This is a genomic window from Rhizobium sp. NPDC090279 (assembly GCF_044769665.1).
Classification (GTDB): Bacteria; Pseudomonadota; Alphaproteobacteria; order Rhizobiales; family Rhizobiaceae; genus Rhizobium.
Genome location: NZ_JBIVYI010000009.1, coordinates 54,919 through 381,688 on the forward strand (window position 1 = coordinate 54,919; position 326,770 = coordinate 381,688).

General features: G+C 59.9%; 313 protein-coding genes and 12 tRNA genes. 184 read left to right on the top strand and 141 right to left on the bottom strand.

Going from position 1 to position 326,770, the window contains the following annotated elements; all coding sequences use genetic code 11:
- Positions 1–153 precede the first annotated feature (153 nt).
- Positions 154–753 (top strand): NAD(P)H:quinone oxidoreductase type IV, encoded by a 600-nt coding sequence (wrbA, locus tag ACIQWP_RS22260; protein WP_402792277.1) that lies wholly within the window; start codon positions 154–156, stop codon positions 751–753.
- Positions 754–833: 80 nt separating this feature from the next.
- Here wrbA and ACIQWP_RS22265 read toward each other — a convergent pair.
- A tRNA-Leu gene (locus tag ACIQWP_RS22265) sits at positions 834–918 on the bottom strand.
- Positions 919–1,006: 88 nt separating this feature from the next.
- Positions 1,007–1,348, bottom strand: a complete 342-nt coding sequence (locus tag ACIQWP_RS22270; RefSeq protein ID WP_402792280.1) for a hypothetical protein — start codon at positions 1,346–1,348, stop codon at positions 1,007–1,009.
- Between the two features lie 358 nt (positions 1,349–1,706).
- On the opposite strand from ACIQWP_RS22270, the gene ilvA reads away from it, so the two are divergent.
- Both ilvA and ACIQWP_RS22280 read left to right on the top strand, forming a co-directional pair.
- Positions 1,707–2,957, top strand: coding sequence for a threonine ammonia-lyase (ilvA, locus tag ACIQWP_RS22275; protein WP_402792283.1), 1,251 nt, complete (start codon positions 1,707–1,709; stop codon positions 2,955–2,957).
- Positions 2,958–2,994: 37 nt separating this feature from the next.
- Entirely contained in the window at positions 2,995–3,333 is a 339-nt protein-coding gene (locus ACIQWP_RS22280; protein WP_402792286.1) for an HlyU family transcriptional regulator, read from the top strand.
- Between the two features lie 44 nt (positions 3,334–3,377).
- Here ACIQWP_RS22280 and ACIQWP_RS22285 read toward each other — a convergent pair whose 3' ends face one another.
- The 3 genes from ACIQWP_RS22285 to ACIQWP_RS22295 form a co-directional block, all read right to left on the bottom strand.
- Complete coding sequence (locus ACIQWP_RS22285; RefSeq protein ID WP_402792289.1) at positions 3,378–3,881, bottom strand: GNAT family N-acetyltransferase; 504 nt, start codon at positions 3,879–3,881, stop codon at positions 3,378–3,380.
- A 110-nt stretch (positions 3,882–3,991) separates the two neighbouring features.
- Positions 3,992–4,417 (bottom strand): hypothetical protein, encoded by a 426-nt coding sequence (locus ACIQWP_RS22290; RefSeq protein WP_402792292.1) that lies wholly within the window; start codon positions 4,415–4,417, stop codon positions 3,992–3,994.
- A gap of 265 nt (positions 4,418–4,682) precedes the next feature.
- Positions 4,683–5,459 (bottom strand): SDR family NAD(P)-dependent oxidoreductase, encoded by a 777-nt coding sequence (locus ACIQWP_RS22295; protein WP_402792295.1) that lies wholly within the window; start codon positions 5,457–5,459, stop codon positions 4,683–4,685.
- 105 nt (positions 5,460–5,564) lie between these two features.
- Here ACIQWP_RS22295 and ACIQWP_RS22300 point away from each other — a divergent pair, with 105 nt between their 5' ends.
- Positions 5,565–6,146, top strand: coding sequence for a TetR/AcrR family transcriptional regulator (locus ACIQWP_RS22300; protein ID WP_402792298.1), 582 nt, complete (start codon positions 5,565–5,567; stop codon positions 6,144–6,146).
- Between the two features lie 53 nt (positions 6,147–6,199).
- Here the strand turns inward: ACIQWP_RS22300 and ACIQWP_RS22305 are convergent, their stop codons facing one another.
- Positions 6,200–6,814 (bottom strand): FMN-dependent NADH-azoreductase, encoded by a 615-nt coding sequence (locus ACIQWP_RS22305; RefSeq protein ID WP_402792301.1) that lies wholly within the window; start codon positions 6,812–6,814, stop codon positions 6,200–6,202.
- Between the two features lie 136 nt (positions 6,815–6,950).
- Here ACIQWP_RS22305 and ACIQWP_RS22310 point away from each other — a divergent pair, with 136 nt between their 5' ends.
- A complete protein-coding gene (locus tag ACIQWP_RS22310; protein ID WP_402792303.1) occupies positions 6,951–7,919 on the top strand; it encodes a LysR family transcriptional regulator in 969 nt (322 codons plus the stop codon).
- 43 nt (positions 7,920–7,962) lie between these two features.
- On the opposite strand, the gene ACIQWP_RS22315 is transcribed toward ACIQWP_RS22310, so the two are convergent.
- A complete protein-coding gene (locus ACIQWP_RS22315; RefSeq protein ID WP_402792306.1) occupies positions 7,963–9,951 on the bottom strand; it encodes a bifunctional 2',3'-cyclic-nucleotide 2'-phosphodiesterase/3'-nucleotidase in 1,989 nt (662 codons plus the stop codon).
- 137 nt (positions 9,952–10,088) lie between these two features.
- Positions 10,089–10,448 carry a PilZ domain-containing protein gene (locus ACIQWP_RS22320; RefSeq protein ID WP_402792308.1) on the bottom strand — a complete coding sequence of 120 codons (360 nt, stop codon included), beginning with the start codon at positions 10,446–10,448 and terminating at the stop codon, positions 10,089–10,091.
- Positions 10,449–10,608: 160 nt separating this feature from the next.
- Here ACIQWP_RS22320 and ACIQWP_RS22325 point away from each other — a divergent pair, with 160 nt between their 5' ends.
- Positions 10,609–11,412 (top strand): endonuclease/exonuclease/phosphatase family protein, encoded by an 804-nt coding sequence (locus ACIQWP_RS22325; protein WP_402792311.1) that lies wholly within the window; start codon positions 10,609–10,611, stop codon positions 11,410–11,412.
- A 5-nt stretch (positions 11,413–11,417) separates the two neighbouring features.
- Here the strand turns inward: ACIQWP_RS22325 and ACIQWP_RS22330 are convergent, their stop codons facing one another.
- Positions 11,418–11,879: an Lrp/AsnC family transcriptional regulator gene (locus ACIQWP_RS22330; protein WP_402792314.1), complete on the bottom strand. Its 462-nt coding sequence runs from the start codon at positions 11,877–11,879 to the stop codon at positions 11,418–11,420.
- Between the two features lie 152 nt (positions 11,880–12,031).
- Here ACIQWP_RS22330 and ald point away from each other — a divergent pair, with 152 nt between their 5' ends.
- A complete protein-coding gene (ald, locus tag ACIQWP_RS22335) occupies positions 12,032–13,150 on the top strand; it encodes an alanine dehydrogenase (RefSeq protein WP_402792317.1) in 1,119 nt (372 codons plus the stop codon).
- 6 nt (positions 13,151–13,156) lie between these two features.
- Here ald and ACIQWP_RS22340 read toward each other — a convergent pair whose 3' ends face one another.
- The 6 genes from ACIQWP_RS22340 to ACIQWP_RS22365 form a co-directional block, all read right to left on the bottom strand.
- A complete protein-coding gene (locus ACIQWP_RS22340; protein ID WP_402792320.1) occupies positions 13,157–13,666 on the bottom strand; it encodes a DUF1203 domain-containing protein in 510 nt (169 codons plus the stop codon).
- A 148-nt stretch (positions 13,667–13,814) separates the two neighbouring features.
- Complete coding sequence (locus ACIQWP_RS22345) at positions 13,815–14,843, bottom strand: hypothetical protein (protein WP_402792322.1); 1,029 nt, start codon at positions 14,841–14,843, stop codon at positions 13,815–13,817.
- A 241-nt stretch (positions 14,844–15,084) separates the two neighbouring features.
- Positions 15,085–15,597 (bottom strand): GNAT family N-acetyltransferase, encoded by a 513-nt coding sequence (locus ACIQWP_RS22350; RefSeq protein WP_402792946.1) that lies wholly within the window; start codon positions 15,595–15,597, stop codon positions 15,085–15,087.
- A gap of 56 nt (positions 15,598–15,653) precedes the next feature.
- Complete coding sequence (gene sseA, locus ACIQWP_RS22355) at positions 15,654–16,511, bottom strand: 3-mercaptopyruvate sulfurtransferase (RefSeq protein WP_402792325.1); 858 nt, start codon at positions 16,509–16,511, stop codon at positions 15,654–15,656.
- A gap of 64 nt (positions 16,512–16,575) precedes the next feature.
- On the bottom strand, positions 16,576–17,313 hold the full coding sequence (locus tag ACIQWP_RS22360; RefSeq protein WP_402792328.1) for an alanyl-tRNA editing protein: 738 nt from the start codon (positions 17,311–17,313) through the stop codon (positions 16,576–16,578).
- A 4-nt stretch (positions 17,314–17,317) separates the two neighbouring features.
- Positions 17,318–18,358: a cysteine synthase A gene (locus ACIQWP_RS22365; protein ID WP_402792331.1), complete on the bottom strand. Its 1,041-nt coding sequence runs from the start codon at positions 18,356–18,358 to the stop codon at positions 17,318–17,320.
- A gap of 295 nt (positions 18,359–18,653) precedes the next feature.
- Between ACIQWP_RS22365 and ACIQWP_RS22370 the strand changes: the two genes are divergently transcribed.
- On the top strand, positions 18,654–19,484 hold the full coding sequence (locus ACIQWP_RS22370) for an SDR family NAD(P)-dependent oxidoreductase (protein WP_402792334.1): 831 nt from the start codon (positions 18,654–18,656) through the stop codon (positions 19,482–19,484).
- Between the two features lie 3 nt (positions 19,485–19,487).
- Here ACIQWP_RS22370 and ACIQWP_RS22375 read toward each other — a convergent pair whose 3' ends face one another.
- Positions 19,488–20,936, bottom strand: a complete 1,449-nt coding sequence (locus tag ACIQWP_RS22375; protein WP_402792336.1) for a cryptochrome/photolyase family protein — start codon at positions 20,934–20,936, stop codon at positions 19,488–19,490.
- A 240-nt stretch (positions 20,937–21,176) separates the two neighbouring features.
- Between ACIQWP_RS22375 and ACIQWP_RS22380 the strand changes: the two genes are divergently transcribed.
- Entirely contained in the window at positions 21,177–22,289 is a 1,113-nt protein-coding gene (locus ACIQWP_RS22380) for a sn-glycerol-3-phosphate import ATP-binding protein UgpC (RefSeq protein ID WP_402792339.1), read from the top strand.
- 106 nt (positions 22,290–22,395) lie between these two features.
- Here ACIQWP_RS22380 and ACIQWP_RS22385 read toward each other — a convergent pair whose 3' ends face one another.
- The 4 genes from ACIQWP_RS22385 to ACIQWP_RS22400 form a co-directional block, all read right to left on the bottom strand.
- On the bottom strand, positions 22,396–24,012 hold the full coding sequence (locus ACIQWP_RS22385; protein ID WP_402792341.1) for a tannase/feruloyl esterase family alpha/beta hydrolase: 1,617 nt from the start codon (positions 24,010–24,012) through the stop codon (positions 22,396–22,398).
- A 619-nt stretch (positions 24,013–24,631) separates the two neighbouring features.
- Positions 24,632–25,546: an ABC transporter permease subunit gene (locus ACIQWP_RS22390; RefSeq protein WP_402792344.1), complete on the bottom strand. Its 915-nt coding sequence runs from the start codon at positions 25,544–25,546 to the stop codon at positions 24,632–24,634.
- A gap of 7 nt (positions 25,547–25,553) precedes the next feature.
- Positions 25,554–26,438: a carbohydrate ABC transporter permease gene (locus tag ACIQWP_RS22395; protein ID WP_402792347.1), complete on the bottom strand. Its 885-nt coding sequence runs from the start codon at positions 26,436–26,438 to the stop codon at positions 25,554–25,556.
- 99 nt (positions 26,439–26,537) lie between these two features.
- Positions 26,538–27,890 (bottom strand): extracellular solute-binding protein, encoded by a 1,353-nt coding sequence (locus ACIQWP_RS22400; RefSeq protein WP_402792350.1) that lies wholly within the window; start codon positions 27,888–27,890, stop codon positions 26,538–26,540.
- A gap of 316 nt (positions 27,891–28,206) precedes the next feature.
- On the opposite strand from ACIQWP_RS22400, the gene ACIQWP_RS22405 reads away from it, so the two are divergent.
- The gene (locus tag ACIQWP_RS22405; RefSeq protein WP_402792353.1) at positions 28,207–28,764 is read left to right on the top strand and encodes a sugar O-acetyltransferase; all 558 of its coding nucleotides are present in this window, start codon (positions 28,207–28,209) and stop codon (positions 28,762–28,764) included.
- A gap of 8 nt (positions 28,765–28,772) precedes the next feature.
- Here the strand turns inward: ACIQWP_RS22405 and ACIQWP_RS22410 are convergent, their stop codons facing one another.
- Entirely contained in the window at positions 28,773–29,084 is a 312-nt protein-coding gene (locus ACIQWP_RS22410) for a hypothetical protein (RefSeq protein WP_402792356.1), read from the bottom strand.
- A gap of 116 nt (positions 29,085–29,200) precedes the next feature.
- On the opposite strand from ACIQWP_RS22410, the gene ACIQWP_RS22415 reads away from it, so the two are divergent.
- From ACIQWP_RS22415 to ACIQWP_RS22425, 3 genes are all read left to right on the top strand, one after another.
- Positions 29,201–29,275 (top strand) — tRNA-Asn (locus ACIQWP_RS22415).
- A gap of 299 nt (positions 29,276–29,574) precedes the next feature.
- Positions 29,575–29,979, top strand: a complete 405-nt coding sequence (locus ACIQWP_RS22420; RefSeq protein WP_402792359.1) for a DoxX family protein — start codon at positions 29,575–29,577, stop codon at positions 29,977–29,979.
- 310 nt (positions 29,980–30,289) lie between these two features.
- The gene (locus ACIQWP_RS22425) at positions 30,290–30,475 is read left to right on the top strand and encodes a hypothetical protein (protein ID WP_402792362.1); all 186 of its coding nucleotides are present in this window, start codon (positions 30,290–30,292) and stop codon (positions 30,473–30,475) included.
- A gap of 708 nt (positions 30,476–31,183) precedes the next feature.
- Here the strand turns inward: ACIQWP_RS22425 and ACIQWP_RS22430 are convergent.
- Both ACIQWP_RS22430 and ACIQWP_RS22435 read right to left on the bottom strand, forming a co-directional pair.
- The gene (locus ACIQWP_RS22430) at positions 31,184–32,290 is read right to left on the bottom strand and encodes a porin (RefSeq protein WP_402792365.1); all 1,107 of its coding nucleotides are present in this window, start codon (positions 32,288–32,290) and stop codon (positions 31,184–31,186) included.
- A gap of 780 nt (positions 32,291–33,070) precedes the next feature.
- A complete protein-coding gene (locus ACIQWP_RS22435; RefSeq protein WP_402792368.1) occupies positions 33,071–33,838 on the bottom strand; it encodes an acetyltransferase in 768 nt (255 codons plus the stop codon).
- 39 nt (positions 33,839–33,877) lie between these two features.
- Here ACIQWP_RS22435 and ACIQWP_RS22440 point away from each other — a divergent pair.
- Positions 33,878–33,951, top strand: a tRNA-Cys gene (locus ACIQWP_RS22440).
- A gap of 631 nt (positions 33,952–34,582) precedes the next feature.
- Here ACIQWP_RS22440 and ACIQWP_RS22445 read toward each other — a convergent pair.
- Complete coding sequence (locus ACIQWP_RS22445; protein WP_402792371.1) at positions 34,583–35,023, bottom strand: Rap1a/Tai family immunity protein; 441 nt, start codon at positions 35,021–35,023, stop codon at positions 34,583–34,585.
- A 450-nt stretch (positions 35,024–35,473) separates the two neighbouring features.
- On the opposite strand from ACIQWP_RS22445, the gene ACIQWP_RS22450 reads away from it, so the two are divergent.
- The 5 genes from ACIQWP_RS22450 to exoR all read left to right on the top strand — a co-directional run bounded on the left by ACIQWP_RS22450 (position 35,474) and on the right by exoR (position 43,496).
- The gene (locus ACIQWP_RS22450) at positions 35,474–36,142 is read left to right on the top strand and encodes a protein-L-isoaspartate O-methyltransferase (RefSeq protein WP_402792374.1); all 669 of its coding nucleotides are present in this window, start codon (positions 35,474–35,476) and stop codon (positions 36,140–36,142) included.
- 248 nt (positions 36,143–36,390) lie between these two features.
- Positions 36,391–37,272, top strand: a complete 882-nt coding sequence (locus tag ACIQWP_RS22455; protein ID WP_402792376.1) for a PopZ family protein — start codon at positions 36,391–36,393, stop codon at positions 37,270–37,272.
- Positions 37,273–37,395: 123 nt separating this feature from the next.
- Complete coding sequence (locus ACIQWP_RS22460) at positions 37,396–40,239, top strand: valine--tRNA ligase (RefSeq protein ID WP_402792379.1); 2,844 nt, start codon at positions 37,396–37,398, stop codon at positions 40,237–40,239.
- Positions 40,240–40,750: 511 nt separating this feature from the next.
- Positions 40,751–42,010, top strand: a complete 1,260-nt coding sequence (locus ACIQWP_RS22465) for an OmpP1/FadL family transporter (protein WP_402792382.1) — start codon at positions 40,751–40,753, stop codon at positions 42,008–42,010.
- Between the two features lie 682 nt (positions 42,011–42,692).
- Entirely contained in the window at positions 42,693–43,496 is an 804-nt protein-coding gene (gene exoR, locus ACIQWP_RS22470; RefSeq protein WP_402792385.1) for an exopolysaccharide production regulator ExoR, read from the top strand.
- Positions 43,497–43,559: 63 nt separating this feature from the next.
- Here the strand turns inward: exoR and xth are convergent, their stop codons facing one another.
- Together xth and erpA are read right to left on the bottom strand one after the other, a co-directional pair.
- Positions 43,560–44,351 (bottom strand): exodeoxyribonuclease III, encoded by a 792-nt coding sequence (gene xth, locus ACIQWP_RS22475; RefSeq protein ID WP_402792387.1) that lies wholly within the window; start codon positions 44,349–44,351, stop codon positions 43,560–43,562.
- Between the two features lie 128 nt (positions 44,352–44,479).
- Complete coding sequence (gene erpA, locus ACIQWP_RS22480; protein ID WP_402792390.1) at positions 44,480–44,812, bottom strand: iron-sulfur cluster insertion protein ErpA; 333 nt, start codon at positions 44,810–44,812, stop codon at positions 44,480–44,482.
- 307 nt (positions 44,813–45,119) lie between these two features.
- On the opposite strand from erpA, the gene ACIQWP_RS22485 reads away from it, so the two are divergent.
- From ACIQWP_RS22485 to ACIQWP_RS22545, 13 genes are all read left to right on the top strand, one after another.
- Complete coding sequence (locus ACIQWP_RS22485) at positions 45,120–46,337, top strand: deoxyguanosinetriphosphate triphosphohydrolase (RefSeq protein WP_402792393.1); 1,218 nt, start codon at positions 45,120–45,122, stop codon at positions 46,335–46,337.
- Positions 46,338–46,393: 56 nt separating this feature from the next.
- Entirely contained in the window at positions 46,394–48,154 is a 1,761-nt protein-coding gene (gene argS / locus ACIQWP_RS22490; protein ID WP_402792396.1) for an arginine--tRNA ligase, read from the top strand.
- Between the two features lie 61 nt (positions 48,155–48,215).
- Positions 48,216–50,972 carry an SPOR domain-containing protein gene (locus tag ACIQWP_RS22495; protein ID WP_402792399.1) on the top strand — a complete coding sequence of 919 codons (2,757 nt, stop codon included), beginning with the start codon at positions 48,216–48,218 and terminating at the stop codon, positions 50,970–50,972.
- Between the two features lie 124 nt (positions 50,973–51,096).
- On the top strand, positions 51,097–52,110 hold the full coding sequence (gene nagZ, locus ACIQWP_RS22500; protein WP_402792402.1) for a beta-N-acetylhexosaminidase: 1,014 nt from the start codon (positions 51,097–51,099) through the stop codon (positions 52,108–52,110).
- Positions 52,111–52,184: 74 nt separating this feature from the next.
- Positions 52,185–52,982, top strand: coding sequence for a segregation and condensation protein A (locus tag ACIQWP_RS22505; RefSeq protein WP_402792947.1), 798 nt, complete (start codon positions 52,185–52,187; stop codon positions 52,980–52,982).
- 43 nt (positions 52,983–53,025) lie between these two features.
- The gene (scpB, locus tag ACIQWP_RS22510) at positions 53,026–53,718 is read left to right on the top strand and encodes an SMC-Scp complex subunit ScpB (protein ID WP_402792948.1); all 693 of its coding nucleotides are present in this window, start codon (positions 53,026–53,028) and stop codon (positions 53,716–53,718) included.
- A gap of 246 nt (positions 53,719–53,964) precedes the next feature.
- Positions 53,965–54,180, top strand: coding sequence for a twin-arginine translocase TatA/TatE family subunit (locus ACIQWP_RS22515; RefSeq protein WP_402792405.1), 216 nt, complete (start codon positions 53,965–53,967; stop codon positions 54,178–54,180).
- A 54-nt stretch (positions 54,181–54,234) separates the two neighbouring features.
- Positions 54,235–54,939 carry a Sec-independent protein translocase protein TatB gene (tatB, locus tag ACIQWP_RS22520; RefSeq protein WP_402792407.1) on the top strand — a complete coding sequence of 235 codons (705 nt, stop codon included), beginning with the start codon at positions 54,235–54,237 and terminating at the stop codon, positions 54,937–54,939.
- Positions 54,936–55,763: a twin-arginine translocase subunit TatC gene (tatC, locus tag ACIQWP_RS22525; protein ID WP_402792410.1), complete on the top strand. Its 828-nt coding sequence runs from the start codon at positions 54,936–54,938 to the stop codon at positions 55,761–55,763. Before tatB ends, tatC begins: the two co-directional genes overlap by 4 nt.
- A 99-nt stretch (positions 55,764–55,862) precedes the next feature.
- A complete protein-coding gene (gene serS, locus ACIQWP_RS22530) occupies positions 55,863–57,146 on the top strand; it encodes a serine--tRNA ligase (protein ID WP_402792413.1) in 1,284 nt (427 codons plus the stop codon).
- A gap of 15 nt (positions 57,147–57,161) precedes the next feature.
- A complete protein-coding gene (gene surE, locus ACIQWP_RS22535) occupies positions 57,162–57,926 on the top strand; it encodes a 5'/3'-nucleotidase SurE (RefSeq protein ID WP_402792416.1) in 765 nt (254 codons plus the stop codon).
- Positions 57,927–57,930: 4 nt separating this feature from the next.
- Positions 57,931–58,584: a protein-L-isoaspartate(D-aspartate) O-methyltransferase gene (locus ACIQWP_RS22540; protein WP_402792419.1), complete on the top strand. Its 654-nt coding sequence runs from the start codon at positions 57,931–57,933 to the stop codon at positions 58,582–58,584.
- Between the two features lie 168 nt (positions 58,585–58,752).
- Positions 58,753–60,417, top strand: coding sequence for a peptidoglycan DD-metalloendopeptidase family protein (locus tag ACIQWP_RS22545; protein ID WP_402792422.1), 1,665 nt, complete (start codon positions 58,753–58,755; stop codon positions 60,415–60,417).
- A gap of 76 nt (positions 60,418–60,493) precedes the next feature.
- On the opposite strand, the gene ACIQWP_RS22550 is transcribed toward ACIQWP_RS22545, so the two are convergent.
- Positions 60,494–61,366: an ATP-binding protein gene (locus ACIQWP_RS22550; protein ID WP_402792425.1), complete on the bottom strand. Its 873-nt coding sequence runs from the start codon at positions 61,364–61,366 to the stop codon at positions 60,494–60,496.
- A 204-nt stretch (positions 61,367–61,570) separates the two neighbouring features.
- On the opposite strand from ACIQWP_RS22550, the gene yajC reads away from it, so the two are divergent.
- The 5 genes from yajC to ACIQWP_RS22575 all read left to right on the top strand — a co-directional run bounded on the left by yajC (position 61,571) and on the right by ACIQWP_RS22575 (position 66,428).
- Positions 61,571–61,918, top strand: coding sequence for a preprotein translocase subunit YajC (yajC, locus tag ACIQWP_RS22555; RefSeq protein ID WP_402792427.1), 348 nt, complete (start codon positions 61,571–61,573; stop codon positions 61,916–61,918).
- 159 nt (positions 61,919–62,077) lie between these two features.
- On the top strand, positions 62,078–64,621 hold the full coding sequence (gene secDF, locus ACIQWP_RS22560; protein WP_402792430.1) for a protein translocase subunit SecDF: 2,544 nt from the start codon (positions 62,078–62,080) through the stop codon (positions 64,619–64,621).
- A 4-nt stretch (positions 64,622–64,625) separates the two neighbouring features.
- Positions 64,626–65,012 carry an Mth938-like domain-containing protein gene (locus ACIQWP_RS22565; protein WP_402792433.1) on the top strand — a complete coding sequence of 129 codons (387 nt, stop codon included), beginning with the start codon at positions 64,626–64,628 and terminating at the stop codon, positions 65,010–65,012.
- Positions 65,013–65,028: 16 nt separating this feature from the next.
- Positions 65,029–65,889 carry a phytoene/squalene synthase family protein gene (locus tag ACIQWP_RS22570; protein ID WP_402792436.1) on the top strand — a complete coding sequence of 287 codons (861 nt, stop codon included), beginning with the start codon at positions 65,029–65,031 and terminating at the stop codon, positions 65,887–65,889.
- A gap of 77 nt (positions 65,890–65,966) precedes the next feature.
- Positions 65,967–66,428 carry a hypothetical protein gene (locus tag ACIQWP_RS22575; protein ID WP_402792439.1) on the top strand — a complete coding sequence of 154 codons (462 nt, stop codon included), beginning with the start codon at positions 65,967–65,969 and terminating at the stop codon, positions 66,426–66,428.
- Positions 66,429–66,448: 20 nt separating this feature from the next.
- Here the strand turns inward: ACIQWP_RS22575 and trmFO are convergent, their stop codons facing one another.
- The 3 genes from trmFO to ACIQWP_RS22590 all read right to left on the bottom strand — a co-directional run bounded on the left by trmFO (position 66,449) and on the right by ACIQWP_RS22590 (position 68,642).
- Entirely contained in the window at positions 66,449–67,885 is a 1,437-nt protein-coding gene (trmFO, locus tag ACIQWP_RS22580; RefSeq protein ID WP_402792442.1) for a methylenetetrahydrofolate--tRNA-(uracil(54)-C(5))-methyltransferase (FADH(2)-oxidizing) TrmFO, read from the bottom strand.
- Positions 67,886–68,046: 161 nt separating this feature from the next.
- Positions 68,047–68,190, bottom strand: coding sequence for a DUF1127 domain-containing protein (locus tag ACIQWP_RS22585; RefSeq protein ID WP_402792445.1), 144 nt, complete (start codon positions 68,188–68,190; stop codon positions 68,047–68,049).
- A gap of 305 nt (positions 68,191–68,495) precedes the next feature.
- A complete protein-coding gene (locus ACIQWP_RS22590) occupies positions 68,496–68,642 on the bottom strand; it encodes a DUF1127 domain-containing protein (RefSeq protein WP_015339702.1) in 147 nt (48 codons plus the stop codon).
- 875 nt (positions 68,643–69,517) lie between these two features.
- Between ACIQWP_RS22590 and ACIQWP_RS22595 the strand changes: the two genes are divergently transcribed.
- From ACIQWP_RS22595 to tig, 4 genes are all read left to right on the top strand, one after another.
- On the top strand, positions 69,518–70,657 hold the full coding sequence (locus ACIQWP_RS22595; protein WP_402792447.1) for a DUF2157 domain-containing protein: 1,140 nt from the start codon (positions 69,518–69,520) through the stop codon (positions 70,655–70,657).
- A complete protein-coding gene (locus ACIQWP_RS22600) occupies positions 70,654–71,274 on the top strand; it encodes a GDYXXLXY domain-containing protein (protein ID WP_402792450.1) in 621 nt (206 codons plus the stop codon). The genes ACIQWP_RS22595 and ACIQWP_RS22600 overlap by 4 nt, the downstream gene beginning before the upstream one ends.
- Positions 71,275–71,420: 146 nt before the next feature.
- Positions 71,421–71,505: transfer RNA gene (locus ACIQWP_RS22605), tRNA-Leu, on the top strand.
- Between the two features lie 277 nt (positions 71,506–71,782).
- Positions 71,783–73,276 carry a trigger factor gene (tig, locus tag ACIQWP_RS22610; protein WP_402792453.1) on the top strand — a complete coding sequence of 498 codons (1,494 nt, stop codon included), beginning with the start codon at positions 71,783–71,785 and terminating at the stop codon, positions 73,274–73,276.
- A 130-nt stretch (positions 73,277–73,406) separates the two neighbouring features.
- Here the strand turns inward: tig and ACIQWP_RS22615 are convergent, their stop codons facing one another.
- The 7 genes from ACIQWP_RS22615 to ACIQWP_RS22645 all read right to left on the bottom strand — a co-directional run bounded on the left by ACIQWP_RS22615 (position 73,407) and on the right by ACIQWP_RS22645 (position 81,117).
- Positions 73,407–74,216 carry a phytanoyl-CoA dioxygenase gene (locus ACIQWP_RS22615; protein ID WP_402792456.1) on the bottom strand — a complete coding sequence of 270 codons (810 nt, stop codon included), beginning with the start codon at positions 74,214–74,216 and terminating at the stop codon, positions 73,407–73,409.
- A 225-nt stretch (positions 74,217–74,441) separates the two neighbouring features.
- Complete coding sequence (gene sthA, locus ACIQWP_RS22620) at positions 74,442–75,845, bottom strand: Si-specific NAD(P)(+) transhydrogenase (protein ID WP_402792459.1); 1,404 nt, start codon at positions 75,843–75,845, stop codon at positions 74,442–74,444.
- Positions 75,846–75,952: 107 nt separating this feature from the next.
- Positions 75,953–76,549, bottom strand: coding sequence for a dual specificity protein phosphatase family protein (locus ACIQWP_RS22625; RefSeq protein WP_402792463.1), 597 nt, complete (start codon positions 76,547–76,549; stop codon positions 75,953–75,955).
- Between the two features lie 256 nt (positions 76,550–76,805).
- Positions 76,806–77,663 carry a DNA repair protein RadC gene (gene radC / locus ACIQWP_RS22630; protein WP_402792466.1) on the bottom strand — a complete coding sequence of 286 codons (858 nt, stop codon included), beginning with the start codon at positions 77,661–77,663 and terminating at the stop codon, positions 76,806–76,808.
- A 3-nt stretch (positions 77,664–77,666) separates the two neighbouring features.
- Positions 77,667–78,503: a type I methionyl aminopeptidase gene (map, locus tag ACIQWP_RS22635; RefSeq protein ID WP_402792469.1), complete on the bottom strand. Its 837-nt coding sequence runs from the start codon at positions 78,501–78,503 to the stop codon at positions 77,667–77,669.
- A gap of 2 nt (positions 78,504–78,505) precedes the next feature.
- Positions 78,506–79,255 (bottom strand): DNA/RNA nuclease SfsA, encoded by a 750-nt coding sequence (gene sfsA / locus ACIQWP_RS22640; protein WP_402792471.1) that lies wholly within the window; start codon positions 79,253–79,255, stop codon positions 78,506–78,508.
- A 14-nt stretch (positions 79,256–79,269) separates the two neighbouring features.
- Complete coding sequence (locus ACIQWP_RS22645) at positions 79,270–81,117, bottom strand: PHA/PHB synthase family protein (RefSeq protein ID WP_402792474.1); 1,848 nt, start codon at positions 81,115–81,117, stop codon at positions 79,270–79,272.
- A gap of 160 nt (positions 81,118–81,277) precedes the next feature.
- Here ACIQWP_RS22645 and ACIQWP_RS22650 point away from each other — a divergent pair, with 160 nt between their 5' ends.
- The 4 genes from ACIQWP_RS22650 (at position 81,278) to recJ (ending at position 86,403) form a co-directional block, all read left to right on the top strand.
- Positions 81,278–81,730: a hypothetical protein gene (locus ACIQWP_RS22650; protein ID WP_402792476.1), complete on the top strand. Its 453-nt coding sequence runs from the start codon at positions 81,278–81,280 to the stop codon at positions 81,728–81,730.
- 219 nt (positions 81,731–81,949) lie between these two features.
- Positions 81,950–83,167 carry an LL-diaminopimelate aminotransferase gene (locus ACIQWP_RS22655; protein WP_402792479.1) on the top strand — a complete coding sequence of 406 codons (1,218 nt, stop codon included), beginning with the start codon at positions 81,950–81,952 and terminating at the stop codon, positions 83,165–83,167.
- 57 nt (positions 83,168–83,224) lie between these two features.
- Positions 83,225–84,544, top strand: coding sequence for a homoserine dehydrogenase (locus ACIQWP_RS22660; RefSeq protein ID WP_402792482.1), 1,320 nt, complete (start codon positions 83,225–83,227; stop codon positions 84,542–84,544).
- Between the two features lie 56 nt (positions 84,545–84,600).
- Positions 84,601–86,403 carry a single-stranded-DNA-specific exonuclease RecJ gene (recJ, locus tag ACIQWP_RS22665; RefSeq protein WP_402792485.1) on the top strand — a complete coding sequence of 601 codons (1,803 nt, stop codon included), beginning with the start codon at positions 84,601–84,603 and terminating at the stop codon, positions 86,401–86,403.
- Between the two features lie 61 nt (positions 86,404–86,464).
- Here recJ and ACIQWP_RS22670 read toward each other — a convergent pair.
- The 5 genes from ACIQWP_RS22670 to ACIQWP_RS22690 form a co-directional block, all read right to left on the bottom strand.
- Positions 86,465–86,539 (bottom strand) — tRNA-Glu (locus ACIQWP_RS22670).
- Positions 86,540–86,669: 130 nt separating this feature from the next.
- Positions 86,670–86,744, bottom strand: a tRNA-Glu gene (locus ACIQWP_RS22675).
- 81 nt (positions 86,745–86,825) lie between these two features.
- Positions 86,826–86,900: transfer RNA gene (locus ACIQWP_RS22680), tRNA-Glu, on the bottom strand.
- Between the two features lie 173 nt (positions 86,901–87,073).
- The gene (locus tag ACIQWP_RS22685) at positions 87,074–87,799 is read right to left on the bottom strand and encodes a hypothetical protein (protein WP_402792488.1); all 726 of its coding nucleotides are present in this window, start codon (positions 87,797–87,799) and stop codon (positions 87,074–87,076) included.
- A gap of 276 nt (positions 87,800–88,075) precedes the next feature.
- The gene (locus tag ACIQWP_RS22690) at positions 88,076–88,516 is read right to left on the bottom strand and encodes a VOC family protein (RefSeq protein WP_402792491.1); all 441 of its coding nucleotides are present in this window, start codon (positions 88,514–88,516) and stop codon (positions 88,076–88,078) included.
- Between the two features lie 198 nt (positions 88,517–88,714).
- Between ACIQWP_RS22690 and ACIQWP_RS22695 the strand changes: the two genes are divergently transcribed.
- From ACIQWP_RS22695 to ACIQWP_RS22705, 3 genes are all read left to right on the top strand, one after another.
- Positions 88,715–89,293, top strand: coding sequence for a cold-shock protein (locus tag ACIQWP_RS22695; protein WP_402792494.1), 579 nt, complete (start codon positions 88,715–88,717; stop codon positions 89,291–89,293).
- A gap of 1 nt (position 89,294) precedes the next feature.
- Positions 89,295–89,807 (top strand): DUF192 domain-containing protein, encoded by a 513-nt coding sequence (locus ACIQWP_RS22700; protein WP_402792496.1) that lies wholly within the window; start codon positions 89,295–89,297, stop codon positions 89,805–89,807.
- 149 nt (positions 89,808–89,956) lie between these two features.
- Positions 89,957–90,033, top strand: a tRNA-Pro gene (locus tag ACIQWP_RS22705).
- A 112-nt stretch (positions 90,034–90,145) separates the two neighbouring features.
- Here the strand turns inward: ACIQWP_RS22705 and ACIQWP_RS22710 are convergent.
- Both ACIQWP_RS22710 and ACIQWP_RS22715 read right to left on the bottom strand, forming a co-directional pair.
- Entirely contained in the window at positions 90,146–90,751 is a 606-nt protein-coding gene (locus ACIQWP_RS22710) for a GNAT family N-acetyltransferase (protein WP_402792498.1), read from the bottom strand.
- Positions 90,752–91,077: 326 nt separating this feature from the next.
- Positions 91,078–91,239 carry a hypothetical protein gene (locus ACIQWP_RS22715; protein ID WP_402792501.1) on the bottom strand — a complete coding sequence of 54 codons (162 nt, stop codon included), beginning with the start codon at positions 91,237–91,239 and terminating at the stop codon, positions 91,078–91,080.
- 190 nt (positions 91,240–91,429) lie between these two features.
- On the opposite strand from ACIQWP_RS22715, the gene ACIQWP_RS22720 reads away from it, so the two are divergent.
- Positions 91,430–91,735, top strand: a complete 306-nt coding sequence (locus ACIQWP_RS22720) for an ETC complex I subunit (protein ID WP_402792504.1) — start codon at positions 91,430–91,432, stop codon at positions 91,733–91,735.
- Between the two features lie 91 nt (positions 91,736–91,826).
- A tRNA-Arg gene (locus tag ACIQWP_RS22725) sits at positions 91,827–91,903 on the top strand.
- 73 nt (positions 91,904–91,976) lie between these two features.
- Here ACIQWP_RS22725 and ACIQWP_RS22730 read toward each other — a convergent pair.
- Together ACIQWP_RS22730 and ACIQWP_RS22735 are read right to left on the bottom strand one after the other, a co-directional pair.
- Positions 91,977–92,138 (bottom strand): hypothetical protein, encoded by a 162-nt coding sequence (locus ACIQWP_RS22730; protein WP_402792507.1) that lies wholly within the window; start codon positions 92,136–92,138, stop codon positions 91,977–91,979.
- 90 nt (positions 92,139–92,228) lie between these two features.
- Positions 92,229–92,840 carry a LysE family translocator gene (locus tag ACIQWP_RS22735; protein WP_402792510.1) on the bottom strand — a complete coding sequence of 204 codons (612 nt, stop codon included), beginning with the start codon at positions 92,838–92,840 and terminating at the stop codon, positions 92,229–92,231.
- Between the two features lie 104 nt (positions 92,841–92,944).
- Here ACIQWP_RS22735 and ACIQWP_RS22740 point away from each other — a divergent pair, with 104 nt between their 5' ends.
- Positions 92,945–93,412 carry an Lrp/AsnC family transcriptional regulator gene (locus tag ACIQWP_RS22740; protein ID WP_402792513.1) on the top strand — a complete coding sequence of 156 codons (468 nt, stop codon included), beginning with the start codon at positions 92,945–92,947 and terminating at the stop codon, positions 93,410–93,412.
- 100 nt (positions 93,413–93,512) lie between these two features.
- Here ACIQWP_RS22740 and ACIQWP_RS22745 read toward each other — a convergent pair whose 3' ends face one another.
- The 4 genes from ACIQWP_RS22745 to ACIQWP_RS22760 form a co-directional block, all read right to left on the bottom strand.
- Entirely contained in the window at positions 93,513–94,286 is a 774-nt protein-coding gene (locus ACIQWP_RS22745) for an amino acid ABC transporter ATP-binding protein (protein WP_402792516.1), read from the bottom strand.
- A gap of 17 nt (positions 94,287–94,303) precedes the next feature.
- Complete coding sequence (locus tag ACIQWP_RS22750) at positions 94,304–95,458, bottom strand: amino acid ABC transporter permease (RefSeq protein WP_402792519.1); 1,155 nt, start codon at positions 95,456–95,458, stop codon at positions 94,304–94,306.
- A 1-nt stretch (position 95,459) separates the two neighbouring features.
- A complete protein-coding gene (locus tag ACIQWP_RS22755) occupies positions 95,460–96,653 on the bottom strand; it encodes an amino acid ABC transporter permease (RefSeq protein WP_402792522.1) in 1,194 nt (397 codons plus the stop codon).
- A 95-nt stretch (positions 96,654–96,748) separates the two neighbouring features.
- Positions 96,749–97,774, bottom strand: a complete 1,026-nt coding sequence (locus ACIQWP_RS22760; RefSeq protein WP_402792524.1) for an amino acid ABC transporter substrate-binding protein — start codon at positions 97,772–97,774, stop codon at positions 96,749–96,751.
- A 374-nt stretch (positions 97,775–98,148) separates the two neighbouring features.
- Between ACIQWP_RS22760 and ACIQWP_RS22765 the strand changes: the two genes are divergently transcribed.
- Positions 98,149–99,339: a cystathionine beta-lyase gene (locus ACIQWP_RS22765; protein WP_402792527.1), complete on the top strand. Its 1,191-nt coding sequence runs from the start codon at positions 98,149–98,151 to the stop codon at positions 99,337–99,339.
- Here the strand turns inward: ACIQWP_RS22765 and ACIQWP_RS22770 are convergent, their stop codons facing one another.
- Both ACIQWP_RS22770 and ACIQWP_RS22775 read right to left on the bottom strand, forming a co-directional pair.
- The gene (locus ACIQWP_RS22770; RefSeq protein ID WP_402792530.1) at positions 99,340–100,503 is read right to left on the bottom strand and encodes an FAD-dependent monooxygenase; all 1,164 of its coding nucleotides are present in this window, start codon (positions 100,501–100,503) and stop codon (positions 99,340–99,342) included.
- A 29-nt stretch (positions 100,504–100,532) separates the two neighbouring features.
- Positions 100,533–100,778 (bottom strand): zinc-finger domain-containing protein, encoded by a 246-nt coding sequence (locus ACIQWP_RS22775; protein ID WP_047454665.1) that lies wholly within the window; start codon positions 100,776–100,778, stop codon positions 100,533–100,535.
- A gap of 202 nt (positions 100,779–100,980) precedes the next feature.
- On the opposite strand from ACIQWP_RS22775, the gene ACIQWP_RS22780 reads away from it, so the two are divergent.
- Positions 100,981–101,766 carry an alpha/beta fold hydrolase gene (locus ACIQWP_RS22780; protein ID WP_402792535.1) on the top strand — a complete coding sequence of 262 codons (786 nt, stop codon included), beginning with the start codon at positions 100,981–100,983 and terminating at the stop codon, positions 101,764–101,766.
- An 8-nt stretch (positions 101,767–101,774) separates the two neighbouring features.
- Here the strand turns inward: ACIQWP_RS22780 and ACIQWP_RS22785 are convergent, their stop codons facing one another.
- Entirely contained in the window at positions 101,775–102,575 is an 801-nt protein-coding gene (locus tag ACIQWP_RS22785; protein WP_402792538.1) for an enoyl-CoA hydratase-related protein, read from the bottom strand.
- Positions 102,576–102,651: 76 nt separating this feature from the next.
- Here ACIQWP_RS22785 and cysE point away from each other — a divergent pair, with 76 nt between their 5' ends.
- The 5 genes from cysE to clpA all read left to right on the top strand — a co-directional run bounded on the left by cysE (position 102,652) and on the right by clpA (position 107,744).
- Positions 102,652–103,515, top strand: a complete 864-nt coding sequence (cysE, locus tag ACIQWP_RS22790) for a serine O-acetyltransferase (protein WP_402792541.1) — start codon at positions 102,652–102,654, stop codon at positions 103,513–103,515.
- Positions 103,516–103,639: 124 nt separating this feature from the next.
- Positions 103,640–103,843 (top strand): DUF3126 family protein, encoded by a 204-nt coding sequence (locus tag ACIQWP_RS22795; protein WP_047633271.1) that lies wholly within the window; start codon positions 103,640–103,642, stop codon positions 103,841–103,843.
- 350 nt (positions 103,844–104,193) lie between these two features.
- On the top strand, positions 104,194–104,559 hold the full coding sequence (locus ACIQWP_RS22800) for a phasin family protein (protein WP_402792545.1): 366 nt from the start codon (positions 104,194–104,196) through the stop codon (positions 104,557–104,559).
- 286 nt (positions 104,560–104,845) lie between these two features.
- Positions 104,846–105,199 carry an ATP-dependent Clp protease adapter ClpS gene (gene clpS / locus ACIQWP_RS22805; RefSeq protein ID WP_402792547.1) on the top strand — a complete coding sequence of 118 codons (354 nt, stop codon included), beginning with the start codon at positions 104,846–104,848 and terminating at the stop codon, positions 105,197–105,199.
- Positions 105,200–105,209: 10 nt separating this feature from the next.
- Complete coding sequence (clpA, locus tag ACIQWP_RS22810; protein WP_402792550.1) at positions 105,210–107,744, top strand: ATP-dependent Clp protease ATP-binding subunit ClpA; 2,535 nt, start codon at positions 105,210–105,212, stop codon at positions 107,742–107,744.
- A 109-nt stretch (positions 107,745–107,853) separates the two neighbouring features.
- Here the strand turns inward: clpA and ACIQWP_RS22815 are convergent, their stop codons facing one another.
- The 4 genes from ACIQWP_RS22815 to ACIQWP_RS22830 all read right to left on the bottom strand — a co-directional run bounded on the left by ACIQWP_RS22815 (position 107,854) and on the right by ACIQWP_RS22830 (position 110,923).
- Entirely contained in the window at positions 107,854–108,282 is a 429-nt protein-coding gene (locus tag ACIQWP_RS22815) for an HIT family protein (RefSeq protein ID WP_402792552.1), read from the bottom strand.
- A 143-nt stretch (positions 108,283–108,425) separates the two neighbouring features.
- Positions 108,426–109,613 (bottom strand): GNAT family N-acetyltransferase, encoded by a 1,188-nt coding sequence (locus ACIQWP_RS22820; RefSeq protein WP_402792555.1) that lies wholly within the window; start codon positions 109,611–109,613, stop codon positions 108,426–108,428.
- Between the two features lie 123 nt (positions 109,614–109,736).
- Entirely contained in the window at positions 109,737–110,456 is a 720-nt protein-coding gene (locus ACIQWP_RS22825; protein WP_402792558.1) for a glycerophosphodiester phosphodiesterase, read from the bottom strand.
- On the bottom strand, positions 110,456–110,923 hold the full coding sequence (locus tag ACIQWP_RS22830; protein ID WP_402792561.1) for a RidA family protein: 468 nt from the start codon (positions 110,921–110,923) through the stop codon (positions 110,456–110,458). Before ACIQWP_RS22830 ends, ACIQWP_RS22825 begins: the two co-directional genes overlap by 1 nt.
- A gap of 135 nt (positions 110,924–111,058) precedes the next feature.
- Between ACIQWP_RS22830 and ACIQWP_RS22835 the strand changes: the two genes are divergently transcribed.
- The 18 genes from ACIQWP_RS22835 (at position 111,059) to lpxB (ending at position 130,482) form a co-directional block, all read left to right on the top strand.
- A complete protein-coding gene (locus ACIQWP_RS22835) occupies positions 111,059–111,886 on the top strand; it encodes a cell envelope integrity EipB family protein (protein WP_402792564.1) in 828 nt (275 codons plus the stop codon).
- Positions 111,887–112,089: 203 nt separating this feature from the next.
- Positions 112,090–113,169, top strand: coding sequence for a toxic anion resistance protein (locus tag ACIQWP_RS22840; protein WP_402792566.1), 1,080 nt, complete (start codon positions 112,090–112,092; stop codon positions 113,167–113,169).
- A 5-nt stretch (positions 113,170–113,174) separates the two neighbouring features.
- Positions 113,175–114,749 (top strand): substrate-binding domain-containing protein, encoded by a 1,575-nt coding sequence (locus ACIQWP_RS22845; RefSeq protein ID WP_402792569.1) that lies wholly within the window; start codon positions 113,175–113,177, stop codon positions 114,747–114,749.
- A 7-nt stretch (positions 114,750–114,756) separates the two neighbouring features.
- Positions 114,757–115,374 (top strand): 5-bromo-4-chloroindolyl phosphate hydrolysis family protein, encoded by a 618-nt coding sequence (locus tag ACIQWP_RS22850; RefSeq protein ID WP_402792572.1) that lies wholly within the window; start codon positions 114,757–114,759, stop codon positions 115,372–115,374.
- Positions 115,374–116,480 (top strand): hypothetical protein, encoded by a 1,107-nt coding sequence (locus ACIQWP_RS22855; protein ID WP_402792575.1) that lies wholly within the window; start codon positions 115,374–115,376, stop codon positions 116,478–116,480. Before ACIQWP_RS22850 ends, ACIQWP_RS22855 begins: the two co-directional genes overlap by 1 nt.
- 187 nt (positions 116,481–116,667) lie before the next feature.
- Entirely contained in the window at positions 116,668–117,435 is a 768-nt protein-coding gene (rpsB, locus tag ACIQWP_RS22860; protein ID WP_402792577.1) for a 30S ribosomal protein S2, read from the top strand.
- Positions 117,436–117,709: 274 nt separating this feature from the next.
- Positions 117,710–118,636, top strand: coding sequence for a translation elongation factor Ts (gene tsf / locus ACIQWP_RS22865; RefSeq protein WP_402792580.1), 927 nt, complete (start codon positions 117,710–117,712; stop codon positions 118,634–118,636).
- A 134-nt stretch (positions 118,637–118,770) separates the two neighbouring features.
- Entirely contained in the window at positions 118,771–119,490 is a 720-nt protein-coding gene (gene pyrH, locus ACIQWP_RS22870; protein WP_402792583.1) for a UMP kinase, read from the top strand.
- 55 nt (positions 119,491–119,545) lie between these two features.
- Positions 119,546–120,106 carry a ribosome recycling factor gene (gene frr, locus ACIQWP_RS22875; protein ID WP_402792586.1) on the top strand — a complete coding sequence of 187 codons (561 nt, stop codon included), beginning with the start codon at positions 119,546–119,548 and terminating at the stop codon, positions 120,104–120,106.
- A 107-nt stretch (positions 120,107–120,213) separates the two neighbouring features.
- Positions 120,214–120,957 (top strand): isoprenyl transferase, encoded by a 744-nt coding sequence (locus ACIQWP_RS22880; protein ID WP_402792588.1) that lies wholly within the window; start codon positions 120,214–120,216, stop codon positions 120,955–120,957.
- The gene (locus tag ACIQWP_RS22885) at positions 120,957–121,796 is read left to right on the top strand and encodes a phosphatidate cytidylyltransferase (RefSeq protein ID WP_402792590.1); all 840 of its coding nucleotides are present in this window, start codon (positions 120,957–120,959) and stop codon (positions 121,794–121,796) included. The genes ACIQWP_RS22880 and ACIQWP_RS22885 overlap by 1 nt, the downstream gene beginning before the upstream one ends.
- 18 nt (positions 121,797–121,814) lie before the next feature.
- A complete protein-coding gene (gene rseP, locus ACIQWP_RS22890) occupies positions 121,815–123,488 on the top strand; it encodes an RIP metalloprotease RseP (RefSeq protein ID WP_402792592.1) in 1,674 nt (557 codons plus the stop codon).
- Between the two features lie 196 nt (positions 123,489–123,684).
- Positions 123,685–126,024 (top strand): outer membrane protein assembly factor BamA, encoded by a 2,340-nt coding sequence (gene bamA / locus ACIQWP_RS22895; RefSeq protein ID WP_402792594.1) that lies wholly within the window; start codon positions 123,685–123,687, stop codon positions 126,022–126,024.
- A gap of 51 nt (positions 126,025–126,075) precedes the next feature.
- Complete coding sequence (gene lpxD / locus ACIQWP_RS22900) at positions 126,076–127,143, top strand: UDP-3-O-(3-hydroxymyristoyl)glucosamine N-acyltransferase (protein WP_402792596.1); 1,068 nt, start codon at positions 126,076–126,078, stop codon at positions 127,141–127,143.
- On the top strand, positions 127,136–127,609 hold the full coding sequence (gene fabZ / locus ACIQWP_RS22905) for a 3-hydroxyacyl-ACP dehydratase FabZ (RefSeq protein ID WP_402792598.1): 474 nt from the start codon (positions 127,136–127,138) through the stop codon (positions 127,607–127,609). The genes lpxD and fabZ overlap by 8 nt, the downstream gene beginning before the upstream one ends.
- Entirely contained in the window at positions 127,606–128,421 is an 816-nt protein-coding gene (gene lpxA / locus ACIQWP_RS22910) for an acyl-ACP--UDP-N-acetylglucosamine O-acyltransferase (RefSeq protein ID WP_402792600.1), read from the top strand. The genes fabZ and lpxA overlap by 4 nt, the downstream gene beginning before the upstream one ends.
- A 1-nt stretch (position 128,422) precedes the next feature.
- Entirely contained in the window at positions 128,423–129,304 is an 882-nt protein-coding gene (locus ACIQWP_RS22915) for an LpxI family protein (RefSeq protein ID WP_402792602.1), read from the top strand.
- A complete protein-coding gene (gene lpxB / locus ACIQWP_RS22920; protein WP_402792604.1) occupies positions 129,301–130,482 on the top strand; it encodes a lipid-A-disaccharide synthase in 1,182 nt (393 codons plus the stop codon). Before ACIQWP_RS22915 ends, lpxB begins: the two co-directional genes overlap by 4 nt.
- Before the next feature lie 26 nt (positions 130,483–130,508).
- Here lpxB and gltA read toward each other — a convergent pair whose 3' ends face one another.
- A complete protein-coding gene (gene gltA / locus ACIQWP_RS22925; RefSeq protein WP_402792605.1) occupies positions 130,509–131,798 on the bottom strand; it encodes a citrate synthase in 1,290 nt (429 codons plus the stop codon).
- 290 nt (positions 131,799–132,088) lie between these two features.
- Between gltA and ACIQWP_RS22930 the strand changes: the two genes are divergently transcribed.
- Complete coding sequence (locus ACIQWP_RS22930) at positions 132,089–134,539, top strand: ComEC/Rec2 family competence protein (RefSeq protein ID WP_402792950.1); 2,451 nt, start codon at positions 132,089–132,091, stop codon at positions 134,537–134,539.
- Here ACIQWP_RS22930 and lexA read toward each other — a convergent pair.
- Positions 134,520–135,242: a transcriptional repressor LexA gene (gene lexA / locus ACIQWP_RS22935; RefSeq protein ID WP_047633298.1), complete on the bottom strand. Its 723-nt coding sequence runs from the start codon at positions 135,240–135,242 to the stop codon at positions 134,520–134,522. The two genes, ACIQWP_RS22930 and lexA, sit on opposite strands and share 20 nt — an antisense overlap.
- A gap of 418 nt (positions 135,243–135,660) precedes the next feature.
- Here lexA and ACIQWP_RS22940 point away from each other — a divergent pair, with 418 nt between their 5' ends.
- The 15 genes from ACIQWP_RS22940 to ACIQWP_RS23010 all read left to right on the top strand — a co-directional run bounded on the left by ACIQWP_RS22940 (position 135,661) and on the right by ACIQWP_RS23010 (position 148,985).
- The gene (locus ACIQWP_RS22940; RefSeq protein WP_402792608.1) at positions 135,661–136,548 is read left to right on the top strand and encodes a VOC family protein; all 888 of its coding nucleotides are present in this window, start codon (positions 135,661–135,663) and stop codon (positions 136,546–136,548) included.
- Positions 136,545–137,384 carry a 3-deoxy-8-phosphooctulonate synthase gene (gene kdsA / locus ACIQWP_RS22945; protein ID WP_402792610.1) on the top strand — a complete coding sequence of 280 codons (840 nt, stop codon included), beginning with the start codon at positions 136,545–136,547 and terminating at the stop codon, positions 137,382–137,384. The genes ACIQWP_RS22940 and kdsA overlap by 4 nt, the downstream gene beginning before the upstream one ends.
- A 148-nt stretch (positions 137,385–137,532) precedes the next feature.
- Positions 137,533–138,807, top strand: a complete 1,275-nt coding sequence (gene eno / locus ACIQWP_RS22950; protein WP_402792611.1) for a phosphopyruvate hydratase — start codon at positions 137,533–137,535, stop codon at positions 138,805–138,807.
- Positions 138,808–139,028: 221 nt separating this feature from the next.
- Positions 139,029–139,340 carry a septum formation initiator family protein gene (locus ACIQWP_RS22955; RefSeq protein ID WP_402792613.1) on the top strand — a complete coding sequence of 104 codons (312 nt, stop codon included), beginning with the start codon at positions 139,029–139,031 and terminating at the stop codon, positions 139,338–139,340.
- Positions 139,341–139,497: 157 nt separating this feature from the next.
- Positions 139,498–140,541, top strand: coding sequence for a pyruvate dehydrogenase (acetyl-transferring) E1 component subunit alpha (gene pdhA, locus ACIQWP_RS22960; RefSeq protein WP_402792615.1), 1,044 nt, complete (start codon positions 139,498–139,500; stop codon positions 140,539–140,541).
- 18 nt (positions 140,542–140,559) lie between these two features.
- A complete protein-coding gene (locus tag ACIQWP_RS22965) occupies positions 140,560–141,945 on the top strand; it encodes a pyruvate dehydrogenase complex E1 component subunit beta (protein WP_402792617.1) in 1,386 nt (461 codons plus the stop codon).
- Positions 141,946–141,960: 15 nt separating this feature from the next.
- The gene (locus tag ACIQWP_RS22970; RefSeq protein ID WP_402792619.1) at positions 141,961–143,304 is read left to right on the top strand and encodes a pyruvate dehydrogenase complex dihydrolipoamide acetyltransferase; all 1,344 of its coding nucleotides are present in this window, start codon (positions 141,961–141,963) and stop codon (positions 143,302–143,304) included.
- A gap of 25 nt (positions 143,305–143,329) precedes the next feature.
- Positions 143,330–143,971: an SGNH/GDSL hydrolase family protein gene (locus ACIQWP_RS22975; RefSeq protein WP_402792621.1), complete on the top strand. Its 642-nt coding sequence runs from the start codon at positions 143,330–143,332 to the stop codon at positions 143,969–143,971.
- 55 nt (positions 143,972–144,026) lie between these two features.
- Positions 144,027–145,490: a dihydrolipoyl dehydrogenase gene (lpdA, locus tag ACIQWP_RS22980; RefSeq protein ID WP_402792622.1), complete on the top strand. Its 1,464-nt coding sequence runs from the start codon at positions 144,027–144,029 to the stop codon at positions 145,488–145,490.
- A gap of 55 nt (positions 145,491–145,545) precedes the next feature.
- Complete coding sequence (locus ACIQWP_RS22985) at positions 145,546–145,803, top strand: GlsB/YeaQ/YmgE family stress response membrane protein (protein WP_402792623.1); 258 nt, start codon at positions 145,546–145,548, stop codon at positions 145,801–145,803.
- Positions 145,804–145,918: 115 nt separating this feature from the next.
- Complete coding sequence (locus tag ACIQWP_RS22990) at positions 145,919–146,167, top strand: GlsB/YeaQ/YmgE family stress response membrane protein (RefSeq protein WP_092715509.1); 249 nt, start codon at positions 145,919–145,921, stop codon at positions 146,165–146,167.
- A 36-nt stretch (positions 146,168–146,203) separates the two neighbouring features.
- Positions 146,204–147,175 (top strand): lipoyl synthase, encoded by a 972-nt coding sequence (gene lipA, locus ACIQWP_RS22995; protein WP_402792626.1) that lies wholly within the window; start codon positions 146,204–146,206, stop codon positions 147,173–147,175.
- A 157-nt stretch (positions 147,176–147,332) separates the two neighbouring features.
- Positions 147,333–147,926: an AAA family ATPase gene (locus ACIQWP_RS23000; RefSeq protein ID WP_402792628.1), complete on the top strand. Its 594-nt coding sequence runs from the start codon at positions 147,333–147,335 to the stop codon at positions 147,924–147,926.
- Between the two features lie 9 nt (positions 147,927–147,935).
- Positions 147,936–148,529: an AAA family ATPase gene (locus tag ACIQWP_RS23005; protein ID WP_402792630.1), complete on the top strand. Its 594-nt coding sequence runs from the start codon at positions 147,936–147,938 to the stop codon at positions 148,527–148,529.
- Positions 148,530–148,538: 9 nt separating this feature from the next.
- Complete coding sequence (locus ACIQWP_RS23010; RefSeq protein WP_402792632.1) at positions 148,539–148,985, top strand: type II toxin-antitoxin system RatA family toxin; 447 nt, start codon at positions 148,539–148,541, stop codon at positions 148,983–148,985.
- Between the two features lie 15 nt (positions 148,986–149,000).
- Here the strand turns inward: ACIQWP_RS23010 and ACIQWP_RS23015 are convergent, their stop codons facing one another.
- Both ACIQWP_RS23015 and ACIQWP_RS23020 read right to left on the bottom strand, forming a co-directional pair.
- Positions 149,001–149,498 (bottom strand): CinA family protein, encoded by a 498-nt coding sequence (locus ACIQWP_RS23015; protein WP_402792634.1) that lies wholly within the window; start codon positions 149,496–149,498, stop codon positions 149,001–149,003.
- Positions 149,495–150,715 (bottom strand): bifunctional 2-C-methyl-D-erythritol 4-phosphate cytidylyltransferase/2-C-methyl-D-erythritol 2,4-cyclodiphosphate synthase, encoded by a 1,221-nt coding sequence (locus tag ACIQWP_RS23020; RefSeq protein ID WP_402792636.1) that lies wholly within the window; start codon positions 150,713–150,715, stop codon positions 149,495–149,497. The genes ACIQWP_RS23015 and ACIQWP_RS23020 overlap by 4 nt, the downstream gene beginning before the upstream one ends.
- Positions 150,716–150,936: 221 nt before the next feature.
- Here ACIQWP_RS23020 and dusB point away from each other — a divergent pair, with 221 nt between their 5' ends.
- The 8 genes from dusB (at position 150,937) to hflX (ending at position 161,155) form a co-directional block, all read left to right on the top strand.
- Complete coding sequence (dusB, locus tag ACIQWP_RS23025; RefSeq protein ID WP_402792638.1) at positions 150,937–151,965, top strand: tRNA dihydrouridine synthase DusB; 1,029 nt, start codon at positions 150,937–150,939, stop codon at positions 151,963–151,965.
- Positions 151,962–153,119 carry a nitrogen regulation protein NR(II) gene (locus ACIQWP_RS23030; RefSeq protein WP_402792640.1) on the top strand — a complete coding sequence of 386 codons (1,158 nt, stop codon included), beginning with the start codon at positions 151,962–151,964 and terminating at the stop codon, positions 153,117–153,119. Before dusB ends, ACIQWP_RS23030 begins: the two co-directional genes overlap by 4 nt.
- The gene (gene ntrC / locus ACIQWP_RS23035; RefSeq protein WP_402792642.1) at positions 153,116–154,567 is read left to right on the top strand and encodes a nitrogen regulation protein NR(I); all 1,452 of its coding nucleotides are present in this window, start codon (positions 153,116–153,118) and stop codon (positions 154,565–154,567) included. The genes ACIQWP_RS23030 and ntrC overlap by 4 nt, the downstream gene beginning before the upstream one ends.
- A 285-nt stretch (positions 154,568–154,852) precedes the next feature.
- Positions 154,853–157,126: an ATP-binding protein gene (locus ACIQWP_RS23040; RefSeq protein ID WP_402792643.1), complete on the top strand. Its 2,274-nt coding sequence runs from the start codon at positions 154,853–154,855 to the stop codon at positions 157,124–157,126.
- Positions 157,116–158,480: a sigma-54-dependent transcriptional regulator gene (locus tag ACIQWP_RS23045; protein ID WP_402792645.1), complete on the top strand. Its 1,365-nt coding sequence runs from the start codon at positions 157,116–157,118 to the stop codon at positions 158,478–158,480. Before ACIQWP_RS23040 ends, ACIQWP_RS23045 begins: the two co-directional genes overlap by 11 nt.
- Before the next feature lie 48 nt (positions 158,481–158,528).
- Positions 158,529–159,392: a D-amino-acid transaminase gene (locus ACIQWP_RS23050; protein ID WP_402792646.1), complete on the top strand. Its 864-nt coding sequence runs from the start codon at positions 158,529–158,531 to the stop codon at positions 159,390–159,392.
- A gap of 107 nt (positions 159,393–159,499) precedes the next feature.
- On the top strand, positions 159,500–159,742 hold the full coding sequence (gene hfq, locus ACIQWP_RS23055) for an RNA chaperone Hfq (RefSeq protein ID WP_003539403.1): 243 nt from the start codon (positions 159,500–159,502) through the stop codon (positions 159,740–159,742).
- 78 nt (positions 159,743–159,820) lie between these two features.
- On the top strand, positions 159,821–161,155 hold the full coding sequence (hflX, locus tag ACIQWP_RS23060) for a GTPase HflX (RefSeq protein ID WP_402792649.1): 1,335 nt from the start codon (positions 159,821–159,823) through the stop codon (positions 161,153–161,155).
- Between the two features lie 6 nt (positions 161,156–161,161).
- Here hflX and mazG read toward each other — a convergent pair whose 3' ends face one another.
- The gene (gene mazG, locus ACIQWP_RS23065; RefSeq protein WP_402792651.1) at positions 161,162–162,010 is read right to left on the bottom strand and encodes a nucleoside triphosphate pyrophosphohydrolase; all 849 of its coding nucleotides are present in this window, start codon (positions 162,008–162,010) and stop codon (positions 161,162–161,164) included.
- Positions 162,011–162,032: 22 nt separating this feature from the next.
- Entirely contained in the window at positions 162,033–162,620 is a 588-nt protein-coding gene (locus ACIQWP_RS23070; protein ID WP_402792653.1) for a deaminase, read from the bottom strand.
- Positions 162,621–162,914: 294 nt separating this feature from the next.
- Here ACIQWP_RS23070 and cysG point away from each other — a divergent pair, with 294 nt between their 5' ends.
- The 5 genes from cysG to ACIQWP_RS23095 all read left to right on the top strand — a co-directional run bounded on the left by cysG (position 162,915) and on the right by ACIQWP_RS23095 (position 167,934).
- Positions 162,915–164,351, top strand: coding sequence for a siroheme synthase CysG (gene cysG / locus ACIQWP_RS23075; RefSeq protein ID WP_402792654.1), 1,437 nt, complete (start codon positions 162,915–162,917; stop codon positions 164,349–164,351).
- A gap of 3 nt (positions 164,352–164,354) precedes the next feature.
- Positions 164,355–164,669: a DUF2849 domain-containing protein gene (locus tag ACIQWP_RS23080; RefSeq protein ID WP_402792656.1), complete on the top strand. Its 315-nt coding sequence runs from the start codon at positions 164,355–164,357 to the stop codon at positions 164,667–164,669.
- Between the two features lie 17 nt (positions 164,670–164,686).
- Entirely contained in the window at positions 164,687–166,366 is a 1,680-nt protein-coding gene (locus ACIQWP_RS23085; protein WP_402792657.1) for a nitrite/sulfite reductase, read from the top strand.
- Positions 166,367–166,377: 11 nt separating this feature from the next.
- The gene (locus ACIQWP_RS23090) at positions 166,378–166,890 is read left to right on the top strand and encodes a DUF934 domain-containing protein (protein WP_402792659.1); all 513 of its coding nucleotides are present in this window, start codon (positions 166,378–166,380) and stop codon (positions 166,888–166,890) included.
- A 231-nt stretch (positions 166,891–167,121) separates the two neighbouring features.
- The gene (locus tag ACIQWP_RS23095; RefSeq protein WP_402792661.1) at positions 167,122–167,934 is read left to right on the top strand and encodes a ferredoxin--NADP reductase; all 813 of its coding nucleotides are present in this window, start codon (positions 167,122–167,124) and stop codon (positions 167,932–167,934) included.
- A gap of 53 nt (positions 167,935–167,987) precedes the next feature.
- On the opposite strand, the gene ACIQWP_RS23100 is transcribed toward ACIQWP_RS23095, so the two are convergent.
- From ACIQWP_RS23100 to ACIQWP_RS23110, 3 genes are all read right to left on the bottom strand, one after another.
- Positions 167,988–168,602, bottom strand: coding sequence for a GntR family transcriptional regulator (locus ACIQWP_RS23100; protein WP_402792662.1), 615 nt, complete (start codon positions 168,600–168,602; stop codon positions 167,988–167,990).
- 207 nt (positions 168,603–168,809) lie between these two features.
- Entirely contained in the window at positions 168,810–169,016 is a 207-nt protein-coding gene (locus ACIQWP_RS23105; protein WP_402792664.1) for a hypothetical protein, read from the bottom strand.
- Positions 169,017–169,220: 204 nt separating this feature from the next.
- Positions 169,221–169,478, bottom strand: a complete 258-nt coding sequence (locus ACIQWP_RS23110) for a GlsB/YeaQ/YmgE family stress response membrane protein (protein WP_402792666.1) — start codon at positions 169,476–169,478, stop codon at positions 169,221–169,223.
- A 377-nt stretch (positions 169,479–169,855) separates the two neighbouring features.
- Between ACIQWP_RS23110 and ACIQWP_RS23115 the strand changes: the two genes are divergently transcribed.
- Positions 169,856–169,931, top strand: a tRNA-Lys gene (locus ACIQWP_RS23115).
- A gap of 477 nt (positions 169,932–170,408) precedes the next feature.
- Here the strand turns inward: ACIQWP_RS23115 and ACIQWP_RS23120 are convergent.
- The gene (locus ACIQWP_RS23120; protein WP_402792668.1) at positions 170,409–171,017 is read right to left on the bottom strand and encodes a DUF2026 family protein; all 609 of its coding nucleotides are present in this window, start codon (positions 171,015–171,017) and stop codon (positions 170,409–170,411) included.
- A gap of 484 nt (positions 171,018–171,501) precedes the next feature.
- Here ACIQWP_RS23120 and ACIQWP_RS23125 point away from each other — a divergent pair, with 484 nt between their 5' ends.
- From ACIQWP_RS23125 to ACIQWP_RS23135, 3 genes are all read left to right on the top strand, one after another.
- Positions 171,502–171,870, top strand: a complete 369-nt coding sequence (locus ACIQWP_RS23125) for a hypothetical protein (RefSeq protein ID WP_402792670.1) — start codon at positions 171,502–171,504, stop codon at positions 171,868–171,870.
- 480 nt (positions 171,871–172,350) lie between these two features.
- Entirely contained in the window at positions 172,351–172,554 is a 204-nt protein-coding gene (locus ACIQWP_RS23130; RefSeq protein ID WP_402792672.1) for a hypothetical protein, read from the top strand.
- A 137-nt stretch (positions 172,555–172,691) separates the two neighbouring features.
- Entirely contained in the window at positions 172,692–173,060 is a 369-nt protein-coding gene (locus tag ACIQWP_RS23135) for a hypothetical protein (RefSeq protein WP_402792674.1), read from the top strand.
- Between the two features lie 671 nt (positions 173,061–173,731).
- On the opposite strand, the gene ACIQWP_RS23140 is transcribed toward ACIQWP_RS23135, so the two are convergent.
- Positions 173,732–174,010 carry a hypothetical protein gene (locus tag ACIQWP_RS23140; protein ID WP_402792676.1) on the bottom strand — a complete coding sequence of 93 codons (279 nt, stop codon included), beginning with the start codon at positions 174,008–174,010 and terminating at the stop codon, positions 173,732–173,734.
- A gap of 273 nt (positions 174,011–174,283) precedes the next feature.
- Between ACIQWP_RS23140 and ACIQWP_RS23145 the strand changes: the two genes are divergently transcribed.
- Together ACIQWP_RS23145 and ACIQWP_RS23150 are read left to right on the top strand one after the other, a co-directional pair.
- On the top strand, positions 174,284–175,036 hold the full coding sequence (locus ACIQWP_RS23145) for a cytochrome c biogenesis CcdA family protein (RefSeq protein WP_402792678.1): 753 nt from the start codon (positions 174,284–174,286) through the stop codon (positions 175,034–175,036).
- A 64-nt stretch (positions 175,037–175,100) separates the two neighbouring features.
- The gene (locus ACIQWP_RS23150) at positions 175,101–176,063 is read left to right on the top strand and encodes an AEC family transporter (RefSeq protein ID WP_402792680.1); all 963 of its coding nucleotides are present in this window, start codon (positions 175,101–175,103) and stop codon (positions 176,061–176,063) included.
- Here the strand turns inward: ACIQWP_RS23150 and ACIQWP_RS23155 are convergent.
- Complete coding sequence (locus ACIQWP_RS23155; protein WP_402792682.1) at positions 176,040–177,242, bottom strand: UbiH/UbiF family hydroxylase; 1,203 nt, start codon at positions 177,240–177,242, stop codon at positions 176,040–176,042. The two genes, ACIQWP_RS23150 and ACIQWP_RS23155, sit on opposite strands and share 24 nt — an antisense overlap.
- A 212-nt stretch (positions 177,243–177,454) precedes the next feature.
- On the opposite strand from ACIQWP_RS23155, the gene pcsA reads away from it, so the two are divergent.
- The 15 genes from pcsA to ACIQWP_RS23230 all read left to right on the top strand — a co-directional run bounded on the left by pcsA (position 177,455) and on the right by ACIQWP_RS23230 (position 195,427).
- Positions 177,455–178,180 (top strand): phosphatidylcholine synthase, encoded by a 726-nt coding sequence (gene pcsA, locus ACIQWP_RS23160; protein ID WP_402792684.1) that lies wholly within the window; start codon positions 177,455–177,457, stop codon positions 178,178–178,180.
- A gap of 12 nt (positions 178,181–178,192) precedes the next feature.
- Positions 178,193–179,176 carry a quinone oxidoreductase family protein gene (locus ACIQWP_RS23165; protein WP_402792686.1) on the top strand — a complete coding sequence of 328 codons (984 nt, stop codon included), beginning with the start codon at positions 178,193–178,195 and terminating at the stop codon, positions 179,174–179,176.
- A gap of 41 nt (positions 179,177–179,217) precedes the next feature.
- Entirely contained in the window at positions 179,218–180,792 is a 1,575-nt protein-coding gene (locus ACIQWP_RS23170; RefSeq protein ID WP_402792688.1) for an ABC transporter ATP-binding protein, read from the top strand.
- On the top strand, positions 180,782–181,867 hold the full coding sequence (locus ACIQWP_RS23175) for an ABC transporter permease (RefSeq protein ID WP_402792690.1): 1,086 nt from the start codon (positions 180,782–180,784) through the stop codon (positions 181,865–181,867). Before ACIQWP_RS23170 ends, ACIQWP_RS23175 begins: the two co-directional genes overlap by 11 nt.
- Positions 181,864–182,784: an ABC transporter permease gene (locus ACIQWP_RS23180; RefSeq protein ID WP_402792692.1), complete on the top strand. Its 921-nt coding sequence runs from the start codon at positions 181,864–181,866 to the stop codon at positions 182,782–182,784. The genes ACIQWP_RS23175 and ACIQWP_RS23180 overlap by 4 nt, the downstream gene beginning before the upstream one ends.
- Positions 182,785–182,836: 52 nt before the next feature.
- Positions 182,837–183,913, top strand: coding sequence for a BMP family ABC transporter substrate-binding protein (locus ACIQWP_RS23185; protein WP_402792694.1), 1,077 nt, complete (start codon positions 182,837–182,839; stop codon positions 183,911–183,913).
- 141 nt (positions 183,914–184,054) lie between these two features.
- On the top strand, positions 184,055–185,017 hold the full coding sequence (gene ytfQ, locus ACIQWP_RS23190) for a galactofuranose ABC transporter, galactofuranose-binding protein YtfQ (RefSeq protein ID WP_402792696.1): 963 nt from the start codon (positions 184,055–184,057) through the stop codon (positions 185,015–185,017).
- A 127-nt stretch (positions 185,018–185,144) separates the two neighbouring features.
- The gene (gene ytfR / locus ACIQWP_RS23195) at positions 185,145–186,668 is read left to right on the top strand and encodes a galactofuranose ABC transporter, ATP-binding protein YtfR (RefSeq protein ID WP_402792698.1); all 1,524 of its coding nucleotides are present in this window, start codon (positions 185,145–185,147) and stop codon (positions 186,666–186,668) included.
- On the top strand, positions 186,665–187,693 hold the full coding sequence (locus ACIQWP_RS23200; RefSeq protein ID WP_402792700.1) for an ABC transporter permease: 1,029 nt from the start codon (positions 186,665–186,667) through the stop codon (positions 187,691–187,693). Before ytfR ends, ACIQWP_RS23200 begins: the two co-directional genes overlap by 4 nt.
- Positions 187,690–188,658 (top strand): galactofuranose ABC transporter, permease protein YjfF, encoded by a 969-nt coding sequence (yjfF, locus tag ACIQWP_RS23205; protein WP_402792702.1) that lies wholly within the window; start codon positions 187,690–187,692, stop codon positions 188,656–188,658. Before ACIQWP_RS23200 ends, yjfF begins: the two co-directional genes overlap by 4 nt.
- Positions 188,659–188,674: 16 nt before the next feature.
- Positions 188,675–189,421: a FadR/GntR family transcriptional regulator gene (locus ACIQWP_RS23210; RefSeq protein WP_402792704.1), complete on the top strand. Its 747-nt coding sequence runs from the start codon at positions 188,675–188,677 to the stop codon at positions 189,419–189,421.
- Positions 189,422–189,522: 101 nt separating this feature from the next.
- Positions 189,523–190,884, top strand: coding sequence for a bifunctional UDP-N-acetylglucosamine diphosphorylase/glucosamine-1-phosphate N-acetyltransferase GlmU (gene glmU / locus ACIQWP_RS23215; protein WP_402792706.1), 1,362 nt, complete (start codon positions 189,523–189,525; stop codon positions 190,882–190,884).
- 115 nt (positions 190,885–190,999) lie between these two features.
- The gene (glmS, locus tag ACIQWP_RS23220) at positions 191,000–192,826 is read left to right on the top strand and encodes a glutamine--fructose-6-phosphate transaminase (isomerizing) (RefSeq protein ID WP_402792708.1); all 1,827 of its coding nucleotides are present in this window, start codon (positions 191,000–191,002) and stop codon (positions 192,824–192,826) included.
- A gap of 176 nt (positions 192,827–193,002) precedes the next feature.
- Positions 193,003–193,701 carry a DUF502 domain-containing protein gene (locus ACIQWP_RS23225; protein ID WP_402792710.1) on the top strand — a complete coding sequence of 233 codons (699 nt, stop codon included), beginning with the start codon at positions 193,003–193,005 and terminating at the stop codon, positions 193,699–193,701.
- Positions 193,702–193,939: 238 nt separating this feature from the next.
- A complete protein-coding gene (locus ACIQWP_RS23230; protein ID WP_402792951.1) occupies positions 193,940–195,427 on the top strand; it encodes an esterase-like activity of phytase family protein in 1,488 nt (495 codons plus the stop codon).
- A gap of 42 nt (positions 195,428–195,469) precedes the next feature.
- Here the strand turns inward: ACIQWP_RS23230 and recG are convergent, their stop codons facing one another.
- A complete protein-coding gene (gene recG / locus ACIQWP_RS23235; protein ID WP_402792712.1) occupies positions 195,470–197,572 on the bottom strand; it encodes an ATP-dependent DNA helicase RecG in 2,103 nt (700 codons plus the stop codon).
- Positions 197,573–197,745: 173 nt separating this feature from the next.
- On the opposite strand from recG, the gene ACIQWP_RS23240 reads away from it, so the two are divergent.
- Positions 197,746–198,060: a succinate dehydrogenase assembly factor 2 gene (locus tag ACIQWP_RS23240; RefSeq protein WP_402792714.1), complete on the top strand. Its 315-nt coding sequence runs from the start codon at positions 197,746–197,748 to the stop codon at positions 198,058–198,060.
- Entirely contained in the window at positions 198,057–201,557 is a 3,501-nt protein-coding gene (gene mfd / locus ACIQWP_RS23245) for a transcription-repair coupling factor (protein WP_402792716.1), read from the top strand. The genes ACIQWP_RS23240 and mfd overlap by 4 nt, the downstream gene beginning before the upstream one ends.
- A gap of 42 nt (positions 201,558–201,599) precedes the next feature.
- On the opposite strand, the gene ACIQWP_RS23250 is transcribed toward mfd, so the two are convergent.
- From ACIQWP_RS23250 to ACIQWP_RS23260, 3 genes are all read right to left on the bottom strand, one after another.
- Positions 201,600–203,183, bottom strand: a complete 1,584-nt coding sequence (locus tag ACIQWP_RS23250; protein WP_402792718.1) for a Na+/H+ antiporter — start codon at positions 203,181–203,183, stop codon at positions 201,600–201,602.
- 195 nt (positions 203,184–203,378) lie between these two features.
- Complete coding sequence (locus ACIQWP_RS23255; RefSeq protein ID WP_402792720.1) at positions 203,379–204,137, bottom strand: sulfite exporter TauE/SafE family protein; 759 nt, start codon at positions 204,135–204,137, stop codon at positions 203,379–203,381.
- Between the two features lie 57 nt (positions 204,138–204,194).
- Positions 204,195–205,484, bottom strand: coding sequence for an epoxide hydrolase family protein (locus tag ACIQWP_RS23260; RefSeq protein WP_402792722.1), 1,290 nt, complete (start codon positions 205,482–205,484; stop codon positions 204,195–204,197).
- Positions 205,485–205,669: 185 nt separating this feature from the next.
- On the opposite strand from ACIQWP_RS23260, the gene ACIQWP_RS23265 reads away from it, so the two are divergent.
- A complete protein-coding gene (locus ACIQWP_RS23265; RefSeq protein ID WP_402792723.1) occupies positions 205,670–207,013 on the top strand; it encodes a PLP-dependent aminotransferase family protein in 1,344 nt (447 codons plus the stop codon).
- 85 nt (positions 207,014–207,098) lie between these two features.
- Here the strand turns inward: ACIQWP_RS23265 and ACIQWP_RS23270 are convergent, their stop codons facing one another.
- Together ACIQWP_RS23270 and ACIQWP_RS23275 are read right to left on the bottom strand one after the other, a co-directional pair.
- On the bottom strand, positions 207,099–207,770 hold the full coding sequence (locus tag ACIQWP_RS23270; protein ID WP_402792724.1) for a DsbA family oxidoreductase: 672 nt from the start codon (positions 207,768–207,770) through the stop codon (positions 207,099–207,101).
- Between the two features lie 93 nt (positions 207,771–207,863).
- Positions 207,864–209,672: an extracellular solute-binding protein gene (locus tag ACIQWP_RS23275; protein ID WP_402792726.1), complete on the bottom strand. Its 1,809-nt coding sequence runs from the start codon at positions 209,670–209,672 to the stop codon at positions 207,864–207,866.
- Positions 209,673–209,935: 263 nt separating this feature from the next.
- On the opposite strand from ACIQWP_RS23275, the gene ACIQWP_RS23280 reads away from it, so the two are divergent.
- Positions 209,936–210,595 (top strand): invasion associated locus B family protein, encoded by a 660-nt coding sequence (locus ACIQWP_RS23280; RefSeq protein WP_402792728.1) that lies wholly within the window; start codon positions 209,936–209,938, stop codon positions 210,593–210,595.
- A 140-nt stretch (positions 210,596–210,735) separates the two neighbouring features.
- Here ACIQWP_RS23280 and hspQ read toward each other — a convergent pair whose 3' ends face one another.
- From hspQ to ACIQWP_RS23295, 3 genes are all read right to left on the bottom strand, one after another.
- On the bottom strand, positions 210,736–211,065 hold the full coding sequence (hspQ, locus tag ACIQWP_RS23285; protein WP_402792730.1) for a heat shock protein HspQ: 330 nt from the start codon (positions 211,063–211,065) through the stop codon (positions 210,736–210,738).
- Between the two features lie 202 nt (positions 211,066–211,267).
- Positions 211,268–212,677, bottom strand: a complete 1,410-nt coding sequence (gene glnA / locus ACIQWP_RS23290; RefSeq protein WP_402792732.1) for a type I glutamate--ammonia ligase — start codon at positions 212,675–212,677, stop codon at positions 211,268–211,270.
- Between the two features lie 62 nt (positions 212,678–212,739).
- Positions 212,740–213,078, bottom strand: a complete 339-nt coding sequence (locus tag ACIQWP_RS23295) for a P-II family nitrogen regulator (protein ID WP_015339877.1) — start codon at positions 213,076–213,078, stop codon at positions 212,740–212,742.
- Between the two features lie 348 nt (positions 213,079–213,426).
- Here ACIQWP_RS23295 and ACIQWP_RS23300 point away from each other — a divergent pair, with 348 nt between their 5' ends.
- Entirely contained in the window at positions 213,427–214,902 is a 1,476-nt protein-coding gene (locus ACIQWP_RS23300) for an NAD(P)H-hydrate dehydratase (RefSeq protein WP_402792744.1), read from the top strand.
- Between the two features lie 2 nt (positions 214,903–214,904).
- On the opposite strand, the gene ACIQWP_RS23305 is transcribed toward ACIQWP_RS23300, so the two are convergent.
- Both ACIQWP_RS23305 and uvrA read right to left on the bottom strand, forming a co-directional pair.
- Entirely contained in the window at positions 214,905–215,711 is an 807-nt protein-coding gene (locus tag ACIQWP_RS23305; RefSeq protein ID WP_402792746.1) for a DUF72 domain-containing protein, read from the bottom strand.
- Positions 215,712–215,744: 33 nt separating this feature from the next.
- On the bottom strand, positions 215,745–218,666 hold the full coding sequence (uvrA, locus tag ACIQWP_RS23310) for an excinuclease ABC subunit UvrA (protein WP_402792748.1): 2,922 nt from the start codon (positions 218,664–218,666) through the stop codon (positions 215,745–215,747).
- 271 nt (positions 218,667–218,937) lie between these two features.
- On the opposite strand from uvrA, the gene ACIQWP_RS23315 reads away from it, so the two are divergent.
- A complete protein-coding gene (locus ACIQWP_RS23315; protein WP_402792750.1) occupies positions 218,938–219,504 on the top strand; it encodes a single-stranded DNA-binding protein in 567 nt (188 codons plus the stop codon).
- A 52-nt stretch (positions 219,505–219,556) separates the two neighbouring features.
- On the opposite strand, the gene ACIQWP_RS23320 is transcribed toward ACIQWP_RS23315, so the two are convergent.
- Positions 219,557–220,189 (bottom strand): MarC family protein, encoded by a 633-nt coding sequence (locus tag ACIQWP_RS23320; RefSeq protein ID WP_402792953.1) that lies wholly within the window; start codon positions 220,187–220,189, stop codon positions 219,557–219,559.
- A gap of 225 nt (positions 220,190–220,414) precedes the next feature.
- Between ACIQWP_RS23320 and gyrA the strand changes: the two genes are divergently transcribed.
- Positions 220,415–223,207, top strand: a complete 2,793-nt coding sequence (gyrA, locus tag ACIQWP_RS23325) for a DNA gyrase subunit A (protein WP_402792752.1) — start codon at positions 220,415–220,417, stop codon at positions 223,205–223,207.
- A gap of 155 nt (positions 223,208–223,362) precedes the next feature.
- Here the strand turns inward: gyrA and ACIQWP_RS23330 are convergent, their stop codons facing one another.
- The 4 genes from ACIQWP_RS23330 to ACIQWP_RS23345 all read right to left on the bottom strand — a co-directional run bounded on the left by ACIQWP_RS23330 (position 223,363) and on the right by ACIQWP_RS23345 (position 225,083).
- Entirely contained in the window at positions 223,363–224,253 is an 891-nt protein-coding gene (locus ACIQWP_RS23330; RefSeq protein WP_402792754.1) for an NAD-dependent epimerase/dehydratase family protein, read from the bottom strand.
- A gap of 181 nt (positions 224,254–224,434) precedes the next feature.
- Complete coding sequence (locus tag ACIQWP_RS23335; protein WP_281023965.1) at positions 224,435–224,569, bottom strand: hypothetical protein; 135 nt, start codon at positions 224,567–224,569, stop codon at positions 224,435–224,437.
- 39 nt (positions 224,570–224,608) lie between these two features.
- A complete protein-coding gene (locus ACIQWP_RS23340) occupies positions 224,609–224,767 on the bottom strand; it encodes a hypothetical protein (protein ID WP_015339886.1) in 159 nt (52 codons plus the stop codon).
- Between the two features lie 91 nt (positions 224,768–224,858).
- A complete protein-coding gene (locus ACIQWP_RS23345; RefSeq protein WP_402792757.1) occupies positions 224,859–225,083 on the bottom strand; it encodes a hypothetical protein in 225 nt (74 codons plus the stop codon).
- A 201-nt stretch (positions 225,084–225,284) separates the two neighbouring features.
- On the opposite strand from ACIQWP_RS23345, the gene coaD reads away from it, so the two are divergent.
- From coaD to ACIQWP_RS23380, 7 genes are all read left to right on the top strand, one after another.
- A complete protein-coding gene (gene coaD, locus ACIQWP_RS23350) occupies positions 225,285–225,797 on the top strand; it encodes a pantetheine-phosphate adenylyltransferase (protein WP_402792759.1) in 513 nt (170 codons plus the stop codon).
- 29 nt (positions 225,798–225,826) lie between these two features.
- Entirely contained in the window at positions 225,827–226,399 is a 573-nt protein-coding gene (locus tag ACIQWP_RS23355) for a peptidylprolyl isomerase (protein WP_402792760.1), read from the top strand.
- 135 nt (positions 226,400–226,534) lie between these two features.
- On the top strand, positions 226,535–227,044 hold the full coding sequence (locus ACIQWP_RS23360; protein ID WP_402792762.1) for a peptidylprolyl isomerase: 510 nt from the start codon (positions 226,535–226,537) through the stop codon (positions 227,042–227,044).
- A gap of 88 nt (positions 227,045–227,132) precedes the next feature.
- Entirely contained in the window at positions 227,133–228,218 is a 1,086-nt protein-coding gene (gene queA / locus ACIQWP_RS23365) for a tRNA preQ1(34) S-adenosylmethionine ribosyltransferase-isomerase QueA (RefSeq protein WP_402792764.1), read from the top strand.
- 6 nt (positions 228,219–228,224) lie between these two features.
- On the top strand, positions 228,225–229,355 hold the full coding sequence (gene tgt / locus ACIQWP_RS23370; protein WP_402792766.1) for a tRNA guanosine(34) transglycosylase Tgt: 1,131 nt from the start codon (positions 228,225–228,227) through the stop codon (positions 229,353–229,355).
- A 258-nt stretch (positions 229,356–229,613) separates the two neighbouring features.
- Entirely contained in the window at positions 229,614–229,997 is a 384-nt protein-coding gene (locus ACIQWP_RS23375; protein ID WP_402792768.1) for a VOC family protein, read from the top strand.
- 297 nt (positions 229,998–230,294) lie between these two features.
- On the top strand, positions 230,295–231,185 hold the full coding sequence (locus ACIQWP_RS23380; protein ID WP_402792770.1) for a cell wall hydrolase: 891 nt from the start codon (positions 230,295–230,297) through the stop codon (positions 231,183–231,185).
- A 73-nt stretch (positions 231,186–231,258) separates the two neighbouring features.
- On the opposite strand, the gene ACIQWP_RS23385 is transcribed toward ACIQWP_RS23380, so the two are convergent.
- The 3 genes from ACIQWP_RS23385 to ACIQWP_RS23395 are packed head-to-tail and all read right to left on the bottom strand — an operon-like array spanning position 231,259 to position 233,515.
- Positions 231,259–231,681, bottom strand: coding sequence for a DUF4864 domain-containing protein (locus tag ACIQWP_RS23385; protein WP_402792772.1), 423 nt, complete (start codon positions 231,679–231,681; stop codon positions 231,259–231,261).
- Between the two features lie 44 nt (positions 231,682–231,725).
- Entirely contained in the window at positions 231,726–232,991 is a 1,266-nt protein-coding gene (gene fabF, locus ACIQWP_RS23390; protein WP_402792774.1) for a beta-ketoacyl-ACP synthase II, read from the bottom strand.
- A 17-nt stretch (positions 232,992–233,008) separates the two neighbouring features.
- Entirely contained in the window at positions 233,009–233,515 is a 507-nt protein-coding gene (locus ACIQWP_RS23395; protein WP_402792955.1) for a winged helix-turn-helix transcriptional regulator, read from the bottom strand.
- 147 nt (positions 233,516–233,662) lie between these two features.
- On the opposite strand from ACIQWP_RS23395, the gene ACIQWP_RS23400 reads away from it, so the two are divergent.
- Positions 233,663–234,154 (top strand): GNAT family N-acetyltransferase, encoded by a 492-nt coding sequence (locus ACIQWP_RS23400; protein WP_402792776.1) that lies wholly within the window; start codon positions 233,663–233,665, stop codon positions 234,152–234,154.
- Positions 234,155–234,242: 88 nt separating this feature from the next.
- Here ACIQWP_RS23400 and ACIQWP_RS23405 read toward each other — a convergent pair whose 3' ends face one another.
- The gene (locus ACIQWP_RS23405) at positions 234,243–234,833 is read right to left on the bottom strand and encodes an NADPH-dependent FMN reductase (protein ID WP_402792778.1); all 591 of its coding nucleotides are present in this window, start codon (positions 234,831–234,833) and stop codon (positions 234,243–234,245) included.
- Positions 234,834–235,050: 217 nt separating this feature from the next.
- On the opposite strand from ACIQWP_RS23405, the gene ACIQWP_RS23410 reads away from it, so the two are divergent.
- Positions 235,051–235,422, top strand: coding sequence for a nuclear transport factor 2 family protein (locus ACIQWP_RS23410; protein ID WP_402792780.1), 372 nt, complete (start codon positions 235,051–235,053; stop codon positions 235,420–235,422).
- Between the two features lie 103 nt (positions 235,423–235,525).
- Here ACIQWP_RS23410 and ACIQWP_RS23415 read toward each other — a convergent pair whose 3' ends face one another.
- The gene (locus tag ACIQWP_RS23415; RefSeq protein WP_402792782.1) at positions 235,526–237,427 is read right to left on the bottom strand and encodes an ABC transporter ATP-binding protein; all 1,902 of its coding nucleotides are present in this window, start codon (positions 237,425–237,427) and stop codon (positions 235,526–235,528) included.
- Positions 237,428–237,429: 2 nt separating this feature from the next.
- Positions 237,430–239,283 (bottom strand): ABC transporter ATP-binding protein, encoded by a 1,854-nt coding sequence (locus ACIQWP_RS23420; RefSeq protein ID WP_402792957.1) that lies wholly within the window; start codon positions 239,281–239,283, stop codon positions 237,430–237,432.
- A gap of 264 nt (positions 239,284–239,547) precedes the next feature.
- Here ACIQWP_RS23420 and ACIQWP_RS23425 point away from each other — a divergent pair, with 264 nt between their 5' ends.
- Positions 239,548–240,204: a dihydrofolate reductase family protein gene (locus tag ACIQWP_RS23425; RefSeq protein WP_402792784.1), complete on the top strand. Its 657-nt coding sequence runs from the start codon at positions 239,548–239,550 to the stop codon at positions 240,202–240,204.
- Positions 240,205–240,248: 44 nt separating this feature from the next.
- Here ACIQWP_RS23425 and ACIQWP_RS23430 read toward each other — a convergent pair whose 3' ends face one another.
- Positions 240,249–241,139: a LysR family transcriptional regulator gene (locus ACIQWP_RS23430; protein WP_402792786.1), complete on the bottom strand. Its 891-nt coding sequence runs from the start codon at positions 241,137–241,139 to the stop codon at positions 240,249–240,251.
- A gap of 103 nt (positions 241,140–241,242) precedes the next feature.
- On the opposite strand from ACIQWP_RS23430, the gene ACIQWP_RS23435 reads away from it, so the two are divergent.
- Positions 241,243–241,467, top strand: a complete 225-nt coding sequence (locus ACIQWP_RS23435; protein ID WP_402792788.1) for a DUF1127 domain-containing protein — start codon at positions 241,243–241,245, stop codon at positions 241,465–241,467.
- A gap of 77 nt (positions 241,468–241,544) precedes the next feature.
- On the opposite strand, the gene ACIQWP_RS23440 is transcribed toward ACIQWP_RS23435, so the two are convergent.
- Entirely contained in the window at positions 241,545–243,722 is a 2,178-nt protein-coding gene (locus ACIQWP_RS23440; protein WP_402792790.1) for a TonB-dependent siderophore receptor, read from the bottom strand.
- A 320-nt stretch (positions 243,723–244,042) separates the two neighbouring features.
- Here ACIQWP_RS23440 and ACIQWP_RS23445 point away from each other — a divergent pair, with 320 nt between their 5' ends.
- Positions 244,043–244,894 (top strand): D-alanyl-D-alanine carboxypeptidase family protein, encoded by an 852-nt coding sequence (locus ACIQWP_RS23445; protein ID WP_402792791.1) that lies wholly within the window; start codon positions 244,043–244,045, stop codon positions 244,892–244,894.
- 171 nt (positions 244,895–245,065) lie between these two features.
- Positions 245,066–246,169 carry an agmatine/peptidylarginine deiminase gene (locus tag ACIQWP_RS23450; RefSeq protein WP_402792792.1) on the top strand — a complete coding sequence of 368 codons (1,104 nt, stop codon included), beginning with the start codon at positions 245,066–245,068 and terminating at the stop codon, positions 246,167–246,169.
- A gap of 289 nt (positions 246,170–246,458) precedes the next feature.
- Here ACIQWP_RS23450 and ACIQWP_RS23455 read toward each other — a convergent pair whose 3' ends face one another.
- From ACIQWP_RS23455 to metG, 4 genes are read right to left on the bottom strand one after another with little or no spacing between them, the layout of a single operon-like run.
- Positions 246,459–246,950: a YbaK/EbsC family protein gene (locus ACIQWP_RS23455; protein ID WP_402792794.1), complete on the bottom strand. Its 492-nt coding sequence runs from the start codon at positions 246,948–246,950 to the stop codon at positions 246,459–246,461.
- Complete coding sequence (locus ACIQWP_RS23460; protein ID WP_402792798.1) at positions 246,947–247,774, bottom strand: MBL fold metallo-hydrolase; 828 nt, start codon at positions 247,772–247,774, stop codon at positions 246,947–246,949. Before ACIQWP_RS23460 ends, ACIQWP_RS23455 begins: the two co-directional genes overlap by 4 nt.
- 4 nt (positions 247,775–247,778) lie before the next feature.
- Entirely contained in the window at positions 247,779–248,561 is a 783-nt protein-coding gene (locus tag ACIQWP_RS23465; RefSeq protein WP_402792800.1) for a TatD family hydrolase, read from the bottom strand.
- Positions 248,562–248,569: 8 nt separating this feature from the next.
- Complete coding sequence (metG, locus tag ACIQWP_RS23470) at positions 248,570–250,123, bottom strand: methionine--tRNA ligase (protein WP_402792802.1); 1,554 nt, start codon at positions 250,121–250,123, stop codon at positions 248,570–248,572.
- A 211-nt stretch (positions 250,124–250,334) separates the two neighbouring features.
- Between metG and ACIQWP_RS23475 the strand changes: the two genes are divergently transcribed.
- A complete protein-coding gene (locus ACIQWP_RS23475) occupies positions 250,335–251,174 on the top strand; it encodes a sulfite exporter TauE/SafE family protein (RefSeq protein WP_402792804.1) in 840 nt (279 codons plus the stop codon).
- A 90-nt stretch (positions 251,175–251,264) separates the two neighbouring features.
- On the opposite strand, the gene ACIQWP_RS23480 is transcribed toward ACIQWP_RS23475, so the two are convergent.
- The gene (locus tag ACIQWP_RS23480; protein ID WP_402792806.1) at positions 251,265–251,783 is read right to left on the bottom strand and encodes a winged helix-turn-helix transcriptional regulator; all 519 of its coding nucleotides are present in this window, start codon (positions 251,781–251,783) and stop codon (positions 251,265–251,267) included.
- Between the two features lie 89 nt (positions 251,784–251,872).
- Here ACIQWP_RS23480 and ACIQWP_RS23485 point away from each other — a divergent pair, with 89 nt between their 5' ends.
- Entirely contained in the window at positions 251,873–252,514 is a 642-nt protein-coding gene (locus ACIQWP_RS23485) for a dihydrofolate reductase family protein (protein WP_402792808.1), read from the top strand.
- Positions 252,515–252,612: 98 nt separating this feature from the next.
- Here the strand turns inward: ACIQWP_RS23485 and ACIQWP_RS23490 are convergent, their stop codons facing one another.
- The 8 genes from ACIQWP_RS23490 to ACIQWP_RS23525 form a co-directional block, all read right to left on the bottom strand.
- A complete protein-coding gene (locus ACIQWP_RS23490) occupies positions 252,613–253,644 on the bottom strand; it encodes a DNA polymerase III subunit delta' (RefSeq protein WP_402792810.1) in 1,032 nt (343 codons plus the stop codon).
- A complete protein-coding gene (tmk, locus tag ACIQWP_RS23495) occupies positions 253,641–254,318 on the bottom strand; it encodes a dTMP kinase (protein WP_402792812.1) in 678 nt (225 codons plus the stop codon). Before tmk ends, ACIQWP_RS23490 begins: the two co-directional genes overlap by 4 nt.
- 153 nt (positions 254,319–254,471) lie before the next feature.
- Positions 254,472–255,683 carry a D-alanyl-D-alanine carboxypeptidase family protein gene (locus tag ACIQWP_RS23500; protein ID WP_402792813.1) on the bottom strand — a complete coding sequence of 404 codons (1,212 nt, stop codon included), beginning with the start codon at positions 255,681–255,683 and terminating at the stop codon, positions 254,472–254,474.
- A 70-nt stretch (positions 255,684–255,753) separates the two neighbouring features.
- On the bottom strand, positions 255,754–256,923 hold the full coding sequence (locus ACIQWP_RS23505) for a septal ring lytic transglycosylase RlpA family protein (RefSeq protein ID WP_402792815.1): 1,170 nt from the start codon (positions 256,921–256,923) through the stop codon (positions 255,754–255,756).
- Positions 256,924–257,255: 332 nt separating this feature from the next.
- Positions 257,256–257,759 (bottom strand): GNAT family N-acetyltransferase, encoded by a 504-nt coding sequence (locus ACIQWP_RS23510; protein WP_402792817.1) that lies wholly within the window; start codon positions 257,757–257,759, stop codon positions 257,256–257,258.
- Between the two features lie 79 nt (positions 257,760–257,838).
- A complete protein-coding gene (locus ACIQWP_RS23515; protein ID WP_402792819.1) occupies positions 257,839–258,711 on the bottom strand; it encodes a sigma-70 family RNA polymerase sigma factor in 873 nt (290 codons plus the stop codon).
- Positions 258,704–259,327 carry a flavodoxin family protein gene (locus tag ACIQWP_RS23520; RefSeq protein ID WP_402792821.1) on the bottom strand — a complete coding sequence of 208 codons (624 nt, stop codon included), beginning with the start codon at positions 259,325–259,327 and terminating at the stop codon, positions 258,704–258,706. Before ACIQWP_RS23520 ends, ACIQWP_RS23515 begins: the two co-directional genes overlap by 8 nt.
- 186 nt (positions 259,328–259,513) lie before the next feature.
- Positions 259,514–260,491 carry a GlxA family transcriptional regulator gene (locus tag ACIQWP_RS23525; protein ID WP_402792823.1) on the bottom strand — a complete coding sequence of 326 codons (978 nt, stop codon included), beginning with the start codon at positions 260,489–260,491 and terminating at the stop codon, positions 259,514–259,516.
- 107 nt (positions 260,492–260,598) lie between these two features.
- Here ACIQWP_RS23525 and ACIQWP_RS23530 point away from each other — a divergent pair, with 107 nt between their 5' ends.
- Positions 260,599–261,240, top strand: coding sequence for an HD domain-containing protein (locus ACIQWP_RS23530; protein ID WP_402792825.1), 642 nt, complete (start codon positions 260,599–260,601; stop codon positions 261,238–261,240).
- Between the two features lie 391 nt (positions 261,241–261,631).
- Here ACIQWP_RS23530 and ACIQWP_RS23535 read toward each other — a convergent pair.
- Positions 261,632–261,721: transfer RNA gene (locus ACIQWP_RS23535), tRNA-Ser, on the bottom strand.
- Between the two features lie 790 nt (positions 261,722–262,511).
- Here ACIQWP_RS23535 and ACIQWP_RS23540 point away from each other — a divergent pair.
- Positions 262,512–263,108, top strand: a complete 597-nt coding sequence (locus ACIQWP_RS23540; protein ID WP_402792827.1) for a DNA-3-methyladenine glycosylase — start codon at positions 262,512–262,514, stop codon at positions 263,106–263,108.
- A 72-nt stretch (positions 263,109–263,180) separates the two neighbouring features.
- Here ACIQWP_RS23540 and ACIQWP_RS23545 read toward each other — a convergent pair whose 3' ends face one another.
- From ACIQWP_RS23545 to ACIQWP_RS23560, 4 genes are all read right to left on the bottom strand, one after another.
- Entirely contained in the window at positions 263,181–264,725 is a 1,545-nt protein-coding gene (locus ACIQWP_RS23545; RefSeq protein WP_402792829.1) for a DHA2 family efflux MFS transporter permease subunit, read from the bottom strand.
- The gene (locus tag ACIQWP_RS23550; RefSeq protein WP_402792831.1) at positions 264,718–265,944 is read right to left on the bottom strand and encodes an HlyD family secretion protein; all 1,227 of its coding nucleotides are present in this window, start codon (positions 265,942–265,944) and stop codon (positions 264,718–264,720) included. The genes ACIQWP_RS23545 and ACIQWP_RS23550 overlap by 8 nt, the downstream gene beginning before the upstream one ends.
- Entirely contained in the window at positions 265,937–266,401 is a 465-nt protein-coding gene (locus ACIQWP_RS23555) for a MarR family winged helix-turn-helix transcriptional regulator (protein ID WP_402792833.1), read from the bottom strand. The genes ACIQWP_RS23550 and ACIQWP_RS23555 overlap by 8 nt, the downstream gene beginning before the upstream one ends.
- 308 nt (positions 266,402–266,709) lie before the next feature.
- Positions 266,710–266,991 carry a hypothetical protein gene (locus ACIQWP_RS23560; protein WP_402792835.1) on the bottom strand — a complete coding sequence of 94 codons (282 nt, stop codon included), beginning with the start codon at positions 266,989–266,991 and terminating at the stop codon, positions 266,710–266,712.
- A gap of 180 nt (positions 266,992–267,171) precedes the next feature.
- On the opposite strand from ACIQWP_RS23560, the gene ACIQWP_RS23565 reads away from it, so the two are divergent.
- The 5 genes from ACIQWP_RS23565 to glp are packed head-to-tail and all read left to right on the top strand — an operon-like array spanning position 267,172 to position 272,660.
- Entirely contained in the window at positions 267,172–269,064 is a 1,893-nt protein-coding gene (locus tag ACIQWP_RS23565; protein WP_402792837.1) for a SurA N-terminal domain-containing protein, read from the top strand.
- 25 nt (positions 269,065–269,089) lie between these two features.
- Positions 269,090–270,112, top strand: coding sequence for an anthranilate phosphoribosyltransferase (gene trpD, locus ACIQWP_RS23570; RefSeq protein ID WP_402792839.1), 1,023 nt, complete (start codon positions 269,090–269,092; stop codon positions 270,110–270,112).
- 6 nt (positions 270,113–270,118) lie between these two features.
- Positions 270,119–270,934 carry an indole-3-glycerol phosphate synthase TrpC gene (trpC, locus tag ACIQWP_RS23575; RefSeq protein WP_402792841.1) on the top strand — a complete coding sequence of 272 codons (816 nt, stop codon included), beginning with the start codon at positions 270,119–270,121 and terminating at the stop codon, positions 270,932–270,934.
- A 1-nt stretch (position 270,935) separates the two neighbouring features.
- A complete protein-coding gene (gene moaC, locus ACIQWP_RS23580; protein ID WP_402792842.1) occupies positions 270,936–271,430 on the top strand; it encodes a cyclic pyranopterin monophosphate synthase MoaC in 495 nt (164 codons plus the stop codon).
- Positions 271,431–271,433: 3 nt separating this feature from the next.
- Positions 271,434–272,660, top strand: a complete 1,227-nt coding sequence (glp, locus tag ACIQWP_RS23585; protein WP_402792844.1) for a gephyrin-like molybdotransferase Glp — start codon at positions 271,434–271,436, stop codon at positions 272,658–272,660.
- A gap of 118 nt (positions 272,661–272,778) precedes the next feature.
- Here the strand turns inward: glp and gnd are convergent, their stop codons facing one another.
- The gene (gene gnd, locus ACIQWP_RS23590) at positions 272,779–273,804 is read right to left on the bottom strand and encodes a phosphogluconate dehydrogenase (NAD(+)-dependent, decarboxylating) (protein WP_402792846.1); all 1,026 of its coding nucleotides are present in this window, start codon (positions 273,802–273,804) and stop codon (positions 272,779–272,781) included.
- A 308-nt stretch (positions 273,805–274,112) separates the two neighbouring features.
- On the opposite strand from gnd, the gene tehA reads away from it, so the two are divergent.
- Positions 274,113–275,114: a dicarboxylate transporter/tellurite-resistance protein TehA gene (gene tehA, locus ACIQWP_RS23595; protein WP_402792848.1), complete on the top strand. Its 1,002-nt coding sequence runs from the start codon at positions 274,113–274,115 to the stop codon at positions 275,112–275,114.
- A 31-nt stretch (positions 275,115–275,145) separates the two neighbouring features.
- Positions 275,146–275,517 (top strand): VOC family protein, encoded by a 372-nt coding sequence (locus tag ACIQWP_RS23600; RefSeq protein ID WP_402792850.1) that lies wholly within the window; start codon positions 275,146–275,148, stop codon positions 275,515–275,517.
- A 2-nt stretch (positions 275,518–275,519) separates the two neighbouring features.
- Here the strand turns inward: ACIQWP_RS23600 and ACIQWP_RS23605 are convergent, their stop codons facing one another.
- On the bottom strand, positions 275,520–276,653 hold the full coding sequence (locus ACIQWP_RS23605) for a citrate synthase (RefSeq protein WP_402792851.1): 1,134 nt from the start codon (positions 276,651–276,653) through the stop codon (positions 275,520–275,522).
- An 84-nt stretch (positions 276,654–276,737) separates the two neighbouring features.
- On the opposite strand from ACIQWP_RS23605, the gene ACIQWP_RS23610 reads away from it, so the two are divergent.
- Complete coding sequence (locus ACIQWP_RS23610) at positions 276,738–277,826, top strand: citrate synthase/methylcitrate synthase (RefSeq protein WP_402792853.1); 1,089 nt, start codon at positions 276,738–276,740, stop codon at positions 277,824–277,826.
- Positions 277,827–277,849: 23 nt separating this feature from the next.
- Here ACIQWP_RS23610 and ACIQWP_RS23615 read toward each other — a convergent pair whose 3' ends face one another.
- Positions 277,850–278,725 carry a LysR family transcriptional regulator gene (locus ACIQWP_RS23615; protein WP_402792855.1) on the bottom strand — a complete coding sequence of 292 codons (876 nt, stop codon included), beginning with the start codon at positions 278,723–278,725 and terminating at the stop codon, positions 277,850–277,852.
- 99 nt (positions 278,726–278,824) lie between these two features.
- Between ACIQWP_RS23615 and ACIQWP_RS23620 the strand changes: the two genes are divergently transcribed.
- On the top strand, positions 278,825–279,424 hold the full coding sequence (locus ACIQWP_RS23620; RefSeq protein ID WP_402792857.1) for a LysE family translocator: 600 nt from the start codon (positions 278,825–278,827) through the stop codon (positions 279,422–279,424).
- Positions 279,425–279,451: 27 nt separating this feature from the next.
- On the opposite strand, the gene ACIQWP_RS23625 is transcribed toward ACIQWP_RS23620, so the two are convergent.
- The 4 genes from ACIQWP_RS23625 to ACIQWP_RS23640 all read right to left on the bottom strand — a co-directional run bounded on the left by ACIQWP_RS23625 (position 279,452) and on the right by ACIQWP_RS23640 (position 283,525).
- The gene (locus ACIQWP_RS23625; protein WP_402792859.1) at positions 279,452–281,311 is read right to left on the bottom strand and encodes a CHASE2 domain-containing protein; all 1,860 of its coding nucleotides are present in this window, start codon (positions 281,309–281,311) and stop codon (positions 279,452–279,454) included.
- A 12-nt stretch (positions 281,312–281,323) separates the two neighbouring features.
- The gene (locus tag ACIQWP_RS23630; RefSeq protein WP_402792861.1) at positions 281,324–281,857 is read right to left on the bottom strand and encodes a FecR domain-containing protein; all 534 of its coding nucleotides are present in this window, start codon (positions 281,855–281,857) and stop codon (positions 281,324–281,326) included.
- An 86-nt stretch (positions 281,858–281,943) separates the two neighbouring features.
- On the bottom strand, positions 281,944–282,993 hold the full coding sequence (locus tag ACIQWP_RS23635; RefSeq protein WP_402792863.1) for a HoxN/HupN/NixA family nickel/cobalt transporter: 1,050 nt from the start codon (positions 282,991–282,993) through the stop codon (positions 281,944–281,946).
- A gap of 139 nt (positions 282,994–283,132) precedes the next feature.
- Positions 283,133–283,525 (bottom strand): rhodanese-like domain-containing protein, encoded by a 393-nt coding sequence (locus ACIQWP_RS23640; protein ID WP_402792865.1) that lies wholly within the window; start codon positions 283,523–283,525, stop codon positions 283,133–283,135.
- 85 nt (positions 283,526–283,610) lie between these two features.
- On the opposite strand from ACIQWP_RS23640, the gene ftrA reads away from it, so the two are divergent.
- Positions 283,611–284,627, top strand: coding sequence for a transcriptional regulator FtrA (gene ftrA, locus ACIQWP_RS23645; protein ID WP_402792867.1), 1,017 nt, complete (start codon positions 283,611–283,613; stop codon positions 284,625–284,627).
- Here ftrA and ACIQWP_RS23650 read toward each other — a convergent pair.
- The 4 genes from ACIQWP_RS23650 to ACIQWP_RS23665 form a co-directional block, all read right to left on the bottom strand.
- A complete protein-coding gene (locus ACIQWP_RS23650; protein WP_402792868.1) occupies positions 284,590–286,218 on the bottom strand; it encodes a CTP synthase in 1,629 nt (542 codons plus the stop codon). The two genes, ftrA and ACIQWP_RS23650, sit on opposite strands and share 38 nt — an antisense overlap.
- A gap of 143 nt (positions 286,219–286,361) precedes the next feature.
- The gene (gene secG / locus ACIQWP_RS23655; RefSeq protein ID WP_402792869.1) at positions 286,362–286,913 is read right to left on the bottom strand and encodes a preprotein translocase subunit SecG; all 552 of its coding nucleotides are present in this window, start codon (positions 286,911–286,913) and stop codon (positions 286,362–286,364) included.
- 113 nt (positions 286,914–287,026) lie between these two features.
- Positions 287,027–287,797 carry a triose-phosphate isomerase gene (gene tpiA, locus ACIQWP_RS23660; RefSeq protein ID WP_402792871.1) on the bottom strand — a complete coding sequence of 257 codons (771 nt, stop codon included), beginning with the start codon at positions 287,795–287,797 and terminating at the stop codon, positions 287,027–287,029.
- A 138-nt stretch (positions 287,798–287,935) separates the two neighbouring features.
- Complete coding sequence (locus ACIQWP_RS23665) at positions 287,936–288,832, bottom strand: alpha/beta hydrolase (RefSeq protein ID WP_402792873.1); 897 nt, start codon at positions 288,830–288,832, stop codon at positions 287,936–287,938.
- 207 nt (positions 288,833–289,039) lie between these two features.
- On the opposite strand from ACIQWP_RS23665, the gene parE reads away from it, so the two are divergent.
- The 3 genes from parE (at position 289,040) to ACIQWP_RS23680 (ending at position 293,699) form a co-directional block, all read left to right on the top strand.
- Entirely contained in the window at positions 289,040–291,097 is a 2,058-nt protein-coding gene (parE, locus tag ACIQWP_RS23670; protein ID WP_402792875.1) for a DNA topoisomerase IV subunit B, read from the top strand.
- A gap of 153 nt (positions 291,098–291,250) precedes the next feature.
- Positions 291,251–292,381 carry an esterase-like activity of phytase family protein gene (locus ACIQWP_RS23675; RefSeq protein WP_402792877.1) on the top strand — a complete coding sequence of 377 codons (1,131 nt, stop codon included), beginning with the start codon at positions 291,251–291,253 and terminating at the stop codon, positions 292,379–292,381.
- 139 nt (positions 292,382–292,520) lie between these two features.
- Positions 292,521–293,699: an AI-2E family transporter gene (locus ACIQWP_RS23680; protein ID WP_402792879.1), complete on the top strand. Its 1,179-nt coding sequence runs from the start codon at positions 292,521–292,523 to the stop codon at positions 293,697–293,699.
- Between the two features lie 4 nt (positions 293,700–293,703).
- Here ACIQWP_RS23680 and ACIQWP_RS23685 read toward each other — a convergent pair whose 3' ends face one another.
- The 4 genes from ACIQWP_RS23685 to ACIQWP_RS23700 form a co-directional block, all read right to left on the bottom strand.
- On the bottom strand, positions 293,704–294,171 hold the full coding sequence (locus ACIQWP_RS23685; RefSeq protein WP_402792881.1) for a GNAT family N-acetyltransferase: 468 nt from the start codon (positions 294,169–294,171) through the stop codon (positions 293,704–293,706).
- 34 nt (positions 294,172–294,205) lie between these two features.
- On the bottom strand, positions 294,206–295,357 hold the full coding sequence (locus ACIQWP_RS23690) for a DUF2336 domain-containing protein (RefSeq protein ID WP_402792959.1): 1,152 nt from the start codon (positions 295,355–295,357) through the stop codon (positions 294,206–294,208).
- Positions 295,358–295,470: 113 nt separating this feature from the next.
- Positions 295,471–296,076 carry a flavin reductase family protein gene (locus ACIQWP_RS23695; protein ID WP_402792883.1) on the bottom strand — a complete coding sequence of 202 codons (606 nt, stop codon included), beginning with the start codon at positions 296,074–296,076 and terminating at the stop codon, positions 295,471–295,473.
- Entirely contained in the window at positions 296,076–296,660 is a 585-nt protein-coding gene (locus ACIQWP_RS23700) for a nitroreductase (protein WP_402792885.1), read from the bottom strand. The genes ACIQWP_RS23695 and ACIQWP_RS23700 overlap by 1 nt, the downstream gene beginning before the upstream one ends.
- Positions 296,661–296,770: 110 nt before the next feature.
- On the opposite strand from ACIQWP_RS23700, the gene ACIQWP_RS23705 reads away from it, so the two are divergent.
- Positions 296,771–297,886 carry a hypothetical protein gene (locus ACIQWP_RS23705; protein ID WP_402792887.1) on the top strand — a complete coding sequence of 372 codons (1,116 nt, stop codon included), beginning with the start codon at positions 296,771–296,773 and terminating at the stop codon, positions 297,884–297,886.
- Between the two features lie 88 nt (positions 297,887–297,974).
- Here the strand turns inward: ACIQWP_RS23705 and ACIQWP_RS23710 are convergent, their stop codons facing one another.
- Positions 297,975–298,553 carry a TetR/AcrR family transcriptional regulator gene (locus tag ACIQWP_RS23710; RefSeq protein ID WP_402792889.1) on the bottom strand — a complete coding sequence of 193 codons (579 nt, stop codon included), beginning with the start codon at positions 298,551–298,553 and terminating at the stop codon, positions 297,975–297,977.
- 176 nt (positions 298,554–298,729) lie between these two features.
- On the opposite strand from ACIQWP_RS23710, the gene ACIQWP_RS23715 reads away from it, so the two are divergent.
- Positions 298,730–299,479 carry an SDR family oxidoreductase gene (locus tag ACIQWP_RS23715; RefSeq protein ID WP_402792961.1) on the top strand — a complete coding sequence of 250 codons (750 nt, stop codon included), beginning with the start codon at positions 298,730–298,732 and terminating at the stop codon, positions 299,477–299,479.
- A gap of 105 nt (positions 299,480–299,584) precedes the next feature.
- On the opposite strand, the gene ACIQWP_RS23720 is transcribed toward ACIQWP_RS23715, so the two are convergent.
- The 5 genes from ACIQWP_RS23720 to ACIQWP_RS23740 form a co-directional block, all read right to left on the bottom strand.
- Positions 299,585–300,424: a lysophospholipid acyltransferase family protein gene (locus tag ACIQWP_RS23720; protein ID WP_402792891.1), complete on the bottom strand. Its 840-nt coding sequence runs from the start codon at positions 300,422–300,424 to the stop codon at positions 299,585–299,587.
- 143 nt (positions 300,425–300,567) lie between these two features.
- Entirely contained in the window at positions 300,568–302,556 is a 1,989-nt protein-coding gene (gene thrS, locus ACIQWP_RS23725) for a threonine--tRNA ligase (protein WP_402792893.1), read from the bottom strand.
- 116 nt (positions 302,557–302,672) lie between these two features.
- Positions 302,673–303,200 (bottom strand): DUF1697 domain-containing protein, encoded by a 528-nt coding sequence (locus tag ACIQWP_RS23730; protein ID WP_402792963.1) that lies wholly within the window; start codon positions 303,198–303,200, stop codon positions 302,673–302,675.
- Between the two features lie 5 nt (positions 303,201–303,205).
- Positions 303,206–303,628: a membrane protein insertion efficiency factor YidD gene (gene yidD, locus ACIQWP_RS23735; RefSeq protein WP_402792895.1), complete on the bottom strand. Its 423-nt coding sequence runs from the start codon at positions 303,626–303,628 to the stop codon at positions 303,206–303,208.
- 14 nt (positions 303,629–303,642) lie between these two features.
- On the bottom strand, positions 303,643–304,107 hold the full coding sequence (locus tag ACIQWP_RS23740; RefSeq protein ID WP_402792897.1) for an iron-sulfur cluster assembly scaffold protein: 465 nt from the start codon (positions 304,105–304,107) through the stop codon (positions 303,643–303,645).
- Positions 304,108–304,397: 290 nt separating this feature from the next.
- Between ACIQWP_RS23740 and folE the strand changes: the two genes are divergently transcribed.
- The 3 genes from folE (at position 304,398) to ACIQWP_RS23755 (ending at position 306,554) form a co-directional block, all read left to right on the top strand.
- The gene (folE, locus tag ACIQWP_RS23745; protein ID WP_402792899.1) at positions 304,398–305,009 is read left to right on the top strand and encodes a GTP cyclohydrolase I FolE; all 612 of its coding nucleotides are present in this window, start codon (positions 304,398–304,400) and stop codon (positions 305,007–305,009) included.
- 25 nt (positions 305,010–305,034) lie between these two features.
- On the top strand, positions 305,035–305,484 hold the full coding sequence (hisI, locus tag ACIQWP_RS23750; RefSeq protein WP_402792901.1) for a phosphoribosyl-AMP cyclohydrolase: 450 nt from the start codon (positions 305,035–305,037) through the stop codon (positions 305,482–305,484).
- Between the two features lie 107 nt (positions 305,485–305,591).
- Complete coding sequence (locus ACIQWP_RS23755) at positions 305,592–306,554, top strand: patatin-like phospholipase family protein (RefSeq protein ID WP_402792903.1); 963 nt, start codon at positions 305,592–305,594, stop codon at positions 306,552–306,554.
- Positions 306,555–306,721: 167 nt separating this feature from the next.
- Here ACIQWP_RS23755 and ACIQWP_RS23760 read toward each other — a convergent pair whose 3' ends face one another.
- Together ACIQWP_RS23760 and ACIQWP_RS23765 are read right to left on the bottom strand one after the other, a co-directional pair.
- Positions 306,722–307,156, bottom strand: a complete 435-nt coding sequence (locus tag ACIQWP_RS23760; protein ID WP_402792905.1) for a CBS domain-containing protein — start codon at positions 307,154–307,156, stop codon at positions 306,722–306,724.
- 165 nt (positions 307,157–307,321) lie between these two features.
- Positions 307,322–308,092 carry a rhomboid family intramembrane serine protease gene (locus ACIQWP_RS23765; RefSeq protein ID WP_402792907.1) on the bottom strand — a complete coding sequence of 257 codons (771 nt, stop codon included), beginning with the start codon at positions 308,090–308,092 and terminating at the stop codon, positions 307,322–307,324.
- 315 nt (positions 308,093–308,407) lie between these two features.
- Here ACIQWP_RS23765 and ACIQWP_RS23770 point away from each other — a divergent pair, with 315 nt between their 5' ends.
- The 7 genes from ACIQWP_RS23770 to ACIQWP_RS23800 all read left to right on the top strand — a co-directional run bounded on the left by ACIQWP_RS23770 (position 308,408) and on the right by ACIQWP_RS23800 (position 314,934).
- Complete coding sequence (locus tag ACIQWP_RS23770) at positions 308,408–309,070, top strand: PAS domain-containing protein (RefSeq protein ID WP_402792909.1); 663 nt, start codon at positions 308,408–308,410, stop codon at positions 309,068–309,070.
- Between the two features lie 83 nt (positions 309,071–309,153).
- Positions 309,154–309,783 (top strand): PilZ domain-containing protein, encoded by a 630-nt coding sequence (locus ACIQWP_RS23775; protein WP_402792911.1) that lies wholly within the window; start codon positions 309,154–309,156, stop codon positions 309,781–309,783.
- Between the two features lie 73 nt (positions 309,784–309,856).
- Positions 309,857–310,819: a prolyl aminopeptidase gene (pip, locus tag ACIQWP_RS23780; RefSeq protein ID WP_402792913.1), complete on the top strand. Its 963-nt coding sequence runs from the start codon at positions 309,857–309,859 to the stop codon at positions 310,817–310,819.
- A gap of 388 nt (positions 310,820–311,207) precedes the next feature.
- The gene (locus ACIQWP_RS23785) at positions 311,208–311,813 is read left to right on the top strand and encodes a transglutaminase-like cysteine peptidase (protein ID WP_402792915.1); all 606 of its coding nucleotides are present in this window, start codon (positions 311,208–311,210) and stop codon (positions 311,811–311,813) included.
- A gap of 334 nt (positions 311,814–312,147) precedes the next feature.
- On the top strand, positions 312,148–312,918 hold the full coding sequence (locus tag ACIQWP_RS23790) for a hypothetical protein (RefSeq protein ID WP_402792917.1): 771 nt from the start codon (positions 312,148–312,150) through the stop codon (positions 312,916–312,918).
- 117 nt (positions 312,919–313,035) lie between these two features.
- Complete coding sequence (locus tag ACIQWP_RS23795) at positions 313,036–314,529, top strand: D-alanyl-D-alanine carboxypeptidase (RefSeq protein ID WP_402792919.1); 1,494 nt, start codon at positions 313,036–313,038, stop codon at positions 314,527–314,529.
- 129 nt (positions 314,530–314,658) lie between these two features.
- Entirely contained in the window at positions 314,659–314,934 is a 276-nt protein-coding gene (locus ACIQWP_RS23800) for a hypothetical protein (RefSeq protein ID WP_069612243.1), read from the top strand.
- Positions 314,935–315,041: 107 nt separating this feature from the next.
- Here ACIQWP_RS23800 and ACIQWP_RS23805 read toward each other — a convergent pair whose 3' ends face one another.
- Positions 315,042–315,476 (bottom strand): DUF1489 family protein, encoded by a 435-nt coding sequence (locus ACIQWP_RS23805; RefSeq protein WP_402792965.1) that lies wholly within the window; start codon positions 315,474–315,476, stop codon positions 315,042–315,044.
- Between the two features lie 110 nt (positions 315,477–315,586).
- Between ACIQWP_RS23805 and ACIQWP_RS23810 the strand changes: the two genes are divergently transcribed.
- Positions 315,587–316,606 carry a serine hydrolase domain-containing protein gene (locus ACIQWP_RS23810; RefSeq protein ID WP_402792921.1) on the top strand — a complete coding sequence of 340 codons (1,020 nt, stop codon included), beginning with the start codon at positions 315,587–315,589 and terminating at the stop codon, positions 316,604–316,606.
- A gap of 36 nt (positions 316,607–316,642) precedes the next feature.
- On the opposite strand, the gene ACIQWP_RS23815 is transcribed toward ACIQWP_RS23810, so the two are convergent.
- Positions 316,643–318,052, bottom strand: a complete 1,410-nt coding sequence (locus tag ACIQWP_RS23815; protein WP_402792923.1) for an L-serine ammonia-lyase — start codon at positions 318,050–318,052, stop codon at positions 316,643–316,645.
- A 199-nt stretch (positions 318,053–318,251) separates the two neighbouring features.
- On the opposite strand from ACIQWP_RS23815, the gene ACIQWP_RS23820 reads away from it, so the two are divergent.
- The 3 genes from ACIQWP_RS23820 to ACIQWP_RS23830 all read left to right on the top strand — a co-directional run bounded on the left by ACIQWP_RS23820 (position 318,252) and on the right by ACIQWP_RS23830 (position 320,481).
- Complete coding sequence (locus ACIQWP_RS23820; RefSeq protein ID WP_402792924.1) at positions 318,252–318,944, top strand: DUF599 domain-containing protein; 693 nt, start codon at positions 318,252–318,254, stop codon at positions 318,942–318,944.
- Between the two features lie 61 nt (positions 318,945–319,005).
- Complete coding sequence (locus tag ACIQWP_RS23825; RefSeq protein WP_402792926.1) at positions 319,006–319,995, top strand: DUF1624 domain-containing protein; 990 nt, start codon at positions 319,006–319,008, stop codon at positions 319,993–319,995.
- A 12-nt stretch (positions 319,996–320,007) separates the two neighbouring features.
- Positions 320,008–320,481, top strand: a complete 474-nt coding sequence (locus tag ACIQWP_RS23830; protein WP_402792928.1) for a methyltransferase family protein — start codon at positions 320,008–320,010, stop codon at positions 320,479–320,481.
- 21 nt (positions 320,482–320,502) lie between these two features.
- Here the strand turns inward: ACIQWP_RS23830 and ACIQWP_RS23835 are convergent, their stop codons facing one another.
- A complete protein-coding gene (locus ACIQWP_RS23835) occupies positions 320,503–320,892 on the bottom strand; it encodes a MerR family DNA-binding transcriptional regulator (protein WP_402792930.1) in 390 nt (129 codons plus the stop codon).
- A 438-nt stretch (positions 320,893–321,330) separates the two neighbouring features.
- Between ACIQWP_RS23835 and ACIQWP_RS23840 the strand changes: the two genes are divergently transcribed.
- A complete protein-coding gene (locus tag ACIQWP_RS23840; RefSeq protein ID WP_402792932.1) occupies positions 321,331–321,825 on the top strand; it encodes a peptide deformylase in 495 nt (164 codons plus the stop codon).
- 59 nt (positions 321,826–321,884) lie between these two features.
- On the opposite strand, the gene ACIQWP_RS23845 is transcribed toward ACIQWP_RS23840, so the two are convergent.
- The 4 genes from ACIQWP_RS23845 to lipB form a co-directional block, all read right to left on the bottom strand.
- The gene (locus ACIQWP_RS23845; RefSeq protein ID WP_402792934.1) at positions 321,885–322,421 is read right to left on the bottom strand and encodes a hypothetical protein; all 537 of its coding nucleotides are present in this window, start codon (positions 322,419–322,421) and stop codon (positions 321,885–321,887) included.
- 261 nt (positions 322,422–322,682) lie between these two features.
- Complete coding sequence (locus tag ACIQWP_RS23850; RefSeq protein WP_402792936.1) at positions 322,683–322,988, bottom strand: hypothetical protein; 306 nt, start codon at positions 322,986–322,988, stop codon at positions 322,683–322,685.
- An 18-nt stretch (positions 322,989–323,006) separates the two neighbouring features.
- The gene (locus tag ACIQWP_RS23855) at positions 323,007–323,324 is read right to left on the bottom strand and encodes a hypothetical protein (protein ID WP_402792938.1); all 318 of its coding nucleotides are present in this window, start codon (positions 323,322–323,324) and stop codon (positions 323,007–323,009) included.
- 867 nt (positions 323,325–324,191) lie between these two features.
- The gene (gene lipB / locus ACIQWP_RS23860; RefSeq protein WP_402792940.1) at positions 324,192–324,908 is read right to left on the bottom strand and encodes a lipoyl(octanoyl) transferase LipB; all 717 of its coding nucleotides are present in this window, start codon (positions 324,906–324,908) and stop codon (positions 324,192–324,194) included.
- A 237-nt stretch (positions 324,909–325,145) separates the two neighbouring features.
- Here lipB and ACIQWP_RS23865 point away from each other — a divergent pair.
- The 4 genes from ACIQWP_RS23865 (at position 325,146) to ACIQWP_RS23880 (ending at position 326,443) form a co-directional block, all read left to right on the top strand.
- Positions 325,146–325,230: transfer RNA gene (locus ACIQWP_RS23865), tRNA-Leu, on the top strand.
- 139 nt (positions 325,231–325,369) lie between these two features.
- Positions 325,370–325,708, top strand: coding sequence for a hypothetical protein (locus tag ACIQWP_RS23870; RefSeq protein ID WP_402792941.1), 339 nt, complete (start codon positions 325,370–325,372; stop codon positions 325,706–325,708).
- A gap of 246 nt (positions 325,709–325,954) precedes the next feature.
- The gene (locus ACIQWP_RS23875) at positions 325,955–326,170 is read left to right on the top strand and encodes a hypothetical protein (protein WP_402792942.1); all 216 of its coding nucleotides are present in this window, start codon (positions 325,955–325,957) and stop codon (positions 326,168–326,170) included.
- 96 nt (positions 326,171–326,266) lie between these two features.
- A complete protein-coding gene (locus tag ACIQWP_RS23880; RefSeq protein ID WP_402792944.1) occupies positions 326,267–326,443 on the top strand; it encodes a hypothetical protein in 177 nt (58 codons plus the stop codon).
- The last annotated feature ends 327 nt before the right edge of the window (positions 326,444–326,770 follow it).

Genomic DNA, 326,770 nt, shown 5'->3' on the forward strand with positions numbered 1-326,770 from the left:
GGCGCGGCAGCCGATCCCAGCAAGATATTGCAAGTGAATTTCCGTCTACGCAGGATGAACAGTGCGTTCTGAGCGTGGGGGCTGTGCCGCTGTCGCATCGCTGATACAACATCCCTCGACACTCAATGCGTCCAACAAACAGGAGAGGTTTTCATGGCTAAGGTTCTGGTTCTCTATTACTCCGCCTACGGTCATATCGAGAAGATGGCCTATGCCGTCGCAGAAGGTGCGAAGTCCGCCGGCGCAGACGTCACCGTCAAGCGCGTGCCCGAACTCGTGCCGGAAGAAGTCGCCAAGGCCTCCTACTTCAAGCTCGACCAGGAAGCCCCGATCGCCACGCCGGATGAACTGGCCGAATACGACGCCATCATCGTCGGCGCCGGCACCCGCTTCGGCACGGTCGCCTCGCAGATGCGCAATTTCTGGGATCAGACCGGCGGCCTCTGGTTCGGCGGCAAGCTCGTCGGCAAGGTCGGCTCGGTCTTCACCTCGTCCGCAACCCAGCACGGCGGCCAGGAATCCACCATCCTCGGCTTCATCCCGACGCTCCTGCACCACGGCTTGGTCGTCGTCGGCCTTCCCTACGCCTTCCAGGGCCAGATGGGCACCGAGGAAGTCAAGGGCGGCTCGCCCTACGGCGCCTCCACCATCACCAACGGCGACGGCTCGCGCCAGCCGTCCGAAATCGAGCTGGAAGCCGCAAAGTATCAGGGCGCCCACGTCGCCAAGATCGCGGCCAAGCTCACGGCCTAATTCGATTTTTGCATGTGAATTAAGAGAGGCGCGGCGAAAGCTGCGCCTTTTTCATTTGGGCATTGGTGGAATTTAATCTTTGGTGCGGACGACGGGGGTCGAACCCGTACGGATCACTCCGAGGGATTTTAAGTCCCTTGCGTCTACCAGTTTCGCCACGTCCGCGTGCCTTCCCCCATCAAGCACTTGAGCGATTCAGTCAAGGAAATGTTTTGCAGGAAAGGGACAGACAGGTCCCGGCCCGATGCGGGGCTCAGTGACCCTTGAGAACGTTGACAAGCGCTGGCGTCACTTTCTTCTGCTGGAACATGGCCTTGAAATCGGCGTAGCTGATTTTTCCAGCGACCAGGCCATTCATCAGCCGTTGACAGAAAAGCCGCTTTGCTTCGCTTCTCTGAGATTTGACGTAGAACGCGATTTCATCGAGCGTTTCCGGCGGCAGGTGCTGTGACATGCACTTGTCGATGACCTGTGCTCGCGCCGTCGGGCTTTCCTTCAAGATGGGGATGTTCTTCTCAAAACCCTTTTCCTGCGAAGTGCAGGACGCAAGCGCCATGAGACCGAACGCAATGATAACCGAGCGTATAAGGCGCATGATGATGTTCTCCCCTCGAATAAAATTGGGATAAGCATCCTTCACGCGATTCTCAATCCTGGACGCAAGTAGAAGTTATTGCCGCCATGGATAGGCGAAGCCCGCCGGAGCCGACGGATCGGTATTGGGGCGGGCCTCTAACCATCGTCATGATGGCTGGCTGCTATTGGAGGCACGTACACCGGCGCTGTCAATTCGCAGATTTCGCGGGTGCGGCAGCACAAGGCATCTATCCGCGGTCGGGGCCATTCATCGTGAACAATATCGCCATGCAGGTCGGAAAGTGGGGTAAACAGGCTTTCTATAGTCATCTTTCCTGTGCCATAGCGGGAATGGATTGAAGAAGGACGGACAAGCCGTGGACAAACAGACTGTTCTCGAAGCCGCAGAGGCCATGCGCGGCCTCTTTCCCGCAACACCGCTGCAATTGAACGAGCATCTTTCCGCCCGCTATGGCGCCGATATCTGGCTGAAGCGCGAGGATCTGACGCCGGTTCGCTCCTACAAGATCCGCGGCGCCTTCAATTTCCTCCGCAAGGTGATTGCCGAGGACGGCACGGGCAAGACCTTCGTCTGCGCATCCGCCGGCAATCATGCCCAGGGCTTTGCCTTCGTCTGCCGGCATTTCGGCGTGCCTGGCGTGGTCTATATGCCCGTCACGACGCCGCAGCAGAAGATCGACAAGACCCGCATCTTCGGCGGCGAGTTCATCACCATCAAGCTCTTCGGCGATTTCTTCGACCAGTGCTACCAGGCGGCGCGCGAACACGTACAGCATATTGACGGCGTCATGGTGCCGCCTTTCGATCATCTCGATATCATCGAAGGGCAGGCGACGGTGGCGGCCGAGATTGCGGAGCAACTGCCTGAGGGTGTCATCCCCGACCACGTTCTTCTTCCGGTCGGCGGCGGCGGTCTTGCAGCCGGGATCACTGGCTATCTTGCCGACACTATTTCCCGCGACGCCTTCACCTTCGCAGAGCCGGCGGGAGCGCCGAGCCTTCGCCGCAGCATCGAGGCGGGGCAGGTGGTGACGCTCGCCAAGGTCGACAATTTCGTCGATGGCGCTGCCGTCGGCCGCATCGGCGAGCTGAATTTCGCTGCGCTCAAGGGCTTTGCCGCCGAACAGGTCAAGCTCATCGAGGAAAACGCCATCTGCGTCACTATCACCGATATGCTCAATGTCGAAGGCGTCGTGCTGGAGCCGGCCGGCGCACTGGCGATCACGGCACTGGAAAAGCTCGATCGCGACAGCATTCGCGGCAAGACCATCGTCGCCGTCGTCTCCGGCGGCAATTTCGACTTCGAGCGCCTGCCCGATGTCAAGGAGCGCGCCATGCGCTATGCCGGGCTGAAGAAATACTTCATCCTGCGTCTGGCGCAGCGCCCTGGCGCGCTACGCGATTTCCTCAATATGCTCGGCCCGGAAGACGATATCGCGCGCTTCGAATATCTGAAGAAGAGCGCCCGCAATTTCGGCTCCATCCTGATCGGTATCGAGACGAAGAATCCGGATAATTTCAAAGAGCTTATCGCCAATTTCGAAAGTTCCGGCATGGGCTATGAGGACATCACCGAAAACGAGATCCTGGCAAACCTGATCATTTGACTTTGCGGCCCCGCAACCTTCATGCTAAAGGCGATCCATGGCTTCGTTCTTTTCAAATATCATCTCGATCTTCACCGGTGGCGCATCGCAGGCGGGCACTGAAAAGTCTGGCGGTTCCACGGTCAGCGTCGAGCCCCAGGTGCATGCCGGTTGCACGATCCATGCGACCCCGCAGCGCGAAGGCAATCAGTTCCGCCTCATGGGCCGGATCGAGAAGGATGTGAACGGCGAGATCCTGGTGCGCAATTTCATTCGCGCCGATGTTTTCACCTCGTCGGACGACGCCGTGGAATCGACCTTCCGCAAGGCGCAGCAGATCATCGACCAGAACGGCGCCGGCCTCTTCGGCGATGGCGAAAAGGTCCGTCAGGTCTGATTGTCAGCGGGTGGGTCCGGTCGCAGCCTCGAAAGAACCAGCGGCTAACAGGCTTTCAAGCTTTCAGTACAGACGGACATCACCAGCGCGGCTGCTTCCACGCTGCCCAGGATCTCGATCATCTCTCGGCCTGTTTCCACAAAACCGTGTTTTCTGTAGAAATCGATGGCGGCCGGGCTTGAAACGAGAACCCTGACTTCAATCCTTTCGGCAGTTTCTATTTCTTCCGCCACCCCCGCCAGCAACAGTGTGCCGAAGCCCTTCCGTTGCTGGCTCGGATGAACGTACATGCCCCAGAGGTAGGCAACCGTTCCACGTTCCGCGACGATTGCGCTGCCGTGTAGTCGACCGCTTGAGGCAATGCAGTAGCCGCGTTCACCGGAGCCAGGCAACATTGATGCAGCCCCATTGCGCTCCAAGTCCTTCAGCATGGACGAAAGAGCATTTTGGCCTAGGCTCGAGCTGTAGGTCGCGCTCCAGGCATCCCTCCACAAATTTAGCAGATCTGCGGTGTCGTCTGCGATTATTGCTCGGAAGCTTGAGGTCATATCTTCGTCCAACGGGTTTCAAGGCGTTGAGAGCGGTTTTTGCAAAATGAAAGGTAGCAAACGCGGCATGTTGTCATAGAGGCGTTTGTCTTGCGTCGCGATGCGCCGCATCAGTGGAGACCATCCGGCAGCCAGCTCTCAAGATAGTCCTCCATCGGCTTTCCCGACATGACCGTTGAAACCCAGGCGCGTCGTTCGAAATCAATGGCAACCAATTCATAAGCACACGCCATGAGGTCGCTCTTGGCGAGCGAAAATCTCGGTTGTCCTGAATACTCCGACTGAGCAGCGTACTGCATGCAAACACATTCATTTACCCACCACTGTATCAACAACGTCTTGGCGCTGCTCCCGTGGTGAAGAATAGCGAAGCCGACGGAGTAATGTGGCGTCTCGTCCATGCGAACAAGATTGGCTTCGACGAACGAGCGTGCCTCGGCGATCAAGCCCGGGTCCAGAAGTTGGTCGTGTTCCAGCGTGTGCGCCGAAATCCCGTAGGCCTTGATCCTCCAACCGGAGATGTGCCAGGTGTCCAAGCGCCCAAAGTGCCGCGGCGCGTACATTGGAATTAGCATTTTTTCTACCCATATCGTCGCTGCGCTGTTGGTCGGATTTCTGTACGAAGAATGGTGCTAAACATGAGACCCTTCTCTTCGGATTCGGAGCATTGCAAAAGCCGTCTGCTGCAGCAATCGGAATTCGGGCAGATTCCGTCTCTGTCGCACAAAGGCCGCCCTTCGCATCAGCGTCAGGCGGCCCGATACGACCGTCGCTATCGACGGTCATTCAATCTTTGCAGGCTCAAGCCGTGCGAAACATCTTGGCGCCGGACGGGGCATTGACGGCGCCGCCGTCGACGGTGATTTCAATGGCCGTTACGTTGGCGGAATCGTCTGAGGCGAAATAGAGCGCGGCCTTGGCGATTTCGTCGGCTTCGCTCATGCGACCCAGCGGGCTGAAACTGCCAAAGCGTGCCCTTAGTCCCTCCCTGGCCTCCGGCGTGGCGGCGCGCGCATCCCAGATCGGCGTGCTGGTGGCGCCGGGCGTCACCTGGTTGACGCGGATGCCGCGGGGTGCAAGTTCGGAGGCGAGATTGCGGGTCATGGCGCGAACGGCGCCCTTCGTGCCTGCATAGGCCGAAGCGCCGGGAATGCCGAGGACGGCATGCACTGAGCCGTTGAGGATCACCGAACCGCCGTCATTCAGATGCGGCAGTGCTGCCTGCACGGTAAAGAAGACGCCAGTGAAATTGATGCGCACGATGGTTTCGAACTGTTCGAGCGTGGTCCCGCCGAGCGGGGTGTCGCCGGCAATGCCGGCATTGGCGAAGACGATATCGAATTTTCTGAGTTTCTCCGCAGCCTCGGCAAAGGCCTTCTCCATGGCCGGAATGTCTGTCGTGTCGGCCTGCAGTGCCAACACACCATCGCCGAGCTCTTCGGCTGCGGCGGCCAGCGTTTTCGCGTTGCGGCCGGTTATGACGACCTTGGCGCCTTCGGCGAGGAAGAGGCGGGCTGTGGCGAAGCCGATGCCGCTGTTTCCACCGGTGATGACGGCAACCTTGTTCTTGAGACGCATGTTCGTAGCTCCTGTTGGCTTTTATCACGATCTGGATTATGATCGTTATCTATAAGGATTATGATCGTAATCCAATTTGTCAAGCCGGGCACGAAAGGATTTTCGATGGGCCGCTCGCAACTGGAAAAGCAGAAGACGCACGAACGCATCGTGACGCTCGCCGCCAAGCGTCTGCGCGAGGAGGGTTTGGAAGGGATCGGCGTCGCCGATCTGATGAAGGAGGCCGGCCTGACCGTGGGGGGCTTCTACAAGCACTTCGCCTCGCGTGACGAGCTCGTTGCGGAAGCCATGGAATCGGCGATCGGCTCATCGCGACGGCAGCTGGAAGAAAAGGGGATTGATCCGGAGAGCATTCCGCTCAGCGACTATGTCGATGGCTATCTGAGCGAACGTCATCGCGACCATTGCGGTGAGGGCTGTGCCTATGCCGCGCTCACGGCGGATATGGCGCGCAGCAGCGATGCGGTCCGCACGGTGGCGACCGAGGGCTTGCAACGGAATTTCGAGACCATGACGGCGCGTATGCCGGAGCCGGAAACCGCCGAAGCCAGGCGCAAGGCGATTATCGCCTCCTGTCTCATGACGGGCGCGCTCGGCCTTGCGCGGGTGGCGAATGACGAGGCTCTTTCGAGCGAGATTCTGGAAACCGTGAAGCAGTTCGTGAAAGCGCTGCCGGAGGCGAAATAGCAAAGCGGCCGGTTGGAGCCGGCCGCCTGTCATCATATGAATAATGCTGTCGATTAAGCGGCGAGAGCCAGCTCGGAGGCGCGGGCCTGAGCGGCGCCGACTGCCTTCTCGGCAGCTTCCGGGCCGAAAGCGACGCCTTCGACGTAGACGGTCTCAACTTCGGTGATGCCGATGAAGGCCAGAACCGACTTCAGGTAAGGAACGGCGTGGTTCAGCGGAGCAGCCGGGCCTTCGGAGTAGACGCCGCCGGAGGCAAGCACGATGTAGGCCTTTTTGCCGGTAGCCAGGCCCTTCGGGCCGGTTTCGGTGTAGGTGAAGGTGCGGCCGGCGCGAGCGATGTTGTCGATCCAGGTCTTCAGCGACGAATAGATGTTGAAGTTGATGAGACCGGTGCCGATGACCACCGTGTCGGCAGCGAGCAGCTCGTCGACGAGCGCATCTGAAACCTTGACCAGTTCCTGCTGTTCCGGCGTGCGGGCATCGACCGGGGTGCGGATGGCAGCCGTGAACGGGCCATCGATGTGCGGCAGATTATCGGCGGCGAGGTCGCGATGAACCAGCGTCTTGCCGGGGTTATTTGCCTTGATCTTGTCGGCGAGCTCGGTTGCGATCTTGGTGGAGAGCGAGTCCGGACGCGGGCTGGAGGTGAGAAGCAGAATGGAGGACATATCCGTTTTCCTTTTCAATGAGTTGCTAAAATCGGCCGGGAGAGTCCGATCGCGTTCGAGAAATAGATAAGTCCTCAGTGCTATCGAGAAAAACTGTGATAATATGGATTGTAATTATCGATAGAATGGATGGCAGATGCTCCCCAATCCCACGCTCGACCAGCTGCAGGTCTTTTTGACAGTTGCGGAGTCAGGCAGTTTTTCCGCCGCTTCGCGTGCGCTCAATCGTGCCCAGTCGGTCATCAGCTACACGATCGCCAACCTGGAGGCGCAGCTTGAAATGCCGCTGTTCGAGCGCTCGGGCTCGCGCCAGCCGAAGCTGACGGATGAGGGCAGGGTGATGCTGGAGGATGCACGCCGCATTCTCTCCGATCTCCAGGTCATGCGTGCCAGGGTGAAGGGTTTGAAGACCGGGCTCGAGGCAGAAGTGGCCGTCGCCATCAGTGTCATGGTGCCGGTGCACGCAACCGTCGACGTGCTGCGTGAGTTCCGCGATCGTTTCCCCTATGTGTCGCTGCGGCTCGACACAGGCGAGCTCGGCTCGATGATGGAACTCGTCTCCAGCGGCAGGTCGACAATCGGCATTGGCGGTTCCGTGGTGAAGCAGGACGATGCCTTGGTCATCGAGCGCATCGGTCATTCCTTCATGATGCCGGTGGCCGCACCCACCCATCCGCTTGTGAAGATGGGGCGGCCGTTGACGCTGGCCGATGTGCGCGATGAGGTCCAGCTCGTCGTCACCGACGCCTCCAGCCTGACGAATGGCAGGGATTTCAATGTCCTGTCCTACAAGATCTGGCATGTGAGCGATATCGCCACCAAGCATCAGCTGATCCGAGGCGGTCTCGGCTGGGGCGGCCTGCCGGCCTCGTTCATCATGGAGGATCTGCAGAAGGAGCGGCTGGTGCCGCTGGCGCTCGATGCCTATGACCAGAGCGAATATCCGATCTATGCGGTCCGCAAGGTCGACAATCCGCCGGGTCCGGCCGCTGCCTGGATGATCGAGGCGTTTCGTTCACGCCTGTCGCAATGCCCGAACCACACGGACTTCAAGGCAGCAATCGAAATGTTCCACCCAGAAGAAAAGCGCCTGGCAGCTGAATGAAAACCCTCTCCCCGCAAGGAGGAGAGGGCCATGTCTTTGAGGACTACAGCATCAGCCGGTAGTTGCGGAAGCCGTCCGCGCCTTCGCCGGCGTCCTCGATCTTCACGCTCTTGACCTGATCGAGGAAATCCTTGGCCTTCGGCGAGCTCTGGAACCGCGCCGTCGTGCCCGGCAGCGGCTTGAACGTCCAGTTGCCGTCGGCGGTCGGGTTGATCGTGCCCTGATCGTGCACGTGGCGCACGATGACGTCACGGTTGGTGTCGGGCGCCTGATAGACGACCTTATCGGCGCCGATTTCCGGGAAGTTGCCGCCGCCGCCGGCGCGATAGTTGTTGGTGACGACCAGGAATTTCTGCGCGGGGTCGATCGGCTTGCCGTTGAATTGCAGGTTCTGAATGCGGTTTGCATCGGCATTCAGAACCTTGCCGTCGTCGCCGAAGCGGCGCGGTTGCGACACGTCGATCTGGTAAGTGACGCCGTCGATGACGTCGAAGTTATAGGAGGGGAAGCTGTTGTTGATCAGATCCGCATCCTTGGCGCCCGGCTGCACCTGGTTGAACATCGCGGCGGACATTTCCAGCCAGCCCTTGACCTGCGCGCCGTTGATGACGACGGCCTGTACGGTGTTGGGATAGAGGTAGAGGTCGGCGACGTTCTTGATGGCGATGTTGCCGGCCGGAACGTCCGTATAATAGTCGGCGCCGTTGCGGCCGCCGCACTTGAAGGGGGCGGCAGCGGAGAGAACCGGCAGATCCTTGTACTGCGTCTCCTTCAGCATCTCCTTGATATACCAGACCTGCGCCTGGCTGACGATCTGCACCGACGGATCGTCGGCGACGAGCGCGAAATAGGAGTAGAGCGGCGCGGACGTCTTGCCGACGGGGGTGCGGACATAGGTCAGTGTCGCCTCATGCTCGGCTTTTGCAGCTTCGACGACTTCCTTCTTGTCGGCGACATCGGCGACGACTTTCTTCTTGTCGTCGCGATGGTAGATCGGCCTTGCTTCGGAGGTGAAATCGACGATTTTCCAGCTCTTGCCGTCCTTCTCGAGCAGCAGGTCGATCAGGCCGAGATGCGAACCCCAGAAGCCGGCCATGACGGCGGGCTTGCCATGCAGCGTGCCCTTGACCGGATCGGCGTCCTTGATGCCGTCCCAGGTCTTCGGGCCGGGGAAGACGAGATGCTGGTGGCCGGTGAAGACGGCATCGATGCCATCGACCGCGGCGACGTAGAGCGAGGCATTTTCCATCTTGTCGGAGGGGCCGCTGCCGTCGATGCCGGAATGCGAGAGGGCGATGATGATATCGGCGCCTTCGGCCTTCATGACCGGAACCCAGGCCTTGGCGGCTTCGACGATATCTCGGGTCTGTGCCTTACCTTCGAGGTTCTTGATATCCCACAGCATGATCTGCGGCGGTACGAAACCGATGAAGCCGATCTTGATCGGGCTTTCATTGCCGGCGCCGTCCTTGATCTTCTTTTCCTGGATCAGATAGGGCTTGAAGAACAGGTCGTCCTTGGTGGGATCGGAAGCAAGCTGGCCCTTGGTGAGGTTGGCGCAGACGAACGGGAAGTTCGCACCGGCCAGCACCTTGAACATGAAGTCGAGGCCATAGTTGAATTCGTGGTTGCCGAGCGTCCCCACCGAATAGCCAAGCGTGTTCATCGCCTTGATCACGGGATGGACGTCGCCGTCCTTCATGCCGTGCTGATAGGCCATGTAATCGCCCATCGGGTTGCCCTGCAGCACGTCGCCATTGTCGATCAGCAGCGAATTGGTGGCTTCGGCGCGAATATTGTCGATGATCGTCGCGGTACGCGTCAGGCCCATCGTGTCGTTCGGCTTGTCGGCATAGTAGTCGTAGGGGAAGACGTTGACGTGGATATCGGTCGTTTCCATCAGGCGCAGATGCGCCTGGTTGCCGGCGGCACGGGCAGCGAAAGGATGCAGCACGATCAGCGCCGCCGTGGCGCTGAGGCCTTGCAGCAGGGAACGGCGCGACATGCTGGGCAAATCCAGAATGGAAGACATGGAACACTCCTTCAACGATGGGGCTATAGTCCGTCGATCATCTCTCGGGCCCGCGAGACTAGGACGATTTTTGAAGGTGTGCACCAGTTATGTGACAGGCTTATTGTGGATCGTAGCCGGCCTTTGCCGACATCCCATCAACGCTTGAGAACCGGCTTTATGTCCTTGTGGAAAAAGCGGAAATAGGACGCGACTTTTGCGGATGCGTTGGAGGAGCGGTCGAACTCGATGCCGATGCGGCCATTGTGGGCCCAGCGCACGAAACCGTCCAGCAAGCCGATATCGTCGCATTCGACGCGCACCTTGCTGCCGGCGGCCGCATAGAGCGGAGCCTGCAGATCGAGAGCGATGCCGCTGGTGGAAATATTGACGACGCGACCGGCGACGAGCTTGGTGAAATATCGGACCTGGCCCGTCAGCCGGGCATAGTGGCGCGGCGAAACTCGCGTCTTTATTTTGAGGTTGCCTTGAACGAGAGATTTCGAAGAGGACTGCATGATGTTATCCCGGTTCGCGCATCGTTTTCCTCTTCTGGATAGCAGGCGAGCATTGAAGGATGCTTAGCATAATCGCTAAAATTGTAGTCGGACGTCCCGAATCGATACCGGAGTCGGGTGTCTGATCGCGACCGGCAATATGAATATTGGGGTACGGGACATGCGTATTGTTTCCTTGAATGTATGGGGCGGCCTGCTGCATGAACCGCTGATGCGGTACTTGGTCGATGTTGATGCTGATGTTCTATGCCTGCAAGAGGTGGGACGCGCGCCTGGTTCGCAAGCCGATTGGCTGACTTACCGCGATCATGGTGTCGAACTTCAGCAGCGGGTCAATCTATTTGATGAACTGCAAGCTGCTTTGCCGGCTCATGATGGTTTCTTTCTCCCGGTTGCACGAGGGGATCTCTTCGATGGCGATCGACGGTTCCATTCCGAATTCGGCTTGGCAACCTTCGTCCGCAGGACTTATCCGGTCATTGGCCAGGCGGCAGGCTTCGTCCACGGCGAGTTTTCCGCCGACGGTTGGGGACCGCATCCACGCTCGCGCAATGCCCATTGCATTCGTCTTTTCGACTATGAGCGCGGCTGCCCGATCACCATCGCTCAGATGCATGGCCTTCGCGATATCGCCGGCAAGGGCGATACGCCGGCGCGCCGCCATCAGGCAAATGCGCTTCTCGAACTCATCCGACAGGTAAAGCAGGACAGCGACCGGCTGGTCGTCTGCGGCGATTTCAACCTGCTCCCTGATAGCGAAACCTTCGAGATCCTCGGCAGCCTGGGGCTTGTCGATCTCGTCACGTCACGGGGGCATGACGACACGCGCACGTCTCTTTACAAAAAGCAGCCGCGCTTTGCCGACTACATGCTGGTGACGCCGAATGTCGAGGTTTTGAGCTTCGATCCGGTTGCCGAGCCCGAAGTCTCGGATCACCGCGCATTGTTGCTGGATCTGCGTTAAAATGACTAGAGGCCGACATTCGGCCGGTCGATGATCTCGCGCAGCGCGAAGCTGGAATTGATCTTTACCACATGAGGAAAGGCCGAAAGCCAGTCGCGATGGATACGCTCATAATCCTCGAGATCGCGCGCAGCGACGCGCAAGATATAGTCGTATTCCCCGGACATGAGATAGCAGGAGAGCACGTTCGGACAGCGTTTCACCGCCGTTTCGAATTCGGAGAGCGTCTTGGCGAACTGGCCTGACAGAGAGATGTGCACGATGGCGATCATCTTGTAGTCCAGCGCCTTTTGCGAGAGATGCGCGTGATAGCCGTCGATGACACCGCTCTTTTCGAGAATATCGAGCCTGCGCGAGCACGCCGAGGGCGACAGGCCAACCTTCTCGGCGAGTTCTGAATTCGTGATGCGCGCGTTTTGCTGCAGCATCCGCAGAATCGAATGATCAATGGTGTCGAGGTCTGACATTCGAAGAACTTTCGAAAAAACTTCTGTCCACGCAATAAATCACGAAAAATGACCGCAGCGCAAATCGTCTTTGCAAGGACATTGCGGGGCTGTGGTGGTCTGATTTCAGCCGGAGAAAAATACAGACGCAAAAGCATTCGAGGAGGAATGAAATGCGCGTTGGCTGCCCCAAGGAAATCAAGAACCACGAATATCGCGTCGGCCTGACGCCTGCGTCCGTTCGTGAATATGTCGCCCATGGCCACGAAGTCTGGGTCGAGACGAAGGCCGGTGCCGGCATCGGCGCCGACGATCATGCCTATATCGCCGCCGGCGCCAAGATCGCCGCAAGCGCCAAGGATATTTTCGAGAAGTGCGACATGATCGTGAAGGTCAAGGAGCCGCAGCCCTCGGAATGGGCGCAGCTTCGCGAAGGACAGCTTCTCTACACCTACCTGCATCTCGCACCCGATCCAGAACAGACCAAGGGCTTGCTCGCCTCCGGCGTGACCGCCATCGCCTATGAGACCGTGACCGACGAGCGCGGCGGCCTGCCGCTGCTGGCGCCGATGTCGGAGGTTGCCGGTCGTCTGTCGATCCAGGCGGGGGCGACAGCGCTGCAGAAGGCCAATGGTGGCCTCGGCATCCTGCTCGGCGGCGTGCCGGGCGTGCTGCCGGCCAAGGTCGCGATCATCGGCGGCGGCGTCGTCGGTCTGCATGCGGCCAAAATGGCGGCCGGCCTCGGCGCCGACGTCAGCATCCTTGATCGCTCGCTGCCGCGCCTGCGTCAGCTGGACGATATCTTCAACGGCCGCGTCCACACCCGCTATTCCAGCATTCAGGCGTTGGAAGAAGAAGTCTTCTCCGCCGATCTCGTCATCGGTGCCGTCCTGATCCCCGGTGCCGCCGCGCCGAAGCTGGTCACACGCGAGATGCTATCCGGCATGAAGAAGGGTTCCGTCATCGTCGATGTCGCCATCGACCAGGGCGGCTGCTTCGAAACCTCGCATGCGACAACGCACTCCGATCCGACCTATGTGGTTGACGGTGTGGTGCATTACTGTGTTGCCAACATGCCGGGCGCTGTTCCTGTCACCTCGGCACATGCCCTGAACAACGCCACCATTTATCATGGTCTCGCCTTGGCCGATCGCGGCCTTCGTGCCATTGCGGAAGACAAGCACCTCCGCAACGGCCTCAACGTGCACAGGGGCCGCATCACCAACAAGCCGGTGGCAGAAGCCCTCGGCTACGAGGCTGTTGCGCCCGAAAGCGTTCTGAACGTGGCATAGCCTCAGTCAGATGGAGGCGCCGGCATCGGCATAGGCCGGCGCTCCCACCTTATCGATCCGGCATTGATAGCAATTGTTGCGCGCCGAGCGGACATGGACATAGGCGATGTCGGGGCGTTCGAGCAGCGAAGCCGCATAGGCTGAAATATCGCCGGTCGGCGTCACCGCGCCGGTTCCGTAGACGATGCGGTCGTTCTTTCCATAGCCGCGCACGATGAAATCCCGGCTGCTCGCCAGCACCGGCGGCAGGATTTCTTCTGCCCCGTAGCGTTGGCACGGCGTCTTGTGCAGGAAGATCGGACCGGTCTCCGCATAGGGCTGCAATTCCGGGAAGGGGCGATAGGCAAAGACGAACAATTCTTCGCCAGCATCGATATTGCGCAGGCAATGGCGGCAAGGATGGCCAGGCCCATCGGACAGCATGGTCTCCGGCTGGTAACCGTAAGCGTCTGCGCCACCGTTCCACAGAACTTCGGCATCGGCGGTGGGCATGGCTGCAAAAGCGATGGAAGGCATGGCAAATCTCCTTTGAGGTTCACCATGTGATGCGCCGAAGCGAGGCGCGAAGCCACCCGATTCCCGCCAGCTTGCGTCTTCGCGTCTGCCGGCCCTCAGGCCACCCTGCCGTCGGTGGCCGAGCGTCGATCATTCAGGATCGGGCCGTCTACTTCTCCCCACGGAACCGCAGATATCCCTTCACGAGATAATCTTCACCGGGTCCGGATTGATCGGTAATGGCGTGGCCCGGAAATCTGTCCCACGATGTAAACATCGCCCAATCGGGTTCTACGCCAAGCGTCTTCTCTATGTGAATGAAATTGCGCTGCGCGTCGTCAAGCCACTGCTGATTGGTGTCGGCCGCATGCGGCGGAGCGGCGTTGTAAATAATGCCGAAGGGTTGCTGGAAAGTGTGGGAGAATTTTTCAAACGCCTGCAAGCTGGCTGGCCAGCGTTGAATACCCCAATTGATATCGACGAACGTAAAGGCCAAAGGCTGACCTGTCTTCACATGGATCGCATGTTGCCATTCCCGGTAGTCATCCTGCCAGTGGGGCTGGTCGGTGATGGACGGGAATGGCTCCATTTCGCCCAGGGCGACGTGGGGGAAAACCTTTTGATACTCACGGATGTTGAGAGCGACCCGTTCGGCAACATCTTCAATCGACGAGCGGCAGGCATTCTTGCCGCTGTAGTAATGGCCGAACCAGAGAGGTTCGTCCATGGCGAGATATTGCAGGTCGGCTCCGGCGCGTTTGAGCTTGGCGGCAAGAGCGGCGGTTTGCTCCGGCGGCAAATAGCCTTCGATACCGCCTCCGCAGTGCAAATTGGAGGCCGCGCCGGGCAGCGTATAAGCCTGGGCAAGCATTTCGATCCCGAGCGCCACATGCTCCTGTTTGAGACGCGCAGCCATCTTGGCGAGATCGGCATCGGGAATTTTCACCAACGCCTGCGTGATCATTCCCACGACTTTCACGCGGCCCATGAAGCTGGGCCATTCAGGATTGGGCTGATAATAGAGCAGGTCCCAGCTGTGATGCCCGACCGGGGTGCTGATCGCTCCCATGTTGAACCAGATTTGCGGGATGGGGTGATTTCCCGCATTCGTTTGCTGTGCGGCCTGAGCCTCGCCCTCGATGCTCGGGTTTGCCGCCAGGAGACATGTCGCAACGACTAGGAACCACGGCGTTTCCATCGACTGCTCTCGCTTTCCAGGTCGGAGCCGGAGTCGAACGGCTGAACCGATCCGACGCCAGATGCAGAGTTGACGGCTATGCGGAAAATGCGTGCATGGAGTGGCTGCTCGGATAGTGCTTCGAGTTTTCGCCGGGGCGACATTCGCAGCACCGAATGCGGGGGCTTGATATGCTGTCGCCTTCGCAAGGCCTAGGCTACGCAATCTCGCCCAAATTGTCGCTTCAACTTTTCGGCAGGTGCTAGGGTTTCTTGGCGAGTTCCAGCAGTTCCTTGTCGCTGAGCGGCCTGACAATGCCCTGACCCGTCGAAATCGGCGAGAAGCCGAACATCTGGTAGAGCTGCAATGCCCGCGGATGATCGAGATTGTTCGTTGTCGTCAAGATCCGCTGCGGGTTCAGCGTCCAGATCGCGTAGAGCGCCTGCAGCAGGAACCACTTGCCGATGCCGAGGCCAAGGGCGTGCTCGATGAGGCCAAAATGGCTGAGCTCGATCGTTTCTTCATCCTGACGGAAATACTCGAAGAAGCCGCCCGGCGCGCCGTTGACGTAGAGCACGCTGATATTGTTGCGCTGGTCGTGGAGAGTGGTTGTCAGGTTCTCGTCGGAGAGACGAAGGCGATCCACCCAATGCCAGCGCGCGCCCACCTGCCGATAGAGGTGGCGATAGAAAGGCAGCGGAATGCCAGGCGCGCGCATGATGGCAGTCTGGATATTGACCGGCACCGGCAGGCTTGCCTTGGGCGGCGCGGTCATTTCCAGGCGGGTGATATGGACCTTGATCGACGAGGGCGTCTTCACGGCTGGGACGCTCAATCTTGACCGGTGACGATTGGCGTATCAGCCCGGCTGCCCCATTCCGACCAGGAGCCGTCATAGAGCTTGTTGTCGCCATGGCCGAGAGATTCAAGCGCCAGCGTGATGATGGCGGCGGTGATGCCGGACCCGCAGGTCGTCACCACAGGTTTGTCGAGATCGATACCGGCTTTCTCGATGGCCTCACGCAGTTCCGGAAGTGACTTGAACTTGCCGTTCGTGGCGAAGACGCCCGACGGCAGGCTCTTAGCGCCCGGCATATGGCCGGAGCGCATGCCTTCGCGGGGCTCCGGCTCGATAGCCGCAAAGCGACCATTGCTGCGCGCATCGGCAATCTGCAGGGAGTGGCTGTCGACGATCCCGCGCATTTCGTCGAGCGAAACGACGCGGCCGCCGTTGAAGCTGGGCTTGAAGGTCACGGGCTCGAAGGACGGTGTCACCGTCTCCAGCGGCCGCCCTTCGGCCTTCCAGCCGTCCAGGCCGCCATCGAGCACGAAGACGTTCGGCGCACCCATGACGATGTGGAACAGCCACCAGACGCGCGGGGAGGCAAACAGGCCCGGACCGTCATAGATGACGATGCGGTCGGTCTCGCTGATGCCGCGTTTGCCGACCTCGGCCGCGAAGAATTCCGGCGAGGGCACCATGTGCGGCAGGTTGGTCGAATGATCTGATATCTTGTCCTGATCGAAGCGGATCGCGCCGGGAATATGGCCGCCGGCATATTCGGCGTCGGCGTCGCGCTTCTGCGCCGGTAGATAGAAGGATGCGTCGAGGATGCGCAGATCCTTGGCACCCAACTCGCTCTGCAGCCAATCGGCGGATACGACGAAACGGCTCTTGTCCGCTGCCATGATGATCTCTCCTGTTTGGTTTATTGCTCTTGATATCCGGATATGGATATGGGCGCTTGCCTGGTCAATTCTCGTCGGTAGACGTACCGAAACGAATGCGGAAGCGGCGGTTTTCCTTGCCCTTCTTCTCGATCTTGGCAATGTGGATCGCCCCGACCTCCTGCGTCTCCGACACATGCGTGCCGCCGCACGGCTGGCTGTCTACGGCGGAATCTTCGCCGATGCAGACGAGGCTGACCCGGCCGAGGCCCATAGGCGGGCGCACATTCTTGGATTTGACGATGCCGGGATTGGCGATCAGTTCCTCGTCCGTGATCCAGCGGAGGAAAACCGGATGGTTTTCGTTGACGAGCGCCATCATCCTCGCCGTCACCTCGTCCTTGTCGATCGTCTCGCTCATGTCGAAATCGACGCGGCTTTCATCCTCGCCGACGGCAGCCCCCGTAATGGGGTAGGGGCAGACCACCGAAAGCAGATGGCAGGCCGTATGCATCCGCATCAGCTTGTAGCGGCGGGCCCAGTCGATGTGCAGCACCAGCTTCTCGCCGACGATGGGCAACGGCTGACCTTCCAGCGGCACATGGATGATGATGTCCTTGATCGGGCCGTGCTTGGTCTGGCCGAGCATGATTCTGGAACCATCGCCGCGCTCCAGGAATCCGGCATCGCCTGGCTGTCCGCCCGAGGTGGCGTAGAAACAGGTCTGATCGAGCTCTATGCCCCCGTCTTCATGGATCGCGGTGACGACTGCTTCGGCTGTCGAGAGATAGAAGTCGTCACGGTAGAGGGCATTGACGGTCATATGATCACGCTGTTGTTTCGTATGGGACGGCGATATCCGTGCGCTTTTCCAAATAAGACGGCAGCGGCAGGCCCTTCGACTTCAGGAAATCCGGATTGAAGAGCTTGGACTGATAGCGATTGCCGTAATCGCACAGGATGGTCACGATCGTATGTCCGGGACCGAGATCCCTGGCGAGACGAACCGCGCCTGCGATGTTGATGGCTGTGGAGCCGCCAAGGCACAGGCCCTCGTGCTCGACCAGATCGAAGACGTAGGGAAGCGCTTCGGCATCGGTGATGTGATAGGCGAAGTCAGGCGTAAAACCCTCCAGGTTCGCCGTCACGCGACCTTGGCCGATGCCTTCCGTGATCGAGGAGCCGGAGGATTTCAGCTCGCCGTTCTTGTAGAACTCGTAGAGTGCCGCGCCTTCCGGGTCGGCAATGCCGATCTTGATGTCCTTGTTGAAGGCATGCAGGCCCATGGCGACGCCCGCAAGCGTGCCGCCGGAGCCGACCGAGCAGATGAAGCCGTCGATCTTGCCATCGGTATCGTCCCAGATCTCCTTGGCGGTCGTCTCGATATGAGCCTGCCGGTTGGCGACGTTGTCGAACTGGTTCGCCCAGATCGCGCCGTTCGGCTCCGTCTTGGCCAGCTGTTCGGCGAGCCGGCCCGAGACCCTCACATAGTTGTTCGGGTTCTTGTACGGGACGGCGGGAACCTCGATCAGCTCGGCGCCGAGCAGCTTCAGCGCGTCCTTCTTTTCCTGGCTCTGCGTTTCCGGAATGACGATGACCGTACGGTAGCCAAGTGCCTTGGCAACCAGCGTCAGGCCGATGCCGGTATTGCCGGCCGTTCCTTCGACGATGACGCCGCCGGGCCGCAGCAACCCCTTCTTCTCGGCATCGCGGATGATGTAGAGCGCGGCGCGATCCTTGACCGACTGACCCGGATTCAGGAACTCGGCCTTGCCGAGAATGGTCGAGCCCGTCGCCTCGGAGGCGCCCTTGAGCTTGATCAGCGGCGTATTGCCAATTGCTTCGAGGACGGACGGATGGACGCTCATGGAATCTGCCTTCTGTTCGCAACTACTGTAAGAACGGTCTTTTCCCTTCACAAGGCGGCATAGGCAAGAAATTCTGTTCCCCGCTCCTTGTTGGCGCCGCAAAATTCGACTTGGCGGCAATCACAGGCCGAAGTTTTCAAAGTGGCGTACAGGTCTCCGACTGGTGACATTGATTTCCGCACAGGACCGACAAACTGGCCGAAAGCGGCCACAATGATACGCTATTTCTAAAATGCCACGGACGGCCGCGGTTTGAGCGTTTGATGCAGGCGGCCGCCAGCCAAGGAGAAGAGCCATGAGCCCGTTCATCGCACGTCCCGAACACGGAGTCGTCTGGATTACCGGCGCCAGTTCCGGTATCGGCCGCGCGCTTGCGCTGAAGCTGGCCGAAGAAGGATATAAGGTTGCGGTTACCGCTCGCAGCCACGAAAAGCTTCTGGCGTTGCAGGCCGAGGCAGGCGGCCTTTCCGGCAGCATCGTCGTGCTCGACGGTGACGTGACCGATGTCGAGGATATGGAGCACACCGTCGCCGCAATCGAATATCAGCACGGCCCCGTCGCCCTGGCGGTATTGAACGCCGGCATCTACTTGCCGGCGCGGGGAGAGGATCTCAATCATGAGGTGTTCGCGCGCAGTTTTGCCGTCAATCTCCACGGTGTCGTCAATTGTCTTATTCCGGCTGTGCGGCATATGCGTGCCAGAGGATATGGCCAGGTCGCTCTCGTGTCGTCTGTCGCCGGTTATGGCGGGTTCCCCGGCGGTGCAGCTTACGGAGCCAGCAAGGCCGCACTGATCAACATGGCCGAAAGCCTGAATTTCGAGCTAGACCGCATGGGCATTCACATCCAGCTCGTCACCCCGGGCTACGTCGATACGCCGTTGACGGCGCAGAACAAGTTCGAGATGCCTGACATCGTGTCGGCCCAGCAGGCGGCTGATGCGATCGCTGCCGGGCTGAAATCTCCCACTTTCGACATAACCTTCCCGAAGAGCCTGGTCTATCGGGCAAAGCTGTTGAAGTTCTTGCCCTATGGCCTCTATTTCAGGGTGCTCAGATATTTTCTCGGGGGCAGCCATAAGCGCCGGTCGGTTGGGCCGCGCGTAACCGCGCATCCGGCCGAATAGCACCTACCCATCATTTTTAAGCGATGCGTGCGCAGCGAGTGCGCGTTGCCGTGCCATGGCGTGATCGACGACCGGGCGCGGATAGTGCTTGCCGAGTTCTATGCCCGCGCGCCTGAGCACATCATCAGGCGCCTCGAACGGCCGATGGATATATTTGCGGTCGAGATCGGCCAGTTCCGGCACGAACGTCCGGATGTAGCCGCCATCCGGATCGAATTTCTCGCCTTGCAGCACCGGATTGAAGATGCGGAAGAAAGGCGAGGCGTCGGCACCCGAGCCCGCCACCCACTGCCAGTTTGCCGCGTTCGCCGCCGGATCGGCATCGACGAGCGTATCGCGAAACCAGGCCTCGCCTTCCCGCCAATCGATGAGCAGGTCCTTGATCAGGAAGGAGGCGGCGATCATGCGGACGCGATTGTGCATCCAGCCGTGGCGCCACAGCTGGCGCATGCCGGCATCGACGATCGGATATCCTGTCTGCCCTTGCCGCCAGCTATCGAGGAGCTTGGCATCCGAGTGCCAGGGGAAATCGTCGTAGTGATCGTTCCAGTTGGCTGTTCTCAGTTTCGGGAAGTGGAAGAGCTGGTGATAGCAGAACTCCCGCCAGACAAGCTCCTTGCGAAAGCGCACGATATCGTCCGTGGCGATATAGTCAGGCAGCCCCCGCGTCGCGTGCCATATGCGGGCGGGCGAGATTTCTCCTAGCGCAAGATGTGGCGAGAGCAGGGAGGTCGCAGGCCTGTCTGGAAAGTCCCGACCGACCGCATAGTCATCAAGCGCGCCATCGATGAAGTCCTCCAGCTTCTCTCGAGCAGAGGTTTCGCCTGGCGTCCACATGTCCGGAAATTCTGATGCCCAGTTCGGTTTGGTCGGCAGTAGCGACCAGGAGCCGAGAGCGTCGGATTGCGGCCAGTGATCGGGAACCGAGAGCCTTTCAGGCGCGTCGATCGGAAACGGCGGCTCGCCGGATTGCTCGAACGCGCGCCAGAACGGCGTGTAAGTCTTGTAATGGCCACCAGTGCCGGTGCGCAGGCGCGTCGGCTCGTGCAGCAGCTGGCCGGCAAAGCTGTTGGCCTCGATGCCGTTGTCCCGCAACGCCATCTTGATCTGTGTGTCCACCGCTATCCCAGCGGGATCGTAACGCCGGTTCCAGACGACGGCCTCGGCACCTGTCTCTTCAAGAAGTTTTTCGAGCGCAGTCAGTGCATCGCCTTGGCGAAGGATGAGCTTGCTATCAAGCGCATCGAGGGTACTTTTGAGAGCAGCAAGCGAATGATGCAGCCACCATTCTTGCGCGCCGCCCAGCGGCCCACAAGCCTTGACTTCCGGCTCGCGAATATAGACGGGAATGATGGGGCGGCCCGATCTTGCCGCGGCCTGCAGGGCGTGGTTGTCATCGAGGCGGAGATCCTTGCGGAACCACAAGAGGATGGGATTGGGCTCGGTCTTCAATAGATCGCTATCCTTCGCTTCTTGTCGCCTGCTCTGCTATCGTCGAACCCCCTATACGATGCCCGTCGCCAAATGGTTCCACTACCGCGCGTTTCATAAGGAAATCCTACACGCAACTCTCGTAGCGAAAACTCGATGCCGCCTGTGATATAAGGGGTGCTTGTCACTGTTCTGTAATGCAAATTCGCTAGCAGTCCACCCGATTGAGATGCCCAGTGTTCACAGGCGGGGAAGATTAAAATGGCGGAAATCCGCATCGAACAAGTTCGCAAGGCCTATGGCCGCAATCCGGTCGTTCATGGCGTCGACCTGAATTTCCGATCGGGCGAATTTGTCGTCATCCTCGGACCTTCCGGCTGCGGCAAGTCCACGCTGCTGCGCATGATCGCCGGCCTTGAGGACATCACCTCGGGCGAGATCATCATCGACGGCAAGGTGGTCAACCAGCTCGAGCCGCGCGAGCGCGGCTGCGCCATGGTCTTCCAGAACTACGCGCTCTATCCGCATATGGATGTCGCCGCCAACATGGGCTACGCGCTGAAGGTCGCCGGCGTGCCGCGCGAGGAGCGTGACCGCCGCATCAAGGAAACCGCCAAGATCGTCGGCCTTGAGGATTTCCTCGCCCGCAAGCCGGCCGAGCTTTCCGGTGGTCAGCGCCAGCGCGTCGCCATGGGCCGCGCCATCATCCGCGAACCGAAGGTCTTCCTCTTCGACGAGCCGCTCTCCAACCTTGACGCCAAGCTGCGCGTGCAGATGCGCGTCGAGATCCGCCGCCTGCACAAGCGTCTGTCGGCAACGTCGGTTTTCGTGACACACGATCAGGTCGAGGCCATGACGCTCGCCGACAAGCTTGTCGTCATGTACAAGGGCAATGTCGAGCAGGTCGGCACGCCGCTTGAGGTCTACAACACGCCGCGTACCCGCTTCGTCGGCTCGTTCATCGGTTCTCCGGCGATGAATTTCCTCGAGGGCACCTTCTCGGCTAATGGCGAGCAGTTCATCTTCGACGGCATTCCAATCGCCATCGACGCCAATATCGGCAAGCGCCACGCCGGCCAACCGGTCGCCCTCGGCCTTCGTCCGGAACATGCACGTCTCGTTCCTGCCGGCACACCCGGCGCCATCCCGGCAACGGTTGATTTCGTCGAAGAGCTTGGCGCCGGCCGCGTCATCCATTGCGATATCAACGGTTCGAGCTTCGCCGTTGCGGTCGCCGATCACACGACGGGACATACCGGCCAGTCTGTCGCGCTGGAACTGCCCCAGCAGCATACGCATCTCTTCGCCCAGGATACCGGGCTGCGGCTCGATGCCGTTGCCTCCGTCACGCCGCTCAAGGTGCTGGCGAGCTGATTTCAAACATAACTTTTCAGTAGGTGTGCCCGGAAGTCTTCCCGACTTCCGGGCTTTTTTGTGGAGAAGTCTCTGTCTTCGGCTGAGATATCCTACGCTTGGAATTTCATTTCGCGCATTCGAAATTTTCTGCCTTGTTCGGATCGGCAGCGCCCTGCTTGTATCTCGGATAGGACGGATACTCGCACATTGGTCGCGTGCGTCCCCCGCCATCCTTGCCGGCGTCGCCGACGACGAGATTTTCCGGAGCTTTTCCCTCTTCGACCCAATTCTCCAGCGCGGTCAAGGGGTCCCAGGCCGCTATGAACTTGCCGCTGCCGTGGCCGAACCCAGGCACCAGATAGAAGCGCAGGAACGAGTGGACGTTCTCCTTTCCCATCGTCTTCACGACACGCTCATAATACGCCACCGTATTGTAGGGCGAGATCGCGAAGTCGATGGTGCCGTGCATCAGCAGCATTTTTCCACCGCGCTTTTCGAATGCCGACAGGTCCGGACTATTCGCATCCATGAGCTTTGAAACCTCTTCGATGCGCTTTGCATATTTTGCCGGATCAAAATTCATCGTGTTGAATTTCGGATCACGCACGATGGCGTAACGGATCAGCGGATCGGCCAGGACGGCAAGCCCGAAATTGGCGATCGGGGTCGGCGGGTCGGTCAGCTCGGGCGAGAGGCCGAAGCCCCAGAGACCATAGAGATCGCCCCCTTGAAAAATCGGCCAACGGGCAAAGCCGTCGACGCCGTTTGCCAATGTAACCGGGGATTTATAGGGTGTATTGATCGTCTTCAGCACGTCGATCTGCGTGTCCGAGAGGCAAGTGTCCCCTTCGTCCTTGCCGCTTGCGCAGCGAAGCGCATCGATCTTGAAGCTGGCATCGCATGCCGCCGTATCGGATATCAGGCCGTCCTCGACGCCATCAAGCTTGTCGCAGGCCTTGGTGACCGCGTCATTGAGCAATTTGACTTTCGCCGGGTTCAGATAGCCGCCCTTGCGGTAGAAGGCCTTGGCGAGATGATTGCCGGCAAGCTGCAGCGCCGAAAACGGATTGGCCGGATGGGTGACGATGGCGCCGTCATAGTCGGCGGGCCAGCGCTGAATGGCGATCAGGGATTCATGCCCGCCTTGCGAATTGCCTTGAATGTAGGTCTTTTGCGGCTTCCTGCCGTAATAGCTTTCGACCACGACCATTGTGACGTCATGGGTTTTCTTGATCTGCAGGCCGCCGAAATTGGCCAGCGCCTCGTCGTTGAGAAGGAATCTGCCGTCAAGGACCGAAGGAGATTGGTGTCCGCTGTCGCTGCCGAAGGTGACATATCCGCGCTGCAACGGCGTTTTGACGGAGGCTGCCCCGAACGAAACATTGTCGACAGCTTCGATCAGCTCGCCGTCATAACCTCCGCCTCCGTACTGAATGATCTTGCTGTTCCAGGTCAGGGGCAGATTGATTTCAAAGTTGATATTCGGCGCCTTGGCATCCACAGGCTCGACGCCGCCGAGCACCTTGCAGAAGCCGCCGCCGGCTGCCTGATCGCCCTTGATGAGATCGGCGGAATAAACGACGGCGCGGCGTGCCGGCTCGCCGATCTTGTCGGGTGAAATCAACAGGCCGCGCAAAGCCATGCAATGCGCTTCCTCCGGTGTCGGCATCCGTTGGGCAATACCGGCGCCCGCACTTGAAAGCAGAACCGCACTCACCAGGAATAATTTCGACAGTCTCATTGCATCCTCCCATTTGCAATCTTGCAGGTTTGCGCGCGATCCGGCCCGTCGTCCGTCCTAGAAGTTCGGCCGTAGCTAGGCGTCGTTTTGTGCATTTCCCCTGCTTTTCCTCACGAATGTCTGCAGCCTGTCCACGGCGTCAGACGTCTTCGCTTCAAAAGGCACATATCGCGCAAGGCTTTGGCCATGTTCGCTGCAATCTGCGCTCCTCTCGCCCGATTGCGCAGCGTCAAAAATGCGGGCCGAGGAGAGGGCTGACAATGCATTTTTCAGGCAACTAATTGCACTAATCGAACATCTGGTGGGCTGATTGTCCTCTCCGGCCGTGTTCCGTCGAAATGCGGGCGCGCTCAAGGCGTCCGTCTTGGCTTCGCAGCGCGGATATCCCGATCGCGGTCAGACGGGCGCAATCGGAAACGGCATCGACGATCAGTTTCGAAGGAGCGCGGTGCTTTGAAGTGGACCGCAGGCATCTGGGCAGACGAAAGACCCAGGTGCGATGGGGCAGCATTTTGCGGAGGTCGGAGAGCCTCTCGCATATCCCGCAAGAAGAGGCGGGCGGCAATGCAACCTGTCGTGGCTTGCCGCGCCCCAAAAGAGACGCGGCAAGCCGATGAAATCACTTCTCGGTGGCGATCAGGCCGCGAACGAACCAGCGCTGCATCAGCACGACGACCAGCAGCGGCGGCAGCATGACGATGAGCGTGCCAGCCATGGCGATGTGCCACTCAGGAAGGCCGCCGATGTTCGGGATGAGCGACTTGAGTTCGGTCACCGCCGTCATATGCGCCGGATCTGTGGTGACCAGCAGCGGCCACAGATATTGGTTCCAGGCCCAGAGGAACATGATTGTGCCTAGCGCGGCCATGTTGGTACGCGACAGCGGCAGCAGGATGTCGATGAAGAAGCGCAGCGCTCCGGCGCCGTCCATGCGCGCGGCCTCGGTCAGCTCGTCCGGTATCGTCAGGAAGAACTGACGGTAGAGGAACGTCCCGGTCGCGGTCGCCACCAGTGGCAGGATCAGGCCGATCGAAGAGTTAAGCAGCCCGAGGTTCAGCGCGACCTCGATGCCCGTAAGCTTTTGGATGAGCCAGCTGATGCCGGTGACGTCGAGGATGCCCTGATACGGCGACAGGACGTTCGCTGCAACGGCATAGGTCGGCACGATGCGCACTTCCAGAGGCAGCATCAGCGTGATGAAAATCAGCCAGAAGATAAAGTGGCGGCCGGGATAGCGGAAATAGACCAGCGAAAACGCGGTGATCGCCGAAATGAGCACCTTACCTATCGCCACGCCGCTGGCGAAGATCAGGCTGTTCAGCAGCTTGGGGCCGAGATTGGCGGTCGTCCAGGCCGTCTCAATGTTGACCCAGAAATCCGAGCCGGGGATCAGCGACATCGGTACTTTGTTGACGTCGGCGATGTTGTGAGATGCGGCGATGGCCACGATGACGATCGGTCCCACGGCCACCAAGAAGCCGAGCAACAGGATTAGATGGGTGAAGAAGTTAAGGATGGGTGTGCGCTCGACCATGTCAGCCTCAACGGTAATGCACGCGCTTCTCGATGAAGCGGAACTGGAAGATGGTCAGCACGATGATCAGCAGCATCAGAATGATGCTCTGCGCCGCCGCGCCGGAAAAATCGAGGCCCTTGAAGCCGTCGGAATAGATCTTGTAGACCATGAGGTTGGTCGAGTTGTGCGGGCCGCCTGATGTCATGATGTCGACGATACCGAAAGAATCCTGGAAGCTCTCGGTGATGTTGATGACGAGCAGGAAAAAGATGGTTGGCGTGATCAACGGGAACTGGACGTCCCAGAAGCGACGGAGCACGCTGGAGCCATCCATGGCAGCCGCCTCGATCAGCGACCGCGGAATGGCCTGGAAGGCAGCCAGGAAGAAGATGAAGCTGTAGGCGATATATTTCCAGGAGAAGGCGGCGATGATGCAGGCCATCGCGGCGTTGCCGTCAAGGCCCGGGTCCCATATTCCCGGCCACCACTGATTGACGACGGCGATAAGACCGGCTTCCGGCGCGAGGATGAAGCGGAAAGCCATTGCCGCTGCGGGCGCGGCGATGCCGTAGGGCCAGATCAGGACCACGCGGTAGATTTTAGAACCGCGCAGCTGACGGTCAGTCAGCGCAGCGAGGATCAGCCCGCCCACCATGGAAATGCCCGTGCTGATCGCCGCGAAGGTGATGCTGATCGTGACCGAGTTCCAGTAGTCCGCATTGGCAAGGATGGACTTGAAATTGTCGAGGCCGACCCAGATGTTGCCGCCGCCCCAGGGCTGCTGCAGCGTCAGCGACCAGAAGACCGCCTGACCGGCTGGCCAATAGAAAAAGGTGAAGATCAGGAGCAACTGCGGCACTGCGAACAGAATGCCAACGCTCCATTTGTTGAAAGTTATACGCTTTTCCATTGTCTCTTCCGGCTTGGGGTCCAGATGCCACGCTTGCTCTCATAACGAACGTCCGCCGGGAAAATCTCGGCGGACGCTGTTTGCTAAGAGTTCTGCCGATTACGGCAGCTGCTTGCCCTTGTAGGTGGCTTCGAAACGCTCGAGGACAGAGTCGCCATTCTTGACGAGGTTGTCGATGCCTTCCTGCACGCTGACCTTGTTGGCGAAGATGGCCTGCATCTGGTTGCCGAATTCAGCGCGGATCTGCGTGAAGCTGCCGAGGCGGACGCCGCGGGTGATCGGGGTCGGCTCGGAGGCGGTCAAGCTGGCGATGGCGACTTCACGGCCCTTGAAGGGAGCCTTGTCGTAGAAGCCGGAGGACTTCATGAATTCGAAGCCGGACTTCGTAACCGGGATGTAGCCGGTGTTGGTCGACCAGAAGAGAGCGGTTTCCGGCTTGGCGATGAAGTTCAGGAACGCAGCAGCGCCCTTGTACTCGTCGGAAGACTTGCCGGAGAGAACCCAGAGCGAAGCGCCGCCGACGAGCGAATTCTTGCGCTCGGTGCCAGCGTAGACCGGGAGTTCAGCAACATCCCAGTTCATGCCGGCCTTCTGGGTCTTGGTGACCGAACCATGGTCGCCGACCGAGGTCATGATCATCTGGCAATCGCCCGAAGCGAAGGCCTGAACCATGTCCTGACCGAGATCCTTGGACTTGATCTTGACGAGGCCCTGGTCGTACCAGCTCTTGAGGTCGGTGACGTACTTGACGAACTTGGTCTTGTTGACGGTCAGACGGGCGTCGAGGCCGTCATAGCCGTTGTTCTTGGTGGCGACCGGCTGGTCGTGGATGGCAGAAAACTGCTCCATCAGCTGCCAGCTTTCGTTGCCGGAGATGTTGATGGCCATCGGGCACTCATAGCCCGCGCCCTTCAGGGCCTTCATGTCTTCGGCAGCTTCTTCCCAGGTCTTCGGCGCGGCAGTCTTGCCGATCTTCGCGAAGGCGTCCTTGTTCCAGTAGAGCAGGGCGGTCGAAGAGTTGAACGGGAAGGAGAGCAGCTCGCCCTTGGAGGTGGCGTAGTAGCGAGCGATACCCGGGAAGTAATTGTTCCAGTCGACCTTGTAGCCGTTCTCGGCCATCAGCTTGTTGACCGGGTAGTAGGCGCCCGAAAGCATCATCGTCGCGGTGCCGACGTCATAGACCTGAACGATTGCAGGCTGCTTGCCGGCGCGGAAGGCGGCAATCGTGTTCTGCAGAGCGGCGTCATAGCTGCCCTGGCTGACGCAGGAGACTTCATAATCCTTCTGGGAATCGTTGAAGTTCTTGCACATCGTCTCAACGACGCGCTGCAGGTCGCCCGACAGGCCGAACCAGAAATCGAACTTGACCGGAGCGGCAGCAGCAGGCAAGGCCAGCGCTAAGCTCATGACGCCGGCAGCAGCTGCCGAAATGCAGTTTTTAAGTTTCGACATAATCCCTATTTCCTTTTTGAAAGATCGGAACCGGTGGTCTTGCGCAAGTCCGCGGTAGCGGCGTTATAGACAAGCTGTGTGACAGTTTGTTGAGGGCAAGAATCCCGTATTGACGGGCTTTTTCACAAGGGTTGTGAGTCTGCGGACGATCGTTCTTCGCAGGATCGTGCATTTGAGATTTTGCTAATCAAGAGATGCGGCTCGCGCGCATTCTCGCATAGATTGTCTGGTGATGGGAAAGATAAGGTCGTCATCCTTGCCGGCGGCGTGAATGGTGTTGCAAGATCACCGCCAGCGAGTCCGGGAGGAATGGGAAATGGGTCTGAGCGAGCGGCAGAAAATGGCGGCGGGAGAGTGGTACTGCTGCTTCGATCCGGAACTCGATGCGCTGCGCTGGCAGGCGCGCGAGGCTGTGCATGCCCATAATACAATGCCGCCCTCGCAACGCGGCAATCTCGCTCCCGCCTTGTCTGCGCTGTTTGCCGATATCGGCGAGAGCGTCTTCATCGAGGCGCCTTTTCATTGTTCCTACGGCATCAACATCTCGCTGGGGCGCCGGGTCTACATGAATGCCGGCTGCACGATTCTCGACAGCGCCAGCGTCCGCATCGGCGACGGCAGCATGCTCGGTCCGGGCGTGCATATATATTGTGCCGAGCACCACAGGGATGCCGAACTGCGTGGAGCGGGTCTGGAAGTCGCGCGGCCGGTGACGATCGGCAGAAGCGTCTGGATCGGCGGTGGCGCCATCCTGGTCGGTGGCGTGACGGTCGGTGATGGCGCGATCATCGGCGCCGGCGCGGTGGTAACCAGAGATGTGGCCGCCGGCGCGACAGTCGTCGGCAATCCGGCTCGTCCTGTTCGCGCGGGATAGGAAGAGGGCTAGTTTGCCGGACGGCGCTTCCTCGTCCACCAAACGGCGAAGCGGCGGCGCCAGCGGCGGATGACAGGCATGTCGTGCGAGAGCACGATGAAGCCCAATGGCAGCATCCAGAAGCCGAGCACGGGCAGAAAGCCGAGCAGACCGCCGAATATCAGGCCTATCCCCACGCCGACGCGAGCAAGGCGCGATCGGGGCAGGGGAATTCTCACGGAGCCGAAAACCAGCTCGCGGGTTGAGGGATCAATGCCAAAACGGCGGGTTTTCCGGCCGTTTCGATCGGCATTTGCTGTCGTTCCGCTTTGATCGGTCATCCACAGGAAATGGTGAGGCGAGGAAATAATGCAAGAGAATTCGCTTTTTTTGAAAAAACCGCTTGGCAAATCGGGAAAGCGTTTGTATTACCCCGCTCACACCGCGCCAAGCGCATTCCCTGGTAGCTCAGCGGTAGAGCATTCGACTGTTAATCGACAGGTCGCCGGTTCGAATCCGGCCCGGGGAGCCACTTTTCTTCTACAGAACCTAGCAGATGCCGGCGCTAACGCGCCCGGTTTATTTGTTCCCGTCTCGCAGCGCTTCTCAAGCTCGATGAGCGCCGGCGGGCTTATATCAGCGCATTTTTGCAGTTTTATTGCACATGCCTCGCGGCATTGATCCCGGCCGGAGTTCATTCGGTTCGCTGGCCCTATCTTCGTTGACCTGTCTTTCTCATTCGTGCCAGATTGCCGCCGCTCACCAGCCAGGCGCTCATACCGGCTGGGCGATTGGGGGATAGGGGCCAGATTCGGCGCATTGGGGGATAAAATGGCTGAGAACACGAGCTTTCGTAATGGAGTGACGCTGGGATGGGTTCTTAGCGCAATCGTCATTCTTGCATTGGCGGCCGACGCGGCGGTTGATCTGTTTGCACCGTCATTGATCAGCGCACAGATGGAGGAGACGGGTTTCCCAGCCAGCCTGGCAACAGCGGTAGGCCTAATCATCCTCGTCTGCGTCGTTCTTTACGCAATTCCGCGCACCGCAGTCCTTGGAGCGATCCTCACGACCGGCTTCTTCGGTGGCGCCATTTGCGCCCATTTCCGGCTCGGAGAAATCGGATCGCCACCACAACTTATAAGTTTGTTGCTTGGCGTCGTCGCGTGGGGTGGTCTCTATCTTCGCGACGAACGTGTTCGACGTTTGCTGCCCTTCCGTTCGGTCAGCGGCTGAAAATCGACGCTTACCTCATTCAGACTTTTTGCGATGCAATAACAATATCTTGCGCTGCATCTGCCGCGATTGTCACGGCGAATGGTAGCGGGCTAATGAGAGTGTGCCAACACGATACAGCGCTGATTTCCGAGGGCTCGCAGCGGCGGCTCGCGGGCGGATACATGTGGTATTCCAGACAAAATTGGTTCAAGGTATGGTTGCTCTCGCGAATGTGAGAACATGTTCATGTGTCGTTAATACGATGCGGCGCATGAACATAGATGCGCGATCCGCGCAGCATAGTCCCCCAATGCTTTAGAGGTTCGACATGAAAAATCTGATTCTTGCTTCTGCAGTAGCTCTTGCATCGGTCTTTGCCGTCAGCGCGCCGTCAGAGGCCGCCCCGATGCATCACCATCACCGCCATCACCATCATCACCGTTGCTATATGAAGAAGGTGAAGCACCGGGTTCACGGCCGCTGGGTCGTCCGCAGGGTACGCGTCTGCCGTTGATCGGCAGACATCCGGAACTGGCGCAGGTTCCGTTCTAAGATCAGTTGGCCGCTGCCGGTATTTCCGGCGGCGGCCATATCGTTTCAGGGATGATTGGGACGTCCAGGCTGATGCCTGCGTGTGTCAGCGTGTATGGGGAGGCAGCGGCACTACCGCTGCCACAATGCGGGTGCTACGGCCGAATCTCGAACATTACGCCGCCGTGGTGGCGATGGTGGTAACGCCGATCGTCCGACCAGCCGCGATCGCGATTCCAATGGCGACGATCCGAGCCGCGATCATCGCGCCAATGGCGGCGATCGCGATCACGCCAATAGGCTCGGCGGTTATCACGTGAATCCGGGTGCCAGCGCGTTCCGCTGTCCTGAACCAGAATGATATTTGGAGCGGTCGCTTGTGAAGCGCCAGGCGGGGCTGCCATGGTCGGCAAAGCGGGTGCCAGCAGCGAGCCTACGGTAAGCGCGGCGGTCAAGGCGATGGAAGCAAGATGTTTCAAGGCGGTAACTCCCTTATTCAGTCGCGTCCCCTTCATCGATAAACGCCGCGGTTGCGACAAGGTTCCCTCCTCTGGTTGATGAGGGTTGTCGCCATACGGCACCAATGGCGCGGAAGGCTTTTGATATCAGGAGTTGTCAGGCAATAAAAAAGGGGGCCGGCAGGGAAAGCCGGCCCCCTTCCTTCTCTGATCGGAGGTCAAGTCTGATCAGGTTAGAAGTTGCGTTCGAAACGCAGGATGCCCGAAACCGTATCGTCGTGGGCATAGTCATAGTGAACGTAGGTCAGTTCCGGCTCGACCAGGAGGTTCTTGACCGGATTGAACTTGAGGTTCGTCGTAGCTTCGAACATCTTCGAGTCGCTATAGGCGAGCTGGAGGTTCCACTTCAGCTTGTCGTTGACCGGAACGCCAACGCCACCCCAAACAGCCCAGTCACCCCAGCCGCACTTTGCTTCGTTGACAGTGCCGTTCGGCGCCGTGCAAGCAGAGATGGCCTGGTTCGAGCCGGCATACTTGTTGAGCTTGTCGCCGTCGGTGTTCCAGCCGCCCATCAAGAAGGCCGTGAATGCGCCGAAGTCGGCATCGATACGAGCCTTGACAGCACCCTGTTCAACGATCGAGTCGTAACCGCCGACGACCTTGAAGCCCCATGCGCCGGACTTGAAGCCAGCACCGGCAACGACGTCAGGAGCGTAGTGGTTGGTCTTGTCGTCCGTCCACCAGCTTGCACCGTAAGATGCCGAGCCGGTCGTGGCGGAGTTGGAATCTTCGAGCGAGATCACAGCCGAGAAACCGTTGCCGCCGTCATATTCGTAGGTCAACTGGTTGAGTTCGTACGGACCGTCATAGATCACGTCGTCGTTGATGACATCGCCGGCGTAACCGATATAGAGGTTGTACTGCGAGTCCTTCTTACCAACCGTGAAGCCGCCGAGGCTGATGTAGGACCACAGCAGGTTGGTAGAGGTGGAGCCGCCGTCGTTCCAGTCCCAACGAACGATGGTTTCGGTCTTCAGCGGACCGTATTCGGTGTCGGTCGCGGTGTTGACGTTCAACTCAGCACGGGTGTGCCACAGGGTACCCTGCGAGCTGGTCCGGTTATAAGCGTTGTACCACTCACCTTCAGTACGAACCTTGCCGCCGATCTTGAGGCAAGTTTCGGTGCCCGGGATGAAGAAGTAGCCAGCGCCGTATGCGTCGCAGATGCGGACGTATTCCAGCGGCTCCGGCTCAGCTGCCACGATAGCGTCAGCCGCGTGAGCACCGGATACTGCTGCGAGCGCAGCAGCGGAGCCGAGAAGAAGGCTCTTGATGTTCATAATAACTCCAATCTTTCTTGATTGGGCATGAGATATCGCGCCGAGAAACGACGTGCCCAACCCCATCCCGTTCATGTTCCCTATCAGTAGGTGCGAAGTAGTAAGCTCCGCGAACTATTTCCTGAACCTGCTTCACTGATTTGGCAAGATACTAAGGGTGTGGAACTATATGCGCACTACTTGAAAACCGGCGTTGTTGCAAAAATGACGCAATTCATGAGGGGTAGCCGATTGCAGCTCCTCTTGATCTTGCTTGGGCAACTTTCATGCCGCGGGTCCGAAAAGCGTTTCAGTCTCGGTATGTTAAGGGCGACAGCCGCGTGCGACGCGAGGCGAATGCGGATGGGAGCGCGCGGCGGCATGATGGCCGCATGATGGCGGCACGATGATCGTTACCCAGCGCAAGAGTTTGGCGGATCGATGCTGCGACAGGGATGGCAGCACTCGCAACTGTGATTCTGAGTCGCGTGTATCGCAACGGGTCGCCAGCGGAGAAAGCGGCACAGATGAGCATCACTCTATGGATAGAAGGAGAAGATGGGAGGTCGTCTGACAATCGCGCTTCGCTGCGATGCTGTCGCCGGGGTATCTTGATGTGGTGCGTCCGACGACATTACTGGGGGCGTAGTCTCGTCGGACGCGGCACTGTCCGGTCCGTGGGTGGCGTACAAACCGGTAGTACTAATTCTAGCATCTACCGTAGGTTTCTATAACCTACCTGAATGGGCTGGCAGCCGCTTCACTCGACAAAGCGTCAGGGTTCCGTGTGGATATTGCACCTCATGGCATGGCCGGCTGTTGCCATTGCAAATGAAGGATCGGGTAGTGGCGGCCTTGATCGTCGACCTCGGCGCGTCCCGTCACCGCGAACCCCAGCCGTCGATAAAAGCCGACGGCGCCCGCGTTCTGCTCGTTCACGTCGACGGTGACGACATCCTTTCCCGTGCGAAAGCTTTCGAGAAGCAGGCGCCCCAAGCCTTTGCCTCTGCTCTCGGCATGTATGAAGAGCGAATCGATATGGTTCCCGGTCACTCCCATGAAACCGTGCGGCAGGTCATCGTCATCCACCGCCACCGTGAATTCGGCATTCGGCAGATAATCTTCCTCAACCATCCTCGCGATCGCTTCCCGATCCGATGCAGCGAGAAAGTCATGGGTGGCTTCCACGGATGTCCGCCATATCTCATAATTGCGCGCGACGTCGTCGGGCCTTGCTTGCCGCAGCAGGAACATGTCTCGATAACTCAATCTCTTGTTCGAAAATTCGGTATGGCTGTTTAATGTTTCCACGCAGCCGCGTAAAGGCTGTGGCAGGCGAGGGGTTTGCAACCATACCCTGCGCTGGCACGGTTCGGCCAAAGTACCCGATGTATGAAACATCGACCGCGAAATCATGCGGATCGTCGCTCCATCGGGCCGCAATGATCGCGCGCTAGGTGGGCGATCATCCACACTGGCGGTCCTCATCGGATCAGTGGGTAAATATCTCTTCAGAATGAAAAAAGGACAGAATTCAGAATAAGCCTCTTGCGGTTTTCTTTGGATCATTCTAAATCCGCGCCACCACAACGCAAATTGCTTTCGGATGGCCTCGTGGCGGAGTGGTTACGCAGAGGACTGCAAATCCTTGCACCCCGGTTCGATTCCGGGCGAGGCCTCCATCTTTTCTCATTCCATCTATAACATATTGATCGCGCACCTGAAATTTTCAGATGTGGCAATTGGGCGTGAAACATTCACGCCACACCGAAGACAGCTCTGCAATCCACGCCCTTTTCAGCCTTCCGTCCCATCGGCCGCTGACAACAATTTCGGCGGGGTCCCATTTATCGATCAAAGCCGCGAGCCACAGGATTGTTGGTGCCGTGGCAGGTAAGGCGGCGGACGGGCTTCAATTCGTTGTCTGTGATGATTTTGGAGCCGGGCTCGTGAAAAAGCCATGAACTGAGGCAGTTCCGGCGAGTTTGGCACTTCAATAAAAGCAAAAGCGGTCCAGTCTAGGGAAAAAAACTGGGCCGCCTTTTGCTGGACTAGAGGTCAATCAAATTCAGCATCCTAATTATAAGATGTGCTTAGTAGTTGTCAACGGAAATGCGAGATGGCGCTTTCGCGCATCAAGCGTCATTCCTCCCGGGTTTGGCTGCGATCTTCACTTGAGCTGCCTGTTTCCGTTGCGCATTTGGTCCGCGACATCGATGGACAGGCTTCTCATCGCCTTGGATGATTCTCGATCTTCCGCGAAAGCTTTGGCTGTCTCGCGTCGGTTCTGAGCCGCCATTGCTGAGGAGATACCTATTCCTCGAGGCAGGGAAAGGCGAATTTGTAGGCGCGTGCGATCAGCGAGCTGGCAGGCCGTTCGAGCTGCCAGGAATGCTCCGCCATCCATTTGCAGGCGATCGCCGTCGCCTTCGTATTGTTGAGATCGGGCGGCAGACAGAACGCGCCGACGAACTGCTGAAGATAGCGCTCATAGCGGGACGAGTTTTTTGGAGTCTGCTTGGTAGCCCGGATGGTCAGGTTCTTCGTTCGCTGAGCTTCGTCGAGAATGCCCTGGATATAGACCGAGGCGAGCGTTCGATCCTCTTCGCACCATTCGTCGAGCTGTTTGCCGGTAACGACGTGTCCGATGATCGGGGCTGTCTCCTTCGGCTCGTCTTCGCTTAACGTTTCCTCGCTCAACGCGACCTGGGGTAAGAGAAGGAGAAGCGCTGCGACGGAGAGCAAAAGCCTCATTCGGAAACCTACATCATCGAGGAAAGGCTGGCGGCCAGAAAAACCACCAGCGGCAGCGACGTTACGACGAAAAGAACGAGAGAAACAGGCATCCCAGCCACCTTCTATTCAAATTTAATGTTAGCCCGAATGGCGTCGGGCCGGAAGGTTGATTGGTCACCACACCCGGGCGGGTCCAATGCCTTGAAGCGTGGTCTTGCGAGGTTAACATTTTACTAACGGTGATCCCGTTCTGGGGCGGGGCGGATTTGCAAGACGTTGCAGATGACGGATACCGGAAGGCTCTGGTCCGCCTTTGAGGGCGCCCATTGTTGTTCGTCGGCGACGCCTGGCCATGAATTTCGGTGCCTGTTGCGGCAATGCCTTGAAAGCGTGACGTGAGGCGATTAAGACACCCGTAACAGAAAGTAGAGCCGGCCCGTTCGGGCACGAAGGGCGCAAGAGGATAAGATGGATTTCGAAGCAGCGCGCGTGAAGATGGTCGAGAACCAGATCCGGACGACGGATGTCACCTCCCACTCCGTGTTGAATGCGTTTTTCGCCGTGCCGCGCGAAAATTTCGTGCCGGAGAAATCGAAGCTTCTGGCCTATGTCGATTGCGATATCGAGCTTGCCGCGGCAGCGGCAAGCAAGCCGGCACGCTTCCTGATGGAAGCATCGCCACTGGCAAAACTCCTGCAGCTCGGCGCCATCACCAAGGAAGACAAGGTTCTCGATGTCGGCTGTGGCACCGGATATGTGTCCGCCCTGTTGTCACTTCTTGCCGCAAGGGTCGTCGCTCTTGAGAATGATGAGGAGCTGGCAGCCCAGGCCCAGGCCAACATCGCGGCACTTGGCTACGACAATGTCACCGTCGTCACCGGTGATCTCGAAAAGGGCAATGCCGGTAATGGACCCTATGATGTGATTTTCATCAATGGCTCGATCGAGCAGTTGCCACAGAGCCTGCTCGACCAGCTCGGCGAAGACGGTCGACTGATCACCGTCATCGGCTATGGCCATGCCGCCCGTGCGACCGTTTTCATGCGCGAACGCGGCGCCTTTTCGGAAAACGTCTTTTTCAACGCGTCGATCAAGCCGCTTCCGGGCTTTGCGAAGGCCAAGGAATTCGTATTCTGATTTCCTGAATGGGATCGATGATTGAGCTTGCGACAGGCGCCCTGGGGCGCCTGTTTTTTATTGTCGCCGCCTGTGGCAGAATCAGGCTCAGCAGAGCGATTCGTCGTGATCGTAACAAAACTGTGCATCACCGGGTTTAGTGCTTTCCAGGTGATTTTTTTCCCGAAGACAGTCATCTAGGGTGGCCCTGATTCGGGTGCTGGCCTGGCGAGTTTCCGGTCGTTGAATATGGGAAAACGGGGATGAATATGGCTCAGCCAAATGTAGTGCGTGAACCGTCCATGGAAGAGATCCTGGCGTCGATCCGCAGGATTATCGAAAGCAACGAACCCGTAGGCGCCAAGCCGATTCCTTCGACGCATTTTGCCGGCTCCGGCATGCGTGACGACGATATTCAATTGACTGTCGATGAAGAGTTCGCCGCCGCTGATCGTGCCCGTTCCGCCGAACACGAGCCGCGTTTCGTCGCCGCAAACTCGCAGATGCCCGTTGTCGAACCCGACGCTGCCGGTCGTGGCCTGTCGCTGGCCGATGTTGCCGCGCGTGTACGTGCCGCTTCCGAGCGCAATACCGCCGCCTTGCTGAATGCCGGACGCGAGCCGCCACAACCGCGCGAACTGCCGCCGGCCATGGTCGCGCGCCTTGCCGAGGCGCATGTCGAACCGATCACTGATGTTCCGCTGCGACATGCCGTTGCCGATGTTGCCGCACCGGTCGCCCCACCGGCCATGCAGGCGATGGCCGAAGTCAGGATCGAACCTGATATGGAAGAGGTGAGGCCGATGGCGACTGCTCCGGCTCCTCAGATCGCCGCCCCCGTCGAGGCACCGGTCTTTCATGCGCCGGAATCGCTTGCAGCCGTTGCTGCGGAAGTGGAAACTTCCTTGCCGCCGGCTCAGGCCATGTCCGCGTCGCCGCTGATGTCCGAAGCCGCGGGTGCGCAGGTCTCCCGCTCGTTTGAAGAGCTCGCAGCCATCGTCGATGGCGGCCCGCGCCGCTCTCTCGATGAACTGGCCCAGGAAATGCTACGGCCCATGCTGCAGGAGTGGCTGGACGACAATCTGCCGACCCTGGTCGAACGTCTCGTGCGTGAAGAAATCGAGCGAGTGGCCCGCGGCCCGCGTCGCTGACAAGCCTGAGCTTCGGGTAGCCGATCCGCCGCTCCGGGCTCCGGGGCGGCTTTTTTATTGACTTGCCCACAGCCATCCTTATTTACAACTCGCATCACCCTATCCTCTAGTTCCGGTCAAAAAATGCTCGACAAAACATATGATTCCGCCACAGTCGAACCGAAGATCGCCCAAAAATGGGATGAGGCCGACGCTTTTCGCGCCGGCGCGAACGCCAAGCCGGGCGCGGAAACTTTTACCATCGTCATCCCGCCGCCGAACGTGACCGGTTCGCTGCACATGGGCCATGCGCTGAACAACACGCTCCAGGACGTTTTGGTGCGGTTCGAGCGTATGCGCGGCAAGGATGTGCTCTGGCAGCCAGGCATGGATCATGCCGGCATCGCCACACAGATGGTCGTCGAGCGTCGCCTCGCTGAACGGCAGCAGCCGGATCGCCACAAGATCGGCCGAGAAGCGTTCATCGAGAAGATTTGGGAATGGAAGGAAGAGTCCGGCGGCCTCATTTTCAATCAGTTGAAGCGCCTCGGCGCTTCCTGTGATTGGTCGCGTGAACGCTTCACCATGGACGAAGGCCTGTCGAAGGCTGTTCTCGAGGTCTTCGTCACGCTCTACAAGGAAGGCCTGATCTACAAGGACAAGCGTCTGGTCAATTGGGACCCGAAGATGCTGACCGCGATTTCAGATATCGAGGTCGAGCAGCACGAGGTCAACGGCAATCTCTGGTATCTGCGCTATCCGTTGGAGCCGGGCGTCACCTATCAGCATCCGGTCGCCTTCGACGAGGAAGGCAAGCCGACGGAATGGGAAACGCGCGACTATCTCGTCGTCGCCACCACCCGGCCCGAAACCATGCTCGGCGATACCGGCGTTGCCGTCAATCCGGAGGACGAACGCTACAAGCCGCTCATCGGCAAGCATGTCATCCTGCCGATCGTCGGCCGTCGCATTCCGATCGTCGCCGATGAATATCCGGACCCGACGGCTGGAACGGGTGCGGTCAAGATGACGCCGGCACACGACTTCAACGACTTCGATGTCGGCAAGCGCCGTGGTCTGCGCGTTGTCAATATTCTCACGCCGGAAGCCACCATCACCATAAAGGACAACGAGGATTTCCTCGAGGGCCTCGACAATCCGGCAGCGCTGCATGGGGCATGGGACGAGCTGGAAGGCAAAGACCGCTTTGAGGCTCGCAAGATCATCGTCCGGATCTTTGAAGAAGCCGGCCTGCTCGACAAGATCGAGCCGCACAAGCACATGGTTCCGCATGGCGACCGTGGCGGCGTGCCGATCGAGCCGCGCCTGACCGAGCAATGGTATGTCGACGCCAAGACGCTCGCCGAACCGGCGATCGCCTCCGTTCGCGACGGCCGCACGAAGCTCGTTCCGAAGAGCTGGGACAAGACCTATTACGACTGGATGGAGAACATCCAGCCGTGGTGCGTCTCCCGTCAGCTCTGGTGGGGTCACCAGATACCCGCCTGGTACGGGCCGGATGGCCAGGTTTTTGTCGAGAAGACCGAGGAAGAGGCGCTGCAGGCCGCAATCCAGCATTATCTCTCGCATGAGGGCCCGATGAAGGCCTATGTCGAGGACCTGCTGGAGAACTTCAAGCCAGGCGAAATCCTCACGCGCGATGAAGACGTGCTCGACACCTGGTTCTCGTCGGCGCTCTGGCCGTTCTCGACGCTCGGCTGGCCGGACGAGACGCCGGAACTGGCGCGCTACTACCCGACGAACGTCCTCGTCACCGGCTTCGACATCATCTTCTTCTGGGTTGCCCGCATGATGATGATGAGCCTTCATTTCATGAAGGACGAGAACGGCGAGTCGGTCGAGCCGTTCAACACCGTCTATGTCCACGCTCTGGTGCGCGACAAGAACGGGCAGAAGATGTCGAAGTCCAAGGGCAACGTCATAGATCCGCTCGAGCTGATCGACCAGTACGGCGCCGATTCGCTGCGTTTCACGCTGGCGATCATGGCGGCGCAGGGTCGCGACGTGAAGCTCGACCCGGCCCGCATCGCCGGCTACCGCAACTTCGGCACCAAGCTCTGGAACGCGACGCGTTTTGCCGAGATGAACGGTGCCAAGAGCGATCCGCATTTCGTGCCGGAAGCAGCCGAACTCACTGTCAATCGCTGGATACTGACGGAGCTGGCGCGTGCGGAGCGCGACGTCACGGAGGCGCTGGAAAGCTTCCGCTTCAACGATGCGGCAAGCGCGCTCTATCGCTTCATCTGGAATCAGTTCTGTGACTGGTATCTCGAATTGCTGAAGCCGATCTTCAGTGGCGAAGATGAGAATGCCAAGGCGGAGGCTCAATCTTGCGCCGCCTATGTTCTCGAAGAGACCTACAAGCTGCTGCATCCGTTCATGCCGTTCATGACCGAGGAACTCTGGGCGCATACGGCAGGTGAGGGCCAGGAGCGTGAAAGCCTGATCTGCCATGCGGACTGGCCGGCACCGTCCTATGCCGACAATGTGGCGGCCGATGAAATCAACTGGCTGATCGATCTGGTCTCCGGCATTCGCTCCGTTCGTTCGGAAATGAACGTGCCGCCGGCAGCCACCGCACCGTTGGTCGTCGTCGATGCCAACAGCCTGACGCGCGAGCGCCTGTTCCGTCATGACGCCGCCATCAAGCGGCTGGCGCGTGTAGAAACGGTCTCGCTTGCCGATACCGCGCCGAAGGGAGCCGCGCAGATCGTCATCGGCGAGGCGACCGTCTGCCTGCCGCTCGGTAGCCTCATCGACCTCTCGGCCGAGAAAGCACGCCTCGAAAAGGCGATTGCCAAGAACGATCAGGAGATCGCTCGCATCAACGGCAAGCTTTCGAACGAGAAGTTCGTTGCCAACGCCAATCCGGATGTCGTTGCCGCCGAGCGCGAGCGCCTCGGCGAACTCGAGGGGCAGCAGTCGAGCCTCAAGGTGGCGCTGGCCCGGGTGAGCGAAGCTGGCTGAAGCATGCCACGCAAAACGGAGTAGCCGTTTTTCGCCTATAACAGGCATGAGATGAAAGACCAAAGTGCAAGAAGCGGCTCTTGGAGATCGCGATGCGCTTTCATGAAAATTGCAATCAGACAGCACAAAAGGCACGCGGCATTCGTCGGGTGCCTTTTTGCTTTTTCCCTCGATTCGACAGGAATTGACTGGATCTGATGCCCCAGATCCGTAGCCAGTTTCGCACAGGCGAAACAGATTACCCCTAAACGTGTCAGATACACTCGAAAAGCGAAACTGTTGTCATATTGTAACAGAATTGTTGCTATGAAGAATGAAAAACTATGCTGGGGCAAAAATGGTATTCCGAAAGAAAAAATTACCTACTCTGATGGATCTTCGGAGGCGGAGTTCACTTTCTTACGTAAATCAAATGCTCTCTTGCAGCGCTGGCGCTCCCGTACGCCACATTGCTAATTCACGCGATCATCGCAACAATCAAATAAATGAATGCACCTGTGGGGGAGATCCAATGGCATTTTCTATTGCGCTGAGGGGCGCAGTCACGCTCGTCATCAGTTCGTCTTTCGCGAGCGCCGCCTTTGCGGGCGGCCTTGATCGCGGCGGCTACGACATCGACCTGCTTTTCGACAAGGGCCGTTACGTTTTCGAGTCGGGCGTTACCTACGTCATGCCGGATCGCAAGCTGAAGAACGCCAAGGACACCAATCCGCTCAACGGCAATCTAAATGGCCGCAGCCGTTCGACCGATGCGTCGGAAAATTACGCCATTCCCTATGCCGCCTTCAAGGTTGGCATCACCGATGACCTCGACTGCATGGCCGACTATTCGCAGCCCTTCGGCGCGCGTCTGAACGAAGGCGTGAATTGGGCCGGTGCAAACGACGAGACCAGAGTCAAGTTGACGACGAATAACTATTCGGCCACCTGCTCGTACAAGTTTGACGTGGGTCCGGGCCAGTTTCGCCTGATCGGCGGCGGCTTCTACCAGGAAGTCAGTGGTTACAAGTCACGCCTCGTTTACGCCACGCCGGCCCCGATTTCCGCCATTTACAATGGCATGGGTTCGCTTGACATCGACGGTCATGGCTGGGGCTGGCGCGCAGGCATTGCCTATGAAATTCCGGAATATGCCTTCCGCACAAGCCTCGTCTACAACAGCCAGGTCAAATACGATAACCTGAAGGGTACCGTCGATCTGACCGAGGTGCCGCCGGTTGTTCGTCCCGGTTTTGCAGGCAGGGTCACGTCTGTTTTCGGTTCGGCCACTGCTCCCGACTCGCTTGAATGGAAGGTGCAGACCGGCATCGCGCCGGACTGGCTCGCTTTCGGTTCGGTCAAGTGGACGAACTGGAGCCTTCTGCAGAGCATCGCTTTCTGCCCGACATCGACGCGCAGCATCTCCTGCAAGGCGAGTGGCCCGACAGAGTTGACCTCGCTTGACTTGCTCTACAAGGACGGATGGACGATCACCGGCGGTATCGGACACAAATTCAATGACAAGTGGAGCGGCGCCGTCAGCCTCACCTGGGATCGCGGCACCAGCGATGGCTATGGCATGAATTCCGACACATGGACCCTTGGCGCGGGCGTGGCCTACAAGGCGACCGAGCATGTTCAGTTCAATTTCGGCGGCGCTCTTGGCCTGATGACGTCAGGCAAATCCGGATCGATCACACGCGGCGGTGCCGTTTACGGTGATGATGTGACCTACAGCTACGGAAATGACTTGGTCGCCGCTCTTCAAACATCGGTGAAAGTCAGCTTCTGACGATAAGCCGTTGATTTGAAGGAACTTATCGACTGATCCTTTACTTTGCCACCGACGTCGCGAGCTCTCTCAAGCTTCGCGACGTTTCTTTGTCCGATCGGGAAAAGTGGAGCGCAAACTGCACCTTTTGCCTGATTTATGGTTAAAGAAATCTCAAGTCCGATAAAATTTTTGTGACGAATTAGCAACACTCTATTTCAAGACATTGCAGCCACGTGATCAGATTACAATTTGTCCATTTCCCGCCACAAATGGGGAGCAGCGATTACGTGGGCACAGGGGCAAGCCTTGTAGAAAGTGCGTAAGCGGTCGATGGGTGAACTTCCACTTTGGCATAAGCAACAATCAGGGATCGGAGCAGTGATGCTTCCGATGCAGCGGAAAAGTCTTTGTCTGCCAAGGGAAGCCATCGGCCGGAGGATCTTCGATCTTGTTGATCGGAGAGCGAGGAGAAACGCTTCTTCGGCGGTGGGATGCGATAGCGGTCGCGCAAATGCGGGTTTGGACATAATTGCAAGCTATGCTCACAATTGTGGCAAACAGCCTCGGTTGAGTGCCATGGAAATCTTCCTTCCGGGGAATGATCCAGTCTCGTGCGCCGTCAGGGAAAACATTCGTGAAGCTGAGGGCGTACATGCGAACGCCGTGGCAGATGCGAGTGGAGCGAAAGAAATCGACTGTTATGTTTAAGTCCGAGTTCATATCAGCGAGAGTCATGATGCTCAGCCTGTCCCTTGCCACGGCTGTGGTGCTGGCGGGTCAAGCCAAGGCATTCGATATCAACGCCGGCGTCACCAAGGAATCGGGCCCGTTCGATCTCTTTAAGTTCGGCTTCAAGGCCTACAAGAACGGACAGAAGGAAGAGGCGGTCGAGGCCTATCGCTACGCCGCTGAAAAAGGCCACACCGGTTCGCGCTGGGCTCTGGCCAACATGTATGCCGATGGTGACGGCGTCACGCAGAACGATTTCGAAGCCTTCAAGATCTACAGCGAGATCGCCCAGCAGGGCGTGGAGCCGGGTTCGGAAGACACGGGTTTCTTCATCAATGCGTTGCTGGCGCTCGCCAGCTATTACAAGACCGGCATCCCCAACAGCCCGGTCAAGATCGACCTCAACCAGGCCCGCCAGCTCTATTTCCAGGTCGCGTCGACCTTCGGCGTGCCGGAGGCGCAGTTCCAGCTGGCGCAGATGATGCTGTCCGGCGAGGGTGGCGCCACCAATGTCCAGCAGGCGAAGAAGTGGCTGAACCAGGCGCGCAAGAGCGGCCATCCGGGTGCCATGGCCGTTTTCGGCAATATCCTGTTCCAGGAAGGTCAATCGATCCGCGGTCTGGCCTTCATGACGGCAGCGCTCGACAAGTGCAAGCCGAAGGACTGTAGCTGGATGGAAGACATGCAGGAGCAGGCCTTCTCGATCGCCAACGAGAACGACCGCCGCGTGGCAGTCTCCATGGCTCATCAGCTTGACGTCGCCGGCTCCGACTGATCCGCTCGCTTTAACAGCGCCGTTGTTGCTCAGGGCGCGCGATATGCCTGCAGCGAAACCGGCTCAGCTTGCGAAATCGAGATGCGCGATCACAGGCACGTGGTCGGACGGCTTTTCCCAGGCGCGCACATGTTTCTCGATTGCCGTCGCGGTAAGGCGATCGGCAGCTTCCGGCGACAGCATCAGATGGTCGATGCGGATGCCGTTGTTTTTCGGCCAGGCGCCGGCCTGATAATCCCAGAATGAATAGAGCTTGATCGCATCCGTGGTGGCCCGCACCGCATCGGTAAAGCCAAGATGTTCGAGCTGACGGAAGGACTGGCGCGTCTGCGGCAGGAAGAGGGCGTCGTTCTCCCAGACCTTCGGGTCGAAGCAGTCGTGCGGCTCCGGTATGACGTTGTAGTCGCCGGCGAGCACCAGAGGTTCCTCAAGAGCTAGCCGATCCCTGGCGAATTTGCGCAGGCGTTCCATCCAGGCAAGCTTGTAGGGGTATTTTTCGGTATCGACCGGATTGCCGTTCGGGAGATAAAGGCAGCAGACGCGCAGGACGCCGTGCCCTTCGATGGAAAACACCGCCTCGATGAAGCGCGCCTGTTCATCGCTATCGTCGCCGGGCAAGCCGCGCGTCACCTCATCCGGCTTGGTCTTCGAGAGAATCGCAACACCGTTGAAGCCCTTCTGCCCATGCGTTTCGACATGATAGCCGAGCGCTTCGATCTCCAGTCTGGGAAAGCCTTCGTCGACCGTCTTGATCTCCTGCAGGCACACGATGTCCGGGTTCGAATCCTTCAGCCACTGGCAGAGGTTCTCAATACGCGCTTTGACGCCGTTGATGTTCCAGGTGGCGATTTTCATGGGCAGCTCATTCCTTTGCTTCGCCCTGTTGTAGCCGCAGCGGGCGGGCTTGACTACAGCCCATATGAGAACCGGCCCGGAGCGAGGGCTCCCGGCCGGTCATCAAACTGTGGAAAAGCGGTTGGGGCTCAGATGGCGAAACTCGTGCCGCAGCCGCAACTTGCGACCGCATTCGGATTCTTGATCTGAAAGGACTGACCGAGAAGATTGTCGACGAAGTCGATTTCGGAGCCCGCCATGTAGACCAGCGAAAGCTGATCGATCAGGACGGTCGCATTGTTCTTTTCGACGACGATATCGTCATCCTCGGGGCCTTCGACGAGATCGAATTTATAGGAAAAACCCGAACAGCCGCCGCCTTCGACAGCAACGCGCAATGCGTGCTTTCCAGCCTCCGCGCCGACGATAGCAGCGATTCGCCTGGCCGCGGCGTCCGATAGGGTAACACTTGTTTCAGTCATGCTTTCCTCCTGCCGGGGTCAAGATCCGGAGAGAACCAATAGGCCGTCGAACTTTCAAACGGCTGATATCCGTAGCCTTTATCATGAAAGTCAGGCTGGTGACAGCTATGGTTTCGTGGTTGAGCCACACACCATTTTGCTGTTTTCTTGTCTATAGGTATGAAGGCCGCAAAGCGGCGTCAATGGGCTGGGATGTACGAAGAGCGGGCATTTGTCCGGATCTTCCGGCAAGGCCAGGAACCGATTGCAGGGAAACGACTGTCGCGCTGATGGCGGTGCGGGAGCCAAATGCCGGAATGGATTGATAATGACGATTGATACGCATGCATTGGGTTTCGGGTATGGGGAAAAGGCGGTCTATGCGACAAATCCTTCGGAATCGCGCGGAAGGCTCTATGAGGAGGGGTCTAGCCCGACGCGCTCCGAATTCCAGCGCGACCGCGACCGGATCGTCCATACGACTGCTTTCCGCAGGCTGAAGCACAAGACGCAGGTCTTCATCGCCCAGGACGGCGATCATTATCGCACCCGGTTGACGCATACGATCGAAGTCGCGCAGATCGCCCGCGCCCTGGCGCGCGCCTTGAAGCTGGATGAGGATCTGGCGGAAGGCGTGGCGCTGGTTCACGATTTCGGCCACACGCCCTTCGGTCACACCGGCGAGGATGCGCTGCACGAGATGCTGTTGCCCTATGGCGGCTTCGATCACAACGCCCAATCGCTGCGCATCGTCACGAAGCTCGAGCGTCGCTACGCCGATTTTGACGGGCTCAATCTGACCTGGGAGACGCTTGAGGGCCTGGTCAAGCACAATGGCCCGCTGATGACGCCGGATGGCAAGGGCATTCGTGGGCCGGTGCCGCAGCCGATCCTCGATTATTGCGAGATCCACGACCTCGAAATCGCTTCCTACGCCAGCCTTGAGGCCCAGGTCGCCGCGATCGCCGACGATATCGCTTACAACACCCACGACATCGACGACGGCCTGCGCTCGGGCTATCTGACATTCGACATGCTGGAAGAGGTGCCGTTTCTCGCCGGGCTGATGGCCGAGGTGAGGGAGCGCTATCCGCATCTGGAGCCAAGCCGCTTCACGCATGAAATCATGCGCCGGCAGATCACCCGCATGGTCGAGGACGTCATCGCGGTTTCGCAGCAGGCGCTTGCCGAAATCAAGTCGGGCAATGTGGCCGACATCCGCGCAGCCGGACGGATCGTCGCAACCTTCTCGTCCGAGATGGCGAAGACCGACAAGCTGATCAAGCAGATGCTGTTCAAACGCATCTATCGTCATCCCGACATCATGCGCATCCGCGCCGGCGCGGCGCAGATCGTCACCGACCTCTTCCAAGCCTATATGGACAACCCGAGAGAGATGCAGAGCCACTATTGGGTCGATCACATCGCTGGGCTCGCGATCGCTCCCAAGGCAAGGCATGTGGGCGATTATCTGGCCGGCATGACGGACACCTACGCCATCAGCGCTCACAAGCGCCTGTTTGACCAGACTCCCGATTTGCGGTAGGCAGCGGCGGCGTCGGGCTGATAGCGGCCCGCCGAAGCTATTGCGTGGACGATATCATGAACCTTTTCACCGACTTCGAAGTAAGAATTAAGAACGCTCTCGAACAAATTGATATTGTGCGGGAAAAGCGATCAGAAGTCGACTTCGGACGTGTCGGCGTCGAGCCGCCGCGAGACGCCAGTCATGGCGATGTCGCCACGAATGCGGCCATGGTGCTGTCCAAGCCGCTGGGCACGAACCCGCGCGCGCTTGCCGAAATTATCGTTGCCAAGCTGAAGGAAGATCCTGACGTCGCCGAGGTTTCGGTCGCCGGTCCGGGCTTCATCAATATCCGCCTTTCGGTCGGCTACTGGCAGCGGCTGCTGGCGACGATGGTTTCAGAGGGCCAGAAATACGGCCGTTCGAAGCTCGGCGAGGGGCAGAAGGTCAATGTCGAATACGTCTCGGCCAACCCGACCGGGCCGATGCATGTCGGTCATTGCCGCGGCGCCGTCGTCGGCGACGCGCTGGCAAACCTGCTGGCCTTTTCCGGCTATGAAGTCACCAAGGAATACTACATCAACGACGCCGGCTCGCAGATCGACGTGCTAGCGCGCTCCGTCTTCATTCGCTACCGCGAGGCGCTCGGCGAGCAGGTCGGCGAGATACCGGCCGGCCTCTATCCCGGCGACTACCTGGTTCCGGTCGGCGAGGCACTTGCCAAAGAGTTCGGCACCAAGCTGCGCGGTATGCCGGAAGATCAGTGGCTGCCGATCGTCAAGGAGCGGGCCATCGATGCGATGATGGCGATGATCCGCCAGGATCTGGAGGCGCTCAACGTTCATCACGACGTCTTCTTCTCCGAGCGCACCCTGCACGCCAACGGCGCGGCCCTCATTCGCACCGCGATCAACGACCTGACCTTCAAGGGCTATGTCTACAAGGGCGCGTTGCCGCCGCCGAAGGGACAGTTGCCTGAGGACTGGGAAGATCGCGAGCAGACGCTCTTCCGCTCGACTGAGGTCGGCGATGATATCGACCGTCCGCTGATCAAGTCCGACGGTTCCTATACTTACTTCGCCGCCGACGTTGCTTACTTCAAGAACAAGTTCGACCGCGGCTTCAACGAAATGATCTACATCCTTGGCGCCGACCATGGCGGCTACGTCAAGCGGCTGGAGGCGGTCGCGCGCGGCGTTTCCGATGGTGCTGCAAAGCTGACGGTTCTGCTGTGCCAGTTGGTCAAGCTCTATCGCAATGGCGAACCGGTGAAGATGTCCAAGCGTTCGGGTGATTTCGTCACGCTGCGCGAGGTCGTCGATGAAGTCGGCCGCGATTCGGTGCGCTTCATGATGCTTTACCGGAAGAATTCCGAGCCTCTGGATTTCGATTTCGCCAAGGTCACCGAACAGTCGAAGGACAATCCGGTCTTCTACGTGCAGTATGCGCATGCGCGTTGCATGTCGGTCTTCCGCCAGGCCAGGGAAGCCTTCCCGGACCTCGATATTGCCTCGCTTGATCTGTCGAAGGCCGTCGTTGGCGCGATCTCCGATCCGGCCGAATTGCAGCTGGTTGCAAAGATTGCGGAATTCCCGCGAATCATCGAAGCTGCAGCACAGTCGCAAGAGCCGCATCGCATCGCTTTTTATCTTTACGATTTGGCCAGTTCCTTCCATGGACACTGGAATAAAGGTAAAGATTTACCGGAATTACGTTTTGTTAACGATAAGAACCGAGAATTGAGCATTGCCAGACTTGGGCTGGTGTACGCTGTCGCGTCGGTTTTGAAGTCGGGTCTTGGTATAACCGGGACCGCAGCACCGGACGAAATGCGATAAACGTCACCATTTACCCACATTGCGCTGGCATTATTTGAAGCGTTTTCGAGTGGGACGGGTGATGGCGGAAAAACAGTTGGCGTATCGCGCAAGCGGAAACGACGAGTTCTTTGCGGATGATGATCCGTTAGCGGAACTCGCCCGTATCGTAGGTTTTGAGCCGCGCCCCGCTGCTCAGGCAAATCCTGCGGCTCAACGGCAGGAGCCTGCCTTCAATCTCGAAGACGAACTTCTTCGCGAGTTTGAGCGCTACGATACGCCGCGTATGAGTCCGGCAAATGACATCGCGGTTCCAACTGAGCAGGTATCGCTGCCAAGCCAGGAGCATGCGACTGAGCCGGTGCGGGTCGAGCAAGCTGCCGAGCCAGTGCAGGCCGAGCCCAAGTTTGAAGAGCCCCGGTTCGAAGCGCCCAAGTTTGAAGAGCCTGTGCCGCAGCCGATGGCTCCGGTCAAGCCGACAATCGGCGCTCGCGATCTGATCGACGAGTTGGAAATGTCGATTGCACCGGTTTTGCAGCCGGCATCGAGGGTCGCGCCAGTCGCACCGCAACAGGTTGCACCGGTGGTGAAGCCGACGCCGCAATCCGCTGCTGCCACCATACGGCTGCCGCTCGCCAATTTTACGCTGGCAACGCCCGTCGCGCCGCGTGAGCAATTCGCTCCGGCTGCAGCGCCTGTCGTTGCTCCGCCGGCACCGAAAGCCGCTTCCGAGGAAGCGATGTTTGACGGTGCTCTCGATTTCGAGGCGTTTGACGCCGTGGAGCCTGCGCGCGCTCCGGAGCCCGTGGCACCCCCTCAGCCGGCTCCGGCCGTCTTCGAGGCGCTTGAGCTGCCAAAGATCGCCAAGGCCGATCCGGCTGCGCTTTCCGCCGAGATCGACGCCCTGCTGGCCGATGTGAATCGCTACCCGGTTCCACCCAGAGCCAACGCGCCTGTCGCGAAGGAAGAGCCGGATTTCGGAAATTTCGGCGTTTCTTTCTCCGAGCCGGCAGAATCGCCAGCCGCTCCGGCGGCCGTGGCGCAGCGTGAAGAGCCGAAGCCGATTACCTTCGGCGCCGACGACCCGTTCGCCGGCCAGGACTTCGAGTTCGATCTGGCAGATATCGAAATGGAACTTGCCGCTCTCGATTTCGCCGAGGCCGACAAGTCCCCCGCTGCGCGGCAGCCGGTTGCGGCCGCTCCCGTTGCAGAGCCGATCGTTTCCCGCGCAACGCCTGTTGCACCTGCACCTGTCGCTCCGGTGGTTGCTGCTGCAGCGCCACAGCCCATGCGGGCTGCGCCGGTTGCGGCCGCTGCAACCGTTGCGCCGGTCTTCGAAGCCGATCAGCCGCTGCCTTTCGATCCCACGGAAATCTCCGAGACGGAGGATCGTGTCGAAACCTTCGAGGGCTCGCACGTTCCGCATCTGCCGTCGATCGAGCCGGAAGAGCCGGCCGTCGTTCCGCCGGAATATGATTTCGATCTCGACTCCGAAATGGCAAGCCTCTTGGGTACGCCGGCCAAGGAAGCACCTTCCGAGCCGTTCAAGCCGGCGGCCGCGGCCGCATTTGGTGGTGCAGCCGTTGCGGCTTCCTGGTCGAAGAATGCGGCTGCCCAGCCTGCCGCACCCGTTGCAAAGCAGCCCATCGAGGAATTCGACGAGTTCGAGCGTGCGCTGGAAGAGGATTTCCGCCGCAGCTATCGCGAAGCCGCCAATCCGGTTGAGAATGTCGCCAGGATGACACTGAACCCGGCTGCGGGTAGCCGTCGAACGGTCCGCTCCGTGCGCGGCATGGTGACGACTGCTGCCGTCATCGTGGTTCTGGGTGTCGGTGCATACGGCGCCTACAGCTGGGTCCGCCACGGCGCGCCGATCTCCAGCTTCTCCGGAGAGCCGCGCGTGATCGCAGCCGACAGCGATCCGGTGAAGGTCGCTCCGGAAAATCCGGGCGGCACCGTCGTCCCGAATCAGGACAAGGCCGTCTACGACCGTGTTGCCGGCGATAGCACCGCTGCGCCGAAGCAGAAGGAGCTTGTCTCCTCCAACGAGCAACCCGTCGATGTCGTTCAGAAGACGCTGATTCCCGAATCGATATCGCCCGATGACGGCGGTGGCGATCAGGCCACGTCGACGCCGGTCGGTGAGACCGAAGATCCGCGCCTGCTGCCGAACCAGAATGGCGGAAACACCAATGTCGCCACCAATAGCGACGATCAGGTGCCGTCCGTCTCTCCGCGCAAGGTGCGCACGATGATCGTCAAGCCGGATGGCTCCCTGGTGCCGCGCGATGAGCCGGTCGCCGATACGACGACCGCAGTCGCCAAGCCGGCGAACAATCAGGTCGCATCGACCAATCCGCGCCCGTCTCCGGCAAATAGCCAGACAGCAGCCCAGCCGGATAACGGTGATGCGGCCAGTGCCGAAAGCACGCCGATCCGTGTCGTCAAGACGAACCCGATTCCGACGGCACGTCCCGAGCCAGCCGCCAAGGCAAACACGGCCGCTCCGGCCCAGGAAGCTCAGCCCAAGGCTCAGCCGAAGCAGGTCGCTTCGGCAAGCCCGGCGCCAGCTCCTGCCGCGACCTCCGCTGCAAGCGGCGCTTACGGCGTCCAGATCGCATCCTTGCCCACAGAAGCTGACGCGCAGAAGTCGCAGGCGAACCTCAAGGTCAAGTTCGCCGGCATCATCGGCAACCATCCGCTGGAGATCCGCAAGGCCGATATCGCCGGCAAGGGCACCTACTATCGCGTCCGCGTCGTCGCCGGTTCGAAAGACGAGGCCGCGGCCATCTGCACGCGCTACCGCGCCGCTGGCGGCACCTGCCTGATTTCGAAGTAAAATCGGGTACAAGACTTAGAAAACGGCGGGCATTTGCTCGCCGTTTTCGTTTGTACGGCGCCGTTCCTGTGTATCCCCGCTTGACGTCACTCGCATTTCCCAGCGCAAGCCTTATGATTCGGATATGACCGAATCGAAATCCATGATCCTGGGCTGTAGCGGCCACACCATCACGCCCGAAGAGCGATCCTTCTATCAGGGGGAGCAACCCTGGGGCTTTATCCTGTTCGGACGCAATATCTCCGAAGCGGCGCAGATCATCGATCTCGTTGCGTCCCTGCGTGACAGCGTTGGCCGCGACGCTCCGGTCTTTATCGATCAGGAAGGTGGCAGGGTGCAGCGCATTCGCCCGCCGATCCTGCAGCATTATCCCTCGGGGCAGGCGCTCGGCGACATCTATCGCCAGGATCGCCAGCGCGGCCTGCGAGCCGCATGGCTGATGTCGCGGCTTCATGCCTTCGATTTGCTGAAGTTTGGCATCAATGTCGATTGCCTGCCGGTGCTGGACGTGCCGGTCGAGGGATCGAGCAATGTCATCGGTAACCGTGCCTATGGATCAGATCCGGTGACGGTGACGGAGATGGGACGCGCTGCGGCGGAAGGTCTCAAGGCTGGCGGCATGCTACCCGTGATGAAGCACATGCCCGGTCATGGACGGGGATTTGCCGATTCGCATCACGAACTGCCCGTCGTCTCGGTGCCGCGTGCGGAGCTGGAGGTACATGATTTCGCCCCGTTCGTGGCGCTCAAGGACGAGTTGATGGCAATGACATGTCATGTCGTCTTCACCGATATCGATCCGGAGAACCCGGCCACGACGTCGCGCAAGGTGATCGAGGAAATCATCCGGGGGCACATCGGCTTCAAGGGGCTGCTTCTGTCCGACGATACGTCGATGAACGCACTGAAGGGCACGATCGGCGAACGGGCAGCAAATATCATTGCGGGCGGATGCGATATCGTGCTGCATTGCAACGGCGTCATGGATGAGATGCAGCAGGTGGTCCGCAACGTCCCGGCGCTGGCGGGAGCGTCGCTGGCAAGGGCCAAGGCGGTCGAAGCGGCATTCGGCAGGAATGACGGCGCCGACGAGGCCTCTATTCGGGCAGAATTCGACGCGATGTTCGCAGTAGCGTAAAACCGGACTTCGAGGAACGGACGGATGACAAGGTGAGCGGCAGCACGGACAAGCTTCAGCAGGCGGCAACGCCGATGGACAAGCTCTGGCAGGAAGGCGAGACGCAGCGCGGCTCGCATGAGCCGGCGCTTGTCGTCGACCTTGCCGGCTTCGAAGGGCCGCTGGATCTTTTGCTGCATCTTGCACGCACCCAGAAGGTTGATCTCTCCCGCATCTCCGTTCTGGCGCTTGCCGAGCAATATCTCCTGTTTATCGACAGCGCCCGGCGTATTCGCATCGAGCTTGCGGCCGATTATCTCGTCATGGCCGCATGGCTCGCCTATCTGAAATCCAAGCTCTTGATCCCGCAGCAGAGCAAGGAAGACGGGCCGACGGGCGAGGAGATGGCGGCGACGCTCGCCTTTCGCCTCAAGCGCCTCGAGGCCATGCGCGACGCGGCAACCGACCTCATCAACCGCAACCGCCTCGGACGCGATATCTTTGCTCGCGGTGCGCCGGAACACATTCCGGATCGGCGTCAATCTGCCTACGACGCCAGCCTCTACGACCTTCTGACGGCCTATGCGAGCCTGCGTCAGCGTCAGGCCGTGACCCAGGTGACGATCGAGAAGCGTCGTGTCTGGTCGCTCGCCGATGCCCGCGTTATTCTGGATCGCATGATCGGCGAGATCACCGATTGGACGGCCTTGGAACATTATCTGTTGAGCTATATGACGACCGCCAGCGATCGCGTAACGGCGATCGCCAGCGCGTTTGCCGCTTCGCTCGAACTGGTGCGAGAGGGGCAGCTGGAAATTCGTCAGGAAGGCGCGTTTCAACCCCTTTACATGCGGCGCGGGCCGAAGCATTCGTCGCTGGAAGCAGCGGAATAGGGCAGGAAATAGCGTGAACGAGCCGGACGACGAACAGCAGCGTATGGAGCACGAGGTGGAAGCGCCCGATGTCGACGATCGCCGGTCGAGCGAGGCCGAGCGCATCGCCGAAGCGCTGGTCTTCGCCTCGGCCCAGCCGGTCTCCGAGGCCTTCATCGCCGAGCGCGTGGCCCGTGGCGTCGATATTCCCGCCATCATGCGGAAGCTCAAGGCCGATTACGCCCTGCGCGGCGTCAATCTGGTTCAAGTGGATGGCGCCTGGGCCTTCCGCACGGCAGCCGATCTTTCCTTCATGATCCGCCGCGACGAAAGTGAGGTGCGCAAGCTGTCCCGCGCGGCGCTGGAGGTGCTCGCCATCATCGCCTACCATCAGCCGGTCACGCGCGCCGAGATCGAGGATATCAGGGGCGTGCAGACCTCCAAGGGTACGCTCGACGTGCTGATGGAGGCCGGCTGGGTCCGTTTCCGTGGCCGCCGTCGCACACCGGGGCGGCCGGTGACGCTCGGCACGACACGTGATTTCCTCGATCACTTCGGCCTGGAAGAACTGCGCGATCTGCCCGGTCTCGAAGAATTGAAGGGGGCAGGGTTGTTGTCAGGTCGAATTCCGGCCAATTTCAACATTCCCTCGCCGTTGATGAGCGACGAGCTGACCGAAGACGAAGATCCAATCACGCAGATGGATCTGGAAGAGCTTGGCATCCTGCCGCCCAGCGGTGAAAGCTCCGGCGATTAGCTGCTTGGCGGGTTCACGGAACGGGTCGTAACCCGATCCGCAGATTTTCGCGAAAGACGCCCGCAAAGTCTCTCTTTCGCCATCAGCGGGTGCGAATATAACAATCATCCTCTCGGCTTGGAGACGTTTGATCGCCTGCATGGGCGCTCGTCATCATGATATGCGTGGATGCACTACATTTTGGTGTTTGAAAAACATCCGCAAACGTCTTACATCGAAAAGACACTGTAATTGGGAGTTAAAGCAATGGGTTCTCTAAGCATATGGCACTGGCTCATCGTCCTGGCCATCGCGCTGTTGTTGTTCGGCCGTGGAAAGATCCCGGAGCTGATGGGTGACGTCGCGAAGGGCATCAAGAGCTTCAAGAAGGGAATGAGCGAGGACGAGGACACTTCGGCGCAGCCGACGTCTGCGACGACGACGTCCCGTACGGTCGAGCACAAGGCTGACGAAACGAAGTAATCATGTCGGGCAGGCGGGTGCCGTCAGGCGTGCCGTTGGCCCAGGAGCCTTTGCATGTTCGATATAGGCTGGTCCGAGCTGGTGATTATAGCCGTCGTGGCCCTTGTGGTCATTGGCCCCAAGGAACTGCCGGCGACCTTGCGGACCATCGGCAAGATGACGACGCGCGCCAGGAAAGTCGCTGGCGAATTTCGCGCCCAGTTCGACGAGGCGATGCGTGAGGCGGAGCTGGACGATGTGCGCCAGACAATTGCCGATGCGCAGAAGCTCAATCCCGTCAACTCGCTGCGGGAAGCCATGAACCCGCTGCGGGATATGGGCAATGAGATAAAAGCTGATCTGCAGCGCGCCGCAACACCGGACAAAGCAGCCGTTGCCGCGACGCCGCTGCCCTCGGAGCCGGTGCCTGGCGTTTCGTCTGGCCTGCCGGAGGCGCTTGCCGCCGCGTCCACAACAACTGCATCGAGCAATCCGCCGCTGGTGGCCGCTCCCGCGCCACTGCCGGTGGTCGCTACGAGTGAAGCCGTCGAGAAGCCCAAGGCCGTTCGCAAGCCTCGCGCCAAGGCGCCGGCCAAGACCGAAGATGTCGCGGCCGCCGTCGTTCGGACGCCCGTCGTGGCGGAAAAACCAAAACGAGCCCCGCGCAAAGTCGCGACCGCTGTTGCCGTAGAGAAGGCGCCTCCAGCTCCCAGGAAGCGCTCGACTGCTGCGGCGAGCCAGGCGACGCCTAAAACGCCCAGGAAGAAGGATCAGGCATGACGGGTGACATCGACGATAAGCCGCAACCGCTTATCGAACACCTCATGGAATTGCGCACGCGGCTCATCTGGTCGCTCGTGTCGTTTTTCGTTGCCTTCATCGCATGTTTCGCCGTGGCGAAGCATCTCTTCAACTATCTGGTCTATCCCTATAAATGGGCGGTCGAATGGGCTCATCTCGATCTCGCAAAGGCCGAGTTGATCTATACGGCGCCGCAGGAATTCTTCTTCACGCAGGTGAAGGTCGCCATGTTTGGCGCGCTGGTGATCTCCTTTCCGATCATCGCCGCGCAGATCTATAAATTCGTGGCGCCTGGCCTCTATAAGAACGAACGCTCTGCCTTTCTGCCGTTCCTGATCGCGTCGCCCATTCTGTTTCTGATGGGCGCCGCGCTCGTCTACTTCTTCTTCACCCCGATGGTGATGTGGTTCTTCCTGAAGATGCAGCAGGCACCGGCCGATGGGCAGGTCGGTATCCAGCTATTGCCGAAGGTCTCGGAATATCTGAGCCTCATCATGACACTGGTCTTCTCCTTTGGTCTCGTCTTCCAGCTGCCCGTCATCACCACGCTTTTGGCGCGCGTCGGCTTGCTGACATCGACGTGGCTGGCGGAGAAGCGCAAATTCGCGATCGTTTTTGCCTTCATCGTCGCCGCCGTCCTGACGCCGCCGGACCCGATGTCCCAGATCGGCCTTGCACTGCCGACGATCCTTCTCTACGAGATTTCCATCTACGCGGCGCGACTCGTGGAACGCCAGCGTACCCGGCAAGCGCTTGAAGAGAGTGGCGGGACTTCCGAGATCACCAAGACGGACGACGTCTAGGCGAGGGAGCTCCGGCCTCGTTTCCCAGCTATTGCCGTTTCGACCTCCGACCGAGACCTCGGTCGGAGTTATACTCATGTCAAACGACCTGGAACGAAGATGCTTGATATCAGATGGATTCGTGAGAATGCCGAGGCTTTCGATGCGGCGCTTGCCAAGCGCGGTGCGGAGCCTCAGTCGCAAAGCCTCATCGCGCTCGACGAGAAGCGCCGCTCCGTCATTCAGTCCGTCCAGGATATGCAGTCCCGCCGCAATGCCGCCTCGAAGGAGATCGGCGCGGCTATGGCGCAGAAGAACACCGAGCTTGCCGAGAGGCTGAAGGCCGAGGTTGCCGACATCAAGACCTTGCTTCCGGCTGCCGAAGAGCAGGAGCGCACGCTGACAGCCGAGCTCCACGATGCGCTGTCGCGCATTCCCAATATCCCGTTCGAGGATGTGCCTGTTGGCAAGGACGAACATGACAATGTCGTCAAGCATGTCTGGGGCGCCAAGCCGACCTGGAACCATGAGCCGATGGAGCACTTCGATATCGGTGAGGCGCTCGGCTACATGGATTTCGAGCGCGCTGCGAAGCTTTCCGGTTCGCGCTTCACGGTGCTGACCGCACAGCTTGCGCGCCTAGAGCGGGCGCTCGGCCAGTTCATGCTCGATCTCCATACCGGCGAGCATGGCTACACCGAAGTCAGTGCGCCGCTATTGGTGCGTGATGAGGCTCTGTTCGGCACCAACCAGCTGCCAAAATTCGCCGAGGATCTGTTCAAGACGACGGATGGCCGCTGGCTGATCCCGACGGCCGAGGTCACGCTGACCAATCTCGTCTCCGGCGAAATCCTCGATGAAGAGAAGCTGCCGCTGCGTTTTACCGCGCTGACCCCGTCCTTCCGTTCGGAAGCCGGCTCCGCCGGCCGCGACACGCGCGGCATGCTGCGCCAGCATCAGTTCTGGAAGTGCGAGCTGGTCTCGATCACCGATGCCGAGAGCTCCATTGCCGAGCACGAGCGGATGACCGCCTGTGCGGAGGAGGTGCTGAAGCGCCTCGGCCTGCATTATCGCGTCATGACGCTGTCGACCGGCGATATGGGCTTCGGCGCGCGCAAGACCTATGACCTCGAAGTCTGGCTGCCGGGGCAGGATACCTATCGCGAGATCTCGTCCTGCTCGGTCTGCGGTGATTTCCAGGCGCGTCGCATGAACGCCCGCTATCGCGGCAAGGACGACAAAGGCACGAAGTTCGTTCACACGCTGAACGGCTCCGGTACGGCCGTCGGCCGTTGCCTGATCGCCGTGCTTGAGAATTATCTCAATGCCGATGGCTCGGTCACGGTCCCCGACGTACTCCTGCCATATATGGGTGGTCTGAAAAGGATCGAAAAAGCAGCATAATCGGGTGGTGGGGCGATGCGTATTCTTCTGACCAATGATGACGGCATTCATGCCGAAGGACTGGCCGCATTGGAGCGCATCGCCCGCACCCTTTCGGATGATGTCTGGGTTGTCGCACCGGAAACGGATCAGAGCGGCCTTGCCCATTCGCTGAGCCTTTCCGAGCCGTTGCGCATGCGCAAGATCTCCGACAAGCATTATGCGCTCAGGGGTACGCCGACCGATTGCGTCATCATGGCCATCCGCAAGATCCTGGACATCAAGCCCGATCTCGTGCTTTCGGGCGTCAATTCCGGCTCGAACGTCGCCGACGACGTGACCTATTCCGGAACCATCGCCGGCGCGATCGAGGGTACGCTGCAGGGTGTGCGCTCCTTCGCGCTGAGCCAGGCCTACATTTATGAAAACGGCGCGCGTGTCGTGCCATGGGAAGTGGCCGAGACGCATGCGCCCGCCTTGCTTGGCAAGCTCATGGATGTCGATCTGCCTGACGGCACCTTCCTCAATCTGAATTTTCCGAATTGCCGCCCCGACGAAGTGGACGGAGCGGAAGTGACCGCGCAGGGCAATCTTGCCTTCAATGTGCAGGTCGAGGAGCGGGCGGATGGCCGAGGCTTCCCTTATTATTGGCTTCGCTTCGGCGAGCGGAGTGGTATCTTCCGTCCGGGCACCGATATTCAGGCGTTGAAACAAAATCGTATTTCGGTAACGCCTTTGAAACTCGATTTGACGGATTATTCGGCGCAAGACCGCGTGGCGCGGGCGCTCGGTATGGAGTAGCGGATTGACACCTCGTTTGGTGGAAAAGGAAGGCTTTGCCGCCGTGGTTCTGCGGTTGCGGGCGGAAGGCATATTGGACATCGATCTGATGACGGCGGTCGAGCAGACGCCGCGCCTGCCTTTCGTGCCGGCGCAATTTGCCGATGACGCCTATTCCAGCCGGACGATCCCGATCGATTGCGGTGCCTTCATGGAAGGTATCGATCTGGTCGTGCGCATGCTTCACAGCCTGAAGATCAAGCCCGGTCATCGTGTGCTCGAAATCGGGACGGGCAGCGGCTTTACAGCCGCCGTCATGGGGCGAATCGTCGAGCGGGTGCTGACTGTCGATCGTTACAAGACGCTGACGACATCGGCGCAGCAGCGCATGGATGCGCTCAGCCTGCGCAATGTCATCATCCGTCAGGCGGACGGCAGCGCCGGTCTGCAGGGCGAGGGCACTTTCGACCGCATCCTGGTGACAGCCGCATTTCCCACCATGCCACGCTTCTACGCCGAGCAGCTTGTCTCCGGCGGGTCGATGATCGCGCCGCTATTGGTATCGGATGATGTCTGCCGACTCGTGCGGCTGACCAAGACGGGAAGTCGCTTCGAGCGTGAGGAATTGTTCGACGTTCCTTATCAGCCCATCGTGCCCATGCTCGCCTCCTATCTTTGAGGCTCAAATCGGCTTGATGCCGGTGAAACAGGCGCATTGGCGCCGCTTCATCTCCTATGGTTAGCAATTCCTCAAAAAAACACATGCCGCACCAGTGCTTTAACCGCATGGTAAGATTAACGCGCTTTAATCGACCCATAATCGGTTGCGTCTTAAGTGGGTCGAGTCATGGGTTTCAGTCTTTCTTCAAACGTCAGCAAATCGGCAGGGAAAGTCCTGGTGGCCATTCTTCTGGCGAGCACTGCCACAGCTTGTAGTTCGGACACGACCCGCTTCAGCGGGCTCTTCAACAAAACGGACAATGTGACGACCGGCTCGATCAATCGTCGCAGCCTCAATGGTCCGAACGGCGATCCGGTGCCACGCGCCGATGTCGCCCAGGCGGGCGGTTACGGTCAGCAGGATTATTCGCAGCAGAGCGCACCGGTCACGCAACCCTACCCGAATTCGCCGGCCCGTTATAATCCGTCCTATTCCAGCGCACGGGCATCCACTGCGCCTGTCGCAATTCAACGCACCGAACTTGCTCCTCCCAACGCATCCGCCAATGCCGGTCGTCCTCGCGGCGTGCCACAGGGTGAATCTGAGGCGCTTGCGCAGCCATTCCCCGCATCAGGCAACAACGGCTCCCGCGCCGCACCGGGCCTTGCCCCCGATACGATGTCGACGGGCACGATCAAGACCGCCGCTGCGCAGCAGATGTCTCCCGGCTGGACTACGGTCAATGCTCCTAGCGTGACCCTGCATCAGGGCGAAAATATCGCGCTCCTGTCGCGCCGCTACGGCGTTCCGGAAAAGGAAATCCTGCGTGCGAACGGCCTGCGCAATGGCGCCGGCGCCCAGCCGGGCCAGCAGATCATCATCCCGACGATGAATGGTGCCAGCGCGTCCAGCCCGGCCAAGATGTCATCCGAAGCGACCGATCTTTCGAGGGACGGCAAGATGCCGGGCCCGGGCAAGGCTCCGCAGCAGGAAGCATTGGCGCTGCCCTCCGGCGGTCAGATGCGCAGCAAATCCCAGGCGGGGCTTGCTGACCCCAACAAGCTCGCTGCCGGCAATGGCAAAGGCCCCGCGCCGAAAGGCACCTATGTCGTCAAGCCGGGTGACTCGCTGGCGAGAATTGCCAAGGAAAGCGGCGTGACCGTCGCCGAACTGAAGCGTGCGAACAACATGCAGGCCGGCGACAGCATTCGCATCGGTCAGGCGCTCGCATTGCCGCACGGCGCAGTCGCTTCCGCAGACCCCGTCAAGACCGCTTCCATCGAGCCCCAGAAGGTTTCCGCCAAGCCCGGCGCGCTGCCGGTCGAGGCCAAGCAGGCGCCCAAGGTTGTCGCCCATGCCGATGCGGCGGGCGATGCCGCTGCCAAACCGAAGGAAGTTGCTTCTGCTTCTCCGAGCCAGTCGATCAATGATGCCGCCAAGTCGGACACGCAGGCCGATGCGCCGGAAGCAACCGGCATCGGTAAGTATCGCTGGCCGGTTCGCGGCGCTGTCATCGCCAGCTACGGCGCCAACGTCAATGGCAGCCGCAATGACGGCATCGACATCTCGGTCCCCGAGGGCACGCCGATCAAGGCTGCCGAAAACGGCGTCGTCATCTATGCCGGCAACGGCCTGAAGGAACTTGGCAACACGGTCCTCGTCCGCCACGACGACGGTACCGTTACGGTCTACGGCCATGCCGATGCGCTGAGCGTCGCTCGCGGCCAGAAAGTCCAGCGCGGTCAGACGCTGGCGACATCAGGCATGAGCGGCAATGTCAGCCAGCCGCAGCTACACTTCGAAGTCCGGAAGAATTCGGCTCCGGTCAACCCAATGACGTTCCTTGAATAGGTAGTGCGTCTCAAGGACTCTGCAAAAAGCCCGGCCAGTGCCGGGCTTTTTGTCGTTTGCGGGCTTGCTTTGAAGATCAGTCGCGGTCGAGTGCTATGCGCAGCCGGCCGGCGAGATCCTGGATATATTGCCAGGCGACGCGGCCGGAGCGGGCTCCGCGCGTGGTCGCCCATTCCAGCGCCTCGTGATGCAGCCGGGCACGGTCGAGGTCCAGCTTGAAGTGATCGGCATAGGCGTCGATCATCTGCAGATAGTCTTCCTGGCTGCATTTATGGAAGCCGAGCCAGAGGCCGAAGCGATCGGAGAGCGATACCTTCTCCTCGACGGCTTCGGAAGGATTGATGGCGGTCGATTGCTCGTTTTCCATCATATGTCGCGGCAACAGGTGGCGACGGTTGGACGTTGCATAGAACAGCACATTGTCCGGCCGGCCCTCGACGCCGCCATCCAGCGCCGCCTTGAGCGACTTGTAGGCGGTATCGTCGTGGTCGAATGAGAGATCGTCGCAGAAGATGATGATGCGATGCGGCGCCACCTTCAGGATGTCGAGCAGCACCGGCAGCGAGGAAATATCCTCGCGATGCACCTCGATCAGTTTCAGCGACACGCCGGTCGAGCGGCGCACATCTTCATGCACTGCCTTGACGAGCGAGGATTTGCCCATGCCGCGCGCGCCCCAGAGCAGCACGTTGTTGGCGGCGAAGCCCTCCGTGAAACGCAGCGTGTTCTCGTGCAGGATGTCGCGCACATGGTCGACACCGCGAATGAGGGTCAGCGCAACACGGTTCGGCCGCGCAACCGGCTGCAGATAAAGCCTTGCAGGCACCCAAACGAAGCAATCGGCGGCATTCCAGTCATTGATGGCCGGTGCCGGCCCGGCCAGACGTTCGACAGCGTCGGCAAGGCGACGGACTTCGGCAAGGATCAGGGCGTTTTGGTCTTCAGTCACCGTTTCCTCCTGAATATTGAACAAGAAAGTCGTAAAATGCGCGCTGTCTTGCCGGGTATCATGCTCCTTGGGGGGCTGAAAGGCTAACAGACCGGGAAAACGGTACGGTTGGCGGCTGTTTTTGTTGCATTCGCCATGCGCGTAACTATATTCCGGCCACCTGACGCGGGGCCTGTTCCCGCTCGGAGTTCAAGGGAGTTCTCGATGTTTATCACCAACGCATATGCGCAGAGCGCGACAGATTCGGCCGCGAGCGTCTTCGGCGGTTCCGGCTTTGAAATGATCATCCTGTTTGTGCCGCTGATGGTCGTTTGGTATTTCCTCCTCATCCGTCCGCAGCGCGCCCAGGCGAAGAAGCGTGACGAGATCCTGAAGAACATTCGTCGCGGCGATCAGATCGTCACCAGCGGCATTGTCGGCAAGGTCACCAAGGTCATCGACGACAAGGAACTGGAAGTCGAGATTGCCGAAGGCGTGCGCATCCGCGTCGTCCGCAGCGCCATTTCCGAGGTTCGCGTCAAGGGTGAACCCGTCAAGGCGGACGCTGCGTAACGCACTCTGCAGGAAGCGGCGCTCGGCGCCGCTGCGCATCTTCGAAATTCGGCATCGACTTTCTTGAAGGACTGTGCACAAATTCAAGGTGTTACTGCGCCCTTCGCATTTTCTGTCGAAGCTGAGGGCGCAGCAGGGGAGCCCTAATTCGAGAGAGCGATGCTGCACGTCTCCTGGTGGAAGACCGCCCTGATCTGGTTCGTCGTTCTGCTGAGCGTGCTTCTGGCCGCTCCCAACCTGCTTGGCGAGCGCGCACTTTCATCCCTTCCTGCATGGTGGGCACATCGGAAGATCGAGCTTGGCCTCGATCTTCGCGGCGGATCGCGTCTGCTGTTGAAGATCGAACGGGGCGACGTCGAAAAGGATCGCCTGGAAAGTATCGTCGGCGATATCGGGACGCGGTTGCGCACCGTCAATGTCGCCTATTCAGGCCTCACCGGCACCGGCCGCAAGATCCAGCTCCGCATCAACGATCCCTCACAGGTCCAGGCTGCGCTGACGGCCTTGCGACCGCTGACCGCCGGGCCGGACAAGCAGTCCGTCGTTCTGTCCCAGGGGGACAACGGCGCACTGACGCTCGATATCACCGATGCAGATATCAACAGCCATGTGTCGTTGGCGATAGCGCGTGCAATCAAGGTCATTCACGCCCGTATCGCGCAGCTCGGCGTAGGAGAGCCTCTGATCCGCAGGCAGGGGTCCGACCGTATCGTCGTGCAGGTGCCCGATCTCGCGGACGCGCAGCGGCTGAAAAACCTTCTCGGCCAACCTGCCAGGCTCAGCTTCCGCCTTATCGATCAATCGATGTCGGTACAGGATGCCATGGACGGACATCCTCCGGCCGGGTCCGACGTGCTGTTTTCCGAGGATGATCCGCCTGTCGGCTATCTCGTGCAACGACAGCCGCTGCTTTCGAATGTGGATTTTTCTGATGCGATGGCAGTCGTCGACAATCAGAAGAGCGAGGGGACGGTCTCCGTCAGGCTGACGTCGGAGGCGACCCATCGCTTCGCGCAATCGACGGCAAGCAATCTCGGCAGGATCATCGTCGTCGTGCTTGACGATCAGGTCATCTCCGCAGCGTCCCTGAAGACGGTCATCGCGACGGGCGAAATCGACGTTCCCGGAGATTTCACCGCCCAGGGCGCGCAGGATCTCACCGTCATGATCAAGAGCGGGCCGCTGCCCGCGACACTGACGACGGTCGAAGAGCGCACCATCCAGCCGGGCCTTGGCGGCGAAACGGCGCGTTACGGCTTGGTTGCCTGCATCGCCGCCGCGGTCTTCGTTGCCGTCTTGATGATCGGTTTCTATCGCCTGCTCGGCATTATCGCGTCCATATCGCTCGTCATCAACATGGTCATGGTGGCAGCGCTCATGGGCCTGCTCGGCATCACACTGACCCTGCCGGGGGTCGCGGCGATCGTCCTCATCATCGGCATCGGCCTCGATGCGCTGGTGCTGATCTACGAACGCGTCCGCGAGGAGGAAAAGAAGACCCATCTTCTTGTCGACGCGTTGCGCCATGGTTTCAACCGGGCGGCGGCGACGGTCGCCGACGCCAATCTGACGGTTCTCATCGTTGCGGCCATTCTCTTTTATGCGAGTACCGGCGCCGTGCGCGGCTTTGCCGCCACGCTGATGGTCGGTGTTATCTCGACTTTCTTCACCTCCTGCTTCGTTACGCGGTCGCTGGTGAATATGTGGATTTCACGCCGCAAGCCGCGCACTTTGCTTGTTGGTGTGCGGAGCGGAATCTTCGACAACGCCAATATCCGTTTCATGGGCATTCGCCGCTACACATTCACGGTCTCGGCCGCCCTGTCCGTCATCACGCTCATTGCCTTTGCGGCTGTCGGCATGCATCTCGGCATCGATTTTGCCGGCGGGTCGATCATCGAGGTTCGCGCCAAGCAGGGTGTCGCCGATCCCGTCGACATTCAGACGCGCCTTGATGCCGTCATTCCGGGAGACGTGCGCGTCGAGCGGCTGGCCGATCGTCTCGGCGCGGTGATTCGCGTGCATGCGCAGGAAGGCGGCGAGAACGCCGAACAATCCGCCGTTTCCCTCGTGCAGGACGAATTGGGCAAGGACTATAATTTCGCCCGCGTCGAGGTGGTCGGCCCGGCCGTATCGGGCGAAATCACCACCACGGCTTCCATTGCCGTTCTGGCGGCGCTGGCAGCCATTCTGGTCTACATATGGCTGCGTTTCGAGTGGCAGTTCGCGGTCGGCGCGATCATCGCGACGCTGCACGACGTCATTCTGACGCTCGGCGTCTTCGTGCTGAGCGGCATGGAATTCAACATGACCGGCATCGCCGCGATCCTGACCATCGTCGGCTATTCGTTGAACGACACTGTGGTCGTCTATGACCGCATGCGCGAAAACCTGAAGCGTTATTCGCAAATGCCGCTGCCGATTTTGATCGATGCCTCCATCAATCAGACACTATCGCGGACCATTCTGACGTCCGCGACCACGCTTCTGGCGCTGCTCGCACTCTACATCTTTGGCGGCGAGGTGATCCGTGCCTTCACCTTCGTTCTGCTTTTCGGCGTCGCTGTCGGCACTTTTTCGTCGATTTATATTGCGGCGCCCGTGCTGATCCTGTTCAAGCTGCGTCCGGACAAGTTCCAGACCGGCGGCGAAAGCAATGGACCAGCGGCCGGCAATATCCAGTCAAGCAAACCAGCGGTGTGATACATTGGCTAAAGGAATAGAAATCCGTAGCGCGCATTTCCCCGGGCGCGCACCGATCGACGCTTATGGCAATGGCGGCTTCCGCTTTGCCGACATGTCGCATCGCGGCTCGCTGCTCTGCCTGCCGTCGGGCATTTACGGCTGGGACATGCTGCAAGGCGATGCGCTGACGCCGGATCGATTCCAGAAGGTTCTCGACGAAGCTGCCGAGATCGAAGTGCTGCTTGTCGGCACAGGCATGGAGTTGCGTCCGCTGCCCGCCGATCTGAAGGCAGCCTTGCGCGCCAAACAGATTTCGTCCGACCCGATGAGCACCGGCGCTGCCGTACGCACTTTCAACATCATGCTTTCCGAATCGCGTGCCGTGGCTGCGGCGCTGATCGCCGTCTGACCCTCGGATCGTGAGTATGACGACAACAGCTGCGCCCCGTAGCAACCGGGATATCTGCCTTGCCACGCTTCGCGAAACCGATCGCGATCGCTATCTCGCCTGCCTGCTGGCGCCGGAAGACAGGCGTCCTGCGCTTGCCGCTCTCTATGCCTTCAATGCCGAGCTGGCGCGCGTGCGCGATCTCGTGCATGAGCCGCTGCCGGGTGAAGTGCGCATGCAGTACTGGCGCGATCTCCTCGAGGGACAGTCTCACGGATCGAGCGAGGCCAACCCGCTGGCGTCCGAACTTCTCGCCGCGATCGAACAATACCGTCTGCCACGCCAGACGCTGATCAACATGATCGATGCCCGCATCTTCGATCTCTACGACGATCCCATGGAAAGCCGTAGCAGCCTGGAAGGTTATGCCGGCGAAACCGCTTCGGCTCTCATTCAGCTCGCGAGCCTGGTTCTTTCCGCCGATGAGGCGAAGCGCTCCGCCGATGCCGCCGGCCATGCCGGCGTCGCGCAGGCGATCGGCGGCTTGCTGCTCCTGATGCCGCTCAATCGCCATCGCGGCCAGCTCTATCTTCCGCTCGAAATATTGTCGGCGACGGGGCTCGATCGCGACAGCTTCCTGGCCGGTGAGGACAAGCCGCGCATTTCGGCGGCGATCGAGGCTTTTGCCGGCCTCGGCCGCGAGCATCTCGCCAGGGCAAGGGCGGCAGGTCCCATACCGCAGGGCGTATTCCCGGCCTTTCTGTCTGCCACTTTGGCCGAGCCCGTCCTGAAGAGAGCACAGAAGCTTGGCGCCGGCATCTTCGATCGGTCGCTGGCATTGCCGCAATGGCGTCGGCAGCTGCGCATGGCGATAGCGTCGATCACAAAGAAACTCTAAAATACACCAAGCTCGCACAAGTCTCGGCGTCTATGGAGATAGACGGGCACTTGATTTGCATTTCAGGGGGATCTGCCGTGGGTATTGTCGTCTGGTGCATACTGTTTGCAATCGTCGTCTTCTTTGCCTATTTCGCGACGCGCATGGCATCGCAGAACAAGGAAGACGGCCTGCACGATACCGGCCTTGCCATTCTGGAATTCGGCCGCGCCTTTCCGACCGAGGCGATTCGCCAGTTGCAGACGACGGCCGACGGGCAGGCGGTCTTCGTGCGCCTGCATGACGACAAAGCCGGATTCATGCGCAATGTGCGCAATCACTTCAGCGTCCATCTGATCGAGCCAGGCCGAGCGCATGCCAAGATCTCGGGAAGCGGTCGCGGCCTGACGGTCGATTTCCTGGATGTACCGCATCATAACGATACGTTCGAGTTCAAGACATCAACCGAGGCTGCGGAGGTCTCGCTCTGGCTGCTCGGCAATTATGTTGCCGCTGACGACGTCATGCTGGAGCACCACGCGCCGCCGGCAACGACCTGAGAAGTCCATCAGCCCGATAGTCAGGCGCTTTCGGCGAGCGCAGGCGCACGCACGCCGAGCCATTCGGCGCAATCTGCAAGCGCGCGCCTGGCGACCAGCTGGCGCTTCATGATGGTCTTGTCCTTGCCGCGAAAACGCTTGACGCCTTCCGGCTTGACGATCGAGCCCGGCTCCAGCTCCGGGAAAAGCCCGAAATTGATGTTCATCGGCTGGAAAGAGCGTTTGCCCGGTTCTTCATCGGAGACGATGTGGCCGCCGGTGATGTGGTTCAGCAGCGAACCGAGCGCCGTCGTGGCTGGCGGTAGCGAGGGTGCTTCCCCCTTGCGTTCCGCAGCGGCGAAACGGCCGGCAAGCAGCCCGATGCTGGCGCTTTCGACGTAGCCTTCGCAGCCGGTGATCTGCCCGGCAAACCGCAGTCCGGGTCGGGACTTCAGGACCAGCGAGTGGTCTAGCAGGGTCGGCGAATTGATGTAGGTATTGCGGTGCAGGCCGCCGAGGCGTGCGAATTCCGCATTTTCCAGGCCGGGAATGAGCCGGAAGATCTCCGCCTGCGCCCCATATTTCAGCTTCGTCTGGAAGCCCACCATGTTGTAGAGCGTGCCGAGTGCGTTATCCTGGCGCAGCTGCACGACGGCGTAGGCCTTGACCGTGGGATTGTGGGCATTGGTGAGCCCCATCGGCTTCATCGGCCCATGACGCAGGGTCTCGCGGCCGCGTTCGGCCATGACCTCGATCGGCAGGCAGCCGTCAAAATAGGGAGTGCCTTCCCATTCCTTGAAGCCGACTGCGTCGCCGGCAATCAGCGCATCGAGGAAGGCGTTGTATTGGGCCTGGTCCATCGGGCAGTTGATGTAGTCCTTGCCCGTGCCGCCGGGACCGACCTTGTCGTAGCGCGACTGGTACCAGCAGATATCCATGTTGATGCTGTCGCGATAGACGATCGGCGCGATGGCGTCAAAGAAGGCTAGCGCATCGGCGCCCGTTTCGGCCTGGATGGCGCTTGCAAGACCGGGCGCCGTCAGCGGACCGGTGGCGATGATCGCCTGGTCCCATTCCCTGGGCGGCAAGCCCTGAATTTCTTCGCGGACGACTGTGATCAACGGATGGCTCTCCACCGCCTGCGTCACGGCCGCCGAAAAACCATCGCGGTCGACGGCTAGCGCCCCGCCGGCGGGTACTTGGTGCTTGTCCGCACATGCCATGATGAGCGAGCCGGCCATGCGCATTTCCGCATGGATGACGCCGACGGCGTTGCTTGTGGCATCGTCGGAGCGGAACGAGTTGGAGCACACCAGCTCGGCAAGATCGTCCGTCTTGTGCGCCTCGGTGCCGCGCACGCCGCGCATTTCATGCAGGATGACGGGCACGCCGGCATTGGCGATCTGCCACGCGGCTTCCGAGCCGGCGAGGCCACCACCGATGACGTGGATAGGAGAATGGGAAGTGATCTGTGTCATGCGCGCGTCATTATCACGGGCAGGCCGGCGATCCAATGCTTTGCTAGGGCATGTCGCGCAAAAGTGGGCTGCGCTTGCGGCCCCGGCGGTGTTTCTATCGCGGGAATCAAAAACGGCGCCAAAAGGCGCCGTCTTGAAGCAGTCTGTTCAATTCGTTCCTATTAACGGAAAGAACGAGCAGCGATGTTGCGGATTTCGTAGCGGTTGACGCCGATGTCCGAAAGGGTCTGGCTGGAGAGGTTGCCAAGTTCGTTCAGGGTGCGGCGGTAGCTGATCCAGTTCTTTGCAATGCGAAGCGGGTTCATAATCTTATCCTCGGTAGCTTGTGTGCGGGCGGTGTGATTACCGCCTCAGCGATTGCATTCTATATAGGCTCGAGGACGTCGATTGTGCAGTGCAAAGAAAAGGCGTCTGCTATGCGTTTGTGCAATATGACGCCCAAAAAGCCGCCAATGCCTAAAATTTATGTGCTTTGCATACAGGGAATGGCTCGATGCAAGTTCGATTATGCTGCGCTTGCTCAGTCGATAGACAAAAAAGAACGCCCGTCGCGGCGGTCCGCAACGGGCGTTGAGAAGGCTTTCGCTAGAAGGCGAAGCCTATCCGGCGATTAGCGGCCGGTGGCTTCGCGAGCAACGCGATGGATGTCGGCGCGGTCGATACCGAGGTCGTGCAGTTCACGCGAGCTCATGCGGCCGAGTTCGTTAACGGTCTGACGATACTTGCGCCAGTTGTTGAAAGAGCGGGTCAGGTTCATTTTAGTCCCTTTCGAGGATCTGAGGATCGAGCAGTTCCAGGATTGGTTCCGTCGTCGATCTAATGGATTTAAATATATGCTGCGCCGCGAAAACTAAAAGAGCGAAAGCTTCATGTCACCTATGCGTTATGTGCAAGCCTTGTGAGCAGTTTGCCTAAGATGATGGCTGCTTTATGTGCATATCGCGGCCAAAGGGCGTTCGCCGCATGACGTCGATTCCAGGCCGATGCCCGGCTTTCCGCTGTGTTTGCCGAGGGCTGCCGGCTTTTGGCCATCTTTTCGCCAGCCTTGCTGTTTTGGAGGAGGTCGAATGCTGCCGCGGGTCGGGTTCGGCCGGCGAGAAGTGAGCTTGCGGCTTATCCAGAGCTGCAATCGCCATTCCCAGGCGGTGCGCGCATCCGCATGGCGTAAACCGATTTAGATGGACAAAAAATAACGCCCACCGCGGGAGGAGGATGCGGTGGGCGTCATTTATGGTGATTGACGACTTGGGAGGAGGAGTGTCGTCAATCGATCGGAGCGCATTGGGAGGAGGATAATGCGGCTCCGAATATAGTGTCGGGATATGTATCCCCAGGCTCGCTCCGATCTGCATCGGCCCGGCGCGCCACCGCCGTGTTTGTTGTTCAATAAATAGTATGACTTTTCGAATTTGTGCAGCGCAATAATTTCATGGGAGGCATGAATTGCGTGCATACCTTGAATCGGTATGTCTTTACCTGTCCCAACAATACCAGCTGATCCCTTAATTCCGTATTAATATGACACATGTTCCTGTCGGAGGAAGCTTCTGCTCGAAGCGTACGGCTCGCATCGATTGTGCGCCGATTTGTGCTAACTCTGTCGTCAGCAGAATCGCAAGGGGGGAGCCGGGCATGTACAGAGGCAGGCTGGAGCGGGATCTGAAGATCTGGACCGCAAAGGGTCTGGTCGACGCGGGAGCGGCGAAAGCCATCCTGAGTGAGTATGACGGCCGCCAGTCGAGTTTCAGCGCCGGCCGCGTGTTGACGATTATCGCCGCCGTGCTCCTCGGTCTCGCCATATTGTTTTTCATCTCCGCAAACTGGGAGGCTCTTCCGAGGATTGCCCGCCTGACGGGACTGGTGGCGATGATATGGGCCTTCTATCTCGGAGCTGCATATCTGTTAGCCCAGGGCCGCTCCATCATCGCAGCCGGGTTGTTGATCCTCGGCACCTTGAGTTTCGGCGGCGCCATGGCGCTGGTCGGCCAGATGTACAATCTGTCCGGGGACGAGCTCAGAATGATGATCGTCTGGTTCGCTGCGGCCTGCGTCGTCGCGGCGTTGTTTCGCTCCTCGGCGCAGGTCGGGCTTGCCGGTTTTTTGGCCTGGGCATTTTGCGGCGTCTATCTCTGGGGCCATTTCGACGAATGGCATGGGTTGATGCCCTGGATGCCGCCTCTGATGGCCGTGGTCCTGATTGTGCTCGTTCGCTATGCCGATGCCCCCGCGGCTCGGCATTTGGCCTACCTCATGCTCGTCGGCTGGCTGACATGGCTCTTTGGCCGGCATGAAGGGTTGAATACCGCGATCCTGTTTGCCGCTCTCGGGATGGCAGCGTTTCTCGTCGTCAGCATTCCCGCTTCGCCGCTGATGCCTTTCGCGCGGACGGCCGGTGCGGCGCCGGCCTTTTATGCCTTTCTGATCGCGTCGATCGGCTTCTTTCTGGTCCATGCCGAGATCAGCAACGGCTCCCTTGAAAACAACGTTTGGGTCGAAGACAAGCTGCCGCTTATCATCGTGGCGGCGGCGACGCTGGCTAGCTCAGTGATTGCCATCGCGCTCAGTGGCCGCGACAACGGCGCGGTGCGTTATCTTGCCTATTTCGTCTTTGCTTGTGAGATTCTCTATCTCGCCAGCGAGACGATCGGCTCGATCATCGGCACGGCGGGGTTCTTCCTCGTCGCCGGCGTGCTTGTGGCGATTGCCGCCTGGCTGGTCATCCAGCTGGAACGGCGCTTTTCCGATAATAGCGGGCAGGGGACGCGGGCATGACTGATCTGGCTGACAGGAGCGTCGTTGCAAACGGGAGTGCCCGTCGGGTCTGGATCGCAGCCATCATCGTTGCCGTACTGCAGACCTTGGTTCTGGGCTATATGGTCGGCGAGCGGGCCTGGGGCTTGCGAAGCGGCACTGAAATTCTCTTGAAGACGGCGCCGGTCGATCCGCGCGATCTTCTGCGCGGCGACTACGTCACCTTGAACTACGATATCTCACGGGTTCCGACCTCGACGCTGCGCGACGGCCCGCCGAAGACAAGCCTGAATGCTCAGATCCTGTCCGTTCGCCTGAAGAAACAGGACGACGGCTACTGGGGCATTGTCGAATCATCGTTTGGAGCGCTCGATCCGAAGCCTGACACGGTCGTGCTCAAAAGCCTGCCTTACGACTATGTTTTCTATGGCGAACCGACAGATCTGTCGCAAGCGATGATCGGGGTCACCTATGGTATCGAGCGATACTACGTGCCCGAGGGGCAGGGGCACGATATCGAGAGTGCCCGCAACGACAATCGCGTCGCTATCGCGGCCCGTGTGTCTTCCGACGGCGTTGCCCATATCAGAAGCCTGCTTCTCGACGGCAAATCCGTCTATGAGGAACCGCTTTACTGACCATATCTGCGCGAAGTTCTCCGATAAGCTTTCGGCGTCGTCGCGCAACCGTCATTTTTCCTTTGCGTGGTTTGAAACGGGTGATATAGAGACGCCGCGCTCCGGAAGGCCCCATGGGCAGGCATTCGCCATGCGGTTTTGGGAACGCGGGTATGGTGAAATTGGTAGACACGCCAGATTTAGGTTCTGGTGCCGCAAGGCGTGGGAGTTCAAGTCTCTCTACCCGCACCAAGACGTCTTATGGACGGGGGAGGCTGAACAAGCTTGTCTTCCTACGTGCCGCAGGACGCGCATCTTGCCCAAAGCATCCCGCTTTCGAACCGGAAGTGGACAAGGTGTTTTGGCTCGTGACGGGATAGAGCTGCCTTTTGCGCGTTCATTCGAAGGCGCGGCGCTCTTGGCAAGGTGAAAGAGAATTGCATCCAAGCCACGCTCGGGATTTTCCGGCGTCGTGCTCATCGAAACGAACGGCTGTCTGGGCACGGCCGCCATGAATGAAGGTAGGACAATGCAGGTTATCGAAACGCTCGCTGAAGGGCTGAAGCGCGAAATCAAGGTGGTTATCCCCGCCAAGGACATGGAAGTTCGCATGAACGAGCGCCTGGCCGAGGTCAAGGACAAGGTTCGCATCAACGGCTTCCGTCCGGGCAAGGTTCCGGTCTCGCACCTCAAGAAGGTCTACGGCAAGTCGATCATGGCTGATCTGGTCAACGAGATCGTTCGCGACCAGCCGCCGGCAATCCTGACCGAGCGCGGCGAAAAGTCGGCTACCCAGCCTGAAATCGCCATGACCGAAGACCAGGACGAGGCCGAAAAGATCCTCTCCGCTGAGGCCGATTTCGAATTCACGCTCTCCTACGAAGTCATCCCGGCGATCGAGCTGAAGTCCGTCAAGGGCATCAAGGTCACCCGCGAAGTCGCTGAGATCGCTGACGAAGAAGTCACCGAGCAGATCCTCAAGATCGCCGAAAGCGCCCGCAGCTACGAAGCCAAGAAGGGCAAGGCCGCCGACGGCGACCGCGTCACCATCGACTACCTCGGCAAGGTCGACGGCGTTGCCTTCGACGGCGGCAAGGACGAAGATTCGCAGCTCGTTCTCGGTTCCAACCGCTTCATTCCGGGCTTCGAAGAACAGCTCGTCGGCGTCAAGGCTGGCGATGAGAAGACCATCAACGTAACCTTCCCGGCCGATTATCCGGCCAAGAACCTCGCTGGCAAGGAAGCCACCTTCGACATCAACGTCAAGGAAGTTGCAGCTCCCGGCGAAGTCGAAATCAACGACGAACTCGCCACCAAGCTCGGCCTCGAATCGGCCGACCGCCTGAAGGAAATCGTTCGCGGCCAGATCGAAAGCCAGTACGGCTCGGTTACCCGCCAGAAGGTCAAGCGCCAGATCCTCGATCAGCTGGACGAAATGTACCAGTTCGACACCCCGCAGAAGCTGGTCGAAGCTGAATTTGCCAGCATCTGGCGTCAGATCGAGGCCGATCTTGGCGAATCCGGCAAGACCTTCGAAGACGAAGACACCACCGAGGAGAAGGCTCGCGAAGAATATCGCAAGCTTGCCGAGCGCCGCGTTCGCCTCGGCCTCGTTCTCTCCGAAATCGGCGAAAAGGCCGGCGTCGAAGTCACCGAAGACGAGCTGCAGCGTGCGCTTTATGCCCAGCTTCAGCAGTTCCCGGGCCAGGAAAAGGAAATTCTCGAATTCTTCCGCAACACGCCCGGCGCTTCCGCTAACCTGCGCGCGCCGATCTTCGAAGAGAAGGTCATCGATCATCTGCTGACCGAAGTCGACGTCACGGACAAGACCGTTTCCAAGGAAGCGCTGCTGGCCGACGACGAGGAAGACGAAGGCAAGCCGGCTGCCAAGAAGGCCGCTCCGAAGAAGAAGGCTGCCGCCAAGGCTGAAGCGACCGAAGCTGCCGCCGAAGGCGAAGAGGCCGCCGCTCCGAAGAAGAAGGCTGCTCCGAAGAAGAAGGCTACTGAAGACAGCGCCGAGTAATCGGTTCTTCCTTCCGGATCGAAATGAAGCCCTGCCGTTCGCGGCGGGGCTTTTTTTGTGATGAATCGGCGAGCTCCCTCTCCTCGCTTGCGGGGAGAGGGTTGGGGTGAGGGACTTCGGTCCTATGCGACTATTCCCCGCCCAAGGCGCGGCGGATGGCTATTTCCACCGGACTGTAGGCATCGTCAGGTCGCTCTAGCCTATAAGGCTCGGCAAGCCCAATCGAAGGCTGGGCCATGAAGCGCGGCCTAGTGCCTCGATGCTTCTGGGCGGCGTGAACGAGGAAGGGGTGGCAGATGTAGACTGTGCCCGCTTTTCCGGTTGCCAATGCCTGTGGGCGGCAAGCTCCCATCTGCTCAAGCATCATGTGAGAGCGCCCTCGATCTCCGGCAGGCTCGAGATAGCGCGCTATATCCATATGGGAGCCGACGCGGATACGGGTCGGCGCATCGTCTTCACCGACATCGGAAAACAGGAACAGAGTAAGCAGCGCACGTCCTCGCGAGGCGATATTCACGCACCAGGTGGAGAAGTCGTTTCGCTCATTCGGATCGCCGTCATCACCCGGAAAGCTTAGGTCGACATGCCAGCCGGCGTCGCCCGGATCATCAGGGTGCGGGAAACGCACGGGGAAGGTGCCAAGTCCATCTCTTGGAAGCCATCGTCCGCGCCCGACCAGCTGATCGAAAGTCGCGTGCAAAACGGGCCTATTGGCGATGGTGCGGAATGGCTCGCCTCCATAGCCGGGCAACCGGACGACCGGAAATCTCCAACTCGCCGGATCGTGTTCGCTGCAGGGAAGATCGCGCCACATGATGGCACGAGCCTCGGCGGCCTGTTCCTCTGAAAACGCATCATCGATGCGAATAAAACCTTGCTCGATGAAATCGTTCAGCTGTGCGCCGGAAAGCGCAGCCGGGTACTGTTTCTTGGATGGCATGAAATCTCTCTCGATCATCGCGCCGTATCTGGCCCTTTCGTGTGAGGGGCTACGGCTGTTTCGGCAAAGACCAACTTGCGGCGACATAGCCGCTAAGGCGGTCTCGTCTTCATTTGGCTGAAAGCCTAGGGATCAGCGGCTTATGAAGAAAACCGAAGCGATGTTGAGAATGCTCATCATGTTGACAGAGTAGTGAGCTCCGCCGGCATGGTCAATGTTGACCTATTAGAGTTCCGACTTGATGTCGCCCATGCGGTTCCAGGCATCGAGGCCGGCGATCTTGTAGGCTTCGGCGAGCGTCGGATAGTTGAAGGTGTTTTCGACGAAGTATTCGACGGTGCCCTTGAGGTTCAGCACGGCCTGGCCGATGTGGACAAGTTCGGTCGCGCCTTCGCCGACGATATGGACGCCGAGCAGACGGCGCGTTTTCAGCGAGAAGATCATCTTCAGGAGGCCGGTGTCGAGGCCCATGATGTGGCCGCGCGAGGTTTCGCGGAACCGCGCGATGCCGCATTCGTACGGGATGTGCCGATCCTTGACCTCTTCCTCGGACAGGCCGCAGGTGGAAATCTCAGGCACGGCGTAGATGCCGTACGGGAAGTATTTCGGCGGCTCCTTGGCGATCGCGCCGACGGCGACGCGGGCGGCGATGCGGCCCTGTTCCATCGAGGTGGAGGCAAGGCTCGGGAAGCCGACGACGTCGCCGGCGGCAAAGATATGAGGGACCTTCGTGGCAAAAGTCTCCGGATTGACGCTCAGACGGCCGCGATTGTCGGCTTCGAGGCCCGCGGCGGGGAGATTGAGGGTATCAGTCGCGCCCATGCGTCCGGCGGCAAACAGCACCATGTCCGTGGTAAGGCGGCGGCCATTGTCGAGCGTCAGCTCGACCTTGCCGTTCTGTCGCTCCACCTTCTCGGCCTTCTGGCCAAGCAGCAGCTTCATGTTGCGGTCGCGCAGCTGGTAGATGAAATCCTCGACGATCTCCTTGTCGATGAAGTCGAGCATGGTCGACTTCGGATCGATCAGTGTCACCTGCGTATCGAGCGCGCTGAAGATTGTGGCGTATTCGATGCCGATGACGCCGGCGCCGATGACGACCATCGAGCGCGGCAGGCTCTCGATATCGAGCAGTTCATCGCTATCGAGAACCGTCTTGCCGTCGAAGGGCATGTAGTCGGGGCGGAAGGGCTTGGTGCCGACCGCCAGCAGGATGCTGGCGGCTGATACCGTAACGACCTCGCCATCATCCTTGACGATCTGCATGGTCTGCGGATCGACGAAGCTTGCCTTGCCGCGTATATGCTGAACGCGATTGCGGGCGAACTGATGCTCGAGCACTTCGACTTCGTGGTCGAGCGTAATCAGCAGGCGACGGCGCAGGTCTTCCGCGCTGATTTCCTGCTTGACGCGATAGGCGCGGCCATAAAAGCCCCGTTCCCGCCAGCCGGACAGGTTGAGCGCGGTTTCGCGCAGCGTCTTGGAGGGAATGGTACCGGTGTGGACCGAGACGCCGCCGACGCGCTTGCCTTGCTCGACGACGAGCACCTTCTTGCCGAGTTTGGCGGCCTGAATGGCGCCTCTGCGGCCAGCAGGGCCGCTACCCACGACTAGGAGATCGAATTGGTCCATCGGGAAGCCTCGAATGACTGGATAGGGAATCAATGTCGCAATGCAACATGCTCCGTCAACCGGTAGCTGCTCAATGTTACAGATTATCTAACGGGAAAATTTGGTGCTCAGGACGCCGGGAGGCCGAGCCAGGGTTCCAGCTTCTGAAAAGTCCGGTCCATGGCGTAGGCACGCGTGAAGGACAGCGGCAGGTGACCGTAGATGATCGACATCTGACCTGCTGCGGTTGCCTCATTCGTCTTGGCGATGGCGGCAAGGTAAAGCGCGGAGGCGAGGCCGGTTCTGTCGGCGCCGGCCTGGCAATGAATGAGAATCGGCTTTGGCGCATCGCGCATGATCTCGACGAGCTGCGCTGCCTGCGCCTGCGTCAGCTCGCGGCCGGAAGACATGTGGAAATCGATATGGCCGATATTGAGCTCTTTCGCCTCGGCGACTTCGTTATCATACCAATGCCGCCCGCTATTGTAGCCGCGCAGGTTGATAATGGTCTTGATGCCATATTGCTTCTGGAGTTCGGCAATGGTGGCGGGCGACGGCTGCGAGGAGCGGTAAAGCTCGCCGGCAATGACCGGATGGAAATTCGTCGTCCAGAGCATGTGCGCATAGAAGCCGCCGGCGGCCACCAGAAAAGCGCCAGCCGCAACAAGCACGCCGCGACCGAGCCGGGAGAGGCGATGAGCAAGCACTGGCGACATCTTCGGCATTCGATCTCCGCGTGGCCCGCGCGCGGCTGGGCCAAATCAAAACAATTGTTTCCGCCGACGAACTCGCCGGCTGGAATGCGGCGATCCTTCTGCCAGATCATCCTGACGCTAAGCTGAAAAACAAAAGCCGGGGGTCGTGATGGCGATTTCAGGATATTTGGCAACGATTGTGTGGAGATACGATCTAAGATAATTATATAAATCAATATTCTATAATAGAAATCTATATATTTGGATTATCGTAAGTGCGACAATGTCAAATCAGCCGCAATGCGCGGAAGCTGACATGGCCGTTCTTGCCGATGATAACATGATCGTGAACGGTGACGCCCAGGGGCTTGGCGGTGTCGATGATCGTCTTGGTCATGTCGATATCGGCGCGCGACGGGGTTGGGTCTCCCGACGGATGGTTGTGGACGAGAATTACCGCCGAGGCGGACAGCTCGAGCGCGCGTTTGACGACCTCGCGCGGATAGACCGGTGTATGATCGACCGTGCCGAAGCCCTGTACCTCGTCGGCGATCAGGGCGTTGCGTTTATCGAGAAACAGCAGGCGGAATTGCTCGCGCGCCTCATGCGCCATGGCGGCATGGCAATAGTCAATGAGCGATTTCCAGGAGGAAAGCACGGGCTTGCCGGTGAGATCACTCTTCAGCATGCGCTGCGCGACGCTCGCGACCAGCTTCAGGTCGAGGGCGACGGCATCGCCGACGCCACCGACCTCCGTCAGCAGGTTGACAGGAGCGCCAAATACGCCGCCAAGTGTGCCGAAGCGGGCAAGCAACGCCTTGGCGACCGGCTTCGTGTCGCGGCGGGGGATCAGCCGGAAAAGCAGCAGTTCGAGGATTTCGTAATCGGCGAGCGCCGCATCGCCGCCGTCACGGTAGCGATTGCGCAGCCGTTCGCGGTGACCATGATAATGGGCCTCCACGTTCGTTGGCGCGGACTTGGTGGCCGGCGCGGATTTGTTGGTCTGTGAAACGGGTTTGGCAACCTGTTGGGCGAAGAATAGCCGCTCGTCCAGCAGCGGCGCATCTTCCAACGCCTCCGTCTTCCCGCCTCTATCGAGGGGCATGTCGCCATGTCCGTTGGAAGAAGCGGGGCGTTTCGCCATGGATTATCCCTGCAGCGGCGGCAGGCCGGGGCGATCCAGGCCGCCGGGCGACAGGGTGAAGATTTCGCAGCCCGTCGCGGTGACACCGACCGTATGCTCGTACTGCGCCGACAGCGAACGGTCACGGGTGACGGCCGTCCAGCCGTCGCCGAGCACCTTCACATGCGGCTTGCCGAGATTGATCATCGGCTCGATGGTGAAGATCATGCCTTCGCGCAGCTCCGGCCCGTCATTGACCCGGCCGTAATGCAGGATATTCGGCGAGTCATGGAAAAGGCTGCCGACGCCGTGGCCGCAGAAGTCGCGCACGACCGAGCAGCGCTCGCCTTCGGCATAGGTCTGGATCGCTTCGCCGATGGCCCCGGTGCGAGTGCCTGGCCGCACGGCGGCAATGCCGCGCATCAGGGATTCGTAGGTGACTTCGAGCAGCCGCTCGGCCGATCGCTTGATTTCGCCGACCGGATACATGCGGCTGGAATCGCCGTGCCAGCCGTCGAGCACATAGGTCACGTCGATATTGACGATATCGCCTTCGCGCAGCGGCTTGTCGTTGGGAATGCCATGACAAACGACATGGTTGATCGACGTGCAGGAGGATTTCATGTAGCCGCGATAGTTCAGCGTCGCCGGATAGGCGCCGTGATCCATGCCGAATTCGAAAACGAAGCGGTCGATGACATCGGTCGCCACGCCCGGCTCGACGATCGCGGCGAGTTCATCGAGGCAGCGTGCGGTCAGCTGGCACGCCTTGCGCATCCCGGCAAAGGCATCCTGCCCGTAGAGGCGGATAGCGCCCGTATTCTTCGCCGGCGCCGTTGCCGCTTCGATGTAATTCACCATGGTTAGCCTTCAGCAGAAATCTTTATACTGGTATTTAATGCAGCTATGCCGGGTTCGTCTATCGGGATCAACCCGGCAGGCGCGATTTCCGTTGGCGAGACCCTGCATTTCAGCGCATAGACTTCGACGCCACGCCCCAAAGCGCGATCGAAGGCCCGGGCGTAGACCGGATCGAGATCGCCGCAAATGCGGAAGCGATCGCAATCATCGCGCTGGATCACGAACAGCATGACGGCGCGGTACCCGGCCTCGGCCATATCGCCCAGTTCTTCCAGATGCTTGGCGCCGCGCGCCGTCGCCGTGTCGGGAAATTCGGCAAGGCCCGGTTGCCGCATGAAATGGACGTTTTTGACCTCGACGTAGGTTGATGTCCGCAATGGGTCGGTCAAGAGCAGGTCGATGCGGGAACTGCGGCCGTAATTCTGCTCGCGTTTGACCGTCGTGTAATCGCCGAGATCCGAAACCTGCCCGAGAGCGATCGCCTCTGCCGCAATGCGGTTCGGCATGGCGGTGTTGACGCCGACCGTCGTTCCGTCGGCCTCGATCAGCTCGAAGACATGGCGGTATTTTCGCTTCGCCCCCTCATGCTCGGAGAGCCAGATGCGCGAGCCCGGCGCCGTCAGGCCGAGCATCGATCCGGTATTCGGGCAGGAACCGGTGATCAACGTTCCGTCCTCCAGCTCGGCATCGAAGAGGAAGCGCTTGTAGCGCGAAATCAGGCGGGCAGGGACGAGAGGTGAATGGAAGAGCATGGTCTTGCTATCGTCTATGCCCGTTCCATGACGAAGCTGCCAGGTGCCTGTTCCAGCGCGTTGAGAGCCTTGCCGCCGGGTTGGCGTGCTGCCGTCATGCGATGATCCTGCGCGAGAATCCATGAGTGCCAATGCGGCCACCAGGAGCCCGGCGTTTCATTCGCCTCAGTCAGCCAGTTTTCATAGTTGCCGCTCATCGAGCCGCCCGACCAAAACTGGTATTTGTGTTTGTCTGGCGGATTGACGACGCCGGCGATATGGCCGGAGCCCGTCACGACGAATTCCACCGGGCCGCCGAAATATTGGCTGCCGACGAAGACGGACTTGGCCGGCGCAATGTGATCCTCGCGCGTTGCCAGATTGTAGACGGGAATGCGCACGTCCTTCAGCGACAGCGTCTTGCCGTCGAGCACCATCTTGCCCTGGCTGAGCGCATTGTTGAGGTAGCAGTTGCGCAGATAGAAGGAATGGTTGGCCGCCGCCATGCGGGTGGAATCGGCGTTCCAGAACAGGAGGTCGAAGGGCAGAGGGTCCTGGCCCTTCAGATAGTTGTTGACGAAATAGGGCCAGATCAGTTCGGAGGCGCGCAGCATGTTGAAGGCCGTCGCCATCTTCGAGCCTTCGAGATAGCCAAGCACATTCATCTGCTCCTCGAGCGCCGCGATTTGCTCCTCGTCGACGAAAACCTTCAGGTCGCCCGCGAAGGTGAAATCGACCTGCGTCGTCAGGAAGGTCACCGTGCGGATGCGCTTGTTCTTTTCCTTGGCGTGAAGCGCCAGAGTGGCGGCGAGCAGCGTGCCGCCGACGCAATAGCCGACAGCATTGACCTCCCGCTCTCCGGTTGCCTTCTCGACCGTCTCCAGCGCGAAGTCGATGCCTTCGCGCGCATAGGACGTCCAGTCCTTTGCCGCATGCCGCTGATCGGGGTTCACCCAGGAGATGACGAAGACGGTGTGACCCTGCTCCACGCACCATTTAATGAAGGATTTCTGCGGGTTGAGATCGAGAATGTAGAATTTGTTGATCCAGGGCGGGCAGATCAGCAGCGGTCGCTTCAGCACCTTGTCCGTCGCCGGCTCATACTGGATCACCTGGCATACATCGCTTTGCGCGATCACTTTGCCGGGGGTCAGGGCCATATCGCGGCCGACAGCGAATTTCGTCATATCGGTCTGCCGCAGCCGCAGTTCACCGTGACCGAAGCTGATATCTTCGGCGAGCATCTTCATGCCGCGCACCAGGTTCTCGGCATTGGAAGCAATGGTTTCGCGATAGACCTGCGGGTTCGTTGCGACAAAGTTGGTCGGCGAAAAGGCGGCCGTGATCTGCTTCGTATAGAAAGCCGCCTTGTGACGGGTATGCTCGTCCAGCCCTTCGGCTTCGCCGACCAGTTTTTCCGCCCAATTCGACGTCAGAAGATAGGTCTGTTTCAGGAAGTCGAAGAAAGGGTTCTTCTGCCAGTCTTCGTCGGCGAAGCGCCTATCCTTGACCGGCTCAGCCTCTGCCTCGGCCGACGAATCGCCGCTGAGGCGCTGCATGGTTTTCGTCCAGAGACCGAAATAGCCGGAGAGGAGGTGGGTCTGCGCCTCCAGCGTCCGGCGGGGATCGGAGAGCCAGTATTCGCCGACCTTGGAGAGCGTCTTGACCATGTCGGTGAAGGGATCGGCGACCGTATCAACTTTTTCGCCGCGCTCGCGAGGCGCAAGCCATGCGGAGGCGGCCTTGCCGAGATTCTCCAGCGCACGGGCAAAGTTGACGGCCATCGCCTCGGGGTCCCTGACGATGTAAGGCTCGACTGACTTTGAATCAAAGCCTGGAAAGCCGCCATTACCTTCGTTGTTGTCCCGCTTGCTGTCGGTCACGCATCATCCTCCCGGCGGCAGCTCATGTCTTGTTTTCCATTTGTACATCTTGCGGGAAAAGGAATACAAGTCGAATGAAACGCAACCCTGCTCTTGCTTTGCTGCTGCGACAAATTTAACAGTCGCAACCCACAGCAAGGAATTGAGCAGGAAGACAATTATGGGCAGCGGCATGGTGGCAAGACTGAACCGGTATTCCGTACTCTGCGGTGCAATGTGCGGGATTCTCGCATTGACGCTTGCGGGTTGCTCGACGCCTGAGGAAAAGGCGGCCTTCGCCAAGCGCAAGCAGCCGCCTCAAGCCGTGATCGTAAAGCCCGCCAAGGGCAGCCAGGTCGAAGAAACCAGCACGCAGCAGCACTACAAGGACGGCTATCCTTCCTTCAACGCACCGCCGACGGCTGCAAACGTCCAGATCAACGATCAGCAGGCCGGAGACCTCGTCAAGCAGCTGACGGCGCTCGGATCGCAGCGCAAGGCCGGCACGATCTCGGAGGCCGAGTACCAGAAGCGCGTCGCCGAGATGCGCAAGCTCGCCGCCGAGCATGGCCCGGACACGCTGCAGGAAATTCAGAAAGAGAGCAGCGCTCAGCCGAGCCAGACGCAGAATTAACCTTGCGTTTCAGGCAATTTCGACGCAAAGCGTTCGGATAGGCCGAATTTGGATGTGTCTTATCGGTTAAGCGCACTTTGTCCGCGCAACCGCCCAAGATTCACCTTATCTTTCGAGTCAGCTAATTGCGGCGCCGCGATTCCAAGTTCGTATCGCGGCTCACCGGAAGATCGACGAACTTCATCGCGGTTGTGAGGGCCGCTGTCCCTGGGGAAAGAAATGGAAGAGTTTCATAAAGTCCGGCGTTTGCCGCCCTACGTTTTCGAACAGGTCAACCGTTTGAAAGCAAGCGCGCGAGCGGGCGGGGCGGACATTATCGATCTCGGCATGGGCAACCCCGACCTTCCGACCCCGAAGGCAATCGTCGACAAGCTGTGCGAAGTGGTTCAGGACCCGCGCACGCATCGCTATTCGTCGTCCAAGGGTATTCCCGGCCTTCGCCGGGCACAGGCCGCTTATTACGCTCGCCGTTTCGGCGTCAAGCTCAACCCGGATACGCAGGTGGTCGCCACCCTCGGCTCCAAGGAAGGCTTCGCCAATATGGCGCAGGCGATCACTGCGCCGGGCGATGTCATTCTCTGCCCGAACCCAACCTATCCGATCCATGCCTTCGGCTTCCTGATGGCCGGCGGCGTGATCCGCTCGATACCGGTCGAGCCCGATGACAGCTTCTTCCCGCCGCTGGAGCGGGCCGTGCGCCATTCGATCCCGAAGCCGCTGGCGCTCATCCTGAACTATCCGTCGAACCCGACGGCCTATGTGGCGACGCTCGATTTCTACAAGGAAGTCGTCGCGTTTGCGAAGAAGCACGACATCATCGTGTTGTCGGATCTGGCCTATTCGGAAATCTACTTCGATGACGCGCCGCCGCCATCCGTTCTGGAAGTTCCGGGTGCTATCGACGTCACGGTCGAGTTCACCTCGATGTCGAAGACCTTCTCGATGCCCGGCTGGCGCATGGGCTTCGCCGTCGGCAACGAGCGGCTGATCGCGGCGCTGACGCGCGTCAAGTCCTATCTCGATTACGGCGCCTTCACGCCGATCCAGGTAGCGGCGACCCATGCGCTCAACGGTGACGGTTCCGACATCGCCGAAGTGCGCAGCATCTACAAGCGGCGCCGCGACGTTCTGGTCGACAGCTTCGGCAAGGCAGGCTTCGACGTGCCGCCGCCGGCGGCAACGATGTTTGCCTGGGCGAAGATCCCGGAGAAGTTCCGTCATCTCGGCTCGCTGGAATTCTCCAAGCTGCTGGTCGAGAAGGCCGACATTGCGGTTGCTCCGGGCATCGGCTTCGGCGAGCAGGGCGACGATTATGTCCGCATCGCACTCGTTGAGAACGAGCATCGCATCCGGCAGGCGGCGCGCAATCTGAAGCGCTTCCTCTCGACTGCCGACGAGACGATGCACAATGTCATTTCGTTGAACGCTCATCGTTAATATCGCGCGGCAGCCGTTCTCGCGGCTGCCGTTCCCAATACTGATCAGGAATTTTCTATGGCAGATGCCCTCAAAATCGGCATTGCGGGCTTGGGCACCGTTGGTGCCTCGCTCGTCCGCATCATCCAGAGCCGCGCTAACGAGCTTGCCGTTACCTGCGGTCGTCCCGTCAAGATCGTCGCCGTCACCGCGCGCGATCGCACACGGGATCGTGGCATCGATTTGACAGGCATCGAATGGTTCGGCGGCCCGGTTGATCTCGCGCAGAAGGCCGATATCGATGTGTTCGTCGAGCTGATCGGCGGTTCCGAGGGTGCTGCCAATGCCGCCGTGCGCGCCGCTCTGGCGCGTGGCCTGCATGTCGTCACCGCCAACAAGGCGCTGCTTGCCTATCACGGTGTCGAGCTTGCGCAGATCGCCGAAGAGAAGGGCGCCTTGCTCAACTTCGAAGCGGCTGTTGCCGGCGGCATTCCGGTCATCAAGGCCCTGCGCGAATCCCTGACGGGCAATACGATTTCGCGTATCTACGGCATCATGAACGGCACCTGCAACTACATCCTGACCCGGATGGAGAAGGAAGGCCTGTCATTCGCCGATTGCTTGAAGGAAGCGCAGCGCCTCGGCTACGCCGAAGCCGATCCGGCTTTCGACATCGAAGGCAATGATACGGCCCACAAGCTCGCCATCCTGACGACACTTGCCTTTGGCAATCGCATCGCGGCCGACGACATCTATCTCGAGGGCATCACCAACGTCTCCATCGAGGATATCCGCGCCGCCGCCGATCTCGGCTATCGTATCAAGCTGCTCGGCGTCGCCCAGCGCACCGAGAGCGGCATCGAACAGCGCGTGCATCCGACCATGGTGCCGCTCGATTCGGTCATCGCCCAGGTCGATGGCGTCACTAATGCGGTCGCTATCGAATCCGATATCCTCGGCGAACTGCTGATGGTCGGCCCCGGTGCCGGCGGCAATGCGACGGCCTCCTCCGTGCTCGGCGACATCGCCGATATCGCCAAGAGCCGTCCGGGCGAACAGCGCGTGCCTGTGCTCGGTCATCCGGCCAAGGCGCTCGAGCCTTACCGCAAGGCGCAGATGCAGAGCCATGAAGGCGGCTATTTCATCCGCCTGACCGTTTTCGACCGCACGGGCGTTTTTGCAAGCGTCGCGACCCGCATGGCTGAAAACCACATCTCGCTTGAATCGATCGTCCAGCGCTCGAAGCAGCATCTTTCGCCCTCCGATCACCAGACGATCATCCTCGTCACTCATGCGACGACGGAGGATTCGGTGCGCAAGGCGGTTGCTTCCATCAAGAACGAGGGTTACCTCGTCGGCGAACCGCAGGTCATCCGTATCGAGCGGCCGAAAGAATAGGCTGATAGCGGCGGCGTATCTTACAGATAGGCCGCCCTCAAATTCCGGGAGAGATGGTGGAAGAACCGGTCGATCCAGTTCAGCGGGCATTTTTGGGTGTCGAGCGCTCGGTGTCCGGCAATCGCTGGGTTTCCCGGCTCGATCAGGCCGGTCAGAACAGGGCGCTCGCCATTGCGCAGACGCATGGCTTGCCGGAGCTGATCGCCCGCGTGCTTGCCGGCCGCGGCGTCGGACAGGACGAAGCCATGGCCTTCCTCGATCCGACCATCCGCGGCCTGATGCCGGACCCGCATCTGCTGACCGATTGCGAAAAGGCGGCAAAGCGTCTCCTCCAGGCGATCAAGAAGGGTGAGACAGTCGCGATCTTCGGCGATTACGATGTCGACGGCGCCGCCTCATCGGCGCTGCTCTATCGCTTCCTGACGCATTTCGGCGTTGCCGCCAGCATCTATATTCCCGACAGAATCTTCGAAGGCTACGGCCCCAATCCCACCGCCATCGGCCAGCTTATCGACAATGGCGCGACGCTGATCGTGACGGTCGATTGCGGCTCCACCAGCTTCGAATCGCTTGAGGTGGCGAAGACGCGGGGTATCGATGTCGTCGTCATCGATCACCATCAGGTGGCGCACGAGCTGCCGCCATGCCATGCCCTGGTGAATCCGAACCGCGAGGATGATCTGTCGGGGCAGGGGCATCTCTGTGCCGCCGGCGTCGTCTTCATGGTATTGGTCGCGGCCTTGCGGCTGCTGCGCGAGGCGGGCGATTCCCGCGTGCGTTCGATCGATCTGCTTGCCCTGCTCGACATCGTCGCGCTGGCGACCGTTTGCGATGTCGTGCCGCTGAAGGGCCTCAACCGCGCCTATGTCGTCAAGGGGCTGATTGCCGCCCGCCATCAGGGCAATCCCGGCCTTGCCGCTCTGTTCCGCAAGGCGGGGCTCGCCGGCCCCGTTACGCCCTACCATTTCGGCTTCCTCATTGGTCCGCGCATCAATGCCGGCGGCCGTATCGGCGATGCCGCGCTCGGCGCGCGCTTGCTGACGCTGGAGGATACCGGCGAGGCCGAGACCATCGCCGCCAAGCTCGACGAGCTCAACCGCGAACGCCAAGCCATGGAGGCCGCCATGCTACAGGAGGCCGAAGGCGAGGCGCTGGCGGAATATGGCAATGGCGACGGCGCCTCCGTCATCATCACGGCGCGGGAGAACTGGCATCCCGGCATCGTCGGTCTGATCGCCTCGCGCCTCAAGGACAAGTTTCGCCGGCCGGCCTTCGCCATTGCCTTCGATCCGACGGGTAAGGGCACCGGCTCCGGCCGCTCCATCAATGGTTTCGACATGGGCCGCATGGTGCGTGCGGCCGTCGATGCCGGTCTACTGGTCAAGGGCGGCGGCCATGCCATGGCAGCCGGGCTGACGGTGGAGCGAGGTAATCTCGGCAAGCTGCGCGCCTTCTTCACGGAAAAGGCGGAGAAGCAGGTTGCCGGCCTGGTGGCGAGTGAAACTCTGAAGATCGACGGCGCGCTCGGCGCAAGCGGCGCGACCGTGGAGCTCATCGACAGGCTTGAGACGGCCGGTCCCTATGGTTCGGGCCATCCGCAGCCCGTCTTTGCGCTTCCGAGCCACAGGCTGCGCGATTCCCGCCTCGTCGGCCAGTCGCATATCAAGATCACGCTGGAGGCGATGGACGGCGGCCGCGTGGATGGCATCGCCTTCCGCGCGGCGGAAACGCCGCTGGGCGAGCTGCTGATGTCGTCTCGTGGCGCGCAGATCCATGTCGCCGGGACGCTCGGTGCCGACCATTGGCAGGGAAGCCGCCGCGTGCAGCTGCGCGTCACGGACGCGGCCAAGGCTCCGTAAGAGAAATCACTCACGTCGCCGCTTTAGGAAGCAAAATCAACGATTTCGAGGAGAAGAACAGTGGCACGCCCTAGGGGAGTCGAACCCCTCTTTACAGAATGAAAATCTGTCGTCCTAACCGATAGACGAAGGGCGCGTGCTGTGGCGCCCTTATAGTCAGCACCTTTTGTTCCCGCAAGCGGAAAATCGAGAAAAATCCCAGAAAAATCCATGACTAGAGGCAGATTTTTCGAGGCGCCTGTGGAAAACGTCGGGACATCGCGAGATGGTACGCCCTAGGGGAGTCGAACCCCTCTTTACAGAATGAGAATCTGTCGTCCTAACCGATAGACGAAGGGCGCAGGCGAGACCTAGATAGGAATAGCCTATTGCGTCCGCAAGCGGTAGTCCAATTGAATTGACTGTGGGGGGAACAACAACAGTGGCACGCCCTAGGGGAGTCGAACCCCTCTTTACAGAATGAAAATCTGTCGTCCTAACCGATAGACGAAGGGCGCGTGCAGCTGTTGTGTGGCGCGCTTATAGCGGGGTGATTTCATTCCTGCAAGCGGCAATTTTGCTTTTTCGTGGAAAAAATGACAGATGGGTGAAACCGCCGTCGGCCCTGAATAAGTGAGATTTAACAGGCTCTTGCCGGCGACATTGAAGAATCCCTGGAAACGCGGGCTCTTTACTGGCCGTTCGCGCCTTGTACAGGCTGCACCAGCAGCTTGCCGTTCTGGGGCTGGTTCTTCGCGGCTATGAACTGTGCCAGGGCGGCCGCTTGTCTGCCATTCAGTTCATGGACATTCGGGTTCGGTGTTGCCGCAACGCCTGAGGATGTCACCTGCGCAACGGGCTGCGGCGAAGCGGCAGCCGGCGAGGTAGCATGGCGGATGACGGGCGGCGGCAGCATATCGGCCGACGTGCGGCCGTTCGGCACGGCGGCGGCGCCCATCGTCTGCGGTGCTGCGGTCTGCATGGCAGCCGGCGGTGTGCTGTAGACGCTGCGCATCATTGGCGTGATGGCCTGGCCGCCGTCAGGCTGGGTGTTGGCGAGCGTCCCGTCCGGATTGACGGCGATCGGCGGCGGTGCGGAATAGATACTGCTTCTATTCGCATTGACGCCGGTCGGCTGCGTGACCAGGCCGGCAATGCCGGTTTGCCCGTCTGCAGGCGCAGCGGCCGCAGGGGCCTGATAGAACGCTTGATTCTGCTGGGCGACGATCTGCTGGCGCGTGCCGTTGACGCTATGCACCAGCGGGTCGCGATAGGCGATATCGCCCTTGCGTCGCCGGGCATCGGCCTTGTTGTTCATGTCGTCCGCGAGCTGCTCGGCCGCCGTCGGCTGGGCCGCGGGCGTGACTTCCGATGTCTCCGTCGGCTTTTTGGCGGTGGTTGCGCAACCCGCAATCATCACAAATGAAGCAATGACGGCAATTGTGCTTGCTAGCTTCTTCCGGCCGTATAAAATCCGTTGATCGCACATAGGACGTCCCCTGCAAAAAGGTTTGCATCGGAACGGCCTCCTGCGAGGGACGACGATATCGCACGCGCCGACTGGGAACGGTGACCGCGCGACATCCGATGCATGATGCTTCGAGTCGTCCAAGCATGCCGGAGGATGGGCATGGGCGGCAAGCGCGAAACGGATGGCTCCGCGCGTGCCGTAAGCCTCGCGAAAGCTAGCGTCTTACCAGGAGCCGGTATTGGGCATGGAGGCCCAGGGCTCGGCGGAGGGAAGATTGGCGCCCTTCTGCAGGATCTCGATGGAAATGCCGTCCGGAGAACGCACGAAAGCCATGTGGCCGTCGCGCGGCGGGCGGTTGATCGTGATACCGTTGTCCATCAGCTTCTGGCAGGTCGCGTAGATGTCGTCGACCTCATAGGCAAGGTGGCCGAAATTGCGTCCGCCGCTATAGTCTTCCGGGTCCCAGTTGTAGGTCAGTTCCAGGCTGGGGGCACCGTTGCTGCGGGACGATTCGGCATCCTCGCTGGCTGCAAGGAAAACGAGCGTATAACGACCTTTCTCGTTTTCGTAGCGGCGGGTTTCGAGAAGCCCGAACAAGGTGCTATAAAAATGCAACGAGGCGTCGAGATCGGTGACGCGAACCATCGTATGGAGATAACGCATTCTATTTCCTCTCTTAATGTTGGGCCGGGCGGATCTTCGATCGAAGCACCAGCTTCGCGCAAGTCATTGGAGCAATAATCTTAGGGTGGGAATAAACGAAAACTAGGACTTGCGCTTTTCCGTTACCAAGATGTTAATCTTGATATCAGGGAATCAGTTAACCGTAACAGTGTGACGCGTAATCGAGGGCTGGCTAAGATGGGTGACAGAATTTCATCGAAGGGAGTTGACGACTTCGAGGAGATGTCGGGCGATACCGTCGAGCTCATCGAAATCTCAGGCGTCGTCAAGTGGTTCGATGTCGCCAAGGGGTTCGGTTTTATCGTGCCTGATAACGGCATGCAGGATGTCTTGCTGCATGTGACGTGCCTGCGCCGCGACGGATATCAGACGATTCTCGAAGGAACCCGCATCGTTGCGCTGATCCAGCGCCGGGAGCGGGGCTTCCAGGCTTTCAAGATCCTCTCCATGGATCAATCGACCGCAGTGCATCCCTCGCAGATGCCGCCAGTGCGCACGCATGTGCAGGTGACGGCGACGAGCGGTCTGGAACGCGCTCTGGTGAAGTGGTTCAACCGCACCAAGGGCTTCGGCTTCCTGACGCGCGGCGAAGGCACGGAGGATATCTTCGTACACATGGAAACGCTGCGTCGCTTCGGCCTTGCCGAGTTGCGGCCGGGGCAGGTGGTGCTTGTCCGCTTCGGGCCGGGCGAAAAGGGCCTGATGGCGGCGGAAATCCATCCGGATGCGCCAAGCCCGGTTACGCGGCCGCACTGACATGAAGAGAGACATGTTTCTCGGAGTTTTGAAAAGCGCCATCTTGGCGCTTTTTCTCGTTGGGGCTATCGCGCCAGCGTCTTTCGCGGCGCAGACCGCAGGACAGCAGTCGATGGCCTTCGATTCGGAACCGCTCTCGATCGCATCGCCCAAGGGCCAGGTTCATAAGTTCACCGTGGAATTGGCGCTGACGGCGCCGCAGCTTGAATTCGGCCTGATGTATCGCGACAAGATGCCGGCCGATCACGGCATGCTGTTCGATTTCGGCACACCGCGGCCTGTCATGATGTGGATGAAGAATACCAAGCTGTCGCTCGACATGCTGTTTCTGGATCAAAAGGGCGTCGTCACCCATATCCAGGAAAATGCCGTGCCCTTTTCGGAGGCGATCATCGGCTCTGGCGGCCCGGTTGCCTATGTCATCGAGCTGAACGGCGGAGTGGTCAGGAAACTCGGCCTTGCCGTCGGCGACAAGGTGACGAGCGCGACCATTTCGGCAAAGCTCGACAAGTAGATTTTCATCGGGGAAGATTTGCCCGGCAAGATTTTACCTGTTGCAGCGGGCAGGTGAACCGTGTATCTCCCCACTCGTTCCGCAGGGCCACACGCCCGGCGGTTCGGAAATCAGGACATGATCCTTTATGTGATCATCCTGAGACGGTACGGAGTGTAGCGCAGTCTGGTAGCGCATCTGGTTTGGGACCAGAGGGTCGGGAGTTCGAATCTCTCCACTCCGACCATTAACTGAATTCATCCCGAAGTTTGAGACCTGCGAACGGCGGCAATTGCAATTCTGCGCTGCCAATCGTTTCCTGGTGTCTGATAGCTTTGGCGGCTTTGGTTTGACGGCCGTCAATCGTTGTTAGGCACCGAAGGTGGCTGCCGCGTGAGTATCCAATAGTCTCGACCCGTCACCCTTTCGAAGCAACGAATTTCGTCGCCGAAGCCGAGACGTCGATAGAAGGGTAGGCTCAGGGGATTGAAGGTCTCCAGGAAGCAAGTCGCGCCGTGGCGATCGGCCCGGTTCACCGTCAGTTCGATCAGGCGTTGCGCCAGTCTCTGCCCTTGCGCCGCCGGCCGCACGCCCAGTATCGATAGATACCAGGCATCGGCAAGGTGAGGGGGCACTTTTGTCGCCATGGATTCGGAGATCCGCAGATAGGCGTCGAAGCCCGCACGTCCCAGCAGCGCCGCCAACGCTTGTTTGCGAGCGGCAATATATCGTGCCGCATCCTCGTCGGTCGCTTCATTGGTATGCCATATGGCCGCACCGTCAGTGCCCGCATACTGGACTTCGCCAATTCCCCGCGCTTCGGCAATGGCGAGATCAAAATACTGGGCCAGAACTGTTTGCCTCTTCCTTTCATCCCCATCCGATTCGACCGTCATGGCGCGATAGAACGGATCATCAACAAGTGCTTCCGCAAGGGAGGTGCTTACGGGTGAAATCTGGGTCACAAACAACTCCGGCAACGGAGGGAGGGCACGGCGTGACGTGGCATTGCCGGTTTGGGCGTCGCCTGTGATGCGCCTGCGGGAGCGCCCCGATTTATCTTGGGACGTAGGCGCTGCCAGGCCCTGTGCAAAATGAAGTCGAGGCGAAAGCGCGATGAGCCTCGTGCAGATCACTTGCTAAAGGGAGGTGCCCTTTCGAGAATCAGTGGATGAACTGCAGGGCCATGAGACCCAGTGTCGCCAAAGCGGAGGACACCGTCAAAACAATCAGTACCGAAGTCGACATCATATCGCTCCCCCAAAGTCTCACTGCAAACGAGGGGTGTTGCTTACAGGAATGGAAGCGGGCTGTCGCGTGACACCAGGCGTGACACGGTAATCATGCGCTGCTTGCCCGCCTTGAACGGCTGCGTTGCAAGCGGAATGTCCAGGAATGGTTCGAGTTTGCCGTCTCCCTGCCGCTTGGCGCGGCGTATGGCAGGCGTGAGCATGTCGTGTCACCGTTCTTTCATGGCTTGCTCCGCTCGGAGAAGTCATGCGGATTTCGGCTGCTTTTTGCTTGAAAACAAAGGGATTCACAGCTAAGCAAAAATCGAGATGCCATCGGTCTGAAAAGGCCGCAGCAAGACAAATGAAGCACAAAGGCGGGTCGCTCCCGCTTTATTCGGAGGCGCTGCAGCAATGCCTGCCAAGATTTATCGTCCCGCAAAGACCGCCATGCAGTCCGGCAAGGCCAAGACCCATCTCTGGGTTTTGGAGTTCGATCAGGAAACGCCGCGCAAGATCGATCCGATCATGGGCTATACGTCGTCGGGCGATACGCGCCAGCAGCTGAAGTTGACGTTCGACACGCAGGAGCAGGCGGAAGACTACGCCAAGCGCGAAGGCATCGACTATCGCGTCATTCCGCCAAAGGACCCCATCCGGCAGGTCGTATCCTATACCGACAACTTCCGCTTCAACCGCATCCAGCCCTGGACTCACTGAAGCCAAGCACTTATTGAACGCCGCCCATTGAGTTTGCTGGCGGTTTCAGGCATGTGTTGCCCGCCGCGCGCAAGATGCGGCAAGGCTTCACGGCCCCTTAGCTCAGCTGGATAGAGCACTTGCCTTCTAAGCATGTGGTCACAGGTTCGAATCCTGTAGGGGTCGCCATTTCTCCGATAAGATTTTGCGTGCGGCGGCTTGGCTTGCCGCTATCCAAGTGCCATCGGCGCTATGCCGCCGTTCAGTTCGCCACCCCCGGCCAGCCGCCGGGCGCTTTTGGCCTCGTGGCATCGACCGCCATCTGGATGAGGTCGTAACCGTACATCACCCCGGCCAGCTTGATGACGATGATGGCGACGCTCAAGAGCGCAAGCCCACCGATGATTCTGTCGCTTTTTTTCACGGCGCGCTTCCCCTGACGTCTCGTGAATCCCGCGTCATTCGCGGCGTTGACCAGTATATCGCGTTTTGCGGGAAGTGCTACGGGGCTTGTTCACGTCGCCAGCCGTCCGGCCGCGACGAGCAGGAGGCAGCCCGCAGTGCCTTCGATCCATCTGCGCCGGCGATCGCTGAAGGGGCCGCGGGAGCCGACGGCCGCGATGACGAGGCTCAGCAAGGCATAGACGGCGGCGCACAGGCCGATGAAGACCGCCGACAGCAGGCAGGCCTGCTGGGCGATGCTGCCATCATGGCTTATGAACTGCGGCAGGATGGCAAAATAGATCATCATGCCTTTGGGATTGAGGGCGGCCGTCAGAAAGCCGCGGCGAAACCTGTTGGTCGCAGCCTTTGAAGATAACGGCGTCACCCCGTCGCTTTTCATGGAGGATGCAATGAGCCGGAAGGCGAGGTAGCTCAGATAGGCGATGCCGAGCCATCTCAGCGCTGCAAACAGCAGCGGCGAGGCGGCTATGATGGCGGCCACGCCAAGCGCTGCCAGCGCCGAATGCACGATGTAGCCGACGCAGATGCCTGCGGTCGAACGCAACCCGGCAGTAACGCCCCCAGACATCGCCTGCGATGCCACGAATAGCATGTCCGGCCCCGGCGTACAGATGAGCGGCAGCACGGTGGCTGCAAAGAAAAGGAGATTGGCGTTTTCCATGAATGGAAGCCTAATGGCTCATCAGCGCAATCGGCTTGCGAAGATGCCAATTTCTGTCAGCTTATTGGCATCGGATTTCAAGAATTTGAACATATGGACGGGAGATGCCAATGCGGCTGGATGAGATCGACAGACGCATCCTGCGCGCGCTGCAACGCGACGGGCGGATTCAGAATGTGGAGCTGGCAAGAGAGGTCGGGCTTTCGCCATCGCCCTGCTTGCGGCGCGTCAAGCTTCTTGAGGACGCGGGCATTATCGATCGCTACGTGGCTGTGGTAGATCCGGTCAAGGCGGGCCTGCCGCTTTCGATGTTTGCCCGCGTCTGGCTGACGGCGCAGGATGCGGAGACGATCGACCGCTTCATCGCTGCCATGAAGAAGCTGCCGCAGGTGATGGAATGCTACATCATGCTCGGCGAGAGCGACGCATTGCTGCGCGTCGCCGTCTCCGATCTCGATGATTACAGGCGGTTCCAGTCGACGCATCTGACGAAGGTCAACGGCATCCAGAACGTCAAGACCGACGTGCCGAGCGAGATCGTCAAGCAGACATATGCGCTGCCTTTGCGGTAAACGGCCGCGTTTCGTCGAGCGCCGTCCATGAAGGACAATCATCTAAAAACCCGCCGGCTGCGCTGCAGCGGCGGGTTCGTTTCATTCGATCTCTGCCGGATCAGTGCAGGATCTGGCTGAGGAAGAGCTTGGTGCGCTCATGCTGCGGATTGTCGAAGAATTCCTTCGGCGAATTCTGTTCGACGATCTGGCCCTGGTCCATGAAGATGACGCGGTTGGCAACCTGACGGGCGAAGCCCATTTCGTGGGTCACGCACAGCATCGTCATGCCCTCTTCGGCAAGACCGACCATGGTGTCGAGCACTTCCTTGATCATTTCCGGATCGAGCGCCGAGGTCGGCTCGTCGAACAGCATGATCTTCGGGTTCATGCAGAGCGAGCGGGCGATCGCCACGCGCTGCTGCTGACCGCCGGAAAGCTGGCCGGGATATTTCTTCGCCTGTTCCGGGATCTTGACGCGGGTGAGGAAGTGCATGGCGATTTCTTCCGCCTGCTTCTTCGGCATCTTGCGCACCCAGATCGGCGCCAGGGTGCAGTTTTCCAGAATGGTCAGGTGCGGGAAGAGATTGAAGTGCTGGAACACCATGCCGACTTCGCGGCGCACTTCATCGATCTTCTTCAGATCGTTGGTGAGCTCGACGCCATCGACGATGATCTGGCCCTTCTGGTGCTCTTCCAGGCGGTTGACGCAGCGGATCATCGTCGACTTGCCCGAGCCGGAAGGGCCCGCAATGACGATGCGCTCGCCGCGCATGACCTTCAGATTGATATCGCGCAGCACGTGGAAATCGCCGTACCACTTGTTCATGTTGATCATGTCTACCGCGACCTCGGTCTCGGAGATGGTCATTTTTTTCGATTGGGCTTCAGCCATTTATATTTCCCTCAATTTTATCGCTTGTGGCCGGTGTCGAGATGGCGTTCCACAAAGCCTGAATAGCGCGACATGCCGAAGCAGAACAGCCAAAAAACGAATCCTGCAAATACCAAACCCGTGATTGGGGTTACAGCGCTCGCCCAATTGGCATCAGAGAAGTTCTGGCGGACGATGCCGAGCAGATCGAACATGCCGATGATCGCCACGAGCGACGTGTCCTTGAACATGCCGATATAGGTGTTGACGATGCCGGGGATGACCAGCTTGATCGCCTGCGGCAGAATGATCAGTCGCATCTTCTGCCAGTAGCCGAGGCCGAGCGAGTCGGCGCCCTCGAACTGACCCTTCGGTATGGCCTGCAGGCCGCCGCGAATGACTTCGGCCATATAGGCCGAAGTGAAGATCGCAACGCCGACGACGGCGCGCAACAGCTTATCCACCGTCCAGCCCTGCGGCATGAACAACGGCAGCATGTAGCTTGCCATGAACAGCACCGTGATCAGCGGAACGCCGCGGATGATCTCGATGAACGCCACGCAGAGCATGCGGACCACTGGCATCTTGGAGCGGCGGCCGAGTGCAAGCACGATGCCGAACGGGAAGGAGACTGCGATCGCAACGAAAGCGATCACCAGTGTCACGAGCAGGCCGCCCCATCTTTCCGTTTCGACGGTCTCAAGGCCAAAGCCCCCGTGGAGTAGGAAGAACGAAACAACCGGCAGCACGAAGAACGCCAGGATAGCGTTCAATCCCTTCCTGGGAACGGATGGTATCAGCAGCGGCGCGAAGCTGACGATCATCAGGATGCAGACGAGTATGGGGCGCCAGCGCTCGTCCGGCGGATAGAGGCCAAACATGAAGATGGCGAATTTCGCGCGGATGAAGGCCCAGCAGGCAGCGTTCCAGCCGTCCGGCTGCGTTCCGCCCTGAACCGTGGTGGCGCAGAAGGTGCGGTCGGTTCCGCTCCAGACTGCATTTATGAACAGCCAGTCGACCAAGTGCGGGATCGCCCAGGCAAGGAGGGTGATCGCAAGCACGGTCAGGACGATGTCCTTCGGCGTGGCAAACAGGTTCTTTTTCAACCAGTGCCATGCGCCTTTTTCGCTGGCGGGAGCCGGCTGTGCCACAAGAAGCGTCTTGCTGACGAAGTTTTGATCTACGCCCGACATCTTATCTCTCCACCAGAGCCATCTTGGCGTTGAACCAGTTCATGAACAGCGACGTTACGATGCTCAAAACGAGATAGATGATCATCCAGATGATGACGACTTCAACGGCTCTTCCGGACTGGTTGAGAATGACGCCGCCGACGGCGACGACATCGGCGTAACCGATGGCGATCGCGAGCGAGGAGTTCTTGATGAGATTAAGGTATTGGCTCGTCAGCGGTGGAATGATGATGCGCATGGCCTGTGGGATGACCACCAGCCTGTTGATGGCTGAAGCGCGAAGGCCGAGTGCACCGGCGGCTTCCGACTGACCTTTTGCCACGCCGCGAATGCCGGCGCGCACGATCTCGGCGATATAGGTCGCCGTGTAAAGTGACAAGGCCAGAAGGAGAGCGAGGAACTCCGGTCCGATGACTGTCCCGCCCGTCAGGTTGAATTTGCCCGCAACCGGATAGTCGAAGGAGAGCGGCATGCCCATGACCAGGAAGACCAGTAGCGGCAGCCCGACCAATATGCCGATCGACACCCAGATCGTATGAAATTGCTGGCCGGTTGCCGCCTGTCGCTTGTGCGCCCAGCGCGCCACAAGGAACACGACGGCGATGGCGATGAGGAAAGCAATGCCGACGGCCCACATGCCCTGGCCGAAGATCGGGCTGGGGAAGGCGAGGCCGCGATTGCTGAGATAGCTGGAGAAGGGCAGATGCACGGCATCGCGCGCCTGCGGCAACAGCACGAGAACGCCGCTGTACCAGAAGAAGATCACGAGCAGAGGCGGGATATTGCGGAACAGTTCGACATAGGCCTGAGAAAGCTTCGCGATCAGCCAGTTGTTTGAAAGCCTGCCTATGCCGACGACGAAGCCGACGATCGTCGCAGCAACGATGCCCACAGCCGATATGAGCAGCGTGTTGAGCAGGCCGACGAGGAGCGCGGTGGCATTGGTGGAATCGCTGGAATAGGGGATGAGTGCCTGTCCCAGGTTGAAGCCGGCGCGGCCTTCGAGGAAGGTGAAGCCGAATGAGCGGTTCAACGCGCGCAGATTGTCCATCGTATTGGTGACGATGAACCAGCAGATAGCAGCCAGAATGATAATCGTAATGGCCTGGTAGAACGCACCCCTCACTTTGGGGTCGTACAGCGCCGCCGATATGGGTGAGCGCTCGCCTTCAGGCGAATTTACAGTAATTGCCATATAGAGTTTTTCCCCAATGTGCCTGTTTCAGGCTTGTTTTCTTGAGGTGAGAAAGGCGGGTTGCCGCCTTTCTCCATAAGTTAGCCGCTAACCGCTTAGCGGACCGGAGGCGCGTACTGGATACCGCCCTTGCTCCACAGCGCGTTGAGGCCGCGGGCGATCTTCAGCGGGCTGCCGGCACCGATGTTGCGGTCGAAGACTTCGCCGTAATTGCCGACACCCTTGATGACGTTGTAGGCCCAGTCATTGGTGAGACCCAGGTCGGTGCCGATCGTGGAGCCCTGCTCGGCGCCAAGGAAGCGTTTGATATCCGGGTTTGCCGAGCCCTTCATCTCGTCGACGTTCTTCTGCGTGATGCCGAACTCTTCGGCATTGACCATCGCATACGCCGTCCAGCTGACGATGTTGAACCACTGGTCGTCACCCTGGCGAACGGCCGGGCCGAGCGGCTCCTTGGAGATGATTTCAGGCAGAACGACGTTGTCGTCTGGGTTCTTCAAGGTCAGGCGCAGAGCGTAGAGACCGGACTGGTCGGTGGTGTAGACGTCGCAACGGCCGGAATCATAGGCCGTGTTGACTTCCTCGAGCTTGTCGAAGACCACCGGATTGTACTGCAGGTTGTTGGTCTTGAAATAGTCGGCGAGGTTCAGTTCCGTCGTCGTGCCGGACTGCACGCAGATGGCGGCACCCGAAAGCTCAAGCGCGGACTTCACGTTCAGCTCCTTGCGGACCATGAAGCCCTGGCCGTCATAATAGGTGACGGGGCGAAACTTGAGGCCGAGCGCCGTGTCGCGGTTGATGGTCCAGGTGGTATTACGGGAAAGCACGTCGATTTCGCCGGACTGCAGCGCGGTGAAGCGATCCTTGGCGCTGAGAGGCGTATACTTTACCTTGGTCGCATCGCCGAATACGGCGGAAGCGACGGCCTTGCAGAAATCGATGTCGAAACCGGCCCAGTTACCGGAGGCGTCTGGCTGTGCGAAGCCGAGAAGGCCCGTATTCACGCCGCATTGAACGAAGCCCTTCGCCTTTACGTCGCTCAGCGTCGAAGCGGATGCGCCGGACGCGGTGTAAGCCAAGGCTGCGGCTCCGAAGAATACGGAGAGAGCAAACTTTTTCATTTTCCCTACCTTTGTCTATTTGTTTTATAGTTAAAGTGTATCGCCTCCGAAGCAGGTTCTTGGAGAACCATGTTCCTTCCCTTTCCCGGTGCGAGTGGCGCTATCACAGTCGTAAATGGTGTAGCGGTCAAGAGATCGCCCCGATTATTGCGGATTTATTCGGCATTTTCGCCTTACGCTGCCGAAAAATGGGCATTTGGCGTCAAAATGAGCGGCATTTTGCCAAAAATCTGCGCGAAAATGCGGTTTGCGCTGCGATTTTCGCTATTTTAGCCTTCGAATAATGTGGTCCTAATGAACGGATCGGGGGTTGACCGGGGAGGGCTTGGTCGCCACAAATCCAGTTTCCCGCAGCGCCAAGGGCATATCCGGACATGAAAGACAAAGACACATTCCTGCAAAACGCCGGCATCAACACGCGTTTGTCCCATATCGGCAATTCGCCATTCGACTACCACGGCTTCGTCAATCCGCCCGTGGTGCATGCCTCGACGGTGCTTTTCCCGAATGCGCGCGTGATGGAGACGCATGACCAGAAATATACCTACGGCACGCGCGGCACGCCGACGACGGATGCGCTTTGCGATGCGATCGATGCGCTGGAAGGATCGGCCGGAACGGTGCTCGTCCCCTCCGGGCTTGCGGCGGTCACCGTGCCATTCCTGGCCTACCTGTCCGCGGGCGATCATGCCTTGATCGTTGATTCGGTTTATGGTCCCACGCGCTTCTTCTGCGATACCATGCTGACCCGTCTCGGCATCGAGGTCGAATATTACGATCCTTTGGTCGGTGCCGGCATCGAACAACTGATCAAGCCGAACACAAAGCTGGTCCATACCGAGGCGCCGGGTTCCAATACCTTTGAAATGCAGGATATCCCGGCGATCTCGGCTGCAGCGCACCAGCACGGCGCGGTTGTGACCATGGACAATACCTGGGCGACGCCGCTCTATTTCAAGCCACTCGACTACGGTGTCGACGTCTCGATCCATGCGGTGACGAAATATCCGGCCGGCCACTCCGACATTTTGATGGGAACCGTTTCGGCCAATGAAGCGCATTGGAAGCAATTGCTTGATGCCCACGGCCAGCTTGGCATCTGCGGCGCGCCTGACGACGCCTATCAGGTGCTGCGCGGCCTGCGCACCATGGGCGTGCGCCTTGAGCGCCACCAGGAAAGCGCGCTTGCGGTTGCGCAGTGGCTCGAGGGCAGGGAGGAAGTCGCCCGCGTGCTGCATCCGGCATTGCCGAGCTTCCCCGGCCACGCGCTGTGGAAGCGCGACTTCAAGGGCGCCAGCGGGATCTTCTCTTTCGTTCTTGCCGTCGATGATCCCCGGAAGTTCAAGGTGAAGGCACATGCCTTCCTTGATGCCCTGCGTATTTTCGGTCTCGGCTATTCCTGGGGCGGCTTCGAAAGCCTTGCCCTGCAGGTCAATCTGAATGACCGGCGCGTGACCAAGGCGCCGACGGAGGGGCCGGTCATCCGCCTGCAGATCGGCCTGGAAGACGTCGCCGATATCAAGGCGGACATCGAGAAGGGCTTTGCCGCTGCAAAAGAGGCCTGATCAGCCGATCGCGCGATAGCCGTAGATCCAGTCCATGTCCGCCGCGAGGCTTTGCGGCGGGCGAAGCGAGAGAACGAGATCGCGCGCCAGGCGGATCGGGCCGCCGGCGTGATAGGCAAATTGATTGAAGGCGGCGCGCTGGCGCAGGCGTGCGATCCGCGGCGCCCGGTGCTTTTCGTAGAGTTCGAAAGCTTCGGCCGGCGTGCGGGCGGAAAGCAGCCCGGCAAGCTCGAAGGCATCCTCGATCGCCATGGCTGCGCCTTGCGCGGCAAACGGCATCATCGCATGCGCGGCGTCGCCGATCAGGATCGTGTCGCGGCCATTGTGCCACCGTCCCGCCTTCATCTCATAGAGCGGCCAGAAGCTTGCCTGCTCCTGGTTTTCCAGCAGGCGCAGGATCGCACTGTTCCATCCGGAAAAGCCGCGTAGCATCTGCTCGCGCTGAGCTTTGCTGCCGGCAGCGCCCCAATCACGGCTAGTGCTGCTGCCGGAGACGATGGCGACGATATTGAAGGCGGCATTTTCCCGGATGGGGTAGCAGACGAGATGGCTGGAAGAGCCGAGGAAAGCCGTGACACTTGTCTCGTTAAGAATCGCGGGTGCGGCCGCCTCGGCAATGGAGAAGCGCCAGGCAATATTGCCCGAGAAGAGAGGCGAGGGCGCGCCGGGCACCATCGCATGTGCCTTCGACCAGACACCATCGGCCCCGATAACGAGATCGAATTCTCGGCCGGCGGCTTGCTCCAGTGCCTGCTTGTCCCTGATGTCGATGTGCCGCCCGAGATGCAGTCTGCAAAGCGCATTGGAGGTTACGGCATCGAGGAGCGCATTTTGCAGGGTGGCGCGATGCGCGGCTCCATAGGGTGCGCCCCAACGCTCCCTCGCAAAATTGCCGCAGGGAATGGATGCGACGGGCCGCAGCGACGAGCCGGAGACCAGATGGACCGCTTCCGGCTCGAGCCAGACATGCCGAAGCGCCTCGAGCACGCCGAGCGTGTCGAGGATGCGGGAGGCATTAGGGGAAATCTGCAGGCCCGCGCCGACTTCGGTCAGCGCCTCTGCCTGTTCGAACACATCGGAGGCTATCCCATGTCTTGCCAGCGCCAGCGCCGCCGTCAATCCGGCTATTCCGGCGCCGATGATTGCGGCTGCTTTGATCGGCATTTCTCTATGTCCGATCGAAGGCTACGGGGTCACGCTGCCTTGAAGTGGAAGACGCAGCCGGCCGGGTTGGTCTGGTCCGCCTTCAGCGACGGATTGTAGCGGTAGAGCGTGGAGCAGTAGGAGCAGACCTTCTCGCTTTCGTCGCCGAGATCGATGAAGATGTGCGGATGATCGTAGGGAACCGAGGCGCCGGTGCACATGAATTCCTTCACGCCGATTTCGATGACGCGATGTCCGCCGTCGTTCTGGAAATGGGGAATATTATGGCCGGCCATGATGATCTCCGAATGCGTTCTGCCGTAAGCGGCATGAATGTTGCGCCAGACTTGGTAGCCCCTCTTTATAATCCTTCTTCCCGATTGTGTAGTGCGAAAGTCCGGCTTGATGCAGAGATTTTCGCAGGCGTAGGGTTCATTTGATATCGCCGATAAAATATGGTCCGGCGCCAACACGACCCAGTATGTAAAGACGAAGCCAATGAATTTGAATGCTCCTCCGATGTCCCATTTTGTCAGAGACGGCTTGAAGCTTGCCTTTTTCGATGAAGGCGATCCGAGCGGACTGCCGGTGCTGCTGATCCACGGTTTCGCCTCGACCGCGATTGCGAACTGGGTCAATCCCGGCTGGCTGAAGACGCTCGGCGAGGCGGGTTATCGCGTCATCGCCATCGACAATCGCGGCCACGGCTTGAGCGACAAGCTCTATGATGCCGATGTCTATCATCCCTGGATCATGGCCGAAGATGCCGTTGCTCTTCTCGACCATCTGGGCATATCAGAGGCGTATGTGATGGGTTATTCCATGGGCGCGCGCGTTGCTACTTTCATGGCCATCGCCCATCCCGATCGCGTCCGTTCGCTGGTGCTCGGCGGTCTCGGCATCGGCATGGTCGAGGGCGTCGGCGATTGGGACCCGATCGCCGACGCGCTGGTTGCGCCGTCGCTCGATGACGTCACGCATGCACGCGGGCGCATGTTCCGCGCCTTTGCCGAGCAGACGAAGAGCGACCGGCAGGCGCTTGCCGCCTGTATCCAGGGCTCGCGCGATCTGGCTTCGAGAGAAGACGTGGCGAAGATCGAGGCGCCGACGCTGATCGCCGTCGGCACCAAGGACGATATTGCCGGCTCCGGGCACGAACTGGCGGCACTGATGCCGAATGCCGAGGCGATCGACATCCCGAATCGCGACCACATGCTCGCCGTCGGCGACAAGATCTTCAAGACGGCCGTTCTGGAGTTCTATCAGCGCCTCGACAAGCGCTGAAATTCAGGTCACTTGCCGGTGAAATGCGGCTTTCGCCGCTCGGCGAAGGCGGCGCGGCCCTCGGCATAATCGGCGCTGTCGAAGGTTTCCGCTCCGATCACTTCCGCTTCTCGCAACAGGTCGCCATCCTGCTCGATGACGGCGCGGATCGCGAGTTTCGAGGCGTGTAGCGCGATCGGCGCATTGACGGCGATCGCATGGGCGAGGGCGGAGACTTCGCCATCGAATACATCTGCCTCGATTTCCTCCAGAAGGAAGCCGGCGGCAACCATCTTCTCGCCAGACATGGGCGCGCCGGTAAACAGCGTGACCTTCGCCATCTGCGCACCGAGCGCATTGACGATGTCCTGCACGGCATCGGCCGGATAGGCGATGCCGAGGCGAACGGCTGGCACGGCAAACCGCGCACCTCGTTCAGCGATCCGCAGATCGCAGGCCGCCGCCAACCCGAAGCCACCGCCGTAGCAAATGCCGCGGATCGCCGCGATCGTCGGCACGCGGCAGTGACGGAGAGCCTCGAAAGCCTGGCTGTTCAGCGCTTCGTAGGCGATTGCGGTCTCGGAATTCCTGCGCACTCTGTCGAATTCGCTGATATCGGCACCGGCCGAAAAATCCGCGCCAATGCCGCGCAGAACGATGACATGCGCGTGCGCTTCATCGGTCAGAATGCGTACGGCCTGCGGGATAGCGCGCCACATGGCGGCCGTCACTGCATTCTTTCTGTCGGGGTTGCCGATCGTGATCGTGCCTATCGCGTCACTGCCTGTCGCGCGAATGAGACCGCCGGCAAAATCATGCTCGAAATTCATGCGCGACCAACCCATTTGTCTTGTGTGGCATTTATTCTATATAATGCACCCCTGACAGAAAATCGGGAGACCGCCAATGGTCGCAGTAACGGATATTCGCCAGGTAGAAGGCTTGGGCGCAGTGAAGGTCATGGACCCGATCTGGGACAGCATGCGCGAGGAAGCACGCGCCGCTGCCGAGCACGACCCACTTCTTGCCGCCTTCCTCTATTCGACGATCATCAACCATCGTTCGCTGGAGGAATGCGTCATCTACCGCATCTGCGAACGCCTCGACCATCCGGACCTGCAGGCCATTCTGCTGCGGCAGACATTTGAAGAAATGCTGGCCGACTGGCCGGAATGGGGATCGATTCTGCGTGTCGATATCCAGGCCGTCTACGATCGCGATCCCGCCTGTCTGCGTTTTCTGGAGCCTGTCCTTTATTTCAAGGGCTTCCATGCACTGCAGACGCACCGTCTCGCGCATTGGCTCTATAATCGCGGCCGGCGTGATTTCGCGCTCTATCTGCAGAGCCGTTCCTCCAGTGTCTTCCAGACCGACATCAATCCGGCGGCACGCATCGGCAAGGGCATTTTCCTCGATCACGCGACCGGTCTCGTGGTGGGCGAAACGGCCGTGATCGGCGATAACGTCTCCATCCTGCATGGTGTGACGCTTGGCGGCACCGGCAAGGAGGGCAGCGACCGTCACCCGAAGATCGCCCATGGCGTCTTGATCGGCGCCGGAGCCAAGATTCTCGGCAATATCCAGATCGGCCATTGCTCGCGCATCGCCGCCGGTTCGGTCGTGCTGAAGGAAGTGCCCGCCAAGACGACGGTTGCCGGCGTTCCGGCCAAGGTGGTTGGAGAAGCAGGGTGTTCGGAACCCTCACGCTCGATGGACCAGCTGTTGGCCGAGCAATTGGTCGTGGATCAGATCATGGGCGCGGGAATCTAGGAAAATCCAGACTGACTTTCGGAGGCTTGCGCTGTCGCTGGGGACGTATGCGCGGTTCCGGTCTTTACACCGCCGCTTTTCCTATGCAAGAAGCGGCCAACCGAGATCCTCACGGAGAAGCATTGTGAAGCCTGAAGAAATCAAGAAACTCGACGCCTATTTCAAGCGCACGTTCAACCCGCAGATCGTGGTGAAGGCCCGTCCGCGCAAGAACGATTCCGCGGAAGTTTATCTCGGCGAAGAGTTTTTGGGCGTCGTCTATATCGACGACGAAGATGGCGACCGCTCCTATAATTTCTCGATGGCCATTCTGGACGTCGATCTCTAATTGCAACGATCCTGTATAGCGATCGAATATTCGGGCCGTATTTCATTGAGATACGGCCTTTTTCTTTGGCAATTGCCAATTTGATCATTCCGCTGCCGTTCTGATTTCTTGCAGCTTCTTCTCCCTCAATGCCAATATTTTAATCAAAGCCTATGGTTGCAGGGGTAAGGATATATATTAGGAAAAACAGAATGATGCAGCGCACTCATTGTTGTCGACACCCTGTTGTCACTCGAAATACAACCAAAAGGTGATATTGCGACGCACAAGACTACTTGACTAATTGTGCGTCGCATTTAACCTTTGACCTGTAAACCGGCCGCCGGCCGGCCAACAAGGGACGGAGAAGCATGTTCAATTTCGATGACGCGAACAAGAAGGGCAAGGAAGCCATGGACACGGCGCTGAAGAGCTATTCCGATGTCACCAAGAGCTTTCAGGCGATTGCTGCCGAAGCCGCTGAATATTCCAAGAAGTCTTTCCAAGATGGCGTTGCACACTTCGAAACACTCGCCGGCACCAAGAGCTTCGAAGCTGCCTTCGAACTGCAGAGCAGCTATGTGAAATCTTCCTATGAAAACTTCGTCGCCGAGGCCACCAAGCTTGGCGAAATGTATGCCGATCTCGCCAAGGTTGCCTACAAGCCTTACGAAGCGCCCGTCGCGGCTGCAACGAAGGCTGCCAGCAAGGCAGCGGCAACGGCGACTGCCGCTTAAACTTTCGCCGAAAGGCAAAAATTCCGGAAAGACCGGCTGCGCGACGCGTGGCCGGTCTTTTGCGTTTAGGCGCACCGAACCAGAGCAGAGGATATGCAGCGACTTTTTTCACCGCAGCCCGTTTTGTCAGCGAATTGTGATTGCAGTGTCCGGCAAGGGGCTTAAAATCACACCAATATGAACTAAGTTAGAGGTTCGGATATCCGGCCCGAGCAAGTGAAGACGCCAACCCAGTGCCAAGTCGGAATGCGATAGCTTCTGCCGGATGATTTGAGGAAAGAATGAAATGATCGCTGAGCCGATCCGGATGCAAAACAATGGCGAAAGGAACGGGGACAACGGAAATCGTGGGACCTCGGTCATTACACGTACCAAGCCCAAGACCAAAAAACCGAACCTGTACCGCGTGCTGCTTCTGAATGACGACTATACGCCCATGGACTTCGTGATCCACATCCTGGAGCGTTTCTTCCAAAAGGATCTAGAAGGTGCCACCCGTATCATGCTTCATGTCCACAACCACGGCGTGGGCGAGTGCGGGATATATACATATGAAGTAGCTGAAACGAAGGTGAGCCAGGTGATGGATTTTGCCCGGCAGCACCAGCATCCGCTGCAATGTGTTATGGAAAAGAAGTGAGGATCTGAACGTGCCAACATTTTCGCCTAGTCTTGAGAAGGCGCTGCACCAGGCACTGACTTACGCGAACGAGCGGCATCACGAGTATGCCACGCTGGAACATCTGCTTTTGGCGCTGGTAGACGACGCCGACGCCGCAGCTGTCATGGGCGCGTGCAATGTTGATCTCGACGCGCTCCGTAAGACTCTGACTGAATACGTCGACAATGAACTTTCAAACCTGATTACGGGCTATGACGAGGACTCCAAGCCGACCTCCGGCTTCCAGCGCGTCATCCAGCGCGCGGTGATCCATGTGCAGTCCTCCGGACGCGAGGAAGTGACGGGCGCCAACGTGCTCGTCGCGATTTTCGCGGAACGGGAAAGCCATGCCGCCTTCTTCCTGCAAGAGCAGGAAATGACCCGCTATGATGCGGTCAACTATATCTCTCACGGCATCGGCAAGCGCCCGGGTTCCTCCCAAACCCGCACGCCGCGCGGCGCCGAGGAAAGCGAATCCGAAAGCAAGCCGACCGCCCGTGGCGAGCAGGAGGAAGGCAATAGCAAGAAGCAGCAGGACGCGCTGAAGGCCTATTGCGTCAACCTCAACGAGAAGGCCAAGAACGGCAAGATCGATCCGTTGATCGGCCGCCATTCCGAGGTCAATCGTACCATCCAGGTGCTTTGCCGCCGCTCCAAGAACAACCCGCTCTACGTGGGTGATCCCGGCGTCGGCAAGACGGCGATCGCCGAAGGCCTTGCCAAGCGCATCGTCGAGGGCAAGGTTCCGGAAGCTCTGGCCGATGCCACGATCTTTTCGCTCGATATGGGCACGCTGCTGGCCGGCACCCGCTATCGCGGCGATTTCGAGGAACGCTTGAAGCAGGTCGTCAAGGAACTCGAGGAGTATCCGGGCGCCGTGCTGTTCATCGACGAGATCCACACCGTCATCGGTGCGGGCGCCACCTCGGGCGGCGCCATGGATGCGTCGAACCTTCTGAAGCCCGCTCTGTCCTCGGGTGCGATCCGCTGCATCGGTTCGACCACCTACAAGGAGTATCGCCAGTTCTTCGAAAAGGACCGGGCACTTGTGCGCCGCTTCCAGAAGATCGACGTCAACGAGCCGAGCATCGAGGATGCCATCGAAATCATGAAGGGCCTCAAGCCCTATTTCGAAGAGTATCACCACCTGCGCTACTCGAACGACGCCATCAAGTCGGCCGTCGAACTGTCGGCTCGGTACATTTCCGACCGCAAGCTGCCGGACAAGGCGATCGACGTCATCGACGAAACCGGTGCCGCGCAAATGCTGCTGCCGCCGTCAAAGCGCCGCAAGCTGATCACCGAACGCGAGATCGAGGTCACGATCGCGACGATGGCCCGTATTCCGCCGAAGACGGTCTCCAAGGACGACGAGATGGTTCTTGCCAATCTCGAACAGGAGCTGCGTTCGGTCGTCTACGGCCAGGACACGGCGATCGAGGCTCTGTCGACGGCAATCAAGCTGGCTCGTGCCGGCCTGCGCGAACCGAACAAGCCGATCGGCTGCTACATCTTCTCCGGCCCCACGGGCGTCGGCAAGACGGAAGTCGCCAAGCAGCTTGCGTCGTCGCTCGGCGTCGAACTGCTGCGCTTCGACATGTCGGAATATATGGAGCGTCACACGGTTTCCCGTCTGCTCGGCGCACCTCCCGGCTATGTCGGCTTCGATCAGGGCGGCCTGCTGACCGACGGTGTCGACCAGCATCCGCACAGCGTTGTCCTGCTCGACGAAATCGAGAAGGCGCATCCGGATATCTTCAATATCCTGCTGCAGGTCATGGACCATGGCGCATTGACCGACCACAATGGCAAGAAGATCGACTTCCGCAACGTCATCCTGATCATGACGACCAATGCGGGCGCATCGGAAATGGCCAAGGCTGCGATCGGCTTCGGCTCGGCCAAGCGTACTGGCGAGGATGAAGAGGCTCTGAACCGCCTGTTCACCCCGGAATTCCGCAACCGTCTGGATGCGACCATTCCGTTCGCGCCGCTGCCGACCGTCGTCATCCACAAGGTCGTTCAGAAGTTCATCATGCAGCTGGAGGCGCAGCTTTCCGAAAGGAACGTGACCTTCGACCTGCACGAGGACGCGATCGCATGGCTGTCCGAAAAGGGCTACGACGAAAAGATGGGCGCCCGTCCGCTGGCGCGCGTCATCCAGGAAAACATCAAGAAGCCGCTGGCGAACGAAATCCTCTTCGGCAAGCTGAAGAAGGGCGGCGTCGTCACCGTCACGGTCGGCACGAAGGAAGACGGCACCACGGGCATCGTGCTCGAATCCGTCTCCGAGACCGCTCCGATACGGCCGAAGCCGGAAGCTGAGGTCGGTGATGTGCCGGTCGAAGTGGAACAGGATGATGGCGACACCACCGTCAAGGCCAGAAGCCGCGTCGGCAAGGCCGGAGCGGCAGCTGATGCGCGCCGTTCGGCCAAGGTCGCTGCGGGCGGTGACAGCGATGAGCCGGAAGGCAAGTCGCCGCGCAAGGGCGGCGGCACGGTTCCGAAGGTTCCGCGCAAATAATCGCCGACTGGCTGCTTGAGAAAAATGAAACGGCTGCATTGGAAACAATGCAGCCGTTTTTATATGTTTATGACGGAAACTTCATAAACGACTCGAGGGATTGAGCGCATCAGCGCATCGCGTCGATGATCTTCTTGGCATTGTCAGCCAGCACCGCACCATCTTCCATCTTGCCCGAGTGTGGCTTCAGCGCGACGCCTTCGTGACGCGGAATGACGTGGAAATGCAGGTGAAACACGGTCTGGCCGGCAGCCGGTTCGTTGAACTGGGCGATGTAGACGCCATCGGCATCGAAGGCTTCCTGAACCGCGACGGCGACTTTCTGGACGACGGCAATCGCGTGCTGAAGTGCAGCCGGATCGGCGTCGAGGATATTGCGGGACGAGGACTTCGGCAGAACCAGCGTATGGCCCGGTGATTGCGGCATGACGTCCATGAAGGCGACCGTGTGCTCATCCTCATAGACGCGATGGGACGGGATCTCGCCCTTGAGGATCTTTGCGAAGATGTTGTTGCTGTCATAGGCCGGGCTGGTCATCCAGGGTCTCCTCGTCTTCCGTTTGTGATTGTTCTGAACGGCTGGAGCAATTCCGGGAAAAATCTATAGCGGTTTTCCGTCCGGAATTGCGTAAAAACAAAAAGATAGAGCGTTTTCTCGATTCGAGGAAAAGCGGAAAGGCTTTAGATATCCTGCCGTTCGCCTTTACGGAAGGGGCTGTGTTCGGTGAGGATTTCGCTCATCTCCTCCACCTGTTCCCGTTCGTGCTTCAGATAATCGGCAACCGCGCGTCGCAAGCCCTGATGGCCGATATAATGCGCAGAATGCGTGATGACGGGAAGATAGCCACGCGCCAGCTTATGCTCACCTTGGGCGCCGGCCTCCACCCGCTTCAATCCCTTGCTCAGCGCAAAATCGATCGCCTGATGATAGCACACCTCGAAATGCAGGAAGGGATGATCCTCGATGCAGCCCCAATGACGGCCGTAGAGCGTCTCGCCGCCGATGAAGTTGATGGCGCCCGCGATGTAGCGGCCCTCGCGCCTGGCCATGACGAGCAGGACGTCGTCGGACATGCGCTCGCCGATCAGCGAATAAAATTTTCGGGTGAGATAGGGGCGGCCCCATTTGCGGCTACCGGTATCCATGTAGAAGGCGAAGAACTGATCCCAGATGTTTTCGGTGAGATCGCTGCCGGTCAGCCAGTCGATGCTGATGCCGTGCTCCAGCGCCGCGCGCCGCTCTTTCTTCAATGCCTTGCGCTTGCGCGAGGCCAGCGTCTCCAGAAAGGCGTCGTGATCGGCATAGCCTTCATTGATGAAGTGAAACTGCTGGTCGGTGCGGTGCAGATAGCCGTCGCCTTCGAAGACCGAAGCTTCGTCTTCCGGCAGAAAGGTGATGTGCGCCGAGGAAACCCCGAGCTGGCGGGTGACTTCCTTCAGGCTTTCGGCAAGCGCCGGCTGCAGCGCGCTGCGGTCCTGTCCCTCGGTGACGAGCAGCCGCGGCCCAGTGGCGGGGGTGAAGGGAATGGAGCATTGCAGCTTCGGATAATAGCGGCCGCCGGCGCGCTCGAAAGCATCGGCCCAGCCATGGTCGAAGACATATTCGCCCTGGCTATGGCTCTTCAGATAGCCCGCGACGGCGCCGAGCAATTCGCCCCCATCGGTTTCCAGCAGCAGATGGTTGCCGAGCCAGCCCGTCTTGTCGCTCGCGGAACCGGACTCCTCAAGCGACGACAGGAAGGCGTGCGAGACAAAGGGGTTGTATGGCAGGACGCTGCCGGCCCTGGACGCCCCGGCCAGCTTGGACCAGCTCTCCGGGGCGATGTTCTTGAAGGATCGTTCGACTCGAATGGATAATTCGTCTGTCATCAAGGTCTTGCGCTAGGAAGGAAGGGAGGGCTCTCACCGCTGCGCCATGCATCCGATCGGACGCGCCGTAGGCGCAGCGATAATTTGGGTTTGCGTAAAGCCTCTCCTTCAGTCGATCCTGATTTACGAGACTATACGCGGGTCAAAACCTTCGAAGGTCATCTGGTCTGCATTGGCAAATGTATGTTTGCGGGCTGCTTCGTCGCGCACGGTCCAGGTGATGACCGGAATGCCGCGCTGGCGCTGCGCCGTGACAAATGGGTTCGGCAGGTGGCCGTAGAAGTACGAAATGAAGTCTAGCCCAAGATGCATGGCTTCGTCATGCTGAAAAAACGTCTCAGGCTTGTTTCCTTCGGCCGTAAGCCCGACCGGATAGGGTGCTTCCAGGCCTTTGAGGTCCTTGAGCAACCAATGATCGAAGCTCATCAGGGCCACATGCCCCTTGTAGCCTTCCAGCACTTCGAGCACGGATTCGGCAAATCCTTCGTCATCGCCCTCGCGTCCCTTGAGTTCCAGCACCAGCGGCACCTTGCCGTCACAGAGCCGCAGGAGCTGCTTCAACGTCGGGATCTTGTCCTTGGTGCCGCCGATCGACAGCAGTCCCAGCTCGGCCGAGGTGCGATCGCGCAACTGGCCGGGCAGATTGCAGACGCGCTGCAGATCGTCGTCATGGAAGACGACCGGAACGCCGTCCGAGGCGTAATGCAGGTCGCACTCTATGGCGAAACCCGCCTCGATGGCGCGGCTGAAGGCTGAGAGCGTATTCTCCCAAACCTCCTTGTTCATGTCATGATAGCCGCGGTGAGCGACGGGACGCTCGGTCAACCAGGCAAGCTTGCTCATCAGGCGATTTCCAGAATGGCATCGATTTCGACGGCGGCATTGAGCGGCAGGGCTGCCATGCCGACGGCGGCGCGGGCATGTTTGCCGGCTTCACCCAAGACGTTTGCCAGAAGATTGGAGGCACCGTTGATCACAAGGTGTTGTTCGACGAAATCCGGTGTCGAGGCAACGAAGCCGTTCAGCTTGATCAGGCGCTTGATGCGGCTGAGATCGCCGCCAAGGGCAGCCTTTGCCTGTGCGAGGATGTTGATAGCGCAGAGTTCAGCTGCGCGCTGGCCGCCGGCAACGTCGACATCCTTGCCGAGATGGCCCGTCACGCCGACCTTGCCATTTTCCATCGGCAATTGACCCGACAGATAGAGAAGATTGCCGCTGATGACATAGGGAACATAGTTGGCGGCAGGTGCCGCGGCCTGCGGCAGAACGATGCCGAGTTCCTTCAGGCGGCCCTCGATAGCGTCGGACATTTTCATCTCCCGTTTTGTTGTAAAAACTTCAAAAATCCGGCATCAAGACTAAATTCCGTCACTTAGGATCGGCAGCCTCGTTTCAGCCGAAAGCGTTCTTATAACATCGCATGCGAGTCCAACAGGAGATAATGAATGTTCCGCTCGAGTCTTGCTGCCGCCGTCGTTTCGGGGCTGGGCATTCTGTCACTTGGGACTTCGGCGGCCTATGCGGCCGGTCCGAGCGGGCTTATCGCACATCGCGCCGTCTACGATCTCGAGCTGAAGGATGCTTCCGATCGCTCGGGCATTTCCGGCATGGTCGGCCGCATGGTCTATGAGTTCGACGGTTCCGACTGCACCGGATTTACCACCAATTTCCGCTTCGTGACGAAGATCGACACCGGCGATTCCACCCGCGTCAGCGATCAGCAGACGACGACCTTCGAGGATCTCGGCAAGCGCCTGTTCCGCTTCGAGACCAAGTCCTACACCGACAACCAGCTCGACAAGGATGTGCGCGGTGCCGCGAGCGACGACCAGAAAGGCATCAAGGTCGATCTCACCCAGCCGCACAGCAAGCAGGTTCAGATCATCGAGAGCCGCTTCCCGACGGAGCATATGCTCGACATCATCCACAATGCGAAGCTCGGCAAGAACTTCTTCGAGGCGCAGGTCTTCGATGGTTCCGATGACGGCGACAAGCCGCTGATCGCGACCACCGTCGTCGGCAAGGAGCAGACGCCGGCCACGGATGATCCCGATGCCGACAAGGCCGGCGCTTTTGCCAAGACGCCTTTCTGGCCGGTGACTGTCGCCTATTTCAACGAGAAATCCACGGGCGATGCCACGCCGGTCTACCGCATGTCCTTCAAGCTCTATGAGAACGGCATAACGCGCGACCTCACCATGGATTATGGCGACTTCGTGCTGACCGGCAAGCTTACCAAACTCGAAGTTCTCGGTACCAAGGCGTGCCAATAGCTCTCGCGCGGCGTGCAAAATCCTTGTCATAAAACTGTGATTCAAGTTTCACTATTGTGTGGAATGATCGACACGCACAGGTAAGTGTAGCTTATCTATGCTTCGATCTGGAATTGTAGTGGGGCGCGCGGGGGCATCGTCTTGGGGGCGATTGGCATTTTTTGCGGTCGGCTCCCGAGTCTATGGACGAGAAAGCACGACCTATGAGCAATACCGATATCTCCACCGGTTCCAATAATACCTTGCCGGCTGTTGCAGCCGATCCTGCGGAAATCGCCCGCATCGGTGACAGCATCGATCTAACCGACCGTGCTGGCATTTCCGTCTATGGCGACCGCGCCCAGCAGGCCGTCTCCGACTATTCCGACCGTATCCTGCGCGAGGTGCGCAACCGCGATCTCGGCGAGGTCGGCAAGCTGTTGACCGATATCATCGTCAAATCGAAGAAACTCGATCCGGCCTCCCTGAAGGACGAGGGTTTCCTGTCCCGGATGTTCTCCTCGTTCAGGGCCAAGCTGGAGCGCTTCAAGGAACAGTTCGAGGATGTGGCCGGTCAGATCGACCGAATCGGGCTCGAGCTCGATCGGCACAAGGACGTTCTGCGCAGGGACATCGCCCTCCTGGACGATCTGCACGAAGAGACCAAGCTATCCATCGTGCACCTCGACGCTTATGTGCAGGCCGGCAAGGATTTCGCCGAGCGCTTTCGCGCGACCGAACTTCCACGCCTGAAGAGCACGGCCGACGCAGCCTCCACCGGTCCCGGCGGCGGCATGCTGGAGGCGCAGGTCTATCAGGACAGCCTGCAGGCTCTGGATCGACTCGAAAAGCGGGTTTTCTACCTGCAGCAAGCCCGTCAGCTCGGCATTCAGCAACTGCCGCAGATCCGCATCGTCCAGGCGGGAGACGAGACGCTGATCGAAAATCTTCAGGCGACATCTGCGCTGACGGTGCCGGCATGGAAGCAGAAGATGGTGATTCTGCTCGGCCTGACCCAGCAGAAGTCCGCGCTCGAACTGCAGAAGACCGTCACCGACGCCACCAACGACATGATCCGCCAGGCGTCGAAAATGATGAAGGATCAGGCGATTGCCATAGAGCAGCAATCGCAGCGCGGTATCGTCGATATCGACACGCTCGCCGCAGCCAATCGCGATCTCATCGACACCATCGGCGGCGTTCTGAAGGTGCAGGAGGATGGCCGCGCCAAGCGGGCCGAGGCTGAGCAGCGGATGCAGAAAATGACCATCGAGCTCAAGAAAGCAATGATCGAGGCGCGGTAATTCGCATGACAATCCGCACATTCGTTACCGGCCTGACGCTCGCGGCAGCTCTTGCGCTGAGCGGCTGCGACGTCGGCGGCCAGGGCCCGAAGTTCTCGATCGTTTCCGGCTCCGAAAACACTGTTCTTCAACCGATCGTCGAGGAATTCTGCAGGGAGAAGAAGGCGACCTGCAGCTTCACCTATGAGGGGACGCTGGATATCGGCCTGGCGCTCCAGAGCGAGCAGGGCGTCGAACAGGATGCCGTCTGGCCGGCGTCGGGCGTCTGGGTCGACATGTTCGATGCCAAGCGCCGCGTGAAGTCGCTGACGTCAGTTGCGCAGATGCCGGTCATTCTCGGCGTGCGCAAGTCCAAGGCCGAGGCGCTCGGCTGGGTCGGCAAGCCGGTCTATATGAAAGACATTCTGGCGGCGGTTAAGAACGGCTCGCTGAAGTTCCTCATGACGTCGGCGACGCAATCCAATTCCGGCGCCAGTGCCTATCTCGCCATGCTGTCGAGCGCGCTCGGCAACAAGCCGGTCATCGAGCCGGGCGATCTCGACAAGCCCGATGTCCAGGGTACGGTTCGATCCCTGCTTGCCGGCGTCGAGCGCTCGTCGGGCTCGTCGGGCTGGCTTGCGGATCTCTATACGGATTCCGCCGGCAAGGGCGTGCTCTACGACGCCATGTGGAATTACGAAGCGATCCTGAAGGAAACCAACGACAAGCTCGCCGGTATGGGCAAGGAACCGCTCTATGCGATCTATCCGGCCGATGGCGTGGTGGTTGCCGATTCGCCGATCGGCTTCGTCGACCACGGGCGAGGGCAGGAGGTCGAGACCTTCTTCAACCAGCTCGCCGACTATTTGCGGTCGGCCCCGGTGCAGACCCGTATCGCCGATACGGGCCGACGCATTCCCTTGTCCGATATCGCCGCCAAACCGGACCCGACATGGAATTTCGATCCGACCCGGATCGTGACCGCAATCCGCATGCCCGAGCCCGCCATGATCCGCCAGGCGCTGGATCTCTATCAGGTGGCGCTGCGCAAGCCTTCACTGACAGCGCTCTGCCTTGATTTTTCAGGCTCGATGGGAGGCAAGGGCGAAGAGCAGCTGCAAGCGGCCATGCAATTCCTGTTCAATCCGGATGAAACGGGCAAGGTGCTGGCGCAATGGACGCCGGCCGATCGCATCATGGTGATTCCCTTCGACGCCAATGTCCGCATGACCTTCGAGGGCACGGGAAATCCGGCTCAGCAGAAAATGCTGGTCGACAAGGTCTCTCGCCAGCGTGCCGGCGGCGGCACGGATATGTATGCCTGCGCGAGCCGGGCGCTTGACTGGATGAAGGGGACGCGGGATCTGTCATCCTACCTGCCGGCGATCGTCATCATGACCGACGGAAAATCCGATGACGCCAATGGCGATTTCATGAGCCGATGGGCGTCGGTCAGCCCGCATGTGCCGGTATTCGGCATCACCTTCGGCGATGCGGACAAGCGGCAGCTCGATGCCCTCGCGCAGGAAACTTCGGCGCGTGTCTTCGACGGCCGTGGCGATCTCGTCAGCGCATTCCGGGCGGTGCGCGGCTATAATTAGGACGATAATGCGCAACTGGTTCGGCAATGACTGGAATTGGATCGTGGCGGGGCTCGCCGCCGCGATCGTCGTTCCCGTGCTTAGCTTCCTTGCCGGCATGCCGATATGGATCGCGGCGATCATCGGTCTGTTGGTCTTCGTCGGCCTGATCTTCGTGCTCGCGCCCAAGCGCTTGTTCGAGGGGGTGGATGCGAAAACGATCGGCAGGGGGCGCCTGGATTTTGCCCGCGACCTGTTGAGCGCGGCTACTCCCGCAGCCCAGAGGCTCGAAGCGTCGGCGAACCAGATCGGCAGCAAGGAAACGGCAAAGCGGGTGCGGCATCTGGCGGAAATTGCCGCCGACGTTTTCACCAAGGTGGAGGCCAACCCGGAAAGTGCCGGCACGGTGAGGCGGTTTCTCAGCTATTACCTGCCGCGTGCCGCCGAGGTGGCGGAGGGATTTGCCACAATCGAGGCGAAACGCCAGCCGGATGTTGCGCGTCTGCAGGAGGTCGGTCTCGTTCTGACCAAACTGGAAGACGCTTTCGTACACTATTCCGATAGCCTGGTCGAAGACAGGCTCGATACGCTTGATACGGAGCTGCGCCTGATACAGGCCTCGCTCAAAGAGGATATAGGACGCTGATGGCCATTTCCCGCCGCGCTTTTGGAGTAGGGCTTCTTGCCGTCGGTGTCGCGGGAACGGGCGGCTATTTCGCCGTCAAGGACCGGCCGGAGCTGCAGGGATTGCTCGGCAACCGCACAAAGCTCTTCGGCTTCATCGGTGGCGAGAAGGAAGCATTCCTGGCCGACAGCAATGTGATTTCGGCGTTGCACAGCCACGGGCTCGAAATCAACAGCCGCGTCGCCGGCTCGGTGGAGATGGTGCGCGAACAGGCGCTCCTGTCGCAGAATCCGGCCTTCCTCTGGCCCTCCTCGTCGATCATGGTCGATATCGCCCGGCAGGGCGGCATCAAGATCCGCAACGACCGCGTCATCCTCAATACGCCCGTTGTCGTCTATTCCTGGCAGCCAGTCGTCGATGGATTGACCAAGGCGGGGCTCGTCACCACGACAACGGAAGGGCAGCACCAGCTCGATCTCAAGGCGCTGCTGGATGCCGTGCTTGCCGGGACGAATTGGTCGAAGCTCGGCGTCAATTCGCTCTACGGCCAAGCCAGAATCGTCTCGACGGACCCCAACCGTTCCAACTCCGGTTTCATGTTTTCCGGCCTCGTGCTCAGCCTCCTGAACGGCAACGTGGCCAGCGCTGACGCTCTCAGCCAGTTCGGAGACAAGGCACAGACCATCTTCCGCAACATGGGTTTCAAGTCGTCATCGTCGGGCAAGCTCTTTGAGCAATATCTCGCCGGCGGCATCGGCGGCGAACCGATGATCGTCGGTTACGAAAACCAGCTCGTGGAATGGATACTTGCCGATCCGAAGCGCTGGCAGCGGATACAGGCCGGAAACGGCGCCAAACCCGTCGTCCTCTATCCGCATCCGACTATCTATTCGGCGCATCCGCTGATTGCCATCGACGAGCAGGTCGATCGCATGATCGAGGCTCTCATCAGTCCGCGATTGCAGGAGCTCGCCTGGACCAAGCACGGCTTCCGTGGACCTCTGGGCACAGCGACAGGTGATGCCGACAGCGCGATTGCTGGTCTGCTGCCGGCTGAAATCGATGCCGTATTGCCGATGCCGGACGCCAATGTCATGCTGGCGCTGCTCGATAAACTCGCCAGCTGAGGGCAGGGCGCGTTATTTTTCGATCCAAAAGCCTTGCATTCCAAGCGAATCGAATGTATGGGCACCCCCATTCCACACGTAAGGCATGGGATTGTCCGGGAGAAATCCGGATCGTTCCGCCCGGTGGCATTCTCGAAGAGGGTGCTGTTCGCCTTGCGGAGGTTCAACCGGAAAAGGATACAAAGGCATGGCATTGCCCGATTTTTCTATGCGCCAGCTTCTCGAAGCAGGTGTTCACTTCGGCCACCAGACGCATCGCTGGAACCCGAAGATGAAGCCGTACATTTTCGGCGATCGTAACAACATTCACATCATCGACCTCGCGCAGACGGTTCCGTTGCTGAGCCGCGCCCTGCAGGTTGTCAGCGACACCGTTGCCCGTGGCGGCCGCGTTCTGTTCGTCGGCACCAAGCGTCAGGCGTCTGAACTGATCGCCGACAGCGCAAAGCGCTCGGCTCAGTACTACGTCAACGCCCGCTGGCTCGGCGGCATGATGACCAACTGGAAGACGATCTCCAACTCGATCCAGCGTCTGCGCAAGCTCGACGAGATCCTCTCCGGCGAAGCCCAGGGCTTCACTAAGAAGGAGCGTCTGAACCTTGAGCGCGAGCGCGAAAAGCTCGACAAGGCCCTCGGTGGTATCAAGGACATGGGCGGCACGCCGGACCTGATGTTCATCATCGACACCAACAAGGAAAAGATCGCGATCGACGAAGCCAAGCGCCTCGGCATCCCGGTCGTCGCCATCATCGACTCGAACTGCGATCCGGACCTGATCGACTATCCGATCCCGGGCAACGACGACGCTTCGCGCGCCATCGCTCTTTACTGCGACCTGATCGCGCGCGCTGCCATCGACGGCATTGCTCGCCAGCAGGGTGCATCCGGTCGTGACCTCGGCGCTGCCGAGGAAGCTCCGATCGAGCCGACCCTGGCGGACGGCACCGAAGCCTGATCGCGCCAAGAGGCGGACGGACTGTCGTCCGCCCAGGCGCAATGACATCCGGGATAAGGCCGTTTGCGACTTCAACAAGTTCGAGCGGCCTTATCGCGTTTTGCATAACGCCTTGCCTGGGCGGTAAATCCAGGCATGTTCCAATCAAGAATTCCAGAGTGTGACGCGGCTTCATAACGCTGTCATACTTACGGGTACATTTCGTCCCTCAAATCGGTGCCGCCTCGGCTCAAAACCGCTTGCCGCACCGTATGAACCGACAAAGAGGAAGCTTATGACCGAGATTACGGCTGCACTGGTGAAGGAACTGCGCGAAAAGTCTGGCGCAGGCATGATGGACTGCAAGAAGGCGCTGATCGAAACCAACGGCGATATCGAAGCCGCGATCGACTGGCTGCGCGCCAAGGGCATCTCCAAGGCCGACAAGAAGTCCGGCCGCACCGCCGCTGAAGGCTTGGTCGCCATTGCCGGCGCCGGTCACAAGGCCGTTGTTGTCGAGCTTAATTCCGAAACCGACTTCGTTGCCCGTAACGATGCCTTCCAGGACCTCGCTCGCGGCATCGCCGAAGTTGCGCTGTCCACCGACGGTACGGTCGAAGCCATTTCGGCTGCGACCTATCCCGCATCCGGCAAGCCGGTCGCCGACACCATCAAGGACGCGATCGCAACCATCGGCGAGAACATGACGCTTCGTCGTGCGGCCAAGCTGGAAGTCGAGCACGGCGTCGTGGCGACCTACATCCACAACGCTGCCGGCGACGGTATCGGCAAGCTCGGCGTTCTGGTCGCCCTGAAGTCGGTCGGTGACAAGGCCGTTCTGACGTCGATCGGCCGTCAGGTTGCCATGCACATTGCTGCTACCAACCCGCTGGCTATCCGCGCCGAAGTAGTCTATGCCGCAGTCGCCGAGCGCGATCGCAACGTCTTCATCGAGCAGTCCCGCGAATCCGGCAAGCCGGAAGCCATCATCGAAAAAATGGTGGAAGGCCGCATGCGCAAGTTCTTCGAGGAAGTCGCTCTTCTCTCGCAGGCCTTCGTCATCAATCCGGACCTGACGGTCGGTGCTGCCATCAAGGAAGCTGAAAAGACCGCCGGCGCCGCGATCGAAGTCGTCGGCATGGCCCGTCTGCTGCTCGGCGAAGGCGTCGAGAAGGAAGAATCCGACTTCGCTGCCGAAGTTGCCGCTGTCGCCAAGGGCTGATTAGCAAAAAGAAATCATATCCCGGATTGGTGAAACCATATCAGGGAAAACGTATGGGCATCGCGTGACAACGCGGTGCCCTTCGTGTATCCGGCTTTCACAATCATCCCCCGCGATCACTTCAAGGAGCCACGATGTCTCAGCCGATCTACAAGCGCGTACTGCTCAAGGCCTCCGGCGAAGCCCTTATGGGCAGTCAGGGATTCGGTATCGACGTGACCGTTTCCGACCGGATTGCCTCCGATATCGCGGAAGCGCGTGCAATGGGCGTTGAAGTCGGCGTGGTCGTCGGCGGCGGCAACATCTTCCGCGGCGTCGCCGTGGCCTCCAAGGGTGGTGATCGCGTAACCGGCGACCATATGGGCATGCTCGGAACCGTCATCAACGCGCTGGCGCTCGCGACCTCGCTGCGCAAGCTCGATATCGACACCGTCGTACTGTCGGCCATTTCCATGCCGGAAATCTGCGAGAGCTTCTCGCAGCGCGCCACGCTTTATCATCTTTCGCTCGGCCGCGTGGTGATCTTCGCCGGCGGCACGGGCAATCCGTTCTTTACCACCGATTCGGCAGCCGCATTGCGCGCAGCGGAGATGGGTGCGCAGGCGATCTTCAAGGGTACGCAGGTCGACGGCATCTATTCCGCCGATCCGAAGAAGTTTCCCGATGCCGAGCGTTTCGAACATCTGACCCATAGCCAGGTGCTTGAGAAGGGATTGGCCGTGATGGACGTGGCCGCCGTAGCCCTTGCTCGGGAAAACTCGATTCCGATCATTGTTTTTTCCATTCACGAGAAGGGCGGTTTCGCGGAAATCTTGACCGGCGGCGGCCGCAAGACCATCGTATCAGACAATTGACATTCCTGTGGCGCCGGGCCGCCTCGGCGTCGCCTTTTTACAGGGGAGTATAGACATGAGTGACGGCACAGACCTCAAGGAACTGAAGCGCCGCATGGATGGCGCCATCGCTGCATTCAAGAGCGACATCGCCTCGCTGCGCACCGGGCGCGCATCCGCCAACATCCTCGATCCGGTCACGATCGAGGCCTATGGCTCGCGCATGCCGCTGAACCAGGTTTCGAACATCACCGTCCCGGAACCGCGCATGTTGTCCGTATCGGTTTGGGACAAGTCGATGGTGGGTGCCGTCGAGCGTGCGATCCGCGAATCCAATCTTGGCCTCAATCCCATCATCGATGGCCAGAACCTGCGCATTCCGCTGCCGGAACTCAATGAAGAGCGCCGCCGTTCGCTCGTCAAGGTCGCTCACGAATATGCCGAGAAAGCCAAGGTGGCGATTCGCCACGTTCGTCGCGACGGCATGGACGGTCTCAAAAAGGCCGAAAAGGATGGCGTAATCGGCCAGGATGAGAGCCGATCCCTCTCCGAGCGTGTGCAGAAGATGACAGATGAGACGATTTCGGAAGTCGACCGCTTGCTAGCCGATAAAGAAAAGGAAATCATGCAGGTCTGATCGTATGCTGGGGACATCACGCTTTCGATTTGGAAACATTGAAAGCGGTGATTGCGCCCTAGATTACGAGGCCAGAGCATCTTTTCGCCGAACGAAACCGGACCCATATGTCAGCTCCTACGTTCTCTGTCGTACCCGAACACGTTGCCATCATTATGGACGGCAACGGTCGCTGGGCCAATGCGCGCGGCCTGCCGCGCACCATGGGTCATCGCAAGGGAGTGGAGGCGGTTCGTGAGACAGTGCGGGCGGCTGGCGATATCGGCATAAAATACCTCACGCTTTTCGCCTTCTCTTCGGAGAACTGGCGCCGTCCCGAGGCGGAGGTGAGTGATCTCCTCGGCCTTCTCAAGGCCTTCATCCGGCGGGACTTGGCCGAACTTCATCGCCAAAATGTGCGCATCCGAGTCATCGGCGACCGTACCGGCCTGCGCGGCGATATCCTGCCCTTGCTGATCGAGGCGGAAGAGACCACCAGGAACAATACGGCCCTGACACTGGTCATTGCCTTCAACTACGGTTCGCGCGACGAGATCACGCGAGCCTTCGTAAGCCTCGCCAAGGATGTCGAGGCCGGGCGGTTGCGCCCGCAGGACATCACTCCGGAACTGGTCGATGCCCGTCTGGACACCGCCGGCATTCCCGATCCGGATCTCATTATCCGGACGAGCGGCGAGGAGCGGCTCTCGAACTTCCTGCTCTGGCAGGCCGCCTATTCGGAATTCATGTTCGTGCCGGACTACTGGCCCGATTTCAGCCGCGATCTCTTCTTCTCCGCACTGGAGAAATATGCTGCGCGCGACCGGCGCTTTGGCGGCCTTTCCGCCAAGCAGGCGGCCGTGGGGTCTTGATGAGCCGCGAACTCAGGCTGCGCATCATCTCCGGCATCATTCTCGCAGTCATCGTTCTTGCGGCGACATGGTATGGCGGTTCGGCCTTTCGCCTCCTGGCTGCCGTGATCGGCCTGCTCGTCTATTATGAATGGTCGACGATATCGGATCTGCACGGTCGCGATCCTCAAGGGAACGCGCTTGGCTGGCTTGGGCTGGTACTGATCGCCGGTGCGACGGCCTTAAGCGAGTCCGTCTATTCCATCGAGGTTCTGCTCGCCTTCGTCGCAGTTACGGCGATCATGGTCGCCGCTCGTGGCAAGAGCTGGTGGCTGCCGGGAGGCATATTCTATTCCGGACTGACGGCGATTGCCCTTGCGGAGATCCGCGACGATGATTTTCGCGGTTTCGTGCTGATGCTGTTCGTTCTTGCCACGGTGTGGGCAACGGACATCTTTGCCTATTTCGTCGGTCGCGCCATTGGTGGGCCGAAACTGGCGCCGCGGATATCGCCGGGCAAGACATGGTCGGGTGCGATCGGCGGCGCGATTGCGGCCGTCATCGCGGGAACGGCGGTGGTCTGGAGCTTCTTTTCCGCCGATAATCTGCGGATTCCCGTTCTTGCCCTGGTGCTTTCCGTTTGCAGCCAGATCGGCGACCTGTTCGAGTCGTTCATCAAGCGCAAGTTCGGCGTGAAAGACTCAAGCCATCTGATTCCCGGCCATGGCGGCGTCATGGATCGGGTCGATGGACTAATTTTTGCTTGTTTTGCAGCGTTTTTGTTGGCTATCGTAATATCGCTGACAATGAGCGGCGAGACCTTTTCATTGGGCGGCGTTCTGCTCGGGGTCGGATACTAACACGAACAGGATCGTTGCATGGGTAGCGCGGCTGGCTTCATCGGTTTCTTGACGAACAACGTCATCACGTTTGTCTTCGTGCTGTCGTTGCTCGTTTTTGTGCACGAAATGGGCCATTATCTGGTCGGCCGCTGGTCAGGCATCCGCATCATGGCATTCTCGATCGGTTTCGGGCCGGAGATTGCCGGATTTACTGACAGGCACGGCACGCGCTGGAAGCTTTCCCTCATTCCGCTCGGCGGCTACGTGCGATTCTTCGGTGACGAGGACGCCTCCAGCAAGACTGACGTGGATCAGCTCTCGGCGATGACGGAGGAGGAGCGCGCCCAATCCTTTGCCGGGGCCAAGCTCTGGAAGCGGGCCGCAACCGTTGCAGCGGGTCCGATCGCCAATTTCCTTCTCGCCATTGCGATCTTCGCAGTTCTTTTCAGCATTTACGGCCGCACGGTCGCCGATCCTGTCGTCGCCATGGTGACGCGCGACGGCGCTGCTGCCGAGGCCGGCATCGAGCCGGGAGACCGCCTGATTGCCGTCGATGGCAACAAAGTGACGACTTTCGATGAAGTGCAGCGCTATGTCGGGCTGCGCCCGGGCCGTACCATTGTGCTGACCGTCGACCGGGATGGCCAGAATCGGGATTTCCGGATCGTCCCGAAATTGGTCGAGGACACCGATCAGTTCGGCAACAAGATGGAGATGGGCCGCATCGGCATTGCGCTCGTCGATCCCGTCGTGACCGCTGTGGAGCCGGCTGGGCCGGCGGCAAAGGCCGGCGTGCAGGCGGGAGATCGGCTGATTGCGGTCGATGGCAACAATGCCGCCACCTATTATGATATCGGTCGTTATATCGCCGATCGCCCTGGCAAAGGCATCGTGCTGACCATACAGCGCAATGACGTGATCCGCGATTTCCCGATAGTGACCGAGACGTTGGTGGGTACGGATGCATCCGGCAACAAGAAGGATGTTGGCAGCATCGGCATTGCGCCGATCGATCCGCTGGTCGCATCAATCGGTTCCGACAGTCCGGCGCAGACGGCGGGTCTTGAGCTCGGTGACCGTATTCTTTCTGTGGACGGGCGAGAGATCGGCACCATCGGCGAAGTGCAGCGTTATGCGGCGACCCATGCCGACAAGCCCATGACGTTGTCGGTCGAACACAACGGCCAGACGCGCGACGTGACGGTGACGCCGAGAAAGTCGGAAGAGACCGATGTCTTCGGCGCCCGGACGGAAATAGCCACGATCGGCATCGGTGATGGCCAGAAGCCGATCAGGCTGCGTTACGAGGCCTACGGGCCGCTGCAGGCGCTTGCCGAGGGTGTGAAGCAGACTGGCAGCATCGTTTCCGGCACTTTCGAATATATCGGCAATGTCATCGGCGGCTATATGAAGGCCGATCAGCTCGGTGGCCCGATTCGGGTTGCGCAACTTTCCGGGCAGATGGCAACTCTGGGCTTTTCTGCGGTGCTCCAATTCGCCGCCATACTTTCTGTTTCAATAGGGTTATTAAATTTGATGCCGGTTCCGGTACTTGATGGCGGCCATCTGATGTTCTATGCGATTGAAGCCGTAAGGGGAAAACCTCTGGGTGCACGGGCGCAGGATATCGCTTTCCGGATCGGATTTGCGATGGTGCTCTCGCTCATGGTGTTTGCGACCTGGAACGATATTAGTTCCAGATTAGGCTAGTCGGCGACGAGAGGAAATTACGATTTATTTACGATGTTTCAAAGCCGTAGTGGCGAATGGGCCACGCTTTGAAATGAAGTAAACAGAAATTAACGTGCTCCCTTGCTTGTATGTCAAAAGCGGGTAAAACGACACACGTGGCCGGAATCGGGTTCGCTCGGGGCTGGGGACGATTGAAAAAAAGGTAAGAAGTGAAATGAAGGCTGGTTCAAAATTTTTGAACGCAGTGTCGGCGGTAGCGCTGTCTGCAGGTGTTGTTGCGTCGGGCGCTGGTGTGATCACCCTTGCCTCTGTTTCAGTCGCGGAAGCAGCTGTCATTCAGCGGGTCGACGTTCGCGGAGCTGAACGTGTCGGCGCAACGGCTGTTCGGGATAACATCTCGATTAAGCCCGGTAAGAACTTCTCCCCCAGTGACATCGACGCTTCAGTGAAGCAGCTTTATGCCACTGGATATTTCTCCGATGTCCACATTACCGTTTCGGGCAGCACGCTGGTCGTGTCGGTCAGCGAAAACAAGCTGGTCAACGCCGTGGTCTTCAACGGTAACCGCAAGATCAAGGACGACAAGCTTCAGGGCATCGTCCAGACCCATGCGGCAGGCCCGTACAATGAAGCGACCGTCCAGGCCGACATCAAGACCATCCGGGATGCCTATGCATCCATCGGACGTAACGATGTGCAGGTGACGACGCAGACCGCCGAGGTCTCGCCGGGCCGTCTGAACGTGGCCTTCGTCATCAACGAAGGCGATCGCACCAAGATCGACAAGATCAATTTTTCGGGCAACCAGGCCTATGGCAGCGGTCGCCTTGCTTCGGTCATCAGCACGAAGAAGAGCAACTTCCTGTCGTTCCTGACGCGCAAGGACGTCTACAGCGCCGACCGGCTGCAGGGCGACCAGGATCAGCTGCGCCAGTTCTACTACAACCATGGCTATGCTGATTTCCGCATCGTCAGCGCCGATGCGACGCTGAACGAGCAGAACAACGAATACACGCTGAACTTCAACGTCGATGAAGGTCCGCGCTACACCTACGGCGACGTCAATGTCATCTCGACCGTCGAAGGCATCAATGCCGACGAGCTGAAGGGCCTTGTCATCACCCACAAGGGCGATGTCTACAGCGCCAAGGATATCCAGACCTCGATCGAGAACATTTCCAAGCGCGTCGCGGCGGCCGGTTATCCGTTTGCCCGCATTACGCCGCGCGGCAATCGTGATCTCACGGGTCACACCATCGGCATCGAATATCTGGTCGACCAGGGCGAGCGCGCCTATGTCGAGCGTATCGAAATCCGCGGCAACACCCGCACGCGCGATTACGTCATTCGCCGCGAGTTCGACCTCAACGAAGGCGATGCCTTCAACCAGGAAATGATCACGCGCGCCAAGCGTCGCCTTGATGCGCTCGGCTACTTCACCAAGGTCGACATCACCACGGCACAGGGTAGCGCTCCGGACCGCGTGATTGTTATCGTCAACGTCGAAGATCAGCCGACGGGCTCGTTCGGCATCGGCGCCGGTTACGCTGTCGGCAACAACGGTGGTCTGCTTCTGGAAGCCTCGGTCGAAGAAAAGAACTTCCTCGGTCGCGGTCAGTACATCCGTCTCGCCGCAGGCGCCGGCACGGAAGGCAACCGTACCTACAACATCTCGTTCACCGAGCCCTATTTCCTCGGTTATCGTCTGGCTGCCGGTTTCGACATCTTCAAGAACCAGACGTCGAGCGCGGACTACTATGATTATTCGGAAGAAGGCTTCTCGCTGCGCGTGACCGCGCCGATCACCGAGAACCTGGCGACCACCCTGCGCTATAACTACAAGCGCCTGACCTACGACGGCACGAACGATTGGCAGGACAATCTTTCGCGTGCGTATGTCAATCTTATTGAGAACGGTCCCTGGACCCAGTCAACGGTTTCGCAAACCTTCACCTACAACACGCTGGACGACCAGAATCTGCCGCGTGAAGGTATCATCGCCAAGTTCACGCATGAATTTGCGGGGCTGGGCGGCGACTCCAACTTCTACAAGCTGAGTGGCAAGGCTCGTTACTACAAGATGATCAGCGACGAAGCCGATATCATCGGCTCGATAACGGTCGGTGCTGGTTATGTGATGCCGACGGACGGCAAGCTGAACGTCTTCGACCAGTTCACGCTGGGTGGCCGTGAAATCCGCGGCTTCCAGAATGCTGGTATCGGTCCGCGTGTGGGCAATAACGACAACAATCCGCTCGGTGGCACGACTTACTTTACTGCTTCGGCTGAAGCGAGCATGCCGATGCCGGGCATACCGCAGGATATCGGTCTGCGTGTCGCAGCTTTCGCGGACGCGGGTACGCTCTACGGTAACAAGGCGAATTCCTTCGGCGATTCGGTTTTCAACGACAGCTCCATCCGCGCCTCGCTCGGTGCCGGTCTGATCTGGTCGTCGCCGTTCGGTGTCATCCGTGTCGACTATGCTGTGCCGGTTCTCAAGCAGGATTACGACCAGGTTGAGAATTTCCGGTTTGGCATCGCCAACCAGTTCTGATATCGGCAGTCCAGAACTGCGGGCTTGAACACCGTTCTGGAGCTGGTGCTTATGGAACATACTGGTTTTTTCCCGCCCCATGGTGGCATCAGCTTGAAAAAGCTGGCTGAACATCTTGGGGCGGAACTTGCTGATACGGCCTCTTCGGAGGTCGTTATCAGATCTATCGCTCCCGTCTATCGCGCGGGCGAGGGTGACATTTGCTATATCCTTTCCCGAAAGAATCGGGCCGAGCTGGAGACCTGCAAGGCTTCGGCTATCATTTGCCTTCCGGCACTGAAATCTTTCGTCCCTGATCATATTCCGGTGCTTCTGTCGAAGAAGCCGCATACGGATTTCGCGATTGTCGGTGGCTTGCTGCATCCACAAGCCATGCGGCCGATTGCGTTCACGTCGAATTCGGGAACGATTTCGCCTGCTGCCACGATCGATGCGACTGCGAAGCTGGAGGCCAATATCGGCGTCGAGCCGGGTGCGATCATCGGTCCTGGTGCGGAAATCGGCGAGGGGACGTATATCGGCCCCAATGCTCTTATCGGACCGGGCGTCAAAATCGGGCGCAATTGCAGCATCGGCGGGGGGGCGAGCGTGCTCTGCGCCTATCTCGGTAATGGCGTCATCGTCCATAATGGTGCGCGCATCGGCCAGGATGGTTTCGGCTATGCGCCAGGGCCGCGCGGCATGGTCAAGATCGTGCAGATCGGGCGTGTCATCATCCAGGACAATGTCGAGATCGGCGCCAATACGACGATCGATCGCGGCACCATGGACGATACCGTGATCGGCGAAGGCACCAAGATCGACAATCAGGTTCAGATCGGACATAACGTCCGCATCGGTCGTCACTGTGCTATCGTCAGCCAGGTCGGTATCGCCGGCAGCACGGTGATCGGTGATGGCGTGCAGATCGGCGGTCAGGCGGGTCTAAACGGGCATATCCACATTGGCGACGGCGCGCAGATCGGTGCCAAGAGCGGCGTGATGAACAGCATCCCGGCGGGCGAGCGCTATGCAGGTCTCCCGGCGCGGCCGCTTTGGGATTTTCTAAGGGAATCGGCGGAGATCGCAAAGCGGTCAGGAGCTAGAGAAAAGAAAGACGGGAGTGCGGAGCATGACTGAAGGAGCCAAGACCTCGTTGTCATCGGCTGACGTTCTGGAAATTATGAAGCTTTTGCCGCATCGCTACCCCTTCCTGATGGTCGACAAGATCATCGAGATCGATGGCGACAATTCCGCGATCGGCATCAAGAACGTGACGGCCAACGAGCCGCAATTCACCGGGCACTTCCCGGAATCGCCTATCATGCCGGGTGTGCTGCTCATCGAGGGCATGGCGCAGACTGCCGGCGCCATCTGCGCCCGCAAGGATGGCATCGGCGGCAATCTCGTCTACTTCATGACGATCGATAATGCCCGCTTCCGCAGGCCGGTTGTGCCGGGCGACCGCGTCGAATTCCACGTCGTCAAGCAGAAGCAGCGCGGGACCATCTGGAAATTCCATTGTGATGCCAAGGTCGATGGTTCTCTGGTCGCCGAGGCCGATATCGGTGCGATGATCGTACGGAAGGATCAGGAGCAGGCATGAGCAGCATTGCAAGAAGCGCCCGCATCCACAAGCAGGCGGTCGTCGAGGATGGTGCAGTCATCGGCGAAGACGTGACGATCGGACCGTTCTGCTATGTCGGTCCCAAGGTGGTGCTGCATGACAATGTTCAGCTGCTCAATAATGCCGTTGTGACCGGACGGACCACGATCGGCAAGGGAACGAAGATCTTTCCGATGGCCGTTGTCGGCGGCGATCCGCAGAGCGTGCATCACGGCGGCGAAGAGACGACGCTGGATGTCGGTGAGAATTGCACGATCCGCGAAGGCGTGACCATCAATACCGGTACCGCGGATTACGGCGGCAAGACGATTGTCGGCAATAGCAACCTGTTCCTCGCCAATTCGCATGTGGCTCACGATTGCCGCATCGGCAACAATGTCATCATGTCGAACAATGTCATGTTGGCAGGGCATGTGGTCGTCGAAGACCGGGCCATTCTTGGCGGCGGCTGCGCTGTGCATCAGTTCACACGCATCGGCCGACAGGCCTTCATCGGCGGCCTTTCGGCTGCAAGCTATGATGTCATTCCCTACGGCATGTTGAACGGCAACCCTGGCGTACTCTCGGGCCTCAATATTGTCGGCATGTCGCGCGCCGGCATAGACCGCGCTGTCATTCACAGGGTTCGACGCGCCTACAAGAGCATCTTCGAGGGCGAAGGTTCGATCCGTGACAACGCCGCGGCGATCCGCGACGAATATGCCGATTGCAAGGAAGTGGTCGAGATCCTCGATTTCATTGCAGCCGATAGCGACCGTGCGCTGTCGTCGCCCAATCGCGGCAAGAGCTGACGTGGTTTCGGCCGGCCAAAACGGCGACGGCAGGCTGGCGATCATCGCAGGCAGTGGGCTTTTGCCTGTTTATGTCGCCGACGCCGCCCGGCAGGCCGGCGAAGACCCCGTCATCATCGCATTGACCGATGAGGCGGACCGTGATTGGTCCGCTTTTGATCATGCCAATCTCGGCGTCGGTAATTTTTCAGGCCTTGAAGCCACGTTTCGGCGCTATGGCGTTGACCGGGTCGTCATGTCCGGCGGCGTCGCCCGTCGCCCGCCTTGGCGCGAGATTCATCCGACCTGGCGCGTGATCAGGGAATTGCCCTTGACCATTCGAACACTTCTTTCCGGTGGTGACAATGCTGTGCTGCAGATGGTCATTCGCCTGATCGAGGCCGGCGGTGTCCGCGTCGTGGGTGCGCATGAAATCGCCCCCGATCTCTTGGCGACGACCGGCCCTCTTGGGAAAATCTCGCCAGCGGACGAGGATCTGCGCGATATTGCGCAGGGCGCCAAGGCTGCAGACGCGCTCGGGCTTCTGGATGTCGGGCAGGGCGCCGTCAGCGTCGGCGGCCGTGTTGTCGCATTGGAAGGCGCAGAAGGCACCGACAAGATGATCGAACGGGTTGCCGAGCTGCGCGCCGCCGGGCGCATCTCGACCCGACGTCGCGGTGTTCTCGTCAAGCTCTGCAAGCCGCAACAGGATGTCCGGGCCGATTTGCCATCGATTGGCGTCTCTACAGTGTTGAACGCCAAGAAGGCTGGGCTGGCAGGTGTTGCCGTCGAAGCAGGAAGAGCGTTGATCCTCGACCGGCAGGCGGTGATCGCCGCTGCCGACGAGGCCGGCATTTTCATCTGCGGAATTGATCGGGGCCTGAGTGCGGAGGGCTTTATGTGAGCGCTGCGCCCTTGAAACTTGCCGTCGTCGCCGGAGAGGTCTCCGGCGATCTGCTGGGAGGCGATCTCGCCGCCGCCCTGAAGCGGCGTTACGGCGGCCCGGTCGAGCTGGTGGGCGTCGGCGGTGAAGCTCTGGAGGCGCAGGGTCTGCGCTCGCTCTTCGATTATTCCGAACTTTCGATCATGGGCTTCATTCAAGTCATCAAACGGCTGCCGAAATTGCTTGCGCGCATCAGGCAGACGGCGGATGCGATCATCGCCGCAAAGCCGGACGTGCTCCTGATCATCGACAGCCCTGATTTCACCCATCGCGTGGCGAAGCGGGTGCGCAAGGCTCTGCCCGATCTGCCGATCGTCAATTACGTCTGTCCCAGCGTCTGGGCGTGGAAGGAATATCGTGCGCAGAAGATGCTTGCCTATGTCGACCATGTGCTGGCTGTCCTCCCCTTCGAACCTGCCGCCATGGAGCGCCTGGATGGTCCGGCTACCACTTATGTCGGCCATCGCCTGACGGTCGATGCCGATCTGCTGGAGACGCGTCGCCAGCGTACCCTGCGCGGCCTGGCTGGCCCTGATGCGCAGAAAACGATCCTGCTTCTGCCCGGATCACGCGCATCGGAGATCCGGCAACTCCTACCGGTTTTTGAGCGGGCTACCGAAGAACTGAGCCGGCGAAATGATAATGTTCGCTACCTGCTGCCGACCGTGCCAAAGCAGGAGGCGCTCGTGCGCTCGCTGATCGAGAGCTGGAGTGCCAAGCCGGAGATTCTCATTGGTCAGGACGCAAAATGGCAAGCCTTCGCGCGGGCGGATGCCGCCATGGCCGCGTCAGGTACGGTAATCCTGGAATTGGGTCTTGCCGGCGTTCCTGTGGTTTCGACCTACAAGACGGAGTGGCTGGCGAGATTCGTGATGTCGCGTATCAAGGTCTGGACGGCGGCCCTGCCGAACCTGATTGCCGACTACGCCGTGCTGCCCGAGCTCATCAACGATGTTTTACGGCCGGGACTGCTCGCCCGTTATATGGAGCGCCTGTCAAGCGACAGTCCCGAACGCCGAGCAATGCTTGCGGGCTACGATCTGGTCTGGCAGCGCATGCAGACCGAGGAGCCGCCAGGCGACAAGGCGGCGGCGATCATTCTGGCGGTCGTATCCAATAAAAAAACCGGTCATCTCTGACCGGTTTTTTGTTTCAACTCCAAAGCTTAGCGCTTGGAAACAGGCACGTATTCGCGCAGCGGCGCTCCGGTGTAGAGCTGGCGCGGACGACCGATGCGCTGATGCGGGTCTTCGATCATTTCGTTCCACTGTGCGATCCAGCCGACGGTGCGGGCAAGAGCGAACAGCACGGTGAACATGGTCGTGGGGAAGCCGAGAGCCTTCAGCGTGATGCCGGAATAGAAGTCGACGTTCGGGTAGAGCTTCTTTTCGATGAAATATTCATCGGTGAGTGCGATGCGCTCCAGCTCGATCGCGATATCGAGCAGCGGATCGTCCTTGATGCCGAGTTCACCGAGAACTTCGTGCGCCGTCTTCTGCATGATTTTGGCACGCGGGTCGTAGTTCTTGTAGACGCGGTGGCCAAAGCCCATCAGGCGGAACGGGTCGTTCTTGTCCTTCGCACGGGCGATATATTCCGGAATGCGGTCGACGGAGCCGATTTCGCTGAGCATGTTCAGCGCGGCTTCGTTGGCGCCGCCATGAGCCGGGCCCCAGAGGCAGGCAATGCCTGCGGCGATACAGGCAAACGGATTGGCGCCCGAAGAGCCTGCAAGGCGGACTGTCGAGGTCGAGGCATTCTGCTCGTGGTCGGCATGCAGGATGAAGATGCGGTCCATGGCGCGCGCAAGCACCGGATTGACCACATACTCTTCGCAGGGAACAGCAAAGCACATGCGCAGGAAGTTCGACGCATAGTCGAGGTCGTTCTTCGGATAAACGAAGGGCTGGCCGATATGGTACTTGTAGGCCATGGCGGCGAGCGTCGGCATCTTGGCGATCATGCGCAGGCTTGCAACCATGCGCTGGTGCGGATCGGTGATGTCGGTCGAGTCGTGATAGAAGGCCGAGAGAGCACCGACGCAGCCGCACATGACGGCCATCGGATGCGCGTCGCGGCGGAAGCCGGTGAAAAAGCGCGACATCTGCTCGTGCACCATCGTGTGATGGGTCACACGATGATCGAAGTCCTTCTTCTGCGCTGCCGTCGGCAGTTCGCCGTAGAGAAGGAGGTAGCATACCTCGAGGAAATCGCCGTGTTCGGCCAGCTGATCGATCGGATAGCCGCGATGCAGCAGAACGCCTTCGTCGCCATCAATATAGGTGATGCTGGACTCGCACGACGCGGTGGAGGTGAAGCCAGGATCGTAAGTGAAAGTGGAGGTGTTCTTATAAAGGGCACCAATATCAATGACACTTGGGCCGATGGTTCCGGTCTTGACCGGCAAGTCCACCGTCTTTTCACCCCAAGTTAGTTTCGCGCTTTGTTCCGTCATGCTGATCCTCCAAGATTTGGCGGGATTGACGCCATAAAAAGCGCCAAAAGGTTAAGCGACTACCGACTAGCTATATGATCCAGAGCCTAATGCCAAGTTATCCTAACGCTGAATTGTGCAATGCAGTATCAACTTTAGGGCACTGCAGAAGCGTCATCGATTGTGCTACGCGGCGAAACCGGCCCAATTTAGCTCCGCTCATGCCGATTTCGATTGAATTCATTGTGTGGTGACGGCAAAAATCGCGCGAAAGCTGTAGTTTTGCGTGGGGGCGGCAGCGCGTGCCTAATTTGGAGGCATCTGAGCAACAGGAGAGTGGCCGGGGCGTTGCTGCGCCCCTGCAGCCTCGCCCTGTTGTTGCCACGATTGTTCTCCGTGCCGAAGCAGGACAACGGGAACGGACGCAGGAGCAGGCCCGTCTGACATCGCGGCTGTTGCGGATACTGAGCCGCATTCGTGCCGGTACTCTCACACTGATCGAAGAGGAGGCGGCCCATGGCCGCGCCATCCTGCTCGCGCCGATCTACATGGGCCTCGGCGCGATCTTCTGGTTCAAGGCTGGCAGCGATCCGCCGCCGCAGGCCATTCTTGCAGGCCTGCTGGTCCTTACTGGTGCTTATCTGCTCAGGCGGGAAGCGGGCAGGCTGCTTCGCCATTCGCTTTTCGCCGGCATGCTTCTTTGTCTGGGCATGGCGCTGGCACAATGCGAAAGCTGGAGGGCCTCCACTATCATGCTCGATTCCGCCGTGACGACGACCGTGACTGGTCAGGTCGAGCGACGGGAATCCTATGACAATGGACGCTGGCGCTATGTCGTCCGCGTCGAGGCAACGGAAAAGCCGACCATCCGCCGCTCGCCGGAGCGGGTGACGATCTTCGTGCGCAAGCAGGCGGAGCCGTTTGAACTCGGCGATCGTGTCCAGGGCAGGGCGCGTCTGACGCCTCCGGCGGGACCAGCCTTGCCCGGCCTCAACGATTTCGCCTTCAGTTCCTATTTCAACGGCATCGGCGCGAATGGCTTTGCCTATGGAACGCCGAAACTATTGTCGCCGGCCGGTGATAATGCTGCGGACTCGCCGATCGACAGGGCCGATATCTGGCTTGCCGGCCTGCGCAACAGCATCGGCGACAGGATCAGGCAAACCCTGCCGGGCGATACCGGCGCCTTTGCCGCCGCGCTTGTCACCGATGAGAGACGGGCGATCTCCAAGGATACGACCGAGGCCCTGAGAATTGCCGGCCTGACCCATATCATTGCGATTTCGGGCCTGAACATGGCGCTGTCGGCCGGCATCTTCTATGTCGGCCTGCGCTATCTGTTCAGCCTGTTTCCTGGCGTCGTGCAGGCTTGGCCGACAAAGAAATTCGCGGCCTTCGGCGCACTTGTCACGGTGACGGCGTACTATCTCATCTCCGGCTTCGGCGTCTCCGCTGAGCGGGCTTTCATCATGATGGCGATCATGCTGGTCGCCGTGCTTTTCGATCGGCCATCGCTCAGCCTGCGCAATGTTGCGTTATCCGCTATCGTCATTCTCGTTCTATCGCCGTCGCAGGTGCTCGGCCCGAGTTTTCAGATGTCCTATGCCGCAACGTTGGCGCTGGTGTCTGGCTATTCGCTATGGAAGCGGCGGCGGCATCGCGAAAATATCCTGTCGCGCGCCCGTCTGGTAAGTCCGCTGCTTTTTGTCTCCCGTTTCTTCGGTGGCGTGTTGTCGACTTCTTTCATCGGCGGCGCGTCGACCGCTATCTTCTCCATCGAGCATTTTCACCGATTGGCGACATATGGCCTTGCCGCCAATCTTGCGGCCATGCCGGTGGTCTCCTTCGTCGTCATGCCCTTCGGCATGGCGGCGATGCTGCTTATGCCTCTCGGTCTCGATGCACCCTTTTGGAAGGTCACAGGAGAGGGACTGGAACTCGTCATAGTGATTGCAAGAACAGTAGCCGGCTGGGGAGGTGACATCACCTTCGGTCGTCAGCCCGCCTGGCTGATGCCGACATTCATCGTCGGCTTCCTGGTCATGAGCATATTGCGAACGCGGCTTCGCCATCTCGGCCTGCTATTGCTGCTCGCGTCCGTTGGCGTGGCGGCATTCGGGACCGGTGTGCCGAAGCCCGATCTGATGATTTCCGAGGATGGCGTCCTGGTGGCGCTGCGGCAGGACGATATACTTGTTACCAATCGCGAGAGGCCGCAGGCCTTCATTTTCGAACAATGGCAAAAGGCCCTGGCTGCAGCGGAACATCAGCCGCCGACCATGCTTGCCAACGATAGCCGGCTCCCGCAGATCAGCAAGGCTGATCGCCGTAGGCGATTAAGCGGCGAAGAGCAAAATGCGGTCCGCAAGGCCATGGAAGAGGCGCTCGACCGGACAATGCAGGGAAGTTTCGTCTGCCAGAAAGGCGCATGGTGCATGGCGATGCTCGACAATGGCGCCATATTGGCGACCGTAGAGAATGCGGCCTATCTGCCGTCCGCCTGCGATACCGCAAATATTGTCGTGACGCCGATCCGACTACGATTGGATCGGTGCCGCTCCGGCGCGACACTTATTACCGGCGCCACATTGCGGCGAACGGGATCGATCGAAATGGCGCTCAGTGCCGAAGAGCCCGTCGTTTCCGCGGCATTCCAAGATCCGCAGCGACCATGGACCAGACATCGAACTTATGACTGGCGCACCGACAAATTCGACGCGCTAATCGTGCCGGCGTCACCGGTCAGTGATAGCGCCGAATAAGGCCGACGAGTTTACCCTGGACCTTGACGCGATCCGGTCCAAAGATGCGGGTCTCATAGGCCGGGTTGGCTGCTTCCAGCGCGATCGAGGCGCCCTTGCGACGGAAGCGCTTCAACGTTGCCTCTTCGTCGTCGACGAGCGCTACGACGATATCGCCGGGATTGGCCGTCGTCGAATTGCGGATGATGACCGTATCACCATCGAAAATGCCTGCGTCGATCATCGAGTCTCCGCGAACCTCAAGCGCATAGTGTTCACCGGAGCCGAGCATGTCGGCGGGGACGGTAATATCGTGCGTATTGTTCTGGATGGCGGAAATCGGAACGCCGGCGGCGATGCGGCCCATGACGGGCACGGAGGCTGAGCCGTTATGATCGTCATTCGCGACTTTCGGCGGAGCGGGTGGAGCGACAGGCTGCGGCTTGCCGAGACTGCCCTCGATGACGCTCGGCGAAAAGCCGCGGCGTGGCTGCAAGCTGGGATTATAGGCATCCGGCAGCTTGATGACTTCGAGCGCTCTGGCCCGGTTCGGCAGTCGGCGAATGAAGCCTCGCTCCTCCAGCGCCGTGATCAAACGGTGAATGCCGGATTTGGATGCCAGATCCAGTGCGTCCTTCATCTCGTCGAAAGATGGCGGAACACCGGACTCCTTCATGCGTTCGTGAATGAAGAGAAGCAGTTCCTGCTGCTTGCGCGTCAACATCGTCTTGGAACCCCAGAATCAAGAAAAACGGTGAAACAAATCCAGAACGGACACTATATGTTCCATATGTGTTCCGCAAGTACTTAAATTTCGGTAAAGCCTTGTTGGGCCAGTTAAATAATTACCGCCTGCGAATGGACGGGCTGAGAGCAACAAGGCGCTATATCTGCACTAACATAAGGAAAAATATGCGAAATGCTGCCCGATCCGTTTTCAACGTTCTGTAGGCCAGCCGGTGTTGCGAAGACGTGGATCGATGCGATGTGACATGGCATAAGCCGACCGCGCTGGAGAATCAGTCATCACGTTTGCGAGATTGTACTCCGTCCAGTTCGCCAGCCTTGGAGTATGGTACTTCCATCTTGAATTGCGCGAGGGATGGGCGCAAATCTGCTTTTGAAGGCAAACAGGAGGAACCATGGCTTCATCCCCGCATCCGCTGGATCATCTCGTACTGCCGACCGTCAACATCGCTTTGGCGCGCGAGCGCCTCGGCAAGCTCGGCTTTACGGTGGCTCCGGATGCGCGCCATCCCTTCGGCACGGAAAACGCCTGCGTCTTCCTTGCCGACAAAACCTATCTGGAACCTTTGGGCGTGGCGTCTCTGGAGCGATGCGAGGAAAGCATCGTGGATGGCAATGTCTTCGTCGCTCGCGATCAGGCTTACCGCTTTCGGGTCGGGCAGGATGGCTTTTCGGCCGTGGTGTTCGGCACAGACGATGCCGTTGCGGATGACGAGCGTTTCAGAGCGGCGGCGATTTCGGCGGGGCAAATGCTGGATTTCTCCCGCCCGATGAAGATGCCGGACGGAACTGAAACCATGGCCGGTTTTCGTCTCGCCTTTGCGGTCGATCTGCGTGCGCCGGATTTTCTCGCCTTCTGCTGCCAGCGCATCAATGCCCTGCCGGCCGACCGCAGCGTGCTCGAGCGTCACGAAAACGGCGTAACCGGCATCGCGCAGGTGGCGCTTGGTGCGCCGAAGCCGGCGGCATATCGCAGCTTCTTCGAAGAGGTTGTCGGCGGCCCTCGGATCATGGAGCATTCCTTCGGCCTGACGATCAGGGCCGCCAATGTCGATCTGGAGATTTTGACGCCGGAAGGAATGGAGGCATTCTATGATTTGCCGGTTCGCGGCGACGATCCGGGGCTCAGGGCGCGCGCAATCCTTTTCAAAACGCGCGATCTTTCCGTGACATCGTCGCATTTCGCTGCTAACGGCGTCACCTACACGCGTAAGAACAATCGTCTATTGGCAAGGCTGGCGCCCGGAGCGGGCGCGATGTTCGCCTTCGAGGAGATAGCATGAGCACGAATTCCGAAGTGACCGTCGGCGAAGGAGCCTCCAAGGTTCTGTTTTCCAACACCGCCAAGCTGTCGTTGATTGCCGGCCCCTGCGCAATGGAAAGCCGCGACCATGCCTTCATGGTTGCCGGTGTCCTGAAGGAGCTTTGCGGCAAGCTCGGCATCGGTCTTGTCTATAAGTCCTCCTATGATAAGGCGAACCGCACCTCGCTAACCGCCGGCCGCGGTCTTGGAATAGAAAAGGGCTTGGAGATTTTTGCCGACCTGAAGAAGGAATACGGCTTTCCGGTCCTGACCGATATCCACACGGAAGAGCAGTGCGCCATCGTCGCCAAGACGGTCGATATCCTGCAGATCCCGGCCTTCCTGTCGCGCCAGACCGATCTTCTGGTCGCCGCCGCCAAGACAGGCCGTGTCATCAACGTCAAGAAGGGGCAGTTCCTGGCGCCCTGGGACATGAAGAACGTGCTTGCCAAGCTGAACGACAGCGGCAACCCGAACATTCTTCTCTGCGAGCGCGGCGCTTCCTTCGGCTACAACACGCTGGTTTCCGACATGCGTTCGCTGCCGATCATGGCGGCGATGGGCGCTCCGGTGATTTTCGATGCCACTCATTCGGTGCAGCAGCCCGGCGGGCAGGGCGGTTCGACCGGCGGCGATCGTCGATTCGTCGAAACGTTGGCGCGTGCCGCCGTTGCTGTCGGCGTTGCCGGCGTCTTTCTCGAAACGCATGAGGACCCGGACAATGCACCGTCCGACGGTCCGAACATGGTCTATCTGAAGGACATGCCGCGGCTTCTGGAGAAGCTTTTGGCCTTCGACGCCATCGCCAAGGCCTGAAAAGTAGCCGGCATTCAACAGGCTGACATGAATTTGCGTTACGGGCCTGAGGGAGCGCCAGATCGAGGTGCGGATCGCCATTGTAATTTCCGCACCGTCGATTAAGACGATTTAAATCGATTTATAAACCAGCGAGCAGGAAGCTATCATGACCGCAATCACCGACATTATCGCCCGCGAGATTCTCGACAGCCGTGGCAATCCGACTGTCGAAGTCGATGTCTACCTCGAAGATGGCAGCATGGGCCGCGCGGCGGTTCCGTCGGGCGCATCGACCGGCGCGCATGAGGCCGTCGAGCTTCGCGATGGCGGCAAGCGCTACCATGGCAAGGGTGTCGAGAAGGCCGTCGAAGCCGTCAACTCGGAAATCTTCGATGCCATTGGCGGCATGGATGCTGAAAACCAGATCCAGCTCGACAACATCATGATCGAGCTCGACGGCACGCCGAACAAGTCGCGTCTCGGCGCGAACGCCATCCTCGGCGTTTCGCTTGCCGTTGCCAAGGCTGCCGCTCAGAGCGCCAACCTGCCGCTCTACCGTTATGTCGGCGGCGCTCACGCTCGCTTGCTGCCGGTTCCGATGATGAACATCATCAACGGCGGCGCCCATGCCGACAACCCGATCGACTTCCAGGAATTCATGATCCTGCCGATCGGCGCCGACTCGATCCGAGAAGCCGTCCGTATGGGTTCGGAAGTCTTCCACGTCCTGAAGAAGGAACTGGCATCGCAGGGCCACAACACCAACGTCGGCGACGAGGGTGGTTTCGCGCCGGGCTTGTCCAGTGCCCCGGCAGCCCTCGACTTCATCATGAAGTCCATCGAAAAGGCTGGCTACAAGCCGGGTGATGAAATTGCTCTCGGCCTCGATTGCGCCTCGACCGAATTCTTCAAGGACGGCAAGTACGTTCTCGAAGGCGAAGGCCGCACGCTGGAATCGGGCGCCATGGCCGAATACCTGGCAGAACTTGCCGCCAACTACCCGATCGTTTCGATCGAAGACGGCATGGCTGAAGACGACTGGGAAGGCTGGAAGACGCTGACCGACCTGATCGGCAAGAAGACGCAGCTCGTCGGCGACGATCTGTTCGTCACCAATTCCGCCCGCCTGCGCGACGGTATCCGCATGGGCGTTGCCAACTCGATCCTCGTCAAGGTCAACCAGATCGGTTCGCTGACCGAGACCCTCGATGCCGTCGAAACCGCGCACAAGGCCAACTACACGGCCGTCATGTCGCACCGCTCGGGCGAAACGGAAGACTCCACGATCGCCGACCTCGCCGTTGCCACCAACTGCGGCCAGATCAAGACCGGCTCGCTGTCGCGCTCCGACCGTCTTGCCAAGTACAACCAGCTCATCCGCATCGAGGAAGCGCTCGGCCCGCAGGCCAAATATGCCGGCCGCTCCATTCTGCGCGGCTGATATTGTTCCGCAGGCTCTCTTTTGACCCGCGGCCATGGTAATCGTTGAAATCGAACCGCGCCCCCCCGGGCGCGGTTTTTTGTTGGGCCGTGTCGTTAGAGTCAACGGACGGTTAATCTCTGCCGCTTACATTAGCTCTAGGTGTTTGATTTGATGTGATCTTGTTCGTGGCTGCATTGGCTTTGGGGAGATCGCGTAAAGCCAGGGCGTGACGAGCGAGTATGTGGACAAAGTATCATAAGAAGAGAAGGTTCGGCCGTCTCATCCTTCCCGCCATTACCATCGCTTTTGTGAGCTATTTCGGTTATCATTGCATTCATGGCGATTACGGCCTGAAGGCGACCGAGGTTTTCGAGCAGCGTCGCATTGACCGCGCCAAGGAGTTGGCTGATCTCGTCGCCAAGCGCGAGCACTTTGAAAAGGAGGTCGCGTTGTTGAGTGACGGCTCTTTGGACAAGGACATGCTCGATCAGTATGCGCGTTATCAGCTGACCTATTCCAAGGCGAACGAAATCGTCATATTCAACAAATAGCCACAATTAACCGAATTCTGGTTAATCGCCTTTTCGCAAGTTATATCAATAAGTTGCGAAGAATACGAGCCATGCAATTATAGCATTGCTGTGGCGAACAATCTTGCCTATGTTACGCCTCACCACAAAACGAGGCTACTCACACAGGGAGGGTTGAATGGCGCCGCGAAAAAACGCGACCGTTTCCAGCCGTAAGACAGCATCAAGACCTGCCAAGGAAACCAATGGCGGTCCGATCGCAGATTTCGATCGTGATGCGGAGCTCAAGGCTTATCGTGAGATGCTCCTGATCCGCCGCTTCGAGGAGAAGGCCGGCCAGCTTTACGGCATGGGCTTCATTGGCGGTTTCTGTCACCTTTACATCGGCCAGGAAGCTGTCGTCGTCGGCATGCAGCTGGCGCTGAAGGATGGCGATCAGGTCATCACCGGCTATCGCGACCACGGGCACATGCTGGCAACCGGCATGGAAGCACGCGGCGTCATGGCTGAGCTCACCGGACGTCAGGGCGGCTATTCCCGAGGGAAGGGCGGCTCGATGCACATGTTCTCCAAGGAGAAGAATTTCTACGGCGGCCACGGCATCGTCGGCGCCCAGGTCTCGCTTGGCACCGGTCTCGGCTTTGCCAACTGGTATCGCGGCAACGACAATGTCAGCGTCGCCTATTTCGGTGATGGCGCCGCCAACCAAGGCCAGGTCTACGAAAGCTTCAACATGGCGCAGCTCTGGAAGCTGCCTGTCATTTTCGTGATCGAGAACAACCGTTACGCCATGGGTACCTCGACCGCTCGCGCCACCGCGCAGGCCGACTTCTCCAAGCGCGGCGCTTCCTTCGGCATCCCCGGCATCCAGGTCGACGGCATGGACGTTCGCGCCGTCAAGGCTGCAGCTGACGAAGCCGTTGCGCATTGCCGTTCCGGCAAGGGCCCGATCATCCTGGAAATGTTGACCTACCGTTATCGCGGTCACTCCATGTCCGACCCGGCCAAGTACCGTTCCAAGGACGAAGTGCAGAAGATGCGCTCCGAGCATGACCCGATCGAGCAGGTCCGTGTTCGCCTTCTCGAAAAGGGCTGGGCGACCGAAGATGATCTGAAGGATATCGACAAGGATGTTCGCGACATCGTCGCCGACAGCGCCGATTTTGCCCAGAACAATCCGGAGCCGGATGCATCCGAGCTCTACACCGACATTCTGCTCTAAATCGGGGAGGGACGATCAATGCCCATCGATATTCTTATGCCCGCCCTTTCTCCGACGATGGAAGAAGGCACTCTTTCGAAATGGCTCAAGAAGGAAGGCGACAAGGTCGTTTCCGGTGACGTCATTGCCGAAATCGAAACCGACAAGGCCACCATGGAAGTGGAAGCCGTCGACGAAGGCGTCATCGGCAAGCTGCTGGTCGACGCCGGCACCGAAGGCGTCAAGGTGAACGCCAAGATCGCTATCCTGCTACAGGACGGTGAATCGGCCGATGCCATTTCGTCCGCAAGGGCAGCACCCGCTGCCGAGCCGGCTAAGGCCGAGGCTCCCGCCACCGCTCCGGCGCCTGCAGCCGCTGCACCGGTTCCGGCCCAGCCGAAGGCTGCGGCTCCCGCTGATCCGGAAATCCCGGCCGGCACGGAAATGGTGTCGATGACGGTGCGTGAAGCGCTGCGCGATGCCATGGCCGAAGAAATGCGCTCCAACCCGGACGTCTTCGTCATGGGTGAAGAGGTTGCTGAATACCAGGGTGCCTACAAGGTGACCCAGGGGTTGCTGCAGGAATTCGGTGCCCGGCGCGTCATCGACACCCCGATCACCGAGCATGGCTTTGCCGGTATCGGCGTCGGCGCTGCCATGGCCGGCCTTCGTCCGATCGTCGAGTTCATGACCTTCAACTTCGCCATGCAGGCGATCGACCAGATCATCAACTCCGCTGCCAAGACGCTCTATATGTCCGGCGGCCAGATGGGCGCTCCGATCGTCTTCCGCGGTCCGAACGGTGCGGCGGCTCGCGTCGGCGCGCAGCACAGCCAGGACTACGCCTCCTGGTATAGCCACATTCCGGGCCTCAAGGTTGTCATGCCCTACACGGCAGCTGACGCCAAGGGCCTGCTGAAGGCTGCGATCCGTGATCCGAACCCCGTCATATTCCTCGAAAACGAAATCCTCTACGGTCAGCACTTCGACGTGCCGAAGCTGGATAACTTTGTTCTGCCGATCGGCAAGGCCCGCATCCATCGTCCGGGCAAGGACGTCACGGTCGTTTCCTTCGGTATCGGCATGACCTATGCCACGAAGGCGGTCGCCGAGCTGGAAGCCCAGGGCATCGATGTCGAACTCATCGACCTGCGCACCATCCGCCCGATGGATCTTCCGGCGATCATCGAATCGGTCAAGAAGACCGGCCGTCTGGTAACCGTCGAGGAAGGCTATCCGCAGTCGTCGGTCGGCACGGAAATCGCCACCCGCGTCATGCAGCAGGCCTTCGATTATCTCGATGCGCCGATCCTGACGATCGCCGGCAAGGACGTACCCATGCCATACGCCGCCAACCTCGAAAAGCTGGCGCTTCCAAGCGTCGCCGAAGTGGTCGATGCGGTGAAGGCCGTTTGCTACAAGTAAGGGGAGGGCTCATCGATGCCTATCAACATCACTATGCCTGCCCTCTCGCCGACCATGGAAGAGGGCAACCTCGCCAAGTGGCTGGTCAAGGAAGGCGACAAGATCAAGTCCGGCGATGTCATCGCCGAGATCGAGACTGACAAGGCAACGATGGAAGTCGAAGCCGTCGATGAAGGCACCGTCGCCAAGATCGTCGTTCCCGCTGGCACCGAAGGCGTGAAGGTCAATGCGCTGATCGCAGTGATTGCCGCCGATGGCGAGGATGTCGCTGCGGCAGCCTCTGGCGCTGGCGGCGCAGCTGCGGCTCCGAAGGCGGAAGCAGCCCCTGCGGCCGCGCCTGCCCCGGCAAGCGTTTCGGCTCCCGCTGCATCCGCTCCGGCTGTGTCGGCTCCTACTGCAAGCGACGGTCATCGTACCTTCGCGTCGCCGCTCGCGCGTCGACTGGCCAAGGAAGCCGGCATCGATGTGACGGCGGTTTCCGGCACCGGTCCGCACGGCCGCGTCATCAAGAAGGACGTCGAGGCTGCGGTTTCCGGCGGCACGGCCAAGGCTGCACCTGCAGCCGCACCCGCTGCACAGCCGGCCGCCGCTGCTGCTCCTGCCGCCGCGCCCAAGGGCATGTCGGAAGAATCCGTCCTCAAGCTGTTCGAGCAAGGTTCCTACGAGCTTGTGCCACATGACGGCATGCGCAAGACCATTGCCAAGCGCCTGCAGGAATCCAAGCAGACGATCCCGCACTTCTACGTCTCGGTCGATTGCGAACTCGACGCGCTGCTGGCGCTTCGCACGCAGCTCAACGATTCCGCTCCGAAGTCGAAAGATGGCGTGCCGGCCTACAAGCTCTCGGTCAACGACATGGTCATCAAGGCACTGGCTCTCGCGCTGCATGACGTGCCTGATGCCAACGTCTCCTGGACGGACAGCAACATGGTCAAGCACAAGCATGCCGATGTCGGCGTTGCCGTCTCCATCCCGGGCGGCCTGATCACACCGATCATCCGCAGCGCCGAGCAGAAGACACTCTCGACCATCTCCAACGAGATGAAGGACTACGGCAAGCGCGCCAAGGAGCGCAAGCTGAAGCCCGAGGAGTATCAGGGCGGTACGACTGCCGTGTCGAACATGGGCATGATGGGCGTCAAGAACTTCGCCGCCGTCGTCAACCCGCCGCATGCGACCATCCTGGCCGTCGGCGCCGGCGAGCAGCGTGTCATCGTCAAGAAGGGCGAAATGGTGATAGCCAATGTGATGACCGTCACGCTGTCGACCGACCATCGCGCCGTCGACGGTGCGCTCGGTGCCGAGCTCCTGGCCGCCTTCAAGGGCTACATCGAAAATCCGATGGGGATGCTCGTCTGAGCCTTGTCGTAAACTGGAGGCATGAATGACCAAGACCGTTCTGTGTTATGGCGACTCGTTGACGTGGGGCTATAGCGCCGAGACGATCGGTCGTCATGCCTATGAGGATCGGTGGCCGAGCGTGCTGCAAAGGGCGCTCGGTGATCAGGTTCGTGTCATTCCGGAAGGGTTGAATGGCCGCACCACCGCTTTCGACGATCATCTCGCCGATTGCGACCGCAACGGCGCGAGGATCTTGCCGACGATCCTGCAGACCCATAACCCGCTCGATCTCGTGATCATCCTGCTTGGCACCAACGATATGAAGCCGGTCGTGGCCGGCTCGGCCTTCGCTGCTCTGCAGGGCATCAGCCGGTTAGTGCAACTGGTGCGCAATCACGCCTGGGGGTTCGACTACGAGGTGCCCGACATCCTCATCGTCGCACCGCCGGCGATCTCCGAGACTGCGAATCCCGCTTTCGCGGCCAGCTATCTCGGCGCGATCAAGGAATCGAGCAAGCTGTCGACGCTTTACCGCGATCTGGCCGATGAACTGGGCTGCGGTTTCTTCGATGCCAATTCGGTTGCCTCCACCACACCGCTCGACGGCGTGCATCTCGATGCGGAAAACACCCGGGCGCTCGGGCGTGGCCTTGAGTCGATCGTGCGGATGATGCTTGGAATTTAACAAATCAGGGCAGGCTGCAGCTTCGACCGGCCGCCACCAATAAGGCAGGAAACACATGGCTGAGAATTACGACGTCATCATCATCGGCTCCGGTCCGGGCGGTTATGTCGCCGCAGTGCGCGCCGGCCAGCTTGGCCTGAAGACCGCGATCGTCGAGCGTGAGCATCTGGGCGGCATCTGCCTCAACTGGGGCTGCATACCCACCAAGGCGCTGCTTCGTTCGGCCGAAATTCTCGATCATTCCAATCATCTGAAGGATTACGGCCTCGTTCTCGAAGGCAAGGTGAGCGCGGATGTCAAGGCAGTCGTCGCCCGCTCGCGCGGCGTCTCCGCCCGGCTCAACCAGGGCGTTGGCTTCCTGATGAAGAAGAACAAGGTCGACGTCATCTGGGGTGAAGCCAAGATCACCAAGGCTTCGACCGGCGCTCAGCCAGGCGAAATCGTCGTCGGCAAGTCGACGAAGCCTGTTGTCGAGCCGCAGCATCCGCTGCCAAAGAACGTCAAGGGCGAGGGCACCTATACCGCCAAGCATATCATCGTCGCCACTGGCGCCCGTCCGCGCGCTCTGCCCGGCATCGAGCCGGACGGCAAACTGATCTGGACCTATTTCGAGGCATTGAAGCCGGACTTCCTGCCGAAGTCGCTGCTCGTCATGGGCTCGGGCGCGATCGGTATCGAATTCGCCAGCTTCTATCGCTCGATGGGCGTCGATGTCACGGTCGTCGAAGTCATGCCAACCATCATGCCGGTCGAGGATGCGGAAGTTTCCGGCATCGCCCGCAAGCAGCTCGAGAAGCGCGGCCTGAAGATCTTCACCAAGGCGAAGGTCACGAAGGTCGACAAGGCTGCCAACTCGATCACGGCCCATGTCGAAACGGAAGACGGCAAGGTTCAGCAGATCGTTGCCGACCGCATGATCTCCGCCGTCGGCGTGCAGGGCAACATCGAGAATCTAGGGCTTGAGGCGCTCGGTGTGAAGACCGACCGCGGCTGCGTCGTCATCGACGGTTACGGCAAGACCAATGTTCCCGGCATCTACGCGATCGGCGACGTCGCCGGCCCTCCGATGCTGGCGCACAAGGCCGAGCATGAGGGCGTCGTCTGCATCGAGAAGATCGCCGGCCTGCCGAATGTCCATCCGACCGACAAGGCCAAGGTTCCGGGCTGCACCTATTGCCAGCCGCAGGTCGCCTCGGTCGGAATGACCGAAGCCAAGGCCAAGGAGCTCGGTCGCGATATCCGCGTCGGCCGCTTCTCCTTCGTCGCCAACGGCAAGGCGATTGCGCTGGGCGAAGACCAGGGTCTCTGCAAGGTCATCTTCGACAAGAAGACCGGCGAGCTCTTGGGCGCGCACATGGTCGGCGCAGAGGTGACCGAACTCATCCAGGGCTTCGTCGTTGCCATGAACTTGGAAACGACGGAAGAGGAGCTGATGCACACGATCTTCCCGCATCCGACCGTTTCGGAGACGATGAAGGAAGCCGTGCTCGACGCTTACGGCCGGGTGCTGAACGCTTGATAATTTCCTGCCATGCCCTTTATCGAAGGGGTGGAAATCAGGAAAGGAAATCAACATGTCTATCACGACGGAAGCTTGGATCGTCTTTCTTTTCATCGGCCTGGCGGCGGGGTTTCTCGCCAGCCTGATCGTTGGCGGTGGCGGCGGCTTGATCGGTTGCTTGGTGAGTGGCGTGATTGGGGCTTTCGTCGGCGGCTTCCTGTTCCATTATTTCGGGATTTCGCTGGGCATTGAAAACGCGCTTGTCGTGGAGGTCATCCATGCCACCGTCGGCGCGATCATCGTGGTGCTGTTGGCGAGATTGATCGCCTAGAGCAGTTCCAGCAAAAGTGCGAAGCGGTTTTGCGTCCGGAACTGCATAAAAATAAAAGGATAGAGCATTTCCGTGACACCACTTGAAACGGAAATGCTCTGAGATCGGGGTTGTGATGGAAAGTGTCGGTTGGCTGGGTCTGATCATCATCGGCGGTCTTGCGGGCTGGCTCGCAGGCAAGCTGATGGACGCGCGCTACGGCATCATCCTGAACATCATCCTCGGCATTGCCGGCTCGGTGGTTGCGGCGGGGCTTCTGGTGGCCTTGCATGTCGGCGTGCCCGGCGGCCGGCTCGGCTTTTTCATCACCGGTTTCATCGGTGCGTGCATTCTGATATTCCTCGCCAAATTCGCTCGGCGATGAAGGGCCGCATTTCAAGCGGCGGAAAGTAGACGTTTCATGGTCACCATTCTCGACACGATCAACCCGGACGCCAAGCGCGTGCGTCATCCCGAAAAGGCACATCGGCCGGATACGGAAGTGCTGCGCAAGCCGGACTGGATTCGTGTGAAGGCACCGACGTCGAAAGGCTATGCCGAAACCCGCTCGATCGTGAAGGAGCACAAGCTCGTCACCGTCTGCGAGGAAGCCGGCTGCCCGAATATCGGCGAATGCTGGGACAAGAAGCACGCGACGTTCATGATCATGGGCGAGATCTGTACCCGTGCCTGCGCCTTCTGCAACGTCGCAACTGGCAAGCCGAATGCGCTCGACATGGCAGAGCCGGAAAATGTCGCCAAGGCCGTCAAGGAGATGGGCCTCAGCCACGTCGTCATCACCTCGGTCGATCGTGACGACCTGGCGGACGGCGGTGCCGAGCACTTCGAGAAGGTGATCTGGGCGATCCGCGCCGCTTCGCCGGCAACGACGATCGAGATCCTGACGCCGGACTTCCTGAAGAAGCCGGGTGCTCTGGAGCGCGTTGTCGCCGCCAAGCCGGACGTCTTCAATCACAATCTGGAGACCGTGCCCGGCAACTATCTGACGGTCCGCCCCGGCGCGCGGTACTTCCACTCGGTTCGGCTGCTGCAGCGGGTCAAGGAACTCGACCCCACAATGTTCACCAAGTCGGGCATCATGGTCGGCCTCGGCGAAGAGCGCAACGAAGTCCTCCAGCTGATGGACGACCTGCGCACCGCCGATGTCGACTTTTTGACGATCGGCCAGTATCTGCAGCCGACGCGAAAGCATCATCAGGTGATGAGCTTTGTCACGCCGGAAGAGTTCAAGTCTTACGAGACCGTGGCTTACACCAAGGGCTTCCTGATGGTCGCCTCCAGCCCGCTCACCCGTTCGTCGCACCATGCCGGCGACGATTTCGAGCGGCTGCGGGCCGCTCGTGCCAAGAAGCTGTTGCTCGCTGCCGAGTAAGCGGAACAAGATCCAGTCTTGCCTTTCGAAGGAGCCGCGGCGATTGTGCCGCGGTTTTTGTTCGCGCCGTCATCTCTTTGTCATCAAGGCGGCCTAGGGAACACGCCGCCGTTTGTTACCGGTTTCGGCGCTTTAGAATCGACTATGGAGCTGGACCGTGGAGCAGATCGTCGCGCCGCAGGCGCTTTCCCGTGCGATCGATATCGACGAGGCGGCGGCCCTCATCAAAAAGGCGGATCGTATCCTTGTCATGGGTTGCTCCGGCACCGGCAAGAGCACGCTCGCGCAAGCGATTGCGTCTCTGCGCGACCTCACCTGTGTCTCGATGGATCGCGATATCTTCTGGTTGCCCGGCTGGAAATCGCGGCCGCGCCCGGAAGTCATCGCGCTGATCGAGCAGGCGGTCGCCGAGCCGCGCTGGATCATGGACGGCAATAGCCCGGGGACCTTGCCCTTGCGGCTGCCGCGCACCGATATCGTCATATGGAGAAGGCCGCCGCGCCACGTGGCGTTGAGGGGCGTTGCTTCCCGTTGGCTGCGCTACAGGGGTCGGTCACGGCCCGAAATGGCGCGCGGATGTCCGGAACGGCTGGACTGGAAATTCCTGCACTACATCTGGACGTTCGAGCGTAATGAAGCGCCGCAGTTTCAGGACATGCTGATGCGGCACGGCAGCAATGTGCCTGTCGTGACGTTGAAATCCTATCGCGATGGCGAAGAACTGCTTTCGCGCCTTCAACGGAAGATCTGAGAGGCTGAGATGGATCTCGTGGCGATACCTTCACTGTACAACGAGGTACACGATCTCGCCGAAGCGGCCGATCATATCCGCGGAGCGAATCGCATCATGGTCATGGGCTGTTCCGGTGGCGGCAAATCGACCCTGTCGCAGAAAATCGCCGCCCGCTTCGGCCTTGCCTATATCTCGATCGATCGTGACATTCTGTGGCTGCCGGGCTGGGTGGAGCGCGCAAAGGAGGAGCAGCGTGCCATCGTCGTCTCCAAGGTCCAGGGCGAGCGGTGGATACTGGACGGCACGAATCCCTCGACATTCGATATCCGCCTGCCGCGCACGGATTTCGTCATCTGGGTGCGGATGCCCCGCCTTGTGTGCATCTGGGGAGCGGTTTCCCGCTGGATCAGATGGATGGGCCGCACGCGCCCGGAAATGGCGCCGGGCTGCATCGAGAAGATCGACTGGGAGTTTCTGCGCTTCATCTGGACGTTCGAGGAGAAATTCGCGCCAAGAGTGCTCGCAGGCCTCGCGCAGCATGGCCCCGACGTGCCTGTTTTTCAGCTGAAATCCCGTGGCGAAATGCGTCAGCTTCTTGATCTTCTTGGCCGTCCTGCTTAATTGCGGCTCATGCCTCAATTCGAAACCCATCGCCCCGTTCCGCATTCTCCCGATCAGATGTTCGACCTCGTTGCCGACGTGGAACGTTATCCGGAATTCCTGCCGCTTTGCGATGCGCTCACGGTCCGCAGCCGCAAGGAGCGCGACGGCAGGGTGCTGCTGGTAGCCGACATGACCGTCGGCTACAAGGCGATCCGCGAGACCTTCACGACGCAGGTGCTGTTGAACAAATCCGAGCGCGCCATTGACGTGAAATACATCGACGGACCGTTCAAATATCTCGATAATCGCTGGCGCTTCGCGCCATTGGAAAACGGCGGCTGCAGCATCGATTTCTTCATCGATTATGAGTTCAAGAGCCGCATTCTCGGCGCTCTGATGGGGTCGATGTTCGATCGTGCCTTCCGCATGTTCACGGATGCCTTCGAGACGCGGGCAAACAAGATCTACGCCTGAAACGGGAGCCCGGCGCTATTCGCCGAGCGCGATCAGCATTTCCAAAGCTGTTTTCAAGGTCGCCAGCCGAATCTTGTCACGGCCGATATCGCCGTAGCGCATTTCACGATGGGTGAGCCCGCCGCTGCGCGCCTTGGCGGCGAGGTGGACGAGCCCCACGGGTTTTTCCGCGGAGCCGCCGCCGGGACCGGCAACACCGGTTACCGCCACGGCAAAATCGGCCCGGGAGCGGAACAGGGCGCCATGCACCATCTGCAGCGCGGTTTCCTTCGACACAGCACCGAACCGTGCAAGCGTCTGTTCCTGAACGCCGAGCATCTCCATCTTGGCAACATTGGTATAGGTGACGAAGCCGCGATCGACGACGGCGGACGAGCCGGGAATTTCCGTGAGCGCGCCGGCGATCAGCCCGCCCGTGCAGGATTCGGCCGTGGCGACCATGCAGCCCCTGGCCGTGAAGTCCGTGACGATCTTTTGCGCGAGCGCGATAATCTCATCTGGAAAATGCATCATGCCTTGCCTCCGCGATAGACGACCGTTGCGGTCGCGATAGCGGCGATGCCTTCGCGACGGCCGACGAAGCCGATCTGCTCGTTTGTGGTTGCCTTGACCGAGCAACGATCAAGGCTGATGCCCAGAAATTCGGAAAGCCTGGCGCGCATAACGTCGCGATGCGGCCCGACTTTCGGCGCTTCGGCAATCAGCGACACATCCGCGTTCATGATCGTGCCGCCGCGCTCGCGCACGATCTTGGCCGCATGCTCGATGAAGATGCGCGACGGCGCACCCTTCCATTGCGGATCGGACGGCGGGAAGTGGTCGCCGATATCCCCGGCGCCGCAGGTGGCGAGCAGGGCATCCGTCAGGGCATGCAGGGCGACATCGGCGTCCGAGTGCCCTTTCAGCTTCTGGTCGTGCGGAATGAAGACGCCGCAGAGCGTCACGCCGTCGCCGGGCTCCAGCTGATGCACGTCATAACCGTTACCGGTGCGCACGTCAGGCAGCAGCCCGGCGCTGAGCTTTTCGTCGGCCATGGCAATTTCCCTCTTGATCGTCAGTTTCACATTGTCGGCGCTGCCGGTCACGAGCGTCACCGGCAGGCCGCACCACTCCGCGATCGCCGCATCGTCGGTGAAATCGGCCTTGCCGTCGGCTGCTGCCTTCTCATGGGCGGCGAGAATATCGGCGAAGCGGAAGGATTGCGGCGTCTGCGCCGCGTGAAGTCCTGTGCGGGGGACAGTTTCAACGACGAGGCCATTGGCATCGCCGCGCTTCAGCGTGTCGGTGACGGGCATGGCGGGCAGTACGGCCGGCGCGCCTGCTGCAAGGGCTGCGGCGACTCGGTCAAGCAGATCATGGTCGAAGAAGGGGCGCACGGCATCATGGATCATCACATGCGTCACGCCGCTTTCCTCCAGCTGCCGCAGCCCGGCAAGCACGGATTGCTGACGTGTCGCGCCACCAAAGGCGATTTCGACCTTGGGCAAACCGGCGACCTGCTCCAGCGCCGCCCCGAGTAGTTTCTCATCGTCGCGGTGGATCACGACGACGATCTTCGTCGCCAGCGGCCATGTCATGAATCTTTCAAGCGTATGCGCAATAACCGCTCTGCCGCCGATCGGGCGATATTGCTTGGGGCCTTCTTCCGGAGAACCCGCCCGTTCGCCGCGCCCGGCGGCAACGATCACGATTCCAACCGACAGCGGTTGCGTTGAATGCATTTGCGTCATAAACCCTCGAAAGATGAAAGGCTCGGTCTCCGGCATGGCTTTGAAAAGCGTAAAGCTTTTCTTTGAACAAGCACATGCTAAATAGATCGCCAAAAGCGATCCTGCCTGAGCAGGGTCTATCGCCTCAACCGAGTATTTTCCAGCATTTGCCCAAAAAATATCGGTATTCTCCGAAACCCCTTGGCAAACTTTTAAAGCGTGTCTAAAAATAGTGCAGATGTATGGTGTGCCCGAAAGATAATCATTTGCTTTCTTCCAAGCTTGCAGCCCCGTTTTCCATCGGTTCCGTATCCATCCGAAATCGCGTGATCCTGGCACCGATGTCGGGTGTGACCGATCTTCCCTTCCGGCGGCTCGCCTTGCGTTATGGCGCCGGTCTCGTCGTGACCGAAATGGTCGCCAGTCGCGAGCTCGTGCAGGACACGGCTGAATCGTGGGCGCGTCTGAAGAGCGCGGGATTGAAGCCGCATATGGTGCAGCTTGCCGGCCGTGAGGCGCATTGGATGGCCGAGGCGGCAAAAATCGCCGCCGACAACGGCGCCGACATTATCGATATCAACATGGGGTGCCCGGCCAAGAAGGTGATCGGCGGCTATTCCGGTTCGGCGCTGATGCGCGACCCGGACCACGCGCTGACATTGATCGAGGCGACCGTCCGCGCCGTCAACATCCCCGTGACGCTCAAGATGCGGCTCGGCTGGGATGAGAACTCCATCAATGCGCCAGATATTGCGCGCCGTGCCGAGGAGGCGGGTATCCAGCTCGTCACCATCCATGGCCGCACGCGCATGCAATTCTATGAGGGCAGGGCGGATTGGGATGCGATCCGCGCGGTGCGCGATGTCGTCTCCATCCCGCTTGTGGCCAATGGCGACGTCGAAACGGCGGAAGATGCGCAGGACATCCTGCGGCGCTCCGGCGCCGACGCCGTCATGATCGGTCGCGGCTGTCAGGGCCGTCCGTGGCATGCAGGCGTGCTGGCCGGTCATCGCGAGCCGGATCGCCAGGAGATTGTCGAAATCGCCCTTGAACATTACCGGATGATGCTGGAGTTCTATGGAGAGGCCGTCGGCATTCGCCATGCCCGCAAACATCTTGCCTGGTATCTCGATCGCTATGCGCCGGCGACGACAGCTGCCGACAAGGCAAAAATCATGACGTCGAGAGAAAGCGTCGAAGTCGCGGCATCCTTCCATGCCGCGCTGCAGGCAGGCGCCGATCTCGCCCACTGCGTCCAGGAGGCTGCATGACTTCGAAATCCAGCTCCGGGGCCGGGGAGAACACGGCCAATTCCGTGGCTATGGCCGTTCTGAACGCGATCCAGAACCCCGTCGTCATGGTGGACGAAGCGGGCTTGATCGCATTCGCCAACTGGGAGGCCGAGGCTTTTTTCGGCGCCAGCGCCTCGCATCTGGCACGCTACAGGATCTCGACCTTCATTCCGTTCGGCAGTCCCCTGCTTGCCTTGATCGATCAGGTGCGCGAGCGCCGCGCGCCCGTCAACGAGTATCGCGTCGATCTCAGCTCGCCGCGTCTCGGGCAGGACAAGCTGGTGGATCTCTACGTCGCGCCGATTTCCAGCGAACCCGGCTCGGTGGTGGTAGTGTTTCAGGAACGCTCCATGGCGGACAAGATCGACCGGCAGCTGACGCATCGCGCCGCCGCCCGCTCGGTCACGGGGCTTGCCTCGATGCTGGCTCACGAAATCAAGAATCCGTTGTCGGGCATTCGCGGTGCCGCGCAGCTGCTTGAGCAGTCTGTCGAGGATGACGATCGCGCGCTGACGCGCCTTATCTGCGATGAGACCGACCGTATCGTGTCGCTGGTCGACCGTATGGAGGTTTTCTCCGACGAGCGGCCGGTCGACCGTGTGCCCGTCAACATCCATTCCGTGCTCGACCATGTGAAGGCAATCGCCAAGGCCGGCTTTGCCCGCAATATCAAGATTTCGGAAAACTATGACCCCTCGCTCCCGGCTGTTTTTGCAAACCGGGACCAGCTCGTGCAGGTCTTCCTCAATCTGGTGAAGAATGCCGCCGAAGCCGTCGGCGACCGGCAGGATGGCGAGATCATGCTGACGACGGCCTATCGTCCTGGCATTCGGCTTTCGGTTGCCGGCACACGCGAGAAGATCTCCCTGCCGCTGGAATTCTGCGTCATCGACAATGGTCCCGGCGTACCGGCCGATCTCGTGCCGCATCTCTTCGATCCGTTCATCACCACGAAGACGAACGGAACCGGTCTCGGCCTCGCGCTGGTCGCCAAGATCATCGGCGATCACGGCGGCATCGTCGAATGCGACAGCCAGAACCACCGCACCACATTCCGTGTTCTGATGCCCGCTTCCAAGGGCATTACCTCAGAAGATGCCCCCCTTCCGAACTCTACAGGGACTACTCGATGACAGCCACGATCCTTGTCGCCGATGATGATGCGGCCATCCGCACCGTACTCAATCAGGCTTTGAGCCGCGCGGGTTACGATGTACGCATCACGTCGAACGCCGCCACGCTCTGGCGCTGGGTCTCCGCCGGCGAAGGCGACCTCGTCGTAACCGACGTCGTCATGCCCGACGAAAACGCATTCGATCTGCTGCCGCGCATCAAGAAGGCGAGGCCGGATCTGCCGGTGCTGGTCATGAGCGCGCAGAACACCTTCATGACGGCCATCAAGGCATCCGAGAAGGGTGCTTACGACTATCTGCCGAAGCCTTTCGACCTGACCGAACTGATCGCCATTGTCGGCCGCGCGCTATCCGAACCGAAGCGCAAGCCGGCAAAGATCGAAGACGACATGCAGGATGGCATGCCGCTCGTCGGCCGTTCTGCCGCGATGCAGGAAATCTACCGCGTGCTTGCGCGCCTGATGCAGACCGATCTCACACTGATGATCACCGGTGAATCCGGTACCGGCAAGGAGCTGGTGGCGCGCGCGCTGCATGACTATGGCAAGCGCCGCAACGGCCCGTTCGTCGCGATCAACATGGCTGCGATCCCGCGCGACCTGATCGAATCCGAGCTGTTCGGCCATGAGAAGGGCGCCTTTACCGGCGCGCAGACCCGCTCGACGGGCCGCTTCGAACAGGCCGAGGGCGGCACGTTGTTCCTCGACGAAATCGGCGACATGCCGATGGATGCGCAGACGCGCCTGCTGCGCGTGCTGCAGCAGGGCGAATATACGACCGTCGGTGGCCGCACGCCGATCCGTACCGATGTCCGCATCGTTGCTGCCACCAACAAGGATCTGAAGCAGGCGATCAATCAGGGCCTGTTCCGCGAGGACCTGTACTACCGCCTCAACGTCGTGCCGCTGCGCCTGCCGCCGCTGCGCGATCGCGCCGAGGATATTCCCGATCTCGTGCGTCATTTCATCCAGCAGGCCGAAAAGGAAGGCTTGGGTTCCAAGCGTTTCGATCAGGAGGCGCTCGAGCTGATGAAGGCCTATCCCTGGCCCGGCAACGTCCGCGAGCTGGAAAACCTGATCCGCCGACTGATGGCGCTATATCCGCAGGATGTCATCACCAAGGAGATCATCGACGCGGAATTGCGCGCCGACGTCCCCGACAGCCCGATCGAAAAAGGTCCGGTCCGCACTGGCACGATGACCATTGCCCAGGCGGTGGAAGAGAACATGCGGACCTATTTCGCCGGCTTCGGCGAAAATCTGCCGCCTCCAGGCCTCTATGACCGCGTCTTGACGGAAATGGAGTACCCGCTGATCCTCGCCGCCTTGACCGCCACGCGCGGCAATCAGATCAAGGCGGCTGATCTTTTGGGCTTGAATCGCAATACGTTGCGCAAAAAGATCAGAGAACTGGGTGTTTCGGTTTACAGAAGCTCCCGTACGGCTTGACAAGGCAATCCGATGCGTTGCATTTTCGCCACAATGCGTTGCTTAAAGGTCACGCAGCAGATTCGTCGTTTTTGCGGTGGCGATTCATCTGGCCCACTCTCGTCGGAACGAGAGTTTGTCTGATTTTTCAACTTGTTGCAAAAGTGACATGAAGTAAAGGTTTCGCTTCCGTGCGAAACCGGACGACAGTTCCCGCCTCTGCTTGTCGCTCGCATCGATGCCCAATGTTGGCCGTGCGACTCGACCAAGGCGCCAACCGTCGCTCGGGCGTGGAGATTGATGGGAATGATGCAGGACGCGGTGTCGCCGGCGGCGAGCGACGAGGCGGTTGTCAAGGTGACGGACCGCCGTGCTTCCTTTGCCTTACCTGGTCTGATCCTGGCCGGCGGCGCGCTTCTGTGCGCCATAGCAACCCTGCTGATGCTTCTCGGGCTGACACCGATCGCCCCGACATCCTCCGTCGTTTTCACCTCGGTCGTGATCAACGGCCTGTTCGTGCTGGGGCTGATGGCGCTGATCGCCCGCGAGGTGGCGCGATTGGTCAAGGCGCGCAGCCGCGGCCGTGCCGCTGCCCGCCTGCATATCCGTATCGTCGTTCTTTTCTCGATCGTCGCGATCACGCCGGCCATTCTCGTCGCCATCGTTGCCAGCCTGACGCTCAATGTCGGCCTCGACCGCTGGTTTGGCGTGCGCACGCAGCAGATCATCAGTTCCTCGCAGAACGTCGCTCAAGCCTATCTGATGGAGAATGCGAGCTATCTGCAGGGTCAGACCGTTTCGATGGCGAATGATCTGGAGCGCAACCGCTCGCTCTTCAACCTCGATCGCACCGGCTTTGCCGATTTGATGACCCGTCAGGCACGCGGCCGCGGGTTGCTGGGCGCCTTCCTCGTGCGCAGAGACGGCACCGCCATCGTTCAGGCCGAGATCAAGACCGAGCGGCCGCTGCCGGCCATTCCGAAGGATGCGCTGGACTCCTCGGCCAACGGTCAGCCGACGCTCATTCCACCTGGGGTGACCAACCTCGTCGGTGCGGTCATAAAGTTGGACGAGCTTCCCGGTTCGTTTCTCTATACCGTGCGTGCGGTCGATCCGCGCGTCATGACTGCGATGCGCATGGTCGAAGACAACACGGCTGAATACAAGGCGATGGAAGCAGGGCGCATGTCCTTGCAGATCGCCTTCGCCGTTCTCTACATCGGCTTTGCTCTGATTGTGCTGCTGGCGGCGATCTGGACCGCGATTGCGATTGCCGACCGCATCGTGCGGCCGATCCGCCTTCTCATCAGCGCGGCCGATAACGTTGCTTCGGGCAATATGAACGTGCTGGTGCCGGTGCGCTCGGCTGATGGTGACGTCGGCAGCCTGTCGCGCACCTTCAACAAGATGATCTCGGAAATTCGTACCCAGCGCGATGAAATCCTCGAGGCGAAGGACGAAGTCGATGACCGCCGCCGCTTCATCGAGGCCGTGCTGTCGGGTGTCACCGCGGCGGTCATCGGCGTCGAGCACGACCGGCGCATCACCATCGTCAACACCTCGGCCGAAGATCTGCTGTCGCTCAAGAGCGACGAACTCATCGGCAAGAACCTGGCGGAAATCGCCCCGGAGGTCGATCAGGTCGTTACCGAGGCGACGACGCGCCATCGCAGCGATTTCCGCAAGCAGATCAGCCTCGTCCGTGGCGGAACGGTGCGCACGCTGAGCCTTCAGGTGACACGCGAGGAATCGCGCGACGCCGACGAGTCCTATGTAATCACGCTCGACGACATCACCGATCTGGTGATCGCGCAGCGTTCGACGGCATGGGCCGACGTCGCGCGCCGCATCGCGCATGAGATCAAGAACCCGCTGACGCCGATTCAGCTATCGGCCGAGCGCATCCGCCGCCGCTTCGGCAAGAACATCGCCGATGCCGACCGCCCGGTCTTCGACCAGTGCACGGATACGATCATCCGGCAGGTCGGCGATATCGGCCGCATGGTCGACGAGTTCTCCTCCTTTGCCCGTATGCCCAAGCCGACGATGGAGCCGAGCGACCTGCGCGATATTCTGCGCGACGCCGTGTTCCTGCGCGAGATGGGCAACAACCACGTCAAATTCGAGCGTGAGCTGGGCGACGAACGGCTCGAGGGCATGTTCGATGCCCGTATGCTCGGGCAGGCCTTCGGCAACCTCATCAAGAATGCCGTCGAGGCGATCGACGGCGTGCCGAGCGATCAGGCGCGCGAGCAGCCGAAGATCCTGGTGCGTTCGTCCCTCGACCCGGACCGTGACCGTTTTACCGTCGATGTCATCGACAATGGCCGCGGCCTGCCGGTCGAGAACCGGCACAGCATTCTGGAACCTTACATGACGATGCGCGAGAAGGGCACGGGCCTGGGTCTCGCCATCGTCAAGAAGATCATTGAAGACCATGGCGGGCAGATCGAACTTCACGACGCACCCGCCGATTTCGACCAGGGCAAGGGGGCCATGATCCGCGTGCATCTGCCGCGCCGTGAGCAGGCCGCCATCGTCCAGACAGCAAGTGACAAGGAAAGCGTCTATGGCATCTGATATTCTCGTAGTGGACGACGAGGAAGACATCCGCGAAATCGTTTCGGGAATTCTTTCGGATGAGGGGCACGAAACCCGTACGGCGCATGACAGCGACAGTGCGCTTGCCGCCATTTCCGACCGAGCGCCACGGCTGATCTTCCTCGATATCTGGATGCAGGGCAGCAAGCTCGACGGTCTTGCGCTGCTCGACGAGATCAAGGCACGCCATCCGGAGCTGCCGATCGTCATGATTTCGGGTCACGGCAACATCGAGACGGCCGTCTCCGCCATCAAGCGCGGCGCCTTCGATTTCATCGAAAAGCCGTTCAAGGCCGATCGCCTGATCCTGATCGCCGAGCGCGCGCTCGAAAATTCCAAGCTGAAGCGCGAGGTCTCCGAACTGAAGCGCCGCACGGGCGACGCGGTGGAGCTGATCGGCACCTCGGTCGCGGTTTCGCAGCTGCGCCAGACCATCGACAAGGTGTCGCCGACCAACAGCCGCGTGATGATCTTCGGCCCCTCCGGCTCCGGCAAGGAGCTTGTGGCCCGCATGATCCACAAGAAGTCGACGCGCGCCAACGGTCCTTTCGTTGCGCTCAACGCCGCAACCATCACGCCGGAACGCATGGAAATCGCCCTGTTCGGCACCGAGGGCTCGCCGGGGCAGGCGCGCAAGATCGGCGCTCTGGAAGAGGCCCATCGCGGCATCCTCTATCTCGACGAAGTCGGTGAAATGCCGCGCGAGACGCAAAACAAGATCCTGCGCGTGCTGGTCGACCAGCAGTTCGAGCGCGTCGGTGGCTCGAAGCGGGTCAAGGTGGATGTCCGCATCATCTCCTCCACGGCCTATAACCTCGAAAGCCGCATTGCCGAGAGCCTGTTCCGCGAAGACCTCTATCACCGTCTGGCCGTCGTGCCTGTCCGCGTGCCGGCCCTTGCCGAACGCCGGGAGGATATCCCCTTCCTCGTCGATCAGCTGATGCGGCAGATTTCCGAGCAAGCCGGCATCCGCCCGCGCCGCATCGGCGATGACGCCATGGCCGTGCTGCAGGCGCACGATTGGCCGGGCAACATCCGCCAGCTGCGCAACAATATCGAGCGGCTGATGATCCTGGCGCGCTCGGATGGAGCCGATACGCCGATCACGGCGGAAATGCTGCCGACCGACCTCGGCGACATGCTGCCGAAGGTCTCCGCCAAGAACGACTATCACATCATGACGCTGCCGCTGCGCGAAGCACGTGAGATGTTCGAGCGCGATTATCTCATCGCCCAGATCAACCGTTTCGGCGGCAACATCTCGCGCACGGCGGAGTTTGTCGGCATGGAGCGTTCCGCGCTGCATCGCAAACTGAAATCGTTGGGCGTCTGAGAGCCGTCCGACATTTCAAACATCACAGAATTCGGATCAGGGGCTTCCATGCCGAGAATAGCTTATGTCAACGGTCGCTACGTCAAGCACAGCGATGCCATGGTGCATATCGAGGATCGCGGCTATCAGTTCGCCGACGGCGTCTATGAGGTGTGCGAGGTTCGTCATGGCGTGATCGTCGACATGACGCGCCATCTCGATCGTCTCAACCGTTCGCTGGGCGAGCTTCGCATCGCGTGGCCGATGACGCGCCAAGCATTGGTTCTGGTGATTCGCGAGACGCTGCGCCGTAATCACGTCAGCAACGGCCTGTTCTATCTGCAGGTGACGCGCGGCGTCGCCCGCCGTGATCATGTCTTCCCGCCGGCCGGCACGCCGTCCTCGATCGTCGTCACCGCGAAAAGCACCGACCAGTCCGCGATTGCCAGGAAGAATGCGAACGGCATCAAGGCGATCACCGTCCGCGACAACCGCTGGGATCGGGTGGATATCAAGTCGGTGGGCCTGCTTCCCAACGCCATGGCCCGCCAGCAGGCGAAGGAGGCCGGCGCGCAGGAGGCGATCTATATCGACCACAACAACATGGTGAAGGAAGGGGCCGCCACCAACGTCTGGATCGTCGATCATGACGGAAATCTCGTCACGCGCCCCGCCGAGCACGGCATTCTGCGCGGCATCACGCGCACGACCTTGATGGACGTCGCGGCGAAGCTCGATGTGACGATCGTCGAGCGATTCTTCTCGGTCGAAGAGATGATGAAGGCCCGCGAAGTCTTCATCACAGCTGCGACAAGTATCTGTTTTCCGGTCGTTTCTATCGATGGCGAGACCATTGCGAACGGTCACCCGGGCAGCATGTCACAGAAAATTCGCGAAGCCTTTTTCGACGTTGCGGAAAAGACTGCGATTTGATACCAAGATTCGCTGGGGGGAGAGAATGAGGGTATCTCCTATCCGGGACCTCTGTATATCATGACATCTAACCGACCTGTGTCGGCAAAAAAGAAAGAAGCGGCGCGATGGCGGAACGTTCTCAAAACTTGCAGGACTTGTTTCTCAATACTGTTCGCAAGCAAAAGATTTCACTGACAATTTTCTTGATTAATGGCGTGAAGCTCACGGGAGTCGTAACCTCGTTCGACAATTTCTGTGTCTTGCTCCGCCGCGACGGCCATTCGCAGCTTGTCTACAAGCACGCGATCTCGACGATCATGCCGGGTCAGCCGATGCAGATGTTCGAGAGCGAAGAAGCCGCATCCTAACTGGGATTTGCCACTATCACGACACGCGATACGAAAAATGATTCCCTCATCCCGGAGACCGTAAAGCACCGGGATGATATGCGCGCTGTCGTCGTCGTGCCTGTGCTGAAACAGGCGCGCGCGGCGCGTTCCGCTCAGGCCGATAGTGCCATCTCCATCTCGCGCCCGCCCGAAAGCCGGCTGGAAGAGGCCAAGGGCCTCGCGCTCGCGATTGATCTTGATGTTGTCAACGGCTCGATTGTCCCGATCAACGATCCGCGGCCGGCAACGCTGCTGGGAACCGGCAAGATCGAGGAAATCCTCGCGTTGCTCGATGAGTTCAACGCCGGGCTTGTCATCGTCGATCATCCGCTGACGCCGGTACAGCAACGCAATCTCGAGAAGGCATGGAACGCCAAGGTCATCGACCGCACCGGCCTCATTCTCGAAATCTTCGGTCGCCGCGCCTCCACCAAGGAAGGCACGCTGCAGGTCGAGCTTGCGCACCTGAACTATCAGAAGGGCCGGCTGGTTCGAAGCTGGACGCACCTTGAACGCCAGCGCGGTGGTGCCGGATTCATGGGCGGCCCGGGTGAAACCCAGATCGAAGCTGACCGGCGCATGCTGCAGGAGCGGATCATCCGGCTGGAGCGCGAGCTGGAACAGGTGGTTCGCACCCGCCAGCTTCATCGTGCCAAGCGCCGGAAAGTACCGCATCCCATCGTGGCTCTGGTCGGTTATACCAATGCCGGCAAGTCGACGCTGTTCAACCGCATCACCGGCGCCGGCGTCCTGGCGGAAGACATGCTGTTTGCTACGCTCGATCCGACGCTGCGCCGCATGAAGCTGCCGCATGGCCGCACGGTCATTCTCTCCGACACTGTCGGTTTCATCTCCGACCTGCCGACCCACCTTGTGGCCGCTTTCCGGGCGACGCTGGAAGAGGTGCTGGAAGCCGATCTCATCTTGCATGTGCGCGATCTCTCGGATGACGACAACCAGGTGCAAAGCGCCGACGTCATGCGCATCCTTGGCGATCTCGGCATCGGCGAGGCCGAAGGCGCGGAGCGCATTCTCGAGGTCTGGAACAAGATCGATCGCCTTGAGCCGGAGGCACATGACGCCATCGTGCAGAAGGCATCGACGACGGAGAACGTCATTGCCGTCTCGGCGATAACGGGCGAGGGCGTCGATCACCTGATGGATGAAATCAGCCGGCGTCTCTCCGGCGTTCTGACGGAAACGACGATCACGCTGCCTGTCGAAAAGCTGGCGCTGCTGCCCTGGCTCTATAATCACGCCATCGTCGATAACCGCGAGGACAACGAGGACGGCACGGTGACGCTCGATGTGCGTCTGACCGAGACCGAGGCGGCGGAACTGGAGCGCCGCATGGGCAACGGTCCGAAGCCGCAGCGCGAAGACTGGGAATAGGCTCTCTTAAGCCGTTTTGACGCCAGCAAGCTGCCGTTCGATGGCCTTTGCCGCCTGCCAGATATCTTCCATCCGCTCCAGCGAGGCGCCTTCGAGCGTCTCGCCTTCAGCCTCGAGCGTCGTCTCAATATGATGGAAGCGGCGGCGGAACTTCGTATTCGTGCCTCGTAGAGCCTGCTCCGGATCGGTTTTGACATGCCGACCGATATTGACGACGGCAAAGATCAGATCGCCGAGTTCGTCGCTGACCTTGGCCCGGTCGCCGCTTGCCAAAGCTGCCCGCAATTCGCCGATCTCTTCCTCGATCTTGTCGAGGATCGGCTCCGGTGCCGACCAGTCGAAGCCGACCTTGGCGGCCCGCTCCTGCAATTTCAGAGCTTCCGTCAGGGCAGGGAACGTCCGCTGCACCGAGCCCAGGAAACCGGCCTTGAAGTCCTCCGTAATGCCGCTCCTGGCGCGGCGCTCGGCGCGTTCGCGCTTCTCCTCGGCCTTGATCCGGTCCCATTGCAGCGTCACCGCATCCTCGGTCTTGGCATCCGAGACTGCAAAGACATGCGGATGGCGACGGATCATCTTGCGCGAGATGGCGTGGACGACGTCGCCGAAGGAGAACGCGCCGGCTTCCTCGGCGATCCGCGCATGAAATACGACCTGCAGCAAGAGATCGCCCAGCTCGTCGCAAAGATCGTCCGTATCCTTGCGCTCGATCGCGTCGGCAACCTCGTAAGCTTCCTCGATCGTGTAGGGCTTGATGGTTTCGAAGGTCTGGACGATGTCCCAGGGGCAACCGCTCTCGGGATTCCGCAGCGCCGCCATGATGTCGATCAGGCCGTTTATGTCTCGCGATGCTTCCATCGTTGCCTCGGGTCCTGCTCTATCAGTTCAAGGGAATGTCGTTGCTGCTCTTCGACGACTGGTAGTTGTCGGACAGTCCGGCATAGGCTTGCTTGATGCGCGCCGTCTGGTCCTTCAGCTCGCCTCTGCGCGGATCTTCTTCCGTCTCCACCAGATCGGCTATGGCAAAGCTGTTCCAGAACGCATTCTGTCGCCGATAGCCACCTGGCTCCAGGCCGAAGACTTCCTTCAGGATTTTGAGATCGTGCGGGATCGCGAAGGCGTCGCGGGAATCCTCGTGGCTGAAGAAATAATAGTAATTGTCGAAGCCGGCCCAAGTGATCGCCGACATGCACATGGTGCAGGGCTCATGGGTGGACAGGAAGATCAGATCCTTGGTGACGGGCTTTTCGCCGAGCTCGTAGAAGCGCTTGAGGGCATGAACCTCGCCATGCCAAAGCGGGTTCTCGAGTTCATTGTTGGTTTCGGCTATGACGAGCGAAAGGTCGGATTTGCGTAGGATGGCAGCACCGAAGACCTTATTGCCGGCGGCAACGCCCTCGCGCGTCAATGGCAGGATATCGTGCTCCACGACGTCGAGAAGGCGGGCTGCAATGCTGTTGTCGGACAAGGGCTTCCTCCAAAGAGTTTCGCTGCAGTCTAGCGGCATTGCCCGCACGACGGTATGTGTAAAAAACTTAAAGACTATGTTTGTCACAGGCAATAAAATCGCCGCAGGCGCCAGTCAATGATAAAAGTCTATAGATTTCCTATATTTATGTCGATCTGCTCGTCTGGTGAGTTTTGCTCAAATCCTTGGCATGTCGAGCAAAAGAATACGCGCACGCATGGGCATTAGAATTTCTGTTTCTTCAATCTCTTGGTCGCAAGGGCGATATTCGGCAAATCTCGAAGTGGAACCATGATGCCTCCCAGGACTGATCAGCTCTCGGTGTTTCCCGCTTTCTTCCGCGTGGAAGGAAGGGTCGCTGCTGTCTTTGGCAATGGTGATGAAGCCTTTGCCAAGGTGCGGTTGCTGATGAACACGCAGGCGAAGATTGTTGCCTATGTGCAGGCGCCAGAGGCTGATTATCACGCCTTCCTCATCGCCAATCGCGTCGAAACCGTACGCGGCGATTTCTCATCCGATCAGGTCAGGGGCGCGACCCTCGTCTTTGCCGCGACTGGCGACGCCGAGGCGGATCGCGCCATTGTCGATGCCGCCCGCACCGAGCGAATTCCGGCAAACGCCGTCGATCAGCCTGACTACTGTGATTTCTATACGCCGGCGCTGGTCAATCGTGCTCCGGTCGCCGTCGCCGTCGGCACGGAAGGTGCCGGTCCGGTGCTGGCGCAGATGATCCGTGCGCAGATCGACCAGATGCTATCGCCGTCGCTCGGCAAGCTGGCGGATTTGGCGACGCGCTATCGCAAGCCGGTCGAGCGCCTTGTGCCTCGTGGCGTTGCGCGCCGCGTCTTCTGGCGGCGGTTCTTTTCCGGACCCGTTGCCGATGCCGTCAATATTGGCCATCTCGCGCGGGCAGAGCAGGCAGCCGATGAGCTGCTGCAGTCGTCGCGTGAAGTTGAAGGGCGTGTCTGGCTGGTCGGCGCCGGCCCGGGCGCGGAAGATCTCCTGACGCTGCGGGCGCAGCGCGTGATGATGGAAGCCGATGTTATCGTCTATGACGCCCTGGTGCCGCAGGCGATCGTCGATATGGGTCGCCGCGATGCCGAGCGCCTGTCCGTCGGCAAGCGCAAGGGCTGCCACACCAAGTCGCAGGAAGAGATCAATGATCTTCTGGTCGAACTCGGTCGGGAAGGCAAACGTGTCGTTCGATTGAAGTCTGGCGATCCGCTGGTTTACGGCCGTGCGGGCGAGGAAATGGCAGCCTTGCGTGCCGCCGGCATCGGCTATGAGATCGTTCCGGGTATCACCTCTGCCTTTGCCGCCGCCGCCGATTTCGAGCTGCCGCTGACGCTGCGTGGCGTTGCCTCGTCGTTGGTCTTTACGACCGGGCATGATCTCACCGGCGATGTGCTGCCCGATTGGGCGAGCTTGGCCGTATCGGGCGCCACGATCGCCGTTTATATGGGACGCACGGTCGCTGCTTCCGTCGCGGGTCGCCTGATGCAGGCCGGCCTGCCGCCCGAGACGACCGTTGCCATCATCGAGAATGCGAGCCGCCGCGATCGCCGCCTGATGCACGGCATCCTGCGGGATCTGCCCGATCTCGAGCATCGCGACGAGTTGAGCGGGCCGGTCATGGTTATTATCGGTGATGCCGTCGCCGGTGCGAATTTCGAACAATCCGAGCCGCTGGTCCGTCGCGAGACCGCTGCTCAAGACTATGCAAGGAACTGATTGATGGTCGACAAGGTTCTGACCGCAAACCGGCTTGCCGATGGCGTCGCCGTCTGGCTGAATGCAAATGGTGAGTGGGTGACATCGCTGCAGGAAGCGCTTGTCGCTCGCCATGCCGAAGCGGAAGCCGCTCTGGAAGCGATCGGCAAGCAGGCCTATGCAGACAACAAGGTCGTCGACGTCAATCTGATCGATGTTCAGGAAACCGGCGGCAAGCTCTGGCCGCTGCGCCTGCGCGAGCGTATCCGCGCCGAAGGCCCCACCATGGAATACGCGCCGGGCTATGCCGCGGCCGATCCCGATTTCATTGCTGTCTGAGAAGTCCCGAGGAAGTCATGTATCGTTACGATGAATTCGACCACGCCTTTGTTGCGGAACGGGTTGCCCAGTTTCGCGATCAGGTGGAGCGGCGCCTCTCGGGTGAGCTTTCGGAAGATGCCTTCAAGCCGCTGCGCCTGATGAATGGCGTCTATCTGCAGCTGCATGCCTACATGCTGCGCATCGCCATTCCCTATGGTACGCTGAGCTCGCGCCAGATGCGCATGCTGGCACACGTCGCGCGCACCTATGACCGCGGCTATGGTCACTTCACCACGCGCCAGAACCTGCAGTTCAACTGGCCGAAGCTGTCCGAGATGCCCGATGCGCTCGCTGATCTCGCCTCTGTCGAGATGCACGCGATCCAGACCTCGGGCAATTGCATTCGCAATGTGACGGCCGACCATTTCGCCGGTGCTGCGGCCGACGAAGTCGCCGATCCCAGGCCCTATGCCGAAATTCTGCGGCAATGGTCCTCCGTGCATCCGGAATTCTCCTTCCTGCCGCGCAAGTTCAAGATCGCCGTCACCGGGGCGGAGCGTGACCGCGCCGCGATCCAAGTGCATGACATCGGCCTGCATCTGAAGAAGAACGACAAGGGCGAGATCGGCTTTGCCGTTTACGTCGGAGGCGGGCAGGGCCGTACGCCGCTCATCGCCAAGCTGATCCGCGACTTCCTGCCGGAAGAGGATCTCCTGTCCTACACGACGGCGATCATGCGCGTTTACAACCTGCATGGCCGCCGCGACAACAAGTACAAGGCGCGTATCAAGATCCTCGTGCATGAAACCGGCGCAGAAGAATTGGCGCGTCAGGTCGAAGTCGAGTTCGACAAGCTCAGGGATACCGAACTGAAGCTGCCGGAAGCCGACGTCCAGGCGATCTCGACCTATTTCGCGCTGCCGGCACTGCCGGAGCGTGCCGAAGGCTGGGAAAGCCTTGCACGCTGGAAGAAGGCCGACCCGGACTTTGCGCGCTGGGTGCAGCAGAACGTCCAGCCGCACAAAAACCCCGATTACGGCATGGTGACGATCTCGCTGAAGCCGATCGGCGGCATTCCGGGCGACGCTTCGGATGCGCAGATGGAAGCCGTGGCCGATATCGCCGAGGAATATGCCTTCGACGAAATCCGCGTCAGCCATGAGCAGAACCTCATCCTGCCGCATGTGGCGCTGGCCGATCTCGAAGCCGTCTATCGTGGCCTCGTCGCCATCGGTCTGGAAACCGCGAATGCCGGCTTGATCACGGACATCATTGCCTGTCCCGGTCTCGACTATTGTGCGCTGGCCAATGCGCGATCCATCCCGGTCGCGCAGGAAATCTCCACGCGTTTCGGTTCGCCCGAGCGCCAGGCGGAGATCGGCGAGCTGAAGATCAAGATTTCTGGTTGCATTAACGCCTGCGGTCATCACCATGTCGGCCATATCGGCCTGCTTGGCGTCGAAAAGAAGGGCGCGGAACTCTACCAGATCACGCTTGGCGGCTCCGGCGACGAGAATACCTCGATCGGTGAAATCATCGGCCGCGGCTTTGAGCCCGACAAGGTGACCGACGCTATCGAGACCATTGTGGACACCTATCTCGGCCTTCGTCTGGACCCTTCCGAAACCTTCCTCGTCGCTTACCGTCGCGTCGGGCCGCAGCCGTTCAAGACCGCGCTTTACGGTGCGTCTTCCTCGGCAGCCGAAGCGGCGTAAGGAGATTGATCATGACCAAGATCTGGCGGGAAACCGGCTTCATTGAAAACGATCCGTGGGTGATCGAGACCGACGAGGTCAAGGCGGCCGAGACGCAGAAGCCCCTGTTGAGCCTCGATGCGCTGATTGCAAGGGCGGAAGAAAGCAACGATGTCGGCCTCGGCGTCTTGATCAAGCCGGCTGACGACGTGACCCGGCTGCAACCTTATCTCGATCGTCTCGATATCGTCGCCGTTGCCTTTCCGGCATTCAGTGACGGTCGGTCCTTCAGCCATGCCTCGCTGCTGCGCCAGCGCCTGGGCTATGCTAGGGAGTTGCGTGCGGTCGGCGACGTGTTGATCGACCAGGTACCGTTGATGCTGCGCGTCGGCATCGATAGTTTCGCCGTGACGAATGAAACCGCGCTGAAGAGATTGTCGGAAAATCGCTTGCCGGGCATTCCGCACTACTACCAACCGACCGCGCGCCGCGCGCAGGATGGTCAGGCCTATAGCTGGCGGCGGTTGCCGGCAAAGTCGGCCTGACATCGAAAGATTTGCTATTGCGGCAATTTGACAGTGTCGGATTGCCGTATTCAAGCCTTTCAAACTATGTAAGGTCGGCGATCTGGAATCTTGACTGAAATATGCATATTTCAGTTCTGTGCTGCCGGATGAAATGGAATGCCTTTCAAAACCGGCTATATTATAATATCAGCGTCGCAAAATGAGCCTGCCAGGAAAGACGTGTAAGACAAGAACGGGATTCGAGACAGAATGAACGCCCCCGCAAAGACAGATGAATTTGCTTCAGCAGTGCCCGCAGGCGTTTTCGCCGAGAAGGTGCTGAGCGTCACGCATTATACCGACCGGCTCTTCCGCTTCACCATGACCCGGCCGCAGGGCTTCCGCTTCCGCTCCGGCGAGTTTGCCATGATCGGCCTGATGGTCGATGGCAAGCCGCTTTATCGCGCCTATTCGATCGCCAGCCCCGCCTGGGCCGATGAGCTCGAATTCTTTTCGATCAAGGTGCCGGACGGTCCGCTGACCTCGCATCTGCAGAACATCAAGCCCGGCGACGAAGTGCTGATGCGCAAGAAGCCGACCGGCACGCTGGTTCTCGACGCGCTGACGCCCGGCCGCCGGCTTTATATGTTCTCGACCGGCACCGGCATTGCACCGTTTGCGAGCCTGATCCGCGACCCTGAGACCTATGAGAAGTACGAGGAGGTCATCCTCACCCACACGACGCGCGATGTCGCCGAGCTGAAATACGGCTTCGATCTCGTCGAGGAAATCCGCAACGACGAAATCCTGAGCGAAGTCGTCGGCGACAAGCTGCGCCACTATGCGACTGTTACCCGCGAGGAATTCCCCTTCACGGGCCGCATCACCGATCTCATCGAAAACGGCAAGATTTTCAGCGATCTCGGCGTGCCGCCGCTCGATCCGGCGATCGATCGCGGCATGATCTGCGGCTCTTCCGCCATGCTGAAGGATACCAAGGGGTTGCTGGAAAAGGCTGGCCTGAACGAAGGCGCCAACAACAAGCCGGCCGAGTTCGTCATCGAGCGTGCTTTCGTCGGTTAAGCGGGTCCCCCCACACAGAATGAAAGGCGGTTTCGGCGACGAAGCCGCCTTTTTCATGCGCCGCTGAGATAATCGATGAGCGCCGCCATGGCTGTCTCGGCAATATTCGCATCGCCATTTTGGATGGCTTCAATGGCCTGAACATGCATCGCGATCGCCTGGCCCATGCGATCATGCGTTCCGGTGGAGTACCAGAGCCGGCGCGCATGGGTTTGCACGGGTGCGAGCGCTGCCGTGATGAATTTATTGGGGCAGGCGGCTTCGAGAAGTTCGTCGAACGCCTTGTCGGCGGCAAAAAAGCCGGGCAGATCGCCGGTGACCCCGTATTCCGCCATCAGGCGCGCGCATTGCCGCAACTGATCGCGCTGCTGTGGATCGGCATGGGTGGCCGCAAGCGCGGCCGCAATCGGTTCCAGTTCGCGCCTCACCTGCATGACATATTGATGATCCTCCGGGCGGATCTCCGCGATCTGCAGTCCGACGCGCGGCCGCACATGAATGAGCCCCTGCCAGGCAAGCTTCTGGATGGCCTCGCGCACCGGTGTTCGCCCGTGTCCTGCCATCTCGATCAGCTGCTTTTCGGTGACGAGGGCGCCTGGTTTCAGCTCAAGCGTCACGATCGCGTATTCCAGCGCAAGATAGGCGAGGTGACTGAGCGAATTTTGCATTCGAGGCTATGTCCGACTTATGCGTGGATGGCACACAGTGTCATCTCGCACCACCGAAGGCAACCAATTGTGATATATCAATGTGCCGGATGGCACGATCCGTGGCGCAGTCGTCCATCGTTGCTGCGCAAGAAATCTCCCGGATCGCCGCTTTGAAGGGCGACGATCGCGGTGGCGTTTCACAAGCCTGGCCGAAAGAGCTGCGTATTATTGGCCGATTGTCGTCGCAAGGGTCGGCGGCCTTCGTTTGGCGGCCATGAGAAGATCCAGCTCCGTCGACGACGGACCGAATTTGTAGAACAGGCGCTTTGCCTCCGCATCGTCGAGGCGATATTTCCGCGCAAACTCGGCAATGCTGTAGGGGCGGCCGCGGATGACTTTGCGGGCGGTTGTCCGATTGGCGCTTTCCGTCATGTTTCCAACCTCCTTTCGGTTCCCATTTTGATAGATAGCGCCGAGGTCGAGCTTGGAAAGACCTTAAAAGCCGCTGCAGATTTTTGCGCGCCATGCTGCCGGCTTAGGTCCCGCTCGAATCCGCGCAACAAAAAAGGGAAGGCGGTTTAGTCCGCCTTCCCTTTTTCCTCTTCCCGATTCGGGCATCTCGTGCCCGATACGCCGCTAACGTCTGATCAGTCGACCGACGAAAATCAGGATGCAGGCGCCGATGAAACCTGTGATCAGGTAGTTCAGCCATACATGGAACGGCAGCGCGATACCAAGCGTCCGGAACAGCCAGCTGGCGACGAGCGCGCCGACGATGCCGAGGATGATGTTCATGACTATGCCCGTATTGCTCTTCATGATCATCTCGGCGAACCAGCCAGCTAGGCCGCCGATGATAATTGCTGCAATCCAACCGACGTTTGCGTCTTCCATAAAAGAACCTCCTGAGGGCCCGACAGGTTGTTAACAATAACTGATATACACCAAAAACGATTCGCACCCCAACTGTTGTGGACGGCGAGCCGATCAATCCATGCATTGCAACCCTGATTATTGAGGGAAATTGTTACGGTTGTTTGGGTCTTTGAGAATCGAATGCCTTGTCGAAGCCAGGGGATCTATGGGCCGGAATTCCGATTTTCGCTGACGAAGGCACAACTTCTCACGCTCGACGCCGCCATTTCTCCGCATCGAGGTGAGGAAAAGCATCTTCCGCCCCCGACAACCTCGATTTTATGGGTTGACCGCAATAGGGCGTCTGCATATGTTCCGCGCACTTCCAGCCGAGGCAGCATCTGCCTGCGGAAAGGGAGAGCGTAGCTCAGTCGGTAGAGCAACTGACTTTTAATCAGTAGGTCATGGGTTCGAATCCCATCGCTCTCACCATCGCCCTGGATGCCGCGTGCAAGCATTGAGAGCCGCTTTTTGCTAAATAATTCGGACCCGAGAATCATCTGCTATTCGCCTCTTGCAAGGGAGACACGCGAATTGAGATGTTCATTAGGCACCCCTGATCAACTAAATAAGCGTCCTTGAAAGCCAAAGGATCAAGATGTCTGAACATTCGCGCTCGCTTGAGTCGACAAGGCACTGCATATCGGACCGAAAGCCCAAAGGGACCATTATCTACGTCGTGGTTGCAGTCGTTGCAGTCATAACGGGGGTCACGTCAGGGCGACACGAGAGCGCAGCGCCGCAGCCGCCGCATATCGCGAAACTGCTTCAGTAGATCGACTGATTGGTCGAGCCGGGCGCTAGCCTTTCTGGTACTACCTCTAACGGCCCGTGTATGGCGGGCCTTTCGCAGACAGACTTGAAGTCCTGCCCGCGACGGTCACTTCGGTGCGATTGAGCTTCCGAAGACTACCACGCGCCACAGAGAGAGTTGCCGATGAGCGGCACTACGTTGGATTTCCCATCCTGATCCCGAACGGTGATCGATGCCTGCATCTTTTTGGGCGACTTCCGGAACCAGTTCGTGGCAACGGTGGCGAGGTCTCCGATCATCGGGTGCCTGCGCCAATCCGCAAAGCGTCGGCTCATTGCGTCAGGCTCGGAATGATAGAAGAAATCCCCCGATTGCACGAGGTCGTTGATGGATTGGGCCATTGATGAAAGCGGACGCTGAAACATCTTTGAATGGGCTATCAAGCCTGGCGCACTCTGTGAAAACGCCGGAGCCATGAAGTCGATTGCCCATCCGTCCGCCTCGACCCAGCAATGGAAATTTTCGCCAGCGCCGGAGACATAGCCGTCGTCGCGCTGATCGGCGAAAAGGATGAGTTTTCCTTCAAGATTGTAAGCGGCAAGACCACCCTTTGGCTTTGCCTTCGCCCTGAAATGATGTTCGAGGATGAAGGCTCCGAATGTGCTGAAATACATGGAAGCCGTGGCCGGATTGGCGTTCTCGTTGATGAGCAGGCTGTTGATAACCCGGTAGATCCGATTGTAGTCGCTTTGCGTGATCAACATGATCCTTCACCCCCAACAAATGGCTCGCGCCATCCCGTAAGTGACGGCGTCGGCCATGTAAATAGGATATGCGACCGCCTGTGGCCGCTTGGGTGGAGAGGTACGGTGAGCAAATCGCCTGGCAAGTTGCTCTTTATCGTTTTGACAGGAAACATGCGAAATCCCCGATATCACCACGATAGACACCTGCAGATTGCCTCATGACATACATTCGAGCCGGAATAGAGGTTTCGGCGCCATTGATCCGGAAGTGGCGATATCGTCATAACGCACAGGTTGTTGATGGCATTCTCTGCAAATTGACTGGTGAAAAATGCCCGTTCGGTAGTAGCATAGCCTCATCAATAAGATGGTTGGTGAAGACGACGGGCGAATGATGGAATTCGTGGCAGATCTGTCTCTATGGGAAATTTATGCAATCGTTTGCGGGTTGTTGGGTTCCCTGGGGTTTTTGTTCGGGCTGATCGCGGCCAAGAGGTTTTCGATGGCCTTGAGCGTGCTGCCCTTGATCGGTATCGCGATCACGACACCGGTAACCGAACGACTGGTGATTCCCTACCTCACGGAGCGCTATCCGGTGATCTTTGCCAACAAGGATCTGCCGAGGAAGATCGATCAGAAGACCACGCTGATGAAAATAGATCTCACCGATCACATTTACAGCTATTTCTACGATCTTGACGACGATGATGACGATTTCGATCCGCCTCTGGTCAAATCCGCGCAGCTCACGGACTTGTGCGACTTCCTGCTGCCGAAGTTCAGTTCCGGCGAAGCGTCGCTGGCAAACTACATCTATCAGCTGAAGGGCAGGGACTATTCATTTTCGGTCGATAGTGCCGATTGCTCCTGACGTCCGGAGAGGCAACACACCAAAGGCGCTCTGATTCGAGATCAGCGATCACTCTATGGTCGGGCTCGTCGACGCGGATTCTACGGCCAGTACCTATGCGATTGCGGCGAGCGCGACAACCGCGACCGCCGTCAGGCCACCGAAGATCGGCAGTAGTTTGAGCATGACAAGCCGCGCGAGTTTCTTTCTTTCGATCGACGTCATGAACAGTCTTCCTCACATGGCAGTGAAGCTTAAACGCATGGGATTCATGATTCGTTTCACGTCTATCGTCGCATTATAATATTATATGTCGCTAAAAGTACAGTGTGATAGCGCATCGGCCCGCTTCGGGCCGCTGTCACATCTGAATGACACCAGGCGGTCGGACGAGAGAGGCTCTGCCAAAGCTTGATGATGGCGGATCATGATGGTGTCATTACTTTCACCGGAACTAATCCGGTGAGGAGAGTTCCCTTTCCAGCAGAGAGGAGGTGCATCTTGGCACAGGATCAACAACGCGAGCCGCATGGCGGACGGGAAAGCAAGCAAGCGCTAGCGAAGATACAACACAGCAAGGCACATGAGAGCAAACGATTGGCAGAGGAGAAGGACGAGGCTCCGCTCGTTGCCGATCCCCGCAACAGGCTTGTGGGCGGCAAAGTCGATCCGGTGACAAGGGAGCGCAAACCGAAGGGGGCGTGAGCGATCCGTCAAGTCGCGTCCACATACGCCATGCGGTGTTTCCTTGTCGTCAAAAGATACCCTTCCGGCGTAGCAAAGCAGGATTGACCGCTCGCCTTTGACGTGCATAACCTCGTGCGTCAGTGGGGGATAGCTTCATGAAAATCAGTGGGTTCGCCATCGTCGCCGTTTCGGCGGCGTTACTCGCATCTTGCGCCATTACCGTGCCGGTGGCGGTGATCTCGGGCAAAGGCGACGTCATGCGGGGAACATCGACCGCAACGATGTCCGGTGGCAGCTTCCAGGTGGCCGGAAGGCTGAAGGGCAAGACGGTCAAGTGTGCCGGCACCTATGATGCGCTCGACACATCCGTGACGATTTCCATGGCGGTTCATTGCTCGGACGGTCGAAAGGGCATTGTCATCGCGACGCGTCAGGCCAATGGTCTCGATGGTTCCGGCCGGGTTCGGCTGACCGACGGCACCGAGGCCGATTTCGTCTTTGGCCGGGCCGCTGCAGCGCTCTGAAGGTTGCGCGCAGCGATAGCCGCTTGTGAAGTCGCGGTCTTGGTCTGCGCGCCAGCTTGATCTTCCAGGATTCATGAATGCAAGGGCTGTAACGGCGATCCGTTTGTGCTGTTGTTCAGCGCAATAGCCATGATTGCCAGAAGAACATATTCGCGCTTCCAGCCTGATTTCATGGCAGCGGCAACCAGGCTCTCGACGGAAGGTTCGAGAGCGAAAAGACAGGCTGTCAGATAGTTTGTGTGTGATGATGCTTCCGAAGGGGGAGGGTTTATGGCTGGTCTCAACTTCCTGCTCCGTCCATTGATTCGACTGGACAGGAACGGACTGTAATTTCAGCTGGTTTCCCGGGTTTGTCTCGTTTGTTGCGCAACGTTGCTATTGCCGCACGCCAGTTTTGAGGAGGCGGACAGGTCGTCACCGAGGTCGATAATTGGCATATCGCGGTCAGGGCGAGGCGCGCTTGCACTGTGCCAACATTGATGGGGCCGGCTGTATCCGAAAGGATCGGATGTCGGATGAAAGACGATCACGCCAAACGAATGGCATCGCGATGCCGCAGCTTGGCATTTCCATCCGGATTGTCGTGTGGGAGCGACGAGCTCGTCGTGGCGATCAACTCTACCGCCAGCTGGACGGTAAAGTTGACCACGATTCGAGAATGAAACGAGTTTCTAGGCCTTGCCGCCGTTCTTCTTGCAGTCGCTTCGGAACTTGGCACGTGCCTTTCCATGCAGACCCTTGGCATCAGCCTGAGTCGAACATGCTTTGGAGACGGCAGTCTGGGCCGGCTTCATTGCCTTCGGCTTTGTCATGGTGGTGGTCGATGGAGTCGTTGTCGTCGCACTGGGGGTTGTCGTGGTGGTGCTGGGGGTAGTTGCCGTTTGTGCCATGGCACTTACGCTGAAGAGGGCGACAAAGGCTGCAGTCGTGAACATAGTAGCAATACGCATGGGGGCTTTTCCTCCGCTAAATAGCTTGGGTGGAATGTACGTTGTTCGACGAACATCAACAGCTTGAACCAATATTTTTACAAAAGCAATTCGTTCATCGGGCAGCTCTGCGACCGTTGGTCGCGCCTGGAAAACCTGGGTTTTTGGCGTGGCCGGGGGTGTCTCGATTCCGACAACTTTAAGGCAAGATGCCAGGCCCGCGCGAAAAGGTGATTGGCCTTCCGATACTCCCGCCGTTAGGAAGGGACTGAAATGACATAGCCGGAGTCCATCGTGTCGCTTGCCGATATCTCGCTTCTGAGTGCCTTGCTCGCCGGAGCGCTTTCTTTTCTTTCGCCCTGCGTGCTGCCGCTCGTACCGCCCTATCTCTGCTACATGGCGGGAATCTCGGTCGAGCAGTTTCGCGGCGGCGGCGCAGCCGTAGCGGCGAGCCCAAGTGTTCGCGGCAATGTGCTGGTGTCGGCATTGTTCTTCACATTGGGATTTGCCACCGTATTCGTCGCGCTCGGTGCGGGGGCCTCCTCCATCGGCATGCTTCTGCGCCAGCACCTCGATATTCTCGCCAAGATCGGCGGCCTCATCATCGTCATCATGGGCCTGAATTTCCTCGGCGTTTTCCGCATCGGCCTTCTGGCGCGGGAGGCGCGCTTCCAGAGCGGCGGCAAGCCGGCGACGCTGACGGGCGCCTATGTCATGGGTCTTGCCTTCGCCTTCGGCTGGACACCCTGCATCGGCCCGGTGCTCGGCGCCATTCTCGGCGTTGCCGCCTCGCGCGAAACGGTCGGCGCCGGCGCCGGCCTGCTCGCCGTCTATTCGCTCGGGCTTGCCATTCCCTTCTGGATCGCCGCCGGCTTTTCCGGCGCTTTCATGAGCTTTCTCTCCCGCTTCCGCCGCCATCTCGGCACCGTCGAGAAGATCATGGGCGGGCTTCTGGTGCTGACGGGCCTCGCCTTCATCTTCGGCTATATCAGCGATATGGCGATCTGGTTTCAGCAGACCTTTCCAATCCTGATGAAAATCGGCTAAGTCGGGCAACATCTTTCGCCCTGATTTTCCTTGGAAAATGGAACGTGCCCGATGGCTGACCCCCATGGCTGATATCGTCGGTCTGCTGCTGCCATTCTTCGGCCTGATCCTTATCGGCTATGTCGCCGCACGGATAACGAAACAGCCAGTGGAGGCGCTCGGCTGGCTGAATACGTTCATCATCTATGCGGCATTGCCGGCGCTGCTCTTCAAGCTCGTTTCTCAAACGCCGATCGAACAGCTGACGCGGATCGATTTCATCGCCACCGATATCGCCGCGACCTATTCGGTTTTTTTGCTGCTGTTTCTGATCGGCCGTTTCCTGCGCCGCAATTCGCTCGCCGACAGCACGATCCAGGCCTTCTCGGGCGCTTACGGCAATATCGGCTATATGGGGCCGGGTTTGGCGCTCTTGGCACTGGGCGAGAGGGCCGCCGTTCCTGTCGCTCTGATCGTCTGTTTCGAAAACGCGCTGCATTTCATCGTCGCGCCCGCGCTGATGGCGCTTGAAGGCGGCGACAAGCGCTCCCCGTGGCGGCTTGCTGGGGATATCGCCCGGAAGGTGCTGCTGCATCCTTTCATCCTGTCGACGGCGCTGGGTTTCGTCGTGGCCGCGTTTTCGCTGCATCAACCCGCCGCCTTCCAGCAATTTGTCAATTATCTCGCGCAAGCATCTGCGCCTTGTGCGCTATTTGCCATGGGTGTCACGCTTGCCCTGCGTCCGCTAAAGCGAATTCCGGTCGAGATCGGCTATATCGTGCCGGCGAAACTCATCCTGCACCCGCTCGTCGTTTATATCGTTCTGCAGGCCGTCGGCGGCTTTGATCCGATCTGGATCGAGGCGGCCGTGCTGCTGGCGGCGCTGCCGACGGCAACGAGCGTCTTCGTCATCGCGCAGCAATATGATGTATGGCAGGAGCGGTCATCCGCCACGATCATCATCACCACGGCCTGCTCCGTGGCGACGGTTTCGCTTGTTCTCTATCTGATAAAATCGGGTGCCTTACCGGCGCAGCTTTTCCCGTAGCATCGCGGGAAAATTGCGCAGGCCGCCGCCGGGTTCGATGCCCTCGCGCATGACGATGTTGCGGAGCGGAGCGATGGCGGAAAGTACATGCAGTCCCGCCGCGCGCAACATCTGCACCGGCAGGAAATCCGAGAGAAGCGACCGGTTGAGGAGATCGACGCTTGCCGTGCGGCTGATGATATCGGCTCGCCTCTTGCGATCGAAACTGTCACCCGACGTCGCCGGGATCGGCAGGTCCGGGTGAGTATTCAGGATCTCCGACAAGACCAATATATCGCGAAGACTCAAGTTTAACCCTTGAGCGCCGATCGGCGGGAAGACATGCGCTGCTTCGCCGATCAGAGCGGCGCGGCCCTTGCCGAAGCGACGGGCCGTCATGCCGGAAAGCGGCCAGACCTGCACGCTGTCTTCGACGGTGACCTGGCCGAGCATCGATTGCATGCGCTCCTCGACCAATCTGCCAAGCTCCTCAAGCGACTTTTCGGCATTGGCGGCCGCTTCGGCCGGCTTCTGCACCCAGACGAGGCTGGAGCGCCTGCCGGGCAAGGGCACCTGTGTAAACGGGCCGCTTTCGGTATGAAATTCAGTGGAGGCGTTCTGATGCGGCAGGCTATGAGCAAAATTCAGGACCATGGCCGACTGCGGGTAGGACCATCCCTTTGTCTTTATTCCCAACGTCTCGCGCACCGTCGAATTGCGGCCGTCGGCGCCGACGACGAATGCGGCATCGATCGAATCACCATTGTCGAGGGCGATCGATACGCCATCGTCGCGGAAGGTGATTTCGGAAGCCGTGGCTTCGATGCGGCTGACATTGCCTTCCGCTTCGATGGCCTCACTGAGATTGTCGAGCAAGACGGCATTGGGAATATTGTAGCCGAAGGCATCCAGCCCTATTTCGGATGAGCGGAACGAGACGGTAGGCGCGCGCAGCAGCCGCGACGTGCCGTCGATGATGCGCATCGTGGTCAGCGGCGCTGCCGAAGGTGCGATCCTCTCCCACAGCGTCAGGCGCTCCAGAAAGCGGATCGACTGATCCATCAGCGCCGTGGTCCGCTTGTCGGCTTTATTGTGTGGTGCTGCGACAAGGGCGACGGACCTGCCGCCGCGCGCCAGCGCGAACGCCGTGATCATGCCGGCCAGGCCACCGCCGATAACGGCCACTTCAATCTGCTTCATATCGATGCCTCAATTGCCTCTGGTTCTGAAAATAAGCGCTTAGCCTGTTGAAATCCATGGGATGAAACATCGCAACGGGTGAAAATGACAGTAAGTCGCGCTAGCGTGCCGCAGTGAACGCTTTTGCGCTGGCGATGCCGACCAAAGGATGCATATTAGCAAGAAAAACCGCCTGCCGGGGCAGGTGAATAAACTGACGAGTCGTGGGGCGGATGAAAATCTTCAATTACAAGCGGGTGCCTTATGCGGAGATGCGTGCCTTCTCCGTTCATATACTGACGGCTTCCGGATCGTTTCTCGCCTTTCTCGGCGTCGTCGCGGCATCCGAGCATCGCTTTGTCGACATGTTCTGGTGGCTTGGCCTGGCGCTGCTCGTCGATGGCATCGACGGGCCGATCGCGCGCAAGGTTCGCGTCAAGGAAGTGCTGCCGAACTGGTCCGGCGACACGCTCGACAATATCATCGACTACGTGACCTATGTGCTGCTGCCGGCCTTTGCGCTCTATGAGAGCGGCATGATCGGCGAGCCCTGGTCGTTCGTCGCGGCCGGCATGATCGTGGTCTCGAGCGCCATCTATTACGCCGATACCGGCATGAAGACGGATGAATATTTCTTCTCCGGTTTCCCGGTGGTCTGGAACATGGTGATCTTCACGCTGTTCGTCATCGACGCCAGCGCGACGACGGCCATGATCCTCGTCGGCTTTTCCGTCGTCCTGACCTTCCTGCCGATCAACTTCCTGCATCCCGTGCGCGTCAAGCGGTTGCGGCCGCTGAACCTCGGCATATTTCTCTTCTGGTCGGCGCTCGGCATCTATTCGCTGCTGATGCATTTCGTCATGCCGCAATGGGCCGTTGTCCTCTTCATCATCAGTGGTATTTATCTGTATTGTATCGGCGCCGTGCTGCAGTTTTTCCCGTCCCTCGGACGTCAATAAGGACGACGTGCCATGAAGAAGACCAAGGTCATCCGCATCCATGAGAACGGCGGTCCGGAAGTCATGAAGCTGGAGGAGGTGGATCTTCCGCCTCCAGGCGCCAGCGAGGTACAAGTCCGCCATGCCGCGATTGGCCTCAATTTTATCGACGTCTATTTTCGCTCCGGTCTCTACAAGGCGCCTCAATTTCCGCTGCCGCTCGGCAAGGAGGCCGCGGGCACGATCACCGAAATCGGCCACGGCGTGACCGATTTCGCTGTCGGCGATCGTGTCGCCTATGCCAGCAGCGACGGTGCATACAGCGTCGAGCGCAACATAGAAACCCGGCATCTGGTCAAGGTGCCAGACGATATCCCGCTTGAAACCGCGGCATCGATGATGCTGAAGGGCATGACGGCCGAATATCTGCTGAACCGCACTTTCAAGGTCGGCCCGGGAACGACGCTGCTATTTCACGCCGCCGCAGGCGGCGTCGGCCTGATTGCTGGTCAGTGGGCAAAAGCCCTCGGAGCCGGCATCGTTATCGGCACTGCTGGTTCCGTCGAAAAGGTCGAGCTGGCACTGGCGCATGGTTACGACCGCGTCATCGACTACAGCAAGGAGAACTTCGCCGAGCGTGTTCGCGAAATTACCGGGGGCAAAGGCGTCGATGTCGTCTACGACTCGGTCGGCAGAGATACTTTCCCGCATTCGCTCGATTGCCTGAAGCCGCGTGGCATGTGGGTCACCTTCGGCCAGTCCTCGGGTCCGATAGAAAACTTCAATCTCGCCATCCTCAATCAAAAGGGTTCGCTTTTCGCGACGCGTCCCAGCCTTTTTGCCTATGTCGGGACGCCTGAGGAGTTGCGAGCCAGCGCAAATGCGTTATTTGCTGTTGTGCAAAGCAGCAAAGTGCGTATCAATATTCATCAGACTTATCCGTTGGGCGATGCTGGGCGCGCGCACGCGGATCTGGAAGCCAGAAAAACGAGTGGAACTACACTACTGATCCCATAGATCCGTAAAGGACAGGTCGGTGGGAAGGAAATGAGGGGAACGTGTCGTCATCCAATATGCCGGCGGCCGAAGCGTTGTTGTCGGTTCGCAAACTGACGAAGCTGTTCGGCAGTTTTACTGCTTGCAACGAAATCGATCTTGAAATCCAGCCGGGGGAAATTCACGCTCTCCTCGGCGAAAACGGCGCAGGCAAATCCACGCTCGTCAAGATGTTGTTCGGCGTGCTCGAGCCGTCGCATGGGCAGATCGTCTGGCATGGGCAACCCGTGTCGATCGATGCGCCGGGCACGGCCCGCAAGCTCGGCATCGGCATGGTCTTCCAGCATTTCTCTTTGTTCGAGGCGCTGACCGTCGCGGAAAATATCGCGCTGTCGCTCGACAGCAATATCCCGCTTGCGAAAATTTCAGACGAAGCGGCCAAGCTCTCGCGCGCCTATGGCCTGCCACTCGATCCGAATGCGCATGTCGCCGATCTCTCCGTAGGTGAACGCCAGCGCATCGAGATCGTCCGCGCGCTTCTGCAGAATCCGAAACTGATCATTCTCGACGAGCCGACCTCCGTTTTGACGCCGCAGGAGGCCGATCGCATGTTCGAGACGCTGTTCCAGCTGCGGGACGAGGGGCGCTCGGTGCTCTACATCAGCCATCGGCTGGAGGAAGTGCAGCGCATCTGTTCGCGCGCCACCGTGCTGCGTCACGGCAAGGTAACGGGCGCCTGCGATCCCCGGCATGAAACGACCGGATCGCTTGCCCGCATGATGGTCGGCAGCGATGTCGCGAGCGTGCAGCATGAGGGCTCCGGCAACAAGGGAGACATTCTCGTGGAAGTTGCCGGCCTTTCGGCACCGGCGCGAACGCCTTTCGCCATGTCGCTGAAGGATGTTTCGCTGCGCGTGCGCGCCGGCGAGGTGCTGGCGATCGCCGGTGTTGCCGGCAACGGGCAGGGCGAATTGTTCGATGTCATTTCCGGCGAATACACGGTGGTAGCGGACGATCTCGTCCAGTTGCGCGGCAAGCCTGTGGGCACCAAGGGCATCAACGCGCGCCGGCTGCTCGGCGCCGGTTTCGTGCCGGAAGAGCGTCACGGCCATGCCGCGGTATCGGCATTGAAGCTCTCGGACAATCTCGTGCTTGCCCGCAATCAGTCGGATCGCAAGGCGTTTCTGGGTGGTGGCTTCCTGAGCGTCATCAGGCACGGTGCGGTCAGGCAGGCGACGAAACGGATCTGCGAGGCGATGGATGTGCGCAAGAGCGGCGAAGATCCCGCTGCCGGCGCGCTTTCCGGCGGCAATCTGCAGAAGTTCATCGTTGGCCGCGAACTGGACCGTCAGCCGAGCGTGCTCGTCGTCAATCAGCCGACTTGGGGCGTGGATGCCGGTGCCGCGAGCCGCATCCGCCAGGCCCTGGTCGATCTTGCCCGCGACGGTTCGGCCGTACTCGTCATCAGCCAGGATCTCGACGAGATATTCGAAGTCGCGACCGATATTGCCGTGATTTCGGAAGGGCGCTTGTCGCCGTCCTATCCCGCCGGCGAACTCACCCGCGAAAAGATCGGCCTGTTGATGGGCGGTCTGCATGAATCGAAGACGCATCCGGAGCCTGCACATGCGCATTGAACTCGAAAAGCGCCCGCAGGTCTCGAAGCTGTTCGGTCTCGTGTCGCCGTTGCTCGCCCTCGCATTGGCGCTGATCGCCGGCACCATCATGTTCGCCGTCATGGGCAAGGACCCCGTCGAGGCGCTCGACGCCTTCTTCGTCGAGCCCTTGCTGGAAGTCTGGTCGCTGCACGAACTGGCGATCAAGGCGGGGCCGCTGATCCTGATCGCCGTCGGTCTTTGTCTCTGCTACCGCTCCAACAACTGGAATATCGGCGCCGAGGGCCAGTTCACCATGGGCGCGGTCGCCGGCTCCTTCATCCCGATCATCTTCACCGACTGGCATTCGCCGATGGTCCTGCCGCTGATGCTGATCGCCGGCGCGATCGGCGGTGCCCTCTACGCCGCCATTCCGGCGCTTTTGAAGGCGCATTTCAATACCAATGAGATCCTGACGAGCCTGATGTTGGTCTATATCGCCCAGCTCTTTCTGGACTGGCTGTCGCGCGGGCCGTGGCGCGATCCGCAGGGTCACAATTTCCCGCAGAGCATCGATTTTCCGCCGGAAGCTGTGTTGCCGGCGATTTGGGAGGATTCCGGGCGCGCGCATTGGGGCATCGTCTTTGCCGTCGTCGCAGCGATCCTTGCCTGGTTCCTGATGAAATACACGTTGAAGGGCTTCGAGATCACCGTGCTCGGGCAATCGGCGCGGGCGGGGCGCTTTGCCGGTTTCTCCTCGCGCAAGATGGTCTGGTTTGCCTTCCTGTTCTCGGGAGCGCTGGCGGGGCTTGCCGGCATATCGGAAGTCTCAGGCTCCATCGGCCATCTGCAGCCGGCGATCTCGCCGGGCTACGGCTTCACCGCCATCATCGTCGCCTTCCTCGCGCGCCTCAATCCGCTTGGCGCGATCCTCTCCGGTCTCGTCCTGGCGCTGACCTATCTTGGCGGCGAGGCGGCGCAATTGTCGCCCGGCATATCCGCCAAGGCGGCAAGTGTCTTTCAGGGCCTGCTGCTGTTTTTCGTGCTCTCCTGCGACACGCTGATCTACTACAAGATCCGCGTGGTCTGGTCGCGGGTTCGGGGAGGTGCGGCATGAGTGTCTTCGAAGCAATCCTCCTGACCATCATCACGGCATCGACTCCGCTGGTCATCGCCGGCCTCGGCGAGCTGGTGGTGGAGCGCTCCGGCGTGCTCAATCTCGGCGTCGAAGGCATGATGATCATCGGTGCCGTTGCCGCCTTCGTCGGTGCGCAGATGAGCGGGTCGCCCTATGTCGGCCTCGTTACCGGCATCGTCGCGGGCGCATTGTTTTCGCTGCTGTTCGGGTTCCTGACCCTCACGCTGGTGACGAACCAGGTGGCGACCGGCCTGGCGCTGACCATCCTTGGTCTCGGCCTCTCCGGTATGATCGGCGAGGGTTATGTCAGCGTGCCGGGTGTGCAGCTACAGGAAATCGTCTTCCCGTTGCTGTCGGATATTCCGTTCCTCGGGCCTGTGCTGTTCAAGCAGGACTTGACCTTCTATCTCTCGATCGCGCTGCTCATAGGCGTCAACTGGTTCCTCTTCCGCAGCCGCGCCGGCCTGAAGCTGCGTGCCGTCGGCGACAGCCACGGCTCGGCCCACGCTCTCGGCATCGATGTCATCCGCACGCGCTACCTTGCCGTCATGTTCGGCGGCGCCTGTGCCGGGCTCGCCGGCGCGCAACTCTCGCTCGTCTACACGCCGCAATGGGTCGAGAACATGTCTGCCGGCCGCGGCTGGGTGACGCTCGCCCTCGTCGTCTTCGCGTCCTGGCGGCCGATGCGCGTCATGGCCGGCGGCTATCTCTTCGGCGCGGTAACGATCCTGCAGTTTCACGCGCAGGGCTTCGGCGTCGGCATACCCTCGCAATTCCTGTCGATGCTGCCCTATGCATCGACTATTGTGGTTCTCGTCATCATCTCTCAAAATCGTCGCGCGACCTTGATCAACACGCCAGCGTCGCTCGGCAAGCCCTTCGTTCCGGAGCGCTGATGTCAGCAACCGGACGATTTCTGCAAAGCATGTCAAACCAACAGGGGTAACCATGAAAAAACTAGCACTCGCCCTCACCACGACAGCCGCCGCCATTGTTGGTTTCGCTGCTGCGGCCGAAGCCGCACCGACCAAGGTGTGTTTCGTCTATGTCGGCTCGCATACGGATGGCGGCTATTCGCAGGCACACGATCTCGGCCGCCAGCAGATCCAGAAGGAATTCGGCGACAAGATCGAGACGCCATATCTCGAAAACGTGCCGGAAGGCCCGGATGCCGAGCGCGCCATCGAGCGTCTCGCCCGTTCCGGCTGCTCGCTGATCTTCTCCACCTCGTTCGGCTTCATGGATGCGACCGTCAAGGTTGCCGCCAAGTTCCCGAAGGTGAAGTTTGAGCACGCGACCGGCTTCAAGAGCGGCCCCAATCTCGCGACCTACAACTCGCGCTTCTACGAAGGCCGCTACATCCTCGGCCAGATCGCCGCCAAGACGTCGAAGAACCACGGTGCCGCCTACATCGCCTCTTTCCCGATTCCGGAAGTTGTGATGGGGATCAACTCCTTCGAGCAGGGCGCTCGCTCTATCGACCCGAGCTTCAAGCTCAAGGTCGTCTGGGTCAACACCTGGTTCGATCCCGGCAAGGAAGCAGACGCCGCCAAGGCCATGGTCGACCAGGGCGTCGATATCCTGACACAGCACACCGATACGACGGCGCCGATGCAGGTTGCGGAAGAACGCGGTATCCATGCGTTCGGCCAGGCTTCCGACATGATCAAGGCCGGCCCGAAGGCACAGTTGACGGCGATCGTCGACACTTGGGGCAACTATTACTCCAAGCGCGTTCACGCCCTGCTCGACGGCAAGTGGAAGTCCGAGCAGAGCTGGGACGGCCTGAAGGACGGCATCCTGAAGATGGCGGACTATACCAACATGCCTGACGACGTGAAGAAGATGGCTCAGGAAACCGAAGCCAAGATCAAGTCCGGCGAGCTCGCCCCCTTCACTGGCCCGATCAACAAGCAGGACGGCACGCCCTGGCTGAAGGCCGGCGAAAAGGCCGATGACGGCACGCTGCTCGGCATGAACTTCTACATCGAAGGCGTCGACGACAAGTTGCCTACTTCGAAGTAAGCAATCGAAATAGCCTGAGTTGAAAAGGGGCGCCCACGGCGCCCTTTTTTGTTGCGTTGCATCATCGAATACTGATTTACAAAAGTATTACTATATGATTTTTTGACTGCGGCCTCAGGAGATGGCCTTTGGGAGGATATCATGAAGTTGAAGACTGCACTGATCAGTGCCACGATTCTTGCTGCCTGCATGTTCACGTCCGCATCGGCAAAGCAGCTGGTCGTCGGCTTCTCGCAAATCGGTTCGGAGTCCGGTTGGCGTGCCGCTGAAACGACGTTGACCAAGCAGGAAGCCACAAAGCGCGGCATCGATCTCAAGTTTGCCGATGCGCAGCAGAAGCAGGAAAATCAGATCAAGGCGATCCGTTCGTTCATCGCTCAAGGCGTCGACGCGATCCTCCTCGCGCCTGTCGTCGAGACGGGTTGGGATGCCGTTCTGAAGGAAGCCAAGGAAGCGAAGATCCCCGTCATCCTGCTCGACCGCACGATCAATGCGCCGAAGGATCTCTATCTGACGGCAGTTACCTCCGACCAGATCCATGAAGGCAAAGTTGCTGGCGACTGGCTGGTGAAGACGGTGGGCGACAAGAAGTGCAATATCGTTGAGCTGCAGGGCACCACGGGCTCCTCGCCGGCCATTGCCCGCAAGAAGGGCTTCGAAGAGGCCATCAAGGGCCATGACAACTTCAAGATCGTTCGCAGCCAGACGGGCGATTTCACCCGCTCCAAGGGCAAGGAAGTCATGGAAAGCTTCCTGAAGGCTGAGAACGGTGGCAAGGACATCTGCGCGCTCTATGCCCACAACGACGACATGGCCGTCGGCGCCATCCAGGCGATCAAGGAAGCGGGTCTAAAGCCCGGCAAGGATATCCTGACGGTCTCCGTCGACTCGGTTCCGGACCTGTTCAAGGCGATGGCGGCCGGCGAGGCGAACGCGACCGTCGAACTGACGCCAAACATGGCCGGCCCGGCCTTCGATGCGCTCGATGCCTATCTGAAGGACAAAAAGGAGCCGCCAAAGTGGATACAGACCGAGTCCAAACTCTACACGCAGGCTGACGATCCGCAGAAGGTCTACGAGCAGAAGAAAGACCTCGGCTACTGAGGCGAAAGCTGACAGCATCAGGTTAGGATATAGCCGTTGCGGTCTCTTACATCGAATGCCGGCGCATCATCCGTATGCGCCGGCTACCGCTTTCGCTATTGGCTCAAATCCAAGGACTTCACGCCTCATGGCTCACGACGTCGAGCGACTTCTGACAGCAACAGGCTTCTGCAAATATTTCCCCGGCTCGACCGCCCTCGATCATGTCGATTTCACGCTGATGCGCGGCGAAGTCCATGCGCTGCTCGGTGAAAACGGAGCGGGAAAGTCGACGCTGATCAAATGCATGACCGGCGCCTATCGCCGCGATGCAGGCACTTTGATTCTCGATGGCACTGAGATTGATCCGCATGATACGCTCGCGGCCCAGAAACTCGGCATTGGAACGGTCTACCAGGAGGTGAATCTGCTCCCGAACCTGAGTGTGGCGGAGAACCTGTTCCTCGGTCGCCAGCCGCGGCGCTTCGGCATGGTCAGCAACCGCGTCATGAACGGCATGGCCAGGGATCTGCTGGCGCAATATGGCATAGATATCGATGTCGGCCGTCAGCTCGACCGGTATTCGGTTGCCATCCAGCAGGTCATTGCTATCGCCCGCGCCGTCGATCTCTCCGGCAAGGTTCTGATCCTGGACGAGCCGACGGCGAGCCTCGATACGCAAGAGGTTGCCATGTTGTTCGGTATCGTCACGAGGCTGAAGCAGCGCGGCCTTGGAATTGTTTTTATTACACATTTTCTCGAGCAGGTTTACGAAATCTGCGATCGGATCACCGTTCTCCGCAACGGTCGTCTGGTAGGCACGCGGGATGCGGAAGGACTTTCACGGCAAACCCTGATCGCCATGATGCTGGGTCGTGAGCTTGCGCAGACGGAGAGTGCCGCAAAGCAGGTCACCAACGCAAGCGGGCCGGTAAAGTATCGCTTCGCGAATTTCGGCAAGCGCGGCAAAATCAAACCCTTCGACATGGAGGTTCGTGGCGGCGAAGTGGTTGGCGTCGCCGGTCTGCTCGGGTCTGGCCGCACTGAGACCGCCGAGGTGCTCTTCGGCGTCGAGCGGGCCGATAGCGGCGAGGCGACGGTCGAAGGCAACACCGTTACCCTTTCCAGCCCGCGCGCCGCCATCAAGAACGGTTTCGGCTTTTGCCCGGAGGACCGCAAGACGGACGGCATCATCGGCGATCTTTCCATCCGCGAAAACATCGTCATGGCCCTGCAAGCGCGTCGTGGCTGGGCGAGGCCCTTGCCGCGCGGCGAACAGAACGCCATCGCCGATCGCTACATCAAGGCATTGGATATCCGCACGACCGACCGTGAGAAGCCGATCAGGCTTCTGTCGGGTGGCAACCAGCAGAAGGCGATCCTTGCGCGGTGGTTGGCGACCAATCCCAATTTCCTCATTCTGGATGAGCCGACGCGCGGCATCGACGTCGGCGCACATGCGGAAATTATCCGCCTGATTGAAGATCTTTGCCGACAAGGTATGTCGCTGGTGGTCATTTCATCCGAACTGGAGGAACTTGTCGCCTATAGCTCGCGCGTCATCGTCCTGCGTGACCGGGAACATATCGCCGAGCTGACCGGTGGAGAGATAACCGCCGGCAATATCGTCGAAGCGATTGCGACAACACAGAAGAATCGGGAGGATGCATGAGTTCGCAAATCAAGGCATCCTTGCTTCGGCTGCTGCCGCAGCTCATTGCGCTGGCGGCAATTCTTCTATTGAACTTCATTATGTTCCCGCATTTTTTTCATCTGGAAATTCAGAATGGAAGACTTTATGGGAGCCTCATCGACGTCCTTAATCGCGGCGCCCCGGTGGCGTTGCTGTCGATCGGCATGACGCTGGTCATCGCCACCAAGGGAATCGACCTTTCGGTTGGCGCGGTGATTGCGATCTGCGGCGCGGTAGCAGCATCATCGATAGTTTCCGGATATTCGCTTGCCTATACGCTGATGCTGACGATCGGCATCGGGCTTGCATGCGGCTTCTGGAACGGTTTCCTTGTGGCAGTGCTCGATATCCAGCCGATCATCGCGACCCTGGTGCTGATGGTGGCCGGCCGCGGGATTGCGCAATTGATCACTGAGGGCACGATCCTCACCTTCAACAATGACGGGCTGATCTTTCTCGGCAGCGGTGCCTTCGCCGCGTTGCCCATGCCCGTGGTGATCTGGCTGCTGGCGGCGCTTGTCGTCATCCTGCTGGTCAGGCGTACGGCGCTTGGCATGCTGGTCGAAGCGATCGGCATCAATCGCCGGGCAAGCACGCTCTCCGGCATCCAGACGCCGGTCTTGTTGATTGCGGTCTATGCGCTGAGCGGCCTTTGTGCTTCCATCGCCGGCATCATCGTTTCGGCCGATATCAAGGGTGCCGATGCCAACAATGCTGGCTTGTGGCTCGAACTCGATGCGATCCTCGCCGTGGTCGTGGGCGGCAACTCGCTGCTTGGCGGCCGCTTCAGCATCGTCGGTTCGCTGATTGGGGCGATGATCATCCAATCAGTCAATACCGGCATCCTGCTGTCCGGCTTTCCGCCGGAATTCAATCTGGTGATCAAGGCGATCATCGTCATCGTCATTCTGGTCATCCAGTCTCCCGCCCTGCAGTCCGCCACGGCGTTCTTCTTGCGGCGTCGAGGCGATGAGCAGATGGTCCACAGGGAGCAGACGAAGTGAATTCGAAGTATCTTCCACTGCTCGCGACGATCGTTATCTTCATCCTGGCCTATGCGGGCTGCGTGGCGGAATATCCGAACATGCTGTCGACGCGGGTGGCCGGCAACCTGTTGACTGACAACGCCTTTCTGGGGATTGCCGCAGTCGGCATGACATTCGTGATCATCTCCGGCGGCATCGATCTGTCGATCGGCTCGGTCATCGCCTTTACCGGCGTTTTCCTGGCGATCGTCCTGCGGGATACCTCGATCCATCCACTGTTGGCTTTCGCTCTCGTGTTGGTGATCACCACGATCTTCGGCGCCGGCATGGGCGCCGTCATCTACTATCTGGGTATGCCGCCGTTCATCGTAACGCTTGCCGGCATGTTTCTGGCAAGGGGAATAGCCTTCGTGCTCTCCATCGACAGCATCCCGATCGAGCATGATTTCTACTCGCAGCTCAACGATCTCTATTGGCTGATGCCGGGCGGCGGTCGGCTGACGCTGATCGGCGGCGTCATGCTGCTCGTCTTCGCCGGCGGCATTATCCTTGCGCATCGCACACGCTTCGGCGCCAATGTTTATGCGCTGGGCGGTGGCGTGCAGACGGCCGAACTCATGGGCGTTCCCGTCGGGCGCACGACGATCCAGATCTATGCCCTGTCCGGCTTCCTCGCTGGTCTATCCGGAATCGTTTTTTCCATTTATACATCAGCGGGATATTCGCTTGCCACGGTCGGCGTCGAGCTGGATGCTATCGCTGCCGTGGTCATAGGCGGAACACTGCTAACGGGAGGAGCGGGGTTCGTCGGAGGAACACTCATCGGAATTCTCATACAGGGCTTGATTCAGACCTACATCACCTTCGATGGAACGCTTTCCAGCTGGTGGACGAAGATACTGATCGGTTTGTTGCTGTTTGCATTTATTCTGATGCAGAAGGGTCTTCTGCTGCTTTCCCGTTTCAATCGACGTTACGTTTGAGGGAAGGACAGCATGTTTGCGTAGCCGATTGCTTGATACGAGAAAACCCGAGGGAAAATCGCGCACAAGCCATGCGCAGGTGGTCGACGATCTCGGCAAGGCAATCGTATCGGGTGATTTTCCGATCGGCAGCATCCTTCCGGGCGACAGCGAGCTTCTGTTGAGATTCAAAGTATCTCGCACCGTTCTGCGCGAGAGCATGAAGACCCTGGCGGCAAAGGGGATGGTCGTACCGCGCGCGCGCGTCGGCACGCGCGTCACCGAGAAGATCTATTGGAACATGTTCGACAACGATGTGCTCAACTGGCATTTCGAAAGCGGCATCAACAAGGAGTTCCTTCTCCACCTCTACGATATACGCATGGCGTTTGAGCCTTTTGCAGCCGGCCTCGTGGCGGAACGCGCCAGCCGTGAGGACATTGATCTGCTGCGTCGGCTTGCGGCTGATATGGCTGCCCCGCATCACACGTCGGATAGTCTCGCCGTTGCCGATCTGCATTTCCATCTGGCAATCACCGAAGCCTCGCAGAACCCCTTCATGCGGTCGCTCGGCGGGCTCATCGAGGCAGCGCTCGTCGGCATGTTTCGGATGAGCGCGCCCCCTGAGAGCAACGGTTTCGGCAATATTGCCGACACGCACATGGCCATTGTCGATGCCATTGCCGCGCGTGATGGCCTGGCGGCACACAAGGCGATGGAATTCGTGATCATCGATGGGCGTCAGCACGTGCTGGAAGCTTTCGAGGCTCTTGCCGAAGCCTGAGCTTCGTCTTGAATTTCGCCGTAGTTCATCGCTCGACTTGTTGCTATGAGGGGACTCGCCCGGTCGCGGGCAGTGCCTGACCGTATAATTCGGAGCTTGAAATGGAACGCAGCTGTCTGGCCATCATCCTCGCCGCCGGCGACAGTACCCGCATGAAGTCGTCGATGTCGAAGGTTCTGCACCCGATCGCCGGCCGTCCGATGATTGCCCATGTGATGGAGGCGATCGCCAAGACCGATATTTCGGCGGCAGCTCTGGTCGTCGGCCGCAATGCGGATGAGGTGGGCGCGGCAGCATCAATCGGCGGCATTACCGTCGAATCCTATCTGCAGAAGGAACGTCTCGGAACCGGTCACGCCGTGCTGGCTGCTAGCGAGGCAATTGCCAGAGGTTATGACGATATCATCGTCGCCTATGGGGACGTGCCTCTGCTGACCGACACGCCGCTCCGTGCGGCGCGCCAGGGGCTGGCCGACGGCAACGACGTCGTCGTCATCGGCTTCCATACGGATCATCCCAACGCTTACGGCCGATTGCTGGTCAAGGACGGCGAACTGATTGCCATCCGCGAGGCGAAGGACGCGACCGATGCCGAGCTGGCGATAAAGTGGTGCAATAGCGGTCTGATGGCGATCAACGGCCGCAAGGCGCTGGAGCTTCTCGATCGCATCGGCAACAACAACGCCAAGGGCGAGTACTATCTCACCGATCTGGTGGAAATCGCCCGTGCGCAGGGCGGCCGCACCGTTGCCGTCGATGCGCCTGAGGTCGAGATGACCGGCTGCAACAACCGCGCCGAACTTGCCTTCATCGAGCGCCTCTGGCAGGAGCGCCGCCGGCATGAGCTGATGCTGTCGGGCGTGACCATGATTGCGCCGGAAACCGTATTTCTCGCCTATGACACCGTGATCGGCCAGGATGCGTTGATCGAGCCAAACGTCGTCTTTGGTCCCGGCGCGGTCATCGAGGGCGGCGCGGTTATCCATGCCTTCTCGCATATCGAGGGCGCTCATGTCAGCGTCGGCGCGACGGTTGGACCGTTTGCACGGCTGCGTCCGGGCGCCGATCTCGCTGGTGGCGCCAAGGTCGGCAATTTCTGCGAAGTCAAGAACGGCAAGATCGGCGAGGGTGCCAAGGTCAACCATCTGGCCTATATCGGCGACGCGACGATCGGGGCGGGCAGCAATATCGGCGCCGGCACGATCACCTGCAACTATGATGGCGTCAACAAATACGAGACGCATATCGGCAGCAATGCCTTCATTGGTTCCAACTCATCGCTGGTGGCGCCTATTCGCATCGGTGACGGCGCATACATCGCCTCCGGCAGCGTCATCACCGACGATGTTCCGGCTGATGCTTTGGCCTTCGGCCGGGCGCGTCAGGAAGTGAAGCCGGAGCGTGCCAAGGTGATCCGCGAACGAGCGCTCGCCGTCAAGGCGGCGAAGAAGGGCGGCCATTAAACCCTTGCGCGTTTCACGTAACGGTCCGAAATTGAAAGTGACCGTTGTGGCAATTGAGAAAATTGCAGGATTGATTAGGACTTGCCCTCATATCTGAGGCCAGACGGAGAGTTGTATGTGCGGTATTGTTGGGATCGTCGGAACAGCACCTGTGGCGGATCGCCTGGTGGATGCGCTACGGCGCCTCGAATATCGCGGTTACGATTCGGCTGGCGTCGCGACAATCCATGACGGCGTGATGGATCGCCGCCGCGCTGAAGGAAAACTCTTCAATCTGGAGAAGCGGCTCGAGTCGAACCCTTTGCCCGGCACGACGGGCATTGCGCACACGCGCTGGGCAACGCACGGCGTTCCGAATGAGACCAACGCCCATCCGCATTTCGTCGAGGGCGTTGCCGTCGTCCACAACGGCATCATTGAAAACTTCTCCGAGTTGCGGGAGGAGCTGAAAGCCGAAGGCAAGGTCTTTGCTTCGCAGACGGACACCGAAGTCGTGGCGCATCTGCTCGCGCGCTATGTCGCCGAAGGTCTCGATCCGCGCACAGCGATGCTGAATATGCTGAACCGTGTGACCGGCGCTTACGCACTGGCCGTAATGTTCGAGAACGATCCCGGCACGCTGATGGCGGCGCGCTCCGGCCCGCCGCTTGCCGTGGGTTACGGCAAGGGCGAGATGTTTCTCGGTTCGGATGCCATCGCGCTTGCACCGTTCACCAACGAGATCACCTATCTCGTCGATGGCGATTGCGCCATCGTCACCCATGCCGGCGCGACCATTCTCGACTTCAACGGCAAGGAAGTGAAAAGGCCGAGGCAGATTTCCCAGGCGACGGCCTATGTGGTCGACAAGGGCAACCATCGCCACTTCATGGAAAAGGAAATCTACGAGCAACCGGAGGTCATCTCCCATGCGCTCAGCCATTACGTCGATTTCGCCAGTCATCGCGTACGTCCGGAGATATCGGCGATCGACTTCGGCGGCGTTTCAGGTCTCGCAATTTCTGCCTGCGGCACGGCCTATCTCGCCGGCCTGGTCGGCAAATACTGGTTCGAGCGCTATGCGCGCCTCCCGGTCGAGATCGACGTTGCCTCCGAGTTCCGTTATCGCGAAATGCCTTTGTCGCCGTCTCAGGCGGCGCTGTTCATCTCGCAGTCCGGCGAGACGGCTGATACGCTCGCCTCGCTGCGCTATTGCCGGGATAACGGCCTGAAGATCGGTGCCGTCGTCAACGTCAAGGAATCGACCATCGCGCGCGAATCCGATGCGGTGTTTCCGATCATGGCAGGTCCGGAAATCGGTGTCGCCTCGACCAAGGCTTTCACCTGCCAGCTCGCCGTACTCGCTTCGCTGGCGATCGGAGCCGGTGTCGCGCGTGGTACCGTCAGCGCTGCGGATGAACAGGAAATGGTGCGCCATCTTGTCGAGATGCCGCGCATCATGGCGAACGTCCTGAACCTCATCCAGCCGCAAATGGAAAGCCTGTCGCGCGAGATCTCGAAGTTCAAGGATGTGCTCTATCTCGGCCGCGGCACCAGCTTCCCGCTCGCCATGGAAGGCGCGCTGAAGCTCAAGGAAATCTCCTATATCCACGCCGAAGGCTACGCGGCCGGCGAATTGAAGCATGGGCCGATCGCGTTGATCGATGAGAACATGCCCGTGATCGTCATCGCGCCGCATGACCGCTTCTTCGACAAGACCGTTTCCAACATGCAGGAAGTGGCGGCGCGCGGCGGTCGAATCATCTTCATCACGGATGAACTCGGCGCGGCCGCGTCGACATTGCCGACCATGGCGACGATCACCTTGCCCGTCGTCGACGAGATCATCGCGCCGATCATCTTTTCGCTGCCTATTCAATTGCTTGCCTATCATACCGCTGTCTTCATGGGCACGGACGTCGATCAGCCGCGCAATCTCGCGAAATCAGTCACTGTGGAATAGGACTCCTTCCGTCGCGCATTTGCTGTCACGTCGTCGTGAGCCGGACGTTTGTTCGGCGCGGCGACGCGGTTGGCGGGTTGTCTGCCGCGCCGATTTCTGGCACGATTCGTCCACGGAGATGGTGGGGAGGATTGGCCTGATAGAGGTAGGCGGCGGAACGGAGTTTCGAGCGGCGAATGACTGAAAAGCTCATCAAAATGTCCGTGACCACGCGGATCAGAAACAATTTCCTGGCCGGCCTGATCATCTGCGCTCCGATCGCCATTACTCTCTGGCTGACATGGTCGGTCGTCCATTGGGCCGATAGCTGGGTTCGCCCCTATATCCCCGCGCGCTACGACCCGGAGAGCTATCTGAATTTCGCCGTTCCCGGCACCGGCCTACTGATCGCCATGATCTTCATCACGCTGGTCGGTTTTCTCGCCAAGAACCTGATCGGCCAGAGCATCGTCCGCGTCGGCGAGTCGATCGTCAATCGCGTTCCGCTGGTGCGGACCATCTACAAGAGCGTCAAGCAGATCTTCGAAACCGTGCTCAAGGAGCAGGGCACGTCCTTCAAAAAGGTCGGGCTGATCGAGTATCCGAGCCCCGGCCTCTGGTCCATGGTGTTCATATCGACCGATGCCAAGGGCGAGATCGCCTCGAAATTCAACGCCATGGGGCAGGACATGGTGGCGGTCTTTTTGCCGCCGACGCCGGTGCCGACGGCAGGATTTCTGGTCTTCGTTCCGCGTGAAAAGATCACGGTGCTCGACATGAGCCCCGAGGACGGTGCCAAGCTCCTGATTTCAGGCGGCCTCGTTGCGCCCGAATACAAGGAACTGATCGCCGCCAAGGAGCTGCGGCAACCCGTTCCCATCAAGTCCCTATCCTAGAATTACTCCCTTTCCTATAGTTGGATGGATATCCTCGCGTATAGCGCGAACTGTCATGTCCCTATCATGTTGACGCCTTAGATCGTCGTTGGGGACCGATAATCGGATGTATCTCATCATCGAATGTTCGGAGCGTCGGCACCGGCTCTCGTCTTTCGACGCGGTTTGAAAGCAGGCCGGAGATCGATGCCGTTATCTCCGCAAGGGTTTTCATCAGGAGGATATTGTCTTGGGATATATGCGTTCGAAGAGCTTGCCGCTGCTGTCGGCTGCACTCGCCACATTTGTTTTTACCGCGCCGCTGACGGCACTCGCAGATAATTCCGTAAGCGTCCAGGGCGTAACGCTCGTCAACAAGGGACGCGTCGCCATCGGTCGTATTCCGGCCAACCAGCGCGACAAGTTCGGCGAGACTTTTGGCTCGGGCTCGGGCATGTCGATCGACACCAAGAGCTGGACCCGCAATGCAGACGGCACCTACAAGGGATCGTTGTGGCTACTGCCGGACCGTGGTTACAATGTTGCGGGCACCACGGATTACCGTGCACGCCTCAACACCATCGATGTCAAGCTGACGCCCGTCGCTCCCGGCGCAACGCCGGCAGCAGGCAAGGAACAGTCGGGCGTCGACGCCAAGCTCGCGGATAGCCTGCTGCTGAAGGACAGCAAGGGCGCCGACACGACCGGCCTCGACCCGGCAAACGGTGTCCGCAATCCGGAAGGCGCCATGCCGTTGTTGCCGCAAGCGCCGAACGGCAAGATCTCGCTCGACAACGAAGCCATCGCCCGTCTGCCCGACGGCTCGATGTTCATCAGTGATGAATACGGCCCCTATATCTATCGCTTCTCGGCGGCTGGCCAAATGATGTCGGTCACAACACCGCCGGCCGCCTTCCTGCCGATGCGCCATGGTGCCGTGAACTTCTCCTCGAACAATCCGGGACCTGGCGAAACCGCGCCCGATCCGAAGGACCCGACCAGAGGCCGCCAGAACAACCAGGGCTTCGAGGGCATGTCGCTCACCCCGGACGGCAAGTTCCTGATCGCCGTGCTCCAGTCGGCGACCCGCCAGGATGGCGGCGATTCCGGCTCGACGCGGCAGAATACGCGTGCTCTGGTCTACGATGTAGCCGATCTCGATCATCTGAAACTGGCGCATGAATATGTCGTACCGCTGCCGGTCTTCACCAATGACAAGGGCAAGACGGCCGTTGCTGCCCAGAGCGAAATCGTGGCGCTCTCGCCGACGAGCTTCCTGATGCTCGCGCGCGACAGCAACAACGGTTACGGCCAGAAGGGCGACAAGTCGATCTATCGCAGCATCGTCGCTGTCGATGCGTCCGCTGCAACCGACATTGGCGGCGGCAAGTTCGACGGCGACACGGCTGTCGCTCCAAAGGGCGTCCTCGATCCGTCGGTGAAGCCGGCGACGGTCAGCCAGTTCATCGACATCAACGACAATGCCGATCTGGCCCGCTTCGGCCTTCACAACGGCGCTCCGAACGACCGCAACAATCTCTCGGAAAAATGGGAGGCCATGTCGCTCGCCAGCGTTCAGGACCCGAAGCTGCCGGACGACTATTTCCTGTTCGTCGCCAACGACAATGATTTCATCACCCAGGACGGCTTCCAGGTTGGGGCTGCCTATAAGGATGACAGCGGCGCGGATGTCGACACCATGTTCCAGGTGTTTCAGGTCACGATTCCGGGTCTTGCTGCGAAGTAATCAGGTGAAATAGGGATGGACGCGGCAGACGCGTCCATCCATTCAACCTGCCCGCAGGAAGCGGATCGCTTCGTCGCGGCGGAAGAGATAGAGCAGGGTGCGCACTGCCGAGCCGCGTTCGCTTGTCAGCTCCGGATCGCGCTCGATCAGATAGGCGGCATCCTTGCGAGCGATTTCCAGAAGGTCGGCATGAGCCTCGAGGCTGGCGATGCGAAAACCCGGCGTGCCGGACTGGCGCGTGCCCAAGAGCTCGCCCTCGCCACGCAGCTTCAGATCCTCTTCGGCAATGCGAAAGCCGTCTTCGGTGTCGCGCATGATCGACAGCCGCGCATGGCCGGTCTCGCCAAGCGGTCCCTTGTAGAGCAGGATGCAGGTGGAGGCCTCATCGCCGCGTCCGACACGGCCACGCAGCTGATGCAACTGCGCCAGGCCGAAACGCTCCGCATGTTCGATGACCATGATCGACGCATCCGGCACGTCGACACCCACTTCGACGACCGTCGTTGCCACAAGCAGGCGGATTTCGCCATTCTTGAAGGCCATCATGACGGCATCTTTTTCCGGGCCGCTCATCCGGCCATGGATGAGGCCGATGCCGGGGCCGAGGGCGCTGGTCAATGTCGCATGACGCTCTTCGACAGACATTAAATCCGATTCTTCGGATTCCTCCACAAGTGGGCAAATCCAATAGGCTTTCTTGCCTTCCGATAGCGCACTTTTAAGCCTTCCGACGATCTCGCCGGTTCGTTCGTTCGGGATGGTGATCGTCTGTATCGGCTTGCGGCCGGCTGGCTTTTCCGTGAGCTTGGAGACATCCATATCGCCGAACGCGGCCAACACCAGCGTTCGTGGGATGGGCGTCGCGGTCATGACGAGCATGTGCGGCGAGACGCCCTTCGCGGTCAGGCGCAGGCGCTGATGGACGCCGAAGCGATGCTGTTCGTCGACGACGGCCAGCATGAGGTTGGCGTAGGCGACGCTATCCTGGAACAGAGCATGCGTACCTATGATGATCTGCGCTTCCCCGGAGGCGATACGTTCGAGAATGGCATCTCGTTCCCGACCCTTCGTGCGGCCTGTGAGAACTTCGACGGAAAGATTTATATTTGCTGCAAATTTTGAGATCGTCGCGTGATGTTGTCGTGCCAGGATTTCGGTTGGCGCCATCAACACCGCCTGGCCGCCGCTTTCGATTGCGGCAGCGATCGCCATCAACGCCACAAGCGTCTTACCGGCGCCGACATCGCCCTGCAGCAGACGCAGCATGCGTTCCGTACCAGCCATATCCTTGAGAATGTCGGCAACGGCCTCCCGTTGGCTGTTTGTCATTGAGAACGGCAGAGATTCCAATATCTTGCCGCTGATTTCTCCTGTCGCATGCACAGGCTTGCCCGCGACCTTGCGCAGCCTCTGGCGCACGAGTGAGAGCGACAATTGTCCCGCCAGAAATTCATCATAGGCAAGGCGGCGGCGGGCCGGCGCCTGCGGATCGATATCGGCGGCATCTCGCGGAGCATGCAGCATGTGGAAGCTGTCGGAGATCGACGGGAAGCCCTGTTTCTGGGTAAGGGCGATATCATCCCATTCGGGTAGCTCGGGGATGCGCGGCAGCGCCGCCTCGATGGTTTTGCGCAGGAACTTTGGTGTGAGTCCGGCGGTCAGCGGATAGACCGGCTCAACCAGCGGCAGATTTTCCGCCTCGCTCTCGCGCATGATGTAGTCGGGATGCACCATCGATGGCCGGCCGTTGAACCAGTCGACCTTGCCGCTGACGGTTACGGTCTCGTCGAGCGGCAGCTGCTTTTCGAGCCATTGGGCCTTGCCGCGGAAGAAGACCAACGCCAGCTCCCCGGTTTCGTCATGCAGGTAGACGCGATAGGGCACGTTGCTGCGCGCCGGCGGCGCCTGGTGACGGTCGACACGGCCGGTAATGGTGACGATCGCGCCCTGCGGCGCCCTGGCAATGCCCGGCTGCTCACGCCGGTCGATGATCGAATGCGGCGCATGAAACAAAAGGTCGATGACGCGGCAATCGTCGATTGTCTCGCGGTCGAGCAGTTTCACGAGCAGCTCGGAGACCTTCGGCCCGACACCGGGCAGCGAAGATATGGAGGCAAATAGCGGATCGAGGATGGCGGGACGCATGGCGGGCAAAATGCGACGGGCAGGGTGGATTTGGCAAGGGGCGGCGTGGAACTCGACCCGATTGAGCCGAACACTCCCCGGAAAATTGCGCCCCGGATGCTTTTTTCTGAAAAATCGGTTCCCACCTTTCCCTGCTGGTTTTATAGAGACGCATCAACATAAAGGTGTTTTTGATGACTGGGCTCACCCTCAGCAGTGCCGATCTCGATCCCCGCCGTCGGCGCATCCTTTTTCGCTGTTGGCATCGCGGCATCCGCGAGATGGATCTGGTCTTCGGCCAGTTCGCCGACAACGAGTTGCCAGGCCTTGCGGAGGCCGATCTCGATGAACTCGAGCGTATCATGGCCGAGGAGGACAACGACCTCGTCAAGTGGATACTCGGGACCGAGCCGACGCCGCAGCATCTGCAAACACCGCTCTTTGAGCGCCTGGCCTCCTACAAGCCTGATTTCGATGAAATCGCCGAGAGGTTTGGATTAACCAAATGATCCCTGATTTCGACGCGAAGAAGCTGCTCGCCGGAAGCGAGCCGATGACGATCGGTCATGTTCCGGCGGGGCTGGAGCCGTTCCTGATTGCCGAGATGGCAAAGGCCGGCCAGCCGGTCGCCTATGTCATGTCCGACGGCCAGCACATGGCCGATGTCGAGCAGATGCTTGGCTTCATCGCGCCTGAAATTCCGGTGCTCACCCTGCCGGCCTGGGATTGCCTTCCCTACGACCGCGTATCTCCGAGCTCCGACACATCGGCCCGGCGCCTGGCGGCATTGTCCGGCCTCATCGCGCACCATCGCAAGCCGCATGCGGCGGTCGTGCTGGTGACCGTCAACGCCATGCTGCAGAAGGTCGCGCCGCAGGACATTATCGAGAGCCTGGCCTTCTCGGCGCGGCCGGGGAATCAGGTCCGGATGGACGATATCGCGGCCCGCCTGGAGCGCAACGGCTTCGACCGCGTGGCGACCGTGCGCGAGGTCGGCGAATTTGCCGTGCGCGGCGGCATTCTCGACGTCTTCGTTCCGGGTGAGGAAGAGCCGGTGCGCCTGGATTTCTTCGGCGATACCCTTGAAAGTATCCGCAGCTTCGATCCGGCCAGCCAGCGCACGACCGGGCAGGTCCGCTCCCTCGACCTCAACCCGATGAGCGAGGTAACGCTGACGCCGGATACGATCAGCCGCTTCCGCAAGAATTATCTTTCCGCCTTCGGCGCTGCCACCCGCGACGACGCGCTCTATCTCGCCGTGTCCGAGGGACGCCGCTACGCCGGCATGGAACACTGGCTGCCGCTCTTCTACGAGAAGCTGGAGACGGTCTTCGACTATCTCAAGGGCTTCCGGCTGGTGACGGACCATACGGTGCGCGAGGCTGCTGAAGAACGTTCCAAGCTCGTCTTCGACTATTACGACGCCCGCCTGAATTCCGGCCAGCAGAGCAAGGGCCAGATGGGGCAGGGCACGCCCTATAAGCCCGTGACCCCCGGGCAGCTCTACCTCGATGGCAAGGCTTTCGGGAACGCACTCGACGCGTTCAGTGCCATCCGCATTTCGCCCTTCAACGAGCATGAGGGTGAGGCGCGCCGCGTCGTCAGCCTCGATGCTCGGCAGGGGCCGCGCTGGGCACGCTCCGCGACCGATAGCGCCGACAGCGAGCGCATCAACGTCTTCGATGCCGTCGTCAAGCATATTGCCGACAAGCGCGCCTCCGGAGCCAAGGTGCTGATCTCAGCCTGGACCGAAGGCTCGCTCGATCGCCTGCTGCAGGTGCTGGCCGAGCATGGCTTGGCACGCGTCAAGACGATCGAAGCCTTCAAGGATCTCGGCAGCCTGGCGAAAGGCGAAGCGGCGGCTGCCGTGCTCAGCCTGGAAGCCGGTTTCGAGGCCGGCGATCTCGTCATCATCGGCGAGCAGGATATCCTTGGCGACCGTATGGTGCGCCGCTCCAAACGCCGCAAGCGCGCCGCCGATTTCATCTCGGAAGTGGCAGGCCTCGACGAAGGTTCGATCGTCGTCCATGCCGAGCATGGCATCGGCCGTTTCGTCGGGCTCCGGACCATTGAGGCCGCCGGCGCACCGCACGCCTGTCTCGAGCTGCGCTATGCCGACGATGCCAAGCTGTTCCTGCCGGTCGAAAACATCGATCTTCTGTCGCGCTATGGCGGCGAGGGCACAGAGGCGCAGCTCGACAGGCTCGGTGGCGGCGCCTGGCAGATGCGCAAGGCCAAGCTCAAGAAGCGCCTGCTCGACATGGCCGGCGCCTTGATCCGCATCGCGGCCGAGCGCCTGACCCGGCATGCGCCGGTACTGGCGACGCCTGACGGACTCTATGACGAGTTCGCCGCCCGCTTCCCCTATGATGAGACCGAAGACCAGATGAACGCCATCGAGGCGGTGCGCGAGGATCTCGGCGCCGGCCGGCCGATGGACCGCCTCGTCTGCGGCGACGTCGGCTTCGGCAAGACGGAAGTGGCGCTCCGCGCCGCCTTCGTCGCCGCTATGAATGGCGCACAGGTTGCCGTCGTGGTCCCGACGACGCTGCTCGCCCGCCAGCATTTCAAGACTTTCTCCGAGCGCTTTCGTGGCCTGCCGATCCGCATCCAGCAGGCGTCCCGCCTCGTCGGCACCAAGGAACTGGCGCTGACCAAGAAGGAAGTTTCCGAGGGTAAGACGGATATCGTCGTCGGCACGCATGCGCTGCTCGGCGCAGGCATCCAGTTTGCCAATCTCGGCCTGCTCGTCATCGACGAGGAGCAGCATTTCGGCGTCAAGCACAAGGAGCGCCTGAAGGAGCTGAAGAGCGACGTGCATGTGCTGACGCTGTCTGCGACGCCGATCCCGCGTACGCTGCAGCTTGCCATGACGGGCGTGCGCGAGCTGTCGCTCATCACCACGCCGCCGGTCGACCGCATGGCGGTGCGCACCTTCATTTCGCCATTCGATTCGCTCGTCATCCGCGAAACACTGATGCGCGAGCATTATCGCGGTGGCCAGAGCTTCTATGTCTGCCCGCGCCTGGCCGATCTCGCTGACATCCACGCCTTCCTGCAATCGGATGTTCCCGAGCTGAAAGTGGCGGTCGCGCATGGCCAGATGCCGGCTGGTGAACTCGAAGACATCATGAACGCCTTCTACGAAGGCCGGTACGATGTGCTGCTCTCCACCACCATCGTCGAATCCGGCCTCGACGTGCCGACGGCCAACACGCTGATCGTCCATCGCGCCGACATGTTCGGCCTGGCCCAGCTTTATCAGCTGCGCGGCCGTGTCGGCCGTTCCAAGGTACGCGCCTTTGCGCTCTTCACCCTGCCCGTCAACAAGGTACTGACGACGACGGCCGAGCGACGCCTGAAGGTGCTGCAATCGCTCGATACGCTCGGCGCCGGCTTCCAGCTCGCCAGCCACGATCTCGACATCCGCGGCGCCGGCAATCTGCTCGGCGAGGAACAGTCGGGCCATATCAAGGAAGTCGGCTTCGAACTCTACCAGCAGATGCTCGAGGAGGCCGTCGCCGAGGTCAAGGGCGTCGACGAGATCCAGGATACCGGTTGGTCGCCGCAGATTTCCGTCGGCACGACGGTTATGATTCCCGAGACTTATGTGCCGGATCTGCATCTGCGCATGGCGCTCTATCGCCGCCTGGGCGAAATCACCGAAATCAAGGAGATCGACGGTTTCGGTGCCGAAATGATTGACCGGTTCGGGCCGATGCCGATCGAGGTGCAGCATCTCCTGAAGATCGTCTACATCAAGTCGCTTTGCCGCATCGCCAATGTCGAGAAGCTGGATGCCGGCCCGAAGGGCGTCGTCGTTCAGTTCCGCAACAAGGAATTCCCGAACCCGGCCAACCTCGTCGGCTACATCGCCAAGCAGGGCACCATGGCAAAGATCCGCCCCGACCACAGCGTTTTCCTGACGCGCGACCTGCCGACGCCGGAAAAGCGGCTTCAGGGGGCCGCTGTTATCATGACGCAGCTGGCAGAGCTGGCGAAGTAGGAAGGTTGAGCACGCCGCTTGGCTTTCCGCGCGTGAAGGCCCTCAGGACTTAGCGGCAATCGCGCTCAGTTCTTCCAGATCGAGGTCGCGTTCCAGTTCGTGGAGCGTTTCGTCATCGATGTCGCCGGCACGATGAAGCCGTATGAGTTCGCGGCGACCCGTCGCGACCGCTTCCAGAACAACATCAAAATGCGCCTGGAGCATGGGGGCATAGTCGTTCGTGCGCTCGGCATAGTCGACGATCTTTTCGGCTCTCGTCTGATAGCGATTGAACAGCTGTGGATGAATGAGATTACCTTCGCTGTCGTAAGCCAGCGTCTGGACGGTCGCCCATTGCGCCTGGGCCATGGCGGCTTCCGCCTGGCTCATGGTGAAGCGGGCCTTGGTCGATTCCGGCTCCACCAATCGCGACCACCTGATCACGTGCCCGAGTGTGGTGCCCTGCAGAAGCACGGTCCCGAGAATGACGGCAAAGGACGTGACCAGGATGAAGTCGCGGCCGGGGAAGTTTTCGGGCACGCTCAGCGCCAGGGCCAGCGTGACCACGCCCCGGATGCCCGCCCAACTGAGCACGGTCGCGGCGCGCAAACCGAGCGGCGTATATCGCTTTACCCCCAGGAAGTTACACAGTTTGATGACGAAGTCGGACCCGAAGGCCCACGCAAAACGCGCGAGGGTGAGCGCGAGCAGGATGACGAGTATCGGCAATCCCATGGTTGCGACCACGACGTCCAACCCACCGCCGCGCTCGACAACGCCGCGCAGGGAGAGGCCGATCAATACGAAGACTGCGGCTTCCATCAGAAAAACCATGACGGTCCAGAACGAGGTGCCGCGCATGCGTGTCGAAGCCGAAAACACGGTATGCTGATGCCAGCCCAGGATCAACCCGGTCGTCACCGTCGCGATCACGCCTGACACATGGAAGAGTTCGCCGAGCAGATAGGAGACCCACGCCAGAAGCGCGGTGGCGGCGATGATCAGATATTCGTCGCCGAGCCGACGCACGAACAGCACCCATGCCGTCCCGACGATTGCACCGACGACAGCACCGCCAATTGCCAGCAGGAAGAAGCTTCCCACTGCTTCCGTTGCGCTGAAGGCACCAGTTACCCCGGCGGCTACGGCGAAGCGGAAAAGCACCAGACCGCTCGCATCGTTAAGCAGGCTTTCACCCTCCAGCAGGATCTGAAGACGCCGAGGCAGCTTCACGCGTTCGAGGATCGCACGAGCGGAAACCGCGTCGGGCGGCGAAACGATGGCGCCAAGTGCTGCGCAGGCCGCCCAGGGAAGCGATGGGAACAGGAGGTGCGTTACCACGGCAACCACGGCACAAGTGAAGAAGACTGCACCGATGGCAAGCGAGGCGATACCGAACATGTGCCGGCGCAGGCGACCGATGGAGATGAACCAAGCGCCGTCCTGAAGGAGAGGCGGCAGGAAGATGATCAGCACCAGGGCCGGATCGATCTGCACGGTCGGCAGGCCGGGCAGGAAGGCAAGCAGGCCGCCGCCTGCAAGCAGTGCCACGGATGGCGGCATTCCGAGCCGGTGAGCTAAGTAGTGAAGCGCGATGATTGCTACAAACATTGCAATCACCAACTCGAATAAATGTGTTGGTTCCATGCCCGCCCCGAGTCCCCGATCTCTTGATCGGGCCTATTTAAGAGTTTGTCTTTAGCGAATGCAATCGGGCGGGTGGCCATGCTCCAATTGGCGAAGATATCATGCTCAAATCACATGAAGACAGCAGCGTCGTCCTCGCCTGCGATTTTCCGGCGCTCAAGAGGCGGCTGCTCGCGGCGCAGTGTGAGCATTCGGTCACGTCATCAAACCGGATACGCCGTCCCATAGTAATTTCGCTGCCGTCAGGACCAGTAGGCCGTAGCAGGCGCGATAGATCTGCCGTTGGTCCAGCACTGCGTGAAGCCGCCAACCGAGCGATACGCCGCTCGGAATGGCAAACAGGCAAATCGCCATAAGTATCCAGAGATCGGTGGTCGGCTTCACCAATAGCAGCCACGGCACGGCCTTGGTCGCGTTGCCGACAGTAAAGAAAAGGCTGGTCGTTCCTGCATAGATTTCCTTGCTGAGGCCGAGAGGCAGCAAATACATGGCAAGCGGCGGTCCACCCGAATGCGCCACCATGGTCGTGACGCCGGAGGCGAGGCCAGCCGCGATCGCTTTCGGCGCTGAACGGGGACGTTTCGGTATCTCCGCGCCCCTGACAAGCCATAGGCCGACAAAGATCAGGGTGGTCGCCCCCATCACGATCGCGATGGCGTGGTGGTCGAGGAGCCGGAACAGCAGATAGCCAAAGCCGATGCCGAATATCAGTCCCGGCAAGAGCAGCACAAGATCCGGCTTCGACCATGTAGAAGGCTTCCAATAGCGCAGTGCGAACAGATCCATCGCGACGAACAGGGGTGCAAGCAGGCCGCCGGCGGTGACCGGGTCCATCACGATCGACAACAGAGGTATGCCGATAATGGAGAACCCGCCGCCGAATGCGCCTTTCATTACGCAGATCAGGAAGACGCCAGCAAAGGCGACGAGGATCGTGGCGACCGTCAGTTCCATGTGGTCGCCCCCGGCGTTAACGCGTAAAGTATGGCAATTGACCTCACGTGAATCTCCTCAACGCAACGTGTGGAAAGTCGCGCGCAACTCTTCGGCAAGGAGCTGGGGTTGTTCCCAGGCGGCGAAATGACCGCCCCTGGGCAGGCGGTTGTAGCGGATGAGATTGGGATAGGCCTTGCGCGTCCAGCTTTCCGGCGCGGTATAAATCTCGTCGGGAAACGCGCTCACTCCCATCGGCAGTTCCACGCCCTTGGGAGCGAAGAAGGCAAGCTTGCTTTCCCAGTAAAGGCGCGCCGACGAGACTGCTGTGTTGGTCAACCAGTAGAGGGTGATATTGTCAAGAATATCCTCGCGCGTCAGCCCTTCCTGGGCACCGTCGAAGACACGCGTGATCAATGCGCGGCTGCGATCGTCATGATCCAGCATCCAGGCCGCCAGGCCGATCGGGGAATCCGCGAGCGCATAAAGCGTCTGCGGCCGGTTAGCCATTTCCTGGGCGTAGCCAAGTCCGTGCTTGTAGAAGAACGAGAGCTGGTTCCAGGCATAGCGCTCGTCGGCCGAAAGATTGGCCGGCGCCGGACCGTCGGGAAGCGTTTTGGCGATTTCGTCAGGAATCGTCGCCGGCATATTCGTATGGACACCGATCAATCCCTTGGGCTTGAGAAGCGCCATCTGCTCGGTGACTGCATTGCCCCAGTCGCCACCCTGGGCGGCATACCTACTATAGCCGAGGCGCTGCATCAGCTCGACCCATGCTCGCGAGATGCGCTGAGGGTCCCATCCGGTTGCAGTCGGCTTACTGGAGAAACCGTAGCCCGGAAGCGACGGGATGACGACGTCGAACGCATCGGTTTCGGTGCCGCCATGCGCTGTGGGATTGGTGAGCGGATCGATGATCTTCAATTGCTCGATGACCGAGCCCGGCCAGCCATGGGTGATCATCACCGGAAGGGCGTTCGGGTGCTTCGACTTCACGTGGATGAAATGGATGTCGAGCCCATCGATCTCCGTGATGAAATTGGGCCAGGCGTTGAGGGACTTCTCCGCTCTGCGCCAGTCGTGATGATGCGCCCAATAGTCGGCGAGCTTCCGCATCGTTGCGAGGTTGACGCCCTGCGAGGCATCCGGCACCGTTTCGCGTTCCGGCCATCTCGTTGCGAGAATGCGTGCCCGCAGATCGGCGAGTGCCGCGTTCGATGCGCGGAAGGTGAATGGGCGGATCTCGGCGGGTCCGGTCTGGGTGCCGGATTGCGCATAAGCGGCGAGCGGGGTGGTCAATGCGACTGCGCCAAGCAACGACGAGGCCAGGAAGTCGCGGCGACCGATCTTGCTCTCAATGTCAGACATACTGTTTCTCCTGTTGGATGAGAGAACGGCGACATCGTTCCTGCTCATGCGAAGGCACTCGTCGAGTGAGCCTCCTGCACTGAAGCGTGGCGAATGTTGCCGTTTCCGGTACAATGTATTTGATGAGGATAGAATGTTCCGATATATTACTCAGTGCAATCGAAACATTGCACTCGGAGCAATAAATGTCGAAATCCGAATATCTGAAGCTGGCAGACGCGATCGCCGCCGAGATAGCCGACGGCAGGCTCAGGCCAGGTGACCGCCTGCCTCCGCAGCGCAGCTTCGCCTATCAACGCAACATCGCGGTCTCGACGGCAAGCCGCGTCTACACCGAGCTATTGCACCGCGGCCTCGTCGTCGGCGAAGTCGGCAGAGGCACCTTCATTTCCGGTGACGCCAGGCGCGGCGCGGCCGCGACAAGCGAACCACGTGGCATCCGGATCGATCTCGAGTTCAATTACCCGATGCTTCCCGATCAGACCGCGCTCATCGCGAAAAGTCTGGATGGTCTCGAGAGGGCAGCCGCGCTCGACACGGCATTGAGACAGGCGGTCAGCATCGGATCGCCGGCGATCCGAAGCATTGCGGCCGCTTACATGTCGCAAGGCGGATGGTCTCCCGCACCCGATCAGTTCGTATTCACCGGGAACGGACGACAGAGTATCGCCGCGGCACTCGCCGCAATCGTTCCGACCGGCGGTCGCTGCGGTGTGGAGGCTTTGACCTATCCCTTCATCAAAGGCATTGCGGCCCGGTTGGGTGTCGTGCTGGTTCCGCTGGCGATGGACGAAGGTGGTGTGCGACCGGACGCAGTGGAAAAGGCCCATCGAGAGGCGTATCTTTCGGCCATCTACATTCAGCCTGCGATCCAGAATCCGTTGGGCATGACGATGACTTTGGAACGTCGCGCGGATCTTTTGCGCGTCGTCGAAAAGCTCGACATTCCGATCATCGAAGACCATGTCTATGGTTTCCTCGATGAAGGCCCGCCTCTTGCCGCACTGGCGCCCGACAGCTGCATTATCATCGACAGCCTGTCCAAGAAAGTCGCTCCGGGTCTGACGCTCGGCTTCATTATAGTGCCGCAGCGGTTGCGTGAAAGTGTGATTGCCTCTGTGCGTTCGGGCGGATGGACGGCATCGGGATTTGCCTTTGCGGCCGCGCAGCGTTTGATTGGCGATGGTACGGTCGACGAGTTGACCAGACTGAAGCGTATCGACGCGCGGGCACGTCAGAAACTGGCGGCGGATCGTCTTTCCGAGTTTGAAATCCAGACCAATGGAAAATGCTACCATCTGTGGCTGACGTTGCCAGCGCATTGGCGCTCGCAGAGTTTCGTTGCCGCGGCCGCCAGGCGCGATATTGCCTTGACTCCATCCAGCACCTTCGCCGTGACGCCTGGCCATGCCCCGAATGCCGTCAGGCTCGCGCTGGCGGCGCCGGCAATGGATCAGCTCGACAGCGGCCTGCGCACGTTGGCGGCGATGCTGAATGCCAGCGAGGACGATTTCGATTCGACAGAATGAGGGGAGTAGAGGCGGTGGGGCGGAAGATATCTTCCGTGTCCAAAGCCACTAGTAGAATTGGCTGACTGACCTAAATTTTTGTCGCTCAATTCATCCCGGCGCGCGCCTCGGCCTTCATCTTGGCGATATCGCGCAATGCGCCGGCGATCACATCCGGCGTCTGGGCGCCGCTGACGGCGTATTGCTGGTCGAAGATGAAGAAGGGCACGCCGGTAACGCCGATCTTCTGGGCGGCCTCGATTTCGCCGGCGATGAGATCGCGGTCCGCGTCGGAGGCAAGCAGGGTGGCTATGATGGAGCGGTCGAGCCCGGCCTCTTCGGCAATCTCAAGCAGAACGGCGTGGTCGCCGACATTACGACCCTCCTCGAAATTGGCCTTGAAAAGCGCGTCCACAACCTTGTCCTGCTTCTCGCGGCTTTCGGTAACGGCCCAATGGATGAGACGGTGCGCGTCGAGCGTGTTGGGGCCGATCTTGATGGCGTCGAAATCGAACTTGATGCCCACTTCGCGGCCGAGATCGGTCAGCATCTTGTGGCCCTGCGCGACACGCTCTGCGCCGCCGAGCTTCTGCTCGAGCGCCTTCTTCTGGTCGACGCCTTCCGGCGGATAATCGGGATTGAGGCGATAGGGACGCCAGTTGAGGTCGACGCCCACTTCGTCCTGCACCTCGGCAATCGCCAGCTCGAGCCGGGCCTTGCCGAGATAGCACCATGGGCAGACGACGTCCGAGACGATGTCGATCGTGATGCGTTCCATGGTTCTGATCCTTTCGGTTTTCGGGCTGCTCCACTCCATCTAGGCCTTTGTGGCGATGGCTTCAACCGGTTACCGAAAGGGAACCATGCAACGCTACTGTGCCGATGCGTCCCACCAGACTGGCAGCTGGTAACCATAAAGCGGCAACACGTCGGGATGGGCGATATGGCTTCGCCGCGCCACCCACTGCTGCGCGATGTGATAGAGCGGTACGACGTAATAGCCTGATATCAGGATGCGATCGAACGAGCGCACCGCATCGCGAAAGTCCTCGGCGGAATGCGCCGTCAGGAAATGGTTCATCAGCGTATCGACATCGGGGTCCGCGACACCGGCATAATTGAAGCTGCCCGCCGCCTTGGCGGCCGCCGATCCCCATCGCCCAAGCTGCTCCGTGCCGGGAGATAGCGAGGAGGGGTAGGCTTTCAGGATCATGTCGTAATCGTAGTTCCCCGTCCGTAGCTGATATTGCGAATCGTCGACTGTGCGGATCGTGACAGCTATGCCAAGCAGCTCTAGGGAACGGCGATAGGCGATGGCGATACGCTCCTGATCCGCATTCTGCGTCATGATCTCGAAGCTGAGCTGCCGCCCGGCACTATCGACCATGCGCTCGCCCTTGATCGCATAGCCGCCTTGCTTGAGGAAGTTGACGGCCTTGCGCAAGATCTTGCGGTCACGACCGGAGCCATCGCTGACCGGCAGCTTGTAGGTGCCGTCAAGTACATCGGCGTCGATGCGGTCCTTGATCGGGCCGAGCATGGCGAGCTCATTGGCATCGGCGGGTACGCCGAACGAGGAGAGATCGGAATTCTGCCAATAGCTTTCCGTGCGCGTATAGGCGCTGGAGGCAAGGTTGCGGTTGAACCATTCGAAATCGAAGGCGAGCGCCAGGCCCTTGCGCACATTCTTGTCGGCGAAGATCGGCCGGCGTGCGTTGAAGACGAAACCCAGCATGCCGCTGGGCGTTTTCGGCGTGAACGTCTCCTTGACGACGGCGCCTGAACTTACGGCCGGGAAATTATAGGCCTGCTGCCAGTGACTAGGGCTGCCATCGGGGTAGACGTCGATATCGCCCTTCTTGAACGATTCGAACAGCGTGGTCTCCTGCAGGAAATAGGTGACGGATATCTCATCGTAATTGTCGATGCCGACTTTCGTGGGAATGTCCTTGCCCCAGTAGTCGGGATCGCGCTGGTAGATGATGCGCTGGCCTGGATCGATGCTCTTGATCTTGTAAGGCCCGGAGCCGACGGGAAGGGCGAGCGTTGTTCGCTCGAAACTGTCCACATCGATGACGTGTTTCGGTAGGATTGGCAGCATGGCGATGATCAGCGGCGTTTCGCGATTCGCCGCCTCGTTGAAATGGATCAGCACGCTGCGCTCGCCGACCTTCTCCATCTTAGCGACTGCTTTCAGCGGAGATGAAAGGTTGGGACGGCCCTTGTCGCGCAGAAGCTGGAAGGTGAAGATCACATCTTCCGGCGTCACGGGCTGCCCGTCCGACCATCTAGCCTTCGGATTGAGGTTGAACTGGATGAAGCTGCGATTGTCGTCCCATTCGACCGTCTGCGCCAGCAGTCCGTAGAGCGTGAAGGGCTCGTCGCTGGAGCGCTGCATCAGCGACTCGTACACGAGATTGCCGTATTCGGGGTCCCACATGCCGCGCGCCGTCGTGCGCATGCTCTTCAGAATGAAGGGATTGAGGTTGTCGAAAGTGCCGACGACGCCATAGCTGATGCGGCCGCCCTTTTTGACATCCGGATTGACGTAAGGGAAATGCTTGAAGTCCGCCGGCAGCGCCGGATCTCCGTGCATGGCAATGCCGTTGAGCGGTTGCGCCGCAGCGGCGTTGCACAAGATTGCGAAGAACAGGAAGACAGCGATCCGGAGCGCTTGCATGGCATCCTTTCCGGTAAGGGTACGATTCGGCCGAACATTATCATGAGCGTGCCGAATTCAACACGCGACTGCGGAATTCTTAGGTCGGAACAGAAAAGGCCAAAGAAAAGCTGGATATCCGTGCCAGTGCGATGTAACAGGGGTGCCGGGTTTCCCGGGTCATGTATTTGCCTTATTCATTCGACAGGTGAACGACGGATTGACCCGATTGCATGGGACGGCGCGCTGTCGTTCCGAAGCGGATTTCAGGAGGCGGTTTCGCTATGATGTTCAAGACTGAAAACAAAATGCGGGCAGGTCTCTCTGCTCTGGCTCTCATGATCGGCGCGGCCATGCCGGCAGCTGCTTTTGCTCAGGATGCGTCCAACGCAGCTCCTGCCGATGGCGGCACCGATCCCAACCAGCCGCGTCTGGGCTGGTACAAGACCTGCACCAAGCAGGACGATGCCGATATCTGCATCGTCCAGAACCTGATCATGGCCAACAACGGCCAGCTCGTCACGGCTGTCGGCCTCATCTCCGTTGACGGCAAGGTCAACCGCAAGATCCTGCAGATCTCGGTCCCGACAGCTCGCCTCATCCCGCCCGGCATCACCATGCAGGTCGATGGCGGTAAGGGACAGAAGCTCGATTACGCTGTTTGCCTTCCGGACAAGTGCACCGCCGAAGTTCCTGTGACCGACGCGATGATCGCTTCGCTGAAGAAGGGCACCGACGTGACCTTCACTTCGGTCAACTTCCGCCGCGCCCCGAACCCGATCAAGATTTCCCTGACCGGTTTCGGCGCCGCCTTCGACGGCCCGGCGATCTCCGACAGCAAGCTTGCCGAAAGCCAGAAGAGCCTGCAGGACAGCATGCAGAAGAAGGCCGAGGAAGCACGCAAGAAGCTGGAAGACGCCCAGAAGGCTGCCAAAGCGCAGTAAGCTGGCAGAATTCATTTCACCAAAGAAAAAGCCCGGAGCGATCCGGGCTTTTTCTTTGTGGGATCGATTATGATGCGCAAATGAAAAGGGAAGGCGTTGGGAGCGCCTTCCCTTTGAGATAATGGCGGTTTGACCGGCGCTTAGTGGGCGAAGCTCATCTTGGGCTTGAGCTGCCCGGTCGGGGCCTTGTCGAAGATCTGAGCGACCTGCGGATTGCGCAAGGGAACGCCGCTCTCGTCGTTGACGAGATTCTGCTCCGATACGTATGCGACATACTCGGTCTCGTCATTTTCGGCGAGAAGGTGATAGAAGGGCTGGTCCTTCTCGGGCCGCACTTCAGCCGGAATGGAATTCCACCATTCCTCCGTATTTGCGAATTCCGGATCGACATCGAAGATGACACCACGGAAGGGGAACATCCGGTGTCGAACCACGTCGCCAATATTGAATTTTGCGTTGCGTTGTTTCATGGCACGACTTCCTTTCACGTAATCATGTGGTAACTTTCACCACTGATATCAAGGATTTTGCCCCCATTCCTTCATCGAACTGTCACACTCGGCCCGGTTCTCGCTCCGCAAGCCAGGAGTTTGTGATAGCGGGTGCCTTCCTTCGGCGGAACGGTCGTCCCAAGGAAAAAGCCCCGGCTTGCCGGGGCTTTCTCAAGCAATATCAGACCGAATAATACATGTCGTATTCGACCGGATGCGGGGTCATTTCGTAGCGCATGACTTCCTGCATCTTCAGTTCGATGAAAGCATCGATCTGGTCGTCGTCGAAGACGCCGCCGGCGGTCAGGAACTTGCGGTCCTTGTCGAGGCTTTCGAGCGCTTCGCGCAGCGAGCCGCAAACGGTCGGGATCTTCTTCAGCTCCTTCGGCGGCAGGTCGTAGAGATCCTTGTCCATGGCCTTGCCGGGATGGATCTTGTTCTTGATGCCGTCGAGGCCGGCCATCAGCATGGCGGCGAAGCCGAGATAGGGGTTGGCGGTCGGGTCAGGGAAGCGGACTTCGACGCGCTTTGCCTTCGGGTTCGTGCCGAACGGAATGCGGCAGGAAGCGGAACGGTTGCGCGCCGAATAGGCGAGCAGAACCGGCGCTTCGTAGCCCGGGACGAGACGCTTGTAGGAGTTCGTCGACGGGTTGGTGAAGGCGTTGATCGCCTTGGCGTGCTTGATGATGCCGCCGATGTAGTAGAGGCAGCTTTCCGAAAGGCCCGCATATTCGTCGCCGGCGAAAGTCGGCTTGCCGGCTTTCCAGATCGACTGGTGAACGTGCATGCCCGAGCCGTTGTCGCCGAAGATCGGCTTCGGCATGAAGGTGGCCGTCTTGCCGTAGGCATTGGCAACCTGGTGAACGACGTACTTGTAGATCTGCATCTTGTCGGCGTTGCGGACCAGCGTGTCGAACTTGATGCCGAGTTCGTGCTGCGCAGCGGCGACTTCATGGTGATGCTTTTCGACGACGACGCCCATCTCGGTCAGAACCGTCAGCATCTCGGAGCGCATGTCCTGGCAGCTGTCGATCGGCGGCACAGGGAAGTAGCCGCCCTTGACGCGCGGACGGTGGCCGAGATTGCCGGTCTCATAGTCGGTATCGTCGTTGGACGGCAGTTCGCTCGAGTCGAGCTTGAAGCCGGTATTGTAGGGGTCGGCCTTGTACTTGACGTCGTCGAAAACGAAGAATTCGGCTTCCGGGCCAAAGAAGGCGGTGTCGCCGATGCCGGAGGCCTTGAGATAGGCTTCGGCCTTCTTGGCGGTGCCGCGCGGATCGCGGTTATAGGCTTCGCCGGAGACCGGGTCGAGGATGTCGCAGAGGATGACCATGGTGGACTGCGCAAAGAACGGGTCCATGTGGACCGTATCCGGATCGGGCATCAGCACCATGTCGGATTCATTGATGGCCTTCCAACCCCCAATCGAGGAGCCGTCGAACATGACGCCATCGGCGAACATGTCTTCGTCGACACAGACCACGTCCATGGTGAGGTGCTGCAGCTTGCCCTTGGGGTCGGTGAAGCGAAGGTCTACGAACTTGACGTCGTTATCCTTGATTTGTTTCAAAATTTCGCTTGCGGTCGTCATGAAATTACTTCCCTTGACATAGATGACGATTAAACGAGCCGCGGCCGGAAGGGCCGGGCGGATTAGATGGCGTCGATGCCCGTTTCGCCGGTGCGGATTCGAATGACTTCTTCCACGTTGGAAACGAAAATCTTTCCGTCGCCGATACGGCCTGTTTGCGCAGCCTTGCGGATGGCCTCGATCACTGCCTCCGCATTTTCGTCCGCCAATACAACCTCGACCTTCACCTTCGGCAGGAAGTCGACGACGTATTCGGCGCCACGGTAAAGCTCCGTGTGCCCCTTCTGACGACCGAAGCCCTTCGCTTCCGTGACGGTGATGCCCTGCAGGCCGACTTCCTGAAGGGCTTCCTTCACTTCGTCGAGCTTGAAGGGCTTAATGATCGCTTCGATCTTTTTCATGAGAAAATGTCTCTCCGCTTCTCCTGATACAGCAGGACTACTCCCCGCTCGGCCAACGTAATGCACGTATCATGCCAATTGAGAATGAGCTGCCGTAAAAAATCCCGGCGAATTCGCACCGAGACGATGAATTGATGAGGATTTTTCGGAAAAATGGAAGCGATTTCGCGCCGAAATGCCTGGATTAAGCAAAATTTCGCAAAAAGTAGCCATGCACGATAGGTTTGTGCTTCGGCAAGGCCTTGAATGTTATTGTTTAATTATTGTGCAAATGCATATTTATCGATCAAATTGGCGGCCGCAACAGCGGTTGTTTTTGAGGCAGATTTCGCATCTATAATGTTGGCCATGATGTTACCGCTCGCCGACCTGCTTCTAACCCCCGACGATATGGCCGCCGTCGACAGCGCCGCTGCCGTATCAGGCATTGATTCCTATGGGCTTATGGAAAAGGCGGGGCAGGCTGTTGCCGCCGCTGCGCTTCGGGATTTTCCCGAGGCGCGCCGATATGTCGTTCTTTGCGGACCCGGCAACAACGGCGGCGATGGCTACGTGGCGGCGCGCGCGCTGCGACAGGCCGGGGCCAGTGTACGACTCTTCCATTTGGGCGATCCGCAGCGGCTCAGGGGAGATGCCGCCCGCGCTTTTGTCGATTGCCCTGTGAGTGGAGTAGCGATCGGCAACTATATGCCGCATCGCGGCGATGTTGTGATTGACGCCCTCTTCGGCGCGGGTCTCTCGCGTTCCGTGCCGGACGACGTTGCCGCTATTATCGCTCGGGTCGGGGAGGCCGGCGTTCCCGTGATTGCCGTCGATCTGCCGTCCGGCGTCGACGGGCGCAGCGGCCAGATCCTCGGCGCCGCCTTCCATGCCGCGCGCACGGTGACCTTCATGACGCGCAAGCCGGGTCATCTTCTCCTTCCCGGACGCGACCTGTGCGGCGCGCTCGAAATTTTCGATATCGGTATTCCCGCTCGTATCGTCCGCGCCCATGCCGGCGGCCTGATCGCCGAAAACACGCCGGCGCAGTGGCAGGCGAAAATACCGTCGGCCGGCGCCGATGCGCATAAATACAAGCGCGGCCATCTAGTCGTCTTTTCAGGCGGGCCGAATGCGACAGGCGCGGCGCGCATGTCCGCCATGGCGGGCTTGAGGGCCGGGGCAGGGCTCGTCACCATCGCCTCGCCACCCGAAGCGCTCGATGTCAATGCCGGCCTCCTCACGGCAATCATGCTGCATCCGGTGGGGGATGAAGCCGCATTACAGAAATGGCTTGCCGATCGGCGCCTCTCGACCTTTATTCTCGGGCCGGGCTTTGGCGCCGGCGAGAAAGCGCGGCAATTCTGCCTTGCGCTTGCAGATCGCCATCTGGTGCTGGATGCGGACGGCATCACGTCGTTCCGCGACGACCCGCAACGGCTGTTCGATGCCTTCGCCGAAGGGCCGACGCGATTGGTGCTGACGCCGCATGAGGGAGAATTTGGGCGGCTCTTTCCAGACATTGCCGCCGATGAGGCTTTGAGCAAGATCGACAAGGCGAGGGCGGCTGCGGCGCGAGCCCATGCGGCCATCATCTACAAGGGCGCCGATAGCGTGATCGCCGCTCCGGACGGCAGGGCGCTGGTCAATGCCAATGCGCCGCCCTGGCTCGCCACTGCCGGCTCCGGCGATGTGCTCGCCGGCATCGTCGGCGGCCTCATGGCGCAGGGTGCGCCCGCCTTCGAGGCAGCGGCCGCCGGCGTCTGGCTGCATGGCCTTGCAGGTCAGCATGCCGGCAAGGGGCTGACGGCCGAAGATCTCGTGGCGGCCGTCAAGCCGCTGTAGCGCTATTTGGCGACTTCTTGCTGTAGGGCGATCGCGCCCGGAGGCGCATTCACCTTGCCCTCATGGATCATGAAGGCAAAGACATTGCGCGGCTCCGCCTTGACCTTGCGGCTCGCGTCGATCAGCGGCAGATCATCAGGCACCTTGCCTTCTGCCCATGTTTTCAGGCGGTCCGCCCAGGCTTTGAGATCCTTCGGCGGATAGCAGGTCTTGATATCGTCCGACCCTTTTTGCAGGCGGGCATAGACGAAATCCGCCGTGACGTCGGCTATCATCGGATAGTCGAAATGCTCGGCGCAAACGGGCGCCACATTGTATTTTTCGAGCAGCGCGACGAACTCCGGCACCTTGAAGGAATCGTGCCGAACTTCGACGACATGTTGCAGCGCGAGGCCGTCCTGCTTAGCCGGCAGCAGCTTCAGGAAAGCCTCGAAATCATCCGGATCGAATTTCTTCGTCGGCGCGAACTGCCAGAGCAAGGGTCCGAGATGATCGCCGAGCTCGCTGATGCCGGATTCCAGGAAACGCTGCATCGACTCGCCCGCCTCGGCAAGGACCCGGCGGTTGGTGACGAAGCGGGTCGCCTTCAGGGAGAAGATGAAGCCGTCGGGAACGTCAGCAGCCCATCTGGCAAAGACTTCGGGCTTCTGCGTGCTGTAGTAGGTGCCGTTGACCTCGATCACCTTCAGCTGGCGGCTGGCGTAATTGAGTTCGTCCTTCTGCTTCAGCGTGTCGGGATAAAAGGTCCCGCGCCACGGCTCGAAAGTCCAGCCGCCTATGCCTGTGCGGATTTCGCCCGCTTTGGTCATTCCTGCCTCCCTAGACGTTCAGTCGGGTGAAATTCACTCCGCCGCAGCAATTTTCTTCATCGGCCGCCGCTCCAGCAGTTCCTTCAGGAAATGCCCCGTGTAAGAGCGCTTCTCCTTGACGATGGTCTCCGGCGTGCCGACAGCCACGATCTCGCCGCCGCCATCGCCACCTTCGGGACCGAAATCGAGAATCCAGTCGGCAGTCTTGATGACTTCAAGATTGTGCTCGATGACCACGACCGAATTTCCCTGGTTGACCAATTCGTGCAGCATTTCCAGAAGTTTGGCGACATCGTGGAAGTGCAGCCCGGTGGTGGGTTCGTCGAGAATGTAGAGCGTGCGGCCCGTCGATCGCTTCGACAGTTCCTTGGCTAGCTTGACGCGCTGCGCCTCGCCACCCGAAAGCGTATTGGCCTGCTGTCCCACCTTGATATAGCCGAGGCCGACATCCTTCAGGCTCTGCAGTTTGTCGCGCACGGCGGGAACGGCGGCGAAGAAATCGACGCCTTCCTCGACCGTCATGTCGAGCACGTCGGCGATCGACTTGGTCTTGAAGGTGACGTTCAGCGTCTCTCTGTTGTAGCGCTTGCCGTGGCAGACGTCGCAGGTCACGTAGACATCTGGCAGGAAGTGCATCTCGATCTTGATGACGCCGTCGCCCTGACAGGCTTCGCAGCGGCCGCCCTTGACGTTGAAAGAGAAGCGACCCGGCTGATAGCCGCGCGCCTTGGCTTCCGGCAGTCCGGCGAACCAGTCGCGGATCGGCGTGAAGGCACCTGTATAGGTCGCCGGGTTCGAACGCGGCGTGCGGCCGATCGGCGACTGGTCGATATCGATCACCTTGTCGATATGCTCGAAGCCGTCGATGCGATCATGATCGGCGGGGATTTCACGTGCGCCCATGACGCGCCGCGCCGCCGACTTGTAAAGCGTCTCGATCAGGAAGGTTGACTTGCCGCCGCCTGAAACGCCGGTCACCGCCGTGAAGACGCCGAGAGGAATGGAGGCGGTGACGTTCTTGAGGTTGTTGCCTCTTGCGCCGACGACCTTGATTTCCTTACCCTTCTTCAGCTTGCGGCGCTCTTCCGGGACAGGCACGCCGAGTTCGCCGGAAAGATATTTCCCCGTCAGCGACTTCGGGTTCGCCATGATGTCCTGCGGCGTGCCATGCGCGATCACCTGCCCGCCATGTACGCCGGCGGCCGGACCGATATCGACAACGTCATCAGCCGTCAGGATCGCATCCTCGTCATGTTCGACGACGATGACGGTGTTGCCGATATCGCGCAGATGCTTCAGCGTTTCCAGAAGGCGGGCGTTGTCGCGCTGATGCAGGCCGATTGACGGCTCATCGAGTACATAAAGCACGCCCGTCAGCCCCGAGCCGATTTGTGACGCCAGTCGGATGCGCTGGCTTTCGCCGCCTGAAAGTGTTCCCGAATTGCGCGACAGGCTCAGATATTCGAGGCCGACATCGTTGAGGAAGCGCAGGCGATCGCGGATTTCCTTGAGGATGCGGACGGCGATTTCATTCTGCTTGTCGGTGAAGGTCTCCGGCAGCACGTTGAACCAGTCGCGAGCGACACGGATCGACATTTCCGCCACCTGGCTGATGTGCAGCTTGTTGATCTTGACCGCCAAGGCCTCCGGCTTCAGGCGATAGCCGTTGCAGGCGGGGCAGGGTGCTGCCGACATGTAGCGCTCGATCTCTTCGCGCGCCCAGGCGGAATCGGTTTCCTTCCAGCGGCGCTCAAGGTTCGGCACGATGCCTTCGAAGTTTTTGTGCGTGGTGTAGGAACGCGCGCCATCGGCATAATGGAATTCGATCTTGTCTTCCGTGCCGTTCAGAATGACGTCCTGTGCCTTTTCCGAAAGCTCGTTCCAGCGGCTGCCAAGCTTGAAGCCGTAATGCTTGCCGAGCGCTTCGAGCGTCTGGTTGTAATAGGGCGAGCTGGACTTGGCCCAGGGTGCAATGGCACCGTCCCGCAAGGTGCGCTCCGGCTCCGGCACGATCAGATCCGGATCGATCTTCTGCTGCGATCCCAGCCCGTCGCAGGACGGACAGGCGCCGAAGGGGTTGTTGAACGAGAACAGGCGCGGCTCGATTTCCGGAATGGTGAAGCCGGAAACCGGGCAGGCGAATTTCTCCGAGAACAGCACGCGTTCATGCGTCTCGTTCAGCGATTTGTTGGCAGAGCCGCCGGCAGCGGTTTCCTCGGGCGGCAGCGGCTTGTCGGCAAACTCGGCAACGGCAAGGCCGTCCGCCAGACGCAGCGACGTCTCGAAGCTGTCGGCCAGGCGAGACGCCATATCGGGTCGGACGACGATACGGTCGACCACCACGTCGATGTCGTGCTTGTATTTCTTGTCGAGCGCCGGCACATCGGCGATCTCGTAGAACTGCCCGTCGACCTTGACGCGCTGGAAGCCCTTTTTCATGAGCTCCGCGAGTTCCTTCTTGTATTCGCCCTTACGCCCACGCACCAGCGGCGCCAGAATATAGAGCCTGGTGCCTTCCTCGTAGGCGAGCACGCGGTCCACCATCTGGCTGACCGTCTGGCTCTCGATCGGCAGACCCGTAACGGGCGAATAGGGCACGCCGACACGGGCAAACAGCAGGCGCATATAGTCGTAGATTTCGGTGACCGTGCCGACCGTCGAGCGCGGATTGCGCGACGTCGTCTTCTGCTCGATCGAAATCGCCGGCGACAAACCGTCGATCTGGTCGACGTCTGGCTTCTGCATCATTTCGAGGAATTGGCGCGCATAGGCCGAAAGGCTCTCGACATAACGGCGCTGTCCTTCGGCATAGATGGTGTCGAAGGCAAGCGACGACTTGCCGGAGCCCGAAAGCCCGGTCATGACGATCAGCTTGTTGCGCGGCAGGTCGAGATCGATGCCCTTGAGATTATGCTCGCGCGCACCACGTATGGAAATAGTCTTCAGTTCGCTCATCGTCGTATGCAGGTCCCTTGGAGTCTGCCTTTATTTAGTGATGCCAGCTCGTGAGTCGAGGCTGAAATGATCGGCAGGCGCGGGTTTTCGATTCAGTTGACACGATCATAAAGACAAATTAGAACAAATAAAGAACAAAATTGCCCTTGGATAATTCTTTGTGGATGAAGAGGTCTTGGGCAGTGCTGAGATAACACCTGATGGCGGCAATGGTCTAAGGTGTGCTGGTGAAATTTAAGGGCCGTCGATGGGCGGCAAGCAGGGTGGTATCATGGCCGGTAGTGTGAACAAGGTAATTCTGGTTGGAAATCTCGGGGCGGACCCGGAAATCCGCCGCACGCAGGACGGTCGCCCGATTGCCAACCTCAATATCGCAACGTCCGAAACCTGGCGCGACCGCAATTCCGGCGAGCGTAAGGAAAAGACCGAATGGCACCGCGTTGTCATCTTCAATGAAGGCCTCTGCAAGGTCGCCGAGCAATATTTGAAGAAGGGCGCCAAGGTCTATATCGAAGGCGCGCTTCAGACCCGCAAGTGGCAGGATCAGAACGGCCAGGATAAGTATTCGACCGAAATCGTGCTGCAGGGCTTCAATTCGACGCTGACCATGCTGGATGGCCGCGGTGAAGGCGGTGGCGGCGGCTCCTTCGAGGGCGGCGGCGGTCGCGGTGCGCGCGGTGGCGGTGACTTCGGTGGTGGTGATTACGGCGGCGGTGACGATTATGGACAGTCGTCTTCGCAGGGCTCCTCCCGCGGCGGCGGTGGCAACCGTGGCGGTGGCAACCAGGGCGGCGGCGGCAACTTCTCGCGTGACCTGGATGATGACATCCCGTTCTGAGATGGGTGTACTTACTCGATTTTTGAAAAGCCCGCCGCATTGGCGGGCTTTTTCATGAAAGGGCGAGCGCTGCCCTTGCACCGTCGACGACGAACTGTGCGGCAAGCGCCGCCAGGATGACCCCGAGCAGGCGGGTCAGGATCGCACGGCCGGTCGCGCCGAGCATGCGGTCAAGCCTGTCGGAAATGGCAAGGGCTGCAAAGACGAGGGCGAGGTTGACGGCGATGACGCCGATCAACTGCGCGCGGTCGAGCGTCGTCTGCAGCGATCCGGCCAAAAGGATCGTCGCCGAGATCGCGCCAGGACCGGCGATCAGGGGCAGGGCAAGCGGGAAGACCGCGATATTGCGGATGTGATCCTGGGTGATGGCGACTTCCGTCGTCTTCTCTTTCCTGTCCTGCCGCCGCTCGAACACCATCTCGAAGGCGATCCAGAAAAGCAGCAGCCCGCCGGCGATGCGGAAAGCGCCGATCGAGATGCCGAGCACGCCCAGCACGCTTGCGCCGAACAAGGCGAAGGCTGCCAGGATGAAGAAGGCGATGATCGAGCCGCGCAGCGCCACCTGCTTGCGCTCGGAGCGGTTCATGCCCGCCGTGAGGCCGATGAAAAGCGGCGCGAGCCCCGGCGGATCGACAGTCACAAGCAGAGTCGTGAAGGCATTGATCAGCGTATCCGCGCTCGCCATATAGTCCCCGAAGCTTGTTCTGTCGTTGTTATCCATCATTGTTATGCGAGGAATGGGCTTTCGCAAAGGCCCGCGCGCCGCTATTGCCGGGTTACGCCATGGAAATGTTCGATTTCATGGCTTAAAGAGGCAAAAGTCTGTTCAAAAACATCGGCCAAAATTGGCGCTCGCTAGGCCTTTCCGCTATAAATTTCGCAGTGATTCTAAAAGAGATCGTGATCTGTTTTGACTGAGCAAACACCACCCGGCGGCGGGAAGCTCCCGCCAGGCATCGAGCCGATTTCCATCATGGAGGAGATGCAGCGGTCGTATCTCGATTACGCCATGAGCGTGATCGTCAGCCGCGCGCTTCCCGACGTTCGCGATGGTCTGAAGCCCGTCCATCGGCGCATCCTCTATGCGGCGCATCAGAGCGGCTATCACTGGAACCGCAAATATGTGAAGTCGGCCCGTCCGGTCGCCGATGTCATGGGTAGCTATCATCCGCATGGCGACGCCTCGATCTACGACGCCTTGGTCCGCATGGCGCAGGATTGGTCGATGCGCGTGCCGCTCATCGACGGGCAGGGCAATTTCGGTTCGATCGATGGCGACCCGCCGGCGGCGATGCGTTATACGGAATCGCGCCTGACGAAGGTCGCCCACGAGCTTCTCGAGGATATCGACAAGGAAACGGTCGATTTCCAGGAAAACTACGATGCGACGACCGAGGAGCCGAAGGTTCTGCCGGCGCGCTTCCCGAACCTCCTCGTCAACGGCTCCGGCGGTATCGCCGTCGGCATGGCGACGAACATTCCGCCGCATAATCTGTCAGAAGTGATCGACGGCTGTATCGCGCTGATCGACAATCCGGCGATCGAGCTGCCTGAAATGATGCAGATCATCCCCGGTCCGGATTTCCCGACCGGTGCGAAGATTCTCGGCCGTGCCGGCATCCGTTCCGCTTATGAGACCGGGCGCGGCTCCGTCGTCATGCGCGGTGTCGCGACCATCGAGCCTATGCGCGGCGATCGCGAGCAGATCATAATCACCGAGGTTCCCTATCAGGTGAACAAGGCGTCGATGATCGAGAAGATGGCCGAACTCGTGCGCGAGAAGCGCATCGAGGGCATCTCGGACCTTCGCGACGAATCCGACCGCCAGGGCTATCGCGTCGTCGTCGAGCTGAAGCGCGACGCCAATGCCGATGTCATCCTGAACCAGCTTTATCGCTACACGCCGCTGCAGACCTCCTTCGGCTGCAACATGGTGGCGCTGAACGGCGGCAAGCCGGAGCTGATGAACCTGATGGACATGCTGCGCGCTTTCGTGGCCTTCCGCGAGGAAGTCATCAGCCGCCGCACCAAATATCTGCTGCGCAAGGCGCGCGATCGCGCCCACGTCTTGGTCGGTCTCGCAATTGCGGTCGCCAATATCGACGAAGTCATCCGTGTCATCCGCCAGGCGCCCGATCCGCAATCGGCCCGTGAAGAGCTGATGACGCGCCGCTGGAATGCGGCAGACGTCGAATCGCTTATCCGGCTAATCGACGACCCTCGCCATCGCATCAACGATGACGGGACCTACAATCTTTCGGAAGAACAAGCTCGCGCCATCCTCGAACTGCGTCTGGCACGCCTGACTGCTCTCGGCCGCGATGAAATCGACGAAGAACTCAACCAGATCGGCGCAGAGATCAAGGACTACCTTGATATCCTGTCTTCGCGCGCCCGCATACAAGCCATTGTAAAGCAAGAGCTTTCTGCCGTTCGCGACGAGTTCGGAACGCCGCGCCGCACCGAGATCGTCGATGGCGGCCTCGAGATGGACGACGAGGATCTGATCGCCCGTGAGGACATGGTCGTCACCGTTTCGCATCTCGGCTACATCAAGCGCGTACCGCTGACGACCTATCGTGCGCAGCGCCGAGGCGGCAAGGGTCGTTCCGGCATGACGACTCGCGACGAGGATTTTGTTACCCGGCTATTTGTTCTCAATACGCATACGCCGGTCCTGTTCTTCTCCTCGCGTGGCATCGTCTATAAGGAAAAGGTCTGGCGACTGCCGATCGGTACGCCGACGTCGCGCGGCAAGGCACTGATCAACATGCTGCCGCTGGAGCCCGGCGAGCGCATCACCACGATCATGCCGCTGCCCGAGGATGAGGATAGCTGGAACAATCTCGATGTCATGTTCACGACGACGCGCGGAACCGTGCGCCGCAACAAGCTGTCTGATTTCGTGCAGGTCAACCGCAACGGCAAGATCGCCATGAAGCTCGAGGAGGAGGGCGATGAGATCCTCTCCGTCGAGACCTGTACCGAACATGACGACGTGTTGATGACGACGGCGCTTGGCCAGTGCATCCGCTTCTCGGTTTCGGATGTTCGTGTCTTTGCCGGCCGCAATTCCATCGGTGTGCGCGGTATCAGCCTGGCGACGGGCGACAGCATCATCTCGATGACGATCGTCCGCCACGTGGATGCCGAACCTTGGGAACGTGCCGCCTACCTCAAGCGCTCTGTCAGCGAGCGTCGCTCTGCGACGGGCGACGACGAGGAAATCGCGTTGGTTGGCGAGGAAGTTACCGAAGAGGGACAGCTCGGCGACGAGCGTTACGAGGAGCTCAAGGCGCTCGAGCAGTTCATCCTGACAGTTTCGGAGAAGGGCTTCGGCAAGCGTTCGTCCTCCTACGATTTCCGTATCTCCGGCCGCGGCGGCAAGGGCATCCGTGCCACCGATACGTCGAAGACGGGCGAGATCGGCGAACTCGTTGCTGCCTTCCCGGTCGAGGATGGCGATCAGATCATGCTCGTCTCGGATGGCGGCCAGTTGATCCGCGTCCCGGTCGGCGGCATCCGCGTCGCCAGCCGCGCCACCAAGGGCGTCACCATTTTCTCGACTGCGAAGGACGAGAAGGTCGTATCCGTCGAGCGTATCAGCGAGCCGGAAAGCGATGAGGATGATGCGGCAGCCGAGGATGACGCTGTTGCCGGTGAGGTAGAAGACGCCGGCGGCGAGGGTGGCGGCGAAGCGTAGGGTTCGCTGCACGCGGTCGGACAAGCCAGTGGCCAACCGGCCGGCCCACCTGGAAATGAAACAGTTTGAATCGCATGAGCTTGGCAACAGGCTCATGCGATTGCATTTTGGGAGGGCGTTGCGCGCCGGGTTGGCCGACTGACCTTCAAATCTTTCTATTCGGGCTGCTTGTTGTCCTGGGAAAAGGGCGGCAGAACCTCCAGGCTTCTCCGTTCCAGTTGCGCGAGAACCTCTTCATAGCCGAAGCGGAAATGCCAACCGAGGACGCAGCCTGCGGATTTCGATGCGTAGATGCGATCGATCCTTTGCGGCGGGGGCCAGTTTCGTTGGGCGAACTTCGCGGCAAGACCCGGCGCCCGCAATGAGATGACAGAAGCAGCGTCGACCGCCAAAGCCTCGCAATCTTCCGGTTTGAACACCGTTCCCGCGGAGATGATATGGCGTTGAAAGTGGTCGCCACCATTCGTCAGGGCCGCAGCATGGGCGTCCGCGACGTCCCGTATGTCGACGCCGCGATGTAATCGATAGGTGGCCATGAGATTGGCGGGCTCCGGAAAACTGCGAGACATGCGCAGAACGCGCACCTGCAGATCGGGCCCGGACATATCTTCAAGCATCCGCTCGGCTTCCAGTTTCGTGCGGTGATAGATGCTTTTGGGCTGCGGAACGGTGTCTTCGTCGATCCATGAGCAGCGGCCGGGAATGACTGCGTGGCCGTAAAGTGCCGTGGTGCTGGTGAATATCAGCCGGTTAACGCCGGCAGCGAGCGCCATCTCGGCCAAAAGGCGCGTTCCTTCCACATTGATGCGGCGGAATTCGTCGTCGCTGACCGTTCCAACATGAGGGGCGTGCAAGGCCGCACAATGGACGATCGCATCCGCGCCTTTGATCGCCGCGCGCAAAACCATCGTGTCAGTAAAGTCGCCGACAAGATGTGTGGTTGAAAACGGCGAGCGATCGATCCCTACGACCGAGTGATGGACTGCCAATATATTGAAGATGGCGCGGCCGAGCCGGCCCGAGCTGCCAGTCAGAACAATGCGCATGTCGATCTCCCAACAAAGCCGCATGGCAGTATAGCAACAGCTGGTTCTTGATGTCGCAAAATCAGGCTATCGGTGCAGCACTTTGAAATCACGGCAATAAAAAACCGGACGCTGGCGGGGCGAGCGTCCGGTTCAGGGTCCATCCGAGCATATGGCGGGGGAGATGCTCGGTACGCGAAGATCAGAGCGTCTTGTGACGTTTATGCAGTCTCTTGCTCTCTTCGCTTTCGCGATGGAGCGCCGAAATGGTGGATGCGACTGACACGATAAACATGATGCTGATGAAAAGCGTAAGCAGCGTCAAAATTGTGAACATGATCGCTCCCTCCTTTGGTGGGACTAGCGTTCAGATCCCTTAATACTGGCTCGAGGCAACGAAGGGACGAGCCGAAGCAAAGGGACCGTAGATCTTCGACTGGTCTGGTTTCTGATCGTAAAGCGCAACGGTTGCTGCAAGCATTCCCGAAATCATGGCCATCCAAACAACGTTAATAAGGGTGATCTTGTCGGGCATGTTCTTCTTCCTTCTTGCCGCAATGTGCAATCTGAGTTTCGGACTGTTAACGCAGCGTTTCCCAAATGGTTCCGCCGATATTGAGAGCTATCTAGCAATGCGCGCCTGAAGCGACCTTGAATGCCTTGTTCATCTGGCGTTCAGATTCGCGATGCGTTTTGCGCATGGCGGTGGCGATTTCTTGGGCAAAATCGACGTCATTGCCGTTTTCCGAGGCAGAGTCCCATTCTATCTCATAGTTGTCGGCGAAAAGATGAACGAGGTATTCGACGAAAAATGAGCCGACGATGGCGCCTGAAACGATGAAGACGAGCATGGCATGATTTCCCTGAAGCCGAGACCGGCGAGCCGTTGAACCGGGGCCGTTTCGATGTTGATGCAAATAAAGCATTGTCGAGCTGAAACAGGCTTGAACGGCGTGTTCATCTACGGTTCAGAGGCGGTCCCTGGGTTGCAAATCACTTGCGATGCGGCGACATCCATGACAAAAGGCGTCGAAACAACGAGCCGGCTTGCTATGACGACAGCCTTTTATCCCGGGTCCTTCGACCCCATGACCAACGGACATCTGGATGTTCTTGTGCAGGCGTTGAATGTCGCCGCCAAGGTGATCGTCGCGATCGGCATTCATCCTGGCAAGAAGCCGCTTTTCTCATTCGAGGAGCGGGCGGAACTGATCCGCCGATCGCTCGGCGAGGCTCTGCCGCAGAAGGCGGGTGCTATTTCCGTCGTCGCCTTCGACAATCTGGTGGTCGATGCTGCTCGCGCCCATGGTGCGACCTTGCTCGTTCGCGGCCTGCGTGACGGCACCGATCTCGATTACGAAATGCAGATGGCTGGCATGAACAGGCAGATGGCGCCGGATATCCAGACGCTGTTTCTGCCCGCCGGAACGGCCTCGCGGCCCATAACCGCCACATTGGTGCGGCAGATCGCATCCATGGGCGGCGATGTCAGCGCCTTCGTGCCGTCAGCGGTTCTTGAAGCCCTGACCGGCAAACTCAAAAATATGGCCAGCGGCAATAGCTGAGCCGAAATCCAATCCCGAACGGAGCATCCATGAAACTCTTTCATATTGCATTGGCAGGATTCCTGAGCCTTGCAGCCTTAGCAGGCAGCGCATTCACGGCCGCCGCCGCCGATCTTCTGACCATCCAGCTCAAGGATGGCCCCGTGGTCATCCAGTTGATGCCTGAGGTCGCTCCGAAGCACGTCGCGCAGATCGAGGCGCTGGCGAAGAAGGGTGCCTACGACAATGTCGTTTTCCATCGCGTCATCGATGGCTTCATGGCGCAGACCGGCGACGTCCAGTACGGCAATACGACGAAGGGCTATGATGCGAACAAGGCCGGCACCGGCGGTTCCGATCTGCCGAACCTTCCGGCCGAATTCTCCAAGGTTCCGTTCACGCGTGGCACCGTCGGCATGGCGCGTGCCCAGGACCCGAATTCCGCCAACTCGCAGTTCTTCATCATGTTCGCCAACGGCGATTTCCTGAACGGCCAGTACACGGTCGTCGGTAAGGTCATCTCAGGTATGGAGCTGGTCGACAAGATCAAGCGCGGTGAAGGCCAGAACGGCGAAGTCAGCAACCCTGACAAGATGATCAAGGTCACCGTCACCAAGAAGTGATTTCACCGGCATGACCCCAAAAGGCGCGGCGCGGCTTTTGGATAAGATCGTGCCGAGGCAAGTTGCATGACCGCGAAAGGCGTGAAGCCGATCTGGGGGCATGCGCAACCAAACAGAGAGAACAAGGAAACGAACATGGCTGAGATCAAGGACCCAGAAAACACGCTCATCCTGGAAACCACCAAGGGCCAGGTTGTCATTCAGCTCCTGCCGCAGGTCGCTCCGGAGCATGTCGCCCGCGTCAAGGAACTGGCGCGCGAGAAGGCCTATGACGGCGTCGTCTTCCATCGCGTCATCGACGGCTTCATGGCGCAGACCGGCGACGTGCAGTTCGGCAAGCAGGGCAGCGAGACCTTCAACCCGGGCCGCGCCGGCATGGGCGGCTCCTCCAAGCCGGATCTGAAGGCCGAATTCTCCGCAACCTCGCATATTCGCGGCACCTGCTCGATGGCCCGTTCGCAGAACCCGAACTCGGCCAACTCGCAGTTCTTCATCTGCTTTGCCGATGCACCCTGGCTGAACAAGCAGTACTCCGTTTGGGGTCAGGTGATCTCCGGCATGGACTTCGTCGACCAGATCAAGCGCGGCGAGCCGGTGAAGGACCCGGATTCGATCGTATCCGCACGGGTTGCCGCCGACGTCTGATCGTGATTATTCCTGAAACCCGCCTCTTGCGCCTTTGGCGTGAGGGGCGGGTTTCGCTTTGCCTGAATGAACTGCCTGGACGACCTGAATGCGTGTTGACCTTTTCGATTTCGATTTGCCGGACGAGCTGATAGCGCTGAGGCCCGCCGAACCGCGTGACAGCGCGCGCCTGCTCGTTGTCGACCCGAACGATGGTGCAAACACGCTGAGCGATCATCAGGTACGCAACCTGCCATCCTTCCTGCGTCCCGGCGACGCCATGGTCTTCAACGATACCAAGGTGATACCGGCGCAGCTTGAAGGCATCCGTCATCGCGAGGGTGCGCCCGGCCAGCAGGTCTCTGCGACCTTGCACATGCGCACGGCGCCCGACCGCTGGAAGGCGTTCGCCAAACCGGGAAAACGGATCAAGATCGGCGATCGTATCCAGTTCGGTCACGGCGAAAGTGTCTGCGCGCTCGGTTCGCTTGATGCGACCGTCGAGGAAAAGGGCGAGGGCGGCGAGATCACGCTGCGGTTCGATTGGTCCGGTCCTGCCCTGGACGAGGCGATTGCCAGCGTCGGGCATATCCCGCTGCCGCCTTATATCGCGGCGAAGCGCCCGGAAGACGAGCGCGATCGCGCCGACTACCAGACGATCTATGCGCGTGAAGAAGGTGCGGTGGCCGCACCGACCGCCGGCCTGCATTTCACGCCGTCGCTGTTTGCAACGCTCGATGCCATGGGTGTCGAGCGGCATTTCGTGACGCTGCATGTCGGCGCCGGCACCTTCCTGCCGGTCAAGGCCGACGATACCAACGACCACAAGATGCATTTCGAGATCGGCTATGTCGATGCCGCGACGGCCGCAAGGCTGAATGCCGTCAAGGCGAGGGGCGGGCGCATCGTCTGCGTTGGAACGACGTCGCTGAGATTGATCGAAAGCGCCGCCGCTGACGATGGCACGATCCGGCCATGGCAAGGCGCCACCGGCATTTTCATCACGCCCGGCTACCGCTTCAAGGCCGTCGACATGCTGATGACCAATTTCCACCTGCCGCGCTCGACCCTGTTCATGCTCGTATCGGCCTTTGCCGGCCTCGATACGATGCGCGTGGCCTATACCCATGCTATCGAGACGGGCTATCGCTTTTATTCCTATGGCGACGGCAGCCTGCTCCACCGGAAAGACTAGGACGACATGAGCGAGAGCTTTCAGTTTCAATTGAAGAAGACCGATGGCGGCGCGCGCCTCGGCGAAGTCTCCATGCCGCGCGGCACGATCCGCACGCCGGCATTCATGCCTGTCGGCACGGTCGGCACCGTCAAGGCCATGTATCTCGACCAGGTGCGCGAAACGGGCGCCGATATCATTTTGGGCAATACCTATCACCTGATGCTGCGCCCGACCGCCGAGCGTGTCGCCCGTCTGGGTGGCTTGCATGAGCTGATCCGTTGGAAACATCCGATCCTCACGGATTCCGGCGGCTTCCAGGTGATGTCGCTCTCAGGTCTGCGCAAGCTGGACGAGCAGGGCGTCACCTTCAAGTCGCATGTCGATGGCAGCCTGCATCACATGTCGCCGGAGCGGTCGATCGAGATCCAGGGCCTGCTCGGCTCCGATATCCAGATGCAGCTCGATGAGTGTGTGGCTTTGCCGGCGAAGCCGAAGGAAATCGAGCGCGCCATGGAAATGTCGTTGCGCTGGGCGGAGCGCTGCAAGGTGGCTTTCGGCAATCAGCCCGGCAAAGCGATGTTCGGCATCGTGCAGGGCGGCGACGTTCCGGAGCTTCGCGTTCGTTCGGCCCAGGCGCTGAGCGGCATGGACCTGAAGGGCTATGCGGTCGGCGGCCTTGCCGTCGGCGAGCCGCAGGAAGTCATGTTGCGCATGCTTGAGATCACCTTGCCGGAAATGCCGACAGCGAAGCCGCGCTATCTGATGGGTGTTGGCACGCCGGACGATATCCTGAAATCCGTTGCCCGCGGCATCGACATGTTCGACTGCGTGATGCCGACCCGCTCGGGCCGTCACGGCTTGGCCTTCACGCGGCGCGGCAAGGTGAATATCCGCAATGCCCGCCATGCCGAAGACATGCGCCCTTTGGATGAGCAATCGAGCTGCCCGGCTTCGCGGGATTATTCGCGCGCGTATCTGCATCATCTCGTCCGCGCCAACGAAGCGCTCGGCGGCATGCTGCTCTCCTGGCACAATCTCGCCTATTATCAGGAGCTGATGCAGGGTATCCGCCAGGCGATCGCTGAAGGCCGCTTTGCAGATTTCATGGCCGAAACGCAGGAAAACTGGGCGCGGGGCGATCTCGAGCCGGTGTGATCGCGGGCATCATCGAGCCGTTGGTTTGTGTCAGCCAGTTTTATGCTCGCTTGCACGCAAGGCAATTTCACGCTATCGCGAACCGTCGAAAAAGGCAGGGTCGGTTTCGGTAAGCCCGACCCCTTCCAATCGGAAGCTCTGCTCCACGCCTTTGGCGTGAGAACCCACGGCGCGGAACTTGGTCATACTGACCGAGTGTCCCGCGTTGACGTGGGCGTCTGGCCGACATGTCTCCGCGGGAAAACCCCTGGAGCTGTCATGAGATTGAACCACCTGGATTTGCATGTACCCGATGTCGCCGCGACCCGGGATTTTCTTGTCGCCGCGTTCGGTCTGACCGAGGTCGAAACGCGCGGCGCAAATGGCCTTGCGATTCTGCGCGATGATGCCGGGCTCGAACTGGTCATCAGCCGTCCCGTCGAGAAATTTGGCGGTTCCGATACGGTTGCGGTCGGCCGCAATACCTATCATATCGGCTTCATCCTGCCGTCCCGTGAGGCGGTGGATGCGCAATACGAGAAGGTTAGGGCGACGGGCTGCGAGGTCTGGAAGCCGCCTGCCGCCGTTCGCGGCGGATGGCTGTTTTATTGCTTCGCGCCGGGGCGAATCCTCATCGAAGTCGGGTGGCGTCAAAGCTGTTAAGGCGTTTGGTAAATCCTTTATTATCGATTGATCGTTATGTTTAACGCACATTGTTTTGAGCCGGTTGGGACAGGCTTGCCTTGGGCAATTTCTGTCTTCGGCCATGTCTCGAAATGGCATTGGCTGCAATAAAGCATTGGGAAAAATAGCGAATCGGAATAGACGGTCCATCCGCCTTTGAAAAATGTCATTGGCAGATTTGATTGCGTTGGTGCTTGGAATTTCGAAAAAATCCGGCTAAAACGCTTTTTCTTGATCGATAAGGGCTGCACTACCGAAAATAGGAGGCACTTGCCGTTGAGGGCGCAACGTAAATTCGGGGCATGTCTTTCAGGGCTATTGGTTGTCGGTCTGGCCGCGACCAGCTGCACGACGACGCAGAAGACAACATCTACCTCGAGCAATACCACCAAGCCCATTCGTGGTGCGAAGGTGACGTATAATTACACGACCAAGGACAAGGACTGTCTCGAACGCGCGATGTACTTCGAGTCGGAACGTTCCGATCCCAGCGGTTACATGGCCGTTGGCACGGTTGTGATGAACCGACTGACTTCCGGTGCCTATCCGCCGACGATCTGCGGCGTCGTTTCCCAGGAGAAGCAGTTTGCTCCGGGCGTTATGACCAGGGAAGTCAAGGATCAGGCAAAGCAGGATCTTGATGTCGCTGCCGCGGCGATCCTGCGTGGCGAGCGGCATCCCCAGGTGAAGGACGCGATGTTCTTTCATACCGAGGGCCTGAGATTCCCGTACGACAATATGCACTATGTCGCTTATGCCGGCGGCAACGCATTCTATGAGAAGCGTGGTCGGGATGGCGAATTGCAGACGCCTGCGCCGCTTCCGGCCTATGAGGTCGCGATGAATTACGTGTCCGCACAGGGTGCGTCGCAATCTCCGTTCGTGCTGCCAGAGACACAGCCGGTGCAACCGGTTTTGTCCGTAGCCGCCTTTACGCCGGTCTCGAACCCGATGGTAACGATGCCGCAGAGTGCCGTTCTCATCCCGGCTGCAGTTCCGATACCGACGCCGGCACCCACGGACATGGCGATTTCGGGACCGCTTTCAAACGGCGAGCCCATCTATACGAATACGCCGATGCCGGCATCGACGGTTGTTATTCCGCAGCCGCGCCCGGAATTCGACGGCAACACCTCGGCAGGAAATTCGCTTAGAATTCGCGGCTAACAAGACCAGTTCAAGCCATCGAACAGCGCGTCTCTCGAGGAGGCGCGCTGTTTTCATTTGGGCTGACCCTTGCTCAGATACCCTCGCTCGTCGCTTTCGAAAGAATCTGCACGCCGTTGATCTTGTAGCTGCCGTCGGGTTGCCGGGTTATCTGGTAGATCGCCGTCCAGTCCTTGTCATCGGTGCCTGTGATCAGCACCTCCTGATAGACGACCGCGCCATTGTCGATCGCGCGGCTCTTGCCGAAGGCATAGTTGCCGGGATGATAGACGGGCTGGTAGCTCTTCTTCACCATGGCGAAGAAGCTGTCCTTGTCCGGAAAGAGCGCCTTGATGCCGGGTGCAGCGAAGGAATATGCCGTCGCCGCATCATCGTGCAGAAAAGCTTCGATCTGTTGCTCGATGAGATTCTGTGCCGTCTGCACCGGATCTTCCGCTCGGACGGCCGATGCGAACGCGATGCAGCAGAGAAAGGCGGCTATGGAAAAAGCGCGCATGTCCATCCCCAGTGATATGGGGTGAGCTTAGCGCGCTTTGAGCATTACTGCCAGCGGCGGAAAAGGGCGCTGGCGTTGACGCCGCCAAAACCGAAGCCGTTGGAGATCGCATAGTCCATGGCCATCGGCCGAGCGCTCGTGCCGACGATATCGATACCCTCGGCGGCGGGGTCGGCATCCTGCAGATTGCGGGTCGGCGGGGCGATCTGGTCGCGCAGCGCCATGATGGTGAAGATCGCTTCCATGCCGCCGGCAGCACCCAGAAGATGGCCCGTCGCTGCCTTCGTGCCGCTGACCGCGATTGCGCCTTCGCGCCCGAAGACGGTCTTGATGGCTTCCATCTCGCCACGGTCGCCAACCTGGGTCGATGTCGCGTGCGCATTCAGGTGCTTGACCTCGGCCGGTGAAATTCGCGCCTGGGAAAGGGCGGCAAGCATCGCCCGGCGGGCGCCATCGCCATCCTCAGGCCCCGCCGTCATGTGATAGGCATCGGCGGCTGTGCCATAGCCGACAAGTTCGGCAAGCGGCGTCGCGCCGCGCGCGAGAGCATGCTCCAAGGTCTCGATGACAAGCATGCCTGCGCCTTCGCCCATGACGAAACCGTCGCGGCCATTGTCGAAGGGGCGGGAGGCTTCTTCCGGCCGGTTGCTGAAGCCGGTCGAGAGCGCGCGCGCTGCGGCAAAGCCGCCGAGGCTCACCTTGTCGATGCAGGCTTCCGCGCCGCCGCAGATGGCGACATCGGCCTCGCCGGCGCGGATCAACCGTGCGGCGTCGCCGATCGCCTGGACGCTGGCGGCACAAGCCGTAACAGGCGCGCCGAGCGGTCCCTTGTATCCGTAGCGGATGCTCACCTGGCCGGCGGCGAGATTGACGAGGAAGGAGGGGACGGTAAAGGGCGACAGCCTTCTGACGCCGCGCGCTTCGGTGGTGCGCACCGCATCGGCGATGGCCGGAAACCCGCCAACGCCTGACGCAATGATGGTGGCGGTACGCTCCAGGTCGCCAGGTTCGGTCGGCTGCCAGCCAGCCTGAAGGATTGCTTCCTCGGTAGCCGCCATGGCGAAGAGGATGAAGCGATCCATCTTCTTCTGGTCTTTGACCGGCACGTAGCGGTCGACATCGAAGCCGGCTTCCGCATCCCCAGCGATATCGGGGACAACCCCGCCGACCTTGGCCGAGAGATCGCCCACCATATCCTCGGACAGCAGCCGAAGGCCGGAGCGCCCCTCGATCAGCCGTTTCCAGCTTGTATTGACACCCACGCCCAGAGGCGAAACCAGCCCCATGCCGGTGACGACGATACGATCCATGTCTTGCTCCTGTTCGGTTAGGCGTCGAAGCCCAGAAACCATGCTTTCATCTGATCGATGCGCTCATGAACCGTGTCGTCGGCCGCCGGGCCCGGCACGAGGATCGTGTCTTCGGGCTGAAAGGCGCGGCCGGTGACGCGGTCGATGAGAAGCGGGTCGCGGTCCTCGCCGGTATTGGCGTCGGCGAGCCGCATGGCGACCTCTTCGGCAGGCAGATGCCTGTTGCCCCAGGTAAACAGTGCCATCAGCACGGGGAAGAAATCCCGACCCTTGTCGGTCAGCACATATTCGTAGCGTGGCGGCCGCTCATTGTAGAGACGCCGCTCGAACAGGCCTTCATCGGTCAGGTGCTTGAGCCGGCGCGTCAGGATATTAGGCGCAACGCCGAGATTTTTCTGAAACTCATCGAACCGGCTCAATCCCTGGAGCGCATCGCGCAGGATCAGAATACTCCACCAGTCACCGACGCTTTCGAGCGCACGGGCGGCGGGGCATTTGAAGGCGCTGAAACTTGTTCGTTGCATGGCGATGCGAATAGCATGAGTAACTAGCATTATGCAAGTTACTAGTGAGTACTCGGAAATCTGCTCGCAGGAGAACCCCACGTTATGGTCATTCCAGGCATACGTTCGACGACTGACATTCAGTCTCGCTCTCGATAGATTGACGACATGATGGAAAACCGAAGTCTGGACACTGAGCGGTTACACCTGCGCGCGCTTCTTTCTACCGACAGGGCCTTTGTCGGGGAGTTGATCGCCCGCGAGGAGGTGCGCCGCTTTCTCGGCGGCCCCGTTTCGATTGCTCAACGCGAAGCGGCGATTTCTGGCTATTTCACGTTTGAGGAAGGGGAAGTGGTGTGGTTGGTGGAAACCAAGGATTCGCGGCAACCTCTTGGCTTGATTTCCATTTCACGTCACAGAGACGGTCATGATCGCGAGTTGTCGTATCAATTTCATCCCGACGCGTGGGGCCTCGGTTATGCAACGGAAGCGGCCAGGCGCGTCCTAGATTACGCTTTGAGAGATCTGCAGCTCAAGCGGTTGATAGCGGAAACACAGTCAACCAACTTTGCATCCCGCCGTCTGCTTGAACGAGTGGGAATGAGGGAAGCGAGACGACTGTATCGATTCGGTGCCGAGCAGATCATCTATGTAAATTAGTCGTTCATCGCAAAAGCGCCTATGCAACAAAGCATCGGCGACGAAGGCGAGATATGCGGCGGGCTACTAGAGACAGGACGCCGAGCTCTCAGTAGGGAGGCGCCTTGCGAGCGCGCTGCTGTTTTGCTGCCTCGGTCCACCAGGCGAGATCCTCGGCAAAACGGGGAAAAGCTCTCGCAAGCGCATCGCCTCCGCTGCCCGTAGGTTTGCTGTCAATGTCCAATGCAGCTGAGATATTGGCGACGGCAAGCGTGCTGGAGATGACGACCATTCCCATCTCGGAAAGGGTGCCATGCCAGGCGGGCGCCGCGTGTGCGCCGGAAAGACGACCGCCGGAATAGCTCGCAATTGCCGCCGGCCGCCAAAACCATTCCTCAAGATAATGATCGGTCAGGTTTTTCAGGCCAGGTTGGATGCCCCAGTTGTATTCGCCTGTGACGAAAACAAAGGCATCGGCTCCCCGAATTTTTGCGGCAAGCTTCTCCATTGCCGGTGGAGCAGAACCTTTGGGGTATTCCTTATACATCCGATCGAGCATCGGCAGCCCAACGTCCTTCGCGTCGATCAGCTCTACATCGTTTTCGCCCTGACGGAGGCTGGTAACGATATAGTTCGCGAGACGTATGCCGACGCGATCCGACCGGTAGGAGCCGTAGAGAACAAGAATATTGTCGGCCATTGTTGATGATCTTCTCCGCTGCAGACTTCGAAATGAAGCAGACTCAAGTGGTGCGCACCTTCATGGCGGAAAGGCAACGCGCAACGTCCGATGAAAAGTGATATAGGATCAACTATGGGACTTTGATAGCCGCCCCAATAAAGCGGCATGATCCTTCAATTCGAATTGGCGTCCCGAAGCCTATCGATCTGCTGAGCAGCAATCTGGGGCAGCAAAGATGGATGACAATGAAATTCGAAAAGCGCTCGATCGGCACTGGACCGCTTCGGACGCAAATGACTTCGATGTCGAGCACGACATATACGAGGAAGATGCAGTGCTCGAGTACCCGCAATCGGGTGAACGCATCAGGGGGCGGAACAACATTCAAGCCTCCCGCGTCGCGCAACCCAACTCCAAGCGCTTCACTGTGCGGCGTATCGTTGGAGCAGGGGACCTCTGGATCACGGAGTTTATCCTTACCTATGACGATAGACCGTCCTATTCCGTGAGCATTATGGAATTCCGGGATGGTAAGGTGGTCCGCGAGACCCAGTACTTCGGCGACCCGTTTGCGCCGGGACCGTCGCGAGCGCAATGGGTAGAGTGAAGGAGATGAAATCGCCGGCGCAAAGCGCCACTGCACGCGCAGCGCGATGCTCCAATTGAAGGGCGAGCGCTGCTGTCGGTGAAATTGTTGTTGTCCGTGTGGCTTAGGTCTGCGACTCCATCGGCACGGAAGCTGACACCTCGTCCTCCGGAATATCGTCAAAGGATGCGTAGTTGAGGTTGTAGAGCTTCGAATAGAGCTTGCCGTTCGCCATCAGCTGATTGTGGTTGCCGCTTTCGAGAAGATGGCCGTTCTGTAGCACGAGGATGCGGTCGGCTTCTCGAATGGTCGCCAGACGATGGGCGATGACAAGGCCCGTACGACCTTCGAGCAGCTTCACCAATGCCTTCTGGATCAGCATCTCGGTGTAGCTGTCGATATTCGCCGTGGCTTCGTCGAGCACAAGGATTTTTGCATCGGCGACAAGAGCGCGGGCGAAGCTGACGAGCTGACGTTGACCGAGCGAGAGACCGCCGCCGCGCTGGCCGAGAACGCTGTCGTAGCCATCGGGCAGCTGCATGATGAATTCATGCGCGCCGACGGCCTTGGCGGCTTCGATGACCTCCTCGCGCGTTGCTTCCGTCTTGTTGTAGCGGATGTTATGGAGCACAGTGCCGGTGAAGAGGAACGGTTCCTGCAGTACCATCGCGATCTGACGTCCGAGCGAATCCTGGGTGAGGGACCGCACGTCATGACCGCCGACCAGCACCTGGCCCTGCTGGACATCGTAGAAGCGGTGGATGAGCGCCATCGAGCTCGACTTGCCTGAACCTGTCGGGCCGATCAGCGCCACCGTTTCTCCCGGATTGACCCTGAAGCTGACATTCTTCAGCACGGGATGCTTGTGGTCATAGCCGAAGACGACATCTCGAAATTCGACCGAGCCGTCCATGTCGGGTGACAGCTCCACTGCGTCGGGTGCGTCCTTGATATCGACCGGGACGTCGAGCACTTCGGTCAGGCGCTGGCCGGAAGCCATGGCGCGCTGCATGACCGAATATTGCATGGTCAGCGAACGGATCGGGTCGAAAAAGCGCTGAATGTAGAATAGGAAGGCGACCATGATGCCGACATCGAGCTTGTGGTTCAACACCATCGAACCGCCGACGATGATGACGATCGCCATCGCCATGCCGGTCAGGGTATCGACGATCGGTACCATCACCTGGGCATAGCGTGCCGCCGTCAGATGCGATTGCAGATTGGTGTGGGCCTTGTCGTCGAAGAGACCAAAATTCACGGCTTGCCGATGCATGCCCTGGACCGCGCGAACGCCGTGGATCGCTTCCGCCAGCGCGCCATTGGTAACGGAGTTGGTTTCATGCGCATTCATGAAGGCGACGCGCGCCTTCGGCAGCCAGAACAGCCGCACGATGAACAGGATCGGCATGACGGACAGCGTCAGCAGGCCAAGCCGGAAATCGAGCGACAGCATGACGACCACGATGCCGAAGAGCAGGGCGATGTCGCCGACGGAAAGCACGGAAGTTTCAAGGAATTCCTGCATGGAATTGACGTCGCCTTGCAGGCGCGACATGAGCCGGCCGACCTCGGTCTTATCCATGAAGGACAGCGAGACGCGCTGCAGATGCGCAAACATCGCCCGGCGGATGTCGAACAGGACCTCTTCCGCGACCTGGCCGACATAGGTTTCCTGCACGTAGCTCGCCCCGTAATTGACGAGGATTGCCGCCGTGAAAATCCCCAGGGACAGCCAGAGCGCCGAATAGTCTATGGCGCCGGGCGCCATCGCATTGTCGATCGCATGGCGGATGACAAGCGGTATGACGATCTGGGAGCCGGTGAAGAGCAGAACCGCCGCGACGGATATATAGATCTGCCGGCGATAGGGGCTGACGAAGGCCCAGATCCGGCTGATAATCTTGGTGTCGAAGACCTTGCCGAAGATTTCCTCTTCGACGCGATGCGAGCCGACCACGGCACGGGGAGGGCGACGCCCATCTTCGCGAACGTCGTTGCGCTCCGTTTCGATAGTTTCCGACATTGTCAGACCTCCCTCTTCGCTCTTTCGAGCTTGCTGCCGGACACCTTGACCACATCGTCCTCAGGGCGAACCTGCAAGTCGTAAAGCGCCTTGTACCGCCCTCCCGCGGCCAGAAGCTGCTCATGGGTGCCGCGCTCCACGATCTCTCCATCCTCGATGAAGAGGATCTGGTCGGCATGCATCAGCGAACTCAGCCGGTGAGCGACGATCAGCGTCACCCGGTCGCGCGCAAAGCGCTTCATGGCGCTGCGGATGCGCTGCTCGGTGGCGGCGTCGATGGCGGCGGTGGAATCGTCGAACACCATGACAGCCGGCTTCAGCATTAGCGTGCGGGCGATCGTCAGGCGCTGGCGCTGGCCGCCGGACAGCGACACGCCGCGCTCGCCGACGACGGTGGTATAGCCGGCCGGCAAGCCCAGAATGTAATTGTGCAGTTGTGCCGATTCGGCGGCGCGCTCGATGCGGGTTTCTTTCGCCCAGGGGTCGCCATAGGCGATATTGTTCTCGATGCTCGTCGTGAACAGGAAGGAATCCTGCTGCACGACGGCAACGTTCTGCCGCAGCGATTGCAGCGTCGCCTTGCGGATATCCTGGCCGTCAAGGGTAATCCGCCCGCCCGTGACATCGTAGAAGCGCGGAATGAGATGGGCGATGGTGGATTTGCCGCTGCCGGGCGGTCCGACGATGCCGATCGTTTCACCGCGCTTTGCCTCGAAACAGATATTCCTCAGCACCGGCCGCCTTTCCGAGCCGGGATAGCTGAAGTCGACATTTTCGAAACGCAGCGTACCGTCGGTCACGACAAGCGGCTTGGCGTCCGGGGCATCCTTGATGGGGATGTCGAGATCCAGCAACTCAAAAAGGCGCGATCCGCAGGTGGAGGCGCGGGCGAAGGCGTTCACCATCAAGCCGAGCTGACGCACGGGCATCTGCAGGATGGTCATGAAAGTCAGGAACGAGGCCAGCGTGCCGACGCTGATCTCGCCATTGATGACCTTGAGGCCACCCAGCCAGAGTACGAGGCCCATCGACACGAAGAAGGAGAGGTTCATGGCGCTGGTATTGACCACACGGATGCCGACGCGCCTGTGGGCAAGTGACAGCGCGCTGTGCGAGGCGCGATCGAACTTCAGGAGTTCGTGCGCCTGCGCGGCGAAGGCCCGCACGACGCGGATGCCGCCAAGATTTTCCTCCATCACGCGCGTCAGCACCGAGAGACGTTCCTGCAGGTCGAGCCATGTCGAACGCAACCGCAACTGCGTGACGGAGGAGCGCCATGCGACGAAAGGCACGAAGCTCAGAGCCAGCAGGCCGAGCGCGACATCGGTCGACAGCAGCATGTAGGCGCCGACGCCGATCAGCATGGTGAGCAGCACCATGCGCACCAGTGCCGTGGAGAAATACATGCGCACGCCTTCGAGATCGAGCAGCCCGACCGTGATGAGATCGCCGGAATGGGCCTTGTCGTGGAAGCTGAAGGAGAGCTGCTGGATCTTCTCGTAGCAGGCGAGCCGGAGCTCATAGCCCATATGGTGGCCGACTGCTTCGCTGTAATAGTTCTGCACCATCGTGAACAGGCCGCGCAGAATACTGATGACGAGCAGCAGCAGGGCTGTCGTCATCAAGGCATTTTCCGCGATCTGCCCGGCGGCACCGCCGGCAACCGCCGTCTGCGTCTGGTCGACGGCACGACCCAGCAGGCGCGGGATCATAAGCTGCAACGTTGCAGCTACAAAAGTTGCCCCAATGGCGAAGCTTGTCTGCCAGGGGTGGCGCAGCGTCATATGGGTGATACGAACGATCGTCGACAGGCCTTGGCCCCAACCAACCGCATTGACATGCGCCAGCGAAGCCATTGGCTCCGCCGCGCTTCTTGATGAATCGCTGCTCACGCTTTTATCCAGGCATAATTAAACGAGGCGGGCCCGCAGAGGGGTTCGTATCTCAGGAAAATATATTGATAGGATGAATTTTGCCGATTCCGTGGCGACGTTCAAGAGTCAATTGGTCACAAGTCCCACGCGAACGTTAGATTGCGTGTTCAAAAAATAATCAACGGCATGTCGGCATAGAATGCAGCGAGACGTCCTTCGGGCACTATGTCGGAAAAGGAGGACATTATGCGCAAGGTTATCGCAGCAACATTCGTCAGTCTCGACGGCGTCATGCAGGCACCGGGTGGCCCGGAGGAGGACCCGAGCGGCGGTTTCGAGCATGGCGGTTGGGTGTTCCCTCACTCGGACGAAGAGACCGGCAAACTACTCTTCCAACTGTTCGAAGAGCCGTTCGATCTGCTACTCGGACGCAAGACCTATGAGATTTTCGCCGCCTTTTGGCCCTATGTCGAGGGCGACAATCCGATTGCCAATAAATTCAACGGCGTCACCAAATATGTTGCGACGCGCGGCGATGACGCGTTGAAATGGAACAAGAGCCAATCTCTCGGCGAGGATGTTGTTGCGGCGATCAAGCAGTTGAAGGTGGGTGAGGGGCCTAATCTCCTCATTCAGGGCAGCGGCGACCTCATTCAGACCCTGCTTCGCCACGGACTGATCGACGAATTCAACCTGGTGATCTTTCCCGTTGTGCTGGGCGGCGGCAAGAAGCTGTTTGCAGGCGGCGCGGTGCCTGCGGCGATGAAACTGCTGCGCACCCAGTCGTCTCAGACCGGGGTCATCTTTGCGACCTATCAGCCGGACGGTGCGGTAAAGACGGGCTCCTTCGCTGCTCAGGACCCGTCCGAAGACGAGATCGAGCGCCGCAAGCAGCTCAGATAATCGGTCGGACCGGCGGCGAGGCGTCAATAGGTGCCCCGCCGCGGCTATGCCGCATGTTCCGGTGCTTCAAATTCACGCAGCGCTTTCATGATCTCACGAAGGCCCTTTGTGAGATGCTTGTCTCGGCGCAACACCATGCCGAGTTGCCGAATGAGCCTCGGTTTGAGCGGCGAGGTAACCAGCAGGTCCGACCTGTCGCGACGGAGCGCCATATCCGGGAGGATGGACCAGCCAAGGCCGGCGGCGACCAGCTCCTTGATGGCCTCGACGCTGCCGAATTCCATGGCCGGCTCGGGGCGAACTCCACCAGTCTCGAACCATTCGTCTGCGGCGCGTCGCGTGTTGCCGCCTTCGTAGAGCAGCAGCGTCTTGCCCCTCATGAATTCGACATCCGGTCCGCCGTCCGGCATCACGCTGCCCTTTGGTGCTACAGCCAGAAGTTCGTCCTGGTGGAATGGCTCGACCTCGAGGGAACGGCCGGTGGCGGGCAGGGCGACCACCGCAAGATCGAGCGCATTCGCCTCGAGATCGCGCAGGACCTCGGTGATATTGCCAACGCGGACGATGATCTCGAGATCGGGCATGCGCTTCTTCGCCATGGCGATGGCGCGGGGTAACAGATGGATGGAAGCCGTGCCGCCGCTGCCGATCCGCACCCGGCCGACCGATCCCTCGCGGAAAGGCGTCATCGCCTCCTCCGCCAAGGAGCACGCTTCGACGATGCGGCGCGCGTGCGCAAGCAGATCAAGCCCGGCCGGCGAGGGCTGTGCCCTCCGACCGACGCGCTCGATCAGCTTTACGCCGAGGCGCTGTTCCAGAAGCTTCACCTGCAGGCTGACCGCCGGTTGCGTCAGTCCGGCCTTGTCGGCCGCGGTCGTGAAACTGCCGAGATCGACGACGCTGAGGAAGGCGGCCAGTTGATCCAGATTGAGCAATAGAAGAATTCCTTATGGATTGCATAAAGATCATAAGCTTCATTCATTGCTAGCGCCAGTGCATCCTAAGGCCATGTTGATGCAAGCCTTGAGGAGCAGGAAGATGACCACCGATATAGACAGGCCGATGTTGGCGGCGCGAGGTTCTGGCGGAGCCGGACGAAGGCCGCGACTTCTGTGGACGGCACTGGTAAAATTTCACGCCTATCTCGAAAAGCGCGCAACAAGATGGAGCCTGCGCGAGCTGACCGACGAGCAGCTTCGCGATATCGGCATGACGCGCAGGGAAGCGCGAGCGGAAGTCAGCAAGTCATGGTTCTGGGACTAGGATGCTCAAAGGCGCCCGAGCCATTGGCCGGACGCCTTATGAAAGACGATGTTCCTGAAGATTTCAGGGAGCTAAGGCTACCAACGATATTTGAGCGAGGCGGTGACGTTGCGGCCTTGCCCCAAATAGCAGAAGCCGCTTTCGCACATCGCGTCGCGACGGTTTGCGATGTTCCGCACGTTTACAGCCGCAATCAGGCCGGCATAGTCCTTGTTCGCCGCACCGAAATCGTAGCTCATTCCGGCATCGACATAGAAGGTCGAGGCGTTCTCGGCGGTGTTGGCATTGTCGGTATAGCTTCTGCCGTTGTAGCGCAGACCGGCGCCGATGCTCAGTCCCGGCACAGCAGAGTCCTCGGCGAAGGCGTAGTTTGCCCATAGGGAAGCCACATGGCGCGGCCGCGCGGCGACTTCCTTGCCGGCATTGTCGCCTTCGGTGATTTCCGAGCGGCTCAGCGTATAGGTGGCGATCAGGTCAAGCCCGGAATCGAATGCCGTGCGCGCTTCCAGCTCCAGCCCCTTCGTCGTCACCTCGCCGAGCGACTGGTAGGTGAGCAACAGGGGATTGACCAGCTGTGGCCTGTTCTTCTCGACGAGATGATAGGCCGTCGCCGAGAGAAGAATGTTCGTGCCCGGCGGCTGGTATTTGACACCCGCTTCGAACTGTTCGCCTTTGGTCGGTTCCAGCACGCTTCCGGAGGCCGAGCGCTGCGTTACCGGGTCGAAGGACGTGGCGTAATTGGCAAAGGGCGCGATGCCGTTGTCGAACAGATAGAGCGCGCCGGCCTGGACCGAGGTTGCGCTGTTGGTCTCCGATTGATGGTCGCGAGTGCCGGCCGTCGGGTAGGTCGTGTCGAGAGTCTGCTTGACCCAGGTCTGGCGGGCGCCGAGCGTGAAGCGCCATTTGTCGAGCTCGATCTGATCGAGAGCGTAAATACCGGTCTGGTTGATATCCTTGTCCAAGAGCGAGAAATTATAGTCCGGCGTCGGTCCCGAGACGCCGTATCGCGGATTGGTGATGTCGAGATCATAGGCGGGATTGGGCACCCAATCGAGGCCGTAACCGAAGGACGACGTCAGGTAGGCATAGTCGAGCCCGAACAGCATGGTATGAGCAAGCGGACCGGTATCGAATTTCGCTTCAAGCTGATTGTCGATCTGGAAGATATGGGCATCGTCGCGCAGGGCCGTCGCGCCGCGATGGGCGATCGTGCCGGTCCAGCTTGCGACGCTGAGGTAGCGCGTACGCAGATCCATATGGGAGTATCGGATATGCTGCCGGAAGGTCAGGCCGTTGTCGAATTCGTGCTCAAAACGATAACCGATCTGCTGCTGGCGCACCTTCTGGTGATCGTAATCCGGATCGCTGGCACGAATGTCGAGGACGCGGCCATCCGGCGCGATGACGGCTCCTGGGCTGCCGTCGCTTTCGTCGGCCTGCAGCAACCCGTAAACGGTGAGGGAGGTCGCCGCATCCGGGCTCCAGCGCAATGAGGGCTGCAGCATGTAGCGATCGTCGGCGATGTCGAAATTGGTATCGCCATAACGCGCGAGGCCCGTCAGGCGGTAGAAGAGATGGTCGTCGCCCTGCTTGACCGGACCGCTGAAATCGAAGGTCGCCTGCACGCGATCCTTCGTTCCCCAGAGAATGCCGACTTCATGAAACGGCTGCTCGAGCGGCTCCTTCGAGACCTTGTTGATGATCCCGCCTGGGGAGCCGGAACCGTAGAGCACGGAGACAGGTCCCTTGACGACTTCGACGCGTTCCAGCGAATAGGGTTCTGTCGGGAAGTTGCCGTAGTTGACGTAATACTGGCGCAGGCCGTCGCGATAATCGCCGTTCAGCGACAGCACTTGGCCGCGTAGCATGATGACGTCGTAGCGCGGGTCGAAACCGGTCGAGGCGGTGGTGACCCCAGCCGTATAGCGCACGGCTTCCACGACGTTGCTGGCCGCTCGCTCCTCCAACTCCTTCTTGGTGATGACGGAGACGGAGCGGGGCGTCTCGATCAGCGGCGTGCTGACCTTGGTCGCGCCGCGACTGCGCTTCGCCGTCACCGTCTTGTCGTCGTCCTGCTCGGATTCCGCGCCCTCGACGATGATCGGCTCCAACCGCGTGGCGCTCTCTCCACCAGCCCCGCCATCCTGAGCGAAGGCGCTTCCCGACAGCGACAGGGCGAGAGCGAAAGCCGATGTGGCTGTGGCCAGACCCGAGGTTGGACGTCTTATGTCATTGATATCAAAGCCTGGCTTCATGCGAGATCCGCCTCTCTTTCTCAAGATCGCAACCGACGCGTGAGTGTTTAAAGGCGAAGCTCGTAATCGTCAACAATACATGAGTAAAATAATCATATTTTATGAGTTAGATGTTAAACCGGGATCGTAAGATCAGTATTTGGGCGAGGGCGGATAACAGCAGGCTGGGGACTATTTTCGGATAGTCCTTTTTTCATGGCATCGTTCTTCTTTCCGCCATAGATTTGCCCGATCCATTCCGCTCGAAAGCTGGTCGCTGGTTCATCTCGGTCGCGCCTGCTTGCTCCATCAAGAACACCAATAAAAGAGACTGCAAACCCATGCTCAAGACAACGTCCTTGCTGTTCGCCGCAGCGATCTCGACCTTATCGCTTCTCGGCGCAGCTTCGGTGGCGGAGGCCGGGCAGGCGAGCTATCTCGTGGATGCACATAGCGGTCAGGTGCTTGAAGCATCGAATGAAAACGAGCTGAATTATCCGGCCTCCCTCACCAAGATGATGACGCTTTATCTCGCTTTCGAGGCACTGCATGACGGTCGGCTGAAATGGGATCAGAAGCTGACCATGTCGGAAAATGCCGAGGGGAAGGAACCCTTCAAGCTGGCCGTCGGCGTTGGCCGAAAGGTGACCGTGCGCGAGGCCGTCGAGGGTATTGTCGTCTTGTCGGCCAATGACGCTGCCGTTGCCATCGGCGAGCAGCTTGGCGGCTCCGAGGACAGTTTCGGCAAGACGATGACCGCAAAGGCGCATCAGCTCGGCATGAGCAATACCGTCTTCAAGAATGCCTCCGGCCTGCCAGATCCGGAGCAGGTCACGACGGCGCATGACATGGCAATGCTCGGCGTCGCGCTGATGCGGGACTTTCCGGAGGAGTTCAAGCTCTTCTCGATGCGCGGCATCAAATTCCGCGGCATGAAGCTGCGCGGCCATAACAATCTGATGTATCGCTATGCCGGCGCCGACGGCATCAAGACCGGTTACACCGATGCCTCTGGTTATAATCTCGTCACCTCTGCGACCAAGAACGGACGCCGTGTCGTCGGCGTGGTCATGGGCGAGAAGACCGCCGAAATCCGCGACAACAAGATGGCGAGCCTTATGGATACCTACGTGCCCGCTGCGGCTGTAGCCACGGGGTCGGCCGCAACGGTCAAGCAGAGCACCACCAACTGATCGTCGTATTGAAGGTGAAGAAAATCGATTGCGGCATCGGGTCGAGAGCCTGCGGCCCGCGACGATTGTAAAGGCATGGGCGAGGGCGGTGCTCAACAGGCGTGCCTTGCATTGCCTGGAGATGCAAGAAGCGAGATACTCGAGATCATCATGGTCGGACAGGGTGTTAGGATGCCGATGACACGCCGCGCTTTGCTTCAATTGGCTGCTTTGGCTGGCGGACTCCCTGCTTTTTCTCGGGTTGCCGGTGCGAAGACGGCAGCACGCGGCGCCGGCTTCCGATATCCGGAAGAGACCGAGCCGCATGAGCGCACCTTCATGCAGTGGCCGAACAACCGGAAGGTTTATGACGACCCCGATTTCCTCTTCGATCTTCAAGGCACCATCGCGAGAATCGCCAACGCAATCGTCGATTTCGAACCTGTTGTGATGATGGCGTCGGCCGAGCATCACAAGGCGATCCGCAAGCGCATCTCCTCCAAGGTCGAGCTTTGGGATATCCCGACAGACGACCTCTGGTGCCGGGATTCAGGCCCTTCCTTTGTCGTCGATGGCAGAGGCGGCATTGCGGTGACGCAGTTCAACTTCAATGGCTGGGGCAACAAGCAGGTTCATGGCAATGACGGACAGATCGCTGCCCGCGTGGCCGAGCGGTTGGGCCTTCAGATTTTCGACTCGGGATTGGTCGGCGAGGCTGGCGGCGTGGAAACCGACGGCCACGGCACACTGATCGCGCACGAAAGCACCTTTGTTAATCCGAACCGCAACAAGGGGTCCAAGGCTGAGATCGAAGCGATGCTGCTGGAAACCATGGGGGCGAGGAAGATGATCTGGGCACCGGGGATCAAGGGTGCCGACATCACGGATTATCACATCGACGCTCTGGCGCGGTTCGTGAAGCCGGGCGTCGTCCTGATCCAGATGGGCGAGGAGGTTGCCCCCAATGATCCTTGGTCGGTTTCCGCCTTTCAGACACGCGATATCTTGGCCGAAGCGACCGATGCCGATGGCCAAAAGCTGGATCTCGTCGTCCTGCCGGAGCCTTCCGACATCCGTGTCGACACGGACGACTTCGTTTCGTCCTACGTCAACTACTATGTTTGCAATGGCGCCGTGATATCTGCCCAATTTGGCGACCATCAGGCCGATGAGAAGGCCAAGGCGATGCTGGCCAATCTATATCCGGGCCGTAAAATCGTGATGCTCGACATCGACAATGTGGGTCAGGTTGGCGGCGGCATTCATTGCGCGACGCATGAACAACCGAAAGTCTGACCTTGTGCATATAGGCCGAATGTCCGCAGGAGAGTTCTCAGGTGGTCGCTGTCGCACTTGGAAATAGAATGTACCCCCGGCAATACAAATATCAGATAAGATAGATTATGGAACTAAATCGGCTATAACTGTATCTGCGATAGCGATGTTTCTACTTTTATTTCAGATGGTTGGCGAGATTTCCGAGAGTTGATTTCAATCCCTCTTTGTGGTGTTCCTTGCTGATCCCCCCCAAAGGCACCTTCTCGCAAATGATGGTGACCAGCCGTGCCAGCTGCTTTCTCTGTTCTCAACTCGTCTTGATGCGGATCACCTTGGCGGCAATCTTCTCTGCCAGCGTCGTCGGATGGCAGGCGAAAATACTGTCCGGGCGTCCAGCCGCGCACCAGACACGATCATAGGCCAAAAGGCTCTCGTCCATGAAAACAGGCAGATCGACGAGATGGCCGATCGGCGCGACGCCGCCGATGGCAAAGCCGGTCTCATCACGAACGCGATCGATATCGGCGCGCTTCAATCGAACCCCATAAGCCGTTGCAATATATGCCGTATCGGCATTGTGGGCGCCAGAAACAAGAAGCAGCGTCAGTTCATGCGTATCGGCGTTGACGAAGACCAGCGATTTCACGATTTGGCCAACAGCGCATCCAACGGCCTTGGCGGCTTCTTCGGCCGTCCGCGTCGATTGCTCCATGCGCTTGATCGAGATGTCGAGTCCCAGCGTGCGCGCTGCAAGCTCGACGCGCTCCAGGCTGGAAAGCTTCCTGATATCTTCGCTCATAGATCGTCATCCTCCACGTCGAGTTCGATCTGCATCTGATCGTAGGCCGGCTCGACATGATCGGGCGTTTCAGCCTGCACGGTTTCATAATCGAGCGGCGTATGCATGTGGGTCAAGATGGCATGTTTCGGCGCCAAGCGTTCGATCCATTCGAGCGATTGCTCCAGCGACAGATGGCTTGGATGCGGCCGATATTGCAGGGCATCGATAATCAGGATGTCGAGATTTTGAACTTTACTGATAGATTCCGGCGGGAAATCACTGATATCGCTGCAATAAGCAAGCTTGCCGATGCGGAAGCCAAGCGAGTGGATATCGCCGTGCAGCTGCTTGTGCGGCCAGAAGCGGATCGGGCCGCCTGCCCCTTCGATCGTGAAACTTTTCTCGAGATTTTCTATGAGCACCGGCCGCACGATCGGCGGATAGCTGCTGCCGGGCGGCGTTTCCAGACAGTAACGGAAGCCCTCGCGAATGCGGTCCATGGTCGGCGGATCGGCGTAGATCGGGATGCGCTCGTTCGAGATATGGTAATAGCCACGCAGATCGTCGATGCCGTGAATATGATCGGCATGGGCATGGGTATAGAGCACCGCGTCGATGAAACTGACGCCGGCATGGATCATCTGCTCGCGGAAGTCAGGGCCGGTATCGATGACGACGGTGGTGATGCCGCCATCCGGCGCGATCTGCTCGATCAGGAAGGCTGCACGCGTACGTCGGTTCTTTGCGTTCTTGGGATCGCAGGCGCCCCAGTCGCCGGTGATGCGTGGAACGCCCGGCGACGATGAACAACCCAAAATGGTGAAGCGCCGCCGGTATGTCACGACGTCAGACCCTCGTCATCTTGGAAAAGCAGCGGAAGGCGTTCGCCGTGGTGATCTCGGCAGCCTCATCCATGCTGACGCCGATCGTATCGGCGAGCACCTCGGCCGTGTTGACGACATAGGACGGTTCGTTGCGCTTGCCGCGCCAACGCTTCGGCGCAAGATACGGTGCATCGGTCTCGACCAGCAGCCGGTCGCGCGGGATCGTCCTGGCGATCTCGCGCAGCTCTTCCGACTTCGGGAAGGTCAGGATGCCGGAGAACGAGATGTAGCCTCCAAGCTCGACGCCGGTCTGGGCAAGGGCAGGGCCTGCGGAAAAGCAATGCAGGATGAAGGGGAAAGCCCCCTTCCCCATCTCTTCCGTTAGGATCGCGGCCATGTCTTCGTCGGCGCTGCGGCTGTGGATGACCAGCGGCAGTTTCGTTTCGCGGGCAGCCGCGATATGGCGGAGGAAGCCGGTCTTCTGATCTTCCGGCTTGACGGTATCGTAGAAGTAATCAAGCCCCGCCTCGCCGATCGCGACGATCTTGTCGTGCCGGTTTGCCAACCGCACGAGATCTTCCGTCTGGATATCAAGCTCCTGGTCGGCACTGTTCGGATGCGTGCCGACCGAGCAGAAAACCGAAGGATAGCGCTCGGTGAGCGCTAGCAGCCCGTCAAGTTTTCGGACCCTGGTCGAGATGGTCACCATCTGCTTGACGCCCATCTCGTGAGCGCGCGCGACGATCGCGTCGCGCTCCTCCTCGAAATCGGCAAAATCCAGGTGGCAATGCGTATCGATCAGCATGGAAAACCTTATTCGGCGGTCGGCGCGACATAGCGCGGGAAGACCGGTTTCGGCGCTTCCAGCGGCGTTCCGGCAACGAGGCGACCTGCCTCGCCGAGGGCCGCGAAATCGCGCTTGTCGGCAGGGATTGCAATGAGATCCAGGAGCTTAGCCGAGGATTCCGGCATGAAAGGCTGCAGCAGAATACCGATCTGGCGCACGACATCGGCCGTGACGTAGAGCACGGTCGCCATGCGGGCCGGGTCGGTCTTCTTCAGCGCCCAGGGCTCCTGGCTCGCGAAATAGCGGTCCGTTTCGGAAACCACGGCGATAATGGACGCCAGAGCGCGGTGAATGAGCTGCTTGCCCATGTCGTCGCGGGTGGAAGCCAGCAACGCGTCGGCCTGCGCGAGAAGCGCCTTGTCCTCGTCGGTCAATGCTCCGCACTCGGGGATCTGTCCGTTGCAGTTCTTGACGATCATCGACAGCGAGCGGCTGGCGAGATTGCCGATGCCGTTGGCGAGATCGGAATTGATGCGGGTGCCGATCGCCTCTTCGCTGTAGCTGCCGTCCTGGCCGAAGGAGACTTCGCGCAGGAAGAAATAGCGCACCTGGTCGAGGCCGAAATGGTTCACCAGGTTGACCGGGTCGACGACGTTGCCGAGCGACTTCGACATCTTCTCGCCCTTGTTGAGCAGGAAGCCGTGGGCATAGACGCGCTTCGGCAGCGGCAGTTTCGCCGACATCAGGAAGGCCGGCCAGTAGACGGCGTGGAAACGGATGATGTCCTTGCCGATGACATGCAGATCGGCCGGCCAGTATTTTGCCCGCGGATTGTTCCGGTCTTCGATGTAGCCGGTCGCGGTGATGTAGTTCGTCAGCGCGTCGACCCAGACATACATGACGTGCGCCGGGTCATTCGGCACCTTGATGCCCCAGTCGAAGGTCGTGCGCGAAACCGAAAGATCCTTCAGGCCGGATTTGACGAAGGAGATGACTTCGTTGCGGCGTTCGGCCGGGCCGATGAAATCGGGATTTTCCTCGTAATGCTTGAGCAGCTTGTCCTGGTATTCGGACAGCTTGAAGAAATAGCTTTCCTCCTGCACCCATTCGACCGGCGTGCCCTGCGGTCCGTAGCGCACGCCATCGGCGCGCAGTTCGGTTTCGTTTTCCTGATAGTAGGCCTCGTCGCGCACCGAATACCAGCCGGCATAGGAATCCTTGTAGATGTCGCCGGCATCGGCCATCAGGTTCCAGATGTTCTGAGATGTCTCGTGGTGACGCGGCTGGGTGGTGCGGATGAAATCGTCGTTGGACGCATTCAGCAGCTTGCCCATCGCCTGGAATTCGTCCGAGTTGCGGTCGGCGAGCTGCTGCGGTTCCATGCCTTCGGCCCGAGCCGTCTGCTGCATCTTCTGGCCATGCTCGTCCGTACCTGTCAGAAAGAAGACGTCGCGGCCATCGAGGCGCTGGAATCGCGCCAGCGCGTCGGTCGCGATCAGCTCGTAGGCATGGCCGATATGCGGCTTGCCGTTGGGATAGGCGATCGCGGTGGTGATGTAGAACGGAGTTTTTTCGGTCATGTGAGGCAGTGGCCCGTTTTTTACTGTTACGTCGCTGTTATTCTTGCTCCGCTCGCTTTAGCGCATGTTTGCAGGGAGCGAAACACCAAGTTTCGCGCCCGCAGCATTCGGAACTTCGGGATGGCGCTTTGCTTGACTCGACTCCGCCTCGCCTTTACCCCTTCGGGAGAGTGGAGCGCAGGACGGGCATGGCTGTGAAATTCATCGTTTTATGTATTGGTCTGCCCAACGGCTTCAAGAGGCCGTGAATTTGAGTTTGATCAATTCCTTTCAGCCGCTTTATTCCTTTTCCGGCTTCTTCGTCGGCATGCTGGTGGGCATTACCGGGGTCGGCGGCGGCTCGCTGATGACGCCCCTGCTCGTGCTTCTCTTCGGCGTCCATCCGGCAACGGCTGTCGGCACCGACCTGCTCTATGCGGCGATCACCAAGACGGCGGGAACAGCCGTCCACGGCATGCACGGGCGGGTTAATTGGAAGGTCGTCAGCCTTCTGGCTTCGGGCAGCGTTCCGGCGGCGCTTGCCATGCTCTGGATCATGGCCGGCGTCAATCGCGAGAGCCCCGCCGTTGCCCATGCCATCACTCTGTCACTGGGCTGTCTGCTGCTTCTGACCTCGCTCATGCTGATTTTCCGTGGTCAAATTCTGGATGCGATCCGTAAATGGCGTGGCGAGCGAGGGACGCTGGCGCCGCGCACCATCGCGCTGCTGACGGTCGCTCTCGGCCTCATACTCGGCATTCTCGTCACGATGACATCCGTTGGTGCCGGCGCGCTCGGTGTCACCGTGCTGCTCGTTCTCTACCCGCAGACGGATGTGCGCGAAATCGTCGGCTCGGACATCGTCCACGCTGTACCGCTGACCCTGATCGGCGGCATGGGCTATTGGTTCATCGGCGAGATCAACTGGACGATGCTGTTCGCTTTGCTGGTAGGATCGATCCCGGGGATCGTCGCCGGCAGTCTGCTGGCGCCTCGCCTGCACGAACGCTCCGTGCGCATCATCCTCGCCGTCACCTTGGCCGTCGTGGCCTGGAAGCTGATTTTCCCATAGAGCGACAGGTGCCACCAACTGGTTTGATGAACGGATGGGCGTCATTGCACCAAACCGAAGCATCCCCGTTGTCGCCGGCACAAGGCAATCTCACTCTTTGCGTTCCATTCTTGCGCGGACCTCGAGAAAGGCGCTGGTAAGGCGTATTAAGACAGGTGATGTGACACTCCCATTTGCGCCGCCGATCGGGTCCGCAATGTGAATGTTTCTAAGATCGTTCATGAAGTCGTGCCAAAGGGCCGGTCCACCATCCTCGAGAAGTTCAGCGCGGATGCTCAAGTCTTCGCTGACCGGCAGATGCCGTCGGCCCCAGGCGCCGATCACAGCGATCATCGGCACAAGCTGAATCGCCGGTTCTGTCAGGCTGTAAATCGCCTTCTGGCTGTGCGTGGGATCGTCCAATTTGGTGACCAGGCCGAGCGAGACGAGACGTTTCAGGCGCGCGGCAAGTATGTTGGAGGCGATCCCTTCCTCGGACCGATTGAGCAACTCGCGAAAATGCCTACGATTGCCGAACATGATGTCCCGGATGATAATCAGACTCCAGCGGTCCCCCAGCACCTCCATAGTCAGGTTGATCGGACACCCCGACCGCCTCTCGATATCCATATTCGCTTTCCTTGGTGAACCAATTGCAATGTAGGATCAGCCATGTTAACACACAACCAGTTGCAAATTGCAATTGGATGGAGGAAATCATGTCGAAAGTGCGCGTGGCGGGATTCTCGCTTTCGGTCGATGGCTTTGGAGCTGGCCCGGAGCAAAGCCTGAACGACCCCCTGGGCAAGCGTGGACCGGAATTGTTTGAGTGGTTTTTCCCGACCCAGACATTCCAGGCGATGTTCGGTAGAGATGGCGAAACCGAGGGCGCCGACGCGACATATGCGTCATCCGCAATGTCCGGCTTTGGCGCTTACATCCTCGGGCGCAACATGTTCGGCCCCATTCGCGGCGAATGGCCCGATGAAAACTGGAAGGGCTGGTGGGGCGACAATCCGCCCTATCATCAGCCAACCTTCATCCTTACCAATTACGCCCGCGAGCCCATTGTCATGGAGGGCGGCACGACCTTCTATTTCGTCACTGGAGGTATCGAGGAGGCGCTTGCGCGGGCCAAGGCCGCCGCCGGTGACAAGGATGTGAAGATTGGCGGCGGCGTAAGCACTGTGCGCCAATATGTTCAGGCGGGCCTGGTCGACGAGATACATTTTGCCATTTCGCCAGTCATGCTCGGGAGAGGCGAAGCGATGTTCGCCGGTATCGACCTGCCCTCGCTCGGGTTTCAGCTCGCTGAGCGGGATGCGACCGGGAAAGCTACTCACATCGTTTTGAAGAAATGAGGTCAGCGGCGTCTCTCGCGGGGGCGCCGTTGAACGGCAGTTCCACGCCCGCCGGTGCGGGTTTAAAATCGCGAACACCCGGATGAGGTGTCGTGACTCTACGCAGAAAGCTGCTGCTTGAGTTCGCCGAGAATAGCGATGAGCGTCTGCTTGCGATCGAGATTATAAGCCTGCGACACGTTCAGCCGCTCTGTGGTCTCGGAGTGCAGCCGGGCCAGTCTTTCAGCTGTGCCCATGGAACCGCCAAGCGCGGCAGTCCTTGCGCGCTCGATAATATCGTCGCCGATATGCGACAGGAAGAAGCCGAAGATCGTGTCGCTGTCCTTACCGGAAAGCGCGTCGGCGAGGCGGTGCATCGCCTTTCGGGCCGCAGGCCCATCGGCCGAAAGCACCTGCCGATAAGCTTCGATGATTTCGCCACCGCCATAATTCAGAAGCTTGAGCGCCTCGCTGACGCTGCCCTTGGCTGTAGAAAGTAGTTCGCTCCCCTTCCCGGCTGGCACACCCAGATTTTCAAGCGCCATGCGCAAGGCGTCATCTCCGAGTGGAGCGAGCTTCAAAGGCAGGCAGCGCGAGCGAATTGTTGGCAGAAGCCGGCCCGGCGCGTGCGACAGGACGAGGAACAGTGCGCGCTTCGGCGGTTCCTCGAGTATCTTCAAAATGGCGTTGGCCGCGCTGCGGTTGAGATCGTCGGCAGGATCGATGACGACGATCCGCCAATTGCCCGTGCCCGATGTCTGCGAGAAGAATTTTCCGGCGCGTCGCACTTCATCCACGGTGATTGCGGATTTCACCTTGCCTGTCTTGTCATCGACCGGTCGGCTCAAGTGCAGCAGATTGTGCGATGCCCCGCCGGAAATCTGCCGGCTGACGACCGATGCCGGGTCAGGATCGCCGATCGACTCCGGCGCGGAGGCAGGATCAGGATGGGAGAGGACATGATTGGCGAAGCGAAAGGCGAGCGTCGCCTTGCCGATACCTTCAGGCCCTTCGATCAGCATGGCATGGTGGCCCTTGCCGGAGCGATAGGATTGCGCAAGGAAGGCTTCCGCCTCCTCATGGCCGAAGAGCTTCACATTGTCCTGCGGAGGGATCGCGCCATCGAGAACGCCCGGCCGTTCGTCGCTCATTGCGCGGCTTCCGTTCCAGCGGTGATATTGACAGCGCCGAGTCGCTTGTCGATGATCCCGGCAATTTCCGCGGCGATCTCGTCTTCCGATCGCTGCGCGTCGACGACGTGACAACGCTCGGGTTCTCGGGCGGCGATATCGAGGAACGCCTCGCGGCGCTTCTCGTGGGTCTGCATCTCTTCCTTCTCGAAGCGATCGGGCGCGGCGACGGCCGAGGCGCGTTTGCGGGCGCGCTCCAGACCGACTGTGGCCGGAATGTCGAGAATGAGCGTGCAGTGCGGGACGACGCCGTTGACCGCAACTCGTTGCAGAGCCTCGATATAATCAGGCTCGAGATTACCCGTCACGCCTTGATAGACGCGCGAGGAATCCATGAAACGATCGCAAAGGACGATGGTGCCGCGAGCCAGTGCCGGGCGAATGACATCCTCGACGTGATCGTTGCGGGCCGCGGCAAAGAGAATGGCCTCCATGCGCGTGCCGAACATTTCCGCGGCGCCGGAAAGCAGGACGTGACGCACCGCCTCGGCGCCCGGCGAGCCGCCGGGTTCGCGCGTCACCAGAACCTCATGACCTCGCTCGCGCAATCGCTCGGCCAGGCGACGGATCTGGGTGGATTTGCCAGCCCCCTCGCCGCCTTCGAAGCTTACGAATAATCCGTTTGCGTCAGCCAATGATCATGTCCTGCACTTTTCGCGTGCCATCCGTTTGGTATGCGATCCGCATTCTGTTTAACCCAAGACATGCCCGGGTGAAACCGTGCATGTCCCGGTGTCCGCCATTCTATATGGGGTGTGAACAGAGATTTCGCGAGCTTTCTGGCCCATTCAGGTCGGCAGGGGCCTGTCCCACAGCCAGGAAAACAGCAGCGATTCGGTCAATTCCATGAAGGCATCGAAAGCGCGGCGCCCCAACGTGCCCTGCCCGACCGATTCTCTTGTATAGAGCGGCAGCTCGCGCACCATGCGCGCGCCCAGGAACACGCGAAGGGTTCCCGCTTCGTAGCCCGCCGCCACCGGCGCTGTCAGCGGCCAACGATAGACGATGCGCGCGGACAGCCGATCCGGCGTCTCGATCGGAACGTAGACATCGACGGGTATCTTCGCCTGCAGGCCGACGGTGGAGGCGGCGCCGCCATAGATGCTGGCATCACCGATCACCTCGCCATCGGCGAAGATGCGCTGGCTCTTGAAATTGCCGAGGCCCCATTCGAGGACACGCCTCGTCTCCTCGATGCGGTCCTTGTCGCTCTTCAGGCCGCCAAGCGCCAGGAACAGCCGGCGGCCGTCCCGCTGAATGGAGGCTACGATCGAAAAGCCCTCGCCTTCGGCAAAACCGAGCCCCAGACCATCGACGCCGATATTGAGCAGGAGCATTGGGTTCTTGTTGCGCTGATAGATCTTGTTCCAGGTGAAGTCGGCCTGCCCGAAATATTTGTAGAGATCGGGGTGCTTCTCCTGCAGATCCTGCGCCAGCATCACCATCTCCCGAGCAGAGACTTTGCCGCCGGCATTGGGATCGTTCGCATCGGGCAGACCGGTAGAATTGGTGAAGGTAGACCGAGACATGCCGATCTCCTTCGCACGTGCCGTCATGCGCCGCGCGAATTCGCGCTCACTAACGGACATGCCTTCCGCCAGAACGATGCAAGCGTCATTCGCCTGCTGGACGGCAATGCCCTGGAGCAGATCGCCGACGCGTATGCGCGATTTCAATGCAGCGAACATGGTCGATGCCCGCGAAGGCGCTCCGCCTGTCCGCCAGGCGTTTTCCGAGACGGGATACTCGGTATCGAGATTGATCTCCCCTCGCCCGATCGCATCGAACACGACATCGAGCGTCATCAGTTTCGCAAGCGACGCCGGCGAAATCAGCTGATCTTCGTTCTTGGCAAGCAGAATAGTGCCGGTCGATGCCTCGATCATGAACGCCTGCGCGGCTTTCGTGTCGAAAGCGCCTGGGGTCGCCGGCTGCGCAAGCGCCGCGACATTGCCGATCCCGAGAAGGAAAAGGAACAAAAGAATCAAGCGCTTTGGCATATCGTCCCCTTAATCCGACCACCGACACGATTATTTTAGTGACGGGTTAAGATTCAGGCAATGACGCGGATCAATCGACCTGCGTCGTACCTTGATGCTGGCGGCGATAGGACGAAAGGATCGATTCCTGTGTGAGTCCGTCATTGCGAACCATGACGGCATCGAAAGCAAGATCGACGTAAACGGTCTTGACGGGAGCCTCCTGATAGGCAGCCACGGTCGAGCTCTGGAATTGGTCCTTCGAGTTTGCAAGACGAGGAGAGAAATCCGGCCGCTCGCGAGGAATCGGTCCGATCTGCGGCAGGACGATCATCACCGGCTCAGCCGACTGAACGGCCGGCATCGGGCCGCCGTTCCAGGTCATTGGCGGTGGGTTGTTGCGCTTGTCGCCGCCGTTATAGGCAGCCTTCGGCGCATCGGCGAAAGCGGTGGCCGAATAGGGAGACTGACGGGGGATTGGCGCAATCGCCGGCGCGAGATCGAAGTTGCGCTGCTGACGGCTGGCATGGAGAGGAGTATCCGATTCCGGCAGCTGATCGGCGGTCATCCGACCGGCCGAAGCAACCATCACGCCTGTTGCGATCTGGCCGCCGGGATTGATGCTTGGCAGGCGCGAGCCCTTGGGAATGTAGGATGCCATCAGATAGGGGTCGTCGTGGCCGTCCATGCGGGCGCGGCCGACATATTGCACACGCACATCGCCGGTACCGCTATGCTGAAGATCGAGCAGCTGCGCGGTCTTGTTGGAAAGGTCGATGATGCGGCCGGGATGGTAGGGACCGCGATCGTTGACGCGAACGATGATGGACGATCCCGTTTCGACATTGGTGACGCGGGCATAGCTCGGCAGCGGGAAGGTCGGATGCGCAGCGGTCAGCGACTGTTGGTCGTAAACCTCGCCGTTGGCGGTCAGGCGGCCGTGAAATGCCGAGCCATACCAGGAGGCGATACCGACCTTGTTATAACCGTAGTCTTCCTTCGGATAATACCACTTGCCCTTCACCTGATAGGGATTGCCGACCATGAACCGGCCGCCGCCCTTCGGCACGGGACCATTGTTGACGACGCGAGGGCTTGCCTTCACGCCGTATTCCTTTTCGGAAAAATATTCCTTGCCGTGCTGGCGCGTCGAGGCAACCTTCTGAGACGTTCCGCAGGCCGTGATGGTTGCGCACATCAGTGAGAGAGCAAACCAACGCATACCCGTTGCGCATGTCATCGCACGATTTTCGTATTTCATCTGTCCCAAGCCGCTACTCATTACTTTGACGGAGGTCTGCTACCGGTACGTCCCTCATTCCGGTATCCTGCTACGCTCCAACCACCTAACGGTGCTTTAAACATGATTGCAGTTTGTCCATTTTGCGATGCAAATTGAGCGCACCGAAGAAATTCTGAAGATCATGGTTAATGGTGAGTAAAGCGGCATTGGCTGCAAGTAGTGGCAATCACGGTATGCCCGCTCGGGTTATGGCTTGCCAGCGGATCATCATCAGTCGTTCCGGATTGCGACAGATGCGATCGGTTGGAGATTGTGCTGGGATTGCTGTGGACAGGTTCGGAGCAGTTGATTCAGGCGCCTGTATCAAGACGCATCAATATTTCGTCGTGATAGATATCGCCGATCCTTAAAGCCTCCGTGTCGACGGCCCAGGCCCTGAAGCCGAGGGATTCATACAGGCGAATGGCGGCCGCGTTGGAGGATACGACGCTGAGCCGTATTGAGCGGCAGGTGCTTGTTGCCTCGTCCAGCGCTGCGATCATCAGCAAGCGTGACAGACCGGTTCCTCGTCCCTGTGGGCGCACATACATCCCCCAGATGGAGGCGATATGGCGCATCTTCGCACCTTTCGACCGCCCAACCGCGACGACGCCAACCAGCGTGCCGTCATCGGCAAAGCCGCCAATCACCGCGTTGTTTTCGATCCTGTCGCCGATCTGGGTCAGCGAATAGTCCAATTCTTCCTGGTGGGACGCACCAAAGGCTTCCGGATGGCGGGCCAAGCCTTCCAGGCGAATCTCCCTGAATGTCGACGCGTCGTCGCGCTGCAGACGACGTATGCTGAAGCGGTGCATGACCATCCTCTTTGCTGGAGCACTATCTCGACGCGGAGAAGAAGCGGGTTTCGCATCTTCCTCTTCGCATCGTCAACCATCAATGCGGCAAGGCGCTGATAACGTGCCGCAGCTTGTCCGGATTGCGAGTGCAATAGATGGCGACGACCTTTGTCTGCTCGATGTACAGCGCGGTCGTCTGAACCACGTTACCGCCCTCTATCGTGACGAAGCCGGGCAAGCCGTCGATGATCGCATAGTGGATCAATTGCGAGGGCTGCGCGCGGAAAATTCGCGCCAGCTGTTCATGGAGCAGCATGGTGGCAGAAAGGCCGACATGTGGCCGCTGCGATGTCGGCACCTTGCCGCCGCCATCGGCATAAACAACGACATCCTCGGAAAGCAGGGCTCGAAGAGAGGCCATGTCTCCCGTTCTCGACGCGGTGAAGAAGGCCGTGGCAAGCTTGAGCCCCTGCTCCCTACCAACGGCGAAACGTGGCCGGGCTTCGGCGACATGCGCCCTCGCCCGGCTTGCAAGCTTGCGGCAGGCGGCCGCCTCGCGACCGATCGCCGAGGAGACGTCGTCGAAATCCATGCCGAACACGTCATGCAGGAGAAAGGCGGCACGCTCCAGCGGCGAAAGACGCTCCAGCGCCAGCATCAACGGCATGGTGATATCGTCGGCGCCGTCGTCGTCTTCCGGATCGAAGATCGGCTCGGGCAGCCAGGAGCCCACATAGGACTCCCGGCGACGGCGTGCCGATTTCAGCTCATTGAGGCAAAGCCTGGTAACGATGGTTCGAAGGAAGGCCGCCGGTTGGCAAACGGTGGCACGGTCGGTCGCCAGCCAGCGCATCCAGGTATCCTGCACGACGTCCTCTGCATCCGCGACCGACCCGAGCATCCTGTAGGCAAGCCTGACCAGGCGCGGACGCAGCTCCGAGAAGATCGGGTCTGAAGGCGTTTCACCCATGGTCAGCAAGCTCGCGTGGAAACGGACTGACCTCGCGACCGCGGACGAGCTGCAGCGTTGCCAGCGCCACGCGACGCCCGAGATGGCGGGCAGTGGCAAGATCGGATGCGGGTGGCGCTGTTTCCGGGCCTTCATCCGTGTTCGCCTGCGCCGCGGCGCCGAGCCAGAAGCCGAGACGGTTCATGTCCTCTTCCGAGCCTGTTGACGAGCAGTTCGCTGGCGGTAGATCGAGACCGACCCAATGCATTCCGTGTTGCGCGGCGAAGATCACCATTTGCATCAGCGTCGAAAGCTTGTCGCCCGACCGCGACCCTGAAGTGGTGAAACCGGCCGCGATCTTGTCCTTCCAGAGGTAGCCTCTGCCGAGAACGGCATTCGACGTCGCCTCCTGGAAGGCTTTGAACGGTGCGGAAACCGCGCCCATATAGGTTGGCGATCCAAAAATGATCGCCTGGGCGGCATTGAGATCGCCCCAGTGGCGCTCCACCTTGTCCACGGTCAATAGCATGGCCTCCGTACCGTCGACCTCGTCGATCCCTGCCTTGACGGCCTCGGCCTGTCGGCCCGTATGTCCATAGCCGCTATGATACACGATTGCGATGCGCTGGCGGATCATTGTCATCTCCTTCGAAAATGGTGTTGCGAAGGACAAGACAAGACGGCAATTCCCAATGTGACATGCCCGTCGTTTTTCTTCCATATCAATGGACGGGCTTTGTAAGCGAAGTCGACGGGTTGAGACCGACGTCTACCCCATAGCCCGCCAGCTTCGTCTGGGAAGGAACGGCTGGAACACAAGATCTCAGCGCTTGATGCTGGCGAAACGCTTGCGATATTCTGCTGGCGTCACGCCGACATGCCGCGCAAATGCCCGCCTGAACGTATTTGCGTCGGCGAAACCGCAATGCACAGCAACCTGCTTGGGCGCTTCATTGCCTTGTTCGAGAAGCCGCCGCGCAGCGTTGACGCGCGCCTCCTCCACCCACGTCGCGGGCGTTATTCCAATCTCGTTGCGGAACAGACGCGCGAAATGACGCGGACTGAGGTCCATGCGCTTGGCAAGGCTTGTCACACTGTGATCGAGCGCGGGGTTTGAAGCGATCCAGCGTTGAATTTCCTGGAGAGCGGCGCGCCCCGCCGGCATCGCCTCGCCCTTTCGGCTAAATTGCAGCTGCCCGCCGGGGCGCTTGAAGAACATGACGAGCTGGCTTGCCACACGGATTGCGATGTCGTGGCCCAGATCCTCCTCGACCAGCGCTAGTGCCAGATCCAGCCCCGCGGTGACTCCCGCAGCCGTTCGCACCGGCCCGTCGCTGACATGAATCGCGTCCTCCTCCACCGTTACCAGTGGGAATTGTTCGGCAAGCCGGTCGGCAACGGCCCAGTGAGTGGTGATGCGCCGTCCATCGAGTAACCCCGCTCGTGCCAGAAAGAAAGCGCCGCTACAAACGGAACCGTAGCGGCGTATCGCTGGAACTCGATACCGCAGCCACGCGACCATCCGCCGATCTGTTGGCGCATCGGCGGCGTTGGGGCACCCCGCGATAAGCAGCGTATCGATAGGCTCGCCAAGGTCTTCCTCGATGTTCCAATTCGACAATAACCGCGCGCCCGAGGAACTGCGGATCGGACCCGGCTCGCTTGCCGCGATGCTCAACCGATAGACATTTCGGCCCGCCTGCGCGTTCGCTTCGGAGAAGACGTCCAAAGGACCGGATACATCGAGAAGTTGCACGCCCGGCAGCGCCACCATCACGATCGTTTTCGTCTCCACGCGCATTCGTGTCTGCTCCGGTCTGAATTTGTCTGTATTTGATATATTATGCCTATAGAAGCCAAAATGGCCTGCTTCTACCTTGCTTACAAGTGCAAACCTAGGAGCAAGGCATGTCCAAAATCATCGAAGCCGCTGCCATCCCCGACAGCAAACTGGCGCGCGCCGTCACCGAGTTCATCCGCGACACCGAGACCGAGCTGCTTTTTAACCATTCCAGCCGTGTTTATCATTTCGGCGCGATTGCAGGCATAAAGCGCGGCCTGCAGTTTGATCGCGAGCTGCTCTATGCCGGCGCGATGTTCCACGACATCGGCCTCATGCCCAGCTGCAGCAGCAAGGACGAGCGCTTCGAGGTCGACGGCGCGCATGCCGCGCGCGACTTCCTGCGCAGCCACGGCATCTCGGAAGAGGACGCCTATATCGTGTGGACCGCGATCGCACTCCACACCACGCCGGGCGTGCCCCAACATATGCATCCTGTCGTCGCCCTGGTTACCGCCGGTGTGGAAATGGACGTTCTCGGTCTGACCTACGACCAGTATTCCCAAGCCGACCGCGAGGCGGTTGTCAAAGCGTTCCCACGCACGCCAAAGTTCAAGGAGGACATCATTCAGGCCTTCTACGACGGCATCAAGCACAAGCCGGACACGACCTTCGGCAACGTAAAGGCCGATGTCATTGCCGACAAGGAACCGCATTTTCACCGCGGCAACTTTTGCAGCGTCATTCGCTGCTCGCATTGGCACGGATGAGGGCGGAAATAGATCAATAAGACCGAGCCGTTTCGCTACGTCATCGATACAATCAACGTGCGGCCTCGGCGTCAATTTCACGTGATGAAACCTTCACCCTGACCGGCGTGTTCGAACGCTTCCACGAGTTCGCGGAAAATCGCGATCGGGGTGCAAGAAAATCGCTACTTATGGCCGACGGTCGTCCATCGTGTGCAATATCCGAGCGTAGTCTCGAAAAGGAAGAAAACCAACATCAGTGGCGCGGATTCTGCCACCTCTCGTCGCAAGACTGGCTGCAACACATATGCAGTTGCAGCATTGTTGCAGGTAATTGTTGACAATGTTGCAGATTGGCCCCGATCAGCGCCGGTCATGTCAACGAAAATTGCCAAACACTATCATATGGTTGTGGCGGAAGAGGTGGGATTCGAACCCACGGTACGGTTTCCCGCACGCCGGTTTTCAAGACCGGTTCCTTAAACCACTCGGACACTCTTCCATCTATTTGATATTGAAGAGTTTTATTCTCCAATATCCGGTGTTGCAGCCGTGGCCATGCGACGCAGTTTGCAACTATTTCCGCTTCCGATCTGCGCTTATAGCGACTTGCAACGCCGCGTCAACTTATTCGGTAGCGCCAGTCCGGATTGCCGGCGTGCTGTACGAATGGATGAGCACGGGAAATGCATCCGCGGACACGGCTACCCAAGCCTCGATCATGGTGTTGATAGCGTGATGAAAAGCGGAGGGCCTGGATTGTGAATCCGCATCTCCTTCGGAGAAGCACCAAGCCATTCGGATGACGCCTGCCCAAGGCGGCCAAAATAAGGGGGTCCGGCCAACTTAAGTGGCCGAACCCCCTTCGCCAGGTCAGGGGTCAAATCTGACTGAAGCAGGCTAATGATAAGCGAAGCTTAGTGTTTGTCAATTATCATCGGATGAGACCACCGACCTCTCCATTTGGGCAGGCTAAAGCCGTTGGCAAATACCCTATCCGCTTCTTCACCCTCCCCCTTACTCAGCTCTTCGACAAGAAGAGAGTAATTTAGATCAATAGGTTGCGAGGTCTTGTTAAAAAAGAAATTGGCAGCAGATTTCATAATCTGCCGCAATCCGGCGGAATGAATGCCGCGTCAGGTGCCATCGATCGGATAGAGTATCCTGAAAATCAGTGATGCCGAGGCCAATTACCTGGTGTGTCTTCACCGAAATTTGTAGGAAAGAACCTCGAAACTGTCGCGCCTTCTTCGAAGGCTCGGCATCAACCAATCTGGATATCACCCATACCGATGACAGTTGACGATCATTCCCAGCCTCTCGGTGCCAGGCCGCTTGCCGGCCCTGCCCTTGCCACCTTCTTCAGCCGGGACGCCGTCATAGTCGCCTCCGACCTGATCGGAGCATATCTGACAGTCGCGGGCGTCGGCGGGCGTATCGTCGAGACGGAGGCCTATCGGCCGGACGACGCGGCGTCCCATGCCTATAACGGGCCGACGCCGCGCAATGCGGCCATGTTCGGGCCGGCCGGACATGTCTATATCTACCGGTCCTATGGTATTCACTGGTGCCTGAACTTTGTCTGTGTCGGCGCGAGCGCCGTGCTCATCCGGGCGCTGGAGCCGGGGGACGGCATCGAGGAGATGATCCGGCGGCGAGGCCTTGCCGATATCGTCTCGCTCTGCAACGGGCCGGGAAAGCTCTCACAGGCCCTGGCCGTCGATATCGGCCTCAATGGCCGTTCACTGGACGCGGCGCCGTTTTCGATTTCGCTTGCGGAACCGGTGCCGGTTGTGACGGACAAGCGCATCGGCATCACGAAGAACGTCGATCCGTTCTGGCGTTTCGGCGCTGCCGGCTCGCGCTTCGTCAGCCGCCGTTTTAGGTGATCGAAAAAATGGCCGCCGGGGTGGCGCCCGGCGGCCATGAAGCCACGCAGTGAAACTGGAAAGGCTGCGTGTCTATTCCATTGCGACGCTATGGTCGACCGCCGGCGGTGCCTTCGGCTTGCGCAGGAGCACCAGCAGCGGCATGGCGCAGATCGACATCAGCATCAGCAGCTTGAAATCGTCTATGTAGGCGATGATCGTTGCCTGCGTCGTGATCATGCCGTCGAGCGTGGCCCTGCCGACTGCCGTAAGGGGGCTGAGGCCTTGCGCCGCCGTCGCGTCGAAATGGCGGTTGAACGGTGTCACATAGGCGGCGATGTTGGCGTGATTGACCTGCGTGTTCTCGGTAATCAGCATCGAAACGACAGAGATGCCGACGCTGGAGCCGATATTTCGCGAGAGGTTGTAGAGGCCCGTTCCCTCGCCGCGCATCTGTGCCGGCAGCGTCGCGAAAGCGATCGTCGTCAGCGGCACGAAGAGGAAGCCCAAGCCCGCCCCCTGGACGAAGCCGACTGATATCAACGTCCATTGCGAAACATTCGGTGTCCAGCCCGTCATGTCGTACATAGCCCAGGCCGTCAGCGCGAGGCCGATGAACAGCAGCCAGCGCGTATCCACCTTGCCGATCAGGCGTCCCACCAGGAACATGCAGAACATCGTGCCAAGGCCGCGCGGTCCCATGACGATACCGGCTGTTACGACTGGATAGCCCATCAATGTCTGCAGGTAGGGCGTCATCAGCGCCAGCGAAGCCAGATAGGTCACGCCGACGATGAAGATGAACAGGATGCTGACGGCAAAGTTCTGGTCCATGAAGAGTCGCGGATTGACGAAACTTCGCTCGGCCGTGAACATGTGCACGATGAAGAGATAGAAGGCGCTGACGCAGACGAGTGCCTCGATGATGATCTCGGTCGAATAGAACCAGTCCAGCTGCTCGCCACGGTCGAGGAAAAGCTGCAGACCGGCAATCGCGATCGAGAGCATGCTGAAACCGAACCAGTCGAGCTTGGCGAATGCATCGAGCTTCGTCTCCGTCACGTAGACGACGATGCCGAAGAAGGCGAGCGCGCCGATCGGCACGTTGATGTAGAACACCCAGCGCCAGCTGATATTGTCGGTCAGCCAGCCGCCGATCACAGGCCCTAGCACGGGGCCGACCATGACCGAGACGCCGAACAGCGCCATGGCGCGGCCACGCTCCTCGACACTGTAGATGTCGAGCAGGATGCCCTGCGACAGCGGCACGAGCGCCGCGCCGAACAGGCCCTGCAGCAGGCGGAAGCCGACGATCTGTATCAATGACTCCGACAGGCCGCAGAGGACCGAGGCGGCGACGAAGCCGGCGATCGCCACCAGCAGCACGCGCTTGCGGCCGAACTTGGCCGAAAGGAAGCCCGAGGGCGGCGTCATGATCGCCGCCGCGACAATATAGGAGGTCAGGACCCAGTTGATCTGGTCGGAGCTGGCCGAGACGTCGCCCTGAATGTGTGGCAGCGCGACGTTGGCGATGGTCGTATCCAGCGCCTGCATGATAACGGACAGGATGACGCAGGCGGTGATCGCGCCGCGATTGGCGACGGGCGCTACGGGCGAAGCTGTGGTGGTGTTACTCATGATCCTGACCGCGGGAATGGCCCAGCAGGTTGGTGATGAAGTCCGGTAGTCCGCGGGCGTGGCCGGTGTCGACGTCTGCGACGACGCTCATCCCGACGCGCAGCGGCGGCTTGCCGGCCGTGTCGTCGATATTGATGATCATCGGTATGCGCTGCACGACCTTGACCCAGTTGCCGGTGGTGTTCTGTGCCGGTAGCAGCGAGAAGCTGGAGCCGGATGCAGGCGCGATGCTGGCGACCGTTCCCTTCCAGATTACGCCGGGATAGGCATCGACCGAGATGTCGACCTTCTGGCCGGGCCGCACATAGGTGAGCTCGGTTTCCTTCGGGCTGGCGCTGATCCACATATGCGTGGTGGAAACCAGCGAAAAGCCCTGCTGCGCCGCCGTCAGGTACGCGCCGACCTGCAGAGAGGGGACATTGGCCGTGACGCCATCGAAGGGAGCCTTAACGACGGTATCGTCAAGTTCGCGCTGCGCATTGTCGACAGCGGCCTTGGCCTGCAGATAGAGCGGGTTCTGTTCGGCGGGCAGGTCGGCGGTGCCCTCGCCGCCCAACTGGGCGAGCGTGGCGGCAGCCGTGGCCTGTGCGACCAATACCTTCTGCTGCGCGGCTTCGAGATTATGCCTGGCCTGGTCGAGAGCCGCCTTGGAAGCAACCGAATTGGTAATCAGGTTTTGCTGGCGATCGAATTCGGTCTGATAGTAGGGAAGATCGGCTTGCGCCTGGGTAATCTCCGCCAGGGATTGCTTGTAGCTCGCCTGCAGGTTCAGGATCTGGTTTCTGGCATTGCCGAGCTGCGCCTGAGCGCCTTCGAGCGCGATCCGGAACGAATCGGGCTTCAGGCGGAAGAGCACCTGCCCTTTCTTCACGGTTTCGTTTTCGTGCACGTCGACCGAGATCACCGTACCGGAGACATCCGTGGAAACACCGACCATGTCGGCCTGGATATAGGCATTGTCCGTGGACATGATCTGTCCGCCGGTGACGTAGTAGTAGCCACCGATGACGAGGGCGACTGGAAGCAGCGCAAACAGGACCGGTCGCGTCAGGCTGCGGCGTTTGCGCGGCGCCTCGGGTGGTGCTGCAGGTGCGGGGGTTGCGGTCGTGGAAGGCTGTGCTGCCGGGTTGGAGGATGGAGCCTCGGCGACAGGAGCTTGATTTTGTTCAGCGGAGTTTGCGTTCGCGGGTACGCGAAGCGAAGAGGATACGTCAGCCATGTTCTATCTCTTTGTCAACTGCCTTTGAACGGCAGGCGCTAAGCAGGTTCGATTTCATAATGGTAAGCAATTCGTAGAGCAGCTCGTGATCGTCCTGGGAGGTTCCTTCGAGCGCTTCCTTGCGTGTCTGGTCGCCAATGCTGCGCATCGATTCCATCAACGGGCGTGCCTCTTCGCGCATGTAGAGAAGCCAGCTTCGCCGATCGCTCGGATGTTGCCGGCGCTCCACCAGGCCGCGATCGCTCAGCTTGTCGAGGATGCGAACGAGCGTGATCGGCTCGATCTCCAGTATCTCCGCAAGACCGGCCTGATGGATGCCTTCATTGTTTGCAAGATAGGCGAGCGTCTGCCACTGCGAGCGCGTCAGGCCCAAATCTTTCGCGCGCTGCTCGAAGCGCTTGCGAAGAAGCCGGGCAACGTCATGGAGGAGAAAACCGAGGGTAGGCGATAAACTCATAGTATAAAGAGCCTGCTATTCATAAGCAACCTTATAATTATCGCTACGTATAGTAAGCGTCCATGTGATACAAGAGGGTATGCGATCAAGAAATAGCGATGGTCGAAGATGTCGCAGGTTGTGTCGCAAAGATGTCGCACTCGGTCGGCGCCCTGCACGCGGCGCGAATGAAGCGGCGGAGAAAGAGCCTTGCCGGTCCCTCACGGCCAATTGAAAAGGCGCGGACCATTGATCCGCGCCTTTTCGGCAGTTTCGCAAATCGGATGGGAGCGTGGGGTTCGCTCCACCGGTCGAAAATTCGGTCTAGGCTAGCGCCGACTGAGAAGGCCGATGAGATAGCCGATGCCGGCTGCGGCGGCGACCATGAAGATCGGCTCTTCGCGAACTCTCTCGCGCAACTGCTCGGTAAGCTCCTGGGCTTCTTCCGCGACGACAGACTTGGCTCCCTGCCCCACAGCTGCCACGCTTTGCGACAGCTTTGCCAAATCTTCGCGCAACGCTGCGACCTGGGCGGCAAGGTCCTCCATTGCCGTTTCCGTCTGCGCTCGCGCCGAAGACGACTGAGTTGAGGCTGATTTCGTCTCTGCCATCGTGTGCTCCTTGTGTTTCCGTGTTGTTAGAACGCTGCTTCCTATCAAAGGTTCCGGCACAGCTGCGCCTCATCCGGCGATTTCCCCACTGGCTCTTCAATTCCGGTTCGGATTGTTCTAAGGAACTCCGATTGTTTCGCCTGCAGGCGAAGACTTGATGATGACGAGGTTTGCTTTCCGATGTTCGAAGTGCTGAGAAAAATCGCCCAGACCTGGGTTGCCAAGGGATTGTTGCTTCTTCTTGCGGCGGCCTTCGGCGTGTGGGGCGTTGAGCGATCCCTCATCACCGGCGGCAATAGCAATACCGTTGTCACGGTTGGCGATCAGCACATCGATACCAACGAGTTCCGTCTTGCCTATCGCCGCCAGATCCAGGCGATCAGCCAACAATTGCGCATGCAGATCACGCCGGAGCAGGCTCGTGCCTTCGGCATCGGGCAGCAGACGGTCTCACAGCTTGTGGCTGGCGCCTCGCTCGACCAGCTTGCCGCCGACATGAACCTCGGCCTCTCCCAGGACCGGCTCGCCAAGCTCATCGGCGATGATCCGGCCTTCAAGGCCGCAAACGGCGCCTTCGATCGTCAAAAATTCGATATGCTTCTGCGCAACAGCAGCATATCGCCCGACGACTACATCAAGGAGCGCAGCAAGGTCGCGATCCGCGGCCAGATCGTCGACGCGGTATCGAACGGCTTTACCGCACCGAAGGTTCTTGTCGATGCCGTCAAGCAGTATCACGACGAGAGCCGCAGCATCGATTATCTGATTTTGACCAACGCCAATATCGATCCCGTCAAGGCACCGGCCGACGACGTGCTGCAGAAGTGGTTCGATGGCGTGAAGTCGAAATATCGCGCGCCTGAATATCGCAAGTTCGCCTTTGTGAAGCTGCAGGCCGAGGATATTGCCGATACGGCAAGTGTTACGGATGACGAAGTGCGCGCGCAGTTCGACAAGCGCAAGGACAGCTTCACTACGCCGGGAACGCGTACCATCGAGCAGCTGACCTTCGCCAACAAGGATCTCGCCAACGCGGCGGCCGACGCGCTGAAGACCGGCACGACATTCGATCAGCTCGTTTCCGATCAGGGCAAGAAGCCGTCCGACGTGTTGTTAGGCACCTTCACCAAGGATCAGGTTCCGGACAAAACCGTTGCCGAAGCTGCTTTCGCTGTCTCCAAGGAAGGCGGCACGTCCCCCGTCGTCGACGGCTCGTTTGGCCCGGTCATCCTGCGCGTGACCAATGTGAAGAATGAAACGGCAAAAAGTTTCGACGAGGTCAAGGAAGATATCCGCAAGCAGATTGCTCTCGGCAACGCCGCCAACGAAATCACCAGTGTCCACGACAAGTTCGAAGACCTGCGCGGTTCCGGCTCATCGTTGCAGGATGCGGCGTCGCAGCTCAAGCTGAAACTCGTCACTGTCGATGCGATCGATCAGGCCGGCCTTGATCAGAGCGGCAATGAGATCAAGGATCTGCCGGCCCGCCAGCAGCTGATTTCGGAAGTCTTCAAGGCTGATCAGGGTGGCAACCCCGCACCCCTGACGGTCGGTAACGACGGTTACATCTGGTACGACGTCATGACCGTCACGCCCGACCACGATCGCCCGCTTTCCGAGGTGCGTGAAAAGGCAGTCGCCGACTGGACCGCCGAGCAGCAGAAGATCGCGCTCGCCGCCAAGGCGGCCGAGCTGAAGCAGGAAGCGCAGAAGGGCAAGTCGCTTGCCGATATCGCCGCACCGCTTGGCATCGCCGTCGAAAGCAAGACCGGCGTGATGCGCTCGACGGACGACCCGGTTCTGGGCCGCGGCGGTATCGCTGCCGCCTTCTCCGGCCCGGTCGATACGGCTGCGAACGCGGTGGGCGCGGATGACACGACGCAAATCCTAGTCAAGGTCACCGATGTCAACGACAATCCGACCACCGATGCGCTGAGCAACGACGACCAGCAGGTCGCCCAGATCGCCAACGCCGCCGGCGACGATATCCTCGACCAGATCGTCGGCCAGCTGCAGTCCAAATACGCCGTCACGGTCAACCAGAGCCTCGCCGAACAGGCGATGTCTCGCTAGGCCCGCTCGGGAGGATGGATCATCAATGACCGAATTGAAGCCTTTCCTCGCCAAGGTCGCCAATCGTGAGGCACTGACGCGGGACGAAGCCAGGCAGGCATTCGAAATCCTGATGTCGGGCGAGGCCACGCCGTCGCAGATCGGCGCCTTTCTCATGGCGTTGCGCGTGCGCGGCGAGACGGTGGACGAAATCGTCGGCGCTGTCACCACGATGCGCGCCAAGATGCTGCCGGTGAAGGCGCCGGCGGATGCCATCGACATCGTCGGCACCGGCGGCGATGGCGTCGGCACCTACAATATCTCGACGCTGGCTGCGTTCATCGTTGCCGGCGCCGGCGTGCCCGTCGCCAAGCATGGCAATCGTGCTCAAAGTTCGAAGGCCGGCACGGCCGACACGCAATCCGTGCTGGGCATCAAGCTCGACATCGGCCCGGAAACGATCGCCCGCTGCATTCAGGAGGCCGGTATCGGCTTCATGTTCGCGCAGCTGCATCATTCTTCCATGCGTCATGTCGGCCCCTCGCGCGTCGAGCTCGGTACGCGGACGATCTTCAATCTGCTTGGCCCTCTCTCTAACCCGGCGGGTGCGCGCCGCCAGTTGCTCGGCGTCTTCGCGCCGCAATGGGTATTGCCGCTGGCCGAGGTCCTCAAGGATTTGAATGCGGAGAGCGTCTGGGTCGTGCATGGTGACGGCCTCGACGAAATCACGACGACCGGCAAGACCTCCGTCGCAGCATTGGAAAACGGCAAGATCCGCTCCTTCGAGCTCACGCCATCAGATTTCGGCCTTCAGCATGCCGACCTAGCCGATCTCAAGGGCGGCGACGGCGTTGCCAATGCCGCTGCTCTGCGGGCCGTCTTGGGCGGTGAGAAGAACGCCTATCGCGACATTGCGCTGGCCAATGCGGCTGCCTCGTTGGTCATTGCCGGCAAGGCGGAAACGCTTCATGATGGCATGAAGCTCGCCGCACATTCGCTCGATAGCGGCGCCACCGCCGTTGCATTGGAAAAGCTCATCGCCATTTCCAATGAGGAAGGACAGGACTAGGACGTCATGACCGATATCCTTCAGAAGATCGAGGCTTACAAGCGCGAAGAGATCGCCGCTGCAAAGGCCAAGTTTTCGCTTGCCGATCTCAAGGCGATGCAGGCGGAGCAATCCGCGCCGCGCGGCTTTCACAAGGCGCTGCTCGCCAAGCAAGGCGCCGGTGTTTTCGGCCTGATTGCCGAGATCAAGAAGGCAAGCCCCTCGAAGGGCCTGATTCGCCCCGATTTCGATCCGCCGGCGCTTGCCAAGGCTTATGAAGCGGGCGGAGCGGCCTGCCTTTCGGTTTTGACCGATACGCCGAGCTTCCAGGGCGCGCCCGAGTTCCTGATGGCTGCCCGCGCGGCGTGCGCGCTGCCGGCGCTGCGCAAGGACTTTATGTTCGATACCTATCAGGTGCAGGAAGCCCGCGCCTGGGGGGCGGATTGCGTTCTGCTCATCATGGCCTCGCTCTCCGATGATGAGGCGCAACGTCTCCAGGACGAAGCCTTCGGTCTCGGCATGGATGTGCTGGTCGAGGTCCATGATGCGGAGGAGATGGAGCGGGCGCTAAAGCTCTCTTCGCCGCTGATCGGTATCAACAACCGCAATCTGCGCACCTTCGAAGTCAGCCTGACCGTCAGCGAGAACCTCGCCGCCTTGGTTCCAGAGGGCCGGCTGCTGGTCGGCGAAAGCGGTGTCTTCACCCACGCCGATTGCAAGCGCCTCGAAGCCGTAGGCATCACCACTTTCCTCGTCGGCGAGAGCCTGATGCGCAAGGATGACGTCACGGCAGCGACACGGCTGCTGCTGAACGGCGAAATCGGTATTTTGGCGGCCGAGTAGGATGAGCATGTCGAAGGCCGGTCTCACGCATATCGATGCTTCGGGCGAAGCTCATATGGTCGATGTCGGCGACAAGGCTGAAACGGCGCGCAGCGCCACGGCCACGGGCTATGTCAGGATGAAGCCGGAGACCCTGGCGTTGATTCGCGACGGCAATGCCAAGAAGGGCGACGTCATCGGCACCGCGCGGCTTGCCGGCATCATGGCGGCGAAGCAGACGAGCAATCTCATTCCTCTCTGCCACCCGTTGATGCTGACGAAGGTTGCCGTCGATATCATGGAGGATACTGCCCTACCCGGCCTGCGCGTCACCGCAACCGCAAAGCTGACCGGCCGCACCGGCGTTGAGATGGAAGCGCTGACGGCGGTTTCCGTTGCCTGCCTGACGATCTACGACATGGCCAAGGCCGCTGATCGGGGCATGGAAATCGGCGGCATCACATTATTGGAGAAGTCCGGCGGCAAATCCGGCGATTTCCGCCATCCAGAGGCCTGATATATGAGCCTATTGCCCGTTGCCGAAGCACAAGCGCGGCTGCTGAACAGCGCAACGTCAATTCATCGCTTTGAGAGCGTTGCGCTCGATATGGCCGAAGGCCGCGTCCTGGCCAGGGATCTGCCGGCCCGCCTGACCCAACCGCCCTTCGACGCCTCGGCAATGGATGGCTATGCGTTGCGCTTCGACGATGCGGCAACGCCGGGTTCGGAGCTGCAAGTCATCGGTGAGTCTGCCGCCGGCCATGCTTTCGAGGGAACCGTCGGCAACGGCGAGGCCGTTCGCATCTTCACAGGTGCCCCCGTTCCGGCCGGTGCCGATTCGGTGCTGCTGCAGGAAGACGCCGGACGACTGGAAGGCGGTCGCATCCGCACCACCTATCCGTTGCGCAAGGGACAGCATATTCGCCCACGCGGGCAGGATTTCATCGAGGGCGAAACCGTGCTTCCCGCCGGCACTGTCATGGATTTCTCGCGGCTCACCGTTGCCGCGGCCATGAACCACCCGGCCTTGGATGTCTATCGCCGGCCGCTGGTGGCGATTCTGGCGACCGGCGACGAGCTCGTGGTGCCGGGCAACGAACCGGGGCCGTCGCAGATCATCGCGTCGAACACCTTCGGCATCGCCGCGCTGGCGCGCAACGCGGGCGCCCATGTGCTTGATCTCGGCATCGTCGCCGATGATCGCGACGAGATTATCGCTGCCATCGGCCGCGCTCAGGTGGCGAAGGCCGATGTCATCGTCACGCTCGGCGGCGCCTCGGTCGGCGATCACGATCTGGTGCAGGCGACGATGATCGCTGCCGGCATGCAGCTGGATTTCTGGCGCATTGCCATGCGCCCCGGCAAGCCGTTGATGGTCGGCAGCCTCGGCGACATGCATGTCCTCGGCCTTCCCGGCAATCCAGTTTCCAGCCTCGTGTGCGGCCTGCTCTTTCTCGAGCCGCTGATCAGAAAGCTCGCATCCCTGCCGCCGGTAAAACGCGAGGGTATCGCCCTCGCCGGCGCCCCCTTTGCAGCGAACGATCAGCGCCAGGATTATGTCCGAGCGACGCTGACCAAGGCCGATGACGGCAACTGGCTTGCCGAGCCCTTCTCCAAGCAGGATTCGTCGATGATGAAGGTCTTTTCGCGCGCCGACTGCCTGGTTGTGCGCCCGCCGCATGCACCCGAGCTTGAGGTGGGTTCTCCTACTCAGGTCATATTCCTGCGCCCGGATTTGCTGGGCTAGCTGCGGCTCGTTCATTTCGAAACGGCTGCGCATTTTCCCGGAACGGTACTAAGCCGGGCAAGCAAAAGCCGGGAGGTTTGACCCACCCGGCTCATATTTGCTCAGATCCGCAGAGCGACTACTTGCCCGGCTTCTCGTGATGGCCGCCGAAGCCTGCGCGCATGGCGGAGAGAACCTTGTTGGCGTAGTCGTCGTTGCCGCGTGACGCGAAGCGGCCATAAAGCGCGGCACTCAACACCGGCGTCGGGACGCCTTCGTCGATGGCAGCCGAGATCGTCCAACGGCCCTCGCCGGAGTCCGAAACACGGCCGGCATATTGCGAAAGCGCTGCGTCGCCGTGCAGGGCGTCGGCGGTGAGGTCGAGTAGCCAGGAGGTGATCACACTGCCGCGGCGCCAGACTTCGGAGATTTCAGCGATGTCGAGATCATACCGATAATATTGCGGATGCGAGAGCGGTGCCGTTTCGGCGTCCTTCTCGGCGGTCTGCTTGCCGATATTGGCGTGGCGCAGAACATTCAGGCCCTCGGCATAGGCGGCCATCAAGCCGTATTCGATACCATTATGGACCATCTTGACGAAATGGCCGGCGCCGGAAGGACCGCAATGCAGATAGCCCTGCTCAGCCGTGCTGTTCCTGCTGGCTTCTTCGGAGCGCATCGCCGACGGAGCGACGTCACCGACGCCAGGCGCAAGCGTTGCGAAGATCGGCGACAGATACTGGACGGTTTCCTTCTCGCCGCCGATCATCAGGCAATAGCCGCGCTCGAGGCCGAAAACGCCGCCGCTGGTGCCGACGTCGACATAATGGATGCCTTTCGGCTTCAGCTCTTCGGCGCGACGGATATCGTCGTGATAGTAAGAGTTACCACCGTCAATGACGATGTCGCCCTCTTCGAGCAGCGGGACAATCGTAGCCAGTTCCTGATCGACGATTGCGGCCGGCAGCATCATCCAGACGACGCGCGGCTTGGCGAGCTTCGATATGAAGTCCGCAAGAGACTTGCTGCCGGTGGCGCCGAGCTGTTCAAGCCCAGCAATGCTTTCCGGGCGCGCATCGAAAACAACCGCGCTGTGACCGCCCCTCATCAGGCGCTGCACCATGTTGTTGCCCATACGGCCAAGGCCAATCATTCCGATTTGCATGTTTCAGTCTCCTAGGACGGTTTCAATCGTTTGAATACTGCATAGAGATATTTCGCAATATTTTCCAATGAACAAATGACGGGCGAGCTATGCACGGGGCAAGCAACGAAGAAAAATTCGCGTGCTCACGCATCTGTGATATTGCCTGTCGAAACCCCCTGCTTTTTGCCATGATCGCGCTTTGCCGGCTTCGAGGAAAGCTGTATTTTGCTCTCTCATTCGCTTTGATGGATTTAGCATCGATCCCAGGTCCTTTGCACAAATCTCTATATAGGCTGGCGCTCGGCACGAAGCGTCAAAGGAGGCATATGGCTGCGTCTCTGAAACTGCCGCTGGTTCCAGCTTCATTTTTCGGCATCGTCCTGGGGCTTTCCGGCCTCGCTAACGCCTGGCGCGTGGGCGCGCGGATATGGCATTTGCCCGCGATGGTCGGCGAGGTGCTGACGTTTATCAGTGTCGCCGTCTGGCTCATGCTGATCGCGCTTTTTCTGTTGAAATGGACGATGGCTCGCGGGGAGGCCTTCAAGGAGGTGGCAAATCCTGTCCAGTGCTGCTTTCTCGCTCTGATCGGCGTGACGACCATGCTCATCGCCGGCGGATTGCTGCCCTATTCACGCATCGGCGCCCAAACCATATTTCTTGTCGGTGCTGCCTATACGCTTGCCTTCTCGGTGTGGCGCACCGGCGGCCTGTGGCATGGCGAGCGCGATATCGCAGCAACGACCGCCGTGCTTTATCTGCCGAGCGGCGCCGGATGCTTCGTTACCGCGATCGTCGGTGCTGCTCTCGGTTTCCCGCAGTGGGCACAGCTTTTCTTTGGCGCCGGCTTCTTCAGCTGGCTCGCGATCGAATCCGCTTTGTTGCATCGTCTGCTGACGGGACCGGCGCTTCCGCCGCCGCTGCGACCGACGCTCGGCATCCAGCTGGCGCCGCCGACCGTTGGCGCCATCGCCTATATGAGCGTAACGGCCGGACCGGCCGATACTCTTGTCCATGCCATGATCGGGTACGGTCTGCTGCAGGCCTTGATCCTGCTTCGCCTCCTGCCATGGATCATGAAGGAAGCGTTCAGCCCCGGCTATTGGGCCTTTACCTTCGGCGCGACGGCGCTGGCAACCGCTCCGATGCGGCTAATCGAGCGCGGCGACAGCGGCCCCGTCGCGCAGCTTGCCCCTATTCTCTTCGTCGCAGCCAATATCGTGGTTGTTTTGGTCGCCGCAGCAACGATCCGTCTGATCGTCAGCCGCAAACTGGTCATCGGCTGGGTTGAGCTTACAGATCACAATGCCGGCGCCATCCGGAGGGGATGATGGAGCCGGCTGCAACGCATCGGAGTTCGATATGCTGGACCATGTGACAATCGGCGTGCGGGATGTTGAGCGGTCGAAAACCTTCTACGACGCAATACTGCGCCCTCTCGCTATCGAGCGCCTTTATGCCGAAGGTGAAACCTTTGCGGGCTATGGCATCAGACCGAAGGCCTTCTTCTGGATCGGCCAGCGCGACGTCCTGCAAACGGGCGCGCATATCGCCTTTACAGCCGGGAGCAGAAAAATCGTCGATGAATTTCATTGGCTGGCACTTGCCGCCGGCGGCACGGATAACGGCGCTCCCGGTCTTCGCCCGCATTACCATCAGAACTATTACGGCGCCTTCATTCTCGATCCGGATGGCCACAATATCGAAGCGGTTTGTCACCTGCCGGTGAAATGAAATTACTGCACCGGCGGCCCGACATAGCGCGCTCGCGGGCGAATAAGCCTGCCGCTGGTCGCCTGCTCCATGGCATGGGCGAGCCAACCCACCGTACGGGCGAGCGCGAAGATGATGAGCGGCGCGTCCTCGGGGAGATGATAGGCATGGGTCATCGCCGTCAAGGTAAAGTCAACATTGACGCGCTCGCCGACCAGCTGTTCGCCGACATCGCGAACCCTGCCGAAGAGCGGAGGCAGCGTAAAGCAGCCAAGCAACGCCTCGCCACGAATATCGACATCGGGATAGAGTTGATGGCCGAAGGCCGGCAATGGCCGCCCCTCCGCCAGATAGCTGCGGACCGCCTCATCCACTCCGATCGTAGCCGCCCGCGCGATCAGCGTGCGCACACTCTGCCATGCGCCGCCGTGTAGCGGCCCCGTCAGTGTCGAAAGGCCGGATAGAGTGGCGGCGGATAGTGTCGCGCCGGCGGACGCCGTGATCCGCGCGGTGAAGGTCGAGGCATTCAGCTCATGATCGGCAAGCAGGACGAAGCTGCGGCGGATCATGTCGCCCGCATCAGGGCGGTTCCAGGCAGTGGCAAGACGTTGATGCAGCGGCTGATCCCATGCGCCGGGAGCCAAGGCATCAGCAACGGTGCCGAACACGCTTTCGGCTTCATTCTGCAGGGCCGGTAGCGAGCGCCCGAGTGACGGCAGATCGCTCGTGATGCGCTCCGCAAGTGCCGAGAAAGCAACATCCAGGGAAGGTAGCTTTTGCCGGGCATCGCCCTGCTCGAATCGCAACGGCCTTTTCATATCCCACAACAGCAGCGCGATATCTTCGAGGCTTGCGCTTTCGGCAAGCATTGCCGCATCCCTGCCGCGATAGAAGAGCTTGCCATTTGAAACCGTCGACAGCGCCGATGGCAATACGGGATCGCCCCACTGAATGGCTTCGGCTGCCACTGCCTCGGTCTTGCGCCGGCCGGCATGGCGCGTGGCCAACCGTTTCACATCATCAGCGAAATAGAGGCTGCGCCGCGTATCCGCTGGATCGGCTTTCGCCCGAATCCGCCCACGGCTGACATTGGCATAGAGCGTCTGCGATTTCGTTCTCAGCAGGTCCAGCGCCTGCTCCGCCGTCAGCCAGCTCATCGGCCCTCATATTGATCAATTGCATCAAGATTGACGTCAATAAAAATAGACCCGATCTAATCGGATAGTCAAAGGAGAACGATGATGAAAAGTGGTCTTGAAGATGTCATTGCCGCCGAAACCAAGCTGTCCGACGTCGATGGCGCCGCGGGTCGCCTGATCATTCGCGGCGTGTCGCTGGATGATCTGGTGGCGACCAGCCGCTTCGAGGATGTCGCCGCACTGCTGCTCGATGGCCTGTTCGACGAACATATCGAAGCAGCCTCCATCGGCACGCGGCTCGGTGCGGCCCGTGTCGCCCTCTTCGCGCATGTGGAGGCTGCCGATGCCGCTGTGCTCGCGCTACCGCCGGTGGATGTCGTGCGCGCCTTGCTGGCGCGCGTCGGTGATGGCGAGGACTTCGCGACCGCAATCCGCCTGATGGCAGCGCCTGCCGTTTTCTTGCCTGCCATACTGCGGCTGCAGAACGGCGACGTACCCATCAAGCCGGATGGCTCGCTCTCCCAATCTGCGGACATTCTGCGCATGCTGACGGGCCGCGTGCCCACGGCCGAGCAGACGGCGGGTCTCGATGCCTATCTCGTGACGATTTCCGATCATGGATTGAATGCCTCGACATTCGCCTCCCGCGTCATCGCCTCGACCCATGCCGGACTGACCTCCTCCGTCCTCGCCGCAATCAGCGCCCTCAAGGGCCCGCTGCATGGTGGTGCCCCCGGCCCTGTTCTCGACATGCTTGATAGCGTCGGAACGCCCGAAAATGCCCGTGCGTGGCTGTCGCAGGCGCTCGATCACGGTGAGCGGCTGATGGGCTTCGGCCATCGCATCTATCGCGTCCGCGATCCGCGCGCCGATGCCCTGAAGACGGCGCTGAAGCCGATCTTTGCCAGCGGACAGGCGGATGCCGGCCGCATCGCTTTGGCGGAGGCCATCGAGGCGGCAGCTCTGGCCTTGCTGAGAGAGCGCAAGCCGGATCGGCCCTTGGACGTCAATGTCGAATATTACACCGCCCTGCTGCTCGACGCCCTCGGCTTTCCGCGCAACTCCTTTACCGGCGTCTTCGCGATTGGTCGTACGGTTGGCTGGATCGCGCACGCACGCGAGCAGACGCTCGACGGGCGCCTGATCCGGCCGCAGTCGCGCTATATCGGCCCATTGCCGAAGGCGGCATAGGCGGGTCTATCAACTGATGGAACTCAGGCGGCCGCGGATTGGCGCGGCCGCATCATGCCCTCCCGGATGTGGCGGGCGAGCTCCAGCGCCTGCGGTGTCGCATTACCTTTGGGCAAATGCAGATTGATCGCAAAGACCGGCAGTTCGGGCAGGCCCTGCTCGACGGTGAGGATATCGAGATCGGCGGGAACGGTGGAAGCGAGCCAGGCGGTAACCGCCAGATCCGTACGCACCGTCGCCGTGGTCGCCTCGATATTGCCGTTCTCGAAGACTGTTCGCCAGCGTAGCCCGTCCTTGTTGAGCGCCGCAAATACCGATGCGCGGAAGGCACAGGTATCGGCCACCATCGAGATCGGCAGCGGCACCTTGCGATGGGCATTGCCGGCCTTTGCGCCAACCCAGACAAGCCGCTCGACACCGAGACATTCGCCCTGCGACGCGCCGAACAACTCCTCCACCACGCATAGGTCGACGGTTCCCTTTCCCAGTTCTTCCAGCAATTCGGGAGAAGACGCACAGATCAGAGAAATCTCCACCTGCGGATGGCGCTCGGCGTAGGATTTCAATACGGGCGCCAGCGTTGCCCCCACGAGATCATAGGGAACGCCGAGCCGGACGCTGCCGCGAACGGTCCTTTCCGTCATGTCGTCCCAGATCTCGTCATTCAGGACCAGCAGGCGCCGGGCATTGACGAGCAGTCGTTCGCCCGCTTCTGTCAGCCGCAATCCGCGTCTGTCGCGCTCGAACAGGGCGCAGCTCAGCATGTCCTCAAGCCGTTTGATCTGCTGGCTGATGGCGCCCTGGGTCATGTGCAGCATGTTGGCGGCAATCGTCATGCTGCGCTGGTCGGCAACAGCGGCGAACGTTCTGATCAAGGCCATGTCGAAGTTTCGGGTCATGCCAGCATTATAATTGCTAATGCCTCGATCCTTCAATATTCGATTTTATGATGCCGAGGCCTCGTCTATCTCTTTTCTCGATATGGAGAAACACCGGATATGACGATCGAACCCCTGTTGCCGCTGATCCTCTTTGCATTGGTTTCGACCATAACGCCGGGCGGCGCGACGACGCTCGCAACGGCCTCCGGCGCCAATTTCGGCTTTCGCCGGTCGATACCTGTCATGGCCGGCTTCGCTTTCGGCCTCGGCTCCATGGCCGGCGCCACTGCCGCGGGGCTTGGCGGCGTGTTGCTGGCCTTGCCGATGTTGCAGATCGCCATGAAGACGTTCGGTTCGCTCTATCTGATATGGCTCGCCATCCGGATCGGAAGAAGCGGGCCTCCGAGCGAAGCCGGGCGGATGGTGAGGCCGACTGGCTTCGTCGCCGGTCTCTGGATGTTGTGGCACAATCCCAAGGGCTGGGCGATGACAATGGGTGCCGCCGCCTCTTTCGCCGCGCTGGCGGAAAATCCCACAAGACTTGCGATCCTGCTCGGTGTGACCTTCTGCCTTGTTGCCGCCTTTTCCCTCGCGGTGTGGTGCATTCTCGGACAGATGCTCGGGCGTCTGCTGAAAACGCAATGGCAATGGCGCGTAGTCAATATCTCGCTCGCCTGTCTCCTGGTGATTTCGATCATTCCGATGTGGCATGTTTGAAACCCGACACGTTGAGGTCGGCCGTGATCAAGCGCGGTTGCGCCAAAGCCATATGGTCAATGTTCCGGCGCGGCCGCGCAGGCTTGTTTCGATCGGACCGCTGAGGCTGCCTTCCCTGAAAGGGGCACTGTCCCGACCGGCGGAGAGTAACAGCTCGTCACTGAGGGCGACCTCCGCCCGATTGCTGGCGGCGACCTCCATCAGACGGCTGGCGATGTTGACGGTGTCGCCGGTTGCCGTGATCTGCTGGCGACCGCCACCGCCCAGTCTCGAGGCGACGATGGTGCCGAAATGGGTGCCGATCTTGAAGCCGATGCGGGACGCCACCGTTTCCGGCAATACCGAGAGCCAGTCTCTCATCCGCGCGGCCAGACGAATGCAGCAGTGCGCCGCATCGGCGGCATCGCTCGATTTTGGCTGCGGCAGGCCGAAAAGGATCATGGCTCCATCGCCCATGAAGCTGGTGATGGCGCCGCCGGATGCGGTTACCTCCTCGTCGACGAGATTGTAAAAGCCGTTCAGCAAATCCCGCACGGCTGTCGGGCCGATCGCTTCGCTGAGACCCGTGAAGCCGTTGATATCGATGAAGACGACGGCCGCTTCCTGATGCACCGGGCTTGCGAGAAAACCGGGATCGCGAGCAAGATGTTCGGCAAGGCCGGGCGCCTCGACGCGCTGCAGGAGCTGACTTTGCTCGGCGAAGCGCGCCGCCCGCCGGCGGTCGAGCCAAAGCTGCGCCGCGCCAAACAGCAGCGCGGGAGGTACAGTCGCGGCAATCGGCAGGGCGGCACTCAGCCAGTATCCGTGCTTGAAGGCGCTGACATTGATGGCGAACCAGATAAGGACGACGCCGAGCACCGTTATCAGGCCGATGGTGCTGCGTTGCCAGGAGAGAAGGCCGACGACGAGCAGCGGTAGACCGACGGCGAAATAGAGGTCGATGAAGCGAATGCCGCGATCGCGCACCAGCCCATCTCCGGCGATCAGATGCGTGATAGAGGTGGATATAACTTCGACACCCGGCAGAACGGGATCGAAGGGCGTTGGAAAGACATCGCCGCCGCCGGTAACGGTTGCGCCGATGACGACGACATGATCCTTGATCGCCGCTTCCGGCAATTGCCCGTTGAGCGCCGCGCTGGCGCTGATGGTGCGGATCGTGCCGCGCGGACCGTAGAACGAGAGCGGCATGAGATAGCCGGTGTCGGTGTGGATGGACCGATCACCGATCTTGATATGATCGGAGATGACGGTTGTCTGCTCGTTGGTTGCGGCGGAAACGACGCGCAGCGAAAAGGATGGTTCGATCCGCTCGCCGCTGCGAAACAGCATCGGAACGAAACGCGGCGTTCCTGCCTTGTCGGTCTGCACATTGGCGACGCCGTAGCTTGCGGCGTCCGCGAACCGCTGCTGCGGCTCAAGGAATTGCAGCGCGCTCGGCACGCGGGCAAGAGGCTCCTTGCTGTCATAGGCAACACGCTGCCGGCTTTCGGGAAAGATGCCGGCCGCCGCCAGCACGACCTTGGTTCGCTTCAGCGACTGCTCCAACGCGGAATCGCCGGCCTCGTCGCCAGGGTCGAGCAGAAGCATGTCGAGCGCGACTGCTTTGGGTCCGAGGGCGGCAATGCCATCGATGATCCTGGCGAGCCTGGCCCGCGGCAAGGGATAGTGCCCCGCCACACGTGAGGTTTCGTCGTCTATGGCGACGATCGTGACGAGATCGGGTGGCTGGTGGCTGCCGCCGAGTGTATTGCGGAGGTTCGTGAGCGTCGCTTCGACGTTGTCGACAAGGGGAATGTCATCGCTCAGATGCGCGATCCCAAGCCCCAATCCCCAGATGGCAGTCAAAAGAAGCGCAATCAGCGTCTGCGGCGGGGGGCTGCGCATGGCGTCGGGATCTCACTGGCCGAGGCGAGCCATCAATGCGTTGATGCGCCGCTGTCCCCATTGGGTGACACGCAATGCGGCGCCGCTCCGGTCGGCATCGACGCCTTGGCCCTGACCAAGCGTCACCCCCTGCCCGGTCGACACCTTGTTGACCGCGACCCGGCCGCGCAAGACAAGCACGGATGTGTTGCCTCGTTTCACGTCGACTGCCCATCGCGTGCCGCGGACGGCGGCGATTGCCTGGGGAGTCACCACTTCGAATCCACCCTGAACGCGAGTGCTATTCACATCAACCAGCGCTGCCTTGCTATCGAGCACAAGCGCATCCACCCGGCCATCATGGTTCCGGTCAGCAAGCCGGTAGTGCGCGCCGCGCTCGACGGTGATGCTAAGCCCGGCTTCGCAATTCAGCGTCTGGCGCTCGGTGCTGACAGCGGGCTGCAACGGGCAATTCGTGACGGCTTGCGCCGAAGCCGCGCCGGCGCCGATGATGCACAGGGCACCTGCCCCCAGCGCCAGGCTGCGAATATTGCGTGTGTGGATCATGATTGTGGCCCCTCATCGCATATAACTGGAGCCGCGTACGGCGATTTCCAGTCACGGCATGCTCGATCCCTGGGGGCGATGATGCGTCATGAGCGGTTGATCTGCAAGTTATCGTAGCCTCGGGTCTTGTAGAGCACGGTCGAAATCAGCCAACTCAGCAGGAAAATGCCGACGACGGCGAAACCGAAATTGGCAAGATTGTCATTGAGTTCGCCGATGAAGCGCCAGAAGCTCCCTTCGAGGCCAAGCTTGTCGGCGATCAACCCCAGCGCCTCGATCCCGCCGATGAAGATGGCGACGACGACGGAGGCTGCGGTGATCGTCAGATTGTACCAGAGCTTGCGCACCGGCTTGACGAAGGCCCAGCCATAGGCGCCCGTCATCAGCGTGCTGTCGAGCGTATCCATCAGCGACATGCCGGCGGTGAAGAGCGCCGGAAAAACCAGGATCGTCCAGAAGGACATGCCTTGCGCGGCTTGAGCGGCGGAAATGCCGAGGAGCCCGATTTCCGTTGCCGTGTCGAAGCCGAGACCGAACAGGAAGCCGATCGGGTACATATGCCAGGAGCGGGTCACGACCTTGAACATCGGGCGGAAGATGCGCGCCAGAAAGCCGCCGCCGGCAAGAAGCGTATCGAGATCCTCCTCCGCGATCCTCTCGCCTCTCTGCGCCCGCCTGAAAGCCGACCATACGCCCCTGAGGACGAAAAGATTGGCAATGCCGATCAGCAACAGGAACACCGCCGAGACCGTCGTGCCGATGACGCCGCCGACATCGTGGAAGGAATCGAGCTGGCTCTGCATCGCTGCTGCGGTCGCGGCAATCAGGATCGAGGCGATGACGACGATCGAGGAATGGCCGAGAGAGAAGAAGAAGCCGACGGCATAGGGCTGTTTCTTCTCCTGAATGAGCTTGCGCACAACATTGTCGATCGCGGCGATATGATCGGCGTCGAACGCATGGCGAAGCCCGAACATGTAGGCGAGAAACGCGATGCCCAGCAGCGACGGCCTGTCGGCGAAGGCGACCCAGGCCCAGATCCATGCGACAATATTGAAAGCGATCAGCAGTGCGAAGGTGAGCGCGATCTTGGCTCTCGGCCTTTCCACGCCATCGTCAAATGGATTGAGGATCATACTTTTGTTCCCGTTATGCTTACTCGCACAGTGTCACGGAAACGGAAGCGACGCGACCGTCAAATGACGTAGGTGCCGAAGTTTTTCGCAGTGTTGCAAAAATGGGCAAACCCGGCATTTGACGGGTCTGCCTTTGCCTTCAGCCTCTTTCGAAAGGATTGCCCTCGTCGACCCAGCCGGTCACGCCGCCGATCATCACCTTCACGCGCTTGCCGAGCGTGCCGAGGCGCCACGCAGCCTTGTCGGTGCCGTTGCAATGCGGCCCGGCGCAATAGACAACGAACAGCGTGTCTTCAGGCCATTCCGCCATCTTTCGCGCAGTCATCTTGCCGTGCGGCAGATTGATCGCCCCTGGAATATGCTGTTCCCGGAACAGCGCCGGGCCACGAACGTCGAGCAGGACGAAATCGACATTGCCCGATGTCATGGCCAGATATACGTCGGAGCAATCGGTCTCGAAGGCGAGCTTCCGGGCATAGTGCTCCGCGACGAGATTCGGGGCTGCAGCTGGAATTTCACTGACTAGGGACATGGGCCGCTCCTTCTTGGTTCAGTGCATTCATGCCTGAGCGATCTCGTCGTTGAAATTGGCCGAAATGCCATATATCGTCAAAATCATGCCAAATTCAGATAATCCCAATCTTCTCGGCCAACATGTCGTCACCCTCGTCTATGACGGGCTTTGCACCTTCGAATTCGGCGTTGCCTATGAAATCTTCGGCCTGCCGCGTCCGGAGATGGGAGAGGATTGGTACCGCTTTTCCGCCTGTGCGATCGAGGATGGTCCGCTGCGCGCCGCCGGCGGGTTGACGGTGCAGGTCGACCACGGGTTGGAAGTCATCGCCGATGCCGATCTGATCGTCGTGCCCGGCTGGCGTGGGATCGGGACGCCAGTTCCCGCTGCGCTGGTTGCCGAGCTGCAAGCGGCCAGCCGCCGCGGCGTCCGTATCATGTCATTGTGCTCGGGCGTAGCGGTTCTTGCCGCCGCGGGATTGCTCGCGGGCCGCAAAGCCACGACGCACTGGCGCTATGTCGATTCCATCGCCGCCCGCTATCCGGATATATCACTCGATGCCGACGTTCTCTATGTCGATGAAGACAGCGTACTGACCGCCGCTGGCAGTGCCGCCGCCATCGATCTCTGCCTGCATGTCGTGCGACGGGATTTCGGACCCGATATCGCCAACAGCGTTGCCCGTCGCCTGGTGGTGCCGCCGCATCGCGAAGGCGGCCAGGCGCAATATATCGAGAGCCCGGTGCTGAGACAACGCGAGGGTGCCCGCTTGGGTCCCCTGCTTGAATGGATGCGCGAGCGCCTGCAGGAAGAGCAACCCATTGCCGTGCTCGCGGCGCGGGCCGGCATGAGCGTGCGGACCTTCCAGCGCCGTTTCGAGGCAACCACCGGTATGGCGCCGGGCGAATGGCTGTTGAGCGAGCGGTTGCGGCGTGCGCGCGATCTGCTGGAGAAGCAGACCGCCATTTCGCTTGACGACGTGGCGGTAGCCAGCGGATTTAGATCGCTCGCCACCATGCGCCATCATTTTCGGGAGAGACTTGCGGTCAGCCCGAGCGACTACCGCAAGCGATTTGCAGCCCTCAAACCAGCCGGCTCTGTTCCGTTGCCGCTTCGATGAAGCTCGAGAACAACGGATGCGGTTCCAGCGGCCGGGACTTCAGTTCCGGGTGATACTGGACGCCGATGAACCACGGGTGATCGGAATATTCGACCGTTTCCGGCAGAATGCCGTCTGGTGACATGCCGGAGAAGATCAGACCGCAGTCTTCCAGTCTGTCCTTGTAGTCGACATTGACCTCGTAGCGGTGGCGATGGCGCTCCGAAATGTCCGTCGAGCCATAAATCTCCGAAATCTTCGTGCCCTTCTTCAGCGCCGCCTTATAGGCGCCGAGACGCATGGTGCCGCCGAGATCGCCGGAAGCCGTGCGCTTCTGCAGCTCGTTGCCCTTCAGCCATTCGGTCATCAGGCCGACGACAGGCTCCTTGGTCGGTCCGAATTCGGTCGACGAGGCATGTTCGACGCCGGCCAGATTGCGGGCGGCTTCGATGACGGCCATCTGCATGCCGAAGCAGATGCCGAAATACGGCACCTTGCGCTCGCGCGCGAAACGGGCCGCCAGAATCTTGCCTTCAGAACCGCGCTCGCCAAAGCCGCCGGGCACGAGAATGCCATGAACCTTCTCGAGATACGGCGCCGGGTCTTCCTTTTCGAAGACTTCGGACTCGATCCATTCGAGCTTGACCTTGACCCGGTTGGCGATGCCGCCGTGATGCAGCGCTTCGATCAGCGACTTATAGGCATCCTTGAGGCCGGTATACTTGCCGACGATGGCGATCGTGACCTCGCCTTCCGGCGTGCGGATGCGATTGCAGACCTCTTCCCACTGTTCGAGACGCGGCTTCGGAGCCGGCTCGATGCCGAAGGCGGCGAGAACTTCGTTGTCGAGGCCTTCCTTGTGGTAGGCCATCGGCACGTCATAGATGTTCGCAACGTCGAGCGCCTGAATGACGGCCGATTCCCGAACGTTGCAGAACAGCGAAAGCTTGCGTCGTTCGGCTTCGGGGATTTCCCGGTCGGCACGCACGAGCAGGATATCCGGATGAATGCCGAGTGCCTGCAACTCCTTGACGGAGTGCTGTGTGGGCTTGGTCTTCAGCTCGCCGGCGGCTGGAATATAGGGCATCAGCGTCAGATGAACGTAGACCGCAGTGCCGCGCGGCAGATCGTTGCCGAGCTGGCGGATCGCTTCCATGAAGGGCATGGCTTCGATGTCGCCGACCGTGCCACCGATCTCGCAAATGACGAAATCATAGTCGTCATTGCCTTCGGTGACGAAATCCTTGATCTCGTTGGTGACGTGCGGAATGACCTGAACGGTGGCGCCGAGATAGTCGCCGCGGCGTTCCTTGTCGATGATGTTCTTGTAGATGCGACCGGTGGTAATGTTGTCGGTCTTGGTGGCCGAGCGGCCGGTGAAGCGCTCGTAATGGCCGAGATCGAGGTCGGTTTCCGCACCGTCGTCGGTGACGAAGACCTCGCCGTGCTGGGTCGGGCTCATGGTGCCCGGGTCCACGTTCAGATAGGGGTCGAGTTTGCGCAGGCGGACTCGATAACCACGAGCCTGCAACAACGCTCCGAGAGCCGCGGCCGCAATTCCTTTTCCGAGGGAAGAAACCACGCCGCCAGTGATGAATACATATCGCGCCATGGGAGTCACCGGATACCTTTTCACAAATGATTCCGCTAGCCCTAAAATTCGTTTCCGGAATTTTGGCTACAGAACGCGGAATATCGACAAAACAAAACCGGCAGATCCGAGGACCTGCCGGGGATGATCTTCGGCGACCGGAATTACTTACCGGTCGGAACGCCGCCGTTATCGGCTGGCGCAGGAGTGGTCGTCGCCGGCGCGGTCTGCTGACCGGCCGCGGCGGGAGCCTGCTGTGCAGGTGCTGCAGCGGCTGGCTGGTTGGTGGTTGCGGGCGCCGCCTGGTTCGTTGCGGCAGGCGTTGTCGCCTGCGACTGCGGAGCAACGGCACCGCTGTTCGGAACACCACTGTTGTCGGCGGGCTTCGGCTGCGTGGTCGCAGGTGCTGCGCCGTTCTGGCCGCCGAGCGAATCAAGAATGCCGTTGCCCTGGCCGGCCGTGCTCGGAATACGGTTCAGAATGTCGGTCGGGCGAGCCTCGAAGCGCGACAGCACGTTCATGCCGAGCGCCAGCGCAAAGAAGAGCGCGGCCAGGATGGCCGTCGTGCGCGTCAGCGCATTGGCCGTGCCACGTGCAGACATGAAGCCCGATCCGCCGCCGATGCCGAGACCGCCACCTTCGGAGCGCTGAATCAGCACTACGCCGATAAGGGCGACGACAACCATGAGATAGATGACAAGCAGTACGGTTTGCATAGATCCAGTCCTGCCCGGTGCGGGCATCAAAAATAAAAGCTCGCGGCTCTTTACATGAGGCTCTCGCCTATTCCAAGCCCTTTTAAGACTGGAACTCCGGGCAAGTTGTTGCTTCAGGCGAACTGCCGTTCGAATGCGGCATAAATGGCAAGGAAGTCGGTAGCTTTCAAGCTCTGCCCGCCGACAAGTACGCCGTTGACATGCGGAATATCCAGAAGATCGCGCGCATTGGCGCCGCTGACCGATCCGCCGTAAAGGATTCGCATGTTCGCGCCTTCCTTGCCGAAGCGCTCGATAAGCTCGGCACGCATGAAGGCATGAGCCTCCTCGACGTTTTCGCTGGTCGGGACAACGCCGGTGCCGATCGCCCATACCGGCTCATAGGCAATCACGGTCGTCGCCGCCGTCGAGCCATCCGGGACCGAGCCGATCAGCTCCCGCTTCAACACGTCGAGCGTCTGGCCGCTGTTGCGTTCATAGGCGGTTTCGCCGATGCAGATGATGGCGATCAGCCCCGCATCATGCGCAGCCTGCGCCTTGGCGCGCACCAGCATATCGCTTTCCGCGTGATTCCGGCGGCGCTCGGAATGACCGACGATGACATGGGTGCCGAAGCAGTCGGCGATCATCTCGGCCGAAATATCGCCGGTATGCGCGCCGCTGACCTGTTGGTGGCAATCCTGGGCGCCGATGGCAAGGGGGCTGTCGTCGCAAAGCGCTGTTGCGACATAGAGCAAGGTGGCCGGGGGGCAGAGCAGCGTATCGATTTTCTCCGACAACGGCGCCTTGACGCCATCCGCGATCGCCTTGATCTGGTCGAGGCTTGCGCGCGTGCCGTTCATCTTCCAGTTTCCGGCCAGAAGTGGCCGTATGGTCTTCGTCATTCCGATTTCTCCCCCTATTTCATCCATCGGACTAACAAAAAGGAGGAGCAAAGGAAAGTTATCGAATGCCGCTGAAACCCGTTCAAATCGTTTGAAAAAACGCTTATCCGGAAAATAAGCGAAATTGCGCAAAATGTTTCAGGAGGCCTGTGGATCGACGATCCAGTTGAGGACCTTGCGCCAATCGGTCATACGTACCGGCGTTCCATGATTTCCGGTTTCGAAAAGCGTGAAACGCGTCGGATAATGCGCCTTGTAAAGTTTCTCGAACATGGCCTGCTGATCCGTGGCGGCGTAGACCGGGTCCTTGCTGCCATGGGTGAACCAGAGTGGCAGCTTTGCCTTGTAGAAGGCGCTCTTCGTGAAATCGGGATCGGTGACGCCGCTCAGGATCGCCATGCCCGTCAGGCGCTTGACGCTTTCGGCATCGCGGGTGATTCCCCAGCAAATGAAGCTGCCCATCGAAGCGCAGGTCAGGATGACGGGCTTGCCGCCCGACTGCTCGTAGGAATAGCGGATCAGTGCCGCTATATCGGCGACGCCATTGCTATCGAAACCCTTTACGCTCGGCGCATAGTAGGTGCCGCCGTTGCGGTAGGCGAGGTTCTTCAGCCGGTTGAAATTGCCGCCGAACGTATAGTCGTTGGAGCCGAGCCTGCGATCGCCGCCTCGGCCATGAATGAAGATGACGGTAAAGGCCTGCTTGGAGGCGGGGCCGATGCGGGTGACATCCACCTTGCGGTCGCCGAGCTGGAGAGTTTCGTCTTCCTGCGCCTTCCAGCGCACGCCGGTATCGACATAGGCCGGCTTGACGCGCTTCTCCGGAATCTGGTCGCGGCCGTTAATGTCACGCATTTCCTGATAATCGATCGTCTGGAAAGCGCCGTTGTCGTGGCTCTCGATGACCGCCTGGTTGGAAAACAGCTCGTCCTTGAAGGGCTTCAGCATCTCGGCCGCCGCCCCTTGGGTGGCCGCCAGAAGCAAAATGCCCGAGATTGCGGACAGGATGGGCAAATGAGCTGTGGACATTCGCATGCGGACACTTCCTCTGATCGGCTATCGGGCTTGCCATTCGTCACCCGGCAACGCAAATCATCTTTGATAAATCCGCCCCGTCGTGGGGCGCCATCGCTCTTGTGCGCCGTTTCTGGCAGAATCACGATGATTCGCGAATACCGGCGACAAATGCGATAATAAAGGGGTCTGGCCCCACCAGAGCAAATCTGAGCAGCTTGAAATTCTATGGATAACAGCAACGATCTCTTCTCCGGACTACCCCGTTCCCCGAAGCCGGAGGCGGCGGAAAAGCCTGACGTGAAGGTTGAAAAACCTGCACCGGCACAGCGCGCGGCGCCGGCGACATCTTCCGCCGAGGAATATGGCGCAAGCTCTATCCGCGTTCTGGAAGGCCTCGAGCCGGTTCGCATGCGTCCCGGCATGTATATCGGCGGTACGGACGAGAAGGCGTTACACCACCTTTTCGCCGAGGTCATCGACAATGCCATGGACGAAGCCGTGGCCGGCCACGCCAATTTCATCGAGGTCTATCTCGATCGGCAGGGCTACCTGACCGTCACGGATAACGGGCGCGGCATTCCTGTGGAAAACCATCCGCAGGTGCCCGGCAAATCGACGCTCGAAGTCATCATGACCAAGCTGCATGCCGGCGGCAAATTCGACGGCAAGGCTTACGAGACGTCGGGCGGTCTGCACGGCGTCGGCGTTTCCGTCGTCAATGCGCTGTCGGATGATCTGGAGGTCGAGGTTGCCCGCAACCGCAAGCTCTATCGTCAGCGATTTTCGCGCGGCTTGCCGGTCGGTGGACTTGAAGAGCTGGGCGATGTGCATAACCGGCGCGGCACGCGCGTCCGCTTCCATCCCGACCCGCAGATCTTCGGTGACCATGCCCGCTTCGAGCCGGCGCGCGTTTTCCGCATGGCCCGTTCCAAGGCCTATCTGTTCGGTGGCGTCGAGATCCGCTGGAGCTGCGATCCGGAACTGGCGCCCGAAGGTGCCGATGTTCCCGAAAAGGCAGTTTTCCATTTCCCCGGCGGTTTGAAGGACTACCTCAAGGCGACGATGGGTAACGAGTTCACCGTTACCCGCGAAATCTTTGCTGGCAAGTCTGAGAAGGAAAGCGGCCACGGCTCGCTCGAATGGGCGATCACCTGGTATGGCGGCGATCCGCAGATCCACTCCTACTGCAATACGATCCCGACGCCGGAGGGCGGCACGCACGAGGCCGGTTTCCGTATCGCGCTCACCAAGGGCCTGAAGAACTACGCCGACCTCACCCAGAACAAGCGCGCGGCCAATATCAGCACGGACGACGTGATGATATCGGGCGTCGGCATGCTGTCGATCTTCATCCGCGAGCCGGAATTCGTCGGTCAGACGAAGGACAGGCTGGCGACGGTCGAAGCCCAGCGCCTCGTTGAAAACGCCCTGCGCGATCCCTTCGATCACTATCTTACCGACAATCCGGCTGAGGCCGAAAAGCTGCTGGAGTGGGTGATCGAGCGCTCGGAAGAGCGCATGCGCCGCCGCAAGGAAAAGGAAGTCAACCGCAAGACCGCCGTTCGCAAGCTGCGCCTCCCCGGCAAGCTGGCGGATTGCTCGCAAAGCTCTGCGGCCGGCGCGGAACTTTTCCTCGTCGAGGGCGATTCGGCAGGTGGCTCGGCCAAGCAGGCGCGAAACCGCACCAATCAGGCGATCCTGCCGTTGCGCGGCAAGATCCTTAACGTCGCGAGCGCCGGCCGCGAGAAGCTTTCCGCCAACCAGCAGATTACCGACCTCGTACAGGCCCTCGGCTGCGGCACGCGATCGAAATATCGCGAGGAGGACCTCCGCTATCAGCGAATCGTCGTGATGACCGATGCTGACGTCGACGGCGCCCACATCGCCTCGCTGCTCATCACCTTCTTCTATCAGGAGATGCCCGAACTGGTCCGTGGTGGCCACCTGTTCCTGGCCGTTCCACCGCTCTACAAGATCACGCAGGGGTCGAAATCCATTTATGCCCGCGATGATGCTCATAGGCTCGAGCTGATGGCGACGGAATTCAAGGGCAAAGCCAAGGTCGAGATCAGCCGTTTCAAAGGTCTGGGCGAAATGCTGCCGGCCCAGCTCAAGGAAACGACGATGGACCCCTCCAAGCGTACCCTGCTGCGCGTCGAGATCGACGAGGTTGATTTCGAGGGAACCCGCGATGCCGTCGACAATCTGATGGGCACCAAGGCCGAAGCCCGATTCCGTTTCATTCAGGAACGGGCTGCTTTCGCGGAGGATCTGGATATCTGACGACAAACCAACCGCCGATTGTCGCAGTCGACAAGACTCGCGATATTTTACCGGATTGTCGGATATCCGTTACGAAGGCGTCATGGATGAATGTGTAGATGGTGGCATTGCCCTTAATGCCACCATTTCACCGTTCGGATTGACGATTTCGCCATGTTGAAGCCATTTCTGACGACTGCTGCCGTTCTTTTCTTTGGCCATGCCGCCTATGCGCTGGATATCGGGACGACGATTGACGTGCCCTGCCCCTTCGGCGACTGCAAGGCCGGCATCAGCCTTTCCTATCTCGGCAATTACGATATCCCCACGGGCTTCACGGAAAACGGCGTGGAAGTCGGCGGCCTCTCGGGCATCGATTTCGACCCGTCGACCGGCCGCTATATCGCCATCAGCGATGACCGCTCCGAAAAGGCGCCGGCCCGATTCTATGATCTCGACATCGATGTCGATGCCAGCGGCCTGAAGGGTGTCACGGTTGTCGATCATGTCACGCTGAAGGACAAGGATGGCCAGCCTTTCGCGGTCAAGAAGGTCGACGGCGAGTCCATCCGTCTGGGCAAGGACGGCATCTACTGGACCAGCGAGGGCGATGGCAAGGCGGTGCTGCCGCCCTTCGTGCGCGTCGCCAATCGCGACGGCAGCTTCCTTCGCGAATTCTCATTGCCCGACGACTTTGCTCCCACCACGGACAAGAGCGCAGGCATCCGCGACAATCTTGCATTCGAAGGCATTACGTTCCTCAGCGGCGGTGACGTTCTGGTCGGCACGGAATCGGCTCTCTATCAGGATGGACCGATCACGACGCTGACAAACGGCGCGCTTGCACGCCTCATCCGCTATGATGCGACGAACGGCGTGCAAAAGGCGCAATATGTCTATCCGATTTCGCCCATTCCGCAGGCGCCGCCCATGGCAAGCGGCTGGAATGACTTCGGCCTGTCCGAGATCATGGCGCTCGATGACCGCCATCTCCTGTCGATCGAACGCGGCTTTGCGCAAGGCATAGGCAATTCGGTCGTCATCAGCATGTTCGATCTCGATGGCGCCACCGACGTCGCCAATATCCCGTCGCTCGCAAAGACCGATCAGCGGATCGTGCCGGTGCGCAAGACGCAGATCATGGATCTGCGCGCGCTCGGCCTTGCGCCTGATAACATCGAAGGCATTTCCTTCGGCAAGGCAAAGGATGGCACGGATCTGTTGATCCTGGTTGCCGACAACAATTTCAACCCGATGCAGAAGACGCAGTTTTTTGCGTTCAAGGTGATCCGCCGCCCCTTCTGAAAGCTTGTTCTTATTTGTACCGCAGTCGTGCTATTGTCACGGCAGCGGAATAAAGAGCCTTTCAGGGCGTTGCTCTTGAAAGAGCCTAGATCATACCCCATAACCGGGAGGTCTAGTAAAGAGGGGCGAAGTAAGTCCGGTGGGTGTATTTGAACGTCATAAGCCGAAGGAGCATCGGTGGCTTGGGCCGAGCGCGCATGCGCGCATGCCGCTCATTCCATCTATTTCCGCGGCGCGTTGGCTGCTGATCCTGATTGCCATTGCCGGCATCTATTTCTTCTACGGTTTTCTCGTTCCGGTTCTGGCTGCTGCGGTGATCGGTTTCGCCACCTGGCCGCTTTATAGCGAGCTTGTGCGCCGCACTGGCGGAAATACGACACTCGCGGCCACGATTGCCCTTGTATTCATCGTCACCTTCCTCGTCCTGCCGATCGTTCTGTCGGCCATCTACATGGCCGGCGAAGTGCGCGAGTGGTTCGGCTGGGCCGTACACGTCAACCGTGACGGTGCGCCGCCGCCGCAATGGATTCTGGCTTTGCCCCTGGTCGGCTCGTGGCTTGGCGATCAGTGGACACAATATATCGGCAGCCCTGGTTCGCTCGGTGAACTGGCGCAACTCGTAAGCGGTGCACATATCGGCAACATCTACAGAGCCGTCCTTGCGGCCGGCGGCAGCGCGTTCCATGTCGTGTTGACGCTGCTGTTCATGCTGATCGCGCTGTTCTTCATCTATCGCGACGGAGCAACGTTCGTTCGTCAGGTCGACATGCTCGGCGAGCGTATCCTTCCGAACCGCTGGGAACGCATTTCCCGGGTCGTGCCGGCGACGATCAGCTCGACCGTCATGGGCATGACGCTGATCGCCATCGGCGAAGGTATCGTCCTCGGTGTCGCCTATTGGATTGCTGGCGCTCCCTCCGCGATCACGCTCGGCGTTCTCACGGGCGTCATGGCTCTGGTACCGGGCGGCGCGCCGCTTTCGATGTCGCTCGTCTCGATCTATCTCGTCGCCAGCGGCTCGCTTTGGGCCGGCATCGCCCTCTTCCTGTGGGGTACGATCGAACTTTTCATCGTCGACAAGACGCTTCGCCCGAAACTTGTCGGCGGCCCGATCAAGCTGCCCTTCCTGCCAACCTTCTTCGGCCTGGTCGGCGGCGTGAAGACCATGGGCTTCCTTGGCCTCTTCATCGGCCCGGTCCTGATGGCGATCATCGTTGCCATCTGGCGCGAATGGATTCGGGAGGCGGAACTAACGGAAGAGCAGCAAACGCAGGAACCGGAACTGCAGCTGCACGTCCGCGACGCTGCCGAGCGCTGATCCCTTAGCTGGCCTGTGTCAGCCGTTTTTCCATGAACAGGCTGAGCGGGTCCGGCTGGTAGCTGCCGAAGGCAGGGATTTCGACATAGCCGAATTTCCGGTAGAGGCCGATGGCTTCCGGCTGATAGATGCCGGTTTCCAACCGGATGGCTGAAAGGCTTCTGTCGAGCGCCGTCGCTTCCAGCGTCTCCATCAATCTGCGGGCGACGCTGCGGCCTCTTGCCGCCGGATCAACGAACATTCGCTTGATCTCCGCGGTGCCATCACCGGCCGCCACCAGCGCGCAGCATCCGACGATCGCGCCCTCTGCCCTGGCAACCCAGAAAGTCACTCCCGTCTTCTCCAGCGAAGACAGATCAAGGATGTGGTTGCTCTCAGGCGGGTAGAGCGATTCCGCATAGGCGCTCGACATGTCGAGAAGGCGGATGACGCCTTCCTGACGCGGGGATTCAATAGCGATCGTCAACGACAAGATGTACCTCGGAAAATAGAACGCCTGCTCGATATCACGCAGCGGCGAGCGTCGCCAGTGCCGCAAAGCTGCGCGCGGCCTGCCGCCGTTCGGCATTGGCAAGCTTCTCCACCATATCGAGGAGTTGTGTCGCGGCAGCGGGTGGCTCCGCAAGGCGGAACTTGCGCATCAGACGCGAAGAAACGTTTTCCAGCATGGCGGCACCATTCTGGCGGGAGGCATCACGCCAGATCACCGTCGCCTCGACGAAGATCGTGCTGATATCCCGGGAGAGGCCAGCGCTTTCGTAGAGTGCCCGGATGGCATAGACGCGGCCCCTGGAGATGATCGAGCGCACCCGCCGTTCATCGCAGCCGGAAAGGTTGGTAATCGCGCAGGCGAAGAAATCGACTTTGCCGGAGCATAGCGCATGCATCAGGAAAGCCGACGTCAGCCAACCGCTTTGCCTCAGGTGCTCGACCAGATCGGGCAATTGTTCATGCTGCGCCGTTCCCGCGATCGTGACGGTCGCACATTCGGTCGCCTCACGCGTGACCTGTTGCAGCCTTGTATTGCCGATGACGGTCTGGACGAGCGCCGATTCCGAAAGTGCGTCACTGACCTGACGCATCAGCATGTGCCTGATATCCGAAGACAGCATGTCTCGGGAAAGAAGCAGTCCGCGTATGTCGGCGCAATCGCCCAGGCGCTCCGCAATGCGCCTCAGCGAAGCCTGCGAAAGCAAGGCGCCGTCGTTCTCGAGCAGGCACAGGATTTCGGTCTCTCCGCCGATCTCCGCAAGTGCTGCGCAGGCTCCACGCGGCACTTGTCCGCGCGAGGCGATCAGAACACGCGCCACGTCGCTGCCGTGCAAGGCGAGATCAACAAGATCGGCGTCGGTAAACACGGGCGAAAACAGGATGATCTGCCCGGCGATTTCGGGTTGATCTTCGGCAAGGGACAGAATGACGTTGCGCGGTGCGCTGGCCGAATGGGCAACAGCTTCGGCAAGCGCCAGCCGCACGCGTGGAGACGGATCGTCGAGCAGATAGGTCATCGCCAGCTCGGCAGCGTCGCGCTCTTCCTTCGGCATCTCCGATTGCAGATAGGCCCTGCCGAGTGCGTTGGCTGCCCTCGCCCTGCTTTCTGCCTTGGCGGTTTCAGCCCAGCGAAGGAATGCTTCTATGATCACGTAACGCCCCGATATCGACAGGGCGATTCTTGCCCCGCAAATTCATATGCTTCACGCTATCGGGGAAAGGTTTACGGGACGTTTACCTTAGCTATTAACCTTTCGCATATCTGCATGGCTGGCGCCCGTCATGGCGCCTTTGGCCTGATCATCTCGAAAACATCGCTGCCCTCGCTATAATCCATGTAGCCCATGCGTGCGACGGGGCGCGCAAGCGCCATATCCAGCTTTCCGTCGTGAATGATCGCCTCATCGATATGGATGCCGACGACCTGGCCGATCACCATGATATTTTCGGACGCCTCGCCATCGAGACCCTTGGGCTGCAGAATTTCAGTCACCTTGCATTCGAGGACGGCAAAAGCCTCGCCGACGTAGGGCGCGTCGACCAACTCACCAGGTTTTGCCGTCAGTCCGGCGAGCGCGAATTCGTTGACCCCATAGGGGACGGCAATCGAAGAATGGTTCATCTTTTCAACGATGTTGCGGCTGACGAGGTTGGCGGTGAAGACGCCTGTTTCCTCGACATTACGCACACTGTCCTTGCGCCCGGCCGAGGAGAACATCACCAGCTTCGGCCGATCGCTGACTGCATTGAAGAAGGAATAGGGGGACAGGTTCAGCGACCCGTCCCTGCCCTTGCTTCCGATCCAGCCGATCGGCCGTGGCGCGACGATGGCCTTGAAGGGATCGTGCGCCAGGCCGTGACGATTGGTATCCGTCGTATAGAACATCACGCGTCCCCGCCGACCCAGGTCACCGTTTCCGACAGCTCCGGACGCGGGCGTTCGACGGGCGGGAAGCTTGTCGAGCCCATATGGACGAAGCCGGCAACCTTTTCGCCCGGCTGGACGCCGAGCAGAGGATAGGCGCGTTCATCATAGGCGAACCACTCGGTCAGCCAGTTGGAAACCCAGCCATGGGCATTGGCGGCCATCAGCAGGTTCAGGCAAACCGCGCCGGCCGACATCAGCTGCTCCCATTCCGGAATCTTGAAATGCGGCGCCGCCTTGCTGACCACGGCAACGACGACCGGTGCGCGGGTGAAGCGGGTACGCTCGACCTGGATCATTTCCTCCGAAAGGTCAGGCTTGGCTTGCAGCGCGAGCTTCAGCAGCTCTTCACCGATACGCGCGCGCTCTTCGCCGCGATAAACGATGAAGCGCCAGGGCGCGAGCTTGCCATGATCCGGTACGCGCGAGGCCAACCGGAGAATCTCCTCGATCTCAGCCTTGCCCGGCCCCGGTTCCGACATTTGGAACGCGGGAATCGATCGGCGCACCGCGAGATAGTCGACCAGCTTGATATCGGTTTTCATTGAGGAACTGCCTTCATTTTGGCTTGTGGTAGGATGTAGGTCTTGAATTTGCCACTGCATTGGTTTTGAAGTGGCGTGTGTTTTATCGGAAGTCAATCGGTTGGGTATCCATGTCAGGCATTTCATCCGCTCGCCGATTGAGCGCGGTTTTCGCGATGCTTGTAAGCATGACTACCGCTGTCTCGGCGCAGGATGCCTTCAAGGAATTCAAACAGCTGGACGGCAGCGTCAAGATGCCGAAGCTCAACGCCTTCGTGGCGCCGAATGGTGAGAATTCGGCGGCCCGGACATTGCGCGACGTTTCCCTCGAAGCCAAGCTGACGCCTCAGAGCGGCCCGCAGCAGCAGGGCCTGGCCTGGTATGTCTTCAGTCCGATAGCAGGCGCCGACGGCAAGCTGCCGCTGGTTGCCAGTTCGCGCGGAGGCTCGGCCTCCTTCCACCTTCTGCCAGGCGATTACTTCGTCAACGTCTCCTTCGGCCGTGCTGGCGTCACCAAGCGGCTGAGCGTGCCGGAAAGCGGCGCTACCCAGAAGCAGACTATGGTTCTCGATGCCGGCGGCATGGTTTTGAACGCGGTGTCCGGGCCTGATGTCCGCATCCCGCCGAATGAGCTGAGCTTCTCGATCTATTCGAGCGAAGCCAAGGAGGACGGCGAACGCGGTCTCGTCATGGATGATGTCAAGCCGAATACGCTGGTCGGCCTCAGCGCCGGCACCTATCACGTCGTTTCCGAATACGGCGAGGTCAATGCCGTCATCCGCGCCGATATCCAGGTGGAGGCAGGCAAGGTAACAGAGGCGACCATCCAGCACAGGGCGGCCAAGATCACGTTCAAGCTGGTATCGGATGCCGGCGGCGAGGCGATCGCCGATACTGCCTGGTCGATCCTGACATCCGCGGGCGATATCGTCGGAGAAAGCGTCAGCGCCTTTCCGACCATGGTGCTTGCCGAAGGCCGCTATACCGCCGTTGCCCGCAACAAGGACAAGATCTATCAGCGCGACTTCACCGTCGCCGCCGGCACGAATACTGACGTGGAAGTGCTGATGAAGGAACAGCAACCGCAGGATGCCGATACCGAACAGCCCGCCCGCCAGCTTCCGATCCAGATGCCGCCCATGCGCCAGAGCCAGACACCGTCGGCGACGACCAATCAACAGCCGCTGCCGACCTATGAACAGTTGGCGCCTGCTGCCGGTGGCGATGACGGCGATAGCATGGATTGACCGTCGCCGGGTGGTTTAGGACCTCGACCCACATCATAGTCGAGTGCCAACGAGGCTGCGCGGTCCGGTGGAGCAATGACAAGAAGGCCTATCTGATTTCGGCGATACCGCGCTGTTGCGCGACGAGGTAAGAGCGAAACATGATTGTGAGCTGCCTTTCAGCCTCGGTTCCATCGGCAGGGCTCAAAACCTTATGGCAGAAGGCTGGAACCGTTCCGTAAAGCGCTGCGGTCAGAGTTTGGGCGATCAAATTCGTATCGACGAAGCGGCCGTCACTGGCACCGGACAAGGCTGTCTCGATTGCCCTTGTACTTCGCCGGACTGTCGAGTCGATCAACTCCCGGGCGTCGAGTTCCGAGGCGATGCGGTAGAGCGCGGGAGAGATTTCTGCTTGCGCCATCTTCGCCTGAAGATAGGCCTTCACCACGGCCGCGGCGAGCGTCTCCACCGTGGCGCCCAGGTTCCCGTCACACGTTTTCTCAATGGTGTCGGCCAGCATCGCGAGGTGCTGGTCCATCACCGCGAAGAGTAAAGCCTGCTTGTTCGGGAAATACTGATACAGCGTCCCGACCGAAACGCCTGCACGGCGCGCGATGCGGGTGGTGTTCAGACGGAGCAGACCATCGCTCGATAAAACCTGAATGGTTGCCTCGAAAATGGCGTCCACGGTTGCGATGGACCGGCCTTGACGCGGGGATTTCCGGGGGGTTAGCGGCGGTCGGAGGTCGTTTCCCATAAGCGAATCCAAAACCTGAATGATGCTTCATATATAACTTCTGGCCCCGCCGCTTCAACAATAGTGCGGTTCACGACAGGGCGTTCAGAAACGAATTGGAGACGAATATGGGTAAGTTGGACGGCAAGGTCGCTATCATCACCGGCGGCAGCGATGGAATGGGCCTTGCGACAGCCAAGCTGTTCACACGCGAAGGCGCAAGGGTTGTCATCACCGGCCGTGATCAGGCAACGCTCGATGCTGCGGCACAAAGCATCGGAAACGGCACCGAAGCGATCCGCAGCGATATCTCGAAAATGACGGACATCGACGCGCTTCGCGAATTTGTCGAGCGAAAGCACGGCCGCATCGATATCATCTTTGCTAATGCGGGTGCTGCGCGACCGAACATGTTTGAATACATGTCCGAGGAAGAATTTGATTTCACGATCGCATGCACGTTCAAGGGAACCTACTTTACGGTGCAGAAGCTCCTGCCGCTCATGGCTTCCGGCGGTTCGATAATCTTGAACACCTCCACACTGAGTGCAAAAGGCCTTCCATATGTCAGCGTCTATTCGGCGGGGAAAGCGGCCATTCGCTCGCTGGCGCGCTCGCTCACCGCCGAACTCATTGACAAGGGCATACGGGTGAACGCCATGGCGCCTGGCTACATCGCGACAGATCAAGCGCGCAAATCGGGAGTGAGCGAGGAGATGATCGAGCAGACGAAGACCCAGGTGCACGCGCAAATTCCGATGCACCGCAGCGGAACCGTCGACGAGATCGCAAAAGCCGTTCTGTTTCTCGCCTCTGATGACTCGTCCTACCTGACGGGCAGCGAACTCTGCGTCGACGGCGGCTGGAATCAGGTCTGACCGCACTTTCCGGCGCTCGTCGTGAGCGCCGGTTTACATGCCGTTATCGCAAAACCGCTGCACGGGGCGTCACCGATTGGTGATGCCGACCAGACGCCTTCCGGCTTACCCAGCCCTTCGCCGCAGCATCTTTCTCGGCGGCGCCATGGAAAAGACCGCGCCATAGAGCTTCGTCAGCAGATCCTTGCGGTCGCTGCCCTCGCTGAGGGCCTCCCAGCTTCTGAGAGCGCCGATATGTGCGGTGATGGTGCTGCCGGAGAGACGCCGAAATTCACGGATCAGCAGCGAAATGCGCAAGGTCATCGATATGCGGCTCGCCAGATGGAACAGCCGGCCGTTCTGCCCTTCGAAATAGATGGGAATGACACTCGCGCGCGCGGCCTGGATGAGCTTGGCTGGGAATATTTTCCAGGGCAGATCCTCCGCCCGGCCAAAACCTTTCTTCGCGGTCGCGACGCCGCCGGCGGGGAAGACGATGATGGTCGTGCCTTCCTTGAGCAGTCGAACGGCCTCATGCCGGGTCTTCATGTTGATCGCCATCGCTTCCTTGGTTTCCTCGAAGGAAACCGGCAGCGAATAGTCGAGCATCTCAGGCACTTTCAACAATTCGTTGTTGATGAGGACCTTGAAGGGACGTCCCAGTTGCTCGGCAAGCGCCAGCACCGCGATCCCATCGCCGATGCCGTAGGGATGATTGGCGACGATGACGATCGGCGCTTCGGGGATCTGGCTCGGCGGCCACTCGCCCTTGGTGAGCAGGCGCACGTCGATGAGATCGAGCATCTTGCCGAAAACCCGCTCGCTCTTGCCGACGATATCGGTGCGCCAGATATCGTAGAGCCGCGCGTAGCGGTCTCGACCGGAAAGGCCTTCGATGGAGCGAATGAGCCAGCGCTTGATCCGCGTATCCCGCTCATTGGCGTAGGATAATTCTTTGAATTCCAAGTGCGCGACGGGGCTGCCCCGCTCCTATGGTTTAGTTGCGTCACATGTTGCAGCCACAGCAACGCGTTGATTCATCAACTATATGAAAGCTGTATGTCAGTTCTCTGACGGCACCCTGAAGGTGCCGTCAGATAGAGTTGCCGTCAAGCGGCCTTGGCGCGCCGTGCTTCGCGCTTGCGCAGAACGTCCGGCGGCGTTGCTTCGAGGGCAAGCGATGCGATCGCCTCATCGAGCGACATGGCCGTCTGTGATTGGCTGCCGAGGCGGCGGATATTGACCGAACGCTCTTCCGCTTCCTTCTTGCCGCAGACGATAATCACCGGAACCTTCGTTACCGAATGCTCGCGGATCTTGTAGTTGATCTTCTCGTTGCGGAAGTCAGTCTCGACATCGAGACCGGCATCGCGCAGCGCTTCCGCAACCTCTTCGCCATAGGAATCGGCTTCGGAAGTGATCGTCGCCACGACGACCTGCAGCGGCGAGACCCAGAGCGGCATGTGGCCGGCGAAGTTCTCGATCAGGATACCGAGGAAACGCTCCATCGAGCCGCAGATGGCGCGATGGATCATGACCGGCTGCGTCTTTTCCGAGTGCTGGTCGATGTAGAAGGCACCGAAGCGTTCCGGCAGGTTGAAGTCGACCTGCGTCGTGCCGCACTGCCATTCACGGCCGATGGCATCCTTCAGCGTATATTCGAACTTCGGTCCGTAGAACGCGCCCTCGCCCGGCAGGATGCCGGTCTTGATGCGGCCTTCGGACTGCGCCTCGATGGTCTTCAGCACGTCCATCATCACGCTTTCGGCGCGATCCCAAAGCGCGTCGGAACCGACGCGCTTGTCCGGGCGGGTTGAGAGCTTGACGACGATCTCCTTGAAGCCGAAGTCTTCATAGACCGACAGGATGAGATCGTTGATCTTCAGGCACTCGGCGGCCATCTGCTCGTCGGTGCAGAAGATATGAGCGTCGTCCTGCGTGAAGCCGCGCACGCGCATCAGACCATGCAGCGCGCCCGAAGGCTCGTAGCGATGCACGGCGCCAAATTCCGCAAGTCGGATCGGCAGTTCGCGGTAAGACTTCAAGCCATGCTTGAAGATCTGGATATGGCCCGGGCAGTTCATGGGCTTCAGCGCAAAGACGCGATCGTCATCCGTGTCGTCGCCGGCGACGGTGACCTTGAACATGTTGTCCCGATACCAGCCCCAGTGACCGGACGTCTCCCAGAGCGACTTGTCGAGCACCTGCGGTGCATTGACCTCCTGATAGTCGCCCTGCAGTCGCCGGCGCATATAGGACACCAGCGTCTGGAACATCCGCCAGCCCTTGCCGTGCCAGAAGACGACGCCTGGGCCTTCTTCCTGGAAATGGAACAGGTCCATTTCGCGGCCGAGACGGCGATGGTCGCGCTTTTCGGCTTCTGCAAGGATATGCAGGTAGTTGTCCAGATCCGCCTGTTCGGCGAAAGCCGTGCCGTAGATGCGGGTCAGCATCGGATTGTTGCTGTCGCCACGCCAGTACGCGCCGGCAACCTTCATGAGCTTGAAGGCATTGCCGATCTGGCCGGTCGAGGCCATGTGCGGACCGCGGCAGAGGTCGAACCAGTCACCCTGATGGTAGATCTTCAGATCCTGACCTTCCGGGATCGCATCGACCAGCTCGACCTTATAGCGCTCGCCCTTGGCGGCGAAGACTTCCCTGGCCTTCTCGCGCGACCAGACTTCCTTGGTGAACGGCTTGTTGCGCTGAATGATCTCGCGCATCCGCTTCTCGATCACAGGCAGGTCGTCGGGCGTGAACGGCTCGTTCTTGGCAAAGTCGTAATAGAAGCCGTTTTCGATGACCGGGCCGATCGTCACCTGCGTTCCCGGCCAAAGCTCCTGTACGGCTTCGGCGAGAACGTGCGCGGTGTCGTGACGGATCAACTCCAGCGCCCGGTCGTCGGAACGGGTAATGATCTCGATCTTGCCGTCGCTTACCGGATCGGAAAGATCGCGCACGGTGCCGTCAATGGCAATGGCGACGGCCTTCTTGGCCAGCGACTTGGAAATGGATTCAGCGACATCGCGACCGGTCGTGCCGGCAGCGAAACTGCGCACGGAATCATCGGGAAATGTCAGGGAAACGGTTTGGGACATCAATATTCTCCTTATCCAGTCCCGCCAACGAATGCGGGTGGTTTCGATAGATATGGACCAAGTTGGTCCGTGCGCCTGATAGCCGGATTTCATAAGCCAGTAAAGAAAAAGCGGCGTTAGCGGCCGACCATCTCGGCCAAACGGCGCACCGTGTTCCAATTCCGCATCGTTCCGACGCCAAGCCGCCTTGTCGTCAAGGCCGGCAGCATTTTCGTCTCGCTGGCCTTGAGGCCGAAATCGATCCAGAGATCGCCGTCGACAACGGCCATGCGTTCAGCCTGGCGGTACTTCGCAAGCGTATCCAGGACTTCGGGACCAAGAGGCTGCCGCATCACCCGAACGATGACTTCACTGCCGATCCCGTCGATGAAGGGATTGCCCTCCGCAAGCCGCAACCATGTCTCGGCATCGCGGGCGATGATATCGACATGCTTGCCGAAAGCCGCGGCAAAGCCAGCTTCGAGCTGTGTCTCGATCGATGCGATCGGCTGGGCCTTCGCTTCGAAAACGAGATTGCCGGTTGCGACCAGTGTGCGCGGATTGCGAAAGCCTAAACTCTCCGCCATCGCCTTGAGATCGCCCATGACCACCCTGCGGCCTGGGCCGAGCCCGATGCTGTAGAGCAGCGCCACATAGAGAGCCATGCGGGTCAGGCCGTCTTCTGCCCAAGGCGGAAATAGCGCCAGGGCGTCCACCAATGATAGCGGCGCTCCAATTCGCCGGGCACAGGATCGAGCCCGCTCGTCCCTCCCGGGCCGCAGCGTGCGACGCGAAACAGCGTCATCCAGCCGCCGGCCCAAAGCCCGTGGCGGGCAACAGCCTCATAGCCATATTCCGAGCACGTCGGGATATGGCGGCAGGAATTGCCGATGAAGCCTGAAAGCGTCAGTTGATAGAGGCGAATGAGACCCATGCCGAAAAGCCGGTCCGGCGTCTTGCGGAAAGGGCCGGAATAGTTGCGCGACTTTACGGCCCTGTCTCCTGGCGGTGATATATGGTGTCGCGCTTGCTTTGGAGGAGCCGCGCCACCCTCGTCTTCATCGTCGTCCTGCATCAGACAGAATTGGCACATGGTCCACAGCCCGTTCAGACAGTTGCTGCCATTTTGGCGTTCGAGCCCTGGCGCGCTGCCTCGATCTGCCCGATCGCATCCACCACGGCATCGAATGTCAGCATGGTCGAGGCATGGCGGGCTTTGTAGTCCTTGACGGGCTTCAGGTAGCGCATGTCCTCGAAGCGGCCATCCGGCCCCTCGCCGTCAGCCTTGAGCATATCGAGCATGTCTTCGCGGGCTTTGCGCAGTTCATCCGCCGAAGCGCCGACCACGTGGAGCGCCATGATCGAGGACGATGCCTGGCCGAGCGCGCAGGCCTTGACGTCTTGGGCAAAATCGGTCACGACATCGCCGTCCATTTTCAGCCAGATTTTTACGCGAGAACCGCATAGTCTGGAATGGGCCTGGGCACTGGCATCGGCGTCGGGAAGACTGCCGATACGGCCGATATTACCGGCAAACTCCAGAATTTTGCTGTTGTAGATGTCGTCCATCACAGATTTTGCTCCGATGCACCCGTTCAGTGTTTCGTAACAAAAAACACAGCGTGTCCGTTTAGGACACTTTCACAGGGACAATGCCATACTATATGTATGTCGTTCGAAGACCATCGAAATGCAATGGTCTTCTGTAAGTTTGATGGGAAACCGTGCAGGACGGCAGGCTTGTCCGCCAGCCAGAACGCCCCGGAGCCCGCCAAAGGTACACACTCTCCGTACCTCGGGGAATGCCAGTGGCGAGTCCGACAAGATGATATCCGCATAGCGGATCAGGAGAACCACAGGTAATGGACGCCATTGTAAAGAATTTTCCGCAAGCCGTTGAATCCGAACGTCCTTCACAGAAGGAGGCCGAGGACGCCGTTCGCGTTCTGCTTCGCTGGGCAGGCGACGATCCGCAGCGCGAAGGCCTGCTTGATACGCCTGCGCGCGTCGCAAAGGCCTATCGTGAGCTTTTCAGCGGCTACGACTTGAACCCCGAGGATGTACTCGGACGCACCTTCGAAGAAGTGTCTGGCTACGATGACGTCGTCCTCGTGCGCGATATTCCGTTTTTCTCGCACTGCGAACACCACATGGTGCCGATCATCGGCAAGGCGCATGTCGCCTATCTGCCGAATGGCCGCGTTCTCGGTCTTTCCAAGGTCGCCCGCGTCGTCGATATCTTCGGTCGCCGCCTGCAGACGCAAGAAGCCATGACGGCGCAGATTGCCAACGCAATCGACAAGACCCTGCGCCCGCGCGGTGTTGCCGTCATGATAGACGCAGAGCATATGTGCATGTCCATGCGCGGCGTGCAGAAGCAAGGCTCCTCGACGCTGACGATGACTTTCACGGGTGCCTTCAAGGCCGATCCGGCCGAGCAGGCCCGTTTCATGTCTTTGGTCCGGGGCCGCTGACCGGGCTTCAACGAAAGAGCCGGAGATGAACCTGATTTTCAATGCGCCGTCCGAAGACAAATCAGAGCTCGAGGATGCCGGGGATTTTACGCCCCGCTTCGACGATCGCGGCCTGATCACCGCGATCGTGACCGACGCGCATGATGGCGAGCTGCTGATGGTCGCGCATATGAACGCCGAGGCGCTCGCCCTGACGATCAAGACCGGCACGGCACATTATTTCAGCCGTTCTCGCGGAAAAATCTGGAAGAAGGGCGAGACCTCCGGAAACCTGCAGTCGGTGAAGGAAATCCGCACGGATTGTGATCAGGATGCAATCTGGCTGAAAGTCCAGGTCGCCGGACACGACGCGACATGTCATACTGGCCGCCGTTCTTGCTTCTATCGTACGGTCGAGCTTGAAGATGGCAAGCCGGTGCTGAGCGTGGTCGACGATCACCTGCATTTCAATCCGGAAGACGTCTACAAACACTAGAACTATCGGTGATGGTGTTTCAACAAGCCACAACCAGTATACGATTTGGAAACGAAAAAGGGACAGTATTTTAGCCGAGGCACACGGAGCCTCGGAGGAGGCGTTAAATGCTGAATTGGGGATTGAATCGTCACATCGGCGCACAGAGCTCGACCGGTTCAAGCCTTTCGCAGGATACGTCCACTCCGCTTCTGCCTCCTGCCCCACCCAAAAAAGTGAAGATTGCCCTGGCGCTCGGCGGCGGTGCCGCACGCGGCTGGGCGCATATCGGCGTCTTGCGCGCGCTCGACGAAGCTGGCATCGCTGTCGGCATGATTGCCGGCACGTCGATCGGCGCCCTGGTTGGTGGTTGCTATCTTGCCGGCAAGCTCGACGAACTCGAGGCCTTTGCCCGTTCGCTGACCATGCGCCGCATCGCCAGTCTTCTCGATCTCACCATCGGCGGCAGCGGGCTGTTCGGCGGTATGCGGCTCACCAAGCGCATGCAGGAACATCTGGAAGGATTTTCGATCGAAGACCTCGACCGTCCCTTCGTTGCTGTCGCGTCGGAACTGAATACGGGACACGAAGTCTGGATTGCCAACGGCTCCCTCATCACAGCGCTACGGGCGTCCTATGCCCTGCCCGGCATTTTCGAGCCGGTGCGCTCCAACGGCCGGACCCTCGTCGATGGCGCGCTGGTCAATCCCGTGCCGGTTTCTGTCTGCCGCACATACGAGCAGCCGTTGGTGGTTGCGGTAAACCTGCACTACGATCTCTATGGCCGCTCCGCTGTGATCAAACACAATGTCGGTCCGCCGAATGGCGATCTGCTGCGGCGAGAAGAAGCGCCGGCCGCCATGAAGCTCGGCATGACCGGCGTCATGGTTCAGGCTTTCAACATCATACAGGATAGAATTGCCCGCGCCCGCCTTGCCGGCGACCCGCCAGATTTGGCGCTTCATCCGCGCCTGAGCGATATCGGCCTTTCGGAATTTCATCGTGCCGGTGAAGCGATAGAGCGCGGCTATGAGGAAGCATCGGCGAGATTGACCGAAATCCGGCGCATGCAGGAAGCTTACGCGCGTTAAGGCGTGAATCCGAAAACTGGCAGGTCAGTTTGAGCCTCTCCGCCGAGAACGGGAGAGGCTCCGTCGATGTCCTGAAATCCAGGCCTTCGCCTCGAACTTAGAGCATTCGTCGCTGCAATCGACCCGATGGGTCGATTGCTTCGGCCGCGCCGAACCGCTCCTAGCCTTCACCCGGCGATATAGGCCTTGATCTGCTCGGCCTCGAGTTCGATCTCGCGGATGCGCCATTTGACGACATCGCCGATGGAGATGATGCCGGAAAGCTTACCCTTCTCCTCGACGGGAACGTGACGGAAGCGGCGCATCGTCATTAGCTCCATCAATTCGTCGGTCGTCGTATCCTCCTTGCAGCGATGCACCTTGGCCGTCATCAGCGACGCGATCGGCTTTTCAAGGCATTCTTGGCCATGCTTGGCAACCGCATTCACGACATCCCGCTCGGTGAAGATGCCGGAAATCTTGCCGCCCGGTCCGACGACCACGATGGCGCCGATCCGATTCTCGTTGAGAATCTTCGCGGCCTCGCCAACGGTCGTGTTGCCGCCCGTCGTGATGACGTCGCGGCCCTTGGCTTCAAGTATGGCCTTTACGGAAACTGACATTCGATCCTCCCATCTCGAAAGCATGATGAACACTTGAAGCGTCCGATATGTTCCGAAACTACCCCCGGAGCTCAAACCGGCGCCTTGTCCGTCGGTTGGTCGATCTCCTCATCCCGCGACCGACGGATAGCAATGGTGCGCCCGTGTCAGCGAGAAAGCAACAGCTCATTCATCCAGTGGTAAAGCTTCCTGGGCCTCCACAGGCGGCTGCCGGTCGAAGGGCGCAAAAAGCAGGAATCCGAACAGGAAACCGCCGATATGGGCATCCCACGCCACCGGTTGCGAGCTGTCGCCGGCAAGGTTGATGCCAAAAGCAACGAGCGCGTTGCCGGCAACCCACATGACGATGTAGGCGACGACGGTGCGGCTTCGAAGCGATCCCAAAATGCTGAGGCGCGGGTTGAGATGCGCCTCCCGCATGGCGATCCTGCGACCGTCCATGGCCGGGAAGGCAAAGCGGCATGCCGCGCCCATCAGCGCCGAGACCACCCCGGACGCGCCGATCAGCAGCGTCTGATCTCCCCAATAGAGCGCCGCGTGCATGAAGGCGGAGGCGGCTGACGAGAAAATCCAGAAAATCACATAGCGCAGGGCGCCGATGCGTCGCGCCACGGGCGCAGCAAAGACCATCAGCCAAAGGCCGTTGAAGACGATATGCTCGATCCCGCCGTGCAGCAGCGAGTAAGTGACAGGCGTCCAAAGCCATTCCAATCCCTGCTGCGACAAGGGAAAGGCATAACGGGCCGGAATGAAGCTGAAAGTGAAATAGATCCAGTTCAGCGTATCGTCCGACCACGACGGCAGGTTCATGACCGCGAAAACGACGATCAGAACGGCAAGGCTCGCCAGAATGGCGGGAGGCAGGTTAAAGGCCGGGACGCGCTGCTGCGGCTGCGGATTTTCCGGCTCTGGGCGCGGCAGTTGTTCATCATCCATGTGTTGCTCGGCTTATCGATCGGAGTCATCGACACATAGCGCAGCGAAATTCAAAAAAAAAGCCGCCCGTCGTATCGGGCGGCATGCCGGGCGCTCCTCTCCGGACTTGACCTCGATGGCCGGCCCGGCACCCGGAAATTCGTGCTGAAGGTCACTTCGTGAAGTGATGAACGAATACTTACATCCGCCACTCCGCAGGGCAACCGAAACCCTTCATTAACCCTAACGTCCCGGTTCTGGCATGGAATTCGCTATGTAGGAGCCGAAGGCAATGAATGCCTCCACACTTGAAATGAAATGGGACACGGACGCACTATGCGCCAGAAGACGAGCATAGATATATTTACCTATTGGGAGCACATACGCGGCAACGCGGATGCGCCCCTGCGCAATTTGATACAGCCATCGGCCATCGGTAGCATTCTTCCCGAGTTGTTCATCCTGGAAAACACACCGGACGACAATCCGCGCTTCCGGCTGGCCGGCACGGCGATCTGCAACCTCATGGGGCGCGAGATCCGCGGCGAGAATTTCGGGGCGCTTTGGGCCGGTAGCCAGCAGGACGATCCGGCTCGCATCGCCGCCGGCGTGATGACGCATGTGGTTCCGGCATCGATCCATGCGACGGGCTATTGCATCAGCGGCCGCAGCTTGACCTTCGAGATGATATTGCTGCCGGTTCGCACCTCCAGCGCCGCTTGCGACAGGCTGCTCGGCTGCCTGACGCCTGCCGTTCACACGACATGGCTCGGCAATGAACGTCTGGAATTTCTGGCGCTGGACCGCAGCCGCCTGCTACGTGAGCGCCCTACCCGGCTCGTGGAGACGCCGCCTCATCCCGATCCGACGGATCTTCTGCCGCTTCCGGGAAGCATTAGCCTTGGCGAATGGATGCGTCGAAAGTTGATTCAAGCAAGAAATGGGCGAGACAGGGCCGGAATTGATCCAGCTCGAAACAAGATCAGCGATCATCTCTGAGCTATGCCTCAGGGAAGACAACCTTACTTTAAGGAGTTGCGGCTAATAGTTGGAGTAGACGCAATAGGGTTCGAGACGTTTCCATGCACTCATTCCAGCCGGCCCATGCGACGCGGCCCAATCAAACGGCAGGCAACGCCGCTCGCACCGATCAGCGGACCTTTCAGCGGGTTCCGATCAACATGCAGGGCCGCCTAATGCTGGCCAGTTACGAAGAATTCGAGTGCCTCGTGACCGAGATGTCCCCCGGTGACCTTTATGTCACCTGCTTGGGACGTCCCCGCGCCGGCGAACGTGTCATCGCCTATATCGATCACCTTGGCCGCGTCGAGGGCAATGTCGTTGCCGTCGACGGCCGCGGCTTCACAATGTCGATCAACGCGACGGAGCGAAAGCGCGAAAAGCTTGCCGCGCAATTGACCTGGCTTGCCAACAAGCATGAGCTCGGCCTGCCGGAAGATCGCCGCCATGATCGTCTGACGCCGCGCAATACCCGCTGCGAGCTCACTCTCGAGGATGGCACGCAATATGTCTGCCGTATCATGGACTTGTCGCTGTCGGGCGCGGCGGTCGACATCGATGCGCGCCCAACGCTCGGAACGCCGGTGCGCCTTGGCAATATGCGCGGCCGTGTCGTGCGCCATTTCATGGAAGGCGTGGCAATCGAATTCCTTTCGCTGCAGTCGCGCGAGACCTTGCGCGAATTTCTCTGATCCTGTCATCCTCCTGTCACGCCGCGCCGCGAAATAGCGACGCCTGTCCTTCTCATTGATGCGTGACGGCAACATGCTCTACCCGGACATAACTCCCTTTGACGAGGGCCTGCTTGAGGTCGGCGACGGCCAGCGGATTTACTGGATGCAATCCGGTAATCCGCGGGGCGTGCCCGTCCTCATCCTGCATGGCGGTCCGGGATCGGGCAGCTCCGCTGGAACGCGGCGCTATTTCGACCCGCAATACTACCGGCTGATTCAGTTCGACCAGCGCGGCTGCGGCGGCAGTCTTCCGCATGCATCGGAACCGGTGGTCGATCTCGCAGCCAACACGACATGGCACACGATTGCCGATATCGAGCGATTGCGGTTGCGCCTCGGCGTGGAACGCTGGATCGTCTTCGGCAATTCCTGGGGCTGCACGCTTGCGCTCGCCTATGCCGAGACCCATCCGCGGCAGGTCGAAGGTTTGCTCCTCGTCGGTGTTACCATGACGCGACAATCGGAGATCGACTGGCTCTATCAGGGCCTCGGCCGCTTCTTTCCGGAGGAATGGGCGCACTTTCGGGCCGCAGTGCCAGAGGTGGATCGCAGTAGTAATCTGGTCGCCGCCTATTATCACCTTCTGCGCGATCCCGATCCGGCAATCCATGTGAAGGCCGCCACGGATTGGCACCAATGGGAGGCCGCCTCGATCCTGGTCGATCCGCGCGAGACGCTGTCGCCGCGCTGGTCAGACCCGCGCTATCTGACGGCACGCGCCCGGATCATCGCCCATTACTTCCACCATCTGGCATGGCTTGAGGAACGGCAGATCCTGCGCGATATCCATCGGCTCGCCGGTATCCCCTGCACGATGATACAGGGCCGTATGGATCTTGAGGCACCGCTCGTGACCGCCTGGGAACTATCGCAGGCATGGCCGGAGGCGGAACTGGTGATCGTTGCCAATGCGGCCCACTCGCCCGCGGTTGCGGAAATGGCCGCTGCGATCATCCGCGCAACCGACGGGCTTCGCCGCGATATCAAGCGATAAAATCGAAAATATTTTTGAGCCGGCTTTCCCAAAATGGGACAGATCCGGGTGGAAACAGCCATTTTCGTCGCCTCGACACGGCGTCTGCGCATCTGCCATGTTCCAGCATGATACGCCTTCCGCCGAAAACGGCACTCCGGCGTTAAGACATCGATTTCGAGAAATCCTTTCAAGCCAGCGCGATCCGGGATTTTGTCTGCCGGCATCCGATACCGAACTCACTCAAAATTTAATCAAATTTGCCGCGAACTTGAATCAAGTTTTCTGCGTGTTTTATGAAAGTTTGATCCAGATTTGAATCAACTAAGCCATTAATTTGACTATGTAATTTTGCGTCAGATAAAATCATGCGTGTCATTCTGATCCCAATAAAAACAGGGACAGGGACATGAACTTTCAATTCGTACTTCGCGGCTGCGCCGCCCTCGCACTTTCTACTCTCGGCTTCTTCGGCCTGGCTCAGGCCGCGCCCGCCACCATGACGATCACCGGCGACGCCGCCCCTCCGATCGGTCACTATGAGTTCTGCAAGGAAAACCCGCGGGAATGCGCCTTTGCCGGCGGCGACGCCGGCCCGGTCATCCTCAATCAAGACAGCTGGAAGACTATTCTGAAGATCAACTATACGGTCAACACGACGATCAAGCCGATGACCGATATGGAACTCTACGGCGTCGAGGAAAAGTGGGCGATCCCGACCACTGCCGGCGACTGCGAGGATTTCGCGCTCTTGAAGCGCAAGCAGCTGATCGATGCCGGCTTTTCGCCCTCCGATCTGCTCATGACCGTCGTGCTGCAGCCGAACGGCGAAGGCCATGCCGTGCTGACGGTCCGCACGGACCGCGGCGATTTCATCCTCGATAACATGCGCAACAAGGTGAAGCTCTGGTCCGAGACCGAATATACCTTCCTCAAGCGTCAGTCCGCCGCCGATCCGGCCCGCTGGGTCAAGATCCAGGACGGTCGCGCCGTTGCGGTCGGCAGCCTGAAGTAAGCGTTCTTCACACAGGATCGTCGGCGATCTAGCGTCGATGATCAAGGTCAGAGGCCCGGTCTCGTCCCCTGATTTCTGTCCAGGCCGGTGCCTCCGAGCCGTTCCCACTGTCCCTGGGAACGGCTCTTTTTGGTTGTAGTGCGGCCCTCAAGGCAAGTGCTGAAAATTTCTCGGGAATTAAGTGTGCCGTTAGCATGGCTTGCGACGTATATTTAACCGTCGGTTAACTATCGTGGCGCCAATCATCATTTCCAACGAGACTCAAAAAAATCGGGCGCCACGAGGTTCTGCCATCGACGATGGCGGCCGAACGGAAGGAAATGAAGGCAAGAACATGGCTTCTCCCCTCTCACCCGCCGCAATGATCGAAGAAAGGCCGCTGATATCGGGCGGCTTTGTCTATCGGCTCACAGCCGGTGTTGCCTTTCTGGCTGCCCTTACCGTCGCCATATCCGTCGGTGGTCATTGGCTTGGCGAGAAGATTTCGCTGGCGGGCCACACGACTGATACCAAGCCCATCTCCGTCACGATCGGCGACGACACGATGCGTCTGGCCGCAAACACCATTCGCTTTCCGAGCGAGCGTGCGGACGGCACGGCCGAGCGCGTCGATCTCTATCTGACCTGGCCGCAGATGCAGGGTTACAGCGAAGCCGATCGGATGCGCTTTGACGATATCTCGCAATCGTCCTCGCTTCTCTTCCTGCAGATCAGCCAGAGCACGATGTCCCGCGACATGTCCGGCCGGCTCGAGCCGATCTATTCGCAGCTGATGGACGGGGCTGCCTATGCCGGCCCCTTCGGCCTGACCGCGCATCGACTGCGCGCGGATGCAGGCTATAACGGCGAGATCCTCCTGACGGCGCCACGGTCCGGAGAGACCGAATATGTCGTGCGCTGCCTCCTTCCCTCTTCGCCGGCGCTGGCGACCAGCGGCGACTGTCAGAGGGACGTCAAGATCGGCAGAGATTTGAGCGTTCTCTACCGCTTCTCCAGCAATCAGCTTGGGGATTGGCGCACGATGGATGCCGCCGTCCAGAACTTCGTCAACACGCGCCTTGTGGATAAGGCCGGACCCGTAGCAACAGCTGTGGGCGGCCGCTAAAATGGCGCAGAAACCTGAAACCAACTGTTCATCATAAACCGATTGGTAACGCTAAGCCTCTACTGTCGAGCGGAACGGCCGTTCATGGAGGCGGCGGCCGAATAATCGAGAATGTAAATGCAAGCAGAGAGTGATTTAGTGTCCAGATCCATTCTTCCCGTTTCGTCGTCTCAAACCGGTAGGATTCTGGCGAGAGCGCTTCTTGGTCTTTCGATCGCGACGGCGACGATCACCGTGACCGTTATCGATGCTAGCGCCGCCGGTCCGAAATATGCGGGCATCGTCATCGACGCCAATACCGGCAATGTTCTCTACAGCGAAAATGCCGACACGCTGCACTATCCCGCCTCGCTGACCAAGATGATGACGGTCTACCTGACCTTCGAGGCGCTTGAGGCCGGACGCATCACTCTTGATACTCCCGTCGTGTTTTCGAAGAATGCCGCGGGCCAAGCGCCGACGAAGCTGGGGATTGGCACGGGCCGCTCCGTGACTGTTCGCGAGGCTATCCTCGGCATCGTCACCAAATCCGCCAATGATGCCGCAATGGCGCTTGGCGAAATGCTTGGCGGTTCGGAAGAGGGCTTTGCCCGTATGATGAACGACAAGGCGCGCGCGCTTGGCATGACGCGCACGACCTACCGCAATCCGAACGGCTTGCCGAATACCGCGCAGATGACCACGGCGCGGGATCAGGCGCGCCTCGGCATCGCCCTGCGCGAACATTTTCCGCAATATTATGGTTTCTTCTCCGAAACGAGCTTCCGGCTCGGCAATCGCGTCATACCCGGCCACAACCATCTGGTCGGCGCGGTTCGCGGCGTCGACGGCATCAAGACAGGCTATACCCGCGCTGCGGGCTACAATCTCGCAACATCGGTCAAGGTCGACGGCCGCTCCATCGTCGGCGTCGTTCTCGGTGGCGCTTCGACCCCGGCTCGCGACAATCAGATGCGCAAGCTGATCGCTGCCTATCTGCCCGAGGCATCGACGAAGCATATTGCTTCGAATGTCATCGCCGAAGCGCCGTCTGCGGCGCCCAATATTCAGGCGGCCAGCGCGCGCATGGCTGATATTAGCCGCGCGAAGATCAAGAATGACGAGACGGCGGAGATCGCCGATTCTCGCCCGTCGAGCGCGGCGGCTTTCGCAGCTGTAACGCCGCAGTCGGGCAATCCGCTACTCGCGGCTAAGCCCGCCGAGCGACCCGCTTACGATGAAACCGCGTCCGCGGCTGCGTCGGATGACGCCGATGAGGACGAAGTCGATACCGTAACGACCGCATCGACCTCCAAGAGCGATACGAAACTCGTCAAGCTGCAGCGGGCCGAGAGATCCGAGAAGGTTGCAAAGGCCGAAAAGGCTGAGCGTGGGCCGACCGGCTGGGTCGTCCAGATCGGCATTTCCTCCAGCAAGGATGGCGCAACCGACCTGCTCGACACGGCGAAAACCAAAGGCGGCAAGGCTTTGCGTTCGGCCAAGCCCTATGCAGTCGCCTTCGATGGCGGTTTTCGCGCCCGTTTCGGCGGTTTTGAGGATCAGAGCGAGGCACTCAATGCCTGCAAGGCGCTCAAGCGAGCCGGCGTGAAATGCTGGGCGAGCATGGAATAAGAATAATGCGGCCGATGTTTTCGCGCCGCATGATGTGAAGATTGCTCGGGCCTTTTATCAAGCCCGATCTTCCGGCTCCGAGTGTCAAGCGGGCCGGCCCTGAGTTTGTAACGTGTACGGGGTTTTGAAATGGCAATGAACGAGAACTTTCCCGGTTTCTCGCTCGACGGCGGGGGCAAGATGAAACCGAAGGGCTTTGCTCTTCATCCGCTGCATGAGGCGGCGATGCGGTTGGCGGACCTCGGTCTCAGCCGTTCGCGCTCGCGCAATAAGACGAAAGACCTGATCGGCATCCTGCTTTGCCACGGTGCGCGTGCCTGGCGCTACTCGCAGCCTGAAGCTCATATTCATCTGCATATCACCGCCCCGACTGGCCGCGCGCCGATCATGATGCGTCTGCGCTGAAGCAATTCGGGAAATCGAACCAAGCGATTTTCCGGCTGCAATTGTGAAAGACAACGAAAATGAGCGGTTCAGGGCCTTCGTGTGGAGTTGAACCGCTCCAAGCTGCTCTATAGCAAGCCGAGTTCGGAAAGTTCTCGCCTCAGATCAGCAGGCAATTCGGCGGCAGCACCCAAGCTGTCGAGATCGCGCGGCACATCGTCTTGCGGATAATAGCGCCAGCCCTGAAACGGCCGCTTCGGCTGCCCCGTCGTCTCGACGACGCTCGGATCGAGGATGAGGCGGCAACGCTGAATGCCGTCCGCATCGGTGAAAGTCTCGATACCAAGAAGCTTTTGCCTCGCCTGCACCTGCCCCTTTATGACCCAATAGAGCGAGCCGCCATCCAGCAGCTCTTCCACGCGTTTCGGCACCATCCGCGTCGTATGGGTCGTATGCGGCTCCAGCCCGGCGGCAATGGCATTCATCGCCCGTTCGGAAACCCACTCGCGCAGATCCTCGATCGAATCCGCGCCGACGCACAATTTTATGAGATGCAAAGCCATAGTGACGTTGAAGTCCTTTTGGCTGGTAGCGTCAAGCTTTTCGCTGACGACATCCACAGAGTGGGTAATATCCTCCGGCGGAGCAAGAGGTGATTCTTCCGGAGGCGATCATGAGCGGAGCTTCGCATTACCCATCCAACGATTGGACGGCAGCAGATGATCCCGACCAGTTCGGCTGGTCGGGCACCGCTTTGGCGAAAGCTTACCAATACGCGCACTCCATTGGATCATCCGCGATCATGATCGTGCAGGATGGTGCGATTGTGAGCTCCTGGGGTCGAATTACCGATGTGACCGGTATCGCCTCGATGCGCAAAAGCCTGCTCAGCGCATTGTTCGGCATTCATGAAGCCGACGGTACGATCGACCTAGCGGCAACCCTGGCCGAACTGGGCATCGATGATTGCGAACCAGCGCTGACATCGAAGGAAAGGCAGGCGACAGTCGGCGATCTTCTGATGTCAAGATCAGGCATCTATCACGCCGCTGCCGATCAGGACCCGGCCATCCTTCCGCCCAGGGGCGTCCATGCCGCCGGAGAGCAATGGTTCTACAACAATTGGAGCTTCAATGTTCTGGGGGTCATTCTCCAGCAATTGACCGGGGTTCCGATCGCCGAGGATTTTTCCCGCCGCATCGCAATTCCGCTCCAGATGCAGGATTTCCGGCCGGAACACTTCTATTTCAAGACGATTTCCCAATCGGTTCACCCCGCCTACAAGATCCGAATGTCCGCGCGTGACCTTGCACGCTTAGGCGTGCTCCTCGTGAATGGGGGTCGATGGCATGATGGGCAGATCATTCCGGCGGAATGGATCAGCAGAAGCATCGTGCCCTACACCGATCTCGGGCGCGGCGCGGGTTTCGGCTATAGCTGGTGGATCGGACGATATGCATTGCAACCGCCGACAGCCGCCGCCGGTGAAATCGTCAAGGACAAGCCATTTTACTGGGCATCCGGCATGGGAAACCAATATCTCATGGTGTTTCCGGACATAGGGATGGTTTTGGTCCACAGGGTCAGCGACGCCAATAATGGACCGAGCAGTGCGCAAATTGAGCAACTGCAAACCATGCTCCTGGGAAGCCGCGTGGCCGGCATCCCCGTCACTACCCCAATAAGCAAATGATCTTCGCGCGAACTCGCGCTCCGCGCTCTGTCCGCTTCAGCACTCCACGACATTCACAGCGAGGCCACCCATCGAGGTTTCCTTGTATTTCTCGCTCATATCGTTGCCCGTTTGGCGCATGGTTTCGATGCAAGCGTCGAGTGGCACGAAATGCTGGCCGTCGCCCTTGATCGCAAGCGAGGCTGCGGTGACCGCCTTGACGGCGCCGAGGGCATTGCGCTCGATGCACGGCACCTGGACAAGACCGGCGATGGGATCGCAAGTCATGCCGAGGTGATGCTCCAGCGCGATTTCCGCGGCGTTCTCGATCTGCTCGGGCGTCGCACCCATGACGGCGGCAAGCCCCGCAGCCGCCATTGCGGCCGCCGAACCCACCTCGCCCTGACAGCCGACTTCTGCGCCGGAAATCGAGGCATTGTGCTTGATGATGCCGCCGACGGCAGCCGCCGTCAGCAGATAGTTGCGAATGCCGTCCTGATCCCAATCCTCGTGGAAATGCTGATAGTAGCGGATCGTCGCCGGGATGACGCCGGCCGCGCCATTGGTCGGCGCCGTTACAACACGTCCGCCGGCAGCGTTCTCCTCGTTGACAGCCATCGCATAGACGCTCAGCCAGTCGTTGGCGAGCAGCGGATTGATACGGTTGCTGCGCCACTCCTCCTGCAGCTTGTCATGGATGGTGCGCGCGCGCCGGCGCACCTTCAGCCCGCCCGGCATGATGCCGTCGACCTTGAGGCCGCGATCGATGCAGCTGCTCATCGCGGCCCAGATGCGGTCGAGGCCGGCATCCAGCTCCTCGGCGCTCATATGCGTTTCTTCATTGGCGCGCTTCATCTGCGCGATCGAGAGGCCGGAACGTTCGGACATTTCCAGCATCTGCTTGGCGCTGGCGAAGGGGAACGGAACGCGCTCGCCAACCGCAGCCGGCTTCTTGCGGTCTGCCTTCATCTGCTCCAGCTCCGTGTCGGTGACGACGAAGCCGCCGCCGACGGAATAATAGATGCGCTTGACGAGCAGGCGATCGTCCTTGTCGAAGGCGGAGAAGCTCATGCCGTTGGCATGGCCCGGCAAAGGCACCTTCTTATCAAAGATGAGATCGGTCTTGGGCTGGAACCGATAGGCCGGATGACCCGGTGGCGTGATGCGCCCGCTGCGCTCGACCTCGTCGATGATGCTATCCATATGGTCGGGGTCGACGCTGTCGGGCCTTTGGCCCATCAGACCGAGAATGACGGCCCTGCCCGTGCCGTGGCCGATGCCCGTATGAGCAAGCGAGCCATGCAGGCTGACCTTGATCGACTCGACATGAACATTCGACGACGGCCGCGGCCATTCGTTCGAAAGCACGAGGTCGAGGAAGCGATTCGCGGCCGACATCGGCCCCATCGTGTGTGAGCTGGATGGTCCCACACCGATCTTGAACACATCGAAAACTGAAAGAAACATGGACTTTTGGTGCCTCCCAGGCAAATCGATTTCTGGCAAGGCTACGCTATCGGGGCAAGCTTGCACGGCGATTGGCCGACATCGGATTTCATGGCAGCGACATTACATATAGGCATTCGGGGAAGCAAACAGAAGGCCATTGCGCGCGGCACGCGCTGAGCTACAGTCCACATCGGATTGATCTGGAGAATCTCCCCTTATGACGACTGCCGACTATGTCGCCCTCGCCCTCTTCATCTTTCTCTGGGTTGCGTTGAACTGGATCACCAGCAGCGCCCACTTCTTCAATCGCACCAGCCTGACACTGGCAATGAACGAACGCCGCCGCGAATGGATCTACAATTCGCTGCGCCGCGACCTGAAGATGATCGACACACAGATTCTCTCCGGCCTGCAGAACGGCACGGGCTTCTTCGCCTCGACGTCGATCTTCGCCATCGGCAGCTGCTTTGCGCTGCTTGGCGCCACCGACAAGATCAATGCGTTTTTCTCCGACCTGCCCTTCATCCTCAACGGCGGCCGCGCGGCCTTCGAGCTCAAGGTGGCAGGGCTGGCCTGCCTGTTTGGCTATGCCTTCTTCAAATTCGGCTGGGCCTACCGCCTGTTCAACTACTGCACCATTCTTTTCGGTTCCCTGCCGATGGTGGAGGATGCCATTCTCGATCCCGCGCGCGCCGAACGCGCCGCCGAGCGTGTCATCCGCATGAACATCATCGCTGCCCGTAATTTCAACGCCGGCCTCAGGGCGATCTTCCTGTCCATCGGCTATCTCGGCTGGTTCCTGAGCCCCTATGTCTTCATGGCGACGACGATCTTCATCATTGTCGTCCTAATCCGCCGGCAGTTTTTTTCCGATGCCCGTCTGGCCATCATGGATATCGATGTGCCATGACAACGCCGCGCCGGTTCGAGCCGGCGCGCATATCTGAATTCATGCCTGGAAGGACCCCGCAATGGCCGTGATCGCCGAGAGCGTCGATGCCCCACGAAAGACGTCTCGCATCGGCATTCTGGATACGGCGCGCGGCGTCGCTCTGCTGGCCATGGCGAGCTATCACTGCACCTGGGATTTCGAATTCTTCGGCTATCTCGATTCCGGCACGGCGGAAACGGGCTGGCTGAAGCTCTATGCCCGCGCCATCGCCAGCACCTTCCTGTTCCTGGCGGGCTTCAGCCTCGTACTTGCAAGCACGCCCGAGATCCGCTGGAAATCCTATTGGCGACGACTGGGCATGATCGTCGCCGCGGCCGCGGCCATCTCGCTCGTCACCTTCATCGGCATGCGCGACGAATGGATATTCTTTGGCATCCTGCACAGCATCGCCGCGGCGAGCCTCATCGGGCTTGTCTTCCTGCGTTTGCCCGCATTCGCCACGCTTCTTATCGCGGCATTGCTCGCCGTCGGCATTGTCATCGACAACGTGGTTGCGCCTCTGTCGCTGCATTCGACGTTTTTCGACGCGCCGTGGCTCTGGTGGGTCGGGCTTTCGGAAAACATCCAGCGATCGAACGACTACGTGCCGCTCTTCCCATGGCTGACGCCATTTCTGTTCGGTCTTGGCGTCGCACAATTGGCGACATCGTTCGGCTGGCTGGAGCGCCTGGCAAAATTCGGCCCCGGCCGCAATCTCATCGCCAGCGCCGGTCGCCACAGCCTGATCTTCTATCTTGTTCACCAGCCGGTGCTGTTCGGCCTCGTCTATCTTCTGTCGCTGGTCGCTCCGGCACCGCCGCAGGACCCGGCGGTCGGCTACATCAGGCAATGCGCGGCCGCCTGTACGCAGTCGGGCAGCGAAGCGATGTGCCGCAGCTTCTGCCAATGCACGCTCGATAAGTTGCAGGCCCAAAATCTCTTCAAGCCGCTGCAATCCGGGGCGATCAAAGCAGATAGCGATGAACGCGTAAGCCGAATCGCGATACAATGCACGGATGAAGCGCAATGACAGGGTTATTCGATGAATGCCTATCGTTCGAAGTCGCTGAGTTTTCCGTGGCCGCCGCTGCTCTATAGTCTTGCCGTCATTGCGGCACTCTATCTGCAGCGATGGTATCCATTGCCCCTGACCTTCATCTGGGCGCTCGTTGCCTGGGTCATCGGCGCGCTTCTGACCGCTTTTTCGGTGACGCTGAACGTCTGGGCGGTCAAAACGCTGCTGGAGCGCCGCACGACCGTCCTGACCCAGCGTTGCACCGCCCATCTGGTGACGACCGGCCCCTTTCGCTTCACCCGCAACCCGACCTATCTCGGCTACACCTTGCTGACGGCAGGGCTCGGCTTGCTGATCGGCAATCTCTGGTTCGTTGCGATGGCAGCCGTCGCAGCCGCCTTGACGACATTGCTCGTCATCCGCTGCGAGGAGATGCATCTCCTCTCGCGATTCGGCTGCGAATTTGAGTTTTACTGCAGGCGCACGCGGCGCTGGCTTTGACGAGCTGGGCCTTGTTGGCGATCACGTCCCCACGCCGATTTCGGCGAGACGGCCGAGACAGGCCTCTTCGACATTGTCGAGTTCGCTCAGCGTATCCTCGATATCCTTGCGCTTCTGGCGCAGTTCGTCGCGTTTCTCGTCCACGCGCTTCATCAGCAGCTTGAGCTGGCCGATCTCGCCAGGCGGCTCCTTGTAGACCTGGATAATCTCGCGGATTTCAGCGATGGTGAAGCCGATGCGGCGACCGCGGAGGATTTCGCCAATGAGGCGCCGGTCGGCGGGTCGGAACAGGCGCGTACGCCCCTTGCGCTCGGGATGTATGAGGCCTTCGTCCTCATAGAACCTCAGCGTCCGGGTCGAAACCCCGAATTCCCGAGTGAGCTCCGTTATGCTATAGTATCCGTCGACCAAGAATCCGCCCCTATCTGCTAGCCACCATAATATTGACTTTTACGTAATAGTCAATTTTTACTGGTCTGCAGCATGTCCCCCGCCCGCCAGTGCGGCACAAACCATCAGCTCGCAAGGTCTGGGTGCGTGAAATACCCGCCAAAATCGACGGATGCGGTCGCAAAATTAGGTGGCTGCTGCCAGGCTTGGCTCCGAATCGATATGGCGGAAGCACGAAATGCCTCGATACAATGATTGCGTCCTTAACGCCGCAGCGGCTCCCGCTTGAAGGTCCAACGCTTATCCCCGCCTCTCTTGAGGTTTGTTAAAGCCGATATAAAACAATTTGATAATAGAGAAAGCTCTCAAACAGCATGCAGCTGTCTGGACCCTGGCATTACCGCCATTCTGACCCTATCCTGACCCTTGCGTATGTCCTTCCATCCGATAGAGAGTGCCGTGCCCTCCCGCCCCATCATCCGCTTTCCCGATCCGCTGCTGCGAACCGCCTGTACCACGGTGACGATCTTCGACGATGAGCTTCGAACGCTCGTCAACGACCTGCTGGAGACGATGCGGGCCGCGCCCGGTGTCGGCATTACCGGCCCGCATATCGGCATCCTCAAGCGGGTCGTCGTGATCGAACTTAGCCGCGAGGATGGCGTGCGCATCTATATCAATCCGGAGATCCTGTGGTCGTCGGTCGAGACCATGCGGCATACGGAAGGCAGCGTCTCCATGCCGGGAGCGACGGAGGAGATCGCCAGGCCGAAATCTATCCGCTTTCGCTATCAGGATGTTGCAGGCGAGAAGCATGAAATGGAGGCGCATGACTTTCTGGCCATTTGCATCCAGCACGAGATCGACCAACTGGACGGCATTTTCTGGCTGCAGCGGCTTTCCAAGCTCAAGCGCGACCGGCTTGTGAAGAAGTGGGAGAAAATGCGGGGCTGATGTCTGCAAAGAAAACGGGCGCCCGAAGGCGCCCGCTCTGTATTCGCTTAGCTCGGCAATTAGCCCTTGAGCTTGGAATTGCAGAGGCTGTAGTAGCCGCCGCCCTTCTGTATCCACTTCAGGCCGCCGAGCCCATTCTTGGCCTTGGCGGCATTGTAGGCATCGACGCAAGTGTGGAAACGGCCCTTGCCGGGCGTCTCGCTGGCATACTTGGCATCGACCTTTGCCGGGAAGATTACGCCGGCCGGGGCAGCGGCCGTCGGCTTTGCCGGTTCAGCTGCCGGCGGCTTGGTGGCGTCGGGCTCGCTGGCGTCGACCTTGGCAGCCGCAGTCGTCTTCGCCGGCTTGGCAGGCGTCGTAGCAGCCGGCGCAGTGGCTGCCGGAGCGGTGGTCGTGGTGGCGCTGGCATCAGCGGCGCACTGCGTTGTGCGGAAGTCGTTCCACTTCTGGCCGTTCAAGGTACCAGCGGTTTTGGCGGCCTGATATTTGGCGCTGCACTCTTTCATGGTTAGCGCAGAAGCTGAAGAAGCGAGGCCCATCGAGCCTACAACTGTGAGAGACGCAAAAGACATCAACAGAATGGCACGACTTGTCATTGGCATTTCCTCCGCTCTATGACGAATGTCGAAACTATTAATCGTATCGTCCATATCGATTGTCAATCGACGCGCGATCTGGGGGCGACAGAAGACACCATATGCGGACGAACATGAACGGAAACTGTACAAAAATAGCCATCAAAAAGAGTGGCTTGGCCTGGTTGGCAATTTCCGATGGCACTTCGTCGGCGCGATGAACTCAGCCAGAGGTAGAAGCGGTCGCGGTGTCGATCCGGCACATTGGCCGCGCCGATTCTGTTACTCGCAGGTCAGCGATGCGCTCGGGCTGCAGTAGCACTCGTAACGGGGAGCTGGACAGGTTGCCAATGCAAGGCTGAAATCCTGACAGTTGCATTGGACGTGAAACTGCTGATCGGCGGTCGCCGATGTCGCGCTATAAATGGAAAAGCCGGTGCCGACATCGGCCGGGCGAGAGCCCACACTGAAGGAATAGCTCGAACCGGCATTCTGGGGCGGCGAGCTGTTCTGCTGTGCCGACGCTGCGAATGGCAGGCACAGCGTCGCGCAAATCGCGATCAGTATTCGTGCAGCCGATTTGACCATTTCACCCGCCCGCCGCTCCTATTGGCACATCAGATAGGCGTGCGGAACGCAGGTGCATGCGTAAGATTGTGTCGGGCACGTCATGTCCTGCAATGTCCGGTCGTCGCAATTGCATGTTACGAAATAGGAAGAGTTGTTCGGCATCTTCAGAATGCTCGAGGTGGAATAACCGCTGCCAAGATCCGCGCGCCGGTAGCTGAAGCTCGAGGCCGGGTTCTGGGTATTCTGGTTGTTATCAGCGGTCTGTGCCATGACCGGCAGGGCGGACACGGCAAGAAAGAAGAACGCCTTGTAGCCTGTCTTCCAATAATGGGTTGCGCCAACAACGACTCTCATGTCCTTACTCCATCCGGCAGCTTTTGTTTGGGAATGAATTCTAGTTTCGGAATGCGTCTTCCGTTTCTCTATCTGTTGCGAAACGTTTCTATTCCGCAATTTCCAGGCGTGAGATGAACGGAATGTCGCGGGCGCCTTGCCTCGGCATGATGGCTGGGAACCATCGGGATTCCAGTCCATCTCCAGCGTGACGATATCACACCGCGCCGAGGGAAAAAGCCGCCGAGACGCGATCAAGGGGCCGCCGGCGATCACTGTTTCGCGAGGAATGAGAGCGGATTCGCATGAGATACAACCTATCGTGAACTTCAGACCTTGAAGTGCGGTCGCATCGCCCTAGTTTCCCCCTAGCAGTTCCCCTCTCTGTGCCCTGGATGCTCTCCCTTCCAGGGCATTTTTCTTTTGGGAATTTCTTCTTCCAGGGTATTTCTCTTGGCGAGCGAGGCGCGCGGCAAGATCGACCATCGCGCTAAATGATTGGCCACCGCTCCCAAATGGGCGTACCGTATCTTTACCGTTGGCCACCGAACCCGTAGGCGCCGGCGGCTGAGAGCGACCGATGCGCTTTCGCTTGCGAAGGTCAAGGAGTTACCCGCATGACCTCGCATGATAGTCGCGACAATATACTCAGCGATCAGAAGCTGCATGATCTTCTCAAGGCAGAAGACAGAATAGATTTTTTGGAGAAATCCAAGCGTTGCGCCCTGGATGGGTCGGAACCGCGTGAGGCAGAGGATGCCGAAGAGGCTTCCGCGTGAGCGATGGCGGTTTCTCGCCGTCAACTGGACAGGTCGCCTGACCCATCCTGTTTAGCGTGGAAATTCAGCATGATGACGAGAACCATCTGAAGGCGATCACAGATCGGCCTCACGCCTCGTTGACCGTTTCACCGAAGACCTGCTCGAACGCTTCACGAAGGCGAATATCGACATCCGTCATCATGACCGGCAGGCCAAGATCGACGAGACTGGTGACGCCGTGGGCCGAAATTCCGCAGGGAATGATGCCGGTGAAGTGCCCAAGATCGGGATCGACATTCAGCGAGAGACCGTGAAACGTCACCCATTTGCGCACACGAATGCCGAGGGCAGCAATCTTGTCCTCGGCCACGGTTCCATCCGGCAGGATAGGCTTTTCGGGGCGCCTGACCCAGACGCCGACACGATCTTCGCGCCGCTCGCCGCGCACATTCATCGATTCGAGCGTGCGGATGATGACTTCTTCGAGCGCGCCGACGAAGGCGCGGATATCCTGCCGCCGACACTTCAGGTCCAGCATCACATAGGCAACGCGCTGGCCCGGCCCGTGATAGGTATATTCACCGCCGCGTCCGGTCGCAAAGACAGGGAAGCGATCCGGCTCGATGAGATCGGCGGCATTGGCGCTCGTGCCCGCGGTATAAAGCGGGGGATGTTCGACAAGCCAGACCAGCTCCGACGCCTGCCCTTCGGCGATCGCCGCCGCTTCCGCTTCCATGGTGGCAACGGCCTCCTCGTAAGGCACGAGGCCATCCCTGATCCGCCAGCGGACGGGCGGCGTGCCTTGAACGGCAAACATTTGATGAGAAAGTTCGGTGCGAAGCATATGGCAGTCCTTTGCGCGCCGTTGGCCGCAGGTGTGGAAATCCTGCGCGCCGACGGGTTGTCCACATATGGCGCTATTCGGGCGCGAATTCAAACATCTACGGCGTTTCAACGCATTCCAGGGGTGCAATCGAAGGGCCTGTGAAGGAATTTAAAAAAACTGACATATCGCTCTTGTGCCCCCGGAATGCTTTTGCTACATGCAGCCGCGCCGGAGCAATTCGGCGCCTACCACGATGCGGTCGTGGCGGAATTGGTAGACGCGCAGCGTTGAGGTCGCTGTGGGGCAACCCGTGGAAGTTCGAGTCTTCTCGACCGCACCAAAAGAACCCAGCTTCGGCTGGGTTTTTTGTTTTTAAACTGGCGAATCCGCAAAGGTTTGCGCCCCGATGGAATTCCATCGAGTGCTTTCAGGCGCGCGACGTGTAAGCTGGCAATCATTGAAAACCATGGAGGTGGCTCATGCCCCGTTTCCTTGCCGTTTACACCATGAAGCCCGAAGATCTCGCGTCTTTTCGAAGCCGACCCAAAGCCGAGCAGGATGCTGTCGATGCGATCGGCATCGCACAGTGGACGGCGTGGGAGGAAAGAAACGCTGCATCTATCCTTGATCGTGGCGGCATGGTGGGAAAGACGACGCGCATCACCAGGAACGGCGTCGCCGACGCGGTCAATCCATTCTGCGGCTACCTGGTGGTTGAGGCTGAAACCGCAGATGCCGCCGCAAGGCTTTTCGAGGACCACCCCCACGTGACCGTCTTTCCCGGCGACGGCGTGGATATCATGCCCTTTTTAACCTGACTTTCCTTGATAGACCTTTCCACCATAATGAAGGGTCGGCGGCAGAGGTGTGCCTAGGGGCCGCAAGCGGACCCGCTAGAGAACGCTGAGCTGGTTTTTCGCGGAGGACCGTTTTCATGCTCCGTGGCGGCTAGGCTTGGCCGCTGTTCTCCCGTCTTGGTCTGCAAGAGCCGTCCGGTCTCCATGATCACTTGACTTCGCGCGGCCCTCTGGCACCGTGAAGTTTCTTCTGAGATGGGAGGATGCATGACCCGAGAACGCTTTTCCGAATGCCTTTTGCACATCCGCTGGACACCGATCAATCTGGCGAGTGCCCTGCAATGCGACCTGTCATGGGTGGAGGCATTAGAGGCTGGGAATGTCGCAGTGCCGGACGGATTGGCGGCATGGCTGGAAACTCTCGCGCAATGCCATGAGAAGGTCGGCGTTCCAACTGCGTATCGCGGACGTGGGCACGACTGAGAATGACGCGAGCGAGCCTGGAAGACGAGTGGCGGTCCGGAAACGGCGGATAACTCATTCCAAATGGAGGGATTTGAGATGAATGATGATTTTCGCTTGAAGCTTATCAAAATCAGAGGCGAAAAGATCGCCCATCGCAACGAATTGCTGGCGATGAAGGTTCAGGGCGGCGGCACAAAATCCGTGAACGAGGTTATCGATCTCGACGGCATGATCGCCCGCGAACAGCTCGCGATCGACAACCTCGATGATACGATTGCTCGCCTGAGCTAGAAGTGGCCAATTAGAAAAGAACCAATCAATATTTGGCCGAGTTCTTGCCGTAAGAAGCGACCGGGCGGGCCGGCAACCCTTCCGACCGGGTATCGCGCTTTTCGAATCCTCTATATAAAGCCCACAGTAAGCGCTCTAAGTATCCCAAGCTAAGCTTTATAGAGCGATGATATTTCGGTCGTGAAGTGCCCCCCGAATTTGGGCCAGCGGGAGCTGGAATTTTCCGGGGTTTTGAAGTGCCCCCCGAATTTGGGCCAGCGGGAGCTGGAATTTTCCGGGGTTAAAGGCTCAGCTCGGCGGGGGTGCCGATGAGCCGTTCATGAGCGA

Coding starts and splice junctions, on each gene's coding strand:
- wrbA (WP_402792277.1), top strand. CDS start 154: ATGGCTAAGGTTCTGGTTCTCTATTACTCCGCCTACGGTCATATCGAG.
- ACIQWP_RS22270 (WP_402792280.1), bottom strand. CDS start 1,348: ATGCGCCTTATACGCTCGGTTATCATTGCGTTCGGTCTCATGGCGCTT.
- ACIQWP_RS22280 (WP_402792286.1), top strand. CDS start 2,995: ATGGCTTCGTTCTTTTCAAATATCATCTCGATCTTCACCGGTGGCGCA.
- ACIQWP_RS22285 (WP_402792289.1), bottom strand. CDS start 3,881: ATGACCTCAAGCTTCCGAGCAATAATCGCAGACGACACCGCAGATCTG.
- ACIQWP_RS22295 (WP_402792295.1), bottom strand. CDS start 5,459: ATGCGTCTCAAGAACAAGGTTGCCGTCATCACCGGTGGAAACAGCGGC.
- ACIQWP_RS22300 (WP_402792298.1), top strand. CDS start 5,565: ATGGGCCGCTCGCAACTGGAAAAGCAGAAGACGCACGAACGCATCGTG.
- ACIQWP_RS22305 (WP_402792301.1), bottom strand. CDS start 6,814: ATGTCCTCCATTCTGCTTCTCACCTCCAGCCCGCGTCCGGACTCGCTC.
- ACIQWP_RS22310 (WP_402792303.1), top strand. CDS start 6,951: ATGCTCCCCAATCCCACGCTCGACCAGCTGCAGGTCTTTTTGACAGTT.
- ACIQWP_RS22315 (WP_402792306.1), bottom strand. CDS start 9,951: ATGTCTTCCATTCTGGATTTGCCCAGCATGTCGCGCCGTTCCCTGCTG.
- ACIQWP_RS22320 (WP_402792308.1), bottom strand. CDS start 10,448: ATGCAGTCCTCTTCGAAATCTCTCGTTCAAGGCAACCTCAAAATAAAG.
- ACIQWP_RS22325 (WP_402792311.1), top strand. CDS start 10,609: ATGCGTATTGTTTCCTTGAATGTATGGGGCGGCCTGCTGCATGAACCG.
- ACIQWP_RS22330 (WP_402792314.1), bottom strand. CDS start 11,879: ATGTCAGACCTCGACACCATTGATCATTCGATTCTGCGGATGCTGCAG.
- ald (WP_402792317.1), top strand. CDS start 12,032: ATGCGCGTTGGCTGCCCCAAGGAAATCAAGAACCACGAATATCGCGTC.
- ACIQWP_RS22340 (WP_402792320.1), bottom strand. CDS start 13,666: ATGCCTTCCATCGCTTTTGCAGCCATGCCCACCGCCGATGCCGAAGTT.
- ACIQWP_RS22345 (WP_402792322.1), bottom strand. CDS start 14,843: ATGGAAACGCCGTGGTTCCTAGTCGTTGCGACATGTCTCCTGGCGGCA.
- ACIQWP_RS22350 (WP_402792946.1), bottom strand. CDS start 15,597: ATGACCGCGCCGCCCAAGGCAAGCCTGCCGGTGCCGGTCAATATCCAG.
- sseA (WP_402792325.1), bottom strand. CDS start 16,511: ATGGCAGCGGACAAGAGCCGTTTCGTCGTATCCGCCGATTGGCTGCAG.
- ACIQWP_RS22360 (WP_402792328.1), bottom strand. CDS start 17,313: ATGACCGTCAATGCCCTCTACCGTGACGACTTCTATCTCTCGACAGCC.
- ACIQWP_RS22365 (WP_402792331.1), bottom strand. CDS start 18,358: ATGAGCGTCCATCCGTCCGTCCTCGAAGCAATTGGCAATACGCCGCTG.
- ACIQWP_RS22370 (WP_402792334.1), top strand. CDS start 18,654: ATGAGCCCGTTCATCGCACGTCCCGAACACGGAGTCGTCTGGATTACC.
- ACIQWP_RS22380 (WP_402792339.1), top strand. CDS start 21,177: ATGGCGGAAATCCGCATCGAACAAGTTCGCAAGGCCTATGGCCGCAAT.
- ACIQWP_RS22385 (WP_402792341.1), bottom strand. CDS start 24,012: ATGAGACTGTCGAAATTATTCCTGGTGAGTGCGGTTCTGCTTTCAAGT.
- ACIQWP_RS22390 (WP_402792344.1), bottom strand. CDS start 25,546: ATGGTCGAGCGCACACCCATCCTTAACTTCTTCACCCATCTAATCCTG.
- ACIQWP_RS22395 (WP_402792347.1), bottom strand. CDS start 26,438: ATGGAAAAGCGTATAACTTTCAACAAATGGAGCGTTGGCATTCTGTTC.
- ACIQWP_RS22400 (WP_402792350.1), bottom strand. CDS start 27,890: ATGTCGAAACTTAAAAACTGCATTTCGGCAGCTGCTGCCGGCGTCATG.
- ACIQWP_RS22405 (WP_402792353.1), top strand. CDS start 28,207: ATGGGTCTGAGCGAGCGGCAGAAAATGGCGGCGGGAGAGTGGTACTGC.
- ACIQWP_RS22410 (WP_402792356.1), bottom strand. CDS start 29,084: ATGACCGATCAAAGCGGAACGACAGCAAATGCCGATCGAAACGGCCGG.
- ACIQWP_RS22420 (WP_402792359.1), top strand. CDS start 29,575: ATGGCTGAGAACACGAGCTTTCGTAATGGAGTGACGCTGGGATGGGTT.
- ACIQWP_RS22425 (WP_402792362.1), top strand. CDS start 30,290: ATGAAAAATCTGATTCTTGCTTCTGCAGTAGCTCTTGCATCGGTCTTT.
- ACIQWP_RS22430 (WP_402792365.1), bottom strand. CDS start 32,290: ATGAACATCAAGAGCCTTCTTCTCGGCTCCGCTGCTGCGCTCGCAGCA.
- ACIQWP_RS22435 (WP_402792368.1), bottom strand. CDS start 33,838: ATGATCCAAAGAAAACCGCAAGAGGCTTATTCTGAATTCTGTCCTTTT.
- ACIQWP_RS22445 (WP_402792371.1), bottom strand. CDS start 35,023: ATGAGGCTTTTGCTCTCCGTCGCAGCGCTTCTCCTTCTCTTACCCCAG.
- ACIQWP_RS22450 (WP_402792374.1), top strand. CDS start 35,474: ATGGATTTCGAAGCAGCGCGCGTGAAGATGGTCGAGAACCAGATCCGG.
- ACIQWP_RS22455 (WP_402792376.1), top strand. CDS start 36,391: ATGGCTCAGCCAAATGTAGTGCGTGAACCGTCCATGGAAGAGATCCTG.
- ACIQWP_RS22460 (WP_402792379.1), top strand. CDS start 37,396: ATGCTCGACAAAACATATGATTCCGCCACAGTCGAACCGAAGATCGCC.
- ACIQWP_RS22465 (WP_402792382.1), top strand. CDS start 40,751: ATGGCATTTTCTATTGCGCTGAGGGGCGCAGTCACGCTCGTCATCAGT.
- exoR (WP_402792385.1), top strand. CDS start 42,693: ATGTTTAAGTCCGAGTTCATATCAGCGAGAGTCATGATGCTCAGCCTG.
- xth (WP_402792387.1), bottom strand. CDS start 44,351: ATGAAAATCGCCACCTGGAACATCAACGGCGTCAAAGCGCGTATTGAG.
- erpA (WP_402792390.1), bottom strand. CDS start 44,812: ATGACTGAAACAAGTGTTACCCTATCGGACGCCGCGGCCAGGCGAATC.
- ACIQWP_RS22485 (WP_402792393.1), top strand. CDS start 45,120: ATGACGATTGATACGCATGCATTGGGTTTCGGGTATGGGGAAAAGGCG.
- argS (WP_402792396.1), top strand. CDS start 46,394: ATGAACCTTTTCACCGACTTCGAAGTAAGAATTAAGAACGCTCTCGAA.
- ACIQWP_RS22495 (WP_402792399.1), top strand. CDS start 48,216: ATGGCGGAAAAACAGTTGGCGTATCGCGCAAGCGGAAACGACGAGTTC.
- nagZ (WP_402792402.1), top strand. CDS start 51,097: ATGACCGAATCGAAATCCATGATCCTGGGCTGTAGCGGCCACACCATC.
- ACIQWP_RS22505 (WP_402792947.1), top strand. CDS start 52,185: ATGGACAAGCTCTGGCAGGAAGGCGAGACGCAGCGCGGCTCGCATGAG.
- scpB (WP_402792948.1), top strand. CDS start 53,026: ATGGAGCACGAGGTGGAAGCGCCCGATGTCGACGATCGCCGGTCGAGC.
- ACIQWP_RS22515 (WP_402792405.1), top strand. CDS start 53,965: ATGGGTTCTCTAAGCATATGGCACTGGCTCATCGTCCTGGCCATCGCG.
- tatB (WP_402792407.1), top strand. CDS start 54,235: ATGTTCGATATAGGCTGGTCCGAGCTGGTGATTATAGCCGTCGTGGCC.
- tatC (WP_402792410.1), top strand. CDS start 54,936: ATGACGGGTGACATCGACGATAAGCCGCAACCGCTTATCGAACACCTC.
- serS (WP_402792413.1), top strand. CDS start 55,863: ATGCTTGATATCAGATGGATTCGTGAGAATGCCGAGGCTTTCGATGCG.
- surE (WP_402792416.1), top strand. CDS start 57,162: ATGCGTATTCTTCTGACCAATGATGACGGCATTCATGCCGAAGGACTG.
- ACIQWP_RS22545 (WP_402792422.1), top strand. CDS start 58,753: ATGGGTTTCAGTCTTTCTTCAAACGTCAGCAAATCGGCAGGGAAAGTC.
- yajC (WP_402792427.1), top strand. CDS start 61,571: ATGTTTATCACCAACGCATATGCGCAGAGCGCGACAGATTCGGCCGCG.
- secDF (WP_402792430.1), top strand. CDS start 62,078: ATGCTGCACGTCTCCTGGTGGAAGACCGCCCTGATCTGGTTCGTCGTT.
- ACIQWP_RS22570 (WP_402792436.1), top strand. CDS start 65,029: ATGACGACAACAGCTGCGCCCCGTAGCAACCGGGATATCTGCCTTGCC.
- trmFO (WP_402792442.1), bottom strand. CDS start 67,885: ATGACACAGATCACTTCCCATTCTCCTATCCACGTCATCGGTGGTGGC.
- ACIQWP_RS22585 (WP_402792445.1), bottom strand. CDS start 68,190: ATGAACCCGCTTCGCATTGCAAAGAACTGGATCAGCTACCGCCGCACC.
- ACIQWP_RS22590 (WP_015339702.1), bottom strand. CDS start 68,642: ATGAACCTGACCCGCTCTTTCAACAACTGGCGCAAGTATCGTCAGACC.
- ACIQWP_RS22595 (WP_402792447.1), top strand. CDS start 69,518: ATGTACAGAGGCAGGCTGGAGCGGGATCTGAAGATCTGGACCGCAAAG.
- ACIQWP_RS22600 (WP_402792450.1), top strand. CDS start 70,654: ATGACTGATCTGGCTGACAGGAGCGTCGTTGCAAACGGGAGTGCCCGT.
- tig (WP_402792453.1), top strand. CDS start 71,783: ATGCAGGTTATCGAAACGCTCGCTGAAGGGCTGAAGCGCGAAATCAAG.
- ACIQWP_RS22615 (WP_402792456.1), bottom strand. CDS start 74,216: ATGCCATCCAAGAAACAGTACCCGGCTGCGCTTTCCGGCGCACAGCTG.
- sthA (WP_402792459.1), bottom strand. CDS start 75,845: ATGGACCAATTCGATCTCCTAGTCGTGGGTAGCGGCCCTGCTGGCCGC.
- ACIQWP_RS22625 (WP_402792463.1), bottom strand. CDS start 76,549: ATGCCGAAGATGTCGCCAGTGCTTGCTCATCGCCTCTCCCGGCTCGGT.
- radC (WP_402792466.1), bottom strand. CDS start 77,663: ATGGCGAAACGCCCCGCTTCTTCCAACGGACATGGCGACATGCCCCTC.
- map (WP_402792469.1), bottom strand. CDS start 78,503: ATGGTGAATTACATCGAAGCGGCAACGGCGCCGGCGAAGAATACGGGC.
- sfsA (WP_402792471.1), bottom strand. CDS start 79,255: ATGCTCTTCCATTCACCTCTCGTCCCTGCCCGCCTGATTTCGCGCTAC.
- ACIQWP_RS22650 (WP_402792476.1), top strand. CDS start 81,278: ATGGGCAGCGGCATGGTGGCAAGACTGAACCGGTATTCCGTACTCTGC.
- ACIQWP_RS22655 (WP_402792479.1), top strand. CDS start 81,950: ATGGAAGAGTTTCATAAAGTCCGGCGTTTGCCGCCCTACGTTTTCGAA.
- ACIQWP_RS22660 (WP_402792482.1), top strand. CDS start 83,225: ATGGCAGATGCCCTCAAAATCGGCATTGCGGGCTTGGGCACCGTTGGT.
- ACIQWP_RS22685 (WP_402792488.1), bottom strand. CDS start 87,799: ATGATTGCGGGTTGCGCAACCACCGCCAAAAAGCCGACGGAGACATCG.
- ACIQWP_RS22690 (WP_402792491.1), bottom strand. CDS start 88,516: ATGCGTTATCTCCATACGATGGTTCGCGTCACCGATCTCGACGCCTCG.
- ACIQWP_RS22695 (WP_402792494.1), top strand. CDS start 88,715: ATGGGTGACAGAATTTCATCGAAGGGAGTTGACGACTTCGAGGAGATG.
- ACIQWP_RS22700 (WP_402792496.1), top strand. CDS start 89,295: ATGAAGAGAGACATGTTTCTCGGAGTTTTGAAAAGCGCCATCTTGGCG.
- ACIQWP_RS22715 (WP_402792501.1), bottom strand. CDS start 91,239: ATGCTCACGCCTGCCATACGCCGCGCCAAGCGGCAGGGAGACGGCAAA.
- ACIQWP_RS22720 (WP_402792504.1), top strand. CDS start 91,430: ATGCCTGCCAAGATTTATCGTCCCGCAAAGACCGCCATGCAGTCCGGC.
- ACIQWP_RS22735 (WP_402792510.1), bottom strand. CDS start 92,840: ATGGAAAACGCCAATCTCCTTTTCTTTGCAGCCACCGTGCTGCCGCTC.
- ACIQWP_RS22740 (WP_402792513.1), top strand. CDS start 92,945: ATGCCAATGCGGCTGGATGAGATCGACAGACGCATCCTGCGCGCGCTG.
- ACIQWP_RS22745 (WP_402792516.1), bottom strand. CDS start 94,286: ATGGCTGAAGCCCAATCGAAAAAAATGACCATCTCCGAGACCGAGGTC.
- ACIQWP_RS22750 (WP_402792519.1), bottom strand. CDS start 95,458: ATGTCGGGCGTAGATCAAAACTTCGTCAGCAAGACGCTTCTTGTGGCA.
- ACIQWP_RS22755 (WP_402792522.1), bottom strand. CDS start 96,653: ATGGCAATTACTGTAAATTCGCCTGAAGGCGAGCGCTCACCCATATCG.
- ACIQWP_RS22760 (WP_402792524.1), bottom strand. CDS start 97,774: ATGAAAAAGTTTGCTCTCTCCGTATTCTTCGGAGCCGCAGCCTTGGCT.
- ACIQWP_RS22765 (WP_402792527.1), top strand. CDS start 98,149: ATGAAAGACAAAGACACATTCCTGCAAAACGCCGGCATCAACACGCGT.
- ACIQWP_RS22770 (WP_402792530.1), bottom strand. CDS start 100,503: ATGCCGATCAAAGCAGCCGCAATCATCGGCGCCGGAATAGCCGGATTG.
- ACIQWP_RS22775 (WP_047454665.1), bottom strand. CDS start 100,778: ATGGCCGGCCATAATATTCCCCATTTCCAGAACGACGGCGGACATCGC.
- ACIQWP_RS22780 (WP_402792535.1), top strand. CDS start 100,981: ATGAATTTGAATGCTCCTCCGATGTCCCATTTTGTCAGAGACGGCTTG.
- ACIQWP_RS22785 (WP_402792538.1), bottom strand. CDS start 102,575: ATGAATTTCGAGCATGATTTTGCCGGCGGTCTCATTCGCGCGACAGGC.
- cysE (WP_402792541.1), top strand. CDS start 102,652: ATGGTCGCAGTAACGGATATTCGCCAGGTAGAAGGCTTGGGCGCAGTG.
- ACIQWP_RS22800 (WP_402792545.1), top strand. CDS start 104,194: ATGTTCAATTTCGATGACGCGAACAAGAAGGGCAAGGAAGCCATGGAC.
- clpS (WP_402792547.1), top strand. CDS start 104,846: ATGATCGCTGAGCCGATCCGGATGCAAAACAATGGCGAAAGGAACGGG.
- ACIQWP_RS22815 (WP_402792552.1), bottom strand. CDS start 108,282: ATGACCAGCCCGGCCTATGACAGCAACAACATCTTCGCAAAGATCCTC.
- ACIQWP_RS22820 (WP_402792555.1), bottom strand. CDS start 109,613: ATGACAGACGAATTATCCATTCGAGTCGAACGATCCTTCAAGAACATC.
- ACIQWP_RS22825 (WP_402792558.1), bottom strand. CDS start 110,456: ATGAGCAAGCTTGCCTGGTTGACCGAGCGTCCCGTCGCTCACCGCGGC.
- ACIQWP_RS22830 (WP_402792561.1), bottom strand. CDS start 110,923: ATGTCCGACGCTATCGAGGGCCGCCTGAAGGAACTCGGCATCGTTCTG.
- ACIQWP_RS22835 (WP_402792564.1), top strand. CDS start 111,059: ATGTTCCGCTCGAGTCTTGCTGCCGCCGTCGTTTCGGGGCTGGGCATT.
- ACIQWP_RS22840 (WP_402792566.1), top strand. CDS start 112,090: ATGAGCAATACCGATATCTCCACCGGTTCCAATAATACCTTGCCGGCT.
- ACIQWP_RS22845 (WP_402792569.1), top strand. CDS start 113,175: ATGACAATCCGCACATTCGTTACCGGCCTGACGCTCGCGGCAGCTCTT.
- ACIQWP_RS22850 (WP_402792572.1), top strand. CDS start 114,757: ATGCGCAACTGGTTCGGCAATGACTGGAATTGGATCGTGGCGGGGCTC.
- ACIQWP_RS22855 (WP_402792575.1), top strand. CDS start 115,374: ATGGCCATTTCCCGCCGCGCTTTTGGAGTAGGGCTTCTTGCCGTCGGT.
- rpsB (WP_402792577.1), top strand. CDS start 116,668: ATGGCATTGCCCGATTTTTCTATGCGCCAGCTTCTCGAAGCAGGTGTT.
- tsf (WP_402792580.1), top strand. CDS start 117,710: ATGACCGAGATTACGGCTGCACTGGTGAAGGAACTGCGCGAAAAGTCT.
- pyrH (WP_402792583.1), top strand. CDS start 118,771: ATGTCTCAGCCGATCTACAAGCGCGTACTGCTCAAGGCCTCCGGCGAA.
- frr (WP_402792586.1), top strand. CDS start 119,546: ATGAGTGACGGCACAGACCTCAAGGAACTGAAGCGCCGCATGGATGGC.
- ACIQWP_RS22880 (WP_402792588.1), top strand. CDS start 120,214: ATGTCAGCTCCTACGTTCTCTGTCGTACCCGAACACGTTGCCATCATT.
- ACIQWP_RS22885 (WP_402792590.1), top strand. CDS start 120,957: ATGAGCCGCGAACTCAGGCTGCGCATCATCTCCGGCATCATTCTCGCA.
- rseP (WP_402792592.1), top strand. CDS start 121,815: ATGGGTAGCGCGGCTGGCTTCATCGGTTTCTTGACGAACAACGTCATC.
- bamA (WP_402792594.1), top strand. CDS start 123,685: ATGAAGGCTGGTTCAAAATTTTTGAACGCAGTGTCGGCGGTAGCGCTG.
- lpxD (WP_402792596.1), top strand. CDS start 126,076: ATGGAACATACTGGTTTTTTCCCGCCCCATGGTGGCATCAGCTTGAAA.
- fabZ (WP_402792598.1), top strand. CDS start 127,136: ATGACTGAAGGAGCCAAGACCTCGTTGTCATCGGCTGACGTTCTGGAA.
- lpxA (WP_402792600.1), top strand. CDS start 127,606: ATGAGCAGCATTGCAAGAAGCGCCCGCATCCACAAGCAGGCGGTCGTC.
- gltA (WP_402792605.1), bottom strand. CDS start 131,798: ATGACGGAACAAAGCGCGAAACTAACTTGGGGTGAAAAGACGGTGGAC.
- lexA (WP_047633298.1), bottom strand. CDS start 135,242: ATGTTGACGCGCAAGCAGCAGGAACTGCTTCTCTTCATTCACGAACGC.
- ACIQWP_RS22940 (WP_402792608.1), top strand. CDS start 135,661: ATGGCTTCATCCCCGCATCCGCTGGATCATCTCGTACTGCCGACCGTC.
- kdsA (WP_402792610.1), top strand. CDS start 136,545: ATGAGCACGAATTCCGAAGTGACCGTCGGCGAAGGAGCCTCCAAGGTT.
- eno (WP_402792611.1), top strand. CDS start 137,533: ATGACCGCAATCACCGACATTATCGCCCGCGAGATTCTCGACAGCCGT.
- ACIQWP_RS22955 (WP_402792613.1), top strand. CDS start 139,029: ATGTGGACAAAGTATCATAAGAAGAGAAGGTTCGGCCGTCTCATCCTT.
- pdhA (WP_402792615.1), top strand. CDS start 139,498: ATGGCGCCGCGAAAAAACGCGACCGTTTCCAGCCGTAAGACAGCATCA.
- ACIQWP_RS22965 (WP_402792617.1), top strand. CDS start 140,560: ATGCCCATCGATATTCTTATGCCCGCCCTTTCTCCGACGATGGAAGAA.
- ACIQWP_RS22970 (WP_402792619.1), top strand. CDS start 141,961: ATGCCTATCAACATCACTATGCCTGCCCTCTCGCCGACCATGGAAGAG.
- ACIQWP_RS22975 (WP_402792621.1), top strand. CDS start 143,330: ATGACCAAGACCGTTCTGTGTTATGGCGACTCGTTGACGTGGGGCTAT.
- lpdA (WP_402792622.1), top strand. CDS start 144,027: ATGGCTGAGAATTACGACGTCATCATCATCGGCTCCGGTCCGGGCGGT.
- ACIQWP_RS22985 (WP_402792623.1), top strand. CDS start 145,546: ATGTCTATCACGACGGAAGCTTGGATCGTCTTTCTTTTCATCGGCCTG.
- ACIQWP_RS22990 (WP_092715509.1), top strand. CDS start 145,919: ATGGAAAGTGTCGGTTGGCTGGGTCTGATCATCATCGGCGGTCTTGCG.
- lipA (WP_402792626.1), top strand. CDS start 146,204: ATGGTCACCATTCTCGACACGATCAACCCGGACGCCAAGCGCGTGCGT.
- ACIQWP_RS23005 (WP_402792630.1), top strand. CDS start 147,936: ATGGATCTCGTGGCGATACCTTCACTGTACAACGAGGTACACGATCTC.
- ACIQWP_RS23010 (WP_402792632.1), top strand. CDS start 148,539: ATGCCTCAATTCGAAACCCATCGCCCCGTTCCGCATTCTCCCGATCAG.
- ACIQWP_RS23015 (WP_402792634.1), bottom strand. CDS start 149,498: ATGATGCATTTTCCAGATGAGATTATCGCGCTCGCGCAAAAGATCGTC.
- ACIQWP_RS23020 (WP_402792636.1), bottom strand. CDS start 150,715: ATGACGCAAATGCATTCAACGCAACCGCTGTCGGTTGGAATCGTGATC.
- dusB (WP_402792638.1), top strand. CDS start 150,937: ATGGTGTGCCCGAAAGATAATCATTTGCTTTCTTCCAAGCTTGCAGCC.
- ACIQWP_RS23030 (WP_402792640.1), top strand. CDS start 151,962: ATGACTTCGAAATCCAGCTCCGGGGCCGGGGAGAACACGGCCAATTCC.
- ntrC (WP_402792642.1), top strand. CDS start 153,116: ATGACAGCCACGATCCTTGTCGCCGATGATGATGCGGCCATCCGCACC.
- ACIQWP_RS23040 (WP_402792643.1), top strand. CDS start 154,853: ATGATGCAGGACGCGGTGTCGCCGGCGGCGAGCGACGAGGCGGTTGTC.
- ACIQWP_RS23045 (WP_402792645.1), top strand. CDS start 157,116: ATGGCATCTGATATTCTCGTAGTGGACGACGAGGAAGACATCCGCGAA.
- ACIQWP_RS23050 (WP_402792646.1), top strand. CDS start 158,529: ATGCCGAGAATAGCTTATGTCAACGGTCGCTACGTCAAGCACAGCGAT.
- hfq (WP_003539403.1), top strand. CDS start 159,500: ATGGCGGAACGTTCTCAAAACTTGCAGGACTTGTTTCTCAATACTGTT.
- hflX (WP_402792649.1), top strand. CDS start 159,821: ATGCGCGCTGTCGTCGTCGTGCCTGTGCTGAAACAGGCGCGCGCGGCG.
- mazG (WP_402792651.1), bottom strand. CDS start 162,010: ATGGAAGCATCGCGAGACATAAACGGCCTGATCGACATCATGGCGGCG.
- cysG (WP_402792654.1), top strand. CDS start 162,915: ATGCCTCCCAGGACTGATCAGCTCTCGGTGTTTCCCGCTTTCTTCCGC.
- ACIQWP_RS23080 (WP_402792656.1), top strand. CDS start 164,355: ATGGTCGACAAGGTTCTGACCGCAAACCGGCTTGCCGATGGCGTCGCC.
- ACIQWP_RS23085 (WP_402792657.1), top strand. CDS start 164,687: ATGTATCGTTACGATGAATTCGACCACGCCTTTGTTGCGGAACGGGTT.
- ACIQWP_RS23090 (WP_402792659.1), top strand. CDS start 166,378: ATGACCAAGATCTGGCGGGAAACCGGCTTCATTGAAAACGATCCGTGG.
- ACIQWP_RS23095 (WP_402792661.1), top strand. CDS start 167,122: ATGAACGCCCCCGCAAAGACAGATGAATTTGCTTCAGCAGTGCCCGCA.
- ACIQWP_RS23100 (WP_402792662.1), bottom strand. CDS start 168,602: ATGCAAAATTCGCTCAGTCACCTCGCCTATCTTGCGCTGGAATACGCG.
- ACIQWP_RS23105 (WP_402792664.1), bottom strand. CDS start 169,016: ATGACGGAAAGCGCCAATCGGACAACCGCCCGCAAAGTCATCCGCGGC.
- ACIQWP_RS23110 (WP_402792666.1), bottom strand. CDS start 169,478: ATGGAAGACGCAAACGTCGGTTGGATTGCAGCAATTATCATCGGCGGC.
- ACIQWP_RS23120 (WP_402792668.1), bottom strand. CDS start 171,017: ATGTTGATCACGCAAAGCGACTACAATCGGATCTACCGGGTTATCAAC.
- ACIQWP_RS23125 (WP_402792670.1), top strand. CDS start 171,502: ATGGCCTTGAGCGTGCTGCCCTTGATCGGTATCGCGATCACGACACCG.
- ACIQWP_RS23135 (WP_402792674.1), top strand. CDS start 172,692: ATGAAAATCAGTGGGTTCGCCATCGTCGCCGTTTCGGCGGCGTTACTC.
- ACIQWP_RS23140 (WP_402792676.1), bottom strand. CDS start 174,010: ATGCGTATTGCTACTATGTTCACGACTGCAGCCTTTGTCGCCCTCTTC.
- ACIQWP_RS23150 (WP_402792680.1), top strand. CDS start 175,101: ATGGCTGATATCGTCGGTCTGCTGCTGCCATTCTTCGGCCTGATCCTT.
- ACIQWP_RS23155 (WP_402792682.1), bottom strand. CDS start 177,242: ATGAAGCAGATTGAAGTGGCCGTTATCGGCGGTGGCCTGGCCGGCATG.
- pcsA (WP_402792684.1), top strand. CDS start 177,455: ATGAAAATCTTCAATTACAAGCGGGTGCCTTATGCGGAGATGCGTGCC.
- ACIQWP_RS23165 (WP_402792686.1), top strand. CDS start 178,193: ATGAAGAAGACCAAGGTCATCCGCATCCATGAGAACGGCGGTCCGGAA.
- ACIQWP_RS23175 (WP_402792690.1), top strand. CDS start 180,782: ATGCGCATTGAACTCGAAAAGCGCCCGCAGGTCTCGAAGCTGTTCGGT.
- ACIQWP_RS23180 (WP_402792692.1), top strand. CDS start 181,864: ATGAGTGTCTTCGAAGCAATCCTCCTGACCATCATCACGGCATCGACT.
- ACIQWP_RS23185 (WP_402792694.1), top strand. CDS start 182,837: ATGAAAAAACTAGCACTCGCCCTCACCACGACAGCCGCCGCCATTGTT.
- ytfQ (WP_402792696.1), top strand. CDS start 184,055: ATGAAGTTGAAGACTGCACTGATCAGTGCCACGATTCTTGCTGCCTGC.
- ytfR (WP_402792698.1), top strand. CDS start 185,145: ATGGCTCACGACGTCGAGCGACTTCTGACAGCAACAGGCTTCTGCAAA.
- ACIQWP_RS23200 (WP_402792700.1), top strand. CDS start 186,665: ATGAGTTCGCAAATCAAGGCATCCTTGCTTCGGCTGCTGCCGCAGCTC.
- glmU (WP_402792706.1), top strand. CDS start 189,523: ATGGAACGCAGCTGTCTGGCCATCATCCTCGCCGCCGGCGACAGTACC.
- glmS (WP_402792708.1), top strand. CDS start 191,000: ATGTGCGGTATTGTTGGGATCGTCGGAACAGCACCTGTGGCGGATCGC.
- ACIQWP_RS23225 (WP_402792710.1), top strand. CDS start 193,003: ATGACTGAAAAGCTCATCAAAATGTCCGTGACCACGCGGATCAGAAAC.
- ACIQWP_RS23230 (WP_402792951.1), top strand. CDS start 193,940: ATGCGTTCGAAGAGCTTGCCGCTGCTGTCGGCTGCACTCGCCACATTT.
- recG (WP_402792712.1), bottom strand. CDS start 197,572: ATGCGTCCCGCCATCCTCGATCCGCTATTTGCCTCCATATCTTCGCTG.
- ACIQWP_RS23240 (WP_402792714.1), top strand. CDS start 197,746: ATGACTGGGCTCACCCTCAGCAGTGCCGATCTCGATCCCCGCCGTCGG.
- mfd (WP_402792716.1), top strand. CDS start 198,057: ATGATCCCTGATTTCGACGCGAAGAAGCTGCTCGCCGGAAGCGAGCCG.
- ACIQWP_RS23250 (WP_402792718.1), bottom strand. CDS start 203,183: ATGGAACCAACACATTTATTCGAGTTGGTGATTGCAATGTTTGTAGCA.
- ACIQWP_RS23255 (WP_402792720.1), bottom strand. CDS start 204,137: ATGGAACTGACGGTCGCCACGATCCTCGTCGCCTTTGCTGGCGTCTTC.
- ACIQWP_RS23260 (WP_402792722.1), bottom strand. CDS start 205,484: ATGTCTGACATTGAGAGCAAGATCGGTCGCCGCGACTTCCTGGCCTCG.
- ACIQWP_RS23265 (WP_402792723.1), top strand. CDS start 205,670: ATGTCGAAATCCGAATATCTGAAGCTGGCAGACGCGATCGCCGCCGAG.
- ACIQWP_RS23270 (WP_402792724.1), bottom strand. CDS start 207,770: ATGGAACGCATCACGATCGACATCGTCTCGGACGTCGTCTGCCCATGG.
- ACIQWP_RS23275 (WP_402792726.1), bottom strand. CDS start 209,672: ATGCAAGCGCTCCGGATCGCTGTCTTCCTGTTCTTCGCAATCTTGTGC.
- ACIQWP_RS23280 (WP_402792728.1), top strand. CDS start 209,936: ATGATGTTCAAGACTGAAAACAAAATGCGGGCAGGTCTCTCTGCTCTG.
- hspQ (WP_402792730.1), bottom strand. CDS start 211,065: ATGAAACAACGCAACGCAAAATTCAATATTGGCGACGTGGTTCGACAC.
- glnA (WP_402792732.1), bottom strand. CDS start 212,677: ATGACGACCGCAAGCGAAATTTTGAAACAAATCAAGGATAACGACGTC.
- ACIQWP_RS23295 (WP_015339877.1), bottom strand. CDS start 213,078: ATGAAAAAGATCGAAGCGATCATTAAGCCCTTCAAGCTCGACGAAGTG.
- ACIQWP_RS23300 (WP_402792744.1), top strand. CDS start 213,427: ATGATGTTACCGCTCGCCGACCTGCTTCTAACCCCCGACGATATGGCC.
- ACIQWP_RS23305 (WP_402792746.1), bottom strand. CDS start 215,711: ATGACCAAAGCGGGCGAAATCCGCACAGGCATAGGCGGCTGGACTTTC.
- uvrA (WP_402792748.1), bottom strand. CDS start 218,666: ATGAGCGAACTGAAGACTATTTCCATACGTGGTGCGCGCGAGCATAAT.
- ACIQWP_RS23315 (WP_402792750.1), top strand. CDS start 218,938: ATGGCCGGTAGTGTGAACAAGGTAATTCTGGTTGGAAATCTCGGGGCG.
- ACIQWP_RS23320 (WP_402792953.1), bottom strand. CDS start 220,189: ATGGCGAGCGCGGATACGCTGATCAATGCCTTCACGACTCTGCTTGTG.
- ACIQWP_RS23330 (WP_402792754.1), bottom strand. CDS start 224,253: ATGCGCATTGTTCTGACTGGCAGCTCGGGCCGGCTCGGCCGCGCCATC.
- ACIQWP_RS23335 (WP_281023965.1), bottom strand. CDS start 224,569: ATGTTCACAATTTTGACGCTGCTTACGCTTTTCATCAGCATCATGTTT.
- ACIQWP_RS23340 (WP_015339886.1), bottom strand. CDS start 224,767: ATGCCCGACAAGATCACCCTTATTAACGTTGTTTGGATGGCCATGATT.
- ACIQWP_RS23345 (WP_402792757.1), bottom strand. CDS start 225,083: ATGCTCGTCTTCATCGTTTCAGGCGCCATCGTCGGCTCATTTTTCGTC.
- coaD (WP_402792759.1), top strand. CDS start 225,285: ATGACGACAGCCTTTTATCCCGGGTCCTTCGACCCCATGACCAACGGA.
- ACIQWP_RS23355 (WP_402792760.1), top strand. CDS start 225,827: ATGAAACTCTTTCATATTGCATTGGCAGGATTCCTGAGCCTTGCAGCC.
- ACIQWP_RS23360 (WP_402792762.1), top strand. CDS start 226,535: ATGGCTGAGATCAAGGACCCAGAAAACACGCTCATCCTGGAAACCACC.
- queA (WP_402792764.1), top strand. CDS start 227,133: ATGCGTGTTGACCTTTTCGATTTCGATTTGCCGGACGAGCTGATAGCG.
- tgt (WP_402792766.1), top strand. CDS start 228,225: ATGAGCGAGAGCTTTCAGTTTCAATTGAAGAAGACCGATGGCGGCGCG.
- ACIQWP_RS23375 (WP_402792768.1), top strand. CDS start 229,614: ATGAGATTGAACCACCTGGATTTGCATGTACCCGATGTCGCCGCGACC.
- ACIQWP_RS23385 (WP_402792772.1), bottom strand. CDS start 231,681: ATGCGCGCTTTTTCCATAGCCGCCTTTCTCTGCTGCATCGCGTTCGCA.
- fabF (WP_402792774.1), bottom strand. CDS start 232,991: ATGGATCGTATCGTCGTCACCGGCATGGGGCTGGTTTCGCCTCTGGGC.
- ACIQWP_RS23395 (WP_402792955.1), bottom strand. CDS start 233,515: ATGCAACGAACAAGTTTCAGCGCCTTCAAATGCCCCGCCGCCCGTGCG.
- ACIQWP_RS23400 (WP_402792776.1), top strand. CDS start 233,663: ATGATGGAAAACCGAAGTCTGGACACTGAGCGGTTACACCTGCGCGCG.
- ACIQWP_RS23405 (WP_402792778.1), bottom strand. CDS start 234,833: ATGGCCGACAATATTCTTGTTCTCTACGGCTCCTACCGGTCGGATCGC.
- ACIQWP_RS23410 (WP_402792780.1), top strand. CDS start 235,051: ATGGATGACAATGAAATTCGAAAAGCGCTCGATCGGCACTGGACCGCT.
- ACIQWP_RS23415 (WP_402792782.1), bottom strand. CDS start 237,427: ATGTCGGAAACTATCGAAACGGAGCGCAACGACGTTCGCGAAGATGGG.
- ACIQWP_RS23420 (WP_402792957.1), bottom strand. CDS start 239,283: ATGGCTTCGCTGGCGCATGTCAATGCGGTTGGTTGGGGCCAAGGCCTG.
- ACIQWP_RS23425 (WP_402792784.1), top strand. CDS start 239,548: ATGCGCAAGGTTATCGCAGCAACATTCGTCAGTCTCGACGGCGTCATG.
- ACIQWP_RS23435 (WP_402792788.1), top strand. CDS start 241,243: ATGACCACCGATATAGACAGGCCGATGTTGGCGGCGCGAGGTTCTGGC.
- ACIQWP_RS23440 (WP_402792790.1), bottom strand. CDS start 243,722: ATGAAGCCAGGCTTTGATATCAATGACATAAGACGTCCAACCTCGGGT.
- ACIQWP_RS23445 (WP_402792791.1), top strand. CDS start 244,043: ATGCTCAAGACAACGTCCTTGCTGTTCGCCGCAGCGATCTCGACCTTA.
- ACIQWP_RS23450 (WP_402792792.1), top strand. CDS start 245,066: ATGCCGATGACACGCCGCGCTTTGCTTCAATTGGCTGCTTTGGCTGGC.
- ACIQWP_RS23455 (WP_402792794.1), bottom strand. CDS start 246,950: ATGAGCGAAGATATCAGGAAGCTTTCCAGCCTGGAGCGCGTCGAGCTT.
- ACIQWP_RS23465 (WP_402792800.1), bottom strand. CDS start 248,561: ATGCTGATCGATACGCATTGCCACCTGGATTTTGCCGATTTCGAGGAG.
- metG (WP_402792802.1), bottom strand. CDS start 250,123: ATGACCGAAAAAACTCCGTTCTACATCACCACCGCGATCGCCTATCCC.
- ACIQWP_RS23475 (WP_402792804.1), top strand. CDS start 250,335: ATGTATTGGTCTGCCCAACGGCTTCAAGAGGCCGTGAATTTGAGTTTG.
- ACIQWP_RS23480 (WP_402792806.1), bottom strand. CDS start 251,783: ATGGATATCGAGAGGCGGTCGGGGTGTCCGATCAACCTGACTATGGAG.
- ACIQWP_RS23485 (WP_402792808.1), top strand. CDS start 251,873: ATGTCGAAAGTGCGCGTGGCGGGATTCTCGCTTTCGGTCGATGGCTTT.
- ACIQWP_RS23490 (WP_402792810.1), bottom strand. CDS start 253,644: ATGAGCGACGAACGGCCGGGCGTTCTCGATGGCGCGATCCCTCCGCAG.
- ACIQWP_RS23500 (WP_402792813.1), bottom strand. CDS start 255,683: ATGCCAAAGCGCTTGATTCTTTTGTTCCTTTTCCTTCTCGGGATCGGC.
- ACIQWP_RS23505 (WP_402792815.1), bottom strand. CDS start 256,923: ATGAAATACGAAAATCGTGCGATGACATGCGCAACGGGTATGCGTTGG.
- ACIQWP_RS23510 (WP_402792817.1), bottom strand. CDS start 257,759: ATGCACCGCTTCAGCATACGTCGTCTGCAGCGCGACGACGCGTCGACA.
- ACIQWP_RS23515 (WP_402792819.1), bottom strand. CDS start 258,711: ATGGGTGAAACGCCTTCAGACCCGATCTTCTCGGAGCTGCGTCCGCGC.
- ACIQWP_RS23520 (WP_402792821.1), bottom strand. CDS start 259,327: ATGATCCGCCAGCGCATCGCAATCGTGTATCATAGCGGCTATGGACAT.
- ACIQWP_RS23525 (WP_402792823.1), bottom strand. CDS start 260,491: ATGCGCGTGGAGACGAAAACGATCGTGATGGTGGCGCTGCCGGGCGTG.
- ACIQWP_RS23530 (WP_402792825.1), top strand. CDS start 260,599: ATGTCCAAAATCATCGAAGCCGCTGCCATCCCCGACAGCAAACTGGCG.
- ACIQWP_RS23540 (WP_402792827.1), top strand. CDS start 262,512: ATGACAGTTGACGATCATTCCCAGCCTCTCGGTGCCAGGCCGCTTGCC.
- ACIQWP_RS23545 (WP_402792829.1), bottom strand. CDS start 264,725: ATGAGTAACACCACCACAGCTTCGCCCGTAGCGCCCGTCGCCAATCGC.
- ACIQWP_RS23550 (WP_402792831.1), bottom strand. CDS start 265,944: ATGGCTGACGTATCCTCTTCGCTTCGCGTACCCGCGAACGCAAACTCC.
- ACIQWP_RS23555 (WP_402792833.1), bottom strand. CDS start 266,401: ATGAGTTTATCGCCTACCCTCGGTTTTCTCCTCCATGACGTTGCCCGG.
- ACIQWP_RS23560 (WP_402792835.1), bottom strand. CDS start 266,991: ATGGCAGAGACGAAATCAGCCTCAACTCAGTCGTCTTCGGCGCGAGCG.
- ACIQWP_RS23565 (WP_402792837.1), top strand. CDS start 267,172: ATGTTCGAAGTGCTGAGAAAAATCGCCCAGACCTGGGTTGCCAAGGGA.
- trpD (WP_402792839.1), top strand. CDS start 269,090: ATGACCGAATTGAAGCCTTTCCTCGCCAAGGTCGCCAATCGTGAGGCA.
- trpC (WP_402792841.1), top strand. CDS start 270,119: ATGACCGATATCCTTCAGAAGATCGAGGCTTACAAGCGCGAAGAGATC.
- moaC (WP_402792842.1), top strand. CDS start 270,936: ATGAGCATGTCGAAGGCCGGTCTCACGCATATCGATGCTTCGGGCGAA.
- glp (WP_402792844.1), top strand. CDS start 271,434: ATGAGCCTATTGCCCGTTGCCGAAGCACAAGCGCGGCTGCTGAACAGC.
- gnd (WP_402792846.1), bottom strand. CDS start 273,804: ATGCAAATCGGAATGATTGGCCTTGGCCGTATGGGCAACAACATGGTG.
- tehA (WP_402792848.1), top strand. CDS start 274,113: ATGGCTGCGTCTCTGAAACTGCCGCTGGTTCCAGCTTCATTTTTCGGC.
- ACIQWP_RS23600 (WP_402792850.1), top strand. CDS start 275,146: ATGCTGGACCATGTGACAATCGGCGTGCGGGATGTTGAGCGGTCGAAA.
- ACIQWP_RS23605 (WP_402792851.1), bottom strand. CDS start 276,653: ATGAGCTGGCTGACGGCGGAGCAGGCGCTGGACCTGCTGAGAACGAAA.
- ACIQWP_RS23610 (WP_402792853.1), top strand. CDS start 276,738: ATGAAAAGTGGTCTTGAAGATGTCATTGCCGCCGAAACCAAGCTGTCC.
- ACIQWP_RS23615 (WP_402792855.1), bottom strand. CDS start 278,725: ATGACCCGAAACTTCGACATGGCCTTGATCAGAACGTTCGCCGCTGTT.
- ACIQWP_RS23620 (WP_402792857.1), top strand. CDS start 278,825: ATGACGATCGAACCCCTGTTGCCGCTGATCCTCTTTGCATTGGTTTCG.
- ACIQWP_RS23625 (WP_402792859.1), bottom strand. CDS start 281,311: ATGCGCAGCCCCCCGCCGCAGACGCTGATTGCGCTTCTTTTGACTGCC.
- ACIQWP_RS23630 (WP_402792861.1), bottom strand. CDS start 281,857: ATGATCCACACACGCAATATTCGCAGCCTGGCGCTGGGGGCAGGTGCC.
- ACIQWP_RS23635 (WP_402792863.1), bottom strand. CDS start 282,993: ATGATCCTCAATCCATTTGACGATGGCGTGGAAAGGCCGAGAGCCAAG.
- ACIQWP_RS23640 (WP_402792865.1), bottom strand. CDS start 283,525: ATGTCCCTAGTCAGTGAAATTCCAGCTGCAGCCCCGAATCTCGTCGCG.
- ftrA (WP_402792867.1), top strand. CDS start 283,611: ATGCCAAATTCAGATAATCCCAATCTTCTCGGCCAACATGTCGTCACC.
- ACIQWP_RS23650 (WP_402792868.1), bottom strand. CDS start 286,218: ATGGCGCGATATGTATTCATCACTGGCGGCGTGGTTTCTTCCCTCGGA.
- secG (WP_402792869.1), bottom strand. CDS start 286,913: ATGCAAACCGTACTGCTTGTCATCTATCTCATGGTTGTCGTCGCCCTT.
- tpiA (WP_402792871.1), bottom strand. CDS start 287,797: ATGACGAAGACCATACGGCCACTTCTGGCCGGAAACTGGAAGATGAAC.
- ACIQWP_RS23665 (WP_402792873.1), bottom strand. CDS start 288,832: ATGCGAATGTCCACAGCTCATTTGCCCATCCTGTCCGCAATCTCGGGC.
- parE (WP_402792875.1), top strand. CDS start 289,040: ATGGATAACAGCAACGATCTCTTCTCCGGACTACCCCGTTCCCCGAAG.
- ACIQWP_RS23675 (WP_402792877.1), top strand. CDS start 291,251: ATGTTGAAGCCATTTCTGACGACTGCTGCCGTTCTTTTCTTTGGCCAT.
- ACIQWP_RS23695 (WP_402792883.1), bottom strand. CDS start 296,076: ATGTTCTATACGACGGATACCAATCGTCACGGCCTGGCGCACGATCCC.
- ACIQWP_RS23700 (WP_402792885.1), bottom strand. CDS start 296,660: ATGAAAACCGATATCAAGCTGGTCGACTATCTCGCGGTGCGCCGATCG.
- ACIQWP_RS23705 (WP_402792887.1), top strand. CDS start 296,771: ATGTCAGGCATTTCATCCGCTCGCCGATTGAGCGCGGTTTTCGCGATG.
- ACIQWP_RS23715 (WP_402792961.1), top strand. CDS start 298,730: ATGGGTAAGTTGGACGGCAAGGTCGCTATCATCACCGGCGGCAGCGAT.
- thrS (WP_402792893.1), bottom strand. CDS start 302,556: ATGTCCCAAACCGTTTCCCTGACATTTCCCGATGATTCCGTGCGCAGT.
- ACIQWP_RS23730 (WP_402792963.1), bottom strand. CDS start 303,200: ATGGCTCTCTATGTGGCGCTGCTCTACAGCATCGGGCTCGGCCCAGGC.
- yidD (WP_402792895.1), bottom strand. CDS start 303,628: ATGTGCCAATTCTGTCTGATGCAGGACGACGATGAAGACGAGGGTGGC.
- folE (WP_402792899.1), top strand. CDS start 304,398: ATGGACGCCATTGTAAAGAATTTTCCGCAAGCCGTTGAATCCGAACGT.
- hisI (WP_402792901.1), top strand. CDS start 305,035: ATGAACCTGATTTTCAATGCGCCGTCCGAAGACAAATCAGAGCTCGAG.
- ACIQWP_RS23755 (WP_402792903.1), top strand. CDS start 305,592: ATGCTGAATTGGGGATTGAATCGTCACATCGGCGCACAGAGCTCGACC.
- ACIQWP_RS23760 (WP_402792905.1), bottom strand. CDS start 307,156: ATGTCAGTTTCCGTAAAGGCCATACTTGAAGCCAAGGGCCGCGACGTC.
- ACIQWP_RS23765 (WP_402792907.1), bottom strand. CDS start 308,092: ATGGATGATGAACAACTGCCGCGCCCAGAGCCGGAAAATCCGCAGCCG.
- ACIQWP_RS23770 (WP_402792909.1), top strand. CDS start 308,408: ATGCGCCAGAAGACGAGCATAGATATATTTACCTATTGGGAGCACATA.
- ACIQWP_RS23775 (WP_402792911.1), top strand. CDS start 309,154: ATGCACTCATTCCAGCCGGCCCATGCGACGCGGCCCAATCAAACGGCA.
- pip (WP_402792913.1), top strand. CDS start 309,857: ATGCTCTACCCGGACATAACTCCCTTTGACGAGGGCCTGCTTGAGGTC.
- ACIQWP_RS23785 (WP_402792915.1), top strand. CDS start 311,208: ATGAACTTTCAATTCGTACTTCGCGGCTGCGCCGCCCTCGCACTTTCT.
- ACIQWP_RS23790 (WP_402792917.1), top strand. CDS start 312,148: ATGGCTTCTCCCCTCTCACCCGCCGCAATGATCGAAGAAAGGCCGCTG.
- ACIQWP_RS23795 (WP_402792919.1), top strand. CDS start 313,036: ATGCAAGCAGAGAGTGATTTAGTGTCCAGATCCATTCTTCCCGTTTCG.
- ACIQWP_RS23800 (WP_069612243.1), top strand. CDS start 314,659: ATGGCAATGAACGAGAACTTTCCCGGTTTCTCGCTCGACGGCGGGGGC.
- ACIQWP_RS23805 (WP_402792965.1), bottom strand. CDS start 315,476: ATGGCTTTGCATCTCATAAAATTGTGCGTCGGCGCGGATTCGATCGAG.
- ACIQWP_RS23810 (WP_402792921.1), top strand. CDS start 315,587: ATGAGCGGAGCTTCGCATTACCCATCCAACGATTGGACGGCAGCAGAT.
- ACIQWP_RS23815 (WP_402792923.1), bottom strand. CDS start 318,052: ATGTTTCTTTCAGTTTTCGATGTGTTCAAGATCGGTGTGGGACCATCC.
- ACIQWP_RS23820 (WP_402792924.1), top strand. CDS start 318,252: ATGACGACTGCCGACTATGTCGCCCTCGCCCTCTTCATCTTTCTCTGG.
- ACIQWP_RS23825 (WP_402792926.1), top strand. CDS start 319,006: ATGGCCGTGATCGCCGAGAGCGTCGATGCCCCACGAAAGACGTCTCGC.
- ACIQWP_RS23830 (WP_402792928.1), top strand. CDS start 320,008: ATGAATGCCTATCGTTCGAAGTCGCTGAGTTTTCCGTGGCCGCCGCTG.
- ACIQWP_RS23845 (WP_402792934.1), bottom strand. CDS start 322,421: ATGACAAGTCGTGCCATTCTGTTGATGTCTTTTGCGTCTCTCACAGTT.
- ACIQWP_RS23850 (WP_402792936.1), bottom strand. CDS start 322,988: ATGGTCAAATCGGCTGCACGAATACTGATCGCGATTTGCGCGACGCTG.
- ACIQWP_RS23855 (WP_402792938.1), bottom strand. CDS start 323,324: ATGAGAGTCGTTGTTGGCGCAACCCATTATTGGAAGACAGGCTACAAG.
- lipB (WP_402792940.1), bottom strand. CDS start 324,908: ATGCTTCGCACCGAACTTTCTCATCAAATGTTTGCCGTTCAAGGCACG.
- ACIQWP_RS23870 (WP_402792941.1), top strand. CDS start 325,370: ATGCCCCGTTTCCTTGCCGTTTACACCATGAAGCCCGAAGATCTCGCG.
- ACIQWP_RS23875 (WP_402792942.1), top strand. CDS start 325,955: ATGACCCGAGAACGCTTTTCCGAATGCCTTTTGCACATCCGCTGGACA.